General features: G+C 37.0%; 486 protein-coding genes, 37 tRNA genes, 6 rRNA genes, 12 pseudogenes, 1 CRISPR repeat array and 4 riboswitches (2 of these 546 running past the window's edge). Of the genes and pseudogenes, 135 read left to right on the forward strand and 406 right to left on the reverse strand.

What is annotated here, in order from left to right; translation table 11 throughout:
* The 5 genes from LAU42_RS08115 to LAU42_RS08135 all read left to right on the forward strand — a co-directional run.
* A protein-coding gene (locus tag LAU42_RS08115) for a betaine/proline/choline family ABC transporter ATP-binding protein (RefSeq protein WP_224183117.1) crosses the window boundary here: on the forward strand, window positions 1-832 show its 3' portion. 299 nt of this gene lie to the left of the window's left edge; 832 of the gene's 1,131 nt are visible here — the last part of the coding sequence; its start codon lies beyond the left edge, outside the window; the stop codon is at window positions 830-832.
* 1 nt (window position 833) lies between these two features.
* On the forward strand, window positions 834-1,478 hold the full coding sequence (locus LAU42_RS08120) for an ABC transporter permease (RefSeq protein ID WP_224183118.1): 645 nt from the start codon (window positions 834-836) through the stop codon (window positions 1,476-1,478).
* A gap of 1 nt (window position 1,479) precedes the next feature.
* Window positions 1,480-2,379, forward strand: a complete 900-nt coding sequence (locus LAU42_RS08125; protein WP_224183119.1) for an osmoprotectant ABC transporter substrate-binding protein — start codon at window positions 1,480-1,482, stop codon at window positions 2,377-2,379.
* Entirely contained in the window at window positions 2,379-3,068 is a 690-nt protein-coding gene (locus tag LAU42_RS08130) for an ABC transporter permease (RefSeq protein WP_224183120.1), read from the forward strand. Before LAU42_RS08125 ends, LAU42_RS08130 begins: the two co-directional genes overlap by 1 nt.
* A gap of 98 nt (window positions 3,069-3,166) precedes the next feature.
* Window positions 3,167-4,015, forward strand: a complete 849-nt coding sequence (locus tag LAU42_RS08135) for a DUF6612 family protein (RefSeq protein WP_224183121.1) — start codon at window positions 3,167-3,169, stop codon at window positions 4,013-4,015.
* Window positions 4,016-4,105: 90 nt separating this feature from the next.
* Here LAU42_RS08135 and LAU42_RS08140 read toward each other — a convergent pair whose 3' ends face one another.
* Complete coding sequence (locus tag LAU42_RS08140) at window positions 4,106-4,933, reverse strand: N-acetylglucosaminidase (RefSeq protein WP_224183122.1); 828 nt, start codon at window positions 4,931-4,933, stop codon at window positions 4,106-4,108.
* 3 nt (window positions 4,934-4,936) lie between these two features.
* On the reverse strand, window positions 4,937-5,137 hold the full coding sequence (locus LAU42_RS08145; RefSeq protein WP_420907959.1) for a DUF6440 family protein: 201 nt from the start codon (window positions 5,135-5,137) through the stop codon (window positions 4,937-4,939).
* Window positions 5,138-5,278: 141 nt separating this feature from the next.
* On the opposite strand from LAU42_RS08145, the gene LAU42_RS08150 reads away from it, so the two are divergent.
* Complete coding sequence (locus LAU42_RS08150) at window positions 5,279-6,463, forward strand: DUF418 domain-containing protein (protein ID WP_224183123.1); 1,185 nt, start codon at window positions 5,279-5,281, stop codon at window positions 6,461-6,463.
* A gap of 42 nt (window positions 6,464-6,505) precedes the next feature.
* Here LAU42_RS08150 and LAU42_RS08155 read toward each other — a convergent pair whose 3' ends face one another.
* Window positions 6,506-7,309, reverse strand: coding sequence for a thermonuclease family protein (locus LAU42_RS08155; RefSeq protein WP_224183124.1), 804 nt, complete (start codon window positions 7,307-7,309; stop codon window positions 6,506-6,508).
* Between the two features lie 127 nt (window positions 7,310-7,436).
* On the opposite strand from LAU42_RS08155, the gene LAU42_RS08160 reads away from it, so the two are divergent.
* Together LAU42_RS08160 and LAU42_RS08165 are read left to right on the forward strand one after the other, a co-directional pair.
* Window positions 7,437-7,634 carry a hypothetical protein gene (locus tag LAU42_RS08160; protein ID WP_224183125.1) on the forward strand — a complete coding sequence of 66 codons (198 nt, stop codon included), beginning with the start codon at window positions 7,437-7,439 and terminating at the stop codon, window positions 7,632-7,634.
* Window positions 7,631-7,879 (forward strand): hypothetical protein, encoded by a 249-nt coding sequence (locus LAU42_RS08165; protein ID WP_224183126.1) that lies wholly within the window; start codon window positions 7,631-7,633, stop codon window positions 7,877-7,879. Before LAU42_RS08160 ends, LAU42_RS08165 begins: the two co-directional genes overlap by 4 nt.
* Before the next feature lie 209 nt (window positions 7,880-8,088).
* On the opposite strand, the gene LAU42_RS08170 is transcribed toward LAU42_RS08165, so the two are convergent.
* The gene (locus LAU42_RS08170; RefSeq protein ID WP_224183127.1) at window positions 8,089-8,622 is read right to left on the reverse strand and encodes a hypothetical protein; all 534 of its coding nucleotides are present in this window, start codon (window positions 8,620-8,622) and stop codon (window positions 8,089-8,091) included.
* 154 nt (window positions 8,623-8,776) lie between these two features.
* Here LAU42_RS08170 and LAU42_RS08175 point away from each other — a divergent pair, with 154 nt between their 5' ends.
* The 5 genes from LAU42_RS08175 to LAU42_RS08195 all read left to right on the forward strand — a co-directional run bounded on the left by LAU42_RS08175 (window position 8,777) and on the right by LAU42_RS08195 (window position 12,176).
* Window positions 8,777-9,868 (forward strand): helix-turn-helix domain-containing protein, encoded by a 1,092-nt coding sequence (locus LAU42_RS08175; protein WP_224183128.1) that lies wholly within the window; start codon window positions 8,777-8,779, stop codon window positions 9,866-9,868.
* The gene (locus LAU42_RS08180) at window positions 9,868-10,077 is read left to right on the forward strand and encodes a PLDc N-terminal domain-containing protein (RefSeq protein WP_224183129.1); all 210 of its coding nucleotides are present in this window, start codon (window positions 9,868-9,870) and stop codon (window positions 10,075-10,077) included. The genes LAU42_RS08175 and LAU42_RS08180 overlap by 1 nt, the downstream gene beginning before the upstream one ends.
* Window positions 10,074-10,958 (forward strand): ABC transporter ATP-binding protein, encoded by an 885-nt coding sequence (locus tag LAU42_RS08185; RefSeq protein WP_224183130.1) that lies wholly within the window; start codon window positions 10,074-10,076, stop codon window positions 10,956-10,958. Before LAU42_RS08180 ends, LAU42_RS08185 begins: the two co-directional genes overlap by 4 nt.
* Window positions 10,955-11,719: an ABC transporter permease gene (locus LAU42_RS08190; RefSeq protein WP_224183131.1), complete on the forward strand. Its 765-nt coding sequence runs from the start codon at window positions 10,955-10,957 to the stop codon at window positions 11,717-11,719. Before LAU42_RS08185 ends, LAU42_RS08190 begins: the two co-directional genes overlap by 4 nt.
* 51 nt (window positions 11,720-11,770) lie before the next feature.
* Window positions 11,771-11,872: riboswitch (SAM riboswitch) on the forward strand.
* Window positions 11,873-11,945: 73 nt separating this feature from the next.
* Window positions 11,946-12,176 (forward strand): hypothetical protein, encoded by a 231-nt coding sequence (locus LAU42_RS08195; protein WP_224183132.1) that lies wholly within the window; start codon window positions 11,946-11,948, stop codon window positions 12,174-12,176.
* A 558-nt stretch (window positions 12,177-12,734) separates the two neighbouring features.
* Here the strand turns inward: LAU42_RS08195 and LAU42_RS08200 are convergent.
* Window positions 12,735-13,625 carry a helix-turn-helix domain-containing protein gene (locus LAU42_RS08200; RefSeq protein WP_224183133.1) on the reverse strand — a complete coding sequence of 297 codons (891 nt, stop codon included), beginning with the start codon at window positions 13,623-13,625 and terminating at the stop codon, window positions 12,735-12,737.
* A gap of 93 nt (window positions 13,626-13,718) precedes the next feature.
* Here LAU42_RS08200 and LAU42_RS11990 point away from each other — a divergent pair, with 93 nt between their 5' ends.
* From LAU42_RS11990 to LAU42_RS08215, 3 genes are all read left to right on the forward strand, one after another.
* The gene (locus LAU42_RS11990) at window positions 13,719-13,913 is read left to right on the forward strand and encodes a GrpB family protein (RefSeq protein WP_224183134.1); all 195 of its coding nucleotides are present in this window, start codon (window positions 13,719-13,721) and stop codon (window positions 13,911-13,913) included.
* 63 nt (window positions 13,914-13,976) lie between these two features.
* The gene (locus LAU42_RS08210; protein ID WP_224183135.1) at window positions 13,977-14,558 is read left to right on the forward strand and encodes a TetR/AcrR family transcriptional regulator; all 582 of its coding nucleotides are present in this window, start codon (window positions 13,977-13,979) and stop codon (window positions 14,556-14,558) included.
* Window positions 14,559-14,563: 5 nt separating this feature from the next.
* Complete coding sequence (locus LAU42_RS08215; protein ID WP_224183136.1) at window positions 14,564-15,106, forward strand: hypothetical protein; 543 nt, start codon at window positions 14,564-14,566, stop codon at window positions 15,104-15,106.
* A gap of 253 nt (window positions 15,107-15,359) precedes the next feature.
* Here LAU42_RS08215 and LAU42_RS08220 read toward each other — a convergent pair whose 3' ends face one another.
* Window positions 15,360-15,509 carry a hypothetical protein gene (locus LAU42_RS08220; protein ID WP_224183137.1) on the reverse strand — a complete coding sequence of 50 codons (150 nt, stop codon included), beginning with the start codon at window positions 15,507-15,509 and terminating at the stop codon, window positions 15,360-15,362.
* Between the two features lie 171 nt (window positions 15,510-15,680).
* Here LAU42_RS08220 and LAU42_RS08225 point away from each other — a divergent pair, with 171 nt between their 5' ends.
* Window positions 15,681-15,899: a helix-turn-helix transcriptional regulator gene (locus LAU42_RS08225; RefSeq protein WP_224183138.1), complete on the forward strand. Its 219-nt coding sequence runs from the start codon at window positions 15,681-15,683 to the stop codon at window positions 15,897-15,899.
* Window positions 15,900-15,978: 79 nt separating this feature from the next.
* On the opposite strand, the gene lacG is transcribed toward LAU42_RS08225, so the two are convergent.
* The 10 genes from lacG to LAU42_RS08275 form a co-directional block, all read right to left on the reverse strand.
* Window positions 15,979-17,382: a 6-phospho-beta-galactosidase gene (gene lacG / locus LAU42_RS08230; RefSeq protein ID WP_224183139.1), complete on the reverse strand. Its 1,404-nt coding sequence runs from the start codon at window positions 17,380-17,382 to the stop codon at window positions 15,979-15,981.
* Window positions 17,383-17,400: 18 nt separating this feature from the next.
* Window positions 17,401-19,137, reverse strand: coding sequence for a lactose-specific PTS transporter subunit EIIC (locus LAU42_RS08235; RefSeq protein ID WP_224184782.1), 1,737 nt, complete (start codon window positions 19,135-19,137; stop codon window positions 17,401-17,403).
* A gap of 2 nt (window positions 19,138-19,139) precedes the next feature.
* Window positions 19,140-19,454, reverse strand: a complete 315-nt coding sequence (locus tag LAU42_RS08240; protein ID WP_224183140.1) for a PTS lactose/cellobiose transporter subunit IIA — start codon at window positions 19,452-19,454, stop codon at window positions 19,140-19,142.
* 21 nt (window positions 19,455-19,475) lie between these two features.
* A complete protein-coding gene (lacD, locus tag LAU42_RS08245) occupies window positions 19,476-20,456 on the reverse strand; it encodes a tagatose-bisphosphate aldolase (RefSeq protein WP_133423926.1) in 981 nt (326 codons plus the stop codon).
* A gap of 3 nt (window positions 20,457-20,459) precedes the next feature.
* Window positions 20,460-21,392 (reverse strand): tagatose-6-phosphate kinase, encoded by a 933-nt coding sequence (gene lacC / locus LAU42_RS08250; protein ID WP_224183141.1) that lies wholly within the window; start codon window positions 21,390-21,392, stop codon window positions 20,460-20,462.
* Window positions 21,393-21,404: 12 nt separating this feature from the next.
* The gene (gene lacB / locus LAU42_RS08255; protein WP_086039016.1) at window positions 21,405-21,920 is read right to left on the reverse strand and encodes a galactose-6-phosphate isomerase subunit LacB; all 516 of its coding nucleotides are present in this window, start codon (window positions 21,918-21,920) and stop codon (window positions 21,405-21,407) included.
* Window positions 21,921-21,939: 19 nt separating this feature from the next.
* Window positions 21,940-22,368 carry a galactose-6-phosphate isomerase subunit LacA gene (lacA, locus tag LAU42_RS08260; protein WP_111716405.1) on the reverse strand — a complete coding sequence of 143 codons (429 nt, stop codon included), beginning with the start codon at window positions 22,366-22,368 and terminating at the stop codon, window positions 21,940-21,942.
* Between the two features lie 187 nt (window positions 22,369-22,555).
* A complete protein-coding gene (locus LAU42_RS08265; RefSeq protein ID WP_224183142.1) occupies window positions 22,556-23,311 on the reverse strand; it encodes a DeoR/GlpR family DNA-binding transcription regulator in 756 nt (251 codons plus the stop codon).
* A gap of 347 nt (window positions 23,312-23,658) precedes the next feature.
* Complete coding sequence (locus LAU42_RS08270) at window positions 23,659-23,880, reverse strand: general stress protein (protein ID WP_224183143.1); 222 nt, start codon at window positions 23,878-23,880, stop codon at window positions 23,659-23,661.
* A gap of 43 nt (window positions 23,881-23,923) precedes the next feature.
* Complete coding sequence (locus LAU42_RS08275; protein ID WP_224183144.1) at window positions 23,924-24,160, reverse strand: hypothetical protein; 237 nt, start codon at window positions 24,158-24,160, stop codon at window positions 23,924-23,926.
* A gap of 260 nt (window positions 24,161-24,420) precedes the next feature.
* On the opposite strand from LAU42_RS08275, the gene LAU42_RS08280 reads away from it, so the two are divergent.
* The gene (locus LAU42_RS08280; protein WP_224183145.1) at window positions 24,421-24,648 is read left to right on the forward strand and encodes a helix-turn-helix domain-containing protein; all 228 of its coding nucleotides are present in this window, start codon (window positions 24,421-24,423) and stop codon (window positions 24,646-24,648) included.
* A 23-nt stretch (window positions 24,649-24,671) separates the two neighbouring features.
* On the opposite strand, the gene LAU42_RS08285 is transcribed toward LAU42_RS08280, so the two are convergent.
* Entirely contained in the window at window positions 24,672-24,989 is a 318-nt protein-coding gene (locus tag LAU42_RS08285; protein ID WP_224183146.1) for a DUF3139 domain-containing protein, read from the reverse strand.
* 195 nt (window positions 24,990-25,184) lie between these two features.
* Between LAU42_RS08285 and LAU42_RS08290 the strand changes: the two genes are divergently transcribed.
* Together LAU42_RS08290 and LAU42_RS08295 are read left to right on the forward strand one after the other, a co-directional pair.
* Complete coding sequence (locus LAU42_RS08290) at window positions 25,185-25,574, forward strand: (deoxy)nucleoside triphosphate pyrophosphohydrolase (protein WP_224183147.1); 390 nt, start codon at window positions 25,185-25,187, stop codon at window positions 25,572-25,574.
* Window positions 25,575-25,625: 51 nt separating this feature from the next.
* Window positions 25,626-25,820, forward strand: coding sequence for a helix-turn-helix domain-containing protein (locus LAU42_RS08295; RefSeq protein WP_224183148.1), 195 nt, complete (start codon window positions 25,626-25,628; stop codon window positions 25,818-25,820).
* A 5-nt stretch (window positions 25,821-25,825) separates the two neighbouring features.
* Here the strand turns inward: LAU42_RS08295 and LAU42_RS08300 are convergent, their stop codons facing one another.
* Window positions 25,826-26,074, reverse strand: a complete 249-nt coding sequence (locus LAU42_RS08300) for a hypothetical protein (RefSeq protein WP_224183149.1) — start codon at window positions 26,072-26,074, stop codon at window positions 25,826-25,828.
* A gap of 163 nt (window positions 26,075-26,237) precedes the next feature.
* Between LAU42_RS08300 and LAU42_RS11995 the strand changes: the two genes are divergently transcribed.
* Window positions 26,238-26,465, forward strand: a complete 228-nt coding sequence (locus LAU42_RS11995) for a helix-turn-helix domain-containing protein (RefSeq protein WP_224183150.1) — start codon at window positions 26,238-26,240, stop codon at window positions 26,463-26,465.
* A gap of 2 nt (window positions 26,466-26,467) precedes the next feature.
* Window positions 26,468-27,385, forward strand: a complete 918-nt coding sequence (locus tag LAU42_RS08310; protein WP_224183151.1) for an HNH endonuclease — start codon at window positions 26,468-26,470, stop codon at window positions 27,383-27,385.
* Window positions 27,386-27,390: 5 nt separating this feature from the next.
* Here the strand turns inward: LAU42_RS08310 and LAU42_RS08315 are convergent, their stop codons facing one another.
* From LAU42_RS08315 to LAU42_RS08325, 3 genes are all read right to left on the reverse strand, one after another.
* On the reverse strand, window positions 27,391-28,341 hold the full coding sequence (locus tag LAU42_RS08315; RefSeq protein ID WP_224183152.1) for a DNA cytosine methyltransferase: 951 nt from the start codon (window positions 28,339-28,341) through the stop codon (window positions 27,391-27,393).
* A gap of 70 nt (window positions 28,342-28,411) precedes the next feature.
* Window positions 28,412-29,977: a hypothetical protein gene (locus tag LAU42_RS08320; RefSeq protein ID WP_224183153.1), complete on the reverse strand. Its 1,566-nt coding sequence runs from the start codon at window positions 29,975-29,977 to the stop codon at window positions 28,412-28,414.
* A gap of 3 nt (window positions 29,978-29,980) precedes the next feature.
* Window positions 29,981-30,700 (reverse strand): hypothetical protein, encoded by a 720-nt coding sequence (locus LAU42_RS08325; protein ID WP_224183154.1) that lies wholly within the window; start codon window positions 30,698-30,700, stop codon window positions 29,981-29,983.
* An 87-nt stretch (window positions 30,701-30,787) separates the two neighbouring features.
* Between LAU42_RS08325 and LAU42_RS08330 the strand changes: the two are divergent.
* The 4 genes and pseudogenes from LAU42_RS08330 to arsC all read left to right on the forward strand — a co-directional run bounded on the left by LAU42_RS08330 (window position 30,788) and on the right by arsC (window position 33,993).
* A pseudogene (locus tag LAU42_RS08330) lies at window positions 30,788-31,572 on the forward strand (putative hydro-lyase).
* Window positions 31,573-32,000: 428 nt separating this feature from the next.
* On the forward strand, window positions 32,001-32,318 hold the full coding sequence (locus LAU42_RS08335; protein WP_224183155.1) for an ArsR/SmtB family transcription factor: 318 nt from the start codon (window positions 32,001-32,003) through the stop codon (window positions 32,316-32,318).
* On the forward strand, window positions 32,318-33,607 hold the full coding sequence (gene arsB, locus LAU42_RS08340; protein ID WP_224184783.1) for an arsenite efflux transporter membrane subunit ArsB: 1,290 nt from the start codon (window positions 32,318-32,320) through the stop codon (window positions 33,605-33,607). The genes LAU42_RS08335 and arsB overlap by 1 nt, the downstream gene beginning before the upstream one ends.
* 16 nt (window positions 33,608-33,623) lie before the next feature.
* Window positions 33,624-33,993, forward strand: a pseudogene (arsC, locus tag LAU42_RS08345) (arsenate reductase (thioredoxin)).
* Window positions 33,994-34,063: 70 nt separating this feature from the next.
* Here arsC and LAU42_RS08350 read toward each other — a convergent pair.
* The 10 genes and pseudogenes from LAU42_RS08350 to LAU42_RS08400 all read right to left on the reverse strand — a co-directional run bounded on the left by LAU42_RS08350 (window position 34,064) and on the right by LAU42_RS08400 (window position 46,026).
* A pseudogene (locus LAU42_RS08350) lies at window positions 34,064-35,277 on the reverse strand (NRAMP family divalent metal transporter).
* A gap of 438 nt (window positions 35,278-35,715) precedes the next feature.
* A complete protein-coding gene (locus LAU42_RS08355) occupies window positions 35,716-36,924 on the reverse strand; it encodes an NRAMP family divalent metal transporter (protein WP_224183156.1) in 1,209 nt (402 codons plus the stop codon).
* Window positions 36,925-36,948: 24 nt separating this feature from the next.
* Window positions 36,949-37,701 (reverse strand): LamB/YcsF family protein, encoded by a 753-nt coding sequence (locus tag LAU42_RS08360; protein ID WP_224183157.1) that lies wholly within the window; start codon window positions 37,699-37,701, stop codon window positions 36,949-36,951.
* 1 nt (window position 37,702) lies between these two features.
* Window positions 37,703-39,052 carry an acetyl-CoA carboxylase biotin carboxylase subunit gene (gene accC / locus LAU42_RS08365; RefSeq protein ID WP_224183158.1) on the reverse strand — a complete coding sequence of 450 codons (1,350 nt, stop codon included), beginning with the start codon at window positions 39,050-39,052 and terminating at the stop codon, window positions 37,703-37,705.
* 13 nt (window positions 39,053-39,065) lie between these two features.
* On the reverse strand, window positions 39,066-39,497 hold the full coding sequence (locus LAU42_RS08370; RefSeq protein ID WP_224183159.1) for an acetyl-CoA carboxylase biotin carboxyl carrier protein: 432 nt from the start codon (window positions 39,495-39,497) through the stop codon (window positions 39,066-39,068).
* Between the two features lies 1 nt (window position 39,498).
* Entirely contained in the window at window positions 39,499-40,467 is a 969-nt protein-coding gene (locus tag LAU42_RS08375; RefSeq protein WP_224183160.1) for a 5-oxoprolinase subunit C family protein, read from the reverse strand.
* Window positions 40,467-41,177, reverse strand: a complete 711-nt coding sequence (gene pxpB / locus LAU42_RS08380; RefSeq protein ID WP_224183161.1) for a 5-oxoprolinase subunit PxpB — start codon at window positions 41,175-41,177, stop codon at window positions 40,467-40,469. The genes LAU42_RS08375 and pxpB overlap by 1 nt, the downstream gene beginning before the upstream one ends.
* Window positions 41,178-41,439: 262 nt before the next feature.
* A complete protein-coding gene (locus tag LAU42_RS08385) occupies window positions 41,440-44,964 on the reverse strand; it encodes a S8 family serine peptidase (RefSeq protein ID WP_277602364.1) in 3,525 nt (1,174 codons plus the stop codon).
* A gap of 106 nt (window positions 44,965-45,070) precedes the next feature.
* Window positions 45,071-45,265, reverse strand: coding sequence for a hypothetical protein (locus LAU42_RS08395; protein WP_224183162.1), 195 nt, complete (start codon window positions 45,263-45,265; stop codon window positions 45,071-45,073).
* A gap of 50 nt (window positions 45,266-45,315) precedes the next feature.
* Window positions 45,316-46,026, reverse strand: coding sequence for a transaldolase (locus LAU42_RS08400; RefSeq protein WP_224183163.1), 711 nt, complete (start codon window positions 46,024-46,026; stop codon window positions 45,316-45,318).
* Between the two features lie 140 nt (window positions 46,027-46,166).
* On the opposite strand from LAU42_RS08400, the gene LAU42_RS08405 reads away from it, so the two are divergent.
* Genes LAU42_RS08405 through LAU42_RS08420 form a run of 4 tightly spaced genes read left to right on the forward strand, consistent with a single transcriptional unit; the run spans window position 46,167 to window position 49,308 of the window.
* Window positions 46,167-46,460, forward strand: a complete 294-nt coding sequence (locus LAU42_RS08405) for a hypothetical protein (protein WP_224183164.1) — start codon at window positions 46,167-46,169, stop codon at window positions 46,458-46,460.
* Window positions 46,461-46,504: 44 nt separating this feature from the next.
* Window positions 46,505-46,840, forward strand: coding sequence for a fluoride efflux transporter FluC (locus LAU42_RS08410; RefSeq protein ID WP_224183165.1), 336 nt, complete (start codon window positions 46,505-46,507; stop codon window positions 46,838-46,840).
* A complete protein-coding gene (locus LAU42_RS08415) occupies window positions 46,837-47,226 on the forward strand; it encodes a fluoride efflux transporter FluC (protein ID WP_224183166.1) in 390 nt (129 codons plus the stop codon). Before LAU42_RS08410 ends, LAU42_RS08415 begins: the two co-directional genes overlap by 4 nt.
* Before the next feature lie 27 nt (window positions 47,227-47,253).
* On the forward strand, window positions 47,254-49,308 hold the full coding sequence (locus LAU42_RS08420; protein ID WP_277602365.1) for a 5'-nucleotidase C-terminal domain-containing protein: 2,055 nt from the start codon (window positions 47,254-47,256) through the stop codon (window positions 49,306-49,308).
* A gap of 162 nt (window positions 49,309-49,470) precedes the next feature.
* Here the strand turns inward: LAU42_RS08420 and LAU42_RS08425 are convergent, their stop codons facing one another.
* Window positions 49,471-50,385: a nuclease-related domain-containing protein gene (locus LAU42_RS08425; protein ID WP_224183167.1), complete on the reverse strand. Its 915-nt coding sequence runs from the start codon at window positions 50,383-50,385 to the stop codon at window positions 49,471-49,473.
* Window positions 50,386-50,603: 218 nt separating this feature from the next.
* Here LAU42_RS08425 and LAU42_RS08430 point away from each other — a divergent pair, with 218 nt between their 5' ends.
* Window positions 50,604-50,834: a hypothetical protein gene (locus tag LAU42_RS08430; RefSeq protein WP_224183168.1), complete on the forward strand. Its 231-nt coding sequence runs from the start codon at window positions 50,604-50,606 to the stop codon at window positions 50,832-50,834.
* Between the two features lie 47 nt (window positions 50,835-50,881).
* Here LAU42_RS08430 and metK read toward each other — a convergent pair whose 3' ends face one another.
* Window positions 50,882-52,072, reverse strand: coding sequence for a methionine adenosyltransferase (gene metK / locus LAU42_RS08435; protein WP_224183169.1), 1,191 nt, complete (start codon window positions 52,070-52,072; stop codon window positions 50,882-50,884).
* An 88-nt stretch (window positions 52,073-52,160) separates the two neighbouring features.
* Window positions 52,161-52,271: riboswitch (SAM riboswitch) on the reverse strand.
* 210 nt (window positions 52,272-52,481) lie between these two features.
* Between metK and pckA the strand changes: the two genes are divergently transcribed.
* Window positions 52,482-54,074 carry a phosphoenolpyruvate carboxykinase (ATP) gene (pckA, locus tag LAU42_RS08440; protein ID WP_224183170.1) on the forward strand — a complete coding sequence of 531 codons (1,593 nt, stop codon included), beginning with the start codon at window positions 52,482-52,484 and terminating at the stop codon, window positions 54,072-54,074.
* A 43-nt stretch (window positions 54,075-54,117) separates the two neighbouring features.
* Here pckA and LAU42_RS08445 read toward each other — a convergent pair whose 3' ends face one another.
* Window positions 54,118-54,882 (reverse strand): alpha/beta hydrolase family protein, encoded by a 765-nt coding sequence (locus LAU42_RS08445; protein ID WP_224183171.1) that lies wholly within the window; start codon window positions 54,880-54,882, stop codon window positions 54,118-54,120.
* Window positions 54,872-55,339 (reverse strand): RNA deprotection pyrophosphohydrolase, encoded by a 468-nt coding sequence (gene ytkD, locus LAU42_RS08450; RefSeq protein ID WP_224183172.1) that lies wholly within the window; start codon window positions 55,337-55,339, stop codon window positions 54,872-54,874. The genes LAU42_RS08445 and ytkD overlap by 11 nt, the downstream gene beginning before the upstream one ends.
* Window positions 55,340-55,376: 37 nt before the next feature.
* Here ytkD and LAU42_RS08455 point away from each other — a divergent pair, with 37 nt between their 5' ends.
* Window positions 55,377-56,135, forward strand: coding sequence for a hypothetical protein (locus tag LAU42_RS08455; RefSeq protein WP_224183173.1), 759 nt, complete (start codon window positions 55,377-55,379; stop codon window positions 56,133-56,135).
* Between the two features lie 9 nt (window positions 56,136-56,144).
* Window positions 56,145-56,372 carry a membrane protein insertion efficiency factor YidD gene (yidD, locus tag LAU42_RS08460; protein ID WP_224183174.1) on the forward strand — a complete coding sequence of 76 codons (228 nt, stop codon included), beginning with the start codon at window positions 56,145-56,147 and terminating at the stop codon, window positions 56,370-56,372.
* 38 nt (window positions 56,373-56,410) lie between these two features.
* Here yidD and LAU42_RS08465 read toward each other — a convergent pair whose 3' ends face one another.
* The 6 genes from LAU42_RS08465 to LAU42_RS08490 form a co-directional block, all read right to left on the reverse strand.
* Window positions 56,411-57,370, reverse strand: coding sequence for an enolase C-terminal domain-like protein (locus LAU42_RS08465; protein WP_224184785.1), 960 nt, complete (start codon window positions 57,368-57,370; stop codon window positions 56,411-56,413).
* Window positions 57,351-58,739, reverse strand: a complete 1,389-nt coding sequence (gene menE, locus LAU42_RS08470; protein WP_224183175.1) for an o-succinylbenzoate--CoA ligase — start codon at window positions 58,737-58,739, stop codon at window positions 57,351-57,353. The genes LAU42_RS08465 and menE overlap by 20 nt, the downstream gene beginning before the upstream one ends.
* 170 nt (window positions 58,740-58,909) lie before the next feature.
* On the reverse strand, window positions 58,910-59,731 hold the full coding sequence (gene menB, locus LAU42_RS08475) for a 1,4-dihydroxy-2-naphthoyl-CoA synthase (RefSeq protein ID WP_181451708.1): 822 nt from the start codon (window positions 59,729-59,731) through the stop codon (window positions 58,910-58,912).
* Window positions 59,721-60,509: a 2-succinyl-6-hydroxy-2,4-cyclohexadiene-1-carboxylate synthase gene (menH, locus tag LAU42_RS08480; protein ID WP_224183176.1), complete on the reverse strand. Its 789-nt coding sequence runs from the start codon at window positions 60,507-60,509 to the stop codon at window positions 59,721-59,723. Before menH ends, menB begins: the two co-directional genes overlap by 11 nt.
* Window positions 60,496-62,148, reverse strand: a complete 1,653-nt coding sequence (menD, locus tag LAU42_RS08485) for a 2-succinyl-5-enolpyruvyl-6-hydroxy-3-cyclohexene-1-carboxylic-acid synthase (RefSeq protein WP_224183177.1) — start codon at window positions 62,146-62,148, stop codon at window positions 60,496-60,498. The genes menH and menD overlap by 14 nt, the downstream gene beginning before the upstream one ends.
* A complete protein-coding gene (locus LAU42_RS08490) occupies window positions 62,141-63,415 on the reverse strand; it encodes an isochorismate synthase (protein ID WP_224183178.1) in 1,275 nt (424 codons plus the stop codon). Before LAU42_RS08490 ends, menD begins: the two co-directional genes overlap by 8 nt.
* 143 nt (window positions 63,416-63,558) lie before the next feature.
* On the opposite strand from LAU42_RS08490, the gene LAU42_RS08495 reads away from it, so the two are divergent.
* Complete coding sequence (locus tag LAU42_RS08495) at window positions 63,559-64,479, forward strand: 1,4-dihydroxy-2-naphthoate polyprenyltransferase (RefSeq protein ID WP_224183179.1); 921 nt, start codon at window positions 63,559-63,561, stop codon at window positions 64,477-64,479.
* Between the two features lie 35 nt (window positions 64,480-64,514).
* Here the strand turns inward: LAU42_RS08495 and LAU42_RS08500 are convergent, their stop codons facing one another.
* From LAU42_RS08500 to LAU42_RS08565, 14 genes are all read right to left on the reverse strand, one after another.
* The gene (locus tag LAU42_RS08500; protein ID WP_224183180.1) at window positions 64,515-64,778 is read right to left on the reverse strand and encodes a hypothetical protein; all 264 of its coding nucleotides are present in this window, start codon (window positions 64,776-64,778) and stop codon (window positions 64,515-64,517) included.
* Between the two features lie 10 nt (window positions 64,779-64,788).
* Window positions 64,789-65,253, reverse strand: coding sequence for a PH domain-containing protein (locus tag LAU42_RS08505; RefSeq protein WP_224183181.1), 465 nt, complete (start codon window positions 65,251-65,253; stop codon window positions 64,789-64,791).
* A gap of 70 nt (window positions 65,254-65,323) precedes the next feature.
* Window positions 65,324-65,953 (reverse strand): YczE/YyaS/YitT family protein, encoded by a 630-nt coding sequence (locus LAU42_RS08510; RefSeq protein WP_224183182.1) that lies wholly within the window; start codon window positions 65,951-65,953, stop codon window positions 65,324-65,326.
* Between the two features lie 140 nt (window positions 65,954-66,093).
* Window positions 66,094-66,183, reverse strand: a tRNA-Ser gene (locus tag LAU42_RS08515).
* Between the two features lie 64 nt (window positions 66,184-66,247).
* Window positions 66,248-66,319, reverse strand: a tRNA-Glu gene (locus tag LAU42_RS08520).
* A 4-nt stretch (window positions 66,320-66,323) separates the two neighbouring features.
* A tRNA-Asn gene (locus tag LAU42_RS08525) sits at window positions 66,324-66,398 on the reverse strand.
* A 5-nt stretch (window positions 66,399-66,403) separates the two neighbouring features.
* Window positions 66,404-66,477, reverse strand: a tRNA-Gly gene (locus tag LAU42_RS08530).
* Between the two features lie 8 nt (window positions 66,478-66,485).
* Window positions 66,486-66,561 (reverse strand) — tRNA-His (locus tag LAU42_RS08535).
* Window positions 66,562-66,577: 16 nt separating this feature from the next.
* Window positions 66,578-66,650 (reverse strand) — tRNA-Phe (locus tag LAU42_RS08540).
* 5 nt (window positions 66,651-66,655) lie between these two features.
* Window positions 66,656-66,731: transfer RNA gene (locus tag LAU42_RS08545), tRNA-Asp, on the reverse strand.
* A 9-nt stretch (window positions 66,732-66,740) separates the two neighbouring features.
* Window positions 66,741-66,814, reverse strand: a tRNA-Met gene (locus LAU42_RS08550).
* A gap of 211 nt (window positions 66,815-67,025) precedes the next feature.
* Window positions 67,026-67,113 (reverse strand) — tRNA-Ser (locus LAU42_RS08555).
* A 1-nt stretch (window position 67,114) separates the two neighbouring features.
* Window positions 67,115-67,189, reverse strand: a tRNA-Asn gene (locus tag LAU42_RS08560).
* Window positions 67,190-67,277: 88 nt separating this feature from the next.
* The gene (locus LAU42_RS08565) at window positions 67,278-67,820 is read right to left on the reverse strand and encodes a competence protein ComK (RefSeq protein ID WP_224183183.1); all 543 of its coding nucleotides are present in this window, start codon (window positions 67,818-67,820) and stop codon (window positions 67,278-67,280) included.
* A 328-nt stretch (window positions 67,821-68,148) separates the two neighbouring features.
* On the opposite strand from LAU42_RS08565, the gene LAU42_RS08570 reads away from it, so the two are divergent.
* Window positions 68,149-68,355 carry an IDEAL domain-containing protein gene (locus tag LAU42_RS08570; RefSeq protein WP_224183184.1) on the forward strand — a complete coding sequence of 69 codons (207 nt, stop codon included), beginning with the start codon at window positions 68,149-68,151 and terminating at the stop codon, window positions 68,353-68,355.
* 71 nt (window positions 68,356-68,426) lie between these two features.
* On the opposite strand, the gene LAU42_RS08575 is transcribed toward LAU42_RS08570, so the two are convergent.
* Genes LAU42_RS08575 through hemE form a run of 4 tightly spaced genes read right to left on the reverse strand, consistent with a single transcriptional unit; the run spans window position 68,427 to window position 72,795 of the window.
* Window positions 68,427-69,416, reverse strand: coding sequence for a lipoate--protein ligase (locus tag LAU42_RS08575; protein ID WP_224183185.1), 990 nt, complete (start codon window positions 69,414-69,416; stop codon window positions 68,427-68,429).
* A gap of 12 nt (window positions 69,417-69,428) precedes the next feature.
* Window positions 69,429-70,802: a protoporphyrinogen oxidase gene (hemY, locus tag LAU42_RS08580; RefSeq protein WP_224184786.1), complete on the reverse strand. Its 1,374-nt coding sequence runs from the start codon at window positions 70,800-70,802 to the stop codon at window positions 69,429-69,431.
* 14 nt (window positions 70,803-70,816) lie between these two features.
* Window positions 70,817-71,740: a ferrochelatase gene (gene hemH / locus LAU42_RS08585; protein WP_224183186.1), complete on the reverse strand. Its 924-nt coding sequence runs from the start codon at window positions 71,738-71,740 to the stop codon at window positions 70,817-70,819.
* Window positions 71,741-71,745: 5 nt separating this feature from the next.
* Window positions 71,746-72,795 carry a uroporphyrinogen decarboxylase gene (gene hemE / locus LAU42_RS08590; RefSeq protein ID WP_224183187.1) on the reverse strand — a complete coding sequence of 350 codons (1,050 nt, stop codon included), beginning with the start codon at window positions 72,793-72,795 and terminating at the stop codon, window positions 71,746-71,748.
* Window positions 72,796-72,929: 134 nt separating this feature from the next.
* Here hemE and LAU42_RS08595 point away from each other — a divergent pair, with 134 nt between their 5' ends.
* Window positions 72,930-73,427 (forward strand): hypothetical protein, encoded by a 498-nt coding sequence (locus LAU42_RS08595; protein ID WP_224183188.1) that lies wholly within the window; start codon window positions 72,930-72,932, stop codon window positions 73,425-73,427.
* A gap of 42 nt (window positions 73,428-73,469) precedes the next feature.
* On the opposite strand, the gene LAU42_RS08600 is transcribed toward LAU42_RS08595, so the two are convergent.
* Window positions 73,470-74,681, reverse strand: a complete 1,212-nt coding sequence (locus LAU42_RS08600; protein WP_224183189.1) for an ABC transporter permease — start codon at window positions 74,679-74,681, stop codon at window positions 73,470-73,472.
* Window positions 74,674-75,408 carry an ABC transporter ATP-binding protein gene (locus LAU42_RS08605; protein WP_224183190.1) on the reverse strand — a complete coding sequence of 245 codons (735 nt, stop codon included), beginning with the start codon at window positions 75,406-75,408 and terminating at the stop codon, window positions 74,674-74,676. The genes LAU42_RS08600 and LAU42_RS08605 overlap by 8 nt, the downstream gene beginning before the upstream one ends.
* A gap of 132 nt (window positions 75,409-75,540) precedes the next feature.
* On the opposite strand from LAU42_RS08605, the gene LAU42_RS08610 reads away from it, so the two are divergent.
* The 5 genes from LAU42_RS08610 to LAU42_RS08630 all read left to right on the forward strand — a co-directional run bounded on the left by LAU42_RS08610 (window position 75,541) and on the right by LAU42_RS08630 (window position 78,696).
* Complete coding sequence (locus LAU42_RS08610; RefSeq protein ID WP_224183191.1) at window positions 75,541-75,957, forward strand: HIT family protein; 417 nt, start codon at window positions 75,541-75,543, stop codon at window positions 75,955-75,957.
* 58 nt (window positions 75,958-76,015) lie between these two features.
* On the forward strand, window positions 76,016-76,372 hold the full coding sequence (locus LAU42_RS08615; RefSeq protein WP_224183192.1) for a YtxH domain-containing protein: 357 nt from the start codon (window positions 76,016-76,018) through the stop codon (window positions 76,370-76,372).
* Between the two features lie 172 nt (window positions 76,373-76,544).
* Window positions 76,545-77,096 carry an HTH-type transcriptional regulator Hpr gene (locus LAU42_RS08620; protein WP_224183193.1) on the forward strand — a complete coding sequence of 184 codons (552 nt, stop codon included), beginning with the start codon at window positions 76,545-76,547 and terminating at the stop codon, window positions 77,094-77,096.
* Between the two features lie 33 nt (window positions 77,097-77,129).
* Entirely contained in the window at window positions 77,130-77,705 is a 576-nt protein-coding gene (locus LAU42_RS08625; RefSeq protein WP_224183194.1) for a DUF3267 domain-containing protein, read from the forward strand.
* A gap of 79 nt (window positions 77,706-77,784) precedes the next feature.
* Entirely contained in the window at window positions 77,785-78,696 is a 912-nt protein-coding gene (locus tag LAU42_RS08630) for a peptidylprolyl isomerase (RefSeq protein WP_224183195.1), read from the forward strand.
* A 92-nt stretch (window positions 78,697-78,788) separates the two neighbouring features.
* Here the strand turns inward: LAU42_RS08630 and yhaM are convergent, their stop codons facing one another.
* From yhaM to LAU42_RS08670, 8 genes are all read right to left on the reverse strand, one after another.
* Complete coding sequence (yhaM, locus tag LAU42_RS08635) at window positions 78,789-79,730, reverse strand: 3'-5' exoribonuclease YhaM (protein WP_224183196.1); 942 nt, start codon at window positions 79,728-79,730, stop codon at window positions 78,789-78,791.
* Window positions 79,731-82,652: an ATP-binding protein gene (locus LAU42_RS08640; RefSeq protein ID WP_224183197.1), complete on the reverse strand. Its 2,922-nt coding sequence runs from the start codon at window positions 82,650-82,652 to the stop codon at window positions 79,731-79,733.
* Window positions 82,642-83,829, reverse strand: a complete 1,188-nt coding sequence (locus tag LAU42_RS08645) for a metallophosphoesterase family protein (protein ID WP_224183198.1) — start codon at window positions 83,827-83,829, stop codon at window positions 82,642-82,644. The genes LAU42_RS08640 and LAU42_RS08645 overlap by 11 nt, the downstream gene beginning before the upstream one ends.
* Before the next feature lie 115 nt (window positions 83,830-83,944).
* Window positions 83,945-85,405, reverse strand: a complete 1,461-nt coding sequence (locus LAU42_RS08650) for a coproporphyrinogen III oxidase (protein WP_224183199.1) — start codon at window positions 85,403-85,405, stop codon at window positions 83,945-83,947.
* 91 nt (window positions 85,406-85,496) lie between these two features.
* Window positions 85,497-85,853 (reverse strand): YlbF/YmcA family competence regulator, encoded by a 357-nt coding sequence (locus LAU42_RS08655; RefSeq protein WP_224183200.1) that lies wholly within the window; start codon window positions 85,851-85,853, stop codon window positions 85,497-85,499.
* A gap of 54 nt (window positions 85,854-85,907) precedes the next feature.
* Entirely contained in the window at window positions 85,908-87,038 is a 1,131-nt protein-coding gene (locus LAU42_RS08660) for a DUF445 domain-containing protein (protein ID WP_224183201.1), read from the reverse strand.
* An 89-nt stretch (window positions 87,039-87,127) separates the two neighbouring features.
* Window positions 87,128-87,592 carry an XRE family transcriptional regulator XdrA gene (gene xdrA, locus LAU42_RS08665; protein ID WP_224183202.1) on the reverse strand — a complete coding sequence of 155 codons (465 nt, stop codon included), beginning with the start codon at window positions 87,590-87,592 and terminating at the stop codon, window positions 87,128-87,130.
* Between the two features lie 176 nt (window positions 87,593-87,768).
* Window positions 87,769-89,064, reverse strand: a complete 1,296-nt coding sequence (locus LAU42_RS08670; RefSeq protein ID WP_224183203.1) for a dicarboxylate/amino acid:cation symporter — start codon at window positions 89,062-89,064, stop codon at window positions 87,769-87,771.
* Between the two features lie 169 nt (window positions 89,065-89,233).
* On the opposite strand from LAU42_RS08670, the gene LAU42_RS08675 reads away from it, so the two are divergent.
* Window positions 89,234-90,100: a cation diffusion facilitator family transporter gene (locus LAU42_RS08675; protein WP_224183204.1), complete on the forward strand. Its 867-nt coding sequence runs from the start codon at window positions 89,234-89,236 to the stop codon at window positions 90,098-90,100.
* A 70-nt stretch (window positions 90,101-90,170) separates the two neighbouring features.
* Here LAU42_RS08675 and LAU42_RS08680 read toward each other — a convergent pair whose 3' ends face one another.
* The 3 genes from LAU42_RS08680 to LAU42_RS08690 are packed head-to-tail and all read right to left on the reverse strand — an operon-like array spanning window position 90,171 to window position 93,450.
* The gene (locus LAU42_RS08680; protein WP_224183205.1) at window positions 90,171-90,800 is read right to left on the reverse strand and encodes a response regulator transcription factor; all 630 of its coding nucleotides are present in this window, start codon (window positions 90,798-90,800) and stop codon (window positions 90,171-90,173) included.
* The gene (locus tag LAU42_RS08685; protein WP_224183206.1) at window positions 90,797-91,903 is read right to left on the reverse strand and encodes a GAF domain-containing sensor histidine kinase; all 1,107 of its coding nucleotides are present in this window, start codon (window positions 91,901-91,903) and stop codon (window positions 90,797-90,799) included. Before LAU42_RS08685 ends, LAU42_RS08680 begins: the two co-directional genes overlap by 4 nt.
* 8 nt (window positions 91,904-91,911) lie before the next feature.
* Window positions 91,912-93,450, reverse strand: a complete 1,539-nt coding sequence (locus LAU42_RS08690; protein ID WP_224183207.1) for a bifunctional GNAT family N-acetyltransferase/carbon-nitrogen hydrolase family protein — start codon at window positions 93,448-93,450, stop codon at window positions 91,912-91,914.
* 108 nt (window positions 93,451-93,558) lie between these two features.
* On the opposite strand from LAU42_RS08690, the gene LAU42_RS08695 reads away from it, so the two are divergent.
* Together LAU42_RS08695 and LAU42_RS08700 are read left to right on the forward strand one after the other, a co-directional pair.
* Window positions 93,559-94,380 carry an RluA family pseudouridine synthase gene (locus tag LAU42_RS08695; protein ID WP_224183208.1) on the forward strand — a complete coding sequence of 274 codons (822 nt, stop codon included), beginning with the start codon at window positions 93,559-93,561 and terminating at the stop codon, window positions 94,378-94,380.
* 59 nt (window positions 94,381-94,439) lie between these two features.
* Window positions 94,440-95,054, forward strand: coding sequence for a nitroreductase family protein (locus tag LAU42_RS08700; protein WP_224183209.1), 615 nt, complete (start codon window positions 94,440-94,442; stop codon window positions 95,052-95,054).
* 84 nt (window positions 95,055-95,138) lie between these two features.
* Here the strand turns inward: LAU42_RS08700 and LAU42_RS08705 are convergent, their stop codons facing one another.
* The 4 genes from LAU42_RS08705 to LAU42_RS08720 all read right to left on the reverse strand — a co-directional run bounded on the left by LAU42_RS08705 (window position 95,139) and on the right by LAU42_RS08720 (window position 100,543).
* Window positions 95,139-97,298 carry an RNA degradosome polyphosphate kinase gene (locus LAU42_RS08705; RefSeq protein ID WP_224183210.1) on the reverse strand — a complete coding sequence of 720 codons (2,160 nt, stop codon included), beginning with the start codon at window positions 97,296-97,298 and terminating at the stop codon, window positions 95,139-95,141.
* Window positions 97,299-97,359: 61 nt separating this feature from the next.
* Window positions 97,360-98,892 (reverse strand): exopolyphosphatase, encoded by a 1,533-nt coding sequence (gene ppx, locus LAU42_RS08710; protein WP_224183211.1) that lies wholly within the window; start codon window positions 98,890-98,892, stop codon window positions 97,360-97,362.
* Between the two features lie 20 nt (window positions 98,893-98,912).
* Window positions 98,913-100,298, reverse strand: coding sequence for a class II fumarate hydratase (gene fumC, locus LAU42_RS08715; protein ID WP_224183212.1), 1,386 nt, complete (start codon window positions 100,296-100,298; stop codon window positions 98,913-98,915).
* Between the two features lie 107 nt (window positions 100,299-100,405).
* Window positions 100,406-100,543: an SAS053 family DNA gyrase inhibitor gene (locus LAU42_RS08720; RefSeq protein WP_224183213.1), complete on the reverse strand. Its 138-nt coding sequence runs from the start codon at window positions 100,541-100,543 to the stop codon at window positions 100,406-100,408.
* Between the two features lie 79 nt (window positions 100,544-100,622).
* On the opposite strand from LAU42_RS08720, the gene LAU42_RS08725 reads away from it, so the two are divergent.
* Complete coding sequence (locus tag LAU42_RS08725; RefSeq protein WP_224183214.1) at window positions 100,623-101,513, forward strand: nuclease-related domain-containing protein; 891 nt, start codon at window positions 100,623-100,625, stop codon at window positions 101,511-101,513.
* A 517-nt stretch (window positions 101,514-102,030) separates the two neighbouring features.
* Here the strand turns inward: LAU42_RS08725 and LAU42_RS08730 are convergent.
* The 7 genes from LAU42_RS08730 to LAU42_RS08760 form a co-directional block, all read right to left on the reverse strand.
* Window positions 102,031-102,642 carry a sugar phosphate isomerase family gene (locus LAU42_RS08730; protein ID WP_224183215.1) on the reverse strand — a complete coding sequence of 204 codons (612 nt, stop codon included), beginning with the start codon at window positions 102,640-102,642 and terminating at the stop codon, window positions 102,031-102,033.
* Window positions 102,643-102,944: 302 nt separating this feature from the next.
* Window positions 102,945-103,679 (reverse strand): oxygen-insensitive NADPH nitroreductase, encoded by a 735-nt coding sequence (gene nfsA, locus LAU42_RS08735; RefSeq protein WP_224183216.1) that lies wholly within the window; start codon window positions 103,677-103,679, stop codon window positions 102,945-102,947.
* Between the two features lie 14 nt (window positions 103,680-103,693).
* Window positions 103,694-104,167 (reverse strand): tRNA (uridine(34)/cytosine(34)/5-carboxymethylaminomethyluridine(34)-2'-O)-methyltransferase TrmL, encoded by a 474-nt coding sequence (gene trmL, locus LAU42_RS08740; RefSeq protein ID WP_224183217.1) that lies wholly within the window; start codon window positions 104,165-104,167, stop codon window positions 103,694-103,696.
* Entirely contained in the window at window positions 104,168-105,289 is a 1,122-nt protein-coding gene (gene queG, locus LAU42_RS08745) for a tRNA epoxyqueuosine(34) reductase QueG (protein ID WP_224183218.1), read from the reverse strand. It lies immediately after the preceding gene.
* 88 nt (window positions 105,290-105,377) lie between these two features.
* A complete protein-coding gene (locus LAU42_RS08750; protein WP_224183219.1) occupies window positions 105,378-106,100 on the reverse strand; it encodes an amino acid ABC transporter ATP-binding protein in 723 nt (240 codons plus the stop codon).
* Window positions 106,093-107,544 carry an ABC transporter substrate-binding protein/permease gene (locus LAU42_RS08755; RefSeq protein ID WP_224183220.1) on the reverse strand — a complete coding sequence of 484 codons (1,452 nt, stop codon included), beginning with the start codon at window positions 107,542-107,544 and terminating at the stop codon, window positions 106,093-106,095. The genes LAU42_RS08750 and LAU42_RS08755 overlap by 8 nt, the downstream gene beginning before the upstream one ends.
* 217 nt (window positions 107,545-107,761) lie before the next feature.
* Window positions 107,762-108,808 carry a PTS sugar transporter subunit IIC gene (locus LAU42_RS08760; RefSeq protein WP_224183221.1) on the reverse strand — a complete coding sequence of 349 codons (1,047 nt, stop codon included), beginning with the start codon at window positions 108,806-108,808 and terminating at the stop codon, window positions 107,762-107,764.
* A 145-nt stretch (window positions 108,809-108,953) separates the two neighbouring features.
* Here LAU42_RS08760 and LAU42_RS08765 point away from each other — a divergent pair, with 145 nt between their 5' ends.
* A complete protein-coding gene (locus tag LAU42_RS08765; protein WP_224184787.1) occupies window positions 108,954-109,529 on the forward strand; it encodes an ATP-dependent Clp protease proteolytic subunit in 576 nt (191 codons plus the stop codon).
* A 35-nt stretch (window positions 109,530-109,564) separates the two neighbouring features.
* Here the strand turns inward: LAU42_RS08765 and LAU42_RS08770 are convergent, their stop codons facing one another.
* Window positions 109,565-110,815 carry an MFS transporter gene (locus tag LAU42_RS08770; RefSeq protein ID WP_224183222.1) on the reverse strand — a complete coding sequence of 417 codons (1,251 nt, stop codon included), beginning with the start codon at window positions 110,813-110,815 and terminating at the stop codon, window positions 109,565-109,567.
* A gap of 100 nt (window positions 110,816-110,915) precedes the next feature.
* Between LAU42_RS08770 and LAU42_RS08775 the strand changes: the two genes are divergently transcribed.
* The gene (locus LAU42_RS08775; RefSeq protein WP_224183223.1) at window positions 110,916-112,163 is read left to right on the forward strand and encodes a helix-turn-helix domain-containing protein; all 1,248 of its coding nucleotides are present in this window, start codon (window positions 110,916-110,918) and stop codon (window positions 112,161-112,163) included.
* 24 nt (window positions 112,164-112,187) lie between these two features.
* On the opposite strand, the gene LAU42_RS08780 is transcribed toward LAU42_RS08775, so the two are convergent.
* From LAU42_RS08780 to LAU42_RS08940, 33 genes are all read right to left on the reverse strand, one after another.
* Window positions 112,188-112,269, reverse strand: a tRNA-Leu gene (locus LAU42_RS08780).
* A 296-nt stretch (window positions 112,270-112,565) separates the two neighbouring features.
* Window positions 112,566-113,642 carry an N-acetylmuramoyl-L-alanine amidase gene (locus LAU42_RS08785; RefSeq protein ID WP_224183224.1) on the reverse strand — a complete coding sequence of 359 codons (1,077 nt, stop codon included), beginning with the start codon at window positions 113,640-113,642 and terminating at the stop codon, window positions 112,566-112,568.
* Window positions 113,643-113,673: 31 nt separating this feature from the next.
* Window positions 113,674-114,015, reverse strand: a complete 342-nt coding sequence (locus tag LAU42_RS08790; RefSeq protein ID WP_224183225.1) for a phage holin — start codon at window positions 114,013-114,015, stop codon at window positions 113,674-113,676.
* 17 nt (window positions 114,016-114,032) lie between these two features.
* Window positions 114,033-114,443: a hypothetical protein gene (locus tag LAU42_RS08795; RefSeq protein ID WP_224183226.1), complete on the reverse strand. Its 411-nt coding sequence runs from the start codon at window positions 114,441-114,443 to the stop codon at window positions 114,033-114,035.
* Entirely contained in the window at window positions 114,416-114,808 is a 393-nt protein-coding gene (locus LAU42_RS08800; protein WP_224183227.1) for a hypothetical protein, read from the reverse strand. Before LAU42_RS08800 ends, LAU42_RS08795 begins: the two co-directional genes overlap by 28 nt.
* 50 nt (window positions 114,809-114,858) lie before the next feature.
* A complete protein-coding gene (locus tag LAU42_RS08805) occupies window positions 114,859-115,080 on the reverse strand; it encodes a hypothetical protein (protein WP_224183228.1) in 222 nt (73 codons plus the stop codon).
* Window positions 115,080-115,250, reverse strand: coding sequence for a hypothetical protein (locus tag LAU42_RS08810; protein ID WP_224183229.1), 171 nt, complete (start codon window positions 115,248-115,250; stop codon window positions 115,080-115,082). The genes LAU42_RS08805 and LAU42_RS08810 overlap by 1 nt, the downstream gene beginning before the upstream one ends.
* A gap of 16 nt (window positions 115,251-115,266) precedes the next feature.
* On the reverse strand, window positions 115,267-117,144 hold the full coding sequence (locus LAU42_RS08815) for a phage tail protein (RefSeq protein ID WP_224183230.1): 1,878 nt from the start codon (window positions 117,142-117,144) through the stop codon (window positions 115,267-115,269).
* 32 nt (window positions 117,145-117,176) lie between these two features.
* Complete coding sequence (locus tag LAU42_RS08820; RefSeq protein ID WP_224183231.1) at window positions 117,177-118,697, reverse strand: D-alanyl-D-alanine carboxypeptidase family protein; 1,521 nt, start codon at window positions 118,695-118,697, stop codon at window positions 117,177-117,179.
* 13 nt (window positions 118,698-118,710) lie between these two features.
* Window positions 118,711-119,613, reverse strand: coding sequence for a phage tail domain-containing protein (locus LAU42_RS08825; protein WP_224183232.1), 903 nt, complete (start codon window positions 119,611-119,613; stop codon window positions 118,711-118,713).
* A gap of 31 nt (window positions 119,614-119,644) precedes the next feature.
* A complete protein-coding gene (locus LAU42_RS08830; RefSeq protein ID WP_224183233.1) occupies window positions 119,645-124,492 on the reverse strand; it encodes a phage tail tape measure protein in 4,848 nt (1,615 codons plus the stop codon).
* Entirely contained in the window at window positions 124,492-125,001 is a 510-nt protein-coding gene (locus LAU42_RS08835) for a hypothetical protein (protein ID WP_224183234.1), read from the reverse strand. The genes LAU42_RS08830 and LAU42_RS08835 overlap by 1 nt, the downstream gene beginning before the upstream one ends.
* Window positions 124,920-125,300 carry a tail assembly chaperone gene (locus LAU42_RS08840; RefSeq protein ID WP_224183235.1) on the reverse strand — a complete coding sequence of 127 codons (381 nt, stop codon included), beginning with the start codon at window positions 125,298-125,300 and terminating at the stop codon, window positions 124,920-124,922. The genes LAU42_RS08835 and LAU42_RS08840 overlap by 82 nt, the downstream gene beginning before the upstream one ends.
* Window positions 125,301-125,392: 92 nt before the next feature.
* Window positions 125,393-125,917: a phage major tail protein, TP901-1 family gene (locus LAU42_RS08845; RefSeq protein ID WP_224183236.1), complete on the reverse strand. Its 525-nt coding sequence runs from the start codon at window positions 125,915-125,917 to the stop codon at window positions 125,393-125,395.
* A gap of 23 nt (window positions 125,918-125,940) precedes the next feature.
* The gene (locus LAU42_RS08850) at window positions 125,941-126,393 is read right to left on the reverse strand and encodes a hypothetical protein (protein ID WP_224183237.1); all 453 of its coding nucleotides are present in this window, start codon (window positions 126,391-126,393) and stop codon (window positions 125,941-125,943) included.
* Window positions 126,387-126,752 (reverse strand): hypothetical protein, encoded by a 366-nt coding sequence (locus LAU42_RS08855; protein ID WP_224183238.1) that lies wholly within the window; start codon window positions 126,750-126,752, stop codon window positions 126,387-126,389. The genes LAU42_RS08850 and LAU42_RS08855 overlap by 7 nt, the downstream gene beginning before the upstream one ends.
* Window positions 126,749-127,141 (reverse strand): hypothetical protein, encoded by a 393-nt coding sequence (locus LAU42_RS08860; protein ID WP_224183239.1) that lies wholly within the window; start codon window positions 127,139-127,141, stop codon window positions 126,749-126,751. The genes LAU42_RS08855 and LAU42_RS08860 overlap by 4 nt, the downstream gene beginning before the upstream one ends.
* Window positions 127,141-127,938 carry a hypothetical protein gene (locus LAU42_RS08865; protein ID WP_224183240.1) on the reverse strand — a complete coding sequence of 266 codons (798 nt, stop codon included), beginning with the start codon at window positions 127,936-127,938 and terminating at the stop codon, window positions 127,141-127,143. Before LAU42_RS08865 ends, LAU42_RS08860 begins: the two co-directional genes overlap by 1 nt.
* The gene (locus LAU42_RS08870; RefSeq protein ID WP_224183241.1) at window positions 127,919-128,287 is read right to left on the reverse strand and encodes a hypothetical protein; all 369 of its coding nucleotides are present in this window, start codon (window positions 128,285-128,287) and stop codon (window positions 127,919-127,921) included. Before LAU42_RS08870 ends, LAU42_RS08865 begins: the two co-directional genes overlap by 20 nt.
* 18 nt (window positions 128,288-128,305) lie before the next feature.
* A complete protein-coding gene (locus tag LAU42_RS08875; protein ID WP_224183242.1) occupies window positions 128,306-128,479 on the reverse strand; it encodes a hypothetical protein in 174 nt (57 codons plus the stop codon).
* Window positions 128,480-128,497: 18 nt separating this feature from the next.
* Window positions 128,498-129,526 (reverse strand): major capsid protein, encoded by a 1,029-nt coding sequence (locus LAU42_RS08880; protein ID WP_224183243.1) that lies wholly within the window; start codon window positions 129,524-129,526, stop codon window positions 128,498-128,500.
* Between the two features lie 60 nt (window positions 129,527-129,586).
* A complete protein-coding gene (locus tag LAU42_RS08885; protein WP_224183244.1) occupies window positions 129,587-129,970 on the reverse strand; it encodes a hypothetical protein in 384 nt (127 codons plus the stop codon).
* A 46-nt stretch (window positions 129,971-130,016) separates the two neighbouring features.
* Entirely contained in the window at window positions 130,017-130,592 is a 576-nt protein-coding gene (locus LAU42_RS08890; protein WP_224183245.1) for an ATP synthase subunit B family protein, read from the reverse strand.
* Window positions 130,593-130,668: 76 nt separating this feature from the next.
* Window positions 130,669-132,234, reverse strand: coding sequence for a phage portal protein (locus LAU42_RS08895; protein WP_224183246.1), 1,566 nt, complete (start codon window positions 132,232-132,234; stop codon window positions 130,669-130,671).
* Between the two features lie 6 nt (window positions 132,235-132,240).
* Window positions 132,241-134,049 carry a phage terminase large subunit gene (gene terL, locus LAU42_RS08900; RefSeq protein WP_224183247.1) on the reverse strand — a complete coding sequence of 603 codons (1,809 nt, stop codon included), beginning with the start codon at window positions 134,047-134,049 and terminating at the stop codon, window positions 132,241-132,243.
* Window positions 134,036-134,509 carry a phBC6A51 family helix-turn-helix protein gene (locus tag LAU42_RS08905; protein ID WP_224183248.1) on the reverse strand — a complete coding sequence of 158 codons (474 nt, stop codon included), beginning with the start codon at window positions 134,507-134,509 and terminating at the stop codon, window positions 134,036-134,038. The genes terL and LAU42_RS08905 overlap by 14 nt, the downstream gene beginning before the upstream one ends.
* A complete protein-coding gene (locus tag LAU42_RS08910) occupies window positions 134,502-134,663 on the reverse strand; it encodes a hypothetical protein (RefSeq protein ID WP_224183249.1) in 162 nt (53 codons plus the stop codon). The genes LAU42_RS08905 and LAU42_RS08910 overlap by 8 nt, the downstream gene beginning before the upstream one ends.
* Window positions 134,664-136,951: 2,288 nt before the next feature.
* Entirely contained in the window at window positions 136,952-137,392 is a 441-nt protein-coding gene (locus LAU42_RS08915; protein WP_224183250.1) for a hypothetical protein, read from the reverse strand.
* 178 nt (window positions 137,393-137,570) lie between these two features.
* Window positions 137,571-138,086: an antirestriction protein ArdA gene (locus LAU42_RS08920; protein WP_224183251.1), complete on the reverse strand. Its 516-nt coding sequence runs from the start codon at window positions 138,084-138,086 to the stop codon at window positions 137,571-137,573.
* 41 nt (window positions 138,087-138,127) lie between these two features.
* Window positions 138,128-138,442, reverse strand: coding sequence for a hypothetical protein (locus LAU42_RS08925; RefSeq protein ID WP_224183252.1), 315 nt, complete (start codon window positions 138,440-138,442; stop codon window positions 138,128-138,130).
* A 221-nt stretch (window positions 138,443-138,663) separates the two neighbouring features.
* Window positions 138,664-138,870 (reverse strand): helix-turn-helix domain-containing protein, encoded by a 207-nt coding sequence (locus tag LAU42_RS08930; protein ID WP_224183253.1) that lies wholly within the window; start codon window positions 138,868-138,870, stop codon window positions 138,664-138,666.
* Window positions 138,871-140,198: 1,328 nt separating this feature from the next.
* Window positions 140,199-140,606, reverse strand: coding sequence for a hypothetical protein (locus LAU42_RS08935; protein WP_224183254.1), 408 nt, complete (start codon window positions 140,604-140,606; stop codon window positions 140,199-140,201).
* Entirely contained in the window at window positions 140,599-140,934 is a 336-nt protein-coding gene (locus LAU42_RS08940; RefSeq protein ID WP_224183255.1) for a hypothetical protein, read from the reverse strand. The genes LAU42_RS08935 and LAU42_RS08940 overlap by 8 nt, the downstream gene beginning before the upstream one ends.
* A 77-nt stretch (window positions 140,935-141,011) precedes the next feature.
* Here LAU42_RS08940 and LAU42_RS08945 point away from each other — a divergent pair, with 77 nt between their 5' ends.
* On the forward strand, window positions 141,012-141,377 hold the full coding sequence (locus LAU42_RS08945; RefSeq protein WP_224183256.1) for a hypothetical protein: 366 nt from the start codon (window positions 141,012-141,014) through the stop codon (window positions 141,375-141,377).
* On the opposite strand, the gene dcm is transcribed toward LAU42_RS08945, so the two are convergent.
* The 40 genes and pseudogenes from dcm to LAU42_RS09140 all read right to left on the reverse strand — a co-directional run bounded on the left by dcm (window position 141,361) and on the right by LAU42_RS09140 (window position 165,031).
* On the reverse strand, window positions 141,361-142,983 hold the full coding sequence (dcm, locus tag LAU42_RS08950) for a DNA (cytosine-5-)-methyltransferase (protein ID WP_224183257.1): 1,623 nt from the start codon (window positions 142,981-142,983) through the stop codon (window positions 141,361-141,363). The genes LAU42_RS08945 and dcm overlap by 17 nt on opposite strands.
* Window positions 142,984-143,002: 19 nt before the next feature.
* Complete coding sequence (locus LAU42_RS08955; protein ID WP_224183258.1) at window positions 143,003-143,623, reverse strand: DUF3310 domain-containing protein; 621 nt, start codon at window positions 143,621-143,623, stop codon at window positions 143,003-143,005.
* Window positions 143,624-143,646: 23 nt separating this feature from the next.
* Window positions 143,647-144,165, reverse strand: a complete 519-nt coding sequence (locus tag LAU42_RS08960; protein ID WP_224183259.1) for a hypothetical protein — start codon at window positions 144,163-144,165, stop codon at window positions 143,647-143,649.
* Window positions 144,166-144,195: 30 nt separating this feature from the next.
* On the reverse strand, window positions 144,196-144,429 hold the full coding sequence (locus LAU42_RS08965) for a hypothetical protein (protein ID WP_224183260.1): 234 nt from the start codon (window positions 144,427-144,429) through the stop codon (window positions 144,196-144,198).
* A complete protein-coding gene (locus LAU42_RS08970) occupies window positions 144,426-145,001 on the reverse strand; it encodes a nucleoside 2-deoxyribosyltransferase (protein WP_224183261.1) in 576 nt (191 codons plus the stop codon). The genes LAU42_RS08965 and LAU42_RS08970 overlap by 4 nt, the downstream gene beginning before the upstream one ends.
* Before the next feature lie 11 nt (window positions 145,002-145,012).
* Complete coding sequence (locus tag LAU42_RS08975) at window positions 145,013-145,219, reverse strand: hypothetical protein (protein ID WP_224183262.1); 207 nt, start codon at window positions 145,217-145,219, stop codon at window positions 145,013-145,015.
* Window positions 145,216-145,419: a hypothetical protein gene (locus LAU42_RS08980; RefSeq protein WP_224183263.1), complete on the reverse strand. Its 204-nt coding sequence runs from the start codon at window positions 145,417-145,419 to the stop codon at window positions 145,216-145,218. Before LAU42_RS08980 ends, LAU42_RS08975 begins: the two co-directional genes overlap by 4 nt.
* On the reverse strand, window positions 145,412-145,684 hold the full coding sequence (locus LAU42_RS08985) for a hypothetical protein (protein WP_224183264.1): 273 nt from the start codon (window positions 145,682-145,684) through the stop codon (window positions 145,412-145,414). Before LAU42_RS08985 ends, LAU42_RS08980 begins: the two co-directional genes overlap by 8 nt.
* A complete protein-coding gene (locus LAU42_RS08990; protein WP_224183265.1) occupies window positions 145,684-145,929 on the reverse strand; it encodes a glutaredoxin family protein in 246 nt (81 codons plus the stop codon). The genes LAU42_RS08985 and LAU42_RS08990 overlap by 1 nt, the downstream gene beginning before the upstream one ends.
* Window positions 145,930-145,950: 21 nt before the next feature.
* Window positions 145,951-146,427: a phage N-6-adenine-methyltransferase gene (locus LAU42_RS08995; protein WP_224183266.1), complete on the reverse strand. Its 477-nt coding sequence runs from the start codon at window positions 146,425-146,427 to the stop codon at window positions 145,951-145,953.
* 22 nt (window positions 146,428-146,449) lie between these two features.
* Window positions 146,450-147,190 (reverse strand): 3D domain-containing protein, encoded by a 741-nt coding sequence (locus tag LAU42_RS09000; RefSeq protein WP_224183267.1) that lies wholly within the window; start codon window positions 147,188-147,190, stop codon window positions 146,450-146,452.
* Window positions 147,191-147,218: 28 nt separating this feature from the next.
* Complete coding sequence (locus tag LAU42_RS09005; RefSeq protein WP_224183268.1) at window positions 147,219-147,887, reverse strand: PhoH family protein; 669 nt, start codon at window positions 147,885-147,887, stop codon at window positions 147,219-147,221.
* Window positions 147,880-148,140, reverse strand: coding sequence for a hypothetical protein (locus LAU42_RS09010; protein WP_224183269.1), 261 nt, complete (start codon window positions 148,138-148,140; stop codon window positions 147,880-147,882). The genes LAU42_RS09005 and LAU42_RS09010 overlap by 8 nt, the downstream gene beginning before the upstream one ends.
* Window positions 148,141-148,158: 18 nt before the next feature.
* Window positions 148,159-149,175, reverse strand: a complete 1,017-nt coding sequence (gene nrdF / locus LAU42_RS09015; protein ID WP_224183270.1) for a class 1b ribonucleoside-diphosphate reductase subunit beta — start codon at window positions 149,173-149,175, stop codon at window positions 148,159-148,161.
* A 30-nt stretch (window positions 149,176-149,205) separates the two neighbouring features.
* Window positions 149,206-149,568 (reverse strand): annotated as a pseudogene (locus LAU42_RS09020) (ribonucleotide-diphosphate reductase subunit alpha); the annotation flags it as partial.
* Window positions 149,569-149,832: 264 nt separating this feature from the next.
* A pseudogene (locus tag LAU42_RS09025) lies at window positions 149,833-150,426 on the reverse strand (ribonucleotide-diphosphate reductase subunit alpha); the annotation flags it as partial.
* Window positions 150,427-150,583: 157 nt separating this feature from the next.
* Entirely contained in the window at window positions 150,584-151,135 is a 552-nt protein-coding gene (locus tag LAU42_RS09030) for a GIY-YIG nuclease family protein (RefSeq protein ID WP_224183271.1), read from the reverse strand.
* Between the two features lie 127 nt (window positions 151,136-151,262).
* Window positions 151,263-152,391, reverse strand: a pseudogene (locus tag LAU42_RS09035) (ribonucleotide reductase N-terminal alpha domain-containing protein); the annotation flags it as partial.
* 12 nt (window positions 152,392-152,403) lie between these two features.
* The gene (locus tag LAU42_RS09040; protein WP_224183272.1) at window positions 152,404-152,628 is read right to left on the reverse strand and encodes a hypothetical protein; all 225 of its coding nucleotides are present in this window, start codon (window positions 152,626-152,628) and stop codon (window positions 152,404-152,406) included.
* Window positions 152,628-152,786: a hypothetical protein gene (locus LAU42_RS09045; protein WP_224183273.1), complete on the reverse strand. Its 159-nt coding sequence runs from the start codon at window positions 152,784-152,786 to the stop codon at window positions 152,628-152,630. The genes LAU42_RS09040 and LAU42_RS09045 overlap by 1 nt, the downstream gene beginning before the upstream one ends.
* 20 nt (window positions 152,787-152,806) lie before the next feature.
* Complete coding sequence (locus LAU42_RS09050; protein WP_224183274.1) at window positions 152,807-152,971, reverse strand: hypothetical protein; 165 nt, start codon at window positions 152,969-152,971, stop codon at window positions 152,807-152,809.
* Window positions 152,972-152,995: 24 nt separating this feature from the next.
* Window positions 152,996-153,376: a class Ib ribonucleoside-diphosphate reductase assembly flavoprotein NrdI gene (gene nrdI, locus LAU42_RS09055; protein WP_224183275.1), complete on the reverse strand. Its 381-nt coding sequence runs from the start codon at window positions 153,374-153,376 to the stop codon at window positions 152,996-152,998.
* Complete coding sequence (locus tag LAU42_RS09060) at window positions 153,363-153,566, reverse strand: hypothetical protein (RefSeq protein WP_224183276.1); 204 nt, start codon at window positions 153,564-153,566, stop codon at window positions 153,363-153,365. The genes nrdI and LAU42_RS09060 overlap by 14 nt, the downstream gene beginning before the upstream one ends.
* A 1-nt stretch (window position 153,567) precedes the next feature.
* Window positions 153,568-154,107: a RuvC family protein gene (locus tag LAU42_RS09065; protein ID WP_224183277.1), complete on the reverse strand. Its 540-nt coding sequence runs from the start codon at window positions 154,105-154,107 to the stop codon at window positions 153,568-153,570.
* Window positions 154,097-154,570: a hypothetical protein gene (locus tag LAU42_RS09070; RefSeq protein ID WP_224183278.1), complete on the reverse strand. Its 474-nt coding sequence runs from the start codon at window positions 154,568-154,570 to the stop codon at window positions 154,097-154,099. Before LAU42_RS09070 ends, LAU42_RS09065 begins: the two co-directional genes overlap by 11 nt.
* A gap of 64 nt (window positions 154,571-154,634) precedes the next feature.
* Window positions 154,635-155,627 (reverse strand): hypothetical protein, encoded by a 993-nt coding sequence (locus LAU42_RS09075; protein ID WP_224183279.1) that lies wholly within the window; start codon window positions 155,625-155,627, stop codon window positions 154,635-154,637.
* Window positions 155,628-155,646: 19 nt separating this feature from the next.
* Window positions 155,647-155,856, reverse strand: a complete 210-nt coding sequence (locus LAU42_RS09080) for a hypothetical protein (RefSeq protein WP_224183280.1) — start codon at window positions 155,854-155,856, stop codon at window positions 155,647-155,649.
* Window positions 155,857-155,867: 11 nt separating this feature from the next.
* Entirely contained in the window at window positions 155,868-156,428 is a 561-nt protein-coding gene (locus LAU42_RS09085) for a dUTPase (protein ID WP_224183281.1), read from the reverse strand.
* Window positions 156,415-156,606: a hypothetical protein gene (locus LAU42_RS09090; RefSeq protein WP_224183282.1), complete on the reverse strand. Its 192-nt coding sequence runs from the start codon at window positions 156,604-156,606 to the stop codon at window positions 156,415-156,417. Before LAU42_RS09090 ends, LAU42_RS09085 begins: the two co-directional genes overlap by 14 nt.
* A gap of 12 nt (window positions 156,607-156,618) precedes the next feature.
* Window positions 156,619-157,122, reverse strand: coding sequence for a hypothetical protein (locus LAU42_RS09095; RefSeq protein WP_224183283.1), 504 nt, complete (start codon window positions 157,120-157,122; stop codon window positions 156,619-156,621).
* On the reverse strand, window positions 157,123-158,658 hold the full coding sequence (locus LAU42_RS09100) for a DNA polymerase (protein ID WP_277602384.1): 1,536 nt from the start codon (window positions 158,656-158,658) through the stop codon (window positions 157,123-157,125). It abuts the gene before it with no gap.
* Window positions 158,659-158,748: 90 nt separating this feature from the next.
* Complete coding sequence (locus tag LAU42_RS09105) at window positions 158,749-159,180, reverse strand: hypothetical protein (protein ID WP_224183285.1); 432 nt, start codon at window positions 159,178-159,180, stop codon at window positions 158,749-158,751.
* Window positions 159,181-159,439: 259 nt separating this feature from the next.
* Window positions 159,440-160,054: a 3'-5' exonuclease family protein gene (locus LAU42_RS09110; protein WP_224183286.1), complete on the reverse strand. Its 615-nt coding sequence runs from the start codon at window positions 160,052-160,054 to the stop codon at window positions 159,440-159,442.
* 20 nt (window positions 160,055-160,074) lie between these two features.
* Window positions 160,075-161,988, reverse strand: coding sequence for a hypothetical protein (locus tag LAU42_RS09115; RefSeq protein ID WP_224183287.1), 1,914 nt, complete (start codon window positions 161,986-161,988; stop codon window positions 160,075-160,077).
* Between the two features lie 101 nt (window positions 161,989-162,089).
* Window positions 162,090-162,362, reverse strand: coding sequence for a hypothetical protein (locus LAU42_RS09120; protein WP_224183288.1), 273 nt, complete (start codon window positions 162,360-162,362; stop codon window positions 162,090-162,092).
* Window positions 162,363-162,492: 130 nt separating this feature from the next.
* Window positions 162,493-163,230, reverse strand: coding sequence for a hypothetical protein (locus LAU42_RS09125; RefSeq protein WP_224183289.1), 738 nt, complete (start codon window positions 163,228-163,230; stop codon window positions 162,493-162,495).
* 148 nt (window positions 163,231-163,378) lie between these two features.
* The gene (locus LAU42_RS09130) at window positions 163,379-163,738 is read right to left on the reverse strand and encodes a hypothetical protein (RefSeq protein WP_224183290.1); all 360 of its coding nucleotides are present in this window, start codon (window positions 163,736-163,738) and stop codon (window positions 163,379-163,381) included.
* Window positions 163,739-163,742: 4 nt separating this feature from the next.
* Window positions 163,743-164,237, reverse strand: a complete 495-nt coding sequence (locus tag LAU42_RS09135; RefSeq protein ID WP_224183291.1) for a hypothetical protein — start codon at window positions 164,235-164,237, stop codon at window positions 163,743-163,745.
* Complete coding sequence (locus LAU42_RS11860) at window positions 164,230-164,358, reverse strand: hypothetical protein (RefSeq protein ID WP_277602367.1); 129 nt, start codon at window positions 164,356-164,358, stop codon at window positions 164,230-164,232. The genes LAU42_RS09135 and LAU42_RS11860 overlap by 8 nt, the downstream gene beginning before the upstream one ends.
* Window positions 164,359-164,533: 175 nt before the next feature.
* Window positions 164,534-165,031 (reverse strand): hypothetical protein, encoded by a 498-nt coding sequence (locus LAU42_RS09140; RefSeq protein ID WP_224183292.1) that lies wholly within the window; start codon window positions 165,029-165,031, stop codon window positions 164,534-164,536.
* Window positions 165,032-165,224: 193 nt separating this feature from the next.
* Here LAU42_RS09140 and LAU42_RS09145 point away from each other — a divergent pair, with 193 nt between their 5' ends.
* The gene (locus LAU42_RS09145; RefSeq protein ID WP_224183293.1) at window positions 165,225-165,617 is read left to right on the forward strand and encodes a hypothetical protein; all 393 of its coding nucleotides are present in this window, start codon (window positions 165,225-165,227) and stop codon (window positions 165,615-165,617) included.
* A 10-nt stretch (window positions 165,618-165,627) separates the two neighbouring features.
* On the opposite strand, the gene LAU42_RS09150 is transcribed toward LAU42_RS09145, so the two are convergent.
* From LAU42_RS09150 to LAU42_RS09335, 38 genes are all read right to left on the reverse strand, one after another.
* The gene (locus tag LAU42_RS09150) at window positions 165,628-166,071 is read right to left on the reverse strand and encodes a hypothetical protein (protein ID WP_224183294.1); all 444 of its coding nucleotides are present in this window, start codon (window positions 166,069-166,071) and stop codon (window positions 165,628-165,630) included.
* On the reverse strand, window positions 166,068-167,024 hold the full coding sequence (locus LAU42_RS09155) for a toprim domain-containing protein (RefSeq protein WP_224183295.1): 957 nt from the start codon (window positions 167,022-167,024) through the stop codon (window positions 166,068-166,070). The genes LAU42_RS09150 and LAU42_RS09155 overlap by 4 nt, the downstream gene beginning before the upstream one ends.
* Window positions 167,025-167,056: 32 nt before the next feature.
* Window positions 167,057-168,403: a DnaB-like helicase C-terminal domain-containing protein gene (locus tag LAU42_RS09160; RefSeq protein WP_224183296.1), complete on the reverse strand. Its 1,347-nt coding sequence runs from the start codon at window positions 168,401-168,403 to the stop codon at window positions 167,057-167,059.
* Window positions 168,404-168,406: 3 nt separating this feature from the next.
* A complete protein-coding gene (locus LAU42_RS09165; RefSeq protein WP_224183297.1) occupies window positions 168,407-169,117 on the reverse strand; it encodes an ATP-binding protein in 711 nt (236 codons plus the stop codon).
* 33 nt (window positions 169,118-169,150) lie between these two features.
* Window positions 169,151-169,393: a hypothetical protein gene (locus LAU42_RS09170; protein ID WP_224183298.1), complete on the reverse strand. Its 243-nt coding sequence runs from the start codon at window positions 169,391-169,393 to the stop codon at window positions 169,151-169,153.
* Between the two features lie 27 nt (window positions 169,394-169,420).
* A complete protein-coding gene (locus LAU42_RS09175) occupies window positions 169,421-169,699 on the reverse strand; it encodes a hypothetical protein (RefSeq protein WP_224183299.1) in 279 nt (92 codons plus the stop codon).
* Window positions 169,696-170,058, reverse strand: a complete 363-nt coding sequence (locus LAU42_RS09180; RefSeq protein ID WP_224183300.1) for a hypothetical protein — start codon at window positions 170,056-170,058, stop codon at window positions 169,696-169,698. The genes LAU42_RS09175 and LAU42_RS09180 overlap by 4 nt, the downstream gene beginning before the upstream one ends.
* A 21-nt stretch (window positions 170,059-170,079) precedes the next feature.
* Window positions 170,080-171,159, reverse strand: a complete 1,080-nt coding sequence (locus LAU42_RS09185; RefSeq protein WP_224183301.1) for an AAA family ATPase — start codon at window positions 171,157-171,159, stop codon at window positions 170,080-170,082.
* 139 nt (window positions 171,160-171,298) lie between these two features.
* A complete protein-coding gene (locus LAU42_RS09190; RefSeq protein ID WP_224183302.1) occupies window positions 171,299-171,688 on the reverse strand; it encodes a hypothetical protein in 390 nt (129 codons plus the stop codon).
* On the reverse strand, window positions 171,654-171,941 hold the full coding sequence (locus tag LAU42_RS09195) for a hypothetical protein (RefSeq protein WP_224183303.1): 288 nt from the start codon (window positions 171,939-171,941) through the stop codon (window positions 171,654-171,656). The genes LAU42_RS09190 and LAU42_RS09195 overlap by 35 nt, the downstream gene beginning before the upstream one ends.
* 20 nt (window positions 171,942-171,961) lie before the next feature.
* Window positions 171,962-173,239, reverse strand: a complete 1,278-nt coding sequence (locus LAU42_RS09200; RefSeq protein ID WP_224183304.1) for an RNA-guided endonuclease TnpB family protein — start codon at window positions 173,237-173,239, stop codon at window positions 171,962-171,964.
* Window positions 173,240-173,312: 73 nt separating this feature from the next.
* Window positions 173,313-173,613: direct repeats of the CRISPR family, unit length 36 nt; unit sequence GTTTCGGTACTATCGCTTTTTAGAAGTAACTGAAAC.
* A gap of 475 nt (window positions 173,614-174,088) precedes the next feature.
* Window positions 174,089-174,397: a helix-turn-helix domain-containing protein gene (locus tag LAU42_RS09205; RefSeq protein WP_224183305.1), complete on the reverse strand. Its 309-nt coding sequence runs from the start codon at window positions 174,395-174,397 to the stop codon at window positions 174,089-174,091.
* 149 nt (window positions 174,398-174,546) lie between these two features.
* Window positions 174,547-175,512 carry a tyrosine-type recombinase/integrase gene (locus LAU42_RS09210; protein WP_224183306.1) on the reverse strand — a complete coding sequence of 322 codons (966 nt, stop codon included), beginning with the start codon at window positions 175,510-175,512 and terminating at the stop codon, window positions 174,547-174,549.
* 278 nt (window positions 175,513-175,790) lie between these two features.
* Window positions 175,791-175,865, reverse strand: a tRNA-Gly gene (locus LAU42_RS09215).
* Window positions 175,866-175,884: 19 nt separating this feature from the next.
* A tRNA-Cys gene (locus tag LAU42_RS09220) sits at window positions 175,885-175,958 on the reverse strand.
* 5 nt (window positions 175,959-175,963) lie between these two features.
* A tRNA-Gln gene (locus tag LAU42_RS09225) sits at window positions 175,964-176,035 on the reverse strand.
* 12 nt (window positions 176,036-176,047) lie between these two features.
* Window positions 176,048-176,120: transfer RNA gene (locus tag LAU42_RS09230), tRNA-His, on the reverse strand.
* 2 nt (window positions 176,121-176,122) lie between these two features.
* A tRNA-Trp gene (locus LAU42_RS09235) sits at window positions 176,123-176,196 on the reverse strand.
* A gap of 37 nt (window positions 176,197-176,233) precedes the next feature.
* Window positions 176,234-176,317 (reverse strand) — tRNA-Tyr (locus LAU42_RS09240).
* Between the two features lie 8 nt (window positions 176,318-176,325).
* Window positions 176,326-176,401: transfer RNA gene (locus LAU42_RS09245), tRNA-Thr, on the reverse strand.
* Between the two features lie 19 nt (window positions 176,402-176,420).
* Window positions 176,421-176,493: transfer RNA gene (locus LAU42_RS09250), tRNA-Phe, on the reverse strand.
* A 5-nt stretch (window positions 176,494-176,498) separates the two neighbouring features.
* A tRNA-Asp gene (locus LAU42_RS09255) sits at window positions 176,499-176,574 on the reverse strand.
* Between the two features lie 9 nt (window positions 176,575-176,583).
* Window positions 176,584-176,657 (reverse strand) — tRNA-Met (locus LAU42_RS09260).
* A gap of 57 nt (window positions 176,658-176,714) precedes the next feature.
* Window positions 176,715-176,807 (reverse strand) — tRNA-Ser (locus LAU42_RS09265).
* A gap of 11 nt (window positions 176,808-176,818) precedes the next feature.
* Window positions 176,819-176,892, reverse strand: a tRNA-Ile gene (locus LAU42_RS09270).
* 35 nt (window positions 176,893-176,927) lie between these two features.
* Window positions 176,928-177,001: transfer RNA gene (locus LAU42_RS09275), tRNA-Met, on the reverse strand.
* A 25-nt stretch (window positions 177,002-177,026) separates the two neighbouring features.
* A tRNA-Ala gene (locus LAU42_RS09280) sits at window positions 177,027-177,102 on the reverse strand.
* Between the two features lie 19 nt (window positions 177,103-177,121).
* Window positions 177,122-177,195 (reverse strand) — tRNA-Pro (locus LAU42_RS09285).
* A gap of 9 nt (window positions 177,196-177,204) precedes the next feature.
* Window positions 177,205-177,281: transfer RNA gene (locus LAU42_RS09290), tRNA-Arg, on the reverse strand.
* 14 nt (window positions 177,282-177,295) lie between these two features.
* Window positions 177,296-177,384, reverse strand: a tRNA-Leu gene (locus LAU42_RS09295).
* A 15-nt stretch (window positions 177,385-177,399) separates the two neighbouring features.
* Window positions 177,400-177,474, reverse strand: a tRNA-Gly gene (locus LAU42_RS09300).
* A gap of 5 nt (window positions 177,475-177,479) precedes the next feature.
* Window positions 177,480-177,563 (reverse strand) — tRNA-Leu (locus LAU42_RS09305).
* A gap of 19 nt (window positions 177,564-177,582) precedes the next feature.
* Window positions 177,583-177,658 (reverse strand) — tRNA-Lys (locus tag LAU42_RS09310).
* 6 nt (window positions 177,659-177,664) lie between these two features.
* Window positions 177,665-177,740, reverse strand: a tRNA-Thr gene (locus LAU42_RS09315).
* A gap of 11 nt (window positions 177,741-177,751) precedes the next feature.
* A tRNA-Val gene (locus LAU42_RS09320) sits at window positions 177,752-177,827 on the reverse strand.
* Between the two features lie 11 nt (window positions 177,828-177,838).
* Window positions 177,839-177,953, reverse strand: a 5S ribosomal RNA gene (gene rrf / locus LAU42_RS09325).
* A 97-nt stretch (window positions 177,954-178,050) separates the two neighbouring features.
* A 23S ribosomal RNA gene (locus LAU42_RS09330) occupies window positions 178,051-180,975 on the reverse strand.
* A gap of 218 nt (window positions 180,976-181,193) precedes the next feature.
* Window positions 181,194-182,747 (reverse strand): 16S ribosomal RNA (locus LAU42_RS09335).
* The 16S, 23S and 5S rRNA genes sit together here with 22 tRNA genes alongside, the layout of an rRNA operon.
* A gap of 476 nt (window positions 182,748-183,223) precedes the next feature.
* Between LAU42_RS09335 and LAU42_RS09340 the strand changes: the two genes are divergently transcribed.
* Window positions 183,224-183,655: a DUF2614 family zinc ribbon-containing protein gene (locus LAU42_RS09340; protein ID WP_224183307.1), complete on the forward strand. Its 432-nt coding sequence runs from the start codon at window positions 183,224-183,226 to the stop codon at window positions 183,653-183,655.
* A gap of 6 nt (window positions 183,656-183,661) precedes the next feature.
* Here LAU42_RS09340 and perR read toward each other — a convergent pair whose 3' ends face one another.
* From perR to LAU42_RS09355, 3 genes are all read right to left on the reverse strand, one after another.
* Window positions 183,662-184,111: a peroxide-responsive transcriptional repressor PerR gene (gene perR / locus LAU42_RS09345; protein ID WP_224183308.1), complete on the reverse strand. Its 450-nt coding sequence runs from the start codon at window positions 184,109-184,111 to the stop codon at window positions 183,662-183,664.
* Window positions 184,112-184,181: 70 nt separating this feature from the next.
* On the reverse strand, window positions 184,182-185,129 hold the full coding sequence (locus tag LAU42_RS09350) for a phosphoglycerate dehydrogenase (RefSeq protein WP_224183309.1): 948 nt from the start codon (window positions 185,127-185,129) through the stop codon (window positions 184,182-184,184).
* A gap of 11 nt (window positions 185,130-185,140) precedes the next feature.
* Window positions 185,141-185,593 (reverse strand): peroxiredoxin, encoded by a 453-nt coding sequence (locus LAU42_RS09355; RefSeq protein ID WP_224183310.1) that lies wholly within the window; start codon window positions 185,591-185,593, stop codon window positions 185,141-185,143.
* A gap of 81 nt (window positions 185,594-185,674) precedes the next feature.
* Here LAU42_RS09355 and LAU42_RS09360 point away from each other — a divergent pair, with 81 nt between their 5' ends.
* Window positions 185,675-186,973: a glutamate-1-semialdehyde 2,1-aminomutase gene (locus LAU42_RS09360; protein WP_224183311.1), complete on the forward strand. Its 1,299-nt coding sequence runs from the start codon at window positions 185,675-185,677 to the stop codon at window positions 186,971-186,973.
* A 50-nt stretch (window positions 186,974-187,023) separates the two neighbouring features.
* Window positions 187,024-188,106: an FUSC family protein gene (locus tag LAU42_RS09365; protein ID WP_224183312.1), complete on the forward strand. Its 1,083-nt coding sequence runs from the start codon at window positions 187,024-187,026 to the stop codon at window positions 188,104-188,106.
* 30 nt (window positions 188,107-188,136) lie between these two features.
* Here the strand turns inward: LAU42_RS09365 and LAU42_RS09370 are convergent, their stop codons facing one another.
* From LAU42_RS09370 to mutY, 6 genes are all read right to left on the reverse strand, one after another.
* Entirely contained in the window at window positions 188,137-188,640 is a 504-nt protein-coding gene (locus tag LAU42_RS09370; protein WP_224184788.1) for a DNA-3-methyladenine glycosylase, read from the reverse strand.
* Window positions 188,580-188,741: a hypothetical protein gene (locus LAU42_RS09375; RefSeq protein ID WP_224183313.1), complete on the reverse strand. Its 162-nt coding sequence runs from the start codon at window positions 188,739-188,741 to the stop codon at window positions 188,580-188,582. Before LAU42_RS09375 ends, LAU42_RS09370 begins: the two co-directional genes overlap by 61 nt.
* Entirely contained in the window at window positions 188,742-190,343 is a 1,602-nt protein-coding gene (locus tag LAU42_RS09380; protein ID WP_224183314.1) for an FMN-binding glutamate synthase family protein, read from the reverse strand.
* An 89-nt stretch (window positions 190,344-190,432) separates the two neighbouring features.
* Window positions 190,433-192,181 (reverse strand): ABC transporter ATP-binding protein, encoded by a 1,749-nt coding sequence (locus tag LAU42_RS09385; protein ID WP_224183315.1) that lies wholly within the window; start codon window positions 192,179-192,181, stop codon window positions 190,433-190,435.
* A gap of 129 nt (window positions 192,182-192,310) precedes the next feature.
* On the reverse strand, window positions 192,311-192,862 hold the full coding sequence (ntdP, locus tag LAU42_RS09390) for a nucleoside tri-diphosphate phosphatase (protein ID WP_224183316.1): 552 nt from the start codon (window positions 192,860-192,862) through the stop codon (window positions 192,311-192,313).
* A gap of 78 nt (window positions 192,863-192,940) precedes the next feature.
* Window positions 192,941-193,972 (reverse strand): A/G-specific adenine glycosylase, encoded by a 1,032-nt coding sequence (gene mutY / locus LAU42_RS09395; RefSeq protein WP_224183317.1) that lies wholly within the window; start codon window positions 193,970-193,972, stop codon window positions 192,941-192,943.
* A 94-nt stretch (window positions 193,973-194,066) separates the two neighbouring features.
* Between mutY and LAU42_RS09400 the strand changes: the two genes are divergently transcribed.
* A complete protein-coding gene (locus LAU42_RS09400; RefSeq protein WP_224183318.1) occupies window positions 194,067-195,047 on the forward strand; it encodes a metal-dependent hydrolase in 981 nt (326 codons plus the stop codon).
* Window positions 195,048-195,104: 57 nt separating this feature from the next.
* On the opposite strand, the gene LAU42_RS09405 is transcribed toward LAU42_RS09400, so the two are convergent.
* From LAU42_RS09405 to LAU42_RS09440, 8 genes are all read right to left on the reverse strand, one after another.
* Window positions 195,105-195,875, reverse strand: a complete 771-nt coding sequence (locus LAU42_RS09405) for a hypothetical protein (RefSeq protein WP_224183319.1) — start codon at window positions 195,873-195,875, stop codon at window positions 195,105-195,107.
* An 8-nt stretch (window positions 195,876-195,883) separates the two neighbouring features.
* A complete protein-coding gene (locus LAU42_RS09410) occupies window positions 195,884-197,413 on the reverse strand; it encodes an ATP-binding cassette domain-containing protein (protein ID WP_224183320.1) in 1,530 nt (509 codons plus the stop codon).
* A gap of 12 nt (window positions 197,414-197,425) precedes the next feature.
* Window positions 197,426-197,740, reverse strand: coding sequence for a YfhH family protein (locus tag LAU42_RS09415; RefSeq protein WP_224183321.1), 315 nt, complete (start codon window positions 197,738-197,740; stop codon window positions 197,426-197,428).
* Entirely contained in the window at window positions 197,718-198,530 is an 813-nt protein-coding gene (recX, locus tag LAU42_RS09420; RefSeq protein WP_224183322.1) for a recombination regulator RecX, read from the reverse strand. Before recX ends, LAU42_RS09415 begins: the two co-directional genes overlap by 23 nt.
* Before the next feature lie 57 nt (window positions 198,531-198,587).
* Entirely contained in the window at window positions 198,588-199,295 is a 708-nt protein-coding gene (locus tag LAU42_RS09425; protein ID WP_224183323.1) for a glycosyltransferase, read from the reverse strand.
* A 131-nt stretch (window positions 199,296-199,426) separates the two neighbouring features.
* Window positions 199,427-199,942 (reverse strand): type 1 glutamine amidotransferase domain-containing protein, encoded by a 516-nt coding sequence (locus LAU42_RS09430; protein ID WP_224183324.1) that lies wholly within the window; start codon window positions 199,940-199,942, stop codon window positions 199,427-199,429.
* An 81-nt stretch (window positions 199,943-200,023) separates the two neighbouring features.
* Window positions 200,024-201,400, reverse strand: coding sequence for a 23S rRNA (uracil(1939)-C(5))-methyltransferase RlmD (gene rlmD / locus LAU42_RS09435; protein WP_224183325.1), 1,377 nt, complete (start codon window positions 201,398-201,400; stop codon window positions 200,024-200,026).
* Between the two features lie 11 nt (window positions 201,401-201,411).
* Complete coding sequence (locus tag LAU42_RS09440; protein WP_224183326.1) at window positions 201,412-201,570, reverse strand: SE1561 family protein; 159 nt, start codon at window positions 201,568-201,570, stop codon at window positions 201,412-201,414.
* A gap of 131 nt (window positions 201,571-201,701) precedes the next feature.
* On the opposite strand from LAU42_RS09440, the gene yfkAB reads away from it, so the two are divergent.
* Window positions 201,702-202,829: a radical SAM/CxCxxxxC motif protein YfkAB gene (gene yfkAB, locus LAU42_RS09445; protein ID WP_224183327.1), complete on the forward strand. Its 1,128-nt coding sequence runs from the start codon at window positions 201,702-201,704 to the stop codon at window positions 202,827-202,829.
* Window positions 202,830-203,248: 419 nt separating this feature from the next.
* Here the strand turns inward: yfkAB and LAU42_RS09450 are convergent, their stop codons facing one another.
* The 4 genes from LAU42_RS09450 to LAU42_RS09465 form a co-directional block, all read right to left on the reverse strand.
* Complete coding sequence (locus LAU42_RS09450) at window positions 203,249-203,767, reverse strand: acyl-CoA thioesterase (RefSeq protein WP_478337312.1); 519 nt, start codon at window positions 203,765-203,767, stop codon at window positions 203,249-203,251.
* 90 nt (window positions 203,768-203,857) lie between these two features.
* Entirely contained in the window at window positions 203,858-204,031 is a 174-nt protein-coding gene (locus tag LAU42_RS09455; RefSeq protein WP_224183329.1) for a hypothetical protein, read from the reverse strand.
* Window positions 204,032-204,086: 55 nt separating this feature from the next.
* Entirely contained in the window at window positions 204,087-205,319 is a 1,233-nt protein-coding gene (locus LAU42_RS09460) for an aminopeptidase (protein WP_224183330.1), read from the reverse strand.
* 11 nt (window positions 205,320-205,330) lie between these two features.
* Window positions 205,331-205,528, reverse strand: a complete 198-nt coding sequence (locus LAU42_RS09465; protein ID WP_224183331.1) for a DUF1128 family protein — start codon at window positions 205,526-205,528, stop codon at window positions 205,331-205,333.
* Window positions 205,529-205,702: 174 nt separating this feature from the next.
* Here LAU42_RS09465 and LAU42_RS09470 point away from each other — a divergent pair, with 174 nt between their 5' ends.
* Genes LAU42_RS09470 through LAU42_RS09480 form a run of 3 tightly spaced genes read left to right on the forward strand, consistent with a single transcriptional unit; the run spans window position 205,703 to window position 207,656 of the window.
* Window positions 205,703-206,008, forward strand: coding sequence for a YtxH domain-containing protein (locus LAU42_RS09470; protein WP_224183332.1), 306 nt, complete (start codon window positions 205,703-205,705; stop codon window positions 206,006-206,008).
* Window positions 206,009-206,032: 24 nt separating this feature from the next.
* Window positions 206,033-207,061, forward strand: a complete 1,029-nt coding sequence (locus LAU42_RS09475) for a YihY/virulence factor BrkB family protein (protein WP_224183333.1) — start codon at window positions 206,033-206,035, stop codon at window positions 207,059-207,061.
* Window positions 207,062-207,080: 19 nt separating this feature from the next.
* Window positions 207,081-207,656 carry a beta-class carbonic anhydrase gene (locus tag LAU42_RS09480; RefSeq protein WP_224183334.1) on the forward strand — a complete coding sequence of 192 codons (576 nt, stop codon included), beginning with the start codon at window positions 207,081-207,083 and terminating at the stop codon, window positions 207,654-207,656.
* A gap of 42 nt (window positions 207,657-207,698) precedes the next feature.
* Here the strand turns inward: LAU42_RS09480 and LAU42_RS09485 are convergent, their stop codons facing one another.
* The 5 genes from LAU42_RS09485 to map form a co-directional block, all read right to left on the reverse strand.
* Window positions 207,699-208,322 (reverse strand): response regulator transcription factor, encoded by a 624-nt coding sequence (locus LAU42_RS09485; RefSeq protein ID WP_224183335.1) that lies wholly within the window; start codon window positions 208,320-208,322, stop codon window positions 207,699-207,701.
* A gap of 1 nt (window position 208,323) precedes the next feature.
* Window positions 208,324-209,343, reverse strand: coding sequence for a sensor histidine kinase (locus LAU42_RS09490; protein ID WP_210152085.1), 1,020 nt, complete (start codon window positions 209,341-209,343; stop codon window positions 208,324-208,326).
* Window positions 209,340-210,035: a cell wall-active antibiotics response protein LiaF gene (liaF, locus tag LAU42_RS09495; RefSeq protein ID WP_224183336.1), complete on the reverse strand. Its 696-nt coding sequence runs from the start codon at window positions 210,033-210,035 to the stop codon at window positions 209,340-209,342. Before liaF ends, LAU42_RS09490 begins: the two co-directional genes overlap by 4 nt.
* A gap of 12 nt (window positions 210,036-210,047) precedes the next feature.
* The gene (locus tag LAU42_RS09500) at window positions 210,048-210,401 is read right to left on the reverse strand and encodes a hypothetical protein (RefSeq protein ID WP_224183337.1); all 354 of its coding nucleotides are present in this window, start codon (window positions 210,399-210,401) and stop codon (window positions 210,048-210,050) included.
* Between the two features lie 94 nt (window positions 210,402-210,495).
* The gene (map, locus tag LAU42_RS09505; RefSeq protein WP_224183338.1) at window positions 210,496-211,251 is read right to left on the reverse strand and encodes a type I methionyl aminopeptidase; all 756 of its coding nucleotides are present in this window, start codon (window positions 211,249-211,251) and stop codon (window positions 210,496-210,498) included.
* A gap of 124 nt (window positions 211,252-211,375) precedes the next feature.
* Here map and LAU42_RS09510 point away from each other — a divergent pair, with 124 nt between their 5' ends.
* A complete protein-coding gene (locus tag LAU42_RS09510) occupies window positions 211,376-212,365 on the forward strand; it encodes an FUSC family protein (protein WP_224183339.1) in 990 nt (329 codons plus the stop codon).
* 148 nt (window positions 212,366-212,513) lie between these two features.
* Here LAU42_RS09510 and ric read toward each other — a convergent pair whose 3' ends face one another.
* The 3 genes from ric to murT all read right to left on the reverse strand — a co-directional run bounded on the left by ric (window position 212,514) and on the right by murT (window position 215,420).
* A complete protein-coding gene (gene ric, locus LAU42_RS09515) occupies window positions 212,514-213,188 on the reverse strand; it encodes an iron-sulfur cluster repair di-iron protein (protein WP_224183340.1) in 675 nt (224 codons plus the stop codon).
* A 193-nt stretch (window positions 213,189-213,381) separates the two neighbouring features.
* Window positions 213,382-214,107, reverse strand: a complete 726-nt coding sequence (gene gatD, locus LAU42_RS09520; RefSeq protein WP_224183341.1) for a lipid II isoglutaminyl synthase subunit GatD — start codon at window positions 214,105-214,107, stop codon at window positions 213,382-213,384.
* Window positions 214,104-215,420, reverse strand: coding sequence for a lipid II isoglutaminyl synthase subunit MurT (gene murT / locus LAU42_RS09525; protein ID WP_224183342.1), 1,317 nt, complete (start codon window positions 215,418-215,420; stop codon window positions 214,104-214,106). The genes gatD and murT overlap by 4 nt, the downstream gene beginning before the upstream one ends.
* Before the next feature lie 159 nt (window positions 215,421-215,579).
* Here murT and LAU42_RS09530 point away from each other — a divergent pair, with 159 nt between their 5' ends.
* The 4 genes from LAU42_RS09530 (at window position 215,580) to LAU42_RS09545 (ending at window position 218,645) form a co-directional block, all read left to right on the forward strand.
* Window positions 215,580-216,080 (forward strand): ferritin, encoded by a 501-nt coding sequence (locus tag LAU42_RS09530; protein ID WP_101153074.1) that lies wholly within the window; start codon window positions 215,580-215,582, stop codon window positions 216,078-216,080.
* A 173-nt stretch (window positions 216,081-216,253) separates the two neighbouring features.
* The gene (locus tag LAU42_RS09535; RefSeq protein WP_224183343.1) at window positions 216,254-216,490 is read left to right on the forward strand and encodes a FeoA family protein; all 237 of its coding nucleotides are present in this window, start codon (window positions 216,254-216,256) and stop codon (window positions 216,488-216,490) included.
* Window positions 216,483-218,459, forward strand: coding sequence for a ferrous iron transport protein B (gene feoB, locus LAU42_RS09540; RefSeq protein ID WP_224183344.1), 1,977 nt, complete (start codon window positions 216,483-216,485; stop codon window positions 218,457-218,459). Before LAU42_RS09535 ends, feoB begins: the two co-directional genes overlap by 8 nt.
* 9 nt (window positions 218,460-218,468) lie before the next feature.
* Complete coding sequence (locus tag LAU42_RS09545) at window positions 218,469-218,645, forward strand: FeoB-associated Cys-rich membrane protein (RefSeq protein WP_224183345.1); 177 nt, start codon at window positions 218,469-218,471, stop codon at window positions 218,643-218,645.
* On the opposite strand, the gene LAU42_RS09550 is transcribed toward LAU42_RS09545, so the two are convergent.
* A complete protein-coding gene (locus LAU42_RS09550) occupies window positions 218,642-219,727 on the reverse strand; it encodes a YkvI family membrane protein (RefSeq protein ID WP_224183346.1) in 1,086 nt (361 codons plus the stop codon). The genes LAU42_RS09545 and LAU42_RS09550 overlap by 4 nt on opposite strands.
* 153 nt (window positions 219,728-219,880) lie before the next feature.
* Here LAU42_RS09550 and LAU42_RS11960 point away from each other — a divergent pair.
* Window positions 219,881-220,420 (forward strand): annotated as a pseudogene (locus tag LAU42_RS11960) (3'-5' exonuclease); the annotation flags it as partial.
* Between the two features lie 33 nt (window positions 220,421-220,453).
* On the forward strand, window positions 220,454-220,771 hold the full coding sequence (locus LAU42_RS11965; protein ID WP_338147542.1) for a BRCT domain-containing protein: 318 nt from the start codon (window positions 220,454-220,456) through the stop codon (window positions 220,769-220,771).
* A 23-nt stretch (window positions 220,772-220,794) separates the two neighbouring features.
* Here the strand turns inward: LAU42_RS11965 and LAU42_RS09560 are convergent, their stop codons facing one another.
* The 6 genes from LAU42_RS09560 to LAU42_RS09585 all read right to left on the reverse strand — a co-directional run bounded on the left by LAU42_RS09560 (window position 220,795) and on the right by LAU42_RS09585 (window position 224,749).
* Window positions 220,795-221,001 carry a hypothetical protein gene (locus tag LAU42_RS09560; protein ID WP_224183347.1) on the reverse strand — a complete coding sequence of 69 codons (207 nt, stop codon included), beginning with the start codon at window positions 220,999-221,001 and terminating at the stop codon, window positions 220,795-220,797.
* 15 nt (window positions 221,002-221,016) lie between these two features.
* Complete coding sequence (dinB, locus tag LAU42_RS09565; protein WP_224183348.1) at window positions 221,017-222,081, reverse strand: DNA polymerase IV; 1,065 nt, start codon at window positions 222,079-222,081, stop codon at window positions 221,017-221,019.
* A gap of 74 nt (window positions 222,082-222,155) precedes the next feature.
* A complete protein-coding gene (locus tag LAU42_RS12000; RefSeq protein ID WP_224183349.1) occupies window positions 222,156-222,473 on the reverse strand; it encodes a type II toxin-antitoxin system RelE/ParE family toxin in 318 nt (105 codons plus the stop codon).
* Window positions 222,454-222,723: a type II toxin-antitoxin system Phd/YefM family antitoxin gene (locus LAU42_RS09575; protein WP_224183350.1), complete on the reverse strand. Its 270-nt coding sequence runs from the start codon at window positions 222,721-222,723 to the stop codon at window positions 222,454-222,456. Before LAU42_RS09575 ends, LAU42_RS12000 begins: the two co-directional genes overlap by 20 nt.
* A 151-nt stretch (window positions 222,724-222,874) precedes the next feature.
* Entirely contained in the window at window positions 222,875-224,029 is a 1,155-nt protein-coding gene (gene nagA, locus LAU42_RS09580) for an N-acetylglucosamine-6-phosphate deacetylase (RefSeq protein WP_224183351.1), read from the reverse strand.
* Window positions 224,030-224,047: 18 nt separating this feature from the next.
* The gene (locus LAU42_RS09585) at window positions 224,048-224,749 is read right to left on the reverse strand and encodes a glucosamine-6-phosphate deaminase (protein WP_224183352.1); all 702 of its coding nucleotides are present in this window, start codon (window positions 224,747-224,749) and stop codon (window positions 224,048-224,050) included.
* Window positions 224,750-225,078: 329 nt separating this feature from the next.
* Here LAU42_RS09585 and LAU42_RS09590 point away from each other — a divergent pair, with 329 nt between their 5' ends.
* Window positions 225,079-225,603, forward strand: coding sequence for a GNAT family N-acetyltransferase (locus LAU42_RS09590; RefSeq protein WP_224183353.1), 525 nt, complete (start codon window positions 225,079-225,081; stop codon window positions 225,601-225,603).
* A gap of 111 nt (window positions 225,604-225,714) precedes the next feature.
* On the opposite strand, the gene rlmD (LAU42_RS09595) is transcribed toward LAU42_RS09590, so the two are convergent.
* Together rlmD (LAU42_RS09595) and LAU42_RS09600 are read right to left on the reverse strand one after the other, a co-directional pair.
* On the reverse strand, window positions 225,715-227,079 hold the full coding sequence (gene rlmD, locus LAU42_RS09595; RefSeq protein ID WP_224183354.1) for a 23S rRNA (uracil(1939)-C(5))-methyltransferase RlmD: 1,365 nt from the start codon (window positions 227,077-227,079) through the stop codon (window positions 225,715-225,717).
* An 8-nt stretch (window positions 227,080-227,087) separates the two neighbouring features.
* Window positions 227,088-228,893, reverse strand: a complete 1,806-nt coding sequence (locus LAU42_RS09600) for a 5'-nucleotidase C-terminal domain-containing protein (protein ID WP_224183355.1) — start codon at window positions 228,891-228,893, stop codon at window positions 227,088-227,090.
* Window positions 228,894-229,001: 108 nt separating this feature from the next.
* Between LAU42_RS09600 and LAU42_RS09605 the strand changes: the two genes are divergently transcribed.
* Window positions 229,002-229,832, forward strand: a complete 831-nt coding sequence (locus LAU42_RS09605) for a glucose 1-dehydrogenase (RefSeq protein ID WP_224183356.1) — start codon at window positions 229,002-229,004, stop codon at window positions 229,830-229,832.
* 433 nt (window positions 229,833-230,265) lie between these two features.
* On the opposite strand, the gene LAU42_RS09610 is transcribed toward LAU42_RS09605, so the two are convergent.
* The 3 genes from LAU42_RS09610 to LAU42_RS09620 form a co-directional block, all read right to left on the reverse strand.
* Window positions 230,266-231,225: a diacylglycerol kinase gene (locus LAU42_RS09610; RefSeq protein ID WP_224183357.1), complete on the reverse strand. Its 960-nt coding sequence runs from the start codon at window positions 231,223-231,225 to the stop codon at window positions 230,266-230,268.
* Between the two features lie 11 nt (window positions 231,226-231,236).
* The gene (locus LAU42_RS09615) at window positions 231,237-232,682 is read right to left on the reverse strand and encodes a helicase HerA-like domain-containing protein (protein ID WP_224183358.1); all 1,446 of its coding nucleotides are present in this window, start codon (window positions 232,680-232,682) and stop codon (window positions 231,237-231,239) included.
* A gap of 94 nt (window positions 232,683-232,776) precedes the next feature.
* The gene (locus tag LAU42_RS09620; protein WP_224183359.1) at window positions 232,777-233,298 is read right to left on the reverse strand and encodes a GrpB family protein; all 522 of its coding nucleotides are present in this window, start codon (window positions 233,296-233,298) and stop codon (window positions 232,777-232,779) included.
* 227 nt (window positions 233,299-233,525) lie between these two features.
* Between LAU42_RS09620 and LAU42_RS09625 the strand changes: the two genes are divergently transcribed.
* The gene (locus LAU42_RS09625) at window positions 233,526-234,272 is read left to right on the forward strand and encodes an SGNH/GDSL hydrolase family protein (RefSeq protein WP_224183360.1); all 747 of its coding nucleotides are present in this window, start codon (window positions 233,526-233,528) and stop codon (window positions 234,270-234,272) included.
* A gap of 59 nt (window positions 234,273-234,331) precedes the next feature.
* Here LAU42_RS09625 and LAU42_RS09630 read toward each other — a convergent pair whose 3' ends face one another.
* The 4 genes from LAU42_RS09630 to gatC are packed head-to-tail and all read right to left on the reverse strand — an operon-like array spanning window position 234,332 to window position 238,377.
* Complete coding sequence (locus tag LAU42_RS09630) at window positions 234,332-235,132, reverse strand: tyrosine-protein phosphatase (protein WP_224183361.1); 801 nt, start codon at window positions 235,130-235,132, stop codon at window positions 234,332-234,334.
* Between the two features lie 57 nt (window positions 235,133-235,189).
* On the reverse strand, window positions 235,190-236,617 hold the full coding sequence (gatB, locus tag LAU42_RS09635; RefSeq protein WP_224183362.1) for an Asp-tRNA(Asn)/Glu-tRNA(Gln) amidotransferase subunit GatB: 1,428 nt from the start codon (window positions 236,615-236,617) through the stop codon (window positions 235,190-235,192).
* A gap of 13 nt (window positions 236,618-236,630) precedes the next feature.
* Entirely contained in the window at window positions 236,631-238,076 is a 1,446-nt protein-coding gene (gene gatA, locus LAU42_RS09640; RefSeq protein ID WP_224183363.1) for an Asp-tRNA(Asn)/Glu-tRNA(Gln) amidotransferase subunit GatA, read from the reverse strand.
* Window position 238,077: 1 nt separating this feature from the next.
* On the reverse strand, window positions 238,078-238,377 hold the full coding sequence (gene gatC, locus LAU42_RS09645) for an Asp-tRNA(Asn)/Glu-tRNA(Gln) amidotransferase subunit GatC (RefSeq protein ID WP_224183364.1): 300 nt from the start codon (window positions 238,375-238,377) through the stop codon (window positions 238,078-238,080).
* 182 nt (window positions 238,378-238,559) lie between these two features.
* Between gatC and putP (LAU42_RS09650) the strand changes: the two genes are divergently transcribed.
* A complete protein-coding gene (putP, locus tag LAU42_RS09650; protein WP_277602385.1) occupies window positions 238,560-240,092 on the forward strand; it encodes a sodium/proline symporter PutP in 1,533 nt (510 codons plus the stop codon).
* A 392-nt stretch (window positions 240,093-240,484) separates the two neighbouring features.
* Window positions 240,485-241,960, forward strand: a complete 1,476-nt coding sequence (gene putP, locus LAU42_RS09655; RefSeq protein ID WP_224184790.1) for a sodium/proline symporter PutP — start codon at window positions 240,485-240,487, stop codon at window positions 241,958-241,960.
* Window positions 241,961-242,006: 46 nt separating this feature from the next.
* Here putP (LAU42_RS09655) and LAU42_RS09660 read toward each other — a convergent pair whose 3' ends face one another.
* The 12 genes from LAU42_RS09660 to LAU42_RS09715 form a co-directional block, all read right to left on the reverse strand.
* A complete protein-coding gene (locus LAU42_RS09660) occupies window positions 242,007-243,179 on the reverse strand; it encodes a CamS family sex pheromone protein (RefSeq protein ID WP_224183365.1) in 1,173 nt (390 codons plus the stop codon).
* Between the two features lie 12 nt (window positions 243,180-243,191).
* Window positions 243,192-245,183 (reverse strand): NAD-dependent DNA ligase LigA, encoded by a 1,992-nt coding sequence (gene ligA, locus LAU42_RS09665; RefSeq protein ID WP_224183366.1) that lies wholly within the window; start codon window positions 245,181-245,183, stop codon window positions 243,192-243,194.
* A 3-nt stretch (window positions 245,184-245,186) separates the two neighbouring features.
* On the reverse strand, window positions 245,187-247,355 hold the full coding sequence (gene pcrA / locus LAU42_RS09670; protein WP_224184791.1) for a DNA helicase PcrA: 2,169 nt from the start codon (window positions 247,353-247,355) through the stop codon (window positions 245,187-245,189).
* A 2-nt stretch (window positions 247,356-247,357) separates the two neighbouring features.
* On the reverse strand, window positions 247,358-248,038 hold the full coding sequence (gene pcrB, locus LAU42_RS09675) for a heptaprenylglyceryl phosphate synthase (RefSeq protein WP_224183367.1): 681 nt from the start codon (window positions 248,036-248,038) through the stop codon (window positions 247,358-247,360).
* Between the two features lie 97 nt (window positions 248,039-248,135).
* Window positions 248,136-248,789 (reverse strand): M15 family metallopeptidase, encoded by a 654-nt coding sequence (locus LAU42_RS09680; RefSeq protein ID WP_224183368.1) that lies wholly within the window; start codon window positions 248,787-248,789, stop codon window positions 248,136-248,138.
* Window positions 248,790-248,803: 14 nt separating this feature from the next.
* A complete protein-coding gene (locus LAU42_RS09685) occupies window positions 248,804-249,490 on the reverse strand; it encodes a M15 family metallopeptidase (RefSeq protein WP_224183369.1) in 687 nt (228 codons plus the stop codon).
* Window positions 249,491-249,581: 91 nt separating this feature from the next.
* Window positions 249,582-249,878: a YerC/YecD family TrpR-related protein gene (locus LAU42_RS09690; protein WP_224183370.1), complete on the reverse strand. Its 297-nt coding sequence runs from the start codon at window positions 249,876-249,878 to the stop codon at window positions 249,582-249,584.
* A gap of 190 nt (window positions 249,879-250,068) precedes the next feature.
* Window positions 250,069-251,364 carry an adenylosuccinate lyase gene (gene purB / locus LAU42_RS09695; RefSeq protein ID WP_224183371.1) on the reverse strand — a complete coding sequence of 432 codons (1,296 nt, stop codon included), beginning with the start codon at window positions 251,362-251,364 and terminating at the stop codon, window positions 250,069-250,071.
* Window positions 251,365-251,550: 186 nt separating this feature from the next.
* On the reverse strand, window positions 251,551-251,727 hold the full coding sequence (locus LAU42_RS09700; RefSeq protein WP_224183372.1) for an NETI motif-containing protein: 177 nt from the start codon (window positions 251,725-251,727) through the stop codon (window positions 251,551-251,553).
* Window positions 251,717-252,283, reverse strand: a complete 567-nt coding sequence (locus tag LAU42_RS09705; protein WP_224183373.1) for a DUF2179 domain-containing protein — start codon at window positions 252,281-252,283, stop codon at window positions 251,717-251,719. Before LAU42_RS09705 ends, LAU42_RS09700 begins: the two co-directional genes overlap by 11 nt.
* Window positions 252,284-252,348: 65 nt before the next feature.
* The gene (gene nadE, locus LAU42_RS09710) at window positions 252,349-253,167 is read right to left on the reverse strand and encodes an NAD(+) synthase (RefSeq protein WP_224183374.1); all 819 of its coding nucleotides are present in this window, start codon (window positions 253,165-253,167) and stop codon (window positions 252,349-252,351) included.
* Between the two features lies 1 nt (window position 253,168).
* On the reverse strand, window positions 253,169-254,626 hold the full coding sequence (locus LAU42_RS09715) for a nicotinate phosphoribosyltransferase (RefSeq protein WP_224183375.1): 1,458 nt from the start codon (window positions 254,624-254,626) through the stop codon (window positions 253,169-253,171).
* A 106-nt stretch (window positions 254,627-254,732) separates the two neighbouring features.
* Here LAU42_RS09715 and LAU42_RS09720 point away from each other — a divergent pair, with 106 nt between their 5' ends.
* The 3 genes from LAU42_RS09720 (at window position 254,733) to LAU42_RS09730 (ending at window position 257,837) form a co-directional block, all read left to right on the forward strand.
* Window positions 254,733-255,899, forward strand: a complete 1,167-nt coding sequence (locus tag LAU42_RS09720) for an MFS transporter (RefSeq protein WP_224183376.1) — start codon at window positions 254,733-254,735, stop codon at window positions 255,897-255,899.
* A 1-nt stretch (window position 255,900) separates the two neighbouring features.
* A complete protein-coding gene (locus tag LAU42_RS09725) occupies window positions 255,901-256,944 on the forward strand; it encodes a nitric oxide synthase oxygenase (protein ID WP_224183377.1) in 1,044 nt (347 codons plus the stop codon).
* A gap of 353 nt (window positions 256,945-257,297) precedes the next feature.
* Window positions 257,298-257,837 (forward strand): hypothetical protein, encoded by a 540-nt coding sequence (locus LAU42_RS09730; RefSeq protein ID WP_224183378.1) that lies wholly within the window; start codon window positions 257,298-257,300, stop codon window positions 257,835-257,837.
* A 369-nt stretch (window positions 257,838-258,206) separates the two neighbouring features.
* On the opposite strand, the gene LAU42_RS09735 is transcribed toward LAU42_RS09730, so the two are convergent.
* Window positions 258,207-259,349, reverse strand: a complete 1,143-nt coding sequence (locus tag LAU42_RS09735) for a glycosyl hydrolase family 28-related protein (protein ID WP_224183379.1) — start codon at window positions 259,347-259,349, stop codon at window positions 258,207-258,209.
* Between the two features lie 70 nt (window positions 259,350-259,419).
* Between LAU42_RS09735 and LAU42_RS09740 the strand changes: the two genes are divergently transcribed.
* From LAU42_RS09740 to LAU42_RS09750, 3 genes are read left to right on the forward strand one after another with little or no spacing between them, the layout of a single operon-like run.
* Entirely contained in the window at window positions 259,420-259,977 is a 558-nt protein-coding gene (locus LAU42_RS09740; RefSeq protein ID WP_224183380.1) for a cysteine hydrolase family protein, read from the forward strand.
* A 42-nt stretch (window positions 259,978-260,019) separates the two neighbouring features.
* Window positions 260,020-260,940, forward strand: a complete 921-nt coding sequence (locus LAU42_RS09745) for a manganese-dependent inorganic pyrophosphatase (RefSeq protein WP_224183381.1) — start codon at window positions 260,020-260,022, stop codon at window positions 260,938-260,940.
* A gap of 12 nt (window positions 260,941-260,952) precedes the next feature.
* Window positions 260,953-261,219, forward strand: a complete 267-nt coding sequence (locus tag LAU42_RS09750) for a GNAT family N-acetyltransferase (RefSeq protein WP_224183382.1) — start codon at window positions 260,953-260,955, stop codon at window positions 261,217-261,219.
* A 117-nt stretch (window positions 261,220-261,336) separates the two neighbouring features.
* Here LAU42_RS09750 and LAU42_RS09755 read toward each other — a convergent pair whose 3' ends face one another.
* Entirely contained in the window at window positions 261,337-262,293 is a 957-nt protein-coding gene (locus LAU42_RS09755) for a Gfo/Idh/MocA family protein (RefSeq protein WP_224183383.1), read from the reverse strand.
* Window positions 262,294-262,359: 66 nt separating this feature from the next.
* On the opposite strand from LAU42_RS09755, the gene LAU42_RS09760 reads away from it, so the two are divergent.
* Window positions 262,360-263,730, forward strand: a complete 1,371-nt coding sequence (locus LAU42_RS09760) for an aldehyde dehydrogenase (protein ID WP_224183384.1) — start codon at window positions 262,360-262,362, stop codon at window positions 263,728-263,730.
* Between the two features lie 193 nt (window positions 263,731-263,923).
* Window positions 263,924-264,823: a nuclease-related domain-containing protein gene (locus LAU42_RS09765; RefSeq protein WP_224183385.1), complete on the forward strand. Its 900-nt coding sequence runs from the start codon at window positions 263,924-263,926 to the stop codon at window positions 264,821-264,823.
* A 308-nt stretch (window positions 264,824-265,131) separates the two neighbouring features.
* Here LAU42_RS09765 and LAU42_RS09770 read toward each other — a convergent pair whose 3' ends face one another.
* On the reverse strand, window positions 265,132-266,154 hold the full coding sequence (locus LAU42_RS09770) for a lactonase family protein (RefSeq protein ID WP_224183386.1): 1,023 nt from the start codon (window positions 266,152-266,154) through the stop codon (window positions 265,132-265,134).
* Window positions 266,155-266,364: 210 nt separating this feature from the next.
* On the opposite strand from LAU42_RS09770, the gene LAU42_RS09775 reads away from it, so the two are divergent.
* From LAU42_RS09775 to LAU42_RS09800, 6 genes are all read left to right on the forward strand, one after another.
* Complete coding sequence (locus LAU42_RS09775) at window positions 266,365-267,873, forward strand: aminotransferase class I/II-fold pyridoxal phosphate-dependent enzyme (protein ID WP_224183387.1); 1,509 nt, start codon at window positions 266,365-266,367, stop codon at window positions 267,871-267,873.
* A gap of 2 nt (window positions 267,874-267,875) precedes the next feature.
* The gene (gene speD, locus LAU42_RS09780) at window positions 267,876-268,301 is read left to right on the forward strand and encodes an adenosylmethionine decarboxylase (protein WP_224183388.1); all 426 of its coding nucleotides are present in this window, start codon (window positions 267,876-267,878) and stop codon (window positions 268,299-268,301) included.
* 12 nt (window positions 268,302-268,313) lie between these two features.
* Window positions 268,314-269,174, forward strand: a complete 861-nt coding sequence (speE, locus tag LAU42_RS09785) for a polyamine aminopropyltransferase (RefSeq protein WP_224183389.1) — start codon at window positions 268,314-268,316, stop codon at window positions 269,172-269,174.
* The gene (gene speB, locus LAU42_RS09790; RefSeq protein ID WP_224183390.1) at window positions 269,158-270,009 is read left to right on the forward strand and encodes an agmatinase; all 852 of its coding nucleotides are present in this window, start codon (window positions 269,158-269,160) and stop codon (window positions 270,007-270,009) included. Before speE ends, speB begins: the two co-directional genes overlap by 17 nt.
* A gap of 64 nt (window positions 270,010-270,073) precedes the next feature.
* Window positions 270,074-270,544 carry a YolD-like family protein gene (locus tag LAU42_RS09795; RefSeq protein WP_224183391.1) on the forward strand — a complete coding sequence of 157 codons (471 nt, stop codon included), beginning with the start codon at window positions 270,074-270,076 and terminating at the stop codon, window positions 270,542-270,544.
* A gap of 178 nt (window positions 270,545-270,722) precedes the next feature.
* A complete protein-coding gene (locus LAU42_RS09800; protein ID WP_224183392.1) occupies window positions 270,723-271,916 on the forward strand; it encodes a hypothetical protein in 1,194 nt (397 codons plus the stop codon).
* Window positions 271,917-271,944: 28 nt separating this feature from the next.
* Here LAU42_RS09800 and LAU42_RS09805 read toward each other — a convergent pair whose 3' ends face one another.
* Together LAU42_RS09805 and LAU42_RS09810 are read right to left on the reverse strand one after the other, a co-directional pair.
* Window positions 271,945-272,448 (reverse strand): hypothetical protein, encoded by a 504-nt coding sequence (locus LAU42_RS09805; RefSeq protein WP_224183393.1) that lies wholly within the window; start codon window positions 272,446-272,448, stop codon window positions 271,945-271,947.
* A 56-nt stretch (window positions 272,449-272,504) separates the two neighbouring features.
* Window positions 272,505-272,675, reverse strand: a complete 171-nt coding sequence (locus LAU42_RS09810) for a hypothetical protein (RefSeq protein WP_224183394.1) — start codon at window positions 272,673-272,675, stop codon at window positions 272,505-272,507.
* A gap of 128 nt (window positions 272,676-272,803) precedes the next feature.
* Here LAU42_RS09810 and LAU42_RS09815 point away from each other — a divergent pair, with 128 nt between their 5' ends.
* Entirely contained in the window at window positions 272,804-273,187 is a 384-nt protein-coding gene (locus LAU42_RS09815) for a hypothetical protein (RefSeq protein WP_224183395.1), read from the forward strand.
* A gap of 15 nt (window positions 273,188-273,202) precedes the next feature.
* Window positions 273,203-274,237, forward strand: coding sequence for a C45 family autoproteolytic acyltransferase/hydrolase (locus LAU42_RS09820; RefSeq protein ID WP_224184792.1), 1,035 nt, complete (start codon window positions 273,203-273,205; stop codon window positions 274,235-274,237).
* A 26-nt stretch (window positions 274,238-274,263) separates the two neighbouring features.
* On the opposite strand, the gene LAU42_RS09825 is transcribed toward LAU42_RS09820, so the two are convergent.
* The gene (locus LAU42_RS09825) at window positions 274,264-275,022 is read right to left on the reverse strand and encodes an NUDIX hydrolase (protein ID WP_224183396.1); all 759 of its coding nucleotides are present in this window, start codon (window positions 275,020-275,022) and stop codon (window positions 274,264-274,266) included.
* Window positions 275,023-275,182: 160 nt separating this feature from the next.
* On the opposite strand from LAU42_RS09825, the gene LAU42_RS09830 reads away from it, so the two are divergent.
* Window positions 275,183-276,223, forward strand: coding sequence for an NADH:flavin oxidoreductase/NADH oxidase (locus tag LAU42_RS09830; protein ID WP_420908202.1), 1,041 nt, complete (start codon window positions 275,183-275,185; stop codon window positions 276,221-276,223).
* 40 nt (window positions 276,224-276,263) lie between these two features.
* Here the strand turns inward: LAU42_RS09830 and LAU42_RS09835 are convergent, their stop codons facing one another.
* A complete protein-coding gene (locus LAU42_RS09835) occupies window positions 276,264-277,496 on the reverse strand; it encodes an aminopeptidase (protein WP_224183397.1) in 1,233 nt (410 codons plus the stop codon).
* A gap of 80 nt (window positions 277,497-277,576) precedes the next feature.
* Window positions 277,577-278,104: a hypothetical protein gene (locus LAU42_RS09840; protein ID WP_224183398.1), complete on the reverse strand. Its 528-nt coding sequence runs from the start codon at window positions 278,102-278,104 to the stop codon at window positions 277,577-277,579.
* A 104-nt stretch (window positions 278,105-278,208) separates the two neighbouring features.
* Here LAU42_RS09840 and LAU42_RS09845 point away from each other — a divergent pair, with 104 nt between their 5' ends.
* Window positions 278,209-278,763, forward strand: coding sequence for a thioredoxin family protein (locus tag LAU42_RS09845; protein ID WP_224183399.1), 555 nt, complete (start codon window positions 278,209-278,211; stop codon window positions 278,761-278,763).
* 89 nt (window positions 278,764-278,852) lie between these two features.
* Window positions 278,853-279,227 (forward strand): hypothetical protein, encoded by a 375-nt coding sequence (locus tag LAU42_RS09850; RefSeq protein ID WP_224183400.1) that lies wholly within the window; start codon window positions 278,853-278,855, stop codon window positions 279,225-279,227.
* A 167-nt stretch (window positions 279,228-279,394) separates the two neighbouring features.
* Here LAU42_RS09850 and LAU42_RS09855 read toward each other — a convergent pair whose 3' ends face one another.
* Entirely contained in the window at window positions 279,395-280,000 is a 606-nt protein-coding gene (locus tag LAU42_RS09855) for a DUF3885 domain-containing protein (RefSeq protein ID WP_224183401.1), read from the reverse strand.
* A gap of 65 nt (window positions 280,001-280,065) precedes the next feature.
* Complete coding sequence (locus LAU42_RS09860) at window positions 280,066-280,497, reverse strand: hypothetical protein (protein WP_224183402.1); 432 nt, start codon at window positions 280,495-280,497, stop codon at window positions 280,066-280,068.
* 509 nt (window positions 280,498-281,006) lie between these two features.
* On the opposite strand from LAU42_RS09860, the gene LAU42_RS09865 reads away from it, so the two are divergent.
* From LAU42_RS09865 to LAU42_RS09880, 3 genes are all read left to right on the forward strand, one after another.
* Window positions 281,007-281,453 carry a DUF1433 domain-containing protein gene (locus tag LAU42_RS09865; RefSeq protein ID WP_224183403.1) on the forward strand — a complete coding sequence of 149 codons (447 nt, stop codon included), beginning with the start codon at window positions 281,007-281,009 and terminating at the stop codon, window positions 281,451-281,453.
* Window positions 281,454-281,608: 155 nt separating this feature from the next.
* Window positions 281,609-282,022, forward strand: a complete 414-nt coding sequence (locus LAU42_RS09870; protein ID WP_224184794.1) for a DUF1433 domain-containing protein — start codon at window positions 281,609-281,611, stop codon at window positions 282,020-282,022.
* Window positions 282,023-282,282: 260 nt separating this feature from the next.
* Window positions 282,283-282,690, forward strand: a complete 408-nt coding sequence (locus tag LAU42_RS09880) for a DUF1433 domain-containing protein (protein WP_224183404.1) — start codon at window positions 282,283-282,285, stop codon at window positions 282,688-282,690.
* Window positions 282,691-282,888: 198 nt separating this feature from the next.
* Here the strand turns inward: LAU42_RS09880 and LAU42_RS09885 are convergent, their stop codons facing one another.
* The 4 genes from LAU42_RS09885 to LAU42_RS09900 all read right to left on the reverse strand — a co-directional run bounded on the left by LAU42_RS09885 (window position 282,889) and on the right by LAU42_RS09900 (window position 285,618).
* Window positions 282,889-284,004, reverse strand: coding sequence for an FAD-dependent monooxygenase (locus LAU42_RS09885; protein ID WP_224183405.1), 1,116 nt, complete (start codon window positions 284,002-284,004; stop codon window positions 282,889-282,891).
* Entirely contained in the window at window positions 283,995-284,477 is a 483-nt protein-coding gene (locus tag LAU42_RS09890) for a GNAT family N-acetyltransferase (protein ID WP_224183406.1), read from the reverse strand. Before LAU42_RS09890 ends, LAU42_RS09885 begins: the two co-directional genes overlap by 10 nt.
* Window positions 284,478-284,586: 109 nt before the next feature.
* Window positions 284,587-285,318, reverse strand: a complete 732-nt coding sequence (gene yidC / locus LAU42_RS09895; RefSeq protein WP_224183407.1) for a membrane protein insertase YidC — start codon at window positions 285,316-285,318, stop codon at window positions 284,587-284,589.
* 30 nt (window positions 285,319-285,348) lie between these two features.
* On the reverse strand, window positions 285,349-285,618 hold the full coding sequence (locus LAU42_RS09900; protein WP_224183408.1) for a hypothetical protein: 270 nt from the start codon (window positions 285,616-285,618) through the stop codon (window positions 285,349-285,351).
* A 264-nt stretch (window positions 285,619-285,882) separates the two neighbouring features.
* Between LAU42_RS09900 and abc-f the strand changes: the two genes are divergently transcribed.
* A complete protein-coding gene (gene abc-f, locus LAU42_RS09905) occupies window positions 285,883-287,478 on the forward strand; it encodes a ribosomal protection-like ABC-F family protein (protein WP_224183409.1) in 1,596 nt (531 codons plus the stop codon).
* Between the two features lie 103 nt (window positions 287,479-287,581).
* Here the strand turns inward: abc-f and LAU42_RS09910 are convergent, their stop codons facing one another.
* Both LAU42_RS09910 and LAU42_RS09915 read right to left on the reverse strand, forming a co-directional pair.
* Entirely contained in the window at window positions 287,582-289,642 is a 2,061-nt protein-coding gene (locus LAU42_RS09910) for a heavy metal translocating P-type ATPase (protein ID WP_277602368.1), read from the reverse strand.
* Window positions 289,632-289,994, reverse strand: coding sequence for an ArsR/SmtB family transcription factor (locus LAU42_RS09915; RefSeq protein WP_224183411.1), 363 nt, complete (start codon window positions 289,992-289,994; stop codon window positions 289,632-289,634). The genes LAU42_RS09910 and LAU42_RS09915 overlap by 11 nt, the downstream gene beginning before the upstream one ends.
* 143 nt (window positions 289,995-290,137) lie before the next feature.
* Here LAU42_RS09915 and LAU42_RS09920 point away from each other — a divergent pair, with 143 nt between their 5' ends.
* Window positions 290,138-290,368, forward strand: coding sequence for a hypothetical protein (locus LAU42_RS09920; protein ID WP_224183412.1), 231 nt, complete (start codon window positions 290,138-290,140; stop codon window positions 290,366-290,368).
* A 33-nt stretch (window positions 290,369-290,401) separates the two neighbouring features.
* On the opposite strand, the gene LAU42_RS09925 is transcribed toward LAU42_RS09920, so the two are convergent.
* Window positions 290,402-291,049 carry a metallophosphoesterase family protein gene (locus LAU42_RS09925; protein ID WP_224183413.1) on the reverse strand — a complete coding sequence of 216 codons (648 nt, stop codon included), beginning with the start codon at window positions 291,047-291,049 and terminating at the stop codon, window positions 290,402-290,404.
* Between the two features lie 166 nt (window positions 291,050-291,215).
* Here LAU42_RS09925 and LAU42_RS09930 point away from each other — a divergent pair.
* Window positions 291,216-292,757: pseudogene (locus LAU42_RS09930) on the forward strand (SLC13 family permease).
* A gap of 25 nt (window positions 292,758-292,782) precedes the next feature.
* On the opposite strand, the gene LAU42_RS09935 reads toward LAU42_RS09930, so the two are convergent.
* Complete coding sequence (locus tag LAU42_RS09935; protein WP_224183414.1) at window positions 292,783-293,130, reverse strand: TIGR04104 family putative zinc finger protein; 348 nt, start codon at window positions 293,128-293,130, stop codon at window positions 292,783-292,785.
* Between the two features lie 132 nt (window positions 293,131-293,262).
* Between LAU42_RS09935 and LAU42_RS09940 the strand changes: the two genes are divergently transcribed.
* On the forward strand, window positions 293,263-294,579 hold the full coding sequence (locus LAU42_RS09940; RefSeq protein WP_224183415.1) for a TrkH family potassium uptake protein: 1,317 nt from the start codon (window positions 293,263-293,265) through the stop codon (window positions 294,577-294,579).
* A gap of 497 nt (window positions 294,580-295,076) precedes the next feature.
* On the opposite strand, the gene LAU42_RS09945 is transcribed toward LAU42_RS09940, so the two are convergent.
* Complete coding sequence (locus LAU42_RS09945; protein WP_224183416.1) at window positions 295,077-295,256, reverse strand: hypothetical protein; 180 nt, start codon at window positions 295,254-295,256, stop codon at window positions 295,077-295,079.
* Between the two features lie 71 nt (window positions 295,257-295,327).
* On the opposite strand from LAU42_RS09945, the gene LAU42_RS09950 reads away from it, so the two are divergent.
* Window positions 295,328-295,516 (forward strand): hypothetical protein, encoded by a 189-nt coding sequence (locus LAU42_RS09950; protein ID WP_224183417.1) that lies wholly within the window; start codon window positions 295,328-295,330, stop codon window positions 295,514-295,516.
* Window positions 295,517-295,646: 130 nt separating this feature from the next.
* Here the strand turns inward: LAU42_RS09950 and LAU42_RS09955 are convergent, their stop codons facing one another.
* The 10 genes from LAU42_RS09955 to LAU42_RS10000 form a co-directional block, all read right to left on the reverse strand.
* On the reverse strand, window positions 295,647-296,099 hold the full coding sequence (locus LAU42_RS09955; protein ID WP_224183418.1) for a hypothetical protein: 453 nt from the start codon (window positions 296,097-296,099) through the stop codon (window positions 295,647-295,649).
* Window positions 296,096-296,413, reverse strand: coding sequence for a hypothetical protein (locus LAU42_RS09960; RefSeq protein WP_224183419.1), 318 nt, complete (start codon window positions 296,411-296,413; stop codon window positions 296,096-296,098). The genes LAU42_RS09955 and LAU42_RS09960 overlap by 4 nt, the downstream gene beginning before the upstream one ends.
* A 309-nt stretch (window positions 296,414-296,722) precedes the next feature.
* Complete coding sequence (locus tag LAU42_RS09965; protein ID WP_224183420.1) at window positions 296,723-297,901, reverse strand: M20 family metallopeptidase; 1,179 nt, start codon at window positions 297,899-297,901, stop codon at window positions 296,723-296,725.
* Window positions 297,902-298,003: 102 nt separating this feature from the next.
* Window positions 298,004-298,210, reverse strand: coding sequence for a helix-turn-helix domain-containing protein (locus LAU42_RS09970; protein ID WP_224183421.1), 207 nt, complete (start codon window positions 298,208-298,210; stop codon window positions 298,004-298,006).
* 11 nt (window positions 298,211-298,221) lie between these two features.
* Window positions 298,222-298,815 (reverse strand): DUF2975 domain-containing protein, encoded by a 594-nt coding sequence (locus LAU42_RS09975; protein ID WP_224183422.1) that lies wholly within the window; start codon window positions 298,813-298,815, stop codon window positions 298,222-298,224.
* A 301-nt stretch (window positions 298,816-299,116) separates the two neighbouring features.
* Entirely contained in the window at window positions 299,117-299,620 is a 504-nt protein-coding gene (locus LAU42_RS09980; RefSeq protein ID WP_224183423.1) for a DUF805 domain-containing protein, read from the reverse strand.
* Window positions 299,610-300,581: a hypothetical protein gene (locus LAU42_RS09985; protein ID WP_224183424.1), complete on the reverse strand. Its 972-nt coding sequence runs from the start codon at window positions 300,579-300,581 to the stop codon at window positions 299,610-299,612. The genes LAU42_RS09980 and LAU42_RS09985 overlap by 11 nt, the downstream gene beginning before the upstream one ends.
* Before the next feature lie 126 nt (window positions 300,582-300,707).
* Window positions 300,708-302,426 (reverse strand): ABC transporter ATP-binding protein, encoded by a 1,719-nt coding sequence (locus LAU42_RS09990; RefSeq protein ID WP_224183425.1) that lies wholly within the window; start codon window positions 302,424-302,426, stop codon window positions 300,708-300,710.
* 98 nt (window positions 302,427-302,524) lie between these two features.
* Window positions 302,525-302,944 carry a hypothetical protein gene (locus LAU42_RS09995; protein ID WP_224183426.1) on the reverse strand — a complete coding sequence of 140 codons (420 nt, stop codon included), beginning with the start codon at window positions 302,942-302,944 and terminating at the stop codon, window positions 302,525-302,527.
* 54 nt (window positions 302,945-302,998) lie between these two features.
* Window positions 302,999-303,523 (reverse strand): hypothetical protein, encoded by a 525-nt coding sequence (locus LAU42_RS10000; RefSeq protein ID WP_224183427.1) that lies wholly within the window; start codon window positions 303,521-303,523, stop codon window positions 302,999-303,001.
* A gap of 105 nt (window positions 303,524-303,628) precedes the next feature.
* Between LAU42_RS10000 and LAU42_RS10005 the strand changes: the two genes are divergently transcribed.
* Window positions 303,629-304,387, forward strand: coding sequence for a GNAT family N-acetyltransferase (locus LAU42_RS10005; protein WP_224183428.1), 759 nt, complete (start codon window positions 303,629-303,631; stop codon window positions 304,385-304,387).
* A 57-nt stretch (window positions 304,388-304,444) separates the two neighbouring features.
* Here LAU42_RS10005 and LAU42_RS10010 read toward each other — a convergent pair whose 3' ends face one another.
* The 4 genes from LAU42_RS10010 to LAU42_RS10025 all read right to left on the reverse strand — a co-directional run bounded on the left by LAU42_RS10010 (window position 304,445) and on the right by LAU42_RS10025 (window position 307,198).
* A complete protein-coding gene (locus LAU42_RS10010; protein WP_224183429.1) occupies window positions 304,445-304,840 on the reverse strand; it encodes a hypothetical protein in 396 nt (131 codons plus the stop codon).
* 69 nt (window positions 304,841-304,909) lie between these two features.
* On the reverse strand, window positions 304,910-305,518 hold the full coding sequence (locus LAU42_RS10015) for an MOSC domain-containing protein (protein WP_224183430.1): 609 nt from the start codon (window positions 305,516-305,518) through the stop codon (window positions 304,910-304,912).
* A 182-nt stretch (window positions 305,519-305,700) separates the two neighbouring features.
* Window positions 305,701-306,078, reverse strand: a complete 378-nt coding sequence (locus LAU42_RS10020; protein WP_224183431.1) for a hypothetical protein — start codon at window positions 306,076-306,078, stop codon at window positions 305,701-305,703.
* A gap of 256 nt (window positions 306,079-306,334) precedes the next feature.
* Window positions 306,335-307,198: a GIY-YIG nuclease family protein gene (locus LAU42_RS10025; protein WP_224183432.1), complete on the reverse strand. Its 864-nt coding sequence runs from the start codon at window positions 307,196-307,198 to the stop codon at window positions 306,335-306,337.
* Window positions 307,199-307,332: 134 nt separating this feature from the next.
* Between LAU42_RS10025 and LAU42_RS10030 the strand changes: the two genes are divergently transcribed.
* A complete protein-coding gene (locus LAU42_RS10030) occupies window positions 307,333-307,821 on the forward strand; it encodes a restriction endonuclease subunit S (RefSeq protein WP_224184795.1) in 489 nt (162 codons plus the stop codon).
* Window positions 307,818-308,750, forward strand: a complete 933-nt coding sequence (locus LAU42_RS10035; RefSeq protein ID WP_224183433.1) for a site-specific integrase — start codon at window positions 307,818-307,820, stop codon at window positions 308,748-308,750. The genes LAU42_RS10030 and LAU42_RS10035 overlap by 4 nt, the downstream gene beginning before the upstream one ends.
* 63 nt (window positions 308,751-308,813) lie before the next feature.
* Here the strand turns inward: LAU42_RS10035 and LAU42_RS10040 are convergent, their stop codons facing one another.
* From LAU42_RS10040 to LAU42_RS10055, 4 genes and pseudogenes are all read right to left on the reverse strand, one after another.
* A complete protein-coding gene (locus LAU42_RS10040; RefSeq protein ID WP_224184796.1) occupies window positions 308,814-311,885 on the reverse strand; it encodes a type I restriction endonuclease subunit R in 3,072 nt (1,023 codons plus the stop codon).
* A 63-nt stretch (window positions 311,886-311,948) separates the two neighbouring features.
* Window positions 311,949-312,395, reverse strand: a pseudogene (locus LAU42_RS12005) (restriction endonuclease subunit S); the annotation flags it as partial.
* Window positions 312,396-312,576: 181 nt separating this feature from the next.
* A complete protein-coding gene (locus LAU42_RS10050; protein ID WP_224183434.1) occupies window positions 312,577-313,869 on the reverse strand; it encodes a restriction endonuclease subunit S in 1,293 nt (430 codons plus the stop codon).
* Entirely contained in the window at window positions 313,870-316,452 is a 2,583-nt protein-coding gene (locus LAU42_RS10055; RefSeq protein WP_224183435.1) for a type I restriction-modification system subunit M, read from the reverse strand.
* Window positions 316,453-316,686: 234 nt separating this feature from the next.
* Between LAU42_RS10055 and LAU42_RS10060 the strand changes: the two genes are divergently transcribed.
* On the forward strand, window positions 316,687-317,844 hold the full coding sequence (locus tag LAU42_RS10060; protein WP_224183436.1) for a hypothetical protein: 1,158 nt from the start codon (window positions 316,687-316,689) through the stop codon (window positions 317,842-317,844).
* Between the two features lie 18 nt (window positions 317,845-317,862).
* Window positions 317,863-319,083, forward strand: coding sequence for a metal-dependent hydrolase family protein (locus LAU42_RS10065; protein ID WP_224183437.1), 1,221 nt, complete (start codon window positions 317,863-317,865; stop codon window positions 319,081-319,083).
* A gap of 107 nt (window positions 319,084-319,190) precedes the next feature.
* On the opposite strand, the gene LAU42_RS10070 is transcribed toward LAU42_RS10065, so the two are convergent.
* From LAU42_RS10070 to LAU42_RS10095, 6 genes are all read right to left on the reverse strand, one after another.
* Window positions 319,191-319,640: a DUF3021 domain-containing protein gene (locus tag LAU42_RS10070; RefSeq protein WP_144781770.1), complete on the reverse strand. Its 450-nt coding sequence runs from the start codon at window positions 319,638-319,640 to the stop codon at window positions 319,191-319,193.
* Entirely contained in the window at window positions 319,637-320,074 is a 438-nt protein-coding gene (locus LAU42_RS10075) for a LytTR family DNA-binding domain-containing protein (protein WP_101037543.1), read from the reverse strand. Before LAU42_RS10075 ends, LAU42_RS10070 begins: the two co-directional genes overlap by 4 nt.
* A 150-nt stretch (window positions 320,075-320,224) precedes the next feature.
* Window positions 320,225-321,115 carry a sensor histidine kinase gene (locus LAU42_RS10080; RefSeq protein ID WP_224183438.1) on the reverse strand — a complete coding sequence of 297 codons (891 nt, stop codon included), beginning with the start codon at window positions 321,113-321,115 and terminating at the stop codon, window positions 320,225-320,227.
* Between the two features lie 14 nt (window positions 321,116-321,129).
* Window positions 321,130-321,879 carry an ABC transporter permease gene (locus tag LAU42_RS10085; RefSeq protein WP_224183439.1) on the reverse strand — a complete coding sequence of 250 codons (750 nt, stop codon included), beginning with the start codon at window positions 321,877-321,879 and terminating at the stop codon, window positions 321,130-321,132.
* Window positions 321,876-322,784: an ABC transporter ATP-binding protein gene (locus LAU42_RS10090; protein ID WP_224183440.1), complete on the reverse strand. Its 909-nt coding sequence runs from the start codon at window positions 322,782-322,784 to the stop codon at window positions 321,876-321,878. Before LAU42_RS10090 ends, LAU42_RS10085 begins: the two co-directional genes overlap by 4 nt.
* Before the next feature lie 89 nt (window positions 322,785-322,873).
* Window positions 322,874-323,563 carry a response regulator transcription factor gene (locus LAU42_RS10095; protein WP_224183441.1) on the reverse strand — a complete coding sequence of 230 codons (690 nt, stop codon included), beginning with the start codon at window positions 323,561-323,563 and terminating at the stop codon, window positions 322,874-322,876.
* A 100-nt stretch (window positions 323,564-323,663) separates the two neighbouring features.
* Between LAU42_RS10095 and LAU42_RS10100 the strand changes: the two genes are divergently transcribed.
* Entirely contained in the window at window positions 323,664-324,329 is a 666-nt protein-coding gene (locus LAU42_RS10100; RefSeq protein WP_101040930.1) for an MIP/aquaporin family protein, read from the forward strand.
* Between the two features lie 575 nt (window positions 324,330-324,904).
* On the opposite strand, the gene LAU42_RS10105 is transcribed toward LAU42_RS10100, so the two are convergent.
* From LAU42_RS10105 to LAU42_RS10115, 3 genes are all read right to left on the reverse strand, one after another.
* Window positions 324,905-325,264, reverse strand: a complete 360-nt coding sequence (locus LAU42_RS10105) for a hypothetical protein (protein WP_224183442.1) — start codon at window positions 325,262-325,264, stop codon at window positions 324,905-324,907.
* A 139-nt stretch (window positions 325,265-325,403) separates the two neighbouring features.
* The gene (locus tag LAU42_RS10110) at window positions 325,404-326,135 is read right to left on the reverse strand and encodes a DUF3169 family protein (RefSeq protein ID WP_224183443.1); all 732 of its coding nucleotides are present in this window, start codon (window positions 326,133-326,135) and stop codon (window positions 325,404-325,406) included.
* Complete coding sequence (locus tag LAU42_RS10115; protein ID WP_224183444.1) at window positions 326,132-326,335, reverse strand: helix-turn-helix transcriptional regulator; 204 nt, start codon at window positions 326,333-326,335, stop codon at window positions 326,132-326,134. The genes LAU42_RS10110 and LAU42_RS10115 overlap by 4 nt, the downstream gene beginning before the upstream one ends.
* Before the next feature lie 169 nt (window positions 326,336-326,504).
* Here LAU42_RS10115 and LAU42_RS10120 point away from each other — a divergent pair, with 169 nt between their 5' ends.
* Genes LAU42_RS10120 through LAU42_RS10130 form a run of 3 tightly spaced genes read left to right on the forward strand, consistent with a single transcriptional unit; the run spans window position 326,505 to window position 327,245 of the window.
* On the forward strand, window positions 326,505-326,861 hold the full coding sequence (locus LAU42_RS10120; protein WP_224183445.1) for a DUF3796 domain-containing protein: 357 nt from the start codon (window positions 326,505-326,507) through the stop codon (window positions 326,859-326,861).
* On the forward strand, window positions 326,861-327,079 hold the full coding sequence (locus tag LAU42_RS10125; RefSeq protein ID WP_224183446.1) for a helix-turn-helix transcriptional regulator: 219 nt from the start codon (window positions 326,861-326,863) through the stop codon (window positions 327,077-327,079). The genes LAU42_RS10120 and LAU42_RS10125 overlap by 1 nt, the downstream gene beginning before the upstream one ends.
* A 1-nt stretch (window position 327,080) precedes the next feature.
* Window positions 327,081-327,245, forward strand: a complete 165-nt coding sequence (locus LAU42_RS10130; RefSeq protein WP_224183447.1) for a hypothetical protein — start codon at window positions 327,081-327,083, stop codon at window positions 327,243-327,245.
* A gap of 218 nt (window positions 327,246-327,463) precedes the next feature.
* On the opposite strand, the gene LAU42_RS10135 is transcribed toward LAU42_RS10130, so the two are convergent.
* From LAU42_RS10135 to LAU42_RS10145, 3 genes are read right to left on the reverse strand one after another with little or no spacing between them, the layout of a single operon-like run.
* Window positions 327,464-327,730 carry a hypothetical protein gene (locus LAU42_RS10135; protein ID WP_224183448.1) on the reverse strand — a complete coding sequence of 89 codons (267 nt, stop codon included), beginning with the start codon at window positions 327,728-327,730 and terminating at the stop codon, window positions 327,464-327,466.
* Window positions 327,727-328,083: a TIGR04104 family putative zinc finger protein gene (locus LAU42_RS10140; RefSeq protein ID WP_224183449.1), complete on the reverse strand. Its 357-nt coding sequence runs from the start codon at window positions 328,081-328,083 to the stop codon at window positions 327,727-327,729. Before LAU42_RS10140 ends, LAU42_RS10135 begins: the two co-directional genes overlap by 4 nt.
* A gap of 19 nt (window positions 328,084-328,102) precedes the next feature.
* Window positions 328,103-328,609: a GNAT family N-acetyltransferase gene (locus tag LAU42_RS10145; RefSeq protein WP_224183450.1), complete on the reverse strand. Its 507-nt coding sequence runs from the start codon at window positions 328,607-328,609 to the stop codon at window positions 328,103-328,105.
* A gap of 321 nt (window positions 328,610-328,930) precedes the next feature.
* Between LAU42_RS10145 and LAU42_RS10150 the strand changes: the two genes are divergently transcribed.
* The 4 genes from LAU42_RS10150 to LAU42_RS10165 all read left to right on the forward strand — a co-directional run bounded on the left by LAU42_RS10150 (window position 328,931) and on the right by LAU42_RS10165 (window position 331,077).
* A complete protein-coding gene (locus LAU42_RS10150; RefSeq protein WP_408634871.1) occupies window positions 328,931-329,161 on the forward strand; it encodes a helix-turn-helix transcriptional regulator in 231 nt (76 codons plus the stop codon).
* A 2-nt stretch (window positions 329,162-329,163) separates the two neighbouring features.
* Window positions 329,164-329,466 (forward strand): hypothetical protein, encoded by a 303-nt coding sequence (locus LAU42_RS10155; protein ID WP_052255516.1) that lies wholly within the window; start codon window positions 329,164-329,166, stop codon window positions 329,464-329,466.
* 29 nt (window positions 329,467-329,495) lie between these two features.
* Window positions 329,496-330,800 (forward strand): serine hydrolase, encoded by a 1,305-nt coding sequence (locus LAU42_RS10160; protein ID WP_224183451.1) that lies wholly within the window; start codon window positions 329,496-329,498, stop codon window positions 330,798-330,800.
* A gap of 115 nt (window positions 330,801-330,915) precedes the next feature.
* Window positions 330,916-331,077 (forward strand): hypothetical protein, encoded by a 162-nt coding sequence (locus LAU42_RS10165; RefSeq protein WP_224183452.1) that lies wholly within the window; start codon window positions 330,916-330,918, stop codon window positions 331,075-331,077.
* A gap of 244 nt (window positions 331,078-331,321) precedes the next feature.
* On the opposite strand, the gene LAU42_RS10170 is transcribed toward LAU42_RS10165, so the two are convergent.
* Window positions 331,322-332,044 (reverse strand): hypothetical protein, encoded by a 723-nt coding sequence (locus tag LAU42_RS10170; protein ID WP_224183453.1) that lies wholly within the window; start codon window positions 332,042-332,044, stop codon window positions 331,322-331,324.
* Window positions 332,045-332,175: 131 nt separating this feature from the next.
* On the opposite strand from LAU42_RS10170, the gene LAU42_RS10175 reads away from it, so the two are divergent.
* Window positions 332,176-332,544, forward strand: coding sequence for a hypothetical protein (locus LAU42_RS10175; RefSeq protein WP_224183454.1), 369 nt, complete (start codon window positions 332,176-332,178; stop codon window positions 332,542-332,544).
* Between the two features lie 6 nt (window positions 332,545-332,550).
* On the forward strand, window positions 332,551-333,093 hold the full coding sequence (locus LAU42_RS10180; RefSeq protein ID WP_224183455.1) for a hypothetical protein: 543 nt from the start codon (window positions 332,551-332,553) through the stop codon (window positions 333,091-333,093).
* 117 nt (window positions 333,094-333,210) lie between these two features.
* Here LAU42_RS10180 and LAU42_RS10185 read toward each other — a convergent pair whose 3' ends face one another.
* From LAU42_RS10185 to groES, 4 genes are all read right to left on the reverse strand, one after another.
* Window positions 333,211-333,705 carry a hypothetical protein gene (locus tag LAU42_RS10185; protein WP_224183456.1) on the reverse strand — a complete coding sequence of 165 codons (495 nt, stop codon included), beginning with the start codon at window positions 333,703-333,705 and terminating at the stop codon, window positions 333,211-333,213.
* Between the two features lie 19 nt (window positions 333,706-333,724).
* Window positions 333,725-334,105, reverse strand: coding sequence for an NUDIX hydrolase (locus tag LAU42_RS10190; RefSeq protein WP_224183457.1), 381 nt, complete (start codon window positions 334,103-334,105; stop codon window positions 333,725-333,727).
* Between the two features lie 643 nt (window positions 334,106-334,748).
* Window positions 334,749-336,368 (reverse strand): chaperonin GroEL, encoded by a 1,620-nt coding sequence (groL, locus tag LAU42_RS10195; protein WP_224183458.1) that lies wholly within the window; start codon window positions 336,366-336,368, stop codon window positions 334,749-334,751.
* Between the two features lie 44 nt (window positions 336,369-336,412).
* The gene (gene groES / locus LAU42_RS10200; protein WP_224183459.1) at window positions 336,413-336,697 is read right to left on the reverse strand and encodes a co-chaperone GroES; all 285 of its coding nucleotides are present in this window, start codon (window positions 336,695-336,697) and stop codon (window positions 336,413-336,415) included.
* Between the two features lie 210 nt (window positions 336,698-336,907).
* Here groES and mroQ point away from each other — a divergent pair, with 210 nt between their 5' ends.
* A complete protein-coding gene (gene mroQ, locus LAU42_RS10205; RefSeq protein ID WP_224183460.1) occupies window positions 336,908-337,663 on the forward strand; it encodes an intramembrane glutamic endopeptidase MroQ in 756 nt (251 codons plus the stop codon).
* A 30-nt stretch (window positions 337,664-337,693) separates the two neighbouring features.
* Here the strand turns inward: mroQ and LAU42_RS10210 are convergent, their stop codons facing one another.
* Window positions 337,694-339,130 (reverse strand): phosphate--AMP phosphotransferase, encoded by a 1,437-nt coding sequence (locus tag LAU42_RS10210; protein ID WP_224183461.1) that lies wholly within the window; start codon window positions 339,128-339,130, stop codon window positions 337,694-337,696.
* 130 nt (window positions 339,131-339,260) lie between these two features.
* Between LAU42_RS10210 and LAU42_RS10215 the strand changes: the two genes are divergently transcribed.
* A complete protein-coding gene (locus tag LAU42_RS10215) occupies window positions 339,261-340,952 on the forward strand; it encodes a M3 family oligoendopeptidase (RefSeq protein WP_224183462.1) in 1,692 nt (563 codons plus the stop codon).
* A gap of 51 nt (window positions 340,953-341,003) precedes the next feature.
* Here the strand turns inward: LAU42_RS10215 and LAU42_RS10220 are convergent, their stop codons facing one another.
* Window positions 341,004-341,852, reverse strand: a complete 849-nt coding sequence (locus LAU42_RS10220; protein ID WP_224183463.1) for a VOC family protein — start codon at window positions 341,850-341,852, stop codon at window positions 341,004-341,006.
* A 182-nt stretch (window positions 341,853-342,034) separates the two neighbouring features.
* Here LAU42_RS10220 and LAU42_RS10225 point away from each other — a divergent pair, with 182 nt between their 5' ends.
* On the forward strand, window positions 342,035-342,829 hold the full coding sequence (locus LAU42_RS10225) for an LPXTG cell wall anchor domain-containing protein (protein ID WP_224183464.1): 795 nt from the start codon (window positions 342,035-342,037) through the stop codon (window positions 342,827-342,829).
* Between the two features lie 50 nt (window positions 342,830-342,879).
* Here LAU42_RS10225 and LAU42_RS10230 read toward each other — a convergent pair whose 3' ends face one another.
* The 5 genes from LAU42_RS10230 to LAU42_RS10250 form a co-directional block, all read right to left on the reverse strand.
* Window positions 342,880-343,737, reverse strand: coding sequence for a MurR/RpiR family transcriptional regulator (locus LAU42_RS10230; protein WP_224183465.1), 858 nt, complete (start codon window positions 343,735-343,737; stop codon window positions 342,880-342,882).
* A 142-nt stretch (window positions 343,738-343,879) separates the two neighbouring features.
* Window positions 343,880-344,584: a GH32 C-terminal domain-containing protein gene (locus tag LAU42_RS10235; protein WP_224183466.1), complete on the reverse strand. Its 705-nt coding sequence runs from the start codon at window positions 344,582-344,584 to the stop codon at window positions 343,880-343,882.
* 68 nt (window positions 344,585-344,652) lie between these two features.
* Entirely contained in the window at window positions 344,653-345,408 is a 756-nt protein-coding gene (tatC, locus tag LAU42_RS10240; RefSeq protein ID WP_224183467.1) for a twin-arginine translocase subunit TatC, read from the reverse strand.
* Window positions 345,409-345,448: 40 nt separating this feature from the next.
* Window positions 345,449-345,631, reverse strand: coding sequence for a twin-arginine translocase TatA/TatE family subunit (locus LAU42_RS10245; protein ID WP_224183468.1), 183 nt, complete (start codon window positions 345,629-345,631; stop codon window positions 345,449-345,451).
* Between the two features lie 12 nt (window positions 345,632-345,643).
* Window positions 345,644-346,276: a redox-sensing transcriptional repressor Rex gene (locus LAU42_RS10250; protein WP_224183469.1), complete on the reverse strand. Its 633-nt coding sequence runs from the start codon at window positions 346,274-346,276 to the stop codon at window positions 345,644-345,646.
* Window positions 346,277-346,426: 150 nt separating this feature from the next.
* On the opposite strand from LAU42_RS10250, the gene LAU42_RS10255 reads away from it, so the two are divergent.
* Window positions 346,427-348,343: an ABC-F family ATP-binding cassette domain-containing protein gene (locus LAU42_RS10255; protein ID WP_224183470.1), complete on the forward strand. Its 1,917-nt coding sequence runs from the start codon at window positions 346,427-346,429 to the stop codon at window positions 348,341-348,343.
* 440 nt (window positions 348,344-348,783) lie between these two features.
* On the opposite strand, the gene tsaD is transcribed toward LAU42_RS10255, so the two are convergent.
* From tsaD to LAU42_RS10390, 27 genes are all read right to left on the reverse strand, one after another.
* Complete coding sequence (tsaD, locus tag LAU42_RS10260; RefSeq protein ID WP_224183471.1) at window positions 348,784-349,791, reverse strand: tRNA (adenosine(37)-N6)-threonylcarbamoyltransferase complex transferase subunit TsaD; 1,008 nt, start codon at window positions 349,789-349,791, stop codon at window positions 348,784-348,786.
* Complete coding sequence (rimI, locus tag LAU42_RS10265) at window positions 349,788-350,210, reverse strand: ribosomal protein S18-alanine N-acetyltransferase (RefSeq protein ID WP_420907993.1); 423 nt, start codon at window positions 350,208-350,210, stop codon at window positions 349,788-349,790. The genes tsaD and rimI overlap by 4 nt, the downstream gene beginning before the upstream one ends.
* An 11-nt stretch (window positions 350,211-350,221) precedes the next feature.
* Window positions 350,222-350,884 (reverse strand): tRNA (adenosine(37)-N6)-threonylcarbamoyltransferase complex dimerization subunit type 1 TsaB, encoded by a 663-nt coding sequence (tsaB, locus tag LAU42_RS10270; RefSeq protein WP_224183473.1) that lies wholly within the window; start codon window positions 350,882-350,884, stop codon window positions 350,222-350,224.
* Window positions 350,865-351,323, reverse strand: a complete 459-nt coding sequence (gene tsaE, locus LAU42_RS10275) for a tRNA (adenosine(37)-N6)-threonylcarbamoyltransferase complex ATPase subunit type 1 TsaE (RefSeq protein ID WP_420908217.1) — start codon at window positions 351,321-351,323, stop codon at window positions 350,865-350,867. Before tsaE ends, tsaB begins: the two co-directional genes overlap by 20 nt.
* A 187-nt stretch (window positions 351,324-351,510) precedes the next feature.
* Window positions 351,511-351,625 (reverse strand): 5S ribosomal RNA (gene rrf / locus LAU42_RS10280).
* A gap of 210 nt (window positions 351,626-351,835) precedes the next feature.
* A 23S ribosomal RNA gene (locus tag LAU42_RS10285) occupies window positions 351,836-354,760 on the reverse strand.
* Window positions 354,761-354,898: 138 nt separating this feature from the next.
* Window positions 354,899-354,975, reverse strand: a tRNA-Ile gene (locus tag LAU42_RS10290).
* A 94-nt stretch (window positions 354,976-355,069) separates the two neighbouring features.
* Window positions 355,070-356,623 (reverse strand): 16S ribosomal RNA (locus tag LAU42_RS10295).
* A 128-nt stretch (window positions 356,624-356,751) separates the two neighbouring features.
* A tRNA-Gly gene (locus LAU42_RS10300) sits at window positions 356,752-356,825 on the reverse strand.
* 21 nt (window positions 356,826-356,846) lie between these two features.
* Window positions 356,847-356,929: transfer RNA gene (locus LAU42_RS10305), tRNA-Leu, on the reverse strand.
* Window positions 356,930-357,064: 135 nt separating this feature from the next.
* Window positions 357,065-357,136 (reverse strand) — tRNA-Glu (locus LAU42_RS10310).
* A 151-nt stretch (window positions 357,137-357,287) separates the two neighbouring features.
* Window positions 357,288-357,737 carry a SprT family protein gene (locus tag LAU42_RS10315; RefSeq protein WP_224183475.1) on the reverse strand — a complete coding sequence of 150 codons (450 nt, stop codon included), beginning with the start codon at window positions 357,735-357,737 and terminating at the stop codon, window positions 357,288-357,290.
* Entirely contained in the window at window positions 357,727-359,862 is a 2,136-nt protein-coding gene (locus tag LAU42_RS10320) for a Tex family protein (protein WP_224183476.1), read from the reverse strand. The genes LAU42_RS10315 and LAU42_RS10320 overlap by 11 nt, the downstream gene beginning before the upstream one ends.
* A gap of 74 nt (window positions 359,863-359,936) precedes the next feature.
* Window positions 359,937-360,704: an RNA polymerase sigma factor SigB gene (gene sigB / locus LAU42_RS10325; protein WP_224183477.1), complete on the reverse strand. Its 768-nt coding sequence runs from the start codon at window positions 360,702-360,704 to the stop codon at window positions 359,937-359,939.
* Between the two features lie 4 nt (window positions 360,705-360,708).
* Window positions 360,709-361,152: an anti-sigma B factor RsbW gene (gene rsbW, locus LAU42_RS10330; protein ID WP_224183478.1), complete on the reverse strand. Its 444-nt coding sequence runs from the start codon at window positions 361,150-361,152 to the stop codon at window positions 360,709-360,711.
* Between the two features lie 5 nt (window positions 361,153-361,157).
* Window positions 361,158-361,481, reverse strand: coding sequence for an anti-sigma factor antagonist (locus tag LAU42_RS10335; protein WP_224183479.1), 324 nt, complete (start codon window positions 361,479-361,481; stop codon window positions 361,158-361,160).
* A gap of 75 nt (window positions 361,482-361,556) precedes the next feature.
* Window positions 361,557-362,555, reverse strand: a complete 999-nt coding sequence (locus LAU42_RS10340) for a PP2C family protein-serine/threonine phosphatase (RefSeq protein WP_420907995.1) — start codon at window positions 362,553-362,555, stop codon at window positions 361,557-361,559.
* A 57-nt stretch (window positions 362,556-362,612) separates the two neighbouring features.
* On the reverse strand, window positions 362,613-362,963 hold the full coding sequence (locus tag LAU42_RS10345) for a type II toxin-antitoxin system PemK/MazF family toxin (RefSeq protein WP_224183481.1): 351 nt from the start codon (window positions 362,961-362,963) through the stop codon (window positions 362,613-362,615).
* A complete protein-coding gene (locus LAU42_RS10350; protein WP_224183482.1) occupies window positions 362,964-363,104 on the reverse strand; it encodes an antitoxin MazE in 141 nt (46 codons plus the stop codon). It lies immediately after the preceding gene.
* 61 nt (window positions 363,105-363,165) lie between these two features.
* Complete coding sequence (gene alr, locus LAU42_RS10355; RefSeq protein ID WP_224183483.1) at window positions 363,166-364,308, reverse strand: alanine racemase; 1,143 nt, start codon at window positions 364,306-364,308, stop codon at window positions 363,166-363,168.
* A gap of 40 nt (window positions 364,309-364,348) precedes the next feature.
* Window positions 364,349-364,690 carry a holo-ACP synthase gene (gene acpS, locus LAU42_RS10360; protein ID WP_224183484.1) on the reverse strand — a complete coding sequence of 114 codons (342 nt, stop codon included), beginning with the start codon at window positions 364,688-364,690 and terminating at the stop codon, window positions 364,349-364,351.
* Window positions 364,632-365,156, reverse strand: a complete 525-nt coding sequence (locus tag LAU42_RS10365) for a PH domain-containing protein (protein ID WP_224183485.1) — start codon at window positions 365,154-365,156, stop codon at window positions 364,632-364,634. The genes acpS and LAU42_RS10365 overlap by 59 nt, the downstream gene beginning before the upstream one ends.
* Window positions 365,140-366,651 (reverse strand): PH domain-containing protein, encoded by a 1,512-nt coding sequence (locus LAU42_RS10370; protein WP_224183486.1) that lies wholly within the window; start codon window positions 366,649-366,651, stop codon window positions 365,140-365,142. Before LAU42_RS10370 ends, LAU42_RS10365 begins: the two co-directional genes overlap by 17 nt.
* Window positions 366,641-367,117, reverse strand: coding sequence for a PH domain-containing protein (locus tag LAU42_RS10375; protein ID WP_224183487.1), 477 nt, complete (start codon window positions 367,115-367,117; stop codon window positions 366,641-366,643). The genes LAU42_RS10370 and LAU42_RS10375 overlap by 11 nt, the downstream gene beginning before the upstream one ends.
* A 233-nt stretch (window positions 367,118-367,350) precedes the next feature.
* On the reverse strand, window positions 367,351-368,844 hold the full coding sequence (gene cshA / locus LAU42_RS10380) for a degradosome RNA helicase CshA (protein ID WP_224183488.1): 1,494 nt from the start codon (window positions 368,842-368,844) through the stop codon (window positions 367,351-367,353).
* A gap of 232 nt (window positions 368,845-369,076) precedes the next feature.
* Window positions 369,077-370,414 carry a UDP-N-acetylmuramoyl-tripeptide--D-alanyl-D-alanine ligase gene (locus LAU42_RS10385; RefSeq protein WP_224184797.1) on the reverse strand — a complete coding sequence of 446 codons (1,338 nt, stop codon included), beginning with the start codon at window positions 370,412-370,414 and terminating at the stop codon, window positions 369,077-369,079.
* A 5-nt stretch (window positions 370,415-370,419) separates the two neighbouring features.
* Window positions 370,420-371,490, reverse strand: coding sequence for a D-alanine--D-alanine ligase (locus tag LAU42_RS10390; RefSeq protein WP_224183489.1), 1,071 nt, complete (start codon window positions 371,488-371,490; stop codon window positions 370,420-370,422).
* 158 nt (window positions 371,491-371,648) lie between these two features.
* Between LAU42_RS10390 and LAU42_RS10395 the strand changes: the two genes are divergently transcribed.
* Window positions 371,649-372,860: an FtsW/RodA/SpoVE family cell cycle protein gene (locus tag LAU42_RS10395; protein ID WP_224183490.1), complete on the forward strand. Its 1,212-nt coding sequence runs from the start codon at window positions 371,649-371,651 to the stop codon at window positions 372,858-372,860.
* 42 nt (window positions 372,861-372,902) lie between these two features.
* Here LAU42_RS10395 and LAU42_RS10400 read toward each other — a convergent pair whose 3' ends face one another.
* Window positions 372,903-373,037, reverse strand: a complete 135-nt coding sequence (locus tag LAU42_RS10400; RefSeq protein WP_224183491.1) for an Lmo0850 family protein — start codon at window positions 373,035-373,037, stop codon at window positions 372,903-372,905.
* 188 nt (window positions 373,038-373,225) lie between these two features.
* Here LAU42_RS10400 and cls point away from each other — a divergent pair, with 188 nt between their 5' ends.
* Window positions 373,226-374,701 carry a cardiolipin synthase gene (gene cls, locus LAU42_RS10405; RefSeq protein WP_224183492.1) on the forward strand — a complete coding sequence of 492 codons (1,476 nt, stop codon included), beginning with the start codon at window positions 373,226-373,228 and terminating at the stop codon, window positions 374,699-374,701.
* Between the two features lie 74 nt (window positions 374,702-374,775).
* On the forward strand, window positions 374,776-375,411 hold the full coding sequence (locus LAU42_RS10410; protein ID WP_224183493.1) for an HD domain-containing protein: 636 nt from the start codon (window positions 374,776-374,778) through the stop codon (window positions 375,409-375,411).
* 49 nt (window positions 375,412-375,460) lie between these two features.
* Here LAU42_RS10410 and yidC (LAU42_RS10415) read toward each other — a convergent pair whose 3' ends face one another.
* The 8 genes from yidC (LAU42_RS10415) to LAU42_RS10460 form a co-directional block, all read right to left on the reverse strand.
* Window positions 375,461-376,321 carry a membrane protein insertase YidC gene (yidC, locus tag LAU42_RS10415; RefSeq protein ID WP_224183494.1) on the reverse strand — a complete coding sequence of 287 codons (861 nt, stop codon included), beginning with the start codon at window positions 376,319-376,321 and terminating at the stop codon, window positions 375,461-375,463.
* An 86-nt stretch (window positions 376,322-376,407) separates the two neighbouring features.
* Window positions 376,408-377,043: a thiamine phosphate synthase gene (thiE, locus tag LAU42_RS10420; protein ID WP_224183495.1), complete on the reverse strand. Its 636-nt coding sequence runs from the start codon at window positions 377,041-377,043 to the stop codon at window positions 376,408-376,410.
* A 3-nt stretch (window positions 377,044-377,046) separates the two neighbouring features.
* Window positions 377,047-377,826, reverse strand: coding sequence for a hydroxyethylthiazole kinase (gene thiM / locus LAU42_RS10425; RefSeq protein ID WP_224183496.1), 780 nt, complete (start codon window positions 377,824-377,826; stop codon window positions 377,047-377,049).
* Window positions 377,826-378,614 carry a bifunctional hydroxymethylpyrimidine kinase/phosphomethylpyrimidine kinase gene (thiD, locus tag LAU42_RS10430; protein WP_224183497.1) on the reverse strand — a complete coding sequence of 263 codons (789 nt, stop codon included), beginning with the start codon at window positions 378,612-378,614 and terminating at the stop codon, window positions 377,826-377,828. Before thiD ends, thiM begins: the two co-directional genes overlap by 1 nt.
* Window positions 378,614-379,282 (reverse strand): thiaminase II, encoded by a 669-nt coding sequence (tenA, locus tag LAU42_RS10435; protein WP_224183498.1) that lies wholly within the window; start codon window positions 379,280-379,282, stop codon window positions 378,614-378,616. Before tenA ends, thiD begins: the two co-directional genes overlap by 1 nt.
* Window positions 379,283-379,343: 61 nt before the next feature.
* Window positions 379,344-379,439: riboswitch (TPP riboswitch) on the reverse strand.
* An 84-nt stretch (window positions 379,440-379,523) separates the two neighbouring features.
* Window positions 379,524-380,375, reverse strand: a complete 852-nt coding sequence (locus LAU42_RS11870; protein WP_277602369.1) for a LysM peptidoglycan-binding domain-containing protein — start codon at window positions 380,373-380,375, stop codon at window positions 379,524-379,526.
* Window positions 380,376-380,543: 168 nt separating this feature from the next.
* Window positions 380,544-381,386: a LysM peptidoglycan-binding domain-containing protein gene (locus LAU42_RS11875; protein ID WP_277601873.1), complete on the reverse strand. Its 843-nt coding sequence runs from the start codon at window positions 381,384-381,386 to the stop codon at window positions 380,544-380,546.
* 244 nt (window positions 381,387-381,630) lie between these two features.
* Window positions 381,631-382,290 (reverse strand): single-stranded DNA-binding protein, encoded by a 660-nt coding sequence (locus LAU42_RS10460; protein ID WP_224183499.1) that lies wholly within the window; start codon window positions 382,288-382,290, stop codon window positions 381,631-381,633.
* Window positions 382,291-382,496: 206 nt separating this feature from the next.
* Here LAU42_RS10460 and LAU42_RS10465 point away from each other — a divergent pair, with 206 nt between their 5' ends.
* Window positions 382,497-382,928: a YwpF-like family protein gene (locus LAU42_RS10465; protein ID WP_224183500.1), complete on the forward strand. Its 432-nt coding sequence runs from the start codon at window positions 382,497-382,499 to the stop codon at window positions 382,926-382,928.
* A gap of 42 nt (window positions 382,929-382,970) precedes the next feature.
* On the opposite strand, the gene fabZ is transcribed toward LAU42_RS10465, so the two are convergent.
* The 30 genes from fabZ to LAU42_RS10615 all read right to left on the reverse strand — a co-directional run bounded on the left by fabZ (window position 382,971) and on the right by LAU42_RS10615 (window position 406,712).
* Window positions 382,971-383,408 (reverse strand): 3-hydroxyacyl-ACP dehydratase FabZ, encoded by a 438-nt coding sequence (fabZ, locus tag LAU42_RS10470; RefSeq protein WP_224183501.1) that lies wholly within the window; start codon window positions 383,406-383,408, stop codon window positions 382,971-382,973.
* Entirely contained in the window at window positions 383,408-383,638 is a 231-nt protein-coding gene (locus LAU42_RS10475; protein WP_224183502.1) for a DNA-directed RNA polymerase subunit beta, read from the reverse strand. The genes fabZ and LAU42_RS10475 overlap by 1 nt, the downstream gene beginning before the upstream one ends.
* A 13-nt stretch (window positions 383,639-383,651) precedes the next feature.
* Window positions 383,652-384,935 carry a UDP-N-acetylglucosamine 1-carboxyvinyltransferase gene (gene murA / locus LAU42_RS10480; protein WP_224183503.1) on the reverse strand — a complete coding sequence of 428 codons (1,284 nt, stop codon included), beginning with the start codon at window positions 384,933-384,935 and terminating at the stop codon, window positions 383,652-383,654.
* A 75-nt stretch (window positions 384,936-385,010) separates the two neighbouring features.
* Window positions 385,011-385,232 (reverse strand): DUF1146 domain-containing protein, encoded by a 222-nt coding sequence (locus LAU42_RS10485; RefSeq protein ID WP_224183504.1) that lies wholly within the window; start codon window positions 385,230-385,232, stop codon window positions 385,011-385,013.
* A 54-nt stretch (window positions 385,233-385,286) separates the two neighbouring features.
* Window positions 385,287-385,697, reverse strand: a complete 411-nt coding sequence (locus tag LAU42_RS10490; protein ID WP_224183505.1) for a F0F1 ATP synthase subunit epsilon — start codon at window positions 385,695-385,697, stop codon at window positions 385,287-385,289.
* A gap of 18 nt (window positions 385,698-385,715) precedes the next feature.
* Window positions 385,716-387,131, reverse strand: a complete 1,416-nt coding sequence (gene atpD / locus LAU42_RS10495; protein WP_224183506.1) for a F0F1 ATP synthase subunit beta — start codon at window positions 387,129-387,131, stop codon at window positions 385,716-385,718.
* Window positions 387,132-387,149: 18 nt separating this feature from the next.
* Window positions 387,150-388,016, reverse strand: coding sequence for an ATP synthase F1 subunit gamma (gene atpG / locus LAU42_RS10500; RefSeq protein WP_224183507.1), 867 nt, complete (start codon window positions 388,014-388,016; stop codon window positions 387,150-387,152).
* 31 nt (window positions 388,017-388,047) lie between these two features.
* Window positions 388,048-389,559, reverse strand: coding sequence for a F0F1 ATP synthase subunit alpha (gene atpA, locus LAU42_RS10505; RefSeq protein ID WP_164942802.1), 1,512 nt, complete (start codon window positions 389,557-389,559; stop codon window positions 388,048-388,050).
* A 22-nt stretch (window positions 389,560-389,581) separates the two neighbouring features.
* The gene (gene atpH, locus LAU42_RS10510; protein WP_224183508.1) at window positions 389,582-390,115 is read right to left on the reverse strand and encodes an ATP synthase F1 subunit delta; all 534 of its coding nucleotides are present in this window, start codon (window positions 390,113-390,115) and stop codon (window positions 389,582-389,584) included.
* Window positions 390,115-390,651 (reverse strand): F0F1 ATP synthase subunit B, encoded by a 537-nt coding sequence (locus LAU42_RS10515; protein WP_224184798.1) that lies wholly within the window; start codon window positions 390,649-390,651, stop codon window positions 390,115-390,117. Before LAU42_RS10515 ends, atpH begins: the two co-directional genes overlap by 1 nt.
* 65 nt (window positions 390,652-390,716) lie before the next feature.
* Window positions 390,717-390,929, reverse strand: a complete 213-nt coding sequence (atpE, locus tag LAU42_RS10520; protein WP_041636195.1) for a F0F1 ATP synthase subunit C — start codon at window positions 390,927-390,929, stop codon at window positions 390,717-390,719.
* 47 nt (window positions 390,930-390,976) lie between these two features.
* Window positions 390,977-391,699: a F0F1 ATP synthase subunit A gene (gene atpB, locus LAU42_RS10525; protein WP_224183509.1), complete on the reverse strand. Its 723-nt coding sequence runs from the start codon at window positions 391,697-391,699 to the stop codon at window positions 390,977-390,979.
* 24 nt (window positions 391,700-391,723) lie between these two features.
* Window positions 391,724-392,077 (reverse strand): ATP synthase subunit I, encoded by a 354-nt coding sequence (locus LAU42_RS10530; RefSeq protein ID WP_224183510.1) that lies wholly within the window; start codon window positions 392,075-392,077, stop codon window positions 391,724-391,726.
* 187 nt (window positions 392,078-392,264) lie between these two features.
* Entirely contained in the window at window positions 392,265-393,407 is a 1,143-nt protein-coding gene (gene wecB / locus LAU42_RS10535; RefSeq protein WP_224183511.1) for a non-hydrolyzing UDP-N-acetylglucosamine 2-epimerase, read from the reverse strand.
* A 14-nt stretch (window positions 393,408-393,421) separates the two neighbouring features.
* Entirely contained in the window at window positions 393,422-394,051 is a 630-nt protein-coding gene (gene upp, locus LAU42_RS10540) for a uracil phosphoribosyltransferase (RefSeq protein ID WP_224183512.1), read from the reverse strand.
* 21 nt (window positions 394,052-394,072) lie between these two features.
* Window positions 394,073-395,308 carry a serine hydroxymethyltransferase gene (glyA, locus tag LAU42_RS10545; protein WP_224183513.1) on the reverse strand — a complete coding sequence of 412 codons (1,236 nt, stop codon included), beginning with the start codon at window positions 395,306-395,308 and terminating at the stop codon, window positions 394,073-394,075.
* A 10-nt stretch (window positions 395,309-395,318) separates the two neighbouring features.
* A complete protein-coding gene (locus tag LAU42_RS10550) occupies window positions 395,319-395,843 on the reverse strand; it encodes a TIGR01440 family protein (RefSeq protein ID WP_224183514.1) in 525 nt (174 codons plus the stop codon).
* Window positions 395,836-396,282 (reverse strand): ribose 5-phosphate isomerase B, encoded by a 447-nt coding sequence (gene rpiB / locus LAU42_RS10555; RefSeq protein ID WP_224183515.1) that lies wholly within the window; start codon window positions 396,280-396,282, stop codon window positions 395,836-395,838. Before rpiB ends, LAU42_RS10550 begins: the two co-directional genes overlap by 8 nt.
* Window positions 396,283-396,344: 62 nt before the next feature.
* A complete protein-coding gene (locus LAU42_RS10560) occupies window positions 396,345-396,767 on the reverse strand; it encodes a low molecular weight protein arginine phosphatase (RefSeq protein WP_224183516.1) in 423 nt (140 codons plus the stop codon).
* Between the two features lie 7 nt (window positions 396,768-396,774).
* On the reverse strand, window positions 396,775-397,779 hold the full coding sequence (locus LAU42_RS10565) for an L-threonylcarbamoyladenylate synthase (RefSeq protein WP_224183517.1): 1,005 nt from the start codon (window positions 397,777-397,779) through the stop codon (window positions 396,775-396,777).
* A gap of 88 nt (window positions 397,780-397,867) precedes the next feature.
* Window positions 397,868-398,707, reverse strand: coding sequence for a peptide chain release factor N(5)-glutamine methyltransferase (gene prmC, locus LAU42_RS10570; protein WP_224183518.1), 840 nt, complete (start codon window positions 398,705-398,707; stop codon window positions 397,868-397,870).
* Window positions 398,694-399,770, reverse strand: a complete 1,077-nt coding sequence (gene prfA / locus LAU42_RS10575) for a peptide chain release factor 1 (RefSeq protein ID WP_224183519.1) — start codon at window positions 399,768-399,770, stop codon at window positions 398,694-398,696. The genes prmC and prfA overlap by 14 nt, the downstream gene beginning before the upstream one ends.
* A gap of 18 nt (window positions 399,771-399,788) precedes the next feature.
* Window positions 399,789-400,364: a thymidine kinase gene (locus LAU42_RS10580; RefSeq protein WP_224183520.1), complete on the reverse strand. Its 576-nt coding sequence runs from the start codon at window positions 400,362-400,364 to the stop codon at window positions 399,789-399,791.
* Between the two features lie 102 nt (window positions 400,365-400,466).
* Window positions 400,467-400,724, reverse strand: coding sequence for a type B 50S ribosomal protein L31 (locus LAU42_RS10585; RefSeq protein ID WP_086039247.1), 258 nt, complete (start codon window positions 400,722-400,724; stop codon window positions 400,467-400,469).
* Window positions 400,725-400,837: 113 nt separating this feature from the next.
* Window positions 400,838-402,154 carry a transcription termination factor Rho gene (gene rho, locus LAU42_RS10590; RefSeq protein WP_224183521.1) on the reverse strand — a complete coding sequence of 439 codons (1,317 nt, stop codon included), beginning with the start codon at window positions 402,152-402,154 and terminating at the stop codon, window positions 400,838-400,840.
* A 205-nt stretch (window positions 402,155-402,359) separates the two neighbouring features.
* Window positions 402,360-403,337 (reverse strand): class II fructose-bisphosphatase, encoded by a 978-nt coding sequence (gene glpX / locus LAU42_RS10595; protein ID WP_224184799.1) that lies wholly within the window; start codon window positions 403,335-403,337, stop codon window positions 402,360-402,362.
* 161 nt (window positions 403,338-403,498) lie between these two features.
* Window positions 403,499-403,837 carry a winged helix-turn-helix transcriptional regulator gene (locus LAU42_RS10600; RefSeq protein ID WP_224184800.1) on the reverse strand — a complete coding sequence of 113 codons (339 nt, stop codon included), beginning with the start codon at window positions 403,835-403,837 and terminating at the stop codon, window positions 403,499-403,501.
* Between the two features lie 126 nt (window positions 403,838-403,963).
* Entirely contained in the window at window positions 403,964-405,226 is a 1,263-nt protein-coding gene (locus tag LAU42_RS10605) for a UDP-N-acetylglucosamine 1-carboxyvinyltransferase (RefSeq protein WP_224183522.1), read from the reverse strand.
* A 190-nt stretch (window positions 405,227-405,416) separates the two neighbouring features.
* A complete protein-coding gene (fdaB, locus tag LAU42_RS10610) occupies window positions 405,417-406,274 on the reverse strand; it encodes a class IIb fructose-bisphosphate aldolase FdaB (RefSeq protein ID WP_224183523.1) in 858 nt (285 codons plus the stop codon).
* An 87-nt stretch (window positions 406,275-406,361) separates the two neighbouring features.
* Complete coding sequence (locus LAU42_RS10615; RefSeq protein ID WP_224183524.1) at window positions 406,362-406,712, reverse strand: response regulator; 351 nt, start codon at window positions 406,710-406,712, stop codon at window positions 406,362-406,364.
* A 57-nt stretch (window positions 406,713-406,769) separates the two neighbouring features.
* Here LAU42_RS10615 and LAU42_RS10620 point away from each other — a divergent pair, with 57 nt between their 5' ends.
* Window positions 406,770-407,270 carry a DUF2529 domain-containing protein gene (locus LAU42_RS10620; protein ID WP_224183525.1) on the forward strand — a complete coding sequence of 167 codons (501 nt, stop codon included), beginning with the start codon at window positions 406,770-406,772 and terminating at the stop codon, window positions 407,268-407,270.
* Between the two features lie 45 nt (window positions 407,271-407,315).
* Here the strand turns inward: LAU42_RS10620 and LAU42_RS10625 are convergent, their stop codons facing one another.
* The 3 genes from LAU42_RS10625 to LAU42_RS10635 form a co-directional block, all read right to left on the reverse strand.
* A complete protein-coding gene (locus tag LAU42_RS10625; RefSeq protein WP_224183526.1) occupies window positions 407,316-408,911 on the reverse strand; it encodes a CTP synthase in 1,596 nt (531 codons plus the stop codon).
* 139 nt (window positions 408,912-409,050) lie between these two features.
* Window positions 409,051-409,572, reverse strand: a complete 522-nt coding sequence (gene rpoE, locus LAU42_RS10630) for a DNA-directed RNA polymerase subunit delta (protein WP_224183527.1) — start codon at window positions 409,570-409,572, stop codon at window positions 409,051-409,053.
* A gap of 89 nt (window positions 409,573-409,661) precedes the next feature.
* Window positions 409,662-410,477 carry a GNAT family N-acetyltransferase gene (locus LAU42_RS10635; protein WP_224183528.1) on the reverse strand — a complete coding sequence of 272 codons (816 nt, stop codon included), beginning with the start codon at window positions 410,475-410,477 and terminating at the stop codon, window positions 409,662-409,664.
* Window positions 410,478-410,614: 137 nt separating this feature from the next.
* On the opposite strand from LAU42_RS10635, the gene coaW reads away from it, so the two are divergent.
* Window positions 410,615-411,427: a type II pantothenate kinase gene (gene coaW, locus LAU42_RS10640; protein ID WP_224183529.1), complete on the forward strand. Its 813-nt coding sequence runs from the start codon at window positions 410,615-410,617 to the stop codon at window positions 411,425-411,427.
* Between the two features lie 81 nt (window positions 411,428-411,508).
* On the opposite strand, the gene ldmS is transcribed toward coaW, so the two are convergent.
* The 3 genes from ldmS to LAU42_RS10655 all read right to left on the reverse strand — a co-directional run bounded on the left by ldmS (window position 411,509) and on the right by LAU42_RS10655 (window position 414,644).
* A complete protein-coding gene (gene ldmS / locus LAU42_RS10645) occupies window positions 411,509-412,699 on the reverse strand; it encodes an L-aspartate--L-methionine ligase LdmS (protein WP_224183530.1) in 1,191 nt (396 codons plus the stop codon).
* Window positions 412,686-413,882: a M20 family metallopeptidase gene (locus LAU42_RS10650; RefSeq protein WP_420908089.1), complete on the reverse strand. Its 1,197-nt coding sequence runs from the start codon at window positions 413,880-413,882 to the stop codon at window positions 412,686-412,688. The genes ldmS and LAU42_RS10650 overlap by 14 nt, the downstream gene beginning before the upstream one ends.
* Before the next feature lie 73 nt (window positions 413,883-413,955).
* Window positions 413,956-414,053: riboswitch (SAM riboswitch) on the reverse strand.
* A gap of 72 nt (window positions 414,054-414,125) precedes the next feature.
* Window positions 414,126-414,644 (reverse strand): GrpB family protein, encoded by a 519-nt coding sequence (locus LAU42_RS10655; RefSeq protein ID WP_224183532.1) that lies wholly within the window; start codon window positions 414,642-414,644, stop codon window positions 414,126-414,128.
* 236 nt (window positions 414,645-414,880) lie between these two features.
* Between LAU42_RS10655 and LAU42_RS10660 the strand changes: the two are divergent.
* From LAU42_RS10660 to LAU42_RS10675, 4 genes and pseudogenes are all read left to right on the forward strand, one after another.
* Window positions 414,881-415,252, forward strand: a pseudogene (locus tag LAU42_RS10660) (class I SAM-dependent methyltransferase); the annotation flags it as partial.
* Between the two features lie 132 nt (window positions 415,253-415,384).
* A complete protein-coding gene (locus LAU42_RS10665) occupies window positions 415,385-416,293 on the forward strand; it encodes a PLP-dependent cysteine synthase family protein (protein ID WP_420908114.1) in 909 nt (302 codons plus the stop codon).
* Between the two features lie 3 nt (window positions 416,294-416,296).
* Window positions 416,297-417,442, forward strand: a complete 1,146-nt coding sequence (locus tag LAU42_RS10670; protein WP_224184802.1) for a bifunctional cystathionine gamma-lyase/homocysteine desulfhydrase — start codon at window positions 416,297-416,299, stop codon at window positions 417,440-417,442.
* 12 nt (window positions 417,443-417,454) lie between these two features.
* Window positions 417,455-417,940, forward strand: a complete 486-nt coding sequence (locus LAU42_RS10675; protein ID WP_224184803.1) for an S-ribosylhomocysteine lyase — start codon at window positions 417,455-417,457, stop codon at window positions 417,938-417,940.
* 44 nt (window positions 417,941-417,984) lie between these two features.
* Here the strand turns inward: LAU42_RS10675 and LAU42_RS10680 are convergent, their stop codons facing one another.
* On the reverse strand, window positions 417,985-418,551 hold the full coding sequence (locus tag LAU42_RS10680) for a hypothetical protein (RefSeq protein ID WP_224183533.1): 567 nt from the start codon (window positions 418,549-418,551) through the stop codon (window positions 417,985-417,987).
* 155 nt (window positions 418,552-418,706) lie between these two features.
* Here LAU42_RS10680 and LAU42_RS10685 point away from each other — a divergent pair, with 155 nt between their 5' ends.
* Window positions 418,707-418,982: a hypothetical protein gene (locus LAU42_RS10685; protein ID WP_224183534.1), complete on the forward strand. Its 276-nt coding sequence runs from the start codon at window positions 418,707-418,709 to the stop codon at window positions 418,980-418,982.
* Between the two features lie 38 nt (window positions 418,983-419,020).
* On the opposite strand, the gene deoB is transcribed toward LAU42_RS10685, so the two are convergent.
* From deoB to LAU42_RS10710, 5 genes are all read right to left on the reverse strand, one after another.
* On the reverse strand, window positions 419,021-420,193 hold the full coding sequence (deoB, locus tag LAU42_RS10690; protein ID WP_224183535.1) for a phosphopentomutase: 1,173 nt from the start codon (window positions 420,191-420,193) through the stop codon (window positions 419,021-419,023).
* Between the two features lie 10 nt (window positions 420,194-420,203).
* On the reverse strand, window positions 420,204-421,505 hold the full coding sequence (locus LAU42_RS10695) for a pyrimidine-nucleoside phosphorylase (RefSeq protein ID WP_224183536.1): 1,302 nt from the start codon (window positions 421,503-421,505) through the stop codon (window positions 420,204-420,206).
* A gap of 52 nt (window positions 421,506-421,557) precedes the next feature.
* Window positions 421,558-422,220, reverse strand: coding sequence for a deoxyribose-phosphate aldolase (gene deoC / locus LAU42_RS10700; RefSeq protein WP_224183537.1), 663 nt, complete (start codon window positions 422,218-422,220; stop codon window positions 421,558-421,560).
* A gap of 80 nt (window positions 422,221-422,300) precedes the next feature.
* Window positions 422,301-423,242 (reverse strand): sugar-binding transcriptional regulator, encoded by a 942-nt coding sequence (locus LAU42_RS10705; protein WP_224183538.1) that lies wholly within the window; start codon window positions 423,240-423,242, stop codon window positions 422,301-422,303.
* Between the two features lie 79 nt (window positions 423,243-423,321).
* Window positions 423,322-423,774, reverse strand: a complete 453-nt coding sequence (locus LAU42_RS10710; protein ID WP_224183539.1) for a Dps family protein — start codon at window positions 423,772-423,774, stop codon at window positions 423,322-423,324.
* A gap of 115 nt (window positions 423,775-423,889) precedes the next feature.
* Here LAU42_RS10710 and LAU42_RS10715 point away from each other — a divergent pair, with 115 nt between their 5' ends.
* Window positions 423,890-424,570 (forward strand): hypothetical protein, encoded by a 681-nt coding sequence (locus tag LAU42_RS10715; protein ID WP_224183540.1) that lies wholly within the window; start codon window positions 423,890-423,892, stop codon window positions 424,568-424,570.
* Window positions 424,571-424,621: 51 nt separating this feature from the next.
* Here LAU42_RS10715 and LAU42_RS10720 read toward each other — a convergent pair whose 3' ends face one another.
* From LAU42_RS10720 to LAU42_RS10735, 4 genes are all read right to left on the reverse strand, one after another.
* Entirely contained in the window at window positions 424,622-425,887 is a 1,266-nt protein-coding gene (locus LAU42_RS10720) for a pyruvate MFS transporter (RefSeq protein ID WP_224183541.1), read from the reverse strand.
* A 314-nt stretch (window positions 425,888-426,201) separates the two neighbouring features.
* A complete protein-coding gene (locus LAU42_RS10725) occupies window positions 426,202-426,696 on the reverse strand; it encodes a universal stress protein (protein ID WP_224183542.1) in 495 nt (164 codons plus the stop codon).
* A 43-nt stretch (window positions 426,697-426,739) separates the two neighbouring features.
* A complete protein-coding gene (locus LAU42_RS10730) occupies window positions 426,740-427,690 on the reverse strand; it encodes an LCP family glycopolymer transferase (RefSeq protein ID WP_224183543.1) in 951 nt (316 codons plus the stop codon).
* 69 nt (window positions 427,691-427,759) lie between these two features.
* Entirely contained in the window at window positions 427,760-428,374 is a 615-nt protein-coding gene (locus LAU42_RS10735; protein ID WP_224183544.1) for a GNAT family N-acetyltransferase, read from the reverse strand.
* 391 nt (window positions 428,375-428,765) lie between these two features.
* On the opposite strand from LAU42_RS10735, the gene LAU42_RS10740 reads away from it, so the two are divergent.
* Window positions 428,766-430,631 carry a M30 family zinc metallopeptidase gene (locus LAU42_RS10740; protein ID WP_224183545.1) on the forward strand — a complete coding sequence of 622 codons (1,866 nt, stop codon included), beginning with the start codon at window positions 428,766-428,768 and terminating at the stop codon, window positions 430,629-430,631.
* Between the two features lie 64 nt (window positions 430,632-430,695).
* On the opposite strand, the gene nhaC is transcribed toward LAU42_RS10740, so the two are convergent.
* On the reverse strand, window positions 430,696-432,141 hold the full coding sequence (gene nhaC / locus LAU42_RS10745; RefSeq protein ID WP_224183546.1) for a Na+/H+ antiporter NhaC: 1,446 nt from the start codon (window positions 432,139-432,141) through the stop codon (window positions 430,696-430,698).
* Window positions 432,142-432,533: 392 nt separating this feature from the next.
* Window positions 432,534-436,838: an immunoglobulin-like domain-containing protein gene (locus tag LAU42_RS10750; RefSeq protein ID WP_224183547.1), complete on the reverse strand. Its 4,305-nt coding sequence runs from the start codon at window positions 436,836-436,838 to the stop codon at window positions 432,534-432,536.
* A 232-nt stretch (window positions 436,839-437,070) separates the two neighbouring features.
* On the opposite strand from LAU42_RS10750, the gene LAU42_RS10755 reads away from it, so the two are divergent.
* The 4 genes from LAU42_RS10755 to LAU42_RS10770 all read left to right on the forward strand — a co-directional run bounded on the left by LAU42_RS10755 (window position 437,071) and on the right by LAU42_RS10770 (window position 443,412).
* Window positions 437,071-438,636, forward strand: coding sequence for a M4 family metallopeptidase (locus LAU42_RS10755; protein WP_224183548.1), 1,566 nt, complete (start codon window positions 437,071-437,073; stop codon window positions 438,634-438,636).
* A gap of 58 nt (window positions 438,637-438,694) precedes the next feature.
* Entirely contained in the window at window positions 438,695-440,227 is a 1,533-nt protein-coding gene (locus tag LAU42_RS10760; protein ID WP_224183549.1) for a M4 family metallopeptidase, read from the forward strand.
* A gap of 27 nt (window positions 440,228-440,254) precedes the next feature.
* Window positions 440,255-441,802 carry a M4 family metallopeptidase gene (locus tag LAU42_RS10765; RefSeq protein WP_224183550.1) on the forward strand — a complete coding sequence of 516 codons (1,548 nt, stop codon included), beginning with the start codon at window positions 440,255-440,257 and terminating at the stop codon, window positions 441,800-441,802.
* Between the two features lie 101 nt (window positions 441,803-441,903).
* The gene (locus LAU42_RS10770; protein ID WP_224183551.1) at window positions 441,904-443,412 is read left to right on the forward strand and encodes a glycosyltransferase; all 1,509 of its coding nucleotides are present in this window, start codon (window positions 441,904-441,906) and stop codon (window positions 443,410-443,412) included.
* A 44-nt stretch (window positions 443,413-443,456) separates the two neighbouring features.
* Here LAU42_RS10770 and gtfB read toward each other — a convergent pair whose 3' ends face one another.
* The 7 genes and pseudogenes from gtfB to LAU42_RS10795 all read right to left on the reverse strand — a co-directional run bounded on the left by gtfB (window position 443,457) and on the right by LAU42_RS10795 (window position 452,154).
* Window positions 443,457-444,776 (reverse strand): accessory Sec system glycosylation chaperone GtfB, encoded by a 1,320-nt coding sequence (gene gtfB / locus LAU42_RS10775; protein ID WP_224183552.1) that lies wholly within the window; start codon window positions 444,774-444,776, stop codon window positions 443,457-443,459.
* A complete protein-coding gene (gtfA, locus tag LAU42_RS10780; RefSeq protein ID WP_224183553.1) occupies window positions 444,769-446,271 on the reverse strand; it encodes an accessory Sec system glycosyltransferase GtfA in 1,503 nt (500 codons plus the stop codon). The genes gtfB and gtfA overlap by 8 nt, the downstream gene beginning before the upstream one ends.
* Window positions 446,272-446,371: 100 nt before the next feature.
* Entirely contained in the window at window positions 446,372-447,610 is a 1,239-nt protein-coding gene (locus LAU42_RS12015; RefSeq protein ID WP_277602386.1) for an SdrD B-like domain-containing protein, read from the reverse strand.
* Window positions 447,611-447,628: 18 nt separating this feature from the next.
* Window positions 447,629-447,997, reverse strand: a pseudogene (locus tag LAU42_RS12020) (SdrD B-like domain-containing protein); the annotation flags it as partial.
* 1,641 nt (window positions 447,998-449,638) lie between these two features.
* Window positions 449,639-450,778, reverse strand: a pseudogene (locus LAU42_RS12025) (Ig-like domain-containing protein); the annotation flags it as partial.
* Between the two features lie 131 nt (window positions 450,779-450,909).
* On the reverse strand, window positions 450,910-451,968 hold the full coding sequence (locus LAU42_RS10790) for a D-alanine--D-alanine ligase family protein (protein WP_103358547.1): 1,059 nt from the start codon (window positions 451,966-451,968) through the stop codon (window positions 450,910-450,912).
* 15 nt (window positions 451,969-451,983) lie between these two features.
* Window positions 451,984-452,154, reverse strand: a complete 171-nt coding sequence (locus tag LAU42_RS10795; protein WP_224183554.1) for a hypothetical protein — start codon at window positions 452,152-452,154, stop codon at window positions 451,984-451,986.
* A gap of 157 nt (window positions 452,155-452,311) precedes the next feature.
* Here LAU42_RS10795 and LAU42_RS10800 point away from each other — a divergent pair, with 157 nt between their 5' ends.
* Window positions 452,312-454,384: a Mur ligase family protein gene (locus LAU42_RS10800; RefSeq protein ID WP_224183555.1), complete on the forward strand. Its 2,073-nt coding sequence runs from the start codon at window positions 452,312-452,314 to the stop codon at window positions 454,382-454,384.
* Window positions 454,374-455,348 carry a glycosyltransferase family 2 protein gene (locus LAU42_RS10805; protein ID WP_224183556.1) on the forward strand — a complete coding sequence of 325 codons (975 nt, stop codon included), beginning with the start codon at window positions 454,374-454,376 and terminating at the stop codon, window positions 455,346-455,348. The genes LAU42_RS10800 and LAU42_RS10805 overlap by 11 nt, the downstream gene beginning before the upstream one ends.
* A 41-nt stretch (window positions 455,349-455,389) precedes the next feature.
* On the opposite strand, the gene LAU42_RS10810 is transcribed toward LAU42_RS10805, so the two are convergent.
* Window positions 455,390-457,003 carry a poly(glycerol-phosphate) alpha-glucosyltransferase gene (locus LAU42_RS10810; RefSeq protein ID WP_224183557.1) on the reverse strand — a complete coding sequence of 538 codons (1,614 nt, stop codon included), beginning with the start codon at window positions 457,001-457,003 and terminating at the stop codon, window positions 455,390-455,392.
* Window positions 457,004-457,123: 120 nt separating this feature from the next.
* A protein-coding gene (locus LAU42_RS10815; RefSeq protein WP_224183558.1) for an SdrD B-like domain-containing protein crosses the window boundary here: on the reverse strand, window positions 457,124-461,373 show its final stretch. The gene runs 4,516 nt beyond the window's last position; the window shows 4,250 of its 8,766 coding nt (coding positions 4,517-8,766); the start codon falls outside the window, past its right edge; it ends in the stop codon at window positions 457,124-457,126.

Raw genomic sequence — 461,373 nt, forward strand, 5'->3', positions numbered from 1 at the left:
TCCGAAGCTTTTGAAATGGTCAGAAGAAGAAAAACAGAAAAAAGCTGAAGAATTAATTCAGCTCGTAGACTTACCCCTATCATACCTTGACCTTTATCCATCTCAACTTTCAGGTGGTCAGCAGCAACGTATCGGTGTTATCCGTGCACTTGCAGCAGATCAGGATATTATATTAATGGATGAACCTTTCGGTGCACTGGACCCGTTAACGCGTGATACACTGCAGGATCTCGTAAAAGAGCTTCAAGTTAAATTCAACAAAACGTTTATTATGGTAACACACGATATGGATGAAGCGATTAAACTTGCAGACCGCATCGTCATTATGAGTCATGGTGAAGTCGTGCAATTAGATACACCGAATAACATACTGAAACATCCAGCAAATGACTTTGTACGAGACTTTATCGGTGAGAACAGATTAATTCAGACGACACCGAATGTAAAAACAGTTGACGAAGCAATGGTAAAACCAATTTCAGTAACTGCTGAGAAAACAATCGGTGAAGCCATTCAAATTATGCGTGAACGCCGTGTTGATACGCTGCTTATTACAGATAACAATAACGTATTAGTCGGATATGTCGATATTGAAGATTTATCTGAAGCAGCGAAGAAACATTTAAGTTTATCACGCATTATGAACCAAAACGTTTATTTCGTACGTTCAGGCGTATTCCTTCAGGATACGGTGCGTACAATATTAAAACGTAACATCAGACTGATTCCAGTCCTTGATAAACAAGATAAGCTCTTAGGTGTTATTACACGTGCCAACTTAGTCGATATTGTGTATGACACAATTTGGGGCGAAGAAATCGAGGAGGTATAATATGCTGACGTTTTTACAGGAAAACCAAGCTGAGCTATTACAAAAAACTTTGGAACATATTTCGATTTCCCTCCTCAGTCTGCTAGCGGCGATTATCGTTGCTGTGCCGCTCGGCATACTGCTTACAAAGTCTGAGAAACTTGCGAAAATTGTTTTATCGATTACGAGCGTACTGCAAACCGTACCGTCTCTTGCAATTTTAGCAATGATGATTCCATTTTTCGGTATCGGTACAGTCCCTGCTGTTATCGCGCTATTCTTATATGTATTATTACCGATATTAAACAACACGTATCTCGGCATTCAGTCAGTTAATAAAGACGCAAAAGAAGCAGGTCGCGCAATGGGGATGACGCAAAACCAAGTATTGCGTATGGTTCAATTACCGCTTGCAGTACCAGTTATAATGAGTGGAATCCGATTATCAGCCGTTTATGCAATCAGCTGGGCAACACTTGCCTCTTATATCGGTGCTGGCGGACTCGGAGACTTTATATTTAACGGGCTTAACTTATATCAACCGAAACTCATTATTGCAGGTGCAGTCGTAGTAACAATTCTTGCACTTGTAACAGACTTTATATTAAATTACGTCGAAAAACTTACGACCCCAAACGGATTACTTGTTTCAAAGGGGGATAAATAAAATGAAGAAACTCATTATGATAATTTGCGCTGTACTGTTACTTAGCGCCTGTGGTAATACAAATAAAAGCGAAACAGTAAAGATCGCATCGGTTTATACGACAGAAAGTCAGATTCTTGCACATATGATTAAAATTCTCGTAGAAAAAGAAACAGATCATCCAGTTGAACTGATTAATAATTTAGGTTCAGGGACGGTTGTACATCAGGCAATGATGCGCGGCGATGCGAATATTTCATCTGCACGATACACTGGTACTGATTTAACAGGACCGCTCGGTAAAGATCCAATTACAGATCCAGAGAAAGCAAGAAGCGTCGTTGTAAAAGGATTCCAAGATAAATTTGATCAGCACTATTTTGATTCATATGGATTTGAAAACACGTATGCATTTATGGTAACGAAAGAAACAGCAAAGAAATATAACTTAAAAACAGTGAGTGATATGAAACACGTTGCAGATAAGTTACGAGCAGGTGTTGACTCATCATGGATGAAACGTAAAGGTGACGGATTTGAAGCGTTTAAGAAAACATACGGATTTGACTTCAAGGATACGAAACCGATGCAGATTGGTCTCGTATATGAAGCAGTAAATGCAGGAAAGATGGACGTCGTGCTCGGGTATACGACAGATGGACGTATTCAAAGTTATGACCTTGTCGTATTAAAAGACGACTTGCAATTCTTTCCACCTTATGATGCGAACCCCGTTGCCTCAAACGACTTATTAAAAAAAGACCCGGAGATCAAAAAAATATTACAATCAATGAAAGGTCAGATTTCTACAGAACAGATGCAGAAACTGAACTATGAAGTAGATAATAACTTGAAAGAACCTGCAGTTGTCGCTGAAGCATACTTAAAAGAACATCATTACTTTAAAGGAGGTGCGAAGTAATGGAACAACTCAGTACATTCGAACAATTTATTCGTTACTTCAATGATAACGCAGGCTATGTGTTCCAGCTCTTCCTGCAGCACTTCCTGATCAGTATATACGGCGTTGTGCTTGCTGCTATAATCGGTATTCCAATCGGTATATGGATTGCAAGACATAAACGACTCGTAACACCAGTAATATCAATAGCGAATATTATACAGACGATACCAGCAATTGCCCTGCTTGCACTGCTTATGCTTGCAATGGGATTAGGTAAAACTACCGTTATTATGGCTGTTTTCCTATATGCACTGCTGCCGATAATAAAAAACACTTATACAGGTATAAAAGCAGTAGACGAGCATATCGTTGATGCAGGACGTGGTATGGGGATGACGAAACGCCAGCTATTAACGATGGTTGAATTACCACTTAGCTTATCTGTTATTATCGCCGGTATACGAATCGCACTCGTAATCGCAATCGGTGTAACAGCAATCGGTTCATTTATCGGTGCACAAAGTTTAGGAGATATTATTATCCGAGGCACGAACGCAACAGACGGCACGTCCATTATTCTTGCAGGTGCTCTCCCTACTGCACTGATGGCTGTACTTTCTGATATTATACTCGGATTTATCGAACGAAGACTTGATCCGACAAAGCGTAAAAAATTAAATCAGGCACCTGTTAATTTAAATGAATAACATTCAAATGACCGAAATTATTCGGTCATTTTTCTATTTATTGGTCTATTTTTTATCGTTATGATAACCTAATAGTATTAAAGTTATGGAGGATACATATGAAAACGAAATTACTACCCCTATTATTAGGTTCAACGTTAATCTTTGCAGCATGTGGACAGGATGATACAAAAAAGAACGAAGAGAATAAAACAGAGACTAAAACGGCAGAAACGAAGACGACGGAATCGAAGACGACAGAATCGAAATCAACAGAAAAAACAGCTGATAACACTGAAGCTAAAAAATTAATCGAAAAAGCGCAGGAGCGTGGTGCTTCAGTTAAAAGTTATCATGCGAACTTAACGACAGATATGCAGTCAGGCAGTGATAAAAACACTGTGAAGATGGATATGTCAGTTGATGAATCTGATAAAACTAAAATTACGATGGATATGGCGAATAAAACGATGGAATTATATATATTCGATAAAAAAATCGTTTTAACGCAAGATGGAAAGATTTTCGTTGATGCAACTGAAGCTATGGGTGCAGACGTAAAGACACAACTCGATCAGTTAGATTATAATTCTGCACTTGATACTTTGAACGCTTACAAAGACGGTACAGTTAAAGAAACTTCTAACGGGTTTGAGATAACAAAATCATTTAAAGGTCTTGATGAGTTCAAGAAATTAAGTGAAGCGACTGGTTCAAAAGATATTACCGCACAAATGAAAGATCAGTTAAAAGATATTAATGGTAGTGCGACAATTTCATTTAATAAAGATTATATGATGACTGAAACAAAAACTGACATCGATCTGAAATTAAAAGATAGAACAATGCAGACGAAAACGATTGCAACTTACGATAAATACAATCAAGTAAAATCAATAGACATTCCTGAAGGCGCTAAAAAACCACAAACGATAGAAGAACTAAAAAAAAGCCAGGCAGGACAATAAAAGTAGTGCAGCGTAATTGCTGCACTACTTTTTTATTGATGAATTTTGTTTCGAATGGCCGATGTGTGGACATTCACTCAACATAAAATGCTACTTCGCATATTCATATGTCGTAAAGTACTCCCCTTTTAACCCTAACTTCTTATAATCCTTAGCAATTGTACGTGCATTATGGTGCGCCCATCTCACATCTGTTGCATATTGATGTTGTCCTGGATTTTCCGGGTTAAAACGCATGCCATACAATGTAGATTGTGCTGTATCACTTAAAAAGTCTTTCTTAATAAAGTACGCACCACCAACGATTGCTTTTTCAGGCGTATCCCATCCATGTCGATATGCATATTTCGCCGCTTCATTAATCGGATCGTGATCATAAGCGCCGATGCCAAAGAAATTGTAGTATTTCTTATTACCTTTACCTACCGTTCCTTTATCATCTACAACTACGCCACGTGCTAATTCACTTTTACCTTTTGCTGTTTCTAGTAAAGCATGATTAATTAAATAAATTTCATTCACATCATGCAATCTTGAAGCACGTGCAAAGCTTGTTCCATGATCACTTAATATTCCTTTTCCTTTAAGAAGTTTATTCAATGTTTTCGGATGAACCTTTTGTGTTTTACTTAAATTTAAAAACTGATAGCGCTGTTCCTTATCTTTTTTGAGTTGCTCAATATTCATATACGTATCAATCTGTTTACGTGTCGCACTTTTCCATTCTATACCGTTTGAATGAACAGCTTGTGCTTTCATCTGTTTATCAAGTGCTGATTTATAAGTGTGGTTCACTTTAATATGACGATCCTTCATTTTAGCGTTATTTATAGCTTCAGCTGCCATTAATATAATAAACCCAGCAATTACCGCTGAAAATATACTAATACCTATTTTTTCACTTTTCTGTATACGCATATTCTATTTAAACCCATCTGCTAGAATTGGTTTGCCATCTTTATCAACGAGCACCGTCATGCCACCACTATATCCCATTGCACTGAACAAATACTGTACACCTGTTTGCTCATCAACAACAATATAGTTTGACATCATTTTAGACGTTTTACCTGTTGATGCGTTTATATTTTTAAATCTTTGATTCTCTTTTTTAAACATCATAATCACCCTTTATTAATTTAATAATTAATATTACCCTAATTTACATTATCATAACAAAAAAACCGTACAGAAAAATTACCTCATATTTACATTATTACATATTATGATTATAATTTAATCAAACATATTAAGGGGTATGAGATGAAAAGGTTAACTGTAGTAGATAGTTTAAGAGGCTGGAGCCTGTTTGGTGTTGCACTTTCAAGCTTAATTATATTCCAGTATGGATATTACGGTGATAGCTTTCCGGATTTTTATGAAATGGATGCACTGAGTAAATCATTTATTTATTTTGTACATCTCTTTATTGAAGGAAGCTTTCTTCCGATATTCGCTGTACTTTATGGATTTGGAATAAAAAAAATGAGCGATCATATGTACAACTCGGGAAAAAGCGGTAAGCTTGCAGTATTCAGAAAAGGATTGTTTATTTTTATAATTGGTGTAACATTCATGTCGTTTCTATATAACGGCGATATTCTTTATGCATTTGGGTTGATTACATTTATACTGCTCTTTTTAATTCGACGTAGTGTTAAAACTTTAGTACGCACTATATTTATTTGTATCCTACTCCTCATTATAACGATAGCATCTAACCCATACCTTTTCAGATCATTAGAAGTTGCACCAGTGGCACAGGAGATGTCAGATGCGCAGATGGAATACTTACATAAAGAAAAAGAACTTATCCCTAAAGCAACATTTGATGAGCGCAATGCATTCTGGCTCGATACGAATGATCCATTTCTTGCATATAGCGATACGCAGATTTTACTCGTATTGCCGGTATTATTATTCTCGTTATTACCTTTATTTATAACAGGGATCATATTTGAGAATATACGTTACTTTGAAACGGGTATCACGAGACCTAAAAAAATATTCGTCTATATTATGCCGATATTATTGCTTTATAAAGCACTCATGATATCAATGCCAGACAGTACGTTCTTAATGATTGCAGGTAGTATTAGTTCTTATATGCTTGGCTTCAGTTATATGTCTGCATTCTATATCGTTTACTTAAAATGCGGAAACAAAATGCTCTTCAACGCATTTGCAGCTACCGGCAGACTCGCATTTACGAATTACGTCATTCAGTTAATCGTTCTTGGGTTTGTATGCTATGGATACGGGATGCAGTATTTTGGGAATAGCGACTTTGTAATACCTTGTATAATAATTATCGGAGTATATATTATCCAGATGATTGTGAGTTCGTTATATGTTAAGCGATTTAAATACGGTCCGCTTGAGTATGTAATGCGCCTGTTTACATACTGGACATTCAAACCGAAACGATATGCAGCTAAAAGTGAATAATATAATGAAAAACCAGCACTTCACTCCGAGTGCTGGTTTATTTTAGTTATTTTTCATCCATGCTTGGTATGAAATTTTCGTTGCTTCACAAGCTAACTTATCCTTGTCACGGTCATGCTTTTTCGCATATGAAATATGATGAATTGTTACGCCATATGGATAATATTTTTTCATTGCAGTACAATTTTTAAATGATTTCGGTGCACCTTTACGATACTTAGATGTTGGATAGCCTGCTTTTGTAACTGTCTTTTTTGCTGCCGGCTTTTTCGCAACTGCTTTTTTCGCTACAGGTTTCGGCGCTTGTTTCACGACAGGCTTCTTCGGGTTATAAATAAACCCTTCTCCCCTCGTATTCACATATCCAGGGATTGACCAAATACGAAGCTTCTTAGCTTTCGCAATCGACTCCGTTTTCTTAAGAGCGTTCAAATAATATTTCTGAGAATAAATATAACCAACACGCGCATAGCCTGAACGTACCATTTCGTCATTCACTAAACGGTTATTCGCATATAAATAAACTAAATGGCGACCATAACGATCTTTTTTTTGGTTATTATCATACTGCATTGTTAGTTTCGCATTACGTAAATAGCTGTCTAAATATTTCCCCGCTTCTACTGCATATGGCTGAACAGGTTTTTTCGGATCTTTAGATTCAGGTGTATCAATCAGTAACATACGTAATGTAATTACTTTATTTCCTTGTTTTACACGTACAGTATCACCATCAACGACTGATACATACTTCACTGGAATTTTCTTTGAAATGGCATGTGATTCAGATGCCGGATAAATTGAAAACAATAATAATAAAATAGTAAAAATTTTTAGGTGCTTCATTTTTTCCTCCAGAATAATATATTTTACTATTATTATAATCAACTTGTACGAAAAAGATAGACTAAAATTTAGTTTTTATAAATTATTTGTTAAAATATAGAAAATACTGTTAGGAGGCGTCAGAATAGTGGTTAAGATCCTATTTTTAATTAACTTTATTATCATACCAATTGTATGGGTCGCTAGTAGTCTCATATTTGCAGCGATAGGTAATAGAAGTTTGTCAGAAGCATATTTCGATGGGCTCGGTGTATGTGCATTTTACTACTTTTTCTTAAGTGTGTTTGTATATATATTCTATATTAGAAAGAAGGTTATGGAATGATTGAGGAACAAAAGAAAGAAAAAACCGAAACCGTACAAAACATATTCCTGGGAATGTTAGGAATTGCTTTAATCATTAAAATATTTATCCCAATGTTTGAATATGTTATGGATTTTGCAGCAATGGGTTTAGTGAGTACACTCATTTATAAAGCGATTCTAGAAAAATATACAGGTAAAACAGTTTTTTATTCATTACTGTTACTATTAATTTTTACATTAATATATACGCATCGTTTTCAATAATACTTAATAAATTTTAACCGATAAATTCAGGATAAGTAGATGACTAAAGCCCACAAAAAACCCCCATTTCTGGTAGGACAGAATTGGGGGTTGGTGTATCTATGAAAGATATCCTCGTTAACAAGATAATAACATATTCATATTGGATTCGCAATTTTATAGATGGATATCAAATATTTAATAGGTTTTATAAATTTTCACTGTATAGTTCATGCCTCACCGTACCACTCTTCCTCCGTGATCACCTCATCGATATCAAAGTCGTGTGCAATGTCTCGTTCAAACTCGTGCTTAATCCATTCAATCAATGACGTATCCAGAGAGATGACATCAATATAGAACGGACTCAGCCTTACGAAAGTCTCATCATTATACAAATAACTGATAAATGGATAATTTTCTTTTACCTTCGTATATCTGATATAGTTGACTGCTTCTGACTTACTTAGATGATTAATATTTGTCATTCTCACTACTAGATCATAGTGATTTTGCTCCACATCATATTCCTGATAATTAGTAAAATTCAATACTGTCCATAATCTGAAATTACGTTTTTTATAGCCACTTGATAAATATAATAGATTAACATCTCCATCGAAGATATGATCCACTAATCTTCTATACTTAAAATACGATAAACGCGGTTCGTAAAATCGAACACGGTACTGACTCTCAAACTGCATGAATGGCGATAGCTGTTTATTTAAAATATCAAAACCCGCACTTTTAATAGATGGCATGAAATCACTCCTTTATCGATAGTTTATTACAATATTTGTTAAACTTCAAATTCATTAAATATCTATACACGATACTTTCAATTCGAAAAGTAAACGGATATGAAATTTTAATATATCTTCGTTGACTATATAATGAAGGTAAGGAGGGAAGCATATGATAAAAATTAATCAAAATATTTTGAAGTTCAGAAAACAAATAGATTTTACACAAGAAGATTTAGCGAATTACTTAAATTTAACGAAAGCAACAATTTCAAAATGGGAAAATGGCATTTCATATCCTGACATAAAATATTTACCAGTCTTAGCAAATCTATTCGATATTTCAGTTGATGAGCTTATTGGATTTTCTCCATATCTTGAAAAAAATGAAATTAAAAAATTGCATGCATCATTAACAAGTCGAATCAATAAAGATAATTTTGATGCTATCCTTTCAGAAATTGAACAACTATTTAAATCTTATACGAATGATTACAGCACAATTCTTATGCTATCTAAAGTATTAATAAACCATGCATTTCTATCACAGAAACGTGATGATATCATCCGTCTTGCCATTCAATACACAGACCGCGTCATTTATAATTGTCAGAATCCTAATATGATTAACCATGCGATTTTTCTCAAAGCCAATTGCTATACCATTCTTGAAGACTATGAAAATGTTGTGTCTTTAATCCATGACCGACCATATAAACTTGGTGAAGAATTATTACTCGCACATAGTTATTTACGATTAGGAAGAATAAAAGAAGCTAAAATTGTTGTACAAGCTGAAATATATCAGCAACTCATTATTCTTATCACACACCTCAACATGCTGATCCAATTTAAATTAACAGATCAGGTAGAGGAAACGATTAAGAGAGCTGAAGCAATTGTTCAAAGTTTTAATATCAACACACTTCATCCAAATACTGCACTCAACTTTAATTTATTATCAGCAATGCACTATGCGTCAAAAGATACAAATCGCTCAATCAATTATTTAAAACAATACGTTGCAAACTGCAGAAGCTTGATACAGGAATATTACCTTCACGGAGATGACTATTTCGATGTTATAGATGAATGGCTAAATGATACTCCGACAGGAATCGTTGCACCGATTGATAAAGAAAATATAAAGAATACGATGCTACAGACACTGTATCAACTGCCTCATTTCAATAACTTACGTGAGAATCAAGATTTTAAAAATATTGAGTTTCAGCTTCAGCAACTGATAAAGGAGGAAAAATAATGAATACTGATATTACTGTATTAGGTGATTACCTGCCATTTCTAATACCATTGATAATATTACAAGTTATTTTAATGTTGTTCGCACTTGTCAAAGTTATTAAACGTGACTCTTTTAAAAACCTTAATAAAGCATCATGGATTTTAATCATAATATTCGTTAACATCATTGGACCAATTTCTTATTTAGTCAGTGAGGAATATCAATGAGTATTCTAAAATTAATTCATATAAACAAGAAGTTTGCTCATAAAGTCATTCTTCAAGATGCATCATATTGTTTTGAAACTGGAAAAATATACGGCTTCATTGGTCCGAATGGTTCAGGAAAAACAACAACGATAAAAATGATATTAGGACTTTTACGTCTGGATTCAGGGCAAATATTAGTTAATGATCTCCCTGTAACTTATGGTGAAACACCCACAAATAAATTTATAGGATATTTATCAGATGTACCTGAGTATTATCACTATATGAATGCAAGAGAGTATTTGACACTATGCGCTAAAATCACTTCTATTAAACGAGATGAAGTCAATCAACGTGTTACCGACCTACTCAATGAAGTTGGCTTAGATGACTGTAATATTCGCATCACTAAATATTCACGTGGCATGAAACAAAGGCTTGGTATTGCTCAAGCATTAATTCATAATCCAGAAATTCTTATTTGTGATGAACCGACGAGTGCGCTCGATCCGAAAGGAAGACAAGAAATACTGGATATATTAGAACGCATTAAACATCGTACCACTGTCATCTTCTCAACTCATATCCTGACAGATATTGAACGCATATGTGATGAAGTCATAGTCCTAGCAAATAATAAAATAACTAATATCAATACATTAAAACCTAACTTTGAAACACCATTAATTCGACTCAAATTAAAGATAAATCAAACAGAAAAAGAAAAACTAAGCCCATATTTTGATTATACGATTGATGGTCAGTATACATTCATATCATCAAATGATTCGGCCATGCAGACACTATATGAAAAATTAAATATGCTGCAAATTTACCCAGAATATATCGAGCGTATCGATAATAATATAGAAACGCTTTATTTGGAGGTTACATCATGAATCAGCTAATGATTATGCTTCAAAAAGAATGGACTGAGAGTATACGCACAAATAAATTAATACCTATTATCATCGTATTCATGATACTTGGAATTATGAGTCCTCTCACAGCCATTATAATGCCAGACATTATAAAGAATGCTCTCCCCTCAACAGTGAAAGACTTTAATATTCCTGAAGCTACCTATATAGATTCATATATTCAATTTTTCAAAAATATCAATCAAATAGGGCTCATTATATTAGTAATTATGTTCAGCGGTATTTTAACAAACGAATTATCAAGAGGAACATTGCTCAATTTAATTACAAAAGGTTTAAGCAGAAAATACATTATACTTTCTAAATGGATCATCAGTACAATCATCTGGACAATCGCATACATTATAGGTGCGCTCATCCAATATTCTTATACATTATATTATTTCAATAACGAAGGATCCTATAAACTCGCCGCTTACATGATGAGCTGGTTATTCGGAGTAATGTTACTTAGTATTATTATGCTTTTATCAACTTTGCTCAAGAATAATATTGCTGTAATGTTAGGTATACTGTTAATCGTTGTCATGATGTTCATACTTAGCATGTTTAAACACATTAAAGATAAGTTACCATTACAACTCATCCAGAAAAACACAGATATAATGATTGAAAAAACTGTATTTAGCCAAATGTTTACACCTATCATCATCACAATAATGATCATATTGTTAAGTATTATATTAAGTATATATCGCTTTAATAAGGCCGAAATTTAAACACAACAAGAACAAAATATGTTATAATAAATATACAAAAAAATAGCTCGTATCTTATTCAGAGCAGGTGGAGGGACTTGGCCCTATGAAACCTCAGCAACAGGCGTATGCACTGTGCTAATTCCAACAAGATGTAATCTTGAAAGATAAGAAGTTCTTACTCAAGCTCTTCTTTCTTTAAGATGAGCTTATTTTTATTGTAAAAATTTTATGAGGAGTGTTTTATATGAGAACGAGAGCAGATGTACTTGCAGATTTAAACGAACAAAGACAGGTAAAGCCGAACAGTTATGCATCGAATATGCATAAGGTTTACAAAATTCGAGAGCTGGAACAGGAATTAGGTAAGATCGAAGCTGAGGCTAATGATACTAGAGTACAAAATAAAGAACACATGCAGCAGAAAAAGTTAGAATTCATTGTCGACGGCTTTAAAATTACAGTAGAACGTTGTTAATAAAAACAACCGTGACAAATCAAGTCGCGGTTGCTTTTTTTTCAATATTTATTCGTCGTCCTTTATTATTTCACTTCTATCAAAGGTCTGACTATGATGAAAACGACTATTATTAAAATAAAGCAAAGTGTTTTTCATGCTCTAATCCATTTTTGATGATTCATAATAACTCATTTCAGTTTTTATATTTTTAATATACATCCAAATTATGTATATTAAAAAGTATTAAGAATATATTATTTATAAAAGATAATTATGCAAAAAAATTTGGAATGCATTGATATATTAAATACATGCATTCCAATTTTTATAAGTTTATTAATTCATCTACTATTACTTTCTTCAAAAGTTTCACTATAACTTTCTAGAAAAATTACCAATCCTACTAAAACAATAGTACTTAAAGTATTCGCATAGGGAATTTTAATAAATTCAAACAAATGTATATCATAATCAAATATATAATGACCTAACCAATATAAGAATTTTGAAAGAAGTATTAAATATATTAAAGCAATACAAAGATTTAAAACCCTAAATTTCAATATCTTATTCATATTACATATCCTCAAAGTCTAAATTTATAGGTAATGATGGCAGATCTTGTGCTTTTGTTAACGTATCAGTACATGGTATTGTTTCATCGACTTCTTCTAATTTAAATTGATCAATCCATACTTTACCCTTACCTAATAATAAAACTCCAAAATGTATTGATGCTGCACTTTCATTTACATCTAATACGACAGAGTAATAATTCCATTCATTTGTTCCGTTAATTGCTCTATCCATCATGTTATCAAACTGCATTACATCGTTTTTAGCATCATCAATTCTAGCCCATAATCCACATTTATCTGCTGACTCTGTTTTAATAAATGCTGAAAATTTCACACGTTTTTTATTATAAGATTCTGCAGAAATACTTTGCATTAAGGTTCCGAAAGTGTTCTCATTATACGTTGCGTCATTATCTTTAGATGATAATAAAGCTGATTGGTGTCCACTATGATATACCTTTGTATCCAATACGGTTTCATAAAGATGTGGCGCAGTCCCAGTCAATATCCATCCCTTAATATGTTCTGAAGTCATCACTACTTCCTCCTTGTTATCATTTATTAATCCACTCATCAATTTTCGATATTTACCTGGTGGTAATCCGTACACTGATTTAAACCTTCTCGAGAAAGCTTCCTGAGATTGAAAGTTCAGTACAAAAGCCAGATCGATAATACTAATATCGGTATACAATAAATATTGTGAAGCATAAGCAATACGTCTACTTATTATATAGTCATAAAATGTATAACCAGTCGCTCTCTTGAACATTCTCATCAAATGGAACTTTGAATAACCTGTGCGCTTTACATAATCGTCTAACGTATAATTTTCTAATAAGTTTTCCTCAACAAGTTCAATAATTTGATTGATATTATCCTGACTCAATATGTATCACCTCATAAATATTGTAACTGTTACTTGCGATTTGTTTTTGATAAATGTTGCTGTATTATATTATAAAAATCAATTTTAAGTTGGATGTCTCCAATACGCAAACTAGAGGTTGTCCCGTATAATTCTGAATGGCCAAATATGTTACAAAATGAAAAGATCGCATTAGCTCAAATTCTGAACGATGAAGTGATTAATATCCATCACATTGGAAGTAATTCAATACCTACTCTTAAAAACATAATTCAACTGAACTCCATATCATATTATTTTCTTTTTTAACACATATGTATTAAAATAAGATTATATTATTTTAATACATATGTGTTAAAAAGGAGATTGACGATGCCGAAAATAGTAAATCATGAAGCTAAAAAGCAACTAATATTAGAAATTGCCTATCATAATATACAGGAACTAGGTAAACAAGGCACATCTGTTAGAAGTATAGCCAGTGCAGCGAAAATGACACCTGGCCAAATCAGATATTACTTTCCAAATCAGTCTGCATTACTTTCAGAAATACTAAATATGCTTACTGAATCAATTGAATCAAATATCAAATCAATATTTATGGACCGAAACATACCTCTTGAAAAAAGAATTGTCGATGCAATATTACTAACAATGCCACTCGATAAGAAAAGAACCGCGGATATGATCGTGTGGTTGGCGGTACAAGAAGAAAATAGCACAATTAATGAAAATACGATGAGTGATGAAATCTACGTATTAGTACAAAAATCATTTGAACTCTTGCATCAAAATAATAAAATAAAGCCTTCAATCGACAAAGAAAAAGCCATCACAAAACTGCATGCTTTAATTGATGGATTAGCGTTACATAAACTTTATCAGCCGAAACAATTATCAAACACTTTAGTAGAACAAATCATAACAGAAGAAATTCAATCATGGATGGAGTGAGTAAAATGAGTATCATCATAACATTAATCATTGCAGCTGAAATTCTATTTTGGGTGTTCATAGTTCTCGGATTAGTAACAAGATATATATTTCATAAAGAAAAATTAAGTGTGTTATTATTATCATGTACAATACTAGTTGACCTGTTTTTAATTATCGCTGCAACATTCAATCTACACCAAGGTGGAACAGCAGAAATTACACATGGTATCGCTGCTGTATACATTGCTATTTCAATTGTATTTGGTAAAGACTTTATCAATTGGGCAGATGAAAAATTTAGAGTATTATACTTAAAAGAAACACCTCGCCCTAAAATATACGGAAACCAATATGCAAAGCAATACTTAAAGAGTTTTTTTAAACACATCATTGCATTTCTTATCGCATATGGGCTTATCTACCTGATGCTGGTTGTTGCAAACAATCCATCGTCTCTGAATAATTTAATGGGCGTAATACGTATATGGAAGTTTGTCCTCATCATCGATTTTATCATCACAATCAGCTACTTCATTTGGCCGAAGAAAGAGAAAATAGATACTTGATAACTATTGAAACAAAGTAAATAACCGGTAATGCGTATATTCCAACTATAATAAAAAAGAATATGAGGTTATTATAAGAAAAGCCAACATCAATGATTTCATAACTAAAAATCATGCTACCGATTAAATAAATTACAATGATGAAAACGACTATTTTTAAAATAAAACGAAATGTTTTTAATGCTCTAATCCATTTTTGATGATTCATAATAGTAACTCATTTCTATGTTGATATATTACCTATATACTGTCCCTAGTCATGTCTTGATTTATTAATACTAAATGCTTGAGCAAAACATAACCCAAACAGCATACCATAAATAATTGAATCAAATATTAAAGTAAACGAAATCGTAAACATAATAAAAGTACTTAAAAATTGATGTTCTCGTAATTGTTTCATGATTACACCACCCTATTTCATTAATAACTCTAGTATACATCCATATTATGTATATTAAAACAGCCCTCACTTTTGTGAGGGCTGTGCTTATTTCTTCCATACAAACAACAATATATTACCACTTTTTCATTTTATACTTTGTTAATTTCACCTAAAAAAGAGCTGGAAATAATGAATAACGCATACATCGTAAAAGCGATTAAATACCATAGAGAAAATTTAGATTTTACTTCGAAAGAAATGGCGCATCAATTAAATATAGGATTATCAACATACTCAAAGTTAGAAAATGATGAACGTAATATCACCACCGTTGATCTGTATAACATCAGTAAAATATTCAAAATGACGATGGAGGAAATCATTACTAAGCAAGGTAGGAGGAAATAGATTATTGGTATATTGTTTATATATCAAAAGACAAATGGAGTTGCCTACCTAACAACTCCATTTGTAACTTTCGGAATTCTTATTTTATCATTTTTGAATCTGCTAATTCTTTATACCAGTGTGCACTCTTTTTAGGATATCTTTCTTGTGTTTCAAAATCTACATAGAATAAACCATATCGTTTTTCATATCCATTAGACCAAGAAAATACATCCATCAGTGACCAGATAAAATATCCTTTGACATTAGCACCGTCTTCAATAGCATCAGCGATTACTTCCAGATGTTTTTTAACATAATCAATTCGCGCATCATCATATACAGTTCCATCTATAAATTCATCTTTATATCCTAATCCATTTTCAGTGATATAGATTTTTTTATAGTTTGGATAATCTTTTTTCACGCGCATAATTTGATCATATAAACCTTGTGGGTAAATCATCCAATCCCAATCAGTTCTAGGGACATCTATATCAAATTCTCTTTGTCCTACCCCTTTTAATTGATATTTAGATCCACCTTTATTACCTTTAGAATTATGAGTGATTTCTGATTCGCCGTCAAATCCCCTCATCCAATCACTCATATAGTAGTTAATTCCTAAGAAATCATTTAAGTCTTTAGCAGCATCTAGTTCTTTTAAATCTTCATCTAAAATTTCTAGTTTACCACCATTTACTTTAAGAATGTGATTGACACCTTCCATTGTATGATCAGAATATCGACCAAGATATGTTGCATCTAGAATAAATTTATTATGAATAATATCTTCTAATTCAGCAGCACGTACATCTTCTGGATTTTCTGGATTATACGGATATTTTGTTGGCAATGCATGCACGACACCTATCTCACCTTCATAGCCATTATCTTTAAATAATTTAACTGCTCTCGCATGTGCTACCATCATATTGTGATGTGACTGAAATACTTTTTCAAAATCATATTTTATGCCTGGAGGAAACTTACCAACAAGATACTGTCCATCACCAATTGGGCCTATTTCATTAAAAGTAGTCCAATATTTTACTTGAGTAAATGTTTCGAAACAAAACTTAGCATAATCTACAAAGTGTTTCACATTTTTTCTATTTAGGAAATCACCATTTTTATGCAAAACTTCAGGTGTATCAAAGTGATGTAATGTAACAAATGGTTCCACATTTCTCTTTAAACACTCATCGAATAAATTTTGATAAAATTGAATGCCTTTTTCATTAACTTCTCCGTATCCTTGTGGAAAAATTCTTGACCATGCAATTGATATTCGTATACCATTTACTCCAAATTTTTCACTTAATTCTAAATCAATTGGATATTTATTATAAAAATCACTTGCTGGTTCAGCAGTATACCAATAATTCTCTTCCAAATAGGTATCCCAAGCTACTCTCCCTTTTCCATCAGTATTTGTCGCACCTTCTGCTTGATATGCTGCTGTTGCTCCTCCAAAAATAAAATCTTCAGGTAACTTTTTCATAAACAATAGATCTCCTCTCTAAGATTTGAATTGATCTTCAACGAATTCAACTGCACCCTTACCATCACGAGTTAATTTGATATATTCTGCACCTTGCGTCTTCGCTAATTTAATACCTAATTTATCTGTATCGATTTTTATATCTTCATAATTTGATGCTACTTGTGGTGCTAAAATCACTAATTGATATTCTTTCATAATATCCATATGTGCTCCATAACTACCTGCTGCAGCTTTAATCGGTTTATCAAATTCAAGAGCAGCCTTATTTAAAGCATTTGCTAATAAACCACTTGTACCTCCACCAGCACATAATACAAGTACATTTGTTTGCTCTTTTAACCCACTATCATTACTTAGATTATTTTCCGTATTAATAACATTTGCTTCATTATTTGTATTCTTTTCTAAAATTACATCGGCTTTTGTTGTATCAAAATTTTCTTTAACTTTATCTCTTAATTTATTTGAATTATCAACACCAGCTAATTCTTCTTCTAAAATTTGTTTGTCATAAACCTTTAGGAATGGATAGTAAATTAAAACATCCACGACTATTAATGTGATAGCAAGTACAAATGACCACATACCTAAACCTGTTCCCATTATAATCCCTAACGGACCAGGTGTTGTCCAAGGCAAGTTAACACTGAAACTGTTCATTCCTAATACATCTACGAAAAACTTGAATATCCAGACGTTTGCAATTGGTGCAAATACAAACGGAATAAAGAACACAGGGTTCAGTACTAAAGGAGCACCAAATAATATTGGTTCGTTAACACCAAAGAATGTCGGTACTGCTGAAGCTCTACCAATCGCTTTATTACGTTTAGATTTCGTCAGCCACATAAACATAAATGGTACAACTAATGTTGCTCCTGTACCACCCATTGTTACAATAAACATTTGCGTTCCAGATGTTAAAATTTTATCTGCATGCTCGCCTGCTTGTAATAATTGATAGTTTGTTTCAATATTCGCATAAGTTATTGCTGCAATAGCAGGTTCAACAATTGAAGGACCATGAATCCCAATAAACCAGAATAAAGCAAATGCTCCAAAGATAATTGTTATTCCAACGTAACCATCTGCTGCAGTGAACAGTGGTGCAAAGAATTTAACAATTGACTCAGCAACGTTTGTATTTAAGATTGCGCGGCTAAGTAAATCTAATCCATATAGTGTTAAAATAACAAATGAAAATGGAAAAATATCTTTAAATACTTGTGAAATATTTGGCGGTACTTCTGAAGGCATTTTAATTGTTATATTTCTCTTTACACAGAAATTATAAATAATTACTGTCACAAATGCTGCTAAGAAAGCAGTCATTAAACCCTTAGTGCCTAAAAATGCGCTTGAAAATCCTCCAACTTTAACAGCATCTGACGCTAGAAATAGAAATCCACAAATTGCTGCTAACATTGTTGATAAAAAATTAATTTGATTCGTACTATCTAGCTTTCTATTATAAGAATCTGTTAATGACTTAGCTGTCGTACCCGCCACTAATAATGCTATAATACCCATGGTATAATGATAAGGTTTCATCAATATCATTTCAGCATTTTTACTCCATGTAAATCCAAAAACGTTAGGTACATAAGCAATTAATAAAAATATACTCGAAAAAAGTATTACGGGCATAGCTGAAATAAATCCATCACGAATTGCTCTCAAATATATATTACGTGATAGCTTTTCAAATAATGGTTTTGCTTTCTCAATTTGCGCAATTAATTTATCCATTATCTTCAGCTCCCTCTTTTATAAAGCTCAATGATATGCTTCATCATGTCTTTTAATAATAATGTAGTCATTAGATGATCCTGCCCATGCATCATTGTGACACTATATGCAATATCTTCACCAGATGCTTCTTTAGTTAGTAAGCTTGTTTGAGCATTATGAGCATCAACAATACATTTATCCGCTTCTTCAACTAATTGTTCTGCCTTATCAAATTCTCCATTTTTAGCAGCATTTAAAGCTTGGAGTAACTTTGATCTTGCATCCCCAGCATATGCAACAATTTCAAATCCAAGCATTGTAGTTTCTTCTCTGTTCATATCAATTTCCCTCCAATATTTTTATATTTTTTCTTTGTAAGATACTGCAGTTGATTTTAATACTTCGTTTAATTGATTAATATTATTATATCCTTCAGATTGTAACCATTTTCTAGCGGCTTCTTCACCTTGTTCAATATAAACTTTAACCGCACCAGACCATGTTGCTCTACCGCATAGTACACCATTAAACTTCGCACCAGATTCAGCTGCAAACTTTAATGTTTCCTGAAATAATTGAGCTGAAACACCTGCGCTTAAATAAATATAAGGTAAGTTAGTTGCTTGTTCTTGCTCTTTAAAGTATTGAGCTGCTTCTTCTTTAGAATATACAACTTCATTCTCAGCAAATCCTTCCACAAAATTCATATTTACTGGAACTTCTACTTTTAGAACATCAACATTAAAGCGATCTTTTGAGAATAATTTCATTGCTTCATTTACTTTTCTTGGTTTAACTTTAGCAAACTCAACACTACTGTTATCAGCTATATTATCATCATATGTTAATATTTCTAAGAAGAATGGAATATCCTCTGCTACACATTCAGAGCCTATTCTTTCAATATAAGCTTGTTTTTGATCATTAATGTATTTATCGTCATCTACATCGTAGTAAAGTAGGAATTTAACCGCATCTGCACCTTGTTCTTTAATACGTTTAGCAGACCATTCAACTAAACAATCTGGTAATCTTCCTTTCGTTGTAGCATCATAACCAGTTTTTTCATAGGCTAATAATAATCCTGCATCTTTATGTTTTACTTTAGAAGCAGGTAATCCATACTCAGGATCTAATAAAATTGAAGAAGCATACTCAGTTAGTTCCTTAGCTACTAATGATTTTAAGTTTTCTATTTGTTCAACAGTTGGATCTTCTTCCTGAAATGCTGACATCATTCTTTTTAAAGCACCACGTTGGTCAAAAGCTAATGCAGAAATAATTCCATTTTCATCACTAACTTTTTCTAAAAATCTTTTCTTATTTTCTGTATTTATCATGTTTTACACCTCTATAATTTTTATTTGCTTATATAAACCTTCAAATTTATCTATGTTAATACAACCTGTTTGTTGCTCCATTGCATTCAACATACCAAAAGTATTTGCTGTTTTAATAATCTCAATGACAGATTTATCTTTACTATAAGCTGATGCAAACCCAGCTACAGTTGCATCCCCTGAACCTACTGGATTGACTACTTCAATCTTAGGAATATTTACCTTATAGTATTCATCAGCATGCTTTACTAAAGAACCATTTGCTCCTAGCGATACAAATATCCATTGTATTCCATTAAACATTTCATGTTTAAGTGCATTCTTCATTTCTGTTATATCTTCTGAAACTGTATAACCGAGTATCTGTGATAGTTCATCTAAATTAGGCTTTATAGCAAAAGGTTTATTAGATTGCTCTAATAACGTTGTTAATGCTATACCTGACGTGTCAGCGATAACCGGAATTGATTTATGATTACAAATTTTAATTAAATCTGAATAATAATTGACCGGAACTCCAGCAGGCAAGCTTCCAGAGAAAACAACTAATTGCACTTCATCCATTAATTCTTCAAAATGTTTAATAAAGCCTTGTAATTCATCCGTTGAAATATATGGACCGCTTTCTAATATTTCAGTTTGATTTCCTTCATGTAACACTGCTATACAATTTCTAGTTTCTTCTTTTATAAGATAGAAAGAATTTTTAATTTGTGATGCATTTAATTCATCTTCAATAAATGCTCCTAGATACCCACCTTTAAATCCAGTTGCAATGACTGGCGAATTTGCCTGGAACAATACTCTAGTCACATTTAAGCCTTTGCCACCAGCTGTTTTACTAACCGAACTTGTCCTATTAACATTATCAATTTCCAGTTGATTCAGTTTGTAGGAAATATCAACTGAAGGATTAAGAGTAACTGTCAAGATCATTACTTATACTCCTTAGTCATGATATTCACCCTTATCCCACTTCTCCAGGAATTCATCAAAGAAAGCAGGATCTTTTTGCTGATTCTCAGCTGTGTCTAGTTTAGAAATCTTTTCTATCAATACTTTATTTTTATCGTTCGGTTTATATTCTGCATCAAGAAAAGCTTCGATAATGTCACACATCAATAATTCACCAATTATCTTACCACCAAAACTTATAACATTAGCATTCAGCTCTTCTTTAGCATACAAAGCAGACGTCATATCTCTAACTAATGCTGAACGCACGCCAGGCACTTTATTCGCTGCATTGCTTATTCCAACACCTGTTCCACAAATGCATACGCCTAAATCAGCTTCGCCACTTGAAACTGCTTCACCGACCTTCTTGCCATAAATCGGATAATGCGTTCTTGTAAAATCATATGTGCCACAATCAATTACTTCATGTCCTTGAGATTTTAAAAATTTCGAAACTTCCATCTTCGTATCAGTTACTATATGGTCACAACCAATTGCAATTTTCATTTCTAAGTCCTCCCTTAAATTAAGCCATTTTATTTAGCATATCTACTCTAATTTGATGTCTTCCACCGTCGTATTTACCTGTTACAAAAGCATTTACAATATTTATTGCTAATTCATCACCAACAATTTCAGATCCCATAGTAATCATTCGGGCATTATTATGTCCACGAGTCATATAAGCTGATCTTTCATCTGATACTTCTGCTGCAATCATACCTTTAACTTTTGTAGCTACCATAAAACTACCTGCACCATATGCATCAACCATAATACCTAAATTGCTTTCATCCTCTTGCACTTTTGAAACAACAGCTAAAGTAGCATCTACGAAATCTTCATGTGATTCATTTGACGTATCAATAACGTCATAACCTTTTTCTGTTAAAAACTCATGAATCTTGTTCTTTAAACTTTGTCCACTTTTATCAGACCCTAATACAACTTTCATATCCTTCATCCTTTCGACATTTTTGTTCGTTTAAACAATATAAGCGTTTACATGTTTGATTATGTTTAAATTATAATACATATCAAACAAAAAGGCAACATTATTTGTTTGATTTTGTTTATTTAAAAAAACAAAAATCAAGTATAACAATTAAGTTATACTTGATCTTTTTACTCACTATATAATTCTAAATAATAACCTCAGTAAATATTTCTAATCCTTTAGCCTTACTCACATTTGTATCATCAATTACAATTGCAGTAAGTGACTTAAGATCACAGAATGAAACAAAGTCTTCTTTACCGAGCTTTGAGGAATCGACTAAAAGATACTTTTCAATCGAGTTTTTAATCGCTAATTGCTGCGTATATGCTTCTTCATGAGAAGATGTCATTACATCAGCGCCTTTAACACCATTTGCACTAAAGAACATCTTGCTAAATCTCATCTTTTCTAAAGTACTATTAGTCATATCACCTGAAAAAGATTCAGTCAGTTCTCTCATCTCACCACCAATTAAATATACTCTAAACTTGTCAGATTTTTTCCTGAATAATATATTAAATACAGGTAGACAATTCGTAATAATACTTATTCTTGTATTAGATATCTCTTCAGCTAAGAGCTCTACAGTCGTTCCAGGACCTAAAAAAATAGTATTCCCCTCTTCTATCAGTTCCGCAGCTTTTTTAGCAATTTGTCTCTTCTCTTCCACGCACTGAGTATGCTTTTCATTATGAGACATTTCTGTATATTGAAATGCAGAATTACTCCTCGCACCACCATGTATTTTTGTTAATATACCCTTCTCTTCAAGTTCTGCTAAATCTCGCCTTACAGTCATATCTGAAACTTTCAAAGAATCTACAATCTCTTTTATTCGAATTGTACCTTTTTTATTAACTAAATTTGCAATCTCATCTAATCGTTCGTATTTATTCATAAAAAGCCCTTTCTGTTTACTTTATGTTTATATTTTAAACAAAACAAACAAATTAAACAATAGTTGTTGTTTTTTAAGATAACAAAAATGAGTATTCTCTACTTAAAAAAATACTCATTCGTAAAATTATTCTTCTATTTCTTCATTCTATCAATACCAATAAATAATCTATGTTCTCTTAAATATAAAGTAAAAATTACAACGATAATAATCTAAATAAAACTACCCTCACACAAAATGTGCGAGGGCTAAAGTTATTTCTTCCTTACAAACAACAGTATATTACCACTTTCAATATCACGAATATATTGTTCCTTATCAATTTCACTTAGATCAAGACTGTCAAACTACGCTTCACGTACAGATTTTCCAGTGAAAAATGATGATATCTTATCTCCTAAACGTCCACTCGCATCAACAAAATTCGCCTTTGATCCTGCAATCGCTAACCCTTCTACCTTGTTCTGAGAAAGAACGTACATCTCTTCTTCCTTATAACCTTCTGCCTTTAACTGTTCAATCTTACCAAGTAACGGTTGTTCACTCATGAATGTTTCTACAAAACGCATATCAACAACTCCTTTTTACTTACTTTTCCCAATCGATAAAAATTTAAACCACATCATCCAGTAATGCATGGATGAATAACTCTCCTTTACGCGTTACTTGAATGCGCATGGATGGTTCTAGTGCAATGTCAATAAAGTAATCGATATGTAATTCAATCATGTTCATTTCTACGAGTATCATTATCAAATCATAATCGTGAGGCGCATTGAAGTAATTTAGGTGTGTTTTCTTTTTCATCTGAATGAGCAGCGTATGTATGTAATGTAACGTGTCGTCCATGTATGTCCCCCTAATCTATAGTGTAATTTTATAATATTTCGATTTGTGAAATAATTATAAAAAGTTGCGAATTTGGAAAGTTTTATCATAATCGGGGTTATTCGGGATATAATTAATTTTATATGCATTATCAATATAAAATTAATAAATACTCTATTATATAATAAAATTCGGCGTTTGCGGTGTTTGTTGCGATGTTGGCAAATATCCACAAATTAACGTTTTCTATTGGTACTTTCACGTAAAGTGAAGGTGATCTAATGGATAATTTGTCAGTTGCTGCTGCACTGAGATGGCATAGAGAGAATCAAGATTATAGCGCGAAGGAAGTCGCTGCGCATCTTGGAGTGACGCCGTCAATCTATTCGAAGATTGAAAGTGGCAATCGAGTTGTAACGGTACCCGAGTTTAAAAAAATAGCAGAGTTATACGGTATGACAATGGATGAGCTATGTGTGATTCCAAGTAGAAAGAAGAGACAGTCTTGATTAGGACTGTCTCTTCTTAATTATTAATATCCGTTCGAATACTTACCACGTACTTCACCATTTTTACCATACGCAGTAGATAAAACACTATACTTCACATCTCTTATTCGCATATCATATTCTAAGTTAGGTTCATCTTTAAAAACAATTTCTTCATAAAATTCATTCAACTTCGAATCATAATGCGTCTCACGTGTTTTTACCAGTTCAATTGCATCCCTTTTTTCTAGGAATTTATCTACCGTTTGATGTAATGTGAATCGTTCATAAGCAATGTACCCACTAATACCTATAGCTATAATAATAAATGCTGTAATGATGAATAATAACAATTTCTTCATGTGCAAACCTACTTTCAAAAATGAGTTTACCTTTTACGTTTTCTCAAAAATTAAAACGAAAAAATCAATGATATGCATAAATAATATTGAAATTAATTGCATAACACCATCTCCTATTCGCAATGATTACTATAGTTAGTATTTTACTTTATTTTTGTTAAAATATTAATAAATAACTAGGATTGGATGATATTAATGAAAAAGTATATTAAAGTAGTAGGCGCTGTAATTGTAAAAGATGGTAAGATACTATGTGCACAAAGAAATGAGAATACATCTTTACCATTGATGTGGGAATTTCCAGGTGGGAAAATTGAAGAAAATGAATCACCAGAAGATGCATTAAAACGTGAATTGATGGAAGAAATGCAATCTGAGATTTCTGTAGGTGATAAAATTGTTACAACTGTATACGAGTATGAATTTGCAACAATAGAATTGACGACATTTTATGCTGAAATGTTAAATGATCAAATTGTATTAGAAGAACACGCTGATATGAAATGGTTATCACCAAATGAATTAGGTACAATTGAATGGGCTCCTGCTGATGTAGAAGCAGTTGAAAAAATAAAAAATAAGTAAATCATGTTAAAGGAAGGTGATAGAATTTATAATAATGATGTCGTTAAAGCTGTGAAATGGCACAGAGAAAATATTGGTTACTCATCAGAAGAGCTTGCTGATAGTATAGGTATTCATAAATCAACATATTCAAAAATGGAGAATCTCAAAAGAAACATTACTGTCAGTGATTTAATATTAATTGCTAATATTTTTAATATGTCTATCGATGAGCTGTTAATTGTTCCTAATAAAAATAGTAAATAATGGTGTTATTTATTTTTACCCATTATTTGATTAAATGATTTTATAAATAACAATCCTTTTTGTGTAACTATAATAAATAATTTCTGATCATATTCACTTTCAGAAATATAAATTTGTAAAGATATTTTTATTAAGTTCATATCAATTAAGAGATTAACAATATCCATATCATCCAAAGCTTCAGAATAATCTTTATCAGGATTCTGATAAAAGATACATAACAACCTGTGTATTAACGTAATATGAAGATCCATATTTACCTCCAAACAATTAATCCATATATCCATATTCTATATCATATAATTGCTATTCACCATTTAATATATAAAATTTTCAAAGATTTTTTTATACAAGTACACTTGTTTAAATACTAGAATTCATAGATCCTATTATTGCCACTTGCTATGATCAAATTAGGTGATTAATTTGAAAAATATTAGAGAGAAAATAGGATTGAAATTATTTCAACTGAGACAAGACAAAGGCATTAGTAGAAAACATTTAGCAAATCAAATACATCTGTCTGTAAATTCAATAATGGCTATTGAAAATGGTGAATCGATTCCTACAATCCCTAATCTAAAAAGATACTTAAACTATTTCGACTGTACTCTAGAAGAATTTTTTAAGAGTATTGAGGAATGAAAATGGATCCTAATATACGATCTCTTTTGTTAAAAAAGTTTATTAGTCTAAAAGGAATTGAAATAACTGAATTCAAAAAAACCTTTTCTAATATTGAATTTTCTGATTACCCAGGAGAAACATATCATATGATAAGTGCCGGTGGCCGAGGTATTTATAAACCAAAAGATTCTCCTTATGCATTATCAATTAGATGTGATATGACAGATAATCCATATGATGATGATATATATTTCGATGAGAACGGAAATTTTGAAAAGCTAATTTATCACGGTCCTACTAGCCAGAAATTGCATAATAGAGCAAAGAATGATATTAATAGTTTAATTTCTTGTTATGAAGACAAAATCCCTTTTGGTATCATATACACATTAGACAAGAAGAAGAAATCATACCGAAGTTTAGGTCTTGGGATAACAAAAGCCCATAATGATAATAGATATGAAATAATACCGTATAACTTAATCGATGATTGGTATAAAGATGATATTAATAAAAATGAGAATGAACTTAACAGTATTGAAGAAATACATTCTAATAAAATCACTGAAAAAAATTATAATTTAAAAGTACGCTTAGCACAATCAGAATTTAGAAATAAATTATTAGCAAAACATTCAAAATGCTTGCTTTGTGATATTGACTATAGACCTATCTTAATTGCTAGCCACATTAAGCCGTGGTCAGAATGTTCTGATTCAGAAAGAATAGACATTAATAATGGATTATTACTTTGTCCACTACACGATAAACTATTTGACAAAGGATTAATATCCTTTGATAATGATAAATTGATTATTTCAGATAAAATTAATAATAAAAATTTTTTAAATTGTAATTTAAAAAATAGATATAATTTCAACAATGCACAAAAATTATTTTTGCACTATCACAAGAATAATATATATAAAAACGACTAGTGATACTAGTCGTTTTCTAATGCAATAATAATCTTTTCAGCGATCCTTTTGACTACTGGCACTACTACTGAATTTCCAGCTTGTTTGTATAAATGAGATATAGCAATGTCAGGTAATGTAAAGTCTTTTGGAAATCCTTGTACATTAAAGCATTCTCGTGGTGTTAGCTTTCTAATACCATGCTTAGTATATATTAAAGGAACATTATGGCCACCTGTTCCCATATTTGCCGTTAATGTAGGTACAACATTACTTTTATTTTCTCTCACATATTTCCTACGCCATTGATAGATTGTTTCACTAGATGTAATTTCCTCTTTAAGTAGTGGATAAAATTCATATTTTTCAGGAGTATAATAATACTTGGAATCTACTTCATTTTCAAAATCTATTACATCTGAAATTCGATTTTCTAATGAAATTGGTAATGGAAACTCGAAATTTTTATAATGATTTTCATTTAAAAATCCAACTATATATATTCTTTCTCTGTTTTGCGGAATATTTCCATGATCTTTTGCATTTAACACCTGATATTTTATGTGATAACCGTGAGCTTCAAGTGCTTCTTTTATTACCCTAAAAGTATTACCGCCGTCATGACCGACAAGGTTTTTTACGTTTTCTAAGAATACAACCTGGGGCTTTTTTAATTTTATAACCCTTAATGTTTCAAAAAATAAATCTCCTCTTTCATCTTCAAACCCTTTTCGATAGCCAGCTACTGAAAATGCTTGACAAGGAAATCCCGCTAGAAGTACATCAGAAGTTGGTAAATCTCTTTTATCTAAAAGGTGTATATCTTTTTCATTAACTTCAATTTTAAAGTTACAATTAAAAGTTTTCGCTGCATTTTTATCAAACTCATTTGCAAATATAGTCATAAATCTTCCAGTTTGCTCAAATGCTAAATCTATACCTCCAACACCTGAAAATAGACTTGTAACTGTATACATAATAATTCTCCTTTTTTGCGGCGCGCCGCAAAAATAATTATATAATAATTTCAGATATTATGAAAGATTTTTAATGTATTTTATTTTTTGAAACCCACCCTATTGCATCTGAAGGTGGATTTTTCTCGTCTATCCATATATATTCTAATCCAATTGGTCTATTTTGATCTTTATACTTTATAAATCTTACACCATTAATTTTTAATTCTAGTAATTTGTTATACGTTAGTAATTCTCTATCCTTTAATTGAAACACTTGATTTTTCAACCATTTACCTAATATATTTTGTGCTTGATATGATTGAATTGCCTTACCACTTTCTTGATTAATATACGCTTTTATCACATCACCTGAAGATATAAATTCCAATTTAAAAACTCTATTCTTTTTATCTTGAACTAATTTATTTTTATTATCCAAGAGACCAATTCCCTTTCCAAAAAAATCAGGATTATTGTTATGAAATCTTTTTGCGTAAGGAATTCTAATATACAGTTCATCTGCATCTCTATATACTAGTTTCTCTATATCATTTTTTATTTCAAGATTATTAAATTGATTAATATATTCCAATAAACTATTTCTTAGATCTGATCTTAGTTTTTTGTCCTGAGTCGTTCTATAATTTTTCAACAAAATTTTATTTAATTCATTTTCTATATAATTTTTTTGTGAAATTGAAAAATTAGATTCGTATTTTTCAATAAATTTCTTTATTACTTTAGGACTTGCATTTTTACTTATACTATTAAATGCATTCATTCCAGAATATTCAGGTATTGTCTTATCTTCGTCGTATAAAACCCATGATACAGTTTGTTCTATATCACTTTCTTTATATTGATTAGTTTCCGCACCTAATGACTCAAAAATTTCGAATGGATTTCTTGCATACTCTACGTTCCATTGTTCTTTGATTATCTCTTTATTATTAAATGACATATATAATTGACTATCAGCTGATGTATATTTGTATGTATGTTTACCATCTGTAAATTTAAAATTATTTGGTTTACTTAAAGATGTAGCTCCTAATATTTTGATGTTTTCGATATCTATAAAATCATATTCAATTTCTCCAACATAAATTAATGGTCTACCATTATTCTTATATGGCATTAATACATGATATATTGACTCAATATTATCTGTATTTACTTGGAAACCTTTTATTTGTTCTCTTGATGATGCTATTCTCAAATTCCTTAGATAACTAATTCTATGTGCTAGATTTAAATAATGTGATTCATTTAACGTATCTGCTTCAATTTTATCTCCAACTTTTTTTGCATTATTTTTTATTATTGTAAATATTTGTTCCCAGTTTTCATTCTCACTATTTGCTTTAAATTGAGCAATTTTTTGATCTCCTGACTCATATCCAAATGATTTAATTCCAATTAAATATCTTTTATCACTACTAATTAAAGATGCATCATAAGATGTATTAGCTATATCTTCTGCTACTGCATTAAATGATTTTTGGAAAACTGTTTCTTGAAACTTAGAATTTACAATTGGTGTGACTGAATTCTTATTATTTATTTTTTGTGTGAATAATTCACTTAAACTTGCAAAGTTTAATATCATTTTTTTATACTTTTCTTTACTTATTAAATTCAATTCATTCCACATTTATCAAAACTCCAGTTCTTTAATGAGGTGATTAATATTCTTCAAATTTATTGTTCGTTCATAGTAATTATCAGCATCAATAAAATTACGTTCACTTCCAATGGTATCATTTTTATAAATTATTTGTTTATTTTTTACAATATTAATAAAATCATTTCTATCAATATATCCTGCAAAATCATAAGTGAATGTAATATTATCTACTAATTCTTTCAAATCATTTTTACTAATAAAATCTTTCTTATCCATATTATTATCTTTCATATAGTCTGCCAGATCGTTCTTTATTTTTATGGTAACAATATAATCCCATTGTGTATCTGTATGCTTATAATCTCCATTTTCAAAGTAATCTTTTTTTTCCAATAATAGAAATTCTGAAAAGTGCTTTATACTTTTAATACTTATAACCTTATCATTGACCTTAATATCATAATCATCCCATTCACCCAATTTTTTTATACTCATATCAATGCCAGATGATCTGATATTGTATTCATTCAATAGAATTTTAAAAGAGAACTCTGCTAATTTTCCCTGGAATGTATTACAAAATTTTTCCCCGTTTGAACGAAGTTTTGTACCACCAGATCTAAATGCTCTATGTTCACCTTTTTTATTAAATGTCATATCATAAGAAAATTCAAAAATTTCATTAATGTATTTTTTATTAATGATCTTTCCATTGAATTTTGTTTTAACAAGCTTATAATGTCTAGTCATAATTTATTCTCCTTATTTTTTATAATTTTGAAAATATTCTCTTATTTATATACAATTATTATAAACTATTCACAAAGAGGTGCTACTATGAATTTAAAATCTGCTCTACCATCTAAATACGCGCTTTGATTCGCGTCAACAAACTCATCTAGCATACGTCAGGCATGGCTAATAGGTACATCCAGGCGAATGTTGTGATCTTACCTAATAAGTATGCATACGACTTCCTCAAATCCTGCTATCGTAATCCGAAGTCATGACCGCTTCTCGACATCACTGAAGTTAGCGAACATTCCTTCCCTAAATACGGTCCTGATGCGGATATTCGTACGGATGTCGGTGAATATTATGTTTATCGCGATGGTGTCCATGTAGAAACGCGTCATGATATTAAAGACTTATATACTGACGACATGGTTGCCTTTATTATCGGCTGTAGTTTTACGTTCGAACATGCTTTGCTGGATGCTGATATTCCTGTGCGTCATATAGAAGAAGGTCATAATGTGCCGATGTATATTACGAATATTCCTACTGAACAAAGTGGTGTATTCCATGGTCCCACAACTGTAAGTATGCGTCCGATGACAATGGCTCAGGCGATTCGCGCGACTGAGATTACAACACATTTCAAAGGTGCGTATGGTGCTCCGCTTCATATCGGAGATCCTGCAACTATCGGTATTAAAGATATTAATACCCCTGACTTCGCTGAACGTGTTGAAATCCGTGACGGCGAGGTGCCTGTATTCTGGGAATGCGGTGTAACACCGCAATCTGTTTGTCTTAATGTTAAACCTGAATTAATGATCACTCATGCTCCAGGCTACATGTTTATAACGGATATTAAAGAAAGTGAATTGCTGTATTAAAATAAGAGAAACCCATCACTAATTGTGGTGGGTTTCTCTTATTTTGAAATTGCCGCTGTGCCAAATTCGCTCATATTTGCCGCCTTGAAATTGCCGCCGTGCCAATTTCACACACATTTTCAACCTCGAAATTGCCGCCGTGCCAATTTCACGCATGTTTTCCGCCTTGAAATTGGCGGCGTGCCAAATTCATCAGAGTGCATATAAAAATACCCCACATCTATAAGGTACCAAGGTGTAATCAAAGAACATCTTAATACCCTTTAAATATATCTACACACACCTTATTAAATCCTTCCTTGCACTACATAAATCATCAAAATTTTTTAACGCTTAATTATTCACCAATTAATAATATATTTTTAAAACATATAGACATCCATATATATAGATGATAATCTATATAATAATAAACAAGGAGGGTTTGTATGTCATATCATTCATTAGCAAATGCGTTAAAAGTTCTATCTGATTCTAGTCGACTCGAAATAATAGATATACTTTCTTGTGGTGAACGTTGCGCCTGTGACTTACTGGAGCATTTTCAATTTTCACAACCGACATTAAGTCACCATATGAAAACACTTGTTGATCAAGGATTTGTATCCACTTATAAAGATGGTAATAAACGCATGTACATTTTAAATCATGATAAATTAATAAATTTCATTAATGATTTATCTTTAATCAAAACAACTCACGAATCATGTATATGCAATACTGTGAAAGTTGGTGATTGTGAGTGATGACTGCGATTGCTATTATCATATTTCTTATTACTTTAATTTTCATCATTTGGCAACCGAAAGGATTAGATATCGGAATAACAGCCATCATTGGTGCAATCGCTGCTATTATTACCGGTGTGGTAAGTTTTTCAGATGTTCTTGAAGTAACAAATATTGTCTGGAATGCAACACTTACATTTATTGCTGTTATTATCATCTCTCTAATATTAGATGAGATTGGTTTCTTTGAATGGGCAGCAATTCATATGGTACATGCATCTAAAGGAAATGGTTTCCTGATGTTCGTCTATATTATGCTCCTCGGCTCTGTAGTTGCTGCATTTTTTGCAAATGATGGTGCCGCTCTGATTTTAACACCAATTGTCCTGGCGATGGTGCGTCGTCTTAAATTTAATCAGAAAGTCATATTTCCATTCATAATTGCATGTGGGTTTATTGCAGATACAACATCTTTGCCTTTAATCGTTAGTAATCTCGTAAATATCGTTTCTGCAGATTACTTTAGTATTGGATTTATTGAATATTTCACCCGTATGTTCATTCCAAATTTATTTTCACTTACTTCAAGTATTGTTGTATTATGGCTATATTTTAAAAAATCGATACCAACACATTTTAATGTAGACCAAATAGATACGCCTAAAAGTGCAATCAAGGATTTTCAACTATTCAAGGTTTCATGGTTTGTATTAATCGTACTGTTCATCGGTTACTTGAGTAGTGAGTTTATTAATATTCCTGTATCACTAATTGCAGGTATCACGACGTTAATTTTTGTCATCTTATCGACCAAATCTCCTGCTGTAAATACACGGAAAGTTATTCAAGGCGCTCCATGGAGTATTGTATTTTTCTCTATTGGAATGTACCTCGTCGTCTTTGGGCTTAAAAATGTCGGTATAACAACAGTTTTAGCAGATGTCCTTTCTACCATTTCTACATATGGCTTGTTCACAAGTATTATGGGTATGGGCTTTATCGCTGCTTTCTTATCATCTGTTATGAACAACATGCCAACAGTTTTAATAGATGCTATTGCGATTGGTCAATCCGATGCAACCGGATTATTAAAGGAAGGTATGATTTATGCGAATGTTATCGGTTCAGATTTAGGTCCTAAAATCACACCGATTGGCTCACTTGCCACACTGCTATGGTTACATGTACTCTCACAAAAAGGTGTGAAGATTTCATGGGGAACATATTTTAAAACAGGGATTGTCATCACGATTCCAGTGCTCTTTATGACATTGCTTGGTCTGTATTTAACATTAATAATATTTTAGAAAACGAGAGATTATTATGGAAAAAAAGACTATTTATTTTATATGTACAGGAAACTCATGTCGAAGTCAGATGGGTGAAGGTTGAGGAAAACATATATTAGGAGATGAATATAATGTCTATTTAGCTGGTATTGAGGCACATGGTGTGAACCCAAAAGCAATTGAAGCAATGAAAGAAGTCGGAATAGGATATCTCTCACCATACATCAGATTTAATCGATGCTCACATCCTTAAAAACTCGGATCTTGTCGTAACTTTATGTAGTGATGCAGATAACAATTGTCCGATTATCCCTCCTAATGTAAAGAAAGAGCATTGGGGATTTGATGATCCAGCCGGAAAATCATGGACAGAATTTCAAAGAGTGAGAAATGAGATTGGCTAAGCTATTAAACAATTTAAAATGAAATAACAAAATGACTGTGCATATATTTAGCACAGTCATTTTTTCTATATTAACCAAAATATTCAGCCATGCTTTGAATTGAGAAGAATCCTGCGAATATTGTAACGATAACTGCAAATACTCCTAACCAGAATATCCACTTCGGATGTTCATAATCGCCAACAATCGATTTTTTCCTTGATGCAATTAGGATTGCTGTGAGTGATACTGGTAAGATTAATCCATTGAAAGCACCTGCAAGTACCAGTAACTCAACCGGCTTTCCTACGAATGAAAATACTGTCGTTGATATCACGATAAACATGATTACAACAATATTATTATGTTTTAGAAACCATGGATGAAATCCTTTTAAAAATGATGCACTTGTATATGCGGCACCTATTACGGATGACATTGCTGCAGCTAATAATACTAACCCAAATATACGAGGACCGATATCACCAAGTGCATGATAGAACACTGATGCTGGTGGGTTATCTGGATTTAATTTTACACCGGTAGATACGACTCCAAGCACTGCTAAAAATAGCAGTCCACGCATCACACCTGTTGTCATTATACCTGTATTCGCTGCTTTCGTAATAAATGGTAGATTCTCTTTTCCTGTCATACCTGCATGTATTAATCTATGCGCACCTGCAAAAGTTATGTATCCACCAACCGTACCTCCTACGATTGTGATAATCGGCATTACAAGTCCAAATGGATTATCAGGTAAGATCATTTTTGTTGCAGCTTCAGCGTATGGCGGATTAACCTTGAACATAACGAAGGCCACGATTAAAATCATAGAAATTCCTAATACTTGTGTCACGATATCCATTGCTTTTTGTGCATGTCTGCTAGAGAATACTAGAATTGCTGCTATACCTGTAATTACTGCACCTATTTTAACATCCATACCTAATAAAGCATTAAATCCGAGTCCGGCTCCTGCGACATTACCAATATTAAATGCGAGTCCACCGAGTACGATAAGAATGGAAATAACAGTACCTAGTCCGGCAATACTTCATTTGCAATAACTTGTCCTCGTTTACCCGTCACAGTGAGTATGCGCCATACATTTAACTGAGCTCCGATGTCGATAATGATACTTACTAAAATTGCAAAAGCAAAGCTCGCTAAATATTTTTCTGTAAATATTGTCGTTTGTGTTAAGAACGCTGGCCCAATCGCAGAAGTTGCCATTAAAAATATTGCACCTAATAATAATCTTCGTTGAGCTGCTGTCATTTTTTGCTGTTTTCTTTTTTCCATGGTCATCTCCTTTAATGTGAAATATTTATTCTTAGATTTGAGATTATACATGTGTATTTCTTTCAAAACAACAGTCTGAGCAGACAAATTCATATTCTTGTAACTCATGCGCGAGTATGTTATTTTGATTGATTGTGTAAATTTAAATTATTGAATAATGAAATTGCCACCGCGCCAATTTCGCGCGCGTTTTCACCCCTGATTTTGCCACCACGCCAATTTCGCACGCATTTTCACACCTGATTTTGGCAACGTGCCAATTTCACACGCGTTTTCACCTTCGATTTTGGCAACGCGCCAATTTCGCACAAATTTTCATCTCTGATTTTGGCAACGCGCCAATTTCGCACAAATTTTCATCTCTGATTTTGGCAACGAGCCAATTTCGCACAAATTTTAAAACTAAAAAAACACCCCACATCAGTGAGGTGCTTATAATTAGCTATTCCATAGATCAATTAAAGCCTGGATTGAGAAGAAACCAGCTCCAATTGTCGCAAGTACAGCTACAATTCCTAATATTAATAACCAAGTTGGGTGTTTGTAATCACCAACAATTGATTTTTTTCTAGATGCTACAAGGATTGCCGATAATGTAATCGGTAAGATTAAGCCATTGAAAGCACCTGCTAAAATTAATAATTTAACCGGCTTACCAATTGTTACAAATACAATTGTTGAGAATACGATAAAGATAATGATTACAATATTGTTGTACTTCGAGAATGTTGGATGGAATCCTTTTAAGAATGATGCACTTGTATATGCGGCACCAATAACTGATGTTAATGCTGCTGCAAGTAACACTAATCCAAAGATACGTGGTCCGATATCACCTAATGCAAACTGGAATGCAGATGCTGGTGGGTTCTCAGGATTTAAATGAACGCCTGTTGCAACGACACCAAGTACTGCTAAGAATAAGAAGAAACGCATTACACCTGTCGTAATAATTCCCATATTTGCTGCACGCGATACGAATAGTAGATTCTTCTGTCCAACCATGCCATCGTCGATTAGACGGTGAGCACCAGCAAATGTAATATATCCACCAACTGTTCCACCTACGATTGTAATAATCGGCATAATAAGTGCTGCTGGATTATCCGGTAACACCATTTTTGTTACTGCTTCTCCGTATGGCGGTTGTGTCTTAAACATAACGAATGCAACTGTCAGTAACATTAATACACCTAAAATTTGAGTAATAACGTCCATAACTTTTGCGCCACTCTTACTTGAGAAAATCAAAATTGCTAAAATCGCAGTAATGACCGCTCCAAGTTTAACATCGACGCCAAATAACGCATTAAATCCAAGTCCTGCACCTGCTACGTTACCGATGTTAAATGCAAGTCCACCCATTACAATTAAAATTGCAATAAAACTTCCTAGTCCTTTGAACACTTCGTTGGCGATATCCTGTCCACGCTTACCTGTAACCGTTAAAACACGCCAAATATTAAGTTGTGCACCGATATCGATAATGATACTAATTAAAATTGCAAATGCGAAACTTGCCAAATGCTTTTCAGTAAATACTGTTGTCTGCGTTAAAAACGCCGGTCCAATTGCTGAAGTTGCCATTAAGAAAATTGCACCGAATAATAATCGTTTTTGAGATGCACTCATTTTTTGTTTTTCCATATGTTTTCCCCTTTGTTTATAAAATTATATCGTTTGAATGTTAATCCCCTCTTCATTCAATGCTTCAATGATTGCTTTAACAAATGCTAACGCTTCAGGTCCATCGCCATGTACACAAATTGAATCTGCTTCTAGATCAATTAATTTTCCTGTTTCTGTCTTAACTTTCTTGTCGCGTACCATGCGTAAAACATGTTCAACCGCTTCCTGCTGGTCATGAATCATTGCATGCGCTTCTTTACGTGATACGAGTGTCCCTTCATCTGTATAATTTCGATCTGCGAACACTTCATTAATTACAGTCATGCCTTTCTCCTGCGCGACTTTAACGAGTGTACCGCCTGATATGCCCATCACTTTAAGTTCTGGATTGAAATTATAAATAGCATTCACAATTGCCTGAGATAGCTGTTCATTGCCACTTGTCGCGTTATATAGCGCGCCGTGCGGTTTCACATGATTCAGTTTAACACCATGTTTTTTGCAGAAAGCATCGATTGCTCCAAGCTGATATGTTACTAAGTTTTCAACTTCGTGAGGACTCATGTCGATGTTACGACGTCCAAAACCTTGTATGTCCGCATATCCTGGATGTGCACCGATTCCAGTGCCGTGCTTTTTACATAGCTCAATCGTTTTGTTTAATACATTGAAATCTCCTGCATGCATACCACATGCGATGTTTGCTGAAGTAATTAAAGGTATGATCGCTTCATCATTACCAATTTTATAATTACCGAAACTTTCACCTAAGTCTGCGTTTAAATCGATATACATATTATCCCTCCAGGAAGTGGTTTTTCTCTAAGAACTTAATATCTACAAGGTTCTCATGATATCTCGGATGCTGTACAATACGGTACTGATAATCAAGATTCGTCTCAAATCCTGCAATGACAGTTTCATCAAGCGCTGCAAGCATCTTCTTGATAGCACGATCTCTCGTTTTATCATATGTAATAAACTTACCGATCATCGAGTCATAAAATGGTGATACAGTACAGTTCGGATATAAAAATGTATCGATTCTCACACCTGGACCTGCTGGTAAATGAAGTGCAGTCACTTTACCCGGACTTGGTCTGAAACCGTGATTCGGATCTTCTGCGTTGATTCGGCATTCCATACTGAAGCCCATAATTTGAATCTCTTCCTGCTTTAAATCAAATTCATCATATAAAGCTATTTTTAGTTGTGCTTCGATAATATCGACACCTGTCACCATTTCTGTAACGGTATGTTCTACTTGTACACGCGTGTTCATTTCAAGGAAGTAGTACTCCTGTGTTTCTTCTACGTAAAGGAACTCAAGTGTCCCTGCACCGCGGTAATTAATATTTTTCGCAGCATTAACCGCATCTGTCGTCATGCGTGCTCTTACATCATCCGGCACGATTACTGCAGGAGCTTCTTCGATTAGTTTCTGGTTATTACGTTGAATCGAGCAATCACGGTCATATAAATGAACAGCGTCACCATGGCCATCTCCAATAACCTGAACTTCTATATGTCGTGCTGTACGAATAAACTTTTCAATATAAACGCGGTCATCCCCGAATGCTTTTTTCGCTTCGTTTTTTGCTGCATGGAATAAATTTTCAAAATCTTCTTCTCTGCTGACGATACGCATCCCTTTACCGCCGCCACCAGCGACTGCTTTTATAACGAGTGGCACACCAATTTCACGCGCTTTCTCACGTGCCTCTTCAATCGTCGGAATGACGTCTTTTGAACCTGGAATTACTGGTACACCAGCCGCAATCATCGTCTTACGCGCCTCTGCTTTATCTCCCATCTTATCAATTGTGTCCGGCGTTGGCCCGACAAAGATAATATCGTGTTCAGCACAAAGCCTTGCAAACTTTGAATTCTCTGCCAGGAAACCGTAGCCCGGGTGAATTGCGTCAGCATTCGTAATCTCTGCTGCTGCGATAATTTGATTCATATTTAAGTAACTTTCTGTTGAACTTGCAGGTCCGATACAGATTGCTTCGTCTGCAAGTGCTACGTGCAGGCTGTCGGCGTCAGTATTTGAATATACTGCGACTGTTTTAATGCCGAGCTTTTTACATGATCTGATAATGCGAATCGCTATTTCTCCACGATTCGCGATAAGTACTTTCTTCAAAGCTTATACCCCCTTACTTCTCTTTAATACGTACTAAAGGTTCGTCGTACGCAACAGCTGTCCCGTTTTGTACAAAGATTTCTTCAATTGTACCGTCAACATCTGCAAATACATCGTTCATCACTTTCATCGCTTCGATAATACCGATGCGGTCTCCTTTTTCTACTTTATCGCCAACACGGATGAATGGTTCTTTAGACGTTTCGTCCTGCATGTTGTAGTAAGTCCCAACAAGCTGTGATTTTTGAATATGATCAGTCGGTTGCACCGGTGCGTCATGCTCTACCCCTGCAACTTGTAATGGTTGTTGTGCCTGAGGAACGTATTGTACTTCCTGAACAGCTTTTTCAACATAATATTCATCTTTACCAGACTTCACTTTAATAATTTTTAAATCATTATCGTTCATCATATCAATGAGTTGTTGTAATTTTTCTGAATTCATTTTACTCCGCCTTTTCTATTAATTTTTGGATTCTATTACTTGTATGTCTTACATCGTAAGCATGTAATCCGACTTCATTAATAATACTCATCATTTTTTTCTTCTCTTCTATCGCTTCTTCAAGCGTGCCTTCAACGAGACGTACTTCACTGCCAGGTGCTTTTTGAACTAATGTCGGGATATCAGCAAAATAGACTGTTCCGATTTTTGCATAGCCACCAACAGTCTGGCGATCGTTCAGCAGAATGATCGGCTGTCCATCAGATGCAACCTGTATGCTTCCAAGCTGTACAGGTTCAGATATAATATCGTAGTCCGTTTTTACTTGCAGCGGCTCACCTTCTAAACGCATCCCCATACGGTCAGATGTGTTTGAAATTTCATAAGTGTTGAGCAATGTTTCGTGAATGTTTTTAAAGCGATTATACTGACGACCTGGTACGAAACGAATCGTGCTTACTTTATCGATAAAGTGCGTTGTGAGACGCTGTGTTTTACTGTGTTCCGGTTTATTAAACTCAAGAATATCGTCTTTTCGTAATGTACGCCCTTCTATACCGCCAATTCCGATTTTCGTATGCGTTGAATAACTGTCATTCACTTTATTTAATTTAAACCCATTTTTAACAGTTAAATACGTTCTGTAACCATTCTTTACTGCCTTAAAAGTTAAAATATCGCCTGCTTCTGCGTTATGCACCGCACGATTTTCTACAAGTGTATCATTTAGTTCTGCGAGCATATTTCCACCTGTTATAACAAATGCACAAGCTTCCTCAAATTCAAATATGCCACCTTGCATCGTCATTTCAATACTCATAAACTCATCATTACCTAATAATAAGTTTCCGAACATTACTGCACGATAGTCCATACCGCCAGAAGGACTCAGACCAATATTCTGATATCCGAAACGACCAAGATCCTGAATTGTCGTGAATAGACCTGGGTTAATGACACGTAATCCCATCAGTTTTCCTCCTTAACTTCAATCTTAAATGTACCTGCGTCAACTTGACGTTTAATTTCATCAAATTGTTCGCTAGTAATCGGTTCATATTTTATGTAATCGCCCGCTTCATAATATACGACTGGTGATCTATCCGGGTCATATAATTTCAGCGGTGTCTGACCGATAATATTCCATCCACCTGGTGACTGCAGCGGATACATCCCCGTCTGATTCGCTGCGATACCGACAGAACCCGCTGGAATCGACTTTCTCGGACTCGCTTTACGCGGCGTTGCGATGCGTTCATCTAATCCACCAAGGTAAGGGAAGCCTGGCATAAACCCGAGCATATATACTAAATATTCATTTTGTGAGTGAATATTGATGATTTCTTCGACTGATAAATTATGTGCTTCTGCAAGTGCTTCAATATCAAGTCCATATTGTTTGTCATAGCACACTGGAATAATAAATGTGCGCTTTATATCATTATTTGTGTTTGAAATTTGTAAAGATGAAATCGCATTTTTGATGTTGTCATGTGTCGTAATTTCATCGTTAAAGTATACTACTAAAGTATTGTAAGAATTTACAAGTTCTGTTACACCTTCAATATTTGCTGCTTCGATTGCGCGGCTGAGCGCGATAACAGACTTGTTAATCTCTGGTGCGATGCGTTCATCGAATACACAGCTAATACAATTTTCACTTACATCGAAAAATTTCATTAATGTAACCCCTTTCTTTGCAATATAAATATGTTACCATAATTTTCTGATTATTAGAAACAATTTTTTGATAATTTAACGTGTTAATGTGAGTAAGCTTGTCGGGAATGAAACATGTTTTATGGGTATAATAATGGATTCTGGCCAATTTCAAAAATATGTACGCGCGCGATTTTGGCGCAGTGCCAATTTCACACAGTCATATCATTCCCTCATATCAAAAAATAAAAACCTCCCGATATAAAATTCGGGAGGTTCATAATTATTTCAGTCCATACGTGTCAAATTGTGTTACATGAACACCGTACTGACCAAGTTTTTTATCATATTTGCTTCTTAACTGCTGATGCGCATCAACGGCATACACATTCATGCCACTCTTGCCTTTAATATACAATACATATGGTTGTACAAGTCCTTTCACATCAGATGAACTTGATTTCACAACGACTTGTACTGCATTCTGATATGTGCTGTCCACTTTTTTAAGTGCTATTGTCACATCGCCCTGCTTACTTAACTCACGCATATTTGCTGCATTTAACGCAACTGTATGTGTATCTGTGCTTAATACAACAGTTTTATTCTGTTTCATTTGTGAGAATTTCACAAGTTGCGCTTTCGTAAGTTTAACTGCGCTATCACCTTCAACCGTTAGAACTTTCTGTTTACCGTTAACGAATTGATTTGCCGCCTCATCTGTTAATGTTGTACTTTCTTCAACTGGCGTTCCGGTATTATCTTTAATTTCTTTATGGCCTTCAGTAACTTCGTTCGTATTTGTATTCACTGTATATTTATAGCTTGCTTTATTGCCTGCAGTATCTTCCACATTCACAGTAACATGGTATTCACCTTTATCTGATAACTCAATTACTGCCTCACCATTATTTGTTACTGTAGCATTGCCTGTTTTGTCATTCACTTCATAGTTCACTTTCAGGAACTCAGATACTTCATAGTTCACATCAAACTTTGCCAATGCTTCTTTCGCATTGATGTATAAGTCATCAAGTTTAAGTGTTAACTTACCATTATTCAGTTCCGCTGTCTTTACTTCAGATGGTTTTGTTTTTACGAACAATGGATAGTCGTATGCAGTCGCATTTCCATTATCACTCGCCGTTATCGCATCTACTGCGTATACACCGTCTGATAATTTCGACTCAACTCGTTTTGATCCTTCAATGTTATACATATTACCGTCAAGCGTAACTTCTTTCTCACCGTCTAAGTTATAAAATAAATCAATACTTCCGACATATCCGTCACCGCCTGGACCGTTCTTCTCATTCAGTAAGTCATAATATTTAAGTAATGTTAAGTTTTGTTTATTGTTTACTTTCATCATTACTGATGATGTATCGTTATTGCCATCTCCGTTAGGTGACATATGGTAACTTGAAAGCGCAAATTTCTCGAATCCTTTCTTTTTCACTTCAGATAAATTCGCTGCAAATGGTAATGCATATGAGCGATTACCTTTAAAGTGAATATACCCTTGAATTTCATCACCTTCAACTGGTGTACCTGCCGGAATGTTTAAGTTCACAGTAACTTTACCTGATTGAATTGATTTTACATCTGTCGTTACAGTCGCACCACTTTTTGATGGGCGTGTCGTTTCTACTTCAATTGTATAGTTATCGTCTCCAGATAACTTTTGAACATCGATTGTTTTCTTAATGTCTTGTACTTCATTTGTCGGCATTTGATTTCCGAATGCAACCGTTCCACGCGTATGTGTTTGCTTATTACCGTTTACTACTGTTTCGTGTTCGACTTTAAATAATGATGTCGCAGTCGCTGCTTCAAGTGGTTGTACTAATCCTGCACCTTGACTGAAGACATCAAATTTCGCTTTATCAAGTTGCTTCGCCGTATTACTTAATGCGCTTTTAATATCAAACGGCGTCCAGTCCGGGTGTAACTCTTTTAGCAATGCACTCACGCCAGAAATATGCGGTGTTGCCATTGATGTTCCAGTATATTGTGCATAAGCTTTACTGTAATCCCCACCTGCAGCAAATGATGGAATTGTTGATAATATATTCGTACCCGGTGCACTTACGTCCGGTTTAATATCAAAATTCGGTAATGATGGCCCACGAGAAGATGAATCATTTACTTCGTCTCCTGGTGTTGTTGTTACATTAAAGTTTGAGAAATTTATCATAACTTTATCATTTTGAAGCTTTTCTTTTAGTGCAAGTCCTTGTGTACGGTCCATATCAATCGTCGGGATATAGTCAAATGATGTTCCGACGAATAAATCCACTGGTCCAGGACTGTTAGATCCGCTTTCTGAGTTGTAGATGATTACCGCTTTCGCACCTGCGTCCTTCGCGTTTATAATTTTCTCTACAAATGGAATTTCACCACGCTCTACTAGTGCGACTTTACCTTTAACATCTACTTGTGAGAAGTCCTCTTGTTTACCAAGACCAGGTACATTAACAAGTTCATATGTATCTGTTAAAGACACTTTAGGTTTTTCATCAAATTTATATGCCATTAATTTATAGTTTTTCGTTTCGCTATCCAACTTAACATCGACGTCAATACGTTCTTCCGGCAATGTAGTGTTACCGACACTAATACCAAGCGGACTCGTAGCAGGTCCACCAATTGTAGAACGCTCAGGTCCTGAGTTACCTGTAGCAACGTTTGCTGTAACGCCAAGTAACATCGCATTGTTTACTGCCATTGCATTGGCCTGATTTTCTTCAGGACTGCTGTTACCGAGCGATAAGTTGATAACATCCATCTTATCTTTCACCGCGTCTTCAATCCCACCGATTATCCACGATGTGCTACCTCGTCCATATGCACCTAGTACGCGATATGCATATAAGTCAACGTTTGGTGAAAGTCCATACATACCAAAGTTATTCTTCCCTTGTGCTGCAATTGTTCCCGCTACGTGTGTACCATGTGTTGTATAGTATTCGCTACCACTACTATCTACTTCCGGCAGACGGTCTGGACGTTCTTCTGGTTTTGTTTCATACGGATCATCAGCACTTCGCTGCGTATTATAATCTCCACCGTTTACGTAGTTACGTCCTCCTTTATATACATCCTTTAAATCCGGGTGATTGTAATCAATCCCTGTATCGATGACCCCGACTTTAACACCTTTACCTTTATTACCTAGATCCCATACTTTATCTACTTTTAAATGTGTAATGCTCGGTATCAGTTTGAAGTTCAGTTCATCACCTAAAGTATCTTTTGCGACATCTTTCTGTTTCACAGCTTTCAGTTCTGAAGGATCAAGCTTAATCACGTCATCTTTTTCAATTAAAGCTACATCTTCAACTTGCGCAATCTTATCGATATCTTTCGCATCAACCGTCATCGCTTCTGCATTAATAACTGTCTGATATGAACGATTCTTTTTATATTTAATACCTTTTGCCTGCATTTTACTGTTTGCTTTTTGCTGCTGTTTCTCAATTTTTTCTTTTACTTTCGCATCAGAAAGTCCAGACCACTTTTTACTATTTGTCTGTTTCAAGCCACGTTCTAATCCTACAGAAGGTTCGTCATAATGTACGATGACATTTACTTTACCAGATGCACCTTTTAAATCTTTATCGATCATACCTTTTTGACTTAAAACTTTAAGTTGGCTATTTATCGCTTCATTTTGAGCAAGTGTTGCACTATTCAACTTAGGCGTACGTGGTTGCTTCTGCTCAAATTCAGCACCTTGTACGGGCGTTACTAAAGAAGTTACAAGACCTAGAGATAATAAAGCTGTACTAAACTTATACTTTTTCAATTGAATTCCTCCATACCCAATTTAATAGTCTGAAAATTATGTATATTCTTTATATTAAATCGGATGACGAATGAAATCAATCACTTTTTTTGTAATTTTATTATTTTTATAAAATTTTATTATTGTTAGTATCCAATTCTATCGATAAAACATACGGTGCATGCTTGAATGTGTTGTATTGCTCATCTGACATTTCGACTAAATATTGTTTCATAAATTCATAGTGATGCACGACTTCAATATTTGCATCTTTAAATATTGTTTTATCAACATCTGGTTTTAACTGTACTAAATATTTCATATCTTCACTCCTTTACAAAAAAAGCCCGAGACATTTGTCTCAGACTTATTTTATAATATGCTTAATCCACTTGCTTTAATGTCTTTTTCGAATCCTTTAACAGTGTCTACTGATAATTCATTAATATCTCGGCCAATATTAGGAATTTTATTAACGACATCTGCCGGACACGTAATAATATCACAGCCGATTTCATCTGCCTGAATCACATTGTATAGCTCACGACAGCTCGCCCATAATAATTTAACGCCTTCTTTTTGATGACATACTTCAACAGATGATTTCATTAACGGCATCGGATCAACGCCTGTATCAGCTATACGTCCTGCAAACACTGATACGTATGATTCTACGCCTGGTTTAATCGCATCAACAATTGCTTTTACTTGTTCCAAAGTATACACAGCTGTAACGTTTAATTTAATATGCTGCTCAGATAAACGCTGAATAAGTGGAATCATTGATTCACCTTTCGTGTTCACAACCGGAATCTTCACGAAAACATTCTCACCGAACGATTTAATAATTGCAGCTTCCTTCTCCATCGTTTCCATATCGTCACCGAACACTTCAAATGAAATTGAAGCATCAGGAATCGCTTTGACTGCTGCCTTTGCGAATGCTTTATAATCTTCAACGCCCGCTTTCGCCATAAGTGACGGGTTTGTTGTAAATCCATCTACCGTTTTATTCTGATAAGCTGTTTTCATCTGATTAATATCTGCACCATCTGCGAATACTTGAACGTTTAATTTAGTCATTATTGACCTCCTACTTTCTTGATACTTTTATTATAACAATTTCTTCCGTTCACGCTAGTTTGACAACTTATATTAAAATTAGAATACGTATTTTTCCATAAATATGATAAAATATAATAATTAAAATATGGAGGTCTGTAATGAGAGGAAACAAATATGTTTATTTATCCATATTCTTCGTATTATTAAGTGTTATATGTAATGGTTATAATCCGTTAATGTCGATGTTATTTGGCTCCATTAAAGCGATTATTCTGTTTACTGGTATCGCAAACTGCATTATGTTAATCATCAGTATCGTAATGATTGATAAAGCGTTGAAACGTGAATTATCACCTGGCTTAAGAAAACTTGCAAAAGTTTGGCCATTCGTAATACTTATCGTCATATTATTACAATTACTGAGTATATTAATTTTATTCGGAATTATTTAGGATGGGACATTTGTCTCGTCCTTTTATTATATGAGGAGGTTATTATGTTATTTATCATTATGAGTATGCTTGGCGCGCTCAGTCGCTTCTATGTGAGTCTCGTAATACATAACGTATTTGCGACAATATCAGTGAATTTGATCGGTTCATTTTTAATGGGATATTGCGCATCATATTTTAAAGTAAAATTAAAACCCACTGTATATAAAGCAATAACGACAGGGTTTCTCGGAAGTTTCACGACATTTTCAACGTTCAGCAAAGAAACCGTTACACTATTGCAATCATCACAATGGTTATTATTAACGGTATATTTACATATAACCATTATCGGTGGATTTCTCATATGTATGCTCGGTGTAAAGGTGGGAAGACGATGATTTATGTTATGCTCGGAGCTCCTATAGGTGCACTACTTAGAATGCTGTTAAGTAAACGAAATGATGATTTTCCGAAAGGTACACTTATCGCAAACTTAACCGGCTCATTTCTGCTCGGTTTATGTACGCATTTAACAGGAGCAGCATCATTATACTTTTCAATCGGTGTTCTCGGTAGTTTCACGACATTCTCAACATTAAACCTGGAACTTGTTCAGCTCTATGAACAAAGCAAACGAAAGTGCTTTACTTATATGGCTTTAACGTACATACCCGGACCAATTTTATTCGCATTTGCATATCATTTGTTAAGTTCATTACAAGTTTGTAATTTTTTCGAAAAAGTGATGGAAATTTATATAAATTCTTTTATCATTATTATGTAACACAAATTTATTAATGGAGGAACACCGGTGAAAAAGTTATTTTCTTTAGTGTTTATTATGACACTTCTACTTATTCCGCAATTTGCAAAAGCTGCTGTTACAAACGCGTTGCTGACAACAGAGGCGCCAACGACGGAACTTCCAACGACAGAACAACCAACGTCGGAAGCACCTACTACAGAAGCACCTGCAACTGAAATCAAGATTCTTCATACGAATGATATGCACGGACGTCTTGATGCTGAAGATGGTCGCGTAATCGGTATGGCGAAGCTTAAAACGATTAAAGATCAGGAGCAACCAACGTTTATGTTTGATTCAGGTGATGCGTTCCAGGGGTTACCACTATCAAACTTCTCAAAAGGTAAAGACATGGCTGATGCGATGAATACTGTAGGTTACGACGCAATGACTGTCGGTAACCATGAATTCGACTTCGGATTTGATACAGCGATGGCATACAAAGATTGGTTAAACTTCCCGATTATTAGTTCTAACGTTTATAAAGATGGCAAATCTGTATTTGCTCCATCAACAATTTTAGAACGTAACGGTAAAAAATTTGGCGTAATCGGTGTTACAACACCTGAAACTGCAACTAAGACACATCCTAATAACATTTTAGGTGTTACATTTATGGATCCACTTACGAGTGTCACAAACGAAATGAATCGTCTTAAAGGTCAGGTTGACGCATATATTATTCTCAGCCACTTAGGGATTGATTCAACGACTAAACAAGAATGGCGTGGCGACTACTTAACGAACATGTTGTCACAAAACAAAGATTTTATGAATAATGCAATTATCGTACTGGATGGACATTCACATTCTGTAATCGATAATGGTGTAATTACAAACAATTCATTACTTGCTCAAACAGGTACTGCATTATCAAATATCGGAAAAATTACATTCGATTTAAACAATAAAGATTATAAAGCAACGATGATTAAAGAAGCAGATACTACAAACGTTACACAAGATGCAGATGTAAAAGTAATCGTTGATAACGCTAAAACTAAATTCGGCGAAGCGACGTCTGAAGTAATATTCTTCAATAAAGAAACACTTCAAGGTGAACGCGCATATGTCAGAACACAGGAAACAAATCTCGGAAATGCAATTGCTGATGCAATGGAAGCATATGCAGAGAATGGGTTTGAATCAGCTGGTGACTTCGCTGTCACAAACGGTGGCGGTATTCGCGCGAGCATCGATGGGAATAAAGATGTAACCGTTGGCGATATTATTAAAGTATTACCATTTGGAAACACGATTACACAAATTAAAGTGAAAGGTTCAGACGTACAAGCAATGTTTGAACATGCATTAAGTGCACCGACAGTTGAAACTGATGGTAAGCTTACATTAGATGCAAATGGTGCATTCCTGCATATTTCTAAATCAATCCGTGTACATTATGATATTACGAAACCAGTCGGTGAACGTGTATATGCGATTGAAGTATTAAATAAACAAACTGGTGAATTCGAAGCTTTAGATATGAACCGTACGTACAATGTTGTAACAAATGATTTCTTAGCAGTTGGTGGCGATGGGTTCACGATGTTAGGTGGACCACGTGAAGAAGGACCTTCTCTTGATGCTGTCGTACGTCAATACTTCAAAACTGCTGATATGACAATGTATGATACTGACGTATTAAGTCGTATATTAGCGACGATGGGAATACCTGAAGCGCCTATTGTAGAAGATACGAACGAAGAACCGACTACAGAAGCGTCTACAACGGAAGTACCAACTACAGAAATTCCGACTATAGAAGCGCCTACAGTAGAAGATACACAATCTGATTCAACGAATGTTGATGAAGACAACGAAGTAACAACTGAAACAAACGATGTTCATAAAAACATCCCGGTAAAACAAACTTCAGTCGTAAACTTTAAAGATTTTAAAGCAAAAGCTGATACAGCACATACGACAAAACATTCAGCAGAAAAAACTAAAAAGGCACATCAAACATTACCAATTACAGGTGAAGCTGCAGGTGGAGGCGTAATCGCGTTATCATTACTTACTGCAGGGATTTATCTTGTGAGACGTAAATCAGCATAATATAAAACGGAAGTATGAGATATATAATCTCGTACTTCCGTTTTATTTTTGTGCGTAAGTACCAGATTCATTCATATTCTGGTACTTACGCACACATTTTTCATAAATATATAAGAGAAAGTACCAGATTAATCGATAATCTGGTACTTTCTCAATTAACTATTAAGGATTTAAATGTTCAATCGCTGAGCGTACTTCTTCAAGTTCTTCCACTTTGTATTGGAATCGACCGTGGAATACAAACTTCTCGAAGAAATGTTCTAATTCTTTCTCACCTACTAAAACTTTGACGCTATTATCTCGAGAGTAATTAGAAATATGTTCACTACCGACACCTTCAGCATTATAATATGCAATCGGTGTTACCGGATACGGTAATTCGAACACTTTCTCTAAACGCTCTGCTTTTAGCTTCAGTTCTTCAATAGAATGTTTATATGACTTAAACTGTGCTGAACCATCTTCTGCTTTATCTAAACAGATCGTCTGTTCTGATTTTGGATCAAGCTCTAAAATATTAAACACCGTTTCAAAAATCGGTTCGCCATCAAACTGCATTTCACTAATACCGTGATATAAATGACCTGTCCAGTAGTTTGAATCAATTACATAAATCCCCGTACGCGTTAAAATAACGTGATCTAACTTATCCGTACTCTTCACACGCTTACCTGGTAAATAAATGTTTGCGAGTACATGCATATCTTCAGGACGAATACGTTCTTCAGCGACAAGTTTATCTTTAAGATTAATTAAAGTTAAATCCGTTAAGTATTCACCTTTATCTTTCGTGAATAATTTTAATGAATCAATTTCAGCACTTTTTGTCTTAATTTGAGATTCGTAAGTATCCTTCTGTTCTGCAAGTTCTTTCTTATAAGATAATCTTGATTTCTCGCTTTCTTCTTCATGCTGACGCTTTAATGCTTCACGTTCTTTGTTAAGCGCCTCTTCTTTCGCCTGGATGGCCTTCTTCTTACTAGATAACGCAAAGATAAAGAGCAGAAGGAACAATAGCGCAACTGCTGCTAACCCGAGTGCGATATAATGCACCGGCTGTAAATTTGATAAAGACATACAACTCACCTTTCTAACGTTTAATAGTTATATTATAAAGAAAAACAAACATAACTTCATTGATTTATATCAAATTAATAAAAAATAAATCCGAATATGTCATCTTAATAGAATTTTTACACTTTTTCATATTAGTTTAACAGTGTCTTAATATTCACGTGGAATACTGACAGTGTCCTTACATATCATTCGGACAAATTACATTGGAGGTTTTTATAATGGCAAAGTACAAACAAATGTTATTAGCAGGATCATTCGCATCAGCATTATTACTAGGCGCATGTGGTAATGATGGAGAAAAGAAAGATGATACTAAAACTGAAGATGCAGCAAAGGAAGAAAGCACTGAAGAATCTACTGAAGAGTCTACTGAAGAAGACACAACTGAGGAGTCTACTGAAGAGTCTACTGAAGACGCTTCAAGCGAAGAAGAAACAACTGAAGAATAATATTAATAATAAAAGCTGTAAACCGAACAGGTTTACAGCTTTCTTCATTATGATAAGTTTGCTTTTAATGTATCGACACGATCTGTCGCTTCCCATGGGAAGTCAACATCTGTACGACCGAAGTGACCGTAAGCAGCTGTTTGTTTGTAGATTGGACGACGTAAGTCTAACATCTGGATAATACCAGCTGGACGTAAGTCGAATGTTTTACGTACTGCTTCAACTAATTGCTGTTCAGTATATTCTGAAGTACCGTATGTTTCAACTGAGATAGATACAGGTTGTGCTACCCCGATAGCATAAGCTAACTGAACTTCACACTTATCTGCAAGACCAGCAGCTACAATGTTTTTCGCAACGTAACGTGCAGCATATGCACCACTACGGTCTACTTTCGTCGCATCTTTACCACTGAATGCACCACCACCGTGACGTGCATATCCACCGTACGTATCAACGATAATCTTACGGCCTGTAAGACCTGCATCCCCTTGAGGACCACCGATTACGAAACGGCCAGTTGGGTTGATGAAATATTTCGTTTCATCATCAATTAAGTCAGCTGGAACGACTGGTTTAATAACGTGTTCTTTAATATCTGCCTGAATTTGTTCAAGTTCAATCTTCTCATGGTGTTGAGAGGAAATAACGATCGTATCAATACGTTTCGGTTTATCCGCTTCATCATACTCAACTGTAACTTGTGTTTTACCGTCCGGACGAAGGTAATCTAACGTTCCATTTTTACGCACTTCTGTTAAACGACGTGCAAGTTCATGTGATAACGAAATTGGTAATGGCATTAAGCTTTCAGTTTCGTTACAAGCAAATCCGAACATTAAACCTTGGTCTCCTGCTCCGATTGACTCGATATCTGAATCTGTTAATGAATCACGGTCTTCTAACGCTTTGTCTACACCTTGTGCGATATCTAGTGACTGCTCATCGATAGCAGTAAGTACAGCCATCGTCTGAAAGTCATAACCAAACTTTGCACGTGTATAACCGATTTCCTTAACTGTTTCACGCACAACTTTAGGAATATCAACATAAGTTGAAGTTGTAATCTCACCTGCGATTAACGCCATACCTGTCGTTACAGACGTTTCGCAAGCAACACGCGCTTTAGGGTCTCCCTTTAAAATTTCATCTAAGATAGCATCACTGATCTGGTCAGCGATTTTATCCGGATGTCCTTCTGTTACTGATTCTGATGTAAATAATTTACGATCTGTCATTTATATTACACTCCTTAATATTATTACGGGACTATAAAAAATAGCCTTCTCTCCTATAAGAGAGAAGGCGCAATATACGACCATTCTACTCTTATCGCTCAGAATTTAATCTGCAAACGGTTTGGCACCTTACTTAACAAAATGTTAAGGGTTGCTGGGTTTCAAAGGGTCCATGTCCCTCCACCACTCTGGATAAGAGAATCCGCAAGTTAGATAATACTAAACTTTAAGTTAACTGTCAACAACACAAATTATATCAACAATTTTCTGAATTATCGTATATATTTTAATATTTATCAATTAATATAACTTTTAAATATATTTATATGAAACAGACAAAATGATATGTTATACTATTTCATGAAACTGCTTACAAAAGCAGAACAATAACATTTTTTGGAGGCTGACCATGGGGGAAAATACTCAAGTAATTGAGCAACTGAACAAATTAAACACTGAGAATTTAAAACGTCAATTATCAAGAACACAATTGATTACGGAAATTCTATTTAATGGTGAAGGTGTGTTAACAGAATCAGGTGCGGTGCGCAGCGAAACGGGTAAATATACTGGACGTTCACCGAAAGATAAATTCATCGTACGTGAATCTGAAACAGAAGACAAAATCGACTGGGGTACGATTAACCAGCCAATCGAAGAAGAAATATTCTTAAACTTACTGGATAAAGTAACAGATTACTTAAGTAAAAAAGAAAAAATTTATGAATTCCAAGGTTACGCTGGTGCGGATAAATCATCACAACTACAATTACGTGTTGTAAACGAACTTGCATGGCATAACTTATTCGCGCGTACGATGTTTATTCGTCCTGAAACGACTGAAGAAGGATTAAACATTACGCCAGACTTTACAATTATCTCTGCACCACACTTTAAAGCAGATCCAGCAGTAGATGGAACAAAATCTGAAACGTTCATCATTACAAGTTTCCGTCATAAAATCATCTTAATCGGTGGTACGGAATACGCTGGTGAAATGAAAAAAGGTATCTTCGGTGTTATGAACTACTTATTACCGACTCAAGGTATTATGAGTATGCACTGTTCAGCAAACGTTGGCGAGAATAAAGACGTTGCATTATTCTTCGGTTTATCAGGAACAGGTAAAACAACGTTATCAGCAGATCCACAACGTAAATTAATCGGGGACGATGAGCACGGTTGGAACGACAACGGTGTATTCAATATCGAGGGTGGATGCTATGCGAAGACAATCGACTTATCTCGTGAGAAAGAACCTCAAATTTACGATGCAATTCGATACGGTGCAATTTTAGAAAACGTTAAAGTTGATGAAGAAGGTACGCCTGATTACACTGATAAATCATTAACTGAAAACACACGTGCAGCATATCCAATCGATAATATCGATAATATCGTTCTACCATCAATTGCCGGACACGCGAAGACGATCATCTTCTTAACTGCAGATGCGTTCGGTGTGCTACCTCCAATTTCTAAATTAACGAAAGAACAAGCGATGTATCACTTCTTAAGTGGATTTACATCTAAATTAGCAGGAACAGAACGCGGTGTAACAAGCCCACAACCAGTATTCTCTACATGTTTCGGTTCACCGTTCTTACCATTACATGCAACTGTATATGCGAACATGTTAGGTGATTTAATCGATAAGCATGGTTCTGATGTATACTTAGTGAACACTGGTTGGACTGGTGGAGAGTACGGTGTTGGTAGCCGTATGAACTTGAAATATACACGTTCAATGATTCGTCGCGCGATTAGCGGTGGATTAAAAGAAGTTGAATACGTAACAGATGATATCTTCGGATTACACATTCCAACGTCTGTTCCAGGTGTGCCGTCAGAATTATTAGTACCTCGTAATGTTTGGGTGTCTGATGATGCATATGATGAGAAAGCGAAAGATTTAGCGTTACGCTTCCAGGAGAACTTTAAGAAGTTTGGTGAGAAGTCAGCTGAAATCGAAGAAAAAGGTGGATTTAAGTTTAGAGGATAGTATTAAAAAACGTCACTTTGAAAGTGACGTTTTTTTTATTAAATTATATAGCGCTCTCATTTCTATTCTCCACCGCTTCCATCCATAGTTCAATGCGCTGCAATACATATCGCTCATTATCCGGGCGCATAACATGATGTTCACCATCAATGAATACAACTTCATGTTTAATTCCAAGTAACTTCAATTTATCAATCAGCATATATGCATGCTGCACGTTCACCTGTTTATCCTCTGTTCCATGAATCACCATAACAGGCGGACTATCTTTCGTAATTAACTCGACACCTTCTCGTCGGTCATATTCTGATTTTTTACTTATCGGTCCTACGATTCGTTTTAGCATACTGCGTAAATCCTGTCGTTCATCGTACATATAATATATACTCGACACGCCTCCCCATGTAATAAAGGATGTAACACGAGCTTCCTGATATGTCACGAGTCCTTGTATACCTCCACGTGAAAATCCTATAAAGTGTATCGGTACATCATATTTAGCGCGTAATATTCGTACAAGTGCATGTACATCTTCTCTATCGGCACCACCAAACTCATCTTGTCCGTTCTGATGCGTCCCTCTATAATATGGTGCTGCAACGAGTGTATCTTTATATGCAAATTGCATCAACCTCGTAGGTCTTACTGTCCCAACTGCCCCTTTTCCACCTCTTAAGTATATAATGATACGTTTCACATGTTTCGGTTCATAGATCATTGCTTTCACGATATATTCATCTGATTGATAGTCAAACGTCTCAAATGGTATTCCGTCAAATTGTGCGTTAATCTTTGTTCTATTGAACATCGTATTCCCCATCTTTCTGTAATACGTCTACGATATAGTTTATACAATCATCTTTTAGTATAAAGCTCTTATCATTATGTGCGACTTCATCGAGAGATGCGACAATTACTGGTCCGTTCGTCTCCATATAATCGTCCTGATATTCTATATGTTTAATCTGTGCGTAATACACGTCTTTTTTAAATGGTGTATTCGCATAAACTGTATATGTCCCGATATAGCGCATAGTATCTATAATCCCGCCTGTTTCTTCAAACAGTTCACGTTTCGCCGCTTCAATGGATGTTTCATTTTTTTCAACTTTCCCACCTGGAAACTCTACGCCACGAAATTTATTATGTGTGAGTAAGTATTTCCCGTTATAATTTGTTATGATAAGTACATGTTTATTATCGCTGTCTGGTCGTTCACCTAAAGTCAGTACGACTTTATTACCTGCATGATCATGAAATTCCATAGTTGTCTCCAATCTATTAATAATACGAGGTTATACAATGAAGAAATTTTCTTTAATTATATTTATTTTAGCATTAATTTTAGCAAGTTGTTCAACGAATGAAGAAGAAAAGGAACTGACAAATGATGAACTGTTATCAAAGCTTCAAAAACGCGTTAAAAAAACGGAGAGTTTAACGCTCCATAGCGACAATGAAACGATTACGACGTATGATAAATTCACGACGAAGTTCACGCAATCTACAAATTCTGAATATGATACAATTAATAAAAGTGCACTTAAAATTGAAGCTGAGTCAAATCATACGAAATACAATGTGAAATCTGTTATCTTTAATTTAGATAATGGTGACGTTACAACATATCCGAAAGCGAAGTATTTAAATTACCGTGCACGTAATGCAGATGTTGATTACTTCTCAAGTGTACAGTCACAAATTGTGAATTTGACTCATTTAATACAGGATGTTGTAAAGCCGACGATTGATGATGTAAAGCAAGAGGAACAATCGATATCTTATAAAGGAAAATCTAAAGCGTTACTCGCGTTATATCAATATGGATTTCATCAGTCAAGCATGAATCAAATTGAAATGTTTAATGATATTACCGATCTGACTGTTGAAAGCGGCAGTTATAATATAAGCTATAACGCACAATTTGAACCAACGTCCCTTAATTTTAAGCTGAAGGTTAAAGGTAAAATTAAGAATAAACCGGTGCAGATGATTATGAATCAAACGACGGATTATTCGAAGTTTAATCGCACGAATGTTCAAATGTACAAAGAAGAATAGAGGAATGTTATGAAACAATTATTATTAGCAATAATTAAGTTTTATCGTAAATTTATCTCGCCGATGACACCACCGGCATGTCGCTTTCACCCAACGTGTTCCCAATATGGATTAGAAGCAATTGAAACACATGGCGCGATTAAAGGCGGCTACTTAACAGTGAAACGCATACTAAAATGCCACCCATTTCATCCAGGTGGCTTTGATCCGGTACCACCGAAGAAAGATGTGAAATAATATGATAAAACGCTCGCTACGTTATTGTAGTGAGCGTTTTATAATGATTTCAGCCTTTCTTTCTGTACGACAGGCGGTGTCATCGTTAAGCAGCCGTCGTTTACGGTTTCCTGATATGTTGTAAAGTCTTGTTCAAAGTATGTACCGCGATTAGTAACGTCCGGCACTGTTCTAAACTGTTCTCCGAGCATTGCTGTCATATATTTACTGAGGCCAAATTCATACATACCGCCTGACACGTATGTCATTTGTTTTGGTAATGACTGAACTTTCGTAATACCGCCGATACGACTGTATTTAATGACCGCTGTTGACACACCGATATTACGAAATGTTTGTATTGTTTCATAATCTATTGCACTTTCATCGATAGCAAGTGGTATGTTTGGGTAACGTTTCAGTAATGCATCGTACAGTTTAATGTGCTGAAATGGTTGTTCGATATATAATATGTCGTATTGTGATAAAGTATTCAGTAATTCGAAGTGATCTTCCTGTAACAGTCCGTTCGCATCGATTACGATTGGTATATTGCTGGACTTACGTATCGTTTCTACTTGTTCAATAATGTTACGGTGCATCTTTAGTTTAATGCGCTTTGCGTCTTGACTGAATGAAAGAACACCTTGATGTAATGTCTCACCGATTGGTACGGTGACATTCTTTAATGTATTGAAATATTGATAGGCAATGATATCAAATGCACTACTTGCGTTCGGGGCATCTGTTTTTAAATAATGCTGTAATGCTTTAATTGATGGTATATCAATATGCTTTAAGTTATTAAAGATTACTTTACAGTTTTCAATCGACGTTGCAATCGTCTCGTAATGATACCATGGTGTCTCAAAGCTGTTCACTTCAGCAAAGTATTCCACACCGTCAATAACAACACCTACGACAAGCACTTTTCGTTTATCCATTTGTACGAGATTTGTCTTAATCGGTACTTTAAACGGTGCTTCATATGTATATAGATTAAGTTCTGTACATTTCATCAAACCATTCCTTCACTTTATGACGTGATACTTTACCGTTTGATGTGCGTATGAGTGCATCTGTTCTGACAAATTGTTTCGGATGCTTATATTTCGCAAGACGGTCATATAGAACATTTATAATCGCCTTATCCAGATCTTCATCCGCTTCATATACACAAACCGGTACTTGTCCCCACTGTGCATCACTTTTTGGTATAACAGCTACTGCATGAGCTTCTGTATTGTTTAATATGACTTGTTCAATTTCACTCGGATATATATTCTCTCCACCTGATATAATCAAATCTTTTCTGCGGTCTAATATATATAAGTAGTCGTCCTGTATATAACCGATATCACCTGTCATAAAGAATCCATCGCGAAATGCATCTTCGTTTGCGCTTTCTGGATATAAATAACCGTGCATTACATGCTCACCACGTACGCCTATTTCACCGATACCGTTCACACAGTCAAACAGTTTAAAGTTATGATTAACGCGTCCGACACTATTACGGGCTATAAGAATATCATCTGGCGTTGCTGTGAGCATTTGAGAGCATGTTTCGGTCATTCCAAACGACGTGTAAATTGGGATGTTACGTTTAAGGGATTGTGTTAATATACGTTCGTCCAGTTTCGCACCACCTATAAGAATTCCTTGTAGATGGTATGACTCAAGGCCGTGACGTAATAATCGTTCAAGTGTCTGAGGGACGAGTGATAGATGTGTTATATTATATGTTTTTAAGTCATTTATAATGCGTGATGCATTAAATCCATCGTGCAGCACGACAGTACATTGATTCATTACAGCGCGCAGTAATATGCTGAGGCCACTAATATGAAAGAGCGGCAATGTATCAAGCCATACGGACTCACTCGTATACGTAAACGTCTCTTTACAAATTCTAGCACTTGCCTCGTGGTTACCGTAAGTTTGTGGCACTGCTTTTTGTACTCCTGTCGTACCAGATGTGAACATGATGGATAATATATCATCCTTATTATTCTGTACTGGTGTATAAGATGTATGTGCACGTAGCGCATCGTTTACAAAATCATGCGTATTTATAGCGTCTATATTCATTTCTTTAGTCGTAAACAAAGCATCGACCTTTACTGACGCCATCTGACGCATAACTTCAGCGGCAGTCAGATGCTTATTGATCATTACAACCTCAGTCCCGGCAAGCATCGCCCCATGAATCATATACACATCATCTAATGTGTTCTCAGCCATTAATGCAATACGATCATAACGATGTAACGCATATGCAACTTTTAATGCATGTTGATAGAGTGTTAAATATGTAATTGACTTGTCGTTATAAATAATCGCTGTCTTATCCGGTGCTACTAACGCACATTCCTTCAGCCACTCCATGACTATCATCCTTTTGTATATAGATTAAAATATAAACTTGTAATCCGATAAATGGTGGAACTAATGTTGCCCCGTGCGGCAAAACCCGGATAACGCAGAAAACAAATAGCATTTTCTTAGCATTATCCGGGTTTTACTTTTAGTCAGAACTCATTCGTTCCAACCGCTCTTTATGGGAATTTCGGGAATTGATCAAAGTTCGGTTCGCGTTTCTCTTTGAATGCGTCACGACCTTCTTTCGCTTCATCACTTGTGTAGTAAAGTAACGTCGCATCTCCTGCGAACTGCTGTAACCCAGCTAATCCATCAGTATCAGCATTCATCGCTGCTTTTAAGAAACGTAATGCAGTTGGAGAGTGCTGTAGGATTTCTTTACACCATTTCACAGTTTCATCTTCAACTTCAGCTAATGGTACGACTGTATTCACAAGTCCCATATCCAGTGCTTCCTGTGCATCGTACTGACGGCATAAGTACCAGATTTCACGTGCTTTCTTATGTCCGATAATACGTGCTAAGTAACCTGAACCGTACCCTGCATCAAATGATCCTACTTTTGGACCTGTTTGACCGAAACGTGCATTATCTGCAGCAATCGTTAAGTCACATACAACGTGTAATACGTGTCCGCCACCAATTGCATAACCACGTACCATCGCAATAACTGGTTTAGGAATTACACGGATTAAACGTTGAAGATCTAAAACGTTCAGACGTGGAATATTGTCATCACCTACGTAACCACCATGGCCACGTACTTTCTGGTCTCCACCAGAACAGAATGCCATATCGCCTTCACCTGTTAAGATGATAACACCGATTCTTTGATCGTCACGTGCGCGTGAAAATGCATCGATCATTTCCATTACTGTGTTCGGCGTAAATGCGTTACGTACGTGTGGACGGTTAATTGTAATCTTACCGATTCCTTCGAAATATTCGTATTTAATTTCGTTATATTCTTTAATTGTTTCCCAAACTCTAGTCATGATTTTCCTCCTTGATAAACGATACTATTATTGTATCAAAAATTTGTGAATTCTCCACATGAATTGTATGCCCTACTTCAATTATTATATGTTCACTGTTCGCAATCATTGTATGCATGCGCTTTGCGATATCGCAAAACTTCTTATCGAGACTCCCGGTCAGTAGGAGTACTGGCTGTTTCAACTGGGATAAGTGTGGCCATAAATTTGGCTGCATACCTGTTCCGTAGTCTATTAATGCTTTTGCTACATATAATGGTTCGTGATTAAGTCGTGTATTGTGCTGTCTTAATGCAGCCGCTTCACATAATGGTCTGAATGTCTGAAAAAGCGGCAAACCTTCCCATCGTTTAATGAATGCATCATAGTCTATAATCATTGATGCTGCTTGTTTTAAATCATGTGCGATGCGTGCGTTTTTGTCATTGTCAGTTTCAAGTCCTGGTGTTGATGACTCTAAAATTAGTTTATGAATGTGTGACGGATAGTGAATTGCTGTATAGAGTGCAATACGTCCACCCATTGAATAGCCATATAAATAGACGTTGTTATACTTAAACTGCTGTATCGTATCAATCAATGCCTGACTTATATATTCAAAGTCCCACGTTGTGCTTAAATCATGCGTCTCTCCATGTCCCGGACATTCAATCAGCAGTATGTCAACTTGCTGACTTAAGTTTGAGATATATGGTGTAAATGTATCGACATTGCCGAGAAAGCCATGCAGCATGACGAGTACTTCGTCGTTGTCATGTGATATATGTTTATAATTCAACATTCAGTTTATCCTTTAGCGTACGTATTAACTGCTGATGCGCTAATAAGTTTTCATCTCGGTCTGTTATCACTTCTATAATATTCGCCCCACTGTCCGGTAATTTGAAGTCATCAAATACATTAAACTTATAATAATTAAAGTCATATAACTGCGCTGCATATTTAAAGTTTAAGTTCAGCGGTGTACCGAATAATCTTTCGAAGTACGTGTCGTTTTCTTTTTGTGGTAAGTAGCTGAATATACCGCCGCCATTGTTATTGAACACAACGATATTAATATCGAGGCTTTCTAACTTCTTCATGATGAGCCCATTTAAATCATGATAGAACGAAATATCACCGATAATAAGCGTCACTTTCTTATGAACGGCCATTCCCATCGCTGTACTTACAACGCCATCTATACCATTTGCACCACGATTGCAGAACGGTTTACCGCTAAATTGCGTAAAGAATGTATCACAGTCGCGTATCGGCATGCTGTTCCCTAAAAATATTACCGCATCGTCTTCAATTTGTTTGAAGATTTCATAAATCGCTCGACCTTCATCTGTAACAGTTTGCGTATGCTGATGAATCTGGTTGATGATTAAATCATTCATCGTCTGCCAGTATTTGAGCCATTCTTTATTGTCAGCTGGTTTCTCATCTGCTAACTGTCTGAAGAAATCATTCGCCGTCATCTCAATATATAAATCCGGTACTTTCGGGAATGTATCCGGCGTCGCACGGGACTGTACAAGCACTTGTGGTATATCGGTCTGTGCTAACCACGTATTAATTGGTTTAGACACAACTGCATGACCGACACGAATGACGTATCCAGCATGAATGTGCTCCAATGCTTTAAATGCGCTATCCCCTGTCGTAATGACATTCGGGTGTTTACTGTCACGCAACTGACTCAATGGATCTGCAATGATCGGAATGTTATGTATCGTTGAGAAGACGAGTAACTGCGTTAAATCTTCCTGCTGAGAATCACCTGCAATAATTAGCCCTCTGTTCAAGTTTAATACCGGACGCATAATATCTAAATTGAATGATTTTTGATACATGACGTTTGGAACTGGTGTATAACTTAATAAGTCTGTTCTCGTAACGTCCGGCATTAATGGTTCGCGAAACGGGATATTAAAGTGAACAGGGCCACGCATCGGCCCATTAAAATGTGTATGCGCCTGCTGCATTACGTGTTCAATAAATGTAATCGTACCATCACTACCATCTGCAATCGGGAAATCACGTTCATACATCACGAAATTCTGGAACATGTTCACTTGATTAATTGCCTGTGGTGCCCCTACGTTGCGTAATTCATGCGGTCTATCACTCGTTAATACGACGAGTGGCAGGTGACTGATATATGCTTCTGTGACAGCAGGCACGTAATTACTTGCAGCTGTCCCGGACGTACATAAAATCGCAACCGGTTTATTCGTCGCTTTAATTAAGCCAAGCGCAAAAAATGCAGCACTACGTTCATCCGGATGAATGTATGTTGTAATACGTTCATGTAACTCACAAGCAATCGCAAGTGGCGTTGAACGTGAGCCAGGTGATATTACAACTTCTTCAATTCCATAATCACGCAGGCGCTTCACAAGATGGAACACTTGCGTCGTTAGTGCATCATTCATTATGTGTCACTCCTAACATTTGTAACATCGGTTTAAACTTTACTTCCGTTTCATATACTTCACTTTCAACTTCACTATCTTCAACGATACCGCAACCGGCAAACAATACCGCTTCGTTACGTTCAATTACCATCGAACGTATTGCAACGATAAATTCGCCATTACCGTCTGCATCAACATAACCGATCGGCGCACCATATAACCCACGACGCTCTCCTGCCTGCATAATATATTCTGTTGCCTGCACTTTCGGATAGCCGCCTAATGCTGGTGTTGGATGCATCGCGTGTGTTACACGTAACGTACTTCCAGTCTTTAATTTTGCTTTTATCGGTGTATATAAATGATACAGAAATTGATTTTCCAGTATTTGAGGATGATCTTTCATCGTAATATCACATACGTACGGAATCAAATCGTCCTTTATACTATCGACGACGATTTTGTGCTCAATTAAGTTCTTCTCATCTGCCAAAAGTTTTGCTTTCGCATCGTCTACAGATTTCGACATCGTACCTGCAATCGCATTTGTATATAAATATGCACCATTGACCATAACGAGCTGTTCAGGTGTTTTAGATATAAACGTCTTACTGCCTGATTCCATAACGACTAAATAACTTGCTTCATGATTGAGCCTTGCTCTATCAATTAGAGCTTCTACTTGAATCTCTGCATCCATCTCAATACGACGTTTACGTGAAAGCACAACTTTATTGAATGCACCGGATTTCATTTGTGCAATTGCATGTGCGGCATTATGTCGGAATAAATCAAGATTGATATCTTCACACTTTACGGTTTGCGCTCTGCTTATCACACTTTCACCTTTTATATGCATTAACGCATCAATCACACGCGCTTTATCGATCGAGGCATCCGTAAAGATAATCCATGATGCACTTTCTTCTATTATAATTTGTATTTTCGGAATGATGAAATGGCTCTTATGGAATGTACTGAAATCTACACTATCATCCTCATCGAAATAAAAACCACCGAACAATTTCAAGTGCAGTTTATCATCACCAAACACTTCACTGTTATGCACGAATGACTGATACACCTTTTCAACACCATCCGGATCAATCGTATCTCGTTTAATCAGCGATTGAATGCCAATCCCGATAATTTTCAATGATTTATCTTTATTAATATATAAGTAACGTTCCCCTTTATAATCGGCGAAATAATTAAAGATATCCACTTCATTTGTGCATCCTTCATAAGGATACTGATATATCGCCCTTACTAAATCTTCTGGCACAAAAAACACTTCTTTCTCCTACGAAATAATATCATTACTATTTTACCATTATTCTATAGACTTATGACAATTTATATACTTATTGACGGAATAGCGTTTTATGCATAAAATTTAATCATCACATAATAAATGAGGTATGAAAAATGTCGGAACACTTACAGACTCATGCAGGGTTTAAAAAGTACTATCACCTAATGCGTCCACATACACTAACAGCAAGTTTTGTACCGGTACTTGTCGGTACAGCATGTGCGAGATACTTTACTGAAATTCGCATGGATTTACTAATTTTAATGCTTATCGCGTGTTTACTTATTCAAGCTGCGACGAATATGTTCAATGAATATTTCGATTATAAACGTGGCCTTGATGATCATACATCTGTCGGCATCGGTGGTGCAATTGTACGTAGCGGTATGTCTCCGAAATCTGTTTATAACTTAGCAATTGCATTTTACGTTATCGCTGCGATAATCGGTATATATATTTGTGCAAATTCATCATGGCTTATACTGCTTGTTGGTTTAGTATGTATGGCAGTTGGTTACTTCTATACTGGTGGACCTATTCCAATTTCATGGACACCGTTCGGAGAAATATTCGCAGGTTTCTTCATGGGTTATGTCATCATTATGATTACGTTCTACATTCAGACAGGTCACTTACATGCTTATCCTGCAATTGCGAGTATCCCGATTTCCATCAACATCGGAATGATTAATATGGCAAACAATATTCGTGACCGCGTGAAAGATAAAGAAAGCGGCAGAAAAACTTTCGTTATTCTAGTCGGAAAAACAATTGCAATTTATACGATGGCTGCACTTTATTTATTAAGTTTCTTAGCCGTTTTCTATTTAGTATTTACGAAGCCATATGGCTCACTGTTTATGCTATTAATATTACTCAGCTTCAACTTACCAATTAAAGCAGTACGTCGCTTCCTGCATGGTAATACGCCAATCGAACTTATGCCAGCTATGAAAGTGACTGGACAATTCAATACCGTATTCGGTTTACTCTTTGCAATCGGTTTATACCTTGCAGGTTTAACAGCAATATAAAGAAGGTGTGCTCAATTGAGCACACCTTCTATTTATTATGCATGTTTAAAAAATTCATTTAAACGATTTACAACTTCCTGTGCATCTTCAGCAGTAACAGCTTCTTTTAAACCAGCCTGGTTTAAATCGATTGTATACTGCTCTTTAATATAATGAACAATGATGTTGCTGCCGCTTACTTCATATGAAGATGGTTCAATTTCGTGCGTTTCTGCTTCGCCATGTGTTTCTCTGTACTCATGACCAAATTGGCCAAGCTTTAATTCTGCATATGATACAAGTTTATCAATATTTGCCATAATTATCCCCCTAATGCGTTTCAGATATTTTAATTCTAATAAATTGTGTCATCTGTGGCAAGTCATCGTTATTAATCAGGCGAATTGTATATGACTTATCACTTAAATATTCACGCTGCACTTTAAGAAATAAATTACCCATACCATCTTCCTGCTTTTCGAAATCCACATCTTCAACATTATGATACGGAATAACATCATACAGCTTACGCTTAGATTTCGGTTTACTATGAATCAGTACAATGCGATCATGCATTAATATGACTAGTCCTGATTGATTTAAGTTAATCTGGCTATAAGAAGCAAAGTAAATCAATTCTTTATTTTTAATATCATTACAGATGACTTTTAATAACTTAATAAAGAAGCGGCGTTCTGACTTTTTAATTCTTTTAAATATTTTAGAAAAACGCTTATATCTTACAGGATAATTTAATTCTGTTAACACTTTTCTCGTTGAAACTTTGTCTCTCATAACATCACCTTGACCGTTCTATAGTATTTAAATTTATTATAGCGATAATCATGTAATACGCAATAGCGCACTACATTTTATGCGTAGCAGGCTTCACCCATATTTCTATCAGACGTTTCGTTACAGGCATAAACCTTTGAATCATCGGTCCAAGCATAAATGTGATAAATAGCGTACCTAAAGAAACAGGACCACCTAAAAGCCATCCGGCAAACATAACGATTACTTCCATTAACGTCCTTGCTGTACTTAAACTTAGGCCTGTTTTATCAATAATCAGAAGCATAAACGTATCTCTCGGACCAGCACCGAGCTGCGGTGTAATATATAATGCAATACCGAACGCTAATATTACAACACCTGCAACATAAACGATTAACTGAAACCAAAAACCGTGAACTTCCGGTAATATATAATTAAAAATATCAATAAACATACCAAACAAAAACATGTTCATATAAACACCCATCTTCGGTAATGTTTTCGTCACAGCAACCGTAAATAATATTATTGAAATGCCGACGATAATACTCCACAGGCCAATCGATAAGCCAAACTGTTTCCATAAACCATAATGAAAAACATCCCAGCCACCTAAACCAAATTGCTTTCCTCTAATCGTTAATGCAACACCAAACCCCATAACTAAAAGACCGATTACAAAAAACATCCATCGCATTTTATATTGTCCAATATACATATCATTATCCCTCTCAAAATAACGTGATATCGTACTTATATCGTGCATCGTTACCATTAATATAATATTACACAAAAACATACAAACCGAACAGTGCCGTTCAACACAGTTCGGTTTGAATGATAAAACAAAAATATTAGCGGATCGTGAGGGATTCGAACCCTCGAAACGCAATTATACGTTTACACACTTTCCAGGCGTGCTCCTTCAGCCAACTCGGACAACGATCCATGTACATGAAAATAAATCAAATCAAAATAAAAAATCAGAAGCGATATTTCACTTCTGATTGTATGACCCCTACGGGATTCGAACCCGTGTTACCGCCGTGAAAGGGCGGTGTCTTAACCGCTTGACCAAGGGGCCTGAATGGCTCCACAGGTAGGACTCGAACCTACGACCGATCGGTTAACAGCCGATAGCTCTACCACTGAGCTACTGTGGATAAAATGGAGCGGGTGATCGGAATCGAACCGACAACATCAGCTTGGAAGGCTGAGGTTTTACCACTAAACTACACCCGCTTAATCAATGGGGCGACTGATGGGAATCGAACCCACGAATGTCGGAACCACAATCCGATGCGTTAACCACTTCGCCACAATCGCCTTACATAATAAAAGATGGCTCAGGACGGAATCGAACCGCCGACACAAGGATTTTCAATCCTTTGCTCTACCGACTGAGCTACTGAGCCATACATGGCGGTCCCGACGGGAATCGAACCCGCGATCTCCTGCGTGACAGGCAGGCATGTTAACCGCTACACCACGGGACCACTTAATAATTGCGGGAGGCGGATTTGAACCACCGACCTTCGGGTTATGAGCCCGACGAGCTACCAGACTGCTCCATCCCGCGATAATAATAAATTGTGTCTCAAAATCAAGTACTTATATAATATATCATTTTAATTTTATGAATGCAATATTAAAAAAGTGTAAATAACCTCTTAATATGGATTAATATAATAAAATATAATAACATCATCATTTCATCCAATTATGACATTTTTGTTTTCTCAATTAAAAATAAAAAAATAAGAACAAGGCGATTGCCTTGTTCTTCATAACGGAGATGGAGAGATTTGAACTCTCGCGCCGGTTACCCGACCTACACCCTTAGCAGGGGCGCCTCTTCAGCCACTTGAGTACATCTCCATGGCTCCACAGGTAGGACTCGAACCTACGACCGATCGGTTAACAGCCGATAGCTCTACCACTGAGCTACTGTGGATCAATTAGTGAACAAATACTATTATATCAATTCAGCATGAATGGTCAATACTTTTAGCAAATATTTTTATGCTACTTTTACACTATCCTTATAATAATGAATACAGCGAGAGTATTTCAACAAGTTTCGGGTTAACTTTCCCGTCTATTTCCCCTTTCGTAATACGTTCCTGCTTCTTTAATTTATTGCGCAATGAATATTCCAGCTTAATTGTATTGATAAATTGTGAGTTAAATACATATTTACTTATTGGTAATGATATTTCCGTTCTATCGTCAAAATATACGATTGTATCGAAGTAATCTCCATCTTTGTATCCATCTACATATTGCAGGTTAATCCAGCTTTGCTCTTTAGAGCGATCGCTATGTGTCGGGAAAAAATAAGCATCACTTTCTGGGTTCACCGCTACTGGTGGTTTAGTCGTTATATTGGCAATGAGTTTCGTTGCGAGTTTTCTGTTTTCATATGATGAATGATAAAACAGACATGACGCTTCTATTATTTGTATCGGTTTCTCTTCTACTATAAATGGTGTTTCATTAAATTCACCGACTACGGACCAATGTTTTTTCTTCTCAAAGTGACATTTTATATACATCGTTTTATCTGTAATGATATATTTCGCCATATTTGTCTCCTTTTTTAACGAATGTTAACTTAATTATAGGTGATTCCAATTAACATTTGTTAAATCGAGATAAGATTTTAAAAAATTTACATTATTTTAGCGTTCTTATTTTTTATTCAATATTTTTTAATTATTTGTTGTTTTTGTTGTTGTTTTTAGCTTTTTATATTTTTATTGTTTATCAGTATGCGTTTTAGGTTATAGTATCATATAATAATTTTAATTTTCAGAATTATATTGCAATTTGATTTGTTATGTTTTATACTCTTTATTAATCATTTGTTATTCATTTTATATTTTTTATTTTAAAATTTAGGGGGTCGTTCATATGAACAATTATCAGGCACAGTTAAATGGTTTAGAAACGTTCGTATCAAACTTAAACAATCTGTATATTGAACTCATCATTGACGACGCAATTAAAGCTCAGAAAAAACGTGATTTAACTGCTTTAATTGACGATGCTTTATTACAAAATGATGCACAGGCGTTTTATCAGTATACGAATGAACTTAAGCAGCTGGAGGAATTATAAGTGTTTACTTACATAATAAAATGAGCGTACATTCACGGTAATCCATGAATATACGCTCATTTTTGTTTTATTTATATTGCGATTAAGCTTAAAAATTCTTCTTTCGTCACCCTACCGAAATAATGTGCGAAATCAATTTTCGCGAATGTATCTGCTATTGATTGCTTCTGATGTGGTAAACCTTTTAACATCTCTTCGATATGTGCTATTTCACCGACACCGAAGAAATCTCCGTAAATTTTAACGTCCTGCATGATGCCGTGTCGTACATCTATCTTAAGTTCGAGCATACCTCCAGGAAACTTCTGTTTTACTTCATAGTTATACTTCGGATTCTTACCATAATTCCAGTCAAAATTGCGATATTTCTCGTTGCTTAACGCTTCGATGTTCTTCCAGTCTTCATCTGTTAATTCATATGTTTCAACGTTGTCTCCTTTGAATATTGAACGGAGTAACGTTTTCTTAAACGTTTCCATATCCATCGGCGCATCAAGAAACTCCTGAATATTGGCAACACGTGAACGAATAGATTTAATGCCTTTCGTTATCAATTTCTTCTCGTTAACACTTAAACTCTTCACAACTTCTTCTATATCGCTGTTTAACATAAGAGTACCGTGGCTGAACATTCTGTCACCAGACTGGAACATTGCGTTTCCGGAAATTTTGCGTTCACCTACTTGTAAGTCGTTACGGCCACTCATTTCTGCCTCAACACCTAATGCGTTTAATGCTTCTACTATTGGCATCGTAAACTTCTTAAAGTTATGGAAACTATCTTCATCTGCCTTCGTTACAAAGCTGAAGTTTAAATTCCCAAGATCATGATATACCGCTCCGCCACCTGATATACGGCGGACGACATGTATATGATTATCATCTACATAAGACTGATTGATTTCAGCAAATGTGTTCTGATTTTTTCCGATAATAATTGATGGTTCATTTACATAGAATAGAAAGTACGAGTCATCTTTCGGTAACTGTTTGAGTACATACTCTTCCATTGCAAGGTTAAGCGTCGGATCTGTGATGTTGTTATTATGAATAAACTTCATATGGACCTCCTGTTAACGATGCGCAATTTTCAGTGCTGCTTTTTGTGCCTGAGCGATACAGTCTGGTAATCCAACTGCTTCAAATGATGCACCTGTAATGACAAGGTTCGGATAATGTGTTGCAATATAATGCTGAATTGCATGTATTTTGTCGATATGTCCTACTTCGTATTGCGGCATACTGTTCGGTAATTTCGTAACGATTGAAAATTCCGGCTCTCCTGAAATATCCATCATTTTATCCAGATCTTTGCGCGCAAGTTTTACAATTGTTTCATCATCATTTTCATTCACTACATTATCTCCAGGTCTGCCAACATAAGCTCTCAGCAATGTTTTACCTTTCGGTGCTGCATGTTGCCACTTCTTATCCGTCCACGTACATGCTGTTATAACTGTATCTGAATTACGCGCGATGACAAACCCTGTTCCATTCGCTTTATTGTTCACCTGGCTTTCATCAAAAGCCATTACAACTGTCGCGACACTTGTTGTTTTCATCGTCTGGAAGTAATCCAGCGGTCCATCATTAAACCAATCTTTAAATACTGTATGCGGCACTGTAACAATTACGCTATCGTAATGATGTGTTTCTCCATTAATTGTAATCTCATAACCAGAATTTGTCTTCTTTATTGCCTGCACTTTGTTGTTATATTTAATTTGTACGCCACGTTCCGTTACAACTTCAGCGAGTCGCTCAATAAAACTTTCAAGTCCATTCTTAAATTGTCTGAACTGTCCAGTTTTTGGCCCTTTACTGTTAATTTTCTTACGATTTGCACGCATCCCTTTAATTAAGCTGCCATGCTTTTCTTCCGTCACTTTAAAGTCCGGGAATGTTGATTTTAAGCTTAATTTATCGATATCTGCACCGTAGATTCCTGACATTAATGGTTCTATTAAGTTTTCAAGTGTTTCATTACCGAGACGGCGTCTGAAAAATGCGCCAACAGATACGTCCGGGTTCATCGGTTTCGGTTTAATTACATAATCCATCGCCGCGCGTAACTTCCCGATTGGTGAAATTAAACGGGTCGTAATAAACGGGCGAACTTCTGTCGGGATTCCTAATATTGCGCCACCTGGAATCGGATATAATTTATTTTTTGCATAAATGTAAGACTGCCCTGTATTGTTAATGACGAGGTCATCTTTCATGCCGATTTCTGTAGCAAGTTCTGTCATAATTTTCTTGCGTCCTAAATATGATTCAGGACCAAGTTCTATCGTATAACCATCTTTGCGATACGTCTTGATTTTACCACCTGGTGTGTCACTCGCTTCTATAATGTCGATAGCATAGTCCTGACTTTCCTGGTTTAAATAATATGCTGCTGATAATCCTGTTATACCAGCACCAATAATTGCACATCGCTTCATAATATCACAGCTCTCTTCTATGAATTAATTACAGATAATATTTCATCTACCATCGCACCGATAAATAGCGGATGTGTTTCCGGCATATTCGGTCTATAGTAGTTAACATGTAAATCGTCACACACAACTTTACATTCGTAATCGTTATCATACAGCACTTCCAGATGCTCACATACAAACCCAACTGGTGCATAAATAAAGTGCTGATAGTTTTGTTGCGCATGAAGTGTTCTCGTTAAGTCCTGTACATCTGGTCCAAGCCATGGATCCGGTGTATTCCCTTCAGACTGCCATCCTGTCGCAACGTGTTTAACATTCGTACGCGACTCAATAAGCTTAGCAGTTTCTTCTAGTTGCTCAGGGTAAGGATCTCCCATCGCTTTAATCTTCTCAGGCAAACTATGTGCGCTTACGATTAAAACTGTGTCATCGATTGCTTCTGCCGGGATATTGCTTACTGTTTTATTAATTTCTTCTGTCCAGAATTCAATAAATTTATCCTGTTTATAGAAGTCATTCACATGTTTCATCTTAATACCGTGCGACTCAGCAATTTCTGCTGCACGTTTATTGTAGCTTCCGACCGAGAAGTTTGAATAGTGTGGTGCTAAAACGATCGTTACCGCTTCTGTAACACCGTCTTTTGCCATCTGTTCAACTGCATCTTCGATAAATGGTGCAATATGCTTTAAGCCGATATATAGTTTATAATCTTCCCCCGTCGCACGATTTAATGCATTCACTAATGCTTCTGCCTGACGTTCTGTCGTTCCGGCAAGCGGAGATATGCCTCCAATTGCTTTATAACGATCCTTTAAATCTTGTAACGCTTCATCGCTCGGCTTTCTGCCATGGCGAATATGCGTATAATATGGTTCTATATCCGCTTCTGTATATGGCGTACCATACGCCATTACGAGTAATCCTTTTTTCATGTTCATTCCCCTTATGATTGATTTGCTTTATATGCGCTTGAGTAGTCATGTACAAATGCGCTTACACGTCTTAACGTATCCGGTTGTACTGCTGGGAATACACCGTGCCCTAAGTTAAAGATGTAACTATCTGTTTGTAATCCTTGATCTAATATGCGTTTTAAATGTGATTCAATTACTGGCCAAGGTGCCATTAATATTGCTGGATCTAAGTTACCTTGAAGTGTCTTCGTAATGCCTAGATTACGTGCCTCTTCAATTTGAAGTCTCCAGTCAAGACCAAGTACATCTACCGGTAATGCATTCCATTCTTCTATTAAGTGACTTGCCCCGACACCGAATGTTGTTACCGGTACACCTTTAGCTTTAATTTCACGGAATATACGTTCCATATGCGGTGCGATAAACTGGCGGTAATCCGCTTTGTTCAATGCGCCTACCCACGAATCAAATACTTGAATCATTTTACAACCTGCATCAATTTGCGCGTGCGTATATGTAATACACATATCTGCTAACTTCTCCATTAATAAATGCCACGCTTCAGGTGCTTCGTACATCATCGCTTTCGTCTTGTTATAGTTTTTAGAAGGTCCACCTTCAATCATATAACTCGCTAAAGTAAACGGTGCACCTGTAAAGCCGATTAATGGTACATTTAACTGTTCTGTCGTTAACAGTTTAATCGTATCTAAAATGTAAGGTACATCTTGTTCCGGATGAATTTCACCTAATTTTTCTACATCTGCTTTAGAACGGATAGGATTGTCGATAACCGGACCGATACCTGATTTAATTTCTACATCTACACCTATTGCACCGAGCGGGCTCATAATATCTTTGTATAAGATTGCCGCATCTGTATTATATTGATCTACAGGTAACTTCGTAACATACGCACAAAGTTCCGGATCATGCGTAATTTCAAATAAACTATGTGTTTCTTTTATCTTTCTGTATTCTGGCTGGCTGCGACCTGCCTGACGCATAAACCATACTGGTGTATGATCTGCCTTTTCTCCTCTTGCAGCCTTTAAAATCGTATCATTAAATTGATTCAAAGCAAATTTCCCCCTATTATTAATATATAAGTCGATTTTATCATACAAACACAGTAGTTAAACGTTTTATGAACAATGTCATAAAACTGACATATATACATCAATTTCGGGTATTAATAATAAAAGGAGTGATAATGATGAAAACATATATAACATATGGTACAGAATTCTTTCTTAAACAGATCGTAAAAAAACATAAACATCGTAATATCTTACCATTTGCAGGTGAAGATAATACGTATTTATATGAAGAAACGAATGAAGATACGCTGTTTAGTGCACCACAGTCGTTTGAAGTGCTTATGCAGGATAATACATTACTTGAATTACCGACGTTAATGATTTACTTTGTCGTCAGTGAATCAAGACAGGATGTATTCGATACGAACGTTTTACCACTGCACTCATTAAAACAGTATGAAGGGTATCATGCATTCAGATTGTTAAAACCTTTACGCGGTGAGACGTACGTATACACTATACAGTTTGATACGAAAGCGCATCTGAACGACTTCAAAAAGAGCAGCTTCTATCGTAACTATTTAAGTGAAGAAGCATTAAAGCAATATCAGGCTCAGGACTTTATTAATAACATTTATTACACGAAACATTTAGCACCGCTCGAACCATAAATAGAAGCACCCTTATCTTTTTTTGATATGGGTGCTTTGTTATTAATCTCTTAATAGTTTCATACGTTTTTCAATCTTTTTCGTGACGTTGTTTGTCGTCCATAGTAAAATCACATACATCAATAACACATAGTAAAATTGTGCTGGGTATATAACGATGTAACTCAGTGCAAAAATCGTTGTCGTTACTATACATAGTTTCAGCATAAACTGCTTAAATCCTTTTAATACGAGCTGCTCTGGCGTTGGCCAAACTTTCGGCCATAAGCTGAATGCCTGCATCTTATAAAACTGTGAGACTTGCATGACTATGGCATAACAGAAAAACATACCGATAATCATCGCAACGATCGGTTCGTGAATAAGCCACATCATTAAACATCCGATTATAACGAGCCGTATTATTATCCACATGTTATCGCTGCTTCTTACAAAGTTTCTAATAAACAGAAATTCAAACATATGTTTTTGTGTGTAAGTTGATTTTCTCGGTAGTAATACATCCATATATCTTCTGCGTTTTGCCTTATCTTTCATTCCTTTTACATCAGTAAACATATTGATTATCTTATTCTGGCTTTGATAACGTTCATGCTCATAATCGATAAACCCTACAAAGTCCAACAATCGCATTTCCGCATTCTTTTTCAGTAAATATATATATCCGGAAGATAATAACAAGATTGTTACTGTAATAGAAGGTATCCCTTCCAGCGCACAATATATACTTGAGAGTGACATCAGGAAGATAAGCAAACTGATGTATATACGTTCAATTGATAGTTTCATCATATAATAGCGCATTATAAGCCCGCTATATATCATCCATATACCGATCACTACAGCACATATTAATCCGATGACAGATGCAGTGCATTCCATATAAAGAGGCGTTAAAATTATACTTATTATAATAAAAAGTATTATACGCGTTGTACCACTTTTAATAATTGCATATTTAAAATACGTATTCATATTGCGTTCAAAGTTTAACAGAAAGATACTGTCTGCACTTCTCATATAAGTTCTGAGCGGCGTCACTGTAAACAATGCAAGGATGACACCGATAATTAAGTTGTAGTTAATATTATCCGGCAAGTGCTTTAACAACTGTGAATACTGCATCATTAATGCACCGAATGCAATCGTTAAAAAGATAACAAAATGACCATTAAAGATGTATTTGCTGTAATGCGCAATTTCTTTGTCGTTTATCGCCTTTCTTCTTAAAAATAACTGACGTGCCTTATTCATGACAGTCACCTGTTACGTGTATATAAATCTCATCGAGCGATGCGTGTTCCATACCGAACTGCTGCTGTAAGTCTGCAAGTGTGCCTTGTGCAATAAGCTTTCCATGATGCATGAGCAGGAAGCGGTCACAATACTTCTCAGCTGTCGTTAATATATGTGTACTCATCAGTACAGTACGCCCTGCATTACGCGCTTCCACCATTAGATCTAGCATCGACTGAATGCCAAGCGGATCCAGACCTAAGAATGGCTCATCAATAATATGAAGCGCGGGCTTTACAATAAATGCACAAATAATCATCACTTTCTGTTTCATCCCTTTAGAAAAGTATGACGGAAATGCTTTTAATTTATCTTCAAGCCTGAAAACTTTAAGTAATGGTAATGCACGTTCCATTGCACTATCGAGTGGGATATTGTATGCCATCGCCGTCATATCAATATGTTCCTGTAACGTTAATTCTTCATATAATACAGGTGATTCCGGAATATATGAAAGTTTATTACGATATTCATAAGGTTGCGTACTCAGTGAAACACCATCGATAGAAAGTTCACCTGAAATCGGGCGTAACAATCCAAGCATATGTTTAATTGTCGTACTTTTACCCGCACCATTTAATCCGATGAGTCCAGTAATGACACCTTTTGGCAATTCAAAGTCAATATTATGTATTACAGGTTGATTACCATATCCACCTGTTAAATTCGTCACTTTCACTGTCATGGTCATTCTCCATTCAAACGTTTTTCATCATTGTATCAAATTCATGATTGTCGCTACAATTATAACGTATGTCATGATTATTTTGATACAATCTTATATAATAGAAATAATTACAATTTGGGAGGTTATATTATGTCAGAAACAGTATTCAGTAAAATTTTAAAAGGCGAAATTCCTTCATATAAAGTATACGAAGATGATTATACGTACGCTTTCCTTGATATTTCTCAAGTATCTAAAGGTCATACGCTCGTAATCCCGAAAAATGCTGCCGAAGATATTCTATCAATTGATACTGAAGATTTAAAACATGTCATCGCTTCAGTTCAAAAAGTAGCGAAAGCGGTAGATAAAGCATTTCAGCCGGACGGTATTAACGTTATCCAGAACAATCGTTCATTTGCTGATCAATCCGTATTCCACATTCACTTCCACATTATCCCGAGATATAAAGATGATACAGATGGATTCGGTTATAAGTGGGAGACACATCCTGATGCATTTAATATGGACGAATTAAGAAATAGTATTAGCAGCGCAATTGACTAACGATTTCGCACATATTCTATTGATATATGGGTATAATATTTAAAAAGGAGGATTTTATATGAAATTATCACGTATTGCACTTGGTTTTGGTGTTGGTATCGCAGCTGGTACTGTCGCTGCATTATTAAACGCGCCAAAGTCAGGCAAAGAATTACAGCAAGGGTTTAAGTCAACTACGAATGATGCGAAAGCACAAGTAAGTCAACTCAAAAACGATAGCGCAGATTTAAAAGTTTCTATCTTAAATACAAAGCAGGCAACTCAAGATGTAATGAGTGCGATGGCTGATGAAATTAAAACGATGATTACAGATTTTAAATCAGATATCGCACCGAATATTGACAGCATTAAACAAAATGTTGAAAACATTAATAACCGTAAAGATGAAATTATTCAGGAAATCTCTAAAAAATAATATATTAAAAATTCAGAATAAATATTCATAATCAATTTGCACTATGCTAAAATAATATTATTAAAGTTAAAAGTATGATGTTACAATCATACTTTTTTTTATATTATTATTAATATATTATGAAATGACATTTATTATAAAGGATTTGTCATATTTCGGAAGGTGGACAACGATGAAGCGAGAACGCGAAAAAGAAATTATCGACAAAATGTTATTTACACACAAAGTTTCTCAATTAAGCAAAGCTTTATGGAAAACTGTAGAAAAAGACTGGCAGAACTGGATTAAGCCATATGACTTAAATATTAACGAACACCACATTCTTGTCATTATAAGAAATCTTGAAAAAGCAACGATTTCAGAAGTGAGTCAGTACGGCGTAATGCACGTTTCAACCGTATTTAATTTTGCAAAAAACTTAGAAAAACGCGGTTACTTAACGATGCCTAAAAGTAAGTTTGACAAACGTAATACATATCTAGAGCTCACTGAAAAAGGTAAAGAAGTATTATACGAAACATATAAAGGATATAAAGAATCAGATGATCGAATTTATGATGCTGCGAGTAACTATAAAGAGCTCATGTTCGACCTTCCGGCATTTACCGAACTTAAGTTTATCGTCGCCCAAATTTATGGTCCTGACTTTATTACGCACCTCGAAAAAAGCCACAATGATCTGTTAAAAATATTACTTGACGAAAACGAGGAAGATAATGCATAATTGCTAGGTAAATTAACCAATAAGGAGATTGCCATGTATTTATGTAATAAAAACTTTAATATCAGATTAACATATGGTATTCAAAGAATTATGCTTATATCAGCGTTACTTGGTATTATTGTTTATATTGTCAGCTTTGAAGTTTTCTCCGCAATATTCGGGAAAAAGTTCTCAGATGACAATTTTTTATTATTTGTAGCGAGTTTACTTTGTCTTTACCCTGTTCATAAATTGTTGCATATGCTGCCATTTATACAGGATACGAAGTCGCTCATTATTCAAAAAACATCAAAGTCAAAGTACTTTCCGTTATTTAATACGAGAGTCAATCATCCAGTCCATAAATTACACTTTGCATTTGCATTGATGTGCCCAGTTGTTATTATTACAATCATAACAATTGTTGGCGCAGTAATGTATACACAATTTGCACATTATTTCTTATTTATCTTTGCAGTGAATATTGGATTATCGTTTATCGACTTTGTTTATTTGAAATATATTATGAGCACACCACAATGTTCGTTTGTTGAAGAGCGTAAATATGGCCTTGAAGTTTTAAGTAAACACGATTTACCATTAAATTTCCATCATTCTGACATAAGATAAATGTAATCTTGAAGACTTTATGTTAAAATCTAATATTAGTTAGTAACTAAATTAAATAGCAAGTAAAAGGAGCATTTAAATGACAAACTTCAAAAAAATTATGATGCCAGCAGCACTTTCTGTATCAATCTTAGGATTAACAGCTTGTGGAAATAGTGACGGAGAAACACTTGTTTCATCTAAAGCTGGAGATGTAAAACAATCAGACATCATGAAAGAAATTGGTAATGAACAAATCGCTAAAGCATCATTCCAGTTAATCTTTAACGATGTTCTTAAAGAGAAATATGGTAAGAAAGTTGACGAAGAAAAAATTAATAAAGAAACAGACAAAGAAATTAAAAAATACGGTGACGAAAAAACATTCGAAAAACTATTACAACAACAAAGTCCTGGTATGACTGTTGAACAATATAAAAAGAAACGTGTTTCTGATGAATATCAAAAATTATTCCTGAATGACACGATTAAAGTATCAGACAAAGATATTAAAGATACAGCGAAGAAAGCATCACACATTTTAATCGCAGTGAAATCTGAATCAAATAAAGATGGTTTAAGCGATAAAGAAGCAAAAGCGAAAGCAGAAGAAATTTTACAGCAAGTTAAAGAAAACAAAGGTGATTTCAAGAAAATTGCTAAAAAAGAATCAGATGATACACAATCAGCGAAAAATAATGGTGAACTTGGCTATGTCGTAAAAGGTCAAACAGTTGAAGCATTCGAAAAAGCATTATTCAAATTAAAACCGGGTGAAATTTCAGATATCGTAAAAACAGAATTCGGTTACCACATCATTATGGCTGAAGAAGATAAAGATTTCGCAAAAGAAAAAGATAAACTCGTACAAACGATTCGTCAAAATAAATTACAGAACGATCCGAAATTATACGTACAAGCAGTACAAAAATTATTTAAAGAATACGATGTAGACTTTAAAGATAAAGACATCAAAAAGTATGTTGATGATCAAATTTTAAAAGCAAAATAAAAAAAGTGGCTAGAACATTTTTGTTCTAGCCACTTTTGTTCCGCCATTTCGTCTGTTAGTCGAAGGTGATAGGTGTTTATGTCTTCCTTTTTTTAATCTAGAGATATAGGTTTATAAAACTGACGATTTTCTAATGCAAAAATACGCTCTGTATACTGCCCTTTCTCTACTTTCTTCATATGTTTGTCAAACATCTGCATACGTGCATCAATATTATCGATAAAGTGCAGAATTTCCGCTTCTTTTAACATCGGTAATTTCGGTGATCCATACTCATACTTACCGTGATGACTTAATATCATATGACGCAGTAACATTACTTCTTCACCTTCAATATTATGTTCACGTGCAATACTTGCAACTTCATCACTCATAATTGAAATATGGCCAAGTAAGTTCCCTTCTACTGTATACGTCGTCGCAACAGGTCCGGATAATTCTTTAACTTTCCCCATATCATGTGCAATGATACCTGCATAGAGCAGACTGCGATTCAATGTCGGATAAATATCACACAGTGCTTTCGCCTGTTTCAGCATCGTTAATACATGGAACAATAAACCTGAAACAAAGTTATGGTGATTGCTACTGGCAGCAGGATATACCATAAACTGATGTGCATATTTCTTAAGTAATAGACGGATAATGCGTTGTAAATTTGCATTTTCAATTTCGATGACATAATCCATCAACTGTTCCATCATTTCATCTTCATCAATCGGTGCACTTTCTAAAAAATTCTCTAATTTCACACCATCTTCAGGTGTTACAAGTCTGAATTGATTTACTTTCATCTGTTTACGACCACGATAATCAATGACATCACCTTTAACACGAACTAACTGTTCAGGTTGTAACAGATTTATATCTTTTTCTGATACCGTCCATACTTTCGCTTCAATTTCTCCGCTTTTATCTTTAAGATAAAGCGTTAAATACGGCTTACCTTGTCCAGTCACCCCTTGAATTGACTTATGAATTAAAAAGTAATGGTCAACTTGAGAGCCTGGTTTTAATGTTTCTATCGTTCTCACTTATTTAACCTCCTTCTTGTTGCGTTCCAGTACAATTGTCTGCTTACTGTTAATTGTAGAAGAACGGTTGCAAGTGTAATAGATAATTTGATTATGCTGCTGTTTAAGCATATATTCAAGTATACGTTCTCGTCTGTTTTTATCAAAGTGAACAAACGCATCGTCAATAATGATTGGGAATGGATAATATCTTCTTAACGAATGAATTAAGCTTAGTCTTAATGCAATATATAATAATTCTTTCGTAGACTGTGACAACTCTGTCGGATGATACACTTGCCCGTCAGCTGCAACAGTTGTCAAATGTTCATCATAAATAATTTTCGTATAACGACCTTCAGTTAAATACGTAAAGATTTCAGCTGCATCATCAATAACGAATGGCATACGTTCTTCACGGACTTCATTAATGTGCGCCTGAATTAAAGTATCAATATAATTTACTGATAAGTATGTTTCTACAAGTTTATTAAATTGGTTTTTCTTTATTTCATATTCAAACTTTAGTTTTGATAACGTATCATCTTCACATATTTGCTGCATAGAACGCTCTAGTTCATTTAAATGCTGCTGTATATTACTACGTTCATCAACTAATGATTTAATATGTGTTTTTATATCTAGCAACTGATCGTTTAATATCGCTTCTGGCACTTCAGCAAGATTCGTATTATCCTCATACGTGAATGCTTGATTCCTAAGCAGCTCACTTAAGTCGTTAAAACGTTCTAAGTTTGTATGATAACTCACATATGCTGCCTCTTTAGCATAATAGCTTGAAATATCCTCTACCTCTGCTTCTTCAAATAATGCATGCTGTTCATCAATATTCTGTTGCATTGTTGCATTAATAATTTCAATTTCTTTCTTTAATAAATCTCGTTTATCTGCATTTTTACTATATTGAAATTTTTCTTTCTCATCTGTAGTCAACATATTCTTTAAATCATGGAATATAGATGCTGCCTCAGTTTTCACGGGTAGTTTCGGTATGAGCGTTAGTACACTCTGATCAAACGTATCCAGACGTCCCTTCATTTCTTCAATTTTAGCATCACACTTTAAAATTTCATCATGTATACGCACTAATTTATGAATAGCGCGATAAGCAGAAGTTAATCGGTTATTTGGATAATTACTTTGTATTTTAAGTGCAGTTTTATGCTGTATAAGCACTTTATGTGTCGCTTCAATTTCTTTTTGTATAGTTTCTAAATGCTCTTGTAACGCTTCTTTTTGAGATTGTTCACGATTTAACTGCACGGTAACGTTTAATAACTTATCACGTAATACTTTCTGATCATTTAAATCAAACGATAAATCAAAGTCATGTTCAAGTTTATAAATATTATCCTCTAATTGTTTTACTTCTTCAGCTAATTCATCATTAAAGCGTACATCCGGTTTTTTATTAAATATCACCATCAATAATGCAATTACACATACGACAGAGAATATACTACCTGGAATCCATAATGCATTCATAAAACTATAAATTAACGCTGCAAGGCTAATAATGGCTGTTATCACATATATCGTCTGCTGCAGTTTATGTTTATTTAGTTCACGTGTTTCAAAAGCAGTTGCTTCTTCACTCAATTTTTTAAAGAGCTTAGATTTACTTTCAAGCGCCTTACGCTGATCATGCAGTTCCTGAGCTTTATTAAAACGCTCATCATGCACTTTCTCTTTATTTAATGCTTTAGATTCATTGGATAATCTATCAACGTTTAGCGTTACAAATTGTAACTCTCTATTAATTTGCGTACGTTCAAGTTCTTGTTTCTCAAGTTTGTTAATCGCTTCTGCGATATCAGTTTGTACTTTCTGACTCAATTCAACTGTTTCAAATTTCTGCCATCCGATATCCTGCATTAAAGCATTCATTTCAGTTGTTAGTGTATCACGTTGCTGCGTTACGCTTCTCACATCACCATGTAGCTGTTTTATCGGTTGTTCTCGTTTTATAACATCTCGTGAAGCTTCAATAAGATGATCAGGTAATAGTTCAATCGCATCCATCTCAGATGTTACCTGGTTTAACTTTTCTTCTCGAAGTTCAAGGTCTTTCGTTAAGTTTTGCGCCTGATGTTTCAGTGCCTCAAAACGATTAATGCCCTGCTCCGGAAATTGAGGTGGCGCTATATTGAGTTTTAACTCTAGCGCTTTCCATTCCTTAGCATCTTTTTGATGTGCGATTTCTCTTTCTTTATGTCCTTTAACTTCTTCAAGCTCTTTAAGCTGTAATTCAATATGTTCAACACGTCTTGAATCTTTCTGATGCGTATCATACATTTGTGCATAATGCGCTTTTACATCATCCTGGGCTCTAATTTCTGCTTCTAAATGCTGTAATGCTTTTGCTTTTTCAAAAATAATCCCTGTATCTTTATCTGTATTAAATAAATGCGCCTGCTCTTCTTTTATCGTACTTTGTAAATCTGTAAACTCAGTAGAACCGAATGAGCCTGCCTGCAATAAGTATGCTTCAAGTTTTTCCTGCGTCAGTTTACGATGTACTTCCTGCAAACCGAGCACATCAAATGAAAATATTGATTTGTATGTATCTTTAGTCATATAATTCATGATCTGGTTAAACCATTCAATTGGTTTTTCAATATCATCATGAACGACTTTTACTTTTTCTTTACCATGAACAAACACACGTTCAATCTTAATCGTAGTACCATCAATATGTTCCAGTTCTATATTACCACCATACTGTGGTGCAAACCTTGGTTCTAGACGCGGCTCATATTCTCCCTCTTTCGGAAAACCGAAAAGTAACGCATGGATAAATGCCTGCATTGTAGATTTACCAGCTTCATTCTCTCCGAAGATTTGAACGAAATCATGATTAAACTGAAACTTTCGATGTTCTAACCTTCCGTATCCGTATATTTCTAAAGTCTTAATCTTCATGGCGATCACCTTTCATCAACATTTTGAGATGTGCTTCTCCACGATCTATTAATGCTTCCGTATTAATTTCGCTGGCAGTGACAAACTTCTGAATGTAAGACTGCTGTACAGGTTCTTTCGCCTTTGTTAAATAAGACAAATCATGGAGGACATCATTGAATTCATCCTTTAATGTATGCGGTGCGTATTTTTCATTTGTGTATATATCATCTATCCATATAAACTGCTCTTCAGCCATCTCCGCAATTTGAAGCTGTTCCTTTATTTGCGCTAACATTTGCTGGTTTATTAAAGTCTCACCATCATTTTGCAGCGTTAAGCGATAAAGTTGTCTACCGTTTGCGCGAACAGATTGTTTAAATGCTTCAATATCCTGATAAATTGCGTGGCGCTCAATACTCGTTAGTTTTAAAGCTGCCTCGTGAAATGTAATAATATTAACTGGCACAAAAGTAGCATTCAACTGACTACTATCTCCTTCAACATAAACATATCCGCAATCTCCAGTTTCCGTGAAGTTTGTCGCCTGAAGTTTACCTGGATAATGCATGTGTGGCAGTTCATTCAATGTCATTTGCTTATTATATCCACCAAGTGCCCAGTAATGATATAACTTACGGTTTAACTCTTCAATATGGAATTCAGTATGCGTGTCTTCACCTTTTAACTTATGATGTAAACCATTTAGTATACCAATATGAATCGTCTGATCAACTTCATTTACAGGATATTGATCCAGCTTATATTCATAGTTAGAGTATTCTTTATAACTGAATCCATGAAAGAAAATACGTGATTTGTTTTTCGTAACAAGTTCATACGTCTGTACTTCATCAGAGAATACAATTACGTTATCGGGAAACTTATAAAATGACTGCACGGACATGTTGTCCTCTATACCGTGTATATAATAAACGTAAATATTCTCTTCCTTTAATCGTGCAAATTGTTTTGCTGCAAAATCATCTGCTTTAATATTGCGATTTTTACTCGAAAATAAATTCCCACTTATAACAATAAAGTCCACTTGTTTGTCAATCGCATCATCAACAACGTGCTTTAAACTTTGAAAGCTTGAATTACGAAGCGACTTCATTATATAATCGGGAACATTTCCAACTAACTGAAACGGTTCATCTAATCGTATGTCTGAGCAATGTATAAATTTAATCATCATAACCCTCACTTTACTTGATACTCTTAATTTTACAACAAATTGTATGATTTATGTAATGAAAGTGAAAAAAACTATATGATATGACAGAAACAAAAATTTCTATCAAATCATATAGTTAAGTTGTGTAAAGTAATTGCAGCTTTTTAATTTTCTGATGCGTATAATCTTTGTATGTTTTATTATAGCTTTTCGGGTCTTTCGGGTTTAAATAGTTTTCAATCTTACGTGTGTTCGGGTGAATCAATTTACTTGATGCTCCACAACCGAGCCCTATAATCGTCTGAACTTCTTCCATAATTAATATGTTATATAGAGACGCTTCACCTTGTTTAGAATAACCGATATTCTCCAAATTCCCAAGAATGTTTTTCTGGCGGTATAAATAATACGGAATATAATCATTCTCTTTCGCAAACTGCTTCGTTAAGTTCATCATATAGATGATTTCATCACGTGCTGCTACAGGATACTTCGACTTATTACGTGTCATTTCGCTCGCTGTTTTAAAACTTAACGTATGCACAGTCAGTGATTCAGGATTTAACTGCTTCGTTTCTTCTAACGAATGCATAACTTCGTTCCTTGTTTCATTCGGCAGACCGATAATAAGGTCCATATTTATATTGTTCATATTGTGCGCACGTGACATTTTAAACTTATCAATTGTTTCCTGTACCGAATGATGGCGTCCGATTGCTTTTAGCGTTTCATCTGTAAAGCTTTGCGGATTAATGCTGATACGATCTATATTAAAGTCATTTAATACGTTAAGTGTCTCTTGGTCAATCGTATCTGGTCGTCCTGCTTCTACTGTAATTTCACGTACATGTGTCATGTCAAAATGATGATATACAGCTTCTAGTAATAACTTTAAGTCATCTGCTGTAATTGATGTCGGCGTGCCTCCACCGAAGTAAATTGACGTTACTTTAATATTATGAACAGTTAAAAATTGTGCGATATGCTCAATTTCATACAGGAGTCCAACGAGAAACTCCGGTACATCGTTTTTATGTACTTGAATAGCATATGCCGGAAAAGTACAGTATGCACATTTCGTCGGACAAAATGGTATCCCGATATAAATGCTAACTTCCTGCTGCAGTTCGTGCAGATCAGGAATCGCTTTAAGTTGTGTTTTAACGATTTGTTCCATCAAATCTAATTTTTCATCATGAATTAAATAATCACGCTTTAATATTGCCTTCGTTTCTTCATCAGAATGTCCGGAATTTTTATATTTATGATAAAGCTTAAGTGGACGAATACCTGTTAAAGTCCCCCAGCTTTGTGATATGCCTGTATGTGCTGTTAATATTTCGATTAAAGTTTCTCCAAGTGCCTGTTTCATTGCACGTTTATCGTTTTCATCTCTGTTAGCCGTCTGCGTATACACTTGCCCATCTACCGTCATTGTAGTCGTAACGGTCATGTCCTCGTCTGACTCAATATTTATATCAATGAAGTTTGCCCCTATACCTTCAAATAAATATGCATCTTCATAATACAAGTTCAAGATGTTTTTAATATATAGCTGGAGTTTGTCGAATTGTTCATGCTTCAAATAAAATTTCATATTCACCCTCACTCTTTATAACGATATAAAAACCGAACAGCGCTTAAGTTTGTGCACTGTTCGGATTCAGTATTACATTATAAACTTGAAATTAACCTTCAGACTTAACGCCGTATAACTCTTCTAATGGCTTCATGATAATACGGTTTAATTCTTGAATAATAAAGCTCATACGTTGTTCAGCTTCCATTAATTTAGAAATGTTTTCATCTTTCTCGATTAACTCAGCAGAAGCTTGTGCTTTATTTAAGTCTTCTTCAGTAATTTCCTGACCAGTCATTTGTTTTTCCTGTAATGTTAATTGAATCTCTCTGAATTCATCAAAGATTTTCTTTGATTCAGGGTTATTGTTTACCGCTTCGTAGTGAGATTTAACTGCATTATACTCATCACTTTGACGTAATGAGCTTTCCAGTTTATTTGCTTCATCATAAATATTAACAGACATATATATTCTCCTTTATGTTTAATGTTCTTAATTAATATACCACGAATGGATACATTATACAAAAATCGCGATTACACCCTGGAACACACCGATAATACCACCGAGTACAAATCCAAGTAACGTTATGAGCTTCAATTCTTTATTTGAAATTTCAATTACGAGCTGCTCTAAAAATGATAGTTCAAAGTTATCAATCTGATCTTTAATAATTTCAGCAATATGAATCTTCTCTAATATGACTGCAATATTATCTGACGTCTTCATCATAACATAATGAATAAAACGGTCCCCACCATCACCTTCTATATAATCAAATAATGACGGTGCTAACGTATAAAGTGGTGTCTTCGTATAATAATCGATATTAAGTGTACGCATGATATTCGATACAAGTTCAGTTTTAAACGATTCAATATCTTTATCGCGTATAAATGAAGCAGGTGTTTTCTGTATTAACCTATCATATTCTTTATTAATTTCAGTCTGAATAATCGTATTAATTTGTGGCTCATCGCTTAATTTATTGAATTCCTGAATCATGCGCTCTGCTATCATTTCTTTCGTCATAAACATCTGTATCATACTTACAAATCGACCTTTTTCCATAAAAAATCGATCAATCATAATCATAATATCGTTATAACCCGATTCGCTGTTCACATACGATTTTAATTTATCGATAATGAGCGATGATGCTTGTGACTTCTTATCATTTAATTTCTGTAATACATTGTCAGGCAGTAAATTTTCTATTTGTTCATGTTTATATGTGTCGAATTTATCAACCAGTACCGCATCGATTTTTGATTCAATTTGTTCATGCGCTACTTTTGATACATCAACATTAAAGCGCTGCGCAAAATCATGTGCGGAATAATTTCCTTCCTTCAATGCATGAACTTGCTTATTAAGCATTGCTTTTAGCAAAACTTTTGTCTGCTGTGTCATCAGCTTCTCTTTGAATACTTCAGGTGTAAGTAGATGATGCGTGACCATCTCACCAATCTTTAACGAGAGTTCGTTACGACGCTTCGGTATTAAACCCGGCGTAAATGGCAGCTGTCTACCGAATAAAAACTTTGGTTCAAATGGGCGAAAGAGCATCTTAATCGCGATAAAGTTTGTAAATCCACCGATTAATGCACCGACTAACCCCATAAATAAAATCATTCCTAATGCGTACACGTCATCACCTTTTTCTTAATGTTCATTACAATAGTTTATACCACTGCACAAAAAAAAACAAACGCAAATGACTTTGCGTTTGTAATCTATTATAACGAGATTAATTGTTCGTTACGTTTCTTATTGTAAAACATTTCAGCTTCACGCGCTTTATTTGAACCGTATAATGGTTGCATTGAACCATCTAAAACGCGGTAAAGGTTTGAAATTTTATTTTGTTGTAATATAATATCACGATCTGTTTCAATCGTTGTCCACCATAATTCATTTTTATTATCCTGATCCGGATATGCACAAGCACCTCGTGAAATTACTTGAATGACTTCTAATGGATCTCCACCTAAAGTGTTCTGTAATACTTCTGAATCTCTGAATAACGCACATAATGAAACACATGTTGTCCAGTTCGGTAATACGCGCTCTTTCTCAATTTGAACTAAAGTCTTTTTAGAAAGACCAATTGTTTGCGCCATAGTATCTTGTGTGTACCCGGCTTCGATACGAACCATTTTAAATTTTGTCTGTAATAAATCTGTGAATTGTTGTTTATCCATGCTTCTACGACCTTTCTTGTATATATTATTATTTTTAGTTTGTTCATTTAATAAAATAGAAATAATACACTATTCATTTAAGGGACTTTACCATCTTAATATAATTTACATAAAATTAAAAGAGGAAAATCTTATGATTTTCCTCTTTTTATAAATTTTTAAGAAGTTAGACAAATTTACGCAACAATTTTAGCTAGTTTTCGCTTTTCTCGCTCACTGATAACGACTGCACATGCTGCATCTCCAGAAATGTTGACCGCTGTACGTGTCATATCAAGTAAACGGTCAATTCCGAGTATAATACCGATAGCAGCAGGATTAAGTCCAACAGAAGTTAATACCATCGCAAGCATAACTAATCCAACACCTGGTACACCTGCAGTACCAATTGATGCAATTACTGCAATTGCAACAACTGTCACCATTTGCATAATCGTTAAGTCCACTCCAGAAATTTGAGCGATAAAGATCGTTGCGACACCTTGCATTATCGCAGTCCCGTCCATGTTTATCGTAGCGCCGAGCGGTTGTACGAAAGAAGAAATTTCTTTACGTACACCTAAGTTATCCTGAGCACACTCTAATGAAATTGGGAGCGTCGCATTTGAACTAGATGAACTGAAACCTACAGTCATCGCAGGTGCAAATCCTTTGAAGAACCAAATTGGGCTCTTCTTCGCAAGTAACTTAATTGCGCCACCGTACACTAAAATCATATGCAGGAATAATGCAAATAACACAACAAAGAAATACATCCCTAATTGTTTAATCGCACCGAATCCAGCATTCGTAAATGCAGTAGCAACAAGACCGAAAGTACCGATTGGTGCGAAGTACTGCATAATTGCCGTTACGATGAACATGAGAATATCATTCGTCTGTTCAAAAAGCAGCTTAACAGCACTTACTTTCTCTCTTAACGCAATCATACCGATACCGATAAAAATCGCAAATGTAATGACTTGCAGCATATTCGTTTCACTCATCGCAAGCACAGGGTTTTTCGGAACTAAATTAATTAACGTCTGATCAAATGTTTGCGTTACAGATGTTCCTTCAGCTTTCGCTGCTTCTTCCTTTTTCTTTTGTTCTAATGCATACTTCTTAACATCATCACTATTTAATAAATCTGCTTTCCCAGCACCTGGCTTAAATACTAATGCTAAACACATCGCAAGTGTAATCGCAAGCGCCGTCGTTACTAAGAAAAAGCCAATCGTTTTAATACCGATTGAACCGAGATGTTTCGGATCACCTACGCCGACTACACCTAATACAATTGATACAAATACTACAGGTACTACTAACATGAATATTAAATTTAAGAAAACTTGACCAAGAACATTAAATACATACTGGTTAAACCATTTCACCCATGAAGCGTCCTGATACAAATTAAAGACAGACCCTACGATAATCCCAAGTACTAGGGCGATAATAATTTTTACCGTCATATTACCTTTTATTTTCATAACCCACCTCTTTAACAGAATTTTCTAACAATAATAATTATAAACAATTATCATATATAAGTAAATAAGGTTTACCTAATTTTCGTAATCGTCCGACTTTGTGCGTTTGTCTATACAATCCGTACAATATGTTTAATAATATAAGTACTACTTTAAAGGTGATGGTAAAATGCAAGTTAAAGATCAACTTCAGCAAGCACAAAAAGGCGCGAAAGTCAGTATTATCATGTACGTACTGCTCACGACATTTAAATTGTTATTCGGTTATATTCACGACTCACAAGCACTCGTAGCCGATGGACTTAATAACGCGACAGATGTTGTAAGCTCAGTCGCTCTGTTAATCGGACTCGCAGTCAGCATGAAACCTGCAGACGATAATCATAACTACGGGCATTACCGTTCTGAATATATCGGGTCATTGATTGCATCATTTATTATGTTTGCAGTCAGCGTACAAGTCATACTGCAGGGGATTAAAAATTACATTAGACAGGAATATTCAGCCCCTACAATTGAAACAGCAGTCGTTGCGATACTATCCGCATTCGCGATGCTTGCGGTATATATTTACAATCGCAACTTAGCAAAAAAACTCGACTCTAGCGCTTTAAAAGCAGCAGCAGCCGATAATTTATCCGATGCACTCGTTTCACTCGGAGCATTTATCGGGATTATCGGTGTATTTATGGGATTACCGTTTTTAGATACTGTCGCTGCAATTGTTGTGGGATTACTTATAATGAAGACAGCAATAGAGATTTTCTTTGAAACTGCAATTACGCTAACAGATGGATTCGACTCAGATACGCTGGACCATATGAAGTCGATTGTACAAAATGTTGATCACGTTGAATCATGTGTGGATATAAAAGGTCGAAACCACGGTGTTATGACGTTTGTTGATGTAACTGTAACTGTAAACCCAAACTTCACAGTAGCTGAAAGTCATGATATTACTGAACATATTGAACATGCAATTAAAGAAGCATACGGTGCAGTTGAAACAATCGTCCATCTTGAACCTGCAGAATAATGATGTTTCATTAAAGTGATCACAATAAAAACCACCCTTTTTGTAATATTATAACAAAAAGGGTGTCGTTTTATATTAATTTATATTTCACGCCGTACATTGATGCCTGTGTTCTATCGCCAACTTCGAGTTTTGCAAAAATGTGACTGACATGCGTTTTCACTGTCTTTTCAGAAACGAACAACTTCTCAGCGATTTCTTTATTCGTTAATCCTTCACTCATTTCCTTCAGTACTTCAAGCTCCCTTTTAGACAGTGGGTTGCGTAAATGCGCTAAGTTCATACCGCTTTCCTGAACTTTCATAACGTCTGGATGGAATATTTGTGCTCCGCCTGCTACTTTCTTTATCGTTTCAATTAAAGCTTTCGGCTCACTATCTTTCATTTCATATCCATCTGCGCCTGCATCCATCACACCGAGTACGTGTTCTTCATCAATAAAGCTTGATAATACCAGTACTTTAACGTCTGGATACTTTGCTTTAATTCGTTTCGTTGCTTCTATCCCGTTAAGTTCCGGCATCACAAGGTCCATAATAATTAAATCGGGTAATGTATTGTGGTCTAGGTGATCCAGCAGTTCTCGTCCGTTATTATAGTCAGCAATAACGTTAAAACTTGCTTCAGTTGACAGTAGAAATTTCATGCCTTGTCTTACGATATGGTGGTCATCCACGAGTATTATATCCATGCGTTTCATCCTTTCGGGTAAGTGAATTTAACCGTCGTTCCGTGCATTAATGTGCTGTTAATTTCAAGTATACCACCAATTTCTTTCGCACGTTGCTGCATGTTTTTCACACCATGTGTCGGTAATGTTGTCGATAGCGCGTTGTTATAACCTTTGCCATTATCTTTTATGATGAGTACAAATTGTGTATCGTGCTGTTTCATCGATATCGTTACTTCATCTGTTTCCGCATGTTTTTTTACGTTATTAAGTGCTTCCTGAACGATTCGAAATGCACTGTTTTCAATTTTATTTTCTAAATTGATGAATCCTTCTACTTCAATTGTTACATCGAGCCCGAGTATATTGCCGTAGTTCTGCACCGCTTCAACGAGACCATGTTCCAGTCCTACAGGTTTCAGCTGCCATATTAATGCGCGCATTTCACTTACAGCATCCTGACTCGTCTTCTCTATTATCTGAAATGCTGCTTTTGCACGTTCATCGTCTGTCATACTTTCAGCTGCGTGTGCTGTAAGTTTTAATGAAAACAACATCTGATTTACAGAATCATGCAGATCTCGTGCAAGTCGTGTACGTTCTTCCTGTAATGCATTCTCACGCGCACGTTCCGTTAAGTATATACGTTTTATGGCACTGCCGATTTGAAATGCTACAGATTCAAGGAGCGCTAAATCTTCATCCGAGTATACTGTAGTAAAAGGTGATGCGACGTTCAGTAAACCGAATCGTTCATCACCAGACTGTAGTGGTACTGTAGCATGATGCGTAATGTCATCTGTCATATCGCTATATTTTTTATTTGCCTTCACAATTCTTGAACATGTGATGATGTTCGATGCTTTCGTCAGTTTCTTCTGATGATAACGCGATACACACCAGCACGGTCCTTCAGTCATATAACGACATGATTCCATCTTCAGTGCTTGCGGTAGCTTATAATCCGATACGAGTGTATGTTTGCCGTCATCATCAATGAAAAATATCCATCCAGTAGAAAAATTGGTCCCTTGAACGAGTCTGTTCAAGGCACCATTCATCATTGAATATATATCTGTTTCTTCATTCAGGAATTCTGCAATTTCTTTCAGTAATGCTGTACTGTTCTGCATTCTATCACCTATTTTTTATATTCAACATTGTATAAATCATGTCTTCTATCTCTTAATTGTCTCACTGTTCCATTTTCACGTCCACGTCGTAATACTTCAAGGTCAACATCACCAATTACAACCATCTCAACGTTCTCACCTGTCTCACCGACAATTCCATCACGTGCAAAACCGAAATCGCTCGGTGAATATATACCAGATCCTGAATACTGAATGTCCATGTTTTCTGTTTGTGGTAAGTTTCCGCACGTTCCGCTCGTTACTGTATAAACTTGATTTTCAATTGCTCGTGCCATAGAACAGTATTTCACGCGTAAATAACTTTGTCTATCTTCTGTTGAGAACGGTGTGAAAATGATTTTCGCACCCTTTTCAGTTGCTATACGTGCCATTTCCGGGAACTCTGAATCATAGCAGATCTGGATCGCAATTTTACCGCAATCCGTATCGAACACTTCTACGTTATCTCCAGGCGAAATCCCCCACCATCTGCGTTCGTTCGGTGTTACGTGAATTTTATACTGTTTTTCAATTGAGCCGTCACGACGGAATAAATATGAAATATTATAAATTTCATCATCTTCAGCAACGAAGTGACTCCCACCGATAATGTTAATGTTATAGCGCATCGCAAATTCATTGAACATTTCGATATACTGCTCAGTATATTTCGTTAACTGACGAATTGATTCTGCAGGGTTGCGTTTCTCATCAAAACTCATTAACTGCGTCGTTAATAATTCCGGGAACACGACGAAATCACTTTCTGCATCGTATGCTACATCAACGAAATATTCTATCTGGTTCGCAAATTCTTCAAATGAATCAATTTTACGCATCATATAGTTTACGGTACAAATACGTACTGGGTCACTCGTTTTAAAGTGAATGTTTGATTTTGCAACGTAATCCGGGTTATTCCATTCCATAAGTGTTGCATACTTGCTTGAATTTACATCGTCCTTCAAATAGTTCGGGTTAATACGCATTAACGTAAAACCATTCATGTACTGGAATGTCAGTACCGGGTCTTTCAGTTTATGTTTCATAACGTCATTTACGTATTCGCGTGGTGTTAACTCATCCTGATACTTATGATAATTCGGAATACGACCACCGATAATTATTGATTTTAAATTCAGTTCATATGCAATTTCTCGACGCGCTTCGTATAATCGCTGTCCTACTTTCATACCGCGATAATCTGGATGTACCATCACTTCAATACCATATAAGTTATGCCCGTTATCATTATGGTTCGTAATATATCCATTATCTGTAATGCTGTCCCAAGTGTGACGATCGTCGTATTCATCAAAATTGATAATTAAACTTGAACAGCTTCCAATAATTTTTCCGTCATAATCAATGACCATCTGTCCGCGCGGGAATAAATTTATATGTGACTCAAGATGTTCTTTCTTCCAAGGTTCCATACCAGGAAAACATATTTTTTGTAAGGCGATAATTTCGTCGATATCATCTTTAGTCATCTGACGTGCCTCTATTGATTTATTAAACTTATCTAAATTTATTTCTTCTGTCATGTATATTCTCCTTCATTTGCTCTATAATAATAAATAGACAAATCATTTTATTAGTCTGTAATCTATACCCTATTATTATAGGCGATAAAAGTGAATAGGAGAAAAAATATGAAACTACATGTAATAAAAGAATGGGATAAGATGACGATTGAGGCATTACTGAAACATTTACAAATACCAAAAAAACCGACACACGAGCTACGCATGTCAAAAGGCATTACGATAAATGGCACACCTGCTACATTCCGTGATACGTTAAGTGCTGGGGACGACCTGTACTTACCTATCGCACAGGAAAAGAGCAACTATAAATCAAGTTATCGTATGTGTGAAGTGAAATACGAAGATGATTATTTAGCGATTCTCGTAAAACCTAAAGGCGTTAAAACGCATCCGAATGATATGAGTGAATCGAATACTTTATTAAATCATGCGATTTATACACTTGATTCTGACTATGTTGAGCCTGTGCATCGCCTTGACCAGGAGACGGTCGGCTTACTGCTCGTGGCGAAAAATCCATTCATTAAGAAAATATTAGACCGCATGCTGGAAGAGCGTCTCATTAAACGTACGTACCGTGCAAAAGTAAAAAGTCATCTCCCACTTAAGACGCAGACAATCGATATGCCAATCGGGAAAGATAAATTTCATCCGAACAAACGCCGTGTGTCACAAACGGGTGACCGCGCAGTCACACATATCGTTTCTTCAAAAGCGAACGGAGATGGAACTGCAGATGTTGAACTTCAACTTGAAACAGGTCGTACGCACCAGATTCGTGTTCATTTAGCAGAAATCGGGCATCCTGTTATCGGTGACCCACTTTACAGCGATTCAAATTTACGTCAGCTGGCACTTGAAAGTTACAAATTAGAATTCGTACATCCTCTCACTGGTGAAGTCGTAAGTGCAGTATTAGAGCAGTAGAATTGCATAACAGCTGCCAAATTACTATCATATAAGTATGAATAAGTAGGAGGATGAACATGCAAGTTACAGAATTACAAAACAAATTACTGACACGTCGTGCAGTGAAACAATATGATCCTGAATTTAAACTATCAGAAGCAGAAATTTTAGAACTATTAGATGCTGCAAATAAAGCCCCATCAGCGTGGAATCTTCAACATTGGAAGTTTATGGTGATGCACTCTGATGAGAGCAAAGCACAGTTATTACCTATCGCATTCCACCAGCAGCAAATTGTAGATGCGAGTGCTGTTATCGTCATTTTAGGTGATAAGGAAGCAAATAAGAACATCGATGAAATTTGCGCACCTGATATTGAGAAAGGTCGTATGACAGAAGAGATTAAAGCACGTATTGCAAACCAGGTTAATAACGCATACGAAAATGAACATTATGCATACGAAGCAGCAGTAATGAATTCAACATTCCCTGCAATGCAGATTATGAACTTTGCAACATTACGTGATTTAGGTACGTGTACAATCGGTGGATTTAACCGTACACAATTGATCGAAACTTTTAAGATTGATGAACGCTATGTTCCTACTATGCTCATCACAGTTGGTAAAGCAACGAAAACGCCACGCGAATCAGATCGTCGTGACGTTACGTCAATTACATCATTCCATTAAAAATAAAGAGATAGAGACATAAGTCTCTATCTTCTTTCGATTAACAGACGAAACAGCAGAACACTTTTGGCTCAGCCTCTTTTTTTAATTTCGTCTTAGTTTATTTTTCACAAATCCTAATAATTTAGAGCGTTTGCTCATCATTGGTTTGTGTTCAACTTCTTTCGGTTTAATAAGTGAACGTCTGAACTGCTCAGCACGATTCATCAGCTCTTCCTGAGAGTTGATTGCTGTAGCATCATTTCGCACATAGTGATATACACCATTCGCATCCTGCTCACGTGCTTTTTGATTATCATCTAACTGTAAATTCAGAATGTCCTTTAACTCTTCAACAATTTTATTATCGATAATCGGGAATAAGATTTCTACACGTTTTATCATGTTACGTGTCATCATATCCGCTGAAGATAAGTACATTTTCTCTTCACCATTATGATAGAAGTAATAAATTCTTGAATGCTCAAGAAATCTACCTACAATACTAATGACGCGAATATTTTCGCTGACACCAGGAATTCCAGGTTTCAGGCAGCATATACCACGAATAATAAGTTTAATCTTAACACCCGCGTTACTAGCTTCATATAATTTCTTAATAACAGTCTTATCCGTAAGTGAATTCATCTTCGCGATAATTAAACCATTACCATGCGCTTTCTGACATTCAATTTCCTGATTAATGTGCTCGATAAACTCATCACGTATTTCAAATGGTGCGACATGTAATTTATTATATGTCGGTTTCTCAGAGTATCCGCTTAAGTAATTGAAGAAGTTCATTGCATCTTCTCCAATTTCTTTATTCGTCGTAATGATACCCATATCTGTATAAATTTTAGCTGTTTTATCATTATAGTTCCCAGTTCCTAAATGAACGTATGGCACGATTTCGTCATTTACTTTTTTAACGACTAACGTGATTTTACTATGTGTTTTTAAGTGTGTCATACCGTATATTACGTGGCACCCTGCTTCTTCAAGCATACGTGCCCAGTGAACGTTATTCTCTTCATCAAAGCGTGCCTTTAATTCCACGAGTACCGTTACTTGTTTACCCGCTTCTGCTGCATTTTTCAGTGCATCAATAATCGGTGAGTCACTTGATACACGATACAATGTCTGTTTAATCGCTAACGTATTCGGGTCTTCAGACGCTTCTTTAATAAAGTCCACAATCGGCTGGAATGACTCATACGGATGATGGAAGAATATATCGCGCTTTAATGCTTCCTCATATAACTTTTTGTCACCTAAATATTTCGGTGGACAAGGCTCAAAAGGATTGAATGCAAGTTGCGGATAACGCTTTTCTATCATGCCTGACAGCTGGAATAACATCGTTAAATCTAACGGTCCTTCCAGTTTATATACATCTCGATCTTCAATTTCCAATTCATTCTTCAAAAACGATGCGTTAATTGAAGCATCACATCTCGCATCAATTTCAAGACGAACTGCTGCACCACTTTTACGTTTCTTTAAAAACTTTTCAATTTCAATGAGTAAATCTTCTGCACCATCTTCATGAATTGTTAAATCTGCATTGCGCGTGATTCTAAATGCAAATGTACGCGTAACCTGATAGCCATGGAACAGCTTATCGATAAAGTGTGTAATAACATCTTCAAGTAATACATAAACCGTTTTTTCGCCGTTCGTTAACTCGATAATACGGTTTAATAACGCAGGAATCTGAACGATTGCTGACTTATTCTCACCTGACTGTGTCACTATATCTACGAATATATTCAATGATTTATTCGCAAGTTTCGGAAATGGTCGATACGCATCAATTCCAAGCGGTGTTAAAGTCGGAAGAATTTCGTAGTTAAATTTCTTCTCAACAATTTGATAGTTTTCCGGTGATAGTTCATCAACCGATTTAAAGTAAATATTATAGCCTTCAAGATCACGAATCAAAGAATGATACTGATCGTATTGCAGCTTAACATTATCACGATTTGCACGATCTACTGCAATCAGCTGTTCTGTCGGAGTCATCTGCGTCTTATTCTCAGGTTCACTGAATCCCATCGTCACCTGATCTTTAAGTCCCCCTACACGCACCATAAAAAATTCATCTAAATTCGAACTCGCAATTGCCAGAAACTTAATGCGTTCGAGTAAAGGGTTCTTATGGTCAAAAGCCTCTTCAATAACGCGTCTGTTAAATCCAACCCAACTTACTTCACGGTTGTTATAATATGCTTTATTTCCTAAGTCTAAATTCTGATTCATCATCACCACATCCACTTCTTAATGTCATAAAATACATAAATTCTGCCTATACTAATATATCGAATTATTGTAAAGCTTTTGTAAATATAAGATTAATTTTAGATTTAATGATTTTTTCGATGTGCTTCTTCTGTCTCTCTGCCTGATACTCTTCGGCAATTGGGTCTCCGTTGTATTCGATGATCAGATTATACTTATCGTCTTTCTGCTCAAAGTATAGCGTGTTCACGATATTCGTATTACTAATATTTAATGCATAAGAAAACTTTAATATGCTGCCAAGCATCTGGATGACATCTTTTTCATCACTATTAAACCACTGCGTTTCTTCTTCATAAAACTTAAATAAAGATTTATTCTTATAACTGGCAAGTAATGCAAGTTTCACGCGGTTTTTATGACTAATACCATTTAAACTTGAGTTTGAAAGAATATAATATGTGTGCTGACTTGCTGCATCCGAATCGATATAACTTCCTAAATAATAAAGATACGCAGCATGCTTTAAAAATGTTTTATCCTTCTTATTCCCTTTAATTAAATCATGCTTCTCTAATTCATAATAAAGCGTTTCAGCAATCATTGTACGCTGCATTGCTTCATCGTGCTTTATGTTATAATCACTCGCCAAGTTGCGCAGCGAATCTTTGAACACATTATCTTTATCAAAAGGTAAAGTATATTCCTGCTCAAGCACTTGCATAATAACGCCTTCACGTAATCCTTTACGTGAAAAGATAAACTCGGTAGCATCTACTTCGTCAAATAACGTATTGAATAATACACATGATGGAACGATGATATCCTGTCTATCTCGACTTAAACCGTCCAGATCTTCTAAATTATCTTCTGGCGTATTGATTAACGTCTCAAATACGAGTTCAAGATCTTTTTCTTTCATTCCATAGCCATGTACACCCGCAATCGGATATTCAGTTAATGATTGGTGAATACGTGCGATATTACGTGCAGAACCACCAATTGCAATAATCGGACATTTTCGTTTTTCCAGCCACTTCAAGCTTTCAAACTGTGTTTTAATATACTTTCCGGCTTGTTTTATCGCCTCTTCGTCGTTATGTTCCTTACCGTCGAAAAATAGCTTCTGAAGCGTTACTACACCAAACGGGAAACTATGAGAAAACTTCAGTTCCTTATCTTCAAAGTATGTAACTTCCGTACTGCCGCCACCAATATCAACTGTTACACCATCTGTGTAGTCTAACGTATTAATGACAGCATAATATCCATAAAATGCCTCTTCTTCTTCAGAAATAATGCGTACATCAATGCCTGTTTCAGCTTTCACACGAGCAATAATCGCATCAATGTTTTGAGATTGACGCACTGCAGCCGTTGCGACCGGGTACAATGCATCAACGTTAAATTTATCAGCGACTTTCTCAAAGCTCTGAAGCGTATCGCATAATACGTCAATCCCTTTATCTGACATCACTTTATCGCTATCTAAATATTGATAAAGGCGTGCCGGCGTTTTAATATTCTGTAATTCCTGCAGTCCAATTTCAACTGAATAGTCAAAGATTACAAGTCTGATTGTATTTGATCCTATATCTACTAAACCGATTCTCTTCATATTAACCTGCCCTTTATTTCTTATTTCGGATGAATCATCTCTTCAGGTTTAATCCATTCGTTAAACTGTTCTTCTGTTAAATATCCGCTCTTAAGCGCAGATTCTTTTAACGTTAATCCTTCTTTATGTGCAGTCTTCGCAATATATGCCGCTTTTTCATAACCGATATGAGGGTTAAGTGCTGTCACTAACATTAAAGATTCGTTTAAATATTTCGTAATGTTTTCTTCGATTGGTTCAATACCAACTGCACAATTATCGTTGAATGATTGCATACCATCCGTTAATAAATAAATTGATTGTAATGTATTGTACATAATTACAGGTTTAAATACGTTAAGTTCGAAATTACCTTGACTCGCTGCAATTCCAACAGCTGCATCGTTACCCATAACTTGAACAGCAACCATCGTTAACATTTCTGATTGTGTCGGGTTTACTTTACCTGGCATAATTGATGAACCTGGCTCATTTTCAGGAATCGAAATTTCAGCTAAACCAGCACGTGGTCCTGATGATAACCAGCGTACATCGTTTGCAATTTTCATAAGATCTGCAGCAAGTGCCTTTAATGCACCGTGAACAAAAGTCACTTCATCATGCGCTGTTAATGCATGGAATTTATTTGGTGATGAGAAGAATGCATATCCTGTTTGTTCACCAATTTGTTTCGCAACGCGGTCACCAAACTCAGGGTGCGCATTAATACCAGTACCTACCGCAGTACCACCAATAGCAAGACTTAATAATTCCTTCTTAGATGTGTTCAGAAGTTCTTCACACTTATCTAACATATAGCGCCATCCTGAAATTTCCTGACCTAAAGTAAGCGGCGTTGCATCCTGTAAATGCGTACGACCAATTTTAATAATTAATTCGAACTTTTCTTCTTTTTCCTTTAATGTATTACGTAATGTATTTAATGACGGCATTAATTTAGATTCAATTTCATGGTATAGTGCTACATGCATCGCTGTTGGATACGTGTCGTTAGAACTTTGAGATTTATTAACATCATCGTTCGGGTGAACAGTTTCTTCGCTGCCAGATGCTTTTAAGTAGTTGTTTGCAACATAAGCTACCACTTCGTTAACGTTCATGTTACTTTGCGTACCGCTACCTGTCTGCCAAACTACAAGTGGGAAATGTGCATCTAACTTTCCGCTTAAAACATCATCACAAGCTTTAACGATTGCATCACTTTTTGCTTCTGATAATTTCCCTAACCCTTTATTTACAATTGCTGCTGCTTTCTTTAAATGCGCAAATCCATAAACAACTTCAATCGGCATCTGCTCTTTCCCAACTGGAAAGTTCTGCTTACTACGTTGTGTTTGTGCACCCCAGAATTTATCAGCAGGTACTTGAATTTCTCCAAAAGTATCGTGTTCAATTCTAAATGACATGTTATTCTCCCCTTATCTCTTTTATACTTATATTTTACATTAAATAACGCTTTCATTCATTAATAATTCATAAAAAATTCAGAATACACAATATGTATTCTGATGAATTAAGACTCTTCCTTATTCGATTCATGATCTTCTGCGTTCTGCTCTGAAATTTGTTCCATCTCTTTACCGAGCTCAACGACATCGTCAAAGTTTGTGACCATTTCGTTTTCCTGATCTTCATATCGATTGTTTGACATAATTTAACACCCCTTTAACTGAAAGTTAACATTTGTTAACTATAATGATATTTGAAACTACTATATAAGGAGAAAAAATGTGCGCTACATCGAAAGATTCCCCTCACAACAAGTCTACTGCTTTATGCATCTGAAACAAAGATACAACTTCGATACCTTCAATGTCCGTGACCTCGAAAAGAAAGCACTTGGTTATATCGGTGAAGTGATGGCCGATGATCTAATTCATGACCATTTCGGTCAGGACGCATGTATTTATTTAACAGATTTAAACTATATAATTAACTATACCCAAATTCAGATTGATTCTATCTTAATTATCGAAAATAGTATGTATATTTTTGAAGTGAAGTATTATAACTTTGATTTAACATTTGATGGTGAACTTTATTATTATGTAAATGGAGAGCAATTTCATGCGTTAAATAATCAGCTCGACAAAATTCGTAGATTAATGTATACCGTTTTTGAATATAAAGTCGATAAAATTGTGATTAAGCCTTTTTTCGTAAATAAAAACCAGACAATTTACTCAAAACACCGCGAGCAGTTTCTAACGATGGAAAACTATAAAGCATTCTTTAATTCAATTAAGAAATCTACATTCTATAATGAGGCCGTTGCAGCTGAACTCATTAATATGCGAAAGCCGAACGAGTTTGACAAACCATTAGAAATTCCGTATCACGAAGTTGAAAAAGGCGCATACTGCCCTAGCTGTTATCATAAATTAATAAAACACACTACTCGGAAGTTCCAATGTACACATTGTGATGCAACATTCTCAAGTCGTGAAATCATTGAGGCCAGCTTTAAAGATTTACCGATATTATTTCCAAACGTCGTTATAACGACAGCACTACTATATGACTGGTTCGGTGGCCTGATGAGTGAACGAAATTTGAGGAGGTACTGGGACAAACAAGAGATTAAGCACCCTTTTCAATTGAGCTTTAAACGAGAACAATAATGGGTGTCACTTTTTGGGACACTCGGCTGTAATTTTATGTGTGGGTGTCACTTTTTGGGACACCCGGCTGTAATTTTATGTGTGAGTGTCACTTTTTGGGACACTCGGCTGTAATTTTATGTGCGGGTGTCACTTTTTGGGACACCCGGCTGTAATTTTATGTGTGGGTGTCACTTTTTGGGACACTCGGCTGTAATTTTATGTGCGAGTGTCACTTTTTGGGACACTCGGCTGTAATTTTATGTGTGGGTGTCACTTTTTGGGACACCCGGCTGTAATTTTATGTGTGGGTGTCACTTTTTGGGACACTCAGCCCAAAATTTATGCGCGAGTATCATTTTTTGGGACACTCAGCCCAAATTTTATGCGTGAGTGTCACTTTTTGGGACACTCAGCCCAAATTTTATGCGCGAGTGTCACTTTTTGGGACACTCAAGCCGACATCTCATACACAAAAACCGCAGCAGCAATGAACAAAAATAAAAAAGACCCTCATTCGGGTCTTCACATAATAAAATTAGCTGTACATTTGGTAGAAATATTCACGCATATCTTCTGGTAAACCTTGTGCAGCATCTTTATCGAGCACAACGTTTACCATGCGGTGTGTCTTTAAGTTCGCAGCTTCAAATCTGCCACCTGCTTCAGTTCTGTATAAGTTACGTACGATGTCTACTTTGTCGTGACCAGTGATTAGGATCACTACTTCACGTGCTGCACGTAATCCATTTTCATCCCCTTGATCTAAATTTTTATAACCGATAGATCCACCACCTGTTACAGTTGCGAACAACGTCGTTAGTTTTCCTTTATTTTGTTTCGTTTTTGCTTTTTCTTTAATTAGTGGCATAATGTTTTCTTTACCACCTTTATGATACTGGCTTTCTACGATACCGATATTTAAATACTCTGCCTGCTTCTTATCATAATCAAAAATATGAATTTGACTCGTATCGACTGGCGTTTTCTTAACATCTGCTAATAGTTCTACTAAAACTGCATCCGCTTCATTTCCGAGTGCCGTTGCAATAATTGAAGTCGGATTATTATTCATTTGTTTACGGAATAAGTCTGCTACGTAGTTTGCTGCTGTTAATTGGTCATCAAATACTTTAAAGTTCATTGCCATGATGTATTCCTCCTAGTTATTCTCTATTACATTATACATGATTACTTTCTATCATACCCTAAAATAAACGTTGATAATCTTTTAATTTATAACACTTCCTCATAATTAATGTTTAAATAATTGAAAGTTTAGGTTATAATATTGGTATTAATGTTATTTAGGGGGAGTATCCATGAATACTTTATTAATCGGTATGGTTTGTATCGCGTTCTTAACTGCCATCTTAACTGCTGGCCGTGAATCAAGTTACGGTTTAAAAGAAGAAGATCTAGATAAGTAAAAAGCAGCCTCGGCTGCTTTTTTTATTGCTTTAAAAACCCTTTAAACTGAAGTACATCATGCACATCGAGTCTCGGTTTTCCATTTAACATCTGAATCACTTGTGCACTCCATGCGTCATTCCTTTTTCCGTTCGTTCTTTCCTCATAGTAACGACTGACACGATTATCATACGCTTCATAATGACGGTATTCAAATGGCTGATATTCATTTTCGTGATATACAACATCAAATGGCAACCTTTCTTTCTGACTGCCTTCTTGATCTGGAACACCTACAACCATCCCGAATAAAGGATATGTATATTCAGGCAATTTCAGCAATTCACTTACACGTTTCATATCATTACGCAGTGAGCCTATATAACAAATACCGAGCCCGATGCTTTCTGCTGCTACTGCCATATTCTGTGCCGCAAGTGATGCATCAACGGTTCCAACTAGTAATGACTCTGTAGAGCTAAAGTAGTCATCAACAGGTTGTTCGAAATGGTGTCCTAAGTGATGATGGCGATTGAAATCCACAATGAATACAAATAAGTGCCCGTTATGTTCAACATAAGTTTGTCCGCTCACTTCACGTAACGCTGCCTTTAAATCCGGGTCTGTCACTCCAATAATCGAGTAGCTCTGCACGTAGCTTGATGTTGATGCATGTTGTGCTGCTGTAACTAACGTCTTCACTTGTTCTGACGTTAAAGGCTGTTCTTTAAATTTACGAATTGACCTGTGATTCATTAATAAATCGATTGTCTCCATAATACACCTCCGAATTATTTTAATCCTGGATAGTTTTGCTGACGTAACGCCTCGTATATAAGAATTGCTGCAGTGTTCGATAAGTTTAATGAACGGACATTATCATTCATCGGTATACGTAATGCAGTGTCCATATACTTTTCTTTTACCCAGTCTGGTAATCCTGTCGTTTCTTTTCCGAATATAAAGTAGTGTTTCTCATCTGTATTACTGTAATCAAATGTAGTATGTGGTTTCTGACCGAACTTAGTCAGTAAATAATAATGCCCTTCGTTCTTTTCAAAAAATTCTTCGATACTATCATAATAAGTAATGTTTACAAACTTCCAGTAATCCAGACCTGCACGTCGTAACATTTTGTCGTCTGTTGAGAATCCTAATGGACGGATTAAATGTAAATCCGTGTCCGTTGCTGCACAGCTACGTGCGATATTACCTGTGTTTGCAGGTATTTCTGGTTGATATAATACGATATTGATTGATGACATTTATTTTACACTTCCTAAACTTTTTAATATTTCTATTCTAACATCATTGTCACTTTCGTGCTCAATTCTTTCTCTTAAATAATCATGTGTCGATTCCCTAATTTGTCCTAATGCCCAGTACGCTGTTCCTTTAATTTCTGGACGCACATCATTTTCTGCAACTTCCTTTAAATCATCTATTGCATCTACTTCCTTAAAGTGCGCAAGTGCAAGTATTGCATTACGCTGTATCGGTTTCTTACCACGCCATGCACCAGCGAGATGGCCGAACTGACTTTTAAACTGTTTATTATTCATCTTTAAGAGTGGTACGAGTAACGGTTTTAATGTTTCCGGCTCCAGTTCGATGTCATCTTGCTCTGTATTAATGCCGCGGTTTTTCGGACAAACTTGCTGACATGTATCACAACCATATAGTCTATTCCCAATCTTTGCACGGTACTCATCCGGCATAAAGCCCTTCGTCTGCGTTAAGAAACTGATACACTTCTTAGAATCAAGCTGACCATTTCCGATCAGTGCACCTGTCGGACAACGGTCGATACATATCGTACAGTCCAGACATGAGTCGATAACAGGCTTATCCGGTGTAAAAGGAATTGAAATGAGCATTTCACCTAAATATGTCCATGTTCCGAGTGTTTCATTTAAAATAAAGCCGTTTTTAGCTGCATATCCAAGTCCCGCTCTTTCAGCTACAGCACGATCGCTTAACACACCAGTATCAACCATATTCATTACTTTAGCATCCGGTACACGTTCTAATATAAAGGATTCAAGCAACGACAACCGTTTATTTAAAAGTGTATGATAGTCTATTCCCCACGATGCACGTGCAAATATACCACGTCTTGAACCACGAATGCTCTTTGGTGCATTCGGTAATTTATTCGGATATCCTACTGCAATAGCGATAATTGACTCAGCTTCCGGTAAAGATCGTTTCGGATCAATACGCTCCTCTATCGAACCTTTTTCAAATCCTGATGCATACCCTGAATTGTAATATGCTTCTAACTTCGGTCTCAGTTCATGAAAAGGCTCTGCTGTCGTAAAGCCGATTGCGTCTATACCAATTGTCTTACTATATTCAATAATTTCCTGTTTTAACTGTTCGTTCATCGTACACCTCCTGAGCATTATATATTTTATCACAAAAGGTCGGCGTATATGTTCTGTCTATAAACAAAACATATACGCCGACCTCACTTTATAACACTTTAGATAAGAAACTCTTCGTTCTTTCATTTTTTGGATTCGTAAACAGTTCGAGTGGTGCGCCTTCTTCCTGCACAATACCTTTATCCATAAAGATAACGCGATCTGCCACTTCTCTTGCAAACCCCATCTCATGTGTTACAACGACCATCGTCATACCTTCCAGCGCTAGTTTTTTCATAACTTGCAGTACGTCACCTACAACTTCAGGGTCTAATGCTGACGTTGGTTCATCAAAGAGCATAACGTCTGGATTCATCGCCAGGGCACGTGCAATTGCAACACGCTGTTTCTGTCCACCTGAAAGTTGTGACGGATAATGGTCAGCTCGATCTTTAAGTCCTACTTTATCCAGCAGTTCAAGCGCAGTTGCTTTTATATCTGCCTTATTCCCTTTGTTTAAAAGTAATGGTGCAAGCATTAAATTTTCTACTACTGTTTTATGCGGGAATAAATTAAAACTCTGGAATACCATCCCCATCTTCTGTCTGAGCTGATTAATATTCGTGCCTTTCGCTGTAAGCGCATTACCTTCAAAGACAATTGAACCGCTCGTAGGTGTTTCAAGTAAGTTCAGACATCTGAGCAAAGTCGACTTCCCGCTTCCTGACGGTCCGATAATCGCAACTACCTCACCACTACTCACTTCAATATTAATCCCTTTTAAAACTTCAACATCTCCGAAACTTTTATGCAGATCATTTACATTAATCACTTACACTCATTCTCCTTTCAAAGACATTCATCACACGCGATAATCCGAATGTCAGAATAAAGTACACTAAAGCTGCAATCATTAACGGTGTAAACGGATCAAACGAAGCACCTTGCACAACTTGTGCGTTGAACATCAGTTCTGATACACCGATTACAGAAACGATTGATGACTCTTTAATTACAGTAATAAATTCATTACCAAGCGCCGGTAAAATCTTTTTAATAGCTTGTGGCATAATGACTTTGTTCATCGCCTGTGCATGGGTTAATCCTAGTGACCTCGCCGCTTCCATCTGCCCTTTATCAACCGCTTTAATACCCGCTCTTATAATTTCAGCAATATATGCTGCACAGTTTATAACGAGTGCAATCGCACCACAGACAAATGCTGACATATCGATACCAAGCACCGCAGTCGTACCGAAATAAACTAAGAATACTTGTACTAAGAGTGGTGTTCCACGTATAAATTCAATATAAATCCAGGCAATTGTTTTTGCGATTATATTTTTACTGAGTTTCATAAATGCAAGTATGCCACCAAATAATGAACCAAGAAGCACACCGATTAATGAAATTAATATTGTTGCTCCAATACCTTGAATAAAAAATGTGCCATATTTGCTGAAAAACGAACCATCATTAAACATTTCTTTGTTTGCTTTATCTTTGTATTCCTGAATTAAATTTTTATCTTTAACATCTTTAATAATTGTATTAAGTTCATTTAATAATTTCGGTGAATCTTTCGGAATAGCAATCGCAGTCCCTTTCTCTTCTTCTTCAAACTTAAATTTTGAAAAAGCTAAGTTTTTGTTTTGTGTTAAATATGCCTCACCAACAGGACCTTCGATAATGACTCCATCAACTTTTCCAGTGTTTAACCCCATAATAATTTCCGGAACACGAGTTAATGACTGAATGTCGCTATCAGGTAATTCATTTTTCGCAAGCTCTTCTTGTGTCGATTGTTTCTGAACACCTATCGCTTTACCTTTAAAGTCGCTTAACGATTTATATTTATCGACTTCTTTCTTCTGAACAATCATGCGTTGTGATACAAACATGTAACTTTCCGTAAAATCTACTTCTTTCTTTCGTTCTGGTGTCGGGCTCATACCTGAAGCAATCATATCGATTTTCCCGGTTTTAAGTGCCCCGAGTAAACTATCAAACTGCATATTCACAATTTTAAGTTCGACACCGAGATCCTTTGCTAACTTTTTCGATAGCTCAATATCAATACCAGCATATTCACGTTTACCATTCACTGTCTTTTCAAATTCATACGGTGCATAGTCAGCAGAAAGTCCTACTCTTAAAACACCATTTTTCTTTATAACGTCATACTGATCAGTCTTTGCCTGTACTTTCGTAACTGGAAAGATAGATAAAATCATCGCAATTATTAAACCAATTTGCATTACATTTCTTATCTTCATATACTGTGCTCCTTTCGTTGATATTAAAATAATACAATATAATGAATAATTATACAATATATTTATGTCGTATCAAAGTCTGAGCTAATTACATATATGACAAGCGTCCACTTTACATCAACAATGGAAGAAATCGTCGAAGCATGTAATCGACTTGAACGCTTTTTAAATTCATATTAAAAAAGTCACGAGAAACTAATTCTCGTGACTTTTCTTATTATTGCTGAGGTGTAAACTTATAGAGTGCATCATTATAATTACGAAGAATGCGTTTTAGCACTATATGTGTCATAAAAGCAATCGGTAATGGAATAATGACATACGCCAGCAATAAACTTAATATATTCGCACCAATGCTACCTTCCATAAATCTAAGTGCATTAATCGGACCAACGAAACCCGTATAACCAAATCCAGCTGACATCGGTGTGCCTTGTACATTAAAGAAATATGCACATAACCCTGCAATGAAACCATTAATGAGTAGTGGTAATGCGATAATCGGATGTTTGAAATAAACCGGCATCATCATTTTAGCTGCACCAATAATGAGTGTTAACACAGTTCCGCGATCATTCACTTTAAGTGATCCAAATATAAATGTATAACAGCATGCAACAATACCTAAATTTGCTGCACCGCTTCCAAGACCGGATAAACTTATGACCGTTGCAATCGCAACGAGTGAAATCGGCGTTGCCATTAATAAGCTGAATGAAATCCCGATGAGTATACACATCATTAACGGATTAAGTTCTGTAAACTGTTCAATCATCTTGCCAAGTGCACCTGTCACCGACTTAACGTAAGGTAGTGTTAAACTACCGATAAAACCAGGAAGAATTCCAGCAATTAATGGCAGGAATACGATATTTAAGCTCCCCATCTTATTCCCTGCATAAATTAAAATTGCAGCACTAATAGCTATTGTCAGCATCATATTAATAAGATCACCGATACCGACAAACTGAAACCCTTTTCCGTTAAACTGCAATGCACCTGATCCTAACAATGATGCGCCAGATAATATTGCTGTCTGGAGAGCATTGAATTTAAACTGCGCACCAATCGTTATCCCAGCAAGCAAACTTAATGTAAACTGGAACATGATCAGAAGATGCCCTAACCTAATAAACACATCATTATACTGTGCGAGATACTTAAACAGTTCACCAAGCATCGCATTCGGAACGAGCGCTACGACAATCCCTGCGGCCATCCCATTTAATATATTCATAAAAAACTGCTTCGGTGTTAACTTCATTTCCTCACCATACTTTCGTAATCTTTACAATAACATTACTCCATTATAATTGCATATACAAATAAATCTATAAAAATAATAAATAAAAAATAAATGTCTATTCTTTGACTTAAATTGACCAATAAAATAAAATATAAGTAATAGAATAGAGGAGGACGAATCAATGACGAACGATATGAAAGAACTTATGCTTCAAAAAATGATAGATACAAGAACAATTACCATTTCAGGAGAAATTAATAGCGAAGTAGCGAAAGAAGTTGTTAATCAACTACTGTTACTTGAATCTTTAAGTGATGAACCTATCAATTTAATTATCTCTTCACCAGGTGGGCACGTTGATTCTGGTTATTTAATTCATGATATGATTAACTTCATCAAGCCAGAAGTAAACATCATCGGTGCTGGCTGGGTAGTAAGTGCTGGTGTATTGATTTACTTATCAGGCAAGAAAGAAAATCGTTACGCATTGCCGAATACACGCTTTATGATTCACCAACCGAGCGGCGGTACACAAGGTCAAGCATCTAACATGGAAATTACAGCACGTGAAATTATTAGAACACGTTCTAAACTGAATGAACTGATTGCACGTGAAACTGGTAAGTCTGTTGAGGAAGTAGAACAGCATACAGGGCGTGACTACTGGTTAAACACAGAAGAAGCTAAGGAATACGGCATCGTAAACAAAATTATTACAACTAAAGATGAAATTAAATAATAATAAGCCAGAGGATCATCCTCTGGCTTTAAATATTAATACTGCATATTTACTTTTTTGTTAAAAGTCTTATTCATCGCACTTAACACGAGCAGTAAACTTATCGCGCCACAAACGAAAAATGTAATGGCATAATATCCAAAGTCAAATATAACGCCGAAGATGACGTAAGAGATAGGCATTAACAGTTGCGAGATTAAAAAGATAACAGAGAATATTCTCCCCCTTACATTTTCCTCAATGCTTTCCTGAAAGTACAGCATAACAGGGGTATTCACATATTGACCTGATATACCTACGATAAAACCGATTATCATAAATGTATAATACACTACCCATAATTCATCAAATATGAATAATGGAATACTGATAATCATAATGCATACGGATGTTACAATTAAACCACCTTTTAATATCGGGAATGGTGATTGAAATTTCTTCTGAGAACCGATAATTAAGCCACCAACAAGTATACCGACACTAAATGCTGCTTCTAATATCCCCATCATCTGAGAACTTGCTTTATAATGACCGATAATAATTTTACTCATACCGATATTAACACACGACATAAAGAAATTAAGCGACATGAATAAAATGATAAGCGTTCGCAATATCGGATGATGCCAAATATAACGAATGCCAAACTTAAAGCTTTGCATAACATTCTCACTATTATTCTGAACTGTGCTTTCAGTCTTTTTGAATAAATTAAAATTTAAGCTCATCATCATAATACCTGCAATGATATATGCAGTGATAAAACACAAAATGAAAACTTCCTTAGACACGATGGCATACATTAATCCACCAGCAACTGGACCGAGCAGCATCGATAAACTTGTCGCTGTAGAATTATACCCCATCGTTTTTTGCAGATGATCTTCATGAACGATATTCGGCATGGCAGATAACATACTTGGACTGCTTACACTTGAGATGTAACTTGCTAAAAACGTCGTAATATATAATGCAATAATATGAAAACCGAGAAAATGAATATATAACAGCAATAATGAAACAACAAGTGCTTCTGCAAATATTGCATATACTAGAACCTTTTTTCGATTATAATGATCGGCTAAGTATCCTGATACAGGTGTCGCCATTATACGACCAATAACACCGATTGCTAAGTTAAACGAGAACAACTTAGCAGAACCCGTCGTAGATAATATAAAGAAACTAATACCAAAACTATAGATAGATACCCCTAAAACACAAATCATCCCACTTAAAATTAAAATAACCATTTGACGATATGACTGTTTTATTTCTTGTGCCATCAAATCTCCCCTTTGTTTAATTTAATTAAACTTATTATATAAAAAGAATATTTGAAATGCAAACAAAAGTTTAATACAATTAAACACATGGAGGGAAATAATGAATACGTTAGGAAGTAGAATCCGAAATTTAAGAAAAGAAAAGAATATGACATTAGCGACGCTTGCCGGAGATTATATGACAAAGGGCATGTTAAGTCTTATTGAAAACAACAAAAACAATCCATCAATGGAAAGTTTAGAATATATTGCTGAACGTTTAGATACATCTGTTAGTGCGCTACTCGAAGATGGTAGCGAAGTTACAACAAATAATATTTATAATGAAATCAAACAAATTTTAAAAGTACCGAACATATCTCATCAAAAAGAAATTGATGCACTCGTTTCACCTGTTATTAATGAAATACAGCATAACAGAAAAGGTGCGTTTATATTTCAGCATTATGCATTTACGAAAGCGCTCATTAAAGATGTTGATAGCGCTGTGAAATATATGAACATAGCAAAATCAATCTATGCTGACAATGATGATATTAATGCATTAATCGATGTTGAAGGAGATTATGCAAACATATTTTACCTCGTAAGAGATTACGAAAAAGCATTACAGCATGCGATTACAACGTATGAAACATATAAAGATGATTTATCTATTACAAACCCGAATATCATTCCAAATTTGCTCAGTTCTATAGGTGCTTTTTGTTATCAGAACTACGATATTGATGACTGCATTAAATACTTTAAACTTGCAGAAGAAAAATGTATTGAGAATAAAACATACAAACATCTGACACCTATCTATAAATCATTATGCGTCATGTATATATTGAATCAGGATGAAGTCCAGTATAAAGACACATATAAAAAGTTTAACCATATAAAACAGCTAAATCCAGATGACTTTCAGACAAACTTCGATATATTTACAACGGAAATCATCTATTACTTCTTTAACAAACAATATGATAAGTTGTTACACCTACTGGATCAAAAAGATACTTTGTTAAAGCACGATCAATACCAGCAACAAGTAAACGATAATTTCAATGACTTCTGGAGCATTTATAAAGCCATTGCACTTTATAACTTACAACAATATGATAGCGCAATTACCATTTTAAAAAGCGATGACGCTGACACAAAGTTTATGGCACTTGCCGACGTAAGTGTACATGCCCAGAAATATACTTATCTTGCATTAAACGAAGAACGATTAGGTAATAATGAAGGTGCACGTGATTATATTACAAAAGCGATGAATATTATCGAGTCCATCCCATCGAATCACTTCACAAAAATTACAGAGCAGACATATGAACGTATTATAAATAAAAGCCTCTAAACACAATGTTTAGAGGCTTTTGTATACCACCGGTCGGGATCGAACCGACACTCCGTGAGGAACCGGATTTTGAGTCCGGCGCGTCTGCCAATTCCGCCACGGTGGCGCTATAACATGCGCTATCACAAGTTTTCATACGAGTTTCAGTCGCTTACTTAGGCGATGGATTCGTTTTCATGGCGTTGGACTACGTAAATACGCGACTAATACGCCTCTGACTATTATAAACCTCGCTAGATACATCGTCAAGGTAAATCGGGTAGTGTTCGTTTTTATTCCCGATATCCTCACACGCAGAATATCGATTCGATTATATAGACGAATATCCGATAATTCGATTAAATAGACGAATAATTCGCAATAAAAAAGCCTACCCGATATAATACCGGATAGACTTTCTTCCTATTTATATACCTCATTAATGTTAACGCGGTCTAAATACACCCAAAGATTTCCGTCTACTCCTGCGTTAGTACCCGTATAAATCTTACCCCAACCGTTTAAAGTTTCGAAGATGTATACAGTTTCTCCCGGTTTAAGCGTACGGCCTACTCGTGTATTGAAGTTAAACCCTTTCAATCGGTTACCTCGTCTAGCACGAATGTCTGCGCCATAACTATCGATTGTACCCGAGGCATAAGCGCCTGTACTTCTTCCACGTTGAATCGCTTTATTAAACTTCACTTTAGGCGCTTTGAGGTTTATTACCTGTCCGACCTTTAACGCTTTCGGATTAACGCCTTTATTCCACGCAATAACATCGCTTACTTTAAGTCCGTATTTCGTTGCTACGCCGAATAAAGTATCTCCGCGTTTAATCTTATACGTATTAGGTACGCTTACTGCTGCCGGCTTAACTGCTTTATCGTCCTTCTTAACCGGTGCAGGAACGCTAGGTACGTTACCCTTCATATAATTAACGACTAATTTATCGATAATATCCATACGGTTTCTTGCGTATCCACACGCAGCAAGCAAGTTACCCGGATCGATTTTATCCGATTGAATATCTTGGTGGCCGGGCATGTGTGTTGTCGGATTAATCTTATAGTCGTTACATAGCGCAGCCATGACTCTTGCCGCATTATCTAACGATTTACGTGAGCGTGCTTGATTCGAGAAGTAGCATACCTCGATACCGAACGCGATATCGTTAGCGTCATCTCCGTACCATGCGTTATCAGTAGGCGTATTATAAAGTACGTGCCACGCCTTCTCGTCTAACGGAATACATACGATACACTCTACGTCATCTACGAATAAATGTGCAGAAGCAGTCGCAGACCAATCGATGTTATACGTATTCTTATAGTAGTTAACGTTTGCCTGCGCAGTAGTATTCGGATTTCCTGTATCGTGGAATACCGCAAACTTAGGTTTACCGCTATCTAGCTTACGTCCTGTACGACGTGTTCCAAACGGAAGTAAGTCGAGAAACACGGGTACTCCGTTCCATGTTCCGATTCTAGTTTTCGCCATTAATATCGTCCTTCTTTCGTTTATATTTCGTTTATTTTAAGCCGTTCTTCTTTAACGCAATCTTCTGCGCCTTTGCATTCTTACCGCTAAAGTGATTCTTATAGATACCGATAAGCGTTATTATTGCGCTAACAATCGTAATTATTGCCGTTGATACCTGCGTAACTGTATCTTCGTTCAGCCAATCGTATGAAAAGCCAAAGCCGGCAAGCACCGGAATAAGTGATACGATCATATACGCAATCTGCTTAATGAAGTCCGTTACTGCTTCGGCCTCAACCTCCTTAACGATGTCCTGCTCGTAAGTAGTCGTTTCTTGCGATATCTCCTCGTTATCGATTGCTCCACCGATGATTACTTCGTTATTATCCACCTTATACACCCTTTCGTTTAATTAAATAGTGTCATTACTGCGGTTATAATCGTACCTAATAGCGTAAGTATTCCGCCGGTAAAGATACCGACTAGCTTGAATACGTCGCTTATGTACGTTTGCTTAGCCGCGCCAATCTCTTCCAACCGCTTATCCACCTCGTCAACGTCTTCTTCTACGTGTTTCTGTCGCAGTTCTAATTCGGTCTGCTTTACGGCCATCTTCGATATTTCTTCGTTAGTACGTTCTTGTGCGCTTGCCATTCTACGCATATTATCCGTTAGCGATTCAAACGTCTCTTTCATCAAACCGAACATCAATTCCAACCGTTCGAAGCTACCGTCTATGCGTTTTATATCTCTACGTATCTCGTTTATTTCAGCGTCTAAGTGCGCTCTAGTTACGTAGTCATTCTCTTTATCGTCCATATACGATACACTCCTAACACGGTCATAATCATGTGATAATTCGCAAACACGATATTAGTGTAAGCGGTATACCAATTTAAACCTTGCTCCGCGCCTGTAGCCGTTAATACTACGTAAACAGAAAACGCAAGTAAGTTACCGATAGCGAAACCGACTTGACCCGCAAACGATTTAGAGAACATACTAACGAATAGAATAATGGCCGCGAATAAAGGCGCTATTCCCCAATACGATAAGTCTGCAATACTGTCTAATAACGCATACCACGGACTATCCGCAATCATGTCGTCGTTTGCCGTAAAGAAAAGTATTGAGCGGCCTAGTAGCATTGTCGCAAAGAACATCGTACCGACTAGCGATTTCATTTCGGAGAAGGGCATTTCGATTAATACCCGTTCTCCTACGTTTAGCTTTATCATACGATAACCTCCGATTCTGTTACGACTTCTTCTTGCGGTGCAGTAACATCGACTATCTTCGGTAGTTGGTCGTTTATCTCGGGTTCACTAACGATTTTAGCAACGCCGATGTCTAAGTTAACCGCAATGAATTCCGTTCCATGATCGGTTAGTATCGTAGCAATAAGATAATCCGTTTCATTGTTTGGAGTTCTTCGTATCTGTAACGTTTCAACCATTACTTATCGCCTCCTAAAAGATTTAACTCGTCTTTACCGTTATCTTCCGATAACTGACGTTGTAAATCATCAATAACGGATACGTAGATAGCGTTCTCGTACTCGAGTTTAGCTACCTTCTCCGCTAATAATTTCGATGTAGTTTCGTAGTTAATTTGATGTTCGTTCACTTATTTCGCCTCCTTATTACGTAAAGTTTGCGTTATTTATAACGTCTATTGCACCGTACGATTTACCGTTTACTAGGAATATCAATTCTCCGTTAGAGCCAAAACTTATACCGTTTTTGCCGTCAAGAGATGTTAATGCGTTAGAATATACACGCATACCGTTTAAATGAGTAGCTTTAATTGTAAACTTGTTCGTATTAGCGGAGCCTAACTCTACACCGCCGTTCTTAAACGTGAACATAGCCTTTTCCTTCGATACTTTACCCGCCCTATTCCGGAATTCTATTGTATCTCCAATAAGTTCAACGGAGTCACCCGTGCTAGGATTGCTAAACGCTCGTACACCTGCAAATCCAGCGTGATTGGGATCCATACGGGGGTCTTGCGTAGTTCCTATGTTAGGAGACGTACCAATCACAATGGACGGATAATTAGTGCCATCTTCGTTAGAGAATAGAGTACCTGCTACGTATCCTGCACTACCGTACACCGCAGCGTTACCGGAATTGCGGTATACTAGCGTTGAATTACCTATATAAAATCGCCCTGTACCGAGATTCCATTCGAAGTTACCGAAGAAATCCTTTAATACTCCGCCCATGATACGGTCTGCAATCATAGTGCCGGTTGTAATCGCATCTGCCGTTATACCTCGTGCAGTAATCGCAGTACGTCCGGTCAATCCACCGTCTTCGCTTAAATACATACCTGCGCTGTTTAATCGCATAAATAGGTTACTGTTCATTCTATCTATCGCAGTAATACCGTTCTCGTCGAATATTAAGTCAGACGTTACGTTCTGAATCGTAGTTACCATCGCTTTACTTACGTCATCTAGCACGGCAAACGATAACTGTCTGCGGCCTTGAATGATATCACGGACTACGCCGTTTAAACTCGATACCTTTGCCGCCTGTCTTTGTCGAATGTTAGGCGACCCAAATGTTATCTTACAGTCGATTAAATCGCCATTAATATCGTAGCTTTCTTCGATAGATTCAACGCGTATCTCCGTCTTTAAATCGAGACTATCGTCAAGCAAGAACGTTCTATCTCCGAGTTTAGGAACGTTAGTCGTGCTACCGTTCGCTCGTAAATCGTGAAGATTCGCTTCAAACGATATTATCATCGATTCATTGACGGCCTTCTTTAGCATTGCGTCTAACTTCGCTTGGTCTTTCAACTTCGGAAGTTTAATCGGCTCTTTCTCCGGATTAACTCCGAGCAAGGCAGCTAAGGGAGACGTATACTCCCGTTTAATCAGCGCCTTAGTATAATGCGTCTTTGATTCGTTATAGTTCGCATATCCACGAATGTACGTCTTTATCGAACTAGCGTCTATTGCTTGCTTTACGTCTGATGCGTTTAGTTTTCGTTTATATACGTAGTTTGTATCCGAGCCAATCTTATCGCGGATATATACGAGGTTATCTACGATTTCGAATTCGCAACCATAGTTATCTAGCGCTTTTTTAAACTCGTCAAGTTTATATGCGCCGTTGCCGAATTCTTCGTATGTGAAGGACGATGTACTCGCGGCCACCACAAGTTTGAACGAAGTACCTTCGAATATCTTACCGAATGTAGTCGATAACTCCATCGTAGCTTTCGTCTGCTCGTGGATAATACCGTTACTTAATTCGTATAGCATACGAGTAACTGCTTTAATCTCGATATAGAACGAATCGCCTTCGGTTATTCTTTCTACGAATAAAACGAGATACTCAATTCTATCGTGCGTGATCGTCCACATACGGTCGATATCGATTAGATTAGCGCCGTGTATTTCGTATATTTCTGCGGTTAATATAATATCGCCATTACGGGTTTTATTCGTTGTGAATGTCGCAGTTGTTGCGTAAGGATTGCCGGATAGGTCGTTAATTATAAGCATTTATTCCGCCTCCTTGTTGTTACACGGCCTCACTAAACATTCCCTCTTGTTTTAATAAGATGATGCCCGACTATTCGCCCAATCGCTTTAGCCGACGTGTTATTAGAGGCTAACATCGCAAAGAACATAGCATCTCTCAAAGTTATTATATCTCCGGTTTTCACTGTTGTAGATGCATCTGTCATATCGCTTTCAATGTAACTAAATGACGTATCTAAACTTATACCGCTTTCTATAGCAGTGATACAAGTCAATAATTTAGTTATAGAAGCCGGCGATTGTAATGCGGTGTTAGGCCTGTCTAACTCCGGCTCAAAGGTTTCCCACAACCTTAAATTACTATTTTGTTGCACTAAAAAAGCACAAGCCCCATCAGCGCTTATTGTATCCGTTGAAGTTGTGCCATTTATAACTGCATCAAATGCTTGTTTTAAAGCAACCCACCTATCGTCGTCAGTTTTTATGACTACCCCCGCAATTAATTTACCGGTAGTTTTATGTTTAGCCAATACCGCTAAATTTCGAATAATTCCTAGTGTACCCGTTTTACCACCTAATATTTCGTATTCTTGTTCAAATGCCGTATCTGTAACCGTTGTCGTTATAGGAATAGTTCTAGCGTTCGCACCCTTAATATCGACATTATAAGTTTTTTTACCCCAAATACTTAACATCAAAGGGACGTTAAAAGTGTATCTTAATAGCAAAGCTAAATCTTTTGCGTTTGATGTTTGTCCCGGAGCAGTAAGGCCACTTGCGTTTTGCCATTTCGCCCTGCTCATCCCTATAGTTAATGCTTTTTTGTTCATTTCTGCTATAAATACAGATTCCGCTTGTTCGTCAGTTGCCGATATCGAAGTAGGGTCAATTTCTAAAACATCTTTTTCTATTTCTGCAATACGCGATGATAAATTTGAGTATGTTATATTTTTTGTAGTACTAGTTCTTGCATCGTCAACTTCACTTAAAGATATGCCTGTAAACACTCTTTTAAACGGCTCGTATGGAGTTGCAATAGATCCTTTTTCAATTTGAATAGTGTTTATATCGTTAGCACCAACGCCGAAACGCATGTACTTTACATTAGATTCGGTGGTAAATGTATTATTAGCAGGTACATACAGATATTTAATAAAAATCATGTCTGTGTCGTATTGACCGGTATACATCGTCTTATTTGTAAAATAAGTCGTAGAAGGCTCTATAGGTAAATATTGCGTAGTTCTGTGAGTATCCACAACATAAACAGCGCCATTAGTTCCAATACGACCAACCTCTAAATTTCTCGGGTCAAAAATATTTTTTCCCGAAGTTATGAAATCTATATTAGCGTCTTCGCCGTTAGCACCTTTTAAACTATCAAAAAAATCTTCAATAGTACCTGTGTTTCCGGATTCCAACCATAAATCATAGGCGCTTTTAGCTTTTGCCTTTGCGTCTTGTATAAGGGACTCTAATCTGGAATCGTTATCCCATAAAAACTTAAAATTCGCATTTACCCCGTTAACATTATCACGATTACCACGACCGGAATATATATGTCTTGTCGCCATTTAATCTCCTCCGTTATTTATAATAAAATCTAAAATCGATGTCCACGCTACTAAACGTTCCACCCGACAATGTAAACGAATTAAATCCCGGCTTAATGCTTATCGCCTGCATATTCGTATTACGAAATACGTTAATCCCGTTTACTGTCGGCTTGATGCCGTTAAGCACTAAAGTATCGCTAGATAACGCTTTAGTAATCGTAAATACATCGCCTGTAGAATTATTGCGGATAGTGAACGATTTAGCAGCGGTTAATCCCCTTACCGTGATAACTACGTACATAGTCTCCGGCTGCACCGCTGCATTGCCTGCATTCCATATCGTAAAGGTCGAAGTAGTAAACGAATAGTTCGTATAATCGAAATCAATATTATCTGCCGTTCCATATACGTCTAAGTTTTCGTCGTATCCCGTACTATGTAAATCCATCGTCGTATACGTTGTTTCTCCGAAAGGCAGTCCGGCAGTAACGAATACTAATTCGATTTCTCCGCCTTTGACGACCTGTTCCGGTGTGATTGCGTTTTCTAGTCGTACATGCCAACCGTATCCACTTACGTTATGGCCTGCTAATCCGTAGTTATTAATCGGTGCTTGCCCGAAGTCTACGAATTCATAGCGCCATTCGTCCTTAGAACGCTTTTCCTGTATAAAGTACGAATCTTCATCGAGCAAGAATCCGTATAACTCGTCACGCAGATTAGCGTAATCGATGTTATGCTCGTGTTTAAACTTGAACGCGACTTTGATACGTTTATCTCCGTAGTCCATTCCGTAGTCTATCGCACCCGGTCTTCCCGGTACTTGCCTGCGCCTTAGAATAACCTCCGGACTTTCTACGATAATATCCTTAACGATTCCGTAATCAGATAATCGGTATTTTGCTCCGTTCTTCTTCGTAATCTCTAAGTCCATTTAACGACCCCCTTTTAAAAGGAACGCGAGGCTATCCCATTAGAGATAGCGCTTCGTCCTTCGCATTTTCTTCGTTTACGTACGTGCGTAACCATTTCTGATCCGCAACTACACGTAACTCTACTCGGCTAACGCTTGGATTAGCGTCTACATTTACGTTATTACTAATCTGCTGCGCGCTTGCCTTATTTAATCGTGTTAAATCACGTCTTGCAGCGTTTGCATCTAAGTTCATTGCGCCATTAACGTCTAGTCCCGTGTTTGCTCGGTTAGCTGCGTTTATTGCAGAATTAACCATCGTCTTAGCTGCCTTTGCTGCTATGTCCGATTTATCTGCGATTGCTAATGCGAAACCGTCCCCGAAGTCTCCCCCGAGTGCAATCGTTTCTTTGGCAGGCGAGTTAGAACGTTGTGCAGATTTAACTGCGTTTAATGCCGCTCTTGCAAGTGAAGCAGCAGCGTCGATAGCAGCGCCTATGAACGAACGAATACCACTTACGAATCCACTACCGAAGTCTTGTCCGAGTCCGTACGTATTACTGTTCGAAGACAATCCACTTCTACCGCTACTTGATACGTTACTACCTGCGCTTTGTGCTGCTCCGGCTTGTCCTTGAACGCCACTAACGAACATGCTACCGGCTTTCTTACCGCCTCCGCCGTCGTTAGCGCTACCAAGCATTCGTTCCACCGCAGACTTATTCGAGTTAGCTGCGCCTTTACTTGCGCCTTGCTTATTCGCTAAATCGTTAGCAAACTTACTGCCGGCTTTATTACCGCCACCACCGTCATTCGTCGATCCTAACGTAGACTCTACGCCTTTTTTAGCGCCACTAGCAGCGCTTTTAGCCGTATTACCACCGTCTGTAATGTCGTTAGCCATCCTACTTGTCGCTTTCTTACCGCCGTCTCCGTCAGTAGTTAATCCGAGCATATTAGCGACACCGTCTCTGATTCCGGTAGCATGACCGAGGATAAGCGGTTGACCTTGATTAAGGCCTGCGCTCATGGAGTTCATAGCGTTCTGACCTCCGCCTCCGTCCGTAGTGCTACCGAGTTCTAACTCGACTTGTCCGCTTGCAGTAACGGCCGCTCCTTTAGGTACGCCGCTAAGCGCTTGGATACCTTGACCGAACGTAAGCATTGTTTTACCGCCTTGTGTCGATAAGTTAATCGTATCCATAGACGATGTTATGCTCGTTTTAACGCCTTCTAATTGCGTCTGCAATCCCGGTATACCCGAGAATAATCCGCTTTCAAGCGATTTAATAGTGGCGTTACCTTCCGAAGTTAAGTCCGTCTTTGCATTCGCTTTTAATAGTTCACGCAATCCGAACATAAACGTATCTGCGCTATACTTACCGCTTTCAAATCCGGCAACTAACGAATCTAGCGTTACCTTACCTTCGCCCATCAAGTCAACGCTTGCATTCGCTTTAAGTCGTCCTTTTAGTCCGGACATGACTTGGTCTGCCGAAATTAATCCCGACTCTAAACCGGCTTTAAGCGTCTGCATCGTTTGTGATCCCGAATTAGTTAAATCCGTTATTGACGCAGTTTTGAGCGTGCTTTGGAAGAACGCCATTAATTCTACTGCACCGTATTGACCCGATTTTAGACCGGATACGAACGACTCTACAGATACCTTACCTGCGTCGCCTAAATCGACTTTCATACCGGATTTAAGGTTTAATCCGAGTTGATTCGCAATATCCGTTAGTTGCATACTCCCCGAACGTAATCCGTTTACGAACGACTGCATCTGCTTTTCGCCTTCCGGAGATAACGAGCCTTCGCCTAATCTTGCACGCATAGCATTAACTTGCGCTACTGCTGCTTGTTCTACCGTTACTTTACCGCTTTGTACGCCTTTAACGAATTCGTCAAGTTTCATCTTACCGGCAGTACCGAGGTCAACCATCTTAATACCGTTTTCAACGGAAGATACGAAACCTTCGCCCATTGCCGTGGCAGCTTCTTTAGAACTGTTCTTCATAACGCCGAAAGCGTCTTTTAGCGTTATAGAATTCTTAGCCGTGTTAAGATACGCTTGTGCTGCTTTATCTGCTGCGCTTTTAGATGATTCCATCTCTTTTGCAGCGTTCTTAGCCGCGTCAGCAAGTGATTGTGTCTTTATCGTTACGTTACTAGCGTTAGCCGCGTAGTTATCTAGTTTAGCGTTATATGCTCCGGCCTCTTGCTTTAATGACGAAGCAGTCTCGAGTAATTTCTGTTGTTCTTTAGATAAGCCTTTCGTAGCATCAACGTTCTTATGTAGTTTCTTAGCGCTTTCTTCGTAAACGTCTAAATTACCGAGTAACGACGATCTATTCTCGTCATACTCACGACGTAAAGCCGCCAAATGAAGCCCTAGTTCTTCCGCAGGTAATCCCGAAGATTCAAGCGTTTTCTTTTGCTTTTCGAAACCTTTATTTAGTTCTTCCATTGCTTTAGCGGTTTCCTTAGCAAAGCTAGTTACGTTCTTCTGCACCGTTTCAAACTTCGTATTTTTATCGAAAGTTTCAAACGCTCTTGACAACGACCCCATCTCGTCGATACTCTTAGACACATGCGTTGAATACAACTTGTCTAATCCGGCAAACATATTCGAAATAGTTGCGTATTCAGACGATGTTAATTTTCTACGTTCGCTATACGCAGAATTTAACGTCTTAGTAATCGTAGATTGTGCGTCTACTGCCATCTGACGTTGTTTCTCGTAGTGCGCCTTAATCTCGCTTACAGACGCTTTTAACGCTTCTTTCTCCGCACCTGTTGCCGATTTAACTAAGCGTTTATTTATCGCAAGAATCTGATTCTCTTTCGCATTAATTGCGTTGATTACTTCGTTAGTAAGCGAGTCAACTTCCGCAAGTATTTCGGCTTTAGTCTTACGTGCTTCGTCTGTACTGCGAATACGGATATCAGCCATAGCGCCATTAATATCGTCACGCATACGTAAGAACTTCTCGGCTTTATTTGAAGTCGTTGACGATAGCGAGTTATCGATTTCTAACATCGCCTTTTCTACGTCGTCTGCACCGATACCGAAGTCTTTACCGATTTTAACTGCTGCTGCGCCTAGTAAAGTTAATCCTCCTATAGCGCCGACTACTGCCGCCCCACCCGTGCCAAACATCATAAACGCTGCTGCCGTAGCACCGAGAACTACCGATACTCCTGCGATTGCTTTCGTAGTTTCAACGAACTTCTCGCCAAACCTCGTTATATTGCCTTCTGCATCGAAGAACTTATCCGTCAGCTTTTCGAGGTTATTAATGATATTAAGAATAAAGCCTGCCGCGTCACTATCCGATTTAGCGAATGCTCCACCGACATTAGCTGCGATATTCTTTATACCGTTCCACGCCATCTTTACTTGCGAGCCGAACGTTTCATATCGTTTTGTCGATTCCTGCATTAAGGCGTTATTAACTTTCCATTCCGTGTTAGCAGTTCGTTGTGCCTGCGCTAATTTCTCCGAGTTACCTGTTAAACGTTTCATTACGTCTAATTGACGTATCTCGTTAATACCGAGGTCACGTAACGTTTTATCGAGGTTGCCTCCGGATTCCTTAACCTTTTCGAGTCCTTTAACCATTTGTATTAATCCGCCATAAGCGTCTTCTTTGAAAAGTTTCTTAACCTTTCCGATAGACATACCCATGACTTCCGCCCACTTCTGTCCTTTATCCGACCCTTGCTCGATTGCAGACGCAGTCTTCGACATAATCGTACTGATTGCCGAGCCACCCATCTCCGCTCTTACACCGAGGTCAGATAATGACGTAGCAAGCGCTACAACATCGGCTTCGGACATATCTAACGATTTACCCATACCGGCAATACGCATACCCATATTAACGATGTCTTGCTCGGTAGCAGCCGATACGTTACCCATCTTAACGATTGTACTTGCGAATCTATCTACATCGCTTTGACTCGTTCCCATAATGTTCATCATTCGGGATAAAGCGTTAGCTGCGTCTTCTGCCGCTAAGTTCGTAGACGTTCCCATACGTATCATCGTATCGGTAAACTTCGTAATGTTCTGATTCTGTACGCCTAACTGCGCTGCCGTTTCCGCAACTTGTGCGATTTCTTCGTAAGCCGCCGGCATACTTCTTGCCATCTTTCTAAACGCTAAATCAAATGTACGCATTTCTTTTGCGCTTGCGTTCGTTGTCTTCGCTACCCCTGCGAGTGCTTGCTCGTATTGAGTGAACGTATATAATGACGCTCCAATACCACCGACAATAGCTGCGCTAATACCGAGCATAGTCATCGATAGACCTCGTCCTAGACGATTGAAACGGTCTAAGTCTCTAGCCGCAAGTGCAGTCGATTTACTGAACGCATTCATACCGTTCTTGCCTTCGTTTGTACCTTTCGCTACGTTAGCAGACGTATTAGCAACGTTATCCATTTCGTTAGATAAGTTTCTAGCGCTTTGGATCGTAGGCTCTACCGAATCTCCGAACGCTCTAGTGTAGTTTCTTGCGCTATTAAAACTGTTACCTAAGCGCACTACCTTTCTATCCGCATTATCAGCGCTACTTCCAATCGAATTTAATCCGCTGCTTGTACCTCGCATTGCCGCAGCAGTAGCGTTCATTTTGCTAGAAGTACCGTCTGTAGCATCGCCTAAGTCACGCATTCTACCCGAAGTTCTATTAATAACCGTATCTGCATCGGATATACCGCCTGCCATAGTTCGTGCGCTATTACGGATGTTACCCATACTAGCCTCCGCTGCTTTAGCGCTATTTACTACGTTCTTATTAAACTTATTCATCGCTGCCTCTGCCGCCGCAAAACCTGCTACAAACGCAGTAGGATTAGCGGTTAAATCCGCAGATATCGTATACTTAGTCGCCATTAATCGTCCTCCCTTCCCGTGATTATTCCGTTAAGAATGTCTTCTGCGCGCTCTTTCGATAGCCTAAACTTCTCAACGGTTTCTGAATTAACCGGCTCTTTCTTAACGATGTCTAAATCGCCTAATAAACGTCTTTCAACGTCTTTTCTATCGAATAAATCTTTGAACGATTTAATCAGCGGTTTACCATCTTTATCGAAACCACCGGCCATTGCCGTACTATACGCTTGCGTGTACATCGTTTCTAATTCGTCTATGTATCGCAGTAACGATCCGTGCCTAAGCGCTTTATATTCTGCAATAGTCATACGCTTAATTACGTTTACATCGTTAATGCCTAAATAACGGTAGCAGTCGCTAAACAGTTCAGCGTAAGTAAATCGGTTAGCTTCCTTGTTTGCGATTTCTGCTTCGCGTGTTGTTTCGTTTATTCTTCGTTCGGAATCGTCTGCACGACTGCCTCGAAGATGTGATTGTACAAACCCACGTTCTGTAACGCCTCGACACACTCTTGTGCCAATGAAGCGAATCCGCCTGCCTCTACCGCTAACTCTTGAATCGCTTTATTAAGGTCTTTATCGCTATAAGATTTCGTTTTAACGTCAGTTAATCCGGCCTTAAAGAATTCTACAATCGCTTGAATACTTACTGCCGATAATTGCCCGTAAAGAATCTGTACGCCTAATCCGAATTCAGCGTCTAAATCGTTCATAACGTTCTGCTTAAATTTATATTTAGAATCTAGCGCTAATGCAAAGCCGATTCCTAAGTCTAATTCGTATGTAGTATCTTTTAATTTAATATTCATTCGTTCGTCCTCCGTTTATATGTATAATTAATCGAAAAGAAAGCGAAGTAGTGCATACTACCCCGCTTGTCTGTATCGTCTATCGTCCGCTATTAAACCGATTGTGCTGCCGTAGCTAACGCACCAAAGTCTTGGAATGCGTATTGAACTGCCGTGAACTGTTCCGGTGTTAATGTAACTTCGCCTTCACGCGGAGATAAGTTTACTGCGAAAGTAGTCGATAACTCTGTATATCCGTCAGTACCACTTGACGTGTTATAGTTCGTTAATTTACCTTGCATATACGTAGCAGGATATTTACCGCTTTCGTTAGGCTCTGTAATATCGACTTCCCACGCTTGTAGCATTTTATCTTCTACGTATGCGTTTTTAAGTAATTGGTGCGTTTTATCGTTACGTACTACGTAAGACGTGATATCTAATGTAGCGTTCTCCGATCCTGTATCTTTTAACGTACCGTCTTTCGTATTTTCTTCGATTGACTCACGCTCACGAGATAATTCGTGTTCAGTTTGGAACGCTAAGCGTAACTGATTACCGTCTGTAGTAGTATCGTCCATCGCTTGGAAGAATAATACCGTCTTAGTACCTTTAGACACCGTTTGATTAATCGCCATTTATTTAGTCCCCTTTTATTCGTTTATTTTTCGTTTATTTTGATATGCGCTAGTTCTACCAATATGTCGGTATAACTGCGTATACTGTTCGTTTCGTCTTCCGCAAGAGTTCCGAATGGAATCGTTATTGCGTTGTTAATCTTAGATACGCTGTAGTATCCGAGTATCTCGCCCTTCTCGTTCATTAACGGCAGCTTATGATAAAGGAGAATCTCCGTTATCTTACCGTTAGTGTCAGCGTGCCTAACAACGTCCTTAGAATAACTTGCGATGTTTAAATAGATATTTTCCGTCACTAAATCGTCTAGTTTCGTCTGTTCCGTAAATCCCGAATTAACTAACTCGATACCGATAAAGTCTTCGCTTTCCGGCACAATATAACCGGGATAACGCCAAACACACGGAATACCGAGTTGCTCTTCGAGATATACACGCAGACCGATGATAAAGTGCTTATACGTAATACGTTCTACCACGCTTTATCGACCACCCTTTGTAATCTCGGCACAATCTCCATCTCCGCCTCGTTGACGGGAATTGTAACGTAATATCGTTTATTCTTATGCTCGAAGTTTTGTCGCCAATAGTACGGTACCGTATCGAGATTAGCGAGTATCTGCCAATGTAACGCCCCTGCGTGATGTGCGCTATCGCTTATCGTGTTTTTAAGCAATCCGGTATCTACCGGCGCTCTATTCGCCATCTTCTGCGTAGTATCCTTCGTCAGTTCTCCTAATTCAGTATCTACGTCTGCGATAACTTTCGTTACTTTCGCCGCACTTATGTCGTTCTGCAATCGTCTTATATCGCCGCCGAGTTTAATACGTATCTTCATGTCGTCTTCTTCCCAACGAATTCATGTCGGTTATAAATACCGATACCTTTCGGGTCTTCCGATACAACTGAATACTTATCGCCACGATGACATACGTAAACGATTTTTCTAGCGTCTATTCCTTCGAGTTCTTCAACCGCAATACTAAACCATAAATCGCCTTCTATCGCTTCTGCTTGGTCGCGTAAACGTCTTTCAGCAGCAACACGGGAAGTACGATCGTTAACGACTGACATTACTGTCTTGCGCAATGTAACGTATTCAATAACGCCTGTAGCCATGTTCTTCTTACCTTCGGAACGATATTCGATTTCTATCGGTCTTCTGCGTAAGTGTACGATTTCTTTGCGGGTTTCTTTCATAAAGAGTAAATCTTCGTTAGTAAGCATTAACTACGCACCTCCACGACTTCTAACCACGATGTACATTGTGGATGCGGATAATAGATTATCGAGTCAGTCGATTTATACACGCCTTTACCTTTGCCGTATTTATCAGCGTTTGCTAACGGATAGCATTTGTGATATTTACGTCTAGGGTGTCGCGGGAATGACTCGTGTATTCGTACCCAATCGTAACCGTTAGCGTCCGCGGTCGTACCGAACTGAAATCGATATGCGTTATAGACTTCTGATTCAACGATTCGCCTAACCGTCCAATCCGTATCTTTAAACGTATCTCTTACGTTACCGACAATCGTATTGATATCATCGCCACCTAATACGCCTTGACGAATATACTTACGAATGTCCGTCATTGTATTCGATGTAGATATCTTTACACGCTGCTCTAACGTCTTATCTCCGATAACAACTGCTTTACCGAGTTCCTTCTCGACATTGACAATCGCTTTCTTACGAGCGTTATCTAACTCATCAACCAACGATTCAGCAGTTATGTTTACTGCGTCCTTCATTGCGTTAATTACACCGTTATACAATATGTCGTTATACTTACGTTCTATACGGTCTATCTCCGCCATAATCTTGCTTAACTGCGATGTGTTTACGGTAGTACGTTTTATCTGTCGGGGGTTACCGTTATCACTAACCGTAGTTATCGTTTCAGTCTTAGCAAAGGCGTTAAGAGTATCGATTAGGATAACGCTCAACGCTGCTAATTCTGCGATAATATCTTCCTGCGCCTGTTGATTCGTCTCTTCTACGCTATTGGCGAGTTCTTGCATCTAAGTGAGGCGCTCGCTTTCTAATCGTAAAGAAACTGTGACTGCCCGAAAACTCATCGTCATATAACGCTTTAGCTTCCGACCAATCACGTCTTAAATCGTTTGCATACTTTCTGTATTGATCGTATATCTCCGACTTATCAACCGACTCTTCCCCGTCTTGATACTTGAACGCTAGGCGTGCGTTCTTCTCGTCTTCTTTCGCAAGCAGATATTCCGTATACATCGTAATTAAATTCTCTTGTGGCGTAGTATAATCTAAATCGATAGAAAAGCCGTTAGCTAAGACGGCTCTTTCGACTATCGACTGCTCAACTTCTAATTTCGTAGCAAGCGCTTGTACGTCCATGCTAACGACCTCCTACGCTTATTTATCTTCGTCTTTTTTAGGCGATGCTTTGCGTGCAGGTGCTTTCTTTTCTTCTAGCACTTCTACGTAACCAATCGCCTCTAAACGTTTAGCGTCTTCGGCAGATACTTCGAGTGTATTACCCGAAGTAACTCCGTTGACAACTGCGTCTAATACTTTAACTTTCGCCATATCCGATTACCTCCCGTATTATGCTCCGATAACGTCTGCGTGTAATACTAGCGTTGGATTTTCTAAGATAGCGAATCCACTTTGCGCTACTTCGATGATAGAACGCTTAGGTGTACGCTCGTCATACGCTTCTAACGTTGCCACCGGTGCAAAGTTTTCTGCATCCGGATTCGGGCCTGTTAAGAATACCCCTGCGCCTTTAGATGCGAATACGATACGGTTTTCCGGGAATACTTCGATTACTTCGTTTTCTCCCGTATAGATATCTTTAACTTCGATTGACGTTTCTTCTACTAATACAACGCTTGGTAATCCGTAGCGAGATAACACTTCGTTTACTTCCGCTAAAGATACGCGAGTAGCGTTTGGTACTGCCGGACGTGCTTCTGCAATAATCGTTTTGTTGTCCGTTAATAAGTTAAGGACTTTACGAGTTAAAAGCATTGATTCCGGTTTCTTACCGTTTGATTTACGGTATACTTCAACCCAACCTAAAAGGTCTCCGATTACGTCACGTTCAGCATCTTGCCAATCCGATCCGCTTAGTAAAGCGATTTTGTGTTCCGCAGGAATACCGTAATCAAGAGCGATTTTAACTCCGTTCTTGTTGTATTCGTTTTTACCTAATGCCAACGCTTTAAGTTTTTCAACACGGATTCGTAACTTTAATGCGTCTACTAAGTCAGCAGAACGGTTTAATAACTTGTCTACAACTGCGTTCTTTTCTCCGTTAGAACGTGCTTGATGAATTGCGTATAATTCTTCGATTGTGATAACGTCTTTTAAACCGAAGTGCGCTAATTCGCCCATTTTACTTGCAGTAGCGTGACGGTCAACAACCGGCTTTTCTGCGCCTAGACCAATCATACCTGCGATGTGTTGTGAACGTTGGATAATGTCGTATGCGTAGTGAGTGTTATATGTTACTTCGTTTCCAATGAACGATTCAACGAATTGTAACTCCTCGAAGTTTGCCTTCATTGATTCATCGATAAACCCGCGTAATGCTGGTTTTTGGAATTCTTTTAAATGCGTAATACCTGCCATAATTTAACAGTCCCCTTTTAATATATTTTCGTTTATTTTTCGTTTACAGACTTCTGTCGATTATCCTTCGATATGGTCGACGAAATGAATGTTTTGATTTAACGGTGCAAAAGTTTCTACTTTCGATTGGTCTGCCGTTGGTAATTTCTTTAAATATACAGAGCCTTCGATAATTACTGCGCCTGTAATAGCGTCTGTCTTACCGTCATGATCGTGGTCTTCGTTTAAGATGTAGAAGTTCTTAAATCCTTCCGCATCAGAAAACGGCTCATATTTACCTGTAGAATCGTTACGTGCGATTAGCGTTCCAACCTCGATTAATCCTTCCGGGAATTTTGATCCGTCTAAAGTAGCACCACCGTGTACATATTGAACGTGTTCTGACGCTAAAATGTTTTTACCGCCACGGAACTGTGTTTCGCTTTGCTTTAAAGTGTAAGCCATAATTTATTTCTCCTTTTTCGTTTATATTTCGTTTATAGAACGTTAATTAACGCCCTAAACGGTTAAATAATTCTCGCCCTACTTCGTCGTCGCCTTTTTGCTCTGTTTCTTTCTTACCGCCGAAGCCGGCGTTAGGGTCTTTATATGCCGCTTGCTTTGCTGCTACGAAATCGTTATATACGTCTTCAATCGCCGTATCTAATTCTTCGTCAGTCTCCGCAAGTTTATCGACATACTTCGAATACTTGATAACTTCTTCGCTAGTTAAACCTTTCGCAAGTAACTTCGAATTAATCGACTGCTCACGTTCAGCTTTCGCTTTTTCTGCACGCAATGATTCGATTTCTTCGTTTGCCTTGTCGAGCAATTCTTTATACTGCCCTTGCTCTTCTAGGCGCGCCTTTTCTGCTGCTTCGTCGGCATCCTTCTTAGCGCGTGCTAATCGTTCTTTTACGATACGATCGATATCCTCTTGCGTAAATTTCTTTTCTACTTCTTGCTTATCCGGCTCATTCACGTTATCTACATCGTTACCTAAATCGTTATCAACGTTGCCAGATTCGCTAGGATTGCCGTCCTCCTCCGAAAAGAATTGTAAGTTTAATCGTAGTTTATCTTCCATTCAGTTACCTCCGTTTTAACTCCGTCGAGTATAGTATCCGTTTCTTTTATCGACTTAACGTTCGGTCAAATTTCGTTTATAATTCGGCTTCTATAGGCTTTAATACATCAACTTCGTTATAGTCTGTCTTAGGCGCTTCGTACGCAGCAGACTCGCCATACGGGTCAGACATCTGCATAGCACGCAATCTTTCGTCTTCAATCTCGGTCATCTTATCTTCCGGAGACTTAACGCCTAGACGCTGCATACCATGTTTATGCGATTCAAGTCCGCCTTCAATCTCTTTAATGATTAAATCGACCATATCCGATCTATCGTCCGGTAACGGTAATACGAAGTTCATTTCGGTTTCAAGTTCGTCTGTAACCTTATTAATCGTTTCTATGTCGTACCTAAACTTCTTCGTCGTAGTACGTTTCTGCAAGTATAAAAGCGATTTAAGGAATAGTTCGCCAAAGTCACGATTCCACATTAACCATTGCTCTTGCGTTTCTTGAATGATTTCTTGGTATAGCACCTGTAACGCCCTATCGTTCATACCACCGAAGTTTAACTCGGTAGGTGTTATCTGCGGAATACCGTTTAACTCGTGTAATGCAGATTTAATTCGGTTATATTGGTCTTTAAACGTTTCTTTCCATTGGAACGTTGTCTCAATCGTTTCAACGTCTGCTGCGTGATTGGCGCTGCTATTTATCTTCAGTAAAGCACCGGGCGCAATCTGTAAATCCGTGTCAGCAGTTAAGTCTGCGTTCTTGATAACGGTCATTCCGAACATTTCGAATTTAAGCGAGTCGCTTGCGTCTTCCATCATTCCGTTAAGCAATCTCGTTAATACCTTCATATCTTCTACGTCTTCGAAATGCGAAGATTCCGTAGCAAGCGAATGTATGTCGAATGTTACAACGGGAACGAAATCGAATCCTAAGTAAGTCTTATCCGTTATCGTTCGTTTAACAGTCAAGTCTTCTCGGAACACCACCTCGTCAAACCAACACTCGTAGTTCCTATCGGGGTCTAATCGGAAGGACTGTCGTACGTACTGCGTCTTATCCGGATCGTCATCGTCTTCTTGCGGAATGATAATGTCACATCCGATAAGTTCGTTAAATCCGTCTTTCGAATAAACCGGGAATACTTCGGTAGCCTTATGCCATATCCAGTGCATACGACCCGTTCTATCGTTATAAACTAACTTACACGCAATACTACCGGCAATCAGTCGCTCACGCGCAAGCTGCATTTTAGTCGAATCCATATCGTTATCTTTCCATAAGCGATATAGAATCTTCTCTACGTCTTTTGCGAAATCAACGTCAGCCTTTTCGTCGCTAACCGGCACAACGTTAATACCATGATTACCGGCCATCTGCCACCTTGATTTACGCTTTATAAACGCCTTGAAGTAATTCGTCCAATACTTCGACGGCTCGTAGTCTTTGCCGTCCCACGAATCGTCATCAGTCGCATATATGTATTTACCGAACTCGTCGATATCCTGTTTGCCGTTATAGTAATCGTAATTCGCTTGAATGTTATTAATGCGTTCTATTTCACGCTTTCCTAACGCAGTTTCGATAGGGCGCTCTAATAGCTTATCTACCGTATCGGGCGTTAGTATATTATAATCGGGTACAACCACGTAGCATTACCTCCTTCTTCCGTATCTGCGAGTAAAGTTCGCTAATCTATCTTGGCGTTCTTCCTTCGCAGTACCCTTAGCTTTAGCGTAGTAGTTACCGAGTGTTTCGATACTACCGTTGCTTGCTTTCGTGGCAATGCTATACGCCATTTCAGTCGCATCGACCATATCGTCGAAGTCAACCATCGGATATTTCTCGTACTGTTCGAGTAAGTCCGTCTGTGAACGCATAAAGCGTATCCTACCGTTTTCTGTATCGGGGGACATTGCTTCAATACGTAGTTCCTTACGAGTACGCTGCTTAACCGCAATCAGTCGGCTATGTGCCGGATAACCTAAGTCGGTCAATCTGTCGCTTAATGTATCCGCGAAGAATTCCTGCGCCATTTGCGCCTCTACCGCCATATTCGTATACTGAAAACGTCTTACCTTATCGACTATAACTTCGAGGAATTCTTTCGGATGTACACGCTTATTGAAAACGTCAACAACGTAGCACACATCAGTTGCTTTATTCTTAGCGATTGTTACTATCGCAGAATAATCGCCCTTCTCCTTCCCCATCGCAAAGTCAATACCGCAATAGAAATCGTAGTTATCGTGATTAAACGTCATATTCTCGTCAAAGAACGTGAATCTATCGATTTTAAATATCTGACGCTCTTCGTCGGTAGGCTCGTTTTGGTACTCCTGCGTAAACGACTTAACGCCCATATTCGTTAATCGGATCATAAAGTCGTAGTACGTCCAATACTCGCCCCAAAGCAGTTTAGTGCCTTTCAGCATCGCTTCTTCGTTTGCGTCATAGAACGCTCTAGCATCTTCCTGTGCGGTTTCACTATCGGCAAGATATATGCGTCGCCATTCGTCCCAAAGTTCGGTATTGTCAGCGAATCTTTCTACGGCTTTATATCGTCTGCTCTTAAATCGTCTGTCCTTACGGATAACGATGTCGAGCAATGAATCGTAGCAAAGGATAGTTCCGACATATAACGCAATACCTTTAACCTTGTCCATCGCAGGCAATGCCTCTTCGTTAAACCAATTTCGCATTTTAGCACGCTGCTCTTTCGTATTAACGTCTTCTTCGCCTTCTAGGTCGTCGAATATCATTAACTGCGGACGAGTGTTACCGAAACGCATACCACGCATCTGTCCGCCTGCACCACGCGCCATTACTTTAACGCCGTTAGAAGTAACGTACTCCTCTTTATTATCGATATCATTCGATGCAGGTCTTTCGTGCAATAGTCGTCCATAATCATCGATTAACTTCTGATTAAACTTTAGCTGACGGTTGCCCCATTGAATGAACGCACCTGCAACCGTTACTGTTTCGGATAATACGACGATAAACGTTCTATGCTTATATACGGCTTGGTGTATCGGGAATATGTTCGATCCGTACGCAGTCTTCGCATGTGAACGAGGACACGCCCACGCGATATTACTATCGGCTTTATTTATCGCAATATCAGATAGCATAGCGCTAAACTCGTGATGGAATGCCGACATAGTTTCGTAATTAACTCCGCTAGGAATTAAGTTCTCGTCATTCTCCGGATTAGCATCGTCTGAAAAGTATTCAACCGCAAACCTAGCAACATCGAATTCCGACGAGTTAATTCGCTCTAACTGTTCTACTTGCTCGTCAACGGTAACAAACCGCTCCATATCGACCTGCGTTGCCTGTCCGCTTTTAATCAACTCGTATAGCAGTTCTAACTCGGTTTCTAGTAGCGCCTGTATTTCTAAGCGCTCGTCTCTCGGCAATAAGTAACCGTCTTCGCCTAGCGCCATATTAGTCGGATTCATTCGCAATATCCTTGTGTTCTATTACCGGCTTAGCGTCGTATACAGTCTTTCTGCGCGCCTCTAGTTTTGCTATACGGTCTTCAAGCGAAGACGCTCCGAGTTGTAAATTAATCGTACTGCTTGCGCTTTTAGTTTCGGGCAACCAATCGCCTACCTTCGCCATTAAGTCGAGTTGTTTCGTCGATAAGTTTTGTCCGCGTTCTAAGTTCGTAATCAATGTCGCAATAAAGTCGGGCATTGCTGCCTGTAATCGCAAACGAGACAGATGCTCTAAGTACGCTAAGAACGCAGGGTCTTTCTGCCAATTGCGTATCGTTCTATCGGTTACACCAACGGCCTCGCCGAGTTCCTGCTGCGATAGTTTCTTAACGTCTTTAGCGCTCCTACGATGGATTGCGTTTTCAACCATCAACTCCGCAACCTCTTTCTGCTTTTCCGATAAAGTATCGAAGTTAGACATCGTTATCACGCGGCGCTACGTTAATTATGATTTTGCTTATATCGTCGTCTCCGTCGTATGCTTTCGTACTGATACCGACTATCATACGCTTCTGATCGTTCAGTAATTCGTTAATATATTCAAGAATCGCTTCTTGGTCGATTATTTCGTTCATTTTCGCCACCCCTTTTATACCGTCTGTATGACGTTTAATCCGGCATACTATCTGTCGTGCCGTTCGACATTCGTTTATATTTCGTTTTCTTTAACGCAATAATACGTTATGATATACGCAAAGGAGCGATTATTAATCGGTTAGACTATTCAGCGCCTCTTTATATTTAATACGTATATATACGGTATATAACGTTCTTATACGCAATAACGTATGTATACGTTCTATAACGTTTTATTACGCAATAGAGTATTTATTGCTTAATCGTTATTCTCAAGATTAGCTTTGCTAATCTTAAATCAATTACAAAGTAATTGATTTATATATGCGTTTAATAACGTTTATTAACGATTTAACTTATAGCGTTTTTAAAGCGTTATTAATAACGTATATATATGTATAGAGCGATAAGCCCTCATTATAAGGGCAGTCGAATGGACATGAAACGGACATTTGTAACACAATTGTAATATTAATAACATTTATTTACATAATATTTAACAGTTATTGGAATCTATATTACATTTACGTTACATTTATATTACGGTAATATTACGCATACCAACGCGGCCATCCATAATTTCCGTATAATATCGTATATTATTGCGTATATTTTGCGTATTAATATCCGGACATATACGCCTGCATTCGTTGATGTTATGCGATTCTACTGCGTTAATTTACTATGCAGCAATACCGTATATACTGCGATCATAGGGTGTATAAAATCGGAATTATTCGGAACTTTTTGCGCTCTTTAAACGGATAAATAACGCATAAATGCCGTCTATTTTGCGTGTATTTAGGGCGTAATTGGTCGGTAATTATCCGGGAATAGTGTCTGTCATTTTACGGAATACTGACGCAGAATGGCGTTATTTTAGCGCTTTTTCAGCAGATAATACGGATAATTAGCGTATAATGATCGCGCGCCATTCATAAATATCGATATAAATCGGTTAAATACGGCTAATATCCGTACATATATGTCGGTTAAATCGGTTGTTTAACGAATGTTTTGCGGTTGTTTTGCGTATGAATGGCGTTGATATACGCTAGAATAGCTGCATATTGCGATTGTTTTGCGTATGAATGGCGATATATTGCGTAGAAATGGCGTAGAAATGGTGTTATATTGCGTAGGAATGGCGTTATAATGCGTAGAAATAGCGATACCGGTTTAAAATTTTGTAGCGTTTGGAGATACGTCAGGCGCGCTGCATCCGTTGAAACTACCCCCGCCCGTCCCTGCGCCTTCGTTCGTTTTCATTCGTCCGTTTATACATTCGTATGCATTCGTTTTCGCGTGTTTTTGCGATGTTTCACGATGAATAACGTTGCATTTCGCATGTAACTGCTTTAATCGTTGTTATATCAATGTTTAAGCGTTAGTTTTGCGTTGTTTCTAGTTTACATAATTATATATTATCGGAAGTAAAACGGTTTATTTACGTATATTCATGCAAATGTATGCACAGTGTTCGGTTTTGATGGCGTTCGTTCTAACGTACGTTGCCACGTAATAGCAACGCAACCACATCGCAATTCATTCGCTATTCATTCGCATTCAACATCGTTACACATTCGCAATACAAGCACATTCGCATATAACAACGCTTTACATTCGTTATACATTCGCTTTAACATCGATACACATTCGCATATAACAACGCTTTACATTCGATTTATTGCATCATATAACAACGTAATAGCAATCGTTACACATTCGTAATTAATATCGATTATAAACATACATACGCATATAATAGCGCTAATACATAGCGTTATAACATAACGTTTTATACCGTTTATAAGCGTTTTAAAGCGTGTTACAAGCGTTTATATACCGTTCTAATAGTTTAGTACGTTAAGCGTATAACGTCGCTTATATGCGCATGTATTAAGCGCAATACATAACGTATAACATAACGATACTAAAGCGCATTAAAAAGCGGATTAATAACGGTTAGACAAATAGCGCGCGCGGATATTTAAACGGAGTTAATAGCGGATTATTAATCGTAATCAACGGCGGTCTTGCAGGCGCTGCACCTCCGCAGAAAAAAAGCGAATTGATAGCGCAGATATATCTGTATATATCCGCCTGCGCTTTTAAACGCAAATAAACGCCACACAAGCGACGTTATACCCGTTTTAATGGTATAAGCACCATAACGGATATAATACGCTTGTATAGCGTTTAAATAGCTTATAAATCGATCGATACAGAAATACGCAACAAAAAAAGACACTCGGGATAATTCCCGAATGCCTTCGCTTTTATTCGTTTAAAACGTGTAACCTCCGTTATAATTACGGAATTTATAACGCTTTTGCTGCGCTTGTATGCGTTTATATTTCGCATCTAATTGCTTCGTTCTATTGATTCTAACCGCTTTTTTCGGATAGTCTCCGATATAAATGACGTGATAATAAGCGCCTTTTACTAGCCTTTTACGGCTTTTTTCTTGTGCGTCATAATAAGTTAAATCTTGCAGTAAGTGAGCGTTTACCGCCTTAAACGTGTAGATACTAGCGTTTTTGTTACATACGCGGTACATCTGGCAAGCCGCTTGCGCTCCGCCTTCGTAAGTATACGTATAAACCGGCTTTTTAACCACCTTTTTAGATTTTGAAGCAGCGTTCACGTCCGCAGTCAATCCCGTAAATAATACCGCCGTTGTTACCGTTGTTAAAATAGCCTTTTTAATCGTGTTTAATTTTTTCATAGTGTTTTTACCGTCCTTTTTCGTTTTTATCGTTTATTTTTCGTTTAATATCCGTAATAAATTGCGTCGCTCTGTATCACGTATAATACGTAAATCAGTCCGAACGCGATGCCTGCAATAAAGCAGACTATACACGCCTTTAATTCGTCTTTACACAATGTTTTCGTCCTCGTTTCGTCTAACATGAATAAAATAAATATGCGTCGTCTAGTACTATCTCCGTATAATCGAATGCACAATCACGGCCAAACGCTTCATAATCGAAATAACGTTCAGTAAATTCGTCAAGGTCAAGAATTTGCTCCGCCATATAATAGCCTAACGCTTCATGCGAATTGCTACAACATGAAAAACCGCCGCCGTCAATGTAGATAATTCTGTAATACTGTTCAATATCAGTTACTAGCTTGTCGAGGTCTTCGCACCATTCCGCCTCTTCGAAAAATACGAGTTTCTCGTAGTCCTCCGATAATTCCTGCGCTTTGCTGACTAATTCGATTAAGTAGTTAATGTTTGCGTACTGTTCGATATTAAAAGGCGCTTCATAGTCGCTTATAATGAACTCACATCCTGCGCTATCTTCTAATAATTCTTTTAAATCTTCGCAATCTGTTGAATCTGTTAAATCGTACCACTTACCGTTGTTAATACTGTGACTTACGTTTTCTATAAAAACATTTACTTCGATTGTCATAATAATATACCGTCCTTTTTTTCGTTTATTTTTCGTTTAACTTACCACGTCGATATGATAATACTTTCGTGTTTACCTTTACCGATAAGCCACTCGCCTCGATCGATTGCTTCCGCTAACTCCGGAATATCTGACTCGGCGTCACTATCCTCGTCGTAAAAATTGTAGTGATAGAATAGCCACTCCGCCGCGTCCTTATTGTCAGTCGGTACGCCGTCAAGATAGTACCATTGACCGTGACAGATTGCGAATATTGCAGCGTCTGCGTCTAATCCGTAGTTAAGCATATTAACGAATGCCTCTAGTGATTCCTCGTCCTGCGCTTTAATTAAATGATTAAGCGTTAAGTTTTTCATGTTTGCACCACCTTTCGTTTATTTTTCGTTTTATTACTCGTTAGCGTTTTTCTCGAGGCGCTACCCTATCCGTCTGAATACGCCGCAACGCAAGTCTATTTTATAGGCGCTTAAAGCGTTGCGCGCCTTGTTGCTTTTCTAACTGTCTTAACTATATCACACGTATTACGATATTGCAATGCTTTTTTGCAACTTTTTTAAAAAACTTTTTAGCGTTATTATTAAGTTAATAAATCGTCCAACTCGTCCACCGCTTTATATAGCTTTTTAGCGTTCGTTAATGTGATGTTACCTAATTCCATTTTACCGTTACGCAAACGGCTAACCGTCGATAGCGATATATCAGCCTTACGACTCAATTCGTTACTTGATACATCAGAAGCTAACAACGCTTTTATTTCGTTTTCGACTTCCTGCGCTTTGTTCATATCTGCACCGCCTTTCGTTATTGCTTATCTATACTATACGCTTTGCATTGCGAAATTGCAAGTGTTAATTTAAAAAAGTTTTATAAAACATCCGTAAAAATACCGTTAAACGCTTGCAGGCGTAAGCGTTGACCGTTCACATAAATTTTTAAGCGTTCGAGTTTCTTCTTATATAGTAAAATGCGCGCATGTATTCGGCAACGCCTCGAAGGTATTACGTATTTACTGCGCAATCGACCGAGATAGCGTATACAAAGCCTATAACGTCAAGCGTTGCCTATAACGTATTAGGCCGTCAAAAATCCCACTAGGGCGCGCACCACCGCAGCCGACCGCCGCCGCGCACGCAGGCGCACTCGTGTAGGCGTACACACGCACGTACATGCTATGACGTATTCAGACCTCGAAAATCCCACTAAAGCGCCACGCACACACACACGCACACAAGCGCTACATATACGCAGAATTGGTATAACGTATAGCGTCTTTAACGTATTCAGCGACCAAAAATCCTACTAAGGCGCGCCACACCTCTGACACACGCATGTATACGACACATTCGCAGTTAATCCGAAGGAAGAGCGCAGTTACTCCGAAGAAAGAGGGTAGAAATAGTTGACTTTCGTTTATAATTCGTTTATTATACAGATATAAGGCGACTCGTCCTCGCTTTATAAATCGTCTAGGATACCCGTAGTCTTTCTCGCAAAAAAGACTGTGTTATTGCGGACACTTAAACGGCATATCCATTCGCTTATTTTTCGTTTATAGCGTCTACGACTCGTCATCGTAGGCGTATTTTTATGGCCTTTTTCGGATTGATTGCGTAGAAAGATGCGCCCGTCCCTCCGATCATTCAGCCGTTCTTCTGCGGATAAAAACGAAAAAAAAATCGACTGAAATGGCGGAGAAATATCCGACACCCCCTTCGACTATTTTTGCGAATCTTTCTACGTATCATTCTGCGGATTAATTACGACCCAAAACGAAAAAATTCCAATTGAATCTCGTAAAGTAAATCACGATACCCCCTTCGGTTAATTCTGCGGCCTCTAACGAAAAAATTCGAATTCAATTCCGAAAAGAAAATTGCGAAATCCCCTCCGATTCTTTAACCGGAGTAATAACGAAAATAAATTCGAATTGATTCGCCAAAAGAAAATCAGCGATCCCCCTCCGTTCTTTATGCGCATCTTTAACCGCATATCTGCCGCTGCCTATACGTATAAAGACGAAAAAAATACGGATTAGATACCCGAATCTAAATCGGATAACTCCCCCGTATCTTCCTGCGTATCTTTCAACGGATATACTCCGCAGAAAGAACGTTATTTAACTTTCTTTAGCTTTAACTCCGTCTTAATACGATTAAATCGTGTAGGAACGTTCCTACTAACGCCTCTTGAATCGTAACCGCCTGCACCCGCAAAAGACGATTCCTTTCGTAACCTAGTTTCGTATTGGCGTTCGGACAAGAACGGATATTCTTCGCGTGCTACTATCGACCCTTTACGTTTCTTCTTATCGGTCTTTAGTATCAGCGTTGCCATACGGTCTAGCTGCGCAGGAGAAGGTCGTTTATCCGTATGATATATGTACGCTTCTGCACCGATTAAAACTGATAAGCAGCGTAGTTCCTGCGTAAATACATCGTACCCCTTCGTATCTAACTGCGTGTATAAATCGTCTATATATGCGTCAAATTCCGTATTGTAATCGTCGGTAAAGTTAAACATCGCTTAACCCCCGATTAATCTCCGCATGTACCTTATCTACGATCGAATCTCGCAAGCGTCTGATATGTCGTTCATTAACGTCTATCTTATCCGCCCAATAAAGAATGGATTCGTTATATTCGCTGACATTATCGGTATATACTGTATCGACGATTAACCGCTCACTAGCGGATAGGTCAGCATTCTTTAACGCAATATCGAAATCTATTATCGGTGTCATATCGGTTGGCGCGTGCATGAAGTCTAATGCGCTTAGGAACGCCCTGTTTTCGAGTAAACCTCGTATAATTTCTTTTGTATACCGTTTCTTCTTCGTCAGTTCAACCATCGTTTCACTTCTTTCGTTTAAATATCGTTGTAAAATTCGTTGTTATCGTTTATAATTCGTTAAAAGGAGGTCATCGTATGACATACGCAATACCCGAAGGATTCGTATTACTACCGTCAGATAAAACGCCATTCATTCGCTTTGACGTGCAGTTGCGACGTTTCTATTTAACGAAGGATTTATTTAAAACGCATGGACTATCGCATAAAGATTACGTTGGTCTTGCGTATAATAAGCAGTCTAAACAGTTCTTAATCGATAAATTCGGTAGAACGCATTATATCGATGCACGCGGCTACGTAACGTCTGCCCGTTTAAAAGAAGAAGTACACCGCAGCCACGGCAACGATCCGTCAATACAAGCGATAAACTTCGCTTATAACGAAGAGATGTCTAACGCTAGGTTTATCGTGTTTGACGAGGTTACTACGGTAGATAAGTAAGCAGGCGTTCTCCTAACGCAATAATAACGTTTACAGTAACGGCATTTCCTGCTTGTTTATAGCGCTGTGAGTTCGAGATACCTGCCGCCTCTACGACATCATGCTGCTCGTCAGTAAAGCCTTGAAGACGCCAACACTCTTTAGGCGTTAGTTTACGAATACGTAACGCAGGCTTTTCGAACGCCATAGAATCGTGTTGCACCGATGTTAATGCGTTAGCAACTTCTTGTCCGTTAGGCTCTAGCGTTTTTTGTCCGTTTCGTGTGCGGTCTGCTACGCCTTCTATAGCGAAGATTGTATTAGACATGTCTAAAGAGGCGCTACCCATAGTCTTCATGTTTGCTCGCAGTGTAGGACTGTTGTCATCTTTTCTAATACGCAATCCCTCATCGTATCTATAGTCTCCAATCTGCGGAGTACTCTTGCCAAGTCTTCCTTCGTGCTTAACACGACTAAAGATAAAATTCGACTTCTCTTCGCTTAAATAATACTTCTCGTCAACGCTTGTTTCTAATACGTCAATCAATCGAAGGTCAACCGTATCATTATCCGGATAGGCGAAGTTAAACGTCTTAACGCCTTCATACTGACTGATGCGTTTCTTACCTTTTGCAACAACGTTTGTTCCTACGATATTCCATTCTTCGTTATCAACTAAATCTTCTCGTACTGCAACGATAAAGATACGCTCACGATTCTGCGGTACTCCGAAATACTTCGAGTTAAGTACGTCAAAATCCACTCTATACCCGATATCATTCAACGTTTTAACAATAGTATCTAGCGTTTTTCCTTTATCGTGTCCGACTAATCCTTTAACGTTTTCGAGAAGCAATACGCTAGGTTGCTTCACGGAAGCAATACGCGCTACTTCGAAGAATAACGTACCTCGAGCGTCTTCGAATCCTCCGCGCTTACCCGCGACCGAGAACGCTTGACAAGGAAATCCTGCCGCCATGACATCGTGATCGGGAACGTCTTCTGCGTCAATCTTCGTAATATCTCCGTGCAGTACGTCGCCATTATGCAGCGTTCTATACGCTTCACTAGCGAACTTATCGATTTCACTAGCGAATACACACTCGCCTCCTACTGCATCTAATCCGAAATCAAAACCTCCGATACCTGCGAATAAACTAATATACTTAAACGGTTTCTTTTCTCCATTATATTGCGTTTGTGTGTTCGTCAAACCATCGCCCTCTTTCGTTTGTTTTTCGTTTATATCTTGCTCAAATATTAATTCAGCCGCTCCTGCGCTAGTTAACGTAGGGGCGATACCGTCAGTCCAATAACATCTCCCTGCTTTTTCAAACACACCTTCAACCTCTATAAACTCGGTTACAACGTCGTCATACCTGTCGTCTAAAGACAGTATTCTTTTTACGTCGTTCCACACATCCGGTCTAGGCACGGAAAAGCAGTTATCCGTCCTAAACCAATGTTCTACTTCTGTTTTATTAACGCCAATACTGTCCGCAATATCTTGTAACCTCAGACCACTAGTCTGTCTACTAGATCGCATATAAGATACAAAATCGTTTTTAGGAACAGTATGTCTTCTTCTAACTACGGGAAGCGTTAACTCTTCGTAATCAATTCGCATTATCAACGCCCCTTTTCGTTTATTCTTCGTTTCTGTCCGCAATATTATCGGCTAATCTCGTTAAGTACCATACGGCTTTGCGGATATCCTGTTCCTGCGCGCCTTTAAATGGACTACGGAATAGATACTTAGCCGCAGTAGCTACGAGATAAGCGTCCACCGGATTATCGTATCTACTCGCTAAGTCTTCGAGAATATCGATTACTTCCGTCTTCCCTGTCGTATAATGATCCGGATGATTTACGTTATCCTTCTGCGATTCTTTAAACGCAAGACTATCCGGACTAATCGTTGCTAACGCTTTGTCTGAATCGCTTTCGAACGATAATGATTCAGCGGTAATATTAACGCCTGTATAATCGTCTAATGACGTTGCTACTGCGCTATATGAAGGCGTTAAGGCCTCGTCGTCGTACTCTTTTTGCGGCGCTAATTCGTATTCATCTGCGAAGTACCAAACGTCGCAAAACTCTACTGTATCAAGCGTACATTCGCCGTCAATATCCGGTGCAAAGTTTAATTGGTCTGCGTGATTTGGCGTAGTTAATGCCGTCACAACTTTAGGCGGTTTAACATCTTCCCCGTTTAACTTCGTAATTACTAATAAATCGCCCGCTTTAATCGTTCTTTTATTCGTCATATAATCGTCTCCATTTCGTTTATTTATCGTTTAGTGATTTCTTCGAATACAATGCGCTCCGGCAACACTTTACTGCATAAATACACGCTACTGAATGGCGGATTTAAGGACGGCTTCTCGTCAGCGTAATCCTTAAAGTACGCTACCCTGCGATTCAGATACATTATTTCAAACGGATTATCTCGGAACATCTCGAATCTCCTTTGCGATTCAAATAAGCCTACAACGCCGATAAGCATTGCAAACGGCTTATCTAACGTAAACAATCTATCTAAAACATCTGCCTTTATTGAGTACGGAGGATTACTGATAATATAATCGCAATCAATATAGGTTTCAAAGAAGTCTTGGCCGCTTTGTAAATGCGTTGCTACTACCGTATTACCTCGTTCTTTAAGCATTTTCACAAAGTTACTTTCTTCGGTATCAAACGGACACCATACTGTAGCATCGTTTGGGACATATTTTAATATCGGATCTATTGCGTACCTAGGCGTGTAGAACTCGTCATTGCCGCTACCTGCAACTTTATCCATCTTCACATAATCGACTCCATTTCGTTTGTTTTTCGTTTAAATACCCGCATACATACTGTCATAGAACGCTTTATTAAACCCGTTCAGTCTTCCGTGAATAACTCCGTAATCTCCTATCGCCAACAACGTGGGAAGTCGTCCTACGTCGTATAAGTCGATTACCGATTCACATTCGTTTATATCAACGATTTCTACTGCTTTATCGTTAGCCCAACGTTTAGCCGTCAGACTAACTAAGCAGCTATCGTCCGTTACTAAAACGTATCTCATTCGCCCACTTCTTTCGCTACTTCGCCTATAATCTCGTCAAATTCGTAGAAACCGTGACCGTTCGTTAAGTCTAATACCGTTCCGTATACGTATTGATTAACGCCATACTCACGACGATCGCCCGATTGTGATGACGTGTTAGCACGGCGTATGTCGGTGTTGTGCGGTAGTATGCGCTTTTTAACGGCCTCTGCGCAGTATTCTTTGACAGACGCTAGCGCTGCTTCATTGCTCATTAATCCGGCATCTAAAACGGCAAAAATACTTAAAATATCGCAAGCAACATCTCGCATACCTTTTATCTGTCCGAGTTCTACTAGCGTTCCTTTACCGTTCTCGTGCGCATCAATCACGATAATATCGCTTTCCATAATGCCCTGCGTATCATTGCGTACAATACGTTCAGCTAGACCGTCCTGTACTGCGTTTGCTTTATCGTTAATACTAGCGTCTTCTTGCGGTGCATATACTGTAGCGCCTGCTTTACGTAATTCTTCGGCTTCATACGCTCGTTGTCGTTGCGCTCCGAATGAAAGCATGTCTCCCGCGAGATATACCTGTTTATTCGTCATTTAATCGTCTCCTATTCGTTTATAGTTACCTTATAACCTAGCGATTCTAGTGCGTCTTGAACTGCGTACGCATCGTATTCCCACATATATCGCTTATCTAAAACTTCTATACCATCAATTTCGATAGTTACATCGTAACCCTCTTCATAGCAGCATCCGTCGCCGCAATGCCATGTAAATAAATCGACATTAACTATAGCTTCGCCTTTATTTATCATACTTCGTCTCCTCCTGTCGTATTCCATACCGAATACAAGAAATTTAATACGTCTAATATTGCAAAAATGATATAAACCGTTATATAGTTATCAACGTAGAATAACCAATTAGGCGCTACGTCCGTTACTACTGCGACCTTAGCAGCGAGTAATAACACGACAATTAGTGTCATTATTGCGTTTGTTACGAATCTAATCATTTACTTCGCCTCCGCCATTCAACAAGTCTTCTGCGCGCCTTACTGAACGTCTTAGCCTATCGACCTTCGCCTGCTTAGCCTTATTGCGTCTAAATCGTATTTCTGTAATAAGTAAATCTATTCCGTTAAGTGTTGCGTAGATTACCGTAAAAATGATAACCGTAGATATAGCCTTTGTAGCATCGAATGTTTCGTCAAATACTACTGCGTTAAAAAACATTACTACCATCGATCCTAAGCATACATTCGCTATGTGTTGTCGCATTATCGTTTACCTCCTAGCTTTTCGCTTATATATCGCATACCTTCTCCGCCGCCGATAAATCTATCGCCGTTTTCAGCGACTAAATGCGGTACTTTAAATCCTACTTCGTATTCCGCAGCTTTAATCGGATGCTCTTCTGCATCGACAATCTCGACTTCGATATTGTTAAGCGCTAACTGCGCCTTTAATGCTTGGCATTGCGTACACGATTTCGTTGTAAATAATATAGGTAATTTATTCGTCATATTTAATCGTCCTTCTTTCGTTTATTTATCGTTTATTACGTCCATACTTGACAGCAACGGACTCTCTCTCTCTGCGCCACTAAACGTTACTATAGCGCTAGGGAACGGTGCAGACTGCTTACTGCCACCGAACTTAACGCGCCCTTTGATTAAGCAGATTTCGTCCGCTTTCATTACGTAGTCGTGCCAATACCGTGTATCCGTCCTAGAAGGTATTAAGCAAACAACCGTAGCACCCTTAACGCTTTCTTCGTATGCCTTGCGTACCCAATCGCCAATATCACGTCCATAAGGCGGATTCATGAATACGATATCCTGCGACCAATCTTGCGCTAAGCCGTCGTCTTCAACCGTAAAGAATTTATCGCACTTTGCGTTAATTCCGTCACTACACGGGTCTAACGTAAACGCATATTTTTCGTTTAAAGCGTCGAATAACGCTTGCGGCGTAGCCCATTCGTTAGTTGCGCTACTGAAATGCACGTCTAAATTCGCCATCTATCAACGCCCCTTTCGTTTATTATTCGTTTATAACCGTCAATGTAACGTCATGACGACCTTTACTGATTGCTTCGGATTCACTTCCGACTAGGATATCGATTGTACTGCCGTTTATAGCACCGCCTGTGTCTCCTGCAATAGCAGTAAACGATTCGTACGGTGTATCAACTTGCACAATCGTTCCTAACGGAATAACGCTAGGGTCAGTCGCAATAACACGATAGCCATTCGCATGGGTCGTGTTGCTTACGTCATATCCTGCTGCGGTTATTCCTGTACACCCTGCGCAATTAGCCGTATAGTACGTAGCCGTCGCATATATCGTTCTTCCTGTCGCTCTTTCAGCGCCTCTTTCTACGTTTCTTGTCGCTGCTTCCACACTTCTATCTGCGCCTTCTGTATCGCCGTTATATCCGGATTCAATACTGACTTCCTGCGGTACAGTCGGTTGAGTTCCGATATCTTCTGCGACTGCAAGTGAATCGTCCTTAACATCGTTATTAATGCGATTGCCTGTACCGTCTGTACTATCGCTAGTATCGTTATTTCTGCCGTCATTGTGCGCAGTCAACTCCTTCTTCGGTTTATATTCGGGTAATCGTTTTACTTCGTGATTAACTTCGGTTGATTTCGTTATTGTCTTCGTTTCTTCTGCGTCCTTGCTATCGTCTTTATCGAATACTCCGAGTGCTACCGTATAAATCAGCAGCAAAAGGAGTAATACGATTGTGACGATTTCTGCTCTGTATTTACGCGTCAAACAATCGCCTCTTTCGTTTATTTTTCGTTTAATCCCACGTTAGCTTATCCGCATGTTCAGCTAAGTCTCCGCGGAAGGATTTTGTAAGCGTGATTACTTCGCAATAATCTTCGTTTCTAAAGTGTTCTAAGTACGGGATAAATCCGCTAGAAGACTGTTTCGGTAAATCGCATTGACCGTCGTGGCCGATCATGATAACCGTACAATCGTCACTAATACGCGTTAATACCTTCTTTAACTCGCCTCGCGTTAGATTCTGCGCTTCTTCCACTATAACCGTCTTACCTTTCAGATTAGTACCGCGAGTAAACGTATGCGAGCGCGCCTCAATCCACTTCTTATCGCTACCAACGAAATCTCCCGCCTGCTGAATAATGTTTAACGGGTCTTGCTCGCCACATTCCTGTAAAGCGTCGATTAATGGCGCTAAATATTCGAGTTCCTTTTCCGCAGTAGTTCCGGGACGGTATCCTAGCGTTCTTTCTTGCGGTGTACCGAATAGGAATACGCAGCGTTGTCCGTTAGTTTCGTATAGATACTTCGCCATTGCAACGGCAATAGTCGTTTTACCTGTACCGGCCTTCGCATTCACTATCGTAAGCCTATTCGTTAAAATCGATTCAACCATCGCCTCCTGCTCGTCTGTCATACGTTCTCTTAATCCGTATAATAATACGCTTCCATGTAGTTTAGTCATCGTAAACCTCCGTGTATTCTTCGTAGTCAGAATAATCATCGGAAGACGACGTTAGGACGCATTCAACGTCCTGTAAGTCTACCGTGACTGTATCGCCACTAACTGATGTCATCGTCATCTTTGTCTTGTATAACGGATTAGCGCCTTCAAACGCAGTTACGACGGCAGCAACATCGTCTTTCCACATTACTGCGAAATAGTGAGCGCCTCTCTTCATATAAAGGTTTATCGTTACGAACGGATTAGCGTCCATAATATCGCCTCCTGTCGATTAGTTATCGAAATTAAATACGAAGTCTTCGTCAGCTAGTGGCGTACTATTACGTGCGATCTCGTAGCCGTCGCCTTTAACCGAGAAGAAGTCGTGAGTACTTGTCTTCGTATCTAAAGCGTTCATAACAACCGGATTAAACTCCTCGTGAGGGAACGCTTCTTTAACGCCTAGATTAGCTAACGCCTTATTTGCGTTGTATCTTACATAGCGCAGTACATCATCTAATATTTCGCTGCCTAGCGGACTGTAAATCTCTTTAGCGTATTGAACTTCGTTATCATATAACGTTTGTAACAGTTCTTCGCGTGCTTTATCCGCCTCGGCTTTGCTTTCAACGTCTAGGTGCTTATAGATATCCTGCGCATCTAATCCGACTGCCACTCCGTGTATACTTTCGTCTAGTAGAATCTTTCGTATGATTTCTCCGGACGCAACCATCTTTCCGTTGCCTTTCAGATATAACGGATAGTAGAATCCGCTATAGAATAAGAAGGATTCTAGGAATACCGAGGCAACCCGTGCCATGTATGACGCAAACAAATCATATCTACCGCGCTCTTTATACGGCATAGGTTTTACCGATATATCCGGATTAATCTCGAGATATGTTTTTGCGATTTTATCCGCTTTCTTAACTAACTGCGGCTGCTCTTTCGTGAATTCGTCTAAAAGATAATCCGTTTCAGACGGTGGTAATAACGTAGTAAATATCGTTGAGTAGCTTTTAGCGTGCATGTGTTCCATAAACGCCATAAACGAGAATACTGCTCGCTTACGATCCGTGTCCGTATCCATCATAATTAACGGCATACCTACGTCTCCCTGTAGCGTATCTAATCCTGTTAATCCCGCAAGTATCTTAGAGTACGCTGCCTTTTCGTCTAAACTAAGTTCTTCCCACGAAGGAATGTCTCGGGATACCTTGAATTCGGTATCCGTCCACATCTGCGCTATGTTTTGTCGCCATAGCACGTTAAATATATTCTCCGGTTTATTCCAATTTATTGCGTGCATTTAATCCGTCCTTTCTGTTATATACCGCTTTTATACTGCACATGATGTACATTCTTCCATGCTTAACAGTCTATTACGCGTATAGTAAAGCGACTTCAATCCTTTTCTATGCGCATAAATGTAATAACGTGCTAGTTCTCGAGTGTCAATATCGCTATCAACGAATAATATCGTTGCGATACCTTGGTCGATGTGCTGCTGCGCAGTAGCGATAAGGTCGATCATCTTATACATATCGATATTCCACGCAGTCTTATACGCAAAGACTGTCTTCGGCGATAGATACGGCATAGGATAAAACGTTTCAGCATTACCGTATGTTCTACGTTCAATGTGTTCTACAATAGGAGATAAAGCGCTTGTTGCGTTTTGTACGTATGAAATACTTTGAGTCACTTGTGTTCGAGTAAAGTCGCTAATTTTACCCCGCCTTTTCGGCTGCTTACGGTTTCCCGCAAGGTCAGACTATATCACAATCGGATTTACCGATCCTTTCCCACTTCCGCCTGCTTAGGCGTACTTCCCGCTACGGAATAGTCGTTGAACTTTCCTTACCGCTAGAGTAAGGCTTAGCTGCGGATTGCCCTCGTCTTTACGTTAGGGTGTTCCCGCAATTCAAGAAAGTTATCACTAGCGTTTGCTAGCGCCCAATTATTTAGGAGCAATTGCGCTTAAATACCCGTGATACATACCGTACTTTTTAACGTCATCTCGTAATTGTCGCCAATCTTCCACAGAAGGCAATTCAATACCGTCAAATAATTCGTACACCTGCGTATGTGTCGGAATAATATCGTCAGCAATATACGGCTCAAATACCGTACCTTTCGCATACTCCGATTTATCGAAATCTTTAAACGTAATTCCGCGTTCTTTCGCAATCTGCATAGAACGTTGAATCGAGTAATAACGTACTGCCGCAAAGAATACGTTTACGAAATCCTTTGCCTGCTCGGACTCATATGGGATTAAATTCTTCGCTAAGAATCCGTGCAAATTCATCGAGCCTAAACCGATAGAATGTAGTTCGTCGTTTGCCTTCTTAACTCCCGGAGCATTATCGATAGATGTTCCGTCTGTAACGGCAGTTAGCGCGTCAACACCTGTATGCACCGAATCTTTAAGTTTGCCCGATTCCATTACGTTTACGATATTAAGCGAGCCTAAATTACACGATATATCGCGCCCAATTACGTCTTCTTTTCCGTAGTCGTTAATCGTATGCTCGTCCATTAGATTGAAAATTTCCGTCCTTTATATTCGACAACGTTCGCTAGGCGTTGCCCGTTCTCTTATGAACTGCTTTACATCGCTGCAAAGAGTAGACTATATCATTATCCGTAAGTTGCGGATAGCCACCGTTTCCATTCGCTTGAATGTACTCCCTTTCGGGATAGTCGTTCGGCATTTATTTGTCGAGGTAGTACCATTCCGTAAACTTTTCAGATCGTGCGCGGTTTCCTACAGTCGATACGCTTACGCCGTGAGCCTTAGCGGCTTCTGTCATCGAAGCATACTCAACTCCTTCGGCCACAACCGGTTTAGAATTAACTTCTTTAACCCTATCCAACATTCTTTGGGATTTAGGTCGCCCATACATCGGATTACCTTTACCGCTAAATACCCTGCTCTTTAAGGCAGATATTTCTGCTGCTCTAGGGTTGTTTGAGAATGTGTCCCCACCGTCTCGGGCATTTGATATATTGTACTTTCTTTCGGTAGTATCAATATATTTCTGTTCAATAGCGATGGCTTCTTCTTTATCACTTACGGTCTCTAAAACGTTGAAATAAAACGATTCTTCCCCGTACATATTCCAATCGTCTTGCATTCTCGTGTTATAATGCGTATTACTTTTTAACATATTCTTGTGCGATCTCCATCGCTTCTCCAATTCAACGCTCCTACCGATATACTTTGTATCAGTATTAACGCAATGTATTTCATATACATCAAACAATCTTGACCCTCCTTTTCGTTTATTTTTCGTTTACTTCGACAAAATTTAGCACGGGATTGTCTCGAAAGAGTTTCCCCGTTTAGGCGGCTTTTCGATAAGCATTACTGCTTAAAGGTGCTAGGATTTAACACAAATTAGACATCTGAATCGTCCCAATATCTTTAAGCGCATGACTGCGGTTAGCGTTATCCTTAAATACTATGTAAGGATATCCGGACTCAATCTGCGTCTTAGCGATCGTTGTCAGATACTCACGAGCGTCTGTAGACTTCTTACGTACGTTAGGATTACGTTTCATATCGTCGTAATACTTGTCTAAATCGATATCCTGCAAGTCGATGCCGTATTCCTTCTTAACGGTATAAGGGTCGAACATATACATCATTTCGCCTTTCTCCGCTAATTCAAAGAACTTATCCGGAATAGTTAAGCCTACTGACAACGTAGATAAGCGCGCGTCCTCGTCAGCGTTAATCTTCTTGCTGCCGATTACTTCGAGTGAGTCGTAATGGAATATATTAATGTAGATAGCGCCTGCGCCGGGGACGTTGTCCTAATTGGTCTGCATACGAGAACTTCCCTTCTAGCATTTTAGCAACCGGTAATACGCCTTTAGCTACGCCTTCGATTCCTTTAATACTGCTTCCGCGTGAACGTAAGCGTGATCCGTCTATAGCAACTCCACCTCCTAGCTTAGATAACTGCGCTGCGTTCGATTCAGCAAAGCTAATTCCGTTTAAAGAATCTTCGATACTAAGTAAGAAACACGAGACCATTTCGCCTCTACGCGCTCTTCCTGCGTTCATATACGTAGGAGTTGCGGGTTGATATCGCTGTTCCATTAAGGCTCTTGCTAATCTAATCGCAAACTCCTTATCTCCGCCGGCTAGGTATAAAGATACGATTGCGTTATGTTCCGCATAGTCTTCGAGATACATCGATTTATCATTCGTCTTTAATGCGTAATCTTTAAAGAACTTCGTTATAGCCATATAACTAGCGAACTTAAAGTTGTAGCTTTCCGTCACTTCCGTTACTTCTATTACATCGTCAAGCGAATATTGCTCGAATACATCGTAGTAATAATCGTTTTCAATCAACCATTCAAATCGTTCCTGTATCGAGTCAAATCGCATTCTGCGTTCTCTTACTTCTTCTACGAAAGCCTCGATTGCTTCACGGTCTTTATCGAGAGTGTAGAATCCGTTACTGCCTGTCTTTGTTATTTCGTTATTTAATTCAACGTGTTTGCTCAATTAAACCGCTCCTTATTCGTTTGATTCGTTAAATGCGTCTGCTACGTTTACTGCCGATTTCAGAACGTCTAATAATTCGGGTTTCTGAATTAGTACCGCAGCTAACGCTACTGTCGTTCCTTTGTACGAAATAAATCCGCCATCTTCCGTGATTACAATCGCTAAGGCAACGGATGATTCGTTACCTTCGGTTACTTTCGTCTCTACTTCGTTAAATACGCGTTGTAACTCTTCCATTACGCATAACCTCCGTCTATTTCGATTTCTTTTACGATCAAGTAACTCGTATTCGCATACTGTCGCGCCTTGTATTCGCTGACGAACGCTTTCAGTAGTACGTGTACTTCGTCGCTAGTGCCTTCGTTAATTACTTCGAATACGCCAAATACCGCCATGCTTATCGCTCCATTCCGTTTTAATAAACTTCGATACTATCGATTTCTACATCGGAAGGTACTTCTGTCATCGCTATATCATGCGCAACATCGTACGGGTCTTCTCCCGGCTCAACTTCAAACGTTGTATCCATCGACCAATATCCTGTAATCGACATTTCGTATACCTTTTTTTCTTCGCTCATATCATCGTCTCCTTTTTTAGAGCGCTACTGCGTCTCCATTTTGTTTAGTTTTCGTTTAATACGTTCTCCATCGTACTTAGTTCCGCGCAGTTCAAACTTCGCAATCAACGGTACTCCATAATGATCGCTTATAATATCGCCTGCCTTACCGTAATTAACGCCCCAATTCATCTGTCCGCTTGCAATAACGCCTACCATAGTCTCGCTATTAACCACAAGAAAATCGTTTACCTCTTCCGGCACTTGCCCGAAGTAGTATGTCGGTGTTATCAGAACATACGGACTATCAACGTTGTCAACTTCGGTAATATCAATCGTCTCGTACCCGTCTAGGTAGTCCTCAACGAATCGACGTACATTACCGGTCATACTGTAATATGCAATAATCGGCTTATTCTTCGTCATAAGGAAACAACGCTCCTAACAACGCCATAAATACGGTTGCTAATCCGTTATATCCGGCAGCAATAGTGGCGTTATGAACGATGTCTACGTGAGTAAACACGCTGCCTACTGCTCCGATAAATAACGCAAAGATAAACGTTGATAACGCAACAATACCGATAATAGCTATATCTGCGACTAATCCACGCATTCTACTTCGCCTTCTTTCGTTTAAATTTCGTCTGTATAACGCCTTCTCTTTCGAGCCATAACGTCATTAATGCGATAGCGTCAGCAACATCGTCTAGCAGGCGACCTTTAGCCGTCCATATCTGCGGTATCTTACCGTAGTACAACTCGACTGCTTCCGCTACCATTTCTTTGTCCTTGCGTTTTCCGTCCGATCCTGTAACCGTTCTAGCCCACGCTTTGACAGTCGAATTAGATACGTCGTCTAGCGTATATAACCCGCTTAATTCGTGTTCAAATACGGCGTGCGTTTTAATTACCGGTGTTGCAGACGATACTTGTCTAATGATTGACGCTTCTTTAACTAGCGCCGCAGGATTCGTCTTACTTGCGATGTACTTAATTTCGGTTACTGTATCGTCTATACGTTGTGTTGCGTCTTTCTTCGTATCAGATACGATTAATCCTGCCGCTTTAATCGACGGTACACCGTCTTTAACTTCGATAACACTCCATCCGGTCTTAGCGAATGATAAGTCTAATCCGAGATAACTAACCGTCAACTTCGGACACCTCGATTACTTCGAGTATGCCTTTTTGAATCGCTTGTTGAATCGATTCCGGCATCGCTTCGATTTCTTTCGTAGTGAACTGCGTTTGATACTCGCCAAACTGCGCGCTTGACATAAAATCATATTCTTTATCACTGCGTCTATGATTAACATAAACGTGGTCGTCCGGGTTATTCACTCCTGCAATACTCGGATACCTTACGTAATATAACTCATCTTCTTTACGGTCTTCAATCGGTGTCATTGCGTACTCAACTGCCGCAGTAATTACGGGTTTAAGTTCGTCATAATTCGTAGTAAACCTGCCTATTATAGTATCTAATACGCAACATAATCTGTTATCTACAGCGGCTACAACACTATCTCCGTAATCTACAATCGTCATATCATCGTATCCTTCTCTTAAACGGCAACCGTGTTCTTCCGCAATTCGTTTCAATTCGTTTAATTTCATATTATCGCCTCCTATTATATTAACGATTTAAAATCGCCTTTTCGGACACTTAGTGTAAAGTTGCTCAACCGATTAATTCGGCTCTACGTCGTTTAATATCCGCGAGCGCCTCGTCTATAGAGCGTTTCTGCCACGCAGGTAAGTCTTCTGCAATAAATGGCGCAATCATCTCTAGTTTCGCTACTTCTTCGTCTGTCAGCGATTCACATATTGCCGTCTTGAAGTCGTTAAATCGCCACTTCGTTAAGTCCGGTAAAGGTGGATCATTCTCACGTACTCTACGTGTGATATCCGCAAAGAAATCTAATACGTCTTCCTTCTCGTCTTCTCCGACTGTTACATCGAATAATCGTAAATCCGGTGTTGCTGCGTATTCTGCATCCGTCATATCCCACGCTTTCTTTGCCGTGTTATAATACGCAATCACATATTGGTCGATATCGTACATAATCGAATAGCATACGCATTGCTTAACGTGTGATTCTTGCGGTGCAGTCATCGCCTTTAATGACGTTTTAGACGGCGTTTGCTGCTTCGACTTAATCTCTAATCCGACTAGCTTACCGGTTTCGTTATCGACTAAAATGCCATCGCTAGTACCGAGAATACTAAACGTTTCTCCGTTATGCTCAACGAAATGCTGCTTAAAGATAAAGTCTTCGAATGCCGGTACTTTATCGCCTTTACCGTTATCAACTAACCCCATCGTAAATCTCGGTTTCTTACCGGTAAACTTTTCGTAATGGCGTTCGCATAATAGAAATTCTTCTTGCAGCATATCGCCTATCTTCGTACCTGTCGCAGTCCATCGTCTTTGATGCGGAGGCCATGCGCGCTTATCTTTCTTACGTTTCTTTGCCTTTTCATATAACGCTCTAGGACACGCATTAGCGCTAGACGGACTAAAGTATATCTTCGTCCAATCTACTCCTTTGCCTGCTTTAATCGTTTCAGCATACGCTTGATGTAGCCATACTGTTAAATCGTCATCGTACGGTTGGTCGAACGTATGGAATTCGTCTAACTGCTTTAATACTTCGTTTGCTAAACTCGTCATTTAATCGCCTACTTTTCGTTTATAATTCGTTTACACCATCGATATAAAAATCGCTTTCTTCTGCGGTCATCTTCGCGGCTAAATTGTCCTGCTCGAGTATCTGCTCGATTGTAACGCGTTCCATTGCGTCTACTTCGTCGTACGCATCCACGTATACAGTCGTCTTAATGACCGCTCTAACATCGACTTCAACCGCAAAATGTCGCATTGGTACGCCTTTAACTGACATATAATCGCCTCCTATACGTATCCTTTATCTTCGTCAGCAGTACCGTCTTGTCTCGCATGATTAACGTCCATCTTCGTCTTATACGCAGCTACCACGCTATCGATATCGTAGTATTTATCGGCAATCAAGAAAGGCTGCGCGACTAGGAACGCTACTGCGAATGTATCGATATTCGGGATACCTTCTTCGTCGTATAATGACGATACTATGATGTTTACATACGCCATAATCGTAGAAGACTTATCAAGCGTAAATTCCTGTTTAACGTGATTAAACCCGTTTACGATTTCGTCTAACGTTAAATCGAATTCTTCTTCGTCTACCGATTCCTTAGCCTGCGATAATATCGACAAAGCGAACGCCATTACGTCTGCTAGTTCGTCTAACCGCGTTTCTAACGGCTTGCCCGGTTTCGCTTTCCAATTCTTAAACGTTTCTACCGTATTAATCCATTCGAATACTTCAACGAAATAAGCGAGTAATGTATCGCTTAGATTGCGTGTATCGATTCTTGCGTCGAACATCTCTTGAATCGCTAATAAATCCGTGATTAATTCCTTAGTTACTTTCATTCGTATTACCTCCGTATACTTTTACTTCTTTAATCGCAATAAAGTTACCGTGATCGTTTTCCATTCCGCTAGTGATTTCGTCTACAAATCGTTCTGCCGTCTCTTTCGATACAAACGTCTGCAATACTGATTTATCCGGTGCTAGTACGTTCCATACGCTAAATCTGTATTTCGTCATATAAACGCCTCTTTAATTAATCGGACTTACGTGTAATTTCGCATTAACAACGATTGGGAATTCTTCTGCGATGTCGAATGCGCTTTGATTACTATACGGCATGTTAACTTCAAATTCGACTTCTCCGTCCGGATCGCGCAAGATGACCGTGTTGTATACCGCTACTCCATCTGCGCTTTTTAATCCTTCTATCGCCCCGACAACGAGGATAACTACGCCATCTTCGTCCATACGTACCTGTCCTGCATGTATTCCGGTTGTTGTCGTCTTTTCTTCTACGATAACCTCGAGTGTTCTTGCGTTTGATTTCGTCATAATATCGTCTCCTTCTTCTTCGTACGGAATTAATACCCAATCTTCTGATGCGCTATGTCCGTTGCCTTTATCGTTAATAAAATCAATAAAAAGCTCTCCTACGCGTGTTACCGGATAAATTTTTCCTTTAGTAACATGCATACTGTCTGCTATTGCGATTACTTTATCGCCTACTCTTAAATCCGACCACTTCTTCGCCATTTATTCCGTCTCCTTTCGTTTAAACCATTCTTCTTCGGTCATACCTTCGCCCCACCGCAAACTAAGTTCTATATCGGTCTTATTCGGCACGTCTCCGAATTGGTACGTATCCACCATAACGCGTCTGAATTCGTCTACGTCTTCTTGCGTTATAGTGTCCGGTGCTTGCAGAAGGGCTTCATCGTGGACTACGCACCATAGCTTCCACTCGCCTTTACCTTCGTTTGTTTTACGTTCACAAAACTGCTGCAACGCAATTAAAGTCGCTTTAGTCTGAATAGCCGCGCTGCCTTGAATTATTGCGTTAGTTGATTGCGTCATTACTGCGGAATACCAATAATCGCTATTAGGGTCTTGGGCGTCCGGTAATCGTCTTTTACGGCATTTATCGCCTAACCAAACGAATCCATGTCGTTGTACAAACGTTCTATTCTGCTCAATCCACGATCCTAACGTTGTGTACTTCGCTTTAAAGTCATCAAGGATTGTCTGCGCCTCTTTAACCGACTTACCTAACTGCATTGATAACGTTCTTGCGCCTGTACCGTAAGCAATCGCTAATAAAATTACCTTCGTTTGTTTGCGGTATACCGAGCCATCTCCGCATTCTTCTATAGGCTTATCGAATATTTCGCTTGCTACCGTCTGATATAAGTCAGTTCCATTACGGTAATTCTCGATAAGTTTCGGCTCTTGTGAATAAGCCGCCAACGCTCGATATTCCTGCTGACTAAAGTCTCCGCCCAAAATAACGTGGCCTTTCGGTGCAACAAATAGCTTGCGGGCTTCGTACGGTTGATTTTGCAGATTAACCGATCCTCCACCCGAACTGAATCGACCTGTCTTCGCACCATTCTGATTATAGTTCGCCATCAGCTTACCCGTCTTTTCTCGGATATACTGCGGTAACTTATCTACGTAAGTACCGTACAACTTCGTTAATTCCTTGTAGCGCAATAAATCTTCGACTGCCACGTAATCTTTCGCTAAAGGTTTCAGCGTCTTCTTAGCGTCTGTATTCGGTATCTCACGTCCTATGTGCGCCTCTATTGCCGGTTTAACCTGCGCAGGACTGTTAAGGTTGATATCGCCTAATACCGCTAGAATACGTTGCTCTACGTCGTCTATTTCGTTTAACAACGTCTGTCCGTATTCTTTCGCATATTCTTCGTCGATAACGAATCCTGTGCGTTCCATATCGACTACTGCGTATATTAACGGCATTTCGATTTCTTTTGCGTACTTGTAAATCGTCGGAAAACGTTCTTGCAATATCTTACGTTGGAATTCGTATAGCTTATACGTTACATCTCCGTCTTTTGCAGCGTATGAAGTAGCGATTAATAAATCGGATACTTCGTGGAAACCTTTCTTGCCGAATAGCTGCCCGTACGTAAGAGAAGGAACGCCTAAAAATTTCGATACTAACGTCTTTAATGCGTACGACGGCTCGTTTTCGTTAAGCAATCGCATAGCCTCCTGCGTATCCCACAATTCGCCACGAACGGTTATCCCTTCGTTACGGAGCATGTGAATATCGAACTTCGTGTAATCCGCATATTTCTATACGGCACAGACTATACCTTCAATCGCCTTTTTTATAGAACGTTTTTCGCAAGATACGTTCTAAGACGACTGCCTCTCGTTTGAATGGTGTATATTTTCATGGCATTTCTTACAAACCCACACTACCTCTAAAGGCTTATCGTAGTCTTCGTGGTGTGCTTCGACGTAGCCTTCCGAGCAGCAAACTTCACACTTATTAGGCTTAACTATCTTACCCGACAATAAGCGTTTATTTACCATACCTCTTGCTCGCTCTTTCTTTAGGAATCCCTCGTCTTTACGGTACTCCCTAAACCTACGAGCAATGGATTCTTTAACCTCCTCGCGATCTAGATATTCTCTCTTTTTAACTCGCAATTTTTCAGCGTTCTTCTGTCTGTAATTTACGGAATTTTCTCTTACTCTTTCGGGATTTTCTTTCCTCCACCGTTTTGCTTTATCCTTATACTTCTGCTTGTTTCTTTCGTAGTGCTGCCGTTTATACTCTGCCACACACTTTTTACATTGAGAATTTTGGCAACGCTTCCCTCTTCGTAAAAGCATAGAAAATTCGCTATCGGGAAGTTCTAGTTTACATTTCGTACACGTTTTCAACTCGCCTCGTCCTTTCGTTTATTTTTCGTTTCCACCATTCCTCCACTTGCGCTTGCGACGCTCGTTTCAGTCGTTACACCCCATCTAACGTCTCCGTTAATGTAGGCACGGTATTGCCATAGCCTGCGCCTTAGGTTCTACCGTTATGAGAGAGGTTTTACAACACCAATAGTTTAGCGTTATGTGCGATTTTCATTACTGTTTCGTCTTCGTATATCGGTTTCAGTACGTCTAGTACGTAATCATGGTCTAGCTGCGTTTCTTCTGTTTCGTGCTTTGTCGGAATATAATAATGCTTATCGGATTCAACCGCAGATAATACGTGTCCTACGATATAGTCCGACCATATATCTGTACCTGTCGTTTCTACGTCGAATACAATCGCTCTTTCTTCGGTCATTTCCGCAACCATATATAGCAGCGAATCTTCGTCGGTTATTAATCGGTAGTTGTCGGGCATACGGTCTTTCATTTCGTTTAAGATACGCTCTTGTTGGCGCTCTTCTACGATTTTATATAATCGCAATACTTCGGCTTTACTTAGTTTACGTCCTTTTTCGTAAGCCTTCTGCTCACGCGTTATTTCTCCGTCTTCTAACGCCTGTTTAACGGTTAATATTCGTTGCTTGTCCGTCTCACTTACGGTTTTAGCGCTAAGAATACGGGAGAACGCTTCTTCTAACGTTTCTCCCGCTCCTGCATCGATATGCCTCTTAGCTGCTTCTTGAAGTGCGGACGATTTAGATTCGTTTAATTCGATTTTAACGTTCATTACATCGCCCTCTTTCTGCGTTACTTAATCGCTTTTGCTACGAGTTCTACTGCGCTCTTTGGTACGATTACAACCGATTTTCCTTCACGTTGTTTTACCGCAATCTCTGTTCTGTCCGAAGGAAGCCAGTCTACAACGGCTAAACGGCCTTCCTTAATCTTATCGTCGTAGTAGTCTGTTACGTCTTCTGTCATACGGACTACGTCGCCTCTTTCGAATACAAGTTCTTGCGTTTGTACTTCGACTTTCTCTTCTACTTTGCGTAGTTTATGCGCCTCTTTCGCTAGAATTAACATTCCGGACTCCGATCCATCAACATTCTCAATGTGAATATCCCCGTCAGGTAATACGTCAGTGACTTTGATAATAACGCCCTTCTCGACAAATCGTCCCGCAGAATATCGTTCAGCACGTTCAATCACTTCGTACTTAGCGCCAACTTCGACGTGCTTACTCGTAAATGCCTCGAGAATACCTTCCGAAATGTATTGTGCATTGTCGTCTTTTTTAGCGTATTCAGAGTCTTCAATCCATGCGTTCACACTATCTGCCTGCACATATGGTCTTCCACTCCCTCGGCTATAATCGATTACTGTTCCAACCGTTCCTTTCTTGAAGTAATGATCGCCGACTCCTTCTTCAGTAACTACAACGCGGTCTCCCTTCTCAAAAGAAGTGTCTTGCGTTTGTACTTCGTCATCAGTTACTAGCGTTAAATCTTCCGCAGCAATAAACTGATGTCCTACGTAATAAGGAGTCGGCGTACGTTTTCCGTTACGAATATGAGTACTACTTTCGCTAACTCGTAAAATCTTTGCAATACAGCCGTCTTCTAAGTGATGATAACTCGCAGCAGCAACACGTACTTTGTCGCCTACCTTAAATTTCGGTTTCGATTCGCTTACTTCACGCTCAATATGCCCGTTAGCCGAGAAGTGGTATCGTTCACGCTCGTCTCCTTCGTCATTATCGAAATTAACCACTATATCTCCGTCGGCATCAATGTAAACTTTCGCAATTAAATATCGTTTACCTACCGTAATATCAAGGCTTTCTTCGTCAGCAACCCAATAATCGCCAACCTTAGCGTCTTCAAACGAAATACGTTCATATTTATCTGCTTTGTCGTCTTTATCCGCAGATAATTCGTGCTTAGCGTTAAACTCTTCTTCCGTTGTTCTATCGAAATGTTCCGGATAAACGTCGTATTTACGTCCTTCTTCCTCCGGATTGTCTACGCTTTTAAGTATCTTAACGTTAATTTTTCCGTCAAATACGTTTGTTACCTGCAACAACGCTTTATCCGTAGTGTAAACATAGCGTCTACCGGCAATACCCGTTACAACGTCGCCTTTTTTAAGCGGAGCATCTTCCGTATTATCTTCGGCAATCTTACGGATAACAATACCGTCTACGTCTTCATCGCGGTTTTCTAGCATACGAGCGTCTTCTACGTCATCATCGAATTCTAGGTCGCCGTCGTAATCTTCGCGCAACTCGTATTTATTGCCTGCTGTAATATCACATTCGTCATCAAGCGCTAAAAAGAAATCTCCTTCTTTAGCGTCTACAAACGATACTCTTTCGTATCCTTCCGGCACTCTCTTGCCTTCTTTCGTTTCTGAATCGACTTTCTTAACGTCTTGTTTCAACACGTAGTTTTTAAAGCCGTTTACGTTTACTTTATAATCGCCGTCTTCGTCGTCAATCTCCGTAACTACACCGATTTCGCCAATTTTATGCCGATGGTAATCATGTGTGTTACCGATAATTTCGACTTTATCTCCGATTTTGATTTCGTCTTCCTGCGTTGTAATCTCGTCAGCAGCAACGCCTTCGTCCGTAATTGCTGCGTTAGTTCTCGCAAACTCGTTATACTCCGCTACCGTGTCAAACGTTAATTCTGCGCCATATAAAGTTAATTTAATCGCCATAAGTATTAATCTCCTTTAATTTTCGTTTATTTTTCGTTATTACGATCGGTAATCCAATCGCAATTTAATTCTTCGTCGCATTCTACGGTTTATTCCGCAGTCTACAACGTATATTCAGTCCACTTGCTCGCAGCAGTTTCGAAGTCCTTCGCCCAATACTCCGATTGCTCGTTATTCGGGATAAGGTAGCCGGTTTTACTCGGCAAGTGTACGCCGAATATATAATCAACGTCCTTCTTCGAATAAGGCTCGCCATTACTGTTACTGCCTTTTACTACGAGTTGTCCTTCACGGTCAGTTCGTATCTTAATCGTCTTAACTTGCACGGTAAAGGACACGTTATTACCTTCCGCATCCTTTCCGTAAATAACCAAGTCGTAAACTTCGGGAACGACCGCATGGAATACGCTAAAACCGTTCGCAAGAAACATAGCAGTCGCAATTGATTCGCTTATGCCTCCTACCAGCGTTGATTCATGCGCCATATATCGTCATTCCTTTCGTTTAAAAGTTTGCCGTTGGGTCGTCTTCTTGCGTTTCAGCATCCGCAGTAACCGGTGTACCGCCTTCAAGTCCGATTAATGATACGTCGAATCCTGCGCCTTTAAGCGATTCAACCATCTGCTCCTCGTTTTGAACGAAGTATAAGTTTTCGAATAACGTTTTATCGAACTCTTTCGGTGCTTCGTTAAATGCCGTTTCCTGCTCCGGAGTTAAGTCGTCAAGGTCTAACGGACTTAATACCACCTTCGTTGATGTTCCTGTACCGCTCTTCTCGAGTTCAAATGCTTTCTTCGTCAGTTTCTTTTCGTTCTTCTGAATAATTCCGAGAACATCTTTCGCTTGATTCTTCGAGAAGTCGATAACGATACACGTTTTCTCGTCTAAGTCGTAGAATCCGACTGCAAAACGAGGTTTAATGCGATACTTAGTCGCCTCCTGTGACGCTTCGTCTCCGAACTTCTCCGATTTATCCTGCCAATACTGCCACGCTTTATCGAATGGCGTTAGGTTGTCAACCGGGAATCCTTTCGCAGATAACTTCGGTGCTACTTCGGGTACGAACGTATTTACCTGCTTAAAGATTGAATACGTTTGAACTCCGATAAAGTCGCCCCAATTTAATACCTTTACTGTACGAGTTTGACCCGATCCTAATTTCGAGAACTTATTCTCGTGTGCTGCCGATTCTACGTCGTTTAATAAGTTTAATGCGTCTAATCCACTTGTTACGTTTACCATACTTGCATCCGTCCTTTATTCGCTTATTTTCGTCATTAATGGCCGTCGCCTTTAACGACATTGAACGTTAGTAGCGCTACTGTTTAAACGTTCATGGATACGGACTAGCTGATGCCAATCCGCATATATCAACGTTTAAATCGTTTTACTACTTGATTGCGTTTAACACTTCATTAATCGCCCAATATTCGGGATTAAGGAGCGCAGTTAATGCGTTTTCTACCGCTACTCCGAACGGTATTACCACAAAAGACGTTGCTATTAGCGTCATAATTAGCGTTATAAATACATCATGATCGAATCCGTATCTGTCGTACTCCCTCTTTGCGCTCATGATTCCTACGCATATCACGATTACTGTTGCAATACCGAATATTACCGCCCACACTACCGACATAATACCGCTAACCATCGCCTGTTTAATCAGCGCCTCGTATACATGTTCGCTTGCAACGTTTAAGGATTGCGCTAGTTGGTCGATATACTTCGTAATTGTTTCTTCTTTCATTCGTTTACACCTCCACTCCGTATTTACTCGCTAACTGCTCTAAATCGTGTATATGATTCTGCACCGTATTAATCTCACGGTTAATATCCGTAATAACTTCTTGAATACGTTCCTGCGTCTGCGGATTAAATACGCGTAACTTACGAATCTCCGCCTCGTGCATTTCAATTAACAACTCGCGGTGCATTTTGCGGTAAGGCTTTAGTAACTTCGCAATCTTCGTCTTAATTGCGTCAGATACTTCGTCTACTAATGCGCTAGTAATACCCGTATAAAAACTAATCGTTACTACTACGTTTTGTTTCGATACTACGATCTCGTACTGTTTATATCGGTAATGAACGTGTCCGTCCTCGAATACGCCTAAACATTCTGCCTGCGGGATATACGTGTTCGCCCACTTTAATGCGTTATGTCGTAATACTTCGCCTTTACCTCGACCTCCGCAGCGTTCTTGATAGCGATGCATTGCGTGCTTACTTACGTCATACTTAAACATGCGCAATTACCTCCTTTACGTCTACGTAATCGTACGGGTCTTCGTCATCAAAGATACCGCCTTGATACGTTATTTCTACGTGGCGCTCGTCCGCCATTTCTAAAATCTCGTCATACGTCATTTTAATCCGCTCCTTTTTCGTTTATATATCGTTTGATTTTCGTTAATTGTCATAAAGTGTTCGGGTTATGTTCGGGTTTAATCGTAAACATTCCGTGGTATAATATAACCATAAGAACGAAGTTACTCGATTGAGTAAAACGTTAAAATATGATAAAATCAAAACGGCGCTTTTATTACGCTACAAAATAGCTTCTTAAATCGCCATATAAACCGCTATCATAATTGCGAGATAATCGAGTTAGCGCTCGGCTTACCTGCTTATGATCGAGTCCTAAACGTTTAGCGACGGTTGTGACCGTAGGTTTATCAGTTGTTAAGAACGTTTGAACTATTAGCGTAGTTCTTTCGTCAGAGCCGTTTGCAAGATTTAAGATTAATTGGCGTTGGTCTTCTTGTAAGCGGCTTTCTCTTTCATTGGTATCGTCATATCCGATTATATCGTAAAGGCTGCTCGGCTCTTCGATTGAGTTAGCGCTCAATGCGTCTAGTGATACATACCGTTCTGATTCACGGTTAGCCTTCCGGATATAATCAAGAACTCTGAATCGTGCCTCTGCAAACTCTTTGCCTTTAGCCGATTCTTTAAGCAGCACGTCGTTTACAATCGTTTCTACAACGTGTTGGTCTCGAATACCTTTCGACATTACATATTTAATTAGTTTGTTTCGCATTAAATGCCCTCCTACTATATTAACGAAATGAATTAGCATTTTCGGACACTATTCGTTAATATTTTTAAAATAATTTTATTTTCGCAAGTTGTTAGCGCAACTTACAATTTCTATAATACACGTAGCATGTTACGATTACAATTACGGTATCGTTACAGTAATATTACAGTTACGTTACGAGGAGGACGTATTTATGCGTGATAAAGATTCAAATTCGTTTAATAAAGAGTATTTAGCGCTTTTAAACAAACTCGAAATATCTTACGATTCAGCAGCATATAAAGAATTATTAATTAGCGCTATGGATAAATCAAGCCACAATAATACAACGCTTGCGACTTTATTAGAAATATCGGAAGGTACTATACGCAATATTTTAAATCCTAATACTGATTTACCGCCTGCCGCTCGACTAGCCGTATATCTAATGCTATCAGCGCAAAGAAACTCTAGCGGTAATAATACAGAAACCGATCTAATGATGACTAAACTAGAGTTAATACGATACATAATAGATTACCCTTCCGAAGATTTCAACGTTTCTTACGACAAGAATTCGGAAGTAATATCGATAGTCCCCGTCTAAAAGGCGAGGGCTATTTTATTTCGCTTAATTCCTTAAAGTCGTTATCATCGTCTGTCTCATCGTAATACTCCGCAATCTCTAAGAAATCAGCACTATCGTCTTCTTCGTTTGCTGCACGTTCAAACGCTTTATCGCCTTTCTTAGCTTCGTCCGCTAGCTTATCGTACTTACGTAATCCACGCAGTAAATCGTCATATAGCACGGCTTTATCGTTAGAAAGTTTATCACGATTGATATCGTTCTTAAACGCTTCTATGTATTCGTCCGCCTTAATAAACTTATCTGCATCCACTTCGTCGCCATATAACGCTTTAAATGCATACGTTCTCACGGCTTTAGCAGTATTGACTGTATACTCCTTTAGCTTAGCGTCTTCGCTTTCGTATTTACTTTCTTCTCCGCACGCAGTTAATAACATTGCTGCCGTTGTTAATCCGAATATAAATCGTTTCATATCGAAATAATCGTCTCCTTCACGGGATTTATGCGAACACGTTTCAGACGCTCAATGCCGAGTTCATTCACGTCTTTTGCGCCTTCCATGTCGCTATAATTAATTCTATATAATTCGATTTTATTTCGCAATAAGTCCACGCATTTATCGTTAAACTTATGTCCCTGCCTGTCATTATCGCCTGCTACGATTATCTCTTCTAGCCCGGACATTACGATCATATCCGCTTGATACTCGTTTAACCTAGCGCCACCAATCGCTATCGCCATTATTCCTGCGGACTGCCACGTCATAGCATCGATTTCAGCCTCGCATATTACTGCACGCTTAATTCCACGCTTAATAACGATATCTAATCCGTAAACTAATTCGCCTAAAGGTTTACCGTCTTCGGCGTACCAAAAATACTTACTGCGCTTATGTCTGTACTTAATCGCAGATACAACGCCATTAGTAGAACGCCACGGGATTCCTACGTTATCTCCGTTATCAAATACGCCGTTCATTTCGATTACCCTCGGATGTATTCCACGCCCAATTAAATACTCGGTATCAATCGGCTTATCGTATTCATTCTCGGATATACTTACTGTCATGCGTTCGGCTATCTTCGCATTAGCAACACTTAACTCGATATCCCCGTCCATATAATCATAGTCGTACTTTTCGAGTAAGTATGCGCATGTTTCTTCGTACGATTCATCACGCAGGAATGCGAGCAACTTCGGGAATGTTCCGGAACGATAGTAGTCGTCTTCATACGCACTATCGCCGAAAACTCCGGATCGTTCTCCGTTTAAATGCAGCCAAAAGGACGGTTTAGAATCGTCCCTAAACGGACTACACGCAATCAGCTTATCTTCCGTCCATTTTGCGTTATACCAATCGTACTCTTCGACTTCTTCTCGTATGTCTACGTCTATATACCGACCATTTACGTATATCGTTGCCACGTTTTATGCGCCTCCTTTCCGTCTTTCTACGGTTAAAAATCGAACATATCCCCGTCTATAACTAATTGCTCGATAATACCGTAGTTAGGTATAAACGTTAATTCGCACGATGTTCCTTCTCCACCATTACGTCCTTTATTAATACCGACAATACCACGACTTTGCGTATAATCAGTATCAATCGCAATAAGCGTAGCAGCGTCTTCTAGTAACGCCTTAGTCTTCTTTACTTCGCTACGTTTCGGGAATTTAAGTTCTCGTACGTTACTGTCCATCTTAGATTCCTTCTCGTCTTCGTCCGCTTGTGTCATCGTCATTACAACGACATTCCTTGCGCCTGCTAATCGTCTTAATCGCTTAGAAGTTTCAGCAGCATCTCCTCCGGCAGTCTTTGACGTATTCTTTTCGTAATCCATGTAGTACATCGGATCGACGATAACAACGTCTGCATTAACCGATTCAATATCCGATTCTAACTGCGATACATCTCGCTTATTAAAGTCTAAATCGTCTACCGCTCTAATAACGATATTACCTTCTACGTGTTCGTTTATTGCGTCTAGCATATCTGTAAATGAACGTTCGAAGTCCGCAGAAAGATGTCCGTTACGTAACTCTCGGCTATCGAATCCTGCCGCCATCTTCTCGCCTTCGATCGTTATATTCGTCTTCTTTAGTTTCGCAGACAACATCGTATATAAGCGTGTCAGTACGTCATAAGCCGACATTTCTAACGACCATACTAATACTGTTGCGCCTTGTTGTGCGATTTCTAGCGCTTCACGTAATACAATTGCGGATTTACCTCGCCCACTACGACCGTACCATACGTATAAGTTACCCGACGTGTAACCTCCTATTTCTTCGGTCATATACGGCATAAATGAATCCCACGTATCGAAAGAATCTCCGAGTTGTCTGCGTTTGTATTCGCTTAAATATTCATCAGCAGATGTTTTTAAACTTGTCAATGGGGAACTGACGTTCGTATATTTAAGTCTAATATCGTTTAATCCGTCTGTCAACTTCGTAATTAATTCTGCTGCATTACCGTTCGTTTCGTCTTTCAGCGTTTCAAAATCGTGTTCGAAGAAACGGTTGAACTCAACGGCAATCTTTCTGTTTGCGATTCCTTCCGCTAACGGCTCGAATCTATCTGTTATATCCGGAATGTATACGAAATCATCGAACGTATCGACCATTAACGCATACGAAGGCATCTGTCCTTGTCGTTCGTAGTAATCCGCAATAAATCGATAATACTTACGTTCTTGTGCGGATACGAACGAGTCTTCACGTATGCCGTAGCGTGCGAATACGTTGAATGATTCGGCTTGAATCGCTTTATTTATGAATAATAATCCGTGGTTGTTCGCCATTATCTATCGTCGCCCCCTTTTACTTTCGCCTTTAAACGTGAGCGTCAAGCACTGATCGTTTATCCTATCGTATAACCTTTCGTCCAATACCGAAGTCAATCCCGCAAGCATTACGTTACTCGTAAATACCGTAGGCCTGCCGTTTGTAACCCTCGCATTAATAATCGAATGCACCATCGCTCTAAACGATTCAGTAGCGCTCCTAACTCCGACATCATCAACGACTAGGAATTCTACGTTACTGTATCGCAATATAGCGTCCTTAATAACGTCCATATCCTCGTCGTCCTTCGACATGCTTGCGAGGTTATATCTCGTTTGAAATTCGTTTAAATCGAGAAACGCGCCTAATGATTCCGGCATATTCTTGCGTTCCTTTGCGTAATAAAGGAATCGCCTGCGGATATACTCGTTCAATAACGCTATTGCAGTCGTTGTCTTTCCCGTTCCCGGAGACTTCGAGTACAAGTATAAATTCTTAATGCGCACGTCCGTACTAAACGTCTCTACATACGATTCTAATACCGTATATATCTCCGACTGCTCTTCGCGTGCAGGACTATTCGCAAGTGTAACGCCTTTATAATCGTTAGGGATATCTGCGTTTTCATATCGGGAATTAACCGATATAAATGGTGCGCATTGATCGTTACACTTGTCGCTGCCTGCAAGTTTGCAGAACGGTGCTAATGCGCAGATATGTTCGTTTGTCATAGCGTTCTCCTTTCGTTATTACTTCGTTTATATCTATAAACCGTTGCTCATTTTCTCGATTTTAAAGCGCGTTATGTCGCTAGCAGTATGCTTTAATAGTTTAGTAGCACGCTCTAATTCGTTCTTAAACGCTTTAGCTTCTTCGTAGTCTGTAAAGACTTGTACTTGCTCTTCCGTATCTCCGCTGAAACTACCGTATCTTGAATTCCATCGGACTACCCACGTTTCTACATCTGAATTAAGTTCTCTAACGCCTTGTCTAAATATTTTTAACATCGTCATTCTCCTTTTAAAAGTTTAATTTTATCCTTTAAAATCAGCAGCAGGTCGGTAAACTTCGTCAATACAAAATGTCGCATAATATACGCCGAAACCATCACATACTATATCGAACTCATCAACGCCTAATTCTGCTAACACAGTATCCGTTATTGCTATAGAATTAGCGACTTGGACGGTCACGTAATCCCTTTGCTCGTCTATAGCACGTTTTATCTCTTTAAGGATATATACGACAAGCCTCTTTTCGTCCGTAGTATGTCCGTTGTAGTTCTTAAATATGCGTACATACTCCGCTTTCATACTTCGTCCTCCCACTCGATGTATAATCGCTTAATATAGATGTCATAATAAACTTCATATCCCGACGCTCTTAACGCAGGCATAACGTGTTTAACAACGTCCTCAATTCGATATGGCATTAATTCTAGGTGTGCAACGCTCTTGTATTCGTATAAAACACGATCCTCTAAATAATCCGCCACATCATTCTCGAGATAAACTTCCATTCTTCCTTGCGCACTTGCAGTCGCTATTCGCATATAACAATACGCTAGCGCAGTTTCTAGCGTTGCTTCATGCCGCAGTTCTTCTATGCGCGTAGCTTCTTTCGCAATCTCACGCGCTTTATCTGCGCTAATACGAAAATCTGAAAAGTCCATCGTTTATCGTCCTCTTTTCGTTCATATTGCGTAGTGCATTAATGCTTGTTTTCTTTGAGTTAAAACCACGCTCTTAATCGTAAACCCTTCTTTAATTTTTTCGTTATGCTCGTCAATCCACCCAATTTCACAATCCGCTCCACTAATATACAAGCCGTTTTCAGCGTCGTTAGCAGCAGTGCCATCGACATATATAGCATAACTATTCGATCCATACTGCTCTATTCTTTCTTTATTACTAAATAAGTCTACTGCGTAAGATTTAATATAATCGTCGAACTCAACTCCGTTTGCGTCTTGGAACGTTACTAACATATCGTATCGTTGTGCTTCTGTATTTAAGATGTTTAAGTCTTGGATAGCGTCGGCAAACTCTACGCCGTTATCTAGTTCAAACGCAATGGCACGCAGACAGTCGTAGTTAAGTTTTACTTTACGGCTGAATATTTCTACAGCCTTAATCTCGCTTTTATACTTCGGAGATACTTTATCCTCTAAGTATTCACGTATTTCTACCGGAGAAGGATACGCAAAACGGATATGATAATGGAATCGTCCCGGACGGTTTAGCATAAACGAACTTACTTTATGTAAATCGTTTACTGTAATCGCATATAATCGTTTTTCCTGCGATGTGCCGTCAAAGAGACCTAATAACGAATCCTGCGTTGAGCCATCGCCGTTCTGCGGGAATACCTTTTCAAACTCGTCGAACAAAACAACACACTCTTGCGTTATCTTTTCGATAAACTCGGCAATATTCGGATAGTTGTCCGTCACTAAGATAACCGGCATTCCACGCTTAATAGCGTCTTCTGCTAATAGTTGCGTAAACAATGACTTGCCGATTCCTTTATCTCCGCTAAGGATAACGCCTAATGATCGTTCTACCTTATTAAATGCGTCCATCACTTTCGTAATCTTCTGCGTATGTGTGCCGTATAACTTTTCCTCACGCTGCTCGAAATCTGTAACTCGTCTAAGCGAGAATCCCGCCATCGGATTAAACTTCACTAGATACGTTTGTGCCGGCAGTTTATCGTAAGTCTGCAACTCATTTTCGTAAATCTCGAATGTATTCCCGTAATTAATAACTTTCATATCATCGTCCTCTTTTCGTTTATTTTTCGTTCATAAATCGTTTTCTAGCGACTTCTTTACGTTTTATACGTATTTATCAAGCAATATATTACATGCGCTATATGACCCTTTAAAACGCAAATGAAAGGTATCATACGCGTTAAGACTTAAACCAATCCGTAATATCATCGTCAATAGGCTTAGCCGCCTCTTTCTCCACAAACTTACGCTCGTCATAATCCTTCTTTAAGCGTGCAAACTCCGTCTGTCTATACGTCCATAAGAATCCGAAGTTAGTTCCGGGATATTGCGCAGTAGGACGATATGACGCAAAGCATTCGTCGATAAACTCTTTAACGAGTTCTTTATCGTATTTACCGTCCTTACTCGCAGTACCGAATATCTGCGAAATTAATCCACGTTCCTGCTGCCACGATCCGAACGGAGCGTAATCGCAGTTAAATCGTTTACGATGTTCGTCCGCCATGTAATCCGTTAGATTACGCACATTCCACTTACTTACCGGCTTTTCGTAGTATTTCAGCGCCATCTGTATCGCCTCCTAGCGTTATCTCTTTTACATACGCAATACCTAATCGTTCTTGCCCGTATTCACAATCGCCATTATCGAATGAATACCATTTCTCGCCTTCCCATCCTTTAGCGCCTAAGTCTAAGTACCCGCGCGATAGTATTTCAGCAATAGCTTCTTCTTCGGTTGCATAAACGTACTCACTCGTCCATTCGTAATGATCCGACCATGCTTCCCCGTTATCATAATGCGGTTGATATAATTTCGTCATATTATCGTCTCCTTTATTAGTTAATACGCAATCTTTTGCGCTTTACATTGCGCTTTTATTTCTTTATCGATTCCTAGCACGCTAAGATTTCTAGCAGCGTTTAAATCCGCATTCACTTTATACGCAACCACCCCCTTTTTAGTGCGCCTAGTACATTCGCATTTATACACGGACTGACTTTCTCGATTGTCTTTCGCAATAACTCCGCAATTATAACAACGTTGTGATGTGTATTTCGGATTGACTTTAACGACCTTAATTCCATGCGCAGCCGCTTTATCTTCAATCTTCGTCTGTAAATCGAAATATGACCAACGTTTTAAGAAAGCACTTCGCGTATTAATCCCGCTTAAATCTTCCATCTGTATAATCGAACATTGATTCTTTACCGCAAAATCAACGACATACTTAGCGTACCTATGATTCGTTAATTTACGAAAGTCAGATACCTTCGACTCTAAAACTTCTAACGGTTTTAATAACGTATTCCTTCCGTGGCTTTTACGATTATCGCTGCACCACTTTAATTGATTACGCATTTGATTACGTCTATGCTCCGTCTTATTACGAAACTGCTCGATTTCTCCACCGTCAATAAACGCATTGACCGGAGAATCGCTTACCGCCATATACACGGCTTTACTGATGCCTATATCGATACCGAGAACTCTATTCGCAATTAAATCCGTCTTAGCTTTTGCCTCAAAGCTATGCGCAAGCTGCAAGTACCATGCGTTTCCCTTACGCTGAATACTGCTATCGCATAACTTGTATTCTCCGGACAATATACGATCGAGTACGACTTTTTCGTTCCCTTTCGATGATAGAACGAATTTAATACGTGCTTTTTGTCGTCCTTCACGGCCTAACTCCGTAGCGTATTCACGAGAAAGCAAACCGATACTTGCGTAATATGTACCGTTATCGTTTTCGAGTGTTATCTGCCGACTTCTAACGGGAATAGGCTGTCCGTCCTTATAAGTTATAAGCGAAGATTTTCCCGTAACAATACCCTTAAAATCTTTACTAACTTTATCTACTGCTTCTTTGATAGCACCGTTAAAACACTCTTGTGCGTAGTTTAAATACGCAAGTTCTGCGAGTCCTTGTTTTACTCCGGTATTTATCTCCGCCGCAGACTTCTTATCCTTTGAAACGATACTTAGGTATTGATCCGTTGCCGCTTTATTTTTAAATCGTTTAACGATATATTCTAAATTGCGTAATGTTTCTCCGGCAAAGTCCCACGAGTCATCTACCGGTTTAATTAGTTTAATAGCGTATGTTTTCGTTGTCATACTATATTTCTCCTTATCGTAAGTTTATTGAAGTAACTGAAACCACTTGTAAACGAGTTAGTGCGCAATCAAGGTTTCGGTACTATCGCTTTTTAGAAGTAACTGAAACAACAACTTTCAGTAGGTGAATTATTAGCGCAGTTTCGGTACTATCGCTTTTTAGAAGTAACTGAAACGCCATTTTAGCTTTAGGTTTAGTACCTTTTGTTTCGGTACTATCGCTTTTTAGAAGTAACTGAAACAGGTAGCTCTATGTGCTTTTTATATTTTTCGTTTCGGTACTATCGCTTTTTAGAAGTAACTGAAACATATTCGGTGAAGTTAAATGACATGTTGATGTTTCGGTACTATCGCTTTTTAGAAGTAACTGAAACCTCAATTAGCGACTTAAAGCGATTCATACGAGCCTACTACGACCTGCCCGTATGTACCCCGTATCGGTTATTTGTGATACGGATTTCAGTCCGTTGTTATACGGAACTACCTTACGAGTGTTTCGTTTAATTTTCGTGTAATAAACGACCTATCTCGTTTTATGGACGTGAAACCGCCCAACCGTTAGCGTAGCCCAACGGCGCAATAAGTTTGCGGAATATAATCCGCTCTTTAATATTTAATACGCATACATATATTAACGATTAATAACGGTTTATATCGTTATATACTATATATGCAATATTGCTTATTAATGCTTTTAAGCGTGCGTGCAGTTGCTTGCGTTAGCAAGTGACTGCAAGATTGAGTCTAGTTCGTCTTAGTCTCGTTATTTATTAGTCTAGTTTGTAGGCAAATGACGACCCCCACCTCGGATACAATAATTGCACCCACGTCGGATAATCTATTTGCACCCTACCGTTTTAGAATGTAATAATAGTTCGATAACTGCCGACCTGTTTCTTCGTCAAAGCGCGACACAACCCGAATGTAACCCGCAGATTCTAACGCTTTAATCGCATTCCTTGCGGTACGCTCCGATACTCTACCTTCTGCTGCAATCGTTTCTAGGCTTGGCCACGACTTTCCCGTATCATTATCCGCATGCATGCACAATGCGGTAAATACCGATATTTCAGACGGCTTAGTTATTCCGTTATCCTGCTCCTCTATTAACGATTTATTTACGATAATAAACTTACCTCGTTTATCTACGATATTCAATCCTTATTCGCCTCCTCACTATACTAACGAAATGAAAATCGATTTTCGGACACTTTTAACGAAAATAATTTAAAAATATTTTACGCAAAAGAAAAACGCCTGTCCGAAGACAAGCGTCGTTTATCCGATTAAGCTACGGAAAATAGCGATTATAGGCGATTCAAAGGCGAATGCTTGGCGTGGTCTCTTCGTATATCAGACGAATACATTCGCACATACACACGTACCATCTCTAGCGTACTATGTCCGAGTATGTCCTGTAGAACGAATATATTACCACCATTCTGCACGTACATCTTTGCGAATGTATGTCGGAATGTATGCGGACTTACACGAACGTTATCTATGCCGGCCGCTCTTCCGTATCGTTCTAACCGATTCTGCACGGAACGTGGTCGCAATGCCGTATCATTCTGCGATATAAACAACGCATCAGACGGCGATTCGCCTCGCACATCTATGTACTTCCTTAACGCAGTCTTTAGCGTTGCTGCTATCGGAATATTACGATACGTCTGATTCTTGCCGAATACTTTAACGTAGTTATCCTCGAGGTTGATATCGCTTAAAGATATATCGCATAACTCACGCAGACGTACGCCTGTATCGAGCATAAACAGTATCAGTACGTAATCGCGATATCCTACGAACGTATCCGTATCACATGCGTTAAGCATCTTTAGTATCTGCGTATCAGAAAACGTCTCTATTATAGGCGCTTTTACTTTCGGCATAACGAAATTGTTAAACGGATTATCCTGCGCCCACCCTTTCGACTGAATAAACGTACAGTAGCGTTTTAAGGCACGTAGGGACGTTTCTACGCCATTCTTTTCGTTACTAGACGTATTTATCCTGTAATCGATAAATGCGCTTATATGCGCTCTATTAAGCGCTAATGGCGGCGGCTGATTATATAATTCGGTATATATGCGTTTAAAGATGCGTAGATGTTCCTTATAATAGCGGTTAGTATGCGGAGACAGATTGCGGTACTTGTTGTCGGCAAGAAGTGATGATACGGCTTCATCGAATGTCTGCGGTAAATGTTCGCTTTTATCCGAATGAATACGTACATTATCGGGGTTATTGCGTAGTATAGTACGTCTTTTCATAACGGTACACCTCCTCTAAGGCGATGGATTTTAGTCCGGCGTAGTGTCCGCTATGAAAACGTATAGGTAAGCGATTAAGGTAATCGTGTAGTGTGCGATTTTATCTCCGGATTTTGAGTCCGGCGCGTCTGCCAATTCCGCCACGGTGGCTGAATGGTCAATGTAAAAATTATAACGCAACTCAATTTATACGTCAACTAAGCAATTGCTAATAATAAAGTGAGTGATTTCTAATTAAAAAGTGCAAAAAAATAAGCTACACTTTGGTAACTAAAAAATGGAGCGGAAGGTAGGACTTACACCTACACCTCAGATCAGGAAGATCTGTATTCTAAAAGTTGAAATACTCCCGCAATATAAAATTAGTAAAGATGGAGGCGCCAACCGGATTTGAACCGGTGATAGAGGTTTTGCAGACCTCGGCCTTACCACTTGGCTATGGCGCCTTTAACTGGGCTAGCTGGATTCGAACCAACGAGTGACGGAGTCAAAGTCCGTTGCCTTACCGCTTGGCTATAGCCCATTAATAATAAAGGGCGACTGATGGGAATCGAACCCACGAATGTCGGAACCACAATCCGATGCGTTAACCACTTCGCCACAATCGCCATGGCAGGGGCAGTAGGAATCGAACCCACACCAAAGGTTTTGGAGACCTCTATTCTACCGTTGAACTATGCCCCTATATTAATATTCTAGCATATGTATAATTTAATTTAAATGGTGGAGGGGGGCAGATTCGAACTGCCGAACCCGAAGGAGCGGATTTACAGTCCGCCGCGTTTAGCCACTTCGCTACCCCTCCAAATGGAATGGTGCCGGAAAAAGGACTTGAACCCTCAACCTACTGATTACAAGTCAGTTGCTCTACCAGTTGAGCTATTCCGGCATAATATAAAATAAAAAGATGGCTCAGGACGGAATCGAACCGCCGACACAAGGATTTTCAATCCTTTGCTCTACCGACTGAGCTACTGAGCCATACATGGCGGTCCCGACGGGAATCGAACCCGCGATCTCCTGCGTGACAGGCAGGCATGTTAACCGCTACACCACGGGACCACTTAATAATTGCGGGAGGCGGATTTGAACCACCGACCTTCGGGTTATGAGCCCGACGAGCTACCAGACTGCTCCATCCCGCGATAATAATAAATAAATTGAAAACCATCTATTTTATTGATAGCTGAAGTAAAAAATAATGGCGGAGGAAGAGGGATTCGAACCCCCGCGAGCCGTTAAGCCCCTGTCGGTTTTCAAGACCGATCCCTTCAGCCGGACTTGGGTATTCCTCCATTATATAAAGTGGACCTTGCAGGACTCGAACCTGCGACCAAACGGTTATGAGCCGTTTGCTCTAACCAACTGAGCTAAAGGTCCTAAATCCAAAGGTAAACACTTATTAAAATAAATAGTGGCGGCAGAGGGGATCGAACCCCCGACCTCACGGGTATGAACCGTACGCTCTAGCCAGCTGAGCTACGCCGCCGAAATAATAACTATGAAATTCTATATGGTGGAGACTAGCGGGATCGAACCGCTGACCTCCTGCGTGCAAAGCAGGCGCTCTCCCAGCTGAGCTAAGCCCCCATATACGATGTAAAGCAAGTCGGGAAGACAGGATTCGAACCTGCGACCCCTTGGTCCCAAACCAAGTGCTCTACCAAGCTGAGCTACTTCCCGTAGCAATAATGGCGCGCCCGAGAGGAGTCGAACCCCTAACCTTTTGATCCGTAGTCAAACGCTCTATCCAATTGAGCTACGGGCGCAAATTAAAATTAAATGGTGCCGAGGACCGGAATCGAACCGGTACGGTAATCACTTACCGCAGGATTTTAAGTCCTGTGCGTCTGCCAGTTCCGCCACCCCGGCATTCAATTTTAATAATGGAGCGAAAGACGGGATTCGAACCCGCGACCCCAACCTTGGCAAGGTTGTATTCTACCACTGAACTACTTTCGCAAATATGGTGCGGGTGAAGGGAGTCGAACCCCCACGCCAAAGGCGCTAGATCCTAAGTCTAGTGCGTCTGCCAATTCCGCCACACCCGCTTATTATATTTATTAAAAATGGTGAGCCATAGAGGATTCGAACCTCTGACCCTTTGATTAAAAGTCAAATGCTCTACCAACTGAGCTAATGGCTCAAGAAATGGTGCCGGAAAAAGGACTTGAACCCTCAACCTACTGATTACAAGTCAGTTGCTCTACCAGTTGAGCTATTCCGGCATAATATTAAATGGTGGAGGATGACGGGATCGAACCGCCGACCCTCTGCTTGTAAGGCAGATGCTCTCCCAGCTGAGCTAATCCTCCTGGGTAAATCTGCCCGGCAACGTCCTACTCTCGCGGATCGTAAGACCAACTACCATCGGCGCTAGAGAGCTTAACTTCTGTGTTCGGTATGGGAACAGGTGTGACCTCTCTGCCATCGTCACCAGACAAATGAAAGATAAATAAATTATACTTTCAAAACTAGATAAAGCAAGTAAGATATATTAAGTTTTACTCGGCAATCCCGAATAAAAAATCTTTAAAATTGATTAAGTCTTCGATCGATTAGTATTCGTCAGCTCCATACATTACTGCACTTCCACCTCGAACCTATTAACCTCATCATCTTTGAGGGATCTTATAACCGAAGTTGGGAAATCTCATCTTGAGGGGGGCTTCATGCTTAGATGCTTTCAGCACTTATCCCGTCCATACATAGCTACCCAGCTATGCCGCTGGCGCGACAACTGGTACACCAGAGGTATGTCCATCCCGGTCCTCTCGTACTAAGGACAGCTCCTCTCAAATTTCCTACGCCCACGACGGATAGGGACCGAACTGTCTCACGACGTTCTGAACCCAGCTCGCGTACCGCTTTAATGGGCGAACAGCCCAACCCTTGGGACCGACTACAGCCCCAGGATGCGATGAGCCGACATCGAGGTGCCAAACCTCCCCGTCGATGTGAACTCTTGGGGGAGATAAGCCTGTTATCCCCGGGGTAGCTTTTATCCGTTGAGCGATGGCCCTTCCATGCGGAACCACCGGATCACTAAGTCCGTCTTTCGACCCTGCTCGACTTGTAGGTCTCGCAGTCAAGCTCCCTTGTGCCTTTACACTCTGCGAATGATTTCCAACCATTCTGAGGGAACCTTTGAGCGCCTCCGTTACTCTTTAGGAGGCGACCGCCCCAGTCAAACTGTCCGCCTGACACTGTCTCCCACCACGATAAGTGGTGCGGGTTAGAAAGTCAACACAGCCAGGGTAGTATCCCACCAGCGCCTCTACGTAAGCTGACGCTCACGCTTCAAAGGCTCCTACCTATCCTGTACAAGCTGTGCCGAATTTCAATATCAGGCTACAGTAAAGCTCCACGGGGTCTTTCCGTCCTGTCGCGGGTAACCTGCATCTTCACAGGTACTATGATTTCACCGAGTCTCTCGTTGAGACAGTGCCCAAATCGTTACGCCTTTCGTGCGGGTCGGAACTTACCCGACAAGGAATTTCGCTACCTTAGGACCGTTATAGTTACGGCCGCCGTTTACTGGGGCTTCAATTCGTAGCTTCGCATACGCTAACCACTCCTTTTAACCTTCCAGCACCGGGCAGGCGTCAGCCCCTATACTTCACCTTACGGTTTTGCAGAGACCTGTGTTTTTGATAAACAGTCGCTTGGGCCTATTCACTGCGGCTCTTCAAGGCTTGCACCCTAAAAAGCACCCCTTCTCCCGAAGTTACGGGGTCATTTTGCCGAGTTCCTTAACGAGAGTTCGCTCGCTCACCTTAGAATTCTCATCTTGACTACCTGTGTCGGTTTGCGGTACGGGCACCTAATTTCTAACTAGAGGCTTTTCTTGGCAGTGTGAAATCAACGACTTCGCTACTATAATTTCGCTCCCCATCACACCTTGATCTTAATGAGTACCGGATTTTCCTAATACTCAATCTCAGTGCTTGGACGTACATAACCAACAGTACGCTTCGCCTATCCTACTGCGTCCCCCCATCGTTCAAACAATCTTAGGTGGTACAGGAATATCTACCTGTTGTCCATCGCCTACGCCATTCGGCCTCGGCTTAGGTCCCGACTAACCCAGAGCGGACGAGCCTTCCTCTGGAAACCTTAGTCAATCGGTGGACGGGATTCTCACCCGTCTTTCGCTACTCACACCGGCATTCTCACTTCTAAGCGCTCCACATGTCCTTACGATCATGCTTCGACGCCCTTAGAACGCTCTCCTACCATTGTCCAAAGGACAATCCACAGCTTCGGTAATATGTTTAGCCCCGGTACATTTTCGGCGCAGCGTCACTCGACTAGTGAGCTATTACGCACTCTTTAAATGATGGCTGCTTCTAAGCCAACATCCTAGTTGTCTGGGCAACGCCACATCCTTTTCCACTTAACATATATTTTGGGACCTTAGCTGGTGGTCTGGGCTGTTTCCCTCTCGACTACGGACCTTATCACCCGCAGTCTGACTCCCGCATTAAATTATCTGGCATTCGGAGTTTGTCTGAATTCGGTAACCCGAGGGGGGCCCCTAGTCCAAACAGTGCTCTACCTCCAGTAATCATCATGCGAGGCTAGCCCTAAAGCTATTTCGGAGAGAACCAGCTATCTCCAGGTTCGATTGGAATTTCTCCGCTACCCACACCTCATCCGCTCACTTTTCAACGTAAGTCGGTTCGGTCCTCCATTCAGTGTTACCTGAACTTCAACCTGGACATGGGTAGATCACCTGGTTTCGGGTCTACGACCTGATACTCATTCGCCCTATTCAGACTCGCTTTCGCTACGGCTCCACATATACTGCTTAACCTTGCATCAAATCGTAACTCGCCGGTTCATTCTACAAAAGGCACGCCATCACCCATTAACGGGCTCTGACTACTTGTAAGCACACGGTTTCAGGTTCTATTTCACTCCCCTTCCGGGGTGCTTTTCACCTTTCCCTCACGGTACTGGTTCACTATCGGTCACTAGAGAGTATTTAGCCTTGGGAGATGGTCCTCCCGGATTCCGACGGAATTCCACGTGTTCCGCCGTACTCAGGATCCACTCAGGAGAGAATAACTTTTCGACTACAGGGCCTTTACCTTCTATGGCTGATTTTTCCAAAATCATTCGTCTAAACTATTCCTTTGTAACTCCGTATTGAGTGTCCTACAACCCCAGAGTGCAAGCACTCTGGTTTGGGCTCTTCCCGTTTCGCTCGCCGCTACTAAGGGAATCGAATTTTCTTTCTCTTCCTCCGGGTACTTAGATGTTTCAGTTCTCCGGGTGTGCCTTCTCATATGCTATGTATTCACATATGGATAACATGACATAACTCATGCTGGGTTTCCCCATTCGGAAATCTCTGGATCAAAGCTTACTTACAGCTCCCCAAAGCATATCGTCGTTAGTAACGTCCTTCTTCGGCTTCTAGTGCCAAGGCATCCACCGTGCGCCCTTAATAACTTAATCTGTTATTAATATTGTGATGTCTGCATAATGCAGACGCGCGATTTTTTCAAGAATTCAAATATGAACTCACTCGGTTTTGCTTGGTAAAATCTTTTTTATATCTTCTTACTTTATCTAGTTTTCAAAGTACAATCTGAATGTATAAACATTCAAAACTGAATACAATATGTCTCCGTTATTCCTACAAACCTGCTGGTTTGTTTCCGTATTATCCTTAGAAAGGAGGTGATCCAGCCGCACCTTCCGATACGGCTACCTTGTTACGACTTCACCCCAATCATCTGTCCCACCTTCGACGGCTAGCTCCTAAAAGGTTACTCCACCGGCTTCGGGTGTTACAAACTCTCGTGGTGTGACGGGCGGTGTGTACAAGACCCGGGAACGTATTCACCGTAGCATGCTGATCTACGATTACTAGCGATTCCAGCTTCATGTAGTCGAGTTGCAGACTACAATCCGAACTGAGAATGGTTTTATGGGATTTGCTTGACCTCGCGGTTTTGCTGCCCTTTGTACCATCCATTGTAGCACGTGTGTAGCCCAAATCATAAGGGGCATGATGATTTGACGTCATCCCCACCTTCCTCCGGTTTATCACCGGCAGTCTCTCTAGAGTGCCCAACTTAATGATGGCAACTAAAGATAAGGGTTGCGCTCGTTGCGGGACTTAACCCAACATCTCACGACACGAGCTGACGACAACCATGCACCACCTGTCACTTTGTCCCCCGAAGGGGAAAGCTCTATCTCTAGAGTTGTCAAAGGATGTCAAGATTTGGTAAGGTTCTTCGCGTTGCTTCGAATTAAACCACATGCTCCACCGCTTGTGCGGGTCCCCGTCAATTCCTTTGAGTTTCAGTCTTGCGACCGTACTCCCCAGGCGGAGTGCTTAATGCGTTAGCTGCAGCACTGAGGGGCGGAAACCCCCCAACACTTAGCACTCATCGTTTACGGCGTGGACTACCAGGGTATCTAATCCTGTTTGATCCCCACGCTTTCGCACCTCAGCGTCAGTTACAGACCAGAGAGCCGCCTTCGCCACTGGTGTTCCTCCATATCTCTGCGCATTTCACCGCTACACATGGAATTCCACTCTCCTCTTCTGCACTCAAGTTTCCCAGTTTCCAATGACCCTCCCCGGTTGAGCCGGGGGCTTTCACATCAGACTTAAGAAACCGCCTACGCGCGCTTTACGCCCAATAATTCCGGATAACGCTTGCCACCTACGTATTACCGCGGCTGCTGGCACGTAGTTAGCCGTGGCTTTCTGGTAAGGTACCGTCAAGGTACGTTCAGTTACTAACGTACTTGTTCTTCCCTTACAACAGAGTTTTACGATCCGAAAACCTTCTTCACTCACGCGGCGTTGCTCCGTCAGACTTTCGTCCATTGCGGAAGATTCCCTACTGCTGCCTCCCGTAGGAGTCTGGGCCGTGTCTCAGTCCCAGTGTGGCCGATCACCCTCTCAGGTCGGCTATGTATCGTTGCCTTGGTGAGCCGTTACCTCACCAACTAGCTAATACACCGCGGGTCCATCTATAAGTGACAGCAAAACCGCCTTTCACTATTGCTTCATGCGAAGCTAAATATTATCCGGTATTAGCTCCGGTTTCCCGAAGTTATCCCAGTCTTATAGGTAGGTTACCCACGTGTTACTCACCCGTCCGCCGCTAACGTCAGAGAGTGCAAGCACTCTCGTTAGTTCGCTCGACTTGCATGTATTAGGCACGCCGCCAGCGTTCATCCTGAGCCAGGATCAAACTCTCCATAATAGATTGCTTGATAAAGCTCTTTGATTGCTTGAGGCAATCACTCTTGGGAGTGAACTTAATCACTCAAATTATTGGAATTAACGTTGACATATTGTCATTCAGTTTTCAATGTTCATTTTTTGTTGCTACAAGATAAAATTTTAACACGTTTCATTCTTGTTTGCAAGTTTTATTTTGAAGAAGTTTTACACTCGCGATTTCTTATTTGAAATGTTTGTGCGTCGTTCTTACTCAATTAATATTAAATGTTTGAGAACAAAATTTCAATAGTCTTTTTTACACTTTTTCAAGTTTGTTTTTCAAACGTTTAATCGTTGGCGTCACTTATTTTTGCGACTTTTATATCTTATCAACTGTGTCTATAATCGTCAACCCTTTTTTAATGTTTTTTTGATTTTTTTATTCCATGTTAATTTGAATACCTCTACTTTGTTTTTGGCTTTATATAGAAGTTTCTATATAATGTGTTATAATTCATGACAGAATATATAGGAGATGATTGCTTGAAACTATTTAAAAGAAAACCAACAAGTAAGATTAACCGTATGCGTACATGGGCACTCGCAACAATTTTTATTGCGATGATCGTTATGTATATCGGCGCTGCTTTTTTCTATTTCTTCCAGAGTAAACTACTGTTTTCATTATTTTTACTTATCGGTACATTATTATTTCTATTCAGTTTCGTAATGTACTTCTGGATTGGCATGCTCTCAACGAGAACTGTTCAGGTAAAATGTCCAAACTGCGAGCAGTACACGAAAATGCTCGGTCGTGCTGATATTTGCTCAAATTGCAATCAGCCGTTAACACTTGATCCATCATTGGAAGGTAAAGAATTTAATCAGGATTACAACAACAAACGTAAAAGTAAAAAATTAGAGGAACAAAACGAAAACGGAAACTAACTGCAGTTAGTTTCCGTTTTTGTTTTGACAATCTGGACATACACCATAAATCTCCATACGATGATGTGTTACTGCATAACCAGTAATATGCGCTGCGATGCTTTCTACTTCATCAAGCCGTGGGTAATGAAAATCTCTAATCTTACCGCATTCAGTACAAATGATGTGATAATGATTTTGCGTATCAAAATCAAATCTGCTTGCAGCATCACCATACGTAAGTTCTTTTACAAGACCGCTTTCTTTAAAAACCTTTAAGTTATTATATACAGTAGCCACACTCATATTCGGAAAATTAGGCGAAAGTGCTTTGTATATCTCGTCTGCTGATGGATGGCTATCCGTTGCAATAAGGTACTGTAAAATCGCTTGTCGCTGAGGTGTAATTCTTACGCCAGTCTGTCTTAATGTGCCAATTGCTTCCTGCAAAAAGTCCTCGTGCGTATGAACTGACATTTAACCACCTCTTTTACTTTATAGTAATTCTATTTTACATCTTAATTTTCATTATTGTCAAATTACCGGTTTAATATCCTTTTGATATGTCAACTACGTTTTTAAACTTATCTTGATTATCAATCCCAGCTTTTAAATTATCAATAAAGATATTCGTTGCCCTGCGATTATAATGCGTGCTCAGTCCTGTTATATGTGGTGTTAAAATAACATTATCCAGTTGATAAAGTGGATGATCACTTTGCAGTGGTTCTTTGTAAAACACATCTAGACATGCAAATCGAATGATTTTGTCAGTCAGCGCTTTGATCAATATATCCTCTTTCACAATTGTGCCTCTACCGACATTGATAAATAAAGCATCTTCGCCCATCGCTTTAAAGTCTTCCATATCCAGTAGATCAATCGTCTCATTTGTTTCAGGCAATACGTTAACGATAATATCTGACTGTTCAAATGCTTTACGACGTTCTTCGATTTTATAAACTTTATCAAATGATGCCTTATTATTTCCTGTTGTATTAATACCGATTACGTTCATATTGAATGCTTGTGCAATTGTTGCAGCATAAGTCGGAATCTCACCTGTACCGATAAAACAAATCGTTTTTTCATATAATTCTTTATGGCGAATTTCCGTATGATACCCTTTTTCCTGCTGCAGCGCATAATACGCGAGAACGTTTTTGTAGTCTGTCATAATATAGCTGAATATATACTCTGAAATCTGAACTTTATGGACGCCACGTGCATTTGTTAATATGATATTTTTATCACGAATCGTCTGTAGTGGTAACTTGTTTACACCTGCTGCATACCATGCAATCCACTTTAATTCAGGACATTCTTGAATGAATGCTGCATCCAGTTTATTATCATAAGATATTAATACTTCTACATTACGTTTATCTTCTTCCGACATCTCTTTAAGTGCGACTGATTTAAATTTATGTTCAGGAAATTGTGTAATAAGTTCATCTAATATATTTCCCAACTTTACATTAGAAATGATATTCATAACGCTCCTCCTTAAAGTACAGCTTTAATATCATCCATCTGTGACTTCACTTTCACCCCGTCAAAAACATGCATAACACGCGTTTCTTCATCAAGAATAATCGTTGTTCTCACGATTCCCATCGATTCTTTGCCAAACGATTTCTTCATACGATAAATGCCGAGCTGTTCAGAATAAGCGTATCCCTCATCTACAAGCAAATCAAACTTTAAATTGTGTTTATTAATAAAGTTCGTATGCTTTACTTTACTGTCTCCACTCACACCATATACTTGTGCGTTTAAGTCATTCAGAACATCTAAATTGTCATTGAAGTCACATGCCTGAGTTGTGCATGTCGGTGTATTATCTCGGGGATAAAAATACAGTACCGTCTTCTTACCGAACAAATCTTTGTTCGTAATAACGTCTCCGTTTTGGTTCTCCATCTTAAAATCAGGTAATAACATTCCTTTTTCTAACATAAATAACACTCCATTCTCAAATAATGTATAAGTATATGATAGTATAGTAGACGAAAATACTAAACAAAAGAGGTCGATAAAATGAACTTTACAAATTCAAAAGCTATTCAACAGCGTGCCAACGCTGCAATATTAGGTGGTGTTAATTCACCTTCAAGATCATATAAAGCAGTTGGTGGCGGTGCACCTGTTGTAATGGAACGCGGTGAAGGTGCTTACTTTTATGATGTTGATGGTAATAAGTATATTGATTACTTAGCTGCATACGGTCCGATTATCGCAGGTCACGCACATCCTCACATTACGGAAGCGATTAAACGCGCTGCAGAAAATGGCGTTTTATACGGAACACCTACAGAACATGAAGTTAAATTCGCTGAGATGCTGCAGGAAGCAATTCCTTCTCTTGAAAAAGTACGCTTTGTTAACTCAGGTACAGAAGCTGTGATGACGACGATTCGTGTCGCACGCGCGTATACAGGCCGTGATAAAATTATTAAGTTTGCAGGTTGCTACCATGGTCACTCTGATTTAGTGCTTGTTGCTGCAGGGAGTGGCCCTTCTCAACTTGGTACCCCAGACTCTGCAGGAGTACCAAAAAGTGTTGCTCAGGAAGTCATCACTGTGCCATTTAATGATATCGAACAATTTAAAGAAGCATTCCATCACTTCGGTGACCAGATTGCCGGTGTATTAGTAGAACCGATTGTCGGCAATTTCGGAATTGTTGAACCACATGAAGGATTTCTAGAAGCTGTAAATGAAGTAGCTCATGCGCATGGTGCACTCGTAATTTATGATGAAGTGATTACAGCCTTCCGTTTTTGCTATGGCGGCGCTCAGGATATGCTCGGGGTAAAACCAGATTTAACAGCATTCGGAAAAGTTATCGGAGGGGGACTTCCAATCGGTGCATACGGTGGAAGACAAGATATTATGGAACATGTAGCACCACTTGGCCCATGTTATCAGGCAGGTACAATGGCAGGTAATCCATTAAGTATGCAGGCTGGTATTGCATTACTTGAAGTTATAAAAGCTGAAGGCACTTATGAGTATCTTGATAAGTTAGGTGCAATGCTTGAAGAAGGTATTACCGCTTTAATTAATAAATATGGTATTAAAGCGAATATTAATCGTCTTAAAGGCGCAATGACCATTTACTTTACTGATGAGAAAGTCGAAAACTATGATCAGGCAGAGGCAACTGATGGCGAAGCATTTGCAAAGTTCTTCAAATTAATGTCAGCAGAAGGCATTAACTTAGCACCATCGAAATATGAAGCATGGTTTATTACGATTGCACATACAGAACAAGATATAAAAGATACACTTGTTGCAGTAGAAAACAGCTTCAAAAAAATGTCACTTGATAATTAATACAACATCATGTATAAGTGTACTAACGAATAAATAAATGAGGTCGTAATATGAAACTAGGTGCTCGAATATTTAAAACTGGTATCGCAATCATAGTAGCACTGTTTATCGCACATCAAATTAATGCGCCAGGTGCAATTGTCGCAGGTATCTCTGCATTGTTTGCAATGCAGCCGAATGTATACCGTTCATTCAAAACGATTATCGAACAATTTCAAGGTAATCTTATCGGGGCTGTTCTTGCTGTGGCAATGGCAACATTGTTCGGCTTTCATATCGTAATTATCGGCATTACATCAATCATATTAATTTCTATACTGCAGCGATTAAACTTATCACACGTTACTGGCCTTGCTGTCGTTACACAACTCATCATTATGGATCACCAGGATGGTGACTTTATCCAGTCTGCGATTTTAAGGTTTACGTTCGTTATGATCGGAGTAATTAGTGCATTCGTCGTGAATACATTATTTTTGCCACCGAAATTTGAAAGTAAAATTTACTATCAATGTTTAAACATTTCGAGTGATATCTTCAAATGGATTCGCCTTGAAATTAATGGCTCTACAGAATTCCATGCAGTAAAGCGAGATATCGATAATATTCGAAACCGAATCGAAAAACTCGAGGAACAGTATAACTTATACAAAGAAGAACGCGCATACACAAAAAAAGACAGCATTCGCAATTTACGCAAAAAAATCATCTTCAAAGAAACCGTACTTGCAACACGTCGTGCACATGATGTATTACGTAAGATGCACAGATACGAAAATGATGTCATCAACTTACCTGAAGAACTGAAAGTACAGATTAAATTTGAACTGGATGAACTGATGACTTTGCATGAAGAACTGCTTATGCGTATTTCAAAAAAGGTACCGGCAACGAAACACGATTGTCAGACTGTCATTACAGATCCATATAAACTTAATATTATGGATGCATTCCTTGAAGAAATTAATGCAAATCCAAGTGATGACTATAGTAAGGAACATATCTTTGTCATCATCGGTACATTGTTTGATTATCGTGACAAACTTGAGCATCTGGATAGCATTACACATAGTTTCTATAAGTATCATAAAGAAGATAAGAAATTCAGAATCGAAAATCACCATGAAACATAAAAATAGCGCGTGCATCTGCACGCGCTATTTTTATTCAAACCATCCATTATTATCTTCACGTTTTACTTTGTCTTTAGAAACATAAGGATTCCCTTTTACCGTAAAACGATATAAGTAATCTACCGCTTCTTCTTTGTTATCGATACCGATGCGTTTTGATGCGATAATTTCAATAGGTGTTTTACCATCTGATATCGATACACCATCCTCATTTAATCGGGTACCATTATACACATCGCGCGTTACACCTAGACTTTGCGTTAATTTTCCTGGTCCATCAGTTAAATTATGTTCACGCCCACGTCTTACTTTCATTACTTCAATACCCGTTACAGGTTCAATTGCACGAATGAGCACACCTTCAGGATGGTGTTCGTCTTTTGTAATAAAGTTCATGCAATGATGTCCATGCATTGTATAAACATAAATCGTACGATAATCACGATACATCATTTCATTTTTTTTATTACGTTTTAGTTGATATGCATGTGCAGCTTTATCATCTGCACCAAGGTATGCTTCAACTTCTGTAATATACCACCTGTAACAATCCCATCTGTTTCTGTACTGATGTACTTGCCAAGCAGTTGCTTTGCAGCAGATATTGTATCTCCTGCTAAAAATGATAAATCCACTTATATCGCCTCTTCTAAACCTTTATAAAGTTTTTTAACATACTGTTCTCCGGTCATGATTTCACCATTCTCGTTGCGATACAATAAATGTTTCACATTAATTTCTGTAGGTGATTTCACACCGCATGCTGCTGCTAAATTAAATAACCCTTCGTGCATACTTACAACATAATTCGTTACACGATACTGCTTTTCTTCTACAACTAACCCTTTTTCTTTATCCAGATCTGTCGTTGCAACACCAACCGGGCAGTCATTCGTATGACATTGCTGCGCCATTATACATCCGACACTCATCATCATAGCGCGTGCAATCTGAACGAGGTCTGCGCCAAGTCCTAACGCAATTGCAACTTTATCCGGCGTAATCAATTTACCTGATGCAATAATTTTAATGTCATCACGTAAACCGTTCTTTTTAAGCACACCATCTAATATCGGTAATGCTGAGAATAATGGTAATCCAACTGTATCTTCTAATTCCTGATAAGTTGCCCCTGTTCCACCTTCTCCACCATCCACTGTAATAAAGTCAGGGTAAATGCCTGTATCTTTCATGTCTTTTACGAGTGCTTCAAGCATCGTAATATTTCCAACTACCATCTTAAAGCCTACCGGTTTACCACTTAACTTCTGAAGGCGGGCAATAAAGTTCAGTAAGTCAATATTGTTATGAATGAAAGTAAATCTATTCGGTGAGTTGATTGTCGTAAAAGGTTTAACGTTACGAATTTTAGCGATTTCTTCCGTCACCTTTTCCGCTTCAACGTGTCCACCTCGCGTCTTTGCACCTTGTGCAAGCTTAAGTTCGAACGCTTTAACATGTTCTACTTTTGACTTCTCAATAAACTTTTCTTCACTGAAGTTACCGTCTTCATCTCGAACACCGAATAAACCGGGTCCTATCTGGAATATAATATCTACATTACCTTTAAGATGATGGTCACTCAGTCCACCTTCACCCGTATTCATCCACGTTCCTTCAGCAAGACCCAATCCTTTACTTAACGCAGTGATTGCATTTTTACCTAACGCGCCATAACTCATTCCCGATTGCCCGATAAGACGTTTAATCTTAAATGGTTGTGCTGCATTTTTCCCGAGAACGATCGCACGGCCATCTGTAAGTAAGTATGGGTCTACCTGCGCATCTTCTCTATGTTCTTCACGACTGAATAATCCTTCGTTATCGAGTTTATAAATTTTCGTATTTAACTTCTTAGTCTGATCAATTTCTAACTCACTTGCCTCATTTGGAAAGAGTGAATTCTGAAGATAAAAACCTGGTTCAGTAAAGTCACGACGTGAACCAAAACCACCGATACGTGATTTATACTTCCCAGCTTTCACGACATCCAGATAGTCTTTACGAGAAAACGGTGTCGCCTCATTATCCGATTGCATTAAATATTGCCGCATTTCAGGTCCGATTTTCTCAAAGAAATATCTCACACGACCAAGCACCGGATAATTTCTGAGAATACTATGCTGATCCTGCTTACGGTCAACAAAAACTAAATAAATCACAAAAAATACTGCACCAACGAAAATTGCAAGAATGATCATGTCTACAATAAGTTGGATGCCCTGCATTACACTCATTAAAAAAATCCCCTTTATAATAAGATGATATTTCTATCATAATACAAAGAGGATAGTGCCGCTATACATTTCACAAATTCATATACATGTTACTCAACAGCATCTAAATTCTGAATAGAATATAAGTTGTAATAATGAGACTGATTTTGCATCAACGTTTGATGCGTTCCCATCTCAACAATTTCACCGTTTTGAATAACGACAATTTTATCAGCATGTGTAATTGTAGAGAGACGATGCGCAACGATTACTGTTGTTCTATCTTGAGAAAGTGACTCTAATGCTTCCTGGATAACTGCTTCACTTTCGAGGTCGAGTGCACTTGTCGCTTCATCAAGAATTAAAATCGGTGGATTTTTAAGGAATACTCGAGAAATTGCAACACGTTGCTTCTGCCCACCGGATAGTTTCACACCTCGTTCACCGACTTCTGTATCATATCCGTCAGGCAGACTCATAATAAAGTCATGTGCATTCGCAAGCTTCGCTGCCCGAATCATCTCTTCTTCAGTTGCACCAGGTTTACCGAGTAATATATTATTGCGAATCGATTCAGAGAACAATATATTATCCTGCATGACCATACCAATTTGTGTACGTAAACTTTCAAGCGTGAAGTCTTTAATCGGATGATGATCTACTGTAATTTCACCTTCAGTAACATCGTAAAATCTAGGTATAAGACTGATCATCGTCGACTTACCTCCACCACTCATACCAACAAAGGCAACAGTTTCACCACTTTTAATATTTAAGTTGATGTTGTGTAATACTTCTTCGTCCCCTTTATTATATTTGAAACCGACATTTTGGAACGTTATATCACCGTGCGCAATACGAATATCACGTGCGTGCTTACTATTTTCAATATCATATGGCTCATCAAACAACTGGAACATACGATCCATTGACGCCAAACTTTGTGTAAGTGTCGTTGACGAACTCACAAGTCTGCGCAGCGGTCCATATAAACGATCGAGATATGCAATAAACGCAGCAAGCGCTCCGACTGTCAAATCTCCACCTACAACTTGCCATGCACCAAAGCCGACAACGAGTAATGGTCCGATATCTGTAATCGTATTAATAACTGCGAAACTTTTCGCATTCCATCTCGTATGGTTCATCGCTTTCGTTAAGAAGTTCTTATTGCGTTTATCAAAACGTTTGTTTTCCTCTTCTTCTATCGCGAACGTTTTTATTAATGTCATACCTTGCACACGTTCATGCAGGAATCCCTGTACTTCTGCAAGTGATTGACTACGCTCACGCGTAAGCTTACGTAGATTTCCGAAGAAGTAATACACGCTGTACATATAAAACGGAAAAACGATTAATGACACAAGCGTCAATTTAACATCCATCATGAACATAATAACTAACGCGATAATAATCGTAACGAGATCCAGCCATACATTCATCAATCCCGTAATAATAAAATCTTTCGTTGATTCTACGTCGTTTATAACACGTGAGATGACTTCACCTACTTTATTATTCGCATAAAACCTTACACTCAATGCCTGCAAGTGGTTATAGAGTTTCTTACGTATATCATATAAAATTTTATTGCTCGTCCACTGCGCCAGGTATTGTCTGAAGTATTCTACCGGCGGACGTATTACTGTAAAGATAAATCCAAACAGTAGTAACGCATGTACTAATGCTTCTTTCTTCTCAGCAACTGACATCGATGCATTGTTTATCACATCATCGATGACATATTTAATTAATAACGGAATTAACAGCGGTATTCCAAACTTTAATATTCCGATAAGTATCGTTAACATAATTAACATCGTATATGGTTTAACGAACTTCATATAACGTTTTAACATAAATTTCTCCTCTAATCCTTCATATTTCAACTTTAATCACTGTAACAAAAAAACGAACAATGCAGAAAACTTAACACATTTTCTTAACATCGTTCGGATTTGACTACATTAACAACTTCATTTGCATCATTAATCTTCGCTGATTCTCTTTTGATAATGAAATCTTTCCTGCCAGACTTTTATAAAGTCCGGGGCAAATGGTCCTTTCTTTCTTTCAATCCATTGTTGCAAAATGTCAACGTTTCGCCTCAGGATCAAATCTATCTCTTTCGGATAGTTCATCTGTTTCATATGCTGCTGATATTCATCTTCATCAAGCAAATGATATTTACCGTTCGGATATACTTTAATATCCAGATCATAGTCAATATACTTAATTGCTTCGTTATCGCATACGAACGGTGAAGATAAGTTGCAGTAGTAATACACCCCATCTTCACGGAACATGCAGATGACGTTGAACCAGTACTCTGCATGAAAGTAAACAATCGCGGGTTCTCTTGTTACCCATGTACGACCATCACTTTCAGTTACAAGCGTTCTGTTATTCCCTCCGATAATGACATGATTTGTTCCCTTTAAAATCGTTGTTTCGGACCAGATTCTGTGAATTTTACCATTATGTTTATAACTTTGAATCTGCATATTCTGGCCTTCTTTTGGTATGGATTCTTTGACCATGTTCCACACCACCTATATTTAGTATTTGCATTTTAAATTATAACATAACTTTTTTCACATTTAACCTATTTCAACTCATCATTTTTCATCAACATACTTTTTGAAGATTTTTGTCATGGAAACAGGGAAATTGTATCCCTCTTTCTCGCGTATCTCGATGAAATTTGTTTCATCAACCGAACCGATTGCAACTGCTTTATAAACATCCATATGCCACGTCAAATGTGTAAATTGATGCTTTAATGACATAAAGGGTGTCGATTCGATATGGAGCGCCATATTTAATTCCTCTTCAATCGTATCTGGATGTGTGTCGATATGAAACATCGGGAACTGCCACATCGATTGCAGTAAACCACTATCTGGTCGTCTTTCGATATAAATCTTGTCATTCTTTTCAATAACGAGCACTTTATAATGTTCCGTCTGTTTTTTTATTTTCTTCAGTTTAACCGGACGCTCAGTTACATTTCCTTCCACATAACTTTCACAATGAGACATCACCGGACAGAACAGGCATAACGGCGCTTTCGGTGTGCATACTGTCGCACCGAGTTCCATTAATGCTTCATTAAAATCACCTGCAGCATCAGGCATTACACGCATAACTTTCTGTTCAAAGTGACGGCGTGCAGCAGGTTTCGATATATCAAAGTCATCATTATCAAGTCGTGAGAATACACGATATACATTGCCGTCAACAGCCGGTACTTTATGATTAAAGGCAATACTCATGACAGCCCCTTGTGTGTATGGACCGACACCTTTTAGTTTCAGAAATGTTTCAGGGTCACTTGGGACAACGCCGTTATATGTATCGCGCACTTCACGCACTGCACTATGGAAATTTCTAATACGTGAATAATAGCCGAGCCCTTCCCAATACTTTGATACTTCATCAATCTCTGCATGCGCTAACGTCTCAATATTAGGGAAACGTTCAATAAACTTTAAATAATACGGACGTACTGTATTCACCTGCGTCTGTTGAAGCATCACTTCCGATAACCAGATTTTGTACGGGTCTTTCGTTTCTCTCCACGGCATTTCTCTTTTATTGTTATAAAACCAGTCAAGCAGGTGCTTACTGAAGTTAGAATTATCTTTCATTATGTACCTCGTTTATAAAAATTTAAATAATAAGTATGAAATATTTCTCAATAACAAACTTTCATTTATAATGTAATTGAAAGGAATGATACTTATGGATACTGCCACTCATGTCGTGATGGGCGTTGCGCTCGCTGGTTTATCTACAATTGATCCTGCTGTAACTTCGATGTATCCTGCAGTTGTAACAACTGTCATGATCGGTTCACAAATACCAGACATCGATACTGTCCTTAAACTACGCAATAATGCTGTATATATCACACACCATAGAGGAATAACGCACTCCATTCCGTTTACAATATTATGGCCGATACTGCTAACCATTATCATGATGATGGTATTCCACGTCGATGCCCCGCTGCACTTATGGTTATGGGCACAAATTGCAGTCTTTCTGCACGTGTTTGTTGATATATTCAACTCATACGGGACTCAGGCACTGCGACCATTAACGAAAAAATGGATACAGATTGGCATTATTAATACATTTGATCCATTCATCTTCGTAACACATATTATAGCGATTTTCTTATGGTATATCGGCTTTAATCCAGTGTATACATTCGGCAGTCTATATTTAATCCTTATTGTCTACTATATCATTCGTCGTATATTGCAACAAACGATTAAGAAAAACGTCCTTATGCGTATCCCGAAAGATGAAACGGTTATTAAAACTTTCGTAGCACCTACGATTAAGTTTTTCGAATGGCGCATCGCAGTTCAGACTGATAAATACGATTATATCGGACGTAGCTATAAAGGCAGTGTTCATTTCAGTGACCGCTTCGTAAATAAGGAACTGCCAGAAAGAACGATTATGCAGTACGCAAAGGATGATAAAAACTTGCGCGCATTTTTGAGTTTCAGTTCAATTTATCGTTACACAGTTAAAGAAACAACTACCGGTTATGAACTCCGATTTATCGATTTAAGATATTTGAAGGACGGCCATTATTCATTCGTTGCCATTTTAAGTCTTGATAACAGCTATCACGTTACACATAGTTATACTGGATGGGTGTTCTCAGAAGGTAAACTTCAGAAGAAACTGGAAAAAGGAAAATTATAAATAATAGGGCGTTGCATCTATCTAGATGCAACGCCCTATTAATTATTCATATCGTTCTTATTTATTAACGTTTATCTCGTCCTTTAATATCGTAAATAAATAATCAAACCAAATATAGACGATGACGAGTTCAAAAATAAAAATAACTTGTGACGGTAAATTTAAAAATGCATTTGCGCCAAACAAAGTACTTTCCTGTACACCATTAATAATAAAATTAAACGGATTTAATTTAAGAATATTCACTAATAAGTCAGGTAAATTACCTGGCACCCATAACACAGGAGTTGTAACTAAAATAAATGCGAGTAGCACACCGATAATCCACTGTACATTTTTCGTTAAATATCCCATTAATGCAATTATCGTACAAATAGGCATCAGCAATATAATCGCCATTATTACAAAGAACAAACTACAAAATATATTTGTTGTAATCTCAATCTTATTACTTAATGCAATAAGCAGTAAAATGATGTATGAGATTAAGAATATCAATACAAAGTTTACGATTTGCACAGTGATTAAAACATAGCTCGGCATATTCGTAATGTTCAGCACGTAACCTCTCGTTTTCAAAGTTTTCATCGCATAATATATTGAACAACTAATACACATAAACATTAAATAGCCACTTAACTGCCAGACACGAGTAATCTTTTCAATCGGTAAGCTTTCGGTAATGTTCATAAATAGAAACACCACAGCAATGATAAAGATATTCAGCCCTAGCCACATTGCGTATATTTTTTGGTTGTAATATATTTCGAGCAGTGCATTTTTTAATATGTGCGGAATATATTTTATTGAAAGATAAATTTCATTCATGTAAACACCTACATCTTAATAATCAGCCATTCATTGTTGCTGAAGTCAGCAATTGCGTAGCCGTTATCTAATTTTATAATCCATTGATCCGTGTTAATCTTATACTTCTGCTTTAACTTATCTTTATTGACCATTGGAAAACTGATACCATTTAGTACATCATTATCATTGAAATGCAAATATATATCATTTTTCGTAAGTTTTATTTTAAATCGGTCATTTGATTCCGGGTAAAGCTCACTGTTGATGACTTTATGAGACTTTCCGAGGTAACCGTTGAAAAACTCTCTATAATTTGCATAATTGCCATACATATAGTCTTCCAGATCATTAAATGTATATTCATCATAAAGTGCTGCAGGGTTAATATACGTAATATCCTGTTTCGCAACTTCAAGCGTTTTCTTCTGATAGTCGACTTTATACGTCTTATCACCGATACTTGAAATCGTCAAAGTGATGCCTGCTGGTAACTTCACTGAGTTGTCACCTTTAAGCGTCATTTCTTTATTCGTTACACCTATTGCATACTTCTCACGAAACTCTGAAGTTGTCTTTTCTACAATCCCTTTTTCATCGGCTGCAACTTCTGTTTGTCGCATACCAATATCATTAATCAGTAATAAGAACATGACAGTGATACCGAGCAAAAGCATTAACGTTGACATTAATGTGCGTTGTAACGTCTCATCGAAGATTGCGCCACCGTACTTTTTAATTCTGCTCAGCTTTTCATCTTTATCATGATTTAAACTGCGTGACATGCGCATCTGTAAATCGAACAGCTCTCGTTCTTCATCTGTTCGACAGCTTTTATAATCACTTACATAATTTTTATACTGCGGTAGTACTTCAGATGGCATACCAGACTTCTTCACCTGTCCGTGACTCATCCAAGTTATATAGTTCGCACGTGATTCTATTAATTCCATATTTGAGTCTATTAAAACGATTGCACGCTGTTCTTTTTTAAACATATCGATAACCATATGGAACTTCTCTTTGAAATTGTCATCCATATATTGATAAAGCTCATCAAAGATAATCACATCAGGCTTAATAAAGTATGCGAGACTTACGAGTAGTTTCGTACGTTCTTCCGTCGTTAAATCCTGTATTGCTACTTTCTCTTTTCCTTCTAATTCAGCAAATATAACGACACGTTTTCGACGTTCATTATATTCACTGAGCGGCAGATTATATGTAAGAAATATCGACTCAATGAGTTGCCTTACAGATGAAACACCTTCAAATATATGATTATGACTTGCAAGAAACGTTAAATATTCATTTTTGACACGGCCGCTATTTGGCTCTACTACTTTCGCCATCAGCTTCCCGATTATAGACTTTCCTGAGTTCGGTAATCCAACTAAAGCAAGAATTTCACCACGATAGAGATGAATTGTCACGTCCTTAACTTCTACGATATGATTTTTAGACTCAGGTAACATAAAGTCACGGAATTTCTGAAAACCACTGACTTGTCGAAAGTACTTCGTTACATTGAGCAACCTCACTAAAATTTCACTTGTCATGATTGATTCTCCTTATAATTGTAACAGCGCAAGCGGGATACCTTCTTCTTCAACACTACCGCCGAGTCTGAATCCCCATGCAAACACACCTTTAACACGGTCTACTTTAAAGTATGCACGTTCATTACCAATAAGTGCATATACTTTTCCTGGCTGCACTTTCGTTGCATCTACTAAGTAACTTTCTGCAATTAATGCTTTTCGCATCCATACTTCATATTCATTCACAACACCCATCATTTCAGCTTTACGCGCTTTCTCACGGTAGTCTGCTGTTATTTGCTGTAATTCATGTGGTGTCATTTCAATCAGTTTCTTCTCGTCCACTTAAACCACTATCCTTTATTTTAGTCATGATATCATCATACTGAAAACCTTTTTGCATTAAACTCTGAATTACTTTCTGACTCAGTATAAACCCTTCATGTTTACGTGCAAGTCGCGTTACTGTTTTCTCAAATGCTTTATCAAGTGCGATATCGCTTGTTTTTAGTTTAACATTTTTCATCGCATCATTTGCAATATCCAAATTATAACCTTTTTGAATAAGAGTTTGAATAACTTTCTGTTCTATCATTTTTGCGGATTGTTTCTTTTCATATTTCTTCATTACTTTTTGCGAAATTTTATCAATACGTTCTGACGTAACAAGCAATTCAAACTGATGCTGATACTTATCGATAATCGCTTGCTCAACCCCTAATTGCTTAAGTGTCTGAGCGAATATAACCGGTCCTTTATCTGTCGTATTTATTAAAGTGTTCATATAGCTTTTCGCATAATCTTCATGATCGATATATTTGTTTTCCTTACAGTATTGTATAACGCTGTCAACCACTTCAGCCCTTACTTCGCATTTATTTAAGTATTCCCTTACTTCAAGCTCTGTACGTTTCTTATATGATAAGTAGTTCAGTGCATTGTTGATTGCAACGCGATATCCATCATACTCACCGATATTTCTTAAATCTTCATCAGATAAGATTAGATCCTTCCTTAAATTGAAATGTACGTACGTTGCTGCGTCAATACCCGCAAAGAAGTTACCGTTAATATACAGGTTAAATCTATCTTTATTATTTTTCTGCACTTCAATTTTAGTTATTTTATGTTCCATACAACGCCTCCATCATAAATAAAAGGATATGAGACGTATCCCATACCCTTCATTATATTATAATCCAGCCAATGCTTCATTATATTGTGCTCTGTTTATCACATTCTGTTCAAGCATCTTTTCCAATGTAAACTTTGTTCTTGATTTAAGCGCAACATCATGTGTGTAATCGTCAATCTGATAAATCGATGGTGCATTGATTGCACTCGCTAATAGTGCACTTTGCAATACAGTTACTTGCGGATAATATGCATTACTCACATGCGTACTCGTATTGAAATAATAGTTTGCCGCATCTTCTACAGAATACAGATTATCTCCGAAATAAATTGTATTTAAGTAATAGCTTAATATTTGTTCTTTAGAATATTGATGCTCAATGCGTTTTGCAACTACAACTTCTTTAATCTTTCTGGAGATAGATTTCTCGTTATTAAAAAAATATGTTTTCACCAGTTGCTGCGTAATCGTACTACCGCCTTGTGAGGCTTCTCCATTTTTTAATGAAACAAATATTGCACGCGTTGTACCGAGAAAAGATACACCGCTATGCTTATAAAAACGCTTATCTTCTAATGCCACAAACGCACCTGTTAAATGTTTTGGCATACTGTCTGCTGACACGAATGTCTGTTTCTGTTCGATAGATTTTAAATCATCGATATTAACGCGATAACCTTGAAATACATTAAAACCGATATAAAATAGTAATATTAAAAACGGGATTAATAATATGGATAAACATCCACAACCTCTTCTCTTCATTCGTTCACCTCTTCATAAATATCATATCATCACATTTATAGATTAGGAACGAATAAAGGTGAGAAATGAGTAAAATCAATCTTAAGACCGAGAAAGGAGACACCTTATTTCAGATGTCTCCCGTTACATAATTATTTAAGTAAGTTTACTGATTCTCTATTAAAGTCTTCTAAATCATCAGGTGTACGTGACGTTACGATATTTGAATCGACTACTACAGATTCATCAACTACTGTTGCACCAGCGTTTTCTAAATCTTTGCGCACTGATAAGTAACTTGTCACTTTCTTACCTTTCAGTAAGTCCGTATCGATTAATAACTGTGGCCCGTGACAAATTGCAAATACCGGTTTTTCGTTCTGTACGAAATGTTTCGTAAATTCACCGAAACGGCCCTTTTCATCTCCACGTAACATATCAGGTGAAAATCCACCAGGGATAAGCAACGCATCGAAATCTTCAGGTTTTACGTCACTAATTGCTTTATCGATCTGTACTTCTGTATTTTCAGACTTCCCTGTTACAGTACCTACTTTTTTACCGATAACCGTAACTTTATGTCCTTCTTTCTTAAACGCCTCAACTGGGCTCGTAAATTCTACATCTTCAAATAAATTGTCTAATACTACTGCGATTTTCTTAGTCATAAATAAATCCTCCTAAAATCGTTATAGTATTATTTACCCTTATGAATTTAAGTTAAACAAAAAAAGCAGTGCTTATATGCACTACTTTAATCGTCTCTTTCGCGTAAGCTTAACAACCGCTTCAACTTGTGCAGTTTGCGGGAACATATCAACAGGCTGAATGTATTCTACCTGGAATGCTTTCGTTAAATGCGCTAAGTCTTTTGCTAATGTTGAAGGGTTACAACTCGTATAAACGAATGTCTTCGGTTTAATTTCGTTGATTAATTTAATCGTCTCTTCTGAAAGCCCGGTTCTCGGAGGGTCAACAGTAATCACATCCGGATAGAAACCTTCTTCAATCCATTCATTTAATTTCTCTGATGCATCCCCGATTTCAAACTTACAGTTATCCGCACCGTTTAATGTCGCATTATAAATTGCGTTTACGATACCGTCTTCGTTCGTATCCATACCGCGAACTTCTTTCGCATTATGTGCTAACCAGATACCAATTGTACCTGTTCCACAAAACGCATCAACAACATTTTCATGACCTGTAAGTGCAGCTGCATCGCGTACTTCATTATATAATACGACAGTCTGTCTTGGGTTTAACTGGAAGAAACTTTCTGCTGATAAATCATAAATGTGATCCTGTAACTGCTCACGAATCGTTTCAACTCCAGCAATAACAATCGTTTCATCACCCATAACGATAGATGTTTTCTCCGTATTAATATTTAATGCTACACTTTTAACACCTGGTAAACGCATTACACGTTCTGCTAATAAGTCCTGCTTTTTTAAGTGACGTGTATTCGTAACGAACACGACCTGAATCTCACCTGTAGCAAGCGCTACACGTGTAACGATATGGCGTACACCTTTTTCGCGCATCGGATTTTTACATGCATCAATATTAAGTTCACTCATAATCTTCTTCACTTCATTCGTCGTATGCATCGTACGATTATCCTGAACGATACATTCATGTAGATCGATTAATGTATTCGAGTGCTCCTTATATAATCCTGCACGCACTTTACGTCCCGTCTTCTCTACAGGGAATTGATTTTTATTTCTGTACGTATAAGGGTTATGCATCCCCTTAACGTCTTTAACTTTATCTAACTTCACGTGTGGAGCATACTTCGTTAAAGCATCTTCAACAATCTGTTTCTTATACTTCAGCTGCCCACGGTATGAAAGATGCTGCAGTTGACACCCACCGCATAGATCAAACACGTTACATTTTGGTTTTACGCGCTCATGAGACTTTTCGCGTATTTTAACCATCTTCGCCTGTAAATATTTCGGATTAATATCCGTTACTTGTGCAACAATCACTTCTCCTGGTAATGCACCTTTAACAAACGTAATCTTACGTTTAAAGTAACCAATACCTTCACCGTTGATACCGAGTCTCTTAATTGTTAAAGGAAACTGCTGACCGACTTTTACTTGTATATCTGTCATATATAATCTCCTTATTGTTTAATTGATTTAACCTTTGCTTCTAACTGATCAAGTAAAGCTAACCACTCATCGATATCCTGAATATCTGTCGTTTCCGGGTCTACTGAATCAATCGTCTCCATAAAGTCATTTAATTTCACTTTAATTTCTTCTAAAGAATCTTTCGTCATAATGTACTCCTTTTTATTCTATGAATGTATTCATTATGTAACAGATTATAGAAACTTTCAATGTATTTGTTGACAACAATATTTACACGTTCATAATAGTAATCGGACAATATATGGAAAGAAGGCTTGTTATGATAGTCACAAAAGATAAAATTTCAATTCACAATGACCCGTGGGAAGCATACAATGACGTGGAAAAATTCGGTGAAACGAAGTTATCTAATATAGAATTTACGACAACAACATTATGCAATATGCGCTGTGCACATTGTGCTGTCGGGTATACGTTACAACTCAAGGATCCAGATACAATTGATATGACGACGATACTTAAACGTTTAGATGAAGTTGAACATTTATCGACGTTAAGCATAACTGGTGGCGAACCGATGTTCTCTAAAAAATCGATTAAAGAGACCGTAACCCCTATACTTGAATATGCTAAGTCACGCGGTATCTATACACAGATGAACTCAAACTTAACGATTAACTATGACCGCTATGAACCATTAATCGATTTAATAGATGTGATGCATATTTCTCATAACTGGGGAACGATCGATGAATTTGCAGAAGTTGGCTTTCACGTTATGGATAAAAAACCGCCACTTAAAGCACGTTATAAACTGTATGAACAAATTATAGAAAACTCTAGAAAATTATCAGAAGCGGGCATGTTCGTCTCAGCAGAAACGATGCTGAATAAAAGCACACTACCTTATTTGGAGAAAATTCATAAAGAAATTGTTAATGATATGAAATGTGCGCGACATGAAGTACACCCGATGTATCCTTCAGACTTTGCAAGTGACTTAAATGTATTAACAATAGAAGAAACGAAAGCTGCAATTAGGCAATTATTGTCATTCAGAGATGAAAATACGTGGATGTTATTCGGTACACTACCGATATTACCATGCTCTTTAAACAGTGATGATCAGGCATTTTTAAATGAAGTGCGTCAAGCGAAAAATGTCACAGTCCGTAACGACCCTGATGGACGTTCAAGACTGAATGTCAATGTATTTACCGGGGATGTTATTGTGACAGACTTCGGTGATGAAACAGGCACGATTGAGAATATTATCGATACGCCACTTCAGACTGTATACGATAAATGGAAAAACAGTGCACTCAATCAGACGATTAACTGTCACTGCCCGAAAGTGAAATGTCTCGGTCCGAACTTACTCGTGAAGAACATGTATTATCCTGATGTTGACTTTAAAGCTAACGAAAAACGAATGCACGAACAATAGAAATTAAAAATCACGTGAAGCAGCATGCTTTACGTGATTTTTTGTTGCGCTTGTTTTGATGAGTAGCCGTTTGGCGGACACTCGTGATGTTATTTCTGCACGAGTGTCACTTTTTGGGACACTCAGCATGCATTTTCTGTGCGAGTGTCACTTTTTGGGACACTCAGCATAGATTTTATGCGCGAGTGTCACTTTTTGGGACACTCAGACTGCATTTTATGCGCGAGTGTCGCTTTTTGGGACACTCAGCATGCATTTTCTGCACGAGTGTCACTTTTTGGGACACTCAGCATGCATTTTATGCGCGAGTGTCACTTTTTGGGACACTCAGCATGCATTTTATGCGCGAGTGTCACTTTTTGGGACACTCAGACTGCATTTTATGCGCGAGTGTCACTTTTTGGGACACTCACTCCATACTATATCGTTAAATTATTCGAGAAAAACTGGTGCAAATCTTTACTCTTACTGCGACGTGCTTTACGTACTTGTGCACGTTCCTTGCCTGTTTCATTCAGCCATACTTGATCTTCCGTTTCAGCAAAAACTTCTGGTACCATTACCGGGTGATTGTTTTCATCAAGCGCAACAAACGTCAGGAAACTTATTGCAGCCAAGTGTTTACTCTCCTTCAATGTATTCTCAGCTATGACTTTTACACACACTTCTAACGATGACGTACCGGTATACGTAACTAACGCAACCATCGACACGATTTCTCCTGGTCGAATCGGCTGCAGAAAATCTACTGAATCAGTACTCGCCGTCACGACTGAGCGTCCACAATGTCTTGTCGCTGCAATACTTGCTACGTCATCAATCATGGCCATCAGCTTACCACCGAACAACGTATTATGATGATTAGTATCCGACGGGAAGATTTGTTGTGTTTTTACCGTTCTTGAAGCACTCATAGATTTTTTTAATCGTTCACTCATATTCATTCCCCATTCTTATATAGTCCACAATATTATATCAAAAAAATAAAGAGGATTCGGAAATTTAATCCGAAATCCTCTTAAATATTATTAGTGAACGTCATCAGCAAAGACTTTCTTCTCTAACGCTTCCTCTGGTGTATCAACAATATCCGCTTCTCTTGAATCAAACGCTTTAATTAAGAACATCATTAAAACGCCACCAAACGCGAAAATAGCAAAGATAAACGCAATAAGTACAAACCACATCATAGCTACTGACATGTCCATCCTCCTCTTAAACCATTAATAATATAATTCTACCACTTTATTTACTAAATTAAAACGCCCAATTTCCGTTTACAAAAATCTCTTCTTCGTTACCTTCTTTTGTAACACCGTAAATATTCATTTCTGCTGAGCCAATCATAAAGTCCTCATGTGTAATAGAGTTATTCAGTCCGGCTTGTGCAAGACCTGACTCATCAAGTTCCTTGCCACCTTCCAGACAGAACGGATAAGCTGAACCTAACGCTAAGTGGCATGATGCATTCTCATCAAATAATGTGTTGTAGTATAAAATTTTAGAGTTTGAAATTGGTGAGTCATGTGGCACTAGTGCTACTTCACCAAGATACTTCGCGGCATCATCCGTATTCAGTAATCCTTCTAAAATGTCCTGACCTGTTTCTGCTGTAAAGTCCACAACTTTACCATCTTTAAATGTTAATTTAAAGTTATCGATAATATTTCCACCATAGCTTAGTGGCAGTGTACTTGATACGTATCCATTTACTTTGTCTTTATGTGGCACTGTAAATACTTCTTCAGTCGGCATATTCGCCATAAACTGAATGCCATCCTTATTGATGCTTGATGCGCCGCACCAAATATGTCCTTCAGGCAACCCTACTTCAAGGTCTGTGCCAGGTGCTTTATATCGCAGTGCAGCATATTTTTTATTGTTTAAGTAATCAGCTTTACTGTGCAGATTATCATTATGTGCAGTCCATGCTGCTACAGGGTCTTCACTATTCATACGTACGCTATCTAAAATTGCATCTAACAATTTTTCGAATGCTTTATCTTCATCCAGTTCCGGGAACACTAATTTTGCCCATGCTTTTGATGGATATGCTGCAACTGTCCAGCTAAACTGATCCGACTGCATCATCTTCATATAATCTTTAAATGCTGTACCATATGCTTTCATATTCGCTGAAACTTTATCTGAATCTGCATCCTTCAAGTTTTCAGGGCTTGATGAAATAAGTGCAAGTTGTGCTGCATAGTCATTAGCATAATCCATACGCTCATCTACTAAGTATTGCGGTACAAATTCAAAACTTTCTTTAGAACGATACTTAAAGTTAAGCTGCGTTAATTTATCATCTGTATAATGTACCTTTACGTCACTTGCCCCTACTTCATATGCTGATTCTACTACAAGATGTACGAAATCTTTCGCATCAACAGTTGCACGAATAAACACACGTTGATCCGGTTGAACATTCATTCCTACTTTTACGAGTAATGCTGCATATTGTTTTAATTGCTCTTCTTTGTATAACATTGATATCCCCCTTATTTTCTTAAACTACCAAGCGCATCAGTTAATGCTGACATTTCACTCGGTGAGAATGTATCGCGTTTTTTCACCATTTCATAAATTTCTGTTAGTTCTTCCATCTTATTATCATCGATAGACTCCGGCTTAATTACTCCGATATTAACGAGTTTTAATTTCTTTACGATTTCATCAATCATTTCTGCTTTTGTCATAGGACACCTCTTTATTAGATTCATTACTTACATATTTTATCAAACTATTCTTAACTTTAAAAATAATAATTTCCACTTTTTTAATTGTATTGGTTTATCATTACTACATTTTGGCTATATAATAATTAATAAGTGCGATATGCACATTTCTTATATTTGAGAGGAGAATATATTATGAAAAACAAATTAGTACCGGCAGTTATCGCAGGTGCAGTTATCGGTGCTGCAGTATCAATGGCTGACAGAAAGACGCGTAACTCAGTTAAGAACACAGTTTCAAACACGAAACAAAATGGTATTACACCTAAAGCATCAACTAAAGATAAAGTAACGAACTTAAAAGATGAATTACTCTACTGGAAAGAAACTATCGACGAAATTCGTCGTAATAATCCAGAGTTAGAACGCGCAATCTTAGATGCGAAAGATACATTCATCGAAAAGCGTAACCAGAAGAAAATTTCAGGTCCAAACGGATAATTCAATATAATTAGAGGTGAAATTATGTCTAAAGACAATAAAAGTAACTCTAAATTTCTGACTCAGGCTGCTAAAGGTCCTGAGTCTAATAATTTAGAGGTAGAAAACAAAAACGTACTGTCAAACGAGGATGAACAGTACGTTAATAACCAACGCTTTAAATCGAAACAATCAAAGAAAGATAACGAAACGCTTTACGTTTCAAAAATTAATAAGCCAGCTAAGTATAAACATAATGGTAGTTTTTTAAGCAAACTATTATTCAGAATCGGTAAAGATGACGCAGCAGGATTATCAGCACAATTAGCTTACTACTTCTTACTGTCTTTATTCCCAATGCTGATTTTCTTATTAACATTAGTCCCGCTCTTTAAAGTGTCACCTGAAACGATTACGAATATGATCGCTAAAAACGCACCAGGTGAAACAGCGAAGATGATTACTGACGTTATTACTGACGTTACGAGTAATGCTAACGGCGGATTACTATCATTCGGTTTAATTGCGGCACTTTGGTCAGCATCAAACGGTATGACAGCATTAATGAATGCATTCAACGTATCATATGAAGTTGAAGATGCCAGAAATCCAATTGTCGCTAAATTACTCAGTGTATTATTCACAGTAATTATGGTGCTTGTATTCGGTGTAGCACTTGCATTACCAGTATTCGGGGAGCAGATTGGTAACTATTTATTCGGTCAGTTCGGATTAGAATCTCAGTTTAAATGGGTATTCTCATTACTGAAAGTTGTATTACCATTAATCATTACATTTATCGTATTTACAACATTATATGCAATTGCGCCGAACATTAAATTACAAATGAAATCTGTATTGCCAGGTGCATTATTTGCAACGATTGCATGGATTGGTGCAAGTTTCTTATTCGGATACTATGTAAGTAACTTTGGTAACTACTCTAAAACATATGGCAGTATCGGAGGAATCATCGTCCTAATGTTATGGTTATATTTAACAGGATTTATCATTATTATTGGTTCACAGATTAATGCTATAATTCATGAAAAGAAACTATCATCTAATCAATAATAATGAAAGAGGGATAACATTGACTTTATTATCTAGCATGCTTGAATACAACAAGAAATTCGTGGAAAACAAAGATTATGCACAGTATGAGACTTCTAAAGTACCTGATATGAAAGCCGTACTCCTTACATGTATGGATACGAGATTACAGGAGTTATCTACGAAAGCACTAGGACTGAAAAACGGTGACGTGAAAACAGTTAAAAACGCTGGCGCTACAATTACACACCCGTATGGTTCTACGATGCGTAGTTTACTTGTCGGCATTTATGCATTAGGTGCTGAAGAGATTATTATTATGGGTCATAAAGATTGCGGGATGGGTGGTCTTGACGTTGATAAAGTGAAATCAACAATGTTAGAACGTGGTATTAAACAAGAAGTGATGGATACAATTATTCATTCTGGTATCGACGTTGATCATTTCTTAAGTGGATTTAATGATGTAAATGAAAACGTACGTGAAAACGTAAAGATGGTTTATAATCACCCATTGTTTGACCGTTCAGTCCCTGTTCATGGAATTGTAATTGAGCCGCATACAGGTGAAGTTGAGCTTTTAATAAATGGATATGACAATGTAGAGCGTAAATAAAAAAGAGTGAAAAGTGTTGAGAATAACACTTTTCACTCTTTTTTATTCTATTAAGTCATGCTGAAATGCATAAATAACGGCCTGAGTTCTATCTTGTACTTCAAGTTTGCTCAGTATATTACTCACATGTGTTTTCACCGTTTTAATCGTAATATGACTAGCATCCGCGATTTCCTGATTCGAATATCCTTTAGCAATCAGTAACAGTATTTCTTTCTCGCGCTCTGTTAACATGTCATGCAATTCTGCTTTCTGGTTCATACGCGCGCGCATCTTCATCATCACTTCTTTTTCAAATACAGACTCACCTTGATACGTTTTAATGATTGCATCTCTTATTTCTTCAGCACTACTCGTCTTTAATATGTAACTATCCACACCGACGTCCAGTGCACGATATACTTCTTTATCTTCTATAAAGCTAGTGAGCATTACTACTTTCACGTTTGGCATTTGTGATTTTATTTGAGCTGTCGCTTCAATCCCGTCCATCTCATTCATCACCATGTCCATCAGTACAACGTCCGGTTTAAGTTGTAACGTCTTCTCTATTCCCTCTTTACCGTTTGATGCTTCTCCTACAATTTCAATGCCTTCTTGCATCGATAAATAACTCGATATTCCGATTCTGACCATTTCATGATCATCTACAAATATTACACGCATGTTATGCCTCCTCTAATGGCACTTTCACTTCTATACGAGTGCCTGACTGTGGTGCTGATACTATTTGAAATGTCCCGCCAATTTCGAGTGCTCGTTCTTTCATCGTATTAAGTCCGTATCTTGAATCATCGACGCGTTCTACATCGAATCCTTTTCCGTCATCGCTTAATCTGAGAATGACTTTATTCCCTGCTTTAAACAGTTCGATAACAATTTGTGTCGCTTCAGCGTGTCTTAACGTATTAGATATAGATTCCTGAGCGATTCTAAACAGATGGTCCTCCACACCTTTTTCAAGCTGTATGTCTTCGATATCAGATGTGATGTTTAGTGGTATCTTCTGTTTCAGTTCTTTTAATAGTTGCTGAATACCTTCTTCAAGCGTTCTGTTTTTCAGGCCGATTGGTCGTAAATGTAATAACAGTGCACGCATTTCAAGTTGCGTTTCACGAAGCATCTTGTCCAGTAATTCAAGCTGCGATTTTACTTTTTCTTCATGAGTACCTGATTTAAGTGCAGATAACATCATAGATGCTGCGAACAATTGCTGACTGACTGAATCGTGCAGCTCTCGTGCAAGTCTTTGACGTTCTTCTTCTACGATTTGTTTTACTGTCTCTTCGTTCAATTTATGGACGTCGTTTGTAACAAGTTGATTCTGTCGTTTTATATTTGCCATTGATGTACTCACTTCGTTAATAGCATGCAGTACGTCAATGACTTCAATGTTCTGATCAATTGCAGTATTGATCTCTACACCGTCTTCAATTTGTTCGATTTCATTTTTAATGAGCATGAGTTGTTCATTTTGTCTATAAGCAACGATGGAGCCCATAATAATACATGCCAGTATGACGGTCACATTTAAAAACAAAAATGCAGGTACGCCGACAATTTGTGTGTACAGCATCCCTTGAAAATATATAATGTTGACGAATATTCGGTCTAATATAAAGAACACGACTGCTAAACTGTATACGAGTATCAGCATTGTTCCGATCATTTTCGTATAATTGTTCATCGGTACTGCACCTCGAGATCTCCAACGATTGATGATACGAACAGTTTAATCTCGACGTTGTTTGCATACTTCTCAGTTTCGTATACGACACGTTCATTACGCGCTTTTTTTACATAGTGTTCTTTAAAGTTGAGCTGTCCATATAGCGTTGTATAATCTACCTTCACCTGATAACGGTGTGGTACTGTAATTGTCGTTTTACCTATTGCATTGCGAATTACAATGATATTCGTCTGCTTTAAGTTCGCCGCTTGTGTCAGATCAATATCCATATCACCGACAAAGTGCTGTAAATTCATATCTTCAAACTTATATACTTTATCAGGTGTTGACTGAAAACTGAGCAGCGATTGTTTATGAATAGACATACTATTGTCATTCGTCTGGATGACTTTCATCGGTTGTTTTTTATAGATGATATATCGAATAGCTACAATAACGATAAACAAGAAGATGACAATTAAAGTATACGGATTGGATAACATACCGAATAACAGCATAATAACCCCTATCCATAAAATAATCAGTCCTCTTAAATTTTCTTTCATCATTGTACTAAAGTAAATCATCAGTAAACCTGCAGTAATGACGAGTAACATCCCGATTTTTACGAAGAAAATATAATATATATTAGAAAGTAATATTAACGTGAAGAATGCTATTAACATTTCTGAATTGACAATTTGCTTCAAAGCGTCACATCCTTAAGATTTAACTTGTGATAGTAATACGATTTCATACTGTATATTTTGCTTCTCTATATCTAAATTTGCAAGTAATTGTTCAATTTCATCGATTTCTCCATCGATTTCGTTAATGCGTTCGATTAACGGTTTGCGATTATTATGTAATTTATTCGTTTGTTTCGTTTCGATACCATCAAGTGCTTCCTGTACTTCAATACGCTCTGATGATAATCGGTTGATTTCATTCATTTTCATACTTTTAAGCAGATTAATATCTGTTAGTTTTTTATAACTTGCAGCAATATGCATAAACACTGTATTTTCAACACATTTTTTTACTGTCTTATTGAGATGAGATTTAATATTTAACATATTACATTCCTCCAGCCATTATTACTTTCATTATAAAAAAATTCCAGAACCACTATAAGCGGCTCTGGAACGATTCTCATCTCAGACTTTAGGACTAGTCCTCTAACTTTGTCAGGAATAAAGGTCCTTCTTGTGTTACAACAATCGTATGTTCAATTTGTGCGACAAAACTTTTATCTTTCGTTTCAAAAGCCCATTCATCCTTACCATCAGTAACAATTGTTGCCTTTGAAGAAATAAATGGCTCAACTGCAAGTACCATTCCTTCTTTAAGCAGTACTTTATCCATTGGATCATAATAGTTCATAATATGCTTCGGCTCTTCATGCAAGCTTTTACCGATACCATGACCTGTTAAGTTTTTAATAACAGTAAGCCCGTTCTTGCGCGCCGTTGCATTTACTGCACGGCCAATATTGCTAAGTTTTGCGCCTGGTTTAATCTTCGTCATCGCTTCATTAAATGCCATCTCAGCAACATCGATTACTTTTTGTTTCATAGGATTCGTTGATTCACCTACGACAAATGAAATGCCCGTATCTGCATAATAACCATCTTTACATCCTGAGACGTCAATATTTACTAAGTCACCTTCATTAATGACACGCGTACCTGGAATACCATGTGCGACTTCTTCATTCACACTAATGCACGTATAGCCCGGGAAGTCATATTCTGTAATCGGCGCGCTCTTTGCGTCATACTTTTCAAATAATTCCTTAGCGATATTATCAAGCTCTTTCGTTGTCATACCTGGCTTTGCAGCTTTCTTCATTGTTTCACGAATTTCAGCGCAAATCTTACCGATTGCCTGTAATCCTTCTAAGTCTTGTTTTGATTTTATGATCATAATAATCTCTTCTTTCAGTTTAATTTAAGGATATGTATTGATTATAGTGTATAAATTCAATATCATATATTCATCACTGTTTATTATAACAGACTCAAACTATTACACAATTGGAATGATTACAATGAAAATTAATTGGTTCAAGAAAATAATCGGTGCAAGAACGATTAAAACAGGACTTGCAACATTTTTAACAGCTTTAATATGTCAATTATTGAATTTACCTGCAATCTTTGCGGTAATAACATCTATCGTTTCAATTGAACCGACTGCCCGTGCCTCACTGAAAAAAGCATTCATCAGATTTCCTGCATCAATACTCGGTGCATTTATCGCAGTTACAAGCACATACTTTTTAGGTGATTCTCCACTGAGCTATAGTATCGCTGCAACTGTGACGATATTTGTGTGCTATAAACTGAAACTTTATGACGGTTTACTCGTAGCAAGCCTTACAGCCGTTGCGATGGTACCGAACATACATCAGGACTTCGCGTATAACTTTTTCTCTCGACTTGCTACAACAACAATCGGTTTAACGACAGCTGGTATCGTAAACTTCTTCGTTATGCCGCCGAAGTATCATATACAGATTGCACAACTGTTAGATGCGCTGGAATCTAAGTTAATGACGATGCTATCATTACGTGCAACTGAAATTAATTCAGGATTATCAGATTTAAGTGGTGCAATTCCATTTGTAGAGGAATCGAATAAACTGATCAATAAAATCGATACGTTGCTGCAATACCAGAAAGAAGAGCTACAATTTCATGAAGACAAAGCAATTAAATATGAAATAACACAGTTAAAACACCGTCTTGATGTTAACCGTCTCATCCAGCTACATGTGAGTCAGATGATTTTATTGCCGGATGGAACACATTTCACGTTAACAGTTCAGGAAAAAGAAGCTCTGAATCATTTAGTGAATGCCTTCAAACAGTTTGGAGAAAATCGTACATATACACCGGACAGAAAGTCACTCAGCTTACTGAAGATGAGTGTCAAACATTTAACGGAGTTCGATGATAATCAGATGCGCAGTCACTACATATATGAAATACTGATGATTAATAGATTACTAATGGATCACCCGAATAAAGTGAAATAAAATACGGAACGCCTCGTTACAGGCGTTCCGTATTTTTATTGGGAGGATATTATATATGAATGGCCGAGGGGTTGGACATTCATGAATACTATTTTTGTTTGTGAGTGTCACTTTTTGGGACACTCACACCCGCATCCACAGACCAAACTTAAAGTCTTTCAAATAATACATTATTTTCAAGGTGTACATGCTGGAATGTCTCTCGTTCAAGCATTGCTAATCGCTGATAAACGACTCTGTATGTTCCACATGCATCGACTGGTGGTGTAAAATCATTCGTAATTTCACGAAGTCGTTTAAGCACATCTCCTGCACCGTCATGCTCACTTTCAAGTTCATCGATATGCGGTTGTAGCTGAGCGCGCAACTCTTCTGTCGGATTGTCACTGTACTCTATAATTAACGGGAATACATTGTCATCTTCGTCTTTCGTATGTTCAATCAGCTCATCTCTTAACTTCATCACTAATGTCTTCATTTCAATTAAATGTGGATGACGCTCCCCGTGCACTTTCGCCACTTTCGTAACGTAAGGCATTAAGTTTCTGAACTCTTCTTCGAGCGGTTTATGATATTTATTCTGAATGTAGTTAATCAAACTTCTGTTATCTAAATATTGTACATCTAATCCGTCGCTTGATCCGTTGTCCAGTTGGTTAATTTCTTCGAGTAGTGCTTCAATCGGCGCGCTCTTTTCATGTACTGCTTCACTTAGCGGAATATCACCTCCGCAACAAAAGTCAATTCGATTTTTTCTGAATATGTCCGCAGCTTTAGGTAATTGTTTAACGATATCTGATACTTTCATATTTGCTGTAATCATGATCATCACTCCGGTTTATTATTTAATACATCTTTATTATACACTTCAAAGATATATTTTAAATACACCTTTAAGATTGTTCTTTATTTTGTCACAAAGATAAACTCGGTAGTGACAAAATAAAAACACGATGCAGAAAATTATCATTTCCACATCGTGCGTTTATTTATAGCATCTCGCTACATAATTTCCATTACTTTTCTTCGAGTAATCTTCTTACAATTACTTGTTTTGCCGCTTCTTCGCGCACATTATCAAGTGCTATTTCCGGGAACTCTATACCTTTACGCTCACATGCAGCGCGCAATAAATAGTCCGTAATTTCGTGGTTCTTCGGTAATATCGGCCCGTGCAAATATGTTCCTAATAAGTTTTTATAATGCAGGCCTTCTTCCTTATCTTCATCGTTGTTTCCAAAACCACTTACGACACGGCCAAGCGTTCCATAATTATGATACGTTCTTCCGCCGTGATTCTCAAATCCTACAATTTGTCCGAATGTATCTGACTCAATAACGATATTACCGACTAAACGTTCCGGTTTCGATTGTGTATAAAAGTCTAATATATTCAGTCCACGTAATTCCTGGCCATCAGGTGTAATATACTTCTCGCCGAGGAACTGGTATCCTCCGCAAATCGTGAGCGCTGGCATACCATCTTCTATCGCCGCTTTAAAGTCATCTTTCACACGGAATAAATCATCCGTTGCAATTTTCTGTTCACGATCACTTCCACCGCCAATAAACAATATGTCCGCATCGCTAATTTTAATGCCCGCAGTTGTATTGATGTCCGTTACGTTTACTTCTAAACCGCGCCATGCTGCGCGTTTTTTAAGTGCAATTATATTTCCGATATCGCCATATAAATTGAGTTTATCCGGCATAAAATGAAATATTTCTATCGCTTTACTCATTCATTATGCCCTCCTTCAAAATGTGCTGTAAGTGTTTGATGCATCGGTTCAAGCGATGTATAGTTCGGGATACATACTGTATATTCCGGTCGCTCCAGCACTTTCTTCGTTGCACGTTTAATATCCTGGTCCACATCTACTGTCGCATTAATTTCTGCATACTTCAGTCTAAGCGCGATTTCTTCTGCGCGATTCCCTGTACACATAATATAAGATATGTCCTGTCTGGATAACTTCTCAAAATCAGCATCCCATATCCATGAAATATCTCTACCGTCTGCACCATTATCATTCAGACTGATAATATAGCTTTTAGCGCCTTCAATCTTCTCTCCTACTGAAAGGCTTGCATTAAGACCTGCAGGATTTTTCGCAAGATTAATAATTGCCAACTTATTCCCTTTATTAAAGCGCTGCATACGTCCATTATCTGAATGGTACGTACTGAAACCTTTTTGAATTGAAGCATCATTTAATCCTAACTCACGTAACACACTGTATGCCGCGATAATGTTATACACATTAAAGTCTCCGGCGATCTGCATATTAAATGTATAACCATTAATGACAGGATTTAAAAATGGGTTTTCAGTTAAAGCTTCAACCTCATACTTCGGTTGTTCACGTTTAAAGCCACACGTACAGTGATAATGGCCAATCTGATTATAATGAATCCAGTCATATGACAACATTTTCCCACAGTTTGGACAATATTTACTTTCGATCATCGAACTTTCTTCAAATGTATGTGCATGACTTTTCATGCCGTAATATACAACATGGTCACTTGCAATCTTTAAGCGTGACACGAACGGATCATCTGCATTTAATATAAGTTCAATACCTTTTCCTTTAATATTGTCAGCGATGCGATCCACTAAAATGTCAATCTCACCGAAACGGTCCATCTGATCACGGAAGAAGTTCGTAAAAACCATCTTCGTCGGTGTCATTTCATTTAAGACGCGTGGAATAGAACCTTCATCGATTTCAATGATGGCAAGCTTCGTATGTTTAGAAGACTGCACGATAAAGCTAGAAGTAATCCCTGCAGCCATATTTGCACCTTCAGTATTATGAATAATCGGAACTCCGTTTTTCTTTAATGTATGTCCGATTAAATTACTCGTTGTCGTCTTACCGTTAGTCCCTGAGATAAACACTACTTCATCGACTTGTGCGCTTAATTTTCTTAATATATCTGAATCTATTTTACGAGCGATTTGACCTGGTAAGTCCGTACCACGTTTACCCGCCATGATACTTAATTTTCTTGCAACTTTCGCAACATTTATAGCAGCAAATTTTTTCATACGTACCTCCTTATTTCAACACTTCATTATATCATCATACAATTTAATATCATATCAATTAATATTATACATGAACGCTCAAATTTGAAATACCATATCATTATCAATAAATTTCTTAATATACTATAATATTTATAATTACGAAATGGAGGTCATACCATGTTATCTCAATCACTTACAGAAGCGTTAAACAAACAAATGAACGAAGAATTCCAGGCCGCTCATGCTTATATGGCAATGGCAGCGTATTGTGCGAAAGAAAGTTATGATGGATTTGCCAACTTCTATGAGCAACAAGCTGAAGAGGAACGTTTCCACGGTACTAAAATTTATAACTACTTAAATGATCGTGATGAGCACGCAATATTCACAGATATTAAAGCACCAAAGACAGAATTCTCAACAATTCTTGAAACGTTTGAAGCAGGTCTTGCACAAGAACAGCAAGTAACAAAGAACTTCTATCAATTAGCTGAAATCGCAAAAAATGATAATGAGTTCGCGACAATTTCATTTTTAAACTGGTTCTTAGATGAACAAGTTGAAGAAGAAGCGATGTTTAAAAAACATATTGACTATATCCGCCGTATTAAAGATGATGCGAACGCATTATATTTATACGAAAAGGAACTTGGACAAAGAACTTTCCAGGCTGAATAACATAAAACCACGCATAAACACTTTTGTTTACGCGTGGTTTTTATTTTGTACAATTACACATTCTTATCACTTTTAAAGTGATATATATCACTAAAATTTTTATTGAGAAATATTATCAATAGTGGTACACTTTCATTGAAAATAATTATCAATTAACTTAAGAAGGTGTTCATATGCTACACGTTGCTAATGCGAATCGCAATGAAATGTACAAAATTAAATCAATGAACTTTGCAAATAACCAAATATTACATCGCTTATATGCTTTAGGATTTACTGAAGGCAGCTTAATTAAAATTAAAAAGAAAAGTTTATTCAACGGTCCTTGTACTCTGGATAAGGATGGTCAGCAAATTTGTATCCGTAACTGTGATGCGTGTCAAATTGTGCTGGAGCACGTCCATGGGTAGCACATATTGTCTGCTCGGCAATCCGAATGTTGGTAAGACATCGTTATTCAATGCATTAACGGGTTCTTACGAATATGTCGGCAACTGGAGCGGCGTAACTGTAGATAAAAAAGTTGGTAAACTTAAAGAGAATGCAGGTCAACTTGTAGATTTACCGGGCATTTATGACCTACTCCCTATTTCAAAGGACGAAAAAGTCGTAACGCAGTTTTTACTCAAAGAGTCATTTGACGGTATGCTTAATATTATTGATGCCGCTCAACTTGAAAGAAACTTACTACTTACAGTTCAATTACTGGAATTTGGTGCACCGATGATGATTGGATTGAATATGATAGACGTTGCATACAAACGTGGTATTCATATTAACCATGACTTGCTGATGAAGAAATTAAAAACACCGATTATACCTGTGGTTGCTCGTACTGGTAAAGGTTCAACAGAAGTTTTACGCGCATTGTCAGACACACACCTTTCGATGAATCGTCCACTTAAAATTAACTATGACCACCGTATCGAAAGTGCGATTAGCGAAATGATGAAGTGTTTACCGGAGGGCTTAATTGATAAAAAGCATTATCGCTTTTTAAGCGTCCAGTATTTACTCGGTAATCCAGCCGTTATCGATTTTGTTGGAAGTTCCGCACAGATGGAATCGATTAAAGCATCACTTGACAGTGAATTGAACGTAAAGCAATCGATACATCAATCACGTTCACAGTTTATATCGGAATTGTTAACGGATGTTGTTATACATCAGGATGAAAAAAAGCAATACTTTACAGAAAAACTAGACCGAATCATTACGCATAACGTATTCGGGATTCCAATTTTCTTGTTTATTATGTGGTTGATCTTCCAGACGACATTTACATGGATTGGAACGCCGCTTTCAGATCAGCTTGATGCATTCTTTGCCGGGCCGTTAACGGATACTGTGAAATCATTGATGGAAAGTGCAGGTGTTATGCCATTTTTACAAGATTTGATTACTGATGGCGTAATCGCAGGTGTTGGAGGCGTACTTGTTTTCGTACCACAAATATTAGTACTCTTCTTCTTCATTTCACTACTAGAAGATTCGGGCTATATGGCAAGAATTGCAGTAATTATGGACCGTGTCATGGAAATATTCGGACTTAATGGTAAGTCATTTATACCGATGATTATTGGGTTCGGGTGTAACGTCCCCGGTATAATGGCCGCACGTAGTATTGAAGAAGAGAAAGAACGCTTAACGACGATATTAATCGCACCGTTTATGTCATGTTCTGCCCGTTTACCTGTTTATGCATTATTCGCAGGTGTATTCTTTAAAGAAAATCAGGCATTAATCGTATTGAGCTTATACGTTATCGGTATCGTCGTTGCATTACTCGTAAGTTTAGTACTAACTAAAACTGTTCTGAAAAACGACACATCAGTGTTTATCGTTGAGCTCCCACCGTACCGACTACCATCAGCGAAAACATTATGGCGCAGTACTTGGGAAAAAGGAAAAGGATTCGTGCGTAAAGCCGGTACATTTATATTCGGTGGTTCAGTATTAATATGGTTACTGAACTATGCCGGTCCTGGTGGCTTAAATGTGGATATTGATCATAGTTTCCTTGCAATGATCGGTGGCGCAATTGCACCATTTTTAATCCCTTTAGGTTTCAGTTCTTGGCAGGCAGGTGCAACACTCATACCTGGATTCCTTGCAAAAGAAGTTATCGTAAGTGCGATGGCGATTATATATGCAGTTAAAGATGATGCGCTCGTAACGATGATTCATAGTCACTTTACACCATTATCAGCATATTGTTTCATGCTCTTTATTCTGCTATATATCCCATGTTTATCGACTGTTGCAGCAATTAGAAAAGAAACTTCTTCATGGAAATGGACATTCATTGCTACAGCATATCCGATTGCAACTGCTTATATATTAACGATGGCAGTCTACCAAATTGGGTCATTATTCTAGGAGGTCAATATGTCTCTATTAATCAATATTATTTTATTCGTATTAATTTTTGGATATGCGATTTATACGTTATATAAATTTTTTAAGAAGTCAAAAGAAGGAAAATGTAATAGCTGTGACGTAAAACAGGACTGTGGCTGTGAATTACATCAAATTGACTTCGACCATTTAAAAAACAAGGGTTAGGCATTTGCCTTACCCTTGTTTTTATTCATTCTTAATTTAAGTGGTGCTAGCATAATGATAATTATCAGTAAATAGTTCATATTACCGAGTATCGGATATACTTTGTTTACAAGCTTCGTAAATCCTACGAAACTTAAACCGAAACCTGCAAGCGTTGCTAATATATAAAACACTTTAAACTTCACTGTGCCTACTGTCGTAAAACGTGCTGTAAATGCGTAAAACATACTAAGCGCCGTATTAAAAATCATCGCAAACACAATTACTGACATTGCAACACCTAAAATTGGTGAGATTTCATTCACAATGCCGAGCATCGGTAACGGTAAATCTTTAACTGTTTCAATTTTAGAGAATATTGCAAGGTGACTGAGTATAATAAGTAAACCTAACACAAGTCCACCAACTAATCCTCCAAGTGCCGCTGCACGTTTATTCACTTCCGCACCACCGATAACGATCGCCATCGCAGCCCCAAGTCCAATATTCATCGATACATAATTTACACCAGCAATTATCCAGTGCGGAAATGGTGAGGCTACGTTATTGGATATATGGTCCAGTTCAGCATAAGGTGTATGTAACGTTACAATACAATAAATCGATATAATAACAATCATAATAATTAAAAAAGGTGTAATGTTACCGATAACTTTTACGATATGATCAATTTTAAGCATGCCGGCAATAATTACGACCAATGCCATTAAAGCTGTTCCGTAAACTGCCGGTAAGCCGAATTGCTGTTCTAAGTTAGAGCCCGCACCAGCTAGCATAACTACTCCGAAACTAAATAACGTAATAATTAATACAACGTCTATTATCCATGCTAAAATTTTGCCGATGCCAGGGTAATCCGTTAACCTCTGAATTACGATTTGATGGTCATCCGCTTCAGTCTTACTCCCTGCCCATACGAGAATCATTCCGATATAAGCGAATAACACCGTCGATACAATTGCTCCGAATATCCCCATGGTCCCAAAGCTTGTAAAGTACTGCAGTATCTCCTGTCCTGATGCAAATCCAGCGCCTACGATAACACCAATGAAGGCACTACTAATAAGAAAAATTTTCTTCATAATATCCTCCCTATATTTTAACAAGCAAATGATTACTTAAATCTACAGATTTCATGTAATATTACTTGCATATCATAAAAACTATTCCCTATTTTTTTGAAAATAATTATAAATTATCAGAATAAATGAAATATTAATTCGAAAGGAGTTTGTATGAACGCTTTTATTGCACTGGATTTTGAAACAGCAAACCATAACGCCGCATCAATTTGCAGTGTTGGCATGGTGAAAGTCGTTGATAATATGATGACAGAAACTTTCTATACACTCGTTAACCCTGAAACAAAATTTAATGAATCTAATATTAATGTGCACCATATTAAACCGGAAGATGTCAAAGATGCACCTACTTTTGAAACGGTGTACCCCCATATGTTATCTTTTATCGGTGACTTACCGATCGTGTGTCACTTTGCACAGTTTGATATGAAAGTGCTGCATGCATCGATAAAACGTTATCACTTTGAAATGCCGACAATACCTTATTTCTGTTCCTGTGTGATGGCAAGAGATACAATAAGAAATCATAGCTATAGTTTAAATAATATGATGCGCTTTTATAACCTCGACTTTCATGGACATCATCATGCATTAAACGATGCGAAAGCATGTGCGATGATTACTGTACGGTTACTCAAACATTATGACTCATTAAATCAATATTTAACTTATAAACGTCGCAAAAAGTATATCGCTAGTATCTCTCTTACGTCAAAGCGCACACAAATGTCACGTTATGAAGCAGAACTCAGTCGGATTAAACCCGATGCGCCTATTAATTACGATCACCTCTTTTACAATAAACGTATCGCGATTACCGGAACGCTGCATAAGAAACGAAAAGATATCGTACAGTATATCGTCAATAGCGGCGGCATCTATACAGAAGATATAGACCAAATCGATATTTTCATTATAGGAAAATCAAAACAGGATATTTCTAAAAAAGAAGGCATCGTACGTAATAAAATTGCACTCGGTAAAGAAATTATGCTGATTAATGATGAAAAACTGAAAAGCTTAATGGCATTTTATGACATATAAAAAGTAGCATTCAATACAGAATGCTACTTTTTCGTTGTTTCTTTAATTGTTCTCTTAATACTTTGCTTCGTTACCGGACGTTCTAATTTATGATCAATCCAGAATAAAAACGTTGCTACAGCAATAATACCGATTAACGGTAATATATCGAAACCACTTTCCATGACATGCATCACATACATCACAATAAGTAGTGCAGTAATTCCTATAATCGCAAATTTAAATTTCATAATCGTTCCTCATTTCTAGAGAAAATCGTATATCGTCAGATTTTCATACACTTTATTTTTTATATTCCCCACTTGCACCCCGACTAAACGTATTTCTTCATTTTGTAGTTTTAAATCTGTATATAGCAGCACTGCAGTCACATATATTTTATCTGCCTGATCTGTAAAATCCAGCAACTTTGTCTGTTTCGTATGACTTTCAAAGTTACTCGTCTTTATCTTTACGGTAATCGTGTCGGTCACTTTATTCATACTTTGAAGCTTCGCTGCGACTTTCTCAGTCTGTACATTCAATACATTTAATATATACGATTCATCATTCTTATCATGAGCGAATGTCGTCTCCTTGCCGATAGATTTACGTTCACGCTCCACTTCAATAATATCAGTACCGATACCACGCGCTTTGTTATATAAACTGGCGCCTTTCTTACCGAACTGTTCAATAAGTTCAAGTTCGGATAATTGTCGTAAATCCCGTCCTGTTGCGATTTTCAGCTTAAGCATCTTCGCTTCAGTAACTTTGCCGACACCAGGAAATGCCCCAATTGGTAAATCATCTAATATTTGCTGTACATTATTGTAATGAATAACGGTTAAACCGTTCGGCTTATTCATACCGGACGCAATTTTCGAAAGAAACTTATTATATGAAACGCCGGCGCTGCACGTTAATTGTGTTGCATCATATACATCGCGCTTTATAAATGTCGCAATCTGACTTGCACCAAGATCAGGACGTACGAGATGCGTAATATCAAGGTACGCTTCATCTAACGACAAAGGTTGCACAATATCTGTGTAACTTCTGAACACTTCCATAATTTGCTGAGATACTTTTCTGTATACTTCAAATCTTGGACTCACGTAATAACCATCGGGACATAGCTGATAAGCACGTGACGTTGGCATAGCACTATGCACGCCAAACTTACGCGCCTCATAACTCGCTGTTGCAACGACACCTCGATTTCTACTTTTACCTCCAACGATAACCGGTTTTCCATTCAGTTTAGGATTATCACGTTGCTCTACTTGTGCAAAGAACGCATCCATATCGATGTGAATGATTCTTTTCATAATATCACTTCTTTTATTTTCTAGTACTTTTATTATATATGAATTGTGATTAGAAGATAATTAAGTAATTTATATCATAGTTGAGAGGTGTTTATGTCTCTTTTATTATGAATAATTCTTCGAAATTCTATATTATCATTATTAACTACATAATAAATGGAATAGTTCGATACAATAATTCGATAAAAACATAAATCTAATGCCGGGTTTATATATACAGGTGGTAATATTAAAGGTGCTTCACATCTTTTCAATACTGCACTTTCAACATTATCCAAAAATTTTATTGCAGCCACATCATTTCTCAAGTCATTTCTAAAATATTTTATTATCTCTACAAGATCATTGTGGAAAGTAGATAAGTAAGTTACTTTATATCTCTTTTTTTCCATTCAATTTTTCCCTTAAATCATCAAATACTTCTTTATGCGTCATTCTTTCTTTTGTAGTTCTAGCAATTATTTCTGATTCCAATAAATAAGCTTCATGAGATTCTGCAAGCTCAGAATATTTATCAATGCTCATTAATACCATTGTCCCATAGCCATTTTTCGTCAAAAAAACAGGTGCATCTTCTTTAATTACATCATTCTCTACTTCTGAAAACTTATTTCTTAAATCTGACACAGGTCTAATTTTCATTATTTCTCACACCTTTTTATCATAATTTTATCTTTATTATATCACAATAAAGGTGTAATAATACATTTAGATGTGAATGATTCTTTTCATAATATCACTTCTTTTATTTTCTATTACTTTATTATACGTAATTAAATGTATTGATAAGTACTTATCCTTTTGCATCATACACACATTTACCGGAAAGATGTGTTTTAACGACATTAAACTTACTATCCATTACGATAAAGTCTGCGTTTAATCCTTCTTTAATCTGACCGCATTTATCTTCTAATCCAACAGATAGTGCAGGTATTAAACTCGCCATACGGATTGCTTCTTCCGGTGTTCCAACACCCCATTCAATAACGTGCTTCACACCATCTTTTAATTGTAATACTGATCCTGCTAAATTTCCGCTTGATTGCAGTCGTGCCGTACCATTTTCAACGATAACAGGATATTCCCCAAGCGTGTATTCACCGTCCGGCAATCCACCTGCTCTCATACAGTCAGTAATTAATGCAATTTTATTATTACCTTTTTGTTTAGAAAGTACGTTACATGCAGCAGGATGAACGTGATGGCCGTCACATATAAGTTCTGCATAAGTATCTTCAGTCATATACATCGCACCAACAACACCTAGTTCTCGATGCTGCATGTTTCTCATACCGTTGTATGCATGTACCCACACTGATGCACCCGCTTCTACTGCTGAAACTGCTTCATTATATGTTGCATTTGAATGCCCTATGGATACAATTATGTTTTGTTGGGTGACTGCTCGGATGAATTCAAGTGCACCTTTACGTTCTGGTGCTAATGCAATCTTTCTGATCATACCACCTGATGCTTCCTGCCATGCATTAAACTCTTCTAATGATGGGTCACGCATATAGTTTTCGTTCTGTGCACCTTTATATGTTTCAGTAAAGTATGGCCCTTCTAAATAAATCCCCTGAATTCTTGCGCCTGTTTCTTTTCCTGCGAATTGACCTATCGTTTGACAGACATTATAGAAATTATCAAATGTATCAGTTAACGTCGTCGGCAGAAAACTTGTTACACCTGTAGAAAGTAATCCTTTACTCATCTCCTCGAGACCTTGCGCATTGTTATCCATTACGTCGTATCCACCAAATCCATGTATATGTGTATCAACAAACCCCGGTGCAATTTGGTAACCAGAGTAATCGATTATGTCGCCCTCACCTTGAACGGAAGTATAAAATTTACCGAACTTACCTTCATTAATTTCTAAATATCCTTTACCTTTTACCGAATACGGAAAATAAAATTTATCCGCTTTAATATATTGTTTCATTAAAATCTACTCTTTTCGTTATATAAGTTTGCCTGCAGCCTCGTCCACTATTATTGTAACATTCGGATGACGTTGTAATATAGATGCAGGTACTTGCTCTGTCACACTACCATGTACTGTATTATAAATTGCTTCTGCTTTCGTTTCACCATACGCAATTAAAACGATACGCTTTGCAGCCATAATATTCGCAATGCCCATAGAAATTGCTTCTGTCGGCACTTCATCTATCGTGTCAAAGAAACGTGCATTCGCTTCAATCGTAGAAGGTGTAAGCTTTACGAGTTGTGTTGTTGAGTCAAAACTCGTACCAGGTTCATTGAAGCCGATATGACCATTAGATCCGATACCAAGTATTTGAAAGTCAATCGGATGACGCGCAAGAATATCATTATAACGACTAGTCTCTTTATCGATATCATCAGTCTCACCATTCGGTAAGTAAGATGCTTTAAGCTTTTTATATTTAAACAGTTGATCATTCATAAAATAAGCATAAGACTGCTTATTCTCACGACTTAAACCTACATACTCATCCAGATTTACAGAAGTCACATGTGACAAATCAATATCGCTATTAATAACTGCTTCATAAAACGTAATCGGTGTCGAACCCGTAGCGAGACCGATTGTTTCTGCACCACTTTCTATTGATGCTTTAAATAATTCAAATGCTTTCTTCCCACCCATTTGTGGATTAACAACTTTTATAATCTCCATTTTTATACCTCTTCCAATATCATAATAAAATTATAAAATATTTACATACGTTACTAGTGTAAACAATTTTCAATATAATATCTATGTTATTCAACATAAAAAAACGTATAGCCTGATTGACTATACGTTTTTATTTATTTCGTTAATTTTACAACACAATTTCTTATGACACTATAATTGATTCATAATATTATTAATAAAAGATATGTATTCGCTCATATAATGACAATATTGATAGTTAATAATTTGATACGGCATTGAACGTATATATAATTAAAATAAATAATGTATCTGTTTAAAAGTGATTATATCAGAATAGGAGTAAAAATATGAATTTAAAAACACAGTATAATGATTTAATTAAAATCAGACCTTTAACTAAAGAAGATTTTAAGTATGTTTTAAATTGGAGTAAAGATAACAGGTTTTGTTCAGCAAATGACTGGGAAGAAAATAGAAGCGAGAAAGAGTTATACCATTGGTGGCTCCACTGTGTAAATAATAAGTCTGAGGATTTTATTCGATTAGGAATCGAATTGGAAAATAAGTTGATTGGATATGCTGATTTAGCTTATATTAAGGAAAATTCAGCAGAACTTGGTATTGCAATTGGCGAAAGTCTACTTTGGGGAAAAGGAATCGGCATTTATTCCAGTCTCAACATGATAGACTATGCTGCTACGCATTTAGGCATTACAGTCTTTAATGCTGAAACACACGAAACCAATATACGTGCAAGAAAAATGCTGGAGAAGATAGGATTTAAAGAAGTTAGTAGAATTGGAAGCGAGAAATACTTAGGAAAAGATTGTAATCTTATACAGTTCCAACTTTCGTTGCAGGCCAATAAATAACTTAATACGGTGATTATTTACATACGTTACTAGTGTAAACAATTTTCAATATAATATCTATGTTATTCAACATAAAAAAAACGTATAGTCTGATTGACTATACGTTTTTATTTATTTCGTTAATTTTACAACACATTCCACATGTGGTGTTTGTGGGAATAAATCCACTGGTTTTACGTATTCCAATTTATAACCTGCATCTGCAAACTTACGGCAGTCACGTGCGCATGTTCCTGGATTGCAGCTGACATACACGATTGTTTTCGGGTTTTGTGAGATTAATGTCTGTATGAAGTCCTCATCTAGCCCTTTACGTGGTGGATCGACAACAGCGACATCAAACTTCACACCTTGTTCGCTCCACTTCGGTAAGATTTCATCAGCAGAACCTGTTTCAAAATGCACATTATCAATACCGTTCATTTTAGCATTCTGCTTCGCCATTTTAATTGACTCATGCACAATTTCCATCGCATAAACTTGTTCAGCATGCTGTGCAAGTGCGAGTGAAATTGTTCCGATACCACAATATGCATCCAGTACCGTTTCATGTCCTTTTAAATTCGCCGCTTCAAGTGCAAGTTTATATAATGTTTCTGCCTGTGGTGTATTTACCTGGAAGAATGAATTCGGTGATACTCTGAATTCTAACCCTAACATCTTATCTGTATAATAAGGCGTTCCGTGTAATACTGTATTGTTACGTCCAAGAATTACGTTGCCTTCCTGATTGTTGAAGTTCAGTACTACACTCTCAACGTTTTCTATACTTTTTACGATATCGTGTGTGATCGAATCGATATTCGCTAAACGTTTCTTGTTTGTAACGAGAATGATCATAAGCTGTCCTGTATAGTGACCACGTTTTACGACGATATGACGTATTTCTCCGTTATGATTGCGTTCGTTATAAGGAACGATATCATATTTACGTAATATATCACGCACTTTAACAATTGCTTCATCAATTGCTTTATGCTGAATATAGAAATTCTCAACCGGAACAAGCTGATGGCTGTTCTTTCTGAAAAATCCTGTTTCAACGTTACCGTTTACTGAACGCACTGGGATTTGTGCTTTATTACGGTATTCATATGGGTAATCCATTCCGACTGTTTCCCATACTTTGACTTTGTTAAATTTCCCTAATCGTATAAACGCACTTTCAACAAGATGCTGCTTAAACTTAAGTTGGGCATCATATGACATATGCTGTAGCGTCATCGTACCGACACGTCTTCCGATAATATCTTTCTCTTCAACGCGGTCAGCACTTTTTGTAAGTACTTTCTCAAGTCTTGCAAATCCAAACGTTTTACCGACTTTCATCACTTTAATCGAAACTTCTTCACCTGGTAATGCGCCTTCAACGAAGAATGGATAATCTTCAATCTTTACAACGCCTGCGCCTTCATGTGTTAAATCTACGACTGTGCCTGTAAGTACTTCATTTTTGCTAAATTTAATTTGTTTCATAATTGCTCCTATTGTTTATTTGTATTCACTTCATATATTAAGTAGTCTCCGTCATAAGCTGTTGTTGCTGTAATCCCTTCTTGAATGTGGCGAACACCTTCAGGACTTGATTTAAAGCGGTATACTCCGTCCTGCATAAAGTAAAATGGTCGCTTTAACTCAAAGTTTAAATCTGAATGTTTAATATAATCGATGATACACTGTCTTACTTCTAATGGTTCTATTTGCAGCTTTACTACAGATTCATCCTTTAATATCGGACAGAAATTCGTTCTGTAGTCATTCGTAATTACCGTGTACATTTTGTCATCTGTCACAGCTTGTCCATCATACTGTAAGTTATGAACTCTGTTGCTGTCACTTATTAATTCCCCGGTATTGCTATATCGCGCTTGTACTGTCAGATCAATACCGTAAGTTAATTCATAGAAGATATCCATATTATAACTTGGAAATCCGGGGGCAGTAGACTTATTATCCTTTAATATGAGAGATTTGTCTATCGTATTAAAACAAGAGACACTCCACTCAACCCATTCTTTAAGCACTCTGCCGCTCACTTGAACGACCGACATTATATTTGGAAAGCGATATATATTAATCGCATCTTTTAATGTAAGCGGTCCTGCTTCAATATCTATATAGTCATTTACACCATCACGACCAGCTTTTATCGGTGCGCTCGTAGAAATAAGGTGCGCCACCTTTAAATTGTCACGTTCTGCTAATTGAAGAAAACTTTCTTTACCGGCTTGTGCAACAATTTGTGCTGCACGACTTACACCGATTTGTGCAAAGTAACTTTCGATATGCTGATCACTATGACCAATCGGCTGATTAATATACTCAAGCACTGAATCGTGTGCAGCTTGATTTGCCTTAACATATGCTTCGTTAATTTCAATATTTGATTCCTTTAATGTATGTACTTTACTGATGCCGTCAACGACTTCAAAGCCATCCGTCGTCTTCTGTAATGTGAGTTCAATTTCACCGAGGTGACTTGCAAAACATACAGGTTGTACACCGAACGCGTTAAAGAGTTTACCTTTTGAAATGTCTGCATTTGGTACAGAATCATAATCCGGACCAGGAAACACTTGATGTGTATGGCCGAACACGAATGCATCGATTGCATCGATTTGTGCAAGTTTGTAAACCGCATTCTCTGCCCCTTCAAAATCATCTAACTTTTCCTGATCAAGTCCTGTATGCATTAATGCAATGACGATATCTGCGCCTTGAGATTTCATTTGATGTGTGTATTGATATAGCGATTGATACATATCTTCTACAATCACTTTGCCATTCAAATGCCCTTCATCCCATTTTAAAATCTGCTCGGGAACAACACCTGTAACACCAATCATAACCTTCTCACCATCCGGAAATTCACGTTCAAACATCATATATGGTGTGCCGACGTAATCACCATTGACGTATTTAACGTTACAGTTTACAAACGGGAACTCAGCTTTACTGATCGTCTGTTGTAAGTAATCAAGACCATAATTAAATTCATGATTCCCAAATGTTGATACATCATACTGAATTTCATTCATCATATGAATGGCAGGATGTATATCAGGATGCTTGTCTGCAGCATAATCTGCGAGAATATTACCTTGCAGAATATCCCCATTATCAACGACGACGGTAATCTTTCCTTTTGATTGATTTGATTTACGAATTGCATCGATTTTACTGCCTGCAAGAATTAGCCCATTCTCCTCTAAATACGAACCCATGAAGTAATCATATAAACTGACATGACTATGTGTATCTGTAGTTGCTAATATTGATAATTTATACATGATTATGCCACCTTTCTTTTTTATTTTATATGAAAATGAGTGACGCGTAAAAGATTAACATTTGTCATTTACGGGTATCGCTAAGCATTATTATTGAGGAGGAAAACTATGTATCAGGACTTGAAAGGGAAAGTAGCGATTATTACTGGAGCGGCAACAGGCATCGGACGTGCTATCGCGTTACGTTATGCACAAGAAGGTGTACATGTTGTTGTGAACTATCATTCAAAAAAAGATGAAGCGCAAAAACTCGTTGAAGCAATAAAAAGTTATCAAGTAGATGCGTTAATGATAAAAGGAGATACGACAAATAAAAATGATATGGACAAACTCGTAAATGAAACGATACAGCATTTTGGTGCGTTTCATATTTTCGTTAACAACGCCGGAATTCAGTCGGATATTCCAAGTCATACGATGTCACTGGAAGAGTTTGATAAAGTGATCGATGTTAATTTGCGCGGTACATTTATCGGTTGTCAAATCGCCCTGTGTCATTATATGGAAAACAAATTTAAAGGTGTGATTATAAATGTATCCAGCGTACATGAAATAATACCTTGGCCACATTATGCCCATTACTGTGCAAGTAAAGGCGGCGTTAAACTACTGACACAAAGCTTAGCACTTGAGTATGCACGCGTACAGATTCGCGTGAATAATATTGCACCTGGAAGTGTCAACACACCGATTAACGCTGAAAATTTTAAAACAGAACAGGATAAGCAAGATGCTGATTTATTCGTTCCGCTCGGATATGTCGCAGAGCCAGAAGAAATTGCAAATGTTGCTGCATTTTTAGCGAGTAAAGAAAGTAAATATATTACAGGACAGACGATTGTAGCCGATGGTGGATTAAGTTTATATCCATCGCACCGAAATTTTGAATACGATCAACTGCTGGAATCATTTACAGATGAAGTGAATACTAAAAAATAACTACATGAATAGGCCCGAGTGTCACTTTTTGGGACACCCGGGCCTTTTTTCATGTGCGAGTGTCACTTTTTGGGACACTCGGGCCTTTTTTCATGTGCGAGTGTCACTTTTTGGGACACTCGGGCCTTTTTTCATGTGCGAGTGTCACTTTTTGGGACACCCACACCCTTTTTCATGTATGAGTGTCACTCTTTGGGACACTCACTCCCTTTTTCATGTGCGAGTGTCACTTTTTGGGACACTCACTCCCTTTTTCATGTGCGAGTGTCACTTTTTGGGACACCCACACCCTTTTTCATGTATGAGTGTCACTTTTTGGGACACCCACACCCTTTTTCATGTATGAGTGTCACTCTTTGGGACACCCACACCCTTTTTCATGTATGAGTGTCACTTTTTGGGACACTTGAGCCTATTTTTTCAAACAACTTCTTTAATCTCTAACGATTTTTGTTGATTCACGATACTCTTCTTCTATTTCATTCTTCTTCTCTGGATTTAATTGTTCTAACAAGCTATACACATTAATATGACGTTCCAGGTTAATGAAGTGGGCAGGCAGTATTCCACCAAACTCACCATCTACATTCAGCTGCACTTTATCAAATGATGAAACTTTAATGTCTTTTGCTTTTACGTAATGAACTTTCGGATGTTTAATATGTTCACCTCTTGACGCAAGTGTAAACACATGTCCAAATTCAGCAAAATTCACTTTTTCTAAAATGAGTAACGTAAAATACCCATCATTGATCGATGCATCAGGTACGAGTTTCTCAAATCCACCTACTGAATTTGTCAGCCCGATTAAAAACATCATCGCCTCGCCACTGAATACTTCCCCGTCATATTCAATACGTACGTCACTCGCTTTAATTTCAGGAAGCATTTCCAGTCCTTTAACGTAATATGCTAATGGCCCTAGCACTGTCTTTAATCGGCTCGGTGCCTCATAACTTACTTCTGTAATTTTACCGCCACCTGCAATGTTAATGAAGTAACGATTGTTCATCTTGCCGACATCAACGGGTACTGTCTGACCGCTAACAATAACATCGACTGCTTCATCAATATCTTTCGGAATAAGTAAAGCACGACCAAAGTCGTTCACTGTACCCATCGGAATGACACCGATATCAGGTCTGTATTCTTTCTCAGCTATACCATTAACGACTTCATTAATCGTACCGTCTCCACCAGCTGCGATGACTAAATCAAACTTATCTTCTACTGCACGTTCTGCCGCTGCTGTCGCATCTCCGGCGCACTTCGTAGCATACGCACTCGTTTCGTATCCGGCATCCTCAAGCTTTATTAATACATCAGGTAATGCTCTTTTAAATAATTCTCTCCCAGATGTCGGATTATATATAATTCTGGCACGTTTTCTCAACTACACTCCTCCTAACGTCTTCTCGTTCCGAAAATATTTCTGACAATTTCACGCCCAATTTGTCTTCCTACGCTTGTCAGTACACTTGAAGCGATTTTTTCAAATTCTGATTTCTGTTTTCTTTTCGGAGCTGCGGGTTCTGCTTTCTTTTCTTTTTCCACTTGTTCTTCAGCTTTCGATTCTTCTACTTTTTTCTGAAGTAATTCATATGCACTTTCTCTATCAACTGTTTCTTTATATTGTGCATGGTATGGATTATTTTCAATAACATCTGTTTTTACTTGTGCATCGATAACACCGATTTTACTTTCTGGCGGACGAATAAATGCACGCTCAACGATACTTGGCTGTCCTTCTTCGTTTAAGCATGAAATGAGTGCTTCACCTGTTTTTAATTCTCCGATAACTGATGCAACATCAATTTCTGGGTTTTGACGGAAAGTTTCTGCAGCACTCGCAACTGCCTTTTGATCTCTCGGTGTAAATGAGCGTAATGCATGTTGCACACGATTCCCTAACTGTCCTAGCACTTCATCCGGTAAATCGATTGGATTTTGTGTGATGAAATATACACCAACACCTTTAGAGCGGACTAAACGTACAACTTGTTCCACTTGCGTTACAAATGACTTCGGTGCATCTTTAAACAGTAAATGTGCTTCATCAAAGAAAAATACGAGTTTCGGTTTATCCATATCCCCCACTTCAGGTAGCGCTTCAAACAACTCCGTCAATAGCCATAATAAGAACGTTGAGTATAGTACCGGCTTCGTATATAAGTTGTTTGCCATCAGAACATTAATGACACCCATTTCATCTTTCGTTTCCATAAAGTCTGATAATTTTAATGCAGGTTCACCGAAAAACTGATCTGCACCTTGTGCTTCCAGTGATAACAATTTACGTTGAATTGCGCCGATAGATTGTTTTGTAATATTACCATATTCACTGCTGTATTGTGTTGCATTATCGCCCATTTCTTTTAATAATGCTTGTAAATCCTTTAAGTCTAATAATATTAATCCTTGTTCATCGCTAATTTTAAATGCGATATCAAGTAATCCTGACTGCGTATCATTTAATTCTAATAGTCGACTTAACAGCATCGGACCCATATCCGTAATAGTTGCTCTTACAGGTGTCCCCTGTTCACCGTATATATCCCATAGTCTTACCGGAAATTTACGCGGTTCATAATCGTCTATCTTTAAATTCGTCAGTCTTTCCTGAATTTTATTATTCATTACCATCGGCTCAGCGACACTTGCAAGGTCACCTTTAACATCAGCCAGGAATACAGGAACACCTGCTTTTGAGAATTGTTCTGCCATTACTTTAAGCGTAACTGTTTTACCCGTTCCTGTTGCACCGGCGATTAACCCGTGACGATTCGCCATCGGTAAGTTTAAATATATATCCTGAACAACTGATTTAGCGATTTTAAAATTATTAGCCATATTTATCCCTCTTTTGTTATATAATACTTTTATTTTACATGAACGGCGTGATTATGCAATTTTGACACAAAAAATAGAGGAATTTTCATTCCTCCTAATTGTTCATACGATACCAGTAAATTGCGTGCGCTTCGATTTCTTTTAAGTACTCTCTTTCTGCGTTATGTATATCGTGCTGATTAAGTTTAAGTTTATGAAGATTATGCTTAAACTGCTTATATGCGAGTCGCGCTTCACTATGCGTTCTTAAATAATCCCTTACAGCAAGTCGCTTTTCAATCCCATTAAAATCTGTTCGTTCTACAATTAATACATAAAAAGCAATGCCTTCAATGATTGCAGTAAAAAGTAGACATTCATCCTGATTATCAGGCGATAATGCCGCAATAGAGTATCCAATCATATTCATTTCATCAATGTAACCTTGCACTCGGTTAATATCTTTAACGACTGTCAGAATCTCAACTGTCGGAGTTACTGTCGTGCCATCAATCGAGCTACTGCCAATATGATGCAGTTCAACAATTTCATTTCTATAAACTTCTATCAGTTGTTTAGATGCGTTAATATATATATCATGATAATCAAGATCACTATATAATTTGTAATCCAGCATAATATTCCTCCATTATTCGAATTTATTTCGAATATCGTGTTAATTTTAAGTATTTTATCACATATTATGTAATTTATCTATAAATATTAATAAAGTTAACGTTTATACAATATTTATTCATATACTATACCCATTTTTAATAAAAATACTTATATTCAGATTATATTATTTATTTTTATTATTTGATAAAATAGAATTAATGACGAATTTGGAGGTAAAGTAACAACATGAAGAACATATTATTCTGGATATACATATTAGCTGCCGTCTTACTCATCGGTGCCGGCTATAAATATTGGCAACATAAAGTTACTGATGGTGGAGAAGCCGCTACTGAACAGACGACTGAAACAAAGCATGCTCAAAAGGAAAAGTCAGAAAAATCATCACAACAAGAAGAGAAGAAGGACACGTCATTACCTCAAGTATTTAAAGAACCGGCAATCCAAAAAATTTACGAAGATAAAGCATCAAAAAATAAAAAAATGCAGTTAACATTCGTAAGTACGCCATATCAAACTTCTGATAAAAATACGAACGTTGCAAATACTTTTATTTCAAACCTTCAGGAAGACATCAATTATAATGTAGTTGAAGCTGATGCAAGCTCTAACACAGTGAACAGCGATGACATTAATAAAGAAAATCCGGATGTCGTTATACTGGATGCATTGACTCTTAATGATTACATTGAAGGTGTAACATCAGATGAACATATTAATAACCTTGATACAATTATTAACAATATAAAAAAGGATAACCGTAAAATTTACGTTGTCGGTACTCGCAGTATGAATGATGATGCGTTCAACGCATATCAGCAAGATGAAATGAACTTCCTTTCAAATCAGGACGTATACTTTATCCCTGTGAATGATGCAGTTAAAGAAAATTACGTCAACGACAGTGAATTGCTCACGGAAACTGGCGTGAAAAACTGGACGAAAGCAATAACAGATGAAATATTAAAATAAGAGAGGTCGGGATGAATGAACATCCCAACCTCTCATTTTTTATGAACAGCGTTCATCTATTAAAATAGTCCTAAAAACTTTTTCTTTTTCTTTTTTTCTTTTCTTTCTGAAGTACGATCAGATTTAACGATTTCTTTCGGGCTTAAATACGGAATCTGCTCGCCATTTAATACTTTCTGTGCATTTTCCTGAAAGCGCGATACAACATCTACTCCGAACTTACTTTCTATCGTTTCGTATGCTGCTTTCATATGGAAATTACGGTTATTTATATTGTGTGCATCACTTGCAACGAAATGAATCAATTGATGTTCAATCATAAGTTCTGCAACAGACTGTGCACGATGTCCTAAATTACCAACAACAACACCCGCTGTAACTTGTGCGAGTGCACCGAGTTCAATCAATTCAGCTAATTTTTTCGGATTTTTCTGAAGCTCTGTGTTACGTTCAGGATGTGCAATGATTGGAACGTAACCTTCCATTGCAAGTTGAGTAAACAACTGCTCTGTATAAATCGGTACTTCATTAGATGGAAACTCTATTAAGACGTATTGTCCTGCAAGTGGTAATGCTTTACCGCTTTTTAAATCAGTAATAACGTCCCCATATATTCTAATTTCCTGACTTGCATGTACTTTAAGCGGAATATTATGCTCCGTTAATAATTGATTTACTTTTTCTGTTAAGTCTATTACTTTCGGACCAAAGTTTTCGTAAACCTGAATTTTATGATGGGGTGTTGCAATAATATCAGTAATACCTTCAGATACTGCCTGACGCGCCATATCAAGTGTGTCATTTTCACATTGCGCACCATCATCGACACCGTATAGTATATGGTTATGAATATCTATCATGTGCTCACCTCTTTATAGAACAAAGAGCCTGAATTCACATCCAAGCTCCTGTTTTAATTATCTTTTTTCTAATTCTTCACGTAAAATTTTATTAACAAGCTGTGGGTTCGCCTGTCCTTTAGAAATCTTCATAATTTGACCTACTAAGAATCCTGTTGCTTTACCTTTACCGTTCTTAAAGTCTTCAACAGATTGTGGGTTATTATCTAACGCTTCTGTTACGAATGCTTTCAGTTGTTCCGGATCAGAAATTTGAACAAGACCTTGCTCTTCCATGATCACTTTCGGTGCTTTACCTGTTTCTACAGTGTCAGCAAATACTTTTTTCGCAATTTTAGAAGAGATCGTGCCATCTGCAAGCAACTTAACCATTTCACTTAAGTTTTCTGGTGTTAATGCAGTTTCATGTAATTCCTTCTGGTTTTTGTTTAAGTATTCGTTTACGCCACCCATTAACCAGTTTGAAGAAAGTTTTGCATCCGCATCAAGTGCGATCATTGCTTCGAAGAAATCAGACATTTCTTTCGTTAACGTTAATACGTGCGCATCGTATTCAGGTAATCCGTACTCTGAAACATACTTCGCTTTACGTACGTCCGGAAGCTCAGGGATTGATGCACGAACACGTTCTTTCCATGCTTCATCAATATATAGTGGTACTAAGTCTGGTTCAGGGAAGTATCTGTAATCGTCAGAACCTTCTTTAACACGCATTAGAATCGTTTTGCCTGTTGACTCATCAAAACGACGTGTCTCCTGTAAAATTTCTCCGCCATTTAATAATACTTCTTCCTGGCGCTTTACTTCGTGTTCTAAACCTTTCTTAACGAATGAGAAAGAGTTTAAGTTTTTAAGTTCTGCTTTCGTACCGAATTTTTCCTGTCCGACTGGGCGTAATGAAATATTAGCATCACAACGTAGTGAGCCTTCTTCCATACGTACATCCGATACACCTGTGTACTGAATGATTGCTTTTAATTTCTCTAAATACGCATACGCCTCTTCAGGTGTACGAATATCAGGTTCTGATACGATCTCAACGAGAGGTGTACCTTGACGGTTTAAGTCAACTAATGAATAACCATCTTTATGTGTTAATTTACCGGCATCTTCTTCCATATGAAGACGTGTAATACCGATACGTTTCGTTTCTCCATTCACTTCAATATCGATATAACCATTCTCACCAATCGGCTCATCAAACTGAGAAATTTGGTAAGCTTTCGGGTTATCCGGATAGAAGTAGTTTTTGCGGTCAAATTTCGTTTCTTTTCGAATATCCATATTTAGCGCCATCGCTGCACGCATTGCCCAGTCAACGGCAGTCTTGTTCACAACTGGTAATACACCAGGATAACCAAGATCTACAACGTTAACATTTGTGTTTGGCTCTGCGCCAAAATGTGCAGGAGAAGCTGAGAACATTTTTGATTCTGTTTTTAATTCTACGTGGACTTCTAGTCCGATTACTGTTTCAAAATGCATAGTTTAAGTCTCCTTATAATGATTGATAACGTTCGTGCATGTTAAAGATTTGTTCATATTGATATGCAACGTTGTATAAAGTTTTCTCATCGAATGGTTTACCGATTAACTGTAAACCGATTGGACGGCCGTTTGACTCTCCACATGGAATAGACATCGATGGTAATCCTGCTAAGTTGATTGGAATTGTTAAGATGTCATTCGCATACATTGTTAATGGATCGTTAATTTGAGCACCGATATCAAATGCTGTTGTTGGTGCAGTTGGTCCTACGATAATGTCGTAGTTTTCAAATACGCGTTCGAAATCCTGTTTAATTAATGTACGAACTTTTTGTGCTTTTTTGTAATATGCATCGTAATAACCAGAGCTTAATGCATATGTTCCAAGCATAATACGACGTTTAACTTCATCACCGAAGCCTTCCTGACGTGTCTTCTTATAAAGTTCCTCTAAGTTTTGTGCACCTTCTGCCTGGTATCCATAACGAATACCGTCAAAGCGTGCTAAGTTCGCACTCGCTTCACTTGAAGAAAGAATGTAATACGTCGCAACACCATATTTAGAATTTGGAAGTGATACTTCATCTACTGTCGCACCCATCTTCTCTAATTCTTTAATCGCTGCCTGAACACTTGACTTTACTTCGTCAGATACACCTTCGCCTAAATATTCTTTCGGAACTGCTACGCGAAGCCCTTTAATATCTTTATCAATTTGTGAAGTGAAGTCAACATTATCGACCGGTGCACTTGTTGAATCGTGCGGATCGAGTCCTGAAATCACTTCTAATACCGTTGCGTTATCTTTTACGTTACGCGTAATTGGTCCAATTTGGTCAAGTGACGATGCAAATGCAACTAAACCGAAACGTGATACACGCCCGTAAGTTGGTTTCATCCCTACAACACCACAGTATGATGCCGGCTGACGAATAGAACCACCAGTATCACTACCGAGTGAGAATGGCACTAAGCTTGCAGCAACTGCAGCAGCAGAACCACCAGACGATCCACCCGGAACCGCTTTATGGTCAAATGGGTTCACTGTTTTTTTGTAGAATGAATTTTCAGTTGAACCACCCATCGCAAACTCATCCATGTTCAGTTTACCGACAAGAATACCGTTTTCCGCATTTAATTTATTCATAACAGTTGCGTCATATACAGAATTAAAACCACCTAAAATTTTAGACGCACAAGTTGTTTCAACGTCTTTCGTTACGATGTTATCTTTAATCCCCATCGGAATACCGAATAATTTACCAGATGGCGTTTCGTTGTCCATCGCCGCAGCTTTTTGTAATGCTGCTTCTTTATCTAATGCTAAAAATGAATTAATGATTTGATCATCTTTTTCGATGTTCACAAAAGTATCTTCAATTAATTCAGAAGGTTTAATCGTTTTGTTCTGAATCATTTGTGATAAGCTTTCGATAGATTCGTATCTTAATGACATATTATTCTCCTCCGCCTAAAATCGATGGCACTTTGAACTGACCATCTTCTGTATGTGCCGCATTCTTTAAGATTTCTTCCTGCGTTAAACTTTGTTCCGCTACATCTTCACGTAATACATTTTGTAAATCTAGTACGTGGAATGTTGGTTCTACACCTTCTGTATCCACTTCTTCTAATTGATCAGCAAAGTTAAGAATAGCTTCAAGCTGTGCACTGAATTTTGTTGCTTCTTCTTCAGTAATTTCTAAGCGTGCTAAATGTGCAACGTGTTTAACCTGCTCATTTGTAATCTTTGACATGTGAGTCCTCCTTGTGTACATATAACATCTTTAAATTCTATCAAATTTTTAAGAAAAAATCTAAATATACAAAAAATAAATGTATGAAAACGCTTAAATAACGATTATAATAGATTTACTTATAGTTTAATGTACTAAAATAATAGTATACAACTATAATTATATCAAAGGAGGACAAAATGATGGGGTTTATTTTGGGTCATACGTTTCAAAACGTAAAAATTGAAGCGACGTGGATGACTTATGTCATGATCGCTGTTTACTTCCTAATCTTACTTGGTATTGGTTATTATGCTTATAAACAATCAACAAGTACATTAGATGAATATATGTTAGGTGGAAGAAACCTTGGACCATTAGTAACGGCACTTTCTGCAGGAGCTGCTGATATGAGTGGCTGGATGCTTATGGGACTACCTGGTTCTGTATATGCTACAGGACTTTCAGCAACTTGGATTGCAATCGGATTAACACTTGGAGCATGGTTAAACTATATTTTAGTTGCACCACGTTTACGTGTATATACGGAACTTACGGATAACGCAATTACAATTCCGGACTTCTTCGAAAAACGTGTAAGTGATCATACACGTATATTAAAAATTATTTCAGGACTTGTTATCGTTGTTTTCTTTACACTTTATACACATGCCGGAATGGTATCAGGTGGTGTATTATTCGAAAGTGCATTCGGATTAAACTACCATTACGGTCTTGTACTGACTGCAAGTATCGTAATTATCTATACTTTGTTCGGCGGATATCTTGCAGTGTCACTGACAGACTTCTTCCAGGGGGTTATCATGTTAATTGCATTAGTGTTAGTACCTATCGTCGCATTAATGAAATTAAATGGTATGGAAGCTTTTGACACGGTAGTAGAGCTTAAACCAACAAACTTAGATTTCTTTAAAGGAACGACAACAATCGGTATTATTTCATTACTTGCATGGGGATTAGGGTACTTTGGACAACCTCATATTATCGTTCGTTTTATGTCAATCAAGTCTCATAAACAATTACCGGCAGCACGTCGCATCGGTATTTCATGGATGGCTGTATCGTTAATTGGTGCATGTGTTACAGGACTTGTCGGTATCGCATTTGTTAATAAATCAGGTGCTAAGTTAGACAATCCTGAAACAATCTTCGTAATGATGAGTCAAGTACTCTTCCATCCGTTAATTGCGGGATTCTTCCTGGCAGCGATTTTAGCGGCAATTATGAGTACGATTTCTTCACAGTTACTTGTAACAAGTAGTGCATTAACACAAGATTTCTATATGTTATTACGTAAAACAAGCATTCAGGACACGAGCCGCGAGAAAGAGTTCGTTATGATTGGACGTTTATCAGTATTACTCGTTGCAATTGTATCAATGGCAATCGCATGGAGCCCGAATGACACAATCTTAAACTTAGTCGGTAATGCATGGGCTGGATTTGGTGCAGCATTCGGACCACTTGTATTGTTATCACTTTACTGGAAAGGTTTAACGAAACATGGTGCAATTACAGGGATGGTATTAGGTTCAGTTACTGTTATCTTCTGGATTATTATGAAATCACATGGCGGTATCTTTGAATTATACGAAATCATTCCTGGCTTCTTAATCAGCTTCGTATCAACAGTACTTGTAAGTATGATTACACCTAAACCAGAGCAGCGTATTATCGATGAATTCGATGAAATGAAACAGATTGTAAAGTCATAACTCAATAAAAAGAAGAGACAGGAAAACGAACTGTCTCTTCTTTTTTATAGTTGGGTTATTATATTTATCCGAAATAATTTATTTATTTTTAATTATTATTAATATATAACTAAAAATTTAATTTTAATTATTTTAATAGCATTTATATTTATAAATACTTTTCTAATATATTAAAAAAATTATAGAAAACCAATATTTCCTTCGTTTTACAGCATTTCAAACCATATTTTGCTCACTGCAATTTGATTTTAAATTTCATAACTATATAATAAATGGTGCACATATTATTTTTAATATGTCTTTTTTTATGTCAAAAAATATTTATTTCAAAAGGAGATGAGCATTTGGTTTTAGGAAATTCTTTTCAGAATGTTCAAGTGAACATCGGATGGATGAACTACGTTATGATTGCACTATACTTCATCATTCTACTCGCGATTGGTTACTATGCCTATAAGCAGTCAACAAGTAACCTTGATGAATATATGTTAGGTGGCAGAAATTTAGGACCTTGGGTGACTGCCCTATCTGCAGGCGCATCAGATATGAGTGGCTGGATGATAATGGGATTACCGGGAGAAATGTATTCTACAGGTATCGCTGGACTGTGGATTGCTATTGGATTAACTGTTGGTGCTTATATGAATTACATATTAGTGGCGCCGAGACTACGTGTTTTCACTGAATTAACAGATAATGCAATAACGATTCCAGACTTCTTTGAAAAACGCGTCAGTGATCAGACACGTATACTTAAGATTATTTCAGGTTTAATAATTGTTATATTCTTCACTTTATATACACATGCCGGCCTTGTATCGGGTGGTGTACTGTTCGAAAGTGCATTTAAGCTTGATTATCACTGGGGACTTATCATCACGGGTGCAATCGTAGTACTTTATACACTGTTTGGTGGTTATTTAGCAGTTTCACTTACTGACTTTTTCCAGGGCGTTATTATGTTACTTTCAATGGTTGTTGTACCTATTGTTGCGATTATGCAGTTAAACGGATTAGCAACTTTTGAAACAATTGCAGATGTTAAACCTTCTAACTTAGATTTATTCAAAGGGACAACTGCAATCGGGATTGTGTCTGCATTGGCATGGGGATTAGGATACTTCGGACAACCCCATATAATCGTTCGTTTTATGTCGATCAAAACACATAAACTTATACCGAAAGCACGAAGAATCGGTATTTCATGGATGGCTGTTTCACTATTAGGAGCATGTGTAACAGGACTTGTCGGAATTGCATTTATCAGTCAGTCTAATGCAAAGCTAAGTAACCCGGAAACAATCTTTATCGTAATGAGTCAAGTTTTCCTACATCCTATCGTTGCAGGTTTCGTACTAGCAGCAATACTCGCTGCTATTATGAGTACAGTATCAAGTCAACTGCTCGTAACAAGCAGCGCACTTACTCAAGACTTTTATATGTTGTTAAGAGGAAACAATGAAAAAAATCGTGATAAAGAATTTGTATTCGTCGGACGTATCGCTGTGTTACTCGTTGCAGTAATCGCAACTTTACTTGCCTGGAGTCCAAACGATACTATATTAAACCTTATCGGTAATGCATGGGCTGGATTTGGTGCAGCATTCGGACCACTCGTATTATTCTCACTATATTGGAGAAAACTCACAAAACAAGGTGCTATCGCTGGTATGATAAGTGGTGCTCTAACTGTAATTATATGGATTTTACTTAAAGATAAAGGTGGTATCTTCGAACTTTATGAAATGATTCCCGGTTATTTAGTTAGTGTACTAATGACGTTAATTATCAGTAAAATAACATATAAAGAAAAATACGATGTCGAACCACTATTCAGAGAAATGAAACGCATCTTAAAATCCACATAAAAAAAATCCCCGCTTAGTCGAGTAAATCAACTAAGCGGGTATTTTATTATTCGTATACATGAATGTATGGTGCTTTATCGCCCTTTTCCTTAACAATTAATGCACGTGGCCTATTATTATCGACAATCGATATTTCGAACTTATCTACTTGTCCAAAATGCTTCATCGATAAATCCGCAATATATTGCGTTACTCCTACAACTTCAGCTTTACCGTAATAATCAAGCGGTACATTAATTTTAAGTGAACGAATGGAATCATCTACAAAGTATCCTGTACCGATTGCCTGTGTGAAGTTCGGGAAGTAATTCTGTAGTTGATCATTAAACTGTTTGAATCCATTGTTTAACTTCTCATCTAATTCTCCCGCTTCACCTGATGGCACCAATACATAATTCTCGTTTACTTTATTCCATTCACCAATTTTCTTACTGCCTTCTTTACTTGTACCATAAGTAATAAATTCACCTGGCGTAATGCTTTCAGCAGATGACTGAACAAATACTGCAAATGTAATCGGAATATCCTTTAATTCCTGTTTAACACGTAATCTTGATAAGATTTCATCCGACATTTGTTTCGCCTGTTTTTCAATTTCTTTTCTATCAAGCTTAACGCTGAATGTCGGTCCATATTCTTCTTTCTGATAGTAATAAACGCTATTCATCGCAAGCCCTATCGTCATCGCAGAGAGTTTCTGCTTTTTAGCATCATCTTCTGTATAGAAGTCCTGTTCTAATATATGTGATAAGTATGCAGGTGAATTTTCTGCAATTTTCTCAGGATTTGTTTCACTTTTATGTGATGGGTTCAATCCAAAGTTTGCATATGCATTCTTCTCGATACGTTCATCTTTATCCATATTATCGATTTCCTGCTTCGTATATTCCGGTTCTAAATAACTTTCCACCGCACTTTTTGATAACATCTGTCCATCTCGGTATAAATAGTCATCCGGGCTATATACTTTCTTACTAATATTGAGCAGTCCATCTTCAAACGCTTCACCATTGTAACTACTTGCCATATTAGAGCTCGTAAGTCCACGTGCCTGACTTTCTTTAAATGGTAGCAGTGTTCTGAAATAGTTGTTTGAAATTTGATTATCTGTTGAGATTTGTTTACTTGTACTATCTTTGTTGTCCTCTTTATTCGGTGCGTCATTTGAACAACTTGCCAAAATAATTGATGACAACAATAATATACTTATTCGTTTCATATATTTCTCCTCTTAATTTCGTAGTGCATCAACCATCATTTCTTCGGTCCATACCGGAATATTTAATGCTTCAGCTTTATCTTTTTTACTACCCGCATCACTTCCGGCAATAACGATATCTGTCTTTTTCGTTACTGAGCTTGTGACTTTCGCACCAAGATTCGTCAATGCTTTCGTTGCTTCACTACGCGACATTATTGTAAGCTTTCCTGTTAACACAATCGTCTTTTCTCCAAATACCGGATGAATTTCGATGTCTTCTTTTGTGTTTCCAGTATAACGCATATTCACACCGTATTGTTCTAATTTTTCAAGCAGATGAATGATATCTTCATTTTGTAGATACGTAACGAGTGATTGCGCCATTTTCTCACCGATATCGTCAATTTGCGTAAGTTGCTCTATCGTTGCAGACTTTAATTTTTCCATCGTTCCAAATTCCTGTGCAAGTATCATGCTTGCTTTCGCACCTAAATGTCGAATACCTAAGCCGAACAATAAGCGTTCTAATGAGTTTGATTTTGATGCTTCAATTGCCTGCAGCAACTTATCTACTTTCTTCTCACCCATTCGTTCTAATGTCAATAGTCGGTCACGATCAAGCGTATATAGGTCTGCAACATCATTTATTATATCTTCGTTATATAATATTTCAACGATGCGTTCACCTAATCCATCTATGTTCATCGCTGTGCGCGATACGAAGTGAATAACGCCTTCTACAAGTTTTGCATCACACTTCGGATTAATACATCTTAATGCAACTTCCCCTTCAATTCTTACGAGTTCATGACCACATGATGGACAAATTTCAGGCATGCGATAAGGTTCTGTGTTATCAGGTCGTCTATCTAATACGACACGGACAACTTCCGGTATGATTTCACCGGCTTTACGAACAACAACTGCATCACCAATACGAATATCCTTCTCCTGTATTAAATCCTCGTTATGCAAAGAAGCACGTCCAACTGTCGTCCCTGCAACTTTAACCGGTTCTAATATTGCAGTCGGTGTCACGACACCCGTTCTACCGATTGATAATTCTATATCAAATAGAGTTGTAACAACTTCTTCTGCCGGGAATTTGTATGCAATTGCCCACTTCGGACTCTTCGCAGTAAATCCAAGTTCGTCCTGCTTGCTTAAATCGTTTACTTTAATAACGATACCATCAATATCATACGCTAATTCATTACGCGCTTCTGTCCAATGTTCAATATATTCAAACACTTCTTCCATATTACGACAAAGCTTGCGTTCATGATTTGTTTTAAAACCAATTTCGTCCAGTTTATTTAATGCTTCGCTCTGGCTTTGTGCATTAAGTTCACGCAAATCATTAACACTATATAGGAAAATATCAAGTTTACGCTTCGCTGTAAGTTTTGAGTCCAGCTGACGAAGTGAACCTGCTGCTGCGTTACGTGGGTTTGCTGCAAGCTGTTCGCCAACTTTTGCTCTATATTCATTAAGTGCAATAAATGACTTTCTCGGCATATATGCTTCACCACGCACTTCAAACGTAAGTGGTGTTTTTAACGTGAGCGGAATTGCATGAATTGTCTTTAAGTTCTGCGTAATGTTCTCACCTGTCGTACCATCTCCACGCGTTAAACCTTGTACGAATACGCCATCAACGTATTTCAGTGATACAGCAAGACCATCGATTTTTAGCTCTACCATATATTCCACATTACCGACTTCGTCTCTTACACGTTTATCAAATGCCAGTAAATCGTCTTTACTGAAAGCATTCCCAAGACTTAACATCGGCGTGTCATGGTCAACCTTTTCAAACGCCGATACAGGTGTACCTCCAACACGTACAGTTGGTGAGTCCTCTGTCTTTAATTCGGGATGGTTTTCTTCTATATTAATCAGTTCATGTAATAATTTATCATATTCACTATCGGGTACAGAGGGGTTATCCTGAACGTGATATTCATAATTATATTTATGTAATAACTCATGCAGTTCTGCTACTCTTTGTTCAATATTCATACGTTACTCCTTCTTTTCAATTGGGGCAAACTGGCTCAATAGACGCTTCATGCCGACTGATTTAAAGATAATATCGAGTTCTGTAGATCCGCCTTTTTCCGTCACATTACTGATTAAGCCTTCTCCCCATGCTTTATGCATTACTTTATCACCAACTTTAAAAGTCGATTGAGCTTGAGCAGCAGAAGCCGCTTGCGTCATTCTGCGTGCTGGTCCGCGTTTAACACCTGTAGGGAACTTTTTAGCTTGTGACGGTGTATCAAGAATATCATTCGGAATTTCTGAAATAAATCTCGATTTTTTATTTGCCTGCGTTCTGCCGAATAAGTTACGCATTTCAGCATGTGATAAATAAAGATGCTCTTCTGCTCTCGTAATTGCAACATACATTAAACGGCGTTCTTCTTCCATTTCACTATCGCTATTTAAACTTCTGCTATGCGGGAATATTGATTCTTCAAGTCCTGCAATAAAGACGACTTTAAACTCTAACCCTTTTGCTGAGTGCATCGTCATAAGCGTAACGCCTGCTTCTAAGTCTGCATTATCAACATCTGCAACGAGCTGTAAGTCTGTTAAGAAATTAATCAGTGACTGCTCTTCAATCGGCGTGTCCTTTTCGTAATCTTTCGGTACGTTCATAAACTCCTGAATATTCTCGATACGGGATTGTGATTCTAATGTATTCTCCGCTTCAAGCATCTGCATATAACCCGACTTATCAAGCAGCATTTCAGTAAGTTCAGTGATTGACAGAAACTCCTGCTGTTTCATTAAGTTATCCATCATCGTATAAAATTCAACAAGTTTCTCTGTCGTCTTCTTCGGTAAACCGATAAAGTCTACTTCAGCTAACGCATCGAAATAGCTCAGACCATTATGTTCTGCATATGCGACAATTTTATCGAGTGCACCAGGTCCAATACCTCGCTTTGGCGTATTAATAATTCTTGTAAAGCTTATGTCTTCATTGCTATTTGCAACAAGTCGAAGATAGCTCAGCAAATCTTTAATCTCTTTTCTGTCATAGAACTTCGTACCGCCAACCATCGTATAATTAATGTTAGACTTCATAAGCGTTTCCTCGATAACACGGGACTGTGCATTTGTACGATATAAAATTGCCATATCACTTAACGCATAATTTTCACGCTTTTTCTTCAGAATTTCAGATACGATATACTCCGCTTCAGCACGTTCTGACATTGCTTTATAATAATTGATCTTAGAGCCGTGATCATTATCTGTCCAGAGTGCTTTCGGTTTTCGTTCTGTGTTATTTTTAATGACTTCATTTGCAGCGAATAAAATATTTTTCGTTGAACGGTAATTACGCTCTAAAAAAATCGTTTTCGCTTCTTTATAATCATCTTCAAAGCTCAAGATATTATATATATCAGCGCCACGCCAACCGTATATCGACTGATCAGAATCTCCGACAACACAAATGTTCTTAAATTTATCTGCTAACATTTTTACGAGAATATACTGCGCTTTATTCGTATCCTGATACTCGTCCACATGAATATACTGAAACTTCGACTGGTAGTAGTCCAGTACTTCAGGGACACGTTCAAACAACTGAATCGTCGTCATAATCAAATCATCGAAATCGAGAGCATGGTTTTTAAGCAATACTTTCTGATATTCAGCATAGACTTTACTGATCATCATCCCCATAAAATCACTTGCCGCTTCAATTGCATCATTCGGTGACTTCATTTCATTTTTTAAGTTAGAGATTTCTGCAACGAACATGCGTGGATCATATTTCTTCGGATCGATATTCTCTCGTTTTAATATGTCCTTAACTACTGAGCGCTGATCTGTCGGGTCAAGTATCGTAAAGTTGCGTTCAATACCAATGCGATCAATATCGCGCCTTAATATACGGACACACATAGAGTGGAATGTTGAAATCCATATAACATCACTATGTTCACCTACAATTTTCTTAACACGTTCTTTCATTTCTTTTGCTGCTTTGTTCGTAAATGTGATTGCAAGAATTTTATACGGTGAAACATCTTTCTCGTCAATTAAATATGCAATGCGGTGTGTCAATACGCGTGTCTTACCAGAACCTGCACCTGCCATGATAAGCAATGGACCCTCTGTCGTCATTACTGCCTGGCGTTGTTCTTCATTCATGTGCTTTAATAAATCGTTCATCATTATCCTACCTTTACTGTTTGTAATGCTGCTTTAATATCTGTGTATATAATATTGCCGACAACAATTGTATCAGCGACTTCACGCATCTCCTGTGCTCGTGCTCGCGAATCAATGCCACCACCATATATGAGACGAGTAGATTTCAATTTCTGCTTGGCAGCCTTAACCATTTCCACATCACCGTATGTGCCACTGTATTCTATATACATTGCCTTTAACTTATATACTTCTTCAATCATCTCAGCATACGCTTCAATATCATCTGTTGATAATTCGGTGTTCGCTTTCGTTAACTGCGCAACTTTACTGTCCTTATTCAAAACAATATAGCCTTCCATCGTAAACAAATCATAATCAATCATATGACCGAACTGCTTAATTGCTTCGTGCAACAATCCGTTATGAAACTGAACATCCGGACTATTGAGCACAGATGGAATCATATAATGATCAAACCCTGGCATCGCACTTTCAATCGTTGATAACTCCAGCACACACGGAACCGGATACCTTCTTACACGACTCATCAGATCGAGTACATTATCTACAGTAATATTATCAGACCCACCAATAAATATCGCATCTGTCCCAGACTCACAAATAAGTTCCAGATGCGCATCGCTAATCTCTTTTGCTGGATCTAACTTAAATATATGCTGCCAATCTTTTACTTCGTACATAATGTCTCTCCTTTAATTATTAATAATGTATATTATATCATTTATACGCCCGAACAATAAAAAAAGAGACAGTGAGATTTATATTTTCTCACGATCCCTAATTTTCTACTGTTACGTCTTTCGGATATAATCCTAGATACTCTTCAAGCGTTACTTTTTTTGTAAATATTTCGTGTGCAATCTTCGTTCCGACATATCGGACATGCCATGGTTCATACTGATACCCTGTAATATGTGTCTTCCCTTCAGGATATCTGATAATAAAACCGTACTTATGTGCATTACGCGCAAGCCACGCACCTTCTGTTGTGTTCCCGAACGATATGGTAAAATCCTTTGCAGATGTCTCTGAACCAATATCAAATGCAAGACCTGTCTGGTGTTCTGAATGCCCCGGTTTTGCACTATAACTATCTGCATTTTTATCAACAGCTTTATATTGTTTATATAATTTTTCCTGCTCCTTATATGAACGGAATGCACTTCTTACGACAAGTTTCTGATTGTCCTTTTTTGCAACTTTAATCATTTGGTTCAGCTTCATTTTTGCATATCGATTTTCCCCTGGATTAAAATCAGGTGGAAGTCCTATTTGTTTGTTTACAATGAGTACGTCATTGATATACGTTACGCCACCTCTCGTAACACGCTCATACTTTGGTTCAGTGTATGGATGTTTTTCACTGATTACTGCTTCGTTTGAACATGCCGTTAACACACAAAGGATGACAGCGATAAAGATTTTCTTCATGTTGTATTTGCCCCTTATTTTAAACCTAGATATTCTTCCAGAGTAAGACCACTTTCATAAACTTTCGTCGCTGTTTCTTTACCTAAATATCTTAAATGCCATGGTTCATACTGATATCCTGTAATATCAGACTTACCTTTCGGATAACGGATGATAAAACCATATTCATGTGCATGACGTGCAAGCCACTGACCTTCTTTCGTGTCTTCAAACGATTCCAGGAAGTCATCGCTCCCTTCAGCATTCCCTAAATCAAATGCAAGACCTGTCTGATGCTCCGAATGTCCTGGTTGCGCACTATACGTATCAGCTTTCTTCTTGCCATCTCTCGCTACATACTGCTGATATAAATTTGCCTGTGTATCATAACTGCGAAACGCACTGCGTAACACAAGGTTTAATCCCTCGCTATTACCGTTTTGAATTAATGTATTTAAATGTTCGTTAGCTGTAGCATCAACATCAGGATTATAGTTTTTTGGTAAATTGATTTCTTTATTAACGATAAGTATACCGTCAATATAAGTGATACCATCTTTTACTTCTTTATCGAGCGCCTTATTATTTACACCTTTGTTTGTCTGTATATCATTTGCATTATGTTCTATCGATTGTTTCTCTTTATTATTCTTAGTTTGCATCTCATTATTACAAGCTGAAAGCAATAGTGCAGAAATTGCGATTATTGTAAGTTTTTTCATAGTGGCTCCTCTTTTTCATTTTTTCTATTATATGACAAAAAAAGTACCGAATCAATTAAGATTCAGTACTAAAAATCCATCATTTATTGTATTAATCTTCTTTATCCATTCTTCCAAGTACTAACGTATACGCGTCGTTACCCCACTGAAGCGAACGTTTCACACGTGAGATTGTTGCAGTCGATGCACCAGACTCTTTTTCAATTGAAGCATATGTATGACCTTGTTTAATCATCTTCGCTACAAGTAAACGTTGAGATAATGATTGTAATTCATTTACTGTGCATAAATCATCAAAAAATTGATAACACTCTTCACGCGTTTCAAGCGTTAATATTGCATCAAATAAATCATCTAGTTGTTTACCTCTTAATTTGTCAATTTGCATAACACTCAACCCCTTAACCTCTTCATACTTTAATTTTATATTACTCGTATATATATGTACAGTTGAATTTCATTTGATTTCCGAAATAAATTTGTTTTTACTATGTTCTATACTCCTATTTAACCACGAAACTTTAATTCTTTAAAGTAAAAAACCACCTACGAATGTAAGTGGTTAAACTAAGTGTAAATTATTCTAATCCAGCGCGGCGGAATAATGTATCTATTTGATTTAAATGATGATTTTCGTTGAAACACTCATCAAGTTCTTCTTTAGATAATAAGTCTGTAATCTTACTATCTTGTTCAACTAACTCGCGGAATGGTGTCTTCGTTGCCCAAGATTCCATCGCTTTCGGTTGAACAGTGTCATAAGCTTCTTCTCGAACCATACCTTTATCGATTAATGTAAGCATTACACGTTGTGAGTAGATTAAACCGAATGTCTTTTCCATGTTCGCTTTCATGTTTTCTTCGTATACAGTTAAGTTGTCGATAATGTTTGTGAAGCGGTTTAACATATAATCTAATGCAATTGTTACGTCCGGTAACATAATACGTTCAGCTGATGAATGTGAAATATCACGCTCATGCCATAATGGTACGTTTTCGTATGCTGTTGTTAAGTATCCACGAATAACACGTGCGATTCCTGTAACATTTTCTGATCCAATCGGGTTACGTTTATGCGGCATCGCTGAAGAACCTTTCTGACCTTTAGCGAATGCTTCTTCTACTTCACGTGTTTCAGTTTTTTGAAGTCCACGTACTTCTACAGCAAACTTCTCAATTGATGTCGCGATTAAGCTTAATGTAGCAATGTAGTATGCATGACGATCACGTTGTAGTGTTTGTGTTGAAATTTCAGCACATCCTAATCCTAATTTTTCACATACGTAGCTTTCAATTTCAGGTGGAATGTTTGCAAAAGTACCTACTGCACCACTCATCTTACCAACTTCGATTTCTTTACGTACTTCTTTGAAACGCTTTAAGTTACGTTGCATTTCCATGTACCATAATGCCATCTTTAAACCGAATGTTGTAGGCTCTGCGTGTACACCGTGCGTTCTACCCATCATTAATGTAGTTTTATGTTTTAATGCTTTTTGTTTTAATACTTCGATGAATCTTTCAAGATCTTTCTCGATAATGTCGTTGGCTTGTTTAATCATGTAGCTTAAAGCTGTGTCAACTACGTCTGTACTTGTTAAACCGTAGTGTACCCACTTTTTCTCTTCACCTAAAGTTTCAGAAACTTGACGTGTGAATGCTACAACGTCGTGACGTGTTTCCATTTCGATTTCTTTAGCGCGCTCAACATCAACACGAGCATTCTGACGAATTAATTTCACGTCTTCTTTCGGGATATATCCAAGCTCTGCCCATGCTTCACTCGCTAAAATTTCAACTTCTAACCAAGCTTCAAATCTGTTTTGTTCCGTCCAGATGTTAGACATCTCTTCTCTTGAATAACGTTCAATCATGAATAGATTCCTCCGTAAATGTTTTGTCATAAAACAGTATATCAAATTTTTGAATATCCGTACATTGTTAATTAAATCATTTAGAAAGTTCGTGTATTAACAATGATACTTACTTCTATATTATCAGATGACATTATAATAATAAAATAAACATAAAAAAGAAGTGATTTCATTCAATCACTTCTCTTATGGATTTATTTTCTTACCTGTAAAGATAATCTGTTCTTTATATACTTCTACTTCACCTTTTTCGTTCTCACGAAATATCGGCTTCTGAAATCTTTTAACCGGCATGTAGCCTTCTAGTTTCATACGTTCTAAACATTGTGCAATCGTTTCGTTATCTTTTACTTCAAATTTCATCTGTGTCATACGCCCTTAACTTTTTACTTCTAACACCTTTAACCCAGAATCCACCGTGTATATTTTTCGGTTCATATGCGATAATAAACGCTTTTGGATCGAGTTGTTTTACTGTTTCCATTAATTTAAGTTCAAATCGGCGTGGTGTTAATATTTGCATGACGAGTCGGTCTCCATCACGACCATTTGCTGCATAGTGCGTGACACCATACCCTAAGTCTCTTAAAGTTTTCGGAATTTCTTTATCGTATTCAGCTGTAGTCACGTTAATGACGATATAGCCGAGCGCGATCATTTCTTCAATCTTCATTCCGACGATGATACCTGCACCGAAACCGAGTGCATATGCGATAATGTTCTCAATTTTATCGAGTCCATTCATAACCATTCCAAGCCCTACAATGTAAATGAGTACTTCAAGTACTGACACAAACGCTGCTAAATAACGGTATCCTTTCAGCGTTAATATCATACGCATCGTTAAAAACGATACATAGAAAATATTAATGACAAATATGAGCAGTACTGTAATCCATGGATTATCTATTGGTGGCACTGTATCCCCCCTAAAAAATTAATTATTAAATTCTACTACTGAAATTAAAGATACGCAATGATTTTTTATTTCACTAGTTCATCAAATGAATATCTCGTGATCGGTAACATACGTTTATGCTGTGTTTTCAAATAGTGTCCTTCAATAACCTTCTGTGCTTTTTCACTTACGCTTTTACCTTCTAAATAGTCATCAATTTCATCATATGTAACACCGAGTGCTGTTTCATCCGGAAGTTGTGGCTTATCTTCTTCTAAGTCTGCTGTCGGCACTTTGTTGTATAAATGTTCCGGACAATTCAGTTCCTTTAATATCGCTTTACCTTGGCGCTTGTTTAAACCTGCTAACGGGAATATATCCGCACCGCCATCACCAAACTTCGTATAAAACCCTGTAATGCTTTCTGCTGCATGGTCTGTGCCGACAACGATACCGCTATGTGCTGCCGCTATTGAATACTGCGCCTTCATACGTTCACGTGCCTTTTCATTCCCTTTTTGGAAGTCCGTAAGCGTTACACCTGCTTGTAGCAACGTATTAATACTTGCATCTACTGCTTGTTTAATATTAATCGTAAACAGTTTGTCCGGTTGAATAAACGTCAGCGCGTCCTCACAATCCTGCTCGTCCTTCTGAACGCCGTATGGTAATCGTACTGCGATAAATTCGATTTCACGCTCTGACTTTAGTTCATCAACTGCAAGCTGACATAACTTACCTGTCAGTGTCGAATCCTGTCCACCAGATATACCGAGGACAAGCGATTTAATAAATGGATACGTACGCACATATTCTTTAATAAAATCTATTATCGCGCGCATCTCAACTTTTGGATCAATTGATGGTTTGCTATATAACGCTTTAATAATATCTCGTTGTAACACGCTACTTCACTTCTTTCACTTTATTAGAAACTTCATAAATTTCCTGATTTTTGTTTTCCCAGCATAATAAGCTTAAATCAACCGGATATTCTTCCGGATTTAAATAACGAATCGTCTCTTCCCATAATAAGTTTAAGTTATCCTGTAAGTACTTGCGTGACACTTCAAGTGAAGGCACTTCATATACAAGTTCACCATTTACAAAGATATCTTTATGCAAGTCTCTTGCCGTGAAGTCGTTAATCCACTTCTGTTTATACGTATGAATTGGATGGAACATCTTCAGCGGACGTTCTTTCATCGGATCTTCAAAGTCGAGCGTAATATAATCTCCTTCAGACTTATTCGTCTGATTGTTAATAATGCGGTATACATTTTTCTTTCCTGGCGTCGTCACTTTTTCAGCGTTGTTTGAAATTTTGATGCGATCTTCTAACTGTCCTACTTTATTCTCAATTGCAACGAGCTTATACACTGCACCAAGTGCTGGTTGATCGAATGCTGTAATTAGTTTCGTACCGATACCCCAAGCTGCAATTTTTGCACCTTGCTGTTTAAGTGCGATAATCGTTTTTTCATCAAGATCATTTGATGCGAAAATTTTTGCATCCGGGAATCCCGCTTCATCAAGCATGCGACGCGCTTCTTTTGACAAGTAGGCTAAGTCACCTGAATCTAGACGAATACCAACAAAGTTAATCTTATCCCCTAATTCTTTTGCAACACGAATTGCATTCGGCACACCAGACTTTAATGTATGGAATGTATCTACTAAGAACACACAGTTTTTATGACGTTCTGCATATTTTTTAAATGCGACATACTCATCATCATATGCCTGAACCATCGCATGCGCATGCGTTCCAGAAACCGGTATACCGAATAATTTCCCTGCGCGCACATTACTTGTTGAATCAAAGCCGGCAATATAAGCAGCACGTGTCCCCCAAATTGCTGCATCTAATTCCTGAGCACGACGCGTACCGAATTCCATTACGATTTCATCGCCGACGACTTGTTTAATACGACTTGCTTTCGTTGCGATTAATACTTGGAAGTTAACGATATTTAATATCGCTGTTTCTAGTAACTGTGCCTGAATTAATGGTGCTTCAACACGAAGTAACGGTTCGTTATTAAAACACACTTCCCCTTCCTGCATCGCACGAATATTACCAGTAAAATTTAAATCCTTTAAGTAAGATAAATAATCATCCTTATACCCTAACGTCTTTAAATAGGCCATGTCCGTTTCAGAAAACTTAAATCCTTTAACATAATCAATAATGCGTTCTAATCCGGCAAATACAGCATATCCGTTATCAAATGGCATGCTTCGGAAATAAACATCAAACACTGCTATCTGTTCATGAATACCATCATTCCAATATGTTTCTCCCATATTAATCTGATATAAATCCGTGTGTAACATTAAGCTATCATCTTCATATTTATACATTCTTTTCTCCCCTATTCATTTGCTCATATCTTCTTCATATTACCATAGTGAATTCATTTAGGCATTGCTTTAACATTCTGTTACAATTAATGTAAGGAGGCCTGTTATGTTCAAGAAAAATTTCATCATTTTATCTATCATCGTATCAATATCAGGTATGACACAAGGAATGTTATTACCACTTATCGCAATCATATTCGAACATGATAACGTTTCATCATTTATTAACGGACTTCATGCTTCTTCTATATATATCGGTGTCTTTTTAGCTTCATTATTTCTAGAAGGACTACTCCGTAAATTTGGCTATAAAAACTTAATTATTATCGGTGGTGCAATCATATTCTTATCGCTCGGTCTGTTTCCGATACTTGAGAACATGACACTCTGGTTTATACTACGATTGCTCGTCGGCGTCGGAGATAACATGCTGCACTTCTCAACACAATCATGGCTTACAGAATCGACACCGAGACATAAACTCGGTCGCATCATTTCAATCTATGGCTTAAGCTTTTCAGCAGGCTTTATGGTCGGGCCGTTACTATCTAAATTATATGATATACATGAATCACTACCTTTTGTTACAAGCAGTTTACTCACGCTTTGTGCCTGCAGTTTAATATTGTTACTGAAAAACCAATATCCTGAAGCACAGACATCTGTGATTTCACTCAAGAACACAACTGCAAATTTCGGTAAAGTAATGAAGACGAGCTGGGTCGCATTTTTATTTCCGATGATGTATGGCGTGCTGGAAGCATGTTTAAACAGTAACTTCCCGGTATTCGCTATGAAAAATGGCGTCGATGTCAATTTAATCATCTTAATTATTCCTGCGTTCAGCTTAGGGGCGATTATGTTCCAGGTACCACTCGGTATGATTTCAGACAAAGTCAATCGTAACGTACTGCTATCAACCGTGACATTTATCGGGGCATGTATCTTTATATTATGTCAATTCTTTATTAGTAATGGTTATGTATTACTTGTCCTATTTTTTATCGCAGGCATCTTTATCGGATCGCTTTATTCACTAGGTGTTACATTAATGACAGAAATCACACCGAAAGTACTCTTGCCAGCAGGAAACTTAATGTGCGGACTGATATTCAGTATCGGTAGTATAACTGGACCGATTATCGGTGGGATGACGATACAGTTCTCACACAACACACAATTTTTTAGCTTTATTGCCGCTATACTCCTGTTTATCAGTATTGCTACAATATACGACTACAGAAAGCGACTGACAATTAGAAATGAGGGATGACATGGTCATCAATGAAGCAAAAGCTTTCATAACACAATTCTATAAAGAACAATGTTTAAGTGAACAATTAATGAAAGCACGTATTAAAGAAGTAGAAAAAGAAATAAAAGAAACTGACACATATACACATACATTTGAAGAACTCGAATACGGCGCACGTGTTGCATGGCGTAACAGTAATCGTTGTATCGGCAGACTATTCTGGGATAAGTTGAAAGTAATAGATAACAGACATATCGATAGTGAAGCGGGATTTATCGAAGCAATTGAACACCATATAGAAAGCGCAACGAACGACGGCATGATCATACCGACAATTACAATATTTGCTGATGCAAATAAACAGCGCATAAAACTATATAACGACCAGCTTATTCGCTACAGTGATGACCCGATAGTGCGTGAAACGAAAGCGCTTATTGAACATACAGGGTATACAAATTTCGGTAAGTTCCTGCCACTCCTTTATTCGGTTGATGGTACATTTAAAACGCATGACATTAACAACGACATTATAAAAGAAGTACCGATTACACATCCAGAACATGAAGCATTCAATCAATTAAAACTCGCATGGTATGCAGTGCCGATTATTTCAAGCATGGACTTAAAAATCGGCGGACTCACATATCCGTTAGTGCCATTTAACGGCTGGTATATGGAAAGTGAAATCGCAAGCAGAAACTTCCTCGACGACTACCGTTATGACAAGATGAAAGATATCGCAGAAGCGCTCGGTTTCGATACGACGACAACAGCAAGTTACTGGAGAGACAGAACCGTTGTTGAGATGAATTATGCAGTATATCACTCATTCAAAGCGCACGGCGTCTCAATCGTGGATCACTATACAGCGAGCAGACAATTCGCACGCTTCGAACAAAACGAAGCAGATGAAGGAAGAAAAGTAACCGGAGACTGGACATGGCTAATACCTCCTATCTCACCATCAATCGTGCATAACTTCCATAAAGGGTATAAGAATATATACAACAATCCAAATTTCTATTACAAGAAAAAGATTGGCAAATGCCCGTTTATGTGATGTTTGAATGAGACAATTGGACAATTTCAGGGGGCTGTCACGACTCGGTGTTAAGTTGTGACAATTTCAAGGGTTTTGTCACGACTCGGTGTTAAGTTGTGACAATTTCAAGGGTTTTGTCACGACTCGGTGTTAAGTTGTGACAATTTCAAGGGTTTTGTCACGACTCGGTGTTAGGTTGTGACAATTTCAAGGGTTTTGTCACGACTCGGTGTTAGGTTGTGACAATTTCAAGGGTTTTGTCACGACTCGGTGTTAAGTTATGACAATTTCAAGGGTTTTGTCACGACTCGGTGTTAAGTTGTGACAATTTCTATATATCTTTCGTATAAATTTTATTGGAGGAACGGAATGTGAAGATTACTACATACGCATTTAACATACATTTACATGACCTCGAATACGAACATAAAAACAAGACATTATCGCCTGCCAACCAGCATCAAACTCTCATTCCTATTGGAGAAGATTTCAAAAAGATAGAACTATTTAGTATCGAAGACAATGAAGGATATTTTGAAGGAAGTATCACCATCGATTACAACGGACAAGAAATAGTAAAAAAGCATATACAAACTTGTGATTTATACATGCTTTGGTTTGACTTATATCAAACAACTATTTCAAATGAATATGAATTCTCCTACTTAGATATTGATTTTGAAATTCATACAATTAAAAAAGAAAAAAGTATTGTTCTTACTATGTATGAAACAAAGGAAAATCAAGTTACTTATACACTACCTTTAGATGAATATACGCAGGCTATTAAAGTAGGTTTACTTGAATTTTATAATCACTTAAATCATGATTATGTCCGAAATAATTTCGATAGTCCTTATTACTTTATGCTTGAAAAAATTTATACGAGTATTAATTACATTGGGAGTTAACTTGTATGTCATCTAATACTTTTGATCATCTGCATGTTGGATAATATGATAACAGCTATGAAATTGTTAACATATTAAAAGAATACGAGTATGTTAATTATATCCACTATAAGATATTAGAGATAGATAAAAACGAATTAAGTTATGAAGAAGCTTTTAATTATTTTAAAGAATAGTTAACAAAGGTTGAATTAATAATTCAGCCTTATCCAACTCTAAAAGTCTCTAATTTTCTTAAACATGAACTGCACCCCAATAGTTAAGTTTTAGATTTAACTATTGGGGTGCAGTTCACTAGTCTCTTTTCCCTTTATAACATTTAATTATATATCACACTTGTAAACCGATACTCTAAATCGATCTCATTCATCACTTCTCCCCTACATTCTCTGATGCTACTTCAATCACATCAAAGAAGTCATCTACTTCTTCTTTTTTTATATTTTTCAAGTTTTTATTTTGTGCGCATACGACATGCGATGCCTGTCCTATCTTAACGGAACATGAATCACCTTCAAAGTCGTTATCAACGATATATATATCTTTATTTTTTGCGCCTTCATAGCTCTGGAATAGTATCGCGTGTTTATCTTTAATACCTTTGAATGTGTTGCACCTAATAACTGTAAGCTCTCCCGCTTCTCCTTTATGCACATGGCCGGATAAGTCTGTCGTATACTTACCACTTTTTGTTGAACGGTATCGAATACCACCTGCACAGTCGATAAATTCATTATCGTGAATATGCAGTACTTTTGATTTCAGGAATGTCAGTGCATAATCGCCCATTCCTTCGAATGTATTGTTTCGCACTGTTATATTCTCATAGTAAACTTCATGGTGACTCGCATGTGAGCCAATCGCACGGTTCCACGGTTTCATTGACGGATCTCCTGAGTTTCCGAAATAGCAGTTTTCGATAATAACATTTTTCGTCGGTGTTGCATCATATGCTCCAAACTTCGGAAATGAGTCTTTCAGCTGCAAATCAATTTGTATCGCTTCACTGAATGCACGTTCCCCACTATCATCTCGAAATCCAAGAAACTTACATCCTGATACTTTAAATCCATCTAGTCCACATGCATCTATTGCATGTCCTTGTACGACGTTTTTAAATGTCACATCTTTTATCGTAATTTCACGTGCATGTCCAAGCGACATTATTGTGTTGTTATAGTTCAGTAAGTGTCCGTTCTGATTAAACGTCCCACCTTCTATCGTAATAAATCCATTGCCTTCGTATCCTTTATACTGATCACCTTTATTGCCATTTTTAAGAAGTGCAAATGGGCTCATTCTAATAATTTCTGCATCTTTATGCAGTTGTAAGTACGTATGATTATAAATGACAAGCTCTTTAGATATATAATACTTACCTTTTGGAACATATATTTTTACGGGGTGTTGCTTCGCAATATTTAGTGCTCGCTGAAACCCTATCGTATCAAAGATGATATTTTTCCCTTTTACGCCACAATTTAATACGTTTACTTTTTTCAATAATTCCACCTACATCTCTTTTATACTATAATGTTGAGTATACCCATTTTTACGTAAATTATGTTAAGGAGTGATTGTTTTGAAGGATGCTTTAATTATTGTAGATTATTCGTATGACTTCGTTGCGCTTGATGGTAAATTGACTTGTGGTGAACCGGCAATTGCTTTAGAATCAGCACTTGCTGCTAAGTGGGAGCAATATGTGAATGCCGATAAACCGGTATATGTACTGATGGATTTACATTTTGAAAATGATACGCATCACCCTGAATCGAAGCTTTTCCCTCCTCATAATATTGAGGGCACAGATGGTAGAAAGTTATACGGAAAGCTTGATGCGTTATATCAAAGAGATAAAGAGAACGACAATGTCTACTGGTTAGATAAACGTCGCTATAGCGCATTCAGTGGTACACCACTGCATCAGTTACTGACTGAACGTGGTATTCACAATATCGAACTTACAGGTGTATGTACGGATATTTGCGTATTACATACTGCAATGGATGGTTATAATTTAGGCTATGAGATGTACGTTGACGAACGTGCAGTCACGTCGTTCAATGCGACAGGTCACGCATATGCACTGGAACACTTCAAAAATGTATTAGGCATGACTGTAGATAGCGCCGAATAATCGTGATAAACTAATAACAAACATGTTTAAAGGAGAAGAACTATGACAATTTTAACTTTTGGACATCAAAATCCAGATACAGACACAATCACTTCAGCTTTAGTAATGGCTGACTTACAAAAAGCTTTAGGAAAAGATATTGAAGCTGTACGTTTAGGCGATATTAACGGCGAAACTGAATATGCATTAAATAACTTCGGCGTAGCAGCACCACGCTTAATCGAAAAGCTGAATAAGGAAGAAGTTATTTTAGTTGACCATAACGAATTCCAGCAATCAGCTTCTGGTATTGAAGAGGCAACAATCTTAATGGTAGTAGACCACCACCGTATCGCAAACTTCGAAACTGCTGGTCCACTTTACTACCGTGCTGAGCCTGTAGGATGTACGGCAACGATTTTACGTAAGATGTACAAAGAAAACGATGTAGAAATCAAACCTGAGATTGCTGGTTTAATGTTATCTGCAATCATTTCAGATACTTTATTATTCAAGTCACCAACTTGTACAGATGAAGATATAAAAGCTGCTGAAGCTTTAGCTGAAATTGCAAACATCGACCTTCAGTCATACGGTCTTGAAATGTTAAAAGCAGGTGCATCAACGAAAGATAAAACTGCTGAAGAACTATTAAATATCGATGCCAAGTCTTTCGCTATGGGTGATCACGAAGTACGTGTTGCACAAGTAAACACTGTAGATATCGACGAAGTGCTTGCACGTCAGGATGAACTTGAACAAGCAATTAACGCTGAAACTGCTCAAGAAGGTTATGCATTATTCGTACTTGTTGTGACGGATATCTTAAATTCTAACTCTAAAGTTTTAGCACTAGGCCAACAACAACCTGCAGTGGAAAAAGCATTCAATGTAGCACTTGATCAAAACACAGCATTATTAGAAGGCGTTGTGTCTCGTAAGAAGCAAGTTGTTCCACAATTAACAGCTGCACTTACTGAATAAGGAGTGAGTTAAATGGAAATATTGCAAGGAGAAAATAAATTTTATGTTGGAAATGCTGCATCACCTGATGCTGAAATTACGTTTCAACGTTCTGGTGATGCCATCGTAATCGACCATACATTTACAGATCCTAAATTACGTGGTCAGGGCGTTGCGAAAGCACTTGTTGAACGTGCTGTTCAATATGCGCGCGACAACAACTTAAAAGTTACACCGCTTTGTTCTTATGCGCGTGTCGTAATGGAAAGAGATCCTGCAATGCAATCATTAATTAAATAAATCAAAGGCGCGATTCGTAAATACGAATCGCGCCTTTGATTTGAAAGAATGAAAAAATGGTATGGTGTTATTATATACCGAATTATCTGAATAATCAATAATTAATTTACATTTTTATTAAAACAATAAATCCATCTGAACTTTTATTTCGTCAATAAGCTGCATCGTTTTGCTCGAAGTCTCAATATTAAAGTCATTACTGCCTTCATTGATCGCTTTAATAAAATGCGCAATCTCATATTGCATCGGTAGTCCGTCACAGCTGAATGTATCGATTACTTCCCCTGCGCGATTCATCTTTACGATGTGAGATGGCGCCGAAATTTTATCGATTGTAATGATTCCTTCTTCACCGATAATTTCTGATGGTAAATGACTATCAATAATTTTCGAAAATGATAAAAGCGCCGTCATATTATGATAGTTACAAATTACTGTACCTTGGCAATCCGCACCTGTCGATAATATCTTTCCAGTTGCCTGAACGGTTTTAGGATATCCAAATAAATCAACGAGTGGGCTAATCGTATACACCCCTAAATCCATTAAAGCACCATTCCCTAACTCCGGTTTGAATGCATTTTCGATAATGCCCGATTTATATTTATCAAATCTTGAAGAATATTGGTTATAATGAAAATTAACACGTCTTACTGTACCGATTTCATCAATCCATGTTTTTAGCTTTAAATATGCTGGTGAATATATACTTTTCATCGCTTCCATAAAATGCACGCCATTATTTTCCTGTGCCTGGACCATTAAATTAAAGTTCTTTAAAGAAGTCGTAATCGGCTTTTCAGAAAGCACGTGTTTCTTATGATTCATTGCTTGAATCGCCTGCTGATGATGATATATATTTGGTGTAGCAATATAGATTGCCTCTAATGCGTCATCTGCTAAAAACGTATCAAAGTTATCGGTATAATTCGGAAAGTTATGGCGTTCGCTAAATGCCTTCGCCCTATCCATTGTTCTTGAGTACACGCTGTGAAGTTCGAAACCTTCCGTAACTTTACCCGCTTCAATAAAACGATCTGTAATCCAGTTCGTTCCGATAATTCCAAATTTCATAGTAACACCTCGTAATCAAGTTTTTTTATAGTATACCCTATTTATAAATAGATGGAGGCCAAATTTATGATAAATTCCAAACTTTCGCATATACGTGATTTCTTTGACACAGATGCGACGAAAGATGTAAAATTCAGAAAGAAATATTTGAAAGCATTAAAGAAAGCGATTAAGAAATATGAAAGCGAAGTTCTTGAAGCACTGGCAAGCGATCTCGGGAAGAATAAAGTTGAAGCTTATGCGACAGAAGTAGGTTTCGTACGCAAAGAACTTTCATTTGTGTTAAAGGAATTAAAAGGCTGGACGAAAACAAAGTCAGTGACAACACCGATGATGCAGTTTCCTGCAAAAAGTTTCATTCAATATGAACCTTATGGCACTGTGCTTGTGATCGGTCCATTTAATTATCCGTTCCAGCTTGTTATGTCCCCTCTTATCGGTGCACTCGCTGCAGGTAACTGCGCTGTTGTTAAACCTTCTGAGATGACACCCGCTACAAGTGAAGTGATTCAGCGTATTATCGAAGAAGTATTTCCGGAAAATTACGTCACTGTTATTCAAGGAGAAAAAGAAGTTACATCTGCACTGCTTGATGAACGTTTTGATTATATTTTCTTTACGGGTAGTACACGCGTCGGACAAATTGTATACGAGAAAGCGAGCAAGCACTTAACTCCAGTAACACTTGAACTTGGCGGAAAGAGCCCTGTCATCATTGATGAGACAGCTAATCTTAAAGTCGCTGCAGAACGCGTCGCTTTCGGTAAGTTTATGAATGCCGGACAAACTTGTGTCGCACCAGACTACGTGCTTGTACATAATAAAGTAAAGATGAAGTTCGTAAAAGCTTTACAGACAACCATTCATGAATTTTATGGTAGTAATATTGAGCAGAGCGAGGATTTCGGCCGTATCGTAAACGAGCACCATTTCAATAGATTAAAAGAAATAATCGATAACGATCACCGCTTCATTATTTATGGTGGTAATAATAATCGAGCAGAACGTTTTATTGAACCGACTGTAATGCTTGATCCTTCAATGGAATCAGCAGCGATGCAGGATGAAATATTCGGTCCAGTATTGCCGGTTATCGGCTACGATGATATGGACGAAGTATATCGCACAATTAAACAATTCGAAAAACCGCTCGCACTGTATTTATTTTCAGAAGATGATGACCAGGTTGAAACAGTATTCAGCAAACTTTCATTCGGTGGAGGATGCGTGAATGACACAATTCTGCATTTAGCTAACCCGAATTTACCGTTCGGCGGCGTAGGACACTCAGGCATCGGACATTATCACGGCAAGTACTCATTCGAATGTTTCAGCCATACGAAAAGCTATATTACAAAAAGCACTAAACTAGAATCAGGACTTTTATTCCCACCATACAAAGGCAAATTCAAATATGTGAAACAACTGTTTAAATAAATTTGAGAGCGAAATTGGCGTGTTGCCAATTTTGCTTTTGTTTTTTGCCCCGATTTTGGCACCGCGCCAATTTCTGTATATTAATTTTTAAATAAAATTATATAACACTAATATTTACGAATCTATAAATACTTTTTACATAAAATTATCATATATCTCCTATAATTAAATCATCATATATAAGGAGCAGAAAATGATATTACAACATCGAAAAATGGATGATGAACTTGTTTATAAATTACAAATCGCCAGAAGAAAAAAAGTAAATTCCAATGAGCTTAAAGAACTTGAATATAAGTTGAGAGGATATTTCGGTGAAGTGGCTTTCGATAAATTATCGGATAATGCACTGGTCGAAGGTATTATGCTGAGAAATTTAAAATATAAGGTTAATGGTCCTATATTTCAGATTGATAGTTTGATTTTCATGAATGGCACATTATACTTATTCGAAGTAAAAGATTTTTCAGCTGATTTACACTATACAGATGGAAAATATTTTTATGAAGATGGAAAACCAAGCACCAGAATAAATGAACAGAAAATACGTACGCCTAATTTATTCACAACTTTATTAAATAATCATCAAATAAACCACAGTTTTCACTACTACAATGTATTTATTAATCCCACTCACAAAATATACGGCTACAAGCCGACCGATAAAATTCTGGAACATTCCAGAATCAGTAAATTTATCAATGAGAATAGTCGACTTCCTATAAGTACATATGATTTAGAATGTTGTGAGTACTTATTACGTGTTCAAGATAACTCTGACCCTTTTAATTACAGATCTCCTCAAGTTTTCTCACATTTAAAAAAAGGTGTTTTATGTAAATGCATGAAGTCTTTTTACGAAAAAAGTTCCAATAGGCGATATACATGTCTTTCATGTAATCATACGATTAATTGTGACGAGCTTCTAATAAAGGCTATCGAGGAAATAAAAATAATTTTCCCTGGAGAACGTATTACGATGCATATTTTAAATATCTGGACCGGGAATGTAATGAGTAGAGAAAAAATCCGATTGTTTTTAAACAAATACTATATGCGACATCGTATGGGTAGTATTATTTATTATGAGTGAAGTTGGTGTTGTGCCAATTTCACTCATATTTTTTCCCTCGATTTTGGCACCGCACCAATTTCGCACACACATCACAACCTCGATTTTGGCACCGCGCCAATTTCGCACTCACATCACAACCTCGATTTTGGCACCGCGCCTATTTCGCACTCACATTCCACCTCGATTTTGGCACCGCGCCAATTTTGCACACACATTCCACCTCAATTTTGGCACCGCGCCAATTTCGCAAGAGTCAATCGCAGCCCCAAATCTCTCATCCCAATCCACAAAAAACACCGGACACACATGTCCGGCATTCAATTCAATTATTTAACAAACTGTACACATACTGCTTCAGGTGCGCGTGCTTGATCATCTAACAATGTTAATCGACCTGTCTGTTTATTACGCTCGAACAAACTTAACACACCATCACGTTCATGCGCACATACTAAATATGTGTCGCTTGCATCAATATTAAAATCACGTGGCCAGTCACCTTGTGTTGCAACAATTTCAACATACTCAAGTGCCGAACCTTCACCCAGCACTTTGAACACCGCAATAGACTGGTGTCCACGATTTGATACATAAACAAACTGCTGGTCATGGCTCATTCGCACCGCTGCACCTTGTGAATGACCTGTAAAGTCTTCAGGTAGTGCCGAATATTTCTCCAGCATGTCAAACTTACCATCGCTGTAAGATAACACAACGACTTCATTGCTCAACTCGGTGAACAAGTATGCGTATTTCCCGTTTTCATGAAACACAAGGTGTCTCGGTCCCATACCTGGTTCTACGTTTAATACACTGACTTGCTTAAACCCGTCTTCTCCAAACATGAATGTAATCACTTCATCTGTTCCCAGATCTACTGCAACTGCATATCCATCATGCGTTTCCTGAATGTAATGCGTATGTGCATTATCCTGACGCTCTTTGTTCAGCCCACTGCCTTGCTGTTGATGTGTATCTATTAATCTCTCTACAGCACCTTTTTCATCCAGTGCATATAATCTTACTAAGCCCGGTCCATACACCGCTTCTAACAAATATTTACCATCGTGACTTACCCATAGATGACAGCCACTATCTGTCGATTCCAGCAAGTCATTGATGACCGTTAGCTGTGTACCCATCTGGTAACTTTGAATTCCCGCACCGTGCTCAGACTTTTTAATACCATATAACTTATCTCCTGATTGCTGAATGTAAGTTGAAGCACTTACTTCGTATCCTGTCTCTACAGACGTAATCTTATTTAAGTCGGTATCGATTTCAAATGTGTATATGCCTTTACCGTCATTTTTCGTGTAAGATCCTAACAAACCTTTAATTTTAGTCATGTTTACGCCTCCTCATTCTTATATTAACAAATCCAATAATTCATTGCTCACTTTAACGCACAAAAAAACTTTTAAAAATATAAAAATTTTTGTTGCGCAAAGTTTAGTAATACATTACAATTTGTTTGGTATTAATAAATGACAGTTTTACATAACTATTTGTTAAGTAAAACTATATTTAAATCTTTACCATTTTTAAGGAGTTGGCCAATGATTCATACACATTACAACAAGGCTGTTCATAGTATTGATAAAGTTAAACATCATACTACGCCTTTGTTTACTGCCTTAAAAAAATACGAAAATGAACAAGTAACGAGCTTTGACGTTCCTGGTCATAAACGCGGGCTTGACCCCGATTATGCACTGAATTATTACGGTTTGCGCACGTTACGACACGATGTGAATTCAATGCCGACACTGGATAACTTTGATCATCCGACAAGTGTTATACATGATGCACAAGCATTAATGGCGGACTTATTTTTAGCTGAGGAAGCGCACTTTCTCTTAAACGGGACAACGTCTGGTATTCAGGCGATGATTCTTTCTACGCTTAAACCGAAAGATAAATTACTGCTCCCGAGAAACGTGCATAAATCCGTACTTAACGCGATGGCACTTGCTGATGTAACGCCAGTATACATGGTACCTGAATTCGATACTGAATACGGTATCGCACATAATATAAGCGTTGAAACTGTTCGTAAAACTATTACTGAGCACCCTGACGCGAAAGCACTATTCATTATGAATCCAACTTATTTCGGTGCTGTAAGTGATTTAAAGGAAATTGTGGACATTGCACATAATGCCGGCATACCCGTACTCGTCGATGAAGCACACGGTGCACATTACCGCTTCTCAGAACACTTGCCACTTTCAAGTATGGAAGCTGGTGCTGATATGGCAGCGACAAGTTTACACAAAACGGGCGGGTCATTCACACAGACGAGTGTTCTATTGTTTAACAGTAAACTGATCAACAAGCATAAAGTAAAAAGCATCATCAATATGCTGACATCAACATCAGCATCATTTTTATTAATGTCTTCACTCGACATCGCTCGTCAACATCTAGCGCTGTACGGTGAAGAGAAAATTAACAACGTGCTTGCACTCGTACAGTCATTTAAACAGAAGATTAATAAAATTCCAGGCTTCTATATGTTAGAGCAGGAAAAGTTTCACACGAAATATAAACAGCAGCTGGACGAAACGAAACTGACGATATATATCGATCATCGCCTAGATTTATCAGGCTTTGAAGTTTATCACCTTCTGCGTAGCGACTATGATATTCAGATGGAACTCGCGGAACCGAATATCGTCATGGGTATCGTTTCATTTATGGATAATGAACATGAACTCAACAAATTATACGATGCACTGACTAATATTAGTCATCATCACTTTAAACCAGATAAACCTTTCGTACCGCCGATTTTAAAGCAAATGTCGATTCCGATGCAGAAGATGGGATTACGTGATGTATTCTACTCTGAAACGAAAGTTGTGCAGATTGAAGATGCTTTAAACGAAGTATGTGCTGAAAGTTTAATGATTTATCCGCCAGGTATTCCGATACTGATGGCCGGTGAAATGATTACTCAGGAAGTCATCGACTACTGGAAATTTATAAACGACCAGCCCATCATTAAAATTGGCGCTGAAAATAATAATGAAGTATTTATTATTGATAAAAAGGGAGATAATTAACAATGAAATTAACAACACTTGGAAGACACGTTTTAATCGAATATTATAACTGCGACAAAGAAATCTTAAAAGACCATGATAAAGTAGAAGTAATCATGAACGAAGCTGCACGTGTAAGTGGCGCTACAATCGTTGAAAGCTGTTTCCACACATTCAACCCATACGGTGTAAGTGGTGCAGTTATCATTTCTGAATCACATTTAACAATCCACACATGGCCTGAATATGGTTATGCATCAGTTGATGTATTCACATGTGGAGATACAGTTGATCCTTGGCGTGCTGAAGATTTCTTACAAAAAGCTTTAAAAGCTGAGTTATCAGATTCATATGAAATCGGTCGCGGTATGGCAGATAAAATCCACAAATATTCTAAAGGTGAAATCGTAGTAGAATCATTCAAACCTGTTGAAGTAGAAGTTAAATAAGGAGGACACATCATGTTAGATCTTTGGTATACAGAAAATCATACAGATAACGTACGCTTTTCAATTAAAACGAATAAACATATCCATTCAGAAACTTCTCCATTCCAGCAAATTGATTTCTTCGAATCAGAAGAATTTGGTACGTTCTTTACGTTGGATGGATTAATGATGGTAAATGAAAAGGATGAGTTTGTGTATCACGATATGATTACACACGTTGCAATGGCAACAAACCCTAACATTAAGAAAGTACTCGTTATCGGTGGCGGCGATGGTGGTACAGTACGTGAACTTACACGTTATGCATCAATCGAACAAATCGATATGGTTGAAATTGATGAGCGTGTTGTACGTTTATCTCAGGAGTATCTTCCGATTACAGCAGGTAAACTTACAGATCCACGTGTTACTTTATTATTCGAAGACGGTTTAGCATATGTTAAGAATAAAGAAGATGGTTACTACGATTTAATTTTAGTAGATTCTACTGATCCTATCGGTCCTGGTGAAGGTTTGTTCTCACATGACTTCTATAACAACTGTTTCCGAGTGTTAACAGATGACGGTATTTTAATTAACCAGCATGAATCACCTTATTATCCAAGTTACGCACATGAAATGAAGCGTGCACATTCTAAAATTAAAGGATTATTCCCGATTACACGTGTATACCAGTTCCATATGCCAACTTACCCATCAGGTCACTGGTTATTCGGATTTGCATCTAAAAAGTTCGACCCATTAAAAGATGCTGATCTGGATGCATGGAACGCACTTGGCTTAAAAACAAAATACTATAACACAGATATTCATGCAGGTGCATTCGCCCTTCCAACATTCGTTAAGGAGATGCTGAATGATGCAACCGAATAAACATGTGTATATGAGCTGCGAGTCTTCATTCGATGAAGCGACAACAGTAATATACGGCGCGCCATTTGACGGTACTGTTTCAAACCGCCCTGGCACACGCTTTGCAGCCGATGCAATTCGTTCAGAATCATACGGTCTTGAAACGTACAGCCCGTACTTAAACAAAGACTTAGAAGATGTGCGCATCATGGATTCAGGCGACGTCGATATTACAATCGGTAATAAAGTTAAAGTGTTAGATGAGTTAGAAGAAACTGCACGCACAATTTTAAATGCAGGTAAACTGCCGTTTATGATTGGTGGCGAACATTTAGTTACGCTTGGTCCTATGCGCGCCGTTCTGGAAAAGTATCCTGATGCAGTGCTCGTGCAACTTGACGCACATACAGATTTACGTGATGACTACATGGGTGAGCCACTTTCTCATGCGACCGTCGTGCGCCGTATTCATGATTTAGTTGGAGATAACCGAATTTATCAATATGGTATTCGTTCAGGTACAAAAGAAGAGTTTGGCTGGAGCGATTCACATACAGTTCTTGAGAAGTTTTCAATTGATACATTAAAGGACTTACCTGCTATTATCGGTAACACGCCTGTATATGTCACAATTGACCTAGATTGCTTAGATCCATCTATCTTCCCTGGTACAGGTACACCAGAACCAGGTGGATTAACTTACAAAGAGTTAGAGCCAGCATTTAAAGTATTTGAGCAGCTTAACGTAGTTGCAGCTGACATCGTAGAATTGTCACCACCATACGACCATAGTGGCGTTTCTAATGCAGTTGCTGCAAAAGTTGCACGTGAACTGATGCTTTCAATTACTAAATAAAACAAAGACCGACGAATGTGAAGAAATGTTTCTTCATATTCGTCGGTCTTCTTTTATTTTTTTATTGAAAATAAGAACATACGTTCTTATAATAGAGAAAAAGATTGAAAGTAGTGATAATATGATCCACCCAATTTATGGCGAGACAGACTACCGCAAAGTTGATCCGTCAAAACTTAATCGCAACATCCCGAAAGGTCGTGGCATGATTAAGTGGGCACCATTTGCGACGATGCCACAGCAATTTATGGATGTAAAGCGACAAATTGATGCTCAGACAAAGATTGAGCGTCCTGAATTATCAGAGGACCGATTACAGGAAATTAATGAAACATTGCATATTGCACTCAGCAAAAATCAGCCGATACGTATCGATTACTATATTGATGGTTCAATCCAGAGCACACAGATGCATATTGAGAAGATTGATCAGTGGGCAGCAATTATTATCGGTACGACGGTACATGACGGTGCGACATACTTCGTTTCATTTTTAGATATTGTAAATTTAGAAATTGATGCACAATCAATTTAAAAATAATACACCATAATCTGTATAATTTTAACGATTAAACACTTAATTTATTACAGTACATTTAACAGAAATTATAATTTATGAATCGTATATAAAGTAACGATAAGAATCTGTAATTCATTTCCGTTAATGCAATATATATGTCATAATATAAACAAATCAACAAAAGGAGTTTGCTATGAGAAACATATGTTTATTATTATTGTTATTCCTCATACCTATACCAGCTTTTGCGAATGAGTTGCCTCCTACAGTGCTGTACTTCGAAGATGCTCAAGCAAAGCCATTGAAATATCACTTCAATGTGAACGATGAACTTAACTATGAAACAGATGACGACGGCTACTACATTTTTAATAATACTATTAACGAAATCGAAGTGGATGGGCAAAAAATTCCGATTAAAGTTGGTCAAATGCACATTATACATGTAACGGAACCAATAAATGAAAATGAAGAACACACAACAAATAACGAACCAACAACCGAAAAAGAAACCACATTAGAGAAAGAACAACATGCTAAAGAAAATAAACGCGAACCTGCAAATAATTCAAAAGATGTGACAACAGTTAAAGTACTTACTCCATCGTTTACACCTTCAGAGCCTGTAAATGTTTACTTAAATGATGGTAAAAAACGTGTTGCCGCAAATAAAACAAAAGATGGTATCGTACACTTCAGAAATTTAGATATGCGCAAAACATATACTGTTACAACGGACAGTACAACAACACCAGTTAACATTAAACAAGGAGAGTCAAGACTTCTCAAACTACATACTAACGCGCTCGCACCAAAAGTTAGAGCGATACGTGTTGAGACAAAGCACGCACCGGTGAAACAAAGTTTAGCTGTCCAACTGAATCGTGAAAAGAAAACCGATGAAGTAAAGACCCGTAATTCAGATACAAGTATACGCAAACTGACGGATACTGATAAATCAAAGAAACAAAACGATGTTGAATCCAAAGATAAAGAATATACGTACACTAAACGTGAGATTATTTCTCCAGAGAAAAATACTCAAATAAAACAAGCAAAACCACAAATTCCTGTAAAACCTGGTGACTTTGGAGAAGTACAAAACACTCCCGAACAGTATGACCAATATACAACTCAAACAAAGGACAGAAATGTTACTCAAGGAACGTCTCCACTACAGGAAAAACTTAGAAGTGATAAAGACAAAACATCCGAGAATAACTTTAATCATTCCATCAATAAATCATCAGAAGTCTCAAATAAACAGAAAGAAATAAATAATTCTGAACTTCCTGAAACAGGGGAAACTTACAACATAGCATTCCTATCCATACTACTGTTTGCATATGGCAGCGCTATTATCTATTTAAGTCGACTAATAAAATGAAGCATCAGGAAATCCTGATGCTTCATTTTTATACTACAGTGAGTACACCATGCGTTACAACAAAATTATGACCAAACTTTGTAATGCCTCTCATACCTTCAAACACAAACATCCCACCACTTGTAATCATCGTCTGAGAGGCAAGTGTTGACATAACGAATGTCTGATGTGCTTTAATCTCTGTCACACGATGCAGTCTGCGCATAACTTGTTCAAATCCTTCTGTTGATCCTAATGCTACAAAAGCATCCGGTGCGTGTCTTTCAATTCTACGTATGTATTTGTTGAACGATTTAGAACGTGAATTCCAATCGACTACATCAAGCACATGACCACCATCACCAAATGGTCCGCCATACTGTTCCCATAATACTTTAAACTGATATGCTGCATGTATAAATGCATCTTGTCGACTGCATCCGATTACGATATCATGCACTTTCGGTCGACTATGCTGAATTAAATGAATCAACTGCATCATCTCTTCTTCTAACAATACATCATCGTTTAAAATATGCTGAACTGAATTCAAATGAGCACCTCACACTATTATTTGTCAAAAAGAAAAGAACTCAAAAAAATTGAGTTCTACGCGTTTTCTGATTCAATTTGTGCAACGATTTCTTTCGTACGACGCTCAATATCTTCAAAATCTTTCTTGAAGCTGATGAAGAATAATGCAGCACCTGCTGTTAATACAACGCTTAAAATTAGAGCAAAGACAAACATTGCTTTAAATAGTCCTTTAATGAAATCCATCCGTTCTCATCTCCTAAGTTTACTTTTGACTCTATTTTAGCATAATTAATTTCATCATAAAAATATTTGACATTACATCTTTTAAATTCATATGTTTATATATATAATAAAGCAAATACAACAAAAGGATGAAGACAGTGGCTCATGTACATTTACTCGCTGCGTGGCAGCATAACGACATCGATAAACTAAAACAAATTATTTCAACGCGCGTACACACCATTTTTACGAAAGCAGACGGTTCTACGATTGAAATGGATTATGACATGCTGATTGCAGAAATAAACAATGCGATTCAAGTCGCAGTAGAAAATGGCTGGGAATGGCAATTTGATGTCATTCATAAAACAGAACGTGGTTCTGAAAATATCATCGTCATAAAGATATCCATCAGTAGCGGTGACTTCGAATCTTCTGAAAAAGCAGGACTTTGTGTATTAACATTTGATGAAGACGGTGAGGCACGACGACTCATTCGCGCATATATCGAAGAAGGTGTAACGAACAATTAGGAAAGCAGGGTTATGATGCAACAAGTAAAAAGTGTGATAACAGAATTCAAAGGTACGCATTATGACTTCGGGCGTAGCCAGGCTGAATGGTTAAAGACGACGCTGATGATGGAAAACCGAGCAAAGGAATGGCGTAAACGTCGACCACGATTCGATATTAATATAGATGAAACAATGCAGGCTTTTATGAAATATGCACCCGGAATATGGGAAGAACTTATCGGACTGCAGGACGGACTGCATATGGATATGACACAAGTGTTACTGAACTTCGGTCATTACAGAGTATACGCTAAACCGAGCGGCTGCAGTGTGTTTACTACAGAAGATTATATGGTGAGAAATTATGATTACCACCCCGCAACGTATGATGGGCGCTTTACATTTTATAAACCGAGTGATATTGGTTATGCAACGATGGCGCCTGTTTCACGTATAACAGGTCGTATGGATGGCGTTAATGAACACGGTCTCGTTATGGGGTATAATTTTATGCACCGTAAAGCGCCAGGTGACGGGTTTGTCTGTTATATGATTGGGCGTATGGTGCTTGAATATTGCAAAAATGTTGATGATGCAGTAGCATTTCTTAAGGAAATTCCACATCGTTCAAGTTTCAGCTATATATTGCTCGATCCTTCAGGTATTACTAAAATTGTAGAAGCAACACCTCGTGATAAAACCGTGCGCAATCACCATTACTGTACGAATCACTTTGAAGTATTAACGCATGAGAATCGCCGTGTGCTGGATGATTCCCATATGCGTATGCATCACTTAAAACAGCTCAACGGACAGATGGATGCAGCACATGCCTTCCAATTAATGAATCAACATGACGGCGGCATATTCAGCGATAAGTATTCAAGTTGGAGCGGTACGATTCATACGAGCTGTTATCACCCGAAAACGTTAACTTGCGATATTACGCTCGGCGCGGGAAGTAAGCCTGTTCAATTAAGTTTAAGAGATTGGCTGGACGGTAAGCCGCTTCCTCAATATGAAATTACAGGACAAATTGATACACACTTAACATTTGCAAGCGAATAAACGGTCGGAATAAATCCGACCGTTTTTTATTCATATGAATGCACTAATTTAAATGGACGATTCTCATATAGATCAAACTTCTGAGGTGTTTCTTCCATCGCCTTTAACAAACGTTGTTTTTGAAACGACAGTGTGACAAATTTATCGACGTTTGCTTTCGTTACCGGATAAAAGCCGGCATCAACTGTTTCGCCAGGCGCATTCTGAAGCGTTCCACCTATAACATTACCGCAAAACGTAAAGTTAATGACACCGCTCGTTATGTTATGTGAGCTGTAAAGTAAACCCGTAATTTCTACATCAAGTCCTGTTTCTTCCTTTACTTCCCTAATCGCTCCGCTAACGACATCTTCATCTTTATCGAGACGTCCACCCGGCAATTCCAGCGTATCACTGCGATGCAGACTTCTGACAAGCAGTACTTCGCCATGATTATTTTTAACATAAACATTCGTTGATACTAAATGCAAATCTTGTTTGTAGTCACCCGTTGGCTGAATAACCATCTCTTTCTTTGAAATGATCCATTTATCATTTGCCAGCTTCTCAGGAAGACTGTTCTTATAATGTACCGTTTTTTTACGCATCTCAAAGAAGTCACGATAATGTTGTTCGTCGATATAACCCCAAATTTCAGTAATCACCGTATAATCTTCATTCACCCATCTACCAATCAGCTTCACACCAAGTTCTAAATAATTATTTAATACATGATTGTGAAAATAAGCATTCGTAGATTCAAAACCGTCTGGAATAATCTTTATCTCTGTTTTTACTTCAAACATGTCCACACTTCCTTACACATCATCAATTCACTTTTCATTATACGGTAACAATTGTTATATTTCATTTCATAAGGGAATGATTCTGAATTTTATTATTATAAGCCGATTATTCGAAATTTATAACAGTTCACTATAAAATGTATACTAAGGAGTGATAAAAGTGATAACTAAATTAAATTCAAGTTTACAAATAAAAGATTTACAACTTAAAAATCGAATCGTTATGCCACCAATGTGTCAGTATTCAGTAGATAAAAAAGACGGCACACCAACAGAATGGCACTACGTCCATTACGCATCCCGAGCAGTTGGTGGTACGGGGCTGATTATCGTTGAAATGACAAACGTTGAACCTGATGGCAGAATTACAGACTATTGTCTCGGTTTATGGGATGATACACAGATTCCTGCATATAAACGACTCGTACAAGGCATTCATGACAATGGTGCAAAAGCTGCCATTCAAATTGCACATGCAGGACGTAAGGCGACTGATGTAGAAACGCCTGTTTCAAGTTCTGAAACACCGCTTGAAGAAGCAACGAAGTTCGGACCTGTACGCTATCCACGCGCACTATCACATGAAGAAGTTAAAGAAATGATAAATAAATATAAAGAAAGCGCAAGACGTGCAGTTGAAGCAGGATTTGATGCAATCGAAATACATGGTGCACACGGCTACCTTATCCATCAGTTCCACTCACCTTCAATTAATAAACGTACAGATGAATACGGACAGGATTTATCGTTATTCGGATGTGAAGTAATACAAGCAGTGAAATCGGTTATGCCTGAAGGAATGCCATTAATCTTCAGAATATCAGCACGTGAATACATGGATGGCGGTTACGATCTGAATTATGCACTTAAGATTTCTGAAGCATATAAAAATGCAGGCGTTGATGTATTCCATATCTCAACAGGTGGGGAAGCACCAGCTGGTAAAGACAAACCAGGAAACTATCCAGGTTATCAAGTATCATTTGCACGTGCATTTAAAGAGAAATTCAATGTCCCCGTTATCGCAGTTGGTATATTAGACGATGCAGCTACCGCTGAAATGACATTGCAAAACGATAATATCGACATGGTTGCAGTTGGCCGCGGTATGCTAAATGATCCGTACTGGGCAATCCATGCTGTAAAACAATTAAGAGATGAAATTGAAGTACCGAAGCAGTATGAAAGAGGGATACGTTAAAAAAACGCCAGAAACTAAAGTTTCTGGCGTTTTTCATATTTTAAATGACCCAGTTCCCATCTCTGAACACTGGTACAACTGTTCCGTCTTTTTGTATCCCGTCAATGTTTAAATCATTGCTTCCCATCATAAAATCAACATGAACAAGCGAATGATTTAATCCTTTTCCGAATAGTTCATCTTTTGATAAATCTTTACCATTTTCAATTGCATTCGGGAATGCACGTCCTAGCGCAACGTGACAAGATGCATTTTCATCATACAGCGTATTGTAGTACAGAATTCCTGAATTAGATATCGGTGAATCATCTGGTACTAATGCGATTTCACCAAGTCTTCTTGCACCCTCATCATTATCCAGTAAGTTTTTCAGAACATCATAACCACGAACCGCTTCAAAGTCTGTTACAACGCCATCTTTAAATGTTAATTTAAAGTCATCCACAATCGCACCTTGATAAGCAAGTGGTCGCGTATTACCAATCACACCGTTTACGCGTCTGAAGTCTGGTGACGTAAACACTTCTTCTGTCGGCATGTTCACCTGAATTTCAACACCATCAGCATTTGTTGTACTCGCACCTAACCAGCGATGTCCTTCTGTCATTCCAATTTCAACGTCCGTACGTTCTGAATAATAATGCAGCTTATCGAAATTCAGTTCATTTAATTTGTGTGCACGTGCATTTAAGTTATCATTATGTTCTTTCCATGCCTGAACAGGATCTTCCTTATCAACGCGAACCGCTTTAATCATCGCATCTAATAGTTTTAATTTCGCGTCTTCACCTTTTAATTCCGGGAACACAAGCTCACCCCATTTATCGTTCGGGAACGCAACGATACACCACGAGAAGTCATAGCGTCCTACAGCTCGTGCGAAGTCTTTATTCATTTCTCCATTAGCTTTAGCAAGTGCTGCAATCTTATTTGCATTTGCATCTTTTAAAAGCTCAGGTGTTTGTGAATATATGCGTAAATGCGCTACTTTTTGAGCTACAAAGTCATTGATCTCATCAATCTTATATTGTTTAATTTCCTCGAAAACTTCAACTGGTGCATGTTCAAATTTCATCTGTGTTGAAGGACCATCCGTTAATTTTTGAATGACATTATGTGCACCACGTGCATAAGCTGCTTTCGTTACAGCTCTGACAAAATCAATTGCATCGATATCTGAATTGATTACTAATGTCTGCCCCTTCTGAATATTAAGCCCTACTTCTACGACTGTTTGTGCATATTTGTTTACTGTTTCAATATAGTTCATCATATAACCTCCTTAATTCTATTATATCGGTTTCCGAAAGAAAAAGAAATAATAAAAAACAGGGATATCACGTCCCTGCCTCATTACGCATTAAAGAGCTCGATTCGGTTTACACGATCATTTTTAAATACAAACTTCATACCGATATGATTTTCTTTATCCATATAATGATACTGCGTCTGTTTATTATTTAAAAACGATTTCTTGTACGTATCACCATATGCTTCAACAACTTTATCTCTACTATCACCAATCGTTATATTGCGTGCAGTATATAAATTTTTATTGCTATATAGCATAATTGCATTAATTTGCTGTTTTTTATTAGAAACACGAATAATTAAACCTGGATAATCTTTAGAACGATAAAACGATTTCCCCTCAACTGCTGCAGTATCATCTTTCTTGAACTTTTCAAGCAATGCATTGCGGTGCTGATGCAGCGTGTAGTTATCTATTTTCTCCTGACTCAGATCATTATCCGGCGTTGTGCAATAATTATAAATCATCATACCTGCGATACATACAAATAACAGCGTAATAATTATTACCAAATATTTCTTCATAACTGAATCACGTTCCTCATTATTTTCTCTATAACAATATAACATAAAATTACAATTATTTCTTTTTAAAATAACATAAGCTTAAATTTTGTCTGACAATTCTGATATTGTTATAATCACTATATAAATAATTCGAGGAGATGGAGATTATGACAACATTAAGACAACATTATGATAACAGCTTAACATTAGATGAGTACTTAGCACATATGCAAGTTAACAAAGACGAAATGCTGGCGATTTATGATGCGTTTCAGACACCTAACGATGCGCGTTTAAATGAAATCAAAGATAAAAACTTAAAAGCGATTGTTATTACAGAAGATTGGTGTGGAGATGCAATGATGAACATTCCAATCTTAATGCATATCGCAAAAGAGGCAAACATCGATTTACGTTTTTCATTACGTGATTCTAATTTAGAGCTGATGGACCAATATTTAACGAACGGGACAGCACGTGCCATTCCAATCTTTGTATTCCTTGATAATACAGATCATCAATATGCAGTTTGGGGACCTCGTGCTCAAGTTGTACAGGATTATGTGCTTGATGTACGTAAAGATTTACCGGCGAAAGATGCGCCAGACTTCGAAGAGAAACAAAAAGCTGTGCATCATACAATTCACGAGAAATATAAAAACGCACCAGAATTCTGGAACGCTGTTTACGAATCAATTGTAGAACGTATTTTAAAATTATAATTTTTATGGAGAACAAAAGATGTTCTCCTTTTTTTGTATAAATATATGTATTCAGGGTATATAACAATATATAAAAAAGAGGTGAAGCTATGAATAATTTATATGATGAAGTAAAAAATTCACGAAACGAATTACTAGAACAAGTAAAACAACTGAGTACATCAGAACTTAATTATAACTTCGGCAGCAAATTCAAAAGCATTAAATATAACTTACTGCAAATCGCATATGCATATCATGAAGGTCTGGAGCAATATAAGGACCAGATTGGTGACTATGACTTATTTAAAGAAAACGGAACTAAACTGAACATCATCGATATCGAGAACTATTTCGATAACATAGATTATGCAATTGAACAAAACTCCGTGCATCCAGAAACGGTAATGCCTTATATCTTTAACGACTATGAATATCGCGGGAAAATCAAATTTCTCATGACGTTCTTTGAAGTGTTGAAGTAGTGAAACTAAAAATTCCCCAAATAAAATTTGGGGAATTTTTTGTATAATGAAATTAGTGGTATTCCATACTATCATACACCTTCAAAAATGAGTTCTGTAGACGAATCCAACGAAAGTTCTTTCCAAATAATCTGTCTGAATTCATTTACAAATATTTATTTAGTAAATTAGATTTCATCTTCTGTATATCTTTCAATTTTTAAATGCCTATACTTTTCTATAAATTTTTCGAATCTCTTTTCATCGTCGAAAGCAATAATTAATCCACGGTCATCGTATATGTGTAATAAGACATCTTTATTAATATTAATAAAGAATACGGATGAGTATATATCACGTTGATTAATATTAGGATGCAACCCTGGAAAATCTTGATTGCATATTGCTTTTATAAGCTTTTTGTATTTAATATCTTTTTTATTACAGTAATATGTAAATACATTTTTTATATCAAGTACATCTTCCTTTTTAATAAATTGTTCATATTCATATATCATTTGTTTAAATAGGAATCTTTCAGGAAACCTACTCTTTCTATGTGTTATATAATTAGTAGATATGGAATGTATGAGTTTAATTTGATCATTCGTATCAAAAATTTCATCAAAAATCATAGTCGCATTATGATAGACGGATTGAAAGTATAAGTCATTAATAGAAGTACCTTCATTATTTAAAGGAAACAATTCATTTTCTAAATATACATTATACGCATTGCTTAAAGTATTGAAGTCAATATCAATTAAACTATTTATATTCTTTACCCTGGACATTAATACATCTCTCCATTATTCCCAATACTAATAATTTATGAACTTATTGCATTGCATCCATTCATTCACTTTTTATATCTTTTTAAATATTTCCCCGCTAATTTATTATCAGGATTTAATTTTATCAATTTATTTGCTACGAAATTTATGTGTTCCTTACAAATCATATCGAAATCAGGTTCATCTAATATCATTAAAAAATCATTAAGTAAACTTGAATCTTCAAAATCAGATATCTCTAAAGCTCTCCAGTAATGGTAATAAGCTAAATCATACGCATCCTCTATATAATTAAAATGAAAATGATAAATGCTACCGACCATTTCATGAAATTCAATACTATCGATTTCGTTACCGATAACGGATAAATAATAAGCTAGCCTTGTATCACTGATATCGTTATTTAGAAAGTAAAATAATATATCGTCCAAATCATTGGTCATTATCATCTTTTGAATTTCAATGGGCAATCGTTTAATTAATATATCTTTTCTCATTTCTGATTCACCTATCTTATACTTTTATCAAAAATTTGAAGTTGTTTTGTTATTATAGTTCTAGCTTTAATATGATTTAAAAAAACCTTTATAATGTTTCTTTTATATTACTTTTTTTGATTTTAAGTTTCAACATTTTCTTCCATATTAGATAATGTTTTTCAATTGAAATAATAATGATGTATACATTTTTCGTAGGACAAATTACTCTTTAACAAAAAACACGTCAGAAGTCAGATCTTCAAATCTAACTCCTGGCGTGTTGTTTGCATATTTGTAACACGATATTCTTTTAATTTATCTGTATTAACCTCACCATTTGTTCTTACTGGTGATAAATCAGCCATTTTTAGCCCATTGTATTTGTTTTGACGAAACCCCATTACTTTGAAAGTCAATTCATAATTAATCGATTTTGAGATAGTAGCATATTTTTGTTTATTTTCAATTCTGTATGCTTCTTTTGCTAAACTGTGATATATAGTATCCTCAATATATAGTTTATTCTTATGTCACCTCGAATAGGAGTTGGTGTTGTGTCAAAAAAAATTTTAATTATTTTTACTATCATAATGAGTCTATGCCTTATTATAGGCAGTGTCTATTTCAAGATGAAAAATGATGCACGAGAAAAGGAAAAAGAAGTTTACTATAAAGAACAAAGAGAACGTATTACACTCTACCTTAAGTTTAATACAAAAGAACCTAACACTATTAAAAAGGTTGATTTCACCAAAGTAGAAATAGGACCCATGGGTGATGTTATATTTGAGGGGGATATAAATGATAACAAAAAAGATGACTTCACTGCTTTTTCCCCACCCGAAAAAAATTACCAATTTGAGGGAGATCTGATTTTAAGTGATGGGCTAGACCAATTATTGAGACCTGCACACCAATTAAAGTCATTTGAAGAAATCGAGAAAGAAGTAAAACAAGAAAAAGAAAAACACTAATATCAATCTTTCTAATCAAAAAAACTCAGTGAAGTGAACCCCAAAAAGTTAGACTTTTTGATTCACTTTATCTATATGCTTCTTTTTCTAAGCAGTGATATTAGTATCCTTAGTATATAATTAGTTTATATGTCACCTCGAGTTAGGAGTTGTTTATTGTGTCAAAAAAAATTTTAATTATTTTTACTATCATAATGAGTCTATGCCTAATTATAGGAGGTGTCTATTTCAAGATGAAAAATGATGCACGAGAAAAGGAAAAAGAATTATATTATAAAGAACAACAAGAGCGTATTACACTTTACCTTAAGTATAATACAAAAGAATCTAATACTATTAAAAAGGTAGATTTCACCAATGTAAAGGTTGGTCCAATGGGTGATGTTGTATTTGAAGGATACATCAACAATAATAAAGAAGATGTGTTTGTCGCATACGCTTCACCTGAAGACAATTTTCAATTTGGTGGAGATATGTTGGAAAGTAAAAAATTAAGTAAACTTTTAAAACCTGCACACGAATTAAAATCACCAGAAAAAATCAAACAAGAATTATCAAAAGAAAAATGATTTTGAATATCATACTTTAATTTCATAAAGATTTTAAAATACGTTATAAACAAATCCATTTAATATATCTTGATTAACACCGATATGCCTAAGTATCATAGATTGAGATGAATGATTAAATAAATCCATCAATAAAGTGAATCAAAAAAGTTAGACTTTTTTGATTCACTTTATCTATATGCTTCTTTTTCTAATCAGTGATATTAGTATCCTTAGTATATAATTAGTTTATATGTCACCTCGAGTTAGGAGTTGTTTTAATGGTAAAAAAGAAAATTGTTATTAGTATTATATTAATAATATGTGTAGTTATAGGCGGTGTCTATTTCAAAATGAAAAATGACACACGTGAAAAGGAAAAAGAATTATATTATAAAGAACAACAAGAGCGTATTACACTTTATCTTAAATACAATACCAAAGAACAAAACACAATTAAGTCTGTAAAGTTCACTAATGTATCAACTACGCCTATAGGAAGTTATGTATTTGAAGGTTATATAAATGATAACAAAAATAATGACTTTGTTGCATATTCTACACCTGAAAAAAATTATGAATTTGATGGAAATATGTCAGTAGATGAAAAAATACTTAATCTATTGAAGCCTGCACACGAATTAAAATCACCAGAAAAGATCAAACATGAATTATCAAAAGAAAAATAATTTTGAATTTCAATGGGCAATCGTTTAATTAATATCTTTACTCATTTCTGATTCACCTATCTTATACTTTTATCAAAAGTTTGAAGTTGCTTTGTTATAATAGTCCTAGCTTAATATGATCTAAAAAACACGCAAGAAGTCAGATCTTCAAATCTAACTCCTTGCGTGTTGTTTGTATATTTGTAACACGATATTCCTTTAATTTAACGGTCTTTTATTTAGAAATTCTGTTTGTTTATTCAAAACATGCTCCGGCATATTTTTTACGACTTTATTGCGTAGTTGAATAAAAGTCTGTGATTCACTTTGTGCCACTTTCCCAATCTTACGTGATTTAAGTATCACTTTCTTCGTATGCGGGACGCTTAATTTATCGTATCGTTTTAATGCGACATCTAACGGATGTGCTTTAAGCTGATTTGCAAGACATACTGCATCCTCAATCGCTTGTGACGCACCTTGCCCCATATTCGGTGTCGCTGCATGTGCTGCATCTCCCAATAAAACAACGCGACCTTTCACGAATGACTTCAGTGGTTCAATGTCATACATATCATGCTGTATCGGATCTCCCTTAGTTAGTTCGAGCACTGCAAGTACTACTTGTGGGAAATTTTTAAAGTGCTGTTTTAATTTCTTTAAATTATAATTTTTAAATTCCGTATCGCGTTCTTCGGCATTAATACACAAAAACCAATACACTTCATTGTTGCGCATCGGTACGATACCGAATCTTCCTACTTTATCCCAATATTCAATCGCGATATCATTGCTGATACCTGGATTATCACTCGTCCCTCTAAAGCACGTATAACCTTGATATATAGCCTCACTTCCAGGAAACATCTGACGTCTCGTCTGTGAATGCAGTCCATCTGCTGCAATAACTAAATCAAACTGTTCTTTCTTACCATCAGCTGTTTTAATAATGCCTGCATCATAATCTTTAATCGTAACAACTTCCTGTATAAGACGTACTTTACCTTTAAAGTGACGCCTTAGTATATCATGCAGTGCACTGCGCTGTATCGTAACGTTATCTTCGCTTTGTTTTTTAAAGTTAACGCGATTTAAGTATGTATCATGGCCATCTCTCAGTTGTGCCGCTACAAGTACATTGCCTTCACGTTTAATTTCATCTGCGATACCATAGGGAGCTAATGCACGAATTGCATTCCCACCTACGCCGAGCCCTACCCCTTCTTGTTTCAGTACGTGGCGTTTTTCGAATATTTCTACTTGATGTCCTTGTTTTTCCAGTAAGATTGCAGCTGTTAAACCGCCGATTCCTGCACCGATAATTCCTATACGCATGTGATCACTCCATTAATTTCATATTGATAATAGTAATAGCTTTCGTCTTTATCGATACACTTAAAGTTGAGTGACTCCAGTAAATGCTGCGATACTGTGTTATCCAGTAAAGCAAGTGCCTTTACAGTTAATTTCGGGTGAATTTCTGAAAAGTAAGAAAGCAAACAATTTAATGCTTCGTGTGCATACCCTTGTCGTCTAAAAGGCGCTTCAATATGATAACCGATTTCAATTTCATAATTACGGTTTGGTGGTCCACTAAGCGACGCCTCACCAATAATCACATTTTCTAATTTCAAAACCCATGTGCCATAACCAATTCTGTCAGGCATCATATGCTGTTTGAACACTTCCTGTATATATTTACTATCATACTTATAACTTGATAATACTTCCTCTAAATTCTGAGCGCATAAAGCGTCAATCTTTAAACGTTCTGTTCTAAGTTGTTGAATACCAACAGCACTTTTCATCTGCTCACCTGATTCCGTTTATATATGCTCATTATACAATATCCCGACTTTAATTACTGTTATTTGTATAATGAAAGACCGCCAGAATTAAACTCTGGCGGTCTGCTTTTTACTCAATATTTTTATAAAGTTTATGAGATAAATATTGCTGGAAAATCATAAAAATCGCACCAACTGACCAGTATAATGGCAATGCAGCCGGTGAATGAAAACTGATGAATATAATCATTATCGGACTGATAAATAACATCGGTTTCATTTGCTTACGCGTGCTCTCAGGCATATACTGAAACGATATCCATGACTGCAGGAAGTACAAAGTACCTGCAATTAACATCATTATGATGTCCGGAGACCCAAGATTAAACCATAAGAAACTTTGTGCTGCTATTTCTTTACTATGTGTAATTGCAAAGTATAGAGCCATCAGTATCGGTGTCTGAATAATAATCGGTAAGCAACCCATATTCATAGGACTAACGTTGTACTTACCATATACCTTTAATAATTCACGCGTTAGAGCTGCTTTCTCTTCATCGTCTTTCGCAGCATTAATCTGATCTTGTAACTTTTTTATTTCAGGCTGTGCCAGTTTCATATTGCCCTGCATTTCTTTTTGACGTTTCGTCGCATTCAGCATCATCGGTAAAAGTAGCAAACGTACACAGACAGTGACGAGTACAATACCCATACCATAACTTCCGTCAAAGAAACTTCCGAAATATTTGATTAAATCCGAGAATGGTTGCACTAATGACTGATGGAAGAAACCATCTTCTTTCGGTGCACACCCTGTAAGTAATAATAATAAAGTTGTGAGTAAAACGATTATTCTTTTCAAATTTATTCCTCCTGTATATTAATTTTGTGATTAATATACAGGCATTGCCTCAACATCATCAGACTGCCTCGACAAACATTTAATACGCCATATTAACGTTTTGGATATCAGTATACACGTATACGTTACTTTATGCTTTATTTTTCTGACTTCAACCCAGCACGTATCAACTTTAATACGTGAAATCGTGTGAAGAACAAGGAATAAAAAGGCAGTGAAGTATGGAATCAAATATAGCAGTTTAAATAAAAGATAACGCCATAGCAAATCTTCGGTTAACAAGTTAATGAAGAGCTCCATCCCTTCACCCCTTTCGTATATTAGTATAGATAGAATAACATAATTTGGTGGATTGAGGGTAGTTATGTTATATTAAAATTAACAAATTAAGGAGGCATCAACATATACGTGATGGACAATCAATAATGAGAGATGAGACGTTAATTTTATTTAACACATTTCATGTGCATATGCACCATTATTGGGATAAGTCTGTCTAATTGTTGTTTCTCAACGTTTATTTGGCATACCCTCTATGTGCTTATGCACTTAGGGGGTATATTTATGTTTAAAATGAATAATGAGATATTAAGATGCGACACGAAAATAATCCAGAAAAATATTAGCTTTGAAATTGAAGTTGGGCAACACGTTGCACTAATCGGTAGAAATGGCGTGGGAAAAACAACTTTGCTAAATAAGATAAAAAATGATTTCAATGCCGGCATGCTACTCCAGTCAAATGAAAACTTAGATTTAACTATTTTAGAATATTGTTTATCTGCACATCCTAAACTTCTGAAAATCAAAAGTGATATTCAATATAATTATCTAGCAATAGAAGCGTACATTGCACATGGTGGATATGAAACTGAACATGCTATCGTTGTTCAATTAAAGAAGTTCGGATTCAATGAAAAGGATATTGATAGAAAATTATCTACACTTTCAGGTGGAGAGATTACAAAGGTCGGTATCGTAAGACTACTTTGTCAATCTTATGATTTATTAATTTTCGATGAACCTACTAATCATATAGACAGCGATACAAGAAACTGGTTGATAAAATGGATGAATGAAAGTAAGCATACTATTATCTACGCAACACACGACAGACATTTTATTAACACAACTGCACATAAAATAATTGAAATGTCAGAAGAAGGTTTACGCACGTTTAACTTAAATTATGATGAATATAAAAAGCAAAAAGATATTGAATATGAAACAAATCAAAATTTAATAGAAAAAGAAAGAAAAGAACGTAAAAAAGTTCAAAGTATGATTCAAGAGTATAAAGAATGGTTTCAGAGTGCTAATAGTAAAGCAAGTGTCAGGGACCCTGCAGAGCAAAAGAAGGTATCAAAAATTGCACGACGTTTTAAAACTAAAGAACAACATTTTCTGCAAAATGAAAAACAATCAAAAGGAAAACCAGTTAACAAAGAAAGAAAAGAGTATATACTAAAAGGCAATCAGACAAATATTAAAAACTTTATAACTTTTAATAATGTTAGCTACTCAATTGAAGGTAATAATATTTTTGAAAATGTGAATTTTTCAATATCACAGTCGGAAAAAATATGCATTACCGGAAAAAATGGTAGCGGAAAATCAACATTGCTCAAATTAATATTAAGTGAAATTCAACCGACAAGTGGTAACATTAATATTAATCCTTCTATTAGTATTGGATATTTTTCACAACACTTAGAAATACTGAATTTGAAATATACTGTACTAGAGGAAGTGCTATCTATAAAAGAGATGAATGAGTCTTATGCAAGGACAATCTTAGCATCTTTCAGATTTAAAGAAGATTTAGTTAGAGAGAAAATAATAAATCTTTCAATGGGAGAAAAATGCAGATTAGCTTTAGTTAAGTTATTTTTTCAGAATCCTCATTTACTTATATTAGATGAGCCGACGAACTATTTTGATATTGAGATGCAGGAAATATTGGAAAATATGTTATTAAAATTTGAGGGCACAATAATATTTGTTACTCATGACCAACATTTTAAGGAAAAAATTGCTTCAAGAATTTTCACAATTAAAAATAAAACAGTTATCGATTCCCATAAGTATATTCAAGGAAAAGTTGATACTGAAAACTTAATTAAACAATTATATAACATTCCAACTGAATCAGAACTTTAAAATGAAATATACTAAAATGAGTGTCCATAAGCTGGACACTCATTTTAATTTCTCACTCGAATGACGACTCGCAGAAACTCATACTACTCCATTACTCCACCGCTTAATATTTTCTCATTAATCTCAAACTGTTTAATGTCACCAGTAATGTTGCGCCCATGTCAGCAAATATTGCAATCCATAATGTTAGCCATCCTGGTATAACAAGGAGTATCGCCAGTAACTTCAAGCCGAGTGCAAAGGCGATGTTCTGCTTAATAACCTTCATTGTTCTTCTGCTGAGGTCGATCACTTTCGGCAAGTCTCCTAAATTATCTTTCATCAAGGCGATATCTGCTGTTTCTAATGCTGTATCAGTCGCTGCCCCACCCATCGAGAAACCGACATCTGCTTGTGCAAGTGCCGGTGCATCATTTACGCCGTCACCGATCATAGCAACTTTGCTGTTTTGCTGATATTGCTGAATTAGATGCAGTTTATCCTCAGGCAGTAATCCGGCGTGTACTGTTGAAACACCGACTTCTTCTCCAATTGAAGTGCCGACATTTTCATTATCTCCTGTTAGCATCAAAGTTTTTATATTCATGCGTTTTAATTGCTGTATTACATTTGCCGCTTCATCTCTCACAGTATCTTTAATGAAGAACACCGTGTAAGCTTTATCGTATTCTCCAAATATTACGACCGTACTTCCGGAAACGTACAATTCATCGATACGTGTAATTGTTTCACGTGACAATTGAAAGAATTCCTGCTTGCCGATTCGATACTCTGTGCCATTTATTATTCCTTTAACGCCCATTCCTGCAATCACTTCGTAGTTGTCTACTTCAACTTTACTATCTTCACTGAGTCCTACTGTTATCGCACGGCTTAACGGATGGCCTGAGTCCGATTCGAGCGCGTATATGTATGCATCACGCTGCGTTTCAAAATCCTCTCTTAAAACAACGACAGGTTCACCTTTCGTTAACGTTCCTGTTTTATCAAAAGCTATCGTATTAATATGCCCTGCGTTTTCCAGGTGCACGCCACCTTTAATCAGAACACCTTCTTTTGCGGCACGGCCGATTGCTGTAACGATTGCAACTGGTGTAGATATCACGAGTGCGCACGGACAACCGACGACAAGTATGGATAACCCTTGATATAAGTAATGTTTAAAGTCACCACCAAACATCGGCGGAATAATAATAACGCATAATGCAATTGCCATAATGAAAGGTGTATAATATTTCGCAAATCGGTCGACAAATTGCTGTGCCGGCGCTTTCTTACTTTGCGCTTCTTCAACGAGATGTATCATCTGAGCGAGTTTCGTATCATTACTATGTGCTGTAACGCGTACTAATAATTGCCCCGTAATATTAAGTGTTCCGGCATATACACGGTCCTCCGTATGTTTACTTACCGGCATACTCTCTCCAGTAATACTTGCTTCGTTAATTGTACTCTGTCCTTCTATTACCATTCCGTCAACCGGCACTTTCTTACCTGGTAACACACGCACGATTGAACCAGGTGTAATATCGATAACATCTACTTCAATAAAAGTATCACCTTTCATTACAAGTGCAGTATCTGGTGCAATATCAATAAGCGATGCAATGCCTGCACGTGATTTGTCCATCGCATAAGTTTCAAGCATCTCACTAATCGCAAACAATATTACAACCATCGCCCCTTCTTGCAGCTCTCCGATTAATGCCGCACCAATAACAGCAATTGTCATCAATACATTCATATCAAATTTAAGTTTAATAAGCCCTTTCATTCCTTCTATGAATAAACGATAACCGCCAACGATCATACTTATAATAAAAAGTATAATCGTTATAATGTGCGCGTCACCAATATATTTTCCGCTCATGATACTTACTATGAATAAGGCGCATGCAATAAAAAACGGGATATTTTCCTTTCTTTTATAAAACGGTTCATGATGCGCTGCTTTCATATGGGCTGGGCGCACTTTTATATTATCAAACTTCCCTGCGGCTTCCAGCGCTTCTAGCGTTACATCCCCTGTCACTTCAAGTTTAGCCGCACCAAAGTTTAAATTAACAGATTCTACACCTTCTATCTGCTCGACATTATGCTGAAACTTCGCTGCACAATTTGTACATGATAACCCTTCTAAACGATAAACTTCTTTATGCGTCATGTTCTTCATCTCCATGAACGAGCGCTGTTTGAATCAGCGTTCTAATATGATCGTCTTTCAGACTGTAAAAAGCATTCTTGCCCACTTTCTCTACTTGTACGATATGTGCCTTATGCAAATATCTTAAATGATGGCTTGTCGTTGCAATTGTCGCGCCGATAATATTTGCGATATCACATACGCATAATTTTTCTTCAATTAATAAACTGTAGCAGATGAACAGTCGATTTTTATCAGCCAGCGCTTTAAATATTAAGAGCATCGACATAACATCTATGTTATCCAACTCATGCTTTACACTAGCTACAACCTTTTCATCAAATATGTATACATCACAAACTTCATTACTCATTTCTCCACCTCATTCAAATATATATTTGATTATAGTATATGCTTATTTACACAATCAAACAATCATTTGAATGTAATGTTTAAAAAAATGTTACACGGGAATAGGCATAACGACAAATAATAAAAAGGGAGTTTTAATCCATTATGGAATCAGGCAGTAATTATTTAAAAATCGAACTAACGTTAGATAACAACGAGAAAGTGTATCATTATGAATTTTTCTCAACCGATGAGAAGATTGCGTATAACAACTTCATTACGAAGTGCGATCGTAACGATACAGGATTTTTACCGATTAATGACGGAGAACATAATTGTGCAATTAACCTCAACAAAATTGTTAAAATAACGCCGCTTGAAGCGACTAATATTTAATAAATAAAGCACCCGGAAAATTTTCCGGGTGCTTTATTCATACTTGTCTTCATCCACAACACGCTCCATAAATGTATCAACGAGTTTACCATGTTTATTAATACGGACAGCACTTAAATGTTCATAGTTCCCTGCACCAGTATCAATTTTTAATACATTACGATTTTTATCATACTCGGGTTTTCCACTTTCAGTCGGTGTATGACCAATGACCTGTAATTTATTCATGCGTTTTAGTTTCCCACGATAACGCAGTACACACCATGAACTTTCCGTACTGAACTTCCTGAAATTTAACCAGTTAACGCCGGCATGAGATACATATATTACATCATTCTCATAATATAACGGCAAGCAGTGCATCCATTCAATATCCTGGTGAAGGAGTTTCATTGAATAATACTTTAATGTACGGCTATAGTTGTCTTTCATCTGTGATGGTTGTGTGTTTTCTCGGATGTACTTTATCATCTTATATTCATGATTACCTTTTATACAAACCGTATCAGGATACATTTCGCATAACTTTCTAATGTGGAACACGACGTCTTTAGAATTACGCCCTTTATTAATGTAGTCTCCTACAAATATCAACTGTTCCTCTCCCTTTTTCCAGTGCTTCAATATTTTCTTTAAAGTGTAGAAACATCCATGTACATCGCCTACGATAAAGTAATTCATCTTTGCCATCCTTAATCATTAGTTTGTTAACATTAACTGATTATAATTCAAATCGAAAAAAATGAAACCCTATTTTATTATATTCAAAAAAATAAGAAAACTCTTACAATTATAATTCGGAATTTGATACAATTAATTCATAATGAATAAAAAATAAAGGAAGTGAATGATTATGAGGAATTCTATCGTAGCAAAAAGCTATCTTCAGTTCTTTTCTAAAAAGAATCAAACACAAGGGTACACGAAAGTACAACTTATCGGTTTAATACTCGGCCCTTTATTATTTGTATTATTTAACTTTTTAATTCAACTGGAAGGCCTCAGTCCATCCGCACGTTTCGTACTTGCATCAACTTTATGGATTGCAACGTGATGGATTACAGAGCCGATACCAATTCCTGTTACATCTTTATTACCGCTTGTTTTATTTCCAATGGGTCAAATAATGGACAGTAATAAAGTTGCTGCTAACTATGGAAATGATATTATCTTCTTATTTATGGGTGGCTTTATTCTCGCAATTGCAATGGAGAAGTGGAATTTACATACACGTTTAGCATTAAACATCATTAATAAAATCGGGACGACGACTTCAAAGATTGTACTCGGGTTTATGATGGCAACAGGTGTGATGAGTATGTTCGTCTCTAATACTGCCGCTGTTATGATCATGATTCCTATCGGGCTTGCGTTAATCAAAGAAGCTGAAGTTTTAAGTCATAACAACGTTTCTGAATCATTGCGTAAATTTGAGAAAACACTCGTACTTGCAATCGGATATGCAGGAACTATCGGTGGTATGGGTACATTAATCGGTACACCACCACTCATCCTACTTGCCGGACAGATGAAAGCAATCTTCGGTTATGAAGTGAGTTTCGGTCAATGGATGATAGTCGGCGTTCCTTCTGTTATCGTATTACTCCTTATCACGTGGGCATATTTAAATTACGTCGCATTTAAAACAGATATGACAGAACTGCCTGGTGGACAAGCTGTTATTGAACGTGAGTTAAAGAAACTAGGTAAGATCAGTCGTGAAGAAGTCATTATATTGTGCATCTTCCTGCTTGCTGCATTGTTATGGATAATTAGGGGATTTGTATTTGTCAATATTCCAGCGCTTAAGATGATCCAGGACGGTTCTATTGCGATGTTCATCTCAATATTACTGTTTATGATTCCAACAAAGCGCCAGAATGGTCGACTAATTGACTGGTCTATCGCAAAAGAAATACCGTGGGGCGTACTGCTATTATTCGGTGGCGGATTAGCGCTTGCGAACGCGATTACTACAAGTAAATTAGATGCATGGCTCAGCGACCAGCTCATCTTACTTAAAGGGTTACCAATTATATTAATCATCACAATTACAGCATTATTCGTACTGTTCTTAACTGAAATTACATCAAATACAGCAACAATGATTCTTCCGTTACTTGCAGCACTTGCTGTATCAATAAACGTACACCCACTTGCATTAATGGTACCTGCTGCGATGGCTGCAAACTGTGCATTCATGCTGCCGGTCGGAACACCACCAAATGCAATCGTCTTCGGTACGGGTAAAGTTTCGATACGAGAAATGGCAAGCACAGGGTTCTGGTTGAACATTATCAGCTGTGTCATTATCGTTATTGCGGTTATGGTGTTATTACCGATCGTATTCGGCATCAACATTACACCATTCCCTGAAAGCCTTAAATAAAAAAACTGCACATATGTGCAGTTTTTTATTGTCTTTCCTGTTCGTTTATTGAATGCAGCCTTGCTTTATTGAACGATTCCGGAAACTCAGTTACTTTATTTAATATCGGAATATATATTACGAACAAAATTAATGATAAGATATATAACGTTAATAATGCGAGTGAATGAATATGAAATAAATTGACACATAACATAATCAATAAATTTATAACGATTGCACTCATATAAATTTTCATCATTCGATGACTAGAAATATAATGCATTATTCCACACTTCGGACAAGGTGCCGGCGCTGGTGTTTTCAGCTTCCATGATGCTGTAAACATATCTTCATAACGATATTCATATTTACAATTACTACACCTATTCATGCACTTCGCCCCCTTCATTTACTACAAATCACATTGTACCTAATTTTTTACAATAAATAAAGTGTTGTGCTTGTTGTAATTAACCAATTTATAATGTAATCTATTGCTATCAAATATCAAAGAAGGTCATTTATGAAAAATAAAAAAGGGAATCCTTATCTCGTCATTATTAATGCTTTCGTCGTGTTTTTATTAATAGGAACAATACTCTTATCGCTCCCATTTTCCCAGAAACAGCCAACATCATTTGTTGACTGTCTGTTTATTGCAACGAGCGCATTCACTGTTACAGGACTCGCAACAATTGATATTACACAAAACTTTAACACTTTCGGCCATATTATCATTATGATTCTCGTACAGTCCGGTGGTCTCGGGATTATTACGTTAGCGATGATCGTGTTTATCATGCTCGGACGTAAAGTGGGACTTAAAAGTCGCTCACTCGCAACAGAGGCATTGAATCAGCAGAACTTAGGCGGCATACTCAGACTAGTATTGAAACTATTAATAATCAGTTTAATTTTTGAAAGTATCGGAGCAATACTGCTTGCCCTTGAATGGGTGCCTTTACTTGGGTGGAAGCGCGGACTATTTAACAGTTTCTTCACCGCAGTCAGTGCATTTAATAACGCAGGATTCGCACTTCATAGTGACAATCTTGTACAATTTAAAACGAATCCGGTCATCAACTTTATCATTACAACATTAATCATCATTGGTGGATTAGGATTTACAGTCATCCTTGATATATATCAGAAAAAGAAATTTACACATTTAAGACTTCATACAAAAATTATGATATTCGGTACGGTGATCGTGAATACAATTGCGACACTGACAATTTACTTACTTGAGATGAACAATATGAAAACAATTGGTGGGCACAGTACATTTGATCAGTTTCAAATGTCTTACTTCCAGGCAATTACTACACGAACAGCAGGCTTTAATACGGTTGATATCGGAGCGATGAATACATCGACGATTCTACTTATGATGCTATTCATGTTTATCGGTGGTGGATCGACTTCTACAGCAGGTGGGATAAAGCTAACGACCGCTGTTGTAATATTCTTCGGTACGATAAGCTTTATAAAGCAACGCGAACAAATTAGTTTATTTAAGAAGGCAATAGATACGAAATATTTATTTAAGAGCTTTGCAATCGTTGTGTTAAGTTCAACATCTATCTTCTTAATCACATTAGCGCTTGTAATCGCAGAGCCGGACTTACCGTTTCTTGCTGTGATGTTTGAAGTCATATCAGCATTCGGTACGGTAGGACTGACGATGGGCATTACAGCAAAGCTATCAGTCGTCGGAAAACTATTAATCATATTGATGATGATGATTGGTAAGATTGGGGTATTAACGATTGTGCTTACGTTCTCAAAACCACAGAAAGCACTGTATGCTTACCCGAAAGAAGACGTGTTAACAGGTTAATCAAATTAGAAAGTGTCACACTCGTGAGTTTGAGTGTGACACTTTTACTCGTTTTGTCACGACCGGGGACTTGAGTGTGACACTTTTACTCGTTTTGTCACGACCGAGAACGTGAGTGTGACACTTTTACTCGTTTTGTCACGACCGGGGACTTGAGTGTGACACTTTTACTCGTTTTGTCACGACCGGGGACTTGAGTGTGACAAAAATGAAGTACTCATTCGAGTCTGTTAACAAAAAACACATTTATTAATTATCTCGTTGAACTCGCAAGTTGCTGGGCGATATTCATCGTAATTGCAGGATTATTCATGACGATTTACCAAAATATTTAAAGCCTGGCGCATCAACAATCGCACGTAAACAATCTGCAAGAGTGCATGCCGTTCTCGGTACTGTATTAAGCATACCACTCATCCTGTTAATATTACTCTTAACTAAGCAAAAATACGCAATATAGGAAACCCGCACGCTGAATATGCGTGCGGATCATTTTATTATTCAATATTTTGTTTAATTTTCTTTAAATCTTCTTCAGAGACTTTAAAAGTTACCTCCCCAGTTTCAAGATCAACCTCTGCCAATACTTCAGCCGTCCGAGGAAACAACCCTCTCGTCAGCTTTAACTTTAGTGGAATCGAGGCATTATTGGTCATCGTTTTAAAAATTTTTTTCACATCTATTCCCCCTTTGAATATATATTACCAAATTTTTGATTATGGTAATATATATTCAAAGGAGTGATTATATGAGCAAAGGATATAAATACTTTTTAACATTAGCAATCATACTCACTATACTAAATATTATATTTATCTTAATTGATTACGAATGGCGTGGAGTTTTTAGCTGGGCATCCTTCAGTTTAATAATATTGTGTGCATTCATACTAATGGTAAGAAAGTTTATGAAAAATGAAGATCATCTTGGCTCATAAATTTTAAACATGAGCCAAGACGAACCAATCCCTTCATTAAACAAGCTTTCTTTCATTAATATCTTTCACTTGCGTAAACAGATAGAAACCATATCTAAATGAAACATACATTACTGACATAAATGCAAACTCACTTCAATATCAGACCTGATTTTGATAATGCTCTTTCCAGTTTATCAGATACTACCCTCATTTCATTTTCATGTGCAATTGTGTAAAACACAACTTCATTGTTACACAAAAATGCCATATCCACTTCAATTCTATCAAGTGAATAACCAAAAAATGAAATTCCGTTTTCTCTATATTGTTTATAAAACGCATCATACTTTTTCAAAAATCTAGCCATCGCGTCATTATATGGATAAAAGTAACTCATTACTCCCTCACCTGAACGTATCGTTCCTGGCCACTTTTTAGTTTTAACCACTTTAATTAATTCGTTGCTGAAAGTATCATATAAACTTTGCTTCGTAAAATCTTCATCACCTGTGACAGTATGTTGAATTGTATCAGCATATTGAATAAGTACTTTAAGCACTGTACGATAGTCTTCTTTATTGCGTAATCTTAATATCTTCATAATAAGCCTCTATTCTTAAAATGTTCATTCATGTGTAACTCCGGTAAACAACCATTCAGTAAATCTTGTTTATTAAATAACGAAGGATCAAATACTGGAAAGCTTTGTTGCCTCCATTCTTCACGGTACATTTTATGGGAAAGTTTAATCGCCTCTTCTTCAGAAAGCACTTCGTAATCAATCTCTAGCCTATCGTAGTCGTCATATCCATACTGAAAACCACAACAACCACAAATTTCGAAACTTCCAGTATAACCTTCATCGTAAGGCTCTTCTTCCAGAAAAGAAAAGCCACATACTAAACATTGATACATAAGCATTACCTCTTAACTAGTGTAATCACTTTTCTATAATTTTCCTTAAAAGTATTATATATTAAAAATAATAGCATACACAAATTGAGAGTGAGGTAATATCATGCAACAACTTAAAAGTATACGTTATTGGATATATTGCTTTTTCTTTGCAGCGTTAGCCACACTTTTTTTCCCGATGCCGTATGGTCCAATTATGGGAGTTATCGTTGCACAAATTTTGTATGATGATAGAAAGTAAACGATATATACATTGACATTAGACAATCCTCTGTAATTACCAATGCTCATACAGGCATAATTTCAAAGTTATTTCACTTCTTTTAAATAATCAAGTACGACTGTACCAACTGCTTGTGCTGAAATGAGTAATGATTTTTCTGAAATGTTGAATTTCGTATGATGATGTGGATATATTTCTCCGTTTTCAGGTGCTGCACCTGTATATATAAATGCACTTGGTCGTTCTTTAGCATAATATGCGAAGTCTTCAGATGGTGGCTGAGGTTCGCACATATCCACTTCGAAATCGAGTGATGCATCCTTTAAAGTTTGTGCAACATAGTTTGTAAATTCAGGATCGTTGTATAATGCCGGATAATCGTCGTTGTATTCCAATTCACAAGTAACACCGTACATTTCTTCTAATCCTTTACTTAATCGTTTAATCTCACGTTCAATTGTTGCTTTCGTATCATCTGTTAAACCACGTACGTCACCTTCGATTTCAATTGAATCTTTAATGACATTGAACTGACCTTTACCATCAAATGAACCGATTGTTACAACGCCCGTATCAAATGGGTTTAATCGTCTTGATACGACTGTCTGTAATGCTGTTACAAAGTAACTTCCTGCTACGATTGCATCATTTGCCATATGTGGTGATGAACCGTGGCCACCTTTACCGATAACTTTCAGTTTAAAAAATGCACGTCCTGTCTGAACATAACCTGGTCTATAGAACACTTTACCTACCGGCATCGTACTCATAACGTGTACACCAAGTACATTATCAATCCCATCTAATACGCCCGCTTCAATCATACCTTTCGCACCACCTGGTGGTACTTCCTCTGCTGGCTGATGGATAACAACGACTTTACCTGTAAACGCCTCTTTCATCTCTGCTAATGTTTCAGCTAACACAAGCATATATGCTGTATGTGCATCGTGACCACATGCATGCATCACACCTTTATTCACCGATGCAAATGGTAAGCCTGTATCTTCTGTAATCGGTAATGCATCAAAATCTGCACGAATTGCTAACGTCTTTCCTGGTTTTCCAGAATCAATCGTCACTTTAATGCCACGTTCACCGGTATTCGTTTCTACTTTTACGTCTTTCCCTTTATAGAAATCCGCAATATATTGTGCTGTTTTCTCTTCCTGGAAAGAAAGTTCTGGATGTTGATGTAAGTAACGTCTAATCTCAATCATTTTGTCTTCTTTTGCTTTTAAAGTTTCAATTAATTGTTTATTCATGTCCTTCATCTCCTTATGTATATTATTTATTCCCTTTTATTATATATAAAACAAAAAAGAACAAATTATGAAACCATAGTTTGCTCTTCTTCACGCATATAATTATTCATCTTTCACATATTCAAACAAATCTCCAGGTTGACAGTCCAGCGCCTTACAAATAGCTTCAAGTGTTGAGAACCGTACTGCTTTTACTTTACCCGTCTTTAAGTTTGATAAATTTGCAACACTAACATCAACCATTTCGGAAAGCTCATTTAACTTAACTTTCCGATCAGCCATTACTCTATCTAACCTAACTATTATCATAACTTCACATCCTAAACAGTTGCATCATATTCATTCTGTAAATACTCGCCATATCGGAAAGCTCTACCGATAAACCAGATTGTTATAGCAATTAAAATTATATTCCAATCTAATGATATTAAATTATAACTCACTTTTCTGATAACATCAGCTTCCGATAAATAATGAGATAAATTTAATGATTTGTCAATAAACATACTTAACATTGAAATCATCAACTTGTATGTATGTCCTGCAAATAAAAATAAAATAGCAATTGTTTCAATAAACTTTCCGTTGTTATTACTAAAGACTTCATTCTTACTGAACTTATGAATTAATTTTCTTGCATACCACATCATTAATAAGAATAAAACTGCATTCAATATTGCGATGATTAAAACACTGATAAGCAGCCCTTTATTAACCGCCAGATGCTCACTAATAAAACTTTTCGTAAATTCATAATTTAAACCACCTATACTCATCATTACCTTCGAATGATCGGACTGGAGAAACTTATTCAAAGTCCCTTCAGAAACAGAATTAATAAATATTGTTAATCCGACTAAAGCAAGCGTTCCAATCCCTGATAATACAACACCAATAAGGTATATAATATCCATTACCTTAAGCAAAACTTTAAAACGACTCACACTATTCTCATTCATCTGTGACACCTCTTCCTTGTATTATGTTCAATTACATAATAACACCTATTTTTATGAATTACAATAACTATTTATCGATAAACGATAAAGTTTTGCCTATAAACATCGATTTCATGAAGTTCGCATATCCAATGAGATAGATTGAGGTGCATCATTATCAACCAAAATGGATACAATGCGTATGAAGAAAAAGCAATAAAATGGTTTGAAAAGAAATAAAAACACCCAACCACATTTTAGTAGTTAGGTGAATGTCTTACACACGTTTCGGATCTTTTCCGTATTTGTTGTCGCCTTCATTACCGTTGATAAAATTAACGATGAATAAGAAGAGCATCGGTATTGCTAAGATTAATGAGATGATTACTAAAGTTGTCGAATTGCCTGTTAATTTCGTATTAAACAGCGGCATTATGCGATTAAATACAAATTCCAGTAAAGTCGCAGCCACAGTCAGCACGATTGCGATTTTACCGTTCATATTAATGTCCTGCATACGGCGGCTTGCCTGAGCCATCGCCGGGATTGTTGTGAAGTACGGGAATATTGTGCCTACAAAGAAATTGTAATGCTCTGATAAATTCATCCTATCTGATGTAACTAAATCAATTAGAAGCACTATTACACCTAGAATGAAGGCGATAATGAAGTTACCTAATATATTCAGCCATACTTCTCTTCTTCTCGCACGTCCTTTAAACAAGAACGCTTTCGTCCAGAATGCAATCATCGCATCTTTTATTGACATATTATTTTCCATAATGTTCACCTCTCACTTCTACACCAATGTACATATTGCCGTCTTTCAATTGTTTTTTATATTGCTTAAATTTTTCTACATCATGCTGGAAGTGAAGTTTATACGTTACACCTTCCACCGCTTCTTCTGTTTTAGTATTGACTTCACTATCCTCAACAAATGTAAAGCGCTCATACTTACCTGCATAATATTGATTGTCTTTCATATGTACAGGTATAACTGTATATTCTTTAAACGCATCTACTTTATTTTGATAAATATGGAAATTCATATTTTTAGATTTAATTACGCCAACCGGTTTACCGAATGATTCTTTCGTAACAGCACTTAATGCCGCTTCTTCTGTATCGAATGCTTTCATCGATTCATTCATACCAATCTTATTATTTCCTTTATCGAGCCATATACCTTTTTCATTCATCTGAATAACGCCATCTTTTAACTCAGTTGCTAAAGTAACACCTTCTGATTCATCTACATTTCTTATGATACGATTTTCAAGTTTCGTTCCTTTACTGAATGCGCCTGTCTGAATATGATGCACACCAGCTTTACTCTTAATATCCCATGATTTACTTTTAAACTTTTTGTTTGTACTAATCAGATTAAAATCATTCTCAGGGAAAGTAAGCTCTGTTACGTCTTTATGTTTTTGCTCAATAAAACCAGTGTATAAATATAATGATGCTTTATGACTAGCCTTCTTTATTTCCAGAACATAGTAATGATTGTTCGGTAGTTTGTAAATGTGTTCAGTTATTGATCCAATCACATTAAAATCAGTTCCCATTGCATCATTAATTGTGCTTGATGCTTCTTCAAAACTTTCATATTGCCCTGCATATAATTCAGATGCAACAGCATCATCAGTCAACTGATCTCCAAGCATATAGTCTTTAACATCCCATATGAGAGATACAAGTAAAAATGCGATAAATAGACCTAATAATCCTTTCTTCATCCATACATCCCCACTATTCATTTGTATTTTATTCCATTATTTACATGATAATTCTAAATTATTACAGGTGTCAATTTAATTTATATTTTTAAACAAAAAACCGACGAATCATTCGTCGGTTCATGTTTAAGACATGACTTGTGCATATTGTGCCTGCTGTAATTGATAGTATTTCCCTTGTTGTGCAATGAGCTCATCGTGACTGCCACTTTCAACGATACGCCCGTTCTCTATGAAAAGGATTCGGTCCACATCTCTTATCGTTGATAGACGGTGGGCAATCGTCAGTGTTGTACGCCCTTCTGATAATCGTTTAAATGCTGCCTGTATACGATTCTCTGTTTCAACGTCGAGCGCACTTGTCGCCTCGTCCAGTATAATAATCGGTGGGTTCTTCAAGAACATACGTGCAATAGAAACACGCTGCTTCTGTCCACCCGATAACTTCGTACCACGCTCTCCTACAATCGTGTGGATTCCTTCTGGCAGTGTATCAACAAATGATTTCAGCTGCGCTTGTTCAACTGCCCACATGATTTCCTCATCAGTCGCATCTAAATTTCCATACGCGATATTCTCTTTTAACGTACCGCTAAATAGAAATACATCTTGCTGCACGATGCCAATCTGTTTACGCAGAGATGATAATGTATAGTCTTTAATATTCTGTCCATTTAAAGTAATCTCACCGTGTGATGGATCATAAAACCTCGGCAGTAACGAACAGATCGTCGTCTTGCCACCACCACTCGGTCCGACAAGCGCGATTTGTTCTCCACGTTTTATTGAAAACGAAAGATTGTCAAGAATCGTCTGTTCGCCGTACTTGAATGTCACATGGTCATACACTATCTCTTCTGGTTCTTGTTTGAAACTAATGGCATGTGCGCTATCTTTAACAGTAGGTTCTGTTGCCATTATTTCTTTGAAGTTGTTAAAGCCAGCAATACCTTTCGGGAAAAGTTCGATAATCAAGTTAATCGACTGTAACGGCTTGAATAATATATCCGTAATCATAATAAACGCAACGAATTCTCCGTAGCTCATCATGTTCTGTAAAACAAAGTAACAGCCTAATATCAATACAATAATTAACGTGAACTTCTGCGATATATAGCCAATAGACGTGTTCCAAGACATATAATTATACGCCTTTAATTTCGTGCGTCTGAAGTCTTCATTCGTCTTTTTAAAACGTTCGTTTTCATAATGCTCATTCGTGAATGCCTGCACTAGACGAATACCACCAATTGTCTCACTGATTACATCGTTAAACGCAGATACATTACCAAACAATCTGCGGAACTGTGTCGTCATCTTACGGTTAAAGTATAACGTTAATGCGAATATAAGCGGCACGATACAAAACGTGATTAACGCAAGTTTCACATCAATCGTGAGCATAATAATCAGCGCACCAATAACCGTCATCACGGCAACGAACACCTCTTCAGGACCATGATGTGCAAGTTCACCGATATCCATCAAATCGTTCGTCAGTCGACCCATGAGTTTCCCAGTCTTATTGCGGTCAAAGAATCCGAAGTTCAAACGTTGCATATGCTGATACAGTTCATTACGTATATCCCGTTCAATATTTGTTCCGAGTTTATGCCCCCAGTAAGTCACGATAAATTTAAGAACCGTGACAAACCCGAACACTAAAAATAAACCAATCGCACCAAGCACGATATTCGGCCAGTCTTTCGACGGTAACAGCTTATCAATAAACAAACTTGTCATTAATGGAAAGATAAGTTCCAACACGCCGACAAAAACCGCTGAACCAAAATCTAACATCAACAAGCCTTTATACGGCTTGTAATATTCAAAAAATGATTTCATATGTACTACCTCAACATTTTTAATAATATCTATATTTTAACATAGAGCTAGATAAAGATGTTTTCATATATTAAATACAAAATAAGAAGCCACTTCACTTAAGACGTGGCTTTCTCTTTTAACTCTTTTATCTCCTGTCTGTCAACAAAATGTCTTATACTTGTACCTACTGCTGCACCGAAAATAGCAACCGTAAAACCAAACAACCCTGACGTATCTAAATCATTACTCTTGTAATACATATACAATAACCCTGAGATAATTAATATTACTGCAAGCACTGTATATTCATACTTCTTCTGTGCTACACGTCGTTCTAACCCTGCCAGTCGATCTGTATGAAGTAACTGTCTGAGTCTCGTTTCGTGAGGAATGATAAAGAATGGTCCAATTAGAATCACCATAAGAAAAGTAAATATAAACGGGTCCTGCTGCACGCCACTATCAATCAATAACCATATTAACATCACTACAATGGTTCCGTAGATAAGATAATTTAGCCATAGTTTTGATGTCATATCATGACCTACTTTCTAATTTTTAATAGACTTATAACTTCACTTACTAATATACTAGACATCCTCAAAATCATAGTCTTCATACAATTTATCGCGATCGGTTGGTTTATTCTTACTGTTTGCAAACAATGGTATTAAAATGATGAGTAATATGCCAACGGTGCTTGTACTATGCATAATAACGTTAGAATAATAACTATAAGCATAGATTAATGGTAATCCTATAAATCCAAGCGCTAAATATACAGCTGGAGATTTTCTTAAAAATCTGAATCGCTTGATCTCTGATGATAAAGTTGTTAAATACAATAGTAAGAAAAAACAAATAATAAAGCTAAATCGTTTAAACTGATCCAGCGCTTCTAAACGCTCTGCCTCCTTTAACGACAAATCAGAGTACGGATAACCACTGAATATATCTTTAAATAAATAGATCAAGAATAATACAAGTATAATAAAAGCGCAGATTTTCGGGATAATCATCAGCTTCTTATACAGATGAAACGGCAGTTCCCCTCTAAAGTTAAATAAGTTTTTTATAAAATATTGAAATGTTCTCTTGAAATCCTTATTATCCATGGGGCACCTCTCTTACCATATTAATACTATTTTAATACATTTACTGTAAAATATATAGTATAGATAAAATCATTTATAATAAATAACAAAAAGTGAGGTGATAACATGCTGTCATTTAAAGATACACATAATAGTGCGGACATATTAGAAGAAAACGCACGTTATATTCACTACCATACGCCGAGTCAACTGATTAAGTATTACGCAAACTACTTTGAATATAAGGAGATGCCGACGCTGGAATTATTTAAAGAAGATCTATCGTATCAGCGTGAATTTCATATGAAACATCGTCAACAGCATCTCTTATTTATCTTCCCTGATAATGAAGTTATTCCGGAGTCGATTGTCACTTATGCGAAATCACATGGTTGTAACTTAGAGTTGATGGAATTGTATGAATTAAAGCATCCAAAGCAGTTAAGACGTAACGATGAGGTCGTTTGCGAGGTGGTATCACAAGACGGACCGATATTTGATGACTTCCTAAAGGTCTGTGCTACAGGAGAAGTTGGGTACGGAGAAGACTTTGTAAAGTTAAAAGAAGAGACGCATAGACGTGATTTATTAAACAGCAAGATTCTGCAGATTGTCGCATACATAGACAATACACCAGCTGGTAAGATAGAAGCGATAATGGAAGAAGAAACTGTAGAAATCGATGACTTTTATGTGATTGAAGCGTATCGTAGACGTGGTATCGGGAGTCGTCTGCAAGAAGCGGTGTATAATTTTGCACACGGCAAGCAGGTGTTCCTCATTGCAGATGGAAATGATACAGCACGAGATATGTATCAGCGACAAGGTTATGAAAAGATAGCTGAGCGTTATGAACTGTTGCTGGCGCCGCATTCAAATGACTGAATTGATACATCACCCCTTTTAATTTAATATACATAAAAAGACGCAGCCCTGCGTCTTTTACTTCTCACTTTGTTTCAACCTTCTAAACATGCTATACACTAATACTCCTGTCACTAGAATCATCACACCTTCAAAGAATAATAAGAACCACGGTGCATTGTACTTAATCATAAAAGTAAGTAAAACAATAGCGTATACAAAAATCAGCAATCGGTATATAAACATTCCGACTTTTCGAGAAGTTTTGTCTAATCCTTCCGGGTTAAATGCTAACACTAGCATCGGCACTGATAAGCTATAAAACCCACCAAATGAATCAGCGATATTTTCACTCATTATTTCCGTATAAATATTGTAGATTGTTGATATAACGAAAATAATAAAAAAGAAAGTTAGTAAACCTGAACGAATATTCATCGAATCTCCACTTACCTCACGATACTTTAATTCCATTTTAATACAATTATTGTAAATTGTATACCAATGATAAAAGCCACTTCAATAAAGAAACGGCTTTAAACTCTACACATTCGGTCCATAGATTCTTCGTGAACTATCTTCAATATGACCTGCTATTTTCTTCTGCAATGATACTTTCCACGTTTCAGCAAGTTCAGGGAGTTCAGACATCTCCTTTACTTCGATCATATCCGTACTTCGATGCATTACATCGTTACAACGCGCAATCGACCACGCATTATGCAATCGCTCGACTAGACGAATCTCTTCACCTTCATTAATATCACCAGGCACTAACACTTTGAAGTACCAGCCCGTACGACCGTTCTCTTCCGTAATGCGAGATAACTCCAGTTCACCATACTTACGCGCAGGCTTCCAGCACGGCTTACGCGGTTGTGTCACTTGCAGTCTCGCACTACCAATTTCATACACATCGCCGAGACAGACAGTAGACTCATCCATATCTGTCACACACAAGTTCTCACCGAATCCTCCTGCATCGATATCGATATTCAGTTCATTACGCCATAGTTCATAATGCGCATAAGGATAACAGAACACCGCCTTATCCACACCACCATGATGTTTTTTATCTGCAACTTCGTCACCATTAAAACCTAATATATCAACAAAACCACCATCAACACGATCACGATTAATTGCAGACACCACGCCTGCTGCATCTTATCCGTCGCGTTTGCATCACCAAGCTGTTTCGGCTTACCAATAAACATAGATTGAACTTTCATATGTCACCTCTATTATTTGTTATTGATATCATTATACACAAAAAAACCGATTCGATTAGGAATCGGTTAGGACAGCATCTGAAAATATACACAAGTCATAAACTAAAGACTCATTTGTGATTTATACGTTACATATTCATTGAACTCTGCCTTCGAGAGTTTTCCATCAGCATAATCATAAAACTTTTTAATATATTCCTCGCTTAATACATTACCGTCAATGTCATTCATTCGAATCGACACTTCTACGTGACGCTTAATTGAATCAAGTGATTTATCATCGGTAATATTATTAATATATTTCTCATATCCGTTAGACAGCTTTACGAGCGTTCTGAAAGTTGTACTATCTAAATCGGTTAGATCTTTTCTTAAGTTGTCTGTAGTGATATATGCAAGTTTTGAGTATTCTGATATTTGTTTAGTGCTTATATCACTGTCAAAAAACTTTTTAATATTTGCCATGTTTACGCTTAACATAACGCCCCTCCTTGCTAACTAAGGTTTATCTTAATTATACCATATATCACTGATTTGACTCCCCAACGCAGCAGATAAGCAAATACAGATTACTGTGCTAATCTATTTATTATTGAACATTTATACCTCCATTAATATTTATTAAAAAATAAAAAACCAATTCAATTAAGAATCAGTTATGACAGCATCTCTAAATAGTTTCCTTATATAATTCATTTTCTATTAACAAATTAAGTTGAAATAGAAACCTTAAAATTTATTCTTTATTAATTATATCACCCAAAGTGTCACCATTCATAGTTTTCCATGCTAATGTTCCACTGACACTATTACCACTGACAAAACTTGCTGCAGCAGAAGGACTTTTAAATAAAATATCATTTATGGTAATAAAATTTCCATTTATATCATCTTTATTTTTTTCTCTCAAAGTCTTTACCTTAACACTAACTGATTTGCTGATTTCTCTTGATAATGAGCTGCCCTTAAGTAAAACAAACCCTTCAGATGTACGCTTTCCCTTAGCAATTAAGTTTTTCACTTTATAAGTAAATATTAACTCGTTATCTGTTTTGTCATCTTCATCAACTACTTTTTCAAAAATTTTATATCCCATAGCCCCCATGACTATTTTCGCACTATCAAGAAAATCCTCCAATTCAGATTGTTTTTCTTCCGTAACATTACCTATATTAGGATTATTTCCATTCTTAACTTCGTATCGATTTGCATCTTTTGCCAATTGGACAATCCTGTGCTCTAAATAACTTATTTCTGTTGGACCAAATGAATTATTTGAAGTTGTCACTGCAACTGCTTCAGTCCAATAATCTTTCGTCGCATCTTTATTATGCTCATTAATTCGATACAACAAGCCTTCTCCATTTGCACGAATACCCGCTTGACCAATGTAGACATTATCTTTATCACTATCCTCTTCAGAACCAAATAAAAAATAAATTCCAGACTGTTTTAATTCTACACGATCTCTAGTAATATCCAGACGAGTTCTAGGTATCTTAAATATTAAACCGGTCCAATTAGCTAAAGTACATTTTAGTCTACCTTTCACTTCACCATCAATTAAATATAAATTTATATTCTTACCTCTCTTTATCATATCTGCACCTACTTATCTATATATCATTAATTTAATTATACATTAATTAATTTGACAATATTTAGACGAATTTTAAAATTTATTTCATTATAAATAATGATAAAATATGTAAAAAGTACTACAGTTAATTAACAATTAAATACACTTGGGAACAGCGAGAGTTGGGAGAAGTAGTTGAAAATATAGGAACAGGAAAAAGTAAATTCATAATAAATAATTATGACACAGAAAATATATATCCCATACTTGGTTCTACTGGTGTGATTGGTTTCGATAATCAATATGATTATGAAGGAGAATTTGTATTAACAGCTCGAGTTGGTGCTAATGCTGGAAATTTATATAAATATAAGGGTTCCGTGAAAATATCAGATAATACTGTATTTATCCAAAATAATAGAAATAATTTTATTTATTTTTTATTAAGTTATTTTAATTTGAAAAAATTATCATTCGGCACTGGCCAGCCGCTTATAAAAGCTAGTGAATTAAAAAAATTAAAGCTTTATCTACCAAATGATCAAGAACAAGAAAAAATTGAAACAATATTATTAAACTTAGATGATACAATCACCCTTCATCAGCGTGAATCGAAATTAAATTTCGAGGAGGTCATAATATGACTGTTTCACAAGGTAGTGATGAACTTTTTCACCGTTACTATAAGCGTTGGATAACAGTTTATAAAGAAGGAGCTATTAGAAGTGTTACGATGAATAAATATTTAATGACGCATCAATGGGTGATTAAACTTGCACCTAATGTGAGATTAAAGGATTTAAATCGTATCACATATCAACAATTATTGAATGATTATGCAGTAGAACATGAGCGTCAAACGACGATGGATTTTCATCATCAGCTTAAAGGAGCTATTCTTGATGCAGTTGATGAAGGTCTTATTAATCGTGATCCAACTCGTAAAGCTATTATCAAAGGGAAACCACCGCGTGACAAAAAACCTAAGTATTTGAACCAATTTGAGCTTCATACTATGCTTTCATCACTTAAATTATCAAATGAAGTGAATTGGCATTGGTTTATACTATTGGTTGCAAAGACAGGAATAAGATTTTCTGAAGCACTAGCGTTAACACCAAAAGATTTTGATTTTCCCCATCAAATGCTTGTTATCAATAAAACATGGGATTATAAAGGGAATGGAGGATTCCTTCCAACGAAAAACCAATCGTCTGTTCGCAAAGTTCAATTAGATTGGCAGACGGTTATTCAATTCTCTCAATTAATAAAAAATTTCCCAGAAAATGATCCTATTTTTATTAAAAGAAACCAGAAAATTTACAACTCTACGATTAACGGGATTTTAGAACGTGTGTGTATTGAAGCTAAAGTTCCTGTTATTTCGATTCATGGTTTACGTCATACACATGCTTCATTATTACTATTTGCAGGTGTATCCATTGCGAGTGTAGCAAGACGCTTAGGTCATGCTAGTATGACCACAACACAAAAAACTTATCTACATGTCATTCAAGAACTTGAAAATCAAGATGTTGATATTATTATGCGTTCGTTATCTGGATTAAGTTAGAATAATCTACTGATTCATGCTGATTGAAAATAAAATTGGCCAGACTTATAGTCTGGCCAATTTCTATTTATATCTTTTTTTAATAGTAGGGATTTCTTTTTTGACCAACTTGAGAACTTCCATCTTATGCTTTAACATATTGGGCCCTAATTTTTCATTTGCTTCTTCAAATTTAATATTCTTATTAATTTCTTCTATTAATGGGATAATCTCAGCCTGTAATTCCGAGTAATCATTTACAGAACTAATCATTAAGTTCGCATCTATACCATATTTAGTAGCAAAAGTCTTAATGTCATCATTTCTTCTTTCAATCTTCCATTCTTCAAATGCCTGATCAAAGTCTATGGAAGCCAGAACATGACCCTCTAACAATTCAGTGTCCACAAACGTTCTGAGTAGCTTTGCCTTCTCGTTATCACCCATATTACTTAATTCTTGTATTTGTTCATAGATGATTCTTAAAGTTTCTTTATCAATTGTTTGAACACCATTAGAAACTCTTGTTTTTTGTCCTATAAGTTTCAATAAGAAATGCTCATCAATCCTTTGGGCACCCACAAGTTTAGAGTCACTGACAAGTTCAACAACTCTATCGTAAATCGGTTCATCCCTTGGAAATAAGTTTCGATAAGCTCCTATATATTGCATCCATTCTCTTTGTATCAATCCAAATCTATTGTCATCCCATTCAAATACATAATATTGCATTGAAGTATTTAATTGTGTGGATGCTGCTTTAAAAATAGATTTAAAAGATTTCTTAAATTCTTCATCGTATTCATACATACCCCAGTCTGTAGGATTAGGTAAAAACAATTTCAATTCATCAAAACAGGTTCTTAACTTACTTATTGCTGTATCATATTCATCTACAATTGCTGGACTGTTTTTTCCACCGCTACCGTATAATTCTAATGCTTCATTTACTGTAGATTCGGTAATTTTCGGGTACTTAAAGTTTATAATTGTACCAAACTCTTTCTCTTTTCCATATACACGATTAGTTCTAGAATATGCTTGAATAAGTCCTTGTAGCTCTAAAGATCTATCTACATATAATGTGTTTAAATACTTTGAATCATATCCAGTAAGTAATTGGTCTGCAACGATAATAATATCAATATTTTTCTCATTTCGATTACTCCCACCACGTGTTGCTCTAGATACTACATCTTCAAAATATGCATCTTCACCATGTTTTTTATTCCCTGCAATAAACTCTATGCCTGTAAATTCTGCATAGTCTTTAAACATTTCTTGTACAAATTCAATATCAACTGACTCTTCATCTTCTTCACTACCGAAGCTAAAAGAAACTGCCACATTCGGCTTTTTCCCATAAATATCTTCCATCTGCTTCTTAAATTCTTTATAGTACTCTATTACTCTCTTTTTATAAGCAACTGTTAATATGGCATTAAAGAATCCATTCTGTGACTGCTCTTCCCAGTTTGCAAGTATTTCAGAAACTACTCTCGGTATATGTGTTTTATCATAATAAGCTAGAATGTCATACTTGATCGATAGTCTTTCTACTTCCAAATCAGATAACGACATTATACGTTTTTCTACAGAACGTTTACTCAGTTCGGGTTTTTCAAATAACATCTTTTCTACTAACTGCTCTTTAAGAGACTCATAACTACTAAATTCACCGGTATTAATATAGTCGACATGAAAACCTAATACATTACGATCTGCAATCGCTTCATCAATTGTATATTTGTGTAACATTGGACCAAATAATTTTTCGGTAGTATTAATAAGTTCACTCTTTTCATTAATTTTACCTTTAACATTATTCTCATCGAATAAAGGTGTACCAGTAAAGCCATAGAACAAACTTTTTCGTCTGAAGTAGTCTTTAATTGTTCCCATCATCTGTCCCATCGTTGTACGGTGAGCTTCATCTATAATGAATATCATCTTTAAATCTCTTAAACGAACATCTTCGTTTTCAATCATTTCTTTAACTAATGAGTGCAACTTAAATGTAGTCGTGACAACAATACCACTCTTTTTTGACAGCAATCGTTGTTTTAATTGATAAGTCGATTTTGTGTCATCTACATCAACTGGTTCATAAGACCCATATGCTTTGAAATTCTCAGAAGTTCGATTATCAAGCTCTCTGCGATCTACTAAAAATATTACTTTATCAAATCCTGCACGCGTCGATAGGAACAACGCAGTCTTAAAACTTGTAATCGTCTTACCAGAACCAGTAGTATGCCAAACGTATCCACCTTCAGCTTTTTCATGAGGCTTCCATCCCATGGCAGCACTTTCAATTGCTCGAAGAGCATAGACTTGGTATGGTCTCATCAGCAAATGACGGCGATTCTCAGGGCCCTTAGCTTCATCAATCACTAAATAGTCTCCCACCATTTGATGTGCCATTGGAATCATCAAAAAGTGTTCAATAATCTTCTCCCAATTAGTTATTTTAACGTTACTTTCATCTGACCAATGAAATACAAACGACATATTAAAATCATTGATAGACTTCGGAGTTGCGAAATAACGTGTATCTGTCTCAGAAGTAATCACCATCATCTGAGAAAAAGCCATAAAGTTGTTATTAAACTCACCATCACGATAATAACGTTTAAATTGTTTAAATGCTCTTGAAACAGAGATATCTGCTCGTTTCTGCTCAATATTAATTAAAGGAAGACCATTTATAAGAAGAACTATATCAAAACGATTTCCGTTCTCTGTTTGTACTTCACGGGCAATATGATAAGAAGAATCTCCCCCACTTACTTGAGCTTTTTTAAAAATCGTTAGAGTTATCTGCTCTCTTGTAACTTTTGGATTAGGTGTTCTGAATATTCCATCAATCTTTCCTTTAGAATCTTCAATCGATAATAACTTCGCAGCATCATAACTATTATTAATCTGCTTTACTTTAGACATGACCTGTTTGAACTCATCATCAGTTAAAGCAACACCCTCAAGTTGATCTGCATTGATACGATTCAATTCCTTACGCCAATGATTAATTAGCGTATTAACTGTAACCTTCTGAAGATTCCCATTTAATTCATCCGGAGCACTCCATTTATATTTTGTTAGTTCTTTAACGAAATCATCCTGAAAAATCTTTTCTCCGTAGTCTTTATTATTCATATTAATAAACAATTCCTCCTTTAAGGAACATTTTAATTGTATAAATATACGTATCTGACGCTGATGAAGGGTGATTGTATCATCTAAGTTTAATAATATTGTTTCAATTTTTTCTTGTTCTTGATCATTTGGTAGATAAAGCTTTAATTTTTTTAATTCACTAGCTTTTATAAGCGGCTGGCCAGTGCCGAATGATAATTTTTTCAAATTAAAATAACTTAATAAAAAATAAATAAAATTATTTCTATTATTTTGGATAAATACAGTATTATCTGATATTTTCACGGAACCCTTATATTTATATAAATTTCCAGCATTAGCACCAACTCGAGCTGTTAATACAAATTCTCCTTCATAATCATATTGATTATCGAAACCAATCACACCAGTAGAACCAAGTATGGGATATATATTTTCTGTGTCATAATTATTTATTATGAATTTACTTTTTCCTGTTCCTATATTTTCAACTACTTCTCCCAACTCTCGCTGTTCCCAAGTTTTAGTCATTATTTTGAGATAATTAATATATATGGCTCAGATACTTAATTAATAAGAATAATTATACGTATATTCATACTATTACGATAAATTTAATAGTTTATTTTTAATTTTTTCGAATTTTATGCATGAGATATTTAATGCACTATAGGTTTCACATTAGGAAAACTTCTAATTACTTACGCTAAATTTAAACGAACATTTCTTCCAGTAAAGCTTCTTTTAATTTTTTAAGTTTATCTAACTTTTTCTGATGAAGGGTGATGGTTTTAGATAATATCTCAATTTGATTAACTATTAGTTTTATTTCTTCACTTTTGGTTGGTATACTTATCAATATCTTTTTGATCATTTCAACTGTAATGTTTGCGTGTGAAGATGTTTTTGTAGATATTAAGAATTGCTTTTGTCCGGCTTGTGATTGAAGACTATATAAAATAAATTTTCCTTCGTCTTCATTATTTAGTTTGCAAATGCCTACTGCACCACCTATAAAGGCTTTTTCATCATTTGTGTATAATCCAACATTTCCTATTTTACCTGATATAGTAACTAATAATGCAGGTCTGTCCAATAATATTTTAGGAAACTTTTTGGCTATATATTTCGGTATATAGAAGTCTGTATTAAAATTAATTTTTTCTCCATTAAAATCTTTATTTTGTATGAATGAATAAACGTCACTGCTGTTATTTTTAACTAACGAGGGTTTGATGGTACTCGAATAGTCAAAACCAGTTTGTTTGGTAATCAAATTACAGAAGCTTTCCAACTCTCGCTGTTCCCAATCATCCGTGAAACCAGAAAACCTTCTCTTTGGCTTACGCTGTCCTTCAGCAGGAAACATTTCTTGTAAATACGATTCTTTAATAGCTTTGTACTTGTCAAGCTTTCGCTGATGAAGGGTGATATTACTATCGATGTCTATAAAAGTTTCTGAAATTTTCTTCTGTTCGTCAATTGTTGGAATAAATATTTCCATCTTTTTAATCTTTGAAATACTTGTTCTAACACGAGTACTTCCTTGAGAATCATTATTTACTTGATTAAGAAAATAGTCACTCTTAGTTGTATACAAAAAGAAATTATTTTCAACTAAATCATTATTTAACTTTATACGGACACAGTCAGAGGATAATATATACATTTTTTCTTCATTGGGGCGTAGTATAGTCATACCTGCCGGCATCATTTTCCCCATCACTAATTCTCTGTAATTTACAATACACCTCTTAATTTTCTTTGAGTGCTCAAATGTTGTATATCTTTTGTTTTCTTCTTGCCATCCTAAGTCAGATAAATTACTAAGCTGAATAATTCTTACTTCTTTTTTATCAGTATAATGCTCATTTTTTAAATTGCTTCCAAATGGGCCATCTGCTATATCAGTTATCATATTTGAGAACTTTCGCTGTTCCCAAGCGTCAGCATTTTTGAACTCTTTAAAGCGTCTTTTTGGCACATTTTTCTTTTTTTCATTCATTTACATCACCACCAATGAACCCATCATCTCTTCAAGAGACTTTTCCAGCTCACTAATCTCACTATCAATATCATCTAAAGTGTCTTTGTATCTATCATGCAACATTTCTAACGTAGATAATTCATCTTTGATTGGTTGCTCCACCAGTAAAACAATCTTCTCTACAGTATTACCAAACCATTTCTTTTGAGTGAGCAGTTCAACTTCCTCATCATTTAATTCAGTAATTCTAAACTGTGCTGCTTCTTTCAAATCTTTATCCTTCGTTTTCACATCTTTACTAACCTTTGATTTCTCAGTAAATAATTTATCAACTTGCTTTAACAACTTATACTCATTGCTATTCTTATCAATCGTTTTCAATTCTGCCTTAACCTTCTTACTTTCAAAGGCATCTTGAGGTTCATCTTCTTCATTCTTTTTAATAACGTCATATAGTGCATCATATTCTTCACTATCTTCTACTTTTGCCGCTTCAACAAGTTCATTCAATTCACTTTCAATCTCTGATAATCTCATATTCAACGATTCAATCTCTTCTTGCTCATCTTGGTACAACTCACTAATGATTAACTCATTAGGAATTACAGCACCAATCCAGCCATCTTGCTCTTGGCGTTTCTTATCTCCAGTACCTTTAGTGACCATATTTTCTTTTCTGATACGTGCAGCATTATAATATCCTTCAAGTGCAATTAGTTCTGCATCATGAGATAAGCCTTCTTTCCATATTTCAGCAACGACTTGATAACCTAAATATGTGTCTACATGTCTATAAGAAGTTAGTATTTCTTTTATCTCATTGAGCATATTCTCTCTTAAATCTATTAAAAGCGTATCTTTATTAATTTGTTTTATTTCGTTCATGTATTTATTAATAAATACATTTATTTCATCAGCAATTTTTGATGATTTTTCTTGTACTCTCTCATCATTTAATACTTCTTCCGTTAATTCATTTATATCTTTTACTAAATTAACGTATCCTTTTCGAATTGGTTCTAATGCACTTTGTAATTTATCTTTTACAGTATCATTCAAGATTTCTAATCCATCGATATTATGTTGTGGGATTCCACCATACAAATGTCCATCTACATCTTGTGGGATATCTTTCTCAATTGATTCTACATATCTTGGAATGTTCAAGTTATATTCATTTTCAATAATTTCTTCACGAGGTGCTAAATGACTATAACCTTTAATTTCTAATTTGTTTACATGTGTATCAACAATTTTCGCAATATCTTTTTCTTGTAACACATTTTGTTTTGCGACTTTAATAAAGTTTTTAGAAGCATCGATAATTTGAACAGGTGCATCTAGTGCTCTATTTTTCTTTAGAATGAGTACACATACTGGAATTCCTGTGTTTGTAAACAAATTACTTGGTAATCCAATGATTGTATCTAAATAATTTTTTTCAATCAGACGTTTTCTAATTTCACCTTCTGATGAACCACGGAACAATACACCATGAGGAAGTACGATAGCCATCGTACCTTGTTGCCCAAGATGATATAAACCATGCATTAAATAAGCAAAATCACCTTTCGTATTTGGAGGTAACACACCAAAATCAGAGAATCTCGGATCACTTACTTTTAATGGCATGTCTTCACGTTCATTCCATTTTTTATCTGAATATGGAGGATTCATTACCACCGCATCAAACTGTACACCTTCATTCGGTTTACTTGGATCTTCAGGCCAGTCCTGTGCTAAAGTATTACCATTTCGAATATCCATCTTCTCTGGTCGCACACCATGAAGTAATAAGTTCATACGTGTTAAGTTATATGTTTCTGTAATATATTCTTGCCCATAGTAATGTAATATACGTTGTGCATCTTTGGTCAAATGTTTTTTTACTGTTAGTAGTAGTGAACCTGAACCAACGGTTGGGTCGTAAATTGACTTTACATCAGTAGTTTTAGCAATAATCTGTGCCATAACTTCACTTACTTGACGAGGTGTATAGAACTCCCCAGCCTTTTTCCCGGCATTCGACGCGAATTGCGCAATTAAATATTCATATGCATCACCAAGAATATCTTCTTCTTGAAGGGTTACCATGTCTAAATCTGAGAATAGCAATATTAAATCTTTAATGTTTTTACTTCTTTTATGTAAGTCTGAACCAAGTGCTGAGTTATTCAAATCAATAATCGAACTAGAGAATAAACCTTTGAAATCATTGTTATCCTCATGAACAGCAATCGTTCTTTCAAATGCATTTAAACTATCGATAACTTTCTGTAATTCAAAATCACCATTTTTAATATCTTCCAACCATGATTGATATAAATAGTCAGGTTGAACATAATAACCTAACATATCTTGAATCATTGTCGTTAAGTCTTTACCGTATTCTATGTATGCTTGTTTATATTCTTCTAGTAACTTCGTTTTATCTTCAGGCTGAGCTGCATCTTTAAAAGCTTCCAAAGTCTTATCACTTAAGAACTTATAGAACATTAAACCCAGCATATAATCTTTATATTTACTTGCATCCATCGAACCTCTGAGATCGTTTGCACCATCCCAAAGTAAGCGCTTTATTTCATCTGAAGTTTTAACCATAACTGACTCTCCTAATTCAAGTGTTTTATTGACTTTACATATTATCTATTGTACAAAACATCCAACTTGAATTATATATAAATATATAAATTACAATTTTTAACATTTAATTATAGTATTAAGCTTTATTATTGTACAGTTTTACCTAATCCCCAGAATTTTCAGTTTATTTGTTGACAACACGCTTTAAAGTGTTAAAATAATTAGTAATTTATATTTGAAAGGACTGATGTCATGATTAAAGAACCAATTATAGCAACAACTATGTTATTCGCTCTAATAGCACTCGGAGAAATCATTTCCATCTACACACGTGCTCGCGTACCTATGCTATTAACCGCTATGCTCGGGTACCTCTTTTTATCATGGTTCGGTGTATTTCCCCCTAAGATTCTAGAATACTCTACAGTCCCAGCACTAGGTGCCGTTCTTATCGGTCCCTTAATCTTGCATATGGGTACTATTATGCCGCTTCACGTTCTCAAATCTCAATGGAAAGCTGTTATCATCTCGTTATCCGGTTTAGTCGGTGCAACGATTCTTATACTTGGTATCGTCACTCCTATCTTTGGTTTTCCAACTGCAGCGAGCGGTCTTGGTCCTGTTTCCGGTGGGGTTATTGCTTTATTGATTACTAATGAAAAGTTAGCTGCACTAGGTATGTCTGCTTTAATTGTAGTTCCTTCTCTTGTACAGGCATTACAAGGTGTTATCGGTATGCCGCTTGCTTCGCATTTTATGAATCAATATGTAAAGAAGGATTATATTCACCGTTTAAGAAATGCGCCTGACGATCTACGTGCTTTAGCTGATGATACTTATACGCACTCTAAGATTTCGATTTTAAATAATAATACGATTCGTTTGTTTATCGTCTTTGTATTTGCTGCAATCGGTGTATGGTTAAGTAAAGTAACAGGGATTCATTTTACGATTTATTGCTTACTGTTTGGTGTGCTGCTATTAAATACTAAAGTGTTACCTCAAAATACGTTAGAGAAAGCTAATGCACTTAATTTTATTTTAATTGCAACGATATTTGTTGTTATCGGTTCAATGGGTGGTGTAAAGCCTGAGGATGTTATGAAGAACATCTTACCTGTTATTTGTATATTAGGGTTAGGTGCGCTCGGTATTATGTTAGGTGGCTTTGTTGCTTCGAAGCTATTGAAGTGGCCGATTCATAAAGGGATGCCTGTTGCTTTAACTGCATTGTTTGGTTTCCCTGGAGATTATATATTATGTCAGGAAGTTGCGCGTAGTCATGGGCAGACGGAGGAAGAAGTTGAAAGCATAATGAATGAGCTTGTCACTCCGATGTTAATTGGTGGTTTTGTGACGGTTACGATTTCTTCTGTTATTATCGCGAATGTTGTTATGGATTTAATATAAGTTTAGTGGAGGGTTTTTATGAAGACTTTAATTAATAATGTTAATATACTTGATGTTGAACGCGGCACGTATATGAATCATCGTGCTGTTGTAGTTGAAGATAATACAATTGTGTCGTTTGAGGAAACTGACGACGCTGATATTGTTATTGATGGTAAAGGACAATACTTATTGCCAGGTATGATCGATAGTCATGTGCATATGATGTTTGAATTTAAACCAGTTGAAAGTCGACTTGCAACACCGTTTTCTTATAATTTCTATCAGGCGATGGATTACGCGAGACGCACGATTGATGCGGGTGTCACAACGGTAAGAGATGCATTAGGAGCTGATATTGGTTATAAGAAAGCGATTGAAGATGGCTTATTTGTAGGACCGAGAACTGTATGCAGTATTAATGCACTAACGATTACGGGTGGTCACGGTGATGGGTATCAGTATTCTGGAAATACGATTGATATTGTCCCTACTGATTATCCTGGAATGCCGAATGGAATTTGTGATGGTGCTGAAGAAGTGCGCAAGAAGGCGCGCGAAATGCTGAGAGCCGGTGCTGATGTATTGAAAGTACATGCCACTGGCGGGGTTACTTCACCTACTGATCATCCAAATTATACACAGTTTTCATTAGAGGAACTTAAAGTAATCGTAGAAGAAGCTGCATTTAGAAATGGCAGAAAGGTTATGGCACATGCGCAAGGTTTAGAAGGTATCAATCAATGTATCGACGCTGGCATTCATTCGATTGAACATGGGATTTATTTAGATGAACCGACAGCAAAACGTATGGTTGAGCATGGGACATATTTAGTGCCTACTTTATTAGCACCCGTTTCCGTATTAGAGTTCGCTGAAGAATTAGGTATGAGCCAAGTTGCAATCGATCAGTCTAAAGAAGTGCTAGAAGATCATATCAATGGTTTCAAGATTGCTTACAAACAAGGTGTAAAAATTGCGATGGGAACAGATGCCGGCGTATTCAAGCATGGTACAAACTTACGTGAATTAGAATTGATGGTCGAATATGGCATGTCAGAAATTGATGCTATTCGAGCTTCTACTCAAGTCGCAGCTGAGTGTTTATGCATTGACCAGTTAGGATTAATTAAAGAAGGCTATCTTGCTGATTTAATTTTAGTTGATCAAGACCCATTAGAGAATATTAGTGTACTAAAGGATAATAACCGCATTAAGCTCGTCGTTAAAGATGGTACTGTTGTAAAGCAGATTGATTAATTTGTTAAATACTACATAGTCTAAGAGTTTCACTTCAACTTTAAACTTTTCATATCTCATCACACAAATAAACTCCCGGTTATTTCCATCCGGGAGTTTGTTCTATATTAACGTCCTAACTTTTCATTGATTTCATTAACCATCTTCTTATTACTTTGCAAAGTACCGAACCACATCGCAATGTAGATTACAGTAAAGATGATGATAAAACTTGCGATGCTTTCTAAATTTAATGGGAACCACCCTGCCAGTATTGCAAGCGGAAAGAACAGTGTAAGGATCATCAGGAAATGCACTACAGTTTGTTTTGTAATACTCCAGTCTGTGTCAGTGAATATCATATTCCCATAAGTGAACAGCACGCCGATCATCGCCCAGATTCCTACGCTGATTAACATAATGATCGGTTCATCGAAATTGTTATAATATATTTCTCCCATGAATGATCCAGGATATAGTGGTGCATATTTCCCATCCGAGAAAATCAGTGATGTAATAATCGAAATCATCAGTCCAATGAATACGCCGTTTTGTATCGCATGAATTAATTTTTTCATAATAGTAATCTCTCCTTTATCGTTTTTAAATAACGTCTCGAAGCATAGGTGACATCTCCATTTTTCAATACAATTTGTGCTAATCCATTTGGTTCTAGTTTCAAATGATCAAGGTAATCCATGTTAACAATCTCTGATTTAGAAATTCTTGTGAAATTCGAGCTAATTATTTCTTCAAGCTGGTAAAGTCTTTGTTCCATTTTTAATACTTTAGTGTTTGTAACTGCTAAGACTTGATTGTTCTCAACAATAAACCGGGCGACAGTTTCTAAGGCTATAGGATAAATATGATCTTCATGCTTTCCTACTAACCGTGGATTATTAAAGCGTTTCTCTGTGTCTTTCAGGAAATCTGAAAGCACTGGTGTTACTTGTTTTGCTGAAATCATAATTTTTTCTTCAGCATGTGCGTCGATGTTTAATTCGATTTTCATAACCCCACTCCCTTTCCACACTTTTATTAAATCATGTCTGATGAAGATTGGATATAGTATTTGACTATGTGGTTGTTATACAGTACTAAGCGGCTGGAAATACACCGTAAAAAGCGATTCAGAAGTATGCATCCTTCTGAATCGCTTTACTTATCCTTCAAACACGAGCTTCATCTTAAATGCTCGGTCGTCCACTTCAATATGTGCCGTACCGTCCTGCAGTTCCATCAGTTTCTTTACGATATATAGCCCTAGTCCGTTATGTGTCCCTTGTCTGCTCGAATCTCCCATCACAGAACGCTCGAATAGTCTAGATGGGTTCGTTACTTTCTCTTTCGTGTCATTTTCAACCGTTACAATCAGCTTGTCTCCAGATTGCTCATAGTGTATATGGATGTAGTGTTCTGCAAATCTGAGGGCATTGATAACAACGTTGTTAATAATACGTATGGTTGCTTTTTTATCAATATAGATTTCGTGCGTTGTTTCTGTAATTTGTATGTCGAGTTCTTTATGTTCTATTTCTTTGAAGTAGAGCAGCAGGACATTATTGATAATGCTATTAATCTCTATATATTCACGTTCTAACTTAATACTTTCAGACTCTATTAACGATACGTCATAGAATGTATTGATACGTTCTATCAAATCATCTACTTTACGTTCCATTATCGTTAAGTAATGCGTGCGCTCCGCTTCTGTCAATGTCTCCTTCTGTATCACTTCCATGTATCCACGAAGCGACGTAAGTGGTGTTCTCAAATCATGTGAGACATTTGCCCACTCTTCTTTTTGAGACTGCAAATCCTTCTGATAGCGTACACGTTCTGATATTTGTTTATCAATCATTCCGTTAATACTATCTGTTACGTCGCTCACTCTTTTCAAATGTGTCTCCGTGCGGATACGTTCGTTTGTATGTGCTCGATTCCTTACTTCCGTTAACTGTCGTGCAATGCACTTCAGATCATAATGGTACATCGCATTCAATGCTACGGATGCGATACATACAAGCGTTATAATAATGAATGCGATGGCCATAATTCCCCTCTTTTCTAGAAGTCTCTTTTCTTAAAATAAATATATCCAATCAATAGACTTATCACCGTAATGATAACACCTGATATCCAGAAGTCAGGGCTTAACTTCACTGTTTCATCCATATATTCTGCAAGTACACGGTCTGCTAATACTTTCGGGCTGTATTCGTATAATACGGTGAATACTGAATTAATGCTTTTTAACAAATATGCAACTGTTGATAAGTTCAGTAGTACAAATACGAGTATAAATCCTGACATATATTCTTTTAGTGACGACATGTTCAGTGCGTGACCGAATGTAAATCCTGCGAGTAGAATTGGTGCAAAATTAATTAATGCCTTTAAGAATTCCGATGTCGCTGTTTTATTTACAGGCATCAATAGGTGCGCTGCCACGATCATTACTACTGTACTGATCAGGCAGATGAATACGAAGAATAGTAAGGAAACGATGTATTTTCCGAAATATATCGTCTGTTTTTCGATGCCAAATGCAATCGATTGTTTCATAATCTGCTTCGATTCTTTGTTTGTTAGTAATAAGTTAATAATGACACCTATCATAATAATCAGCAGCCACATTCCAAACACATTATTATAGTAGAAATCCGCTCTATAGTATGGAAAGTACTTCCCATTATGTCCAAAATAGTAAAGTGTCAGTGCGGCAAGTATCAGCAACGTAATACAGATTGCATAAGTGATATAGATACCTTTTGTCTTAAGTAACTTGTACGCCTCACTTCTCATATAGTTCATCATGGCGTCACCTCTAAGCTTAGGAAGTAATCTTCCAGACTATTGGTCTCGGTCATGATTTCTTTCACATCGATATCATGCTGCATCAATATTCTGTTGATCTGTGCTGCATCTTCTACATGATTATCCAATTTTAATGTATTATCCGGCAATACTGTATACTTTAAGTCCGCGAAGCTTTCTTCTAATACACGTGCTGCGCGTGATGGATGATCGACCATTAGTTTCAGTGACTTACGGTTTCTATTATGCAGTTCTTCTCTCGTGATATCCTCAATAACCTGACCTTTATCGATAAAGAGGAAACGCGTTGCGACGAGTTGCAATTCTGACAAGATATGGCTTGATATTAAAATCGTGATGTCTTGTTCTTTGTTTAGCTTGAGCAGTAATTTACGAATATCTGAAATCCCCTCAGCATCTAATCCGTTTGTCGGCTCATCAAGTACAAGGCAGTCTGGTCCTGTCATTAACGTAAGTGCCAAGGCAAGTCTTTGTTTCATCCCCATTGAATATTCCTTAAAGCGTGTCGCAGGATACTTTGCGAGGTCCACCGCTTCAATCGCGCGTTGAATCGTATCTTTACTGCTGATTCCGCGTTGCAATCTAAAGTAATTTAAATTCTCATAAGCTGTTAAGTCTGCGAAGAATTCCGGACTTTCAATCATAAACCCCATACGTTTACGTGCACGATTAGACTCTTGTGCTGCATAATCAAAGAATGCCACCTCTCCACCGGACGGCTGTAATTGCCCTGCCAGAAGTTTGAAGAAAGTCGATTTTCCTGCACCGTTCTTACCGATAATCGCACAGATTTCACCTTTGAATAGTTCAAAATCAAGTGGTTTTAAACCTTTATTCGTCTTAAATGTTTTCTCGAGCTGATGTGTTCTGATGATAGCTTCCATCCTTTAACCTCCTTAAAGATTGATTAATATCATTGTAATGAAAAGACTTTTAAAATCCTTTAAGAAAAGTTTAAAGAAATCATAAAGATTTAAACGAGCATGAATCCAATCCCCCATACTGTTTTGATATAAGATTCATCCGTAATTTGACCGAACTTCTTTCTAATATTAGAAACATGTACGCTAATCGTATTATCATCACCAACATATGTACCATTTCTTAATGCATTATAAATTTTTTGTTTCGATAGAGGTACTTCAGGGTTTTTCATTAATACTGATAATATATCAAATTCAGAATTCGTTAATTGTACATTCTGATTGTTTAAATTAACTTCTCGTTTCTCCTCATCAAGCTTTAGTCCTCTATGAATATGTACATGATTCATCTCTTCAACGTTTCGAAGCTGCACCATAACTCGTGCCAGCACCTCCTCCTGATAGAATGGCTTAGTAATATAATCATCCGCACCAAGTGTCAGCAAGTTCACCTTATGTTCAAGTTCATGCTTAGCCGTAATAATAATCACTTTCGTATTTGTATGACGCCTTATCTCGCCTAGTAACGTCTCACCGTTCATGTAAGGCATCATGAGATCCAGTAAGATCAGATCAAACGTCTGTTCCTTAATATATGTATAACCTTCTTTACCATCATGTGCTACTGTCACATCATAATGATTCCTTAAAGTAAGCGCTAATAAATCCGCAATATCTTTATCATCTTCAATTATTAATATATGTGCCATAACTTCACCTTTTATGTTTGATTTACTCATAGTTTATCATCAATTCAGAACAATTCTATGAAAATCTCGACTTGTATTTACAAGTAATTTATTATATGATGGATAAATCAGTGTTTTAGGAGGTAATTCAATGAAAAAGTATTTATCAGAACTATTAGGAACATTTGTATTAGTATTCTTCGGTACAGGGACTGCTGTTATGGCATCACTTAACCCAGACAACAACGTCGGTATATTCGGCATCGCATTTGCATTCGGTTTAACTGTAATCGCAGCAGCATACGCAATCGGCGATATCTCAGGTGGACACTTAAACCCTGCAATCTCATTCGCGATGTTTTTAGATAAAAGATTATCACTTAAAGACTTTGCAATCTATTCGGTATTCCAGACAATCGGTGCATTACTTGCAACAACATTAATTTGGGCGATTCTTAAATCATTCAAAACTGAGATTCCATTCTCATACGGTGCAAACGCGCCTGGCGATTTAACAATCTGGGGAGCTTTCTTAGTTGAAGTAATCCTTACGTTTGTATTCGTATTCGTTGTATTATCAGTAACGAAAACGAAGTTTATCGCACCAAGCTTAGCAGTACTTGTAATAGGTTTTACATTAACGATGGTACATTTAATCGGAATTCCGTTAACTGGAACATCAGTAAACCCTGCAAGAAGTATCGCTCCAGCATTATTCACAGGTGGCGAAGCATTATCAACATTATGGATCTTCATCGTAGCTCCATTAGTAGGTGCAGCAGTAGCAGCAGTTACACATAACTATTTAGAATCATAAAAAGTAATCCAGTACACGTGAATGTGTGCTGGATTTTTTTATTTGTTTGTATGAATGTTCATGGAGTCGTGACAATTTCAGGGGTTTTGTCATGACCTGGATTCAGCTTGTGACACTTTCGCTTGTTTTGTCATGACCTGGACTCAACTTGTGACACTTTCGCTCGTTTTGTCATAACCTGGACTCAACTTGTGACACTTTCGCTCGTTTTGTCATGACTTAAACTCAACTTGTGACACTTTCGCTTGTTTTGTCATGACTTAGACTCAACTTGTGACACTTTCGCTTGTTTTGTCATGACCTGGACTCAACTTGTGACACTTTCGCTCGTTTTGTCATAACCTGGACTCAACTTGTGACAATTTCGCTCGTTTTGTCATGACTTAGACTCAACTTGTGACACTTTCGCTTGTTTTGTCATGACCTGGACTCAGCTTATGACACTTTCACTCGTTTTGTCATGACCTGGACTCAGCTTGTGACACTTTCGCTCGTTTTGTCATGACTTTAACTCAACTTGTGACACTTTCACTCATTTTGTCATGACCTGGACTCAGCTTATGACACTCCCCACATCAACTTTCCGGGTTCATTCTTCTAAGTTTTTGCAGTAACTCTTTCTTCTTGTTCATCGATATCCAGAAGATGATTTGACCATCCTCGCTCTTAGAAACTTCATAGCGATTATAGCCTGTCACTTGATATAAACGCTCACGTGGCATATTAAGACGCTTTACTTCCTCATCAAGTAATCGATTCATCTCTTCTTCATCGCTTATAGTTATGAAGAATGTCATCATTGTACATATAACAAGAATTCCGTAAGCAACACTCCACCAAATACTATCATTATTCGATACATTCACTATAATGTATATTGATGATAATACGAGCAAAATAATAAACTGTTTCGGCCTTCTTTTAATATGTCTCATATTTTACACCTCACTAATCGTTATTTTAATTATACATTAATTGTAAGAAATTTTTGTATAATTAAAATCGATTGAAGAAATAAAAACGAACTTAAAAGACTAACCCTTTTAAGTTCGTTTTATATAATTAATTTCAGTCTTATCTATTAAACTCTTCATTCTTCTTATAGTAAACAACTGTTGAATAGATGAGTACTGCAGCAATTGAGAACATTGCTAAATACTGATTTTCACCTGTAAGTGTTTGATATATCCCGAGCAACATGAGTATCACTGAAAGCATGAGAATCATAATTTCATATGTCTTTGATAATGAACGTAACATTACTAAGCGTTCACCTTCATCAATGCCATCAATCACTTTCTCCATCAAATTTGGATCTCCAAATTTAATCGACACGTCACTGTTTGTTATCGTCGGATATGCCGCTAACACTTTACCCGTCTGTTTACTGATGAATATATAAAATATTGCACAAACAATAAAGTATATAGCGAATGTGATAATATGTGACGTCACAGGTTCAATTAATATCGTTATACTTAAACAAAGCGATAATAACAATATATGATAGGCATTCACTGCATTTGCTGATGCTTTGTTATGTTGTGTCACTTGGTATATAAATCGATCATCTTCAGATAAATTGATATCACGATTCATCGCTTTAAATTGCTGCAATGACTTAAAGTATAAGAATAAAGCAATCACAAATAATATCGGCACGATATACCAAAGGATCCTTATATTATATGTTATCTGAAGTGAGTTTACCGCATCGTAGAGTGCAGGAATACTATATCCTAATATAGAACCAAAAATCACTCCGATAATAATCTTTAGAAATCCACTATCCTTTTTCTTACTCATAACGCATCCTCCTCAAATATAAATACATTCTCTACTGGTTCATTGAATATTCTTGCGATGCGTACTGCAGTTAAGATGGATGGCATAAAGTCATCGCGTTCTATTAGAGAAATCGTTTGTCTTGAGACATGCGCAAGTTTGGCAAGCTGAGTTTGGTTGTATCCATCTCTTGCACGTAGCTCTTTCAATCTATTTTTCAATATGCGCAGCTCCTTTCAATTATTTATAGTTTTATTGTAATTTATTATAGTCATTTTGACAATTATATTAGTCAAAATAATAATTATATTTGTCGATTCTTTTACTTTCAAACAGTAATGTGATATATTTGTATCATAAGGAGATAAATAAATCACTAGGGGTGAGGATATGATATCCAATAAATATTGGATGGTAAGTTTACTCGGATTTTTAGGATTTATGAGATTTGATGAGCCGTTATTCTTTTTGTTCTTTTTATTCTTTGGTGGTTTTAGGTATTACTGGTGGCAGAAAATTGGATCTGAAACTGATGAACGTTTGCTGGAGAATAAAAATACAGCAGCGGCAAAAGCGTTTAAAATCACATTTATTATAAGTATTATTACAACGATTCTTATCGGACTTTTCATCAATGATTCATTGTTACTCTACAAAATACAGCTTGCTATCTTATCATTGTCCTTTGCAATCGGGATTAATTTATGGGCATATTATACGTATCAATTGGAATTTGGAGAAGAATAATGTCTGTTAAATTTAGAACTTATATAAAAAAATATCGGCTAATGAATGAGATGACACAAGAAGAACTTGCAGCACGCGTTAACGTTAGACGTGAAACGATTATGAGATTAGAAAATGCAAAGTATAATCCATCACTTGAACTTGCAATGCGTATAGCATTTGTATTAAAGGCTTCTATTTATGATCTGTTTGAATTTAACTTTGAAGGAGATGATTAATATGATGCGCGGAATAAGCTTAATCATTATGGGTTTAATGTGGTTAATTATCGGAATTATGCAATGGGCACCTGAAAACAGTACGTTCACAATATTATATGGCGCAATCGGTGTCGTGTTTCTTGTTTTTGGTATAAGGAGTGTGAAGAAAAGTAATCATGTTTGAGAATATGGTGTATAAAAGAATCATCATCCATTCATTAATATCACTAATACTTCTCATTATAATGTTTTTTTCTTTATTGGATATTATTCCATTGCCGAAATATGTAAGCATTACATTGTTTCTTTTAATATCAGTAAATAGTGTATGGATGATATATGTGACTAAGAGGTTAGTAGAAATTAAAAGCAAAGATATGTAATAAATCCCACATGACATTGTCATGCGGGATTATTTTTATCGTAATTTTTGTATTCATAAAGTGTGTATAATGAGATTGCACCAAGTACGATAGGTACAAAGCTGACATAGCTTAAGAAGATATTACTGTGATTTAATAAATGTACTGACGCTCCATCAATATGCATATAATCTATATATTCATTTGCAAAACCTAATATGTATTGCAGAATTACCATCGTTGAAATTACTATTATATTAATAATAAACATAATAATTGTAGTAAGAAGATAATATTGTTTTGTCATAGCGATTTCCCCTTTTGTTTTTTCTCCATTTCTCTAAACTGTTCTTCCAGCAATCCATCTTTTTCAGCAACAAGTTTCAAAGTCATCGGAAAGAATACAATCACCAATGCAAGTGCAACAATCATAAGGATTGTAAGTAATGGAACTGGTATATTAATCATCGGTGCAAGTAATATAATAATGAGTTCCAAAAACATCATTAATCCATAAGATTTCGCCAGGCTTTTATTGGATATAAATTGTTTTTGCCCACATTGCGGACACGTTACTTCATTATTCATCGATGGCTTCCAACCGGCTTTCATACGTTCCTTGAAACTGAATTTATAATTACAGTGTACACACTTCATCATGCAGCCTCCTTATTTATATTTATAGACTTTTTATCATAATATAATCAATTTGTTTTTCATCACCCATATAAAACGCATGTTGATCAACCTTTTCAAACCCCATCTTCTTATAAAATTCAATCGCGTTAATATTCTTCTCCCATACACCTAGCCAAATGCGTTTGCAGGACAATGATGCAGCTTTCGTAAGCGCATGCTGATATAACTGTTTTCCTAACCCGTGCATCTGGTATTGTTTTAGAATATAAATTCGTTCTATTTCCATATCGTCATCGTTGTACGCTTCTGTCTGAGAGCCTTTTATATTTAACTTTAAATAACCCGAAAGTTGCTGGCCACAATATATAAAATAAAAGAACGATTCAGGATTTAAAAGTTCTCGTTCTATTTTTTCGTCTGTAAAAGCTGTTTTTAAATAATTGTCGATGTTCTCTTTTTTATTTTGTGCTCTGAACGTTTCATCGAAAGTCTGATAAGCGATTTCCTGTAAAGCTGACTTGTCATTTATTGTGCACGCTCTAATCATATCCCCACCCCTTTTTGAAAAATATACCATATATTCAGTGAAAATAGTTAACCATAGTACTTAAAATGTTTAAAGAGGGTGAGCGTGTGAGGGTTCAAAGGATAGAAGTCGAGAATAAGCCGTATCCATTGTATCTATTCTAAAGCATGAAATAGTTTTACTTCAATTTTATGATTAGTTGTTTATTAACATTCTAATCTTAAAATCAATTACCTGTGTTCAACTTGAAAATTTATAGTAAAGTATTTATTACTAAAGGTAAAAAATATTTTACTTTTTGTACTAAATACTTTACCATCATAGTATAAGAGGTGATTGAAGGTGCCATTAAATAACAATAGAAAAATTCAAAATAGAATTGTTGTATTAAGAGCTGAAAGAGGCTTATCACAACGAGAAGTCGCTGATAAATTAGGTGTCAGTAGGCAGACCATTATATCCCTAGAAAAAAATAGATACAATCCATCCTTGAAGTTAGCATTCGATATTGCACTTCTATTCGGTGTAGATTTACATGATGTTTTTCAGTATGAAATAGAGGAGGAGAAATAAATATGGATATTTTCCTAGCCATCTTACGTGTTGTATATGTATTAATATTCTTTGTTGCAGTGTTTATTTCTTTAAAATTCGAAATGGGAGAAGAGAATAAAGATGAACGTGGACAAAGTATTTCAAATAAATCTTATGGTCTTGTTTTTCCGTTAATACCTCTTGGATGGATTTTAATTGAATTATATGATCAGTTCATTAGTCATCTGGACTATGAAACATATAAATTAGCCATTTGGTTTTTAATTACAGGTTTAATGATTCTTCATGCTAGTATCCTAACGGTATTAAAAAGAAGATATTAACACAGATAAATGTGGAAAGGAAGTTTTAGATGAATATATTTTCATGGATTGGGTTGACAGGAATTATTATATTTACCCTTATCCCCTTATTATCAAAAGAAAATAGGACAAAACAAGAGGTACGAAAAGCAATTATAACAATCGTTATTGTGATAGGTATTATCGTTGCGGTAATGATTTTTAACGTTAATTTTTTGAATGCAATTTTATTTGGTGTCATTGCAATGATTTTATTCGATAAAAAAACATATACAAAGAAACGATTAATTATTTATGGAGCGATTATTCTAGTTATTGGAATTGCAGGCTATTCCGTATTTAGAGATAATCCTGATTATGTGCTTAACCATTTGAAGAATCATCCAGAGACATCCTCCCTCTATGTTGCGGAAAATGGTGAGGAATTAATTACCTATCAATCAGATGTTGTACGCCCTTTAGCTAGTACAGTAAAAATACTAATAGCTGTCGAATATGCGATGCAGGTGGAGGAAGGAATACTCAATAAGGAAAGTTACGTACCACTAGATAAGCTGAAGAAATTCTATTATAAGGGTACAGATGGGAATGCACATGAAGCCTGGCTTAAAACAATGGAAGACGAAGGGAAAATCGTTAATAATGAAATAACCTTGCATGATGTTGCAAAAGGAATGATTACTTATAGCTCCAATGCTAATACCGATTATCTTATTCATGTACTTGGTATTGATTCGATCAATGAGCAAGCTCAATCTCTTGGACTTACAAGCCATGAGGAGATTTATCCACTTGTTGGTGGGCTTCTAATTCCAGATTATCTAAAAAATATTAAAAAAGATGAAAATAAATTAATAGAAGAGCTTGAAAAGATGCCGATGGAAATGTATCGAGAAACAGCTGAAGAATTAAGCCAACAAATGAAAGATGGAACTTTCAATATTGAAGACCATACTTTTGATATGCCGCTTGATTTACAAAGAGTATGGTCGGATCGCCTAATTGGGGCATCAGCGAATGATTACGGAAGATTATTAGCAATAATATCAAATAACGAACTTCAAACAGTAGCTGCCCAAACAGTTAGAGATTTACTTGAATGGCCGATGGAAGTAAATGAAGCAAATAACGAACGTTTCACCCATCTTGGTGCAAAAGGTGGATCGACAGCATTCATCCTAAATGATGCAATGTATGCAGAAGATTATAATGGCAATAAAATAGAAATAGTTCTTCTCACAAATGATTTGAACATTTGGCAACAGATTCTACTCAGTCATAATTTAAATTCCTTCGAGTCAAAATTACTTGGTGATGAAGCCTATCGCCAAAAAGTTCAAAAAGAACTTTCCTAATCGTAATTTTTACTGATGTGGTTTAACGTAAAGTTGCTTTCCCACATTGAATTTGATGATTTCAAGGGAATTTACGTTGGTTTAGGATATAAAATGAAAAGGAGTGATTTTAGTAATGAATACAAGTAAAAGTATTGTATTTATCATGATAATGACAGTTATTGGATTGTTGATATTTGATAATGTAGGTGTTTCGGTGGCTTTTGGAATAGGAACGGGCAGTATATTTGGTATAGTGTTTTCAGGCAAAGAATCAAAGAAAGAAGGTTGTGGCTAAAACCGATAAATATTTTCACTAACGGGTGCTTTAGTTAAATAACAATGAATAAAAATCAGCCTGTATCTTATGTTACTATTAAGTAATTTAAGATACAGGTTTTACTATTTTTGAAATAATTACCTTTCACTTCAAATACATGTATTCAAAGTGAAAGTATTGATTTAAATGATTCTTTTGTAATTTACTCTTGATAAGATCCTGAGGTTTGATTATATGATAGTATTGCTTACATAAAACCCTTCTATCTTCCTGTTAATATTTTATGAATACACATCGTTATTAATCCTATTTTACCTTTATCACTATTTAGATCATGAAAAATTTCATAAGTGTTCATCGCAACTTCTTGAAATTTCTCGGTATGCTGCAATGGTACTTTTGTCTCACTTATTTTAAATACATCTTCTAAGTAAAGGTCATTGGTCAATACTTCTGACTTAATTACATGTTTTTCATCATTAGTATTTATTTCATAAACGAAACTCATCGATGCATTAAATAACTTCTGTGTAATTACTGCAATTTCCTTATTCTGAACGATTATCTTTACTTTAGGATGTAGGAATCCTTTCACATAAGCTCGCAATATTTCATTTTGTTCTGCATTTATTAATACGTACTCACCTGGCACTAGTCCTTTATTACTAATAAAAGTTGTTATTATAAATGATTTAATTGTATTCAATGATTTAAATCTACCTAAAAACTTTCCGTCTTCACTATAAATTAATAATTGTTGATTGAAAGCCACTTCATTTGTTATTACAAATTTTTTGTATTTTACAATATCATCCGTAACGATTGCTTTATGTTCAATCGTGGAATGCTTGTATTTATTTATGTAGATGATAGCAATCACCAAATATAAAATGCTTGATAATCCTGTAAATAAGGCATTTAACTTATGATTATAAACATACTCTAATACCGCCCATAATATAATCAGGAAAAATATTATGAACATAATTGTGATAATTTTTTTGAATTGTTGATGTACCAAGTACTCACCTACTTTACTATATCTTAACTTTTATTTCGCTTACATTAATGATACCATGACATTATTGGAATTAAATAGTAAAAAGGAGTCTTACCATGAAAAAACTATGTTTAATGATGTTGTGCACTGTAATGCTTGCGGCTTGTGGGAATGCGAAAGAGAATGAAGCGCCTGACGCAACTGATAAAGATGTTAAGAAATATGATCTCGTATATGCTGAAGTACTGAACAATGGTAATGAAAGCAAGATGTCTATGGAAGTAGGCTATAAGGATAATAAGAAGTTAAAGTCTAAACGATTTGATACAGAAAATGTTACAGAGCACATTCTTAAAGATGAAAGTGCTAAACCATATATATTAATTAAGAAAAATGATGTTCATATTTTCAGGCAGCCATATATCATCTTTGATAATGAAGGTGAATTTGATGCTAAAGTTGAGAAGAAATCTGTTGTGGAGTAGATCAATATGAAAACTTTAAAAATATGCGGAATATTATTATTGCTACTTATGATACCAGAAACAACTGATGCTGGCGGTACACAAAGTTCGTCAAGTTCGAGCTCATCGAGTGCCAGTTCGAGTAGTTCAGCACGATCATCTGCTACATCGAGTGCTGCAGTAAACGCATCACGTATCAATACTATGAGTCGAATGAATAATACGTCACGTATGAATTCTTCACAAAACTTACAGCGTGCAAAAACAAATTTGGTAACACTTACACCACCTGTACGCAACAAAATGACACAACCATTGAAGTACCAGGCGGCACATAATCAGTTTGTGAACAATCAAATATTTTACGGTGCTATGTACGGACATTCTACAAACGTGCAAAGACAACAAGCATTAATCAGACAACAACTCGGCCACCGAAAAGCGTATACGATAAGCGTTAAGCGAAATGGAAGAGAACGATTATATGTCGTATCGAAAGAAATATACGACCGCATCGAAAATGGCGATACCGTTCATATTAAAAATGGCGTTGTGACTTTGAAGGAATAGTAATGTGGGTTGGGAGTGTAGGTGGCGGACTTTTTCATAGTTCGACACCTACAGCTAGTTTTGAGCCCATTCACTTGGCCTAAGTGGCGGACTTCTACATAGTTCGACACCTTTATTTTATAAAAAGCCGTTTCCATCTAAACAATCCAAAAAATATTGAAAATCAGAACTTTGAATATCTTCCGTCATCGTTTCAAAAGGAATGTAGCAAAGTAACAATTCACTTAATTTCTGAGCTTGTCCATAAACTTTAAAATTTGATACCTTTTTACCATCTTTTGATTCTAAGACGATAGTTACCCCTCTACCAGAATTATGTCTTCCGATGAGTGAACGATAAGTAAGTTCAGATTCTGTAGAGTATGTATCTTCTCCTTTATTTTTATATCCAGCATCTATGATTTTATTAAGTGCATGTTTATCGCTAATATGAAATAGTTTATAAATATACTGCGGGTCAACTTCTTCATCATTGCGATAATCAACTTGATGAATTGAACGAACTGGTATTTCATATGCTTTATATTGTTTCAGCAGTGCTTCAATATTGTCTCTATCATTAGATAATCGCTTCATCTTGTTATATCGTTCGAACATTTCTTCATAAGTCATGATGTCCCTCCGAAATATTTTATAAGTACTCTTCAATCAACATGTTCACTGCCGGTGCGATTTTCTCTTTATCATTAATATTCACATACTTCACATCAGTAATTTCACTGTTCATCTGAATATCTCCAATGTCTCCATCATACTTGTAGCAACGTAATTCCACGGTTTTATCTGTATCCGGATATGCTGGACCGGTCACTGTATATAAGTATTGCATGTTTTCTTTATCAAGATCTAAACTCAACTCTTCTCGTAATTCTCTTTCTAATGATGTACGATCATCTTCCCCCGCTTCAATCTTTCCTCCTGGTAAATAGTAATGCTCATTCTCTCTTACTTTAACGAGCAGCAACTTCCCATCTTTCATATGTACTAAATTTGCGCATGTGTAATGTATCATCGTAGTCCTCCTGTTTCATGTTTCATATAATTATACATGATGTTAATCACTCAAAAAAGAGCTCAAATGTGATAAATGCGATGAATAATATGTATAAATTTTTCATTCCTTAACCTCCTGTAATTGAGAATTATTATCATTAACAATAATTCTCAATTACAGGAGGTGATAAATAAAATTGTACATTTTTTGAGTACATGTATAGATTACGGAATCTGATGCTTGAGGGAAGTCATTTTGTGCCAGGATGATGTTGATTGACTTGGCTCATATTTTTATTTTATGAGCCAACTTGTAGACAGGACAAGGGCGGATGGCATCTTTTTTCAAAGTGGCTCGTGTTTTTTATTCACGTGCCACCTCGAACTCTTCTCATGTCCCTTTCTATCGAAAGTGGCTCGTGTTTTTTATTCACGTGCCACCTCGACCTTCTCACATGTCACTTTCTCTCCAAAGTGGCTCGTGTTTTTTATTCACGTGCCACCTCGACCTTCTCACATGTCACTTTCTCTCCAAAGTGGCTCGTGTTTTTTATTCACGTGCCACCTCACCTTAACATCATCATCAGCATTCAATACTTCACTCAACTAAAAAACACCATCAATCAATTCAAATGAATCGACGAATGGTGTTATAAAGATTATTACATCATTCCTGGCATGCCGCCCATTCCCATATCTGGTGCTGGGTTTTCTTCTGGCATTTCTGCTACAACTGCCTCAGTCGTTAAGAACATTGCCGCAACACTTGCTGCGTTTTGTAATGCTGAACGCGTTACTTTCGTTGGATCCACGATTCCAGCTTCAATCATGTTTACCCACTCATCTGTTGCAGCGTTATATCCTACGCCTGTTTCAGCATGTTTAATTTTTTCTACGATAACTGATCCTTCAAGCCCTGCATTCTCAGCGATTTGACGGATTGGTGCTTCTAGTGCTTTCAGTACGATATTCACACCTGTTGCAACATCACCTTCAGCTTCAACTGAAGCAACTTTATTATAAATTGATACTAATGCTGTTCCTCCACCTGCTACAATACCTTCTTCAACTGCTGCGCGTGTAGAGTTTAATGCATCTTCAATACGTAATTTACGCTCTTTAAGTTCTGTTTCAGTTGCTGCACCTACTTTAATTACTGCAACACCGCCTGCTAATTTCGCTAAACGTTCCTGTAATTTTTCTTTATCAAATTCAGATGTTGTTTCTTCGATCTGAGCTTTTAATTGTCCAACACGTGCATCGATGCTTGAAGCATCGCCACGTCCTTCAACGATTGTTGTATTATCTTTCGTTACGTGAACTTTACCAGCGTTACCTAACATTTCTACTGTTGTGTCTTTTAAGTCTAATCCAAGGTCGTCTGTAATCACTTGTCCACCTGTTAAGATTGCTAAATCTTCTAACATCGCTTTACGACGGTCACCAAACCCTGGTGCTTTTACTGCTACTGCAGTGAATGTTCCACGTAATCGGTTTAACACGATGTTTGTAAGTGCATCGCCATCAACGTCTTCTGCTACGATTAAGATTGGACGTGATGTTTGAACGATTTGTTCTAATATCGGTAATATATCCTGGAATGAAGAAATCTTCTTATCTGTAATTAAGATGTACGGGTTCTCTAAGTCTGCAATCATCTTATCTGAATCTGTTACCATATAAGGTGAAGCATATCCGCGGTCGAACTGCATACCTTCTACGACTTCAAGTTCTGTTTTGAATCCTTTAGATTCTTCAATTGTGATAACGCCGTCGTTACCTACTTTTTCCATTGCTTCAGAGATAAATACTCCGATTTCTTCATCCGCTGCTGAGATGCTACCAACTTGTGCGATTTCTTCTTTGCTTGAAACTTCTTTAGAGATTGATTTTAATTCTTCAAGCGCTACAGCTACTGCTTTGTCGATACCTTGACGGATACCAACAGGGTTCGCACCACTCGTTACGTTCTTCAGACCTTCCTGAATCATCGCTTGTGCTAATACTGTTGCAGTTGTAGTACCGTCACCTGCGATTTCGTTCGTCTTGTTTGCGACTTCAGCGACAAGTTTTGCACCCATATTCTCATATGGATCTTCTAATTCGATTTCTTTCGCGATTGTTACACCATCGTTTGTAATAAGTGGCGCTACAAATTTCTTATCTAGTACGACGTTACGTCCTTTAGGTCCAAGTGTTACTTTAACAGCGTTTGCTAATTTATCTACACCTGAAAGCATTGAGCGTCTTGCATCTTCAGAAAACTTAATCTCTTTAACCATTAATTAATTCCTCCATTTATTAATAAATTTTTGAAAAGTATGTTTTATTCTACGATTGCGATAATATCTTCTTCTTTTAATACGATATAAGATTCGTCACCAGTCTTAACTTCAGTGCCACCGAACGGTTCATACACGACACGGTCACCTACATTAACACCGATTTCAACGCGTTCACCATTATTAAGGATGCGTCCTGTACCTACTGCTACGACAGTACCTTCATTTGTCTTCTCTTTCGCAGAATCCGTTAATACGATTCCACTTGCTGTTGTTGTTTCTCTTTCAGTCTTCTCAATTACGACACGATTTCCATATGGTTTTAACACGATAACTTCCTCCTTATATTCACATTACACTTTTAGTTAGCACTCTATCATTGATAGTGCTAATATACTTTTATAATAATCAAAGAAGGTCAAAAAAGCAAATATTTTAATTCATTTTTTTATTATGAATACTTTCACTCTTATCACTTTCTAATTTACAGTTACTTACGGTACAATGAGTATTGAAATTAAATTTAGAGGGGTATTATAGTGAAGCTAAGCAGATTATGGGTTAACATTCTTACCGTATTAATTTATATCGGTTCTCAGTTATTTGTACTGATTCCAACGAGTATTTTTATTAAGCAAGGTCATGACAGTAACACAGCATTCTTAATGGCAGTGCCATACTATGTCGGTTCGTTTGTAGTTGCAAGTCTACTTGTAATATTCATTAATACGAGAATCAAAAATAAAACACGTGTCGAACGTTCAGTTAAAACGGACACGCTTTCAACAATCGGATTAATTGTCGGTGGTTTCTTTATCTCACTTTTCGCGCAGATGATGCTCGGTATGATCAATACATACATATTAAATCAACCGCTTGAAAGTCAGAATACAACGCAAATTATGGGCATTGCTAAACAGGCACCGATCTTCATTATTCTTATTGCAATCGTTGGTCCGATATTAGAGGAATTCGTCTTCAGAAAAGTAATATTCGGTGAGATTTATGACCTTATAAAAGGAAATCGCGGAGTAGCATTTGTCATCAGTGTACTGATTAGTGGATTCATCTTCTCAGCAGCGCATAGCGACTTTAACCATACGCTTATTTATATGGGGATGTCTGTAGTATTCAGTGGTTTATACGTATTATCAAATCGTATCATCGTACCGATTGCAGCACACATGTTAATGAACGGGTTCGTTGTATTAATGCAAGTTGTGTTTGCGGATAAAGTCATCGAGGCACAAAAGCAGTTAGAACAAGTAAACTTTATCATGCATCTATTCCATTAAAAAGAAGCTGGAAATCCAGCTTCTTTTTAATTACCATAATTTTTTAACGTTCCACAGTCGTTCTTCGCATGTCGCAATAATTGTTTTCAACGCTTTAATTCTTGCAGCACGTTTGTTGTTTGCAGGGATAATAACCCACGGTGCATGTTCTGTCGTTGTATGATTAATCATATCTTTACTCGCTTCTAAATACAGATCCCACTTCTCACGGTTACGCCAGTCTTCATCTGTAATCTTCCATTGTTTCTCAGGTGTTACCTGTCGCTCTTCGAATCGTTTCAATTGTTCATCCTTATCCAGCACTAAGAAGAATTTAATGACGATTGCACCTTCTATAGATAGCGCTTTTTCAAACTTGTTAATTTCATCGTATGCGCGCTGCCATTCTTTCGTCGTTGCAAATCCTTCAACACGTTCTACTAATACACGTCCATACCAGCTACGGTCAAAGATTTCAATATGTCCGCTTCTCGGCACGTCTGTTGCAAAGCGCCATAAGTAATGATAACTCAGCTCCGTTTCAGTCGGTGCACTAATCGCGTTCACCTCATATCCAGATGGATCCAGCGACTCACGGACACGTTTAATGTTACCGCCTTTCCCTGCAGCGTCCATACCTTCATATACGAGCATAAGCGGAATTTTACGTTCATATAGTGCGTACTGCAGTTCACGAATACGTGCCTGTAGTTTCGGTAACAGTTCTTTATATTCTGCTTTAGACATATCGTCTGAAGTATCTTCAAACATATCTGTTTGAAAGTCCTCAGTAAACTTTCCATCTCGTTCGTCAGAAATCTTTTTCTTGTCCTTTAACGCTTTCTCTAAACGCTTAATAATGACTTCATACATTTCATTTGCGGCTTTACCACGTTCTGTATAATCGATATGTGTCCATGGGGCAATCTCTTCAGTTGCTTTCATTAAATTCACCATGCCATCCTGATATACATCAATCGGAATGTTTGTTTCATATTCCTGCGCCTTCCATCTTGTAAGAGGATTCTTCTTCGTCTGTTCGATATGTTCCTGACGCTTTTGCTCGTTTACAGATAAGTAGAATTTAATAATGACATATCCATCATCTGAAAGCATTGATTCGAAACCTTTAATTTCCTGTGTTAATAATTCATAATCCTTAATAATATCTTTCTTATATCCATGTACTTCGTAATCAAGTTTCTGCGCATACCAACTACGGAAAAATAACGTTACGCCCCCTTTTTTAGGGATGTTGTTCCAGTAAGGATATAAAAACGGATAACGTAGTAGCTCTTCATCCGGGCGCTTCGTCGCATAAAAGTTTGTATATTTCGCATCCAGTGTTAATAGTAGTTCATTTGAAAGACGTGATTTTCCTGATGCAGGTATCCCTTCAAATATAACCATAACTGGTATGCCTAGAGCATTCGTTTGGCGCACAAGTTCTGCTGTTTTTAACTGTAACTGTTCATCTATTTTTGTCATATGAATCCCCCTTTGTTAGTTTTATTATACTATTAATTATTAATATTTTAATGAATTTTATATTCCATTATTTCGATGATTGAAGTATTATTAGAATTGTAAGAAAAATTAGATAATAAGGGGAGATTCCATGACAACATTTCAGAACTATGAATATAAACGTCCAGACTTAAATGCGGTCGGCGAATCTATCGATAAGTTGTTAACACAATTTAATGATGCAGATTCTGCTGAAACACAAGTCGCTATTATCGATGAAATCAATAAAGTAAGAAATCATTTAGATACGGCAATGAACCTTGCGTATATTCGTGCTTCTATCGATACAAACGATGAATTCTATTCAAAAGAACGCGACTTTTTAGACGAAAATGGTGGGGAAGTCGTTCAAATTGAATCTAAATATTATAAAGCATTGGCAAATAGTAAATTTAAAGATGAACTTCGTGATAAATATGGCGATCAACTCTTTGATCTTGCAGAACTGTTTGTAAAACAATACGATGATTCAATTAAAGACTTACTAAACAAAGAAAATAAAATTGCTTCTGAATACAGCAAACTTGTTGCTTCAGCAGAAATTGAGTTTAATGGCGAAACGTACACATTCGCGCAGATGGGACAATTTATTGAATCTGATGATAGAGATACGCGTAAAGCAGCGAAACTCACTGTCGAATCATATCGTGCAAACTTAATCGATCAATATGATGAAATTTATGACCGTCTCGTAAAAGTAAGACATGAAATCGCAGTTAAGCTTGGTTTTGACAACTTTATCGAACTAGGTTACGTACGTATGCGCCGTGTCGACTACACACCGGACATGGTTAAAAAATATCGCGATCAAATTCATAAACACGTTGTACCGGTTGCAGAAAGTTTATATAAAGCTCAGATGAAGCGTAACGGCTGGGATAGTATTAAACCATATGATGAGCCGGTTGTATTTCTTTCAGGTAATGAAAAACCTAAAGATGACGGTAAAACAATTTTAGAAAATGGTCGTAAAATGTATAAAGAACTAAGTCCTGAAACAGATGAATTTTATCTGTTTATGATGGACCGAGAACTGTTCGATGCTGAAGCCAAAAAAGGTAAAGAAGCAGGTGGATACTGTACATTCATCCATGATTACAATTCACCATTTATTTTCTCAAACTTCAACGGAACAGACCACGATATTACAGTATTAACACACGAAGCAGGTCACGCTTTCCAAGTATATCGTTCACAAAACTTATTACCGGATTACTTATGGCCGACACACGAATCATGTGAAATTCATTCTATGAGTATGGAATTCTTCACTTATAAATGGATGGATTTATTCTTTAACAATGCGGATAAGTTTAAATATAAACATATCGGTGACGGAATCAAATTCCTGCCGTATGGTGTTGCAGTCGATGAATTCCAGCATATTGTTTACGCTAATCCTGAAATGACACCAGAAGAACGTCGTGCAGAGTGGTCAAAACTAGAAAAGAAATATTTACCACATAAAGATCATGACGGTATTGAATCATTGGAAAGTGGTGCATTCTGGCATCGTCAAGGCCACATCTTCAGCATGCCATTCTACTATATTGACTATACATTAGCGCAAGTATGTGCATTCCAGTTCTTCAAACGTTCTACTGAAGACTTTGAAGCTGCATGGAAAGATTACTTACACATTTGTGATATCGGTGGTTCATTACCATTCAACAAAATTGTGGAATCTGCACATTTACGCTCTCCATTCCAGGAAGGTACACTTGAAGATACGATGACGTTCCTTGAAGACTATTTAGATGAAATGGATACAAGTAACTTTTAAACAATACAAAAGACAGAAATTTTCATTTCTGTCTTTTCTTTATGCAGTAAACTACTGCCCTCTCATTATTCGTATACCGATACCGTCAGGATCCTGAATCATCGAAGACGTTCCGTCCTGTACTTCAATCATCCCTTTATCTTTAAACACTTTCATAAAGTATGCTAAATCTTCTTCATTCGGGATATTCAGCTCAAACTTACGCAGTCCTGGATAGTTTATACGCGCACGCTCTGTCTGATGCTGCCACGTATTTAACCCTAAATGATGATGATAACCCGCAGTTGCCATAAATGCAGCCTGATTACCATATGTCGTCATTACGTCCATGCCGAACAACTCATTATAAAACGCGATTGATTGCTCTAAATTAGTAACGGATAAATGCATATGGCCAATAATCGTATCACTCGGCATGCCGTCAAATGGGCTACCTTCATTTGCATCAATTACACCTTGAAAATCCATCTCTTTTGTCCCCATAACGATATTTCCATTATCTTCATAACGCCATGTATTGCTCGGATAATCATGATAAATTTCAATACCGTTACCTTCTGGATCCTGTAAATATAGTGCTTCAGAAACATCGTGATTACTCGCACCTGCTAACGGATATTCTGTTTTAATCAGATGATAAAATATATTACCAAGTGAGGCACGTGTAGGTACTAGAAGTGCAAAGTGAAATAATCCAGCAGTGTCGATTCTTTTTTCATCTGTTTGATATAAGTAAACAAGTGGTCGCTTTGCCGTACCCAGTACTGCAAAAGCAGTAGTTTGTTCAAGAATTTGCATCCCTAATATTTCATGATAAAACTTCACGCTGTTTTCTAAAAAGTTTACATTTAAGTGAACTGCGCCAATATGCGTATCATTTGAAAAATATTGTTTCTCCATTTATATCCCTCATCATCGTATATTTTTGATATAATTATTATACTACAAACTTGGTTTACAAAACATTTAAAATGTTTCAGTTATATATGAAATGTTAAATGTGTGTAACAATCATACTTGTTCATAGAAAAAGTGTACATTCTCCATTATAATGAACGTAATTGGAAATTGGAGGAGCTAACATGCATAACTTTAAAATAAATACAGCGCTATTGACTGCAACGTGCTTAGTCGTCTTATCAGCGCCACAAGTAAATGCTGCTGAAACAACTGAAATTGTTTCAACAGAAATAAATCATACAACAGAGGTACCGACGACCGAAAGTCAACTCGCACCCTCAATTGAAATCGTATCAACAGAAATTACTCCTAATAATACGACTGAGAAGCCATCAACTTCTGAATCTCAACCAACAACAGAGACTCCATCCGATGAACAGACAACTGAGAAACCTTCTGTAGAATCAACGACTGTACAACCGACTACTGAAGTACCAACAACAGAACAGCCTAAAACAGAAGTCCCTACTGTAGAAAAACCGACTACTGAACTACCTAAACCAAGTCAACCTTCAGATAGTGGTAGCACGCCAACACCACCTGACCAACATATACCGGAATCACCAAGTAATTCAGGAACACCAAGTAATCCTGATGAACCCGGTAATTTCGTTGAACCAGCATTCCCGGAACAGCCTACTGAAGATTCGATTCCTAACGGTATTAAACCGGGTAAGTTCAAACCTACGGATGGCGAGGCATATTATGCTGATTTAGATAAACAAGTCTTTGATTTAATTACTAGTGATATTAAACCAAAGAAAGATAAAGATAAGACGATAGATAAGAAGGATAAAACTAAAAAAGATAAGAAAGATAAGAAAGATAAATTGCCTGATACAGGTGAGAGCCCATTAATATATTTAATATTACCGCTTATGTTATTATGTTCAGGCTTATTTCTTTTACGTAAATAATAAAACCCGGCTCCATGAGTAAATATTTACTCATGGAGCCGGATCATTTTTTATAAATTTTCCTGTTCGTGCGTAATTTTACGTGTTTCATTTAAATTCTGCATATTAGAAATGACTGTATCCTTTAAATATGCACAAATTCTTAAGTATAATACGTCAACTATTGTAAGTTGTGCTGTACGCACTGTCATATAACCAAGATTCACTTCGTTCTCTTCTTTCCCCATCGCAAGTACGATATCTGCCATACGAATCGCAGGCGATGAGAATTTTTGTGATAATAATATAATCTTTATACCTTTTTCTTTAGCGTATTTGCAAATATCTGTAATAATTTTGTTCTTGCTTGTTTCAGAAGTGATGAATAATACATCACCGGCTTCAAAGTGTCCTAATATTGTTATTGCCGATAATAAATCAGTAGCTAAAATCGCAGTCTGATCAATGCTCATAAACTTAATATGTAAATCTGTAGCAACAACACGTGAATTGCCGACACCGAAAATCATTACACGTTTTGCACTCGTAATTGCTTGTGCCGCTTCATCGATTACTTGTGCTGATATTACTTTTTCCGTGTTATAAAGTGCCTGAATCGTATTATTAAATACTTTTTCCTTCATAACATCTTTGTCATCTGTAAGTTCAATTTTTGTCGGAACTTTCTTATCTGCTATTGTATGCAGCTCACGCGCTAATTCAACTTTTACAACTTTAATCCCAGATAAACCGAGACGTTTACTGAAGCGAACGATTGCTGCTTCACTCGTATTTGAAAGGCTTGCAATTTCTTTAATAGGCAAGTTAACAACTTTCTCCGGATATTCTATTACTACATCTGCAATTCTCTTCTCAACTGGTGTAAAGCTGTCATACATCTTAGTAATTTGTCCTAATACTGAATACATTTTTTCATCCCCTAGCAATATAAATCTAATTTGAATTATGTAATGTAATATTTAATATTGTTACATTTATTATATTGTAGTATAAATATACTATTTGTTGGAAATAATTAAAACTAAAATTTTGTAAATTTTTCGTGCTTTTTTACACTTCTGACAAATCATACTTCGACAGTTTCAAATACACTTGACCACGGAGTGCTGAGGCACGAATTCCATCTGCATCATCTGTCGTATTAATATATGTCGACATAACAGCTTCACCATCATTGATAAAGATTTCAATCGTATGTTCATATACGAAACAATGCAGTGACGTTAACGGTGCGTGTAACGTAATAACTCTTTTAAAATCCTCAACAGTCGACAAGCTGCTATCCGTGCGATCAATTATAAATTGCTGTGTGCTTGTATCATATGTCATGACTGTACGTTCTCTCCTTGAAACGCGTAGTTCTATGTTTAACTCAAGCGCATCATTATCTATAATATCCGCAATAAGCTCATAACGTTTACCTTCATAAGGATGCAGACGCACAATTTTCTTCGTCGCATAACCTTCAGCTGTCTCAAGCTTTCCACGACAATGCTCTGAGAATGCCGGCCGTTGTTTCAGCTCACCATCTTCAAATGTCATAATACGCGGTGTCGCAAGTTCACCGTTAATGCGTCCGACAAGTAAGCAACGCTCTGATTCATCTATTAATAATGATATAGGGTCAAAATCAAAGCCATGGTCAGGCATATCATACTTCAACTTATCCGGATATGGTTTAAGCTTCGTCTTTAGGCGACGCTCCAGCGTTGCTAATTCCTGCTCACTTAACTGTGAATGATGTAATTCCTTCATAATGATTCTCCTTGAAATATATTACTTTTATTTTAGCAGAAAATATAAAAAAAGAAGCAGCTTTATCACTACTTCTCTAATTCCTCTTCTATTAATTTCTGCTCGCCTTTCAAATACTGTCTATAACCGATTTTACTGATCTGGATGCTGAATTCATATAGCAACACCATCGGCAATACGAAAATGATATAAGTCATCGTATCTGGTGGCGCTATAATAGCAGCAATTACCATTAAAATAAAGTACGCATACTTTCTATTTTTCTTTAAGAATATCGGATTCACAACGCCAAGACGTGTTAAGAATAATAGTAGTATCGGTAACTGGAATACAAAGCCAAACGGCATCGTAATCTTCACCATTTCTCCGAAGTACTGCGTCACACCGATTTGCTGATGTAATCCCATATCACTTGCGAGTTCAAGTGAGAAGTTAATAAAGTAAGGAAATAATATAAAGTATCCAAAACTCATCCCAGCAAAAAATAAAATAATACAAAAAGGGATATACGCAAGCGTCACACGTCTTTCCTGTGGATGTAAACCCGGTGATATAAACGCCCACAGCTGATAGAGGATTACCGGTGAAATAATAATAATCGCAATAATCATAATAACGCTCAAATAAATAGAAAGCGGATCAGATACTTTAAAGTAATTTAATGCAATGCCTTTAGGTACATCCGTTACTGTAAGAAACTTTGTGACAGGTTTACCGAATATAAATCCAATGAACATACCTGCAATTAAAAAGTAACCGACAACCATAAGTCTTGCCCGCAATTCTTCAAGATGTTCAACTATTGTTAAATTATCCTTATCCACCGTAATCACCTCTCAATAAAAAAACGGCACAGATGCCGTTTTATTTTTTTACTTCTTTATCATCTTTATCTTCATCCATAATACCGTTTGTTGCATTTTTAAATTCCTTTAAAGTCTCTCCCATTGAGCGACCGAATTCCGGCATTTTTTTAGGACCGAATATAATTAACGCGACAATACCTAAAAACACTAAAATTGTTGGTGATGCAAAACCAAGTAACATGTATTTATCCCCCTAATGATTTTTCATAAAGAAAATTAAAGATTGTAATTCAACGCCTAAATCAATGTGATGAACATGTACGCCACTCGGTACATTTAATCTTTCTGGTGTAAAGTTTAATATACCTTTAATTTGTGCTTTTGTCACTCTATTTGCGACGTCTTGCGCGACACTTCCCGGTACAGTTAATATTACGACCTGAATACCAGTCTTATCAACAACTTTCTCAAAATCTTTCATATCCTGAACTTCAATCTTACCAATTTGTCTACCGATTGATTCCGGATTCGCATCGAATGCTGCTGTAATCTTCATACGGTCATTAATTGAAAAATTATAGTTTACTAATGCCGTACCTAAGTTACCGACTCCAATAATTGCAACTTTCGTAATCATATCTTGCTGTAATGTTGTCTTGAAGAAGTTGAGTAGAAAGTTAACGTTATAGCCGTAACCTTTCTTTCCGAGTTCTCCAAAGTAGGAGAAGTCTCTACGAATCGTAGCAGAATCAATTTGTAACCCATCACTTAATTCCTTACTGCTCACTCGTTCAACATTTGAATTATATAACGTATTAACAAAACGATAATATAAAGGAAGTCGTTTTAAAGTGGCTTTAGGAATTTTAATTTCGTCCTTCGACATCCTATTCACCCGTTTCTTTTTTGTGATAACATTCACATCGACATTATTATAACACTTATATATATAAAAGACTATGTGAAATTGTGAATTCATTGATAAAAGATTCCAACTTATTATGTGTTACTGTACAATGAAGATGAGGTGAAACCATTGATATTATTACAAGCAAGTAATTTAACAAAATCCTACTCAGGTGAAAATATATTCTCAAATGTGAAATTCGAAGTTAAATCCAACGATCGTATTGCCATCGTTGGACGGAACGGTGCCGGTAAAACGACTTTAATGAAAATTCTCGCGGGTGCTGAAGATTATGATACGGGACATCTGTCTATCGCAAAACATGTGAATATCGGTTATTTAACGCAGCAGATGACTTTAAATGCAGAAGGTACTGTATATGAGGCGATGAAGAAACCTTTTCTGCATCTGGAACGTATGCAACATGAACTGAACGATATTGCGCTGTACTTAAGCGAACATAGCGATGATGCTGCAAGTGAAGCGTATCAGGAGAAGCTCACTGAATACGAAAAGTTACAGCATAAATTTGAAGCAGAAGACGGTTACTTATATGAAACGAAGATTAAATCTGTATTAACAGGTTTGAACTTTAAAGAAGAAGACTTCAATAAAACAATCGACTGTTTCTCAGGTGGTCAGAAAACACGTCTTGCACTTGCAGAAATGTTACTGCATAACCCTGATTTGCTGCTACTTGACGAACCGACGAACCATCTTGATATGGATACGACTGCATGGCTTGAAAATTACTTAACAACATATAACGGTGCCATCGTTATCATTTCGCACGACCGTTACTTTTTAGATAAAGTCGTCAACACTGTATACAATGTCGCACTCGGTCAAGTTACGAAATATGTCGGTAACTACTCTAAGTTCATTGAATTACGTGACCAGTATTATGAAAAGATGCAGGCACAGTACGAGCGACAGCAAGCTGAAATTAAACGTCTAGAAACGTTCGTGCAGAAAAACATTACACGTGCATCAACGAGCGGTATGGCAAAAAGCCGTCGTAAAGTTCTGGAGAAGATGACAAAAATAGATATGCCGAAACAAGATGATCATTCAATGAATTTACGTTTCTCAATTGATAAAGAAACAGGAAACGACGTATTACGCTGCACAGATTTAGCAATCGGATACGATGCGCCACTTGCTATGAATATAAATTTTGACGTATCAAAACAAGACGCAATCGCATTTATCGGACCGAACGGAATAGGTAAGACGACACTTATTAAAACAATCGCAAAACTCCTTAAACCACTCTCAGGTGATGTACAATACGGTGCGAATCTATCTATCGGATATTACGATCAGAAACAAGCTGAATTTTCTTCTAACAATACAGTACTAGAAGAATTATGGCAGTATTATCCCACGATGCCGGAGAAAGAAATACGTACAGTACTCGGAAGATTCTTATTCGTCCAGGATGACGTGAAGAAAATTATTAACGACTTATCCGGTGGTGAAAAAGCGAGACTACAACTTGCGAAACTCAGTTTAGAAAATCATAACGTACTCATACTCGATGAGCCGACAAACCATCTAGATATCGATGCGAAAGAAGTATTAGAAGATGCGCTTATCCACTACCCCGGCACATTATTATTTGTCAGTCATGACCGATACTTCATTAATAAACTCGCTACGAAAGTATTCCATATGAATAAAGAAGGCGGCCGAATGTTTTTAGGGGACTATTCATACTTCATCGAAAAAGAAGAAGAACGTATGGCGATACTAGCACATCAAGCTGAAGAGGAAACAAAAACATATAAAGAAAATGATTATGATGCTTTTAAAGCAAATCAAAAAGAACGCAGAAAACTGGAACGCCAGAAAGAAAAGCTCGAACAGCAAATAGAAGTGCATGAAGCACGCATAAATGAAATAGAAATCGAACTTACAAAACCAGAAGTATTCAGCGATATCGAAAAAGCAAATACATTAAATGATGAACTCATAGCACTTAATCGTGAAAATGAATCATTATTTGAAGAATGGTCAGAAATTGAAATGACGTTAGAAGGATAAAAACACGTTATTTTCTGAAAATGACTATTCACAAAGTTATACACATTAAAAACATTGAAATATAAGTAATCCACAAAGTTATTCAGTTTATCCACAGATTTCTGCATAAAACATAATGAAATAATTGTGTAAAACGTACTATTGACATATAGTTATACACAAATTGTTAACAACTTGTGTACAAGTACGTATGTTCGTGTTTATTATGAACATAATTTATATACTAAAAAGAGGACGAAACGTCATATTACGTTTCGTCCTCTTATGTTTATGTTAGTTATTGCTGTGAGTGTCACTTTTTGGGACACTCGCATCTGTTTTTGTTGCTCGGTGTCACTTTTTGGGACACTCACATCTGTTTTTGTTGATGAGTGTCACTTTTTGGGACACTCACACCTGTTTTAGCCGCCGAGTGTCACTTTTGGGGACATTTAATCCTACTATAAATTAATATTTGAAAGACCATTTAAGTTCATTGCACCAAATTTACCAGCTCTATATTCATAATATGCTGCCGCGCCGATCATTGCTGCATTATCAGTACATAAATTCAATGGTGGTATTAATAGCTTTACACCTTTATCTTCACACATCTGCTCCATACGTGCTCTAATGCCTCTATTTGCAGCAACACCCCCACATATAAGCAATTGATTAATCTCATATGCTAATAATGCTTTAAACGTCTGTTCTGTTAACACATCTATTACACTTTCTTGAAAACTTGCAGCAACGTCCTCTTTATTATATGCAATACCTTTTTGATTCAAATTATGCAACTTATTAATGACTGCACTTTTAAGACCACTGAAACTAAAGTCGTACCCTTCCATAATCGGACGAGGAAAGTCTAATACATCTTCACCTTCTGCTGCGAGTCGGTCTACGTGTGGTCCTCCCGGATAAGGTAAGTCTATTGTTCTTGCAACTTTATCGTACGCCTCTCCTACCGCATCGTCACGTGTTTCACCAATCACTTCAAAGTCCATATGACCTTTCATTAATACGAGTTCCGTGTGCCCTCCAGAAATCACAAGAGCAAGCATCGGGAATGTTAATCGTTCTTCGATATGATTTGCATAAACATGTCCTGCTATATGATGGACAGGGATAAGTGGTTTACCGTGCGCTAGCGCTAACGCTTTCGCCGCATTAATACCTACGAGCAATGCACCGATTAATCCAGGTCCTTCTGTAACTGCCACTGCATCAATTTCTTCCCATGTAAGATGCGCTTCACTTATTGCTTCTTCAATAACCATCGTAATGTTTTCTACATGGTGCCGACTTGCAACTTCAGGAACTACACCACCAAATCGTTTATGTGATTCAATTTGAGAATTCACAACATTACTTAATACTTCATATCCATTGCGGACAACACTTGCTGCTGTTTCATCACAACTCGTTTCAATTGCCAAAATTGTTATATCCTTCTCATTATTCATCGTAATTTCACCCACATCACTTTCGCATCTTCACCAGGACCATAATAATCTCGTCTTGTGCCACCGTAAGTAAATCCAAGACTCTCATATAATCCTCGTGCCGCGTTATTCTCTATTCTAACTTCTAAGCTCATCATCTCACATGTAATTCGTGCGTAATTTATTACATATTCAAGTAGTAATTTTCCGTATCCGAATCCTCTAAACTGCTCATTAATTGCAACAGTCGTAATCTGCGCCTGATCGACTACTATCCACATCCCTAAATAACCAATAACAGCTTCATCTATAACAAGCACAAAATAATGCGCAAACTCATTCTTCTCCAGTTCATGATAAAATGCATCGAGCGTCCATGAACCACTCGGAAATGCCTTTTGTTCAATATCATAAACTGCTGGAACATCACTGAGTTCCATTTTCCTTATTATTAATCCTGACTGCTCAACCAATTACGCTCCGCCTCCGATATTCTTAAATACGTCGGTTCAAATGCATGAACATTAACTGGATCATTCGTATCTATTAAACGACGCATTTCAGCACTTCTTGGAATGCAGTAAAACACAGGACCTTTTAACGATGCTTCCAGTTTAACGGCATCCATCCCTAAAAATATATACGGTAAGTGCTGCTGTTTTAATTTTTCATTTAATTCATCAATTGAGATATACTGGTCCTCTTCAATCATTTCCAGCTTAACACCTTTATAACGATACATACCTGCATATACGTGGTTTCTACGCGCATCAAAAACAGGGATTAATAAAAATTCATGCATTCTGACTGTTGCTGCTAAAGCTGCAAGACTAGATACTGAGTACAAAGGAATATCCAGAGTATATGCCAAAGTTTTAGCTGCCGTTACACCGATACGAAGCCCTGTATAAGAGCCTGGACCATGTGCTACAGTAACACCTTCAATATCTTTCATCGTTAGACCTGTATATTTCAATAAGCTTTCAACTTGACTCATTAAAGTAATAGAATGATTAATACGCATACCGCTGTTAAACTCAGCGAGTACGCTATCTCCATCTGTAATACTTACAGAAAGTGGCTGATTACTCGTATCAATGTGCAGTAATTTCATTTTCAATCTGCTCCTTTAATTTATTCGCTTCAGCACCTATCGCATTCAAAATTACTTCACGGCTCATTTCATCAACACGTTTGATTTGTAGCGTTAAATAACTTTCCGGCAAGAAATCTTCAATCATTTCTGGCCATTCAACAATTGAAACACCATCACCATAAAAGTATTCATCAAATCCTAAATCATCTTCAGCGCCTTCCAGTCTATAACAATCCATATGATGAAACGGCATACGTCCATCATATGACTTAATGATATTGAACGTCGGGGAAGTAATATTTTGAGTTACACCTAATGCGCTTCCGAAAAATTGGCTGAATGTTGTTTTTCCTGCACCTAAATCTCCATTTAATAATATGACCGTACCAGGCACTACATACTTGGCAATTTTCTCTGAGAGCTGCTTCGTGTCTTCTATTCCATTTATATTTATTATCATTATTTACACTCACTTTTAATTATTTTCAGTATAGTTTATTGTAACATATTTATATATGCTACCAATATATTGAGACAGCTTGATATAGCTTTAATATGTTAATTAATATTACGAAACATAAAACTATAGAAATAATAAATTTATGCAATAAAAAAGAGACCCTATAAAAGGATCTCCTGAGATTGCCCGGCAACGTCCTACTCTCGCGGATCGTAAGACCAACTACCATCGGCGCTAGAGAGCTTAACTTCTGTGTTCGGTATGGGAACAGGTGTGACCTCTCTGCCATCGTCACCAGACAAATGAAAGAATATGATATCCAGTTTCAACTCGCTGTCCCTATTCATTTTCTAAATCTCAATCGAATCTGGCGATTCTCATTCGATTTATCAAAAATGATACGGGCCATAACGCTCGTTTCAACCTTTAAATTATACTTTCAAAACTAGATAAAATAGAGAAGATATATTAAGTTTTACTCGGCAATCCCGAATAAAAAATCTTTAAAATTGATTAAGTCTTCGATCGATTAGTATTCGTCAGCTCCATACATTACTGCACTTCCACCTCGAACCTATTAACCTCATCATCTTTGAGGGATCTTATAACCGAAGTTGGGAAATCTCATCTTGAGGGGGGCTTCATGCTTAGATGCTTTCAGCACTTATCCCGTCCATACATAGCTACCCAGCTATGCCGCTGGCGCGACAACTGGTACACCAGAGGTATGTCCATCCCGGTCCTCTCGTACTAAGGACAGCTCCTCTCAAATTTCCTACGCCCACGACGGATAGGGACCGAACTGTCTCACGACGTTCTGAACCCAGCTCGCGTACCGCTTTAATGGGCGAACAGCCCAACCCTTGGGACCGACTACAGCCCCAGGATGCGATGAGCCGACATCGAGGTGCCAAACCTCCCCGTCGATGTGAACTCTTGGGGGAGATAAGCCTGTTATCCCCGGGGTAGCTTTTATCCGTTGAGCGATGGCCCTTCCATGCGGAACCACCGGATCACTAAGTCCGTCTTTCGACCCTGCTCGACTTGTAGGTCTCGCAGTCAAGCTCCCTTGTGCCTTTACACTCTGCGAATGATTTCCAACCATTCTGAGGGAACCTTTGAGCGCCTCCGTTACTCTTTAGGAGGCGACCGCCCCAGTCAAACTGTCCGCCTGACACTGTCTCCCACCACGATAAGTGGTGCGGGTTAGAAAGTCAACACAGCCAGGGTAGTATCCCACCAGCGCCTCTACGTAAGCTGACGCTCACGCTTCAAAGGCTCCTACCTATCCTGTACAAGCTGTGCCGAATTTCAATATCAGGCTACAGTAAAGCTCCACGGGGTCTTTCCGTCCTGTCGCGGGTAACCTGCATCTTCACAGGTACTATGATTTCACCGAGTCTCTCGTTGAGACAGTGCCCAAATCGTTACGCCTTTCGTGCGGGTCGGAACTTACCCGACAAGGAATTTCGCTACCTTAGGACCGTTATAGTTACGGCCGCCGTTTACTGGGGCTTCAATTCGTAGCTTCGCATACGCTAACCACTCCTTTTAACCTTCCAGCACCGGGCAGGCGTCAGCCCCTATACTTCACCTTACGGTTTTGCAGAGACCTGTGTTTTTGATAAACAGTCGCTTGGGCCTATTCACTGCGGCTCTTCAAGGCTTGCACCCTAAAAAGCACCCCTTCTCCCGAAGTTACGGGGTCATTTTGCCGAGTTCCTTAACGAGAGTTCGCTCGCTCACCTTAGAATTCTCATCTTGACTACCTGTGTCGGTTTGCGGTACGGGCACCTAATTTCTAACTAGAGGCTTTTCTTGGCAGTGTGAAATCAACGACTTCGCTACTATAATTTCGCTCCCCATCACACCTTGATCTTAATGAGTACCGGATTTTCCTAATACTCAATCTCAGTGCTTGGACGTACATAACCAACAGTACGCTTCGCCTATCCTACTGCGTCCCCCCATCGTTCAAACAATCTTAGGTGGTACAGGAATATCTACCTGTTGTCCATCGCCTACGCCATTCGGCCTCGGCTTAGGTCCCGACTAACCCAGAGCGGACGAGCCTTCCTCTGGAAACCTTAGTCAATCGGTGGACGGGATTCTCACCCGTCTTTCGCTACTCACACCGGCATTCTCACTTCTAAGCGCTCCACATGTCCTTACGATCATGCTTCGACGCCCTTAGAACGCTCTCCTACCATTGTCCAAAGGACAATCCACAGCTTCGGTAATATGTTTAGCCCCGGTACATTTTCGGCGCAGCGTCACTCGACTAGTGAGCTATTACGCACTCTTTAAATGATGGCTGCTTCTAAGCCAACATCCTAGTTGTCTGGGCAACGCCACATCCTTTTCCACTTAACATATATTTTGGGACCTTAGCTGGTGGTCTGGGCTGTTTCCCTCTCGACTACGGACCTTATCACCCGCAGTCTGACTCCCGCATTAAATTATCTGGCATTCGGAGTTTGTCTGAATTCGGTAACCCGAGGGGGGCCCCTAGTCCAAACAGTGCTCTACCTCCAGTAATCATCATGCGAGGCTAGCCCTAAAGCTATTTCGGAGAGAACCAGCTATCTCCAGGTTCGATTGGAATTTCTCCGCTACCCACACCTCATCCGCTCACTTTTCAACGTAAGTCGGTTCGGTCCTCCATTCAGTGTTACCTGAACTTCAACCTGGACATGGGTAGATCACCTGGTTTCGGGTCTACGACCTGATACTCATTCGCCCTATTCAGACTCGCTTTCGCTACGGCTCCACATATACTGCTTAACCTTGCATCAAATCGTAACTCGCCGGTTCATTCTACAAAAGGCACGCCATCACCCATTAACGGGCTCTGACTACTTGTAAGCACACGGTTTCAGGTTCTATTTCACTCCCCTTCCGGGGTGCTTTTCACCTTTCCCTCACGGTACTGGTTCACTATCGGTCACTAGAGAGTATTTAGCCTTGGGAGATGGTCCTCCCGGATTCCGACGGAATTCCACGTGTTCCGCCGTACTCAGGATCCACTCAGGAGAGAATAACTTTTCGACTACAGGGCCTTTACCTTCTATGGCTGATTTTTCCAAAATCATTCGTCTAAACTATTCCTTTGTAACTCCGTATTGAGTGTCCTACAACCCCAGAGTGCAAGCACTCTGGTTTGGGCTCTTCCCGTTTCGCTCGCCGCTACTAAGGGAATCGAATTTTCTTTCTCTTCCTCCGGGTACTTAGATGTTTCAGTTCTCCGGGTGTGCCTTCTCATATGCTATGTATTCACATATGGATAACATGACATAACTCATGCTGGGTTTCCCCATTCGGAAATCTCTGGATCAAAGCTTACTTACAGCTCCCCAAAGCATATCGTCGTTAGTAACGTCCTTCTTCGGCTTCTAGTGCCAAGGCATCCACCGTGCGCCCTTAATAACTTAATCTGTTATTAATATTGTGATGTCTGCATAATGCAGACGCGCGATTTTTTTAAGAATTCAAATATGAACTCACTCGGTTTTGCTTGGTAAAATCTTTTTTATATCTTCTTACTTTATCTAGTTTTCAAAGTACAATATTAATGGTGGGCCTAAATGGACTCGAACCATCGACCTCACGCTTATCAGGCGTGCGCTCTAACCAGCTGAGCTATAGGCCCATTATTAATTTGAATGTATAAACATTCAAAACTGAATACAATATGTCTCCGTTATTCCTACAAACCTGATGGTTTGTTTCCGTATTATCCTTAGAAAGGAGGTGATCCAGCCGCACCTTCCGATACGGCTACCTTGTTACGACTTCACCCCAATCATCTGTCCCACCTTCGACGGCTAGCTCCTAAAAGGTTACTCCACCGGCTTCGGGTGTTACAAACTCTCGTGGTGTGACGGGCGGTGTGTACAAGACCCGGGAACGTATTCACCGTAGCATGCTGATCTACGATTACTAGCGATTCCAGCTTCATGTAGTCGAGTTGCAGACTACAATCCGAACTGAGAATGGTTTTATGGGATTTGCTTGACCTCGCGGTTTTGCTGCCCTTTGTACCATCCATTGTAGCACGTGTGTAGCCCAAATCATAAGGGGCATGATGATTTGACGTCATCCCCACCTTCCTCCGGTTTATCACCGGCAGTCTCTCTAGAGTGCCCAACTTAATGATGGCAACTAAAGATAAGGGTTGCGCTCGTTGCGGGACTTAACCCAACATCTCACGACACGAGCTGACGACAACCATGCACCACCTGTCACTTTGTCCCCCGAAGGGGAAAGCTCTATCTCTAGAGTTGTCAAAGGATGTCAAGATTTGGTAAGGTTCTTCGCGTTGCTTCGAATTAAACCACATGCTCCACCGCTTGTGCGGGTCCCCGTCAATTCCTTTGAGTTTCAGTCTTGCGACCGTACTCCCCAGGCGGAGTGCTTAATGCGTTAGCTGCAGCACTGAGGGGCGGAAACCCCCCAACACTTAGCACTCATCGTTTACGGCGTGGACTACCAGGGTATCTAATCCTGTTTGATCCCCACGCTTTCGCACCTCAGCGTCAGTTACAGACCAGAGAGCCGCCTTCGCCACTGGTGTTCCTCCATATCTCTGCGCATTTCACCGCTACACATGGAATTCCACTCTCCTCTTCTGCACTCAAGTTTCCCAGTTTCCAATGACCCTCCCCGGTTGAGCCGGGGGCTTTCACATCAGACTTAAGAAACCGCCTACGCGCGCTTTACGCCCAATAATTCCGGATAACGCTTGCCACCTACGTATTACCGCGGCTGCTGGCACGTAGTTAGCCGTGGCTTTCTGGTAAGGTACCGTCAAGGTACGTTCAGTTACTAACGTACTTGTTCTTCCCTTACAACAGAGTTTTACGATCCGAAAACCTTCTTCACTCACGCGGCGTTGCTCCGTCAGACTTTCGTCCATTGCGGAAGATTCCCTACTGCTGCCTCCCGTAGGAGTCTGGGCCGTGTCTCAGTCCCAGTGTGGCCGATCACCCTCTCAGGTCGGCTATGTATCGTTGCCTTGGTGAGCCGTTACCTCACCAACTAGCTAATACACCGCGGGTCCATCTATAAGTGACAGCAAAACCGTCTTTCACTATTGCTTCATGCGAAGCTAAATATTATCCGGTATTAGCTCCGGTTTCCCGAAGTTATCCCAGTCTTATAGGTAGGTTACCCACGTGTTACTCACCCGTCCGCCGCTAACGTCAGAGAGTGCAAGCACTCTCGTCAGTTCGCTCGACTTGCATGTATTAGGCACGCCGCCAGCGTTCATCCTGAGCCAGGATCAAACTCTCCATAATAGATTGCTTGATAAAGCTCTTTGATTGCTTGAGGCAATCACTCTTGGGAGTGAACTTAATCACTCAAATTATTGGAATTAACGTTGACATATTGTCATTCAGTTTTCAATGTTCATTAAAATATTCAATGGAGCGGGTGATCGGAATCGAACCGACAACATCAGCTTGGAAGGCTGAGGTTTTACCACTAAACTACACCCGCATATATAATGTTAAAAGTAAGTGCGACCGAGAGGATTTGAACCTCCACAGGAATACTCCTACTAGGCCCTCAACCTAGCGCGTCTGCCGTTCCGCCACGATCGCGCGTTGGCATTTTTTCTCGTTCAACTCTTTTAACGACAAGATTTATTATATAACGTTCATATTAATAAGTCAACACTTTTTTAAAAGTTTTTAAACTTTATTAATTTGATGTTAAAGATATTAAATCTTTAAAAGTGACCCCTACGGGATTCGAACCCGTGTTACCGCCGTGAAAGGGCGGTGTCTTAACCGCTTGACCAAGGGGCCCTGTTTCAACAACGATATTAATCTTATAATGATTCGTTAATAAAGTCAACACTATTTTATAAAAAAATGTTAAAGTGTAAATTTTATTATAAACACATGAGAAAACAGCTCAATTTCGTGTAATATATACACAAAATTGAACTGTTCAGCTTCATTGCTGTTGCGTCAGCTCTTCTTTTAAACGTCCACCACATTTACAGCGATATCGATACGTCGACATCCGCCTTTGTCTCGGGTATACAGTATCACACCGTTTACAAATATACCGATATTTATAAGTGCGATTCGGTAATGGACTGCAAAACCTTGGTGCACCAACTGCTTTTGCTAAAGCTTTAAAGTCTCTGTCACGATGTCTATATCCCTTTCCTTCTATATGAAGATGATAATGGACAAGCTCATGTTTTATTATTTCAGTAATTGCCGCTTCCCCAAATGCTTCATACTGTTTCGTACTGATTTCAATATTATGACTTTGCAATATATAACGTCCACCCGTTGCGCTCAGTCTATTATTAAATAACGCCTCATGCAGAAACGGTTTATTGAAATGCTGTAACGAAATGTTCTCAGTAAGTCGCTGCAGTTCGTTATTGTCCATCAGGATTTTTCATCGTAAGTGCTACTTTACCTTTATCAAGCATAATATCTTCAATCCATACATCAACGATATCTCCAACAGATACAACGTCAGTCGGGTGGTTAACGTAGCGATTTGCAAGCTTAGATATGTGCACTAACCCATCTTGTTTCACACCAATATCAACAAAGGCACCGAAGTCTACAACATTGCGTACTGTTCCGGATAGTTTCATACCTTTTCTTAAGTCTTCTATAGTTAACACATCTGATTTCAGCAATGGTGTTTCAAAGTCTTCACGTGGATCTCGGCCCGGTGCCATAAGTGCAGCTATAATATCTTCAAGTGTCGGTACACCGATATTGAGTTCCTCTGCAGTCTCCTGAATATTTATTTTGCTGATTGCGCCCTTTAAGGCTTCACTTCCGAGGTCATCTGCTGATAACGACAGCTTTTTAAGTAGTGCATATGTCGCTTTATAACTTTCCGGGTGAATACCGGTATTGTCTAATGGCTCTTCACCGTCAGGAATACGCATGAACCCAATACTTTGTTCGAATGTTTTCTTTCCGAGTCTAGGAATTTTTGCGATTTCTTTATGATGTTTAATCGGACCGTTTTCAATTCTGTAGTTAATAATGTTTTCTGCAACTGTCTTTGATAATCCCGATACATATTGCAGTAGTGGTGCAGAAGCAGTATTTACATTCACGCCTACTTTGTTTACCGCAGTTTCTACAACGAATGTTAATGCTTCGTTCAACGCTTTCTGATTTACATCGTGCTGATATTGTCCTACTCCTATTGATTTCGGATCAATTTTAACAAGTTCTGATAAAGGATCCTGTACACGACGCCCGATTGAAACAGCACTACGTTCTTCTACCTGGAAGTTCGGGAATTCTGCGCGTGCTAAGTCGCTTGCCGAATATACAGATGCTCCTGCTTCGTTAACGATAATATACTTCGTCAGTAAGTTGTTTTCTTTAATAATCTCTGCAATAAACTGTTCCGACTCCCGACTTGCAGTTCCATTACCGATTGCTACAAGCTCTATATTATGTTTTTGAATTAAGTTCAATACTTTTTGTTTTGCTTTTCCTTTTTCACTGACAGGAGGATGCGGGTATACAACATCTTTTTCTACGAATGTGCCAAATGGGTTAATAATTGCTAACTTACATCCCGTACGATAAGCAGGATCTAACCCGAGAATCATCTTACCTTTAAGCGGTGCCTGCAGCAGTAAGTTTTCTAAGTTTACAGCGAATATGTCTATCGCCTGTGCTTCTGCTTTTTCAGTTAGTTCATTTCGAATTTCGCGGTGAATTGAAGGTAGAATTAAACGCTTCAGACTGTCTTCAATCGCACGTTCAATAAACTTACTCTCCTGCTGCATCATCTGTTTTTTCAAATAGCGTTGTATTGCAGTTTCATCAACAGTAATATCTACTTTCAGCACATCTTCTTTCTCACCACGGTTAATTGCTAATATACGGTGCGGTACAATTTTGTTAATGCGTTCGCTATATTCGTAATACATTTCGAATATACCCTTTTCATCTTCGGCTTTCTTTTTCTTCGTTGTCGTAACTTCACCGTTTTGCTCTACGTATCCTAATATAAATACTCGATATTTCGGTTCATCAGAAATCATCTCTGCAATAATATCAATTGCTCCATTAATTGCATCTTCTACAGTTGTCACTTCTTCAGTAATAAACTTCGACGCTTCATTTTCTGCATTGCCGTAAGCAAGCATCACTTCTGCTAAAGGCGCCAGCCCTTTACGTTTCGCTTCTGTCGCTCGCGTTTTCTTCTTTTGTTTAAATGGACGATATAAATCTTCAACACGCTGAAGTTTCGTCTGTTCCATAATCTCATTTTTCAGTTCATCTGTCAGCATACCCTGCTCTTCAATAGAACGAATGACATCTTCTTTACGTTTCTGAAGATTTTCCATATAGCGATATTCTGTTTCTATCTCTTTTATTTCAACTTCATCTAGTCCACCCGTAATTTCTTTACGGTAACGCGCGATAAATGGTACTGTATTTTTCTCTTCCAGTAATTTCAGCACTGAAGTAATCTGCGCTTTCTTATATGGTAATTTCTCCTGTATTAATTGCATCACATGTTGTTCCATAGTTACCTCCTTGAAATCATAACAATATTTTAACACAAAAAATAAACCGGGATGCTTATCCTGGTTTATTGAAATTAACTATTTTGTACTGCATCACGTAACTTTTTAATTGCTGTACGCTGCAACCTTGAAACGTGCATCTGGCTTAAACCTATTTTCTCTCCTGTTTCTTTCTGACTTAAGCCTTCAAGGAATGTACACTGAATGATTTCACGTTCTCTATCAGAAAGTATTGGCAGTACTTTTTCTAATATCATACGTTTTTCTGTAAGGTCATATCCTTCTTCAGTGTTCCCCATTACATCAAGAAGCGTAACCGTTGAACCGTCTTTATCCGCTTCAATCGAATGATCCACGCTTAACGCATTATAACTTTGTCCCATCTCCATTGCTTCCAGCACTTCTTCTTCAGTTGCTTCGATGCGGTTAGCAATTTCGATAATTTGCGGAGAACGTCCGAGTTCATTCGTCAACTCATCGGTAGCGCGCTTAATTTTCGGGCCAATCTCTTTTATACGTCTCGGTACGTGGACACTCCACGTTTTATCACGTAAATAACGTTTAATCTCACCGATAACAGTCGGTACAAGAAACGCTTCGAACTTTCGTTCAAAGTTTACATCAAATCTGTTAATTGCACCTAATAAGCCAACCATACCAACTTGTACAAGGTCTTCATGATGACCTTGACCTTTAGAATAACGATACGCTAAAGATTCAACTAATTTTTGATAGTGCAGCACTAACTCCTGCTGCGCCATCTCGTCCTGGGTATCTTGATATAACTTAATCCAGGCATTGATTTCTTCTGGCGTTACATCATTATAATTACTACTACCCATCAGGCTACACCTGCTCCCCCGTAATATACTTCGTCATACTAATTGTAACACCGCTATCTTTCTTAACGTTTACTTCATCCATTAAAGACTCGATTAAGAATAACCCTAATCCACCTTCACGGATAAAATCAACATTCTCGTTCTCATTATATGGTCCAAGCTCTGATTTTGTACGCTCGTAATCAAAACTTGTTCCAGAATCAGATACGATAACTTCAACTTTATCTCCAAAGATTACGTAACCTACTAATACATCACCTTTAACGTCATCTTTGTAAGCATGTTTCACGGCATTTGTCACCGCTTCACTCACTGCAATTTTTGTATCTTCAATATCATCATAAGAAGCACCTGCTCGATTAAGAATACCTGATAATGTTAATCGCACTAAACCTACGTATTCTGCAGCTGCCGGGAATCTCATTTCAACATAATCATACTTTTCCATAAACGTTACCCCTCCACCGGTTGGTTTACATGCATTAAATCTTTTAACCCAGTGATGTCAAATAATCTTTCAATACGTTTGTTTACACCTAATACATATAATTCTTTATTGTTTTTATTCAGTTCCTTTAAAGTTCCTACAAATAATCCTAAACCTGTACTATCCATATACGTCACTTCATCTATATGTAAATGAATATCATGTGTTCCTTGTTGTCTAATCGGCATTAATACTTCCTGTAATTCCGGAACAGTCGCGACATCCAGTTCGCCCGCTACTTTAATTTCATAATGTGTTTCATGTTGTACTGTATCGATTTTTAAGTTCATAGCTCTTCTCCCTATCTTTGCGCGATTTTTATATTCTCTGTTAGTGATACCCTTAAAAAAATTATTTAAACCGATTTATTTTATTCTTTTTATAATTAATATTGTTAAGTCATCTTTTTTCTTAGGATCACCAATTTTAAGCAGTTCTTCATACACAATCTGAACGATATCCTGAGGATGCAGATCCTTATATTTCCCAATTAAGTTGAGCAGTTCCTGCGTGTTTATAAATGTTCCGTCCATCTTACGAATTTCAGATACACCGTCTGTAAAAACAATGACCATATCACCGATCTCAATATCAATTTCTTCCTGGTCATAACGCGTTGAAGGATGTATGCCTAACACGAGTCCGCGTGCGCTTAATTCTTCAAACGTGTCCGTCTTACTTCTATAGAGATGTCCTGGTTCATGACCTGCTGAAGCATAATAAAATTTATTATTTACTTCCTCATATAAACCGTAAAACATCGTCACGAACATATTCTGATTGACGTTTTTCTCAACAACTCGGTTCAGACGTTTCAAACCATCACTCGGTAGTTGTGAATGTCCATATGAGTCCATACCGAACTTAATCATACTCATTGCAAGTGCTGCCGGTATTCCTTTACCAATGACGTCTGCTACAGCGAAACTCATCGTGCCATCTTTATGATCAATTAAGTTAAAGTAATCCCCATTTACGCGATGTGCTGGCACGCTAATTGCACCGATTTCAATCTTTTCAAGTTGTGGTATGTGCGTCTTTAACATCGTTGACTGCAAACTTACAGCGACATCCATCTCTTTATCGTGTGCTTCCATCACTTTAACGAGCGCTTTATAATCTCGATACGTAAAACCGAATCCGATTATCATTTCCGTTAATACATCCATACCGTACTGTTGTTCCACTGCATTATAAGTTTTTTCGTTTATAATATCTTTATGCAGCATTACTATTTCTTCCGGTGATATATCTAACTCAATCGCTTCAAAACTGAGCGCCTGTATCGGTTCTAAATCTTTTTCATCATGTGTTTGTATATAATGTTCAAGTATGTCGACATATCTTGAAACAATCTTTTCAATTTGACGCATTACATTCCCTCTCTTTCACGAAAAAAGACTTTAGGCGCTCCCTAAAGTCTATTCACTCTCTATTGATAATCCTAGACTAATTGCAAGCGCAACATCCACTTCTTTCATCTTCACTTTATCTAATACAGTTAAATGATCAATCAATCTATTCTTATCTATCGTTCTTATTTGTTCCAACAGAATTACCGAATCCTTTTCCAGGTGATGACTCGTCTTTCCGATTTCAACGTGGGTGGGAATCTTTGCTTTGTTAATCTTTGCTGTAATTGCCGCGACAATTACTGTTGGGCTATATTTATTACCTATATTGTTCTGAATAATGACAACAGGGCGTTTACCGCCTTGTTCTGATCCCTTTACCGGTGACAAATCAGCTAAATAAACATCTCCACGTTTCATTTATTCACCATCTAGTGCTAATGTCTGATGGTTATCGTTTACTTCACATTCTAAGATGTAATGCTCTGATGCAATCGATAAATTAATCTCTGCCATAGATTGATAACCTTCAATAAGCATTTGTTCCAGCTTCTGGCTCATAGTTATTCCTCCATCATTCAATTATCTCTATTTTATCAAAAACAATTTAAATGACCAACAGTTATTTCATGAGTTCGTTATATACTTCAACATCCTCATTTAAGTAATAACGTTTTGGTAATCTGCGCCCAATAGAAGTTAATACTTCATACGTTATAGTGTTTAACTTAGATGCAGCACTTTCTAATGACTGATTACTATCATGTTTATTATCAATAATTATCGCCTGCATACCTATTGATGTATTACTTGGTACACGCACCATCATCTGATCCATACAGATGCGACCAACAATCGGTACTTGAACACCATTTAAATTAATATGATAGCCTTGCATCATGCGCGGCAGACCGTCTGCATAACCTATCGGGAACGTCGCAACGAATTCACTTTCAGCTGCTATGTACGTTCTGCCATAGCTGACCGTATCACCCGGCTCAATCTGTTTCACAAAGCATACCGTTGAAACGAGCTGCATTGCAGGGATTAACTTTACTTTACTTACAGACTGAATAAATTCAGAAGGATAGTAACCGTATAAACTTAAACCAAGCCTGAATGCATTGCACTCAGAGCAACCATACCTAAGTGCAGCAGCACTGTTCTGACAATGTATATACTCCGGCTTATTATCCTGTATTATTGTTAAAAATCTATGATACATCGCTTCAGTTGCATCATTGACTTCATCAGCTACACTAAAGTGCGTATACACACCCTCAAATATAAACTGCTCAACTTCACCAATTCGTGCTACCGCTTCCTCATATTCAGATTTATCACGAATACCGATTCTTCCCATACCTGTATCAACCTTAACATGCAGCCATACAGACTTATCCGCTTCATCCAAATATTGCGCAGCACGCATAATCCATTCGGCACTCGGTGCTGTTAATGCTAATCGGTGACGCGATGCCTGACGTATATGCATCGGTTCAACGACTCCAAGTACTAATATCTTCGCTTTAACGCCATGCATACGAAGTTCTATCGCTTCATCCATTGTCGCAACAGCAAAGAACTCAGCGCCCTGTGCCATTAAATACTTTGCAATGTTCACAGCACCTAATCCATATCCATCTGCTTTAATTACCACAATCGCTGTCTTCTGCGGATGAAGTTTACTAATACTTTTATAATTCTGACCAATAGCATCTAAATTTACATTTACAAATGTAGGACGATAAAACCTATCACTCATACGCTCACCTCTATATATAGTAATTCTATCGTACCATATTTTACATCATTACAATAACATATGCCGTTGCAACGTCATCTGTATGTGCAATACTGACATGCGCTTTATCATCATCTTTAACGAATGGTTTTCCAGCTGCGTCATTTAAACAGCATATTTCATTAAAACGCAGTTCACCGATACCTGTCCCAAGTGCTTTAGCATATGCTTCTTTCACACAAAAACGTCCTGCAAGATATTCAGCCTTTCGCTTATCACTCTGAAATGTATCGATACGTGCACGTTCATCAGGATGAAGAATTCGTGTCAAAAACTTATCATCATTAATGTATTTCGTTACTCTCCTGATATCCAGAATGTCCGTCCCGATGCCTCTGATCATATAAAAACTCCATTTCTCTTAATTTTTCATTTATAAAACGCTTTAGTTCATGCGCTTCATCTTTATGAACTAAAGGTATTGTAAGACCGTTCTCAGCTGTGTGCACCGTTAATGACATTAAATCGGAACGTTTCATAATCGGACCTTGCTCTGTTTCAACGTTCTGAATCGTTACGTAAGGTACAATCAATTGTTCTTTGTTCCAGATACCTGTGCACAAAGTGATCTCATCTATCCCAATTTCATAATGATTTGCGCGATATATTAACGCTGGTCTAATAAAAATGTACCATACAATATCAAGTAGCAGCAGTATACATAATACGATAAACACGATATGTGAAATCGGAAGTTCAAAATATACTTTAACCACATAAAATATCGCAATCGCAACTGCAAACAATATAGCCTGAATGAGTGCACCTATGCGCATTACTTTTATACTACTTTTATGCATCTGCTTCATATTCAATACGCTCCTTCATCATAAACCAATCATACATACGCGCTGCATCATCCAGTTCAATATAATCGAGTGATGTTGTACTCCCTAACATCCCTGCTGCAACACACACTTCTACGTTGCGTAATGAAGCTCTGTTCATAAACGGTGTGCTGTTAACACTTAAACTAATGATGTTCTGTTCTTTAATGTATGTTGTTGTCATCGATAATAATCCGCCATTACAAACTGAAAGCTCATCCCCTACAATCGCATATCCAGAATTTTTATATTTAATGAGCGCCGTAATAAATGTTAATACTAAAAGCAGCACACCGACAATCCATGCATAATCAAACCAGTAATACTGGATGACACTCGTAATCACAATTATAAACAGCCACGAAACTTGAAAATACCTACGGATACTACGTTTAGGAATAACATGATTCACTGCATTAAAGTCATATGGTAGAAGTTGACGCACAATCTCATAACCTTTATTTCGAGAAATAAAAGGGAGCAGTTCTAATTCATCGTCACCAATTTCTTCTCCATCCTGCATCTCACTTGTTGTTACAACACTGAACTTTGCCTTATTAAACAGCTTCCTGAAATAACTTTGTGTTTCTTTCACACTTTGAATATTCTTCATGACGATATACTTATCAACACGCTCAAACAGCCCGTAATTCACATTGATGACATCTCCATCGTAGCGCACTGTATAGCGATGATACTTAATTGCAGTTACAAATATACCGATAATATAACTCATGATGAGTATTACTATCAAAAATGCGATTAAGTACATATACCCTTCACCTAAAAGTGCTTTCACAGGATTTAAGTACTTATCAAGCGAAATAATTTCATCAATTTGTGAATATATCCCGAATATAATCGCAATAACAGTGAACATTCCGCTACTCGTTGCACTCATAAAAATTAAATCTTTAAATCCAAGACGATAAACGACGTCAAATCTATCATCTGTCTTCATTTCTACTTCGTCTTTCACTTCATCATGAGACGAATATTCAGTCTCATGCTGCACTTCATTTCTAATTTGACGTTTGCGTTCAGTTAAGAAGTTACTTAAACGTTCAGCCTCTGATTTAGAAATGCTATTTAGTTCTATACCGTCACCTGCTGTTCGGACCTGCATAATAACGCCGCCCAGAATTTGGTTGGCAAGTCCTGCATTCGTATCTATCGTCTGAATTTTTCCGATATATACTTCCTTAACCGTCTTACTCAATATACCGGTTTCAAGCATTAATTTATCATCTTCAATCCAGTACTTCGTAATGCGCGCTTCAATAATGCGCAATATAATACTGATTAACGTAAAAATCAGCACCACGAGTGCAAATAAATTATCCGTAAGTGCTTTCATCGAAAAACCATCACGAATAATCCAGAATAATCCGAGTCCAATTAACAGTAAATTGTCTTTAATTGCTTTTAACGTATTCGATAAATATGTTGAATAATGGAGTGAATGTTTAATGTTCATAATGAATCTCCTTTATTCTCTCAATAATTTGTGACGCGATACGCTCAGCATCATCTGTATGCATTAATGGCATAACATTACTGTCCCCGCGTGTGTACACTGTAATTTGTGCCAATTTATACTTCTCCATTAACCATCCACGTTTAATGCACACAGACTGCATAATATCTACCGGCAACGCCATACGTTTTGTAAAGTATGCACCACTTGAGACTTCAAGCGTTGCACGGTTCAGCTGGTACTTCGTATACTTCTGGCGTAATCGTACACCAATCAGTACTTTATATAATGGATATAACAATAACAAAAAGATTAAAAAGTCATATTTAACTGTTAAATAATGATGTATCCCAAAATAAATGACACTAGAAATTACAGCTAATAAAATAAATAATATTATAGCTTTAACATACATATATTTAACTGCTGACTTCGGCTGATAAAAACTTAAATCATCAAAGTACATATACATCCTCCTATTATTCAAAATTATAGCAAAAATAAGCATTACGTCACAAATAAGAAAAGAGATAGAGATAGAGACATAAGTTTCTATCTCTTTCGACTAACAGGAGAAACTGAGACACAAAAGTTGCCACTACGACAAAAACCGAACAAAAACTATAAATCAAAGCGTGATTTATTAGTTTCGTCCGGTTTTGCTTGTGGCAGAACACTTTCGTCCTAGCCGTTTAATTATTACTTCTTATGATCAGCAAATGTTCTGCCTTTGAATGACTTTTTCGCTTTCGGTCCTTTATTCCCACGATCAAATGCTTTACGACGGTTGTCTTTACCGTCTTTACGGTTGCGTCCACCACCAGAACGGTTACCTGAACGGCCACCGCGATAAGATTTACCGCCACCTTTACGACCAAGTGGTTTTTCAAATGTTAACTGAACGTCAACATCGTTGTTAGATTGAATTAATTCCTGTAATAATGATGCTACTAATTTCACATCACCATATTCTTCAATTAATTCTTTTGCGATTGATTCGATACGCGCTTCTGTATCTACTTCAATCCAAGCTTTAACTTTAGATTTAACATCCTGCTCACGTGCTTTCATTACTTCACCTGGTGTTGGTGGACGTAATGCCTGCATTTGACGATTCTTCGCTTTTTCGATTTGACGGATGTAATCCATTTCAACCGGGTTTACGAATGAAATTGCCATACCATGTTTACCCGCACGACCTGTACGTCCGATACGGTGTGTATAACTTTCAACGTCTTGTGGGATATCAAAGTTGTATACGTGTGTTACACCTGAAATATCTAATCCACGTGCTGCAACGTCTGTCGCAACAAGAATATCGATTTGATCGTTTTTAAATTTCTTTAATACTTCTAGACGTTTCGCCTGAGTAATATCACCGTGTAAACCTTCTGCACGGTAACCTTTAGAAATTAAAGCGCTCGTTAATTCATCAACACGACGTTTCGTACGTCCGAATACAATTGCAAGTTCAGGTTGGTGTACATCTAAGAAGTTTGTAAATGTATCGAACTTCTCTAATTCTTTAACGATTGTATAAAACTCTTCAATTGAAGGGTCTGAATCGATGTTTGTCATCGTTTTAACGATAATCGGGTTTTTCATGAACTTCTGAACAAGTTCCTGAATTGCTTTAGGCATTGTTGCCGAGAAAAGCATCGTCTGACGATTTTCTTTTGGTAATTTATCCATGATAAAACGCATATCATCGATGAATCCCATGTTCATCATTTCATCAGCTTCGTCTAAGATTAACGTGTTAATATCTTCAGTTTTTAATGTACGACGGTTTAAATGGTCGATAACACGTCCTGGTGTTCCTACTACGATTTGAGGTTTTTTCTTAAGTTCTCTAATTTGACGGTCGATTGGCATACCACCGAATACAGTAGTAACTTGAACGCCTTGTCCACGACTGAATGCTTTAAGTTGGTCTGCAACTTGAACTGCTAATTCACGTGTCGGCGCCAGGATTAAACTTTGGATCCCTTCACGGCCTTTAACTTTTTCAATTAAAGGAATTCCGAAAGCACCAGTCTTACCAGTACCAGTTTGCGCTTGGCCTAATACGTCACGGCCTGCCATTGTATGAGGGATACTATCCGTTTGAATCGGTGTAGGTTCTGTAAATCCCATCTTCTCCAGCGCATTTATGGTAGGTTCGCTGATACCTAGGTCTCTAAATTTTTGCAATATGATTTCTCCTTTTGTTTTCCTTAAATTACTGCGTTCTTTACGCAATGTCCTAATATCGGGTAATTTTTCACTACCCACTTATTCAACTTCTCTATAGTAGCACCATATGAATAAATTTACAAATGATAAACACGGTATTTGTCACATATTTTTCAAAAATGAGTAACTGCAATGTGTTGCAATTACTCACTTTTATCATCCATATATCGTTTTTAAAATTTATTTTCCGCTATAGTAATTCATTAATAATTGTTTCTAATTTCATGCCTCTACTCGCTTTAAATAAAACTGTTGTTTTATCATTCAGCATCGGTTTCAAATGCTTTGTTACCGCTTTTTTACTGTCAAAATGCATTGTGTTTACAAACGGCTTAGCTGCTTCATGAATATACTTTGCAGCCTCACCTGTCGTAAATACGTAATCGATTGCCTTTCCTTCTATATAACGTCCAACCGCTTCATGGTACATCTTTTCGTCTTCACCTAACTCGAGTACATCACTAAAGACGATAACTTTCGTCTGACAGTGCATCTGATCTATCGTATCAATTGCTGCTTTCATACTCGTCGGACTTGCATTATATGCATCGTTAATAAGCGTTGCGCCATTCATTCCTTTAAGCTGTTCCATGCGCATTCCTGTAAGTTTTAAGCGCGCGAAATTCTCATTTATTTGTGCATCACTTATCCCAAGATGCTTTGCGATTGCGATAGCAATCGTTGCGTTACGTGCATTATGACTACCAATTGTCGGCACTTTATAGATATTGTTGTTTACTGTAAATTCAATTTCATTTTCGATTGTCTTTAAGTCATGAATATAATATTCATTATCTTCGCTAAATCCAATGCGATGTGCGTCTTTATTCGACTGGACGAATGGTTGTAATAAAGGTTCATCTCCATCGTAGAATAATGGCCCATTTAATCCATCCACAATTTCATATTTCGCTTTTGCAATACCTTCTCTTGAGCCTAAATCACGCATATGACTCTCACCGATATTCGTAATCGCTGCAATGTGTGGTTCCGCTAGTGTTGATAAAAATGAAATTTCTCCAAATCCTGACATACCCATTTCAAGAATCGAGATTTCCGTATCTTCGTCAAGCTGGCATAACGTAAGCGGTAAACCGATTTCGTTATTATAATTACCTTCCGTTTTCTTCACTTTAAAGTGCGGTGCAAGTACCGCTTCTATCATATCTTTAGTTGTCGTTTTCCCGTTACTGCCAGTAACTGCAATTACTTTCGGAGCAACTTCCATTAAATATGCCTTAGAAAACGTCTGCAATGCTGTTAGTGTATCATCCACTATAATAATCGGTAAATGCTCTGGTGCTTCTCCAGCATCTCTTTGCCAAAGTGCTGCATGCGCACCTTTTTGAATGGCATCTTCTACGTATCGGTGACCGTCTACATGCTCACCCTTAAAAGGAATAAACAACACACCTTCATAAATGTTTCTGGAATCTATAGATACACCTGAAATTTGAACGTTTTCAAACGCTGCCTTTAATGTTCCATTTACATGATCACTAATCCACTTTAATGTTCTGTTTATCATCATTATCAATCCATCTTATATTTAATATTTTTCTTATCGTTATATCTTTCTTTTGCAAGGTTGATTAAATCCGTAATGAGTTCGCTATAGCTTTTCCCCATGTTCTCCCATAATAAAGGATACATACTGAATTTCGTAAAGCCTGGCATTGCATTCGTTTCGTTAATGTAAATTTTTTCATCTTCAGTTAAGAAGAAATCTGCACGTACTAATCCTGAACAGTCAGTCGCTTTAAATGCTTCTATCGCCATATCCCTTAATGTCGTCTGTATTTCTGGAGAAATATTTGCTGGGATCTGTAATTTAACTTGACCGTCTACATATTTAGATTTGTAATCATAAAAATCTACATCTTTTACCACTTCACCCGGTAATGTCGTTTCAGGCGTCTCATTACCAAGTACCGCTACTTCTACTTCGCGTGCTGCCACACCTTGCTCAATGACAAGTTTACGATCAAATTGCAGTGCTTCTTCAATACCTTGTTTGAGTTCTTCAGTATTTGTGCATTTAGAAATTCCAACTGAAGATCCTAAATTTGCCGGTTTCACAAATACAGGATACGTTAACTTGCCTTCAACAAGCGAGATTATATTTTCTTTATGTGCTTCATACTCAGACTTTAAAAAGCTTACGTATGGTAATTGAGGCAGACCACGTGTCGCAAACAGTTGCTTCATTACAAGTTTATCCATCGAGCTTGAAGCAGCGAGTACACCATTCCCAACGTAAGGAATATCCAGCACTTCAAATAGTCCCTGAATCGTTCCATCTTCACCGTTTGGACCGTGAAGCAGTGGAAATACTGCATCATACTTATGACCCGTCGTTGACTTATTCAGCATATCAGAAACCGATTGTCCATCTGATTCTGATAATCTTAATATCTCACTATCTTCAATGCATTGTGTAATGGCTGGACCTTTTAACCATTCGCCGTCGTTTGTAATATAAATTGTATCGATTGCATATCGTTCTTTATCCATCGCATTAATTACGGATTGGGCTGTAAGTAATGACACTTCATGCTCAGCACTTTTCCCACCATATATAATACAAATATGTTCTTTTGTCATATGTATTCCTCCAAACTATTAATAGTATAATATTATCATGATATAATGATACATGCACTTCATTTCATATATGCAATAAAGTCGTGTTACATATTTATATATACTTTAAGATGAATTATGTATAATAAAATTTATAATTATTTATAAGGGGTAATCAAATGCCAACAAGTAAGACGAGTAAGACACGTAATAAACAGAAACGTTCATGGATTGAAAGAATAGACTGGTGGCTCATCATTTTAATTTTAGCGTTTTTCGCAATCAGCTTAGTTATTATATCTTCTGCGATGACCGGTCAGCAATATGGTACAAATTTTGCCATGCGACAAGTGTTATATTATTTACTTGGATTCGCGCTTGCACTTTCTATCATGTTTGTCAGTCCCGAGCTCATTAAAAAATGGACATTTTTCATATATATAGCTGGTAATTTAGCTTTATTAGGATTATTAATATTACCAGAATCATCATTTACACCGGTTATTAATGGTGCGAAAAGCTGGTATGTATTCTTTGGTAAGCTGAGTCTGCAACCTTCTGAATTTATGAAAATTATATTAATGCTGACATTAAGCAAAGTTGTATATGACCACAATCGTTTTACATATTATAAATCATTCCAGACTGATTTAGCACTTTTACTTAAAATCGGATTAACTTCGCTGATTCCGATAATTCTAATATTGCTTCAGAATGACCTCGGAACGACGCTTGTACTATTAGCAATCATCCTCGGTGTTGTTGTCGTTTCAGGCGTTACGTGGAGAATTCTCGCGCCATTTCTTATCACTGTATCGCTATTAGGTGCTTCAATCATCTTAATGGTAATTTATAAGCCGGCACTTATTGAGAAGTTACTCGGCATCCAAACTTATCAACTCGGCCGTATTAACTCATGGCTAAATCCCAGCCAGTATAGCGACGGAGAAGGGTTTCATTTAATGGAATCCATGAAGGCAATTGGTTCTGGTGGTTTATTTGGTAAAGGTTACAAAGGTGGAGAAGTATACATCCCTGAAAACCATACAGACTTTATCTTCTCAATCATCGGTGAAGAATTTGGATTTATCGGTGCTATTATCGTACTCGTATTATTCCTGGCGTTATTCACACATCTTGTACGTCTTGCACAAGTTACAACGAAGCCATTCTCATCATTCTTTTTAGTTGGCTTTATCAGTATGATCGCATTCCACGTTTTCCAGAACATAGGTATGACAATTCAAGTTGTTCCGATTACCGGCATTCCATTACCATTCATCAGTTATGGTGGAAGTGCCCTCTGGTCGCTTATGTGTGGTATAGGTATTACATTATCAATTTATTATCACTCCAACCCCGAACAGTTAAAGAAACTTAAAGAAAAATAAGAGATAGAGACATACGTCTCTATCTCTTATTTTCTTATGTATTTATTTCAGCTTGGCAGGTGCGACATTCGGTAACGTGCGCATAACATCAAGACGAGATTTCGTTTTACTAATATTAACGCCTAATGAAGAAAGCAGAGTGACAACGCTTTTAATTTTTTCTTGTGATTGTTTCATACAAATCACTCCAATCCATTTGTTATTTATAGTGTAACCGATTTTTTTCCATATGACTATAGGACTATAGACTTATTTATGTTAATTTTTTGATAATTTTATGAACTGTATGTTAAATTCATACACGCTTTCTTCATATCACTCACAATATGAATTGTGTATAATAGAAAGCATTAGGGGGTTATACATTGAGCCAATTACAGGAAATCGATTATTCTCAGATTTTTTCTATATTATTTTTTGTCGGATTTATATTCAATATCTTTTTAGCGTTTGTTGTCATATTTCTTGAAAGACGACAAGCTGGTTCAACGTGGGCCTGGCTGCTCGTATTATTCTTTCTTCCGATAATCGGCTTCATTCTATACTTATTATTCGGGCGTCAGATTAAACATCATACAATATTCACGTTAAACGATAGCGATCGCATCGACCTCGAAAAAATTGTTAATGAACAGCGCATCGCAATCGATAAAGGAAATATTAATGTACGTTCTGATGAAATCATTAAGCATAGCAATATTATCCGTATGCTGCTGCACAATTACTCATCATTTTTAACGACAGATAACGCTGTTGAAATATTAACAGATGGCCGCAAGAAATTCGATCGTTTACTTGAGGATATCGAGAACGCAGAGGACCATATTCATATTCAGTACTACATCTTCAAAAAAGATGGTATCGGATTAGATATTATCAATGCTTTAATGAAGAAACTTGAAGAAGGTGTAGAAGTAAAAATGCTCTACGATGATATTGGCTCAAGAACACTTTCATTATCCCGTTTCAAAGACTTTAAAGCACTTGGGGGGCAAGTCGAATCATTCTTCCCTTCTAAGTTACCACTCATTAATTTCCGAATGAATAACAGAAACCATAGAAAAATTGTCGTTATTGATGGAAAAATCGGTTATATTGGTGGCTTTAATGTTGGTGATGAATACCTCGGACTCGACAAAAAATTCGGTTACTGGCGTGACACACATTTACGCGTTGAAGGTGATTCAGTTAATGCACTGCAACTGCGCTTTATGATGGACTGGAACTCGCAAATCACGCGTGACTTTATGTCTTACGATAAGAAGTACTTCCCTGACGTAACAAGTAAAGGAGATATCGGAATCCAAATTGTATCCAGTGGGCCAGACTCATCTGCACAACATATAAAAAATGGTTACTTAAAGATGATTACATCAGCAAAAGAATCCATTTATATACAATCACCTTACTTCATACCGGACACTTCATTGTTAGATGCATTAAAAATTGCAGCAATGACAGGTGTTGAAGTTAATATTATGATTCCAAATAAGCCGGATCATCCATTTGTTTACTGGGCAACGTATTCTAATGTCGGCGAACTATTAGATGTCGGGTGTAACATATTCATATATGAAAACGGCTTTATCCATACGAAGATGGTACTTATAGACGATGAAGTCGCAAGTGTCGGAACTGCAAATATGGACTTCAGAAGTTTTGAACTTAACTTTGAAGTCAACGCCTTTATATACGATGATGTCGTTGCGAAAGATTTACGTAAAACTTTCGAGGAAGATGTACGTGTATCTTCACAACTAACGAAAGAAATTTACGACCAGCGTGTTATGCTGATTCGCATTAAGGAAGCCATTGCACGACTTATATCTCCAATATTATAAATGGCTGAGACAGAAGAAATCTGTCCCAGCCATTTTTTAAAATGTAAACATAAAAGAAAGGAATTTTTCACAATATGAACAATGATATTATCAAACTAACAGAAGACTTTGTGAAGCACATACATAAAGATGACACATCAGGGCATGACTTCGCTCACGTTGACCGTGTCAGAAAGCTCGCACTGCATATAGCAAAACAAGAAAATGCAAATCCCTTTATCGTAGAGATGGCAGCATTATTACATGATACAGTCGATGATAAATTATTTGATGAACAACAAGCATGGGATAGATTGAATGCTTTTTACAGCACAATTGACATTAGCGACGCGCAAATCGATGAAATTAATCATATTATTCGCTATATGAGCTTTAAAGGCGGACAGAATGAAGGGAAACTTAAGTCGTTAGAAGGTTTTGTCGTACAGGATGCCGACCGATTAGATGCGCTCGGTGCTATCGGTATCGCCCGTACATTTATGTTTGCAGGGAAATTTGGAGAAGCAATGTATGATGAAAGGATTCTCCCTAGAAAAGATTTATCAAATTATCGCGATCAGAGTACTGCAATCAATCACTTTTATGAGAAACTGTTTAAACTCATACATTTAATGAATACTGAAACCGGAAAAAAGATTGCACAGGAACGCAATGCGTATATGCAGCAATTTATCGATACATTTAAAAAAGAATGGCACGAACCATTTTAAATAAAACGCGTTTTAGGAAATTGAGTTCCTAAAACGCGTTTTCTATTATTTATTTCTTTTTCTTCTTCTTACTTGATACTACTTGCGTATTCTTCGGTTGATTCGCACGTTCATTCTGTTCATGCGCTTCGATTAATGGTGCAATTTCTTCGTGTACTTTCTTTTTATAGAATTTATTACCCAACCATGTCTGAACGACTAAGAATGCACCACCGACTGCCCAGTATAATGGCAATGCAGCTGGTGAAATCGCTGACATCCACACGATCATAATCGGTGAAATGAACATCATCATACGCATTTGTGCTTTTTGCTCATCAGGGATGTTCTGCATAGATACATAAGCCTGAACTGCATATACAATACCTGCAATAATTGTCATTGCGATATCTGTTTTTGTTAAATCAAACCATAAGAAGTCCGGATATTTCGTAATGCCGCCTTCAGTAGGATACTTTAATACATAGAATAATCCTGTAACAATCGGTAATTGAATTAATAATGGTAAACAACCCATGTTTAATGGATTAATGCCGTTTTCTTTATATAACGCCATCATCTCCTGGTTTGCTTCCATCTTCTCTTCTTGTGTACGTGCACGTTTCACACGTTCCTGAATTTCTGTCATCTGTGGCTTGATTAAAGCCATTTTCTCACGCATCACACTTTGGTTACGGTACGTTTTCATCATGAATGGGAATAATGCTAAACGTACAATTAAAGTAATTGCAATAATAGCAAGACCATAGTTATGTCCCATATGAGATCCTAACCAGTGGATTAACTGATCTAATGGATGTACAAATGTATCATAGAAAAATCCATTACGGTTTGATTCTTTTGAATAGTCACAGCCTGATAAAACAATTGCTGCAGTAAATACTAGGAGCCATATCGACTTCTTTTTCATTTTTTCACCTCATAATATTATTCACATAGAGGTTATTTTATCATAAATTATTGCATACATAAACAAAAACCATGATATTTTACTTTTTACTTATAATACTGTAAATAATCTGTAACAACTTGCGGAATGTTTTTGCTTCTTGCGATTGACGAAATTGTTGAAATCCCGTCAGCACCTGAACCGATAATCATTTCACAGTTTGTTGAAGTAATTCCACCGATTGCTACAATCGGAATATCTTCATCATATAAACGCATTTTACGAATTAATTCAATGCCCCCTGGCTTCTTTGCGTCACTTTTACTACTTGTTTCATACACCGGTCCTACACCTATATAATCAACGTGCGTCAAATCTGATTGGTCATATTCCTCAAAATTACCGACGGATAAACCGATAATTTTTCCTTTAAAGTCTTCGATGATATTCTCAATCTTCTCATCATCCTGACCTAGATGGATACCGTCAGCATCAATCTTCTTTGCGAGTGGCACATCATCATTAACGACAAATGGGACGTTGTATGCTTTACACAAACGAAATAAACGAATCGCAAGCGCTTCTTTGTCATCACCAGTTAGTGCATGCGGTCCCTTTTCTCTGAACTGGTACATCGTAATTCCCGCTTCCAGTGCTGATTTCAGTATATTTTCTAATTGACCATCCGGCACGTCCGAAGTTCCTGCAATGAAATAAACACGAAGCATTTCCTTATTAAACATACGCTACACTTCTTTCACATGTAATTCCTTTGCTATATCATCTTCTTGAACACAATAGAGCTGATCTATTAAATTCATAGCAAAATGTCCTGGCAAGGTCCCATTAGCACTTTGTTCTGCGCGCTCTGCTGCAATTGTATAAGTCGCAACCGCCTCTGTTAGTAGCGCTAATGAAGGTTTAATTTCATTATATATGAAACTTGCAACAACTGCTCCTAATAAACATCCGCCACCTGTCACTTTAGTTAACAGCGGTGTACCATGTTTTAGTAAATGCATACGTCCATCCTGACAGATTGCATCTACTTCTCCTGTAACAATAATTGCTGTTTTAAATGTGTTATATGCATTTCTCGCGACGATATCCGTTGATAACGATGCATCCGCATCTGTTCCTTTCATTGATGCTTCTCCTGTTAATGCCGCAAGTTCAGAGGCATTCCCTCGAATAACACTAATGTTATACTCATGAATAAGTTTGAGACAGAATGCTTTACGAAATTTTGATGCACCACATGCAACCGGATCCAGTACAATCGGTACGTTATGTTTATTGGCATATTCAGCTGCTTTTAATATATTCTCTTTATGAGATTCTTCAATTGAACCGATATTAATTAAAAGCCCACCTGCGTACATTAAAAATTCTTCCATTTCTCTATGCTCTGTCGCCATAGCAGGACTGGCACCTAATGCAAGCAGCCCATTTGCAGTGAAGTTTTTAACAACATCATTCGTTATACAAATAATAAGCGGATTATCATTACGTAGTTGTGTAAGCATTACTCTACCTCCTGAAACTTGAAGTGATTAACCGGACCTTGTCCATGCCCGAGTTCAGGTGTATACTTAATCGCCATATCCATATAATGTTTCGCTAAAGTTACTGCATCTACGATTGACTTACCTTTAGCAAGTTCAGCAGTAATTACTGCTGAATATGTACATCCCGTACCATGTGTATGTTTCGTATCATAACGTTCTCCCGGCAAAGTGCACAGTCCAGACTTCGTGAATAAGTAGTCCGTTGCATCCCCTTTTAAATGTCCCCCTTTAATTAATACGCTTTGTGCACCAATTTCATTAATAAATATTTTCCCGGCACGTTCTATTTCATCGATTGTTTCGACCTTCATATTTATAATCGTCTCAAGTTCCGGTATGTTAGGTGTAACAACTGTAGCAAGATCCAGCAACTTCGTACGAACGGCATTCTGGCCATGCTCATCAAGTAATAAATCTCCGCTTTTTGCAATCATAACAGGATCTATTACATAAGGAATGTTATGACGTTCAATATATGGTCTTACAACGTCCATTACTTCACTCGTTGCAAGCATGCCCGTTTTTACAGCGTTTGGTACGATGTCAGAATATACACTCTCCAATTGTGCATGAATTACGTCTACCGGTTGATTAAATACTTGCTGAACGCCTAAAGTGTTTTGTGCAACAAGGCTTGTAACGACGCTCATACCATATACACTACGCGATTGAAATACTTTAAGGTCAACTGTTGTTCCTGCACCACCTGTAGGATCTGTACCTGCGATTGATAATGCTGTTCTCATTAATATTCCTCCCAAGTTTCAATATTATATGACATATTAAAAAAGCGTTTTTCATGTATACAACTTTCAACAAAGTTCTTTCTTAATATTTCTAACTCATCATCTGAAGCCGTCTGACTGAACGCATTCACCCATCTATCAAGGTGTCCGATAAGTTCGTCCATATTTACGCAATAAAATTCAACCCATGGCTTAAGCGGATTATTTGTTAAGTCATTTCGCGCTCTTATTTTCAATGCTAATTGCTGATATACATATGGACATGGTGCCATCGCACAAATCGTAAAGCTCGCATCACTGTAACGATATGCATTGTAATACATATGTTTAATATAATGATCACTTGATGGATACCACTCACCTTCCTTAATCAACGATTTATAATCTACACCAGCATAGTTTGCCAACGTATAATGCGCATCAATTTCACCATTCATAACAAAATCAATTTGTTCGAGTAAAAACTTTATTCCTTCTCTATCATTTAATTTAGGAATGAGTAAACTATATATTTTCGCAAATTCATTTAAATATAAACTATCTGCCTTTAAGTAGTGACATACAGCGTCTTTCTTCAAGTCACCTTTAATAATCCCCTGAATAAAAGGATCATTATAAATCGATTCGATAATTGGTTCTACTTCTTTCTTTAACTCTTCTGTAAACATATAATTCCTCCTCAAAATAAAAAACCTATCTCCGTATAGGAAATAGGTTAAATACACATAATGGTACTTAGCACAACTTTCCTACGCCGGCATTATCCGGATCAGGTAAAGGGTTTGACAGACGTCATCTCAGCACGAAGCACCCCTAGTGTGTATCATTTACTTATAGTTTAACTAAGTTAATAAATTAATGCAAAAAAGAGCTTTAAAGTGAATTTCACTTTAAAGCTCTGAATATAAATTATAATCTTGCTCCACATGCTGGCCATGGTTGTGCACCACGAGAGTTATATAAGATTTGAGCACGTTTTGTTTGCTCTGCTGCAGATGCTTGGTGTGGATATCCTGAACCACCAACACTTTGCCATGTTTGTAAATCAAATTGGTACATACCGTAGAAGCCATTGCCTGTATTGATAGAAGCATTTCCACCTGATTCACATTGTGCTAATGCTGACCAGTTTAAACCATTGTTAACGCGAGGCGCTGGTGCAGCCTGAGTTTTTGTATATGTGACTTGTTGCTTAGGTGCACTATATACTGTTTGTTGAACAGGTGCTTGATAAGTTGATTGTGCTACTTGATTTTTAACTGGCGCTTCGTATGTCGTTTTTGAAACTGCTGGTTGAACAGGCGCTTTGTATGTTGATTGTGCTACTGGATTTACTGGTGCTTGTTGAACATTGTTTGAAACAGGCGTTCCAACTGAACCATTAATCTTTAATGTGTCTCCAGCAATGATTAAATCTGATTGTAAACCATTCCATGCTTTAAGCTGTGCTACTGTTACACTATATTGAGATGCAATTTTACCTAATGTATCTCCAGGCACGATAACGTATGTTGCATCACTATTGTTTGATGATTTGTTTGTATCATTTGTTTCATTAATATTTAATACTTGATCAGCAATGATTAAATCTGACTTTAAGTTGTTTTCAAGCTTTAACGCTTGAACTGAAGTATTAAATTCGTTAGAGATTTTCCATAATGAATCTCCACTTTTTACTTTATATTGAGCTGCATCAGCTTGAGTCGCTGCGAATGTTCCACCTACTGCAAATACTGTTGTCACCGCTAATAATTTTTTCATTTTGGAATGTCCTCCTAGAGTTTATATGCGTTTTGAATAACTATACTATATCAAATTAAAATATTTCATAGGTTACAGTTATATAAAGAATTAAGTGTTATGTTACACTCATGTTACAATTCTACAAAATAAAATGATTTCGCAATTACACGAAATCATTTTTTATTATTAGTAAGCTGTTGACCATTGAGATGCGCCAGCTGTTTGGTATAATATTCTAGCGCGTTTCCATTGTTCTTCAACTGAAGCGTTTGCTGGGTTTCCAGTTCCACCTACTGATGCCCATGTTGATGGTGAGAATTGGAATAATCCGTAGTAACCTGCTGGGTTAACAGCACTTGGATTACCGCCTGATTCGCGTTGTGCGATAACACGTAAGTGTGCATCCATCGATGAATTACCAGCTGGTGCTGCTGCTTGTTGTACTGGTGCTTGTTGTACCGGCGCTTGTTGTACCGGCGCTTGTTGATGTGCAGCTGTTTGTTGTACTACTGGTTGAGCAGGTGCTGCTTGCTGTACTTGTTGTACTGGCGCTTGTTGTACTTGTGTATGTTCAGTTGCTTGTTCAGGCGCTTGTACTACTGGTGCTGCTTTAGCTGCTACTGGTTGTACTGAAACTGGTGTTTGTGCTGCTGTTTGAGTAACAACTTGTTTTTCCTCTTTATCAACGATAATCATTTTACCGGCTTTAAGATCTTTATTTGATTTAATTTTATTCCATTTCTTTAAATCTGCTACTTTAGTATCAAATTTCTTAGCGATTTTTTCTAAAGTATCACCATTTTGTACTTCGTATTTCCCTTTAACTAATACTTCTAATTTTTGATTTGGGAAAATAATATCTGAATCTAATTTATTGATCTTTTTAATACGTTCAACTGTTGTATCATATTTATCAGCGATAGACCAAAGTGACTCACCTTGAGATACTTTATGTTCCTTCGCGTCTGCCTGTGCTGTAATTCCTGTAGCTAAAATAGCGATACCTGTAACTGTTGCAAATTTTTTCATTATATATGTTGCCTCCGATAAATTCATTTAATTTTTATTTAGTCTTTCAGTTATAGTTGCGTTTTCTGATTGATATAAATTTATCATGAATTTACATTTCTTTGGTTACAGAATGATGTTTTATAATTACAGAAATATTACAAAAGCATATCAATTTAAAAATAACCTTTGCAAAAGCGTTCAGCACTGCGCTTTTACAAAGGTTGGTGGGTGTATAGATGAGGTGTGAGTAATGAAATGGCGTCTAAAACGGGATGTTACTATCTGTTACATTACTATCTTCACTTTCAGCAGATGTTTCACCATCACTTTCTTGTGATGATGTTTCATCTTTATTTTCTATATTAACTTCATTGTTTGTCGCTTTCTTAATAATCTCATCAGCCTGCTCCGCATATACACTCGGAGATTTCTCTTCCTGATTCTCAAAAAGTTTACTGTTCCAACGTTCTTCAGCCGTCGATTGTGTTTGCAGGAGCTGATCTGTACCTTTTGTCAGTAAGCTATTTGTAATCTTATCTTTCACTTCATCTGATAAGCTATTCCAAATCGTATCAGCACGTGATTCATGCTTTTCTGCTTTATTACTGCTCATATTAGGCAGGAATTTAATGTTTTCAATTAATATTTCTGTACCGAAATTCGTCTTCCCGTCCTTCTCATAACGTGTGCTATGAATTTGACCAGTAATACTGACAAAACTACCTTTATTACAATACTTATGAATATTCTCTGCAGTTTTATTAAAAGCTTTACACATTAAAAAATCAGTCTGCCTCTCACCTTGCTTAGAATTACCTCTATCTACTGCTAACGAAAATGTAACAATCGTTGTGTTGTTAGCAGCCTGACGCAGCAACGGATCTTTTACGAGACGACCTGCAACAATAGCTTTGTTTATCAATTTCTCACCTCCTTTCACATAAAATATATTAAAAATCATTTCAAATAGAAAATTGCAGAAATTAAAAAATCGTAATGAAAATAACGTTATTTTTTAATTTCTGAACGTAATTATTCAAAAACTGCTAACTTTTCAATGCAATTTTTGAAATATAGTAATTTGAAAAATTTATGGAAAGATTTATAATAGATGATGGAGGGATATACATGAAAACGTTCAAAGCAATTCGATTTCAAATCGTTGAAGATGAATCAATGAAAGAGTATATGTTGTACGATGGTGTAATAATCAATAAAGAAAATAGTGGAACTGGCTGGCTGCTTGAAATATTAATTGATGAAATTCACCTTGAAACGATGGAATCATACATGCAGAACGGTACGATACTTGATACGCGTGTCGTTATTACACGTGCATCAAATGATCCCGCGATGTTCGAGTCCACAATTAAAGATATTCAAGTTTTGGATGATAAAATTTCAGTTATATTTGAATGTCACATTTATACGTTACGACAAACATATGCTGAAAAGTTATTAGAGCAACTCGTAAATGATGGATTATCCGGTCAGTCACTTATTACAGCATTCAACAGAAAGATGCAGTCTAAGCCTAAATTAAAGGATGAAAATGAATAAAAGAACCCCCCAAAGTTCAATTCATGAACTTTGGGGGTTATTTTATTGGTCTACAATTGCAAAGCTGATTTCACAACTACATGCAAGACGATCTCCGACCATTGCAGTCGCAGTCCCTTTACCAATTGGACCTTTAATACGCGTCATTTCAACTGTAAGTGTTAAAGTATCTCCTGGTGTTACTTGGGATTTGAAGCGACATTTATCTATCCCTGTAAACATCGCAAGTTTTCCTTTATTATCTTCCAAATTTAACATCGCGACCGCACCTACTTGCGCAAGTGCTTCAACAATTAATACACCTGGCATTACAGCGTATTCTGGAAAGTGCCCCTGGAAGAAAGGTTCATTCCCGCTCACTTGTTTAATACCTGTGCAACGTTTACCATCTTCTAACTCAACGATACGGTCAATTAACAAAAATGGATAACGATGCGGAATAATTTTTTTAATTTCATCAAAAGTTAATAAAGTTTCCATTAACTGCCACTCCCTGTAAGTTCTCTAAGATGCTGCCAAGTTGACGGTTTGAATATATCTATTGGTGAATGTAATATACCATATCCAATCATCATGCCGATAATAAAAATAATCGCCATTAAAACTAAAACGAAAATCAGTGTAACATATATCGGTACAGTTCGATGTACGACTTCAGTATCACCAATTTGTGTGACACGCTCTTTAAAAGTTGGCTTTCTCAATTTCATAATGCACACGCTCCTAGGCATTAATAGTTTCTTTAACATCACCTGTACGTTCTATTTCTGCACCAAGACTACGCAGTTTTGTATGGAAATTTACATATCCTCTGTCAAGATGATGTAATGCAGTTACTTTAGTATAGCCTTTTGCGACAAGTCCTGCAAGGATGAGTGCAGCACCACTTCTAAGATCTGTTGCAGCAACATCTGCACCTTGCAATGCACTATTCTTAATAAATGCAAATCGCTTATCAACAATTATATTTGCATTCATTTTCTGGAACTCTGTTGCATGCATAAAGCGATTTTCAAATACGGTTTCATTCACACTGCTATTCCCTTCTATAGACAACATTAATGCCATCATCTGTGCCTGCATATCTGTCGGGAATCCGGGATGTGGTAATGTTTTTACGTCAATTGCGTTTAATGGTCCTTGTGCGCTTAAACGAATACCTTTTTCATCTATCTCGATATTGCATCCTGCTTCACGAAGTTTTGCGATTAGCGCCTGCATATGCTCGTACACTGCACCTTCCACATATACATTACCTCGTGTAATTGCCGCTGCGATTAAAAATGTACCTGCTTCAATTCTATCTGGAATGATTTCATGTTTCGCACCTGATAATTTCTCAACGCCATGGACAGTTATCGTATCAGTCCCAGCCCCTTGAACATCTGCTCCCATGCGATTTAAATAATTTGCAAGATCTACAATTTCAGGTTCACGTGCAACGTTATCAATTACTGTTTTACCTTCAGCTAGTACAGCTGCCATTAAAATGTTCTGCGTTGCACCTACACTCGGGAAGTCCAGATAAATTTCCGCGCCTTTAAGTTTTCCGTTTACTGTTCCAATTAAGTAACCATTTTTTTGTTCGATGCATGCCCCGAGCGCTTTTAATCCTTTCAGATGTAGTTCAATTGGTCTTGATCCAATCGCACAACCACCCGGCATTGCAACTTCGGCATAGCCAAAACGAGCAAGTAATGGGCCTAATACTAATACACTTGCACGCATTTTACTTACGAATTCATAAGCTGCATGCGTTGATAACTCTCCTTGTGCATCTACGGTCACACGATTTATATTCATTTCTTTTTTTACTTTTGCGTTTAATCCTTCTAATACAGCTGAAATTGTATCAACGTCCGAAAGTGCTGGGACATTACTGAATTCACTCACACCTTCTGATGCAAGTAAAGATGCTGTCATGATTGGCAGTACAGCATTCTTCGCCCCTTCAACTTTGACGTTTCCAACTAATTTATTGCCACCTTTAACGATAATTGTATCCATTATTTCCTCCAAAATCATAAACATATCTATACAAGTATTTTATACTATTTACCCCTTTAATACACTATTTATTCATTAAAAAAGAATAAATATTTGATTTGTATATTTTATTAAATCGACAATGAAGTTTGTTACTAGGTAGCTTATCCCCATACTTAAACTCATTAATATTACCTGGATATCCTGAGTACGATTTTGTTTGAACCATTGTTCTGTTCGTATTGCCTGTAGACTTTTAAATATTACCCCGGAAATTAATAAATATAAAACGATATATGTAAGTGCAAATACATTCATATTATTCTCCTGTAAAAAAGAGGCTGAAACATACGTCTCAGCCTCTTAATGTGATTATCTAAACTTTGCGACTTCAATACGGTTCATCGCACGGTGTAATGCACGTTCTGCACGATGGAAATCAACATCAGCTGCTTTATCTTCTTTAAGTCGCGCTTCAGCACGATGTAAAGATTCAGTTGCACGCTCAATATCAATTTCATCAGCTTGTTCTGCAGCTTGTACTAACACCGATACTTGTTGTGGACGAATTTCAGCGAAACCTTCAGTTACAGCGATGTAATCTTTATCGTTTCCTGATTTCGTCACACGAACAGCACCAATTTTAAGTGGTGCGACTGTAGGAATATGTCCAGCCATCACACCCATTTCACCTGACTCAGTCTGTAGAACAATTAATTCAGCTTCAGCTTCTGAGTATATTGATCCATTAGGAGTGACTATTTCAATTGCTAATTTGTTCATAGTTTCTTCCTCCTATGTTTATACTTCTACACCCATACCTTTAGCTTGTTCTAATACTGCTTCAATGCCACCAACTAAACGGAAAGCATCTTCAGGAATATGGTCATATTTACCTTCTAAGATTGCTTTAAAGTCCTGTACAGTTTGTTTTACTGGTACATAAGAACCTTTTTGACCAGTAAATTGTTCAGCAACGTGGAAGTTTTGAGATAAGAAGAACTGAATACGACGCGCACGTGCAACAGTCTTTTTATCTTCATCAGATAATTCATCCATACCTAAAATGGCGATGATATCTTGTAACTCACGGTACTTCTGTAAAGTAGCCTGAACGCCACGCGCTACTTCATAATGCTCTTCACCAACAACAGCAGGTGTTAATGCACGTGAAGTTGACGCTAATGGGTCAACGGCTGGGTAGATACCCATCTCTGTTAATTTACGCTCTAAGTTTGTTGTTGCATCTAAGTGGGCGAACGCAGTCGCTGGTGCTGGGTCAGTGTAGTCATCGGCTGGTACGAATACCGCTTGAATCGATGTAACTGATCCTACGTTTGTTGACGTGATACGTTCTTGTAATTGCCCCATCTCAGTAGCAAGTGTTGGTTGGTAACCAACGGCAGATGGCATACGACCTAACAGTGCCGAAACCTCAGAACCTGCTTGCGTGAAACGGAAGATGTTATCGATGAATAAAAGTACGTCCTGACCTTGTTCATCACGGAAGTACTCAGCCATCGTTAAACCTGATAATGCTACACGCATACGTGCACCAGGTGGCTCATTCATTTGTCCAAATACCATAGCTGTTTTCTTAATAACGCCTGAGTCGCTCATTTCGTGGAATAAGTCGTTACCTTCACGTGTTCTCTCACCAACACCGGCGAATACCGAAATACCACCATGCTCTTGAGCGATGTTGTTAATTAATTCTTGAATTAATACTGTTTTACCTACACCGGCACCACCGAATAGACCGATTTTACCACCTTTGATGTATGGTGCTAATAAGTCTACTACTTTAATACCAGTTTCTAAAATTTCAACTTTCGTTGATAACTCTTCGAATTTAGGTGCCTGTCTATGAATTGGATCACGACGAACTGAACCATCAATTTCAGGTTCTAAGTCGATTTTTTCTCCTAATACGTTGAATACACGACCTAATGTTGCATCTCCAACTGGTACAGAAATTGGTGCGCCACTGTCTGTAACTTGCGCTCCACGTTGTACACCGTCAGTAGAGCTCATTGCGATTGTACGTACTGCATCATCACCTAAGTGAAGGGCAACTTCTAATGTTAACTTTTCAGTTTTGCCTTCTCCACGTTCGATATCTAAAGTTAAGGCATTGTTTAACGCTGGTAATTGACCATGTTCAAAACGAACGTCAATAACCGGACCCATAACTTGGATTACGTGACCTACTGCCATGTTTATTCCTCCTAAGTGTTATTCTAATGCGGCTGCTCCACCAACAATTTCAGTAATTTGCTGCGTAATTGCGGCTTGTCTCGCACGGTTATATTGTAATGATAAATCGTCGATTAATTCTTTTGCGTTGTCTGTTGCATTCTTCATTGCAGTCATACGTGAAGCATGTTCACTTGCCTTACCATCTAAGATTGCACCGTATATTAGACTTTCTGCGTATTGCGGAAGAATTACTTCTAAAATCGCATCTTTATCCGGTTCAAATTCATAGTTAGAAAGTTTTGATTCACCTGAAACATCTTCTTTAGATATCGGTAAAATCTTGCGCTCCTGAACTTCCTGCTCAAGTACACTGATAAAATGACTAAAATGCATGTATAGTTCGTCATATTCTCCAGTTTCAAAACGCGATACTGCTTTTTGAGTAATATCTTTAATTGATTTGAAAGATGGCTGATCTGATAACCCGATGATTTCACCTTCAACGTTGTAATCTCTCGCACGTAAGAAATCACGGCCTACACGACCAATAACTAAAATGCCGTATTCAGCTGGGTTATTGTTATGACGTTCTTGAATTTTCTGCGTTACACTTTTTAAAATGTTTGCATTGTATGGACCTGCAAGACCTTTATCGCATGTAATGACTAAGTAACCTGTCTTTTTAACTGGGCGTTTTTGCAGCATTGGATGATTCGCATCTGAATTACTATCGCCAATTGCAGTGATTGCATCCTGCATTTTCTCCATATACGGATAGAAGCTCTTAGCATTTTCCTCTGCACGACGTAGTTTAGAGTTAGAAACCATGTGCATCGCTTTCGTAATTTGACTTGTTTTCTTAGTTGAATTAATGCGACCTTTTATGTCTCTTAATGAAGCCATTTTGTCACCACCTTATGATTGATTTCCCGTTCTATTCTTCAGACTTTTTGAAGATTTTCTTGAATGCATTAATTGCTTCTACAAATACTTCATCAGCTGGTAAGCCTTTCGTTTCGCGAATTTCCTGATAGATGTGAGGTGCGTTTGAACCAACCCATCCTAAGAATTCGTCTTCAAAGCGTGTAATATCCTGAACTGGAATATCATCTAAGTGACCTTTTGTTAATGCATAAAGAATTGTAACTTGTTTATCTACTGTTAATGGTTTGTTCTGGTCTTGTTTTAATACTTCAACCGTACGTTTACCACGCTCTAATTTCGCTTTCGTTGCTGGATCTAGGTCAGAACCAAATTGTGCGAATGACTCTAATTCACGGTATGACGCTAAGTCAAGACGTAATGTACCCGCTACTTTCTTCATAGCTTTAATTTGTGCTGAACCACCAACACGTGAAACTGAAAGTCCGGCGTTAATTGCAGGACGAACACCTGAGAAGAATAAATCTGATTGTAAGAAGATTTGTCCGTCAGTGATTGAAATTACGTTTGTTGGTACGTAAGCTGAGATATCCCCTGCTTGTGTTTCAACGAATGGTAATGCAGTAATAGAACCGCCACCTAAACTATCGTTTAATTTCGCTGCACGTTCTAACAAACGGCTATGTAAGTAGAATACATCCCCTGGATATGCTTCACGACCTGGCGGACGACGTAATAATAATGATAACTCACGATAAGCTGCTGCTTGCTTCGTTAAATCATCATATACGATTAATACGTGTTTACCATTGAACATGAACTCTTCAGCCATTGCTACACCCGCATATGGTGCGATGTATAATAATGGTGCTGGTTGAGAAGCTGATGCTGATACAACGATCGTGTAATCTAATGCACCATGCTCACGTAACGTTTCTACTGCTGTACGCACTGTAGATTCTTTTTGACCAATTGCAACGTACACACAAATCATGTCTTCGTCTTTTTGGTTAAGAATTGTATCGATTGCTACAGTTGTTTTACCTGTTTGACGGTCACCGATAATTAACTCACGTTGACCACGACCGATTGGTACTAATGCATCAATCGCTTTAATACCAGTTTGTAATGGCTCATCAACTGATTTACGATCCATTACACCCGTTGCTGGTGATTCAATTGGACGTGTTTTAGTAGTGTTAAGTGGTCCACGGCCATCGATTGGTTGACCTAATGGGTTAACAACACGACCGATTAATTCTTCACCAACAGGTACTTCCATAATACGACCTGTACGTTTTACTTCGTCGCCTTCTTTAATATCTGTGAAAGGTCCTAAAATTACGACCCCAACGTTATTCTCTTCTAAATTTTGTGCAAGACCTAATACACCGTTATGGAACTCAACAAGTTCTCCAGCCATAACGTTGTTTAAACCATGTACTAATGCGATACCGTCACCGACCTGGATAACTGTACCTACATCCGTTACTGTCATGCCAGACTCATAATTTTCAATCTGTGATTTTAGTAACGCACTGATTTCTTCAGCTTTGATGGCCATTTATGTCACTCCTCTTAAGAAATTATTGTTTGTGAAACGATTTTTCAAGTTGTGTCAGTTCATTCGCAACAGAGCCATCATAAACAGTTGTACCAATTGTTGCACGAATGCCACCAATTAAAGTGCTGTTTACTACGTTTTCTATTAATAGTTTTTTGTAGCCTGTACGTTTAATGAACGCTTTACCAATTTCATCAAGTTCTTCTTCTGATAATGCATATACAGATTCAACCTTCATGTATTGCTGATGATTAAACTTGTTATAGTGTTTAGTATAAAAATCTGCAATTGCTGGTAATAAACCAAGTTGTTTCTTATCAGCAAGCATGCTTAATAAGTTTTTAAGTGGTGTATCAACACCTGTGAAAGTTGCATTTACGAATGCATGTCTCTTTTCACTTGATACTTTTGGGTCTTCTGCAAATGCAAAGAATGCTTTGTTGCCAGCTAATGCTTTTTTAATTTCAGCAAGATCCTGATGTACACTTTCATGAACACCTTGTGCTTGTGCTACTTCAAATAAACTTTGTGCGTATTTATCCTGGACAATGGCCATTATTTATCGCCTGCCTCTTCGATAAACTCTCTTACTAATTGTTTTTGATCTTGTACTGTAATTTCTTTATTAATAACTTTTTGAGCAATTAATACTGATAATTCTGCAACTCGATCGTTAATATCAGCAATTGCACGTTGTTTTTCGTTTTCGATTTCAACTTGTGCATCGCTAACGATTTTGTTCGCACGCATATTTGCTTCATGAATGATTTCTTCTTGCTGTGTTTTCGCTTGTTTCTTAGCATCTTCCATAATAACAGATACTTCTTGCTGTGTTTTTGCAAGTAATGCTTTGTTTTCTTCAGCGTAACGCTTTGCTTCTTCGTTTTGACGCTTCGCATTATCAAGGTCAGCTGTAATGCCTGCTTGACGTTCGTCCATAATGTTCTTTAATGGACCCCATGCGAATTTGCTTAATAAGAATAGTAATAGTGCAAATAACACTAATGTATATGCTGCTGTTCCCCACTGTACACCAGCTGGTTCAGCTGCTTGACCTAATAATAAGAAATTCAAGAATAACGCTCCTTTCATCGCACTTTTCATAAATGAATGGCGAAATCAGAACGACTTCGCCTTTAACGAGTTATATTTTAAAATTAACGGTTCATTACCATGAATGCTACTACTACTGCGATGATAGGAAGGGCCTCAACTAAACCTACACCGATGAACATGATAGTCATTAATGGACCACGTGCTTCTGGTTGACGTGCTACACCTTCAACTGTACGAGATACGATTAAACCGTTACCAATACCTGCTCCTAATGCTGCTAAACCGATTGCGATTGCTGCTGCTAATAAATTCATTAATAATTTCCTCCTAAAGAAATAAGTTATTTTTTAATTTTTTTATATTAATGGTCATCTGACACTTTATGTGACATATAAACCATTGATAACATTACGAAAATGTAGGCTTGAATCGATCCTACGAAAATTGAGAAACCTTGCCAGATAAGTGTTGGAATTGCAGCACCTAACATGCCTGCAGCGCCTGCTGTACCAAGTGTTGCAAGTAAACCAAGTAGTACTTCACCTGCGAAAATGTTACCGTAAAGACGCAGACCAAGTGTTAAAGTTGATGAAAATTCTTCGATGATTTTGAATGGTACCATAAACCATACTGGTTGAGCGAAGCTCTTTAAATAATTGCCAGTACCGCGCATTTTAACACCATAGTAATGTGTTAAAAGTACCATCAATGTTGAAAGTGTTAATGTAACTGTCGGGTCTGCTGTTGGAGATTTCCACCATAAAGTGTGACCATTAATAATTGCAAATGGTAACCCAAGCATGTTTGCAACAAAGATAAATAATAACAATGTTACAGCCAGGAAATGAAAACGCCCACCTTTATTCCACGCCATGTTACTGTTGATAATTCCTCTTGTGAAGTCAAAAATCCATTCGATAAAGTTTTGTTTACCGTGAGGTCTTACACTTAAATTTCGTGTAAAGAGCACCGCTATTAAAAATACGATTGCCGCAGTCACCGTAAGCATTAACATCGATGAAAGATCAAAAATCATTTCATGACCGAATAAATTAAGACTATAGAGGGGTGATCCGTGTCCCATTACTTCACCTCTTCCATATATGTATTATTTTTTCAAACTGTTAACAGAATGTATGATAATCATAACATATGTTAACATCAGGCCGAGTGCGATTCCGAGTAAATTAATGCTGTGCGGAAATCTTACCCAGAAGAGGCATGCCATGACCGCTATTAAAAAGCGAATCCCCATACCACTCGAAACATAGAGCGCATCACTATTGATTGCACGCAACAAGTTGTGATGCCAGACAAAACTGCTAACCGCTGAAGCAATTGTGCCGATGATAAGTCCTAATACGAAGCTATTTCTATAAAAAATATAGACTATAGCAAGTAGAATTATCAGGCATAAAAAATACTTCAGATACAAGTTGAAAAATGTCTTAAATTCTGACATATCAGGATAAACTCCTTAGAAAAAGTTTTCACATGAATGAAAACCGTTTCATTCCTAATTTATGATAATATAGGGCAAAATGTGTGTCAATGCTATGTGAAAAACTTAAAAATTAAAACTTCACGAAACGTTCACAAATTAGACACATTTAAACGTTTATTAAAAAGTCTGATAATTGCAAATGGTACTACTTGCTTTCAACTTTAAACGGAGCCGGTTTTTCCTCTGTCAAGCCGAAATAATATTTAATATGACCACAAATGCGTTTTGATGTTTCTCCATCACCGTATGGATTGCTTGCTTTTGACATTGATTCATAAAGCGCTGCATCTGTTAATAATGCCTTTGTCATATTATAAATGTCTTCTTCTTCAATACCTGCAAGCTTCAGTGTACCAGCCTTCACACCTTCCGGACGTTCAGTTGTATCGCGTAATACAAGGACTGGTTTACCAAGTGATGGTGCTTCTTCCTGCACACCACCCGAATCCGTTAAAATAAAATGGCTGCGGCTTGCAAAGTTATGGAAGTCAATTACATCTAAAGGCTCAATCAGCTGGATGCGATTGTGTTCGCTTAAATGTTCTGAAGCAATTTCGCGTACTTTCGGATTTTTATGCATCGGATACACGACTTCAATATCTTCAAACTCTTCTACAATTCGTCTGATTGCACTGAAAATATTATGCATCGGCTGACCGATGTTCTCTCTTCTATGCGCTGTTAACAAAATGACTTTGCGACCTTCTGCACGATTAAGAATGTCTGAAGTGTAGTCTTCTTTTACTGTCGTTTTCAGCGCATCAATCGCAGTATTACCTGTAATAACAATTCTCTCTTCAGGTTTATTCTCATTACGTAAATTTTCTGCTGCATCGTCAGTTGGTGCAAAATGAAGGTCTGCAAGTGTGCCTGTCATCTGACGGTTCATTTCTTCAGGGAATGGTGAATATTTCTGCCATGTTCTAAGCCCCGCTTCTACGTGACCAATGGCAACTTCGTTATAAAATGCTGCTAAACTCCCAGCAAACGTCGTCGTCGTATCTCCATGAACTAAAATCATATCCGGGCGGGCTTCCTGAATAACTTCTTCCAGCCCTAAAATAACACGGCTTGTCACTTCTGAAAGCGTCTGTCCTGCTTTCATTATATTTAAATCATAGTCTGGCTTAATTCCGAAGATATCTAAAACTTGATCTAGCATTTCACGATGCTGCGCTGTTACAACAACGACAGGTTCTAAATCTGGATCTTCTTTTAATGCGAGTACTAATGGTGCCATTTTAATCGCTTCTGGACGTGTACCAAAGATGGTCATTATCTTCTTCATATCAAGTCTCCTAGTTATTTAGTTCCGAATAATCTATCGCCTGCATCTCCAAGTCCTGGAACGATGTAGCCATGATCATTCAGTTTTTCATCTAACCCTGCAATATAAATATCAACATCTGGATGTGCTGTCTGTAATGCTTCTACCCCTTCAGGCGCTGCGATAAGGCACATAAATCTTATTTTAGTTGCGCCACGTTTCTTAAGTGAATTAATCGCTTCAATTGCAGAACCTCCTGTTGCAAGCATTGGGTCTACAACGATAAAATCGCGCTCTTTAATATCCTGCGGTAACTTTGCAAAGTACTCAACTGGCTGCAGTGTTTCAGGGTCACGATATAACCCAACATGTCCAACACGTGCTGCCGGAATCATTTTAAGAACGCCTTCTGTCATTCCTAAACCTGCTCTTAAAATAGGCACAATCGCAACTTTCTTACCTGATAAACGCTTTGCTGTCATTTCTGTAACAGGCGTTTTAATTGTTACATCGTCTAACTCAAGATCACGTGTCACTTCATAGGCCATCAACATACCTACTTCATCAACAAGCTCACGAAATTCTTTCGTACCTGTTGATGCGTCACGGATGTAACTCAATTTGTGCTGAATAAGGGGGTGATCAAATACATGGACTTTTGCCATACTATACCTCTTTCCTAATAATTATTGATATAACGGATATTTATCCGTTATCGCCTTCACGCGCGCTTTCGCATCACTTTTTGTCGCTTCGTCTTCCGGGTTTGCAAGCACATCTGCGATAATATGCGCAATTTCTTTCATGTCCGCTTCGTTAAAGCCACGAGTCGTTACAGCTGGTGTACCGATACGAATACCGCTCGTTACAAACGGACTCTCTTTATCGAATGGAATTGTATTTTTGTTTGTAGTGATACCAACATCATCTAAAGCACGCTCTGCAACTTTACCTGTAATATTAAAACTTGTTACATCAATGCTCATCACGTGATTGTCTGTGCCGCCTGAAACGATTCGTAAACCTTTTTCCGTTAATGCTTCTGCCAGCGCTTTTGCATTGCGAACAACTTGCTGCTGATATTGTTTGAACTCATCTGTTAACGCCTCACCAAAAGCAACTGCTTTAGCTGCAATAACGTGCATTAACGGACCACCCTGGATTCCCGGGAAAATCATTTTATCGATTGCTTTAGCATACTCTTCTTTACAAATAATCATACCGCCACGAGGTCCACGTAATGTTTTATGTGTTGTCGTCGTAACGAAATCTGCGTACGGTACCGGATTCGGGTGCAGTCCTGCTGCAACTAACCCTGCAATATGCGCCATATCTACCATTAATTTCGCACCTACTTCATCAGCGATTGATTTGAAAGTTTCAAAATCAATGATTCTTGAATATGCAGAGGCACCTGCAATAATGAGTGCCGGTTTATGTTCCTTAGCAAGTTCGCGTACGACATCATAATCAATTTGCTCAGTTTCTTTATCTACACCATATGCTACGAAATTATAATCTACACCACTAAAGTTAACGGGTGACCCATGTGTTAAGTGACCACCATGACTTAAGTTCATTCCAAGTACAGTATCTCCAGGTTTAAGTGCAACACGGTAAACTGCCATATTAGCCTGAGAACCCGAATGCGGCTGAACATTCACGTGTTCTGCACCGAATAACGTTTTAATTCTATCTCTTGCTAAATCTTCAACGATATCTACAAATTCACATCCACCGTAATAACGTCGATGCGGATATCCTTCAGCGTATTTATTTGTCAGAACTGACCCTTGTGCTTCCATCACTGCTTTTGATACGAAGTTCTCAGATGCAATTAATTCAATATGACTATTCTGCCTTTCAAACTCTTTCGTTATTGCTTCAAAAACTTGAATATCCTGCTGTTTAATTTCTGACATAACACTCCTCCTATTTGTATTGTGCTCGAGCACCGCCGATAAGTTTCGGGCGATGTGTTGCAATTGTTACAACTGCTCCCCCAATTTGTTTCACTGATGTTCTTACCGGGATTTGTACATGTTTAATGTGCATACCAATTAACGTTTGTCCGATATCAATACCACAGTCTGCCTGCACATGTTCAACAACTACCGGTGCTTTAAAGTGTTTATATGCAGCTTGTGACATACTGCCACCAGCACCACTTACTGGTACGACACTCACTTCTTCAAGACCGTAACGTTCCATCACACTGCGTTCCATCGTTAATGCACGGTTTATATGTTCGCAACCTTGAAAACAAAAATCTACACCAGTACGTACATGGACATCACGGAAAACTTGCATAAGTTGTGCTGCAACTTCATCTGAACTATGCGTTCCAATTTTCTCTCCGATGACTTCAGAAGTAGAACAGCCGATTACACAAAGTGCGCCAGCTTTAAAAAATTGAATTTCTTCCAGTTCTGCTACAAGTCGCTTCAAATCATCCATTGCAAGACTCCAGGGCAGCAACTTTATCAATTCTTCTTTGATGACGTCCACCTTCAAACTCAGCATTTAACCATGTCTTAACGATGAGCAACATCAATCCTTCACCGATAACACGCTGTCCCATCGCTAATACATTGGAATTATTATGTTCTCGTGTTACTTGTGCTGTGAACACATCGTGTACAAGGGCACAACGTATACCCGGCACTTTATTAGCAGCAATACTCATACCGATACCAGTACCACAAATGAGTATTCCGCGATCACATTCACCACTTGCGACGCTCTCTGCCACTGGCTTAGCGTAATCCGGATAATCTACAGATGATTCGTCTTCAGGGCCAAAATCTACATATTCAATATTTTGAGATGTTAAAAACTCAACAATCTTTTCTTTATATTGAAATCCACCATGATCACATGCGATTGCAACTTTCACAAATATAACCTCCCTTAATTGTATATCACTCTATATTATAACCTATTTCAACTATGAGTAAATTAATTATCGGTTAGCTTATTTATCATTTTTTCAATGTAGTGTGACAGTTCATGATACGTGTTTAAATATACTCCGTAGTCACCACCGTACGGGTCGGTGATATCTCCTTGTGCACCTGTGTATTCTTTTAAAGTATAGACATTACTATTAGGATACATCGCTTGTATGTGAGCTTTATGACCATTTGTCATCGTAATAATTAAATCTTTATGGCTATCTGTTTCATCGAACTGATGACTCAGCGTTGCAGGTGCGAGCTGCTCTTCTTGTATAATCCTTTCAGAATTACTAGATATCGGGCCACCTTCATAGGCAAATAAGCCCGCACTTGAAAACTGAAAATGATTGCTCATAGACTTCGCGATACTTTCAGCTAATGGACTACGACATGTGTTTCCTGTACAGACGAATACAATTTCCATAATCCCCCTACTTTCTCGTAACAGCTTTGTTTATTCTGTTCATCAATGCTTCACTATTTTGAACAGATGTGAAATCTGCTATGTATATTTTAGTGATACCTTCAATCGCATCTGCAGTACGCAGTGCATCATATAAATCATGCATTGCACCACTCACATCTTCAAACGATTGACCAAGTTTAACGAAGTGACCACCTTGTACTTCATACTTCGTAGATAACGGTGCAATGAACGCCTCATTGTCGTTCAATGTCACTTTATGAAGTGACTGAACAAGTTCTAACGGCCTGTCCGGTGCATAATGACGATATTTCATACCCGGTGCAATCGGTTTGTCGTTATGGATTACTTCATCACTTATGCAACCAGGAACAACGCGCTCTAAGTCTTCTTTTGTTATCGCACCTGGCCTCGCAATTCTAAACGGATAATTACTGCAATCAATAACAGTGCTCTCAATCCCAACTGATACTTGCTCACCTTGTACAACGCCGTAAATTTTGCCATCCATATCATGGATCACATGTTCTGCTTTTGTCGGCGAAGGTTTACCACTCGTATTCGCTGAGGGTGCAGCAAGTAACATATCTGTCATCTCGATGATCTTATGCGCCACTTTATCTGACGGCATACGTACAGCCACTGTACGAAGCCCTGCAGTAACATTAGTCGCGAGCACGCCTTCTTTTACCGGTACAATAAATGATATCGGACCTGGCCAGAATTGTTCCATCAATTGGTATGCCGCGCTATGAATATTATGCGTAAAACGCTTTAATTGCTGTGTGCTGTGAATGTGGACAATAAGCGGATTATCCTGCGGTCGTCCTTTCGCTTTAAAAATCTGTGCGATCGATACCTCATTAGTAGCATCTGCAGCAAGGCCATATACCGTTTCTGTTGGAATCGCTATAATCTCTCCACGTTTAAAACTTGTAATGATTTCCTGTACTTGTGGGTATGTGGATAAGTCTTCCACAAAGTTACGCACATCCCAAACATGAGTTCTCATCGTTTTCACTCCTTTATTTACTATCATTTTATACAAAAATAAAAAGTTATGCACAAAATGTGGATAACTTTTTATTTTTGTGCATAACTTATTCACACCACGTAAACGACAATATACGGTCGCATCCATTAATATCTTTATGAACATCGACATGAATGTGTTCATACTTTTGATGAATATAAGCTACAAGTGCACTTGCCTGATTATGTCCAATTTCAAATGCAACAAATCCATTATTATTCATTACTTCAGGCAGGCCATCAATCATACGTTTATAGAGCGCAAGGCCTGAATCTTCAGCAAAGAGTGCCAGTTCAGGATCAAATAGCGCTGTCTTGTTCATTACGTCACGCTCATGCACTGCAATATAAGGTGGATTAGATAATAACACATCCAGTTTTATATTACGTTCTCTGATTGGCGCTAACAAATCACCTTCCAGCCATGTAACGTCTGCCTTTAAATGATCACCATTACGCTTTGCAACATGGAGTGCATCACGACTAATATCTACAGCATACATATTACAATGCGATTCCAATTGTGCAGTAATCGCAATTGCACCACTACCCGTTCCGATATCTGCCACTGTATGATGTGCTTTTATGTAATTTAAGGCGAGCGCTACAAGTTCTTCCGTTTCCGGTCTCGGTACAAGAACATGGTTATCAACATAGAATTTGCGATCATAAAACATTTGAAAGCCTGTAATATGCGCTAATGGCTCATGCTGTTTTAAACGAATTATACCCTTTTTATACAAATCAGCTTGTTCTGCCGTTAACACTTGATCATTCAACATAATTTCAAGTTTAGAAAACCGAAATAAATCCATCATTAGAAATGTCGCACCAATTGCCGGCTCACCACTTGAAGTAAGCGCTGCTTCACCTTCACGAATGAGCGATTTTATATTAAAGTGCGCCATCGTTCAATGCTTCTAATTTAGATGTTTGTTCTGCAATCGTTAACGCATCGATAATTTCGTTGATCTTACCTTCCATAATTTGATCTAACTTCTGAATCGTTAAACCGATGCGGTGGTCTGTTACGCGGTTTTGTGGATAGTTATACGTACGAATACGTTCAGAACGATCACCCGTACCAACTGCTGATTTACGTTGTTCAGCGTATTTATCCGTTTCTTCCTGCAACATTTTGTCGTACACACGCGTTTTAAGTAACTTTAATGCTTTCTCACGGTTTTTAATTTGTGACTTCTCAGAGCTTGTTGCCACGATACCGGTCGGGATATGCGTAATACGTACTGCTGAGTCCGTCGTGTTAACGTGCTGACCACCAGAACCTGATGAACGGTACGTTTCAATTCGTAAATCTTCCTGACGAATTTCAATTTCGACATCTTCTACTTCCGGTAATACTGCAACCGTTGCTGTTGAAGTATGAATACGTCCGCCACTTTCAGTTGCCGGAATACGTTGTACACGGTGTGCACCGTTTTCAAACTTCAATTTACTGAATGCACCGTTACCGATAATTGTGAAACTGATCTCCTTATATCCACCATGGTCTGACTCATTCGTTTCCATAATGTCAATCTTCCATCCTTGTTCTTCAGCAAAGCGTGAATACATACGGAATAAATCTCCTGCGAATATCGCCGCTTCATCTCCACCTGCTGCACCACGAATTTCCATTACTACGTTTTTATCGTCATTCGGGTCTTTTGGAATGAGTAAGAATTTCATTTCTTCTTCAAGTTGCGGAATTTGAGGTTTCAGTTCAGCGATTTCTTCTTTGATCATCGCTTCCTCTTCAGCATCTGATGCTTCTGATAACATTTCTAAAGCGTCATCAAGTTGTTCTTTAATAGATTTGTAGTTGCGGTATACTTCAACTGTTTTCTGAAGGTCCGCCTGTTCCTTTGAATACTCTCTTAATTTATCTGTATCACTTACAACATCCGGATCACTTAATAATTCATTTAATTGTTCATAACGTTCTTCAACGATTTCTAATTGATCAAACATAATAGTCTCCTTTAAATTTTATTTCAGTACGATATGGTGCTCTCTGCATCTCGGTTCATAACTTTCCGTTGCACCGACAAGTATGATTGGATCGTCGTACTTAGCAGGTTCACCATTAATTAAACGTTGTGTACGTGAACTTGGCGCTCCACATACACTGCACACTGCCTGCAGCTTCGTTACATGTTCACTGATCGCCATCAGTTCCGGTACTGGTTCAAATGGCACACCTCTGAAATCCATATCAAGGCCCGCAACAATTACACGATAGCCACGTTCTGCAAGCTGGGTTGCAACGCTCACAACTTCATTATCAAAAAACTGCACTTCATCAATCGCAATAATGTCGTGTGCTTCTGTCACATGTTCTAAAATTTCAGACGAGTGACGTACATTTACTGCTTCTACTTTATTTCCATTATGTGATACGACTTCAATATCACTATAACGGTCGTCAATAGACGGTTTAAACACGATAACTTTCTGTTTCGCAAAAAGTCCGCGACGTACACGACGGATTAATTCTTCACTCTTCCCACTAAACATACTACCCGTTATACATTCTATCCAACCTGAATGGTAATGCTCATACATTTTAATGCCACCTTTATAAACAATAATCGATTAATTATATCATAAATCGCTTATAAAAAATAAAAAATCCCACAACCAAAACTGGCCATGGGATCAATTGAATTATTGGTTGCTTGATTTGAATCCGAACTTTTTGTTGAAACGTTCCACACGACCATCCGCAGATGCGAATTTTTGACGTCCTGTGTAGAATGGGTGTGAATCAGATGAAATATCTAAACGGATAACTGGGTATTCGTTTCCATCTTCCCATGTCATTGTTTCACTAGAAGTACGTGTAGATCCACTTAAGAATTTAAAGTCTGTAGTAGAATCTAAGAAAATTACTTTGTGATAATCAGGATGAATTCCTTGTTTCATTATTTTTCAGCTCCTTTGCCCTGAACCATCTGGAACAGAGTTTATTCGTGAATAATTTTCACGTCAATACTTACATATTATATATGCATTATGTGTAGAATGCAACCATAAATTTATATAATCGGTTTACCTGTTTTCGCACTTTCTACCATGCGTTCACCTAACTGCTTAAAGAAGTCTTCATTAGAATCGCTCTGCTTCAATCTTCTTAAGAAGCGTTCTGTAAAATCGGGACTATCTGTAAATAAATTACGAAGTTGCCAGATCATCTCAAGTTCCTTCTTATCTAACAGCAGTTCTTCTTTACGCGTTGAGCTGCGACGAATATCAATCGCTGGATATATACGTTTTTCTGCAAGTTTACGGTCAAGTGTAAGTTCCATGTTTCCTGTACCTTTAAACTCTTCGTATATCATATCATCCATACGACTACCAGTTTCAACAAGTGCTGTTGATAAGATTGTTAAACTTCCTCCGGCCTCTATATTACGTGCCGCTCCAAAAAAAGCTTTCGGTTTATGCAGACTGGCTGGATCAAGACCACCTGATAATGTACGACCACTCGGTGGAATTACTAAGTTATATGCACGTGCTAATCGCGTAATCGAGTCCATCAATATAATAACATCTTCACCGATTTCAACGAGACGTTTCGCACGTTCTAATAAAAGTTCCGCAACTTTCACATGGTGTTCCGGCGGCTCATCGAATGTAGAATGCACTACTTCTGCCGCTTCTACAGAACGCTCTAAATCCGTCACTTCCTCTGGACGTTCACCAATAAGCAATATAAACAACTTCGCTTCAGGATGGTTTACCGAAATTGCGTTTGCAATTTCTTTAAGCAGTGATGTTTTACCTGCTTTCGGTGGCGCGACAATCATACCACGCTGTCCGAAGCCTATCGGCGTTACTAAATCCATAATACGTGTTGAATAAGCTGTCTTAGTCGTTTCAAGACGAATACGCTCTTCTGGATAAAGCGGCGTTAGCGCCTGGAAGTGTGGGCGTTTCTTTACTTCTTCTGCATTCTGATCGTTTACAAAGTCGACTTGCAGTAAGCCGTAATACTTTTCATTTTCTTTAGGTTTACGAACTTTACCTGTAACTTTGTCACCTTTCTTAATTTCAAAACGACGAATCTGACTCGCACTAATGTATATATCTTTTTCACCTTTTGAATAGTTAACAGTTCTTAAAAAACCGTACCCATCCGGCTGGATATCATCAAGAATACCTTCCATATAGTAGTTACCGTCTTTTTCCATCTGTTTTTCCATAATGGCTAACACAAGTTCTTTTTTATTTAATTTACTGTAATTTACAAGTCCAAGCTCTTTCGCACGTTGCGTCAATGCTTTTGTTGTATGATTTTTATACAACTCATGGAAAGATTCATACTGCGGGCTTGTTCTAACTTTTTCTGTCATCGTAACACCCATTTCTATTATGATTTATAGTTATTATTTTTATTATCGATCTATTCGTTAATGATTTGAGTAAGTTTAAGTGGAATGAAGAAGTTTGTAGAGGCAAACAAAAATTATTTTAACACGAAAATGATTTATAACAAAGCAATATATCTATATATTACATATAAAAAAGCGGCCGGGAAAAATATTCCCAGCCCATCATTTAAATTGTATCCATATCCTGAATCACAAGTCCTGGTTTTTTCTCTAAACTATGGCGGCCCTGGATGAAACGTACAGTTCCTGATTTTGCACGCATAACGAGTGAGTATGTTTCAGCAAATCCACCTTTGAACTGAACACCTTTCATTAGCTCACCATCCGTTACAGCTGTTGCAGCAAAGATAGCGTCATCACCTTTTACCATATCATCCAATTTTAATACAGTATTCGGTTCAATACCCATCGCACGGCAACGCTCTTCCTGTTGTGCATCTTCCGGCAATAATATACCTTGGAAGTCTCCACCTAACGCTTTAATCCCTACAGCTGCGATAACACCTTCAGGCGCACCACCTGAACCAAATAAAATATCAACACCTGTAAAGTCGAATGCCGTATTAATTGCTGCGGCAACATCACCGTGTTCAATCAACTTAATACGCGCACCTGCTTCACGGATTTCCTGAATGATACCTTCATGACGTTTACGGTTTAACAATGTTGCAGTAACTTCAGTAATATCTTTACCTTTTGCTTTAGCAACTGCGTGTAAGTTTTCCGTCACTGATTTAGAAATATCAACAACGCCTTTACATTCTGGACCTACAGCAATCTTTTCCATGTACATATCAGGCGCATGTAATAACGTACCGCGGTCGCCTACTGCAAGAACAGTCATCGCATTCCAGCTACCTTCAGCAACAAGTGTCGTACCTTCTAACGGATCAACTGCGATATCAATTGCCGGACCTTCTTTCGTACCAAGCTCTTCACCGATATAAAGCATAGGCGCCTCGTCCATTTCACCTTCACCGATTACAACGACCCCGTCCATCGGGATTGTGTCAAACACTTGACGCATTGCCGTAGTCGCAGCATCATCTGCTTCATTTTTAAGACCTTTACCTACCCAACGGGCACTCTTTAATGCAGCTGCTTCAGTTACTCTGACTAATTCCATCGATAAACTACGTTCCATCATCATTCTCCTATCACCATTAATTTTCTTAATTAGTATAACATAATTTATCAATCTACATACTATTAGTTTTTAAAATAATACAAGCTGCTGAATGAATATATAAAAAGACCGGACATTTGGATTATTATCACCTCAAACGCCCGGTCAAAAGTATTTGTTTATGCTTCACTGCGATTACTATCTTCTAGTTCAAGATGTTCCTGCGCCCACGCTTCGATTGGGTGCATCGCCTCAGATAGTGCAACACCTTTAGCTGTTAATACATACTTAATCGAAAGCGGTGTAGTCGAGATTACTTTCTTCTCTACAAGCCCCCACTCCGAAAGTTCTGTTAGTTTCAAACTTAACGCTCTAGGAGTTATAGACTTTAAATCACGCTTTATATCCGAAAAATGCGCTGCATAATTTTCTGATCGTGATAAATAATTGATTAACAAGCCGTTCCAACTTCTACCAAGGATTTTAAAAGTCTCTTCTAAATAAGGACATACTTCCATACTATCACCTCTTTCCATAAATTATAACACGATATAATTATTATATCAAATATAATAATTATCATTGTATACTACAATATACTTTTTATACTACTCAACCAAAATAAAGACGGTCATTCGACCGCCTTAATCTTCAATCGTTTCACGCCAAATATCGGCACCTAATCGTTTCAGTTTCTCAACGATACCACTGTATCCTCTGTCGATATGGCGTACGTTATAAACCGTTGTAACACCTTCTGCATATAATCCTGCAATAACTAAACATGCACCGGCACGTAAATCGCTCGCCGCTACTTCTGCACCTGTAAGCTGTGATTGGTTTACTTTTGCAGTACCTGATGATTCTGAAATTTGGCCATTCATTCTTACAAGCTCATCCACATGTTTAAAACGTGCCGGATAAATCGTATCAGTAATAATACTTTGACCTTCAGATCTGAACAATAGTGGTGTAAACGGTTGTTGTAAATCCGTTGCAAATCCAGGGTAAACATTCGTCGTAATCGTAACCGGCTTATACGTATCCGGTTTCTTAATTAGCGCAGAGTCTTCACCAATTTCAACAGAGACACCCATTTCTCTTAATTTCGCTGTCAGTGGTTCCATATGTAAAGGGATGATATTTTCAACAAGAACTTCTTCACCCATCATCGCTGCAGCACACATATATGTCCCAGCTTCAATTCTATCCGGAATAATAGTATGCGTCGTGCCGCTTAACGTTTCAACACCTTCAATTTTTAACGTATCTGTTCCTGCACCACGAATTTTAGCACCCATATTGTTCAGTAACGTCGCAACGTCAACAATTTCAGGTTCTTTTGCTGCGTTTTCGATAACCGTCTTACCTTTTGCCATAGAAGCAGCCAGCATAATATTAATTGTTGCACCTACTGATACAACATCCATGAAGATTTTAGCACCTTTAAGTTCTTTCGCTTCAAGGTACATACCACCTTCCTCATTTGTAATCGTTGCACCGAGTGCTTCGAATCCTTTAATATGCTGATCAATCGGACGTGGTCCAAGTGGACAACCACCTGGTAAACCGATAACACATTTCTTAAACTTTCCTAGCATCGCACCCATCATATAATACGAAGCACGTAACGATTGCACTTTATGATTCGGTAATGGCATATTGACAGCATTTGAAGGGTTAATTGTTAAACAATCCCCTTGTAAATCTGTTTTAATATTTAAATCTTCTAATAAGCTCATTAAAGTGACAACATCTGAGATTTCAGGTAATCCTTCTAATTTCACAATATCGTTAGCCATTAATGTAGCTGGAATAAGTGCAACTGCACTGTTTTTTGCACCACTTATCTGAACAGAACCGCGTAATGTATTACCGCCTCTGATTTTAATTACTTCCTGTGACATAATCGGGACTCCTTTAATTGTAATCACATATTTTATATTTATAATTACTTGATTATTTTCTACTATTATAAACTAATTTAACATTTGTATGCAAAGTAAAGGCATAGAAATTTAATATAAATTTACTGTACAAAAAAGTCAAGAAAAAAGCATTCTGACAACTGTCAGAATGCTTTTGAACAAATATAAATTAAGCTTTGTTTGAAGTACCGAATTCTTTAATTTTACCGATAACTGTAGCTTTAATCGCTTCACGTGCAGGTCCTAAATATTTACGTGGATCATATACGTCAGCATCGTTGTTTAATGTATCACGAACAGCTTTAGCTGATGCAATTTGGTTTTCAGTATTTACGTTGATTTTAGCAGTTCCTAAAGAAATTGAACGCTCGATATCTTTCGTTGGGATACCAGTTCCACCGTGTAATACTAATGGTAATCCAGTAGCGTTACCGATTTCTTCCATTTCTTTGAATCCTAAGTTTGGCTCACCTTTGTAAGGACCGTGAACTGAACCTAATGCAGGTGCTAAACAGTCAATACCAGTTTTCTCAACTAATTCCTGACATTCTTTAGCGTCAGCATATACAACTCCGTCAGATACTACGTCGTCTTCCTGACCACCAACACGTCCTAATTCCGCTTCAACAGAAACACCTTTAGAATGTGCATATTCTACAACTTTCTTAGTGATTTCAACGTTTTCTTCAAACGGATGATGAGAAGCATCGATCATTACTGAAGTGAATCCAGCATCGATTGCTGCTTTACAGCTTTCAAAGCTTGAACCGTGGTCTAAATGAATTGCAACTGGAACAGTGATGTTCATATCGTGCATTAAACCTTCAACCATCTTAACTACCGTGTAGAAACCACCCATATATTTCGCTGCACCTTCAGATACACCTAAAATAACTGGTGCGTTTTCTTCTTGTGAAGCACTTAAAATTGCTTGAGTGAATTCAAGGTTGTTAAGGTTGTATTGACCAACTGCGTAACCACCTTCTTTAGCTTTGATTAACATTTCTTTCATTGAAACTAATGGCATGGATAATATCCTCCTTGTGTGCTTTATGCACTAATTTTATAACTTTAGTATAGCACTATCCTTCCATATTTGCATTTATAAAGGTAGCTACTTTGTGTATTTTTGCACAATATTTGTGACTTCCTCAATAGTAAACGGTTTCATTAATATTCCTGTTGCACCATTCTGTTTTAACTCAGCAATTTGCTCATCCGTCTGGAAAGCAGAAATTAAATAAATCGGAACATCTGTATGTTTTCTCATTTCAACGAGCGTCTCATCTCCGGACATAATCGGCATACGTCGGTCAAGAAATATCATGTCATAATGTTGCTGCATGACTTTTTCTAATCCCATTTTTCCGTGCTCTGCTTCATCTGAATCCACATTATTCATCACTAATATTTCTTTAAGTAGTAACCTGATGTTCATTTCGTCATCAACGATAAGTATTTTCATTACATTTCTCCTAATATGTTATGATAGAGTCAATCATTACTTGAAAGTAGGGTTTGTATGTTTAAAATTTTTAATACACAACTTAATGGTATCTTTAAAAAAATAGAAGCGCAAGAAGTAGAAATCGATATTGCAGCACGATTGCTGGCACAAGCTGTTGTTGGTCAAGGAAAAATATACGTTAAAGGATTTGGCGACCTGAAACATTTCGAAGACTTTGCTGTAGAAAGTAAAGAAAAATTATTCGACTCAGAAAAATTTATTACTGAATCATTAATCGATCAGACGGACCGCATTTTAGTGATGAGTGACAATTATGATGAAGATTGTCATGAATTTATTACGATGCTGAAGGACAAAGATATCGATTTCGTTCTTATTTGTAATAAAGATGAACGTATAGATGTTATGAATTTTATCGATTTAAGTACACCGCGCGCGCTCGTACCAACTGAAAACTTCAGCCGAATAATTACGCCGCATATGATGGCGATGAACTATATTTATTACGGTATTTATAATGTAATGTACGAAATGTTAGTTGAAGAGGAAGCATAAGTAAACGCCCGAACAGAAAACTGTTCGGGCGTTTTACTACACTTCTTATTGAATTGCTGCTTCAATAAATCCTCTGAATAACTTCTGAGGCTTCATTGGGCGTGATAAAAATTCTGGATGGAATTGACATGCTACGAACCATTTATGTTCAGGAATTTCAACGATTTCTACCAATCGTCCATCCGGAGATAAACCTGAGAACACTAATCCTTTTTCTTCTAAGCGCTCACGGAACTCATTATTAAACTCATAACGGTGACGGTGACGCTCATCCACATGTGTCGCTCCATATGCTGCATGCGCTTTTGTACCTTCTTTAAGTTCACATGGATATAAACCTAAACGTAAAGTGCCGCCTAGATCAACGACATCTTTTTGATCTGGTAATAATGCGATAACCGGATACGGTGTATTTGGATCAAGTTCTGCAGAGTGCGCGCCTTTAAGTCCTACAACATTACGTGCGAACTCAACTGTTGCCAGTTGCATTCCTAAACAAATACCTAGGAAAGGTACGTTGTTTTCACGCGCGTATTGCGTTGCAAGAATTTTACCTTCAATACCACGTTCACCAAATCCACCTGGTACTAATATACCATCAGCATCCTGTAAACGCTCTTTATAGTTTGTTACGTCTAAATCTTCAGAGTTAATCCAATCGATTTCGATGTCTTTTCCAAATTCATATCCCGCATGTTTTAACGCTTCAGCAACTGAAAGATATGCATCCTGAAGTGCAACGTATTTCCCAACTAAAGCGATTTTCACTGAACCTTGTAAATTACGGACAGTATCAAGTAATTGATTCCATTCAGTTAAGTCAGCTTCTCTATCCGCTTCTAATCCTAAACGTTCAATTACTAAATCATCCATATGCTGAGCTTGTAATGCAACCGGAATTTGATATAGCGTATCTGCATCACGACATTCAATAACAGACTTCTTATCAATATCACAGAATAATGCAATTTTATCACGTAAATCTTCAGTCATTTCATATTCAGTACGAACAACAATCATGTCCGGCTGAATTCCTAGTCCGCGAAGTTCTTTAACACTATGCTGTGTAGGTTTCGTCTTCATTTCTCCTGCTGCTTTAATATACGGTAATAATGTACAGTGAATATACATGACATTATCGCGACCTAAGTCACTTTTAATTTGTCTAATAGACTCGATAAATGGTAATGACTCGATATCCCCAGTCGTTCCACCAATTTCAGTAATAACAACGTCTGCTTTCGTAGATTCTCCTGCAAGCAGTAAACGTGATTTAATTTCGTTCGTAATATGCGGGATAACTTGAACAGTCCCACCTAAATAGTCACCACGACGCTCTTTCTTTAAAACGTGAGAGTATACACGACCAGCTGTAACATTAGAATATTGATTTAAATTAATATCAATAAAGCGCTCGTAATGTCCTAAGTCTAAGTCCGTTTCTGCCCCATCATCCGTTACGAATACTTCTCCATGCTGATACGGACTCATCGTTCCTGGATCTACGTTTAAATATGGATCGAACTTCTGAATTGTTACATTTAAACCTCTATTTTTTAATAAACGACCTAAACTTGCTGCTGTAATCCCTTTACCTAATGATGAAACTACGCCACCTGTTACAAATATAAACTTTGTCATGTTTACCTCCTGAAATAAATAATAAAAAACGCTCCCATGCACATAATGTACAATGGGAGCGTATAGTTTATACGTTCGTCCTTAAATTAAGGAGCCCAAGTAAAATAATAATCATTTTTGAGTGATTTGTCAACTATGATTATACTTCCTCTTCGTCGTCTTCGTAATCGTCGTCTTCATTTTCAAATTCTTCATCTTCTTCAACGACTAAACCGGCTTCTTCCAGTTCATCTTCTACTTCTTCATCTTCTGAATCGACATTTTCTTCATCTTCTTCAGACGCCATTAAGTCTAATTCATCTTCTACTTCATCTTCACCTAATAATGCAATCTTCGGAGAATCTTCATCTTCTTCATCAAGAATATCAAATTTCTGAACTGTCGGTGCGATTTTCTCTTCGATATCATCTACAGAGTACCAGTCGCGTAATCCCCACATATATTCTCCAGTTGATAAAAATCGGCCATCAGTGTTTAAATCTGTATAGAACTGAACAACACGTGTTTCAACTTCTTCATCAGAGTAACCACCAATTGTTTTAAATTCATCGATTAAATCATATAAGTTTACTTCTTTTCCTTTTTCGCTTAATGCCATGTACGCTAAATCGATAAAAGAATTTTCGTCCATCATTTCTTTAGTAAATTCAGAGATTTTCATTATATTCGTCCTTTCAGAACTTTAAGTGTTTATACTACATCATAACAAATTAATTCTAAAAAGCGCAATAAATTTTCGAATTTTCTCTGTTAATATTTAATTAACTTTGTTAAAATATGTTCATTTTCAGCATCCATTGCTACAAAGTTATTATTCAGATAAAGATTAATGTCATCATTTGACGCATCTACTACAATCTGTTCAACATCTTCAAAATTACGACGCATAAATGTAGCAATCTGTCTTAAAACATTCTGCTTAATAATTTCTTTATCTTCTTCAATCTTAAAGGCTGTTATATTTGCTGTTTTATCTTTTATTTCGTATTCAATAACACCAACATACTTGCCGTCTTTCTCAAGACGAATGTTATCCTCATCTTTAATCAGACGTAACTTCGATACATAGTCTGCATCCAGGTCTAAATAATATAAACGCTCTTTACCAATCGGCCCTTCCGGATTTGTTGCTAAATGCAAGAAACCTGCGCGTTCATATAAGTTCCATGCTGCCTGATTCTCAGCGTCTACGACAAGGAATAAATGGTCAAAGTCAGGGAAAACACTTTGAACAAATTCAGGAATATTCATCATGATTTCCGTTCCGTAACCATGCCCTTGTAATTTATTATTAATCGATAAACTGCGGACATATACCGCATTAATCGGTGTATCATATCCGTCATGCTGATAATGCTGATGCAGTACGAAGAAACCGACCACTTCATCGTCATGGTTTAATACGACACACGGTCTGCGGTTCGGGTCCATCAACCCTTCGTCCAGAACTTCTTTCGGTAGTGATGAATAAATCATCTGACGTTCTGTTAATTCAAACTGCTCTAATGCCTCTCGGTAGTCTGCTTTATATTGTACAATCTTGATTTTAGAACCTATGAACTCCATTATGTTGCCTCCAAGTAATTCAATTTATTTAAATATACTTTACCCACTTTCATGCACTTTTGAGCATTAAATTTTATTTTTTTATAATTTCAATTGTTCGTATGTTACTATTAAAATAAAAAATTGCGAGGTTAGTTATGAAAATTGGAATCGATGCAGGTGGCACACTTATTAAGATTGCGAGCTACGAAAACGATACTTTTACATTCAGAAAGGAAAAATCTACAGATATCGAAAAAGTAGCACAGTGGCTAAAAACTGTTCCGGATGCTACCGTAGCTTTAACGGGTGGTAAAGCAACATATTTGAATAGTTTAATTCCACAGGATGCATTTCAATCTATTGAATTTGATGCTACGTTCAGAGGTATACAGTCATTTTTAGACGAAAAAGATATTCATCTAAATAAATTTGTTTTCAGTAACGTTGGTACAGGTACTTCTATTCACTTCGTTGACGGACAATCTCAAATTCGTGCAGGTGGTACTGGTGCCGGTGGTGGTATGATTCTTGGGTTAAGTTATTTACTTACAGGAATTTCAGACTTCCACACGATTACTGAAAAGGCTCTTGAAGGAAATCGTGACATTATCGACTTAAAAGTAAAACATATTTATAAAGGAGATAAAACACCAATACCAGGAGAGCTTACTGCTGCAAACTTCGGAAATGTACTCCATAATAAAGATACAGAACAGTTTACTGATGCTGATAAAATCGCTTCCGTATTAGGAATTGTAGGAGAAACTGTAACGACTGTATCCATTCATGCAGCGAGAGAATTCGGAGCGGAGTACGTTGTATATATCGGTTCAAGTTTCCTGGAAAATAAATTATTACAGGATATCGTTGTAAATTATACGAAGCTTAGAAACTTTAAACCGTACTTCATTGAAAACGGAGAATATTCAGGGGCAGTCGGAACATTACGTCTTATGGAAGAAAAATAACGCTGCATATGCAGCGTTATTTCTTTATGATTTTGATGCATCGGAATAAATGTCATACGCACTACACTTGCCCTACTCTTTTTATTCTGCATGAACTTCTCCTGTAAGCCTTTTTTCAAAGTCCTTCGATTTTTGCTCAATCATCGCTTCATCACCATGCCAGATGCATATAAATCGAGACGGAAATGCATTTTCTGATTTATAATCACCGTCGTAATATGCTAACGGAAATAAGTTGCCATGTTTTACTTCCTCTAAAATCGTCTCATAAAACTGCTGATTATCACCATTTGAATAATAGGCTAAAAACTTCTTATACTCACCTTCCAGCAAATCATCCAGTAGTAGCAGTGCACTTGAACCGTTCTGCCTGAAGTTCAAATCAATCGCAAATAATCGATCATCCTTATCAACTAATATATCAAACCCTGCGATCCCAACATAACCTGCGTCAACGCCATTTTGCATTATCTTTCTCCCTGCTTCAATGACCGCTTCAGGAATATTGCGATCTGTCGTATTGCCGCAATACTTACCATACCTCTCTACATTCTGAATGGATGCCCCTAAAAATGTAATGCCACGTGCTTCACTGTAAGCATACTGAACGCAGTAATTCTTAACAGGTTCAATAAACTGCTCAATAATAAGTTGGTCAGTATCTGTCGCTTCATGCACACGACGAACTGCCTGTTCTACATCTTCATCTGTATAGCAAAGCATCACCCCGTAGCCTCCAGCAGTCGGATGTTCATCTCCTGGTTTCACTACAAAAGGCAGCGTCCATTCACGCACACGTTGTTCAAAATCTGTATATTTTACGATTTCTCGTTTCGGTAAATACGCACCATTCGTCCATGTTTCAATAATCGATTTATTATTAAGATTCAAAAATATATCTCTACGTACTACATAATCATCATCATGCACAAAGCCTTCTTCATGTGCATACTGAAAAAAGATTTTCCCCTGCTTCGCATATGCCTTTATAATATTTTCATATTCGCTGCGCGTTTCATATGTGACAAACTGTTCTGGCATACGAACACCCTTTAATTCTAATAGTTTCTGAATCTTTTCAGTAACAGTTGCTTTATGAACGATTACTGGCATGTTTGCGATGATGAGTTCTCTTGCGCTCAGTAAATTAGATTGATGTTCCTCCGGCTGTAACCATGGATTAAAGCCGTAACTCGGTCGTGAAGAATACAATACATTATCACCATATAAGTCGTGCATCGTAAATGGTATGTGTAATTTATTCGTGCTCATAAATTTTCCCCTTTAATACTGAATGTAGATTTTTAATCGCCTGTAATTCATCCGGATTATCAATTAATTCAATCGCCATCGTCGCCATTATTTTCGCGCCTTGTATTAACGCGTGATCCCCGTGCGCACTTCTTGCAGCATCTTTAAATTCGACAGTGTGCCCAACAAGGTTGGATGGACCAATTTTAATGTGAGGATGAATTGTAGGGATAATGTGACTTACATTCCCTGTATCCGTAGATCCGAAACCAAAATCATCGTGTAAAATGATTTCGTTATGTTTACGTGCATGACGCTCAAACAAATCATCCAGCAAATCATTAGGAATAAACTCATTTACACCATTTTGAATATGATTCAGCGCATATGTTGCACCTGCAGTAATAGCAGCACCTTCTGCAACACGCTCCACTTTATATGTTAATGCATCCAGCGCTTTACGTGTCGTTGCACGTGTATAAAATCTTGCTTTCGTATAATCCGGAATAATATTCGCACTTTTTCCACCATCCAGTATGACACCGTGCACTTTATCCGATTTACGAATATGTTGTCTGAGCTGTGCTATACCATTGAAGAAACTAATCATTGCATCTAATGCGTTCACACCATTATGCGCATTTTCTGATGCATGCGCAGTCTTACCGAAAAACTCTACTTCAAAGACATCTACAGCAAGTGTAGGTACTGTTCTATATGATTCATGGCCTGGATGTATCATAAGTGCTACATCACAATCAGAAAACAGTCCTGCTTTCACGTAAGAAGCTTTCGCACTTCCGTTAACGCCGCCTTCTTCAGCAGGTGTTCCAAACACTTTTATAGCTCCACCGTGCGTTTCAACATACGTGCGTAAACTAATACCTGCCAGAACACTCGCTGTACCGATAATATTATGTCCACACGCATGACCGATTCCAGGCAACGCATCATATTCTGCAAGAAAAGCGATAACCGGACCGTCCAGTTCACTTTCAAACGTTGCTATAAATCCCGTTTCATGACCGGCAATATCTCGTTCTATCGTAAAACCTTCATCATATAAAGCTTTACTCAATAAACTTGATGCAAAGTATTCTTCATTCCCTAGTTCTGGTCTATCGTGAATCTGATGACTTATATTAATAAATGCTTCCTTATTATGTTCAATGTAGTTTAATACGCTTTGTTCGTTCATTGACATTACACCTCAATTTAATTGATTCCAATTAAATTCACTTAACAAAAAAGACATCCTCAGATAAGGATGTCTTTTAATCTTATCTGCCAGCTTATGCTGCAGGATTTAGCACCTTACATAACGCAGGTTGCTGGACATCAATGGGCCTGTTCCCTCCGTCCGTCTTGATAAGTGTTTTAATTGTTAATCATTATATTAGAGCTTTAAAGTATTATTGTCAATGAAATGACAATAATTTCTGAAAAATTAGCCGTACTTTTTTATCGAATGCAAACCATCCCATTGCATCGCTTTTTCTTCAATCACAGTTAAAAATATGTCTCTCGCTTTTTTATATGAAGAGAAATCGAATGGATAAACTTTCGCCAAATCTACTTTAAATTGACTATAGCGTTCTCTTTCACTTGCATACGCTCTGAAGTAGTCTCTTAGCTTCAACCTTCTTTGAAGTTCTTCATTATTCGGTTCATAAACGAATAAATGAAATTTATGATCATGCGTTGCATACAATGTATGTTCTGCCTGTTTACATATCAATTCATAGCCGAGTGATTCCAATGTTTCACAATCAATATGTCCTTCTAACGCAATATCAACTGTAGCACGTGCATCCATGCCAGGTATCGCGGTAGAGCCGATATGATATATATTACATGTCGAATGAACAACTTGTTTCAGACGTAACTGTTCACCTATATACAGATGCTGCCAAATACTATCATAAGGAACAATCATCACTTGCTTCATTCCATCACCTATTTCCAAATATTATAAATTTATTATACTACTTTGTTTACACTTTCACAAACTATAGTGTTGAGCATTTTTCATTTTCATGCTATTATTAATTCCGAGTTAACAGATATGATTAATTATAATTAGAGGTGTAATTGATGAGCTTACCTTTTATGGATATATTTAAAGATTGGGCATCAAATTATGATGATGCCGTAACAGGTCGTAATCCTGAGTATAAAGACGTATTCGCAAACTATGATTTTATGATTGAACAAGCAACAAAACATGCAGGGCATCGCGTTACCGAATTCGGTCCGGGTACCGGCAATATGACAAATTTCTTACTTAAACGTGGCGCTGATGTACAAGCAGTTGAACCGAGTGAGGATATGGCAAAACTTGGCGAAGAGAAGACGGGTATATCTTTTGAACGTGGTGATTTTTTAAACTTTAACGCCCGTGAAACAGACACTTTCATTTCATCATTTGCATTTCATCACTTAACAGATGAAGAAAAGATGGATGCTATACGTAAGTATAAGGATTTACTTCATGAAGATGGGAATATCATTATATTAGATACGATGTTTAACGATTTAGAGGAGAAAGAACAAATTAAATCGTATTATCACGAACTCGGTTATAACAATCTAGTAGATGATTTAAACAGAGAGTATTATCCATTAAAGGAAACGATGCAGAAAATTGCTGATACATTAGGTTTTGATTATCAATCAACGCAGCTCAATCGTTTCGCTCATTTACAAATATTAACGAAGAAGAAAATAAAAACACCACTCGACTTAATCGGCAATACGCCATTAGTAGAGCTGAAAAACTTTCCATTAAATAATGGTAATCGCTTATTTGCAAAACTTGAATTTTATAATTTAGGTGGTTCAGTTAAAGATCGTCTCGGTATGAACATCATTGAACAGGCATTGCTTCGTGGTGAAATTAAAACGAACACTGTCGTAGAAGCAACTGCAGGTAATACAGGTATCGGGTTAGCACTGGCATGCCAAAAATATAACTTAAAATTACGCGTTTATGTACCAGAAAAATTCAGCGTAGAAAAACAGAGCATTATGCGCGCGCTCGGTGCAGAAATTATTAACACTCCGACAGAACATGGTATGCTGTATGCGAGAGAACAAGCTTTAAATTTCGCACAGGAGACAGGTGCATTCTATACGAATCAGTTCGAAGCATTCGATAATCCAGCAAGCTATAATGCACTCGCTGATGAAATTAAAAGAGACGTTGGACAAGTGGATGTTATCGTTGCCGGTGCTGGAAGTGGCGGCACGTTCACAGGACTTGCACAACACTTCAAAGAAAGTTATCGTGTCATTGTAGAACCTGAAGGCTCAATACTAAATGGTGGTGCTGCAGGCAGTCATCGCACAGAAGGTATCGGTGTTGAAAAATGGCCACCATTCCTTGAAAAAGATTTAATCAATAAAATCGAAACAATTTCAGATATCGATGCATTTACACGCGTAACAGAACTAGCTCAAAAAGAATCTTTACTTATAGGTTCATCGAGCGGTGCTGCATTACACGCTGTGTTAAAAGTACAGGAATCAATGACAAACAGCAATATCGTCGTCATCTTCCCGGATGCAGCAGAACGTTACTTATCAAAACAAATATTCAATATTAAAGGAGAATAAATGATGCAAAAGAAAACAATGATGATTCATGGTGGTAATACAATCGATGAATATACTGGTGCTGTGAATCCACCAATTTATCAGACTAGTACATATAAACAGGATGGCATCGGTAATATGCGTCAAGGGTATGAATATTCACGTTCGGCAAACCCTACGCGTACTGCATTAGAGTCATTAATCAGAGATTTAGAATCCGGTGATGCAGGATTTGCATTTGGTTCAGGTATGGCAGCTGTTTCTTCAGTTGTTATGTTATTAAATGCAGGAGATCATATCGTTGTCGGTAGCGACGTTTATGGTGGTACATACCGTGTATTCACAAAAGTATTCGAACGCATCGGTATACAATCAACATTTGTTGATACGACTGACTTAGATGCTGTTGAAGCGGCGATTACAGACAACACAAAAATGTTATATATCGAAACACCAACAAATCCATTATTAAACGTTACAGACATTCGTAAAATGGTAGAGATTTCTAAAGCTCACAATTTAATTTCTGTCGTAGATAATACATTTATGACACCGTATTACCAGAATCCATTAGAACTTGGGGCAGACATCGTATTACACTCTGCAACGAAATATATCGGTGGTCATAGTGACGTTGTAGCAGGTCTTGTTGTAACACGCACACCTGAATTATCTGAAGCAGTTGGGTTTATTCAGAACTCTGTAGGTGGCGTATTAGGACCACAAGATAGTTTCCTACTTGTACGTGGTATTAAAACATTAGCGATTCGTATGGAACAAACTGAAAAAACAACATTAAAGATTTTAAACTTCTTAAAAGAACAGCGCGTTGTAACGAATATTTTCCACCCTTCTTTACTAGACAAAAAATCTAAACAAATCCACGAATCACAAAGTTCAGGATACGGTGGTATGATTTCATTCGATGTAGGGTCTAAAGAAAACGCAGAAAACTTAGTAAAAGCTACAAAGTACTTTACGTTAGCTGAATCACTCGGTGCTGTTGAAAGTTTAATCTCTGTACCGAGTCAGATGACACACGCTTCGATTCCGAGAGAACGTCGTCTTGAACTTGGTATTACAGATGGTTTAGTAAGAATTTCAGTAGGAATAGAAGATAGCGAAGACTTAATTGAAGATTTATCACAAGCATTTAAACAATTAAACTAAGGAGTGTACATGATGACTAATAAAATGAACGTTGAAAGTTTTAACTTAGATCACACAATCGTAGATGCACCATTCGTACGTTTAGCCGGAATTAAAGAAGGTATTAAAGGCGATGTTATCCATAAGTATGACATTCGCTTTAAACAACCGAACAAAGCACATATGGAAATGCCGGCACTACATTCACTTGAACACCTCATGGCTGAGAATATTCGTAACCATACGGATAAAGTTGTTGATATCTCTCCTATGGGATGCCAGACAGGTTTTTATATATCACTTATTAATCACGATGACTATGAAGATGTGCTTTCTATATTAGAGAAAACTTTAAACGATGTTATAGCTGCTAAAGAAGTACCTGCTTGTAATGAAGTACAGTGCGGCTGGGCAGCAAGTCATTCATTAGAAGGTGCACAAGCACTTGCAGAAGAGATGTTATCTAAAAAAGAGCACTGGGATGTTATATTCCAGGAAGGAAAAGCACCTGAAGCTTAATATAACAAAGAAAAACCACTAACAGTATGCACTGTTAGTGGTTTTTAGAATCTCATCATATTCGCTGCACCATATACATCTTCAAATACATTCAATACATTTAACTTCTCATCTACAATATCTAAATGATATGGACCTGACATCTCATTAATCGCATTAATTTTATCGATTTCTGTATCTTTACGCTTTATAAAATTAAACGAAACCGTATAATCCGACTTCTCACCTGTACCATACACAAGTTCTCCTAGCACACGCTCAGTACCGTTACCTTCAAACAATGATTTCAATTCTTGAGGTAAAGTAAATCTGAATCTGTAATGTGGTGTATGATGCATTAAATAATCATAAAGTACGCGATCAATCTTATAATCCAGTTTAAAAGTGACACCATTGTCATGATGTGAAACATTTAAATTTTTTATCATAAAATGCGGCATCATAAATGCTTCATTCTCAAAATTATCAGGAATAGAGAACTTCTGCTTAACCTCTACATTCGAACTTAATTTATGTTTCATTTGTTCACCTTGATTTCTCGTTAAATAATAATAGAACGCACTCGTTACACCTACAAATACGAGCGCACCGATTGTTTGTTTACATTTCATACATATTACCCCTTTATACTTTTATTTCTTTATACCCATAAAAACGCGAAGTAATGCATTTTTATAATATATATCATATTCTTTATAATTTTTACTTTAAATTAATATTCTATCAATAATTAATGGGTATTATAGTCGTAATTGGAGATGATAATATGTTTACAGAAAAAGAACGTATCAACTTAATACTTTCATACGGCTTAGAAGATGCGATTGAACTGTACAATAAGTTTAATGCCCATGCCAATGAACATTTCTTTGAATATAAACACTTCAGTATACAACTCAAACAAAAGTATTATTTACCTGACAAACTTTCGCTCGCTATCAGTTATATCGAATTATGTTATCGCAACCATTTATCAAACTACGATGAAATCATAGACTTTTTCCATACATTACGTGCTATAGAGCGTCAGGTTGCAAATTAAAAGGGATTCAACTATATACAGTCGAATCCCTTTTATTATTATTTCAATTCACTTAAATAACTCTTTCCAAACTCTGGCATTTCAACACCAAAGTTATCTGCAATTGTCGCGCCAATTGAAGCGAATGTCGTATGCGATTCTAATTCACGACCACCATCAAAGTGTTTGCTGTACATTAATAATGGTACATATTCTCGCGTATGGTCTGTTCCAGGCATTGTAGGATCGTTACCATGGTCAGCTGTAATTATGAGTAAATCATCTTCTCTTAATGCTTCTAATAATTCACCAAGTCTGTCATCGAATGCTTTAATCGCATTCATATAACCTTCTTTATCACGTCGATGTCCATACAACGCATCAAAGTCTACTAAATTCAGGAAGCTGATACCATCAAAATCAGATTTCACAACGTCCATTAATTTATCCATACCATCCATATTATCTTTTGTACGGATTGACTTCGTCACACCTTCTCCATCATAAATGTCATTAATCTTACCGATTGCAATAACATCTCGCCCTGCATCCTGTAACGCATTCATCACTGTACGTCCGAATGGTTTTAATGCATAGTCATGACGGTTAGAAGTTCTTGTGAAGTTACCAGGTTCACCTACGTATGGTCTTGCGATAATACGTCCGATTAAATACTTCGGATCTTTCGTATACTCACGAACTTTCTCACAAATTTCATAAAGTTCCTCAAGTGGGATAATCTCTTCATGTGCTGCAATTTGCAGTACTGGGTCAGCAGAAGTATAGATGATTAAGTCACCTGTTTTCATTTGGTGTTCGCCCCACTCATCAATAATCGCTGTTCCTGAAGCCGGCTTATTCGCGACAACTTTACGGCCTGTCATCTCTTCAATAGCTGTTACGAGTTCATCAGGGAACCCATCCGGATATACTTTGAATGGCTGATCGATATTCAGACCCATAATCTCCCAGTGGCCTGTCATCGTATCTTTTCCGACAGATGCTTCTGATAATTTCGTATAGTATGCTTCTGGTTTGTCGACTTCATTAACGACTGGAAGCTGTGCGATATTACCTAATCCTAACTTTTCTAAGTTCGGTAATTTCCCTTCATATCCTTCTAGTGTATGTTTTAAAGTATGGCTTCCAGTATCACCAAACTTCTCTGCATCTGGTGCTTCACCAATCCCAACAGAATCCATTACGATGAGATGAACTCTTTTAAATGTCATAATATCTCTCCTATTCAGTTATGACTTTATGAATTAACACTGGCGCTTCTGCGTGGTCAGAGATTTCAATATTGTCATAGATTTTGTTCATTACATCCTCTACATTATCACGGTTTGCATAAATTGTTACAAGTGATTCGCCTTCCTCAACTTCGTCGCCAACTTTCTTGCGTAACATTAATCCTACTGCAAGATCAATCGTATCTTCTTTTGTCGCACGGCCTGCTCCAAGCAGCATAGAAGCAATACCTACTTCATCAGCAACGATCTTGCTTACTACACCTGTGCGTTTCGCTGGTACTTCAATGATATATTTCGCTTGTGGTAATTTCGTTACATCATCAACTACTGATGGGTCTCCACCTTGGTTTTTAAGAAATGTTTTAAATTTCTCCAGCGCTTTACCGTTGTTAATTACTTCTTGTAACTGTGCACGTGCATCTTCAAGTGTGTTTGATTTACCTGCAAGCACGACCATCTGGCTACCTAACGTTAAAACAAGCTCCGTTAAATCTTCAGGACCTTCTCCACGTAAAGTTTCGATTGCCTCTTTCACTTCTAGCGCATTACCAATCGCATATCCTAATGGTTGACTCATATCAGAAATAATCGCCATCGTATTACGTCCAACATTATTACCGATTTTAACCATTGCAGTTGCTAACATTTCTGCATCTTTATCTGTTTTCATAAATGCACCCGCACCTGTTTTAACATCAAGTACAATCGCATCTGCACCAGCTGCAATCTTTTTACTCATAATACTTGATGCAATAAGAGGTATACTATTTACTGTTCCTGTCACGTCACGTAATGCATAAAGTTTCTTATCAGCAGGTGTTAAGTTCCCTGTCTGTCCGATAACAGCAAGTTTATCTTCGTTTACAATTTTCACAAAATCATCTTCTGAAATTTCTACATGGAAACCTTCCACCGCTTCTAACTTATCAATCGTACCACCTGTATGACCCAGGCCACGCCCGCTCATCTTCGCAACTGGAATATCCAGCGCTGCAACTAAAGGTCCAAGCACTAAAGTTGTCGTATCACCTACACCACCTGTTGAGTGTTTATCAACTTTAATCCCTTTAATTGCTGATAAGTCAATTTGATCACCACTTTCAACCATTGCCATCGTTAAGTTTGCACGCTCTTCATCATTCATATCCTGGAAGAAAATCGCCATCGCTAAACTTGATGCTTGGTAATCCGGAATATCACCATTCGTATAACCTTTGATGAAAAACTCGATTTCTTCTTTCGTAAGCGCGTGTCCATCTCGTTTCTTCGTAATAATGTCTACCATTCTCATTATCTTTTCCTCCTTTGTAAACGCTTGCTTCAACTTTATAAGGGAAAGGGAATTAATAATCCCCTTTAGCTTCTTCACCTTTTAAAATTTGTACGCCAGCACTTGCACCGATACGTGTTGCACCTGCCTCAATCATCTTCATAACGTCCTCATAAGAACGTACACCACCTGAAGCTTTTACACCCATAACCGTACCAACTGTTTTACGCATTAATGCTATATCCTCTTTCGTTGCACCACCAGTTGAGAAACCAGTAGATGTCTTCACGAAATCCGCACCTTGTGCTTGTGCAATCTCACATGCTTTTACTTTCTCTTCTTCTGTTAATAAAGCTGTTTCGATAATTACCTTTGTCGTAACATCACCTGCAGCATCAACTACCGCTTTAATATCTTCAGCTACCAAATCATAGTTCTTATCTTTAAGTGCACCTACGTTAATCACCATATCAACTTCACCGGCACCATTTGCAATTGCATCTTTCGTCTCAAATGCTTTCACAGCAGGTGTATTCGCACCTAACGGGAAACCGATAACTGTACATACTAATACATCCGTTCCTTCTAATAATGATTTTGCGTATGCAACATGCGTAGGATTTACACAAACACTCATAAATCCATATTCGCGTGCTTCGTGTGCAAGTTGTTCAATTTGTGCTTTCGTCGTTTCAGGCTTTAATGCTGTATGATCAATATACTTTGCTAAGTTCACGATTCATCCTCCTTTAATTTCATCTTCATTATAACAGATAATGAACAAAAGTAAAAATGATATATGAACTTTTGTTCAAGTTATATTAATTGCTTTGCCGTTATACTATCTGTAATTAATACGTTAGGAATTTTTCCATTTAAAGCACCACGAATTGCTTCAACTTTATGCTGTCCACCTGCAACAAGTATGCTTGTTGGAATCTTACGTAATGTGCTTAGTGTTACACCCATCGTTCTGTCATCAACAAATGCATCTGCAGTTTTACCTTTTTCATTGTAAAACCTTGAGCAAATATCTCCTACAGCATTCATCTTTAATCGTTTCATTTCATCTTTGTTAAAGAAACCAAGCTTGAATAACAATGCTTCATCTCTTACTGTACCTGTTGTATAGATAGCTACATTACATTTCGGTGCCATGTTGAGTATGCCTTTAATATGACGGTCTGCACTAACAAGTTTCTTCACTTCTTTATTATCAAAAATTACCGGAACCGGTAAATCGCGCGGAATGGAATTAAAACTTTGTGCGAACAATGATAACGTCTCATGAGAATTTGTTGCAACATTTGAATAAGAAATTCCACCTTTAAGTTGAATCGTCTCAACCCCATGCAAATTCGTTTGGGGCATTTGTTCTGCAACATGATACATCGTCTTCCCCCAGCTCACACCGACAACATCATTGTTTTTAACAGTACGTGCTAAATATTCTGCTGCGCTTTCAGAAATCGCCTTAATTACAGCCTCATATCGATCACTCGTTACTTCTTTAATGATCACATCTTTCAAACCATACTTTTCTTTAATTAAACGTACAAGTTCTTCACTTTTATCATAAGGATCATGAATTGTCACCTCTACAATACCCATCTCTCTTGCATATTGCAGTTGCCTTGAAACAGTTGGTCTTGAAATATTCAACTCATCTGCAATTTCTTTTTGACCTAAATCTTCTTCATAATACATTTTCGCAATTTTTATACATTGTTTAGTTTTGTCTTCAACTTTATCTTCCATTCTCTTCACCCCTACGCTTCAATTTTATATAAAAATACAAAAAAATACACTCCAAATCATTTGGAGTGTAAATATATTATTATTTCAAGAATGATTTTAGCATCCAGTTATGTTTTTCAAGGCTAGTGATCATTCCTAAGAACATATCTGCAGTCATTTCATCATCTGCCGATTCTGCTGCTGCCTTACCTTCTTCTAATTGTTTAATAATCTTATCGAAGTCTTTCGATAAATCTTTAACCATATCTTCAGCCGTTAAATCTTTTTTCGCTTCTTTAACTACTGATAGTTCAAGTGATTCCTTCAGTGTTGCAATCGGATTACCTTGAATTGCAAGAATGCGCTCCGCAAGTTCATCGATATATGTACTTGCTTCATTATAAAACGCTTCAAACTTCTCATGTAAACTGAAGAAGTGAGGTCCTTTTACATACCAGTGATAGTTATGTAGTTTTGTAAATAATACCGTCCAGTTAGCAACTTGCTGGTTTAATGCTGCAACTACTTTGTTGTCATTTGATTTCTTAGCCATATGAATCTCTCCTCTTCCTTATTTATATTAATTATTATATTAGAATTATTCTAATTAATCAAGAGTTATGTCTTATTTTATTAATTATGGGTATACTATTAAAAAGGAGGCGCCTATGTTAAAAAAATATTTATTACCAATTATCATCTGTTTCATTTTCTTGTCTTTAATTTTAACAATCGATTACTGGAAAGTTTTAATTATCGATACACTTACTTCTACCCCTTTTATCATTGTTTTATGCATATGTGCATTATTAGCTGCATTACTTGCATATTTTTTCAGTAAGCTTGCATACAAAGTCGATAATGATCCTGATCTAGAACATTACGAGCAGGACCGCGCAAGTTTTAAGAAGTTTTCTGAAATGAATATCTTTTTAATTATCTCTTTTTACTTTGCATTAGGTTCAATATTACTTGTGAGTTTAAATGACGCGCCAATCAGTTTAGGAATTGTAAGTATTATGACGCTTATCATCGCGATTGTAATGCGTTACTACGGTTATAAGATGATTAATAAACTTTATCCTGAGCGCGATCTACCACAAAACTTTGAATCAGACTTTGATGATAAACTAATTGATTCATTAAATAAAGAAGAAATGATCACTATATTTACCGGGTTATATAATGCTTTTAAACTTACGAATATCGTATTACCGGCAGCAATGCTTCTTGTAACGATATATAGTTATGCAACTGGTATTCCACAACACTTTGCACTGAGTACAATTGCCGGTTGTGCGATTGCAATAAACGTTATGTATCAAATTACTGTGAGAAAGCTAATATAAACATTAAGATACAAATAAAGGATAGAGACAAATTGTCTCTATCCTTCTCTATTATCCTTCATCTGATAATAATGGTTTATCTGGTTGTACGAAGAACCATAATACAATAGCACCAACTGCCGGGATTATCATTAAGTAGAATGTTGTATCCCAACCGTAATGCTGTACTAAGTATCCACCTAGCATCGGACTAATAAATGCGCCGATATTACCCCATAAGTTCATCCATCCTGAAACTGTTCCTGAGAAGTTACGACCTAAGTCAGTTGCTGATGCCCAGCTCATACCCATCGATAATCCTACACCACCAAGACATAATGATAAGTAGATTAAGTTCATTGTCATATCATTTGTCTGTACTGATAAGAATAACGATACTGCGAACACGATAAATCCGAAGATTGCAATAAGTGCTCTTGCTTTAAATCTAGAATAACCTTTTGAAATAATAGCGTCAGAAATTGATCCACCTGCCATAATTAATATAAACATGATTAACCAAGGTGCTGCTGCTAAAAATTTCATATCTTTTAATACGACATGATATTCTTCCTGTAAATATGTCGGTAACCAGATTAAGAATAATGTAATTACGAACTGAACAACAAAGTATTGTCCTGCAATTGCAAAGAAACTGAAACGTTTAAAGAATAAACCCCACGGTGCAGATTTCTTATCTGTTTGAACAACATCACGATTCGCCATGATATAAGCTTTTTCCGCTTCATTTACCATCTTATGATGTTCCGGTAAATCTTTAGCAATGATTAGCCATAGTGCTGCAATTACAATACCAATCGCACCGAAAATAAAGAATACTGCTTCCCATCCGAATGCCTGATAAATTGCAATGGTTACAAATGGTGCAATAACTGGTCCGAAGTATGAACCTGCTAATAACGCACTAGATGCGCGACCTTTTTCACTTTTTGCAAACCAGTATGTATTAAACACAGCATTAGAAGGATACATCGGCCCTTCCCCAACACCGAATAGGAAACGCATCGCATAAAGTAACCCGTGATTTCTTACAACACCTGTTAAGATTGTAAATGCACTCCACCATACGAGTGCGAATGTTAACATTTTCTTAGGACCAAACTTTTCTGCCATAATTCCTGCCGGCACTTGCATTAACGCATAACCTGCCGCAAACATAGATGCGAGCATACCAAACTGTGTTTTATTCATATTTAAGTCTTCCATCATTGGCTGTGCGATATAAGAAATATTCGCTCTATCCATATACGCGATAACTCCAATTAAGAAGAACATTAATGCAAACATCCATCTAATTTTCGTAGCTTTTTGATTCATTATTTTCACCTCATTAAATAATACGGTCATCATATGACCAATTGACTAGATTAAAAATAACACATCATGTAATCGATTACAATGACTTTGTGAAATTTTAATAATAATTCTGTAAATTTGTTATATAACAAGCATGCTCATATTATCTTTTTCAATTATTTAAATTGAATTCCTCTTCTACATAACAGCCAATATATTATTAGTGTATATTGAAAAACATTTCACATTGTTTATCATGAGTTGAAACAAAAAACCGAATGATTTTGAAGATTCCTTACTTTCAATATCATTCGGGCAATTATTAAATGTTTAAATTAAATCAGTTTTTCTCTAAAGTGTTTTGTATATTCATTCAGTTCATAGTCTTCAGGGACTTGCTCTGTTCTTACAACAAGAACGTCGCACTTCGCATACCTTACAATTGCATCAGATACACTACCCATTACAAATCTCTCAAGCGCATTATAGCCACTTGAACCACACATAATTAAATCCGCATTATACTTTACAGCAATCTGCTTCGGTATAATATTTTTTGCTGATCCGTGCTCAACAACAATTTCAACATCTTTAACGCCGTGTGAAGCTGCAATTGCCTTATATCCTTCTAACAATTCTAATGCATATTGATGTGCATTCTCAGATATTGAACCTCCTAAAGCTTCAACATTTGCATACGTTCTAATATCCACAATGTGTACAAGAACGAGTTTTGCTTCATTTCGTAAAGCTACACCAATGCCTTTTTCGAATGCATATTCACTTACTTTAGAGCCGTCTAACGGGATTAATATTGTATTGTAATTCAATGTACTCCCTCCTATCCTTATATTTATTATACCACTTTAATAATTATAAGCCTAAGTTTTTCATGTAATGATCACGCGCATCTGCTTTAATCGTTTCATTCGGCAGGAAATACCATAATCCATCTTCAAGAATTGATCCTTCACCTTGAAGTTGTACTTTCTTCACATTACGTACTGCACCATTATATCCAGTTGCGAGTCCTTTTAGATCATCAAATGATAAATCCGTTACAACGTTGCCTTCAACATTTTTTAAGATGCTGTCTAACTTCGTTACAGAATCAACACTTAATACTTTTGTTGCCAATGCCTGAATTACAATTTGTTGACGTTCCTGACGACCAAAGTCTCCGCCTGCACCATCTTCTTTACGACTTCTAATAAATGACATTGCCTGGTCACCATTCAGATGTGATTCCTGACCTTTTACAAAACGATTACCGTTCGATGTAAATGTAGCGTTGCTCACAACATCTATGCCCCCAACTTCATCGACCATTTCGTGCATACCATCCATATTAATCGTTGCATAATAATCTATTGGAACATTCATAAGTTTCTCAACAGAATCGATTGCCATCTTAGCCCCACCATACGCGTATGCGTGAGCGATTTTTTCATTTGTACCTTTACCAACCATTTCACTGTATGTATCACGAGGAATACTTAACATTTGAGACTGATTTGTCTTCGGATTAATACTCATTAATATAATTGAATCACTTCGTCCTGCATCGCCTGTTGCTAAACGTTGTTTATTAGAATCAACACCAAACAATGCGACACTTATTGCATCTTTATTCGCAATGCTGACTTTATTTCCTCGAAGTTCAGATTTTTCACGGCCATCAATTTTATGCTGTATATTATCTGCCGTTTGTTTCACCTTTAAATATGAACCACCGACAAACCACGTTGCAATTAATAACATAATTACAAACACTAGCAAAAATATACCTAGACATCCAAATCGTCTCTTTTTCTTCTTTTTCATTAGTCCACCTCATAATTTATTAATTCATTTTATATAAAGTATACTAATAAAGGTTTATTTATACAAAATTTATTTAGTAAAAATAAGTAAATTATCGCGTATATCTACTGCTATAAATCCTTCATTCAATAATCGTTCAATCTTATAAACATCATCTACATGGATAGCTATCTCTTCACCGCATTTCCGTCTTTCATCACGATATTTCAAGAAGATATAACGGACTTTATCGCCATATACAAAATCTTTTGCAATAATATGCATATCATGATGAAATTTATCTTTAATACTTGCAATGTTATCAGGATGTACTGTCGCCATAATAATTGTGTACCCTTCTGGAATTCGTTCAAATAACCACTCACCCATCTTCTTCTGTAACCCTAGTCCACGATAGTCCGGATGAACGATAGATATATCCGAATATATTATATTTTTTTGAGATACACTCATATTCGAAACATACTTTCCTAAATAATCTTTTTTAGGAATATGCATCGATCGAAATGCAATAACTTCATCACCATTTTTGCAAACACACAATACTTCATCATTAATGTTATCCATAATTTCATCTTTTGAAAGTGTTACAAGCATTTCTTTATCATTAATATGTTCAAATGCTCTATTTTGCACCATCAAAATTTTTTCAATATCTTCCAAACATGCAAAACTAATTTTCACAGTTCATTCCTCCCGTTCAGTAAAACTTATCACATCTTTTAAATTATATTACAATATAGTTCTGTAAGATCTAATTTTGCTCCTTTACATAATGATACATTCTATTAAATAAATATATAATCTCACTAATTCCCCCGATTACTATTCTTAAATAAATGTTTATCTTGCTATGATTGTTCAGATAGGCATATCAGCTTTAATGTAACTATCTCATTTTATCTAATATATAAATAAAATTATGTTTTATTAGAAAATTTTAGAAATAATGTTGTATGTAAATAACTTTTCAAAAAAATGATGAATTCAACTAAAAATTTCATTTACACAATACACTAAAATTAATATAATATGAATAGTAATTTTATAATTTATCCAAAAGGAGTGTATTGATTTGAAAAAAACTACAAAAGCACTAAGTAGTATCTTTGTTGCATCATCTTTATTATTTACTAGCGTATCTTTTGAAAATCAAGTTGCGCACGCTGTTACAAGTTCTGAAGTTACGAATAGCTACTCTGAACTCGTTAGCGGACAATCTTTCACTGTATTAGATGGTCTTCGTGAGAAACATAATTTAACGTTTAAAGATGTTTCAATTGAAGATAATAAAGTTAAACTATTATTTAATTATAGTTCACGTTCTATCATTAAAGAAGGATTTTTAAACACAAACGTTTATACATATTCAAACGACTTAAATAAAGTCGATAGTTTCAGTGAAAATGTAAAGTACGTTAACTCAAAATCTATTGAAATTACTCTAGATACAGCACAAATCAAGAAAAATGACGGCTATATCTACCTTGATTTTGGTGCTTCAAATAAACAAGACGATTTCAACAGCTACTTAACTAAAAAATTCAAAGTAAAATTAACAGAACAAATCGACATTCCTGAAGTACCTTCTACTGAAGAACCAACAACAGAAGTACCGACTACTGAAGGCCCAACGAATGAAGCACCGACTACTGAAGAACCAACAAACGAAACACCAAAGGATGGCCCAGGCTCTATCGTTGTGAACAATGAGAGTATGTCACCATACTATTCAAAACAACCAACTGGTTTCTCTTCATATGATGAGAGTTTCATTCAACAAAGTTTAAAATCATTCAAGTCATCTAAACCGATGATGATTGATAAAAACTTTGAATTGACTGAAGAAGAACTAAACACTAGAAACTTAAGACCAAACACTAGTATTATGCCTTCAATTTCTAAATATGAGATTGGCGATCAAAAGTCATTTATCACAGTTAATATGGAAGGAAACTCAGAAAGAGACGAATATACTAGAGCAACTTTACAGTATAAAGGTTCTAAAGCTTTAGTTTGGGTTGCAGATCCTAACGTAACAAGAGCAGATGCTGAGAAATTAGGTCGTGAATTCGATAATAACATCGCACCATTAATTCATGAAAACTTTGGTGAAGAATCAGATTTAGATGGTAACGGCAAAGTTAACATTTTATTATTTGATATTAAAGATGGATTTGGTGTAACTTCTAACGGTTACGTTGGTGGTTACTTCCATGGGCGTGATTTAAAACCAGAAATGCGTGGATCTAACAAAATGGAAATCTTCTACATGGATACTTATCCGTCAATGGGATACCCTGCAAATGCGCCTAAAGATATCACTAAAATTTACTCAACAGTTGCACACGAGTTCCAGCACATGGTTAACTTCAATGCAAAGCATATCGAACAATCTAGCGGCATGGATACTTACTTAAATGAAGCATTCTCAATGGCTGCAGAACACATTTATAATGGACCTATCCAGGACCGTATTGATTACTATAACAATTCACGTTCAATCCAGAACGGTCATTCATTAACATACTGGACAAACGCTGGTGATACATTATCAAACTACTCACTTTCATACTTATTTGGTCAATACTTAAATGAACAAGCAGGTATCGGCGATAAGATTTACAAAGAAGTTATCGCTTATGACGGTGATACAACTGATGCTTTACAACACGTTATTCATAAATATGTAAGCCCTACTAAATCTGTAGGTCAATTTATGACTGATTTCCGTATTGCCTTAATCAAAAAAGATAAATCTGGTCAATATAGCCTAGGTAATGAATCTGAGTTCCAGTATATTAAAACACCATATGCTAACTCAATTCCTCGTGGATTATATCCACAAGCATCTGTTGCTTTAAGAACAGATGATGTGAGTTTATTCCAAGCACCTAGAAATAAAGGTGAAGATATTCGTTATGAAGTCGTTCCCGACTAATTTGTAACATTTAATTGCAATATAAATACCGAGTGCATTCATAATGCACTCGGTATTTTGCGTTCTATAATTCAGCCGGCTGAACTTGTTGACGCAAGAACTCTTCTTGCTCCTCTTTATTAATCTTTACAATCTTAAATCCTGTATAACCGTATATAAGTGAAATAATTGGTACAACAAAATTTAAAATGGCATATGGTGCATAGTCAAATACATGCACACCTAGTGTTGCTAAAATGAATACTCCACATGTATTCCACGGTACAAATACACTTGTAAGTGTACCACCATCTTCTAAACAGCGAGATAAGTTTTTCGGATGTAAACCTTTATCAATAAATGCTTTTAAAAACATACGACTAGGTACTACGATACTGATATATTGCTCTGAACATGTCGCATTTACAGTGAAACAACTTGCTAATGTCGCTGCAATTAAACTTCCCGTAGATTTTGCAACTAATAATATCTTCGAAATTAATGCTTCTAACATACCACTGAACTCTAAAATTCCACCAAATGTCATCGCAACAATAGTCATCGAAATCGTAAAGAACATCGATTCTAGACCCCCCTTGTTGAATAACTCCGTTACAAGGGCATTTTCAGACTTCATAACATAACCTTCTTGTAGTGTTTTTGCTATGACTTGTAAACTATCTCCCTGAACAAAGAATTGACACCCAGAACCTAATATAATACCGACAACAAGCGCAGGTACTGCAGGTACTTTAAGCGCTACAAGGACAATAACCGCTACAGGTACTAACAATAGCCATGGTGATAATGTGAACTGCGCTTCCATTGCTTTTGTAATCGAATCAATTTTAGTCGTATCTAAATGACCACCACTAAACTGTCGACCGATAAAGAAGTAAGCAGTTAACGCAATGATTAATCCAGGAATTGTAGTAAAGAACATATGTTTAATATGATCGAATAAATCTGTACCTGTTAAACCAGATGCTAAGTTTGTAGTATCAGATAACGGGCTCATCTTGTCTCCGAAGTAACTACCAGAAATTACAGCACCAGCAATCATACCTGCTGGAATATCCATACTTAATCCAATCCCCATACCAGCAACCCCAACAGTCGCCATCGTAGACCAGCTTGAACCGATAGCAAGTGCGACGATACCACATATTAAACAGATTGTTACTAAAAACATTGCTGGTGATATCATTTTAAGTCCGTAATAAATCATCGTTGCAACAATACCGCCACCAATCCACGCACCGATTACAAGACCAACTAAAATAATAATAACAATTGCAGGTAATGCCATCTTTATACCACGGTACATCATTTCTTCAATCTGCTCCCAAGTAAAACCGTGACGATGCGCAACAATTGCTGCTACCGCTGTTCCAATCATTAACGGGATATGCGGTGCTTGTTTAAGTTTTACAACCCAGAACAACATACATATAATCATAATCATTAATGGGACGAGCGCCCAGAAGACATTAATGTCCTTTCTCTCAATAACCTTCTTTTCTTTTGACATGTTTCATTCTCCCCTTATAAATGAAATCGCTTACTTTTTATATTTTAATGTATAAATGCACAAAAATCTATACTGAATTTTCGAATAACTTCATAATTTCTTCAATATAATAGAGAAAAAAACATAAAAAAACCTCGCCTTAATAATCTAAGACGAGGTATTTACTCTATAAAATCGAGGTTATAAGATTAGAATTATTTTTCTTTCTTATCTTCTTTTTTGCTTTCAGTTTTGTCAGTAACTTGACCTTTTACTGTTGATTTAGTTAAATCTTTAACACTTCCAGAAATAGTTCCTTTATTGTTCGTCATAACTTCATCCCCACTTTCCTTTTAGTTTAAAGTTATATTAACATAAACATTCATTTAATTCATGTATTATGTCTTGAACAACTATTTACCTTTTCTAGTTGTTAAATATAATCCAACTAGTAAGCTCATGATACCAGCACCAGCAAGTAAACCGTTACGTTGCTCACCTGTTAAAGGTAATGCATCGTTTTGTTCAGATACTTTATCTTTTGTAACTTGATCATTTGAAGTAGTTGTCGATGTTGAGTTGTTATTACTATCTTTGATAATTACTTCATTTGTATTACTATCAGTTGATTTATCATCTGTTGATTTACCATCTGTTGATTTACCATCTGTTGATTTACCATCTGTTGATTTATTACCGCTAGATTTGTCATTGCTAGTTTTATTTGGTGTTTCTGTTGTTGGCTCTTCTGTTGTTGGTGCTTCTGTCGTTGGTGCTTCTGTAGTCGATGCTTCTGTTGTTGGCGCTTCCGTCGTTGGTGCTTCTGTCGTTGGCACTTCCGTCGTTGGCGCTTCCGTTGTTGGCGCTTCCGTCGTCGGATCTTCTGTCGTTGGCACTTCTGTTGTTGGCGCTTCTGTAGTCGGTGCTTCTGTCGTTGGCGCTTCCGTAGTTGGCGCTTCTGTTGGTTCTACAACTAAAATATTTCTTGTAAATGTAAATGTATTGCCATCAGAATCTACAACTTTGTATACAACTTGATAATTTCCTGCTTTAGAAGTATCTACATTATTGCTTGTGATTTCAATATCACTAGTGATATTCCCATCTTCTGCGTCTGTCGCTTCAACACCTAATAATGGATCGAATTTATCTCCAACATTAAATTTATTTGAATTTGCTGAAGTAATTACTGGAACATTATTAGTACCAGCTTGTTCAGATACTAAAATATTTCGTGTAAATGTCATTGTGCTGCCATTTGAATCAGTTACTCTATACACTACTTGATACGTTCCTGGCTTAGATGTATCAACGTTATTTGAAACAATTGTAATCTTTGAAGTTAAGTCTCCGTCTTCTTTATCCATAGCAGTTACATTAGCCATAGGATCAAATTCCGAACCAATTACAACATTGTTTGATCCAGTTGATGTAATTGTTGGAATTTCATTCGGTGTATTTTGTGCTGATACTAATAAGTTACGTGTAAATGTAAATGAGTTTCCTTTTGAATCAAATACTTTGTAAATTACTTGATATGTTCCCGGAACACTTGTATCAACATTATTACTTATTACTTCGATATTAGAAGTTAAATCTCCATCTTCAGGATCCGTAGCAACCATACCGTCTAATGGGTCAAATGTATCTCCCACAATTAAATTGTTAGAAGCTGTTGATTTAATTACAGGTGCTGCATCAGTTGGCGCTTCTGTCGTTGGTGCTTCTGTTGTTGGTGCTTCTGTTGTTGGCACTTCTGTTGTTGGTGCTTCTGTTGTTGGTACTTCTGTTGTTGGCACTTCTGTTGTTGGCGCTTCTGTTGTTGGTAATGGCATTTCCGTTGTTGGCACTTCTGTTGTTGGTAATGGCATTTCCGTTGTTGGCGCTTCTGTTGTTGGTAATGGCATTTCCGTCGTCGGCGCTTCTGTTGTTGGTAATGGCATTTCCGTCGTCGGCGCTTCTGTTGTTGGTAATGGCATTTCCGTTGTCGGCGCTTCTGTTGTTGGTAATGGCATTTCCGTTGTTGGCGCTTCTGTTGTTGGTAATGGCATTTCCGTTGTCGGCGCTTCTGTTGTTGGTAATGGCATTTCCGTTGTTGGCACTTCTGTTGTTGGTAATGGCATTTCCGTTGTCGGCACTTCTGTTGTCGGCACTTCTGTTGTCGGTACTTCTGTTGTTGGCACTTCTGTTGTTGGTACTTCTGTTGTTGGTTCTTCTGTTGTTGGCACTTCTGTTGTTGGTACTTCTGTTGTTGGCACTTCTGTTGTTGGCACTTCTGTTGTCGGTACTTCTGTTGTCGGTACTTCTGTTGTTGGTACTTCTGTTGTCGGTACTTCTGTTGTTGGTGCTTCTGTTGTTGGTTCTTCTGTTGTTGGTTCTTCTGTTGTTGGTTCTTCTGTTGTTGGCGCTTCTGATACTAGTATGTTTCTAGTTAAATCAAACGTGTTGCCATCAGAATCAGTTACACGGTAAACAATTTCATATGTTCCAGGAATAGCAGTATCAACATTGTTGCTAACGATTTCAATACTTGAAGTTAAATCTCCATCTTCTACGTCTGATGCAGTTACATCAGCCATCGGATCAAATGCTTCACCCTTCATCAAGTTGTTAGATCCAGCAGAAGTAATTTTAGGTACATTGTTAGATACTGTACTTGGAGAAACAATGATACTTCTTGTTAAAGTCATTGTGTTTCCTTGTGAATCAGTTACTTGGTAAACAATTTCATACGTTCCAGGGGTTGAAGTATCCACGTTATTACTTACGATTTTGATTTCTGAAGTTAAATCTCCATCCTCTGCATCTGATGCAGTTACATCAGCCATCGGATCAAATGCTTCACCTTCAACGATATTATTTGATCCAGCAGAAGTAATTGTCGGCACTTCATTTGGAGCAACTTGCGCTTTTACAAGGATATTACGCGTGAATGTAAATGTATTTCCTTTAGAGTCAGTTACTTTATAAATAACTTGGTATGTACCAGGTACACTTGTATCAACATTATTGCTTTCAACAATAATATCTGAAGTGATATCTCCATCTTCTTTATCCATAGCAATAACATCAGCCATTGGATCAAATGAATCTCCAACTACTAATTCGTTGTTACCAGTATTTACGATTGTTGGTGGCTCATCCGTCGTCGGCGCTTCTGATACTAGTATGTTTCTAGTTAAATCAAACGTGTTGCCATCAGAATCAGTTACACGGTAAACAATTTCATATGTTCCAGGAATAGCAGTATCAACATTGTTGCTAACGATTTCAATACTTGAAGTTAAATCTCCATCTTCTACGTCTGATGCAGTTACATCAGCCATCGGATCAAATGCTTCACCCTTCATCAAGTTGTTAGATCCAGCAGAAGTAATTTTAGGTACATTGTTAGATACTGTACTTGGAGAAACAATGATACTTCTTGTTAAAGTCATTGTGTTTCCTTGTGAATCAGTTACTTGGTAAACAATTTCATACGTTCCAGGGGTTGAAGTATCCACGTTATTACTTACGATTTTGATTTCTGAAGTTAAATCTCCATCCTCTGCATCTGATGCAGTTACATCAGCCATCGGATCAAATGCTTCACCTTCAACGATATTATTTGATCCAGCAGAAGTAATTGTCGGCACTTCATTTGGAGCAACTTGAGCTTTTACAAGGATATTACGCGTGAATGTAAATGTATTTCCTTTAGAGTCAGTTACTTTATAAATAACTTGGTATGTACCAGGTACACTTGTATCAACATTATTACTTTCAACAATAATATCTGAAGTGATATCTCCATCTTCTTTATCCATAGCAATAACATCAGCCATTGGATCAAATGAATCTCCAACTACTAATTCGTTGTTACCAGTATTTACGATTGTTGGTGGCTCATCCGGAGTTGGTGCTTCTGTTGTCGGTGCTTCCGTCGTTGGTGCTTCTGTTGTCGGTGCTTCCGTCGTTGGTGCTTCTGTTGTCGGTGCTTCTGTTGTTGGCGCTTCTGTTGTCGGTGCTTCTGTTGTAGGCGCTTCTGTTGTCGGTGCTTCTGTTGTTGGTGCTTCTGTTGTTGGTGCTTCTGTTGTTGGCGCTTCTGTTGTTGGTGCTTCTGTTGTTGGTGCTTCTTTCGGTACCACATTATCTAAGTCGATTTGACAATCAACACCTGCTCCGTCAGTTCCAACAAGCATCGTTTTAATTACAAGATCATATATTGAAGAAGTATCAAATGTACCATCAATTTTTAATAAATAACCAGTGTTAACGTTGCCAAAGTTAACTCCTAATTGATTCATCTCAGCGTAGTAGTCAACAGGTGTTAATTGTTGTGTTAATTGTGAGTAATCAACCGGCTGCCCTGGTACTAATGTATTGTTTGGGTCTGCGTAAATCTCTACTTTCGTTGTTGTTGCATCTTGAATAATAACACTTGAATCATCAACAACATTTGCTTCTATAAATAGAAGCAGATCATTTAAAGATTCGCGATCCGTATTTACATAAACATATTGTGTATAAGTACCAGCTGTGTAATCCACATCAGTAACTTGAGATGATCCATTTAATTTACATACCGCTTCTGAGTTAGTAACAACATCGCCTTCTGCCGCATATACTGGGCTAATATTTGCTGCAACTGGTGAAATCCCTCCAACTAAAATCATCGTTCCTAATACTAAAGATGGATTGGCAAGAGAAAACTTCTTATTTCCTTTATTTTTTTTCATTTAATGTTAAGCTCCTTACATATTTTTTGATGGTATCATTTGACACTTTTTAAGAAAAAGGTATAAAAAATTAATTTTTATCATGATAAATCAACATAATTATAACGAAAAAATACAATATTTTCAATGTAATTATGAAAAATCAAAGAATTTTACATATTATGTTGACTAATATATAAATGCGTGTTATTGTCCAATTATAGATTCAATAAATACTATTTAGGAGTTAAATATGAAAAAAAATTTAATATTACCATCCGCTTTATTACTTACTATCGCTCTTGCTTCACAAGCTAATGCAGAAAGCATTCCTCAAAAGTCACTTTCGGAAGTTAAAACTATTACTAGTACGCAAGACATTAAACCCGCATTAAAGATGAGTCCAATTAATAAGAATGTTAAAGCTAATTTAGATCAATATAAGATTGTAGAAACTAAAAAAGACAAAAAAGGTTTTAAACATTATACTTTAGTTCCTCATGTTAATGGAGTTAAAGCTTTAAACTCTGAAATCAAAGTTCATACAGATGCTAAAGGTAACGTAACATTTATTAACGGTGAACTTAACCAAAAGAAACTAGTACCAACAAATACTGTTACACTTTCTAAGGTGGATGCAGTGACGAAAGCATTTACTGTAACAGACTTCAAACAAAGCGAAGTTAAAAACTTCAAAAACAAGGATGTCGTTAAGTTCAATAACTTAGTTATTGACCCTATCCTTAACAAATATATTTACAACATTCGTATCATTTACGTATCACCTCGCATTGAAACTTGGGATGTAAAAGTTGATGCACAAACAGGAGAAATACTTTATAAACGTAACCTTGCAGAATCTGAAAACTTTGCACCTTCAGATAGCGCAATCGGAAACGACGGTACACCAGCTGCGGGCCGTGGTGTAAGCACGAAAGGAATGTACAGACCACTTAAGATTTTCAAATCTAATGTAGATAATCGTTTCTGGTTAAGTGACCAAACAAATCCTACATTAATGGAAACATATGATTTATTCAGTACTGATGTTCAGCGCTGGCAAGTAATGTCGAGCGATAGCACAATTTTCAGAAGTGAAAACTTAAAACCAGCTGTAGACGCTCATTATTACGCTAATCAAACTTATAAATACTACAAAGATGTTCACGGACGTGAATCTTATGATGGAAACGGTGCGCCATTATATTCTATGGTTCACTACAAGTACAAAGAAAACAATGCATTCTGGACTGGAGAAGCAATGGTATATGGTGACGGAGACGGTAGAGAATTTGGCCCTCTTTCACAAGCAAACGATATTGTAGCTCATGAACTTACACATGCAATTACATTTAACACAGCAGGTTTAGAGTACGCTTATGAACCAGGCGCATTAAATGAGAGTTTCTCTGATGTTATGGCATACTTCCTTGATCCAGATTGGTTAATGGGTGAAGATGCTTATACTCCAAATACTCCAGGTGATGCTTTACGTTCATTCGATAATCCTGAGAAATACGGACAACCTTCTCACTACTCTAAACGTTTCATTTGGCCAAATACAGAAGATGGTGACTTCGGTGCCGTTCACTGGAACTCAGGTATTCCTAATAAAGCATTCTACAATGTTATTGCAGTTGAAGGTTTATCAGCAGATAAAGCACAACATATTTATTACAAAACATTAGTAGAATACTTGACACCATATTCACAATTTAAAGATTGTAAAGCTGCTTTAATGCGTGCTGCAAGAGATTTATATGGTACAACTGAAGAACAACAAATCAAGAGAGCTTGGGACGCAGTAGGCGTTTATTAATACACTTAAGGTTGACAGCTTTATGTCAACCTTTTATCTATGTTAAAAGGAGATATGTATGAAGAAATTTTCAACAGTTTTAATTACAACAGCAATACTAACATCAGCTTTTGCAGCAGATGCGCAAGCTGATACTATTACAAAAAAATCTTTAGGTGAAGTCAATATTTCAACGCAAACCCAAGCTAAGAAACTATTAGAGAACCTACCTGGTAAATTTGAAATCGAAAAATATTCAGATCAATTTCATGTACAAAAAGTAGAAACGGACAATAAAGGCTATAAACATTATACGCTTATTCCGAAATACAATAATGTAAAAGCATTAAACAGAGAAGTCAAAGTTCACATTGATAACAATGGTAAAGTTGTATTAATAAACGGTGAATTAAATAAGCCTTCTCTTCAACCTAAAAATAATGTAACTTTAACACAACAACAAGCTTTACCCAAAGCTTTTGCTGCAGTTGGCATTAAACACTCTTTAGCAAGTAACCCTAATGGTGTTAACCCTGTCTTAAAAAACGAATTATCAATCAACGCAGATAAACAATTATATGTTTATGATATTCGTATCTCTACAGCTAATCCTGTTGTTTCACATTGGAATATACAAGTTGATGCAGCTACAGGTAATATTGTAGAGAAAAATGATTTACTTTCACACGTAACTACTGGTCGTGGTATTGGTAATGATGGTGCTTTTAAACCATTATTATTAGAGCAGCAGTCAAATGGCACTTTCGGTCTAAGAAACAAAAAAAATAATACAACAATTGAGACATTCGATGGTTTACATACAAACCGTGTAGATCGTATTCTTATGACAGATACAGATAAAATTTTCAAAGATGCAAACCAAAAGTCTGGTGTAGATGCACATTTCTACATCAACAAAGTTTATGACTATTATAATAAAGTTCATGGTAGAGATTCCTTTGATAACTACGGTAAAACAATTTTAAATGTAGTACATCATAGAACCGACCATAATAATGCTTTCTGGAATGGAACAGCAATGTACTATGGTGACGGTGACGGCATTAAATTCAATCCACTTGCAGGCAGTTTAGATATCGTGGCACATGAATTTACACATGCTATTACAGATGCTGAAGCAGGTTTAGTTTATCAAAACCAACCTGGTGCAATTAGTGAACATTTAAGTGATGCTTTCGCTTACTTTATTGAACCAGATTGGCAAATAGGCGAGAAAGTTTACACGCCAGGAACTAATGGCGACGCTTTAAGAAATATTATGGACCCTTCTATCTCTATTCCTTCTCAACCAGACCATATGCGTTATTATTTATACTTACCTAACACAACAGAAGGCGATAAAGGTGGAGTTCATTATAATTCAGGAATACTTAATAAAGCATTATATAATATGATTGGCGAAGAAGGGTTACCGATTTATAAAGTAGAACAAATTTATTATCGAACAATAAGTAATTATTTAACAGGTACTGCGAAATTTGTCGACTTAAAACAAGCACTAATTCGTTCAACACGTGACTTATACACTGAAGAAGACGCTCAAAAAGTAAAACGTGCTTTTGATAACGTAGGCATTGAAGATTCAATCTAATCTATTTATATATTAAAAGGAGTAATTATGAAAAATATTAAACTATCAATTATTAGTGGTGTTGTACTATCAACAGGATTATTGACAAATACTGCATTTGCAAAAGAAGATATTACAGAAACAAACAAAACATTTAACGGTACTGTCAAACAGACCGTTACATCTAAACAAGATATTAAGAAAGCTTTAAAACAACTTCCAAAGAAATATGCAATTGTTGAAAATCTTGATAAATATGTAGTGAAAGAAGTCTCAACAGACGAAAAAGGCTTCAAGCACTATACATTAATACCAAAAGTTAATAACGTTGAAGTATTAAGTCAAGTCGTTAAAGTTCACGTAAACAAAAACGGTAAAGTTGTCATGGTTAATGGTAATATTGATCAGGAAAACATTGTTCCAACAAACCAAGTTAAGATCAATAAAGAAGCTGCGATTGCTAACGCATTTAATGCAATTGGTACATCACAAGTTAAAGTATCTAATATCGACAAAAGTTCTCCTATTAATGAAGCTAAACTATATGTTTCTGCTGAAGATAAAAAGTATGTATATCAAATCAACTTATCATATACTTCACCAGAACCTGCAAACTGGTTCATTACAGTAGATGCTCAAACTGGACAAATCATTAAAAAACAAAACAAATTACGTTCAATGACGAATTATGTCGGGCGTGGTATCGGTGTTAATGGTGCCTATAAACCTGTTGGTCTTGTAGAAGATGGTGGTATTTATTACTTAGCAGACTACTCTCAACCTACTAAGTTAGAGACTTATTCTGCTGCTCACACGACAACAACTACAAAAGATGTAACAGATACTGATAAGTATTTAAGAGACTTTGCGCAAAGACCTGCAGTAGATGCTGCGTACTACTCAAGAAAAGTATATGACTACTATAAAAATGTTCATGGTCGTGAGTCATATGATGGTAATGGAGCTCCTATATATACAATCGTAAATTATGATTCAAACTATAATAACGCTGCCTGGACTGGTAAAGCGATGATTTATGGTGATGGTGATGGTGAAAAATTCGGTCCATTATCAGCTTCGCTTGATATTACAGCGCATGAATTAACACATGCTGTTACTGGTGCAACTGCTAAACTTGAATACCATACACAGTCTGGTGCTTTAGATGAACACGTTGCAGATGCATTTGGTTTCTTCGTAGATCCAGAAGATTTTTCTATCGCTGAAGACATTTATACTCCAAAGATTCCTAATGATGGTGGATTAAGAAACTTTGATAACCCTGAAGCACAGAATAGACCTGGTCATATGGATGAATACTGGGATTTCTTAGCTGATACTGAGGAAGAGGACTGGGGCGGTGTTCACATTAATGCTACAATCCTTAACAAAGCTTTATACTACACGATTCATGACGAACAACTTGATGTTAAGAAAGCGGAGAAAATCTATTACAGAGCGCTTACTAACTACTTCACGCCTTGGATTCAATTCACTGATGCAAAACAAGCTTTAATGCGTGCTGCTCGTGATTTATACACTGAAGAGGATGCTCAAAAGATTAATCGTGGATGGAATAAAGTAGGTATTTACTAAATACTCGATAAACGAACTATAAATTTTATAGTTCGTTTATTTTTATAAATAATGTTAAAATATATTAAAATATATTAAATTAATATATTAAGGAGATAATTATGTACTATTTCTTAGGTATTGCTATTCCACAAAATATCACGGGTGTTGATCGTGCTCAGTATAATAGATTAAAGTTGTTTCAGAAATATGGATTACATGCAAAAATTATTACAACTCAATATCATCACCTCGGCTATCAATTCGCAAAACAACACGGATTAGAAAACGATATAATCAATATGTATGACTACTTTCAAAAAACGAAATACATAAAGTCATACAATCAGTTCGATTTCATTTCATACTGGAAAAATGAAAAAAGTTATCAAGTTGAAGTTTTAAAAAATAAAATCGATGTTAAAGTAAAATATAATGGACAAATGGTTATATATGCACGTTTCTTCGATGATAGTTTAACTTCACCTATGTTTATTAATCATTTTAATAGACTAAATCACTTTGTTAAACATGAGGAGTATGATATACGTGGATTTCTAAGTTCTATTTCTCATTATGCTTATGGAAACAATACTGTATATCAAGAAATCTTTACACCTGACGGTGAAAAAGTCATCGAAAAATATTATAGACATAAAGAGAAAGACTTAACACCAACAATTATATTACTCAAAAACAAATTCGGACTATATGATCGTTTTGATAGCGAGAGTGAACTTGTAGCACACTTTCTAGAACTAATTACAAATCCAGAAGATGATTACTTTATTATAGACAGGCCTCTTGAAATCGTTCCTGCATACTTAAATATGAAAAAAAACATACCTAAAGCAGCAGTGGTTATTCATATGCAGCATCTCGGTGAAATTAATCCCGAACATGTTCGTGTTAAATGGCCATATGCTCAATTATTCGAAAACCTAGATAAATTCGATGCATTAATTACATCAACACAACATCAAAAAGATGATATACATGCTTTTATTGAAGAACGCAGTAACTTATCAAAAATTGATATTCATCATATCCCAGTTGGATATATCAATCCAGAAGAAATTGTTACTGAATTACATCGAAAAAAGGCGAATCGCTTTATTTCTACTTCCAGATATGTTGAAGGAAAACAGTTAGAAGACCAAATCAGAATAGTACATCGACTTCACGATGACATAGAAGATGTCACTTTGGATTTGTATGGTTTCGGTTCCCAGCATCAATATCTCAATGATTTAATTAATGAACTTGGTGCACAAGATTATATTCAGCTTAAAGGTTACACAAATAATACTACAGATGTCTATAAGAGAGCTATTGCTAGCTTAGTGACGAGTTGCTCTGAAGGATTTGCATTGTCAATTCTAGAGTCTATTGCACATTGTACGCCAGTGTTTTCGTATGATATAAAGTACGGTCCAAATGAAATAATTATTGATAATGTAAACGGCAATTTAATCGAATATAATAATTTAGATGAATATTATGAGCAATTAAAAGCATTTTTACTTGATATTGATAAACAACAACGTTACTTTGAGCAATGTCCAGAATCAATTGCTAAATATTATGAAGATCAAGTCATTATAAAGTGGAAAGCCTTATTAAATCATTAAACTAAACTTAAAAGCCCTAGAGAATTATTCTCTAGGGCTTTTAATTATGCTTTATTAAAGATTTGCTTCACTTCATTTTCATTTACAATATTTGAAGCAACTCGTTGTTCTATTACTGATTGCTTCAATTTACTCTCATCCTTTAATACTTCTTCGATAGCTTTAATCAGAGCATTAATGTCTTTCTCTTTATATACATTTTCTTTATTAATAAATTTCTTATTATGTAACGTATTATCATTACCAAATATTAATAAATTAAAATCGAATGCCATTCTTACAGCATTCATAATTTCATTACCTTGATTGATATCCAAATAGATATCACTTGCACCATATAATTTCTTGATTATATCCGGACGTGCATTTGGAAACAGTTTTACATTTTTATATTGTCCTAACTGTAATAGTTTTGGTGACATTTCTGTTAAAGCAACAATATTTATCGTAACACCCTCTAATACATCTACCAAATGTTGTATATTATTGATTCTATCTGAATTAGTTAATATTAATAGTTGATTTGTCTTTTTTACTTCTTTAAAAGTTTTTAATATATAACCAAACTTTAACACTTTATCACTATTTCTTGATAATGCTTTAATTTTTTCATACTCATTATTATCTGGTATGAGCAAGCTAAATTTTCTACCATTATTTTTCAGAATCTCTTGCATGTTCCCAGGTAATTCTTCACTGATATGTTCTTGCCAAACGATATATTTCCTTTTATCCGGATTAATATTATATATCGAGACGAGAGGCGTACTTAATGAATTTACTAATATTTCTTTATTAGTTATATTTAGCTGGCTGTAGAAGTAATTAAGAAATGAATAGTAACTATTAAATATATGTTGATTTCCATCAGTATTCAATAAAACATCATTTGTTATAAAGTTTCTCGAGTATAATTCTTTACCATCATGTGAAAAATATCTTTTCATCACTCGTTTACGTTGTTTATTGTATAAAGTTTCTGCAAACTTTTTGCCGTACATATCATAATGATCAATCCAAACTAAATTGCCAGATTTATCAAACCATTCAACAGCTTTAACGATTCTAAGTCCAACACCTTTTTCATATATAATTTTTGCGCGTTCTTCATTGCCTTCATATACTTTAGCACTATTGTTATCACCGTATATAAACCAATATTCAGGAATAGGTACTTCGTTGAAAAACATGCCTTTACGTTCAACTACTTCATTTTTAGCAAAATATCTATATGGTGTCACCATATTTGTCGGAACAAATCCATCATCTTCTAAAACTATAGTTTGATGTTCAATATTTGACTTTTCTAGTGTTGATACAATTAATTGTTCATTCGCACCATAGTATTCAAACAAGTTAATCATGTAGCACCTCATCTATCAACTGATTCCACTTTATTATAGTCTCGTTTTCTAAATAATTTCTCGCAATCCCTAATGAGTTTTGATGGAAATCAATATTATTTTTATTTTTATAAAACTTTATAATTGCGTCAGATAATGCATTTGAAACTTTTTCAAAGTCCTGATCTGATATATCAAAGGGAATTTTGTATCCATTTTTATTATCGACAATAAATGTAGGATTGCCATAATTCACATCAAATCCAATCATTCCTAATCCACTACCTACTGCTTCCATTAGTGTTAATCCAAAACCTTCACTTGTTGAAGCTGATAAAAACAATCTATAATTTTTATAAATATTATTTAGTTTTTTATGCCCTTTTAACTTTATATAGTCATGCGCATTATATTTCTTAATAAGCGCTGTAAGTTTGTTTCTTTCGCCACCTTCACCATAAATATCAAATTGTAATTCTGGTATTTCTTTCTTTGCTTTCACTACTGCACTTATAAGCCAGTCAATATGTTTTTCTTGTGCTAATCTTGATGCTGTCATAGCTGTAAATGGTGTTTTCAAATTCTCCTTCAAGTCTTTCAAGGAACCTACAGGTATTGTATAAATATTTGGCTTTGCATTATAATACTTTTTTAATTGTTTTTTTAGTATTTCATTTTGGGTATCAGTAGAGACAACAATAAAATCTAAGAGATGACTATGTGATAATAAATAATCATAATGATTATTCCATAAGATATGATTATCGTTTGTTAAGCCTTCATTATAGTGTTCAGCATGTATAACTACGCCTACATTTGTATCACTTGTAGCTTTTAATATATCAGCTGCAATTTTTGTAGACCTATCTATTAAGAAGATATCATTTTTTGTTAAATTTAGCTGTTCAAGAAAGTATATAATAAATTCATTCTTACTATATAATACCTTGTTATCGAATTTAAAAATGTTTTGATCTTCCATATATTCTGTATATGCAACTGTCCCATCTTCATTATAAAACTCTCTCATATATCTTTTAGCTTTATTATTTTCAGGAGCATAATATTCTGAGTATAGCTTTGTATAGGTAAATACATCTTTTTTTATAACTTTACCACCTACTACATATTCTGCTCTATCTATATAAGGCTCACCTTTTTTCTTCATAAAACATTTAATATAGTTTTGCTCTCCATCTAATCGCAAAATAAAGTTTTTATCCATTTTCTCTATTTTTTGAACTGGATTTTTCAGACTTTGTTGGAACTGTTCAATAGTATAAGTAGTTGGTGCAATTTTAATATCCGTGAAATATTGATATAGCCATATGACTTCCTCGTCTTTATACCCCATATTTTCAGTTAGTGTTTGAATGTTTTCTAAACTAATAAAGTCCAGAAATATATTTTTGAAAGGAATTTCAGATTTTCTAAGCAGCTCTGCTCTGTATTTTTGAGCATATTCTACACCACTACTCGCCCAACCTATTCCCATATTCAAATTGTATATTATCATATTTATCTCCTTTGTTAATTACTATCTATAATTATATAGAAATTAATCATCAAATAAAGAAAAAAGTAGCTATTTATATAGCTACTTTTTCATACTTATATTATTTCTTTCTTCTAAATAATAGTAATCCACCTAATCCAGCTAATAATGCTGCTGGGATACCACTATTATTTGCTTCACCTGTATTAGGTAATTCTTTCACTTCTTTACCTGGTGTTGGTGTATCTTTTTTACCTGGTTCAGATGGAATTTCCTTACCTGGCTCAGATGGAATTTCCTTACCTGGCTCAGATGGAATTTCCTTACCTGGCTCAGATGGAATTTCCTTACCTGGTTCAGATGGAATTTCTTTACCTGGTTCAGATGGAATTTCTTTAACCACAAATCCTGAATCGATTGTCATGTTGTCCGCGTCTTTAATTGTTACTTTTACGCTCGTTCCATCTGAATCAAGTGCATCGTCTCCAACGTTTACTTTCGTTGGATCCATTCCAGCTGGTGTTTCAAACGTTACAACGTAATCACCATTTGGTAGGTCTTCAAAGATATAGTTACCATTCGCGTCTGTTGTTGTCGTTACTGTTGTACCATCTGGTTTCGTTAATGTTACTGTAACACCTTCGATTCCTGATTCATTCGCATCCTGGATACCGTCTTTATCTTCGTCGAACCATACTTTGTCTCCTAGATCATATACAGGTGTTTCTTTGATGAAACCACTGTCGATTGTCGGATCATCCTTACCGTCAACGTTTACCGTTACCTTCGTTCCATCTGAATCCTTCGTATCATCGCCAACATTCTCTGTTGTTGGGATATAACCATCTGGTGTCTTGAATTCAATCGTGCTTTCTCCGTTTGGTACGTTCGGGAATTCATAGTATCCGTTTTCATCTGTTACAACTGTTTCTGTTGTTCCATCTGGATACGTGATTGTTACTTCCACACCTGGAATTCCTGGTTCACCTTCGTCTTGAACACCGTCTTTATTTGTATCTTCCCATACTGTGTCGCCGACTTTAACTTTGATGAAGCCGCTGTCGATTGTCATGTCATCTGCGTCTTGAATTGTTACGTTTACAACTTGACCATCTGAATCTAATGCGTCATCACCTGTGTTGACTACTGTTGGACCGTTATAGCCGTCTGGTGTTTCAAACGTTACAACGTAATCACCATTTGGTAGGTCTTCAAAGATATAGTTACCATTCGCGTCTGTTGTTGTCGTTACTGTTGTACCATCTGGTTTCGTTAATGTTACTGTAACACCTTCAATTCCTGATTCATTCGCATCCTGGATACCGTCTTTATCTTCATCAAACCATACTTTATCTCCGATATCATATAGTTGATCTTTGTCAGCGTCTGCATCGCTGTCTGAGTCTGAGTCGCTATCTGAATCTGAGTCGCTGTCTGAATCTGAGTCGCTATCTGAATCCGAGTCGCTATCTGAATCTGAGTCGCTATCTGAATCTGAGTCGCTGTCTGAATCTGAGTCGCTGTCTGAATCTGAGTCGCTGTCTGAATCTGAGTCGCTATCTGAATCCGAGTCGCTATCTGAGTCTGGTTTCGTTAATGTTACTGTAACACCTTCAATTCCTGATTCATTCGCATCCTGGATACCGTCTTTATCTTCATCAAACCATACTTTATCTCCGATATCATATAGTTGATCTTTGTCAGCGTCTGCATCGCTGTCTGAGTCTGAGTCGCTATCTGAATCTGAGTCGCTGTCTGAATCTGAGTCGCTATCTGAATCCGAGTCGCTATCTGAATCTGAGTCGCTATCTGAATCTGAGTCGCTGTCTGAATCTGAGTCGCTGTCTGAATCTGAGTCGCTGTCTGAATCTGAGTCGCTATCTGAATCCGAGTCGCTATCTGAGTCTGAGTCGCTGTCTGAATCTGAGTCGCTATCTGAGTCTGAGTCGCTATCTGAGTCGCTGTCTGAATCTGAGTCACTATCTGAATCTGAGTCGCTATCTGAGTCTGAGTCGCTATCTGAGTCTGAATCGCTGTCTGAATCTGAGTCGCTATCTGAGTCTGAGTCGCTGTCTGAATCCGAGTCGCTATCTGAGTCTGAGTCGCTGTCTGAATCTGAGTCGCTATCTGAATCCGAGTCGCTATCTGAATCTGAGTCGCTATCTGAATCTGAGTCGCTGTCTGAATCTGAGTCGCTATCTGAATCCGAGTCGCTATCTGAGTCTGAGTCACTATCTGAGTCTGAATCGCTATCTGAATCTGAGTCGCTATCTGAGTCTGAGTCGCTGTCTGAATCTGAGTCGCTGTCTGAATCTGAGTCACTATCTGAGTCTGAATCGCTATCTGAATCTGAGTCGCTATCTGAGTCTGAGTCGCTGTCTGAATCCGAGTCACTATCTGAGTCTGAGTCGCTGTCTGAATCCGAGTCACTATCTGAGTCTGAGTCGCTATCTGAATCTGAGTCGCTATCTGAATCTGAGTCGCTGTCTGAATCCGAGTCGCTATCTGAGTCTGAGTCACTATCTGAGTCTGAATCGCTGTCTGAATCCGAGTCGCTATCTGAATCTGAGTCGCTGTCTGAATCTGAGTCACTATCTGAGTCTGAATCACTATCTGAGTCTGAATCGCTGTCTGAATCGCTGTCTGAATCCGAGTCGCTATCTGAATCTGAGTCTGAATCGCTATCTGAATCCGAGTCGCTATCTGCATCAGAATCAGTATCATCACCAATTGCTACTGCCACGTTGTCTGAAAAAACAGTACCGAAAACATAAGCTGATCCATCCGTCATTCTTCCACTATACGGGTCATATTTACCAAACGTAGATTTAAGTGCTACTGTGTCTCCACCTTGTGTATAGTTTCCTTCCAGAACTATAACATACGCTCCAACGTCACCACTACCGCCATAGTCAAAGACTAAGTCATCCCCTTGTACTACCGCAGTAAATTGGCTAGTGATATCAGTGAAATTAGTAGTGTCAGCAGCGTAATCTGTTGTCATATTAGGAGTTAATGCATCTGTATTATTAACTTTGTAAATCTTATAATTACTATTTGCTAAATCTACTTGTGCTAAATTAGTTATGTCAGTAATTCCCGAATTTTGTGCTTCAGTTGGTGTTGCATTTGAAATAACAGTTTGATATTTATTAGCACTTTGTGCAAAGTTTTCGTCTGTCGGATTGACAATAGTTACATATTTGGCAGTACTTGCAACTTTATCAACTTCAATAACTCTTGCATCAACCGTATATGGAGTCCCTCTATCTGCTGGATGATCTGAATAGTCTGTATTTCCTTTATCATAAACTATATTAACTGTATTTGTGTCACTAGTAGTCCCAGATGACACTGTAATAACTACATTTTGTGTATCATCTGTGATAACTCTCTCATCAAAGAATATACTTGTTGCTCCACTAGCTTTTATATTTTCCAAACCTGATACATTATCATTAAATGTATATACAATAGAGTTTGTTGCTTTATCATAAACTCCAGTTGCGATTGTTTCACCATTTTGAAGTTTTAAATCTGGGAAGAAAACCTCTGAACTTGTCACACCATAAGGATTTATATTATCTGATAGTTTGAAAGTTAAAGTATCTCCACTCGCAACATTTGCTTGTTCAAAGTCAAATGTAAAGTTAAAGTATGGTGCTTGGTCGATATTATAAGTTTGGCCATCAACCAATGATAAGCTAATATTTTTAACTGAATTACTAACATCAGCTGTTTTTAAAACGGAAGTTGTCAGTAAGTCTTTACTTGAAGCAAGACTAATATTTTCCATCATACTTCTATTAAATGTGATATTTGTTGGTGTTGCTACAACTGAATTCTTATCTTGTTCATTAGCTACTGCTGCTAATAGAGCAGCTAATACTTCTTCATTAGTAAGGTTAGCATAGTCAAGATTTAATGATGATAAATTAGCCTTTGCAGCTTCTTCACTAGTTCCTGTAGCTTCTGCAACATATGAAGTCAATAAAGCTTCACGCTCTTGAACTGTCGAAGCTTTCTCTACGTTCGTAACTGCTTCTTTAACAGTTATTTCAGAAACAGGTTTTTCAGTTGTTGGTTCCTCTGTAGTCGGAGCTTCAGTTGTTGGTTCCTCTGTAGTCGGAGCTTCAGTTGTTGGTTCCTCTGTTGTCGGTGCTTCAGTTGTTGGTTCCTCTGTAGTCGGTGCTTCAGTTGTTGGCTCCTCTGTAGTCGGTGCCTCAGTTGTTGGAGCTTCAGTTGTTGGTTCCTCTGTAGTCGGTGCCTCAGTTGTTGGTTCCTCTGTAGTCGGTGCCTCAGTTGTTGGTACTTCTGTTGTTGGTAATTCGGTAGTAGGTGGTGCTTTAGCTGTTTCTGTAGTTGATGTTGATTGCTTTGTTTCTTCTGCTTCAACATCAGTTGGATTACCTAAGAAAATTAATGATCCAATTAAAATCGACGACGTCCCTACTGTGAACTTCCTAATTGAATATTTGTTTAATTTGTTTGATAAGAAGTCCATTCTTCCATTGTTTTTTTTCTTCATATTTTCCTCCAAAAATTAAAATTTAGGTAATTGAATATATAAATTACACTAATTATAGTATTACGTTTCTTATTATATCATCAAAACATCAATAAATAAAATATTTTCGTTTATTTTTTACAAATATTACATCAAACCTTTTGATATTTTTGTTTCTTCTCATAAATATCTTTAGCCAAAATTAACAATTTCTCAATTAGCTCAGAATATGGTATTCCACTCACTTCAAATAGCTTAGGAAACATACTGATACTCGTAAATCCTGGCAATGTATTAATCTCATTTATTATTATTTGATTATCTTCTGTTAAAAACACATCTACTCTTGCTAAACCTTTACAGTCTAAAGCCTCATAAGCTCTTGATGCCACTTCTCTTACTAACGTTTTCTGTTCTTCTGACATTTCTGCCGGAATACTAATAGTCGCTCCATCTTCATCAATGTACTTATTTTCATATGAATAAAAATCTTCATTTACAATTACTTCTCCAGGCTCACTCGTAATAATTGTTTCATTTCCTATTACCGCAACTTCCAATTCTCTACCTACAACACCATTCTCTACAAGCACTTTAGAATCATACTTAAATCCATATTCAAGCGCTGAAATAAAATCACCTTCATGCTCAACTTTTGAAACGCCAACTGATGATCCTTGGTTTGCTGGTTTAATAAATATCGGGTAATCGAATTTAAAGTTTGTAGAAGCAAGTTGTTCTTTATACTTATGTTTATGAAGTGTTATCCCTTTTGCAACATCTAATCCTGCTGTAGTAAGCATGCGTTTTGTAACATCCTTATCCATACACATTGCTGAGCTTAATAGTCCGCATCCAACATAAGGTATATTACAAATTTCTAATAAACCTTGAACTGTGCCATCTTCACCATTTTTCCCATGTAGAATTGGCAATACTACATCAATGTCCTTAACAGTCGAATCTTCAGAATGAAATTGACCATTAGGTATTAAATAAACTTCTTTAGTACCTTCTTCATTTATCACTTCTTTATTCATCAGTGCTTGTTCATTACCAATCAACCAATTTCCATTTTTGTTGATATAAATTAATACAACCTCATGTTTATCTTTATCAATTGCGTTGTATACACTAGCTGCTGAACGAATTGAGATTTCATGTTCTGTTGACTTTCCACCATATAATAATGCTATCTTCAAACAAACCACTCCCTACATTTTCAATTAAATGATGTGCGCTATAACTTTTCCAACTATCATTATTAATATAATGAAAAAAATCCAAAATTGTATACTTAAATATCCCTTTTTTTTCGTTTTCTCTACATAATTTTTGTCATCCAACAATTCTTCTTCAATCTCACGATTAATTTCTTCAAGTTTTTTATTATCCATTTTGACACCTTCTTTGTAAATATCATAATTATATCATATTTTCAATTCAAACATTAATTATCTTTAGATAATCATTGAAATGTATTATCTAAAAATTAAGGAACATTTCTCTTAAAAATGATATAATTATTTTAACAATGAATTAGGAGTGTTATACTTGTTAACAATTAATGAAATAAACCATATAATTAGCGGTGATTTAAAAGATGCCTATGGTAAAGAAAACAACCCAATTAATGATTTTGAAACAATGTATAGATTTGTAAGCAATCAAGAAACAGCATATATATCAGCAAACCCTGAAACTTGGTGGCGACAATTGGGTAGAGATAAAAGTGCACCTCACGGAAATTATTTCATAGATAAAGAAAACCCAAATATCGGATTGATTATTACCGAAATATATATACCTGATTTAAAATATAAGACACCTCAAATTATTGTTGAGGATACTGTAGATTCTTTAAAGAAATTAGCTATTCATATTAGAAATGAATATAAAAATCCAATCATTTCAATAACAGGTTCTATGGGTAAGAGTTCTACACGCATATTATTAAGAACTATGCTAAATGGATACACTGCTTTGCAAAACCGTGGAAACAACAATATTCGTGCTGCAATATATGCAAATATGTGTAAATTAATAAAGAATCAACAATTTGCTATTTTAGAAACTTCTCTTAATGCAATTAATCACCGTGGCAATTCAGCAATTGACTTAAAACCTGATATCGCAGTAGTAACCGGAATTGGTGCTGCACACTTTTCAACTTTCAAAAGTATAAAAGACATCGCTTTACTTAAAAGCAGAATTTTTGATGGCCTATCAGAAAATGGTATAGCAATTATAAATAAGGATACTTTATATTCAGAATTATTAATTGAAAAAGCATATAATAACACAAAAAAGGTTTTTACATATAGCATGACAGATGATTCTGCTGATTTAACCATACAGCACATAGAATATTTAAAAGGTAAAACTTTGGTCAAGGCAGTAATTGATGAGACAGAGTATGAATATGAGATACACACAATAAGTGAAGGTATGGTTTCTAACTCTTTAGCAGTAATAGTATGTTTACATATATTAAATATAGACTTTCATCCTGAGTACTTTCAAAATTTCAAACCATTTATAAGAGTTTTAAATATGAAGGAAGTAAAAACACCTACTCACACTTTAACATTGTTAGACGATACACATAACGCATCTCTTCCAGCTATGGTAAATGCTATTAAAGCATTCAATACTCAAGCAAAGTATTTTAGTGGCAATAAGATTATTGCAATTGGAAAAATAAATGATTTAGGTCATAAATCAAAAGAAGTTCACGAAGAACTTATTCCAATTTTAGAAAATTCCAAAGCTGATTATATTTTATGCCTTGATGATGAATTAGGTTCAGTTGTAAAGAAAATTAAAAATAAAAACATAACATGGTATCCAAACTCAGATTTATTAAAAGAAGATTTAAAATATTTATTAAATGAAGATTCATTTGTTCTACTAAAATCTTCAGCTGGAGGAACTGAGTTCCCCAAAATCGCTCGCGAGTTACCAGACGAACTAAAAAAATACCCTAAGAGTAAAAGTACTCTTCCTTTGTTTAACTACATGAGCTCAAAAGGAAAGTCATATCTTATTATAGATAATGACAGCAATGATGTCATTGAACAACAAAACATACTAAACTCACAAACGATAGAAGGTATTGGCCCATTAATAAATTTCATTTATTCCTCAGATTTTCCTACTGACAACATTAAAGTAAAAATGAAAAATTGGGCTTCTAATGATTCTCAATATTATGAAGGTTACGAAACTGATTTACAATCATTAATCAAGATGATGGCAAGGTCACCACACCCATCTCTTACATATGAATTATCTAGTATTTTGTTCCCAAAATCTGGACAAAGAGATAGTTACCAAAACGCGATTATTTCTGAACTCCGACTAAATAACTCAGTTGCAATTAATTTAACTGGTCGATTTATGAGAAAGCAAAGACAAAGTTTTTCCGTTAATGACTTATTAAAAATTTATAAAGTTTATAAATTTGAATTATTTAAATATAGTAATTCATTTATAATTGGAAGAACATATTACAGTGGCTTTATTCGTGGTGAAAGTAGAACGATTTTATTCACCTCTTTTAAAAATTTATCAGAAGCAAAAAATATATTAGCCCAATATGACTGCGAGGTTAACTATGAAGATTAATAAAACTAACTACTCAAATAACAATATTATTATTTCTATAATTATACCTGTTTATAATAGAGCTCAAAAAATTGATTATTCTCTTGAAAAAATGCTAGATACTGATTATCCTTTAGATAAAATCGAACTCATACTAGTTGATGATTACTCTAGCGATAATTCATATGAAGAAATATTAAAATTTAAAGATCGATTCCCTAATTTCACTTTAATTCAATTAGAATCAAATTCAGGAGGTGCATCCAAACCAAGAAATGTCGGTTTACAGCATGCTATTGGTGAATGGATACTATTTATAGACTCCGATGATTATATCACACCATATACTTTAAGTGATGCGATGAAAATAGCAGATAAGGATAATACTGTTGAACTTATTTGTTTACCTTATTTTAGAGCGGAAGGCAGCACTCGCTCAATTAGTCGCTCTGCTTTTCATTACACTGAAACTCAAATAGGCTTAAATTTCATAGATACAAAGTTATACAACAGTTTAAATATTATTGGAAAACTAATTAGAAAAGAGATAATTGAAGAATATAAAATCAATTTCCCTGAGGATATCAGGGTACGTGAAGATAATTGGTTCACAATGAAAGTCTACAGCGTGGTTAATAATATCGCCATATTAGGAAACAAAAAAAATTATTACTTTTATGATCAACAAGATGAAGTTGCACTCTCAAATAACGGCGCTCCACCAAGAGATGCCGTAAAAATATATTTATCCGTTTACTATTTTATTCAATCTTTAGATTTGCCAACCGAAGATAAATTGAATTTACTTTCTATATTTTTAAATCGATATACAAATCTTATTAAACGCGGAAAACATGCACCAGTTAAATTTTTTAAAACGACTAAAGTTGACTTATTAAAAATGTTAAGTAATAAATACTTAGACGACAATTCAAAGTCATTCATATATGATTTATTTCTAGGTAAATATGATATTAAAGAATAAAGGAACAAATGTGCATTTATAGAATGCACATTTGTTCCTTTTTACTTTTTAAATACTTTTTGATACTGAACATACCCTGATAGATAATGTTCTATATCATCTATTCTCACACGATAACCATGGTGCTTTATAAAGAATGAATTAAGAATTCTTTTCGGATTCTTGAAATACATTGCTATTTCTGGATAGAAATATCCTACTCTTTGATATTCTGCTCTCTTATGAATAGTTTTCATAAACTTCTCTTCATCAATATTCTTCTTAATTAAATCATCCAGTCCAAGTGATTTTCCTTTTTGTACTAAGTGATACGTTGCCATCATCATTTCAAGAAACGTTGGGAAAGTTGTTTCCCTTTGATAAATATAATCTAAGTATCCAGATACATTCTTAATACCCAATTCAAAATATCTTTCATCTGGATTGATTTGAATTAATTCATTAGTACAATATCCAAGCCAATGGTCATGATATTTCCAGTAATCTTTCTCTATAAATTTTTCAAACATCGTTTTAACAACATTAAGCCATTTCTCATTATTATCTCTCTGATATAATCTTAATAATGCTAAAGCTGCTTCACCATCATAGTAAATGATACGGAACTTTTCTTTAACCGATAAATCCGGATAGTTTAATACATGCGTCGTATCTCCATTGGTTACATCAATCATACTTAATAGACCTTCTGCGACACTTTGAGCGGCTTTCAAGAATTTATCATTCTTTTCATATTTTAAGTATTCACAAATTGCAAATATAAAGGCAGCACTTTGACCTAATTTAATTTCATTTATTTCTTCCGTATCATCAAATATATAGCCTTTTCCGTCTTTTTCAAATAAATAATTAGATATTAAATATTCTATTGGTTTAGCAGCTATCTTAATATCTTGGTTAGTATAATCGAGACCCTCGATTAAAGCATAAGTAGATGAAGAGTGTCTTAAAGTATTATAAAAACCTATTTCTTTATCGAAGTGTGGAAAATATCCATAAATGTATCTTCCATTATCCTGAATTTCATTTTTAAGAAAGTCCGTACTTGTAGCAATTAATTTATCTAATTCTAATGATAAATTTTCAATTTTGCGTAATCCTTTAGTATATCCTGATTCTTCTAGTTCATATAACTCATTTTCATCCAAAAAGAAACTCTTCGTTGTAAACTTCATAACTCTTTTACCGGAATACAGCGAGTGTTTGAAAGCACGTTTTTGAGATGTATACTTCAATAAATAATTATTAATATTTTTTTCTGAAAGTATTCTTTCTTTACCTTGTGGTTTAACAAATGCATTCGCATTAATAACTTCCGGTAAAAAAGAAAGATTCCACATACTATCAAGAACAATCCCATATTCAATGTAGTTTCTTCGACATTTTTCCATTTCTCTCTTTAGATCATCATAAAATATATCTTCTGTACTGGTAACGATATCAATTTTTATCCATTTCGGATAAGTTCTTGTTTTTTTCTTAAATTTTTCACAATAATTTATTATGTCTCTTTTTATATTTTTTGATCCCCTAAATAATTTTATATCAGCTTTAATATTTTCTTTTCCTAAAGAAATGTAAAATTCATCTTTTATTTCTCCATGCTTTTTCTCTACTAGTGCTAACAATTCGTTGATTCTAGTTTCTATAGACATAAGTAACCTCCATATCATTTATAACTATCATTTTACCATATTATAAGAAAAATTCGGCCATAGATAATATCTATAGCCGAATTATACATAAAAGCTTTTTAGTTTTTATCCGCCATTTTCTTAACGTCGTTTTCTAAATAATAATAATCCACCTAGTCCAGCTAATAATGCTGCTGGGATACCACTATTATTTGCTTCACCTGTATTAGGTAATTCTTTCACTTCTTTACCTGGTGTTGGTGTATCTTTTTTACCTGGTTCAGATGGAATTTCCTTACCTGGCTCAGATGGAATTTCCTTACCTGGTTCAGATGGAATTTCTTTACCTGGTTCAGATGGAATTTCCTTACCTGGTTCAGATGGAATTTCTTTAACCACAAATCCTGAATCGATTGTATAATCATTTCCAGTTAAGTGTACTTTAATGCTTGTACCATCTGAATCAAGTGCATCGTCTCCAACATTTACTTTCGTTGGATCCATTCCTGCTGGTGTTTCGAACGTTACAACGTAATCTCCTGGCTCTAATCCTGTAAAGATGTAGTTACCATTTGCGTCTGTTGTTGTCGTTGCGACCACTGTGCCATCCGGTTTCGTTAATGTTACTTTAACACCTTCGATTCCTGATTCATTCGCATCCTGGATACCATCTTGATCCTCATCGAACCATACTTTATCGCCTAAATCATACACTGGTGTCTCCTTGATAAATCCTGAGTCGATTGTCGTATCATTCTTACCGTCAACGTTTACCGTTACTTTCGTTCCGTCGGAATCCTTCGTATCATCGCCGACATTCTCTGTTGTTGGAATGTAACCGTCTGGTGTCTTGAATTCAATCGTGCTTTCTCCGTTTGGTACGTTCGGGAATTCATAGTATCCGTTTTCATCTGTTACAACTGTTTCTGTTGTTCCATCTGGATACGTGATTGTTACTTCCACACCTGGAATTCCTGGTTCACCTTCGTCTTGAACACCGTCATGGTTTGTATCTTCCCATACTGTGTCGCCAACTTTAACTTTGATGAAGCCGCTGTCGATTGTCATATCATCTGCGTCCTGAATTGTTACGTTTACAACTTGACCATCTGAATCTAATGCGTCATCACCTGCGTTGACTACTGTTGAACCGTTATAGCCGTCCGGTGTTTCGAACGTTACAACGTAGTCGCCATTCGGTAAATCTGTGAAGATGTAGTTTCCGTTTGCGTCTGTTGTTGTCGTTACTGTTGTGCCGTCTGGTTTCGTTAATGTTACTGTAACACCTTCGATTCCTGATTCATTCGCATCCTGGATACCATCTTTATCTTCGTCGAACCATACTTTGTCTCCTAGATCATATACAGGTGTTTCTTTGATGAAACCACTGTCGATTGTCGGATCATCCTTACCGTCAACATTTACCGTTACTTTCGTTCCATCGGAATCCTTCGTATCATCGCCAACATTCTCTGTAGTTGGGATATAACCATCTGGTGTCTTAAATTCAATCGTGCTTTCTCCATTTGGTACGTTCGGGAATTCATAGTATCCGTTCTCATCTGTTACAACTGTTTCTGTTGTTCCATCTGGATACGTGATTGTTACTTCCACACCTGGAATTCCTGGTTCACCTTCGTCTTGAACACCATCATGGTTTGTATCTTCCCATACTGTGTCGCCGACTTTAACTTTGATGAAGCCGCTGTCGATTGTCATGTCATCTGCGTCTTGAATTGTTACGTTTACAACTTGACCATCTGAATCTAATGCGTCATCACCTGTGTTGACTACTGTTGGACCATTATAGCCGTCCGGTGTTTCGAACGTTACAACATAGTCACCGTTCGGTAAGTCTGTGAAGATGTAGTTACCATTTGCGTCTGTTGTTGTCGTTACTGTTGTGCCGTCTGGCTTCGTTAATGTTACTGTAACACCTTCGATTCCTGACTCATTCGTATCCTGGATACCATCTTTATCTTCGTCGAACCATACTTTGTCTCCTAAGTCGTAGACTTTAATGAAGCCTGAATCGATTGTTGGATCATCCTTACCGTCAACGTTTACCGTTACTTTCGTTCCATCTGAATCCTTCGTATCATCGCCAACATTCTCTGTAGTTGGGATATAACCATCTGGTGTCTTAAATTCAATCGTGCTTTCTCCATTTGGTACGTTCGGGAATTCATAGTATCCGTTCTCATCTGTTACAACTGTTTCTGTTGTTCCATCTGGATACGTGATTATTACTTCCACACCTGGAATTCCTGGTTCACCTTCGTCTTGAACACCATCATGGTTTGTATCTTCCCATACTGTGTCGCCGACTTTAACTTTGATGAAGCCGCTGTCGATTGTCATGTCATCTGCGTCTTGAATTGTTACGTTTACAACTTGACCATCTGAATCTAATGCGTCATCACCTGCGTTGACTACTGTTGGACCGTTATAGCCGTCCGGTGTTTCGAACGTTACAACGTAGTCGCCATTCGGTAAGTCTGTGAAGATGTAGTTACCGTTCGCGTCTGTTGTTGTCGTTACTGTTGTGCCGTCTGGCTTCGTTAATGTTACTGTAACACCTTCGATTCCTGACTCGTTCGCATCCTGAATACCATCTTGGTCCTCATCGTACCAAACTTTATCACCTAAATCATAGAGTTCTAATCCTGGAGTAATAGAATCTGAGAGTGAATCCGAAATTGAGTCACTTAATGAATCTGAAATTGAATCGTTAACTGAATCACTGATCGAGTCTGAAATTGAATCGTTGATTGAGTCGCTGATTGAATCTGAAATCGAGTCATTTACTGAATCACTGATCGAGTCTGAAATTGAATCGTTAACTGAATCACTGATTGAATCTGAAATCGAGTCATTGATTGAGTCACTGATCGAGTCCGAAATTGAATCGTTGATTGAGTCGCTGATTGAATCTGAGATTGAGTCATTGATTGAATCACTGATCGAATCTGAAATTGAGTCATTTACTGAGTCACTGATCGAATCTGAAATTGAATCGTTGATTGAGTCGCTGATTGAATCCGAAATTGAATCATTTACTGAGTCACTGATCGAATCTGAAATTGAGTCATTTACTGAATCACTGATCGAGTCTGAAATTGAATCGTTGATTGAGTCGCTGATTGAATCTGAAATCGAGTCATTTACTGAATCACTGATCGAGTCTGAAATTGAATCGTTAACTGAATCACTGATTGAATCTGAAATCGAGTCATTGATTGAGTCACTGATCGAGTCCGAAATTGAATCGTTGATTGAGTCGCTGATTGAATCTGAGATTGAGTCATTGATTGAATCACTGATCGAATCTGAAATTGAGTCATTTACTGAGTCACTGATCGAATCTGAAATTGAATCGTTGATTGAGTCGCTGATTGAATCCGAAATTGAATCATTTACTGAGTCACTGATCGAATCTGAAATTGAGTCATTTACTGAATCACTGATCGAGTCTGAAATTGAATCGTTGATTGAGTCGCTGATTGAATCCGAAATTGAGTCATTTACTGAGTCGCTGATTGAATCCGAAATTGAATCGTTAACTGAATCACTGATCGAGTCTGAAATTGAATCATTTACTGAATCACTGATCGAGTCTGAAATTGAATCGTTGATTGAGTCGCTGATTGAATCCGAAATTGAGTCATTTACTGAGTCGCTGATTGAATCCGAAATTGAGTCATTAACTGAGTCGCTGATTGAATCCGAAATTGAATCATTTACTGAGTCACTGATCGAATCGGAAATTGAGTCATTTACTGAATCACTGATCGAGTCTGAAATTGAATCGTTAACTGAATCACTGATTGAATCCGAAATTGAGTCATTTACTGAGTCACTGATCGAATCCGAAATTGAATCGTTAACTGAATCACTGATTGAATCCGAAATTGAGTCATTTACTGAATCACTGTTCGAGTCTGAAATTGAATCGTTGATTGAGTCGCTGATTGAATCCGAAATTGAGTCATTTACTGAGTCGCTGATTGAATCCGAAATTGAGTCATTTACTGAATCACTGATCGAGTCTGAAATTGAATCGTTAACTGAATCACTGATTGAATCTGAGATTGAGTCATTGATCGAGTCGCTGATTGAATCCGAAATTGAATCGTTGATTGAGTCGCTGATTGAATCCGAAATTGAGTCATTTACTGAGTCGCTGATTGAATCCGAAATTGAATCGTTAACTGAATCACTGATCGAGTCTGAAATTGAATCATTTACTGAATCACTGATCGAGTCTGAAATTGAATCATTTACTGAGTCACTGATCGAATCTGAAATTGAGTCATTTACTGAATCACTGATCGAGTCTGAAATTGAATCGTTGATTGAGTCGCTGATCGAGTCTGAAATTGAATCGTTAA

Origin of the sequence: Macrococcus armenti (assembly GCF_020097135.1) — a bacterium.
In the GTDB taxonomy this organism is placed as follows: domain Bacteria; phylum Bacillota; class Bacilli; order Staphylococcales; family Staphylococcaceae; genus Macrococcoides; species Macrococcoides armenti.

Excerpts from the sequence above, each read along its gene's own strand:
- LAU42_RS08120 (WP_224183118.1), top strand. The coding sequence starts at position 834 with ATGCTGACGTTTTTACAGGAAAACCAAGCTGAGCTATTACAAAAAACT.
- LAU42_RS08125 (WP_224183119.1), top strand. The coding sequence starts at position 1,480 with ATGAAGAAACTCATTATGATAATTTGCGCTGTACTGTTACTTAGCGCC.
- LAU42_RS08130 (WP_224183120.1), top strand. The coding sequence starts at position 2,379 with ATGGAACAACTCAGTACATTCGAACAATTTATTCGTTACTTCAATGAT.
- LAU42_RS08135 (WP_224183121.1), top strand. The coding sequence starts at position 3,167 with ATGAAAACGAAATTACTACCCCTATTATTAGGTTCAACGTTAATCTTT.
- LAU42_RS08140 (WP_224183122.1), bottom strand. The coding sequence starts at position 4,933 with ATGCGTATACAGAAAAGTGAAAAAATAGGTATTAGTATATTTTCAGCG.
- LAU42_RS08145 (WP_420907959.1), bottom strand. The coding sequence starts at position 5,137 with ATGATGTTTAAAAAAGAGAATCAAAGATTTAAAAATATAAACGCATCA.
- LAU42_RS08150 (WP_224183123.1), top strand. The coding sequence starts at position 5,279 with ATGAAAAGGTTAACTGTAGTAGATAGTTTAAGAGGCTGGAGCCTGTTT.
- LAU42_RS08155 (WP_224183124.1), bottom strand. The coding sequence starts at position 7,309 with ATGAAGCACCTAAAAATTTTTACTATTTTATTATTATTGTTTTCAATT.
- LAU42_RS08165 (WP_224183126.1), top strand. The coding sequence starts at position 7,631 with ATGATTGAGGAACAAAAGAAAGAAAAAACCGAAACCGTACAAAACATA.
- LAU42_RS08170 (WP_224183127.1), bottom strand. The coding sequence starts at position 8,622 with ATGCCATCTATTAAAAGTGCGGGTTTTGATATTTTAAATAAACAGCTA.
- LAU42_RS08175 (WP_224183128.1), top strand. The coding sequence starts at position 8,777 with ATGATAAAAATTAATCAAAATATTTTGAAGTTCAGAAAACAAATAGAT.
- LAU42_RS08180 (WP_224183129.1), top strand. The coding sequence starts at position 9,868 with ATGAATACTGATATTACTGTATTAGGTGATTACCTGCCATTTCTAATA.
- LAU42_RS08185 (WP_224183130.1), top strand. The coding sequence starts at position 10,074 with ATGAGTATTCTAAAATTAATTCATATAAACAAGAAGTTTGCTCATAAA.
- LAU42_RS08190 (WP_224183131.1), top strand. The coding sequence starts at position 10,955 with ATGAATCAGCTAATGATTATGCTTCAAAAAGAATGGACTGAGAGTATA.
- LAU42_RS08195 (WP_224183132.1), top strand. The coding sequence starts at position 11,946 with ATGAGAACGAGAGCAGATGTACTTGCAGATTTAAACGAACAAAGACAG.
- LAU42_RS11990 (WP_224183134.1), top strand. The coding sequence starts at position 13,719 with ATGTCTCCAATACGCAAACTAGAGGTTGTCCCGTATAATTCTGAATGG.
- LAU42_RS08210 (WP_224183135.1), top strand. The coding sequence starts at position 13,977 with ATGCCGAAAATAGTAAATCATGAAGCTAAAAAGCAACTAATATTAGAA.
- LAU42_RS08215 (WP_224183136.1), top strand. The coding sequence starts at position 14,564 with ATGAGTATCATCATAACATTAATCATTGCAGCTGAAATTCTATTTTGG.
- LAU42_RS08220 (WP_224183137.1), bottom strand. The coding sequence starts at position 15,509 with ATGAAACAATTACGAGAACATCAATTTTTAAGTACTTTTATTATGTTT.
- LAU42_RS08225 (WP_224183138.1), top strand. The coding sequence starts at position 15,681 with ATGAATAACGCATACATCGTAAAAGCGATTAAATACCATAGAGAAAAT.
- lacG (WP_224183139.1), bottom strand. The coding sequence starts at position 17,382 with ATGAAAAAGTTACCTGAAGATTTTATTTTTGGAGGAGCAACAGCAGCA.
- LAU42_RS08240 (WP_224183140.1), bottom strand. The coding sequence starts at position 19,454 with ATGAACAGAGAAGAAACTACAATGCTTGGATTTGAAATTGTTGCATAT.
- lacD (WP_133423926.1), bottom strand. The coding sequence starts at position 20,456 with ATGATAAATACAGAAAATAAGAAAAGATTTTTAGAAAAAGTTAGTGAT.
- lacC (WP_224183141.1), bottom strand. The coding sequence starts at position 21,392 with ATGATCTTGACAGTTACTCTTAATCCTTCAGTTGATATTTCCTACAAA.
- lacB (WP_086039016.1), bottom strand. The coding sequence starts at position 21,920 with ATGAAAATTGCAATTGGTTGTGACCATATAGTAACTGATACGAAGATG.
- lacA (WP_111716405.1), bottom strand. The coding sequence starts at position 22,368 with ATGAAAGTTGTATTAGGGTCTGATAAAAGTGGACAAAGTTTAAAGAAC.
- LAU42_RS08265 (WP_224183142.1), bottom strand. The coding sequence starts at position 23,311 with ATGAATAAATACGAACGATTAGATGAGATTGCAAATTTAGTTAATAAA.
- LAU42_RS08270 (WP_224183143.1), bottom strand. The coding sequence starts at position 23,880 with ATGCGTTTTGTAGAAACATTCATGAGTGAACAACCGTTACTTGGTAAG.
- LAU42_RS08275 (WP_224183144.1), bottom strand. The coding sequence starts at position 24,160 with ATGGACGACACGTTACATTACATACATACGCTGCTCATTCAGATGAAA.
- LAU42_RS08280 (WP_224183145.1), top strand. The coding sequence starts at position 24,421 with ATGGATAATTTGTCAGTTGCTGCTGCACTGAGATGGCATAGAGAGAAT.
- LAU42_RS08285 (WP_224183146.1), bottom strand. The coding sequence starts at position 24,989 with ATGAAGAAATTGTTATTATTCATCATTACAGCATTTATTATTATAGCT.
- LAU42_RS08290 (WP_224183147.1), top strand. The coding sequence starts at position 25,185 with ATGAAAAAGTATATTAAAGTAGTAGGCGCTGTAATTGTAAAAGATGGT.
- LAU42_RS08300 (WP_224183149.1), bottom strand. The coding sequence starts at position 26,074 with ATGGATCTTCATATTACGTTAATACACAGGTTGTTATGTATCTTTTAT.
- LAU42_RS08310 (WP_224183151.1), top strand. The coding sequence starts at position 26,468 with ATGGATCCTAATATACGATCTCTTTTGTTAAAAAAGTTTATTAGTCTA.
- LAU42_RS08315 (WP_224183152.1), bottom strand. The coding sequence starts at position 28,341 with ATGTATACAGTTACAAGTCTATTTTCAGGTGTTGGAGGTATAGATTTA.
- LAU42_RS08320 (WP_224183153.1), bottom strand. The coding sequence starts at position 29,977 with ATGTGGAATGAATTGAATTTAATAAGTAAAGAAAAGTATAAAAAAATG.
- LAU42_RS08325 (WP_224183154.1), bottom strand. The coding sequence starts at position 30,700 with ATGACTAGACATTATAAGCTTGTTAAAACAAAATTCAATGGAAAGATC.
- LAU42_RS08335 (WP_224183155.1), top strand. The coding sequence starts at position 32,001 with ATGTCATATCATTCATTAGCAAATGCGTTAAAAGTTCTATCTGATTCT.
- arsB (WP_224184783.1), top strand. The coding sequence starts at position 32,318 with ATGACTGCGATTGCTATTATCATATTTCTTATTACTTTAATTTTCATC.
- LAU42_RS08355 (WP_224183156.1), bottom strand. The coding sequence starts at position 36,924 with ATGGAAAAACAAAAAATGAGTGCATCTCAAAAACGATTATTATTCGGT.
- LAU42_RS08360 (WP_224183157.1), bottom strand. The coding sequence starts at position 37,701 with ATGTATATCGATTTAAACGCAGACTTAGGTGAAAGTTTCGGTAATTAT.
- LAU42_RS08370 (WP_224183159.1), bottom strand. The coding sequence starts at position 39,497 with ATGAATTCAGAAAAATTACAACAACTCATTGATATGATGAACGATAAT.
- LAU42_RS08375 (WP_224183160.1), bottom strand. The coding sequence starts at position 40,467 with ATGGGATTACGTGTCATTAACCCAGGTCTATTCACGACAATTCAGGAT.
- pxpB (WP_224183161.1), bottom strand. The coding sequence starts at position 41,177 with ATGAAATTTTTCGATGTAAGTGAAAATTGTATTAGCTGTGTATTCGAT.
- LAU42_RS08395 (WP_224183162.1), bottom strand. The coding sequence starts at position 45,265 with ATGAAATATTTAGTACAGTTAAAACCAGATGTTGATAAAACAATATTT.
- LAU42_RS08400 (WP_224183163.1), bottom strand. The coding sequence starts at position 46,026 with ATGACTAAATTAAACGTTCAAGTATTCGCAGATGGTGCAGATATTAAT.
- LAU42_RS08405 (WP_224183164.1), top strand. The coding sequence starts at position 46,167 with ATGAGAGGAAACAAATATGTTTATTTATCCATATTCTTCGTATTATTA.
- LAU42_RS08410 (WP_224183165.1), top strand. The coding sequence starts at position 46,505 with ATGTTATTTATCATTATGAGTATGCTTGGCGCGCTCAGTCGCTTCTAT.
- LAU42_RS08415 (WP_224183166.1), top strand. The coding sequence starts at position 46,837 with ATGATTTATGTTATGCTCGGAGCTCCTATAGGTGCACTACTTAGAATG.
- LAU42_RS08425 (WP_224183167.1), bottom strand. The coding sequence starts at position 50,385 with ATGTCTTTATCAAATTTACAGCCGGTGCATTATATCGCACTCGGGTTA.
- LAU42_RS08430 (WP_224183168.1), top strand. The coding sequence starts at position 50,604 with ATGGCAAAGTACAAACAAATGTTATTAGCAGGATCATTCGCATCAGCA.
- metK (WP_224183169.1), bottom strand. The coding sequence starts at position 52,072 with ATGACAGATCGTAAATTATTTACATCAGAATCAGTAACAGAAGGACAT.
- pckA (WP_224183170.1), top strand. The coding sequence starts at position 52,482 with ATGGGGGAAAATACTCAAGTAATTGAGCAACTGAACAAATTAAACACT.
- LAU42_RS08445 (WP_224183171.1), bottom strand. The coding sequence starts at position 54,882 with ATGTTCAATAGAACAAAGATTAACGCACAATTTGACGGAATACCATTT.
- ytkD (WP_224183172.1), bottom strand. The coding sequence starts at position 55,339 with ATGGAATTTCATGATCATGCAGGTAATAAAGTCGTACTGACTTTAGGT.
- LAU42_RS08455 (WP_224183173.1), top strand. The coding sequence starts at position 55,377 with ATGAAGAAATTTTCTTTAATTATATTTATTTTAGCATTAATTTTAGCA.
- yidD (WP_224183174.1), top strand. The coding sequence starts at position 56,145 with ATGAAACAATTATTATTAGCAATAATTAAGTTTTATCGTAAATTTATC.
- LAU42_RS08465 (WP_224184785.1), bottom strand. The coding sequence starts at position 57,370 with ATGAAATGTACAGAACTTAATCTATATACATATGAAGCACCGTTTAAA.
- menE (WP_224183175.1), bottom strand. The coding sequence starts at position 58,739 with ATGGAGTGGCTGAAGGAATGTGCGTTAGTAGCACCGGATAAGACAGCG.
- menH (WP_224183176.1), bottom strand. The coding sequence starts at position 60,509 with ATGTTGAATTATAAACATATATCACATGACAACGACGAAGTACTCGTC.
- menD (WP_224183177.1), bottom strand. The coding sequence starts at position 62,148 with ATGAATGATGCACTAACGACGCAAGTGTTCCATCTTGTGAAGCGCCTG.
- LAU42_RS08495 (WP_224183179.1), top strand. The coding sequence starts at position 63,559 with ATGTCGGAACACTTACAGACTCATGCAGGGTTTAAAAAGTACTATCAC.
- LAU42_RS08500 (WP_224183180.1), bottom strand. The coding sequence starts at position 64,778 with ATGGCAAATATTGATAAACTTGTATCATATGCAGAATTAAAGCTTGGC.
- LAU42_RS08505 (WP_224183181.1), bottom strand. The coding sequence starts at position 65,253 with ATGAGAGACAAAGTTTCAACGAGAAAAGTGTTAACAGAATTAAATTAT.
- LAU42_RS08510 (WP_224183182.1), bottom strand. The coding sequence starts at position 65,953 with ATGTATATTGGACAATATAAAATGCGATGGATGTTTTTTGTAATCGGT.
- LAU42_RS08565 (WP_224183183.1), bottom strand. The coding sequence starts at position 67,820 with ATGGCGAAATATATCATTACAGATAAAACGATGTATATAAAATGTCAC.
- LAU42_RS08570 (WP_224183184.1), top strand. The coding sequence starts at position 68,149 with ATGAACAATTATCAGGCACAGTTAAATGGTTTAGAAACGTTCGTATCA.
- LAU42_RS08575 (WP_224183185.1), bottom strand. The coding sequence starts at position 69,416 with ATGAAGTTTATTCATAATAACAACATCACAGATCCGACGCTTAACCTT.
- hemH (WP_224183186.1), bottom strand. The coding sequence starts at position 71,740 with ATGAACATGAAAAAAGGATTACTCGTAATGGCGTATGGTACGCCATAT.
- LAU42_RS08595 (WP_224183188.1), top strand. The coding sequence starts at position 72,930 with ATGATGAAAACATATATAACATATGGTACAGAATTCTTTCTTAAACAG.
- LAU42_RS08600 (WP_224183189.1), bottom strand. The coding sequence starts at position 74,681 with ATGAATAAGGCACGTCAGTTATTTTTAAGAAGAAAGGCGATAAACGAC.
- LAU42_RS08605 (WP_224183190.1), bottom strand. The coding sequence starts at position 75,408 with ATGACAGTGAAAGTGACGAATTTAACAGGTGGATATGGTAATCAACCT.
- LAU42_RS08610 (WP_224183191.1), top strand. The coding sequence starts at position 75,541 with ATGTCAGAAACAGTATTCAGTAAAATTTTAAAAGGCGAAATTCCTTCA.
- LAU42_RS08615 (WP_224183192.1), top strand. The coding sequence starts at position 76,016 with ATGAAATTATCACGTATTGCACTTGGTTTTGGTGTTGGTATCGCAGCT.
- LAU42_RS08620 (WP_224183193.1), top strand. The coding sequence starts at position 76,545 with ATGAAGCGAGAACGCGAAAAAGAAATTATCGACAAAATGTTATTTACA.
- LAU42_RS08625 (WP_224183194.1), top strand. The coding sequence starts at position 77,130 with ATGTATTTATGTAATAAAAACTTTAATATCAGATTAACATATGGTATT.
- LAU42_RS08630 (WP_224183195.1), top strand. The coding sequence starts at position 77,785 with ATGACAAACTTCAAAAAAATTATGATGCCAGCAGCACTTTCTGTATCA.
- LAU42_RS08640 (WP_224183197.1), bottom strand. The coding sequence starts at position 82,652 with ATGAAGATTAAGACTTTAGAAATATACGGATACGGAAGGTTAGAACAT.
- LAU42_RS08645 (WP_224183198.1), bottom strand. The coding sequence starts at position 83,829 with ATGATGATTAAATTTATACATTGCTCAGACATACGATTAGATGAACCG.
- LAU42_RS08650 (WP_224183199.1), bottom strand. The coding sequence starts at position 85,405 with ATGAAATTTTATTTGAAGCATGAACAATTCGACAAACTCCAGCTATAT.
- LAU42_RS08655 (WP_224183200.1), bottom strand. The coding sequence starts at position 85,853 with ATGTCTGTTAATATTTATGATGAAGCAAATAAACTGGAAAGCTCATTA.
- xdrA (WP_224183202.1), bottom strand. The coding sequence starts at position 87,592 with ATGGATAAACAACAATTCACAGATTTATTACAGACAAAATTTAAAATG.
- LAU42_RS08670 (WP_224183203.1), bottom strand. The coding sequence starts at position 89,064 with ATGAAAATAAAAGGTAATATGACGGTAAAAATTATTATCGCCCTAGTA.
- LAU42_RS08675 (WP_224183204.1), top strand. The coding sequence starts at position 89,234 with ATGCAAGTTAAAGATCAACTTCAGCAAGCACAAAAAGGCGCGAAAGTC.
- LAU42_RS08680 (WP_224183205.1), bottom strand. The coding sequence starts at position 90,800 with ATGAAACGCATGGATATAATACTCGTGGATGACCACCATATCGTAAGA.
- LAU42_RS08685 (WP_224183206.1), bottom strand. The coding sequence starts at position 91,903 with ATGCAGAACAGTACAGCATTACTGAAAGAAATTGCAGAATTCCTGAAT.
- LAU42_RS08690 (WP_224183207.1), bottom strand. The coding sequence starts at position 93,450 with ATGACAGAAGAAATAAATTTAGATAAGTTTAATAAATCAATAGAGGCA.
- LAU42_RS08695 (WP_224183208.1), top strand. The coding sequence starts at position 93,559 with ATGAAACTACATGTAATAAAAGAATGGGATAAGATGACGATTGAGGCA.
- LAU42_RS08700 (WP_224183209.1), top strand. The coding sequence starts at position 94,440 with ATGCAAGTTACAGAATTACAAAACAAATTACTGACACGTCGTGCAGTG.
- LAU42_RS08705 (WP_224183210.1), bottom strand. The coding sequence starts at position 97,298 with ATGATGAATCAGAATTTAGACTTAGGAAATAAAGCATATTATAACAAC.
- ppx (WP_224183211.1), bottom strand. The coding sequence starts at position 98,892 with ATGAAGAGAATCGGTTTAGTAGATATAGGATCAAATACAATCAGACTT.
- fumC (WP_224183212.1), bottom strand. The coding sequence starts at position 100,298 with ATGTCATTTAGAATTGAACACGATACTTTTGGAGAAATTCAAGTACCT.
- LAU42_RS08720 (WP_224183213.1), bottom strand. The coding sequence starts at position 100,543 with ATGTCAAACAATCGATATGAAGATCAGGAAAACGAAATGGTCACAAAC.
- LAU42_RS08730 (WP_224183215.1), bottom strand. The coding sequence starts at position 102,642 with ATGGCAATGAACTTTAAAGTATTTGATGACCAATTAACAGCAGCAAAC.
- nfsA (WP_224183216.1), bottom strand. The coding sequence starts at position 103,679 with ATGGAGACAATCGATTTATTAATGAATCACAGGTCAATTCGTAAATTT.
- trmL (WP_224183217.1), bottom strand. The coding sequence starts at position 104,167 with ATGTCATCAATCAATATCGTATTATATCAACCAGAAATACCTGCAAAC.
- queG (WP_224183218.1), bottom strand. The coding sequence starts at position 105,289 with ATGAACGAACAGTTAAAACAGGAAATTATTGAATATAGTAAGACAATT.
- LAU42_RS08755 (WP_224183220.1), bottom strand. The coding sequence starts at position 107,544 with ATGAAGATAAGAAATGTAATGCAAATTGGTTTAATAATTGCGATGATT.
- LAU42_RS08760 (WP_224183221.1), bottom strand. The coding sequence starts at position 108,808 with ATGAAGTTAACACCGAAGCAGTTTTTTATGAATATATTAAATGGGATG.
- LAU42_RS08770 (WP_224183222.1), bottom strand. The coding sequence starts at position 110,815 with ATGGCACAAGAAATAAAACAGTCATATCGTCAAATGGTTATTTTAATT.
- LAU42_RS08775 (WP_224183223.1), top strand. The coding sequence starts at position 110,916 with ATGAATACGTTAGGAAGTAGAATCCGAAATTTAAGAAAAGAAAAGAAT.
- LAU42_RS08785 (WP_224183224.1), bottom strand. The coding sequence starts at position 113,642 with ATGGCGAAAACTAGAATCGGAACATGGAACGGAGTACCCGTGTTTCTC.
- LAU42_RS08795 (WP_224183226.1), bottom strand. The coding sequence starts at position 114,443 with ATGGACGATAAAGAGAATGACTACGTAACTAGAGCGCACTTAGACGCT.
- LAU42_RS08800 (WP_224183227.1), bottom strand. The coding sequence starts at position 114,808 with ATGAAATCGCTAGTCGGTACGATGTTCTTTGCGACAATGCTACTAGGC.
- LAU42_RS08805 (WP_224183228.1), bottom strand. The coding sequence starts at position 115,080 with ATGGTTGAAACGTTACAGATACGAAGAACTCCAAACAATGAAACGGAT.
- LAU42_RS08815 (WP_224183230.1), bottom strand. The coding sequence starts at position 117,144 with ATGCTTATAATTAACGACCTATCCGGCAATCCTTACGCAACAACTGCG.
- LAU42_RS08820 (WP_224183231.1), bottom strand. The coding sequence starts at position 118,697 with ATGGCGACAAGACATATATATTCCGGTCGTGGTAATCGTGATAATGTT.
- LAU42_RS08825 (WP_224183232.1), bottom strand. The coding sequence starts at position 119,613 with ATGGACTTAGAGATTACGAAGAAGAACGGAGCAAAATACCGATTATCT.
- LAU42_RS08830 (WP_224183233.1), bottom strand. The coding sequence starts at position 124,492 with ATGGCGACTAAGTATACGATATCTGCGGATTTAACCGCTAATCCTACT.
- LAU42_RS08840 (WP_224183235.1), bottom strand. The coding sequence starts at position 125,300 with ATGAATATTAAATTAAAAGATACTACATACGAATTAGACTTAGGAATC.
- LAU42_RS08845 (WP_224183236.1), bottom strand. The coding sequence starts at position 125,917 with ATGGCGATTAATCAAACGGTGTCTAAAGGTACTAAGACGGTATTATTC.
- LAU42_RS08855 (WP_224183238.1), bottom strand. The coding sequence starts at position 126,752 with ATGAAGATACGTATTAAACTCGGCGGCGATATAAGACGATTGCAGAAC.
- LAU42_RS08860 (WP_224183239.1), bottom strand. The coding sequence starts at position 127,141 with ATGCTTACTAACGAAGATTTACTCTTTATGAAAGAAACCCGCAAAGAA.
- LAU42_RS08865 (WP_224183240.1), bottom strand. The coding sequence starts at position 127,938 with ATGCAAGAACTCGCCAATAGCGTAGAAGAGACGAATCAACAGGCGCAG.
- LAU42_RS08870 (WP_224183241.1), bottom strand. The coding sequence starts at position 128,287 with ATGGACGTACAAGCGCTTGCTACGAAATTAGAAGTTGAGCAGTCGATA.
- LAU42_RS08875 (WP_224183242.1), bottom strand. The coding sequence starts at position 128,479 with ATGGCGAAAGTTAAAGTATTAGACGCAGTTGTCAACGGAGTTACTTCG.
- LAU42_RS08880 (WP_224183243.1), bottom strand. The coding sequence starts at position 129,526 with ATGGCAGGTATTACGCATTTAAAAGAATTCCAAAAACCAGCATTACGC.
- LAU42_RS08885 (WP_224183244.1), bottom strand. The coding sequence starts at position 129,970 with ATGGCTTACACTTTAAAGCAAAGCGAAACACAGTTCCGTGGCGGTAAA.
- LAU42_RS08890 (WP_224183245.1), bottom strand. The coding sequence starts at position 130,592 with ATGGAAGATAAACTACGATTAAACTTACAATTCTTTTCGGAGGAGGAC.
- terL (WP_224183247.1), bottom strand. The coding sequence starts at position 134,049 with ATGAATCCGACTAATATGGCGCTAGGCGAAGACGGTTACTTATTGCCG.
- LAU42_RS08905 (WP_224183248.1), bottom strand. The coding sequence starts at position 134,509 with ATGTCTAACTTCGATACTTTATCGGAAAAGCAGAAAGAGGTTGCGGAG.
- LAU42_RS08910 (WP_224183249.1), bottom strand. The coding sequence starts at position 134,663 with ATGAACGAAATAATCGACCAAGAAGCGATTCTTGAATATATTAACGAA.
- LAU42_RS08915 (WP_224183250.1), bottom strand. The coding sequence starts at position 137,392 with ATGAAAAAATTAAACACGATTAAAAAGGCTATTTTAACAACGGTAACA.
- LAU42_RS08920 (WP_224183251.1), bottom strand. The coding sequence starts at position 138,086 with ATGACAATCGAAGTAAATGTTTTTATAGAAAACGTAAGTCACAGTATT.
- LAU42_RS08925 (WP_224183252.1), bottom strand. The coding sequence starts at position 138,442 with ATGAAAAACTTAACGCTTAATCATTTAATTAAAGCGCAGGACGAGGAA.
- LAU42_RS08930 (WP_224183253.1), bottom strand. The coding sequence starts at position 138,870 with ATGAACAAAGCGCAGGAAGTCGAAAACGAAATAAAAGCGTTGTTAGCT.
- LAU42_RS08935 (WP_224183254.1), bottom strand. The coding sequence starts at position 140,606 with ATGTTTAACTTTACCGACGATTACAATACGGAATTTGACGCATATATA.
- LAU42_RS08940 (WP_224183255.1), bottom strand. The coding sequence starts at position 140,934 with ATGGTTGAACTGACGAAGAAGAAACGGTATACAAAAGAAATTATACGA.
- LAU42_RS08945 (WP_224183256.1), top strand. The coding sequence starts at position 141,012 with ATGACATACGCAATACCCGAAGGATTCGTATTACTACCGTCAGATAAA.
- dcm (WP_224183257.1), bottom strand. The coding sequence starts at position 142,983 with ATGCGAATTGATTACGAAGAGTTAACGCTTCCCGTAGTTAGAAGAAGA.
- LAU42_RS08955 (WP_224183258.1), bottom strand. The coding sequence starts at position 143,623 with ATGACGAATAAAAGAACGATTAAAGCGGGCGATTTATTAGTAATTACG.
- LAU42_RS08965 (WP_224183260.1), bottom strand. The coding sequence starts at position 144,429 with ATGAGATACGTTTTAGTAACGGACGATAGCTGCTTAGTTAGTCTGACG.
- LAU42_RS08970 (WP_224183261.1), bottom strand. The coding sequence starts at position 145,001 with ATGACGAATAAACAGGTATATCTCGCGGGAGACATGCTTTCATTCGGA.
- LAU42_RS08975 (WP_224183262.1), bottom strand. The coding sequence starts at position 145,219 with ATGATAAATAAAGGCGAAGCTATAGTTAATGTCGATTTATTTACATGG.
- LAU42_RS08980 (WP_224183263.1), bottom strand. The coding sequence starts at position 145,419 with ATGATTAGATTCGTAACAAACGCAATAATGACACTAATTGTCGTGTTA.
- LAU42_RS08985 (WP_224183264.1), bottom strand. The coding sequence starts at position 145,684 with ATGCGACAACACATAGCGAATGTATGCTTAGGATCGATGGTAGTAATG.
- LAU42_RS08990 (WP_224183265.1), bottom strand. The coding sequence starts at position 145,929 with ATGACGAATAAATTACCTATATTATTTACAACGAAATCGTGTACGCAA.
- LAU42_RS08995 (WP_224183266.1), bottom strand. The coding sequence starts at position 146,427 with ATGGCGAATTTAGACGTGCATTTCAGTAGCGCAACTAACGAATGGGCT.
- LAU42_RS09005 (WP_224183268.1), bottom strand. The coding sequence starts at position 147,887 with ATGACTAAACTACATGGAAGCGTATTATTATACGGATTAAGAGAACGT.
- LAU42_RS09010 (WP_224183269.1), bottom strand. The coding sequence starts at position 148,140 with ATGGACGCTAATCCGTTCGTAACGATAAACCTTTATATGAAGAGAGGC.
- nrdF (WP_224183270.1), bottom strand. The coding sequence starts at position 149,175 with ATGCACGCAATAAATTGGAATAAACCGGAGAATATATTTAACGTGCTA.
- LAU42_RS09040 (WP_224183272.1), bottom strand. The coding sequence starts at position 152,628 with ATGGAAGAGTTACAACGCGTATTTAACGAAGTAGAGACGAAAGTAACC.
- LAU42_RS09045 (WP_224183273.1), bottom strand. The coding sequence starts at position 152,786 with ATGGCGGTATTTGGCGTATTCGAAGTAATTAACGAAGGCACTAGCGAC.
- LAU42_RS09050 (WP_224183274.1), bottom strand. The coding sequence starts at position 152,971 with ATGAGCGAAGAAAAAAAGGTATACGAAATGTCGATTACAGGATATTGG.
- nrdI (WP_224183275.1), bottom strand. The coding sequence starts at position 153,376 with ATGACGAAGAATAAGCCGATTATTGCATATTACAGTATGACCGGTAAT.
- LAU42_RS09060 (WP_224183276.1), bottom strand. The coding sequence starts at position 153,566 with ATGCGTGGATTAGTCGCAGATATAGCTATTATCGGTATTGTTGCGTTA.
- LAU42_RS09070 (WP_224183278.1), bottom strand. The coding sequence starts at position 154,570 with ATGAAATTAAACGAATTGAAACGAATTGCGGAAGAACACGGTTGCCGT.
- LAU42_RS09075 (WP_224183279.1), bottom strand. The coding sequence starts at position 155,627 with ATGACGAGTTTAGCAAACGAAGTATTAAAGCAGTTAGACGAATTCCAT.
- LAU42_RS09080 (WP_224183280.1), bottom strand. The coding sequence starts at position 155,856 with ATGTCAGTTAAAGGCGTACCAATGCGACATTTTGCGGTTGAAGTCGAT.
- LAU42_RS09085 (WP_224183281.1), bottom strand. The coding sequence starts at position 156,428 with ATGAAAGTAACTAAGGAATTAATCACGGATTTATTAGCGATTCAAGAG.
- LAU42_RS09090 (WP_224183282.1), bottom strand. The coding sequence starts at position 156,606 with ATGACGAAATACAGATTTAGCGTATGGAACGTACTAGCACCGGATAAA.
- LAU42_RS09095 (WP_224183283.1), bottom strand. The coding sequence starts at position 157,122 with ATGGCGAAGAAGTGGTCGGATTTAAGAGTAGGCGATAAAGTAATCGCA.
- LAU42_RS09110 (WP_224183286.1), bottom strand. The coding sequence starts at position 160,054 with ATGAACGTTAAAATCGAATTAAACGAATCTAAATCGTCCGCACTTCAA.
- LAU42_RS09115 (WP_224183287.1), bottom strand. The coding sequence starts at position 161,988 with ATGGCGATTAAATTAACTTTATATGGCGCAGAATTAACGTTTGACACG.
- LAU42_RS09125 (WP_224183289.1), bottom strand. The coding sequence starts at position 163,230 with ATGGTAAACGTAACAAGTGGATTAGACGCATTAAACTTATTAAACGAC.
- LAU42_RS09130 (WP_224183290.1), bottom strand. The coding sequence starts at position 163,738 with ATGAAAGAAGAAACAATTACGAAGTATATCGACCAACTAGCGCAATCC.
- LAU42_RS09135 (WP_224183291.1), bottom strand. The coding sequence starts at position 164,237 with ATGTTTAAGTATGACGTAAGTAAGCACGCAATGCATCGCTATCAAGAA.
- LAU42_RS11860 (WP_277602367.1), bottom strand. The coding sequence starts at position 164,358 with ATGACGTATGACGAGATTTTAGAAATGGCGGACGAGCGCCACGTAGAA.
- LAU42_RS09140 (WP_224183292.1), bottom strand. The coding sequence starts at position 165,031 with ATGCGAAACAAACTAATTAAATATGTAATGTCGAAAGGTATTCGAGAC.
- LAU42_RS09145 (WP_224183293.1), top strand. The coding sequence starts at position 165,225 with ATGCGTGATAAAGATTCAAATTCGTTTAATAAAGAGTATTTAGCGCTT.
- LAU42_RS09150 (WP_224183294.1), bottom strand. The coding sequence starts at position 166,071 with ATGAAACGATTTATATTCGGATTAACAACGGCAGCAATGTTATTAACT.
- LAU42_RS09160 (WP_224183296.1), bottom strand. The coding sequence starts at position 168,403 with ATGGCGAACAACCACGGATTATTATTCATAAATAAAGCGATTCAAGCC.
- LAU42_RS09165 (WP_224183297.1), bottom strand. The coding sequence starts at position 169,117 with ATGACAAACGAACATATCTGCGCATTAGCACCGTTCTGCAAACTTGCA.
- LAU42_RS09170 (WP_224183298.1), bottom strand. The coding sequence starts at position 169,393 with ATGTTAAAAATATTTAGACAAGGCGTTAGAGAACTTAATTCAGATGTA.
- LAU42_RS09175 (WP_224183299.1), bottom strand. The coding sequence starts at position 169,699 with ATGAAAGCGGAGTATGTACGCATATTTAAGAACTACAACGGACATACT.
- LAU42_RS09180 (WP_224183300.1), bottom strand. The coding sequence starts at position 170,058 with ATGGACTTTTCAGATTTTCGTATTAGCGCAGATAAAGCGCGTGAGATT.
- LAU42_RS09185 (WP_224183301.1), bottom strand. The coding sequence starts at position 171,159 with ATGAAAGTTATTAATTACGGGAATACATTCGAGATTTACGAAAATGAG.
- LAU42_RS09190 (WP_224183302.1), bottom strand. The coding sequence starts at position 171,688 with ATGGCGCTGAAATACTACGAAAAGCCGGTAAGTAAGTGGAATGTGCGT.
- LAU42_RS09195 (WP_224183303.1), bottom strand. The coding sequence starts at position 171,941 with ATGACGAAATTATATCAACCGCATTATGATAACGGGGAAGCATGGTCG.
- LAU42_RS09200 (WP_224183304.1), bottom strand. The coding sequence starts at position 173,239 with ATGACAACGAAAACATACGCTATTAAACTAATTAAACCGGTAGATGAC.
- LAU42_RS09210 (WP_224183306.1), bottom strand. The coding sequence starts at position 175,512 with ATGAAAAGACGTACTATACTACGCAATAACCCCGATAATGTACGTATT.
- LAU42_RS09340 (WP_224183307.1), top strand. The coding sequence starts at position 183,224 with ATGACAGAATATATAGGAGATGATTGCTTGAAACTATTTAAAAGAAAA.
- perR (WP_224183308.1), bottom strand. The coding sequence starts at position 184,111 with ATGTCAGTTCATACGCACGAGGACTTTTTGCAGGAAGCAATTGGCACA.
- LAU42_RS09350 (WP_224183309.1), bottom strand. The coding sequence starts at position 185,129 with ATGAATATCATTTCTAATGTAAAGTTGGGAAATATATTAGATGAACTT.
- LAU42_RS09355 (WP_224183310.1), bottom strand. The coding sequence starts at position 185,593 with ATGTTAGAAAAAGGAATGTTATTACCTGATTTTAAGATGGAGAACCAA.
- LAU42_RS09360 (WP_224183311.1), top strand. The coding sequence starts at position 185,675 with ATGAACTTTACAAATTCAAAAGCTATTCAACAGCGTGCCAACGCTGCA.
- LAU42_RS09365 (WP_224183312.1), top strand. The coding sequence starts at position 187,024 with ATGAAACTAGGTGCTCGAATATTTAAAACTGGTATCGCAATCATAGTA.
- LAU42_RS09380 (WP_224183314.1), bottom strand. The coding sequence starts at position 190,343 with ATGAGTGTAATGCAGGGCATCCAACTTATTGTAGACATGATCATTCTT.
- LAU42_RS09385 (WP_224183315.1), bottom strand. The coding sequence starts at position 192,181 with ATGTTAAAACGTTATATGAAGTTCGTTAAACCATATACGATGTTAATT.
- ntdP (WP_224183316.1), bottom strand. The coding sequence starts at position 192,862 with ATGGTCAAAGAATCCATACCAAAAGAAGGCCAGAATATGCAGATTCAA.
- mutY (WP_224183317.1), bottom strand. The coding sequence starts at position 193,972 with ATGAAAGATAATTCTAACTTCAGTAAGCACCTGCTTGACTGGTTTTAT.
- LAU42_RS09400 (WP_224183318.1), top strand. The coding sequence starts at position 194,067 with ATGGATACTGCCACTCATGTCGTGATGGGCGTTGCGCTCGCTGGTTTA.
- LAU42_RS09405 (WP_224183319.1), bottom strand. The coding sequence starts at position 195,875 with ATGAATGAAATTTATCTTTCAATAAAATATATTCCGCACATATTAAAA.
- LAU42_RS09410 (WP_224183320.1), bottom strand. The coding sequence starts at position 197,413 with ATGACAAGTGAAATTTTAGTGAGGTTGCTCAATGTAACGAAGTACTTT.
- recX (WP_224183322.1), bottom strand. The coding sequence starts at position 198,530 with ATGGAACATAAAATAACTAAAATTGAAGTGCAGAAAAATAATAAAGAT.
- LAU42_RS09425 (WP_224183323.1), bottom strand. The coding sequence starts at position 199,295 with ATGAAGAGAAGAGGTTGTGGATGTTTATCCATATTATTAATCCCGTTT.
- LAU42_RS09430 (WP_224183324.1), bottom strand. The coding sequence starts at position 199,942 with ATGACTAAGAAAATCGCAGTAGTATTAGACAATTTATTTGAAGATGTA.
- rlmD (WP_224183325.1), bottom strand. The coding sequence starts at position 201,400 with ATGACAGATATACAAGTAAAAGTCGGTCAGCAGTTTCCTTTAACAATT.
- LAU42_RS09440 (WP_224183326.1), bottom strand. The coding sequence starts at position 201,570 with ATGACGAAAGATTCTTTAGAAGAAATTAAAGTGAAATTAAATGACTTT.
- yfkAB (WP_224183327.1), top strand. The coding sequence starts at position 201,702 with ATGATAGTCACAAAAGATAAAATTTCAATTCACAATGACCCGTGGGAA.
- LAU42_RS09450 (WP_478337312.1), bottom strand. The coding sequence starts at position 203,767 with ATGAGTGAACGATTAAAAAAATCTATGAGTGCTTCAAGAACGGTAAAA.
- LAU42_RS09455 (WP_224183329.1), bottom strand. The coding sequence starts at position 204,031 with ATGTCAGTAGCTATGATGTGGTTTGTACTTATTGCGTTTATCTTTGCT.
- LAU42_RS09460 (WP_224183330.1), bottom strand. The coding sequence starts at position 205,319 with ATGTTATACAAAGAAGAGCAATTAAAACAATATGCAGCATTACTCGTA.
- LAU42_RS09465 (WP_224183331.1), bottom strand. The coding sequence starts at position 205,528 with ATGACAAAAGCAGAAATGATTGATGAAATCGTAAAGAAATTAAAACTC.
- LAU42_RS09470 (WP_224183332.1), top strand. The coding sequence starts at position 205,703 with ATGAAAAACAAATTAGTACCGGCAGTTATCGCAGGTGCAGTTATCGGT.
- LAU42_RS09475 (WP_224183333.1), top strand. The coding sequence starts at position 206,033 with ATGTCTAAAGACAATAAAAGTAACTCTAAATTTCTGACTCAGGCTGCT.
- LAU42_RS09485 (WP_224183335.1), bottom strand. The coding sequence starts at position 208,322 with ATGCGTGTAATATTTGTAGATGATCATGAAATGGTCAGAATCGGAATA.
- LAU42_RS09490 (WP_210152085.1), bottom strand. The coding sequence starts at position 209,343 with ATGAACAATTATACGAAAATGATCGGAACAATGCTGATACTCGTATAC.
- LAU42_RS09500 (WP_224183337.1), bottom strand. The coding sequence starts at position 210,401 with ATGTTAAATATTAAATCTCATCTCAATAAGACAGTAAAAAAATGTGTT.
- map (WP_224183338.1), bottom strand. The coding sequence starts at position 211,251 with ATGATCATAAAATCAAAACAAGACTTAGAAGGATTACAGGCAATCGGT.
- LAU42_RS09510 (WP_224183339.1), top strand. The coding sequence starts at position 211,376 with ATGAAAATTAATTGGTTCAAGAAAATAATCGGTGCAAGAACGATTAAA.
- ric (WP_224183340.1), bottom strand. The coding sequence starts at position 213,188 with ATGATTACAGCAAATATGAAAGTATCAGATATCGTTAAACAATTACCT.
- gatD (WP_224183341.1), bottom strand. The coding sequence starts at position 214,107 with ATGAGTAAAGCGATAGAAATATTTCATTTTATGCCGGATAAACTCAAT.
- murT (WP_224183342.1), bottom strand. The coding sequence starts at position 215,420 with ATGAAAAAATTTGCTGCTATAAATGTTGCGAAAGTTGCAAGAAAATTA.
- LAU42_RS09530 (WP_101153074.1), top strand. The coding sequence starts at position 215,580 with ATGTTATCTCAATCACTTACAGAAGCGTTAAACAAACAAATGAACGAA.
- LAU42_RS09535 (WP_224183343.1), top strand. The coding sequence starts at position 216,254 with ATGCTACACGTTGCTAATGCGAATCGCAATGAAATGTACAAAATTAAA.
- feoB (WP_224183344.1), top strand. The coding sequence starts at position 216,483 with ATGGGTAGCACATATTGTCTGCTCGGCAATCCGAATGTTGGTAAGACA.
- LAU42_RS09545 (WP_224183345.1), top strand. The coding sequence starts at position 218,469 with ATGTCTCTATTAATCAATATTATTTTATTCGTATTAATTTTTGGATAT.
- LAU42_RS09550 (WP_224183346.1), bottom strand. The coding sequence starts at position 219,727 with ATGAAGAAAATTTTTCTTATTAGTAGTGCCTTCATTGGTGTTATCGTA.
- LAU42_RS11965 (WP_338147542.1), top strand. The coding sequence starts at position 220,454 with ATGTCACGTTATGAAGCAGAACTCAGTCGGATTAAACCCGATGCGCCT.
- LAU42_RS09560 (WP_224183347.1), bottom strand. The coding sequence starts at position 221,001 with ATGAAATTTAAATTTGCGATTATAGGAATTACTGCACTACTTATTGTG.
- dinB (WP_224183348.1), bottom strand. The coding sequence starts at position 222,081 with ATGAAAAGAATCATTCACATCGATATGGATGCGTTCTTTGCACAAGTA.
- LAU42_RS12000 (WP_224183349.1), bottom strand. The coding sequence starts at position 222,473 with ATGGAAAAAAAGAGATATAAAGTAACTTACTTATCTACTTTCCACAAT.
- LAU42_RS09575 (WP_224183350.1), bottom strand. The coding sequence starts at position 222,723 with ATGAAAATTAGACCTGTGTCAGATTTAAGAAATAAGTTTTCAGAAGTA.
- nagA (WP_224183351.1), bottom strand. The coding sequence starts at position 224,029 with ATGAAACAATATATTAAAGCGGATAAATTTTATTTTCCGTATTCGGTA.
- LAU42_RS09585 (WP_224183352.1), bottom strand. The coding sequence starts at position 224,749 with ATGGAGATTATAAAAGTTGTTAATCCACAAATGGGTGGGAAGAAAGCA.
- LAU42_RS09590 (WP_224183353.1), top strand. The coding sequence starts at position 225,079 with ATGAATTTAAAAACACAGTATAATGATTTAATTAAAATCAGACCTTTA.
- rlmD (WP_224183354.1), bottom strand. The coding sequence starts at position 227,079 with ATGAAACAAATTAAATTTAGCAAAAATGAAGTACTTACAGGCACAGTC.
- LAU42_RS09600 (WP_224183355.1), bottom strand. The coding sequence starts at position 228,893 with ATGTATAAATTATCAATATTAGCAACTACAGATACACATAGTCATGTC.
- LAU42_RS09605 (WP_224183356.1), top strand. The coding sequence starts at position 229,002 with ATGTATCAGGACTTGAAAGGGAAAGTAGCGATTATTACTGGAGCGGCA.
- LAU42_RS09615 (WP_224183358.1), bottom strand. The coding sequence starts at position 232,682 with ATGGCTAATAATTTTAAAATCGCTAAATCAGTTGTTCAGGATATATAT.
- LAU42_RS09620 (WP_224183359.1), bottom strand. The coding sequence starts at position 233,298 with ATGCTGGATTACAAATTATATAGTGATCTTGATTATCATGATATATAT.
- LAU42_RS09625 (WP_224183360.1), top strand. The coding sequence starts at position 233,526 with ATGAAGAACATATTATTCTGGATATACATATTAGCTGCCGTCTTACTC.
- LAU42_RS09630 (WP_224183361.1), bottom strand. The coding sequence starts at position 235,132 with ATGATAGATATTCATAACCATATACTATACGGTGTCGATGATGGTGCG.
- gatB (WP_224183362.1), bottom strand. The coding sequence starts at position 236,617 with ATGCATTTTGAAACAGTAATCGGACTAGAAGTCCACGTAGAATTAAAA.
- gatA (WP_224183363.1), bottom strand. The coding sequence starts at position 238,076 with ATGTCATTAAGATACGAATCTATCGAAAGCTTATCACAAATGATTCAG.
- gatC (WP_224183364.1), bottom strand. The coding sequence starts at position 238,377 with ATGTCAAAGATTACAAATGAGCAGGTTAAACACGTTGCACATTTAGCA.
- putP (WP_277602385.1), top strand. The coding sequence starts at position 238,560 with ATGGGGTTTATTTTGGGTCATACGTTTCAAAACGTAAAAATTGAAGCG.
- putP (WP_224184790.1), top strand. The coding sequence starts at position 240,485 with ATGAACTACGTTATGATTGCACTATACTTCATCATTCTACTCGCGATT.
- LAU42_RS09660 (WP_224183365.1), bottom strand. The coding sequence starts at position 243,179 with ATGAAACGAATAAGTATATTATTGTTGTCATCAATTATTTTGGCAAGT.
- ligA (WP_224183366.1), bottom strand. The coding sequence starts at position 245,183 with ATGAATATTGAACAAAGAGTAGCAGAACTGCATGAGTTATTACATAAA.
- pcrA (WP_224184791.1), bottom strand. The coding sequence starts at position 247,355 with ATGAACGATTTATTAAAGCACATGAATGAAGAACAACGCCAGGCAGTA.
- pcrB (WP_224183367.1), bottom strand. The coding sequence starts at position 248,038 with ATGTACGAAGTAAAAGATTGGCAGCATATATTTAAGTTAGATCCAGCA.
- LAU42_RS09680 (WP_224183368.1), bottom strand. The coding sequence starts at position 248,789 with ATGAAGAAAATCTTTATCGCTGTCATCCTTTGTGTGTTAACGGCATGT.
- LAU42_RS09685 (WP_224183369.1), bottom strand. The coding sequence starts at position 249,490 with ATGAAAAAACTTACAATAATCGCAATTTCTGCACTATTGCTTTCAGCT.
- LAU42_RS09690 (WP_224183370.1), bottom strand. The coding sequence starts at position 249,878 with ATGCAAATTGACAAATTAAGAGGTAAACAACTAGATGATTTATTTGAT.
- purB (WP_224183371.1), bottom strand. The coding sequence starts at position 251,364 with ATGATTGAACGTTATTCAAGAGAAGAGATGTCTAACATCTGGACGGAA.
- LAU42_RS09700 (WP_224183372.1), bottom strand. The coding sequence starts at position 251,727 with ATGAAATTTGAAGTAAAAGATAACGAAACGATTGCACAATGTTTAGAA.
- LAU42_RS09715 (WP_224183375.1), bottom strand. The coding sequence starts at position 254,626 with ATGTATAAATATGAAGATGATAGCTTAATGTTACACACGGATTTATAT.
- LAU42_RS09720 (WP_224183376.1), top strand. The coding sequence starts at position 254,733 with ATGTTCAAGAAAAATTTCATCATTTTATCTATCATCGTATCAATATCA.
- LAU42_RS09725 (WP_224183377.1), top strand. The coding sequence starts at position 255,901 with ATGGTCATCAATGAAGCAAAAGCTTTCATAACACAATTCTATAAAGAA.
- LAU42_RS09745 (WP_224183381.1), top strand. The coding sequence starts at position 260,020 with ATGACAATTTTAACTTTTGGACATCAAAATCCAGATACAGACACAATC.
- LAU42_RS09750 (WP_224183382.1), top strand. The coding sequence starts at position 260,953 with ATGGAAATATTGCAAGGAGAAAATAAATTTTATGTTGGAAATGCTGCA.
- LAU42_RS09755 (WP_224183383.1), bottom strand. The coding sequence starts at position 262,293 with ATGAAATTTGGAATTATCGGAACGAACTGGATTACAGATCGTTTTATT.
- LAU42_RS09760 (WP_224183384.1), top strand. The coding sequence starts at position 262,360 with ATGATAAATTCCAAACTTTCGCATATACGTGATTTCTTTGACACAGAT.
- LAU42_RS09765 (WP_224183385.1), top strand. The coding sequence starts at position 263,924 with ATGATATTACAACATCGAAAAATGGATGATGAACTTGTTTATAAATTA.
- LAU42_RS09770 (WP_224183386.1), bottom strand. The coding sequence starts at position 266,154 with ATGACTAAAATTAAAGGTTTGTTAGGATCTTACACGAAAAATGACGGT.
- LAU42_RS09775 (WP_224183387.1), top strand. The coding sequence starts at position 266,365 with ATGATTCATACACATTACAACAAGGCTGTTCATAGTATTGATAAAGTT.
- speD (WP_224183388.1), top strand. The coding sequence starts at position 267,876 with ATGAAATTAACAACACTTGGAAGACACGTTTTAATCGAATATTATAAC.
- speE (WP_224183389.1), top strand. The coding sequence starts at position 268,314 with ATGTTAGATCTTTGGTATACAGAAAATCATACAGATAACGTACGCTTT.
- speB (WP_224183390.1), top strand. The coding sequence starts at position 269,158 with ATGATGCAACCGAATAAACATGTGTATATGAGCTGCGAGTCTTCATTC.
- LAU42_RS09800 (WP_224183392.1), top strand. The coding sequence starts at position 270,723 with ATGAGAAACATATGTTTATTATTATTGTTATTCCTCATACCTATACCA.
- LAU42_RS09810 (WP_224183394.1), bottom strand. The coding sequence starts at position 272,675 with ATGGATTTCATTAAAGGACTATTTAAAGCAATGTTTGTCTTTGCTCTA.
- LAU42_RS09815 (WP_224183395.1), top strand. The coding sequence starts at position 272,804 with ATGAAGACAGTGGCTCATGTACATTTACTCGCTGCGTGGCAGCATAAC.
- LAU42_RS09820 (WP_224184792.1), top strand. The coding sequence starts at position 273,203 with ATGCAACAAGTAAAAAGTGTGATAACAGAATTCAAAGGTACGCATTAT.
- LAU42_RS09825 (WP_224183396.1), bottom strand. The coding sequence starts at position 275,022 with ATGTTTGAAGTAAAAACAGAGATAAAGATTATTCCAGACGGTTTTGAA.
- LAU42_RS09835 (WP_224183397.1), bottom strand. The coding sequence starts at position 277,496 with ATGATGAACTATATTGAAACAGTAAACAAATATGCACAAACAGTCGTA.
- LAU42_RS09840 (WP_224183398.1), bottom strand. The coding sequence starts at position 278,104 with ATGTTATATTGTTATAGAGAAAATAATGAGGAACGTGATTCAGTTATG.
- LAU42_RS09845 (WP_224183399.1), top strand. The coding sequence starts at position 278,209 with ATGACAACATTAAGACAACATTATGATAACAGCTTAACATTAGATGAG.
- LAU42_RS09850 (WP_224183400.1), top strand. The coding sequence starts at position 278,853 with ATGAATAATTTATATGATGAAGTAAAAAATTCACGAAACGAATTACTA.
- LAU42_RS09855 (WP_224183401.1), bottom strand. The coding sequence starts at position 280,000 with ATGTCCAGGGTAAAGAATATAAATAGTTTAATTGATATTGACTTCAAT.
- LAU42_RS09860 (WP_224183402.1), bottom strand. The coding sequence starts at position 280,497 with ATGAGAAAAGATATATTAATTAAACGATTGCCCATTGAAATTCAAAAG.
- LAU42_RS09865 (WP_224183403.1), top strand. The coding sequence starts at position 281,007 with ATGTCACCTCGAATAGGAGTTGGTGTTGTGTCAAAAAAAATTTTAATT.
- LAU42_RS09880 (WP_224183404.1), top strand. The coding sequence starts at position 282,283 with ATGGTAAAAAAGAAAATTGTTATTAGTATTATATTAATAATATGTGTA.
- LAU42_RS09885 (WP_224183405.1), bottom strand. The coding sequence starts at position 284,004 with ATGCGTATAGGAATTATCGGTGCAGGAATCGGCGGTTTAACAGCTGCA.
- LAU42_RS09890 (WP_224183406.1), bottom strand. The coding sequence starts at position 284,477 with ATGAAAAGTGCTGTTGGTATTCAACAACTTAGAACAGAACGTTTAAAG.
- LAU42_RS09900 (WP_224183408.1), bottom strand. The coding sequence starts at position 285,618 with ATGGAGCTCTTCATTAACTTGTTAACCGAAGATTTGCTATGGCGTTAT.
- abc-f (WP_224183409.1), top strand. The coding sequence starts at position 285,883 with ATGTTTAAAATGAATAATGAGATATTAAGATGCGACACGAAAATAATC.
- LAU42_RS09910 (WP_277602368.1), bottom strand. The coding sequence starts at position 289,642 with ATGACGCATAAAGAAGTTTATCGTTTAGAAGGGTTATCATGTACAAAT.
- LAU42_RS09915 (WP_224183411.1), bottom strand. The coding sequence starts at position 289,994 with ATGAGTAATGAAGTTTGTGATGTATACATATTTGATGAAAAGGTTGTA.
- LAU42_RS09920 (WP_224183412.1), top strand. The coding sequence starts at position 290,138 with ATGGAATCAGGCAGTAATTATTTAAAAATCGAACTAACGTTAGATAAC.
- LAU42_RS09925 (WP_224183413.1), bottom strand. The coding sequence starts at position 291,049 with ATGAATTACTTTATCGTAGGCGATGTACATGGATGTTTCTACACTTTA.
- LAU42_RS09935 (WP_224183414.1), bottom strand. The coding sequence starts at position 293,130 with ATGAATAGGTGTAGTAATTGTAAATATGAATATCGTTATGAAGATATG.
- LAU42_RS09940 (WP_224183415.1), top strand. The coding sequence starts at position 293,263 with ATGAAAAATAAAAAAGGGAATCCTTATCTCGTCATTATTAATGCTTTC.
- LAU42_RS09950 (WP_224183417.1), top strand. The coding sequence starts at position 295,328 with ATGAGCAAAGGATATAAATACTTTTTAACATTAGCAATCATACTCACT.
- LAU42_RS09955 (WP_224183418.1), bottom strand. The coding sequence starts at position 296,099 with ATGAAGATATTAAGATTACGCAATAAAGAAGACTATCGTACAGTGCTT.
- LAU42_RS09960 (WP_224183419.1), bottom strand. The coding sequence starts at position 296,413 with ATGTATCAATGTTTAGTATGTGGCTTTTCTTTTCTGGAAGAAGAGCCT.
- LAU42_RS09965 (WP_224183420.1), bottom strand. The coding sequence starts at position 297,901 with ATGAATAAACAATTAATTGAAACTTTAAAAGCAAAAGAAGACAAAATG.
- LAU42_RS09970 (WP_224183421.1), bottom strand. The coding sequence starts at position 298,210 with ATGATAATAGTTAGGTTAGATAGAGTAATGGCTGATCGGAAAGTTAAG.
- LAU42_RS09975 (WP_224183422.1), bottom strand. The coding sequence starts at position 298,815 with ATGGATATTATATACCTTATTGGTGTTGTATTATCAGGGATTGGAACG.
- LAU42_RS09980 (WP_224183423.1), bottom strand. The coding sequence starts at position 299,620 with ATGGAAAATAATATGTCAATAAAAGATGCGATGATTGCATTCTGGACG.
- LAU42_RS09985 (WP_224183424.1), bottom strand. The coding sequence starts at position 300,581 with ATGAAGAAAGGATTATTAGGTCTATTTATCGCATTTTTACTTGTATCT.
- LAU42_RS09990 (WP_224183425.1), bottom strand. The coding sequence starts at position 302,426 with ATGAAATCATTTTTTGAATATTACAAGCCGTATAAAGGCTTGTTGATG.
- LAU42_RS09995 (WP_224183426.1), bottom strand. The coding sequence starts at position 302,944 with ATGACATCAAAACTATGGCTAAATTATCTTATCTACGGAACCATTGTA.
- LAU42_RS10000 (WP_224183427.1), bottom strand. The coding sequence starts at position 303,523 with ATGGATAATAAGGATTTCAAGAGAACATTTCAATATTTTATAAAAAAC.
- LAU42_RS10005 (WP_224183428.1), top strand. The coding sequence starts at position 303,629 with ATGCTGTCATTTAAAGATACACATAATAGTGCGGACATATTAGAAGAA.
- LAU42_RS10010 (WP_224183429.1), bottom strand. The coding sequence starts at position 304,840 with ATGGAATTAAAGTATCGTGAGGTAAGTGGAGATTCGATGAATATTCGT.
- LAU42_RS10020 (WP_224183431.1), bottom strand. The coding sequence starts at position 306,078 with ATGTTAAGCGTAAACATGGCAAATATTAAAAAGTTTTTTGACAGTGAT.
- LAU42_RS10025 (WP_224183432.1), bottom strand. The coding sequence starts at position 307,198 with ATGATAAAGAGAGGTAAGAATATAAATTTATATTTAATTGATGGTGAA.
- LAU42_RS10035 (WP_224183433.1), top strand. The coding sequence starts at position 307,818 with ATGACTGTTTCACAAGGTAGTGATGAACTTTTTCACCGTTACTATAAG.
- LAU42_RS10040 (WP_224184796.1), bottom strand. The coding sequence starts at position 311,885 with ATGAATAATAAAGACTACGGAGAAAAGATTTTTCAGGATGATTTCGTT.
- LAU42_RS10050 (WP_224183434.1), bottom strand. The coding sequence starts at position 313,869 with ATGAATGAAAAAAAGAAAAATGTGCCAAAAAGACGCTTTAAAGAGTTC.
- LAU42_RS10055 (WP_224183435.1), bottom strand. The coding sequence starts at position 316,452 with ATGGTTAAAACTTCAGATGAAATAAAGCGCTTACTTTGGGATGGTGCA.
- LAU42_RS10060 (WP_224183436.1), top strand. The coding sequence starts at position 316,687 with ATGATTAAAGAACCAATTATAGCAACAACTATGTTATTCGCTCTAATA.
- LAU42_RS10065 (WP_224183437.1), top strand. The coding sequence starts at position 317,863 with ATGAAGACTTTAATTAATAATGTTAATATACTTGATGTTGAACGCGGC.
- LAU42_RS10070 (WP_144781770.1), bottom strand. The coding sequence starts at position 319,640 with ATGAAAAAATTAATTCATGCGATACAAAACGGCGTATTCATTGGACTG.
- LAU42_RS10075 (WP_101037543.1), bottom strand. The coding sequence starts at position 320,074 with ATGAAAATCGAATTAAACATCGACGCACATGCTGAAGAAAAAATTATG.
- LAU42_RS10080 (WP_224183438.1), bottom strand. The coding sequence starts at position 321,115 with ATGGCCATCGCATTCATTATTATAACGCTTGTATGTATCGCATCCGTA.
- LAU42_RS10085 (WP_224183439.1), bottom strand. The coding sequence starts at position 321,879 with ATGATGAACTATATGAGAAGTGAGGCGTACAAGTTACTTAAGACAAAA.
- LAU42_RS10090 (WP_224183440.1), bottom strand. The coding sequence starts at position 322,784 with ATGGAAGCTATCATCAGAACACATCAGCTCGAGAAAACATTTAAGACG.
- LAU42_RS10095 (WP_224183441.1), bottom strand. The coding sequence starts at position 323,563 with ATGAGTAAATCAAACATAAAAGGTGAAGTTATGGCACATATATTAATA.
- LAU42_RS10100 (WP_101040930.1), top strand. The coding sequence starts at position 323,664 with ATGAAAAAGTATTTATCAGAACTATTAGGAACATTTGTATTAGTATTC.
- LAU42_RS10105 (WP_224183442.1), bottom strand. The coding sequence starts at position 325,264 with ATGAGACATATTAAAAGAAGGCCGAAACAGTTTATTATTTTGCTCGTA.
- LAU42_RS10110 (WP_224183443.1), bottom strand. The coding sequence starts at position 326,135 with ATGAGTAAGAAAAAGGATAGTGGATTTCTAAAGATTATTATCGGAGTG.
- LAU42_RS10120 (WP_224183445.1), top strand. The coding sequence starts at position 326,505 with ATGATATCCAATAAATATTGGATGGTAAGTTTACTCGGATTTTTAGGA.
- LAU42_RS10125 (WP_224183446.1), top strand. The coding sequence starts at position 326,861 with ATGTCTGTTAAATTTAGAACTTATATAAAAAAATATCGGCTAATGAAT.
- LAU42_RS10130 (WP_224183447.1), top strand. The coding sequence starts at position 327,081 with ATGATGCGCGGAATAAGCTTAATCATTATGGGTTTAATGTGGTTAATT.
- LAU42_RS10135 (WP_224183448.1), bottom strand. The coding sequence starts at position 327,730 with ATGACAAAACAATATTATCTTCTTACTACAATTATTATGTTTATTATT.
- LAU42_RS10140 (WP_224183449.1), bottom strand. The coding sequence starts at position 328,083 with ATGATGAAGTGTGTACACTGTAATTATAAATTCAGTTTCAAGGAACGT.
- LAU42_RS10145 (WP_224183450.1), bottom strand. The coding sequence starts at position 328,609 with ATGATTAGAGCGTGCACAATAAATGACAAGTCAGCTTTACAGGAAATC.
- LAU42_RS10155 (WP_052255516.1), top strand. The coding sequence starts at position 329,164 with ATGGATATTTTCCTAGCCATCTTACGTGTTGTATATGTATTAATATTC.
- LAU42_RS10160 (WP_224183451.1), top strand. The coding sequence starts at position 329,496 with ATGAATATATTTTCATGGATTGGGTTGACAGGAATTATTATATTTACC.
- LAU42_RS10165 (WP_224183452.1), top strand. The coding sequence starts at position 330,916 with ATGAATACAAGTAAAAGTATTGTATTTATCATGATAATGACAGTTATT.
- LAU42_RS10170 (WP_224183453.1), bottom strand. The coding sequence starts at position 332,044 with ATGTTCATAATATTTTTCCTGATTATATTATGGGCGGTATTAGAGTAT.
- LAU42_RS10175 (WP_224183454.1), top strand. The coding sequence starts at position 332,176 with ATGAAAAAACTATGTTTAATGATGTTGTGCACTGTAATGCTTGCGGCT.
- LAU42_RS10180 (WP_224183455.1), top strand. The coding sequence starts at position 332,551 with ATGAAAACTTTAAAAATATGCGGAATATTATTATTGCTACTTATGATA.
- LAU42_RS10185 (WP_224183456.1), bottom strand. The coding sequence starts at position 333,705 with ATGACTTATGAAGAAATGTTCGAACGATATAACAAGATGAAGCGATTA.
- LAU42_RS10190 (WP_224183457.1), bottom strand. The coding sequence starts at position 334,105 with ATGATACATTACACATGCGCAAATTTAGTACATATGAAAGATGGGAAG.
- groL (WP_224183458.1), bottom strand. The coding sequence starts at position 336,368 with ATGGTTAAAGAGATTAAGTTTTCTGAAGATGCAAGACGCTCAATGCTT.
- LAU42_RS10210 (WP_224183461.1), bottom strand. The coding sequence starts at position 339,130 with ATGACAAAAATAGATGAACAGTTACAGTTAAAAACAGCAGAACTTGTG.
- LAU42_RS10215 (WP_224183462.1), top strand. The coding sequence starts at position 339,261 with ATGACAACATTTCAGAACTATGAATATAAACGTCCAGACTTAAATGCG.
- LAU42_RS10220 (WP_224183463.1), bottom strand. The coding sequence starts at position 341,852 with ATGGAGAAACAATATTTTTCAAATGATACGCATATTGGCGCAGTTCAC.
- LAU42_RS10225 (WP_224183464.1), top strand. The coding sequence starts at position 342,035 with ATGCATAACTTTAAAATAAATACAGCGCTATTGACTGCAACGTGCTTA.
- LAU42_RS10230 (WP_224183465.1), bottom strand. The coding sequence starts at position 343,737 with ATGTATTCAGTATTAGGACAAATTACTAAGATGTATGACAGCTTTACA.
- LAU42_RS10235 (WP_224183466.1), bottom strand. The coding sequence starts at position 344,584 with ATGAAGGAATTACATCATTCACAGTTAAGTGAGCAGGAATTAGCAACG.
- LAU42_RS10245 (WP_224183468.1), bottom strand. The coding sequence starts at position 345,631 with ATGTTACTTGGTTTTGCATCACCAACAATTTTAGTGTTTTTAGGTATT.
- LAU42_RS10250 (WP_224183469.1), bottom strand. The coding sequence starts at position 346,276 with ATGTCGAAGGACGAAATTAAAATTCCTAAAGCCACTTTAAAACGACTT.
- tsaD (WP_224183471.1), bottom strand. The coding sequence starts at position 349,791 with ATGAATAATGAGAAGGATATAACAATTTTGGCAATTGAAACGAGTTGT.
- rimI (WP_420907993.1), bottom strand. The coding sequence starts at position 350,210 with ATGGAACTCAGTGATGTTCCAGCAGTTTATGATATTGAACAAAAGGCA.
- tsaB (WP_224183473.1), bottom strand. The coding sequence starts at position 350,884 with ATGAAATTACTGCACATTGATACGAGTAATCAGCCACTTTCTGTAAGT.
- LAU42_RS10315 (WP_224183475.1), bottom strand. The coding sequence starts at position 357,737 with ATGGACAATAACGAACTGCAGCGACTTACTGAGAACATTTCGTTACAG.
- LAU42_RS10320 (WP_224183476.1), bottom strand. The coding sequence starts at position 359,862 with ATGGAACAACATGTGATGCAATTAATACAGGAGAAATTACCATATAAG.
- sigB (WP_224183477.1), bottom strand. The coding sequence starts at position 360,704 with ATGGGTAGTAGTAATTATAATGATGTAACGCCAGAAGAAATCAATGCC.
- rsbW (WP_224183478.1), bottom strand. The coding sequence starts at position 361,152 with ATGGAAAAGTATGATTATGTTGAAATGAGATTCCCGGCAGCTGCAGAA.
- LAU42_RS10335 (WP_224183479.1), bottom strand. The coding sequence starts at position 361,481 with ATGAACTTAAAAATCGATACAGTACAACATGAAACACATTATGAAATT.
- LAU42_RS10345 (WP_224183481.1), bottom strand. The coding sequence starts at position 362,963 with ATGAAACGTGGAGATGTTTATTTAGCTGATTTGTCACCGGTAAAGGGA.
- LAU42_RS10350 (WP_224183482.1), bottom strand. The coding sequence starts at position 363,104 with ATGAGCCAGAAGCTGGAACAAATGCTTATTGAAGGTTATCAATCTATG.
- alr (WP_224183483.1), bottom strand. The coding sequence starts at position 364,308 with ATGAGTGATAGGTTTTATCGTCCTACATTTGTAAATGTAAATTTAGAT.
- acpS (WP_224183484.1), bottom strand. The coding sequence starts at position 364,690 with ATGATCAGAGGCATCGGGACGGACATTCTGGATATCAGGAGAGTAACG.
- LAU42_RS10365 (WP_224183485.1), bottom strand. The coding sequence starts at position 365,156 with ATGAAGCAGATGCATAAAAGTAGTATAAAAGTAATGCGCATAGGTGCA.
- LAU42_RS10370 (WP_224183486.1), bottom strand. The coding sequence starts at position 366,651 with ATGAACATTAAACATTCACTCCATTATTCAACATATTTATCGAATACG.
- LAU42_RS10375 (WP_224183487.1), bottom strand. The coding sequence starts at position 367,117 with ATGTACTTTGATGATTTAAGTTTTTATCAGCCGAAGTCAGCAGTTAAA.
- LAU42_RS10385 (WP_224184797.1), bottom strand. The coding sequence starts at position 370,414 with ATGATAAACAGAACATTAAAGTGGATTAGTGATCATGTAAATGGAACA.
- LAU42_RS10390 (WP_224183489.1), bottom strand. The coding sequence starts at position 371,490 with ATGACAAAAGAACATATTTGTATTATATATGGTGGGAAAAGTGCTGAG.
- LAU42_RS10395 (WP_224183490.1), top strand. The coding sequence starts at position 371,649 with ATGCCAACAAGTAAGACGAGTAAGACACGTAATAAACAGAAACGTTCA.
- LAU42_RS10400 (WP_224183491.1), bottom strand. The coding sequence starts at position 373,037 with ATGAAACAATCACAAGAAAAAATTAAAAGCGTTGTCACTCTGCTTTCT.
- LAU42_RS10410 (WP_224183493.1), top strand. The coding sequence starts at position 374,776 with ATGAACAATGATATTATCAAACTAACAGAAGACTTTGTGAAGCACATA.
- yidC (WP_224183494.1), bottom strand. The coding sequence starts at position 376,321 with ATGAAAAAGAAGTCGATATGGCTCCTAGTATTTACTGCAGCAATTGTT.
- thiE (WP_224183495.1), bottom strand. The coding sequence starts at position 377,043 with ATGTTTAATAAGGAAATGCTTCGTGTTTATTTCATTGCAGGAACTTCG.
- thiM (WP_224183496.1), bottom strand. The coding sequence starts at position 377,826 with ATGCTTACACAACTACGTAATGATAATCCGCTTATTATTTGTATAACG.
- thiD (WP_224183497.1), bottom strand. The coding sequence starts at position 378,614 with ATGAGAACAGCATTATCAATCGCAGGTACAGATCCTACAGGTGGTGCA.
- tenA (WP_224183498.1), bottom strand. The coding sequence starts at position 379,282 with ATGTTTACAGAAGAGTTAAAGAAAGAAGTAGAACCAATTATCGAATCG.
- LAU42_RS11870 (WP_277602369.1), bottom strand. The coding sequence starts at position 380,375 with ATGAAAAAATTATTAGCGGTGACAACAGTATTTGCAGTAGGTGGAACA.
- LAU42_RS11875 (WP_277601873.1), bottom strand. The coding sequence starts at position 381,386 with ATGAAAAAATTTGCAACAGTTACAGGTATCGCTATTTTAGCTACAGGA.
- LAU42_RS10465 (WP_224183500.1), top strand. The coding sequence starts at position 382,497 with ATGAAAACGTTCAAAGCAATTCGATTTCAAATCGTTGAAGATGAATCA.
- fabZ (WP_224183501.1), bottom strand. The coding sequence starts at position 383,408 with ATGGAAACTTTATTAACTTTTGATGAAATTAAAAAAATTATTCCGCAT.
- LAU42_RS10475 (WP_224183502.1), bottom strand. The coding sequence starts at position 383,638 with ATGAAATTGAGAAAGCCAACTTTTAAAGAGCGTGTCACACAAATTGGT.
- murA (WP_224183503.1), bottom strand. The coding sequence starts at position 384,935 with ATGGATACAATTATCGTTAAAGGTGGCAATAAATTAGTTGGAAACGTC.
- LAU42_RS10485 (WP_224183504.1), bottom strand. The coding sequence starts at position 385,232 with ATGAATGTATTTGCACTTACATATATCGTTTTATATTTATTAATTTCC.
- LAU42_RS10490 (WP_224183505.1), bottom strand. The coding sequence starts at position 385,697 with ATGAACAAATTAGCAATTGAAATAGTCACTCCTAATGGATCAATATAC.
- atpD (WP_224183506.1), bottom strand. The coding sequence starts at position 387,131 with ATGGCAGTAGGTCACGTAATCCAAGTTATGGGTCCGGTTATTGACGTT.
- atpG (WP_224183507.1), bottom strand. The coding sequence starts at position 388,016 with ATGGCTTCATTAAGAGACATAAAAGGTCGCATTAATTCAACTAAGAAA.
- atpA (WP_164942802.1), bottom strand. The coding sequence starts at position 389,559 with ATGGCCATCAAAGCTGAAGAAATCAGTGCGTTACTAAAATCACAGATT.
- atpH (WP_224183508.1), bottom strand. The coding sequence starts at position 390,115 with ATGGCCATTGTCCAGGATAAATACGCACAAAGTTTATTTGAAGTAGCA.
- LAU42_RS10515 (WP_224184798.1), bottom strand. The coding sequence starts at position 390,651 with ATGAAAGGAGCGTTATTCTTGAATTTCTTATTATTAGGTCAAGCAGCT.
- atpE (WP_041636195.1), bottom strand. The coding sequence starts at position 390,929 with ATGAATTTATTAGCAGCAGCAATCGCAATCGGTTTAGCAGCATTAGGA.
- atpB (WP_224183509.1), bottom strand. The coding sequence starts at position 391,699 with ATGGGACACGGATCACCCCTCTATAGTCTTAATTTATTCGGTCATGAA.
- LAU42_RS10530 (WP_224183510.1), bottom strand. The coding sequence starts at position 392,077 with ATGTCAGAATTTAAGACATTTTTCAACTTGTATCTGAAGTATTTTTTA.
- wecB (WP_224183511.1), bottom strand. The coding sequence starts at position 393,407 with ATGAAGAAGATAATGACCATCTTTGGTACACGTCCAGAAGCGATTAAA.
- upp (WP_224183512.1), bottom strand. The coding sequence starts at position 394,051 with ATGGCAAAAGTCCATGTATTTGATCACCCCCTTATTCAGCACAAATTG.
- glyA (WP_224183513.1), bottom strand. The coding sequence starts at position 395,308 with ATGTCAGAAATTAAACAGCAGGATATTCAAGTTTTTGAAGCAATAACG.
- LAU42_RS10550 (WP_224183514.1), bottom strand. The coding sequence starts at position 395,843 with ATGGATGATTTGAAGCGACTTGTAGCAGAACTGGAAGAAATTCAATTT.
- LAU42_RS10560 (WP_224183516.1), bottom strand. The coding sequence starts at position 396,767 with ATGGAAATTGTATTCGTCTGTACAGGAAACACATGTCGTAGTCCATTA.
- LAU42_RS10565 (WP_224183517.1), bottom strand. The coding sequence starts at position 397,779 with ATGAGAACTCATGTTTGGGATGTGCGTAACTTTGTGGAAGACTTATCC.
- prmC (WP_224183518.1), bottom strand. The coding sequence starts at position 398,707 with ATGGCGCACTTTAATATAAAATCGCTCATTCGTGAAGGTGAAGCAGCG.
- prfA (WP_224183519.1), bottom strand. The coding sequence starts at position 399,770 with ATGTTTGATCAATTAGAAATCGTTGAAGAACGTTATGAACAATTAAAT.
- LAU42_RS10580 (WP_224183520.1), bottom strand. The coding sequence starts at position 400,364 with ATGTATGAGCATTACCATTCAGGTTGGATAGAATGTATAACGGGTAGT.
- LAU42_RS10585 (WP_086039247.1), bottom strand. The coding sequence starts at position 400,724 with ATGAAACAAGGAATTCATCCTGATTATCACAAAGTAATTTTCTTAGAT.
- rho (WP_224183521.1), bottom strand. The coding sequence starts at position 402,154 with ATGACAGAAAAAGTTAGAACAAGCCCGCAGTATGAATCTTTCCATGAG.
- glpX (WP_224184799.1), bottom strand. The coding sequence starts at position 403,337 with ATGGAACGTAGTTTATCGATGGAATTAGTCAGAGTAACTGAAGCAGCT.
- LAU42_RS10600 (WP_224184800.1), bottom strand. The coding sequence starts at position 403,837 with ATGGAAGTATGTCCTTATTTAGAAGAGACTTTTAAAATCCTTGGTAGA.
- LAU42_RS10605 (WP_224183522.1), bottom strand. The coding sequence starts at position 405,226 with ATGTCACAGGAAGTAATTAAAATCAGAGGCGGTAATACATTACGCGGT.
- fdaB (WP_224183523.1), bottom strand. The coding sequence starts at position 406,274 with ATGCCATTAGTTTCAATGAAAGAAATGTTAATCAAAGCTAAAGAAGGT.
- LAU42_RS10615 (WP_224183524.1), bottom strand. The coding sequence starts at position 406,712 with ATGAAAATACTTATCGTTGATGACGAAATGAACATCAGGTTACTACTT.
- LAU42_RS10620 (WP_224183525.1), top strand. The coding sequence starts at position 406,770 with ATGTTTAAAATTTTTAATACACAACTTAATGGTATCTTTAAAAAAATA.
- LAU42_RS10625 (WP_224183526.1), bottom strand. The coding sequence starts at position 408,911 with ATGACAAAGTTTATATTTGTAACAGGTGGCGTAGTTTCATCATTAGGT.
- rpoE (WP_224183527.1), bottom strand. The coding sequence starts at position 409,572 with ATGAAAATCTCTGAATTTACTAAAGAAATGATGGACGAAAATTCTTTT.
- LAU42_RS10635 (WP_224183528.1), bottom strand. The coding sequence starts at position 410,477 with ATGGAGTTCATAGGTTCTAAAATCAAGATTGTACAATATAAAGCAGAC.
- coaW (WP_224183529.1), top strand. The coding sequence starts at position 410,615 with ATGAAAATTGGAATCGATGCAGGTGGCACACTTATTAAGATTGCGAGC.
- ldmS (WP_224183530.1), bottom strand. The coding sequence starts at position 412,699 with ATGAGCACGAATAAATTACACATACCATTTACGATGCACGACTTATAT.
- LAU42_RS10650 (WP_420908089.1), bottom strand. The coding sequence starts at position 413,882 with ATGTCAATGAACGAACAAAGCGTATTAAACTACATTGAACATAATAAG.
- LAU42_RS10670 (WP_224184802.1), top strand. The coding sequence starts at position 416,297 with ATGCAAAAGAAAACAATGATGATTCATGGTGGTAATACAATCGATGAA.
- LAU42_RS10675 (WP_224184803.1), top strand. The coding sequence starts at position 417,455 with ATGACTAATAAAATGAACGTTGAAAGTTTTAACTTAGATCACACAATC.
- LAU42_RS10680 (WP_224183533.1), bottom strand. The coding sequence starts at position 418,551 with ATGAAATGTAAACAAACAATCGGTGCGCTCGTATTTGTAGGTGTAACG.
- LAU42_RS10685 (WP_224183534.1), top strand. The coding sequence starts at position 418,707 with ATGTTTACAGAAAAAGAACGTATCAACTTAATACTTTCATACGGCTTA.
- deoB (WP_224183535.1), bottom strand. The coding sequence starts at position 420,193 with ATGACATTTAAAAGAGTTCATCTCATCGTAATGGATTCTGTTGGGATT.
- LAU42_RS10695 (WP_224183536.1), bottom strand. The coding sequence starts at position 421,505 with ATGAGAATGGTAGACATTATTACGAAGAAACGAGATGGACACGCGCTT.
- LAU42_RS10705 (WP_224183538.1), bottom strand. The coding sequence starts at position 423,242 with ATGGAAGATAAAGTTGAAGACAAAACTAAACAATGTATAAAAATTGCG.
- LAU42_RS10710 (WP_224183539.1), bottom strand. The coding sequence starts at position 423,774 with ATGGCTAAGAAATCAAATGACAACAAAGTAGTTGCAGCATTAAACCAG.
- LAU42_RS10715 (WP_224183540.1), top strand. The coding sequence starts at position 423,890 with ATGTTAAAAAAATATTTATTACCAATTATCATCTGTTTCATTTTCTTG.
- LAU42_RS10720 (WP_224183541.1), bottom strand. The coding sequence starts at position 425,887 with ATGAATCAAAAAGCTACGAAAATTAGATGGATGTTTGCATTAATGTTC.
- LAU42_RS10730 (WP_224183543.1), bottom strand. The coding sequence starts at position 427,690 with ATGAAAAAGAAGAAAAAGAGACGATTTGGATGTCTAGGTATATTTTTG.
- nhaC (WP_224183546.1), bottom strand. The coding sequence starts at position 432,141 with ATGTCAAAAGAAAAGAAGGTTATTGAGAGAAAGGACATTAATGTCTTC.
- LAU42_RS10750 (WP_224183547.1), bottom strand. The coding sequence starts at position 436,838 with ATGAAAAAAAATAAAGGAAATAAGAAGTTTTCTCTTGCCAATCCATCT.
- LAU42_RS10755 (WP_224183548.1), top strand. The coding sequence starts at position 437,071 with ATGAAAAAAAATTTAATATTACCATCCGCTTTATTACTTACTATCGCT.
- LAU42_RS10760 (WP_224183549.1), top strand. The coding sequence starts at position 438,695 with ATGAAGAAATTTTCAACAGTTTTAATTACAACAGCAATACTAACATCA.
- LAU42_RS10765 (WP_224183550.1), top strand. The coding sequence starts at position 440,255 with ATGAAAAATATTAAACTATCAATTATTAGTGGTGTTGTACTATCAACA.
- LAU42_RS10770 (WP_224183551.1), top strand. The coding sequence starts at position 441,904 with ATGTACTATTTCTTAGGTATTGCTATTCCACAAAATATCACGGGTGTT.
- gtfB (WP_224183552.1), bottom strand. The coding sequence starts at position 444,776 with ATGATTAACTTGTTTGAATACTATGGTGCGAATGAACAATTAATTGTA.
- gtfA (WP_224183553.1), bottom strand. The coding sequence starts at position 446,271 with ATGATAATATACAATTTGAATATGGGAATAGGTTGGGCGAGTAGTGGT.
- LAU42_RS10795 (WP_224183554.1), bottom strand. The coding sequence starts at position 452,154 with ATGGATAATAAAAAACTTGAAGAAATTAATCGTGAGATTGAAGAAGAA.
- LAU42_RS10805 (WP_224183556.1), top strand. The coding sequence starts at position 454,374 with ATGAAGATTAATAAAACTAACTACTCAAATAACAATATTATTATTTCT.
- LAU42_RS10810 (WP_224183557.1), bottom strand. The coding sequence starts at position 457,003 with ATGTCTATAGAAACTAGAATCAACGAATTGTTAGCACTAGTAGAGAAA.